We start from the raw sequence: 398,530 nt of genomic DNA, 5'->3' as shown, positions 1-398,530 counted from the left end.
CCGATCAGCTTCCCGATACGCTGAGAGTCAGATAGCCTATCAAAGATAATCCCCCGGCACATCTATGTCCGCCTTTTCAGACTTTGGTGTGCCGGGGTTAATACTATGCAGACCTATTGACGCTTACATTTAAGATAAGAAAAGAACCGTTCCTGTTCAGAACGATTCCTTGTCATCCGTTATATTAAGATTGTCACTGTCTGGCTGCTCATCGTTGTCGTCGAGCAGTTCTCCTGTTTCGCTGTCGAACGTATGGCCGTCAGCGGAATAAGCCTGGGCTGTGAGGTCATAACCATCGTTGGCTGTCTGCTCGTAATACTGCAGGCTGGACATGTTGTTCTCAGTAAGCACAGGGCCATCATAATCGGCAGAGCCTTCTCTGATTGCCTTCTCGATATTGACATTGCGGAGCAGAACCTTGGCACGCAGCGTATCAAACGAATACCCGCGTCCTCTGAGGTGTGTTTCCCTTGTCAGACGGTTGCTGCACTCGGTATAGCCGTTGGATATGGCAATGTCGCAGTCCCATATGGCAAATATCGGCTCGTAGAAGTTATGCACGGTTGCCGCAAGCTCACGGAACGGGGCATAAATGTCTTCTTCATGCTCATCTTCCGGTGCAGGCGGCAGATTTGCCTCCCAGTCCGCAAACGCCTGTTCTGCATTCTCCTTGGAAGCCTGGTTCTCATCGTAGATGTTAAAGAAGTCTTCCTTGATGTCATAAGCGGTTGCCAATGGGCTCAGGTCTGGGTCATCTCTCATCCACCTGATTGCGTCTGCCTCATCTGCGTCAAGGTCTTTCAGACGCTTTCTGAGCGTATATGCAGGGCCATGCTTGAACTTCGGCCCAGTCTTGCCAGGATACTTTGACTGAATATTCTTCCGTATCTCATCCACGGCAAGGTTGGCCTTCATCACCACATGGAAGTGGTCAATCGCCCATTTTGCGTTCGGCAGATATGCACCAATCGGTTTCTTGAACGGCCTGTACATGTCGCTGCACACCCACCGGACTTTCTCACGCTCTGATAACGGCAGTGATGCGAAATGATCTTCCAGGAAGTCCTGTGTGCGTTTTTCCAGCAGGTCGTACATGGTGTGTTTCTCAAGGTTGGTCATGACGGTGATGAACCTGCCATTGACCTTGATTTCATCAATGCCCAGGTATTCCGGCATACGGAACTGCATGATCTCCCCGTGGCTGCCTATGAAGTCCGAAAAGATATTCAGTATTGATACGCTTGTCATCGGGTAGTTGCGTCCGACTTCTTCAAAAGTGTTCCGAACGCACTGTTCTACAATTGAGCATTCTGCCCGTGTCGTGATCTTCCGTTTGCCATCAATACCTTCCATTTCCGCCTTCCAGATGTACCGGCAGTCAGGATTGCTGCAGCGCTTCCGGGGCACTGTCACATAGAGCCGTGTTGGTTTTCCGCCATTCGGTGTATCACTGACCGTAACAGTCCGGTTGTCGTGCTTAGACATCTTCGCTCCGCATTTCGGGCAGATATCCGGTACTTCTCCGGCATATGCCAGCTCAAATTCCCGGATTGTCTGCTCAACCGTTGTTTCCACCCCGTTTATCGTGCGAGTTCCGGTTTCATGGGCTTCATGAATAAACCGGGCATTTGCCGGATAAACGCCGAACAGCTCTTTGACTAATTCCGGGTCAGTGACAGTGATTTCACCGCTGCCTTTTGGTTTCCTTGGCATCCGCAAACCTCCTTCCCGGCTGTCGGTTACTTCTTCTTCCTGCTGTCTCTGTCAGCCTTCTGGACAGCTTCAACATCGAAACGCTGCTTGTTATTCACGAGATCGTAAATGATAGGCAGAAGGGCATTGAAGGACTGCGGGTCATTCAGAATCTTATTGACCATAGCCGTGAATTCCTCGCCCTTTAACTGCATGGCTGCCATTGTAACAATGCGTGCCAGCCTTCCATCCTGGATGATGGCATCCTTGGAATTGCTGCTGTTGCGGATCTGTGTGCGGGATACTTCGTCGGCAGACACCTTGTCTGCGATGGCGTTGAGGACTTCAGCGCCTTCCTCGGCAGGTGTATCCTCGCCCCAGATGAGGTTGATCTGACGGATGATGTCATCCAGCTCTTCCTGCTTGCCGCCGCTTGTCATGTGCCCGGCGGTCATCGGTCTCAGAGTGTGATGATCGTCCGGGTCATCCGGTACATCCAGCTTGTTGATGCGGTAGTCGGACATGACAAGACTGTTGATATCCACCTCAGAACCATCATCGCCGTTGATCCTGTGGCTCAGCAGTGTGCAGAAGCCGTAGAAGATTTCCAGCTCCGGGTCATCGAGATCCACAATCTGGCTGATGTAGGTATATGCCTTGCAGTACTTTCTGAGGTTCTTGCGGAAGGTAGAGAGAACGTCAATCTGCTTCTGTGCTTCGTCGATCTTGTCTTCCGCACGCTTCATCATGTCTGTGTTGCCTGCTTCCTTGGCCTTCAGATATGTTTCATGCCATGTGATGACGGCATTTCTCTGTGCCTTGTAGAGGTCTGACCATCTTTCTGCCGGAGCGGAAAGGCAGGCATACAGCTTCTTGCGGTTCTCATCATCCTTTGAGGCATCGCCCATGCTCAGAATGCTCTGATAGCGGACGTTCTTGTAGGTTGTGTATTCCATGGTGGAATAGATGCTGGAATCATCAAGGTTGGACTTGATCTCATACACGATATCCTTGTTCTGTGCAGACTCCATCTGTGCGCCTGTATCGTACTTCCTGAACGCATTGATTACGGTTTCAGGGTCATTTACGAAATCGACGATAAATACCTTATCCTTGCCGGAATGCGTCCTGTTGAGCCTGGAATACGTCTGTACAATTTCAATATCGTTCTGCATAGGCTTATCAACATACATGGCGCACAGCTTCGGCTGGTCAAAGCCTGTCTGGTACTTGTTTGCCACGATAAGCATGCGGTACTTCTTCTCATTGAAGGCACTCTCAATGGAGACATCAATGTTGTTCATGTTGTCTTCGGTGTAGTCGTAATCCTTCTTGATCATGGCAAACGGATTCTGCAGATAGTCCGCATCCGTCTCGAACTCACCGTCATCGGGATGAACTGCCTTTTCACCGTTCAGCTTGCCGGAGAAGGCAACCAATGGCTCACCAAGCACCTTGAAGCGCAGATTGCTCAGAACACGGTTCTGATTGTATTCAGGGTGAGCGTCAAGGTATGCGGAAATGGCGTATTTGTAGCGGACAACAGCGGCTCTTGAATCCGTGACAACCATGGCTTTGGCATCGCCGTCAAGCAGCGGGGCTACGTTCTTCACGAAGTGATCCACAATGAACTTTGCCTTCTGCTTCACGTTGGTAGGATGCAGAGACATCCACTGTGCGATGGTCTTCTTGGCCTTGCGGGAATCATAGAGCCTGTGGTCTTCAGCCTTATTGGTCTGGCTGATCTGATATGCTGTCTTGTAAGGCATGTATCCTTCTAGAACGTCCAGAATATAGCCTTCCTCAATGGCCTGGCGCATCGGATACTTGTGAAAGGATACAGGTACAGGTTCGCCTGTCTTCTCGTCAATCCTGTCGCTTGGCGTGCCGAACAGCGTCATGGTTTCAGCCTTTGGCGTGGCAGTGAAGGCAAAGAAGGACACATTCTCAGGGTTTGCACGTCCTGCCTGTTCCTGCTTGATATAGGCATTGATGATCTCTTCATCGGTGATTTCGCCATTCTCATCACCTTCGAGCTTCTTCTCATCATGTGCCAGCTTCAGCGCGCCTTTCAGCTTGGCAGCGTCGATGCCTGTCTGCGAGGAATGAGCTTCATCAATGATGACGGCATAGTGGGAGCCGATCAGCTCCTTGTCATTCGCAATCGCTTCAAAGGCATAAGGGAAAGTCTGCAGTGTGACTACGATGATTTCACGCTTGTCATGCAGTGCCTGCACCAGAGCCTTGTTCTTTGCGCCGTTGGTGCGCTTGTCTGCTGTACCGCCAATCATTTCAACGATTCCGGTGGTCTTTTCAACCTGACCGATAGTTCCCTTGATGTTGGTATCCAGGCTGTTGCGGTCAGAAATGATAACCACGGAATCAAACGTCTTATCACCATTCGGCTGCCTGAGGCGGATCAGCTGGTCTGCCAGCCATGAAATCGTATTGGTCTTTCCAGAACCTGCGCTGTGCTCCACAAGGTAGGGCTTGCCAACACCCTTGTCCTTCACGTCTGCGATGATCTTCGTTACACAGTCCCACTGATGGAAACGGGGGAAATACTGTGTGGTGACATCCTTGAGCCTGCCTGTAGCGTCTTCCTTCTTGTCTGTTCTGACAAAGATATAGTGCAGGAAGATTCTGAGCCAGTGGTCACGCTGGCAGATGTCATTCCAAAAGTAGCCTGTCGGATAATCCTTGTCCCCGGCCTTCATCGGCGGATTGCCTGCGTGGCCGTCTTCCGTACCACGGTTGAACGGCAGAAACTTCGGTTTTCTGCCTTCAAGGTTGGTGCACATCCAGATTTCATTCTCGGAAATGGCAAAATGAACAACTGCACCGCGCTTGAACATGAGCAGATAGTTCTTCCTGCCAGTCTTAGGCTCAATAGGCTTGCGCTCGTTCTGGTATTCCTCAATGGCATCACGGACGGTCTGCGTCATTTCGGTCTTGATTTCAGCCGTAGCCACAGGAATGCCGTTGATGAAGAACACGAGATCCAGGGACTTCTCTCCGGCAGTCTGGTAATGCACCTGACGCATGACACGCAGGATATTGGCCTTATAAGCCTCATCTGCGCCACGAATCAGCGGGTTGTCCGGGCATTCGGCACAGCAGGTAATCGTCTGGAATCCGGCATAAGGAAAGCCCTTGCGGAGCGTCTGAACCGTTCCGTTGGCTTCCAGGGAGGCAACCAGACGCTTTACGACGTTCAGCTCAAAGGTAGAGCCAAGCCGCTCCTGCATCTTTGCCAGCTTGTCCGGGGCGAGTCTGCGCTGGAACTCCACGAAATCGGGGAAGTAGAGGGCATGCTCACGGTCATAGCCTTCATCATTGTTACTTACCATCCATTCATCGCTGTCGCTGAGTCCTTTCAGCTTGCGGGTGATATACTTTTCAAACTCTGTTTCAAGATGTAATGTATCGTCCATGTTTATGCCTCCGCTGTGCAGTCAATCTTGCCCGTAACGGCATTGTAGATAAGGGACTGCTTGTATTCCTGCAGCTTTGAAATAAGCTGATTGTGCTTTTCAATGAGTGTGTCTATCATTTCGCATCTTTCATCAAGATATGCGGCTATTTCCGCCTGTTCATTCATTGGTGGCAGTGCAATGTGAGAATTTTTTACCTTATCAATGTTCAGGTTCTGAACAACACTTCCATCTGCTGTTGTTGTAAATTGGTGAGCAGTTGTTTCAGCCATAAGATAGTAATAGAGAAACATTGGATTGATGCCTTTGTAATCAGAGAAAGCAAGCCAGCCATCATGAATGCAACCGTCAATCTGCAGGAAATATGGATGCCCAAAGCTCATTGAGTTTGTAAGCAGAAGTGTTCCAGAATGGACAAGTCTTGTCTTGCTCAAGCCCTCCGGCTTTATTCTCTGCTTTGTTGATAAGATGTATTTACCACCGCCAGTCGCGTCTCCTATCTTAATCCAGTTATAGCCATCTTCTTTTTCACCAATGACGTATTGCTCTATTGGTCGCGGAGAACCGCCACGTACAACAGTTACAGAGAACTTTACCCTTGTCCAAAGCCAGTGGCTTGGAATCTCGTGAATGGTTTCATCGTCACTGTCCTTCATTTCCACATTCGGATTCAATCCCTTGGTTACAGCCTGCGTAATGACAGCCCTGCGGTATTCTTCCAGCTTTTCAATGATCTGCTGGTGCTTGGAAATGGCGGAATCAATAGAAGAACAGTGTTCTCTCAGATATATTGCAATATCTGCTTGCTTCTGAGTGCTTGGAGCAGGAACTGACATATTTGCAAAGCTCTGTGCTGAAATTTCAAGGAAAGTTGTTCCTTGCGCCAATGATTCCATGTTCCTCTGCATACAAGATAAGACGTAATAATAGAATTCCGAATTAACCCCAGCCTTTGGAACACACGTAAGACAGCCCTGGTTTGTGCATAGCTTTGTACCTGCTATTGCGACTGTTCCTACTGGCGCTCTCTTTGAAACCACAAGGGAACCTGCTGGAACAAGTGTTGTATTGCACGAAGCGTATCCTGCTTCTGTGAGTGTCTTTGCACCTTTACTCACATACTTATCATCTGTTTTGAAATCAGCCGGTGTCACCCAAACAACGTTGCCATTCCAGTATTCTTCGTTTTTACTATCTGGCGTTGATCCAGCATATATTTTGAACTGATTCTTCAGCCGCGTCATTTCAGGAACTCCTCTTCAAAGGAGCCAAGCCCTTTCTCCAACTCAACGATCTCCTTGGCGATATCGTCCGGCTTCCTTGGCTCTTCATAGTGATAGAAGTAACGGTTGAAGGAGATATTCGTGCCCACAACACCAATACCATGGTCGCTGAGATTGCCTGTATCTGTTACGGATTCATCAATCCATGCATCCTGTGCAAAAGGCAGGACTTCTTTTGCCATGTAGTCATTGAAATCCATACCCCATGGAATGTCTTCCGTGTCCTTCAGCTCTGGATCAGACACAACTTCACCGTTCTTATCAGTCACAGGCTCGTATGAGCTGTCCTTTACACCGAAGATGCTGATGATTTCCTTCTCAATGACGGATGCTGCCACATTCGGCTTCTCCATCTTCTTACGGATATTCTTGGCAAACTCACCAGCCCAGGAATACGGCTTCAGCTCGCTGCCATCCGCCTCTGTAAGGCCATTTACCAACACATTCATATTGTCGGCGGTCAGCTTGGCAATCTTTGGATCAGACTTGAACTCGTCCAGTTTGTCTGCACTGAGCCGGATCATTTCACGGAGCGGCCTCTGCGTGGTCACTCTGCGGAACATGAAGTCTGTATAAGGAACCATGACGGACTTGCCGCCGTTGTGCCCATCAACATAGGTCTTGACCACCCACGCAATGTCCTCATCATTCATTTCACGGTTCTTGTTACCAATATTGGAGCGCATGGAATGATAGTGTTCTGTTGCGTCAATCAGCTGCACAAAGCCCTTGCGTTCCTCCGGCTTCTTGTTCGTCAGCACCCAAAGATAGGTGTTGATGCCAGTACGGTAGAACTCTCCCGTGCTGAGCTTCACTACGCAGTCAAGGTAGTCATTCTGCAGAATCCATCTGCGGATGTTAGACGGGGCACTGCCGGGCTTGCCTGTAAAGAGAGGCGATGCCGACAGGATAATGCCGATCTTGCCGCCGCCTTCTTCTGCCGGACGCATCTTGGAGATTGCATTCTGCAGGAAAAGCATAGAGCCATCATCCACAGAAGGAACACCTGCGCCGAATCTGCCCATGTATCCGTATCTGTCATGTTCATCCATGACATCCTTGTATTCCACTTCAAACTTCTTGCCATAAGGAGGATTTGAGAGCTGGAAATCAAATGTCTGTCCTCCGAACTGGTCATCATTCAGTGTATCGCCCTTCAGAATATGCTCTGAGAGGTCTTTTGTCTGGTCGTAGATGTCATTATCGTCATTGGAAACATTACGCAGCAGGAGTGCAGCCTTGCCCATTGCCCATGTGGTATCGTTGATTTCCTGGCCATAAGGGACAATGACTGTCGGATGCTTCAGCTTGTTGGAAGTCTTCCATTCCTCAATCTGGTCAAGGGCATCAGATATGAAGCCGCATGTACCGCATGTCTGGTCATACAGCGTCCTGACATTGCCCTTGTCGGCTTCCAGAATGTCTTCCTCATTGGCAAAAAGCATATTGACGGAAAGCCTTACGATGTCACGAGGGGTCATGAAATCTTCGGCATCCTCCGCAATCTCATCGCCGAACTTCTGGATGAGGTGTTCATAGATGTTCGTCATGTCTCTGTCGGAAACAACATCTGTTCCAAGGTCAATGGCGCTGAACTTCTTGCATACTTCATAGAGCAGGTTCTTGTTGTCCAGCTTGGAGCAGACGCTTTCAAAGTCAAACGCCTGGAAGATTTCACGGACGTTCGGGCTGAAAGACTCCACATAGGTCTTCATGGCTGCCAGAGTCTGGTTGCCGATGGTCTTCAAGCGGATTGGCGAGATATTGTAGAAGGAGTAGCCTGAGACAGTGCAGTACTTGTCATCCTCATCGCCCCATTCGTTTTTCTTCTCTTCATACTTGGCAACCACCGCATCCCTGGTTGGCTCCAATGCACATTCCAGTCTTCTCAGAAGGGAGAACGGCAGTACAATCTTGTTGTAATCCTTGCGGTCAATTGCGTCTCTTGCGTAGTCCGCAATGTTCCATATCATGCTTTCAATCGTTGATGTTTCAGACATATCTACACCCCTCAGAATATACTTACCTACCTATATTATAGGTGCTCTTAGTGTCATTTCAACCAGTTATTTAATCAAGAACACATAAAGCTATGGAATATTTCATGTGAATGTATTATGCTCAGTACAGGATGGACAGACGATATGAAATTCAACGTTAAGCTGGCTGCCTCGGAGCAGGATTACCTTGAAAAGCAGTATAAGGAATACATTGAGAAGACTACCATGACTGATAAGGAACGGAATGCTCTGAAAGAATGGGTCATGGATGGCAACAGCCCTTATGACAATCCGATGGGACTATGGAAAGACAGTTTCCATCCGGTTGAGTTTCTGGAAGTGTATCGTGACGAGGAATACATCGAGGAACACACCAAAGGAATGGCGGCAGAAGACCGGAACAGATACGCTGCGGAATACTATGGATTCTCTACGTCTGAGGGACAGTAACAGACGCTCATAGGCCACACGGTTTGCAGTGATGCAGCCATGTGGCTTTTATTGTGCCAAATTGTCATTTCCGCCAGTCACTTGTTTTTGACTGGTCTCCATGCAACCATCAATTTCCACCAGTGGCACATTTTCATGTATCTGGCAGAGCAAAAGAAAAGAGCCTGGCTTTCCACCAGACTCCGATATTCGTCATAAAGGCATAGTTTCGGATTTCCACCGCTTATTTAGGATAGCCGAAATTCCAACGCGAAAACAGCCTCAACCCCCGAAAAACGGCAATCGTCCCTCGTCTCGCGTAGGAAATTGGCATGTTTCAGTCTGAAGCGCACCCTTGTATGCGGGCCGCACAAAAGAAAAAGCCCACATTGCTGCGAGCTTAATCATAGCCATCCGCCAGGTTCATGGAGGTGCGTTTTTCCGCCTTCGACAAACATTGCCTTCTCATCATCAGTCAGGTCGGGTACATGCTTGCCATGAGCTCTTGCATAGGCGATCATGCCACGATAATCTACATTGCATTTGAGAAGCGGAAACTCCTCCATTGGAATCGGTCCGCGCATGTTTTTTACTTCTTGGCGATAGGCGTCCCAGTCAAAATTCCGCAATGTCATACGTATATACCTCCTCAATACGGTCCATATCTTTTCCGCAAATCATGAATCGAAAGATGTCTTGATCTACCGTGCCAATCGGCTCTGCTCCGAGTGCTAAAACATAATGTCTCAGAAGTTTTTGGTTTGCCGCAGATCCATACACTGCGCCATCATCATGACCGTGAAGCCGGGAATACCGACCGGCAATTGCGAATAAATGTCCTCCGACGCCAGAGTACTTTTGGGGTTCGCCGTTTTGCAGCCTTACTTTCTGGTTTTGCGGAGCGGCAACCATCCATGCAATATATGCGGCGTTCATGCTTGGATCAGGATTGTCATGCAGTGTAATCAACCCTTGGAACTCCGACGTGCCTGCGACGGTCAATGCGAATACATCATTTTCATCGTACAACTTTTGCCAGTTTACATACCATCCAGTATCTTCTGTATACTCTGCGAGACGTGAGCGGCGCCGTATTGGCGCTACTTTTGTTGCAACCACGAGCCCCGTTTCCATATCTTTTAGACACGGCGTCAGCTCATCTATCCAAACGGTTATCATTTTCTTCCTCTCCTTTCTGTTTGGACAAAAAGCAGAGGATTCCCCCTGCTCAGTTTCCCTATGCAGGGGTTTCTAAAATGTGTGTGCTAAATACTCCAAAGAAATATTTGATATGTTTATATTATAGTCGATTTAATGCGATTTTCCAATTTGCACCAGAGCACGCCAGGCATCTGAAATTCCAACGCGAAAACAGCCTCGACCCAAAAAAACGGCAATCGACTATTGTTTCGCGTAGGAAATTGGTAAGCGTCAATAGGTCTGCATAGTATTAACCCCGGCACACCAAAGTCTGAAAAGGCGGACATAGATGTGCCGGGGGATTATCTTTGATAGGCTATCTGACTCTCAGCGTATCGGGAAGCTGATCGGAATAGGGCAGGATTCGTTCTATGGATTTAGGGCTCAGATCATGTTCAGTCAGTTCACGGAAGAGATATGCCAGATATTTCTCTGGATCCAGATGATTCAGCTTAGCAGAGATCAGAATCGAAAAATAATATGCACTGACTGTTGCGCCTCTCTCTGTATCCGCAAACAGGAAGTTCTTTCTGGCGAGAACGATCGGTTTCATTCCCTCGCGTTCCGCAAGATTGTTGGATAAGGCAGCCTCTCCGTCTTTCAGATAATTCATCAGGTATTCCCACTGATTGTTCAGATAAGTAACTGCCTCTCCAAGCTTGCCGGTCTGCAGATAAGTTACTTTCAGATAGTTGTTGTATTCCTGGATTTCCTCCATGATCGGTCTTGCCTTCTCATTGCGGACTTCTTTGATTCTTTCGGGATCCGCCTGTTCAGCTTTAAGGCTTCTCTCAATATCAAACAGCTTGTCCATCTTTGCGACCATCTTAAAAGTATCCGCAAATCTCGGATATTGTCTCAGTATCTTTTCTTTTTCGCCTTTCTGCTTCGCTTTTTTGAATGCACTGTAGGTTTCCTTGTCTGCAGTCATGGCATCAAAGAATTTTCGGCGAGCATGACTCATACATCCGACTTTCATCAGAGCGGGCAAGTAATTTGTATATGCCTGATACCCATCTGATTGAATAATTCCATGAAACTGTGTCCCCAGTATTTCGTAGAGGAAAGACTGTTCTCGAGTTTTGCTATAAAAGAACAGAGCCATCTGTTTCTTTTCAAACGGTCCTGTCAGCGCTCCCCAGATTCTGCACGCCTGCCGTCCCTCTTTCTGCAGCCATTCAAGTACTTCCAGTTCCGTTTCATCCATGTTCACAACATGGCACTGTCTGAGATCTGCAGTCATTCGATCAATGACTGCTTTCAGGTATTTCTCTCCGCAGTGAATCACCAGCTGGCAGATATATTGTTTAGAGAGTGGAATTCCGTTATTCGAAAGATGCTTCGCAATCCGGTCGAAAGGAAGACCGAGAATGTACTTCTCATACGCAAAATGTGCAGGGAGTTCCGGAGAAGCAGGAGAATTCTTAATCATCCGCTTCGGTTTCTTTTCCTTCGGCACTTCATGAATGATCGTTTTCTCTTCGCCTTCTTCAGTGATGAAGGTATAAGCAAAACGATGGCAGATGATTTCTTCCGTATAGTATTCCGCTCTCTGGTAATGAGAAATGCGGATTACCTCAGGCGCAATCTCCTTCATCTTATGACCATCCACTTCAGTGGATTCAGGGTAAAGATCGGTTCTCTTCTTTACAGGAAGCTCCTTCAGATGATCTTTACGAGACTTCTTCTGTTTCGTCTTTTTCGTTTCCAGTTTCTGCTGTGGCTCGGAAACCTCATCCGAAGAGTGATCCGCAACAAACTCAGCTTCATTAAAAAGAGACAGCTGTTCAACAGAAACATGTTCACTTTTTGAGCCGAACTTATCACGGCGAGCACTGTTGATTCTCTCTTTCAGAGAGCAGTTGGCCAGATACATCTGATACATTGCATCCAGCATCTGATCAGCAGTGAGTGAACTGTATTTCTGTTTGAATTCTGCCTCAGTCTCCTCGTAATTATTATACCGCAGAAACCTCAGAAAAGCTTATAAATAAGCCTTTTTCCGAGACTTCACGCACACTTTTTCGAGACTGCTTCTATAGACCTTTTCTGATCAATTTTCAGTCCCTGCATCAGCCATCCGTACTGCTCCTCGGTGATTGCGGCCGAATGATTTTCTTCATCACGAATCCATTTGAAATGGTTCCCTTTTTCAAGCCGTTTGTAGAATAGCCAGAACCCAGTAGAATCCCAGTACAGCATCTTCAGCTTGCTATGATCCTTGTTGCAGAACAGGAATATGGAATTATCAAAGACATTCATATGCAGTCTGTTCTGCACCACTGCAATATACCCGTCAATTCCCATCCGCATATCTACCGTTCCGGTAATCAGATACAGCCGGACGTCATCTCTTACCAGTTTCATAATCAGATCCCCAGAAGCCTGCGAAGGTCATCCGTACTTCCGCAGATGTTAACTCCATTGATCTCAACCCTGATGAACTCACTAGTGTGATCGGTTACTGCGACCGGAAGCACTTCATAACAATCAGAACCGCAATCATCGACGGCTTCTCTCTGCTCACGATGGAGGTGCCAGTAGAATGCATCATAATTGAACCCTTTCTCTTTGCAGTAATCCTTGATGGTTTTCCCGCTCTGCTGATACTCCGTCAGAAACGGAAGCCACCATTCATGAGTATGAATATCTTTTACCATAATCCTTCTCCTTAGCCTCTCTCCAGGATAGGGTCTTCGGCAGCCTCCAACAAGTTGCAGTCCTATTGACGCTTACGGAAATTGGCATGTCTCAGGTTCCCAGCGCCAAAAGAAAAGCCCGCATTGCTGCGAGCTTTGCCTCATACTAAACAAATACTGATTTACCTGGTAATTGCCGCAGACAGAATCATTTGATCAAACTGATCTGCCTTTAGTATGGGCCCGTATATAGCATTCTCTAGAGAATTCTCATACCCGGAAAGGCGCTTGTCTGTCTGAACAAAAATGCCGGAATGAACAGTTATCGTACTATTAAAACAAGATGTTTCGCAGTACCATGTCGAATTATAATCATCAATTGTTTCGCTTGTTTTCTGTATTCCATCTTCCCCAATTGAAAGTACGTATGACGGTGACGTAAGCAGAATTACGTCTTGTTTCTGATCGTAAATCATTGCATAATAGCGATCATTGAGCTTATATTTCTTTATAATTCCGCCGTCTTCATCCGCCGTAATCAGCAAAGAATCACTTCCAGACTGTGCAAGCACTAGGGTTTTCCACCCCTTTAGTTCTAAATAAGCCGGATCGTTTAACTTAGGCGTACTGAAATTAGGGCCTATATAATTCATAATTACAAGAATTATATTGCATACGATAGAAATAAATAGGATGATGATCTGTTTATAGTTTTTCATAAATTATCCCGACATGATACAAACTATCTGTCTTAATAACTCTGTGATGTAAACTAATGAGTTATTAGACTACCAAAGCCAAAAATTACTATTAAGTGTTTTCTGCCCTGATTGTTTCACATTCCAAACAGTTGAGATTTTAAAAGTACAGGAATTTGTCAGACTGACAACAAAGTATTTATTTGCACCTGTATATCGCGTCCCTAAACTTGTCCCTGATGTAGTCAAAGCTGACGGCTCGACATAACCTGTGTCCTGTGGATCGCCAACCGGCCCCCACGTTCCATAAAAAGTCGCATTTGATGTCATCGTTGCAGGATTTCCAAGACCACTGTCAAACCATGTTATTTTCTGAGTATAATACACAGGTTTTCGAAATGTTAAATTTGAAGCATATCTGTTTTCAACAAAAACAATAAATTGTGCATTATATAGACCCTGTTGAAAAGTAGAGCCAATTGGATCATATGCATAAGTCGATAGATTTATCGTATATTGATCAACATTACCAGCTATATTACGCTTTTCAACAGATTGTGCAACAGCATAGTCTTCCTTATAGTCAATTCTCTCGGCGATAATATTCGATGACTGTAAACCAATTTCGTTAATTTCCAGAATCCTTTCTTCCACTTGACTAAAATCTTCGTTTTCTTCACCTTCAGCATTAACAGGAATTATTAATACAAATGCTAGTAATGAAGCAATGACTGTATTAAATATTTTTTTCATAATGATCCTTTCATTGAAGATCCCTAGACGTGAGACTATTAGTAAGCATACTGCACATCCAAAATTGCCACTACACTCGAAGTCAGCATTAAGATTTTTAAAATGTCCCATCTTGTTACAAGCATCGTTTCAGCAAAAGCGGCTTGTCTTCTCATCTTTCATCTCATCAAGCAGCCCCTGAAATTCCGTCTCATTATCCTCCGTGAAAAAGCCATCTCGTTTTCGGGTCCCGCCTTCATACCCGTGTAATGCTTCCCGTATCTCTCGATGTCAATTTTCTCAATAATGGTACCAACTTCAAGTGTTTTCAATCTCCGTTCTTATATCTTGCAACATTCATGTTCCCTCTCCCTATAGGCAATAAAGCTTCAAATTATTGAAAAGAAACTGTTCAAACTGGTCATTTATATTTTAACATAAATGATCATCAATTCATGTATTTATTCCCCACCAGAGCGAGCGTTATTTTTACGAGCTTGCAAAGAAAAAATAGCTTACGCTTGGGAACCAGAAGTTAGAAAAGATGTAACTGCACGCCTGATTCCCTTCCCATTTACAATAGAATCGGAAAAAGCAAAACTGCAAAAACAGGTTCTTCTGCTATTCATTTACTTTAGAGTTGGGAAAACTATTTGGTACGAATTGCATAATTATGCGGGAAAAGAGAGGTTGCATTTCGATTAGATTTGGAATCTGGCAGGCTTTATTTTTATAATTCTATTGCGAGCGAAGACTTTTCAATCTGTTGAATTCTCAATAATTCTGACACGAGCGAAACAAATTGCACAAAAAAGCTGCAGAACCAGTGCATACGTATGTATAAAGCACTGATTCATGCAGTATGATACGTTTTAGCGGTTTCCGAATACGCCGTCGGGTTCGGGCGCGTGTACACAAGTGAGTGCCCGGCGCTGGCGTGACTAATATACGCTATGCGCAGATGAGCCAGTGCATAAGAAAAGCACACCAGAGTGATCCAGTGTGCTGTTTTCGTATTTCCGTGGATGGCCGCTGCGCCAGTTGTACCTGTGCGGGTATATTCTGAGCGCTCACTTGCGCTTTTATACCCCGCGGCGCCACTTTTGCGCTAATCTCGCATGCGGCATTAGCACGCGCAGCTATTGCGCTTGGTCACGTGCGCCCCTGCGCTTGGCTTTCCTTAGCGCCGTGCGCTGGGGTGCCATAAGCGTGTGCGCTGAGCCAGACTCGTGCGCTGTTCTGCGCTATGCCCTGTCTTGCGCTGCGCAAGTGTCTGCTTGGCGCTCAGAAGCGCCGTGGTGTCGTGTGCGCCTTATGCGCTGGGGTTTTCCGTGCGCCCTGCGCTATGACATCTCAGGCGCATCATGCGCTGCGATCACAACCGCGCACCGCAGGCGCTGATATCAGCTTTGCGCATCAGCCCCAGCACCGCAGCCTTAATCGGCAGCAATCAGCGTGATCCGCGCATAACCGTTTCCGCTATGGCCGACCTCAGCGCCTCCATCAGGCGCAGGGAACGACTGATCGCCGGCGACAGTAGCGCCGTCAGTGACCATGGCGCCAATGTGACCGGAGCCGCCGGCACCGCTAACATACGTGTAGTCGCCTATGTCAATCGCAGCGCCTCCGCCATACCAGCCGCCACCACCGGCGCCTAGTTCTGAATTGTGGTATTTATGCTCTGCGCTGCCGCCTTGCCCAAATGCATATCCGGACGTTTGAGTGCTAGGCACAGCTAATTGCTGAGATGAAGACGCTACACCAGCGTTACCAGATTCTCCACCGCCAGTTGCGTAATATTGCGCCAAATAACCAGCGTCCTTAGAATAAACGCTACCAGCGCCACCGGCAACAATAAGCACATCTATATCTTTCTGAGCTTCATAGTTTTTTAGCTGTCCGTCGCCACGCAAAGTGAGCTGCATACTTGTCGCACCGCCACCGCCGGCTGCGGCTTCGCTGCTATTGTCCGACAGATCTCCGTCAGACCGATCCCAGTCACCATTTCCGCCGCCGTTCCAGCCGCCAGTTGCCTGCCCTATATATCCATCTTGCCCGCGACCGCCCACGGACACATAAATAGTTTCACCCTTCTTCAGCAAGATGTTTCCACAAGAATAGCCGCCATGCGAAACTGATGAAGCGTTAAGCTTTCCTTGCATCAATACTTGCCCGGATGACGCGCCCCAAACTTCCAGCTGATACGTTCCGCTTACCGGCGCAGTAAACGTCTGCACAGCGCCAGTGTAGTCGAAATCGTACGCCGTATCCGCCCACTGCGCACGGTGTGCCTTTTGCGCTGTGGTCCATGCGCTGTATCCATCTTCGCACTTAATAGTTGCGCATCCAACCATCTGCACTGAAGATTTTTTCCACGCGCGGCAATTTTCTTCATTAGCGCAATTCGCCCAGAAGCGCTCCTGCGCAGGACGATATCCTGTGCGCCTTGGACGATGCGCTGCTGGACATTTCTGTACCAATCCGCAATTTCGTTCATTAGCGCATATGAAAAAGCGCAAATCTGCGGAATTTCGCAGTTTTGAAACTTGAACTGCGGAAGCGCTCGGTTTTAGAAAATGAGTCGGTGTGCGCAAAAAATAAAAAGGGGCGCTAGGCCCCTAATCCAACTGTTTGCGAATATCTCTCCCGCTATACAGAATGCGGGAAACGAAAACGGTATCGTCTTCTGCGCTGACCGTGTAGAAAATCAGATATTTTCTGACAGGTAGGTAGCGAACGCCCCGACTGTGCCATGGCTCATCGCGATATAGAGGATTGCGCTCAGGCATGGAATCGAGCGTACTTACATTCCGCATGATTTCATTAATCAAATTTTCGGCGGCTTCCGGAGCAAACAGCGTATATGCAATATACGCATATATGTTCTTCAGATCCTGCCTTGCCTGAAAGGTATAAACGACCTTCATCGCCCAAGCATACTCCGCATTTCATCCTCAACATCCGCCGCAGAAACAATGCGCCCTGCAGAGATATCGTCCATGCCTTTCTGCATTTCAGTGTCAAATTGTTCCTTCGTTAATGCGCCGGCTGCGATTGGCTTGGCGGCAGGGAGCGTCATGTCGAAAGGAATGCCTCTGTGAAGAACAACCTGCTTCAAGAACATGCCAACGGCATTTGACATTGGTATTCCGAGCTGATTCAGAATCATCTCTGCCTGTGTTTTTGTTTCCGGATCTACGCGAGTATAAACGATTGATGTTTTGGAATTGGCTCTTGTCATAATTCGGTCCTCCTTATAATCAGTATATGCAAAATGCTCGCACTAAGCAATCTTAAAGCAATCTAATCGATTTGCATACCAAGCCAAGTAGGTCGGAAAAAGTGCGCAAAAAAGACCAGCATTACTGCTGATCTCGTTAAGCTCCAGAAAACAACGTTATCGAAATCTCGCTTTTTATCACATTCTTTTTGTACGAAGCCAGAGGGAAAGAGAGACTATTGCGAATTGATGCATTGATAGGAGATAACTTTCCACTCGCCATCTTCATTGCCGAAGTGAATTATATACTTACATCCATTCTCTACGCCATCGGCTGTTTGACCAGAAACTGCTACTGTTGTCTCATCAATTGTCTCCCAGGATGGGTTATCGCCATAAGAACTCAAGCCCATGACAGGTTGGCTTAAATATAATTTTCCATCTTTCTCTTCGAATGAAGCCAGTTTAAGAGACTCTTCAAAAATCTCTTCTGTCGTGTAAGAAAGAACAGAATTTTTCAATTCGTCAACATTTGTATAGTTTTCAACCAAATGATAGTCCCTATCTTCGTCAGAATAACTATCCTGATAATCGATAACGGAATTATAGTTATACAATAAGATCCCTCTGAACTTTATCAATAAGTCCCTAATAATTTCATCTGTCAATTTATTAGTATTAGGAACCTCAGCCTCCGGACTTTGTATCACTGGTGTGGAAGATGAAGGCATCTCAGATGAAGGAGCATTAGTTTCAGCAGGTGCTTGTTGGCTGCAAGCAGTGAGAAATACTAGCAAAATAGTCAAAATAATTTTCATTTATAATACACCATAATTCTTTCTACCGTCCATCCATCTCTCCGATATTCCTCCAAAGAAGTTTGATGACTAGCATTTCTTGGATCGGGATTAAAAATATAATGATATTCTCCACCATCAGAATAATGCTCATATCCATATACAACAACTGCGTGATATCCTGATGAGCCATGCATATATATAATTACAGGTCTATTAGAGAGCAAAGCGCCTTCAATATTATCATATGCTGTATTCCAATTACTGCTTGTAATATTCTGTATTTTTAAAGTGTTATATGGCGAAACCGTATTAACTGATGTCCAAGGGAAATTGCATCCGCTAGTAGTACCAGGTCCATCCGCATTTATGCGGTTTTTAACAGTCACAGGGGTTGCATAAATTCCAAATTTATTAACAACCATAGCGAATGAAGTAACAACACACCCATCTGAAGCAATTGTGTAAGCTGTACTTGTTTTAGGACATAAATAATCGCTATAATCAGTTTGATAATATCTCACGATTCCTGAGTTTGCCCACGCTTGGCTTGTGACTGAAGCATTTATTGCTCGTGCTCGAATCACCGAACCGGTCTTGAATGGATTTTTTAATGCTTGTTCGGAATTGTGCTCAGCCGCATGAGCCGCTTTATACTGATATTCAGCAATTGCTGTTTCGTCCGGAATATTAGGCTCCGTGTCAACAAAACATGATGGGCAATCATCCCCATTTCCGTCATCATAATCCCTTGCAAACGCCAATGTCATACAAGTACTTATTCCTATAAGAAGAGATAGGATAATTTCTAAAAACCTTTTCATTTTTTCTCCTTTTTATTTGTATTTATCAGTAGCCAACTTGATTACGAATTAAATACACAAAAACTTATGAACAAGTATTAGCTTATTTCAATGATAATTCATTAGATTTCTTTCGTATTTTTGCTCTAATTATTGAATGCCAAACAATCTGAGTTAATGAGCTAAATACTCAGATTGTAATTCCAATACAAGATGATATCCTCGGAAACATGAGGCATTATAGAAAAAGCCAAATGCCGCTCTATTTCAGCATTTTTTTCATTAAGACTACCATATTTCTGAAAATGGCAATGGGTACACTCCCAGAGTTGACCAGTAAGTGTCTTATTTGACAAATGCACCGAATTCATAATTATCTTCAATGTCCCGTCTAAATGACCTTATTTATTTATTAACATAATGTTTTGACAATGTCAATCCGCATAGCCAGATGATCAGCACTGAAGAGTTAAAATCTTCGCATATGCATTGAAGTAAGGTCATGCTGAAAAGCGTGTTCTGCGTGCAGGAATTTAAATAACCGGCTCATCTTATCTACCCTTCCTCACCAGCATCTTTACCGCTTCCGGGTGCGCTAGGATCACCCCCTGCCTCACTCTTTCCGCTACCGGCAGGCAATTTCCATACGCATATCTACAGTTCCGGTAATCAGATACAGCTTGACGTCATCTCTTATCAGTTTCATAATCAGATCCCCAGAAGCCTGCGGAAGTCATCCGTACTTCCGCAGATACTAACTCCATTGATCTCAACCCTGATGAACTCACGAGTACGTTCTATGACTGTGACCGGGAGCACTTCAGAATGATTACAACCGTAATCATTGATGGCTTCTCTCTGCTCGCGACGAAGGTGCCAGTAGAATGCATAATAATTGAAGCCATTCTCTTTGCAGTAATCCTTTATTGTTTTCCCGCTATGCTGATACTCCTTCAGAAACGGAAGCCGCCATTCATGAGTATGAATATCTTTTACCATGACCCTTCTCCTTAGCCTCTCTCTAGGATGGGGTCTTCGGCAGCCTCCAACAAGTTGCAGTCCTATTGACGCTTACGATTATACGGTAATCGGAAGTGAATTCTGCAGCTTCCTATCCAGTGTGATTACCTATCGCCTTCTCAATCGGCTCGAAAAAGAAGAATTGTTCGACATACTCACCTTCAAGAAGATCATGCATGTACTGACACGAGCAAAGAAGGTAAAAGCAGATACTTCAGAATGGCAGCTGTTCAAGATGAACCCTTCTCAGATTGACATCCTTCAGAAACTGGAGCTACTTGAATAACCTGCCCAGAAAAAACGAGGAAGGAAGCCTAAGAATCAGACGGTATAGTACTACTCATTGGGAAATTTGTAGTCAAATAAATTGGAAAAGTTCAAATTAATGAAGCATTTCGTTCGGTTTAGTTAAATTAATAAGGGTTGTACAGTTTTGTATTAGTGCTGGATCATGAGTGATTACAATAATTTTCCTGGATTTTGCAATCTCTTTTATTAATTCGATAAGTATTACTTTAATACGTTCATCAACAAAGTTAGTCGGCTCATCATATATTATCATTTCCTGATTGCAGCTAAAACTGCGGCATATTTCAATGATCTTCTTTTGCCCATTAGAAATATTGCTGCCATTTTGTTTCAAGTATTCATTTTCATTTAGCCCAACTAACGCAAGCAATGAATTCACTCTATCAGAAAGTTCTCCTTCAGAGAAAAAGAGAATGTTGTCCCTTATCGTACCTTCAAAGAAATAACTATCTGCAGGAACTAAAAGGATCCGGCTTTTTATATCCTGTTCAAGAATATCTTCATACTTTATATTGTTGTAATAAATATTCCCAGAAGTCGGAATAATACTTTTATTAATTAACTTAGCTAATGTGCTTTTTCCCGAACCGTTTGCTCCGATAATTCCAATGACTTCTGATTGACCAAAAGATATTGATGAAGAATAATTCGCAAAAATAAGTTGAGAATCAACTGCATAACTCATCTCTTCAAATCTGATGACTTTTAATGCTGGAAGCAATCTCGATTCTGAATTTGGCAAATTTTCTTTACCCGAGTATAAAATTTCATTTATTCTTTTCAAGGAAACATTAGCGATTATTGTTTTTTTAGGCAACGACATCATTGAATTGGCAATATCCCACAGTCTGTAGAAATACACAGTGTATGCAGTTAACATCCCAATTGTCATTCTTCCCAGAATAATATGATATCCGCCAATCCAATTAATCAGAATATCTGACACAGTTAAGACTGATGTCATCAGGCCAATATCATAAAGAGTTTCTATGATTGTATTTTCTTTATATGATTTATAAAGTCCGATTTTTCTGTCACTGAACCTATTGAGAAAATTTCTGCTTTTTTTATAATTGCGAATCGTCTCTTGCCCGCTAACATACTCCTCAAAGAAGCAATTCATGTTCTCATCGCTCTGAATAGTATTCGTCTGCTTTTTTTCGATTATGGGAAGCATTATTTTCTTGAGAATAAGGAAAAAGAAGATGAGGACTATAATAATCAGCGACAATTCCGGAGACATTTGAAACATTCTTAATAAGAGCAGTATCAAAAAAATAACATTACAGATTTCGGTAATCGCTTTCTCATAGAATAGGAAACGGCATTCCTCTATATCTTTCGTGAATCTCTGATAATAATAAGATATATTATGGTTTTTATGCTTATCAAAAGGCTGATCACGGATACTTTGAACAATTCTTTCTTTAATACTTAATGTCATTTCTTCCTGAGCCATGTCTAGCTGAAAGGAATAATAAGCTTGCAGCAGAATGTTTGTAACAGAGAAAATACACATTAACACTCCATAATAATTAAAAGTACTAACGTTCTTAGACACTGCAGAATCAATCATTCTTTCTAAACAATATGGAGTGAAGATGACAAGAATTTTGCTTAACATATTAAGCAAGATCAGAATAACAAGTTTAGATTTCTTCTCCATGGAGCTTTTTTTGAATGAGTTCATTGATCATTTTCACTTTTTCATATTCACAAAATATTGTTTGCATCGAACCATTATTAATTAAAGCTTGAAAAGGACACCCACAGTTACATGCAGGGATTAGTGGACATTGTCTGTTAAAGCAGTATTCATAGGAGCCATAATCCATATAAGAGCTTCCAGAATAGTCTTCAGAAAATATGGACGCAGAGGAAAACCGATTTCTGCCAATCAAGCTTACACATTTATAAATATTGCCATCTGCATTAATTGCTAAAGTGTAAGGATTCTTTGCCATACATAAACCGTCAGTAAAATAATAATCAAAAAGTTGAAAGCCCATTTGCTTTGCGTGCACAAAAATGTCGGCAAATTGGGAATAATGTTTTTCAGAAATTAGACAATTGTTTATATAATTAATATTTGTATCGTCATTTACTGTCTTTGTGATCAAGCCTAATGATAGATGAATTTTACTTATATCTAATTTGGTTTTTAAATATTCTAAGAGCTGCAACATGTTGTCACAGTTGTTTTCATCAATGTTTAAACGAATATTAACTTCGCTTAAATATTCTTTTTTAATAATATTATTAATATTCTCAATAATTTGGTTGAATGTTCCACTGCCATCCTTCAAATGTCTGCGAGAATTGTGAACCTTCTTTGTTCCATCTAATGTAATTTGAGCATTTACCCAATTATATTTTGAAAGAAAAGCTGCAGTTGAATCATCAAGCAGATAACCATTGGTTACAATACTTGTATCGTATTCTATTTTGTTGTTATAAAACATTTGTTTTAACTTTGGTAACAAGTATTTAATTGCTTTAAAATTCAAAGTTGGTTCTCCGCCATAAAAACTAATTAATACACGTTTTATCTTCGAATTAGCAAGCAGGTAATTTTCCAAATATTCCAATAGTTTTTCACATTTTTCCAATGAAAAAGAATGAGATCTCTCAATACCATCTTCATAGCAATAGGGACAATTAAAATTGCAACTGGTAGTAGTAATAATCATTAGAGGCATTTGGTCCATCTGCAGGTAATCAGCTTTTAATCTTTCTAAATAATCTTTCTTTTCATCAACATCACTGTCTATAATAAAATCTCCTGCCACTAGAGCGTTCCAGTCTTTTTTATACACCTCATTTAATTATTCAACATTTGAGAGAAAACGATTAATATTTTCAAGTTCCAGTTTAGGAATCTCAACCATACCATCATTAATAGTATTATATAAAATAGAAGAATTATTTAATTCTGTTTTCATTATAAACATTGACCATTTCATATCTGATTTTTCCTAATAAACAAAATCATTTTAACCTGTACTGATAGTGCTTGTCGCAAAGAGGATTCTCGTTTTTAACCATTGGAGGTCGGCATGCATTCCTTTGAATATCATTATTTTTCGACCATCTGCGTAAACAGTGCATTATTTCTGACTAAATCCAGTGTAAGAACTGTCCATCATAGCAAAAAATGAGGATCTGTTGTTGAAATGTATATGATAGCTTCACAATAGCAAATCAGAAAAATAGATAAATTTGATTGAAGAGTGAGGCATGATCACTCTCAATGGTTTAATTACCTATAATGTGCGCAGCAACTATCTTTGTGAACCATAAACCTAATAATGAAAATACTTCTCTTTTTTTCTGGCTTTCTGATCACAATCATGATGATTCCTCCTATCCAACTAGTCTTTAATAATTGATTGAATTTCACATGCCTTTTATTAATTCAAACAATTAAAAATCGCCTGTAGAATTATTTAGAGCTACAGATGTTAATTGCTAATCAATAGCACTTCATTCTTCACAGTTTTTCCACTTTGCAAGTAAAATTTGTACCGTCCAATTTCATGTGGAGCAGAAGCAAAGTCACTTCACACAAAACCATGAAATTGAACAATTACTTGTATTAGTAGCGCTAGATACCAAATTTCAAGCTTATGATATTAAAACTCACAGAAAAGAAAAGACTAATAAAATAATTAAAAAAAAGATAAAATAAAAGAATAGATATAAATGGCATCAATCATTTCTTCTAAAATTGTTACCGCTAAATCAAGATGTCCAGATTCTGATCTGATCAGCTGTCCGGAAACTGCTCATCTTGGTGTCTAATAATGAATTCCAAAATTGATTAAGCCACTTGACCTGGAGCTTTTCTGGATTTTCTCGGAAGCTGAATACAAACAAAGTCTGAAAAGCAAAAACCGCCTGTTTTCAGTCAATCATTCAAGGGCCATGATTTCTGACCGATTAAAGCATCCTAAATAACAGCTTTTTCCCTGTAAACGACAATGGTTCTTTAGCATGATACTTTGCAAAAAATAAGCACCCGCTTCATATTTTGAAACGAGTGTTCTTTGTTCAGAAGCCAATGCCGAGTAAGCTAACTTACTGACATTGGCATTGCTGCTGATCTCGTTGAGCTCTGGAAAATATCAGGCCGGCGTCGCCGCTCAGGCATCTCTTTTAGCCCAAGCAACTTTCAGCTTCGGATACTCTTCAAAAGAAACCGGGCCACGCATGCTCTTTACAAGCTGCCAATATTCTTTACTATCAAATTTCTGAGTCGTCATACGTGTCCTCCAGTCTACGAAATCAATAATTGTTGCCAAATGACGAGCTCAGCTTTTCACAATCCAAATAATCAAATGCATAACAATCGGTTGGCATGTATTTGCAGTTTCCGTCATTATAATCTGGGCAGTGTTCGTAGAATAATGAATCTCCCCTTTTACTATCATTCATGTAAATATGGTGATTACTGTCAAAAAACAAAAGAAAAAGCGTGTTATCCAGCTTATATGCGACTGCTCTTGCTGGCGAATGGGCATTAAGAGAGGCTTTAAACTCAAACACGTCGCCGCTTAATATTTGAGAGATATAAGGGCACGAGTAGCCATACTGCATCAATATCTTTTGCACTATTTCTTGATGCTTCTGATCAATCGCATGAAAATGCAATGTCCTACTCTCGTTATTTATGAGAGAAGTAAAAGGCTCTGTACATATCTTTGGAAGTACTTCCCCAAGAAAATTATATAAATCTCGCGAAGCCTCATCTCCATTTCGAAAATGGTTGTTAAAAACACCGTTAATTTTGATTGGCCTCGCCTTAAAAAAACTAAAATCAACACATACAGAATTTTTCTGCTTAACTATTGCCTTATTCCGTTCAGATATAAAGCTAACCCGATTATTAGTCCCTTTTGGAAGAGCGGGAATACGATTATTCATTTTGCAATTTGGAATAATAATTAAAGATTGCCAACGGACTAATTTTGTTGGTGCAGGCATCCCCAAAGCGAACACCCTTTCTTGCCTGATTCCATGGATCTTCCTGGTGCGTCAAATGTTCAAGCTGATCAGCGGAAAGAGACCCGTAAATATCCCAAACTTGATTAAGAAGATCTGTAACATCCTCATTAAATGCTGGTGCTTTCACTTCCGATGGAATATTTTCCCAACCATACTGCCTGTACTTGTTGTATAAGCGCCTGCATACAGGCCCATGAATCCATGCCTCAAAATAATCATCGCACAGCACCTTAATATCTTTTTCATTATTGATGGCTTCGGCATCATTAAAAAACACGATATACCAAGCATATGCGTAATAACACAGTTTTTGCAACTTTTTATCGCTCATTGGAGCTTTATTCAAAAACCAGTGAGCCACCTGGAAAATAACAGGAGTTGCAACGCTTGAAGGAGTAAGGCTGCTAATAGCATCATTAAATGAATCTGATGCTGCGCAGTAGCCACATCTGCTGATACTTTCTGCCGAAAAGTTTAAAATCTGTTTACTCGCATATCTGTCAGCAGAAAAAGATGTCTTACCCGGCGCCTGTGATTTACTCACTGGCATCAGTGTGTTCTTCACTAGAGTCATTTATACCCCTCCTGTTTTCAAGCTCTTCAATATTTTTGCTCAACCAGGCATTGATTGATTTGGCTGTTTCTAAATTCATCACAATGCCACTAGACACATACCTGATAACCGTTTTTTCAAAATCTTCCGGCTTGATTGCAATCGGCTCGCTCAGGGATCCATCAGCATTGATATTGTGATCAGTTTCCTTTGGAATGGGAGATCTTTCCAGATAAAAGTTTACCAGGATCTCATTTCTCGTTGAAATACCGCCGTATGCGCCATTTACGTATACGGGATTATAATCTTCCGCATACTTATACTTGAAATTGATTTTCAAATTATCCATGCGTTTTCCTCTCTCTTTGATCAAAGCTTCAATAATTTTGGTACATGATCGCATTTTTGAATGCTGAGCGGCATCATCGTGCAACATCTATATTATAACAAGGCAATGTGATATTCGCACTAATTGCAGATCCTTTTAAGATGCCGTTTTCCCTGCTGGCACCAGCACATTTACCGCTTCCGGGCGCGCCAGGATCACCCCCAGCCTCACTCTTTCCGCTGCCGACAGGCAATTTCCATACGCACGCAGATCCCTCCGCACAACCCGGAATGCTTCTCCTGTGCGCTCATCACGGCGCATTACATCATCGTAGCTTGTGTATCGGAACGCACAGTCCATCGCCATTTTCTTCAGCGCCTGCGTCGCCACCGCACAATCTCCGTTCCGTGCGGCGCTGTGCACCCGATGGCTTAGCGCCCGCGCTTCATCCAGCATCTCCCGCGGATTCGATGCGCTTGTGATCGATCCGGGCGTCTTGCGGTAGTAGTACAGAGGCGCTTTGACATGCGCTGCTGACTCGCAGTTGTGCAGCACGTCATAGATCGCATACTCGTCCTCGTGAATGCGCCCAGACGGGTACCAGACGCCCTCCAGCACCTTGCGGGCGTATACCCGATTGGAGCGCAGGACGCCGCTGATCGGATTGCGCTTCATGAACTCATACTTCTCATCTCCGCGCTGAATCTCGACATCCAGCGCCGCTTGCGCATTGCTCTCGATTGCGCCCTGAAGTTCGGACTCGTCCTCAAAGCGCAGGATATCGGACAGCGCCATGTCTGCGCCGGTGACTCTCAGCGCATCAAGCGCCAATTCCAGAAAACGCGGGTCGTATTCATCGTCCGCGTCCAGCATCGCGATATACGGCGCACCGGAAACGGAAACGCCGTAGTTTACAGCGCTCGACAGATCCCCACGCTGCAAATAGCGCACGGTGATCCGCGGATCTGCGCCAGCATACTTCCCCGCAATCCCCATCGTCGCATCGTAACCGCGCTGGTTAATAATCACGATTGCGCGCCAGTCCTCGAAACTTTGCGCAAGGATGGAATCAAGGCACGGTGCAAGCGTGGATGCGGCATGGTGCGCTGGAATGATAATATCTACCGCGCTCAGGCAGGCTGTGCGCCCGGAAGCGCCGGGGTTAATGCTGGAATCAGGCATGCGAATATCTCTCCTTCTCATATATGATACGCAGGAATGAGGCGGGAAATTTTGCGCGAGGAGCAGTGCACGAATATGGTGCAGACATTAAAAATTGCACGTAAAATCGTGCGGAAATTAATTGATGCACGGAAGCGCAAATGATGTGTTTTGCGCACCGTTTTCGGGATCTGGCGGGAATCTGTTTCGGAGTTCGGCGGGTATTTACTTCTGCGCTTGGTGCCCAAAACGCAAAATATGCGAAAATTTTCGGGTCTGCGCAGGGAATTCGGCGCTTCGATGGATATGGAAAAGGCAGAAGGGAGAAAGATATGCAGGATATTATCATCGCGCTGCTGGCCCTCTACGCTGTCTGGTGTGGAGCGCCCGCAAAATCACGCGCCTGAGCGCAGTGCTGCACATTCTCGTGCGGATGCTGGGAGAGATGCTGGAGGAGGAGCCGCAGGATTTGACGAACCATGCGAATAGGTTATACTAAGAATGCAGAAAGGATCACCGGCGACGGTTGACCCTACTTATTTACGAAAGTAGATCGCAAACTTTGGTAGAGCAGGCGGTCTACTTTTTTGATCCGAACTTGTAGCCGAGGGCAAGCGCCGTAAGAACAGCGCCGATGATGCCAAGCACCACCATAATCAGCTCATAATCATTCATGGCTCCGACCTCCATTCCGCACCCGCAGAGGATGCGGCTTCTATGACGCGAGAATTAAGGAGGGCGCGCCAAACCCTCCCGCAGGAGGGCCAACCGCCACCGTTTTGGTGATCCAGCGCACGGCTTTCACCGCGCAGGATAACTATACCATGCCGAGTGCGTCAGTAACACGCGCAAAAGAAAACCCCCGCGGGGTAGTGCGGGGGTGACGCGCAGATAGTTCGCACAGCTTCCTAGGTACTTGCCCGGAGGGGGCGGGAGTGATGCGGGTGCGCGTAAGAATATTATTACACGAAATCATTTTTAAAGATTCATCCGGTCGGGATAGCATGCTTGCTTATCCAGGCCTGCTTGTATCGCTCCAGCTTATCAGGAAAGGTGAATTTCACTTCTGGCTATTATGTGTTATGTTATTTCTCAAATCGGAAAGAATGTGCATGCACAGATCTTCCTTTGCGACTCTCAGCACCAGATAGTAGATCAGGATCCCGATCAGAATCTGCAACAAGGTGGAACCTGCATTCACCGACAGATAACAATTCGAAGAATACACTGTCGCAAACATCAGAGCAGCCCCGAGGATATAGATCCGATAGCTCCTGTTCCGGAAGCCGAAGTGCACTCTGCCCTGGATCATGTATGCCTCGGTGATGGTGACTGCTGTTTCAGCAGCGACCGAACCGATCACTGCACCGATTGCGCCAAACTTTGGAATCAGCAAGGAGTTGCAGACTAGGTTTACAGCAGAACCAGTGATAACTGCCCTGGTATATTCCTTATCGAGTCCAGTCGGAATCATGTACTGCGTGCCGATCACATTGGACATCGAGATCAGAACGATGATTGGACAGCCGAGCATCATCAGTTCTCCCAGAATCGGATAGCCGGGAATATACCAGGCCATGAAATGCTGTGAGATTGCGAAAACTCCAAGACAAACCGGCAAGGCCAGAAACATCGCAATCTTCATCGTCGTATTTACCAGCGCCTGCGCTTTCTCTTTTCCGTCTTTCTGGCTGTAATACAGATTCGATACTCTCGGCAGCACCACGGAACCGATCGAGGTGATGAAGGTCAGAATCGTGCGGATCGGATTCATCGCAGACTGATAGAACTGCACATGTTCCTCGGAATACAGATAGCCGATCATCGTCGTATCCAGCATGGTATATACCGAAGTCGCAATGGTCGGAACAAACAGGCGAAATGTGGCATGGAAGTGATGATGGTAGGCATCCCGGACAGACACTTTCCGGAAGCTGATATACTGAGGCAGCTGGAAAAACATGGCGATCTGGCCGGCCAGTTCCGTGCATACATTGATCAGGATATACAGCCATAGATCAGCAGAACTCTTCACGAGCAGGAAAATCAGCGCCACGCCGGTGCATCGGATGATGATATTGCGGATCGTGACATTCTTGAAATCCTCTACTCCGTAGAAGAACCAGGTGATATCGCACATCGAGGCAATCATCGTGAGTCCGGTCAGCTGGTAGTAGAAGAGATTCTCTGTAACCGTTGCCTGAATGAACAGATAGAATGCCACTATGGACATCAGCATGTCCAGCAACTGGACAGAGAAGATTTCACAGAAGGTCCGGCTGAGTTCTCCCCGATCATTCCGGACTCTTGCGATCTGCCGGTTTCCGTAGATATTGATGCCGAGAATTCCGAACAGGATGAACCAGTTCATGATGGAACCCGCAAACTGATAAATACCCAGTGATACCGGTCCGACATGGGCATACGTATACGGAGCCAGAATGAATGGGAGAGCAATACGGACGAACGTATAAAGGATGTTAAAAAAATAATTCCGAACCAAAGAACTGTCCATAATTGTCGAAGTTATGAAGCTAACATGAAATCAGAATCCATTTAATACAACAGGAGCAGATTTCTGCCGATTTCGAATATTTGCCATGAGAAGACAATTGAACCTGATGAATTTTCCCGGGGCAAGCCTCAAGCGTCCGCTGGGCGCTTGCCCGGAAGGCAAGCCTTCCAGCCGGGATATCTTCGTCTTGCGGCGATTAGAACTTGAAGAAAAGCTGTCTGTACGAATCTTGTATACCTTGATTTTTCACGTATTCCCGGACCGTGTTTTCGCTGGTATTCTTACCAACCGTTGAGACAAAATATCCGTCGTTCCAAAATTCTCCTCCCCATAATTGTTTCTTAACTTCGGGGTGTTCAGCAAATATGCGCATGGCAATCAAACTTTTTACGGTACAAATGATCTCGCTTGGACTATGATCTGGTGTCGACTGTATCAGAAAGTGCACATGATCTTTATCCGTCCCGATTTCCAGGAACTCGATCCATTCGTACCTGAGCTCGATACCCGCGCATATTTGCTTAATCGATTCATCGATACTTTTGTCTATTACGACGCGACGATATTTAGCCAGGCATACGAAATGGTACACAAGATTCGAAACATTATGAGTACAATGTAGATATTCACTTGAACTCATGCGAATCGCCGCCTCTCGCAGACATGATACGCCTCATTCTTCGGCGTATAGTTTTCCTGCCCAGCATAGCTGTGCAAGAAAAGTCCGCTCGAGCACCATCGCGGCAAGCCGCGGGGAATTCCCCATCCCACAACTCCTCCGCTTACGCTACGGAGTTGTCAAAAAATAATGCAACTAATCTAGAAGATAAATATTTCCTTTATAATAAGCAGTAACTATGTAAGACTCAGTATCATTTATATATTTAACGAGTGGAATCTTACCACCATATTTATGCCCATTATAAGATTTTGTAACATAAATATATCCAGGTAAAACCGTGAAGGCAGTCCCCACTCTATAGCCTTCTGCCTCAATGAATTGCGGAATTGGCACCTTGAGAATTTCTGATGGCATGTTCTTTGAAGCATCAGGGTTAGTTTCCTCAGCCAGAATCGCAGTTCCATTAACCGAAAACGATAGAATAATTGCCGCTAGAAATAAACTAATTTTTCTTGTCATAATTCTCTCCCAAAAAGTAAAAGACAAAATAATAAAACAAAAAGCAGATGCTAGAATCATACCAATATTATTTAGTTTCCATAAGTAACTTCCCCACCCCCAGCAAAAACCATATTTTTCTAAACATAATTATCGCCGCATCAGCTATATCGTCATTATCAGTTTAAATATTTAGTGCAGAAAAGCAATACGTAAGATGCAATGTCCTGGTTTTTCTTCACTTGTAGTAACTATTCACCGATTGGATAGGCAGCCAAATCATGACCACCCGTGAAACGGGTGGTTTGTTCTAAGGCTATAAGCCTATTGTGCTAGCCAGCGTCTCAAGACGCTGGCTTCTCCATATTTCAATATGTCTAAGCCACTATGCACTTTTAACTATTGCCGCCCATTAATGGGCTGTTCCTGAATTTTGCTTCTTCTTGTTGTCGTTTGGTTTCCGATATGCTTTATCCTCGTGGAAAGGATCTTCATATTCCTTCACACTCAGTTTGTCTTGAGCTATATCGTCTTTCTCCTGGTCCTGTATATACTTCCGCACTGTTGCCTCATTCAGCCCAACTGTGCTCACGTAATATCCGTCTGCCCAGAAATGTCGATTACCGAATTTGTATTTCAGGTTTGCATGGTACTCAAAGATCATCATTGCCGATTTCCCCTTCAGATACCCCATGAAACTCGATACGCTCATCTTCGGCGGAATTGCTACCAGCATATGAACATGATCTGACATCATATGCCCTTCAAGCAATTTCACCCCTTTGTATGCACACAATGTTTTCAGATAACCGGCGATGTCACTTCTCAATTGATTGTAGATTACTTTCCGTCTATACTTCGGTATGAATACAATGTGGTAAACACAATACCATTTTGTATGCGCCAAGCTGTAACTCTTATTGGCCGTAAACAGCACCTTGCCTTTCTAACTTTAGTGACTTAGACAACCACTATTTTAGCTAAGGCAGGGTGCTCTTTACTATAAGAGCACCCAATCATCCACCTGCCAAGCAGGTGGTTCTCCGGTTCGCACAATCTTTACACCCATAGCTAGTCAACTGTTTATCTTTGTGCTCACCAGTCCACTAGGACGAAAAAGAAACGCCCAGCATAAAACCGGGCGCTGTTTGTCTGCAGACCTTAAAGACAGCTGCCTGGTCTGGTCAGGCAGCCATGATTTTCTCGATCTCCTGGAGCACATTCTGATTCTTCATGGTCGCGGTCCTGATTACTGTCTGAAGTGCGAGGTAGTTATTCCCTGACTCCAGATTGATGAACTGCCCGGATATCTTCTTCTTCGACTTGAGGAACCGAATGCTGTTCTCAGCAGGATTATTGGTAAATGGTACCTCGAAGTCGGTCAGAAATCTGAGATGCTCGCTCTCATACTTCTTCATCCTCTTCAGTGTCCTGATGTAATCCGGCACATATTTCTTCGGGATGTTTGGATTTACCTGATCGAATGTCTTCAGTTCTTCATCGATGATGTGTTCGTACTCCACACTGATTTTCTGAAGTTCCTCTTCCTCCATACACGTTTTTCCTTCTGCGATCAGTTCTTTTTTCCGCTCAGTGGCTTTCAGAAGCAGTGTGATCATCTTCCCGCATGTGATGGAGTCACTGAAATCAATTCCTGCTTTCAGATATCTGCGGATGTGATCATTGCATTCGCAATGAATCGCATGCGGCAGATAAGTGTAATAAGGAATGAAGTGATCATGAATCAGATTGTGTGAATAGTCTTTCAGCAGATCCAGCGGTCCGTTCTCAGGATCTCCACGTTTCATTGTAAGCATGTAATAGGTGTCTTTCCCGTTCGTGATCGTCTGGCCCCAGCACTGCTTGCCGGATACTTTCAATCCGCTTTCGTCTACATGAACTGCATTGCTGGTCAGAATATTATCAAGAATCTGCTTCCGTACTTCCTCGCTTCTGGCTGAAAACTCATCCAGCCAGTTTACGACCGTGGATGGCTTAATGGATAATCTGCCTTCGCTCAGTGCATTCATCATTTCGCACTGACGATCAAATGCGATGATCCCCTTGCCGTTCAGATACAGCATCATCGACTTGGTATGGTCGGAATAGGAAACAGGATTGATCCGATACTTCTGCATCACTGATTGATCCACTTCTGTGCCATTCTCTTCATCAATCAGAAATCTGGTTTCCGTAATGCAGACCCGAAAGCTCGCATCAATTTCCTGGACGGCATAATAGCACTGTCCTTTGTCGTCGATCTTCTTTACAGCTCCGGATGGAGCTTTCTTTACCATCAGCGTAATGATCTTATCCGGTTTATCGTTCAGATCAGAACGATGTACCGGATGATTCTTCTGCCCGCCACGTTTCTTATCTGACTTCCTGCGGTTATTCGCATTGGCTTTGAAAACATCGAAAGAGGGCGGCATATTGGAGTTGGAGGAATCAGCACGTTTCTTCCGCTTGTTCTCATTCTTCTGATAGATCTGAAGCTCATCCTTCAGCCGCTGATTTTCCTTTTCCAGCTCGCTGTTCAGTTCCGCATACTTCTGAATATCTTTGCGCAGATCTTCCTGGATCTCTGAAACTTTCTTCAGAAGTTCTTCAATAGACATCTCTGCATCATCAGATTTTGTTCTGAGATTATAGATGATCGCTTCCTGGTCACGGATCTTGCGCTTCTGTGCTTCGATAATTCCTTTCTGACGATCAATTTTACGAAGGTATGCCTTCTCTGAAATGATCTTCTCGTCAATCTGTTTCTTCTGCCGTTCCAGAAGAGCGATCAGAGAATCCTCGAAATAATCCCGATGTTTCAGGAACACCTCTGCTGGAATATGTTTCGAATAATAGCCTTTCATAGCTTCTTTATACCAGAAAGGAAGCAGAATTCAACCCCCGTAGACATGTGGAAAACTCGATAACAAAGCCGTTTTTCAATATATATGCCATGCATGAAAAATATATGAAGAAGCAGCGCAGAAACAGCCCTCGCGAGGCGCTTCACCTGCGGGATGAAAACAAACAGGGTCGAAGAAATAAAGTACCTAATGTGCGCTGTATGGAGCTGATTCATTCAGAAAAGATGTGGAAAACTTTTTGCATATTTCCCAAATAAGCCGGGAAATAATCGCCTTGGTGAAGATTACTGGAATCTATCGGTGAATAGTTACAATATTCTTTGCTTTCAGACTCCCTGATGCTTCCATCCTGATCCTGTCAGCAAAGGAAAGCATTTCTTCTCCTATGAGGATGCGCTTTCCTGCCTCTTTTGATATTTCAGAAGAGTACAGGTGATCAATGCCAAGCTAATCACAAAGTGCATTTAACTGCCCTGCGGCATCAATTGCAGCATTATGGGTATAACTGCGTTTTTTATCTGCCCGTGCAAGATGATCATTCATTTTCTGAATATCGTCTTCATATCTGAGGCGTATCATCTGAAAGCTCTTTTCGCTTTCTTCAATTGCTCTTGGTTGACACTCCCACGGCTGAAGCACGTGGGATTCTTGAGAAGTCTGATTGCTTACGCAATCTTTATTCTCAAAGAGCTTGCCAACAGCCCTCTACACAGTCCCTCAAAGCTGAGGTTCTGCTTACCTTTCCTTGCGATGTTGCACGCTCCGTTGATGTCCGCGTTAACGAGCATGTTTTCTTTGGTACGGTACAGTCCGCGTTTAATGCGTTTGCCGGAGAATGTACCGGCATATGGATGTTTTGTGTCGTACACCGGAATCGCGTCACCGTCTAAGAACGATGCCTTTGACGTGTAGGATTCTTCCGTTTCGATGTACGCAATGCCGTATCGTTCGCACAGCGTTTTCAGATACGTGCGAAGCTGGTCAAACGGGATCTGAACAAACTTCTGATTGTTCGCTTTCCCAATGTTGACCGACTGTTTCTGGTCAACGTTGTGCCCGACAATGAGCGTGCCGATATCATTGGCAATGCAGTAATCAACGATATGGCGTGAAGCCTTGTGCATGCAGTCCGTCACTCGCCGGTTACACTTGTCTGTGATGCGGCTCATGCGGGCTGTAAAGTCTTTGATGTTCTGGCGGTCTCTGATCGATGCGTAGTGTGCAAGCTGCTTGTTGTACCACTGGTTGATTGATTTGAGCTTACGTCCGTCAACGATGAAGGACGTCCCAGTAGTTGTTACACACGACGCAAGATTGTCGATACCAACATCAATTGCTAATACATTGTCCGCATTCAGATTCTGCGGTTCTTCTTCCTGTTCGTAGCAGTACTGAATCTTCAGTGCCTTGCCATTCAGGACGGGCACGATGCGTACTTCAGCAATGTGCTTGTCTGAAATTCTGTCAGGCACCGGAACACGTATGGAATCCAGATCCGGATGCTGCTTTGAAAACGCACGGCTCATCGGAACGATCAGATTGCCGTTTTTGATGTTGATTGCGTTCGTTGACAGCACCAGCAGATACTTTCCGCCTTTCGTGCGATAGTGCGGAATACGCACTTTCTTGTCGTAGCTGCCGGACTTCTTTTTGCTAAGCAATGCAAAGAAAGACCTGAAGGCATGATCGCACGTCCGCAAGATCTGCTGAGAAATTCCAGCCTGCAGAAGCTTGTAATTCTCGTTATCTTTGCAAAGATGGTAGTTTTCTTCATACCGCAGATACTTGTTCGTTGCAAAGAAATACTGGCGGATCTGATACAGTCCGACATTGTACAGGTTGTTCGCATACGAGCACATCTCAAGGATCGCTTCGTACTGGTTCTTCGGCAGCTGCCGAATGTAGTTTGTCTGCGTCAGATACATGACGTCACCTCCTTTCTACTTAAATGATACGATCTCAGCAGCCTTTCATCCCATGGCTGAAGCTCATGGGTTTTCCCGGCCGTTTGCTATAATAATTACCTAAGCACCAAGACGATCAACACCCTCTGCGCAATTCTGAGCTGCCAGCCCGGAAACATCATGGAATACCGACCTGATTCCTCCGACCTCGACTCCGTTCAGAAAGCTGCCAGGAAAAACCGGTGACTCACTCCACCCATATTTGAGAAACAATATGGATGGAGCTTCTTAAGACGGCATTGTGCTCTCCGAACTGGAAGTTCTGCATTTCTGCAAAATGCCAATGCAGGGAACGTATCCTGTCAGGGGCCGTCACGAAGCCGCTATCCCTTTAACGGGACTACTTGTCTGCCGGCTGTTATGCCATGCAGTCGTGAAAGTCTTCGAATTTCACGACCCTGATATTCTGCAGGAAACTGAAATCCGTGATCCCTGCAAAGGCTAAGGGCATTGCCTTTCTTAAAATGTTGGCTGCACCGTTCAGATCGGCATTAATTTCAGTGCCGTTTTTCGAGCGATACAGTCCCCGTTTGATGCGATTGCCGCTGAAGGAGACACCAGCATCGTTTTTTCCGTACACAGGGATATCGTCCCTATCCAGAAAACTTGCTTTGGAAGTATAAGACTCTTCCTGTTCAATGACGACAATGCCGACGCGCTCCGCCTTATAACGAATCATGCGGATCAGACTGTACAGCGGAATCTGCACAAAGTTCTGGCTGGACTGCTTTGACATGTCCGTCTTCTGCTTCCAGAATTTGTTTCTTCCGATCACCAGATACCGGATATGCCGGATCCTGCATTGCCTGATGATTTCAGAGCTGATCTTATGCAGTTCATCACGCATCTGGAGTGTACGGTTTCTGCCAAGGCTCTGCATCATTTTGGTTGTCGGGTAGCGATATTCCTTCGGATCGTGTCCTTCCATGAGTGCGCTTCTGCAGACCGCCATTTGCTTGTTGCACCACTGATTCCTGGACTTCAGATAACCGCCCTTGTACAGAATGGATGGAGAACCATCATTACTTACGAAAGCTGCGATATTATCGATTCCAAGATCAGCAGCACCTGCATGGGTGCCCTGCGGAAGGCCTGTATTTGCGGGCTCTTCAAACGTGACAAAAATGCGGAACTTCTCATAAAACGGAACAACCTTAACCTCTTTCATCCTGCCTTGTGAAGGCACTCTGCCAAGCAGAACAACGGCATCCGTCATCGGCAGCTTCAGATAGGGAGTTCCGTCCTTATAGTTCAGCCGGCAGTCCTGATTGGTGAAGCATACCGTCGCCTTATCTCCTTTGATGTAGTGCGGCATTTTCGGCTTCCCGGTAAACAGCGCCGGGTTCTTTTTATAAGCCCTGCATGCGGCAGTCCAGCTGGAAAAGTCGCCAGTCCGCATTTTCAGAACATGCTGTGCCGCCTGCATAGGCAGCCCTCCAAAGAAGTCGGGATTCTGATTAACACGCATCAGCTTTTCCAGGAATGCATAACCAATCTGCCTTCCCGGTGCCGCCATTCCTGTCAAAGCAATTGTCCTGAGGATCTCTTTCTCTACGTCAAGCTGTGCGGACTGAAGATCGGCGTCTTCTTTGCCGTAAGCCGTATAGTGCTGACGCAGGCGGAACGTCGCTGCATTAGAAAGAAGTTTTGCTTTCCGGCACATGGTATCGCACCATGAAAAGAGATCTTTCTGGTCCATACTTATGACATACTGACTGACAGAATACATTTTTTCATATATGGATGTAATCTCATTTATGTTGCTTATATGTGCTACTTATATTATACTTTAAATGATATAGGTGTACAAGCGCTGAATACACAAAAAGGAGCTTGTTTATGCGCAAATTAACAAAGGATGGATACTACACGAACAATCACTCGTGCTTCTTACTGCAGTATCATATGATCTTTGTCACAAAGTTCAGGGCTCCCGCACTGACAGGGGCTGTCAAAGATCATGTGTACGGTACGATTCGCAAGACTCTGGCAGAAAAGAACGTCATTCTGAACGAACTGAACGGAGAACCGGACCATGTGCATCTGCTCATTACCTGCGGCCCGGAGCTGTCTCCGCTTGAGATTGCAAATGTGCTGAAAACAAGAAGTGCCCGCTTTGTATGGCGCGACCTTCCGGACGAAGTGGCAAAAACATTCCGGGACAAAGAAAAACACCTCTTCTGGTCTCGGAGCTACTTTGTCTCAACCGTAGGCGCTGCAGACGAAGAGGCGGTAAAGCGCTATATTCAAAGTCAGGGAAACTGATGTCTTCTGCATTGTCTTGCTGGCAAATTCATCGCCCGCACATGCGGAAAGAGTCTATATAGCTCCTATGGGCGGGGTCCTCTTTGCCTAAGAATAGCAGATTCATCCGCATCAGACCAACAGCCGATCAAACGCTTCGGCTGTTTTTTTTCGTTAAGGAGGAATTCTATGCACGATCGACGCACAATGGCTGCTGTAGTGATCATCCTGATCGAGAACACAGACCAGGACCACTGCATGCCCCGCCGAGAAATCGAACGGCGGCTTCTCGAGGATTACGAAATCAGCATCAGGCGAAAGACATTCGGGCTCATCATCAGAGACATCCAGGAGTTCGGCTTCACGGTTGTCTATGATTCACACCGCCGGGGATACTACCTCGAGCGCTTCTGCCTGGATCAGGGAGAGATCATCCTGCTCTGCTCCATGATCCACTGTCTTGGCTTCATTAACATTCCGGAAAGCGAGCAGCTGATTCAGAAGCTCATGCGTCTTACGAGCCGATACAAAAACAGTGAGATGAGGATGAACATCTTCCGGTCCAACGAAAGAAAAACGCTCCACCAGAATTTCATCATCCAGGTGGAGCTGCTCATGAATGCGATTGCGAAGAACAGGAAGGTCACGTTCGACTACTACCATTATGACTTCGACAAAGAGCTGCACCAGGCCAACACCACGATGATCATCGTGGAGCCGCGCTACATCACTTTTGCCAACTCAGAGTTTTATCTAGTCGTGACCGGGGGAAAACATCCAGGCCTCATGCATTATCGCTTGGACAGGATCGAAAGCCTGCGGATGCTGGACATCCCATGCTCGCAGTTTGACTACACGGAAGATGCTGCGGAATACGCTGGAAACCAGCTGTTCATGTTCTCAGGCGAAAGGATCAGTGTGACATTTCTCTGTGAAAAGCGGATGCTCGACTATGTGATCGACCAATTTGGAAAAGAAGTACCACTGTACAGGACGGATGATAATCATTTCGAATTCACCATTAGGGTTACGCGGATCGGGGCCATCCTTTTCTGTTCCAGGTTTCTGGATGAAATGACGATCATCTTTCCGGAGGATCTCAGAGATGAGATGCATGATCGCCTCATTGAGGCAGCAGAACGGTTCCTTCACGACGCTTCATCATCACAATAAGAATCTCTCCGTATTGAGAAGGAAAAAAGCGGAACTGCTTGCATTTTCATGCTGAACCTGTTCCGCTTCACTTAACTGCTTTCCTGCTTTGGAAACTATTCTGGGCACTTCAGTACCACTTCATACGATGGAAACATCGTATACAGTGCAGAAACCTGGAAATCTAGAATTGCATACAACGCATCAAATTTGATTATCCAGTTATATGTACTGGAGCAATCTTTTGCCCGAACAGCAACTTGAAGAGTTGTTGGTGTCACCCATGCATACGATGCGAATATTGGTTGCTGATAGGGTCTAGGAGGGTTCATGCTCATTGCATCAGCCGAGTAGAATGATGAATATCCGATAAGGGTATTTTTCCCTTCCTGCCATTTACCATTCATGGCAGAAAAAGCAAACAGCTTTCCTTTTTGGCGGATCTGAATATGAAGTGTATTCTTCCAAATCCGGACTTTTAAGGACTCCAGTCCTGCAGGATTCTCTAGCGCTGAATAGGTCCTATTAAACCAATCCTTTTCAAATGGAGAATTGGGTTTCCCTGACAGAGGAGGAATTCTGAAATATACCTTTTTCCCCGTTTCCGCCGGTTTATACATTGCCTTGAACAGATTGTTCAGAATAATCTGGCTTCCTGTTGTGGCATTTGACATCGCAATGACTAGCTCATTCTCCGGCTGGATGAAGCAAAGCTGGCCATGCAAACCGCTGCAGCGAACACCGTTATGCGTACACATCCAGAAGTAGAATCCGTATCCCTGCCTGTTTTCTGATCGAACAGGTGGGTAAGCATAATCATTTTCCACCTGCTTTGAAAGAGCAAGCTTTAGCCAATCCTCAGGGATTACTTTTTCCCCTTTCCAGATTCCATTGCATCTCAAGCATTCGCCGAACTTTGCTAGATCCTCTGTCTTCAAATGAAGACCGAATCCGCCCAGTTCATGCCCTGCGTGATCTTTTTCCCACCAATACTCATGAATTCCGAGCGGTTCAAACAGACGAGGCTTGAGCCATTCACTCAGCTGCTGGTGAGTTTCCTTTTCAACAAGCCTCCCGATCAGATATGAACACATGCTGTTATAGAAGAAATGCGTTCCTGGCAGATAAGCAAATTTTTTTTGAACATTGTTTAGTATCCAATCGTCATTTCCTTTTACCATTGCTTCACTGTCATGGCCCATGGTCATAGAAAGCAGGTTCCTCAATGTGACTTTCAAGAAGATCGGATCCGCAAGCTGCTCATATTCCGGGAAGAAAGAAATCCATGGTGTATCCAGCGAAATCTTCTTTTCTTTCCACAAATATCCAAATGCAATGGAAGTAAAAGATTTCGTTACGGAATAAACAGGGTGAACGGCATCTATTGAATATGGCGAAAAAGCTTTATTATATTTTTTCTTTCCATGCTGGTAGACAGTTATCGCATGAGTTTCAACCCCGCTTTCTTTCAGATTTGAAAGAAACCTCTGAAATACAGCTTCAGTGAATTCAATCATAGATATTCTTCCATTGCTTTTTTGACTTTCTGAACATCTGCACCGATAACAATCTGAAGATCTGTGTCAGTGAGCTTTACAATTCCCTTAACACCAGTCTGACGAATCTTATCATAATTCACTTTGCTTCCGTCCTTAACCTGAATTCTGAGACGGGTAATGCATGCATCGAGCGTCTGGATATTTTCTTTGCCGCCGAGATTCTGAACTAATTTTTTAGCAAGGTAGCTGAAATCAGTTGTAGCAAGTTTGAAATCTTTTTCGTCTTCCGTGATTTCAGCGGTGGTATTGTCATCATCTGCTCTTCCAGGCGTCATAACATTGTCATGAAGGATTACTGCTTTGAAGCTAAAGTAATACAGGAAGAAATATGCTATCCCAACTGGCAGGATCAGGATTGCTTTACTGCCGAGGTTGAAGTTCAGAATATAGTCGATGATGTCGACATTATAGGAGATACCTAAACGAGCACCCAGAAAATAGAAGATTACACCGCCTAAGCCACTGTAAATTGCATGAAGCAGATACAGTTTCGGGGATACGAATTCAAATGCAAATTCAGTCGGTTCAGTGATACCCGCAACAATATCCGTAAGCGCATTTGAAACCATCAAGGATTTAACTTCCTTCTGATGTTCTTTCTTTGCGCACTTATACATGGCGTAGCATGCTCCAGGCAGGCCAAACAGGAATACCGGATAAAGTCCAGTCATGAATACACCAGCAGTCGGATCTCCTGCAAGGAAACGAGGAATATCGCCAGTCACAGTTTCACCAGCCGCATTGACAAAGCTTCCCATCTGGAACCAGAGATAGGAATTGATCACATGATGTAAACCTACTGGAATCAGTGCACGGTTCAGGAAGCCGAACAGGAAGATTCCCAGCGCACCCGAACCTGCCATCCACATTGCTAGAACATCAAGTCCATTCTGAATTGGCGGCCAGATCAAGTAAAAAATCAATGCAAGAGGAATGGCGAAAATCGGAGCCAGAACGATGATAAATTTCTCACCCGTGAAGAATGAGAACATCTCCGGGGTATTCCATTTTCTGCTGTGATTATAAAGAATAGCTGACAGAACTCCAACGATAATACCGGCAAACACACCCATTCCGATATTCGGATCAAGAGCTGCCAGACATGCTTTAAAAGAGAACAGTCCGACGGCTGCACCAATCAACGCATAAGATTTGTCTTTGGAATCAGCAAATGCAAGCACTCCACCAAATGCAAACAGCATATCTAGATTGCCGGTAATTGCATTAGATGCTGTCTCCATCAGAGGGATGTTAAGCATGTCGCTTGCGCCGAGACGGCCAAGAATTCCGACTGCTGGCATAGCGACAATCGGAATCAGCATTGCACGACCAAGTTTCGAGAGATTGCGGATGAATTTTTTCCAGAACATAGTACAGAACTCCTTTCTTTTTACTGTATGTTCAAAAAAGATTCTTAACGCGCAAAACCCCTCATCCGTTTCCAGATAAGGGGTTTTGCCTGATCAAACAGTAACAAACCGATATATGTTTTAAAATCCAGGAATTACTTTAATTACTAATAACTGCAATACTAATTATACTCCAGCAAATTCATGATGCCTCTTGATTGACCTCCTGAAGCACTCTCTGCAGATGCAGAGTCAAGAACAGTTGTTCCTGATCGGAAAGCCGATAATTATTCTTTTCCTTAACTGTATGTGTGATCTTTTCCATGCATTTATCAAGATCAGAATAGGAATCCGACTTTTTCACATAAGATGATTCAATTTCTTTGGGATATTCTTTTCTTAGCACTCTATTTCCAAGAAAACGAAGATGCACCAGAAATCTCGAAACTGCATAACTTGTCATATGCGAGGCTACCTGAGGGTAATACGCATACACGCAGTCCAGGATCATTTTGATGAAATCCATTAATTCCTTCGGAGTGGATGATCCTGCATCTCCTTCAGCAAGAATCATATGAAATGCAATATATGATGCCTCTTCAGCAGGTAGCTGAACATTCAGCTTCTCTTCAGCAATCTTGACTGCCTGTAGTCCTACTTCATATTCGTTCGGATATGCGAGGTGGATCTCACTCCCCAGGAACATCTCACCCATATCTATATGATTCATTCGTTCCACTGCAAAAGAAATATGATCTGCCAAATCGAGAATCAATTGTTCATCAAGCGGCACGGCGAGGGCTTTACATGCATAATTGTAAATTTCTTTAGAAACATCAAAATACTCTGCAGGAATCTTCTGCAACAACTTTGCATATTTTTCAGTCATCGGGGCAACAGAATGATAAGACTTCTGGATTCTGAATTCATCAACAGGATCACCTTCCCGTTTTCCAAACCCAATTTGTTACGCCTCTAATATTATGTCTATTAGCAGCTCAGGTTGTTTGTCCATGGGCTGCTCTTTATAATGGCCTTAACTGAGAAAGGAAAAGTCCCAGAGCCACAATTTGCTTAGACAACAAAGACTCTGGGACCTGGTATCAAAACCATGGTCATTATAACAGATTTTGATATAGAAGTCGTTGCCGGAGAAGAAAGCCTTTTTAATCAGGAGTAATGAAACCTGCGTTTGTCCTGTATGTCAGTCAGATCTTCTGGTTCGTGATTCAGTAAGGCGTAAAGTGAAAGACACAAATGGAAGTGTTTCGACCTATATCATCAGGCGTCTTAAATGTTCAAATTCTTCGTGCAATCGTATCCATAGAGAATTGCCGGACTTCTGTATTCCTTTTCGAAGATATGAATCCATCATCATTGAAGAGGCAATTGATGAAGCCATACACTTTGGAGATTCTGATATAGGAGAATACCCCTGTGAGCGAACCTTCCAGCGCTGGAAAACATGGGAAGAAGAAAACAAACAGCAGATTGATGGAAACCTGAATTCCATCGTTTCACACTTTGACTCGTCCGGATCGAGCCTCCGGAATGGAGCCGTTTCATTACTCGAACACTTCAGGAAACGCAGTGGAGGATGGCTTTCAGAAATCTATCGTGCCATCATCAATTTCGGTTCTTCTCTGCCTAGGGGTGACACACCTGTTCTGTCAAGCTGTCTTTCGAGATCTGGGATATCCTCTTTTCAAAAGGAGGATCACAATGAGCAGCCAGAAAACCGAGGATTGGCAGGATGCAGAGGCACTGAGAAGGTTTCAGATGATTGCCCCTTTGATGGATCAGGCCCTGGACTCTGCCAAGAAAACAGCGACCCGTAGAACGATTGCCGATGATAATGGCGTATCCGTAAAGACAATCCGGCGATATGAATCAGCCTTTCGAAGTAAAGGCTTTTCGGGTCTGAAGCCAAAGTCACGAAAAGGATCATTAGATCGCCGTCTTCCGGAAAACTATCACGAGTTCGTGCAGGAGGCAATCATCCTGAAGAAGGAGGTGCCTACTAGATCTGTTAATCAGATCATTACCATTCTAGAGGGAGAAGAAAAAGCTCCGGAAGGAGTGCTGAAGAGATCCACTCTGCAGCGATATCTATATGCGGCAGGATTCGGAGAGAAGCAGATGAAGAAATACCGTGAAGATCAGAAAAGCCAGACTGCGGTAAAACGATTCTGCAAGCCGCATCGGATGATGCTTGCCCAGGCGGATATCAAATATGGAGTCGGCATCATATTCACTGCAGATGGATCAAAGAAGACCGCATATCTGTCATCAATCATAGATGATCATTCCAGATATATTCTCGCAAGTGAGTGGTATGAGAAGGAAGATGAGTATGCGGTAGTTGATGTTTTCCGGAAAGCAGTATTGAACCATGGAACTTTTGACAAATGCTACACAGATAATGGCAGTGTATATGTTTCAAAACAGCTGAGGATCAGCTGCGCAAAAATTGGGATTCATCTGATTCGTGCGAAGCCATATAGCGGGAAAAGCAAAGGCGTAATCGAACGCTTTCATCAGACCGTAGATCAATTCATTGCCGAGATCAAACTGAAGAAAATAGACAACCTGGCTGAGATCAATCGGCTATGGAAGATTTTTGTCGATGAATACTATCACAAAAGGCCGCATGAAGGCATCAGGGAATATTATCTTTCTCTGAATCGTCCGGTACCACCAGAAGGCATCACGCCACTTCAGGAATGGAATCGTGACTCCCGTCAGCTTGTCTTTATCGATAAAGATAAAGTTGGTGAAGCATTCCTGTTTCATGATAAACGAACCGTAAATCCGGGCGGACTGATCAGTGTCAAAGGCAGATCGTATGAAGTCGGGGCATCTCTGATCGGCGCAAAGATTGAGATCAGCTATGATCCGAAGAAAGATACTGATATCACAGTTCATTATAAGGATCTGGAACCTTTTATTGCCAAACCAGTTACCATTGGCCCATATTGTTCCAAAGATCCTGCACTTCCGGAATCCATGACAGATTCCGTGCCTGATACGTCACGATTCCTGGATGTAATCGAAAAGAAATATCAAGAGTCTCAGACTAAGCTTGCGGACGCAATTTCCTACAGCAGCTACAGAAAGGATGGCGACTGATCATGTATGAAGCATTCTATGAAATGAAGCAGACTCCGTTTGTCAGAAATATCCCTTCTGAAGAATTGTATGAATCTCCGGCAATGGCTGAAGCGTTCGCCAGGCTGAACTATGCGGCAGATCGGCAGCTGTTTGCAGTACTGACTTCCGATGCAGGATGCGGGAAATCAACTCTGATCCGCAGATTCAATGACAATCTCCCAAAAGACAAATACCTTCTTCTTTATGTTTCTGATTCCAAGCTGACACCGAAATGGCTGTACAAAAGTCTTCTGGATCAGCTTGGGCTTGAAGCAGGTTTTTACAGAGGAGACGCAAAGAGGCTGCTTCAGAAGCAGATTGAAATCATCCGTACAAAAGAGCACAGGAAAGTCGTCTGCGTTCTTGATGAAGCTCATCTGCTGGAGAAAGAGACGCTGGAAGAATTTCGGTTCCTCTTGAACTCTTCCTTTGATTCTGAGAGCCAGATGGCATTGATTCTTGTCGGTCAGAATGAACTATGGGATCAGAAGCTGCGATATAAGCGATATGCCGCAATACGGCAGAGAATCGATATTACCTGCATTCTTCCGCATCTGGATCTGTCTCAGACACAGATGTATATCGATTCCAATCTGCATTATGCAGGAGTCAATAATCCGCTGTTTACAGAAAAAGCTGTAGAAGAAATCTGCAAGTCCTCAACCGGAATCCCGAGGATCATTAACCGAGTCTGTGAAAAGTGTCTTACCTATGCAGGTCAGCAGCGGCAGCGTCTTATTGATGAGCACATTGTCCAGCACGTAATTCAGCATGAAATGCTAACTTTCGGAGAAAACCATGACTGAAACTATTGAATGCCACGGCATATGCGAATATTGCCCGGATACGAAAATCTGCAAAGAATACAACCGGGATAACATTATGTATCAGATGCTTATCGATGATCTGATTGATTCAATCAAAGACCAGAATCTGGAAATTGTAGCTCTGAGAAGATTATTAATGCGTTATATCAAGCCGGAGTACAGAGACGGGCTGAAGGATGATATTTTCAGAGCACTTTACCCACAGATCGTGCCGATCTCATATGACAGTTATGTCCGAGAATTCTACTGTGGAAATGATCCATTTGATGAAGCCGGATACATTCGAGAAATGAGGAAGTACGCTTCCGGAAAGATGACACGTGATCATCCGAATATTTATCGTGAAGCTATCAAGAAAAGATCCAGATAGAACAGTAAAGCCCGGAAAACCGGGTTTTATCAATTCTGAGATTCATTCAAAGTCACCAAGATGAGCAGTTTCCGGACATATGATCAGATCAGATTCTGGACATTTTGATTTAGCGGTAACACCCAATTCCTTTTCCTGTCAGTATTACATCCTCATTTCCCTGAAATACTAATACTGAATTGTTGTTGAACACCTTTTTGATGATCATTTTCCCACCCCTCATAGGAAAAGTATCAAAAGCTAAGCAACGATATGAATGATCTCCAAGGCTTTGCCTGATTCAACAGTAACAACCCTTTTGTCAAGACATTTCAATAACAATTCGGTCTCCCTCCTTGGAAAACAGGCTTAATCAGAAGTTTTCGTCTTGGATATCTTTCTTGATCAGGTGCTTTACCTTGTCATCCAGGCTTTCATTTCCGTCTTCTGCAAAGTACAGGCCGATTAGGAAATTAGTCCTGCCGAGCCTCATGGAAAGCATCGGTTGTTTCGACACTGCTTCAGGGGTTGCTCTGATCTCTTTTTCTTTAATTTCAGTCATATTGTTTTCTTCCTCCGTTTCATTTTGACTGGCAGAATGGCAGCCATGTGAGAACCATGAAATCTCTGCCACTCATGCCATGACTGCCATTCAAACTGTGTTTCATTCCATCCAGAAGACCTTTCTACGGCCTTCTCCGATCTTGCTTTTCAGGGCCTCGCCAAGCTCCTTCTTGGCATCACGGACCGTCCTGGAAGAGATCCCTTTTTCAAGGGCTGCCCGGTCGATCTCGTCAGAGAAGGCCTCCTTGCCTCCGGCCAGCATCCGGCAGATCAGTTCCTTTGCTTCGTGAGTTTTGGATTCTTTCTTCTTCTCAAAACCGGAGAGCAGCTCTTCAGCTGAGATATCGAAGTCACCGATCCAACGGAAGCCTTCCTCATCTCCCAAGATGAAAGCCAGGGATGTTCCTGCGGGAGCCAGCGAACTCTTGTCATGAGCCAAGACTCTGACGTTCGGATCATCCTTGCTCTTACCGATGACCAGCACGCTGCGGACTCCGGCAGTAAAGTCAATGGATCCCAGGCCACGGTATCCGCTCTGCTGCCCGGTCGCCTTGTTCAGATGACCGATCAGTACGATGGCGCATCCGGTCCTCTGGGCTACGTCACCGATCTTTCTGAGGATCGGCCTGACCTCGTTGGCGCGGTTCATATCGACGTTCGGACCGAGAAATGCCTGGATCGGGTCGATGATCAGCAGCCTGGCATCGTTCTGTCTGATCGCCTTCTCAATACGCTCATCAGCCAGCGTCAAAGGATCATCGTCACCCTCGTCGATGACCAGCACTTTTTCCAGGTCTGCACCCGCTTCTATGAGGCGCGGTTTGATGGTGTCGCCCAATCCGTCCTCTGCGGTCTGATAGATCACTTTGAACGGCTCATGAACTTCCATATGCGGAAGCTCGGACCTGTTGGTGCAGGCAGCGCAAAGCTGCATGGCCAGATACGTCTTTCCGTTTCCGGCATCACCGTGAAGGATCGTCAGCTTCCCGAAGGGAATATAAGGCTTCCAGAGAAAAGCCACTTCGGTCTGTTCCACGTCACTCATACGGATCATGGGAACAAACTCTCCGGCATCGTTCTTCTCTCTGAGATTCTGAAGCACGTACCAGTCCTTGCGGTCGAACTGTTCTTTCTGAAGAAGCAGCTCGTTCCAGTCTTTCACCGGAGGCTTCATGCGGTAGACGCTCTTATCCAAGGGGATCTCTTTGTTCAGGTGGATGCAGGCGGCTTCTCCGGCCTCATCGTTGTCCAGGCAAAGATAGATCGTGCGGATATCCTTGTGGTCCTCCATGAACTGCTGTAAAGCCTTGTAGGCTACGCCGCCAAGGGAGAGATAGCTGTGATCCTGCCAGTCTTTCGGAAACAGGTTGATGAAGGACAGAAGGTCGATTGGCGCTTCAAAGACGCACACCTTATCGCCCTTTCCCTGATGACTGAATCCGTATGCCTTATCCGATCCCTTAACATCAAGACGGAACTTATCCCTGGTCCCGCGACAGTGCGCGTATCGAGGCAAATTCTTCGGATCTCTGCCCACAAAGACCACGTTGTGATGATCGGCATCCTCATAGATGTCTCCGGTATTCATGAAGAGATCCACAAGGCCTTCATCGATTCCTCTTTCTGTGACCAGATACTTCCTGGCATTCGCGTTCGTCACGTTCCTCAACGGTAAGTGAAACTCAGGTGAGGGGGTGGGGACTGCGCCAGGCTGTCCTTCGCCCTTCTCACCGATCAGCATCTCCACGGCCTCCGGGAAGCTCTTGCCATAGAACTCCATCACGAAATCAATCGGATAGCCTCCGGTATCATTAGAGAAGCGGTGCCACTTGTTTCCTCTGACCTTCAGGGAATCATGGGCCTTCCACTCCATATCCTTACCACATCGCTTCAGGCTCTCGCCCTGGCTGCGGAGGAAGTCTTCCAAACTGACCGCATTGGCACGGTCGATCTGTTCCTGTGTGTAACTCATTATTCAATACTCCTTTCAACGTTCAGAAACGAAAAAAGCGCCTGCTTTCATCACGATGACAATTGCAGACGCTCAGCGTTCCCATTCTTTATTCTTTTGTTTTCTCTGAGGCTGCTGTATCTGCCTCTCGGCATTCTCGGCAGCAATTTCACGGCTTGCGGCGGCCAGTCGTTCTTTGACTGTCATGTTCTTCCATTCCTTGCGTTCCGGCGTCAGGTTCTCGCGTTCCGGTTCAAGCTCCGGGATCAGATCCTTCACAAGGTACTTGATGTCTTTCAGCATCTGCGTTTCTTCCTGATACGGCCTCAGTCTGGCGTTCAGTTCTTCCAGCTGGGCGTTCAGAGAAGAAAGCTCGGTGTTCACGGCATCGGCATTGTACGGCTGGTCCGGAAGATACTTTCTGAGGTAACGGTCAGCCTGACTCCAGGCTTCCAGTTCCTCTTTGTGTTCCTTCTGGAACTTCTCCTTGCGCCCCTTCCAATGGATCTTCAGATACTGGTCATGGACAGGAGAGAGCTTATCGCGGCGGTCTCCGTATTCCAGGAGCTTTCGCAGCGTATTGATCTTCGCGGTCACGGCCTTGATCTGATCTCGGGTCGGCTGGGCGTCAGCACTGATCTCTTCGATTCGGCTGTCCAGATCGGCAACACTGAGGATATTTTTCTCCCGCATATAGGCTGTAATGTCTGCAAAACGCTGAAGATCCTTGACCGATCCTCTCTGCTGGCCGTAGCTGCTGAAGGTCTCGCGGCGTTCATCTCTACGCTCATTGAAGCGCTGTATCAGAAGATCCACCAGCAGCACTTCCTTCGGCTGCATATCGATCTCAATGATCGCCTCTTTGACTTCCGTGATCCATTCTTTGATCTTGCTGATGGCTCTCTTGATGGCGGCAATCAGAGCATTGGTCTTCTTGATCTCACGGTTCAGATTTCCGATATTGGTCTCGATGCCTCTGCGCTCCATTGCAGTCACAGCAGGCCCCATGTGGACGGTGGGGATCTGGTCGATGCCCTGTCTTTCATAGGACTTCATGCTGATGCGTTCCGGACGTTCGGCTGCTTCAAGATATTGGTTCTGAATATCCTCCCAGGCCTGTCGCCACTTTTCAGCATTGTCGCGGTTATCCCAGTCAGTAGTGAAGACCTTTCGGAACTTCCACTTGCCGTTCTCGCCTTTGATCCTGTCGCCGTTCTCGTCGAGAACATACTCACGGTGACACTTGGGCAGCCAGTGTCCTTGTTCATCCAATGCCCTCATGGTCAGCATAACGTGAGCATGAGGATTGTGATTCGGAGGGGCGGGATCGTGGATCGCGATATCGGCTATCATGCCTTGCGATACGAACTGCTCCTGAACGTACTCACGGATCAGTTTCAGGTTGTCATCCATAGACAGCTCTCTTGGAAGAGTGATGTGGAGCTTCCTGGCCATCTGTGCGTTCCAGCTGGTCTCGGACCATTCGACAGCGTTCCAGAGAGTATTGCGGTCAGCGTACTCTCTCGGAGCGTTGTCTGGCAGCATGATCTCGGTATAGATCACGCCGCGCTTGTCATTGTAGTTCTTTGTCCGGTGGGTGCGGTCATCGTAGAGACGCTCACCGGACTGGTAGGCCGCCGAAGCCGTGGTCGGCGGTGACTTTGATCTCGTGGAGATCATGATTCTGTAATGAGGGCATGGCATCTCTTGGGCCTCCTTTCTCATGCGCTCAGGGCAGAAAAAAAGACCATAGTCATCTCTGCCCGGTAGAAGATGATACGGTCGTGGGCTTGCAGTCATGCTCCGGCTCCCCTGAAAGCCGGAGCATGACGCAAGGAGCAAAAGGGTAGCAGGCAAAGCCTGCGCAGGGAAAGCGGCAGCGTTCCCTGGGACGGAAGCCTGGCGCTCGGATGAGAGCCAAGCTGCAGTCGCCCATCCGGCGAGGATCGCAATTGCACACTCAGGGGTGTGTATAATTGCGCCCTTACACAGTAAGGGACTTAGTACGTTTCGCTCTGGCCTTCGGTCTGTCGCTTCACGCTTTTAAGCATCTCGATGGTCTCGGACCGTCTGAAGACAGCCTTCAGGATCCTGTCGATCTGCTCGTCCGTAAACTCGTCCGGAGAAATATACTGCTCCAGCATAGCTCCGTGGGTGCAGAGACGGTGAGTGCGCTGGCTGCGGGTCAGCTCAGCTTCCTTCTGTTTCAGCTTCTTCAGGTTTTCCTGACGCATCCGCAGATCCTGCTCGGCCTTCTCGCGTTCAGCTTGCAGCTCTTCAAGTGTCTTTTTGCGTGCCATGTGATCACCTCCTTCTTGGTTTCTGGGCATACTAAAAGCTCCCGACTTTTTACGGTCGAGAGCCTTTAGTATGCTCAGATATATGCTTTTGCTGTTTGCTGTTATATCTGCTGATCCGGAAGAGCATCTTCCTCAGCATCGTACATCAAATAGAGCGATTCAAGACAGCTTCGGATCTCTATAAAACGTCTTCCCAAGTTTTCTATGTCTATTACGATATTTTCATCCGCAGTAATATAAAAATGTGGTGTGCCATCAGCCTTGATAGGGTATCTTGCAAAATCAATTCCTAAAGAATCTTTCCCGTTTTCACCTGTTGTTTGTATTTTTGAATATAACTCATCAATGAATGTAGAAAGCGGAAGAAGGTGCTTCTGCAAGCCACTTGTCTTTACTTCTTTTTTTTTGATATGCCCCTTCAATGCATTGTATAGCTCTTTTATATCATGAGTTTTGAAATTTGACCGTACATCCCCAGTAATCATTTCAATTCTACGGATAATAGCTTTCAAATAGACCTCAATCGACTGATCTATGCAATACATTATCGGCATTATCAATGCATCCGCTTTCTTATCACGATTATCTTCAAGGATAACATTCACCAAAGAAACCGCACCATCGGCATAATCGGAGGCTAAAACATAAAGATTATGTGCCTGATCAACCTTGTCCGTTCTCCAATTCAGGTAAGCATTTCGAGACAAATCGATATTGTATGAAAAAATGTCTTTCATCTAGCATATTCCTCAATACTATGAATGGGCCGAAATAAACGGCCCATCCATTTTTTCTATTACCAGATTCTGTCCTCGTAAGGAGTATCCTGGACACCTTCTGCATTGAGGTTGGCAACCATACGATCCAGCTTACCCTTCCACATTTTTTTAAACCACTCTGTATGACCAAACCATCTAACCAAAGTCGGGCTGATGGCATAGTAAGTGCGAATAAATGCGCGGCCATACCAAGTCTCTGCTAATGTGAAATCACGGTAACGACGAAGTGTCCATACCTGCGGGCAATCATAAGAGCCGTATACAGCTGTTGCAACATAGCAACCATTACTTTGAGGAACTGGTCTAGAAGGGATTTCATAGCTAGGGTCAATTTCCTTTATCTTGCCATGCCACTCCATAATTTTATCTGTTCTGCTCTGCTTTGCCGCATCTGTAAGTGAGTACTCCTTACTCCAGCCAGCATCACCGTAATGATATGACCATGAATTGATGAGCTTATTTTGAACACCAATCATATTTTTATATCTAATCACATCAGACTCATCATCGTCATCGCATAAATCAATTGCTGTTTGCAACAGGGTAAGGACATAATCACCTTGCTGTATATACCTTTCCCATGCATACTTACTTGGGTGACCATCAGAGCCCATATAATCTGAATAAATGTTGTTGTTCCACGCATCCATAGCGGCATTATTAATACGTGTTGCAATATTCGTTTTAAAACCATCCGCGGAAACACCACACTTTGCCAAAAGCACTAAACTGTATAGCTGTGTGAGTCTCAAATTATTTAAAATAGAGGCTGCGTTGTCTTCAGAGGCAAACTTCGCAAAGTTATTACAGCACATCGTCATCAATGCTGTAGAAAGACTTTCGATCTCCTGAGAAGCTTCTTTTTTAACTCTATCCTTATCGTCTTCCGGGGCATTGTCAACCGCTTTTGTAAAACAATTGACAGACTCTTCAATTCTAATATTGGCCAATGTGGACTGCCATCCTGCTGCCTTTCCTTTTAGTAGCCAAGCCTTATAATTGTTGGGGTCAATCTCGATGATTTTATTGCAATAGTTTTCGGCTTCCTTCTGGTTACTAGATTCATAGGCGCTTTCAGCCATTTTATAGTAGTTCGCGATCGATGCAGAGTTATCAACCTTGACTGTACTGCCAGATACATCCACGGTCCCCTCAATCATCATCTTCTTGGCTTCTTCGACTGAGTACTTAGTACCGCAGCTCTGGCACACGTACATTCCGTCCTGTTTGACCAGGTCTGTGCTCCCGCACATTTCGCAAGTTAACTGTTTCATTACATTTCCTCCCTGTGTTTACTTAAGCGCCTTGCACTTGATATTTCGTTGTTTGATAAGACCACTAATTTCAGATATCACGTTCTTTTTGTTTTCTCCGGCTGCAGAAACAGATATCAATTTGTCGGAGATTTCTGCCTCAATATTGTCTAAAGCATTGTTGCTCATAGGATCGCTAAATCGGATTTCATCCGAAAGCTTTCTTAATTCATCCCTTACTTCGGAATCAGTTTCTTTTGAGAGAAGGATGTCAACATCTGCTTTCAAGCTTTTGATAAAAGAAGTCTTAGCTTGTATCTTTCCTTCTGTTTCTTCTATGGCGGTTCTTGCAACACCACCGGAAGTAACTAGAGCACAGCTGATTGCCAGGATAACCACATCAACGATGATAGCAATCCATAGCGGTATCCCCGGAACAGCCATCATGATTATTGAGACAATTAGTTGAATAATCATGTATGCAATTCCAATATGCAGCACCGGGAAGCCTAAGAATTTGCTTTTTAGTGTCTCGCCACTCAATGCTTTGTTCCAAAGAGGTATCTGGAAACAGATAGCCAAAAGGCCAAACACAAATGACACCCAAAAAACAGGCGTTTTTTCAAATGGAGCTACGAAGGCAACTACCGCAAATACAACCAAAATGATTGCAAGTATCAAATATCCAGAACGTTTCTTCATACTCACACCTCACGTTTTGCGCCACATTTCGGGCAGAACTTTCCGGGTTTTATAAACTTAAAACCACAATTAGTGCAAGTATCAGGAGATCCTAATGGCGCGCCACAGTTGTCACAGAAAAGTGCACCTGGCGTGACCTCCGCGCCACATTGATCACAGAATCTGTTCGCCTGAGACCCTGAGCCTTGTACATCGTGATTTGCAGTACCAAGTGCATCTCCAATAGCGCCGCCGACTAGGCCACCGACCGCGCCACCTACACCAGCCATCGTCCCAAGGCCGACACCCATATTGGTAAACTGACCAACCGCTTCGTTTTCGGCAACTTTCTCAGCAACATCAAAGCCGCGCTCCTGTTGATAGGTGTAACCCTCAATTTGACGCTTCTTTGCAATTCCCTGCGCTTCTATGACCATTCTTTGAGAGGCTGTCTGCTGATCTATTACACCAACCTGCTGTCGCAGTTTTGCATCCATAATATCAGCATACTGCCTGAAGTGAAGATCCTTAAACTTCTCGTACTGCGGATCACCTTCAGGTTTTACGATTGTAGTCACCAGGAAACGATCAAGATTAACACCGTACTCAGCAAAGTCCGGAATCAGTTTCTGATGAAGACTCTCAGAGAATTCTGTTAATTTTGCATCTACCTCAAAGATACTGATGGCATCAGTCTTCATCGTCTGAGCCATATAGGTCTTGACTCTTGTCATCAAGAATGCTCTGAAAAACTGAGTTAACTGTGCTTGACCAAGGATTGTTTCTGTCCCCACGAGCTTGACTAACAGTTTTCTGGAATCTCCGACACTCAAAGCCATCTCACCACTCGCACCTATTGCGATCGGAAAGCCATAAGTGGGTTCCATATACTGAACCTTGCTGTCGGTTCCCCAGCGTATAGCCATCTGCTCAGTCTTGTTAATAAAATAAACTTCGCAGTGGAATGGAGTCTGTCCGTTTGTTGGAATGTTCGTGATTCTGCGTAGAAGAGGGATGTTTTCCGTTTCTAACGTATATCTACCTGGGCCAAATAGATCCAGTGCCTGACCATTCATGAAGAAAACAGCCTCTTGGGATTCGTGAACAATCAGCTGTGTGCTTGTGTTGAAATCCTCTTTTGGATGCTTCCAGATGAATGTGGAGTTGTCTCCCTCGTATTTTATGATACTGGCTATCTCCACCGACTGTCCTCCCTTCGATTTTGGAAAGTGTACTTTTGAATCGTCGGTGACAACCGCAAATTTTTATTGTGAAATCACAAGAATCATATTGAATTTGCAAGCTTCTTCTGCTATAATAAATATGTGTCTTTAGGCGAACACTCATTTCGCAAAAGTACACTTTTCCAAATTATTAACGGGTTTTCTTTAACAGGAGTTTTCAAATTTTCTGGCCTTTCCATAGAAGGTTCCTTCAGGCATTCCACAGGCTTTAGCAGCCTGACGGAGTGTTATTTTTTTATTACGCCAGGCCTGATGCACTTCATGGAAGTTCTCCGGAAGAGGACGCGGCGGTCTGCCAAACTTCACGCCTTTTGCCTTCGCCGCCGCGATCCCTTCCTGCTGACGTTTCTTGATGTTCTCACGTTCTGACTGTGCCACAAATGATAAGATCTGTAGTACCAGATCCGCTATGAAGGTCCCCATCAGATCCTTGCCGTTTCTGGTGTCCAGAAGGGGCATATCCAGCACGCAGATGTCTATCCCGATTTCTTTTGTCAGGATACGCCATTGATTCTGGATCTCCTCATAGTTGCGGCCCAGACGGTCGATGCTGAGGATATAGAGCAGATCTCCCGGCTTCAGTTTTCTAACCATTTTTTTGTACTGCGGCCTGTTGAAGTCTTTTCCAGAGAGCTTATCCATATAGATGTTCCTTGCCGGAACATTCACTTTGTTCAGCGCTATCATCTGTCGATCCTCATTCTGATCCGTGCTGGATACTCTTACATATCCGTAAATCTTGTTATCCATAGTGCCTCCTCGTTTTCTCATTAACGCAAAAATGACCGAAGCAACGGCACATCTCCGTCATTTCGGTCATCCTCAAAATTAGTGAAAGCGCCGACAATAACGCCGACGCTCTTATCACATTTCAATTATTCTGTTTTACAGTCCATTTTACAGTCCGCTTACAGTCCGGAATCTGTTATTCTTCTTTGTCTTCCCACTTTTCCAGTACGGCCTCAACCTGAGCTATCAGCTTCTCCTTTTCTGGGATCACATAGGTGTAGGTCGAAGCGAAAATGTTGTTAGAAAGGCCACCGAGAGCGTACTCTGCACTTACATTATCCTTGTCGGTACAAAGAATGATTCCGATCGGCGGGTTGTCTCCCGGCTCATTCACTTCCGCTGCATAGTAGTTCAGATACATATTGAGCTGACCGACGGCCTCCGGCATCAGCTTCACTGTCTTGAGTTCGATCAGGACATATGCGTGCAACTCCTTGTTGTAGAAGACCATGTCCACATAGTAATGCGTATTATTCAGCGTGACGCGCTGCTGCGTTCCTACGAACATGAAACCTCTGCCAAGTTCCAACATGAAATCTTCAATCTGTCTGACAAGTGCCTTTTCAAGATCGCTTTCCAGAACCGGCTTGCTCTCTGGAATGCCCAAGAACTCGAAGACATACGGATCTTTTACAATATCCTCCGGAACCGCCAGTTCTTGACCTTTGGTTGCGAGTTCATAGACCTTCTCTTTATTCGCCTTACCATCCGAGAGCAATAACCTCTCAAAGAGAGAAGTGGCAATCTGACGCTTCATTTCCCTGACAGACCACCCGGAGCGTTCACATTCTTTCTCATAGAAGCTGCGGCGATCAGGATCAGAGATAATAAGAAGCTCACAGTAATGCGACCAACTCAATTTGCCAGACAGTGTCTGGCAGTTTGGATATGCAAGATAGAACGCACGCATATTCTGGAGATTTGACCTTGAAAAACCTTTGCCGAACTCCTTGGTTAGTACTCTGGAGAGCTGCTTAAGTGTCTGCTTTCCATATTCCGCACGTTCACTATTGTCCTGTTCATGTTCAATAATAACTCGGCCAATATTCCAATATGCCAAAATCTGCTCATTATTGACTTCACGTGCAACATTGTACCGAGCTGTATTCATGATTTCTCTGATTTGTCCAATCAGGTCCTTTGGAATCATTACTTCGTTGTCCATATACAAAATCCTTTCTCGAATTTGCCAGACAGTGTCTGGCAAATCTTACTCCTCAGTTTTTGATGGATTTTCTGTCAACTCAATGACATCCGTGATATCGCATTGAAGGGCATCACAAATTTTCTCCAATGTCTCCATGCTGATACCTTTGTTCTTACCCATATTGGCAATCATATTCGTTGTCAGCCCGGCAGCGATCCTAAGATCCTCTTTTTTCATGTTTTTATTCAGAAGTGTGTGCCATAAGGGCATATAGCTGATGTGTCTCATAGATATCTCCACTTTCCAGAAAGCAAACCTCTTTTCAACACCTCCATCATATCACGAATCTTGCGATTTAGCAAGTTCTCCTTGTTGAATTTTGCCGATCGTGCTATGCTTTTTCGCATACTCACTGGCCGCCTTCCTCCTGGCCTCACTATACGGTGCTATCAGACGGATTGAGACTCGCGATTTCTGGATGGTATAGGACACGCTGCCCAATTCCTTGTTCTCTTCCTTCCGTTCGCAGAGATCTGGGTGCTGAGTCGCAAATTTGCGTAGTCTGTTCTTCAGCTCGGAATTGAATGTGTAGATATCCCAGGTGTCATCACCTTCGGATGTCAGCAGTATGGTTTCTCTTTCGTACTTGTTTAGGCGCTGCTTTGCCATTTTGGTTTCTCCCTTCATTTTTCCAAGTGAAAAGCCGTCCTTCTGCAATAGAGGGGCGGCTTTGGCATTCTGTATCGATGGACACAGTTCGTATTCAGTTTTGCGGTTCAAGACCTGATTAAATCAGATAACCCTTCCCGAAACACGGCAATTATCGCGATGATGCCCTGGCCGATAACTGGGATCATAAAGACAATGAATCCAGCCAGGACGGCTCTGAGTGCCTCCGGCCATGTTGCAACTCCAAAGATGAGTGACAGGACCGCAACCAGCAGGAAGAGTCCTGCCAGCAGATAGAAGATGATCGATGAGAAGCTGATCAGAAAGACGAACAGCCACTGGATAACCGTTACGACCAGCATGACCGGGAAGGCCAGTACCTTTCCTATGATTCTAAGCAGACGCATTTACAAGCTCCTTTCCGGCCTCCATGGTCTTTGTCCTGGCTTCAGCAGTCGCTTTCCTTGCAAGCTCGTTTTTGCGGATCCTGCGGTTAACGATTTTCTGCGCAGCGACCGGATCTGTCTTGGCCTGTTCTTTCAGATTTTCACGGTATCTTCGATTCTTGGCAGATACGGCAGCTTTCTCCGCTTCAATCGCTGCAGCAGCTTCGGAATCCGTATCGGCGCGGGCTTTCAGGTCATCCATCTTTGCCTTATGACTGGCATAGTCTTTCTTGGCCTTTTCTCGAAGGAACGCTTCACGTTCAGCTGCATATTCCGGGTCAACGGCGGCTCTGGCACGTTTTTCAGCGTTTCTTTTGTTCTGACTGGCGCGGTCTTTTGCACGCCTGGCCTCCAGTTCAGCTGCAGCCTCCGGATCGGTTTTGGCTCTTTCAATCAGAGCATCTCTTTTGGCTTTCTGCTGAACCTGATGCTTCTTATAGGAAGCTTGTTGTTTTGCTCTAACCTCTGCTGCATATTCAGGATCCACAGCCATCCTGGCTTCACGGCGTTCAATAACCTTCCTGTTCTTTTCAGCTGTTTTTTGTCTTCTGGTCTGAAGCACTTCTGCAGCTTCCGGGTCCGATTGTGCCAGTTCTTCAAGCTCGGCAATAGTTATCTTTCGAAGATATGCCAATTTCTCGCGGGCGGCCTTCTTGACTGCTTTTTCAGCTAACTGAGCATGATATGCCGGATCTGCCTCTTTCTTGGCCTTTTCTGCTTCACGGCGTTTTTTCCCGGCTTCCCGGCGGCGCTCTAGATAAGCCTCATATTCGGTGGCAGCCTCAGGATCAGTCTTGGCTTTTTTCTTCAGGGATGCCTGCCTTTCTTTCGCTCGCTTTTTCTGCCTTTGATTCTTGGCTTTCTTCTTTTCTTCATAGATCGCATCTATCTGAGCGATTCTTTCTTCCTCTGAAATAACTGCGCCGGCCGGCGTATAGTTTCCAATAAAGCTGAAGTAGATGTCGATCTGTTGCTGACGGTATCTTCCCATCCCTCCGGTCGGCGCATGAACAACGACCTTATCTATAAACTCATACAGCATAGCGTCAGTCAGCTCGGTGATATGCTGATATTTTCGAACAAGAGCTATGAATCGGTTAATATCGGCCTTCTTGGGAGCTATAATCTCATCCGGCTTTTCCAGCTCAGAAATACGGCTCTCGAGCTGTAATTGTTCCCCATCATATTGAGATATGAGCCTTTGTGCCTGCCTTTCCGGCAGCGTGCCCTTAACCTGGCTCTCGAAGAGACCCTGGATCAGATCATCAAGTTCTTTTAATCTTTTTTTGGCCTCAGCGAGTTCTTTCTTGTCATCGGCAGAAGACTGTTGCTGCTTCAGGTCCCATTGTTCCATCAGCTGATCCACAAAACCATCCTCATTTTCCAGAACATGCTCTGACACGGCTTGTACAGCTTTCAGAATGGCGGCTTCCAGATCGGATGCTTTGATATAGTGATTGAAACATTGGTGATATCGGTTTCTGTAATTGCTGCACTGATAATTGTGTTCAGAGTCTCTGTCGGTTCCTGCAACGATCTTGGCATATGGCGCTGCGGAAAAGCTCATCCTGCCGCCGCAATCAGCACAGAAGACAAGTCCGGACAAACGATGTGTAAATGTGCCGTTTGCGACTCGTTTTGGAGCTCTTTTTCGCTGCTTATTGGCCATATCCCACGTTTCCTGATCTATGATTGCCTCATGTGTATTGGGGAAAATCAGCCAATCCTCTGGTGAAAGCCATTTTCGTTTCTTGCTTTTGAAATTTTCCTGAACGGTTTTTCCAAGAACCGTATGGCCAAGATATTCCTGACGCTCCAGGATACGAATGATAGTACCGTTATTCCAGAGACAAGGATCCTGATATCGATGGTTACGTGACTCGGTTCCGTAAGCAATCTCCTGATGGGCTGCCGGATTCATCACTCGTTCTGCTGTCAGTGTTTCAGCAATCTTCGTGATCGGCACTGCGTCAGCAGCCATTCTGAAGATTCTGCGGATCACCTCAGCAGCCTCTTCATCCACGTAGAGCTGTTGTTTATCATCCGGCTTACGATAGTATCCGTAAGGAATAGCGCCGCTGCACCTCAGTCCGTTCTCCATACGGTTCCTGAATACAGCTTTGATCTTCTTACTGGTATCCCTGGCATACCATTCGTTCATGATGTTCAGGAAAGGGGTGAACTCGTTTTCCGTCGGATTGTCGCTGTCAATACTATTATTCACAGCGATAAATCTGACACCCTTTTCCGGGAACAGCATTTCCGTATAAAAGCCCACCTGAAGGTAATTTCGCCCCAAGCGGCTCATGTCCTTTATACAGAGGACAGCCACATTCCCGGCATTGATCTCATCCAGCAAGGCGTTGAAGCCAGGGCGGTTAAAGTTGGTTCCGGTATATCCATCGTCCGTAAAATGACGGATATTACGGAAACCCTTAGCCTTTGCGAAGTCCTCCAGATATTTCTTCTGGTTGACAATGCTGTTCGACTCGCCTTGCTGCTCGTCATCTCTCGACAACCTTTCATAAAGTGCGGTTATTTTTTCTTTCATAAAGGCTCTGGCCTCCTTTCCTGCATAGTTTATATAAAAAATGCGAAGCCCACGTTATACGTGTCTCTCCGCATTTAGTATTCCATATTGTGTTCCCTTATCCTACTTCATAATAGACTCACTTGAAAAAAAATCAAGATATGCTTGCATCCGAACCATTTCGTTTGTAGACCCAAAACGCAAATACGGCAGACACTTTCTTCGGCCAAAAAGCAGAGCTCTTGAATTATTGGCTTGCTGCAGGCAGCTTCAGAGTTGCTTATCATCTTCCCAATGCCTGATATCCTGATTCAGGGCTCTTCGTGATCATTTATTCTTCTTTGTAGCTCAGATCCGGAAATAAAACTTGCCGGTTTTGTTATTGGTACCATCGTGTTCTTCCTTTGTTGATCAAGTATCTATCGATTTCCTCAATCCCGCTTTGAAGAGGAGATACCGTTTCATCATAAACAGGCTTCCCCGTTTTTTCGACCGAATACTGATTGAATACATGTATCTCCTCAGTAAGATCTTTATCCACAGGCTTTTCGCAGTACGTATAAACAATCGTCAGATCATTATCCTTGCAGGCTCTTTCAACAACATCCAGCTTTCTGGAATTAAACAGCATGATCCACGCTTCCGATTCTGCAATATTCTTTGCTTTCAGACTCCCGGATGCTTCCATCCTGATCCTGTCAGCAAAGGAAAGCATTTCTTCTCCTATGAGGATGCGCTTTCCTGCCTCTTTTGATATTTCAGAAGAGAACAGATGATCAATGCCAAGCTGATCACAAAGTGCATTTAACTGCCCTGCCGCATCAATTGCAGCATTATGGGCATAACTGCGTTTTTTATCTGCCCGTGCAAGATGATCATTCATTTCCTGAATATCGTCTTCATATCTGAGGCGTATCATCTGAAAGCTCTTTTCACTTTCTTCAATTGCTCTTGGATAATTCATGATTTCTTTCGTAAAGATACGTGCCTCTGAAGGAAAACATGCACGCAGGACATCATGAATCTCAGCCTGCCGTTCTTTTCTTGCATCTGCAATCGAATGTGCCTTCCCAAACATTCGAAGCATGGTTTCTGTCTGATTACCTGTTTGTGTCATAACGTTTTCTTTCTGATTCTTCAGTTTTCTGGTGCTTAAGCATAGTCCATCATCAAATTTTTCAAACAGCAGAATCAGTCCCATTCCATTAAACAGAATGGTTCCAATCTTCTGAAATGCAAGATGCCTTTCTTGCTTTTATTTTATACTTATGCACCTTAACAACTGCATACAAAATAGCCTAACTCTGCCTGAAACCATCTGAAGTTCGAAATTCCTAAATGAGCTCTCTGATTTCCTGCATGATACGTTTCACATGGTCCAGCTTCTGCTGATTTTCTTCCTCCACCGTTTCTTTATCGTTCACGCAGGCTAAAGCCTTCTCATAGTCTGCTTCAAGCCGGATCAGCTTCTTCGTGTAGGTCTCCGCCAGCATCCCTGCAGTCTTCTTCTGCCGCTTCTTTCTTCTCGAATCTGAGCCGGACTGATATTTCCCCTCCAGCACATAGTCCTCAAACTGGTCTGTCCCGGCCGCTTCCACCGCATCTCTCTGCTCGTCTTCATTCAGCCAGGAGACAAGCTGTGCATCCCGGACCGCAATAGTCCCCATGACGGTCGCTGCTCGAAGCTCTGGCCCGCACCGGTCCAGGAACGCGAGGTAGTTCCGGATCGTCTTCTCCGAGATGTCCAGCTCCGGCTCCGATTCCAGCAGGATCAGGTGGATGAGCTTTGAGACTTCTCTGCGCGACGGGCGGATCTTCTCTACCGGCTTTTTCCCTGAGAGCCGGCGGTACTCGTCCTGCCACTTTTCTTCCCGTAAGTCGATCGCTTCTGGATCCAGCCGCACGATCCGCTCGAAGTTCGTCAGCTGGCGGGCGTAGTCGTTGCTGTCGCGATAGATCCTGGTCTCTTCTTCTTCGCTCAGATCTCCGCGGACAATTGCTGAGATCGTGCTGTAGATCTTTGCGCGCACACGGTCACAGCTCTTCTCATAGCGATCATGCAGCTCCTTCATTGCCCGAAAGCGCCGTTCCCCGTCCACAATGCGGAACAGTTCTCCCTCCGGCTGCAGGATGATCGGATGGATCAGACCGGTCCGCTCGATGGATCCGGCAAGTGCGTCAATGCCGCCGATCGAGTAGCCGTTCTCTTTCCGGACGCGGATCACATCCAGCGGGATCGAATAGACCCGCGTGTTTTCTTCATAGGTTTCCATGCGTTCCGTCTTCTCCTTTCCTTCAGACGCTGAGCTCCCGGAAGAATCTCCGGTAGGCAATCGGGCAGTGTTCTGTGATCCGCTTCAGATAGACGCGATAGCGTCGCCCATCAAACACTCCGGTCTCAAGATATTTCTTCCGCACTTCATCCAGGATCGCGTAGGTCTCATCATAAAAATTCCTGGTGACCGGATCCTCCCGGCTGCGCAGATCGTAGTCCCGCTCACCGGATGCATCCGAAAAATCATGATCGTATTTTGTGTCGATGAACTCCTTCACTGCCGCATTGCTGATATCCGCCAGAATGAAGTATCTAGGTCGTTCAAACATTCCGGTTTCAACGGAGTGAAGTGAAAAGAGCGTCAGAAAAACCGCAAGGCATAATTCGCCCTGCTCATCCCTGCGCAGCACCGGTCTCGACATTCCCTTGAAGAGTTCCTGCTGGCCGAACAACTGTTCTTCGATCACCTGCTGTACATATACACTCTCAAGCATAAGAAATTCCGCATCAGAATCATACCACAGTTTAATGATGCACGGTATTATATATTTTTGTTCTACGTGGAACAAAATCGGCCATTTTCCCAGATTCTGAACTTTCGTTTTTTCTCTCTGCTGAAACAGAGGGACCATTTCATTTCTGCCCACGGCGTGGGCAACTAAAAAGCAGGGCTGCGCTACTCTTCCCTGCTTTTCTGATGGTTATTCGTTTTTTGCGATGATTTTTCCGAGCGAATCGTAGATTTTCTTAAGCTCGTTTACTTCAGCAGCGGAATATTCCCGTTTCTCCGCCTCAAGGAAGAACTCCTTGGATGCCCTTCTGAACGGAGCAATCTTGTTTGACTTGCGGCCGGCATTGCGCTCATTCTTCCGCTTTTCATTGATCGTCTCATAGGCGCTCTTCACGGACAGCGTTCCGTTTTCAATCTGGTCCAGAAGATCCTGTCTTCCGGCGTTGTATACCGCAATGTAATACTTGATCTTCGTCTTCTTCCAGCCCTGGATGTTCATGGAGGCAAGTACCGTCTCGGCAAGCTTCCAGGTGTTCACCCGGTCAAGAGAGATCTTCTCCCCGCGCTTTTCCGCCTGGCGGGCAATGTTCTGAACATATTCCTTATCACTGAACTTCGAGCAGATGTATCTCATGTTGCGGGCACCGTCACGCTCGGTCAGCTGACGGGTCAGGAGGTTGGATTCCTCATAGATCGCCTCCTCCTGTTCCTTCGTGATGTATTCCCGTCTGAGCTTCAGCTTCTCCGGGTCATCGGTGATCACATAGACCCGGCAGTCGATCGTCGTGTAGAGCGGGTTCTCCGGATCCTCCTCATGGAGCTTCTTCATTGCAGCAAATCTGCGGTGGCCGGCGGAGATCGTGTAGGTCTTATCCCCTTCCTTCATCGTCACTGCAAGCGGATTGATGACGCCGTACTGCCGGATGCTCTCGATCAGCTGATCATCCGGAACCTCTGAGAAGAAGTTCTCTTCACGTTCTTTAATCAGGTCGAGGCGGATCGCTTCCGTCTGCATCTCCGGGACTTCGTTGACCGGTCTGTCCGAATTGCCGTAGAGCATTTTCTCCGTTGTCTCGGAGGCATATTTCCGCGTTCCCGGAATCTGGCGGCTCAGCTGATTCAGCGCCGAAAAACTATTCTTCGCCATTCTGTGCTGCCTCCTTTGCGTTTCCGATCACGGCATTGGGGTCTTCGACGATCGTCATGATCTCCTTCGTGAGGTCGTCATAGGCGGTCTTGGCTTTCTTCGACACCTGGGCGAACAGGCGGTTGTTGACGTTGGCTTTCTTCGCGTCAGCACTGTCCGGGATGTGAGAGGAGAACGTCGGGATCGGGAGGAACTTCTTGATCCAGTCGTCGATGCTGCGGTCCACGACTCTGCGGTCGCTGTAGAGCGAGAGAATGATGCCGATGATGCCGCGGTGGTCTTCCTCGGTGCCGGCCGCCTGCTTTGCGGATTCAATGAACGGACCGATTCCGCGTAAGGCCATGATATCCATGTTCGTGCTGATCAGGATGCCGTCCTTTGCCGCAGCCATTCCGTTCACGGACAGCGGACCGAGAGAGGGCGGAGTGTCGATCACGATGTAGTCGTAGTCCATGTGCTCCTTGATCAGGTTCACCACATCGAGCATGTAGGAGGACTTGATGATGCCACGGAAATACTTGCCGCCGATGATGCTCATCTCCATCTCAACCACGGAAAGATTCAGGGCCGAAGGAATGACATCAAAGCCGAACGGAGCATCATAGGGGACCCACTCCATGCCGTTCTGCTTCACGGAAGAAAATGTCGGAGTGACGATTGCCGGAGCAATGTCGTCCCAGGTAAGCTGACGTTCCTGACGGACCACATACGGTTCAAGAACCTTGTTGATCGTGTAGAGATCCGAGTCGATGATGTCGAGACCCAGGTTCAGCGATGCAGAGCCCTGCGGGTCAAAATCAATCAGAAGCGTCTTCTTCCCATAGGTGTTTGCCAGGGAATAGCAGATGTTCAGGCTGTTGGTGGTCTTGCCTACGCCGCCCTTCTGATTTCCGATTGCGATCACTCTAGTTGTCATGATGCTCTCCTTCTTCCGCCTTTGCGGAAATGTAATGGTTTGCTGCAAGGTCCTGCTCAATCAGGCTTGAGATGTAATCATTCAGCGAGCTGTAGCCGCCGTTGCGTACTCTTATGTCCAGAAGATCTGAGAACTGGGCTGAGGTGAACTCTCCGAAGCGCGCAGGATTCAGGCGGAGCTGGGGCTGATAATACTGCGTGCCGCTGAAGCCGTAGCGTTTCAGCTGTGCTCTTGAATACTGCAGGACATCCGCCAGGTCTGCATCCTGGATCGTGAAATTGAATGCTGAGAGGATGCTTTTGGCTGTCGTGAAGCTTGGAACTCTGGTGAATTTGGTATATTTGGTCAGTGCAGCGTAAGAGATATTCACTCCCTTGCCGCGGATGACTTTATAAGCATCTGAAACATTGAACCCGGTTGCGGTGAGAATGGAATCGAATATGTTCTGAAATGTAGTATCCCGATATTGAACTGCCATTCTTGAATTTTCTCCCTGTTTTCTCGAAATATGGCTTATTTATGCGGTTTTTCGATGCCAGGCCACCGGTGGCCTGGAGGAAAAGAGTGAATGAAGCCGATACCATATTCCCTTCATTACCAATTTAATCAGTGTTTCGAAGCAGAGTCAATAAAAATGTACAAGTGTACAATCTGAATGTGCTTGGACTTAATAAAAATGAAGCCTGATTTTTACTTAGGATTCTTATTTTTCCCGCATAACTATGCGGAAATTGTGAGTCAGGCCACCGGTGGCCTGGGAATAGCGCTATTTATACTGATGCATTCTATGCCCTAATTTTTGACCTGAAAGAACATTTAAAAGATCTATGTAGGTGAATCTTTCCTAATAGAAAATTGAGGACAACAATCAGATATCCAGATAAATATCATTTCCTCCTATTTCAGGTGTTCCTTTTTGAATCTAAAATTTATAAAAGAGGCTTGATTTAACTTCCCGGAAAATATCATTGAAGATGCTTCTCTCTGCAAAACCGGTTTTCTATCACCTGCAACCTGTCTGGCAGTAGAATTATGAGAGCGAACCCCTGCGTTCATACGTCAACTACCCCGCCTAAGTCCTAGCGGACTATAGACGGGGCTTGGAAAGGCTACTACAGCTTTTCGAGCCTGGTTGATTAGCCTAAGTGCTTCGAGCACTACGTTGCTGCTGTGCTACGTCTGGATGCTCCACAAGTCCAGACCTCTTGGGATCTGCTGCTAAAAACCTCTGAGAGGTAGGAGGCGTACAGCAGATGCATTCGACCAGCGGACAACATTGGCGAAGTGGACCACCGTTACTGCGATCTTCGTGATCGTAAGTGCGAGATGCTGCATGTCTTCAGGAATGCAGAAAGCGTAAGCGCCCCTAACGGGGCAAAAGAAAGCGGCTGAGCCGCAGAAAGGAGGCATCAGCACATGTCTGTTGCAGTATTATCCAGCACCGGCAGAAAGCTGATGCCGACTTCAAACTACAGAGCACGGAAACTCTTGAAGAGCGGACGTGCCGCAATTGAATGCTATCGTCCGATTTTCACAATCCGGTTAACCGACCGGAAGGAAGGAGAAACACAGCCGATTGAGTATGCCTGCGATACAGGCTATCAGCATGTCGGCGTATCCATCAAGTCAGAAAAACATGAGTTCGTCCATGCTCAGTATGACACGCTGAGCAATGAAACAGAGCGGCATAACGACCGCCGCAAATATCGTCGCAAAAGACGGAATCGCAAGCGGTATCGCAAGCCTCGGTTTAACAACCGGTCCAGAAAGAACCAGGAGATGGCGCCTTCCCTGCGGCATCGCAGGGAGAACCAGATCAACCTGTTCGAATCGTTCTGCAAGGTCATGCCGATTACCTCGGCGACCTTTGAGATGGGTAAGTTTGATACTCAGCTCTTGCAGGCAATCGCAGATGGTAAGCCGCTCCCGGAAGGGAAGGACTATCAGCAGGGATTAAAATATCTGTTTCAGACCGAACGGGAAGCAGTGTTCAGCAGGGATCACTACACCTGTCAGGTGTGCGGTAAATCTGTCAAAGATGGCGTGATTCTGCATACGCATCACATCGGATTCTGGAAAGGGTATCGGCCAAATCGGATCAGCAATTTACTTACGGTCTGTGAGCATTGCCATACGGCAAAGAACCACAAGCCGGGCGGTGCACTCTGGGGTCTGGAGCCGAAGAGCACCAATCTGGCCGCAGCAACCTATATGAGCACCGTGCGCTGGGCGATATATCGTGAACTGGTTCTGAAGTACCCAGAGATTGATATCCATATCCAGTATGGTGCAAAGACATCTGTAACCAGAAAGTCGCTGCATCTTGCAAAGACGCATGCGAACGATGCTTACTGCATTGGATCTCTGCATCCAAGGCATCGGACAACAGAGCTTGTCTATCAGAAGAAGCGCCGCAACAACCGGATTCTTGCGAAGTTCTACGATGCAAAATACATCGATATCCGGGATGGCGCCAAGAAGTCCGGCGCTGTGCTCTCATGTGGACGGACAAATCGCAGGGAAAGCAGGCGCTCGGACAAGAATCAGCGCATCTACCGGGGAAATAAGTGCTCTTCTGGCCGCACATCAGTTCGGAAGAATCGTTATGCCTATCAGCCCGGCGATACGATTGTGTTTCACTCTCAGAGGTTCGTTGTCAATGGCTCCCATTGCAAAGGGGCTCGCGTAATTCTAGGCACAGGGAAATCAGTCAAGGCGACTGATCTGACATGCATTAAAAAGGAAGGAGGATGGCGCTTCCTCCCCGCCCAAGCTTAACAGCTATGGACGGGGTATCCGCGCCTATAACATGAAATAGAAGACTTTGGAGTAAAGCCGTTCCTCCAGAAAGAAATGTTTAACAGATTGGTTTTGATTGAAATCAAATTCATTAATAACCCTTCGTAAGCAATTCTTACTAGTGCTCCTTTTTGGATGAGACCCCATGAAAACAAGTAGTAGAAAGTCTGGACCTCTTTGTTTAGAAAATGGAATTCTCGATCCTTGTTGTACGAATGACAGGATTTCTTAAAACATATGTTGCGAGCACGTTAACCGGAAGTTTATATTTCAATGGCAATGGCTGATTATCGTGATGGACTGAACGAATACAATTGTCGATGGAAATGGGTCACTGGAAACAATGAAAAGAGAGAAGACAAAAGGCCTAGTTGTGAATTGCAAAATTAATACAAGTGTCCAATTATTTTCGAAATTAGTACACCAAAAAATAATTTAAGAAATTAGGCCTAAGCAATATTATCTGTAAAAAATATCTTTGGATTCCAAGAACGGTTAAGGCTGATTGAATCGGAAAGCAAAGATAGAAATGATGGCTTTTAGATTCAGAAAAGCCGAATATGCAATATAGAAGGTAAAAATAATGAATTCATTCAATTTTCTAGCTAAAAGTTAAAAAATAGGCTTAAATATGCAGAAATTTTAAACCAGGCCACTGGTGGCCTGGAAGAATTCTTTAAAATAGAAAAGCTTAATAAAGGTAAGTACAAGTTCGAATTAATAAAAGCTGATAATTAATTTCGGAAATAGTACACCATTAAATTCTGAGTAAATTAGGGCGGAAAACTGAACCCCAAAAATAACATTTTGAAGCCAGACGAACAGTGGTGGCATTTTCTTTATAGGAAAATATTTCAAATATTTAAAAAGACTATTAGAAACTTTAAGTGCCCGAAAAAAGCTGAGAATATGCGAAAAAATCAGAAGATCGGTGTACAAGTTTCTTACTAACGGTGTACGGATTCAGGAAGAACGGTGTACCAGGATAGGAAAATAGGTGTACAGACTTAGGAAAGAAAGGTGTACAGATCCAGGAAGGCTCCAAAAGGTGTACAGAAATAGGAAGAAAACATAATGGTGTACAAATTTAGGAAATACCTTTGTTTATCCTGCACCATTCTTTATAATTTTTTAGGATAAGAATTCCCGGGAGAAATCAGAATGAAAAAAACGGTGAAATATCAGAATAACTTCAATCTGGTTTCTCTATCTTCTCTGACAGAAACTGAGAACAATTTACTGATGACCATTGTGGCGCAGCTTCAGTACCAGGGGACCAATCGGGTTGTGCTGGAAGATCTCGAAGTGGCAAAGCTGATTGCTCCGACTTATCACATGACAAGAAAACAGATCATCGACATGGAGATCTCTCTCTGGGATAAGATCAGCGAGTTCAAGATTGAAGCAGGCGATCGTTATTCTGCAGATGGCGGATATACCCGTTTCAATTTTCTGTCATCTTACCGGCGTGAAGATGGCAATCATTTCTCAGTTTCGGTTGCCGAAGAATTTGTGCCGCTGTTCAATGACTACCTCAGACAGAATGGTTTTACATTATTCCAGCTGAAAGAATATCTTTCTCTGTCCGGCACCTACTGCAAGCAGCTCTATCGTTCCCTGAAGCAGTGGAGACAGGTCGGACGTTATTTTGTCACGATTGCTGACTTCAGGAAGATCTATGGAGTTCCGGACAGCTATCAGACAAAAGAACTGACGAGAAGGGTAATCGATCCGGCTGTCAATTATCTGGCAGAACATATCCCGGAATTCTCATCTCTGACCTGGATGTATGCAAAAACAATCACTGAAGGATTTGAGCCGGTTCCGATCGGAAGGGGAAGGGCTGCCAAGCCAAATTATGTGTACTTCCAGTGGACTCCGGAAATCGTAGAAGCAGATGCGAAGGAAAGAGAGATCAAGAAAATGCTGGACAAGACTCTTGGCAAAGATTCACTCGTCCAGAAATTCGTGACTTATGACGGAGAGTCTCCTGACCAGATCCGGGAAAGAAAGATCAAGGAATACCGGAAGCCGGCGCTTGAGAGACAGCTCGAGAAAGCAAAACAGGAAGCAGACCAAAGTCTGGATTTTCGAAAAGATTCCGGAGAGGAATAGCATGAACAAGGGTCAACTACCCCGCCTAAGTCCTAGCGGACTATAGACGGGGCTTGGAAAGGCTACTACAGCTTTTCGAGCCTGGTTGATTAGCCTAAGTGCTTCGGGCACTACGTTGCTGCTGTGCTACGTCTGGATGCTCCACAAGTCCAGACCTCTTGGGATCTGCTGCTAAAAGCCTCTGAGAGGTAGGAGGCGTACAGCAGATGTATTCGACCAGCGGACAACATTGGCGAAGTGGACCACCGTTACTGCGATCTTCGTGATCGTAAGTGCGAGATGCTGCAGGTCTTCAGGACTGCAGAAAGCGTAAGCGCCCCTAACGGGGCAAAAAGAAAGGAGGCATCAGCACATGTCTGTTGCGGTTATCAGCAACACCGGCATCCGTCTGATGCCGACAAGTGAGTATCGGGCACGGCATCTTCTCAAAGCGGGTAAAGCTGTCATTGAGCAATACCGTCCGATCTTCACGATCCGGTTAACCGACCGGGAGAAGGGGAAAATACAGCCGATTGAGTATGCCTGTGATACAGGCTATCAGCATGTCGGCGTATCCATCAAGTCTGAAAAGCACGAATTTGTCCATGCACAGTACGACATGCTGAGCAATGAGACAGAGCGGCATAACGATCGCCGCAAGTATCGTCGTACAAGACGGAATCGCAAGCGGTACCGGAAGCCTCGGTTTGACAACCGGTCCAGAAAGAACCAGGAGATGGCGCCTTCCCTGCGGCATCGCAGGGAGAACCAGATCAACCTGTTCGAATCGTTCTGCAAAGTTATGCCGATCACCTCAGCGACATTCGAGATGGGCAAGTTCGACACCCAGCTTCTGCAGGCAATTGCAGACGGTAAGCCGCTCCCGGAAGGGAAGGACTATCAGCAGGGATCGAAATATCTGTTTCAGACCGAACGGGAAGCAGTGTTCAGCAGGGATCACTACACCTGTCAGGTGTGCGGCAAATCCATCAAAGACGGTGTAATTCTGCATACGCATCACATTGGGTACTGGAAGGGATATCGATCCAATCGGATCAGCAATTTACTTACGGTCTGTGAGCATTGCCATACAGCAAAGAACCACAAGCCGATCGGTGCACTCTGGGGTCTGGAGCCGCAGAGCACCAATCTGGCCGCGGCAACCTATATGAGCACCGTGCGCTGGGCGATATATCGGGAACTGGTGCTGAAGTACCCAGAGATTGATATCCATATCCAGTATGGTGCAAAGACATCTGTAACCAGAAAGTCGCTTCATCTTGCAAAGACGCATGCGAACGATGCTTACTGCGTGGGTTCTCTGCATCCAAGGCATCGGACAGCAGAGCTTATCTATCAGAAGAAGCGCCGCAACAACCGGATTCTTGAAAAGTTCTACGATGCAAAATACATCGACATCAGAGACGGGAAGAAAAAATCTGGTTCGTTGCTCTCATGTGGACGAACAAACCGCAGGGAGAGCCGAAGATCGGACAAGAATCAGCGCATCTACCGGGGAAAGAAGTGCTCTTCTGGCCGCACATCAGTTCGGAAGAATCGTTATGCCTATCAACCCGGCGATACGATTGTGTTTCACTCTCAGACGTTCGTTGTCAATGGCTCCCATTGCAAAGGGGCTCGCGTAATTCTAGGCACAGGGAAATCAGTTAAGGCGACTGATCTGACATGCATTAAAAAGGAAGGAGGATGGCACTTCCTCCCCGCCCAAGCTTAACAGCTATGGACGGGGTATCCGCGCCTATAACATGAAAAGGGAAATTGCTGTATTATTCACATAATACAGCGTTAAAAAGAAAATACCTGCCTGTATTATTCAAATAATATATTATTAATAACTAGTGGAGGAACACATGAAAAAAGCCTGCCACGTGCTAAAATGTTTCATAGTAAATGTCTCCTAGTCAAAGACATTCTACAAAAAAAGGGCTCCGGGTTTGATCCCCGAGCCCTTTTTAAGCCACTTTTTAACATCAGCCAATAATAAAAGGAGCTGTATTACTTCCAATTTTTTATCGGAGGTTTTTAACAGCCCCTTCCGGGGAAACTTTTTCTTTTCAATTTCGTGATTAAGTAAGGTTTCGGGTTGATTCTCTTTCAATCAGACTAACTGGAAGAACCGATTGAAGAGGGATGAAGGAATTAGGATCAAAATCAATAATTGTATTAACGGCAATCTTACTCATCTGTTCAATAGGCTGATGAATGGTGGTTAGCTGAGGGTGCACCCAGGTGGCCATAGAGATGTCATCAAAACCGACAACCTGAATTTCATCAGGGACCCGAATGCCACATTTTTGACAAGCAGTTATGAACTGAATGGCCGCAACATCACCAGGAATAAAGAACCCGTCGATGCCTTTCTGTTTTTTCAGAATTTCCATGGAAAAATCTTGAAATCTCATGCTCTGAAATTGAGACTCTGTTGCTTGGAAAATCTTAAATTCAATTCCGTTTGCTTTGCAGGTATCGCGAAAAGCATCAATCCGTTTGTCTGCTGACATGGGGACTCCTGACTTGATCTGAAAAGCAGCAAGATGTTTACAGCCGCAATGGAGAAGATGCTCTGTCGCAAGTTTTCCACCTTCATAGTTGTCACAGGTTACCGCTGCGGTTGTTTCATTAATGATTCTTTCAAAAGAAACTACAGGGAGACGATCGGTGAGGTATTTCCCTATATCTTCTGTTCTGCTGGAAATGATGATTCCTGCGACTCTGTTTTCTTGAAGAAGGGACAGATATTCCTTTTCTTTGTATTCTTCATGGTAAGAATTGCAAAGCTCTATGTGATAACCTTTAGAAAACGCGTAGGCTTCCAGATGATTCACTAGCTCTGAGAAGAAAGGGTTGGCAATACTTGGAACAATCACGCCAATAACATTGGTTCTCTTTTTCCCGAGCGATCGAGCAGCTTCATTAGGACGATAATCTAATTTATTAATTGCGTCATACACTTTTCTGCGTGTCTTTTCACTGATAGGCCCTCGATTATTTAGAACTCTCGAAACAGTTGTGACTGTAACTCCTGCCTCAGCAGCGACATCCTTTAAAGTTGCTTTCATATTCTATCCAACCATTATTTAGAATATTATATCAAACATTCAAAAGTGCCAAAACATTTACATCCGATTATCATAAAATAACGGCTAAAAATAAAGAAAGTTATAAGATTAATAAGAAATCACTGTCAAACGATTGACATTTTGACAGATTGATAATATCTTATGTTTACCAAGTGAAGCCGAATTAGTTCGGTGGGAGGATTTAACTATAAGGAAGTCAAGTAGAAATTGACAGAAAGTGAGATTTAAGACGAAATCCAGCAGAATCTCACAAGTGATCTTTGAAATCGTGAATAAAGTACAGTTAAAACAACTACATTTGTAGCTTTGACTATGATGTGGATTATGTTTATCAGAATGAATCAATGGTTAGTGTACTAAGGCAGAATCGTAGACTGTATCGGTGGAGAGAAGCTTGTATATCACTCTCAGGAGCTTGCGGACGCAGTGTCCTTGAGCACAACGGTAAGTCTTTCCCTGATCTCGTTTCTTAGTATAATAATCATTGAAGACCTGGCAGTATTTACAGACTGTGAAGACAGCTTGATACAGGGCCTTGCGCAGATACCTGGATCCATGTTTGGAAATAGGCATGTGTGCAGCGTCATATTTGCCTGACTGGTGCACAAGAGGCTCCATACCGGCATAGGATATCAACTTCGCTGCTTCAGGAAAGTCGTTGATATCGCCGATCTCCGCAAGAATAGTCATTCCTGTTATGTAAGAGATGCCGGGAATGGAAGTTATAGGAGAGTTTAGCTGGTGACTGAATTCTTCTATTTTCTTATCCAGAGTGTCAATCTGTTCAGCTCTAGTATTGATCAGAGCAATCATAGACTGAACTTCAAGCGCAACGGCTGTGTTGTCATCACCCACTGAATTACGTGCAGCTTCTTTGATCTCTTCGGCAGTCACCTTAGAGCGTCTGCCGCGTCCGTTTACCTCAAGGGCTTTACGAAGGTTTCTGATATCTTCAGAAGCGATAGAAGCAGCACTTGGATATTCGGACAGGAACTGCATATAGGACTGAGAATATCTTGTCCAGGAGAGAGTATTTACTTCTGGGAAGACAATATCGAGAGCACGTTGAAGGCGGTTCATATCCTGATTCTGCTGCTCCTTCAGCTGGTGATAAAGACGAGTCAGCTCACGCAGCTTATCTGTTTGCATGGTCACAGCGGAGACAGAACGCCAGAACTTCTTCTCGCTGAGCATTTCAGCTATAAGCAGAGCATCCTTACGGTCATTCTTGGCCGACATACCAAGCTCTTTGCGACGCAGAGCAGTGGATCTTGGATTGATATATTTGACGGTGAACTTCTTCTCCAGAAGAAATTTCGTCAGATTGATCATATAGTGCCCGGTATCTTCCATGCCTACAGCATGTTTACGATGAAGAAACTGCTTTGTTTTGGAATAAAACAGATCAAGCCCTTTCTGATCATTCGTGAAAAAGAAAGACTTGATAAGAACTTCGCCGGTTTTGTCATCCATCACTGCAGCACAGTGCTTGAACTTACCGACATCAATGCCAATGCAAATCATAGTAATAACTCCTTTTAAAGATTGAATGTGACGAATACCTGTGCCACCGCCTCAAAAAGTATCAGAGAGTATGGTTCAAAATGTGAACTCACTTCAAGAAAAGAGAAGGGCTCATCTAACTAATCACAGTTACCTATACAACGAAGCGGCCAGATAATCCTCCACGTAGTCAAAGCTACAACAATGAAAAGTACAGGTACGCATTCACGATCTCAATTCTACACGGTTACCGGACCGATACTAAACCCGGTAGAGAAAGGAGACGCATACAAGTTATGCTTGGCTGGATGAGCCTAATTTGTATATACCAAATATGAATAAAATAGTATCTGTTTCTCTTGCGTGCATGCTTGCACTGAATGCAGCTGCATGCGGCTCATCATCATCTTCTTCTGCAACGTCTGCTTCTCAGACAGCTGCTTCAACTTCCGGAAGCAATTCTGAAGCAGTTAACATCTCTTTCTATACGACGCAGACAGGACAAGATGATATGTATCTTGATCTGATTAAGGATTTTGAAAGTAAGAATCCAGGAATTACGGTTGAATATATTGCCGCTGGTGACGATCAGCTGCAGAAATGGATGTCATTATATGCATCCAATGAAGGTCCAACAGTTTCCTATATGGATCCGATCAATATTTATGAAAATCAGGAACGGATGCTGGACCTCACTGGAAATGAACTTCTGGACAACATCAACAAGGATGCATTGAGTACTTATACCTTTGATGGAAAAGTGTATGGTGTTCCTGGAACTGCAGCGGGTATTGGAATTATTTATAACCAGGAACTGTGCGATAAGGCAGTCGGAGGGACGTTTGATCCTGCAACCATCAAGTCGCGTTCAGATCTGGAAGACCTGTTTAACAAGATCGAACAGAATACAGATGCTTCAGGCACTATGTTCACTGGTGTTAACTGGTCTCTTGGATCTCATTATCTTGGTTTATCTTATGGCGCTGAGGTAGGTGATGTAAGCGCAAGAGAAAAGAAAGTTGCTGATCTGAAGGCAGGAACAACAAGCCTTGTAGATGATCCTGTGTTTAATGGCTACATGGATACCTTTGACTTGATGGCTGCACATAACTACAACAAAGAAGATCCGCTTGTTGGAAACATCAACATGGATGCACAGGCACTTGTGGATGGAAAAGCGGCAACATGGTTCATGGGAGACTGGGCATGGACATATCTTGCTCCCATTATTCAGGATGGTCAGACTTTTGGATTGATGCCGGTTCCTGCAAATGATGATGCGAATGATCCTGTCAATCAAACACTTGCAACTTCTTTCGCAAAGGGAATGTGCATTGATATCTCTCAGAATACAGAGGAACAGCAGCAGGCTGGAATTAAGTTCATCAAATATCTTACTTCTGATGATTACGCTGAGGAACAGCTGGCAAAAGTGAACGGACAAGCGCTGCCTTATCTGAACTACAAGGGAACGATTGATAGCCCATTAGGACAGTCCACTGCAAAATATATCTCTTCTGGAATGAATTATGATTTCTACGGAACTCCAAACCTGCTTCCATCAGACTTTTGGGACGCAAATGGTGCTACGATGTGCCAGTATCTTGCAGGAGATATTTCCAGAGAAGACGCTGCAAAAGCAATGGATTCTTACTGGCAGAGCCAGAAATAATTCGATCCAATGTGAATTAATCGGGCAGAACTATCATTTCTGCCCGATTTTAGAGGAAATTCAATGAAAAGAAATACTAACAAAAGGCAATCGCATAAAGAGGTTCTTCGTTTCTGCGGCTTTGCTCTTCCTTCCACATTTATCTGGACAACAGTTGTTTTAATCCCATTTATATACGGAATCATTATCACATTTACTGACTGGAATGGCTTAGCCCAGAATCTTCATTTCGTTGGTCTGGAAAACTATCGTGCAGTTCTGTCAGATGCTTCATTTCAAGATTCGTTTTTTAAGACGGTAAAATATGTTTTTTTCACTGTAATTGGAAGTAATCTGGTCGGTCTGCTGCTAGCACTTGCGCTAACAGATGGGATTAAGTGGCAGAAGATTTTTAGAACAGGATTTTTCACGCCGAATGTAATCGGAGGAATTATCCTCGGCTACATCTGGAATTTTATTTTCTCTTATGCCTTAACAGGTCTTGGAAAACAATTTGGAATTTCCTGGCTTTCTAAGTCCTGGCTGACTAGTCCGAATACTGCGCTTGCAGCCTTGATCATTGTCAGCATCTGGCAGCTGTCAGGATATCTGATGGTAATTTACATTGCAGGCCTTACAAATGTTCCATCCGAATTAATTGAAGCAGCAAAAATTGATGGAGCCAATGATCAGCAGGTGATTCGAAATGTAAAAATTCCTCTTATTCGAAATTCTGTCACGATCTGTATATTTCTGGCAATTGCGAGAACGTTCATGTCATTTGACATTAATCTTTCTCTTACTTCAGGAGGGCCATACAAATCAACAGAACTGATTGCATATAAGATCTATCAGACAGCGTTTGGAAGCATGAAGTTTGGCGCTGGTCAGGCAGAGGCGGTTGTTCTGTTCCTGATTGTTGCAACGGTTTCGTTATTGCAGGTTTATTTTACAAGAAGAGGAGGTGAACACTGATGCAGAGAAAAAAGAAGAGAAAAGTATTTATTCTGGTCTTATTGGTTTTTATACTATATGTGATTCCATTCTATATCCTGGTTCTCAATACTTTTAAGACTACCCAGGAGTTTACAATTACTCCTTTTGCCTGGCCGCATAGTTTAAGCTTTGATAATTATAAAGAGGCAATACAGAAGATGAACTTCTGGAATTCTTTCAAAAATACTGCCATTATCACAGTCACTGCTTCCATTCTGAATACTTTGATTGCTTCGATGACGGGTTACTATTTTTCAAGAAAAAAATACCGGATTAATAAAATCATCTTTGCTGCATTCCTAACTTCTATGGTTGCACCGTTTCAGGTATACATGATCCCGCTGGTAAAAATTTTCGGAGGCTATCTTGGCTTATCAAATAATCTTTTTCTGGTAGCTTATGTTGCAGCTGGACTGAATATTCCATTTGCTGTTTTCCTTTACCACGGGTTTATTGAATCTATTCCTAAGGAATTGGACGAAGCGGCAATGATTGATGGCTGTTCGTTTACACGTACTTTCTTTTCAATTATTCTTCCGCTCCTGCGTCCCATTGTGATCACAGTGGTTGTCTTTGTGGCATTGGGAGTATGGAATGACTATCTGATGTCCAGTCTTTTCCTCACGAAAATGGAAACACGAACTTTATCGATTGCTGCGTTCACATTCCTGAGTAATCATACTGCAGACTACTCTCCGATGATGGCTGGATTGGTTCTAGGAATAATCCCAGTTCTCACATTCTATATGCTTGGCCAGAAATATATCATTGATGGCGTAGTCCAAGGAAGCGTTAAGGGATGATTCTATGTTTGAAAACAATATTGAATTTCTGAAGCATGCGGTAGAAAATCGTGACTTTATCCTTCCGGTATCAGAACATCATCTGCCTGACGGCAGTATGAATCGGTCGCTGAATGAAAGTGTCTGGGAAGATGCTATGCGCCCATTTGAAAAAATAGATCTGTGGGATGATCACTCTGCTTATTTTGTGCTCATTCCTTCCGAACTGAAAGAAACCAAAATGCCAACTATCGTGATTGCTCATGGAGGAGGATTTAATTGGAGGACGGGATGTGAAGCAGGAAATATTGCGTGGTATTTCCATCAGAAAGGATTCAATACTGCAATTCTTTCATATAGACTGGCTCCTTACTCCAGAATGGATAGCCTTAAGGACATGCAGAAGACTATTCGGATGATACGCTGCCGAAAAAAAGAACTCAATGTCAGCGAGCGTATTGCGGTGATGGGATTTTCTGCAGGAGCAATGCTATGTGGAAATTGCGCAACTCTTTATGAACTTGACGATCTGAATGCATGTAATGAAGAGAAAAAAGAGTCTGCACGTCCTGACGCCGCAGTGATAGGATATGGTGCATTATCTACTGTTTCATTTCCTAGACCATTTTTGGGGAAAAAATATACAGAAGAAGAAAAAATATTATTTGGGAGAGACAAAAAGGAGAGATTCTTTTTGGCTCCTGAAAAGCACGTAACTCCTGATACACCTCCAATGTTTATCTGGCAGACAATTTCTGATGATGGAAGATTTTCAATGTCTTTAGCAAAGGCTCTGGAAGAGGCTTCTGTCCCGTATGAACTTCATATTTTTGGATCAGGTTCGCATGGGACCGCTCTTGCTGACGGCGAAAATGATATTTCTGAAACGGACATGCATGTTGGACATTGGGCTGATTTATGCACAGAATGGCTGAAAGAAATATTGTTATGAGAAAAAACTACGCATTGGATTTACCGCAGATCCGCCAGCTTGGGAGAACTGTGTCTGCTCAGAATCGGAAAAGCATTATCTTTGACTGGACTGATTCGGGATTTGAATTTGAATTCGATGGTTCTTTGCTTCTTGCAGAAATTATTACTTCTCCATACATATGGAGCGAAAGCATCATCAATGATGTTACACAGCGGAGTGAAACGATTAAGCAAACAGATTGGCCTTGGGTAATTGTTCTGCTGGATGAAGATGAAAAGCCTTATCGGAAATTTCAGCTGAATGCGGAGAAAGAAGAATATCTTCTCTTTTCTTCAAATGCTCCTGAACATCATAGAATACGATTGATCCGATTAAATGAAGCTGCATTCTATCGCACGGAACTTCAGATTCTTCGATATGATGGGACTATTTCAAGATCAACACATTCTTATAATGGAAGAATCGAATTCATCGGAGATTCAATTACATGCGGATTTGGAATTGCCACTAATAACTATAATCGGCTATTTTATGGGATTGATGAAGACGGGTGGGAAACCTACGCTTCTCTTACTGCCAGAAAATTGAACTATGAACCTCAGATGGTCTGCGTTTCGGGCATTACCTTAAGCAGTGGTTTTCAGTGGATGCCTTATGTTTTTGGAATGAAAGAAATTTATCCGTATGCTGATTGGTTTAATTCATTCTCGAGTAGTAAGCAACGGTGGGATTTTTCTTCTCATCATGCAGATATTGTTGTGGTCAATCTTGGAACCAATGATGCAACAGGGATAGCCAAAAGTGATAATCCAGAAGAAGCAGAACAGAAGTTTGCCCGTGAATATCGTGACTTTCTTTCTTACCTCAGAGAGAAATATGGGTCGGAAACTATTATTATCTGTGCTCTAGGGACAATGGATTATTATCTCTTTGACCATATCAAATCTATTTCTGATGAGTTACGCGCAGATGGCGATCAAAGGATTTACAGTTTTAAGTTCCAGAAGATGATGCCTGATTCCTCGGATGTAGGGGCGCTTGGGCATCCGACTTATATTCGTCACAAAAAAATGAGTGAAGAACTATGCAGATTCATTCAGCAGATTGAACATCAGTTAACATGAGTGTATTTTCGGTAAAAATGATTTGTGATGGCACCTGGCAGATAACTGAAGGAACTGGTTCTGAAGCAGTATATATGTATCTTTTTGAAGGAAAGGAAAGATGTATGCTTCTGGATACAGGATATGGTGAGATTCCACTTCCGGAAATTATCCAGAACATCTCCAGAAAACCACTTACTGTAGTTTTGTCACATGGTCATTTTGATCATATCGGGGGATCATTTCATTTTCCGGAGGTTTTTATCTCAGAAAGCGATATTGAGACTTATCGAATCAATTCTGAGATTCTGAAACTTGATCATATTCCTGTTTCGACTCGGGTAAAAAAACTCCCTGTTTCTCCTGGTGGGAAAATTGTTCCGATTAATCTTGGAATGCGGCAGATCTCGTTCATCCCTGTTCCTGGACACACTGTTGGTTCAATCTGCTGTTTTGATTCGGTTACCAGAAATTTGTTCACGGCTGATACATGCTGTAAGGGTGATGTCTTGCTGTGCATGCGAACTTCCACTTCACTCGAAACGTATTCTGAATCTATCAATAAGCTGCTTACCTTGGAAAGCAATGTTCATGAAACTTGGCCAGCACATCATGAGACTCCTTTAGGAACAATGATTTTTCATGAGTATAGGGAAGCTTTGGATATCATGTTTTCTGGAAAAGCAAAACTGGAAAATACAGTCTGTTTTGGAAATGAAGCACTGCGTTTTAAATATCAGGATATAGGGATCGTGATAAAGAAAGGGGCCTATGAACATGGCTACTGGAAGAATGGAATTCTATGCAGATAGCATACAGGCACATACGAATTTCAGCTTTGTCCTCCCAAATGATCTTACAGAGCAGGATTTTTTGGGAAATCGAAACTATAAAAGAAAAACGAAGACAATGATTCTTCTTCATGGCTTTACAGGTACAGATACAGACTGGATCTTTGGTGGAATGGGTCAGCAGATAGCGTTGGATTATAATCTTGCGGTAATCACACCAACAACAGGAAATAATTTCTATTTGAATCGTGATTGGAGAGGCGGGAAATATGCGGATTATATTGCTCTGGAATTGCCAGAGTATCTGCACAAGTCTTTTAATCTCAATATTGATCCGGATGATCTTCTGATAGGCGGATTTTCCATGGGAGGCTTCGGAGCAATCCATTCGATTTTAGCATATCCGAATAGGTTCTCTGGAGCTATTGCTCTTTCAAGTGCATTGATTTTTGATGATGTCCGGAAGATGAAAGAAGGAGACCGCAATTTTCTGGCGGACTATGGATATTATTGCGAAGTCTTTGGAGATGTTGCTCATATTGAAGAGTCAGATCTGAACTTAAAGAATCTGCTCGAAAGAAAAATTGAGGAAGGTAAAACAATTCCATCTCTTTATATGGCGATCGGAACAGAAGATGCTTTACTGGAAGAAAATCGTGCATATCGAGATTTTTTCGAAAGGAAGCTGTCCTCTTTTAAGTATGAAGAGGGTCCCGGAAAACATAACTGGGCATTTTGGAATAATTATATTTTCAGAGGCACAGAATGGATTCTGCGCAATAGGGAAAAGGAGTAATGAAACGGTCAAAAAATCATAAAATGAACAATTTGGATGCAAACAGTGGAACGTTAAGAACCTCTATTCTAACTTTCCTGCTGTAAGAACATTGAGACCATATTTTCACAATACTAAGGCGAGGAAGCCCGTCACTTCAGTGATCGGGAAGAATCGCCTTTTTTGATCAATACAGCGTCAAACTAATTAGATAAACAACGTATATCTAATGTTAATGTGATATAATTTTGGTATGAGAATGCACGATATGAATGATTCCTATACGCATAAAAAAGGACTGGTTTATAAAAATCAGTTTCATATTATCTTCTGCACGAAATATAGAAGGCCTGTACTGGTTGATGGTGTAGATGAACGACTGAAAGAGATTCTTTATTCTGTTGCTTCAGATTTTGATGCATCTATTAAAGCCATGGAAGTAATGCCGGATCATGTCCATCTCTTTGTGGAAATAGATCCTCGTGTTCCTCTGCACCAGTTCATCAAATCTTTGAAAGGAAGATCATCAAGAATCCTGCGTGAAGAATTTCCTTGGCTGAAAAGCCGTATTCCTTCTCTTTGGACAAGAAGTTACTTCTGCTGCACGATCGGCCATATTTCGGAAGATACTATCCGGCGGTATATCGAGGACCAAAAACATGTCTAGATATGAACGCACGGATTCCTTTATCCTGACGCTTGAGGCAGATATTCCAGACCGCACATTTATCGAGAAATATTTTCGTGTTATGGATCAGATCTACAATGGCTGCCTGGATGTGGCGCTGAAGCGGCTCCATAAGCTTCAGATGGATCCGGAATATCAGGACCTTGTAAGGGATAAAACAATCAAGGACCGCAGTAAGAAGATCCGCCAGAAACAGCTTGAATATGGCTATACAGAATATCAGCTTCATGAGAAAGCGGCAGAGATGAAACACCATTTCTCAGATATCGTCGGAATCGATGAGTGCCAGAAACAGGCTACGAAAGCATTTCGCGCAGCTGAGAAACTTCGGTTCCATGAAGCAGACCATGTCAGGCATCATTCCAGATACGATGACACTTCTGTAGAAGGTAAATCCAGGAACTCTGCTTTAAACTATCGGAACGGGCTTATGTACATAGGCAGAAACCACAAATACGAGGTCATCATGAAACCGAATGATAGATATGCGATGGAGGCGATCCGAAATAACCGACTAAAGTATGTCAGACTCCTTCGAAAAACAGTCCGAGGCAAGACAAGGTACTTTGTCCAGCTGGTACTCAGAGGCAAGCCGCCGAAGAAACATGAATATGGTTCGGATACTGTTGTGACCGGGCTTGATATCGGAGTTTCGACAGTTGCGGAGGTATCCAGAAGGCACGTACAGCTTCATGAACTGGCGCCGGATATTCCAGCAATTGATGCCGAGATTCGTAAGATAAGCCGATCTATGGATCGAAGCAGACGGACTACGAATCCGTCCAATTACAACCCCAATGGCACGATTCGCAAGGGGATCAAGCTTCAATGGACATATTCATCAAGATATGACCGATTGCGAAAAAAGCGGAAAGAACTGTACCGGAAACGAGCAGTGCTTATGAGGATGTCGCATGAGATGCTTGCCAATGAGATCCTTGAGCGCAGCACGACCGTTATCTGCGAGACGATGAATTACCGCGCTCTCCAAAAACGTTCAAAGGACATGACAAGAAACGCAAAGAATGGCAGGATTAATCGAAAATCAAGATTTGGAAAAGCTCTCGCAAACCATGCACCATCAATGTTTGAACGCATACTGGATCAGAAACTTCATTACATCGGTAAAGAACTGATCCATACGGATACCGCAAAGATTCGGGCATCACAGATCAATCATGTGACTGGCGAGATGATCAAAAAGGATCTTAGCGTACGATCATTTGAGATTGACGGAAACACCGTACAGCGGGATCTCTATTCTGCGTTTATTACCGGGCACACCTTGTATTCCTCGGAAGACTCTATGAAGCCGGATACGGTCGATTATGAGTCTTGTGCAAATGATTTTGAAAGCTTCATCTTTCTTCAGAACAAAGAACTGGAACGACTGACATCCGAAAAGAAACTCAGCTGGTACATCAGTTGAGCAGCACCATGAGTTGATCTCTCAATAAATGGATCCGGCTGATTGACTGTGCAGCCGTTAAGCGGAAGCGAAAATGTACAGCAGGTCATGATATGGCCGGGCTGAAGCGGCATCCTTCGTACGAAGCAGCTCCGCAACAGATCAGGAAAACTGTCAGTGCCTGAGCTAACATGCGGTCAATTCTATTGGCTGTGATGAACTTAGGAAAAGCAGTATTAGCCCTGAGAACCCCGCGACTTCAGTCGTCGGGAGCAGTCAGAGCAGATATAAGCATTACCTGAATTGCAGATTCCGATTCACGATCATAGCTCCAGGCTGTTTTCATCCAGAAGGAATGTGAACAGGTCCATCGTGGTAATTCCCTTTTCATCCCTTGTCACGGGCATACCGTTTTTTGTCACAACAATCTTCTTAAATGAATCATCAATTGCATACAGGGATCTTTTTTCCTGGTATTCCTTTTCTTCATCTGCAATGGAAAGAGCAGACTGAATATAGTATTTCCGACTGCCCAAGGTTGCAACGAAATCAATTTCTAATGCCTTCCTGGCATAAATTGTTTTTCCATTGGCGTCTGTTCGGACGGTTGGAACATTTACATCCATTTCACCTACATCTACATTAAATCCACGTGCACGCAGCTCATTATAGATGACGTTCTCCATCAGATGTGTTTCCTCGATCTGTCTGAAGTTCAGTCTGGCATTACGTACACCGGTGTCTTCAAAATACAGCTTGAAAGGCTGATCGATGTATTTCTTTCCCTTGATGCTGTATTTCTTCGCTTTAGAAATCAGATATGCGTTTTCCATAAGTTCTTCAAATTTGGCCAGTGTTCCAGCATTGATTTCCTTATGGTGCATGGAGTGAAATGTATTAGCAAGCTTCAGCATATTGACTGGTGAGCCGATCATTGATGCGAACATATCAAACGTATCAGATAATTCCTGCGTTTTACGTATGTCATTGCGGTTAACAATATCTTTCAGATAGGTTTCGCTGCACAGATTCTTCAGATAGGTAGTTTTTTCCGTTTCTGTCTGCATCTGAGCCACAATCGGGATTCCCCCATAGATCAGATATGTACCCCATGCGCTCTGTACCCGATCCGCAGGAACGTTCTCACAGTATTCTCTGAATGTCAGAGGCAGCATATGGATCTCCGATCCTCTTCCTCTGAATTCCGTCGCAATGTCTGTGGAAAGAAAATGTGAATTGGAGCCTGTCACATAAAGATCAAAATTTTTGAGCCTGAGATAACTGTTCAGTGTCCCGGTAAAGTTTTCCAGCAGCTGCACTTCATCCAGAAGCAGATAAAACTGATTGGTATCATTTGTATGATCGCGGATGTATGCTCTGAATTTTGCCGCATTTACAACATAGACATTTTTCTTTGTATAGATCTTGGTTTCCTGTTCGGGATAATACGGGCTCAGCAGATCGATATCCTCGTCTGAATCAAACGAAAACCGAATGATATGATCTGCCGGGACGCCATCACTGCGAAGGCTTTGATAGAAAAGTTCATTCATCAGATAGGACTTTCCCACTCTTCTTGCCCCGGTCACAATTTTGACAAGACCATTCCATTTTCTTTCTATCAGCATATTCAGATATTTCTGTCTAGCATATTCCATAGAATTACCTCCCTATTAAGAATGGTTCAAAGACTTTGACTAATTCCTATTATACATATCCTATCAAGAATTGGCCACAGTTCTTTGGGTTATTCACAATAGCCAGTCAGACAGATCCTGGGTTCCGCATTGATTTTCCTGTCGTTGATGAAATGTTTATGAAAGTAAACCATGCATGTACCCGTTGGACGTGTTTTGTATGCGGCGAAGTAAACAACAGGCCCTGCTGAAGATATTATGGCTGGCTGAAGGTCCGTGAATGGACACGCCCGGCATGCGGAGCACATCACGAAAGAGGAGCTAATGCGGCAAAGAAGAATCTGATAAGTATAGTTGCAACATAAGATAATATGAATCACAACCGTCCGTAACGGGGACGTGGTCAATAGCCTGCTCTCTGGATGCAGAATTCTGACAGCGCAAACGCTCATTTTCAAAACCAAGGCTGCAGTGCTTCTGATCTGAGCAGTTCATCAATGAGTCAATCTATTCTTTAAACATCTTACTGGAGTATTTCACCACTTGATCATGCTGATCCTCGGAGTCTTTGACATAATGCTTCGACGTCGTCTCGATGGATTTGTGGTGCAGCGTTGATGCTACCAGTCTGATGTCTCCTGAGTTTGCGTACAGCTGCGTCCCGTAGGTCGCCCGCAGCTTATGCGGAGTGATCCGGTCAGCGTTTGCGATCCCGGCACGCTCAGTGTAATCCTTGACGAGCAGCTCGACCGCACGCACGGTCATCCGCTGATGGCGGACAGACAGAAACAGTGCATCATCATTCACGGCAGGTTTCAAAAGAGGCCTGCCGTTTTCGATGTAGTCCCGCAATGCGGCTTCGACTTCGGGTCCGAAGAACGAGTGTCCGTCATTCCCACCCTTGAGCGTGACTGTGATCATGCCATTGCGGAAGTCGATGGATTTTGTGTCAAGGCCGACAAGCTCTGACACGCGGATGCCTGTGCCGAGCAGCGTCACCAGAATTGCAATGTCGCGCTTTTCGGTTTTCCTGCGCCGGAGAATCTGCTTCTTCGTCAGGCCTTCTGTTCCTCTTGCCGTCTTCAGGATCAGATCGACATCCGCAGGATCCAGGGCGATGATTTCATGGCTTGCAATTTTCGGCATGGAAATGAACATCGCGGGGTTCTGCCTGATCGCGCCGATCGTGTAATAGAACTTCATGAACGACCTGAGCGCTGAGAGCCGACGCGCTAGAGTGGTGTTCTCGGCGAGAAGAGGACGGCCGCGCTGATCAGTCCGCGAGGAATACTCCATTGTGGACTTGTACTCCTCAAAGTCTTCAAACGTGAGCTGCTCCAGGATGGAAGGGGAGGCGGTGCGCAGATTCACATCACGGAATCCTGCCGTCGTCTGCAGCCAGTCGAAGAAATGCTTCAGGTCACGCGCATAGCCAAGCCTGGTGCGCGGGAGCTTGGAACGGCGGGCATCGTCAAAGTAGAGCTTGGCGAACTGGGGAAGCTCCTGGAGAATTTCGCTGAGTCTGCGCTCGTTTTCAGCGTCAATCTGTTTGCTGTAGTCTGACATACAAGGATAATAAAGCTTCGTAAAATATCGCTGATTGAATCAATCAATGTTAGGATTTTCAGCTTGTTTTTCCTGGTTCTGCAGAATCAGGTAAAGTGCATCTGCAGCAGGAGAAAAACGATGATGCATGCTTCGGAAGATATAAAGTCTCTGAGATAGTTCGGGCTTTAAAGGAATGAATCTGAAGCCTTTATTCTGAGGCATCAAGCCTTCCAGCAGAAGCAAAGATCCCATTCCCTCTTCTGCCATCTGAATTCCGTTATATACCATGGAATAATCTGCTCGGATATCCAGTTCTTCTGCTGGCTTTCCCAACCACTCAGAAAGTGCCTGTTCATGCAGAGACTGACCTGAAGTAATCAATGGTTCTTGAAAAAGATCTTCTCTCCTAATGAAAGTGTTAGCCGACAAGCGACTGTTCTTTTGCACACAAAGTCCCCAGCGTGCTTTCTGCTTCAGAGCTTTGTATTCATATCTACTCGCATCTGGGATCCCGATTGTAAAGCCGAAATCATCTGATCCATTCCTTAAGCGTTCTTCCAGGATCTGGTAGGAACCTGTATATACATGAATTCTGACTCTGGAATTCGCTTTCTGAAATTCAGAGATTACACGATAGATTTCGGACATGAATGGGAATTCTCCATTTCCGATTCTGATGTCTCCGGAAAGAAAGCTGACAGGGGATTTCAACTCTTTTTCTGTGTAATCAAGCAGACTGGTAATCTCCAAAGCTCTCTCTTTCAGCAGCATGCCGTTTTCAGTCAGTACTGCATGATGACCGCTATATGTGAACAGTCTGCATTCCAGTTCATCTTCCAGTTGGTGGAGTGTCTTAGAAAGCGCCGGTTGAGAAATATGAAGCTGCTCAGATGCCTTGGTCATGCTGCCAGCATCTGCAATTGCAAGAAAGTATTTCAGCTGTCTGACATCCATTGGGTTTCCTCCTTTAAACTATAACAAAATTTTATGAAAAAGTATTAAATATAACTATTTATATTAATAGTTTTTTCACAATAAACTGATTCTGCAAAATTAGGGAGGAAATGATATGTCAGTCACAAAGAAACTGTTCAGTTCTTGTGCTTTCTTTGTTAGCAGGCTGCAGTACATCATCTGCATCCGCAGTTGCTTCCGAAAGCACCGGAAAGTACACGCCGGGGACCTATGAAGGAACTGGAACCGGAATGGGAAGCATTACTGCTTCAGTCACTGTAGATGCAAATCAGATCACTTCGATCGACTTGGATCTCTCTGGTGAAACAGAGTCTATAGGCCAGAAAGCGGGAAATACGCTTGTACAGCAGATTCTAGATGCACAGAGTACCGATATTGATGGAGTCTCTGGTGCAACAGTCACTTCGAAAGGAGTGGAGGACGCTGTTCAGAAAGCCCTGGATCAGGCATCTGGGGCCGTTGCTTCTGCAGGTGCAATCGCAGATGGAACTTATACCGGAACTGCACATGGATCAAGAAGTGAGATCACTGTGCAGGTTACAGTAGAAAACAATGAAATCAAAAATATTTCAGTTACCGATGAAGCAGACAGTCCTTATATCAGTGATGCTGCGTTCAATGCAATGCCGAAGCGGATCATCGATGCTCAGAGTGTGGCTGTCGATAATGTAACTGGTGCAACTCTGACTTCTACTGGAATCAGAAATGCAGTAGATGCTGCATTGAAATCTTCCGGGGCAGATGTATCTTCCTTCGAACAGGCACCGGCAAAAGAGGAAAAACAGCTGGATGATGTCACTACGAATGTTCTGGTAGTGGGCGGCGGAGCTTCCGGTCTTGTTGCTGCACTTGCCGCAAAAACAGACGATCAGCTTTCTGACACCGACAGCGGCCTGGATGTGATGATTGTGGAATCAAATGGATATGCAGGAGGGAATCTGGCTCTCTGCGGCGGATATGTAGCTTCCTATTTCGGAACGGAGCTCAATGATGCGACAGGAAACACCTGGGATCCGAACGACCTGGTAGATGCGCTCGAAGCGGCACATCAGGATTTTTCAGATATCGTGAATGATTCTCTGATGCGGAGCATTGCTTCCGAGAATGCAGATGTAATCAATGGACTGATCAATCGCGGATTCTATCTGAATGCTGGCGATGCTTATGAGGGAACCACTACATCCCTGACTGCAGACGGATCCCCGGAAACCTATACGACTTCAAGCGTTGTCGCAGATGATGAAGGAGATCGTTCCGGCGACAATGGCTATGATATCTACGGTGGTGCGGCAAGACTTGCAGAATCTCTCAGCAATTTAGTTACAGAAGCAGGGGTTGATCTGCGTCTGGAAACAACTGTTGAAGAACTCATCACTGATGATAATGGCGCAGTGACTGGAGTGAAAGTCCATTCCCGTGAGGGCGATTATACGATTCATGCAGACAAAGTCATTCTGTGCAGCGGCTATGCTGGACTTGATCAGGATACTGTTGATGAATTTCTGCCTGCAGAATACAGCAATGTGATCAATGCGCAGAATGCGTCAAATCAGTCCTTTGCTCAGAAGACGATTGCGACAATGGGAGGAGACACTGTATCATTGCTGCAGATGGGTTATATTGTTCCTGGCTACAATACTGTTCTTGCACACTATGGAGAAGAAGGCCTTCTGTATCGTTCTATGAATGCGCTCTGGGTCAATGCTAATGGAGAAAGATTCTTCGATGAATCAGTACCAGAAGGCGGACGAGGTTTAGCTGCTGGTGCGGAGCTTTTGAAACAGCCGGATGGCAGAGCATGGATCATCTTTGATTCGAATCATGAAGGTGTGAAATACTATGACTTCTTAGCAGAACAGGGACTTGCATGGAAAGCGGATACCATCGAAGAACTTGCCAATAAAGCAGGGCTCCCAGCTGATGCGCTTGCTGCAACGATTGAGAAATACAATAGTGCTGCAGCATCCGGAACCGATACGGAATTCAATACTCCTGCAGAGAATATGGTTCCTGTAGAAACAGGGCCGTTCTATGCAGTGAAAGTCGGTGCATCTTCTCCGGCAGGAATAGATGTGAGCGTGTATTGCAATGATCAGATGCAGATTCTGCTGCATAAAGGCGGCGAACCGATCGGAAATCTATATGGAGCAGGCGGCGTGGTTTCCAATGCCTTCATCACAATGGCTGCTATCGGCCTAGGCACGCATGTAAATGCGTCACTTCTCTCCGGTGCATATGCAGGAGACTGCGTTCGCAGAGAACTAATCGGCAGATAATATAGCAATATATGAATGATTTACTAATTGGTAAATCATTGCAGAATAAATCAGAAAGGTTCCTATACAGGAGCCAAATGGCATCATCTTTACGAGAATATAATTCTCTAGGGCTGATGCCTTTCTTTTTCTCTCTGAATGAGGGCTATTATTATGAAAAGAATCAATTACAGGAATAATAAGGGCCGGCGATACGTTAAGACAGAATGATTGGTTTGCATCAGCTGGAGAAGGAACTACATTCATTGTTACTTTTCCGGTGGTGACTGATTAGTGCATGATTCATTATTTTAAGAATTGTACTCAGGAAGAAAAATTTCCGTCACATAAGCTATTTCTGTAGCTGGAATTTTGATGCCGAAACTGTCTTCAGCGTATTCCAAATTGTGCTCAACAACATGCATGATATAGGAATTATCATTAGAAAATGAATTGATTTTTTGGTAATTCCAGGTTTCTTTGCTAATGACACGTTCCAGCATGTTTGTACAATGGCATATATACTTTACTGCAATTGCATCAGAATATGGAATATCCAGCTCTTTTAAGGTATTTCTTAAACATGTTTCCAGAATAGATACTGCTTTATGTGTGTCAAGAAAAGACACGGTTTTCGCAATAATATTGTCTCGGACTTGATCCAGAAAAGAAGAATTGTCCTTGTCTATTGAATTGAAGGAAGAGGATGCAAAACGAGCCTCAAGAGAATCTAGATCATTAAATGTTTTAGAAACTGCAGCAACAATATTAATTAAAGTAGGAAGACTTATATTTCGGATTGTTCGGGTTGGAATATGCATTTTTTTCAGTATTACATCTCCTACAGACGTGAGTGGCTCCATATCACAACATATCAGAATACCTGCCCCTTTATTGAGCTCTCCTGCTTTTATTAGCGATAATTCTAATAGATCATTTAGTTGCATGTGTTCATGAAAGTCGATATAGTCCAAAGAATAGTTTCCTTGATAATTGTTTCGGATATAAGATGCCATTTCGGTTGCGACAGATTTTCCGTGACAAATCAGCAAAATAGAAACCGCCGCATGCATTGACCAGCGTTTCGCAATGGCTAGATATGAAGTGATAAAATCGATTTCTCGCTCAGTGGGATTAAAATTATAAAAGGACCCAATTGATCGATAAATATTCTCAGCGACTTTATATTCTTCCACATAAATTTGCTTTGTAACAGATTCCTTATGTTCTGATGCAACATCACCATTTTCAACCCTCTTAAGGTAGTTTGAAATGTGAATCAAAGCACCGAAAAGAAGCTGGGGATTATTTAGCAATTCCAAATATTCATGATGTTTATTGAGCTCTTTGATAGTTATTTGATAGACAAAAGGGTTTATCTTTTTCCGAAGTGCTTCTAATTGTGCTGGAGGGCAATTTTTTAATACATTAATATTTTCGCTGACATAACCATCAATATTATTTAAATCTTCTGTATTTACATCGAATTCATCAACAAATTGATCCACCCGATGATCATTGAAGACGTCCGGTGCTTGGTGAAAAATCGTTAAATCTTGTGAGAAGCCATCTGCTTCAAAACGTAGATATTCTGATGGAATGCATGAGAGGAGGCTAATTACATTTGCTGTGTTGACTGAGTGTGCTTCGCTCTGATTTATTAGTTCTTGAGTAAGGTGCTGAAGGGTAACATAGACCGTTTTTATTTCTTTCCCAGGGCTTTCAAAATATGCTCGGCTGCAAATGTTCTGAATTTCATTTCTCATCTCGGAAATGTTATTTCTATATTTTCTGGCGGATAAAGCTGCAATAACATCCTTATGTACACGTATTGCAACATGAATGCGTAAAGCTTCCCTGGAAAAATTGCTGAGAACTAGTTCGATTTTCTCATATACAGCGCGATCATCTATATCAAGCAGATGAAGGTGGACAGGCAGACTATTCTTTATGGAGTCAATTTGTTCATCGTCATACTTATGACGAGTCGTGCAAATAATCATGGTATTGAGCGGCACAGGAATGTTGCTCCCTGCAGGCAAGAATTTTTCATCTTGAAGAAGAGAAATCACAAATTTCTGCTCTTGTATGTTTAAACTTCCAACCTCATCTAATATTAAAATTCCATAGTCAAGTTTTTTGAGCAGTCCTTCTTTAACTTTATTCCCACCAACTCGTTTGCCGAGCAGCGTATCTTGAAAGAGCCCTGTATTATTTTGAAATTCTTGGCAATATACTGTTTCGTATGGAACCTTTTTCCCACGTTCTTTCTCAGCGAATTTAATCATGCATCCAGCTAGCTCTGTTTTTCCCACCCCTGGGCGTCCATAAATCAAGCAATGAATTCCATAAGGGGGATAAGTAACTGCTGCTTTGGCACGAAGAATAACATCTGATAATGAACCTGTTGCTCCGATAATCTGATCAATAGAATCAAGAGGAACATTGGATTGCTTGACAGATTTTTCGGATTTTCCGATAAAATCAGAAAGCTGTTCATCTTTTGATATTACTGTAGGGAAAAAAGCATCAGGATAATGAGAAGAAAGTTCTTCATAGTCAAGATAATATACTGGCTTACCTTGAATTTTTATTAACTTTCCATTTTTCCACAGCCGGTTTAGCTCTCGTGAAACATTTGAACGATCAATCTTTAGATCCAAGCCAATATTTAGAGCATCTGTGTTGTCTGCCTTCATCCCGTCTTGAAGAAAACGAATGGTTTTCTCTTTGATGTTTAAGTAAATCTTATCCGCTCTCGAGTTTTCCATATCAATTAAATAAAAAGTGTGTCAAATTCTTTCACATCAGTGTCAAACACGAATGACAAATCCAAAGAAATCAATAAATGGATGTCAATTTCTACACGAATATTAACACACATGATATAGAAATCAAGACGATATCTTATCTTGCAAAATCCCGAAAAGAAATATTATGGCAATCGCTTGAAAAACTAATATCTTTCGGCTTGAATTTCAAGAACACACATATAATCTGTGTCAAAAAATCGGATGATTTTGTTCACTTTTTCGGCTTTTTTTATAATGCATGTGTAGCAATAGAAACGGAGAAACGTAATGACAACTCTTCTTATTCTAAGTCATGCGGACCTTTCTGAAACTCTATATAAAACTGTTTCATTGATTATGGGACGCCCTAAAGACAATGTTCACTACATCACTCTTCCTTATGGAAAAAATCTAGAACAGTATCAATCCGAAATAGAAAAAGTAATAGAGGATTCTGGCTCAAAGGGGACTCTTATTTTAACAGACCTCATGGGAGGGTCACCTTTCATGATTACTGCCAGAGTATATAGCAAATTAAAAAATGAGTATCCTCTTGAAATGATTACAGGTGTGAATATGCCGATGTTAATGGAAGTTATTTCGAATTTGGAAGGCCATTCTCTTGAAGAATTGAAAAAAATAGCTCTTGAATCAGGCAAGTCCGGAATTGTCGATTTCAAAGAAGCGATTGAAAGGAGAGAGCCGGAAAGAGAGGGAGAAAGATGAGTATAGTTATGATTCGCATCGATGATCGCTTAATTCACGGTCAAATTGTAACAGCTTGGGCAAAAAACAAGAATGCTGGAAAAATTTGGGTTGTTGACACTGCAACGGCAAAGGATGACTTCCTTTCAGGAGTAATGAAAATGGTTGCTCCTAGTGATAGAGAATTAGTCATTTCATCTGAAGACCAAATCAATGAGTTGGTCCCTAAATTTGATGCGGAACCAGAAAATGTTTTGATTTTAATGAAAACGCCAGAAGTGGCAAAAAAAATATTCGAAGCAGGGGTAAAGCTTACAGAACTCAATATTGGTGGCATGGGAGCTAACCCAGAAAGGAAGAAATTATTTAAGAACATCTCTGCAAGTCCATCAGAAGTGCAAACATTGAAGGAAATTCAAAATTCAGGAGTCTTTGTATATTTTCAAGTAACACCTGATGAGAAAAAAACAGAATTTAACTTTTAAAAAGGAAAGAGAAAAATATGTTAATAAAAGCAATATTGATCGGAATTCTTGCCACCATGTGTGGGAATGTCTTCAGTGAATATCTGGTTTGGATTTTCCGTAATCCGCTGGTAGAAGGAACACTTGTTGGTCTTATTCTTGGTGATGTGAAAACAGGTGCTATTATTGGCGGAACGATTCAATTAATTTATATGGGGCAGATTACAGTCGGCGGTATCTCGTCTTTTGATAAATGCTATGCCGGAGTTATGGCAACTGCTGTAACAATGCTTGCAAATCAGACGCCAGAGGTTGGCGTAACACTTGCCGTCACTTTAGGCACTCTTGGGTTGCTGGCATCAAATGCAATTATGACTGTGAATGTCATCTTCGTTCATATGGCAGATAAGTATGTTGAGTCTGGGGAAACGAAGAAAATTTGGGTCTATAACTGGTTGCTTCCAAATCTATTCTGCATTCTGGTTTATGGCCTACCAGCCTTCTTTATTGTCATGTATGGTGCCTCTGCATTTGAGTCATTTATGAATGCTATGCCTGCATTTGTTTCTAATGCGTTAAATACAGTAGGAGCAGTCCTTCCTGCGCTTGGAATTGGAATGATGCTGAAAGCAGTTTATAAGAAGAGATTCGTAGCGTTCGTAATTATTGGATTTGTTCTCTGCGCATATCTGCACCTTGATATTATTGCCTGCACATTAATTGGCTTAGCTGCAGCAATGCTTTATTGGTCTTTAGGAATAGATAAACTGAAGGAAGGAGATGCAGCATAATGAATGAGAATAATGTTATGGAAGCTCAAGAGAAACCTGTAGCACGCAGGCTGACAAAAAAAGATCTTATCCATTGCTTTGTCATTTGGGAAACAACATCCGAATCCTGCCTCTCTTATGAACGTTTAATGTCGCTGGGATTCTGCCATGCAATGTCCCCAATTATCAATCGTCTTTATCCTGATAACAAGGAAGAACGTGTAAAAGCTTTGAAACGCCACTTGGTCTTCTTTAATACAGAGAATAACTGGGGAGCATTTATACCGGGCCTCGTTTGCTCCATGGAAGAAGACATGGCAAATGGCGGAAACGTTGATCCTGATATGATCACAAGCGTGAAAGTTGGCTTGATGGGACCTCTGGCGGGAATTGGAGACACCATTACTCAAGGCTTGGTGAAAACGGTAGCACTGGCTATTGGTGTAGACATGGCTACCAAAGGAAATGTCTTTGGCACAATTCTGTTTATTCTGCTGTATGGTGCTTACTTGATGGCAATGGGAATCTTCATGTTTAAGCAAGGATATACAGTGGGCAGAAACATTCTTAGTAAAATCACAGATAAAAAGATAATGGGGAAGATCACAGATATCCTCAGCATTATCGGATCAACTATTGCTGGAGCAATGATTTACAATAATGTGAATATCACCACTCCTCTCCAGTTTACAGTGGCTGAATCAACGGTTGTCGTTCAAGATCTGTTCAATGCAATTGTTCCGGGTTTATTAAGTGTTTTTGCTGTATTCCTGGTATTTAAAAACCTCAGTAAAGGGACAAGCGTATTCAAGATCATGCTCTGGATGTTCGTTGTTGCAATTGTCTGCAGTTTACTGGGAATTCTGTAATCAAATATCGTATTAGAAATCATTTCTAACTTTACTTTATTGCATGAGTGAACTTTCACCATGAATAACTAAAGCGTTCAAATAGTATTGATGACTAGAACCCAAAATTGGATGAATAGAAAGGAAGGAGGTAGTCCTGAGGCTGCGGGTTGAAACTGTCTCCTTGGGATTGCCAATTATTGCTTAATTAAGCAAAACGGATAAAACAAATGCATAAAACTTGGTTAACTGATGTAATAGGAACTGAAAAAGCTGCTATTGGAGTTGTTCATTTTAAGGCATTTCCTTCAGATCCAATGTTTTGTCAGGAAAAAGGGATGGATTATGTTATTGAAAGCGCAAGGAAAGATCTGCTTGCACTTGAAAATGGCGGAATTGATGCGGTACTGTTTTCAAATGAATTCAGCTTTCCTTATGTGACAAATCCCTCGGAAGAAGTTATTTCTGGAATGGCGTATGCAATCGGCTGCTTGAAAAATGATATTCATGTTCCCTTTGGAGCCAATGTAATTTCAAATACTCATGCGAGCATTGCATTAAATGCAGCTATCGGAGGAGTGATCATGCGTGGAACATTCTCAGGTGCTTTCTCCGGGAATATGGGACTTGTGGATGCTCACCCTGGCGATTTATTACGCCATAGACATAATTTGGGCTTAGATAAGAAATTAAAGATGGTTCAATATGTTGTCCCTGAATCGAGTGGAGACATTGGCGGAAGAGACAAGATGACAATCGCTAAATCAACCGTTTTTTCTGACCTTCCTGATGCATTAGGATTCTGCGGAGAGTCGGCTGGAAAACCTATTGATCTTGAGTTCATGAAACAATGCAGGCTGATGTGGCCAGATATGGTAATGTTTGCATCAACCGGAGTTAAGCTCGAAACGATTGAATCTATTTATTCAGTAGCAGATGCAGCCTTTATCGCGACATATTTCAAAAAGGATGGCATTTTTGAGAATGAAGTCGATGAAGAGCGAGTAAAGAAGTTCATGGCCAAATTGAAAAAATATAGAGCAAATTTAGAGTGAAGATCAAAGGAATTATTTTCGACTGTGACGGAGTGTTAGTTGATAGCGAAGTCTACTATTTAGAAAGCCTTCTGAGTTATCTCTGTTCGAAAAATATTCAAGCTAGGTTAGAAGATGTCGTTGGTGTTCTTGGAATGTCCTCTCCAAATATCATCAGATATTTGCGTGAAAAATTTCCTTTAGAGCAATATTCGGATGAAGAACTGTTGGAAGGGCCACGCAAAAAAATGTCCTCCAAAATGCAGAAAGTTCCTCTCCAGCCGATGCCGTTTCTGAAACAATTTATGATGGATTGCTGGAACAGGGAACTGAAAATCGCTGTTGCTTCTTCCTCAAGAAAAAGCTATGTAAATGCAATTATTCATCAAATTGGTATTGCTGAATTGATAAACACGGTGATTACTGGAGACTCAGTTATATGTGGGAAGCCAGCACCAGATATTTATCTACTAGCATGTAAGAGATTAGAAGTAAAACCTGAAGAGGCAATTGCGATCGAAGACTCTCCAAATGGTATCAAATCAGCAAAGAGAGCAGGATTATTTACAGTTGGCTATAAAGGCTCAAGAATTATCCAATGCACTGATGAAGCCGACATGGTAATTAAATCTTATGATATAAGTGTTCTGGCAATGCTATCAGTGGCAGAAAATTACGGAACGTAAAACTATGCTCAACGAAAACATATAGTAGATCAATAACCGAAACAGTTGACATGCATTGAAGAGGCTGCTAATAACAACGATGGAAATTCATTGTGTATTGACAGCTTCTTTTAATTTTTTGGGTCTCGTCAAAAGTAAGCGTCAATAAGACTGCAACTTGTTGGAGGCTGCCGAAGACCATATCCTGGAGAGAGGCTAAGGAGAAGGATTATGGTAAAAGATATTCATACTCATGAATGGTGGCTTCCGTTTCTGACGGAGTATCAGCAGAGCGGGAAAACCATCAAGGATTACTGCAAAGAGAAAGGGTTCAATTATGATGCATTCTACTGGCACCTCCATCGTGAGCAGAGAGAAGCCGTCGATGATTGCGGTTCTGATTGTTATGAAGTGCTTCCGGTCGCAGTAACCGATCACACTAGTGAGTTCATCAGGGTTGAGATCAATGGAGTTAACATCTGCGGAAGTACGGATGACCTTCGCAGGCTTCTGGGGATCTGATTATGAAACTGGTAAGAGATGACGTCCGGCTGTATCTGATTACCGGAACGGTAGATATGCGGATGGGAATTGACGGGTATATTGCAGTGGTGCAGAACAGACTGCATATGAATGTCTTTGATAATTCCATATTCCTGTTCTGCAACAAGGATCATAGCAAGCTGAAGATGCTGTACTGGGATTCTACTGGGTTCTGGCTATTCTACAAACGGCTTGAAAAAGGGAACCATTTCAAATGGATTCGTGATGAAGAAAATCATTCGGCCGCAATCACCGAGGAGCAGTACGGATGGCTGATGCAGGGACTGAAAATTGATCAGAAAAGGTCTATAGAAGCAGTCTCGAAAAAGTGTGCGTGAAGTCTCGGAAAAAGGCTTATTTATAAGCTTTTCTGAGGTTTCTGCGGTATAATAATTACGTGGAAACTGAGGCAGAATTCAAACAGAAATACAGTTCACTCACTGCTGATCAGATGCTTGATGCAATGTATCAGATGTATCTGGCCAACTGCTCTCTGAAAGAGAGAATCAACAGTGCTCGCCGTGATAAGTTCGGCTCAAAAAGTGAACATGTTTCTGTTGAACAGCTGTCTCTTTTTAATGAAGCTGAGTTTGTTGCGGATCACTCTTCGGATGAGGTTTCCGAGCCACAGCAGAAACTGGAAACGAAAAAGACGAAACAGAAGAAGTCTCGTAAAGATCATCTGAAGGAGCTTCCTGTAAAGAAGAGAACCGATCTTTACCCTGAATCCACTGAAGTGGATGGTCATAAGATGAAGGAGATTGCGCCTGAGGTAATCCGCATTTCTCATTACCAGAGAGCGGAATACTATACGGAAGAAATCATCTGCCATCGTTTTGCTTATACCTTCATCACTGAAGAAGGCGAAGAGAAAACGATCATTCATGAAGTGCCGAAGGAAAAGAAACCGAAGCGGATGATTAAGAATTCTCCTGCTTCTCCGGAACTCCCTGCACATTTTGCGTATGAGAAGTACATTCTCGGTCTTCCTTTCGACCGGATTGCGAAGCATCTTTCGAATAACGGAATTCCACTCTCTAAACAATATATCTGCCAGCTGGTGATTCACTGCGGAGAGAAATACCTGAAAGCAGTCATTGATCGAATGACTGCAGATCTCAGACAGTGCCATGTTGTGAACATGGATGAAACGGAACTGGAAGTACTTGAATGGCTGCAGAAAGAGGGACGGCAGGCGTGCAGAATCTGGGGAGCGCTGACAGGACCGTTTGAAAAGAAACAGATGGCTCTGTTCTTTTATAGCAAAACTCGAGAACAGTCTTTCCTCTACGAAATACTGGGGACACAGTTTCATGGAATTATTCAATCAGATGGGTATCAGGCATATACAAATTACTTGCCCGCTCTGATGAAAGTCGGATGTATGAGTCATGCTCGCCGAAAATTCTTTGATGCCATGACTGCAGACAAGGAAACCTACAGTGCATTCAAAAAAGCGAAGCAGAAAGGCGAAAAAGAAAAGATACTGAGACAATATCCGAGATTTGCGGATACTTTTAAGATGGTCGCAAAGATGGACAAGCTGTTTGATATTGAGAGAAGCCTTAAAGCTGAACAGGCGGATCCCGAAAGAATCAAAGAAGTCCGCAATGAGAAGGCAAGACCGATCATGGAGGAAATCCATGAATACAATAACTATCTGAAAGTAACTTATCTGCAGACCGGCAAGCTTGGAGAGGCAGTTACTTATCTGAACAATCAGTGGGAATACCTGATGAATTATCTGAAAGACGGAGAGGCTGCCTTATCCAACAATCTTGCGGAACGCGAGGGAATGAAACCGATCGTTCTCGCCAGAAAGAACTTCCTGTTTGCGGATACAGAGAGAGGCGCAACAGTCAGTGCATATTATTTTTCGATTCTGATCTCTGCTAAGCTGAATCATCTGGATCCAGAGAAATATCTAGCATATGTCTTCCGTGAACTGACTGAACATGATCTGAGCCCTGAATCCATAGAACGAATCCTGCCCTATTCCGATCAGCTTCCCGATACGCTGAGAGTCAGATAGCCTATCAAAGATAATCCCCCGGCACATCTATGTCCGCCTTTTCAGACTTTGGTGTGCCGGAGTTAATACTATGCAGACCTATTGACGCTTACCGTCAAAAGTTATTAGAGCGCAATAATATGGCGAATAAAAAAACTTCGTACAATAACAATTTTACGAAGTAATATTGAACGTGTGCAAATTTTAAGAATCCATCCGAGAATTCTCCCTTACTTGTATGGGAGATGAATCGTGCATATTTGATACTATGTGCAATTGGGAATAATGGCTCTATATAAAGACTTGGATTCATCTATTTGATATACTATATGTATGAGTGATAACTACATTCATGCAAGGACCTGTGTATACAACGTCCATTACCATATTGTTTGGTGTCAAATACCGTCGTAAAGTACTGACTCCGGAAATTGAGACCACTTTGCAAGAATTGCTGAAGTCTGTCGGCGAAGAAAATGGCTTTTCTGTCGATCAATGCGAAGTTGGCGAAGCAGATCATGTACATTGTTTTGTGTCTGCACCGCCGAAGCTCTCAATTACATTTATTGTCAAGCACTTGAAAGGTGTTTCCGGGCTTCGCTTGTTTCGTGAATACCCGGAGCTGAGACAGTCTTTATGGCACGGTCAGTTGTGGAACGGGTCTTATTTTGTCGAAACAATTGGCTCTATCAGCGAAGAAAACGTACGCCGCTACATTGACCGGCAGAAAAATGTTTAGAGGTAATTCCCATGTCTCTCAGAAGGACAAAACACACCTCCAAAACAAAAGACCGCGTTGCTTATAAGTTCCGTCTGGGGGCTCTTTCGCCTGCACAGGAAGAATACTTTGCCAAGACATTCGGTGCAGTGCGCTGGCTTTATAATCGCATGCTGGCTGACAAAATCAATGCGTGGCAGAATTTTAGAGAGAATCTTCAGCTTACGCCCGCATGGTATAAAGGATTGTCCTGCTGCCCATGGCTCAAAGAAGTTGACAGCCTGGCACTTGCGAATGCACAGATCAATCTGGATCAGTCTTTTCATCGCTTCTTCAATCATGAGAGCGGACATCCGAAGTTCAAGAAGAAAGCAGACCATCACGATTCCTATACAACAAATCATGCGTCCGTGCATTGGGAAAATGGAAAGCTGTATCTTTCTCTTCCAAAGATGGAAGAAGAAGTGCGCGTCATTAACCATCGCTCCATCAAGAGAGGCGGTGTGCTGAAGAGCGCAGCGATTTCCCGCGATCCCAGCGGGAAATACTATGTTTCTCTGCTCTATGAGTATGCAAAAGAACCTGTCGTGCATGACATTGATCCTGACAATGCAATCGGACTGGATATGTCAATGCATGGACTGTATGTTGACTCAGAACAGCGTCATATCGATGAACCGGAATGGTATCGCAAAGCAGAAGCACGGTTAGCCAGAGAGCAGCGAAAGCTGTCGCACATGAAGAAGGGATCTTCCAATTATCAGAAGCAGCGGCGGAAGGTCGCAAAGCTGTATTCGAAAACCAAGAATCAGCGGACTGACTTTCTGCATAAGCTGTCAAATGATCTGACGAATGTGTATGACATCATCGGAATTGAGGATCTGAATATGCGCGCGATGGCACAGTCGCTGAACTACGGCAAATCGGTTGGCGACAAGGGATGGGGAGCTTTCACAGCGATGCTCGCATACAAAGCGGAGCGGAAAGGCAAAAAGCTGATCCGTGTTGACAAGTGGTTCCCCAGCTCCCAGATGTGTCATGAATGCGGAAGCCTCTATAAGAAGACAAGGGATCTTTCCATTCGCGACTGGACATGCCCCGTCTGCGGGCATCGTCATGATCGTGATGAAAACGCGGCACTGAATATCAAAACCGAAGCGGTACGGGTCTACTGCACCTGCTGAACATGGCATTACAGAACCTCCGGGCCGGAGGGGTTAGCTCGAAATCACTATGCAAGCAAAAGTGCAAGGCTGCATAGAATAACTCCAGCGTGATGGAACGGCATATCCTTCGTGGATCTGCAGCGCATCCCTGACAGTCTGGCAACACGAGAAAAGAGAGGAGCGGATGCTCCGAAGCTCGGTTACTTGTAGCCGAGTAGGTCACTACATGCACTATTCTGCTTTTTGCATGAATAAAATATCTTCTAGATTGGTGCCTGCTCAAGTTTTACATAGCTTCAAAATCTACGATCTTTTTCGTCGTAGCAGTTTGAACGCTTTCTGTTCATAAAACAGCTTTATCCATACTTTAATCATCTTATCCGATGTTTAACAATCGCATAAACTCGATCAAACCAAAATTTCTCTTATTGCTGTTTATCACTCTGCTTTTTATCTACGGCTTTGGCAGCAGCTTCCTGTACCGCACCTTTGGCCTTACCGGCTACATCATCGGGAGATTTTTGTTTGCTCTTGCGTGCTATTTCTGGTTTATCCACTTTCACAAAGGAAAACACCTCTTAACAGAAGCACATCCTTTCTTCCAGGCACCTGCTTTCTCACTCATATTCCTGCTCATCTTCGTCGTCCTGTACATGGTCCATTTATTCGATGCACCGGGAAATATCACCGCACTGCTGAAACAAGACATCTCTTCCATCCTTTGTGACACCTTCATTGCCCTAACTGCTGGCATCTTTGAAGAAACAATATTCCGCGGTATCGGTGCAGATACCTTCTGCGCCTGGTACAAAGAGACAAACCACCCTCTCTGCCACAGTGCTATCTGGACGTCCCTCATCTTTGGACTGTCGCATTTGTCCAACATGAACGGCACAGATAGCAGCCAGGTATGGATCTAGGTATTCTCATTATTCGGTATGATAAACCTGTTTATTGCTGATAACGTTGTGAAAAGGCCTGATCCGCTTTCTGCAGCTTTAAAACATATTCATCATAAGCAGGACTAAGTTTTCTCATTGCAGGAATGAAAACGCTGTTATATCCCTGCTCTTGATTGAACCTCTTTAACACTTCCTTAAGCTTAGCTCCATCTGAATTTCGGTATTCTTCAGTACCCTGAAACTTAAGATACCGCTCGATGATTTCTTTATGATTTACCAGCCAGTTTTCTGGATTATCTATGACATCTGATAGAGCATCCCTTGTATTCAAGAAGATTTCCTGACTGTCCAGAGTATTCAAGGAATCCAGATAGTCTTCTAATTCATCAGGGATTTCCATATGTACGCTATCAAGATAATCACAGATTTCATGATAGGCATTCTCCTGTTCTTCGGTTTCGATCGGATTCATTAAAAATTCGCGGAAATGGAGCGATAAATAATTTCCCCAGAATCCCGGAAAGGCGATCATCAAGCGGTCTATTACAGATTCCCGGCATTCCGCCGCGGCTGCTTTAAGCTTCACTGCATTCCAGTCCAAAGATGACGCCAGCTCTTTCAGAAGATCGTTCTGTTCTTTTCTTCTCTGCAGGTCACGCCGCTGAGTATCAATGATTTTCCAAAAATCCAAACTATCACCTTTATTAACCAGTTTCGGGATATTAGCAACAGATACACCAAGACTTCGCAGAAGCGAAATCTTTTTCAGCTTTTCAACATCTTCCGCAGAGAAGGATTTGTACCCATTCTCTGATATCGCAGGATCAAGCAATCCTTTCTGACAATAGTATTCAATCGCTTTTTTCGTTGTTCCAGATAATTTTGCGGCTTCATTGATATACATAAGCATCACCTCCAGCTAAACCATAAGCTGCCCCCTGAGGGAGCAGTCAAGAATTTTTTGAAAGCAGCGTATTGCCTGAAAACTGCACTGGCAAAATCAACTTCCTATCCTACTTGTATTTGATGTTTGCTAAAGTTAGTTGAGTTTTCTTCTCAGATTATTGAATTATGTCATCGGATAATTGGCTTTTACTTTTCTCAATTTCACGACATCATAGTGCATCTAATAAGATAGCCCATGAAAGTTAATTTGCAGCAAGATCTCCATTCACCACCTCATATTCCTCGCCCAGCTTCAACTTCATCTGTCGATTAAGGTACTTCTCAATGTCAAACAGGTTCTTCTTGTCGCAATGCTAATGGATCACCGGCGCGAGCCGCTTTGATTACGTCCATCGGCAAAAGCACCCTGCCGCTAAAAGTTGCCTGTTTCATATCAATTTCGTACTCCTTCGGCTTCCAAGTTTTTTTGCAGTTTATTTAATGCCTTTGTCCTGTGGCGCTGGACGGCGCTGCGGGACATCCCTACAAAATTGCCCACTTCTTTGTCTGGAAGTTCCAACACACAATACAGGATCAAAATAGTTTGTTCCGGCTCCGGCAGACCGGAAAAAGCGTCAGCCACCATTTCTTCACGAAGGTACAGTACATAACCAAACGCTGAAAATACAAACTTCTCGCTGGGGTATTCATCAACTGCATAGAGTTTGCCTTATTCAGACTGCGATAAGGCGCTAAACTGAGCTATATGTTTCCCTTGGCGGTTCAACTTTCGAAAATAATTTGTGGCTTCATGACGTAGAACAGTTTTACAAAAAGCATCGAATCGGTGTCGTTCTCCATGCTCATCAAAGACGTACGTCATCTTTTACCTCCAATCTGCGTGCGAACGAGATAACTGATTTCATACAAATCTAGTGTCAGCGATTTGGTATCAAAAACTTATGAAACCTGGTGCTTTGCAAATACGCAGCAGGAGAAAACGGCGCCAACTCCCAAAAAGAGCAGTGCTGCCGGGATGGCCCATATCGCATACAGCATACCGTTATTCATTTGCTCCACCGACAGAAGTGAAATGACCAGTACATGATAGATTGGAAGAAGTCCAACCAATCGGAACAATGGATTTACTTCGGTGATCGGCAGCAAAACGGGAAAAAGAAAAATTGCCATAGACGCAACGAAAGCTACAATCTGATTTTTACTGATTGCAGATATAAGTAGCGTAATTCCCGTTACGCTGAGAGTACAGGTAAACGCCAAAAGGATTTGGTATTTTAGCAACGTCCCACAAGTGATATTGAAAGGAATGAACCCCTCTACATAGTCGCTGGGAGCGAATAGGATACTACAATCCAGCCCTTCCGTTCCATATAAGATAAGAGCAAGAAGCAAGTTAAAAGCCGCAACCAGCGCGGTAGTGAGAATGGCGGTAAGAATACCTGCTGCTACCTTTGCAGTAGCGCATTTGGTTTTGCCGTATTTGCTTGTCAATATGATATTGTCAACGCCTTCATACTCGCCGGAGAAAATCGGAGCAAGCATGATGATAACCGCAAGAGCAAGTACGATAAAAACCCGCACCATGTTTTTACTTGTTGAAAGCCAACCATCTACATAGCCAATTTTGATTTCTTCATTACCGAACACATCCGAAACACTTAATCCGTTCCAATTTCCCTCTTTATCAGAAAATCGGGAAAAGGCGGCGGATTGTGTAGCGTTTTGATACAGGTACATCGCATTGAGACCATGCAGATCATGGGTCGGCGCAAAGTCATTCATCATTTGCTGTACTTTTTCGTCGGTCAATATTCCCTCGTATTTCGCGGCAATTTCCTTGTCGATTTCTACTGCCGTTTTTCCTGAACCTTCCGCACTTACACCGTCAAAAGCAAATTTGTTTTGATAGGTAGAAAAGGAAATCAAGACAGAAAACAGAAGTATTCCAACCAGAACAATCAAAGATAAACGCTTTGAAAATATTTTTCGCAGTTCAAAAAGAATTAGTTTTTTCATTCTTCACAACCCCCTTTGAAATAGAACAGGTACAAATCTTCCAAAGTAGGCTGCACCCTTACCACATTTTCCATAGGCGGGCGATCTCCAATAACCCGTAAGATTGTCTGATTTCCGCTGATGTTACGCAGATTGCTTGTATTGTAGGCAGCCGCGTATTTTTCCGCATAGGCAGTCGGAACCGTACATTCCCATACTTGACCGTCGATTTCAGAAGTAATCTCCTGCGGATTTCCAAAATGAATGATCTGACCGGATTTCATCATAATGATTTCCTCTGCAATAAACTCCACATCGGAAACAATATGCGTAGACAGAATTACAATGCGGTCTTTGGAAAAGGCGCTGATCAAATTGCGGAAACGGACGCGCTCTTTTGGGTCAAGTCCCGCTGTCGGCTCATCCAAAATCAAAATGCGGGGGTCATTGAGCATGGCTTGTGCAATCCCTAAACGCTGTTTCATGCCCCCGGAAAAGGTTTTGATTTTGTGCTTACTTTCCCTCGATAATTCTACTGCTTCCAGCAGCTCCTTTGACTTCTTACGCGCCGTCTTCTCATCCAACCCTTTTAGGGCAGAAACATAGAGCAGAAAGTCAAACGCTGAAAAATCCGGGTAATATCCGAAGTGCTGGGGCAAGTAACCCAAAAGATTGCGATAGCGTTCACCAAGCCCAGAAATGTTTTTTCCGTTCAGCAGAATTTTCCCGGAAGTAGGATTTTGGATATTGCAGAGTAGACGCATAAGCGTTGTTTTCCCTGCGCCATTTGCGCCCAGTAAGCCGTAAACGCCATTTGTCAAGGTGATGTTCAAGGCGTTCACAGCCGTTTTAGAGCCGAACTTTTTTGTCAGACCGATTGTCTTTAATTCCATAAAAAACGCTCCTTTCTCCATAGGGAGCAATAATAATACTCTCCATGTGTTTTCATGGAGAGTATAGAGAGGAGATATCTACTTTTTATCTACAAGGCTGGAGATTTGAAGTAGGCGGATACCTTTGCCCCGGTTGTAGTATTTTCGATCTTCAAATAGCCGTTGTGGTGTTCACAAAGCAGCTTACAAATATACAGTCCAAGTCCAAAATGCTCGGAATGGTTGCTTTCCTCTGTGTAATATGGGCTGGTAGCTTTTTGCAGACCGCTTTTGTCAAACCCTTTTCCATCATCTGATACGGAAAGCAGCAGACCATTGTCACGCAAGGCAAAAGAGATTGTTACCGAAGTCCGGGCATACCGAACTGCATTAGAGATCAGATTATTACACACTTGTGAAACAAAGGACCCATCAAGGGATAACCGCGAAACAGGTATGTCATTTTGTAAAATTAATTTTTTTCCGTTTTTCGCACATACGATTTTTGCGCTGTCATACAAAGAAGATGCCACTGTCCGCAAGTCTATCAACTTGTACTCTGGCTGTGTATCTTCCATACGCCTAAGATTGCTCATGCTGCTCACATAACTTTCCATACGAGAGATATGCTTTCCCATTGTGGCGGCGGTTTCCCTCGTTTGGGAATTGTCGCTGGCTTGCAGCATTTCGTTATATCCTTTTAATACTGTTAGAGGAGTACGCAGATCGTGAGCAAAAGCGGTGTTGAGTGCTTTTCGTTCTTCAACTTGCCGCCACATTTTAGAGAAATTGTCCGCAAGGGTTGTCCGCATGATTTCAAAAGACGCGCAAAGCTGTCCCAATTCATCGTTGTTATCATAGTCGATTGAAAAGTCCAAGTCATTGTTCGCTATTTTTTCAGAAGCAGTCCGCAGTTCCGCAAGCGGCTTTTTCAGCCTGTTTCTGTAAAACAGCAGCGCAGCGGCGATAATACAGAATGCAGAATAGATAGGAGTTGCAACAATGGGAAGTTTCTCCAGTAGCGCAATTGTACGCTCGTCCTCTTTAGACATCGGGACGGGCACTATCCCGATGTAAGCGCCGTCACCCAACTGTTCCCCCTGCTCATTCGTCAAATAATATTTTTCGCCGGATGGGGGATAAGATGCTCTGATACCTTCGGCAGCACTACCACAGATCGAAAAAGTCGTTACGGATAGAAAGACTGCGAGTACAACAAAGGCAATTACATAGAGAACAAGGCTTTTTTGGAGAGATAAATAGTGCTTGCGGCAATTTACTTGACCCATTTGTATCCACACCCCCAAACCGTTTCAACATATATATGGTCGGTATATGCAGCAATTTTAGTACGTATCCTGCGGATATGCTCTGCCACAACGCTGCTGTCGCCCTCGCTGTCATAACCCCAAATACGCTCATAAATCCGTTCTTTATCAAAGACCTGTCCTGGATTTTGAGAAAGCAGTTCCACAATATCAAATTCCTTTTTTGCAAGATCGACACGCTTATCGCCAAAGAACACGCAACGTTCTGAATAGTCAATCGTTAAATCACCGGAAAACTTGACTTGTGCTTCAAAATTGTGTCGTGCTTCCCGACGCAGATGAGCGCGCACCCGTGCTTCAAGCTCTACGAGGGAAAAGGGCTTCACAATATAATCATCACCGCCAACGGCAAAGCCTTTTACCTTGTCTGCATCTTCAATCCGAGCAGTCAGAAAAAGGATCGGGCAGGATATGTGATCGCGGATACGCTTGCAAACTTCTAACCCGTCTGTTCCGGGCATATTGATGTCAAGCAAAATAATATCCGGCTGCTTTTCCACTTGCTTTAGTGCTTCCGCGCCATTGAAAGCGGGCAGTACACGAAAGCCCTTGCTCTCAAAAAAACTACCAAGCATGGAAACAATATCGCTTTCATCGTCAGCAATCAGTATCTTTGCATTCATTATGCTCACCTCCTAACAGCAAATATAGCAATCATTTTTCAATTATTTATCTGTTTTCCGAAAGTCTTTGAGTCTTCTGCAGTGAAGGTGGGTGAACAAAGCTGGTAGCTCCAAAGTAAGCGTCAATAGGTCTGCATAGTATTAACCCCGGCATACCAAAGTCTGAAAAGGCGGACATAGATGTGACGGGAGGATTATCTTTGATAGGTTATCTGACTCTCAGCGTGTTGGGAAGCTGATCGGAATCCAGCATTACCTGCTGATTTCTGACGATATAAATCATTCGTCGGATTTCGCTCTCGCTCTTTATGACAGCCAAGTCGACAGCTTTCTCGGATTTAATTTTGCTCATTACCTGTCCTTCTTAAAACTTGAGGTCGCAATTTGCGACCTCAAGTGGTTGCGACCTCAAGGTGACATTACAATAAAAAACTTTGATAACAACCTTTTGATCAGAACATCGGTCTGGTGTCAATCTGAATTGCCAGCTTTCCTTCTGCGACGATTTCTTTATCCATAGTGCCCTCATGCATCTTAAGGTGCCCATCTGGCACCTTAAGATTTGCCATTAACAATGCACAGACGATTTGCTGCAAGATCTCCGTTCACCACCTCGTATTTCTCGTCCGGCTTCAGTTTCATTTGCCGGTTCAGGAACTTCTCGATGTCGAACAGGTTCTTCTTGTCGCAGTCCCCAGTCAGGTAATAGTTCGGATGCTTCGTCAGGTCATACTTGGATGACAGGAATGGCCGGACACCTCTGAGCTGCAAAATGCACTTGGATCCATCCAGCACCGCGAGTTCATCAACGAACAGAAGATCATGTCCCAGCTTCTGATAGTTCAGGCTGTGCGACAGCTCCCGTCCCCGGTTCTCTCCGGTGTTGTAGGTATCGATCGTCTCCTTGCCGAGTGCCTGATTCAGCTCCTTCAGCGTTGTTGGTTCCGTGCCGCCAAGGAAGATCCGCGAATCCATGTTGCCGATGATCGTATCTGCGTTGTCCTTGTAGATCGCCTTGAGCTGCGACTGCGCCTGCAGCACCAGACAGGCAGAGATCTCACGGCTGCGGATCGTTGCCACAAGCTTTTCCAGATTTGGGATCTGACCGATGTTGGCAGCCTCATCAATGAGACACCGCACATGCACCGGCAGGCGTCCTCCGTAGACATCATCCGCCTTCTCACAGAGCAGGTTGAACATCTGCGTATAGATCATAGCGATCAAAAAGTTAAATGTGGCATCGGTATCCGACATGATCAGGAAAAGCGCTGTTTTCCTGTCTCCCAGCGTATCAAGCTCCAGTTCATCGTACATGGTGATATCCCGGACTTCCTGAATATCAAATGGAGCAAGTCTTGCGCCGCAGCTGACAAGTATACTTTTCAGGGTCTTGCCGGCAGCCATCTTGAACTTCACATATTGTCTTACTGCAAAATGATTTGGGTTCTTCTCTTTCAGCCGCTCAAAAAGGATATCCACCGGGTTCTGGCACTCTTCATCATCTTCCCGGACATCCATCGAATTGAGCATCTCCAGAAGTGTCGCAAAGTTCTGCTCTTCTTCCGGTGTCTCGTAATGAATGTATCCGATCAGCGGCTTAATAACCTCTTTTTGAAGACCCCGGAGCACCATACGAGCAATTCATTGAAGTTGTTTGCCCGGATCAAAAAAATGAAAGAAAGGCTGCCCTTTTCTAGACAGCCCGCAGTTATACAGAGATCAGAACATTCCTTGGCCGTAATACTCTTCAGGGTCATAATCATCCGATTCAGGAATAATCTGCCCATTAAGTATGTCTCGTGCGGCAAAGGATTTCGTGAACCTCCCCGCCTAAGTGCTAACGCACTATAGACGGGGCTTCCAAGGGCTTGTGTGCCCTCAGATTTCCGTCTGCACAAACGATACGGTATCAGCACAGCACACAAGCCGAAGCTTATGCACCCATCTGTACTAACGTTTCTCAGACTTATGTCGGGATGGTCAGACTGTCGCAGAAAGCAGAGGGCACAAGACCCTGCTGATCTTCCATAGGTCAGCTAACGTCCTTTGGGTTCCACTCCCGATCCCAGAGACTTTTGTCATAAGATCGGGTGATTCCATTAACAGCCCGCGGATAAAATAACGGGCACCGATGTTGTAGCTGGCGGAAAGGTCGCAATTGTAGATCTTTCCGCTTTTGAATACACAGACGTCATATGGAGTATCTTCTGATACTTCTCTCCCGCGCTTGACACGTCCGGTTCCGTCATACGCAAGACGGCTGGTTCCATATGCATTGACATGGGAAATGCGAAATCCATAATGATGGGCAAGACTTTCTACGGTTTTCTGAATGTCAGCGTGCTTCCACATGGCTAGCTTCTGCTTCTTACTGCCGCGCTTTCTGCCTTTCGTATCAAGATGCTCCATGACAATGACATCGCACTCATTCGCAATGGCAAAGTTCACAATCTCTCGTGCAATCTGATGTGCAAGATTCCTGTTTCTTCGCTTTGCGATATTCCAGAGCCGTCCGGAGTCATGTGATCCATGCAGAGACTGGAATACAGACACCCGATGCAGCGCATTGCTTAAAGAGTCTTTTTCTCTTCCGCGCATAATGAACTTATGCGCCAGGACAGTACCCTTAGAGTCCATGACACTGCATACCGCATCTGTATTTACGCCTAAATCGACAGCACATATCTTCTGCTCCGATACAGGTTTTGCGGACAATTCTACAGTTTCCGTTACTGCAAATCTCAGCTTCCAGCAGCCGTGCTTCTTCTCCAGTACGGGAGCAGAGATATCTCCGCTTCTGCCTCTCTTGTCAAGATAATCAATATCAGTCTTAGAGAGACGAACGGTATCCCATACCCAGTCATGATTGCGGAACACCTTGATCTTTGCCGCATAAGGCATCACTTCGCCAGTCTGTTCATCGATCACAGGCTTATAAGTATTACCGCGATACAGTGCAGGCATTCGGTGCTTACAGGAATCCAATTTCGGGGCCTCTCCCTTACTGCCGTTTGCCTTCCAGTTCTTCAGAGCTGACTGATAGGCAGAAACGATACCAAGTGCCTGCATAATAGCGGCTCTGCGATAATAGGACGGGAACTTCGGAAACTTATGATCGAAGGAATCAGGTGATACAAAGCCATCAGAGGAATGAATGATGCACTCCATCATCCGCAGGCGCGCAAACGAACTGTCTGTATCAGAAAGATTGTTCCAGTTCGAAAGAGCGGTATGCACCAGATGTGAGACGGCATCCGAAAAGAGATCTGCTGTTCGTTTCAGTGCCTCATGGTCATCACGGACATGTACGCTATAGCTGCCGACAACCTGCATTTTCTTCCTCCTATATATAGTTTAACACTTTTAGTGGTATGATTAAATAGAAGGAGGTGTAGATATGGACTATTACTCTGAATATCATAGGAACAGGCATTCTATTTATAAGCTTCAGTATCATTTGGTTGTAGTTACAAAATACATACATCCGGTGCTTACTGGGGAGCTCGCCAACAGGCTGATTCAGATCAGCCGCGAAGTGGTAGAAGGCGATTGGAAATGCCGAATCCTGGAAATTAATACAGACAGGGATCATGTGCATCTTCTTTTTGAAGCCTCTCCACAGACGCAGCTTTCTAAATTGGTGAATAGTTATAAAACCGTTACTTCCCGTCTGTTACGAAAAGAGTTTTCTTCTGCATTGAAAAAGTATTACTGGAAAGACCTTTTCTGGTCTGACAGCTACTTCCTAAGCACCGTATCTGAAACCACCGAAGAGGCTGTCAGAATCTATATCCAGGAACAGGGAAAACGCGATAACGAAGGCTATCGCCGCCCTGCGGGCAGAAGAAGGGCGGCTAACCCCGCCTAAACAGCTTGCGCTGCTATAGACGGGGAATGCGCCGCTACTAATTCAAACACAACGGTACGAAAAGAGAATTCCGTCTATCGGAATTCTCCATCATGGTAAAGATTGCAGCCACGGAAAAATCGAAGGGTGCTGCAGGAGACAGACGATTACTCTTTGTTTTCCCAATTCCAGCGGTACTTTGTATAACGACCGTCACCGAGTTTAATGATTTTATTTTCCTTCTGAAGCTTGGCGAGAGTTCTTTGTATCGTTGCCTGACCAATATTCGGGAATTCCTCTTGTATCTCGGTCTTTGTAAAAGTCCCTAGTTTTTTCTGCAGCATCTCCTCAATACGTTCTGGCTTTGAAACTTTTCGCTCTTCCACAAGCGCAGTGCGTTCCATAAACTCGCGGTACGCAGCCGTTATGATACCCAGCATATACACGACAAATGGCGAATAATCATTTTCCCCTTCATGCCATCCTGCTGAGCTTGCCTGCAGTGCATCGTAATATTGATCTTTTGTTGTTTCTATAAGTTTCTCTATACTGATATATCTCCCAACGTAATATCCGTTCTTATAGAGCAAGAGAAGCGTAAGAAGTCTGCTCATTCTGCCGTTCCCATCGAGAAATGGATGGATGCACAGGAAGTCAAGAATGAACATTGGGATCACAAGCAGTGGATCAACCTGAGCGTCTGAAAGTATTTCTTGATATGCTTTGCATAACTGTTCCATTGCTTCTGGTGTCTCAAATGCTGAAACAGGCTGAAATCTCACTTTTCGATTTCCGTCTTTATCCACTTCTTCAATTCTGTTGTCAGAGGATTTCCAGCTGCCGCCGATTCTCGTCTCTTCAAATTTATACATATCTCGATGGAGCTGTAATAACAGTGACGGTTTGATAGGAATGTATTCATAGCTTTCATGGATCGTATTCAACACATCCCGATATCCGGCAATCTCGCATTCGTCTCTGGAATGAGGCGTCGTTTTATCCATAACAATTTTCTTCAATCGTTCGTCCGAAGTGTAAATACCTTCAATTTTGTTCGAACTTTCTGTGCTTTGGATTCTAGCAATTTCAACAAGATTCTGCAGAACATCTGCATGCCTGGTTGCGATCAGCTCCTGTTTTCCCTTATATTCATGAATTGCAGTCAGATAATTTACGATTTTTGGTGTAAGCAGTTTTTTCCACTCATTTTGATAAGAGAAATCACGCATATTTCAGCCCTTCTATTTGATCATTTTGCATTATTTGATACAGTTAATTTAACAAATGATATGGTTGAAGACAAGACTTAATTTGATCATATAATAAAAAATGATCAAGTTAAAAAACTAATGATCAAATTGCAAAGGGAGACTGTTATTAAGTACCAGAGAAAGTCGAGAAATTATTAAAAAAATCGTCATTTGCAGCAGGGTGGTGACTGTCGGCTTATTCAGCGGAGATTTTTGATATTGCACCTCTATATTTCACAACACTAAGGCGAGGAAGCCCGTCACTTCAGTGATCGGGAGGAATCGCCTTAGTGTTGTGAGGTGGAATCTGAAAGAAGGTAAGCGTCTAATAGAAGGTGAATTTTTCTTACTGCCATAATTGATTTCTCCTCGCATCATTGAATCTATTCAGATCCGCTGCCATGCTCGCACCTTCATCCAGAAGATTCATCCTACCAACTTTCGGCTGTCTTACAAATCAGAAGATCGTTTCTTTGCCAAGCAGGAAATCCAGTACATTGATATGACGAATGCCGTTTTCATCCGTAAATGACGCCGGAATATCCCGACGCATGACGATTTTCTCAAAAAAATCATTCGTCAGTCGCAGAGAGTCCAGTTCACTAGTTGTCTTTTCCGTGTGAGACATTTCATAGGCTGATTGGATATATACCTTTTTGTCTCCTTGATTGACAACAAAATCAATTTCTTTTTGCACCTTCTGATCTCTTCGCCTGTCGAGGACGACACCAACATCAACGGAATATCCCTGCATAATCAGTTCATTGTACAGGATGTTTTCCATGATATGACCAGGATCAAATTGCCGGAAATTGACTCGCGCATTACGGAGTCCGATATCTGTGTAATAATATTTGTTCGGATACTGAAAATATCGTTTCCCCTTGATATCCCAGCGTTTTGCTTCGCTGATCAGGAAAGCATTCTTCAGGTATTCCAGGTAACTTGAAACAGTTTTTGGGGTGATGTTTGCTTTTTTTGTACTGTTCAGTGTGTTTGCAATATTGGTGGGATTTGTCAGGGAACTGACAGATGACGCAAGAAAGTCCAGGATATCAGAAAGTACATCAGGACGTTCAATTCCCTCGCGCTCAACAATATCCTTGATATATACCTCATTAAACAGCTGTGCCAGATAGTCTTTTTGCTGTCGGTCTTCCTTCAGATTCAGAAGGTAAGGCATCCCACCAAAAAGCATATAGCGGTCAAATGCATCTCTTTTATCTCCACCCACAGCGGCAAAAAATTCCCTAAAAGAAAGAGGATATACATGGATCTGCGAAGAGCGGCCGCGAAATTCTGTCACGATGTCGCTTGACAGCATCCTTGAATTGCTTCCTGTGACATACACATCAAGATTTTTGTATCCTCGCAGCTCATTCAGCATGTCATAGATCGTTACCTTTTCGCCCGGCAGATCCGGATCCGGAACGGAAACAGACAGCTGAATTTCATCAATAAAGAGATAGTACTCTTGTGCACTGTTTTGTATCTTTGCCTCGACCATACTGCTGAGTGCAATCGGACTGCGGTATTTTACATCTTTGCGTTTATCAAGTTCGATTGTAATGATGTTCTCAGCACTCGTCCCCTGTGACAGCAGATAGTCACGAAACAGTTCGAATAAAAGAACGGACTTTCCGCACCGCCGGATCCCGGTAATCACTTTGATCTGGCCATCCCACATATAGGAAACAAGTTGGTGAAGATAAAGTTCACGTTGTATCATCGGCACCTCCTGATATTACGTACTTAGGACGTAAGCGGCTTAAATACGTAATTCAAGTATAGCCCGTTGAGCTCTGTAGTTCAACGTGAAAATACGTACTTGGGACGTAAGCGGCATAAGTATTCCATAACTATTTACCAATAGATTCCAATAATCTTCGCCAAGGTGATCATTTCTCTGCTAAATGGAAAATATGCAAAAAATCGTCATTTGCAGCAGGGTGGTGACTGCAGGCTTACTCAGCGGAGATTTTAGACATTGCACCTCTATATTTCACCACATGTGGCGAAACTATGGCCTGTCTTATAAAAAGAGCAACCATCTCATATCGATTGTTCCAGGAGAATCTGAGTGCCAATATAGCATGATTCTTTCTGATTATTGCACAATATGCCACTATGAATTGTGAAAATATATACGAGAGTATTTGACTTCGTATTGTCCTCTCTCTGTGATAAAAAAGAAAAGTATGAACTCTAAAATTCAGACGCTGACATTATCGGCAATGTTTCTTGCACTTGGCCAGGTTCTTCCCTTCCTTGTACTGCAGATTCCGACCATCGGTGCGACACTTCTGCCGATGCACTGGCCGATCTTTCTGGCGGCATATACCTGCGGGCCAGAAGCTGCTGCCCTGATCGGTTTCCTGTGTCCGCTGCTGCGCATTGTCCTCTTCGGCATGCCTGCAATGTATCCAAATGCGATTGCGATGGCTTTCGAGCTTGCCGCATACGGTGCCGTTACGGGACTGCTCTACAGTCGGGCGAAAAAGAAAGATCTCAAGGCAATCTATGTTTCCCTTCTCTGCGGCATGCTGGCGGGGCGGATTATATGGGGAATTGCTGAGACACTGCTGCTCAGCACAGGAGAGAATCACTTTACCTTTCAGGCGTTTCTTTCCGGGGGATTCATCAACGCTTTGCCCGGTATCATTCTGCAGCTGATTCTTCTTCCATTGCTGGTGAATCGTCTGCGAAAAGCCGGCCATTTTCACTAATGCTGGCAGTAGAACAAAAGGCCATGCAGGCACAGAAGTTATCTGTGTCCGCATGGCCTTGTTTGTTAATGATGTCAGTTAATCTCGGTTGCCAGCTGTGCCAGCGAATTATTGATGTGCGCCATCGTCTGAATGTAATAGTCATCTTCCTCCGGCGTCAGTTCGCTTTCATCCACCGCATCCAGCTTGTTCATCGCATCTGCGTACTTGCTCATGAACTCGGCATACTTTACCGCCATCGTCAGGTCAGATTTGTCATAGCTGCGCATGAAGTCACAGTATGAATCGAAGAACGCCGCATAGCTGTCCATCGCCTCCTTGAACTCCGGGCGGATGCCGGAGGCTGCTGTTGCCGTGGCTTCCGGTGTCGGCGTCGCTTCCACCGTCGGGGCGGGCGTTGATGTTGGAGTGGGGGCAGCTTCTTCCGTCGCTTCGACAGCAGGTGTTTCTTCTGCCTGCACGTCGATTTCCATCACATTTCCCATTTCCCCTCGTATGTAAACTCTAACGCCATCGGTTGAAGATCCGCTGAAGTAATCATCATCGTTTCTGTAATCCTGATCAAAGCCGGCATCCTTTACCGCTGCCGCATAGGCCTTGAAGGCATCTTCGTCCATATCTGGAACAGTCATGATCAGATGGTCGGATGTATCGATCTGGATATTACCGCGGGTCACAGGAGGTTCCGGAAGCTTAGCCGCAAGATCACTGATCGGCCACGTGAACTCTTCATAGTCAGCCGGTGCCGTAAGCTCAATCTCAACGGTGGAATCGGAACTCTGCGTAACATTAAGAATGTATCCATCCTGGTCCGCCGCCGCATAGGAATCAGTATCATTTTCTGCATCGACCGTGAATCCCTTGTCTTTGCAGGCACGGACATAAGCCTGATACTGTTCACCATCGAATTTCTGAACAACGACATCCAGCTCCTCATCGTCACTGGTAATTACATACCCATACTTCGAATCCGGCTGCGGAAGACGGGCGGAAAGCTCCGTATCGGGCCAGACAAGCTTCTCCTGCTTTTCTGCTTTTACTGTGGTGGCATACGGAACCGCAAGAACCAGAGCCAGAACGATGAAGATCACTTCCGGAACCTTGGCAAGTGCCGGGACGCGATCCTCTCCCGAAAGCAGTCCCAGCACCAGCAGCGCGATCTGGGCAATCGCGATCACAAGTGCCAGCGTCTTTCCGGTGAATAATGCGGCGGCGCCGCCGATGATGGCAAGAATCATGAGGAAAATGATTGCCTTGTATCCTTTGGTGTGACGGAAGGCACGGACAGCCTCCTTCTTCTTCTCTTCCAGGCTGTCCTGGTACTGTTGCTGTTTGAGGCTGGCTTCCTGAAGCTTCGCCTCATCTTTCACGGTAACGATTGTTTCCTTCTTTTCGTCGTCGACCGCGACGTTCTTGCCGCAGTACGGACATGTCGCAATCTTCTTTCCCTCTTCGACCTGCAGCTCTGCGCCGCAGTACGGGCATTCCATCTTGATAAGCTTCATAAATTTTCCCCCTCTTTCTTCTGAATGAGCTGATCCAGTTTCATTACCTGCGTGTCGATTCTGTTTCTGGAACGGATGAGACGGTTTCTGGCGCCCCGAAGGACAGCTGCCTCATCCGCCTGCTCTTCATTGATCAGAGTCCTGATTTCCTTCAGCGTCAGACCCGCCTCCTGATAGGTGAGTATCAGTTTCAGCAGTTCAAGGGAACTGTCGGTATACATCTTTTCCTGCTGTTTTCCCTTACGTGCCGCCGGCTTCAGCAGATCGATTTTGTCGTAGAAATACAGTCTCTTTCTCGTGATGCCGAAAGCGGCGCATACTTCATGAACACTCATCATCTGTTCGCATTCTCTGCTATTGACCTTACCCCCGTTCCCTTGGGGAACTGTCAAGCCGTGTTCGTCGCAATCTGTCATGGATTTCATGTATTTTTCCCTCCATAACAGGACCTGTTTATTTCGCGAACCCTAAAAGCCATGCAGGAAAATGCGACGCACAAAAGAAAACCCCTGCACCAGCTGGGCTGGTTCAGAGGTCACAAACACAATGGAAATCAGATTAATCAGGAAAGCTCAACGGCACCGGTATAAAGCCCGTAGTACATGCCCTTTTTGGCCATGAGCTTCTCATGGCTGCCACGCTCGATGATTCTTCCATGATCAAGAACCATGATGACATCGGCATTGCCAACCGTAGACAGGCGGTGGGCAATGCCGAATACCGCTCTGCCCTTCATCAGATTGTCCATACCGTCCTGAACAATCTTTTCGGTACGCGTATCAATCGATGAAGTTGCTTCATCAAGGATCATGACGGGCGGATCGCTGATCGCAGCTTTGGCAATGGAAAGCAGCTGACGCTGTCCCTGCGACAGACCGCTGCCGTCGCCTATGAGCACCGTATCATACTTCTGCGGCAGCATCTGGATGAAGCTGTCCGCATTGACAAGCTTCCCCGCCGCAATGCACTGCTCATCCGTCGCCTGAGGAGTGCCGAAGCGGATATTGTCCATCACGGTGCCGGTGAAGAGGTTGGCCTCCTTAGCGACAAAAGGAGAATTTACTTCACTCCTTTGGAATACTCTTGTTCCATCTGCAGCAGATATTTCTTGGCCTCGATGCCCGCCGCATATCCGCTCAGACTTCCATCTGCACCGATCACGCGGTGACATGGAATCAGAATCAGAATCGGATTGCAGTGATTCGCCATTCCGACAGCGCACGAAGCCTTCTTATTTCCTGTCATTTCTGCCAGCTCGCCATAGGTTCGCGTCACACCATAGGGAATATCGCAAAGATGTTCCCATACATTTTTCTGAAACCCGGTTCCTTCCGGGCGAACCGGCAGATCAAAGCTGCGCCGTTTCCCTGAAAAATACTCGTTCAGCTGCGCCTCGGTGTCCATCACGAGACTGCCCGAAGTATGATCCGCAAGAATCCGGTCCGCCGGGATCTGATCAGCTTCCGCCCCGGCCTCCCTGCGTTCACGGGATGCCTGCTCCACACAGAAGACAGCATCCTTTGAACGCAGAGTTTTACTTCTTCGCGGTGACTTTCTTCCTTCGCCGATCAACTTTCTCGCTGCCTTCAGCAGAAAGCTTCCCAGCCTTCTTAGCTTCTTTCCTTGCTTCCCGGAGAGCAACCTTGCGAAGGGTTTCTCCGACGTCATCTTGTGTTTTCAGCCATGTCAGAATCTCCTTATCTTCCTGGGCCCTGCGCTGGTCTGATTTGCTGGAATGCTGTGCGCGGACAATCTTTCGAATGGATTCGGAGATGTTCTTCTGCTTGTTCAGCCAATCAATGACATCAGCATCTTCGTCATATCTGAAGCGGATCATGAATGCGCGGTAATGTTCATCAACGTATTGTTTCTGATACTGTTTTCTGAGTTCTTCTGAATTCTTTCTCTTCGGTCTAGACATCTCAACTGCCACCCTTAACTGAAACTGACCCTATTCTATCATGGCTCTATCGTTCCTGAAACATTCCCGAAGAAGGTGCGAAGCATGCCTTCACTTGTAAAAGTTAACGCAACCCCAGTATTGCATTAAGTATGTCTGAACAAGAAGTTATAAAGGGCTTGCATTAAGTAGATCTGAAACGGTTCTTCCTTTAACATTTAGATATCAGCCAGATTACTGCCATCTAACGATAGAACTGGAGGAACTGTCTATGGCAGCTTATCGTCGTTTTGATCTGGATAAGCGTATTACGCTTCAGAAGAATCTCTCTGATGGTCTTTCCTTTGCAAAAATAGCTGATGAACTCGGAATGTCTGCTTCTTCTGTTGGCAGAGAAGTAAAGCAGTATCGCACGCTCGTAAACACTTACGGAGTCGGACATACCAACAGATGTATTCATCGCCGGGATTGTTCAATATCCGGAATCTGTCCTGGTCAGTCAGGTATCTGCAGAGACAAGAAATGCAATCATTGCAGAAAACAGAACTGCAATCAGGCATGCAGCAGCTACGGAGAAGAAGTCTGCAGGAAGCTGGATTCACCGCCATATGTATGCAATCAGTGCATAAAGAAGAAGTACTGTCCTCTGAAAAAGTACATGTATTATGCCGATCAAGCGGACAAGAAAGCCAGAGAAATCCGCAAGGAGTCTCGTTCTGGTCTCACATTGACCGAGGACGAGGTGAAGGAGATTGATACTCTTCTATCAGATCGTCTGAAAATGGGGCAGTCAGTCCATCATATCTTTGTCGATGAGCCGGACGTTTTCACCATCAGCGAAAAGCAGGCCTACAATCTGATCAATCAGGGTCTGATCTCCGCAAGACCGATTGATCTTCCCCGTGCCGTGCGCATGAAGCCTCGCAGTAAAAAGGCACAGATCGTCAAAGTTGACAAGAAGTGCCGGATCGGAAGAACCTATGAAGACTATCTGAAATTCATGGAAGAACACCCGGATTTTTCTGTTCTGCAGGGTGACAGCGTAGAAGGAAAAAAGGGAGGAAAATGCATTCTGACACTTACATGGGCGAACTGGGACTTCCAGATTGCCTTTCTCAGAGACCATAACAATTCGGCATCTGTTACATCAATTGTCAATCATCTGTATGAATCTCTTGGTGCGGAACTATTCCAGAAAGTGATGCCAGCTGTATGGCTTCTGGATAATGGATCAGAATTTTCCAATCCGTCAGAAATTGAGAAGTTCGGTGTCTATGTGTTCTACTGCGATCCTGGTGCTCCATACCAGAAGCCTAACTGTGAGAATACGCATTCCGTCTTCCGCAGAATCATTCCGAAGGGACATTCATTCAATGATCTGGACCAGGATTTCTTCGATCTTGCGTTCAGTCATACAAATTCGCTGCGCAGGAAGAAGCTGAATGACCACACTCCCTATGAAATGTTCTCGTTTGCCTATGGCGATGACATTGCGGAAAAGTGTTTCCGCATTCATCAGATCCAGGGAAAGGATGTAATTCTGGACCCTTCCCTTGTCAGAATTTATCGTGACTCCAGAAGAAAGGAAGGCATCGAGTAATGAAATACACCGTAAGCCTTCCTGAGATCACCAAAGTCATAATGACGAATGCTCCGCAGGAATTGCCTGGAGACGAGAAGGAATCTCCTGTCAGCGTCTACATCCAGGACTGCACCGCTCATATCGACTTTTACATCATGAGCTGGCACAGAGAGAGCGGCTGCTTTTTCGCTCTTGTAGATCCTCTTCCTGATCCGCAGGTTCTCGATCTCGAATACGTCAGCTTCTCGTTTCTCAGGGATCATGATCTCTTCTACTCCGTTTATCCAAAGAAGAAACGTCCTCGGTACAAGAAGATTTATAACCGTATTCTACCGATGAAGTATGAGATTCCCTCATAATCATCTGACCGGCACCACCAATCACTAAGCACTGAAATCATGGCAGGTTCTGGCTGAGCATCCGTCATTATTCCCCGTTGCGCTGACCGTGTCTGAATTTTATCGGCACAGCAGGGCAGGTTTTACTGCGCTTAAATTGTAACGTATTTGAACACTTTTCCTATCATTTCAGGCAGAAAATCCATAATCGAGTAGGAGGAATCCCATCCAGATGATGAGAATTCCGACCTCTCACACCACCGTACGTGCCGTTCGGCATACGGCGGTTCAAAACTTAACAACATGCGATATGCACTGACGCATACTGGTCTGCTAGCGATAGCAGACCCTTTTTGGCTAGTATGGGCTTCGTAACTGTGCGTGCCATGATTGGGCTTGACGCGACGCGCGCGTATCCCTTGCGGCTGTTCGACCACATATAGGCCCTCTCTTCCGGCACTCCCAGCTTCCTTAGACCCCAGCGTCTTCTCTGTGGCGTCTTCCATTGTTTCCATATGCAGATTCTTATTCGCATCCGCAGCCATCCGTCGACAGTCTCCATCCAGTTCTTCATGTCAGCTATCCGGAAGTAATTGACCCATCCACGTATGATCGGATTGATCTTTCTAATTCTCTCCTCCATCGACATTGGCTCGCTTCTGCTTGTTGCTGCTTTTAGTTTCTGCTTCAGCTTTTCGATCGACTTCAGGTGTGGTTTCGGTTTCCAGCCATTCTTGTTGTAGAAACTATAGCCGAGATATTTCATCTCATTCGGCCGGCATACCTTTGTTTTTGTTGCGTTCACCTGCACCTTCAGGTGTTTCTCAAGCCAGTTGACAACCGATTTCATCACCCGGTTAGCGGCCACTTCACTATGCACGCAGATAATGACATCGTCCGCATACCTCGTGTATCGCAGTCCGCGTCTTTCCAGTTCCTTATCGAACTGGTTCAAGTAGATGTTTGCGAGCAGTGGGCTAAGGTTGCCTCCCTGCGGAGTTCCCCTGTCGGTTGCCTGAAAGACTCCCTCCACCATTACTCCACTCTGCAGTATTTTCCGTATGAGCGATTCTGTGTCCGGATCGTGGATTACATGATGTACCAAAATCATCAGTATGTCCTGGTTGACGTTATCGAAAAACTTGGAAAGGTCCATATCAACGATCCAGTCATAGCCATCGTTCATGTACTCAAGCGCTTTGATGATTGCGTTTTCACACCGTCTTCCCGGTCTGAACCCGTAACTTGTCTCCGAGAATTCTTTCTCGAAGATCGGGCTCAGCACCTGATAGACCGCCTGTTGAATCCAGCGATCTTTCACACTTGGAATTCCAAGGTCCCGTTTACTTCCGTCCGGTTTCGGTATCTGGACTCTTCGGACCGGGAGTGGTTTGTACTTTCTGTTTCTTATTTTGTCACAGATTTCCTTCCCGGACTCCTGAATGAATTCGTCCAGTTCCTCCACCTTCATTCCGTCAACTCCGCAGGATCCTCTGTTTCTCTTGACCGCTTTTCGGGCCGCATCAAGATTTTCTTCACTTAGGATTTCCTCCATGAGCTTCGTTGCCATGTTGTGACTTTCCTCCTTCCTTTCGCGCATCGGATTTCCATCCTTAAGAGCCTTTTTAGCTCAACACGGGATGTTATGAGATTTCCGACTACGACAATGAAAACTTGTAAGTCTCGTTTTGTTCAGCCCTTCGGCGTTTCCACCTACTATGGCTTCTGCTGACTTCTCATAATTCGTTGTTACTACGCTTTCGCTGCGCGGCGTTCTCCGCCTCACGTATGCGTTCATGAGACCTCCCGGGGTAAGACCCGCATCCTTCCCTCCATACATCTGCCGCATTTACATCCTTCAGTTTCTTCCCGCCAAGCTATTGGGTTTATGTTGTTTCGCACACTCGCCCTACTTCGGACTGCCTCATGCGATTCGTGTTCCTCAGACCGGAGGTTTGCCTATGCCTTCTTTCAGATTCCACCTCACGATGGACACCCTTGGCGTTCGGCTAGTGGTTGGCGTTGGCAGACATCGCCCCCACAGTGGACTTTCACCACCAAGATACGTGCCATGCCCGGCACACGAAAAGAGACCGGAATTACTTCAGAACCGGTCTCTCACTATTCCTTGTCACACACAGCTTGCGATAACTTCGTAAAACTTGCGTTCAGTTTTTCAATTCACCGTGCGAAGCATGCAGTTGCCCTTTGCTGAAGCAGCATTCATCATTTTTCCTATGTTCTGCTTTCGCAATCTTCCTGTCTTCTCGTCATTCTTCCCTGGTACTTGGAAACCGTCTCCCCTTTGCAAGCGAAAGCTGCCGCTTGCTTGCCGCAATGTCGCGCACGGCCTCATTCTTCCGCTTCTCATCCGCCTGAACTCCATTCACCGCAAGATGCTGGAGGTATCCGGTCACTGGCATGTGGATGTATCCTGCGACGGACTTTGCCCGCTCGTAGTCCTTCGGCGAAAGCCAGATGTACACCTTCTTTCCTGTGCCCTTTGCGTCGGAGGAAGGATGCCTGATCCAGCTGTCACTCCCAGCGCGGCTTCCATGCCAGCCATAGGTCGGAATGCTGACAGGTTCCCTGCGGAGCTGGTCCTCCTCTGTCTCCTCATGGTCAAACCGATGCGCATCCTTTGCGGCTTCATGAATCTTTTGCTGTTCGATGCGGCAGGCTTCAATGATCCGCTCCACTTCATTCAGATCATCGATCTTCCCTGCATCCAGCATTGAAAGCTCGCGGAAGGAGAACCGGAATTCTCCTGTTCCCCCGCGCTTTTCCCATGCCTGCTTCAGTGCAGAAACCTTGCGCAGTTCTTCTTTGCTCAAAGCAACCGGGATGTTTGCGGATCCTTTTTCGCGGAAGATCCAGCGGCAGTGCTCCGGATCGAGAGGAGCGTCCAGGGAAAGGAAGCGGCATTTCTTCCGGATCGCATGCGCAGCCGCATCCGCCATCCAGTCATGGCAGAGGATCACGTAATCCCCGGCGCCATGTTCCTGGACTGCATAGATCTGGGCAAGCTGGCGGACTTCAAAGAACGGCATATAGATCACCGGCGAAGGGTGAGCATAGCTTCCTTCTCCGACCATCATCTGGCCATAGGAACCAAGAAGTCCATAGGTCGGCCCGCTGACCCCGAGTTTCGCAAGCACTTCTTTTGAAGCCGCCTGATAGCCGGAGTGGCCGACTGCAAGGATGTCCTTCAGGGTGTCCACGCCGGGGTGAGAGGTCGGCACGACATAGACGCGGGTGAAGAGATCCGTGCTTGCGGTCAGAAGCGACTTCGTGATGCTGCGGGTGTTCTCGGATTTTGCCCGGGCTTTCTCCACCAGACCTTCATCGATCACCCCGTTCTCCAGAATGCGGGCTTCGTTCACCTTCACGGTTCCGTTCGTCACGCCCATCGTCATCGCGTAGGCCATCGCTTCTGTGTCGGAAAGATACACCGCGGAAACCTTGTCCTTTGCGCCAGGATCATGGGCGAAGAACAGGCGTGCCAGCTGATCCTTCAGGACGTTCTCGAAACCGAGCTTTCCGGAAAGCGTGAGGAACCGGTTGTCACCCGGCGTTCCCATATAGAACATCACGACCGCTTCAGGAGAAATGTAGACGCCAAGGCATCGCGTTCCGCGAAAGGTGTCGGAACCGGTCATCGCAAAATCATGATCGGGGTCATCATGCATGGAGTTTCTTGCAAAGCCGTCCGAGGGGATCGCATAGACCCCGGAAGCAACCTGATCCACAAAGCGTGCGACTTCCCGTGTGGAGTAGAAGAACCCGGAGAGGTCATTCCGTGTGTTTTCCCACGGATGCTTCTTCCAGAGTGCTTCGCCATCTTCCCTGCTCCAGCCGTCATAGCGGAGATTCTGCGGGTGATCGCTGTCATAGCCGTTTGCGGAAGCGTGAACCCAGGGAAGACATCCCCAGAGATCATAGAGCTCAGGCTTGTCAAACGGGAAGACATGCACGCCTGTGACAAGCATGACCGCCTCCAGACGGGAGAGCTTCAGCTGGCGGACGTAGGCATCAAACCCGGAGCGGGAGAAGCGGTGCTCCTTTTCGCGATAGAAGTTCTGATAGTATTCCTCACCCGGCGGCATGAGGGAAAGATCCTGGAACCTGCCGGTGTTTTCAATCAGCCAGACGAGGCCTTTCCGGGTAAAATGCGCCACGAGATAAGGATTGCGGACGTCGGAAGGATCGGCCGGAGCGATCCAGTTGCGCATGCTGGCACGGTCGGGCTCTGAGGGATCCGCCGGGGTGAGCAGTTCCAGAAGCCCATCCTTCAGGAGATTCCGATAGGTTTTGCTGACATCCTGACGATGAACGGAAAGCGTGCTCCCAACCAGGCGGAGATCTTTCACCCAGCAGCGATTCACTTCAAAAAGATAATGCATCATCAGGAATGCACGTGCACCTAAGTGCGCACGCGAATATGCCTGCTTCTCTGACTCTGACTTCAAACGGGACATGTCGTATGTTCCTCCTTCCTTACTGACGGTCTGCAGAACTAGCTGCTTTAATGCTTGCTGACGCTGTATGTTATTCCTGACGTATTTTAATTCTGCGCTTATATCCTCCAGGGTACCCCGAAGACTAGGAAAGTATTAGGTGCAATGCTTCCGTTTTAAATATTGCTTTCCATAGCATTCTCCTGCTTTTTATGCGTAGTATATGCATAATATGCGCATAACATATTGATTTTGCGCACATTTATGATATATTTATTCTGTCAAGGAGGCGAATAATATGGCTAAAGTAAGCACAAATATCAGTCTCGATGAAAATTTGAAGAAGGCCAGTCAGGCGCTTTACTCTGACCTTGGAATGGATCTTTCTACTGCTGTAACGATTTTTTTGAAGCAGTCGCTGCGCGTTCAGGGTATTCCTTTTCCGGTTACAAGAGAAAATCCCAATGCAGAAACAATGGCTGCAATGAATGAGTATTACGAAATGAAGGCGCATCCCGAGAAATATAAGCGCTATTCTTCTTTTCGCGATGCAATGGAAGAAACCCTAGATTCTGACACTCCCACAGCTAATAATCCTAAGATTCATTAGAAGAATGATTGCTTATGTGATCTTTATTTACGTTTTCTTGCAGTATTGCACGCTTGTTAATGTGAGCATTAACCAGCGTGCAATTTCTATATGTTCAGCCTGACGTATTTCGATTCTGCTCTTATATGCGTTCATACTGCCCTTCCCTTAGAAACACTGCTCCATCCTCCGATTTCATGCTTTCTCATTACCTGGCAGACCGGCGATTCATAAAAAGCCTTATTACTTCCGGAATTTTCAGATTGAGACAGGGACATGCGAGCAGTTTGTACCTGTTCTCCTCAGATGTCCCCTTTTCCTGCATGGTCCCAGCGGGCTCAGATCCAGGTCATGGACTGGAACTGCTCAGAGGGAATCATCTGAAACTCCGTGCCGATCCGTCCGCCCGCAGGTGCCTCAAGCGTTCGGACGCCGAAGAACACCAGGCACTTCACGTTGTCCGTTCGGATGATCGTGCGCATGATGGCGTTGATCACGGCGCCGTCCTCATTGCAGTTATCCATGACAGTCCGGGTGATCTTCCTGACCCAGCGGGTCTCGATCAGAGCAAAGCGGTGAGGAGCTTCTGAGGCAAGATCGATCTGATTTTCATATTCATAGGCAAGGATTGCAGAGCTCACTGCTTCAGCTGCGTTTGTCCCATTTCGTGCTGTCGTCATCGGCGTGAACACAGAAAGGATCCCGTCCTCGTAATCGACGTCAACCTTGATCCCGTGGCTGCTCAGGACAGCGGGCTCAGCCATGGAAGAATCGTGATCTGCTCTCCAGCACTCCCGCAGAAGATCGTTCATCCGTTCCGTGCGGGTGATTGCCCGGGATAGCACGCTCTGAGTCAGTGCACCTTCCGGCAGGCTTTCGCTTCTTCTTACATCATGAGCGATCGCATCCGAAAGCTTCTGCACCTCCCGCAGTGCACCTTCGCAAAGGTCTGCCATTCTCTCTTCAGAATCCATAATCCTTCCACATCTCCTCTTCACTTCGTTTTTCAAGAATCCGATAGCCGCTTTCTGATTTCTCATTCAGCATGCAGATGTAGCGGAAGCCGATGAACGGCACCTGGGACACGCAGCGGGGATCCTCGATCACTGCGATCCGGCGGATATGAGAAGCGGTCTCTTCCTTCTCAACGCATGGGATATTCTTCAGCAGCTGCGCCATCGTAAACTCCTCCCCTTTCGGAATCTTCGTGATCTGAAAGAGCAGAGACGGCTGATTCTCTTTCGGCGGCATGATGAACTGGATGTACCAGTGCCCGGCGGAAATCTCGAAGTCTCGGCTCAGCGGCATCATGTCTGCGGCAATCACCATGCAGTCAGCGATGGCCCGATCCCGCTCGTCTTCTATCTCCAGGACACCGGCAGGAATCCGTTCCTTTGAGCCGGAGCGAAGAAGCGAGAACTCCCGGTCTCCGGTGATGCGCTTGTAGCATCCTTTGGTGATCAGCCAGCCATCTTCTGAGATGAGAACGCCGCCATGGTACTGGAGTGCCTCGATCATCATGTCGGCGTAATGCCCTGACATTTCCTCAAACGTGCGGCAGAGACTGATTCGCATCGATGCTCTGCGCAGTACTCCGGTCCGATAGAGAATCCGCTGTTCAAAGTCCAGATATGGTTCAATATCGCTCAGCATGCTGTCCTCCTTTCCAGGCACTGAGACTTGCTTGAGCTTTTTTGATTCAGATGGTTCAGAGTCTCTTTCTCTTCTGATTTGAACAGAGATTCCGCAGCGTCTTCTTCGAGAGTCATCTCGGCTTCCTCAAAGACCGGAATATCCCGGATGCTTTCCATGCTGTCTGCCAGCTCTTCTTTTCGAAGAAGCAGCGGAATCTCGTCTGCTGAGAACAGCGGAATCCATTTCTGTTCCTGCCTTTCAGCTGACGCGGAAGCTCTCTGTTCTCTTTCCTGCATTTCTTTTTCCGCGAGGATCATCCGGAGATCGTCCTGCGCATTGGTGATCAGGAAATGTTCCGTCCGCGAAGCCTGGAAGCGGATCTGCAGGCGGATCCCTCCGGTCAGAAGCAGCGCATTTCCGCGCTCCAGCCCGGTGATCAGACGTGTATCTTCTGCGGAGAGGTTCAGAAGCTCCTGAACCGTGATGCTGTCGGAAGGCTCCGTGCGCATCAGAATCTTCGTCGCGCAGTTTCCGATCAGGGCCATGCCGTACTTTCCGTTTTCAACTGCAAGGATGTCCCGCAGCTGCTGGGTGGAGACGACATAGGAGCCGTGGTACGATCGGATGGTCTTCGAGATCTTCATCGCGTATTCCGCACACACCGGATCCTGCAGAAGAGTCCATGCTTCATCCATCATCAGCGCACAGTCCTGGAACCGATCTTCCCTCACCTTTGCCCAGGCGAAATCCAGGGCGATGTAAAGACCGACCTTCAGGAGCTCAGCCTTCATCTTTTCCAGGCCGAACACAATGAATTCGTTCTGAAGGTCAACATTGGTTTCGCCATTGAAGCTCCTGCCTGAGCCGGTCGTGAAGAACGAGAGAATCCCTGCCATGCGGCGCGTGTCCGGGGACTCTTTCAGCACTCTGACAAGATCTCCGACGATCGGCATCCGGCGGAATCGCTTCCTCTCAGGATCCTCAGGATCAATCAGCGATCGATTGTCCTCGGTGATTCCGAATGATGCGTAGACTTTCATCAGTGCGTTATCCAGAAGCTGGCGTTCCTCGATTGTCATGTCGGTGATCAGAAGCGAGAAGAAATTCTTCAGCGTGTCGATTTTCTCAGCAAGCCTGGATCCTTCCGCCTCCGCAGAACCGTTCACGATTCCGGAACTGATTTCTGCACGCTCATCCTTCGGCCGGATTTCCATGATGTTGATCCGATCTTTGGACCCGGGAGCGAGCTGAATGAACTGCCCTCCGACTCCGCTGCACATCCTCCGGAACTCATCTTCCTTTTCCGGGGCAAGCAGATAGACCGGAATATGATCTGCTCTGAGACGGATTGCAAGCAGGGAGAGCGCATAGCTTTTCCCGGCGCCGGAGGTGCCTTCAATGAAGAGGTTGTAATTCGTCAGACGCTTTTCATCGAAGAGATCCGCAATCACAAGACCACCTGTATCAAGATCATCGCCAAGATAGATTCCGCCGGGATCGTGAAGTTCGAATGCGGTAAACGGATAGGTGCTTGCCGCTCCTTCCGTAAGCACATTTCGCTTTGTTTTCTCAAAAAGAGCAGGATCCGGACGAGCAAGCGGAAGACCGGAGAAGAATGCCTGCTCCTCTTCAAACTCACAGGAGCGAAGCTTCAGACCGGACTGCTTTGCACGCGTGCAGAGTTCATCTGCTCTTCTTGCCGTTTCTTCCGGATTCTTCCCGTTTACGGAAAAGAGAACCATCAGATAGCAGAAGTCCTGGCCTGCAAGCATCCCGTCCCGGATATAGGACGTACTCGCAAATGCATCCGAGGACACATCCATCGCTTCGGAGGCGTAGGAAACGCTTGCCATATCTGTTTCTGCGTAAGTCATGTTGCGGCGGATGGAGTTCATCACTTCCTGGGGCTCTTTCCGCTCAATAAAGAGATTCAGGTCAATGCCCGGAGATGCACTGAAGAAAGGCGTCAGCCAGCCTGCCTGCACAAGGGGGTTATAGCCGTCAGAGGCAATGCAGTAATAGGTGCTGAAATTTTCTCCGCACCTTACGAATCTCTGATCCATGAAGGAAAGAAGATCCGGTGCAAGGATATCAGTGATCGGAACGGGAATCGGGTTTCCTTCAGAAGAGGTGGAAGCATACCGCTCCTTCACTTCCGCAAGTCGCGTTTCAAAAGGCTTTTCACGATATTCCGCACGATGAAGAATCGTGTACAGAATCTTGGCCGATGCAGCATCTGCTTCCTTCAGGGAAGGCTCTATCACCTCATTGCCGCAGTTGCGAAGGGCGGCAGTCAGCACGGCCGCAGTACGCTCCAGTTCAAAAGCAATTTCCTCCAGCGTTTCCTTCTGAAAAAGAGCACTGCGATTGCGCTCGTATTCAAAGCTCAGGAAAAATCTTCTGGAAAGACCATACTGCTCGGATTCGCTCATCCGCTTCCGGTATTCTTCGTCCACCATCCGGCATTCCGGAGAGGCTTCTTTTTTCATCGCTTCTGAAAGCCGTGCCTTTTCTTCGGAGAGATCAGCAGAAAGGGTCATCACCGTGATCTGCAGATGGTGAGGGGCACTTTTCAGCACCGTCTCAAAGTGGAGTGCCGTATCGGTCTGCTCTTCTGATGAGAGAAGCAGAAACGGCACGGGGAGTACTTCCAGGATTTTTACGTACCGGTCATCCTTTGTGATGACGATGCCGCGGTAGAGTCCTCTGATCGGAAGATTCTGCTGAGTGCTCTGCAGAGGTTTCCGAAACCTTCGCTTTTCTTTCCTTTTTCCTGCCACGCTGTGCCTCCTTTCTCCTGCGACGTTCTTCCTTGGTCTTTCGGCGCTCTTCCTTCTTCAGATTCTTCCGGTAGGTGCGGTATTCCTTCGGATTCATATATTCCACCGGCGTCTTTACGATCCCGATATCCTCTTCAAAGAAAAGTTCTCCAGGTTCAGCAGCTTCAGAAAGAGTATCTGCCGGGTCGGATGCTGCACGATGAACAGAAGTTCTATGAAAGCCGGATAAGAATTTCTTCAGCTTTTCCCGGGGAAGCTCCTGCTCTTTACCCGCAGCTTTCTTTTCTTCTGCCACTTCAATCCGTACGCGCGGATTGTAATATGCGGTGCGGCGCGAGCGATAGAACCGGAATACTGCCTTCAGAAACTGCAGAAATGTTCCCCCTTTCACGCCATGAATCCCGGCATATCCAAACAGCGTTGAAAACATCAGCACGGTTCCGATCGAGTCAGAAACTGAAAGTACCATGCCGAATGCCGGAAGAATCCAGTAGGCAGCCGCGACCGGAAGCAGAGCAAAGACCACTCCCTGCACCAGGAAAGAAGCCGGATAGGAATGCGTGCCGATTGAGATGCCGTTCTGGAAATTTTTCGGAAGGAAGAACGATCGTGTGCGTTCTTCACTCTGCTCCATGGTTCCTCCTTACTGCCTCTGCTATGACTGCTGCAGAAGAGCGGAATGAGGCATTCAGCGCATCCGCCATTTCCTCATAGTCCACCTCTTCCGATGCCGGGAGAATCATCAGCTGCATTTCCAGCCGGTTATCCTTCCGCATCCGATAAAATCCCAGCGCATCTCCGGAATCGTTGATTTCTTTCACGCATTCCTCTGCACTCTGCCGTTCATCTCTGTTCCGCGCAATCGGCTTTTCGGAGCGAAGGCGGATACAGGAAGCAGAGCTGAACGGAGATTTCTGAAGGAGAGCGCTCGCTTTATGAATGGAGCCTGTCATATCAGTACTTCATCGCGACGCCGGTCACGGTCTCGTCATACTTGACCTTTACTTCCACGGTGACGCGGTCTCCAGGATTCAGCATGATTCTTCCGACTACCGCGGCAGGGTTGATGAATGCGGTGACGCCGTTCTTCAGAATCACGATGTAGCGGCCGGCCTTTGACATGTGCGATACCGTTCCGAAATAGATGCCTCCGACCTGCACTTCTGCAAACGCCTTGGCGTCAAAGCGGATCTCCGCTCTTCTTGCGGAAGCAAAGAGATTCACGATTGCTCGATCCTTTTCGGATGCATCCTTCACCACGCTGTGCCGGATTCCGGTGACCATCACACGAACCTGATCTCCTGGATGATATTTCTCCTGGCAGTCTTCGAGGTATTCCTTTCCGCCTGCATCATACAGATGCATGGTCGTTTCCACTCCGAAGAGCTCGACCGTTACGGAGTCCTCGCGCACCGAGAGCACTTCTGCACGCTCAAAGATGTCGCCTTTGCGGATCTCCCGATCAGCAAGCTCCGGATGCTTTGCGAGGTCCGGGTGAAACCAGTGTTCCTGCAGCATCAGCATCGCATCCACTCTTGAACCGAGCAGGCCGCTGCGATGATAGGTGTATTCAGAGCCGTCGGAGTATTTTGCATGGACGGTGTCGCGCTCTGCTCGTGTGATGATGACCGGGATCGTGGATCCGATCCGCCTGCGGGCAGCATCCTTTCTCGTCTGGAACTTCACTGCCTCATCCTTCTCAGCGTAATGGGATCCGAACGTCGTATCCGGCATCCAGAACAGCGCTTCCGGGATTGCAATCCGCTCGCCATGGACCCGGGCGGTGAAGAGCAGAGATTTTGATTTTCTCCCAGTCTCCTCAATTCCATCCACGGAGGTCCAGACAATACCCTTCGTCCTTGCCAGCCGGGTGATCAGCCGCCATTCCGATTCTTCCCGTTCGGCTTCACTTGTCTCGCTTTCGGCAATGATGTCGCCGGGGCGCCGGTCTCCGATTCGATCATCCGCGATCGTCCGATGCTTCCCCTGCCGCCGCTCCGCTTCGGTGAGCTTCACTTCCTCCTCCGGGTGCACGGGCTCTTCGGAAGCCTCTTCCGCCGGTTCATTGTCCGAAGGCACGACAATGTCGGAAGCGATCACTTCCTCTGACTGCAGCGCTGCATCCGGCTCCTCATGCTCCGGATGATCGGGCTGAAGCTCTTCCGGAACTTCCGGTTCTGTGGATTCTTCGGTTCTGTTCTTTGGTTCTTCCATGACGTTTTCCTCCTTTGTTCTCTTATTCATAAAGCCGTGACGATGAACGGCTTCTGATCCGCGGCTGTCTTCGTTCTGCCTGACGGTCCGCCTGTCTTCTGCGTCTGCTCCCGACGCCTGCCTTGGGAGAAGTCCGGATTCCTTCCGCCTCGGTTTTCTGAACCGCTTCTTCTTTCAGGACTTCCGGGTTTACTGCCCAAGAGCCTTCCGCTTCACCGGTTTCTTTCGAATCTGCACCGCTTCCTTCCAGCAGGTCTGCTTCCTCAAGCAGGGTGTCTTCGACAGGCTCCTCTGACCGGTTCTTTTCTGCATCCTCTGCTTTTGGAAACGTGCATGGATTTTCTGCCGGTATCAGTGTGTCGATCTTCTCAAGAATCTCCGGCCACTCCGGACGCGGTTTCTGCCGCATTCTTCGGGCGCTCAGCGGTTCCAGGTCCTCCAGGGCGGCTTTGCGGGCAGTTACTTCCGCATAGAACGGATGTTCGGTGTAATCGAACCGCTTCAGCTTCAGCGGCCGCTCTCCTGCCTTCATCACGAGAACGCCTCGCTCCTTCTTGAACCGCGAGACTTCATCCGGAGTCATCACGAATCTTCCGGTCTGTCCGGACCGGTAATCCTGCCCCTGCACCGCGTCCATGAATCCTGCCGCACTGTTATGAGATTCGTTCTGCACGGTGCCGACGCCGGTCATTGCCGAGATGTTCTCGCTGGTCTCGGGATCATTTGAAGCAAGCAGGATCGTCACGTCGATGCAGGACTGGGTGATCGTCACGGCGTTTTCCTTCCCGTAGAGCGCCGGAACCTGGGTCATGTTCTGCACGATGATACAGGTATGCAGGTGGCGCTTGCGGGAGTTGGCCATGAAGGTTGCAAACACGGATGGCGAGGAACCGATCACTCCGAGCGTATTGAACTCGTCCAGCATGACCGTGAGATCGAGAATCGGATTCTTCGTTCCATGCGCAAACGCATCGTTCTCTGCCCGGTCATAGTTCGCCTGCGCTTTCTTCAGAAGAAAGCTGAAGAAGAGACCGGTGATCGAACGCAGGTCCGGCGTATCTTCGGACGGGATCAGGAAGTAGGCGCATGGATGCTGGTTTACCTCCGAAAGCCGGATGCCCTTTTCTGAAAGGATGTATGACAGCCTCTGATCCGTAAGGAGAGTGAGCTTGCCGAGCGTTCCGGTAATCGCGGAAGTCAGAATCGTGCTTTTCCCTTTCTGCTCCGCGGATTCCTGATGCGCAGACAGATACGCGATCATTCCCATGTTGTTTGAGGGGATTGCAGACTTTCCGCTCAGGGGATGGTAGGCTTTTTCGATCTCGTCGTAATGGAGCAGAAGCCGGTGCACTTCCGCGATATGAAACGGCGGTGCGGAAGCGTCAATTTCTTCGAAAAGAGCGCGGATCCCAGACTCGGAATAGCCGGTCCTTTTCGCAGCATCGAGAATGATCTTCTGAAGAGCACGGATGCTTGGGGCAGTGTTCTCAAACAGCTGCGCGTTTTCGGAATATTCAGGAAGCGATTCTGCCGTTTTTCGGTACAGCATGGAAAGATCTGAGATCACACGTGTCTCATGGTTCCATGCGGCAAGCGCACATGCCTGCTCCAGATAGAGAATCGTCATCGTGTACCAGAAGTCATCCATCTTCTGACCGTCTGAGGTCATGTTGCAGACATAGGTCGTGACGAATTCCATCATGCTCTGGCCATCCATCCTGCCGGTCTCCGGGTCCACGGTTTCGGCCAGGCAGTCCCAGCAGTCGCTGTGTTCAAAGTCCTTCAGGTTCAGAACCTTCACATCGACTCCGCGGCTGCGGCACCATTCCGCCAGCGTCGCATACAGTTCGCCGGCCGGATCCGTCGCAATGAAGCTGTCTCCGCGGAGAATGGAATTGATCAGTTCCGTGCGCACATAGCACCGGGACTTTCCGGAGCCCGGAGAGCCGACGATGAACACGTTCTGCAGCTCATCCGCATAGTTCGACCGGCGGTAGGAGACCGTCTTTTCGCCATGCTCGGAAAGCTGGCCGTAGATCGTCGTGAAGTCCGTGGTCTTCCGGATGTCCTCGACGCGGAAAACCTGTTCCGCTTCCTGTTCGCTCATCCATCTCGAGGTTCCGAACGTTCCATTTGCAAGCCAGTTCACGCCGCGCTCATCCTTCTGCACGACGTAATTGCGCGGATCATTCCGAAGAACAGCCGCCAGAAAGATTCCGGCAAGAATCAGAAACAGGATCGCCGTGAGCCCTTTTCCTTCGCTGAGTGCATAATGGAAAATTCCTTTCGGATCATTCCCTGCAAGCAGGTGCATTCCTCGCAGGAGCGTTCCGGACGCAACCACTGCCGCAAGCAGCGCAGTCGCACAGGAAACAATCACCGTTTTCATCCGTTTCTGCTTCATGATCTTTTCCTCCTTTTACTGCTTCGGATTGCAGAAGATGTACTTTCCGCCATACCAGCTGCTGAATTCCGCCAGCGCCCATTTCCGGTTGATGCGGATGCCGTTTGCTGAACCGCCCCAGGAGGTATTTCCGTCGCAGGTCCAGATCGTGTCTCCCTCTACCCGGACGACGAATCCGACATGGTTGGTCGTATATCCGCCCCAGGCAGAGAACAGCGCTCCGGGGGCCGGATACCTGGAGAGCTCGAATTCGTCCGGATATTTTGCTGCAGTGTTTTCCGCCATCTCAAGCCCGTTTCCGCCTCCGCAGTCTTTCCCGTACCAGTTCCAGAACATCCAGTGCGCAAAGTCGGTGCACCAGCGTCCCCAGCCCGTGAGTGCAAAGTGGCCGGCGGCGTCCTTACGGATTGCTGCCCAGAGCTCTGTGTGCGCGTTCGGATCGTTCTCCGCAAAGCCTGCAAGCAGGCCGCCGCCTGAAAAGCCGGAACTGATGTTTTTCAAGAGAAGATCTTCGTAATGCTGGTCCAGATAAGCACCGTAGCGTCTTCCGGCAGGAAGATCGCGGGTGCCGGTGCGGTCTTCATAAAGATTCAGAATCGTGTCGAGGATCATGTCGGAGCATTCCTCCAGACTGTACTCAGAGAAGACTTCCTGCTCATGAAGCCATTCGGACGCGTCCGCTATATCTCTTGCCCGATAGCCTGAGATGTCATAATTCACCGCCAGATAGATCGTTCCGGTCTCATGCTGAACCGTTTTTGTCCGGATCCTTCCGTCTTCTTCTCTGACCTGTTCTCCAGTCAGCGGATCAAGGACCGGTTCCTCATAGGGTTCCGGATGGATGCCGACTCCGTTTTCATCCTTTGCTTCGCTGACCGGGGTCAGAAACAGTGCTCCGTCCGAGGAAAACAGAGAGGTTTCCGCATATTCGCGCACGCCATCCTGATACGCATTCGGATCCGTGAATGCCGTCGCGTCGTCCGGCTCCAGAAAGTCTCCGATTCCGCCGTGCGATGTGCTCAGATACTGGATTCCGCCATGAACCGCAAGGATATACGGCGTGATCGTCTCGGCAATCGCATGCGGAGAATCCATATAGATGGAGATCGAAATGTGAGAATGGTCCTCAGGATAGTGCTCCTTAAGCCAGTCATCCGCAGCCTTCTCAGCTTCCGCACGGGCGGTTTCATAAGATGACTGAATCGCTTCCTCAGTCAGGGAAACCATGCGCGCATAGGCCGCTTCATAGGCATCCCGGTCCACGAGTGCCGCTGCATCCAGCAGGACTCCATCCGAAGAGCTGTAGACGTCAGAACGGTCGGAATCCGTTGTCGGAAGATCAGAGTCTACAGTTCGAAACAGATTGTTCGGATAGACTGAAATCAGAATCACGATGGCAAGGACTAGGATGATCACGACGAATGCCATCGGACCGGCACTGCTAAGCGCAGTTCCGATTCCCTCTGCGGCTTTCTCAACTGCCCTGCCTGCTGCTCTTCCCGCTTTCTGAATTCCTTTGGAAACGGGCTTTGAGGAAGAAAGGCGGACAAGGTTCCGGACGGATTCTCCGGTCAGGTGCTCTGCCCGATTTACACCGCTCTCGAATGTTTCAGCAGAGCGGTCATGCGTTTCCATGAGGCTGATCCTCCTTCGGATCCTCTGCTGCAGAGGTCTGCTCAGAAGAATCTATGCGATCATTCAGGTCATCTGCATCAGCGTCCTCCTCCATCGAAAACGAATCCGGATCAACGAATTCCTCTTCAACAGCTTCCTCAGGCTGATCAAGACTTGCCTCTGACTCATCAAGACTTGCCTCGATCGCATCATGTTCCTCTTTCTTCTGCCGGACGCGTTCCTCTTCATTCCATTCCGCCTGCTCCTTCGGGGCATCAGAGTGCTCGGGTGCAGGCGGTTCTGCACCGCTTCCGTCATGTTCCTCGAAGCTGAACTCCGAGCCGTATCCGAATGCCTTCATCTCCCTTTCTGCCTGTTCGGAAGATCCTTCATTCAGCGTTTCGCCGAAGGACTTGTACGGATCGTCCGCGTCAAATCTTGTCGGATGGACTTCATAGGCGTAGAGGGAATCGCTGACCTCCTTCATGACCGGGGCATGAGCTGAAGTCTCTACAAATGTGAACGCCTCATGTTCCGGATCATTGCCGATCTGATATGACACCTGATGCCGTTCATTTCCATGCCGGTCGGTGCCTACGGTTTCATGCTTTGCCGACTGCATCAGCTCTTCTGTTCCGATTGCATAGGTCTTCGGAACCGAAGTTCCGTCTGTTCTTCTCTCAAGGCCTGAGATCATCACCGCATCCCCGCCGTCTTTTCCGCGGATGTACTGCGCATTTCCGCGTGATACCGCAAAGTTCGGAATTGCCTGATCCAGATGCAGCGCTTTTGAAACGTCCTCAGAGGTCAGAGAACCGCTTTTTCCCCTGGAGTCCACCCAGGCGTTATAGCGGCTCTGCGCGGCGGAGCGCTCCTGCCAGGCGTTCTGATAGCCTTCCGCATACCGCTTCTGATCCGAACGGGAAAGCGAACTGTTCAGCATCGTGCCGGACATCGACCGCATCCCTGCTTCCCGGCCGGTGCGCGCAATCCCGTCTTCCCTGGCCGCACGGGACACCACGCGCTCAGAAGACATGGAATCCGGTACCACCTTCAGCGGGTTCTTCGGATCCGAATGAGATGCATTCCGCAGCGATTCCCCGCGGGCACCAAGCGTGCTCATCCCTTCCTTCCGGCTCATTCCTCTGACCGACGCCCGGGCTTCCGCAGATAGCGAAGTTCCGGAAGAAGCGGAAGCTGCATTTGCCCGCAGCGTTCTGAGATCGCTTCCGGCGGCAATCCCGGTGCGGACCGCACTTCCGGTCATCCGTACCGCAGAACCTGCAAGCGCAGCCGCAGTTCCGATTCCTCCGAGAAAGCTTCTTGCGGCATCTGCGGTCGGCATCGTGCGGATGTTATACATGCTGAGAATCTTTTCCAGATTCTTCGCCAGAGTGAACAGTGCAAGCGACACGGCCAGACCGAGCACGTTCAGCGTCCCGTCATAACCGGTAAACGACGTATTCAGGGAGGACATCGCCATGAAGATCATCGCGTAGGTCGACGCAAGCATCAGAACCTGCGTGAGGACGCCGACCAGCCACTGCCGGAAGGATTCCATCGTCCGCGGGGAAACGATGAATGCCGCCGCAATCGGAAACGTATAGAGATAAAGACAGAATGATAGAAACCGCTCCACGTAAGTGATCGCGGCCTGGGCCTCCGCAAAGGCGATGGAGCCGACGAGCGCAAAGCGGGCAAACTTGTTGATGAAGTGCCATCCGGACCAGGACCAGTTCAGCTTCACGGTCTCCACTCCGGAAACAAGGTTCTTCATCCGCTGAAACACGTAAATGTCGGAGTAATTCAGAAGGAGCGTGAAGATCTCCTTCCGGTATCTGAGAAGCACTGCGGCCAGCGCAATTTTCAGCACTGTCTTCAGCGGATCCTCCTCAGAGCCGGTGAACGGTCCTGCAATGATGCGGATCAGCGCGCTGTAGGCAAGCATTACGAGCACGATCCAGCCGACGACGTTCAGGATGCTGATGAATCCGGAAAAGTAAGGGATCACGGAATCCAGCGACTGCGGATCTGCACCGGAACGCAGTGCGGTTTCAAAATCTGTGCTCATGATCGCTTCGAACATGAGATTGGCAAAATCAACCAGCCAGCCGCCGAGCGAATCAAAGATGATGTCCAGCATAAAAGATCACATCCCGCTTACGGTCCGGATCAGTGAAGGGATCAGATAGAACAGCGCGACTGCCGCAAGCACCCGGAAGATGCGGGAGCGCTCTTTGTCGGCGAGCATCGGATCCGGTGTCGTCATGATCACGTAGAGACTCCAGGAAACAGAGGCTGCGGCAAGCGGGACAATGACCGGGCTCAGGCGGGACTGCCAGGTGGAAGCCTGGAGCCTTCCTGCTGCTTCTCCGCTGTAGCGCTCCGCCTCAGCAAGATTCGGGTCGTTCAGGGATTCATTCGATCCGGATGCCGTCCCGGAACAGCCGGCAAGCGATGGGAGGAGGAGCATCGGCAGCATCCAGACGAGGTATTTCAGATATTCCTTCAGGGAGGGCTTCTGCATCAGGCGGATTTCCCTGAAGGATAACGGTTTCTTCATGCATACTCCTTTCAGAAAGGTCAAAGAAAAGCAGGAGCACATTCAGCACCCTGCAGACAGGAAAATGACAGATTTTGCGATGGATCAGCTTCCGGCCGCGGCAGTCTTTGCGGCTTCTGCGATCGTGTTGATCAGAACCGGCGCGAAATAGAACAGGACGACGGCGACAAGGATGCCGATCAGCCATTTCTTCGCGGATCCGACTTCGTTCTGATTGGAAGCGATCAGGATCTTAAACGCGCAGATGGCAACACACACGATGGCGACGGGAAGAAAGATGTTGCCGAATCCGGTCCGGAATTCCGTGACGATCTTTCCTAAGGCCGTGAAGAAGTCGCCGACGCTGTTTGTCTGTGCAGCCGCTCCGCTTTCCCCTTCCCCTTCCATCAGGATGCCGATCCCAGGAGACAGAAGATTCTGAGCCGCAAGCCATAAGTATTCTGAGGTCATAAATTTCTCCTTTCCTTCTGATCCCTCTCTTCTGGAAAAACAAAAAAGCATCCCGCCCTGCAGAGTAATGGGGGATAGTCTGCAGAACGGGAGATGCTTCAAGAGGAGGTGATACAGTTAAGGCTTTTCTATACTTTGGTACGCTAACATCTTAGATTGCAAAGCTGTTCCTGTCAATATAAAAATGAACTGAAAAACGCAGAAAATACTTATAAACATAGGATAATAAGAATACGATACAAAAATACATATTTGTATAGCAATCATAAATGCAGGTTATGAAAATTGAGCAGGAGTCCATGAACCATCAGTCATTCACGTTCAAGGCGCGGATACCCCGTCCATAGCCGTCAGGCTTGGGCGGGGAGGAAGCACCATCCTCCTTCCATTTTAATGCAGGTCAAATCTGCCATCTTGACTGATTTTCCGGTATTTAGAATTACGCGGGTTCCATTGCAATGAGCACCATTGACAGTGAAACGCTGAGACCGAAACAGAATCGCATCCCCAGGCTGATATGAATAACGCTTCTTCCGAACCGAAGTGCGCCCTGAAGAACACTTCTTCCCGCGATAGATGCGCTGATTCTTATCAGAGCGCCTGCTTTCCCTGCGGTTGGTTCTCCCGCATGAGAGTGCGGAACCGGACTTCTTTTCGCCATCCCGGATGTCGATGTACTTTGCATCGTAGAACTTTGCAAGAATCCGGTTATTGCGGCGCTTTTTCTGATAGACAAGCTCTGCTGTTCGATGCTTCGGATGCAGAGACCCAATGCAGTAAGCATCGTTTGCATGTGTCTTTTCAAGATGCAGCGACTTTCTGGTTACAGCAGTCTTTGCACCATACTGGAAATAAATATCGAGCTCCGGATGCGTCAGCACCAGATCGCGATACATTGCCCAGCGCACGGTACTCATATACGTCGCCGGAGCCAGATTTGTGCTTTTCGGCTCCAGTCCCCAGAGCTTTCCTCCGGGCTGGTGATTCTTTGCCGTATGGCAGTGCTCACATACTGTCAGAAGATTGCTGATTCGGTTGGAGCGGTATCCTTTCCAGAACCCGATATGGTGCGTATGCAGAATCACGCCGTCTTTGACGGATTTACCGCATACCTGGCAGGTATAGTGATCTCTGCCGAAAACGGCTTCCCGTTCGGTCTGATACAGGTACTTCGATCCCCGCTGGTAGTCCTTCCCTTTCGGGAGAGGCTTCTTGTCTGCAATTGCCTGCAGAAGCTGAGTGTCGAACTTCCCCATCTCGAATGCCGCCGATGTGATCGGCATGACTTTGCAGAACGATTCGAACAAGCGGATCTGGTTCTCCTTGCGGTGCCGCAGGGAAGGCGTCATCTCCTTGTTCTTCTTCGAACGGTTGTCGAATCTCGGTTTACGGTACCGCAGTCTGTTTCGCCTGGTTCTGCGGCACTTGCGGCAGTCATTGTGCCGCTCTGTCTCATCGCTCAGCATGTCATACTGCGCATGGACGAACTCATGTTTTTCGGACTTGATTGATACGCCGACATGCTGGTATCCCGTATCGCAGGCATACTCAATCGGCTGTGTGTTTCCCTCCTCCCGGTCGGTTAACCGGATTGTAAAAATCGGACGATAGCATTCAATGACAGCACGTTTGCTTTTTAAGAGCTTCCGTGCTCTGTAGTTCGAAGTCGGCATCAGCTTTCTGCCGGTGCTGGATAGTACTGCCACAGACATCTTCTGATGCCTCCTTTCTGCCTGCCCCGTTAAGGGCGCTTACGCTTTCTGCATTCCTGAAGACATGCAGCATCTCGCACTTACGGTTCCGAAGAACCGCAGCCGCGGTGGTCCACTTCGCCAATGTTATCCGTGGGTTGAATACTACAGATGCACGTCCCTTACCCTAGGGGATTTTTAGCATCTGCACCCAAGAGGTACGAACTAGTGGAGCATTCGTACGTAGCTCACGGCAACGGAGTCCGCCACTTCAGAGTCCGAAGGCTCTTACGCAGACTGAGGCTTATCAACCGGGCTTGAAGAGCTGTAATAGCCTCTCCAAGCCCCGTCTATAGTCCGTTAGGACTTAGGCGGGGTTGTTGACGATTTCTCTGGCGGAATATCCCCATAAAAGGCTGGAAAGAACTCGTATGCCTTCCTCATACCTGGCGTGAATATACTTTCTGGACTTGCCGATGATCCGCGCACATTCTGCTTCTGAATTCCCCTGGGAGCGAAGAATCAGAACATTCTGAATGGCATCTCCTTCAAAAGGATATGTTCCGACTGCACTGAGGCATGCATGGATTGCATGATCGACAAGTTCAAAATCAATCTGATTTCCTTTTACTCTTCCTGCATTTCTTCGGACCAGCGGAGCAATCTGCACGAGATATTCCGTGTTATGAAAAGCAGTCTTCATATCCCGATCCAGCATTGCAGAGGCATTCTCCATTTTCTGATCGAGCTTTCGGAAGTCTTCTCCATATTCCTGAATGATTTCTCTGACGGAAGCTTCATAGTTAATATCGATGCAGTATTTGGATACATCTTCTTTCATGGATCCATGAACAGCATTCAGTGTCTTCAGCGCTTTCAGATTCAGAGAGCATCTGCTTTCTCCGTTCAGGATTTCTTCAGTCAGATGAAGCATACGGGCCGAATCAGTCAGTGTTTCCTTCTGAAGATTCAGCCTGGAATACCGTACGATTCCGCAGTAGCTTTCCTGCTTTTCCTCGAGGAATTTCTGCAGTGAGAAAAGATCAAGATCCAGGCTATTCCGCATATGATCTGCCCATGACTGAACCGGGTAGGCACACAGGGAAATGATCAGAGGACAGCTGCCCGGATCCTCGATCAGAATCTGATTCAGAATGACACGGCAGTGATGTTCATGCCTGCTTGCGGTAGGAATGCGTGAGATGATCGGCTCTGCTTCTGCTTCCTCAAGGAGAAGTTCTGCAAGCGTTCGGTATGCGCTCATAGATGCTGCACCCTTCCTGACTCAATGCGTACGATTCCATTCAGAACAGAGTCGGTTTCAGCAATTCTCAGTTCCATTCGGCAATCCGCACACACTTCTGATATTTCGTTCCAGAGGTCAAGATCTTCAGTGGAAGCGGAAAATGCATGATCCTGCAGATATTCCTGATTCCATTCAAAGGCAATCTTCCGGTTGGCACAGTAATAAGTCACGAGCAGAGGTTCTTTCGGAGGCTTGCTTTCAGCCAGATTTTTCAACGCAATAAGAAGAGCATAGACGATGATATAGTGCACGTTTAGCGTTCGCCCATTTGTTAGCGATATTTCAACGGTTGGAAGCTGAAAAATATGATTCATTGCATTCTGGAAACTTAGTGTAAAGCAACCTCTATTCTTAAATTTGTGAGATATCGAATATCCTGCAAATACGTCAACTCGTTTCATTTACAATAAGTATTATTGCATAATAAATAAAAATGATACATATTTTCAAGCACGTTTTTAAGAATTAAGCCGAGAATTCTCCCTTACTTGTATGGGAGATGAATCGGCATTTTTGCATCACAAATCAATGCTTATAAATATGCATAATTGTGCTTATATGCTTTGCTATGTGTATGAATGATGAGTATGTACATGCAAGAACCTGCGTTTATAACGTTCACTACTACATTGTATGGTGCGCAAATACCGCAGGAAGGTTCTTACGCCTGAGATTGAAGCCACTTTGCAGGAAGTGCTGAAACAGATAGGCATGGAGAATGGGTTCTCTGTTGATCAGTGCGAAGTTGGAGAAGCAGATCATGTGCATTGTTTTGTGTCTGCTCCCCCGAAGTTGTCAATCACGTTTATCGTCAAGCATTTGAAAGGTGTTTCGGGGCTTCGTTTGTATCATCAGTATCCGAAGCTCAGAGAAAAGCTGTGGCGCGGAGAACTGTGGAATGGTTCTTATTTCGTTGAAACTATCGGCTCCACAAGCGAAGAAAATGTACGACGTTATATCGACCGTCAGAAAAACGTCCAGAGGTAGAATATGCCGCTTCGCAGAACAAAACATACATCAGCAGACAGAGAGCGCATTGCATATAAATTCCGGGATCCTTTTTCTCTTTTCGTCATTCATTCAGATGAGCGGCGGCATATCGGATAGAACTATTTTCGCGTAAGCTCCGTTCTTTTTATCTTCCGGATGAGGTTCCAGCCCGACAATAGTGATGGACTGCTGATCTGGCCCATACACCCAGTACATCCGCATGGCACGGCTTGTCTTGTTTTCAAGGTAAGACTGCCAAATGCGCTCTCCGTAACGATCTGTCAATTCTCTAATTTCGTGCGTCTGTAATCCAGGATGTCTTGGGTTCTCAGATAAAAGTTTCAACGCCTTTCCCCATTTTTTATAAAGCACGGCGTCCGCCTTGCTGATTGTTCCGGCACGATATTCGCCTTGCAGCCTTGACCATAAGGCTTCCATTTCCGGCACGCCCATTCGAATAATGAACCTCATTCGAACGCCTCAGAAATCAGAAAGATCAATCGGATCTGATACTTGTCCAAATTTGAAGTTGCGGATTGCCTGATCCATGCTTGCGAGTGTCTTGGCTGATATTTCCTTTGGCGTGATTAGTTCACGCGGTTCCAGCATAATGCAGCCATTTTCATATTCTCTGACATTATAATACTGATATTTTGCGCCACGGAGAGTTATCCGCTTTTTGCTATCGATATGCACATCGTAATCTTTCACTGTCTCCACGATCATCACCTCTTTTTAGTGTGGGAAATCCCACTAACAGCATAGCATTTTTCGGCAAACCGTCAACCCTTTTAGTTGCGCGCTCGCTCATGTTCCGCAAAGATTTGCGCATTCCCGCATGCGGGAACAATATACAAAGCGCCGTACTACAATATTCGATTGCGCTTGCTGACAAACGGATGCGCCAGCGCTGAAATCCCCTTTGCACAGGTTCGCATCATATAAGGGAAGGAGGACAGCATGCGCATTTCATCACTATCAAGGGAAAAACGAATTCTTGCGCTGATTATCGGCGCAATTCTCATCTGCGCTATCGGGAGCGCTGCATATCTCCGTGCGCATAAGGAATATACCGCCACCATCAGTCTGGCGTATCAGAACGCATCCAGCGGGCTGTACCCTGACGGTATGCGCTTCGACCCATATCTCGCCACAAGCGATGACGTACGTGAACTACTCGGTTACAAGTAACCGAGTAGTTCACATTCTTATGCTTTGCGGATTTCAATATATTACATAAATTGTAGCGAAGGCTGTCTTCTCCTATTAGAAAAGACGGCTGTCTCGATCTCAGCATTTTATGACGCTGAACATCAGACATGAGCCGCCTTTGAATTAATAGCTGTCTCTAATTTTTCAGATGCATTATTCAGCTTCATGCAATCCTGGCTTTAACCTTTTGACTAACCCTGTCAGATTGCTGGCCTCTGTGATCCGTCCTCTATTTCTGCATTCCAGAAGCCAGTCATCAATGCCTTTATAATTCCTGTCCCAACTCCATGCAGCAAACTCAAGACCTGAAAGAGTCACCTTCTCCTCGATACCTTTCAAAGCTGAGGCAACATGTGCATTTTCATAAAGATCCATATCTACAAACACGGATATTCTCTTTGTCCCATGATCCTTCAGGTAGCCAAGCACAGATGGAAGCTGTTCCTGATTCCCGACACCGATAAGCGCAATGAATGGCTTTCCGGAAATTGCCGATGCTACATCTGCCTTCAGGGCGCCTTCCGTCAGTCCGACTGTCTCCGGAGTCTGTTCCTCCTCAGATGAGAACCCTGCAAAATGGATCTGCGAGATTCCCCTCACGGAACAGCCCTGCTTCCACCTGGCGGAAGAAAACCATGCATACCGATGATAGCGATCCTTCTCTTCTTCTGGAGCGTTTTCAGGAAGCGGATCAAACCGGATCTGCATTCCTGTGATCCTCCCAAGACAGTCCTTCACCGGAATGAAGTATCCCTGATCCGGTCTCACCGCGGCAATCCTTCCACTGTCAGAAAGATAGAATCCCGGGATGACCGAACCTTTCTCACGGAAGATCTCTGCCCACTTTTCCAGACATTCTTCCTGATCCTCAATCTGGAGCGCTCCGCTTTTCATCAGAGCGTTCTCTGCATAGGTACAGAAGCCGACGCGCGGAACACTGCGGAATCCGGCTTCAGCAATCTGAGCTTCCGTTAATCCTCTTCGAAGTAAATCTCTGTGGTGAGTGTCCTTCAGCTTCAGCTCATCCAGAAATGCGCGATAGACGAGGTCGAGCACATCTGCCGGAGCGGGATGCCCTTCGACGTGTGCCAGCTCATCGTCCTCTCTGCATGCATGAAATTCGTTCTTCTGCTTTTCGCTTAAGCTTTCATACTCCGCCAATAGATCGCGGTAAGCAGCGGAGCGTGCCTCCCTGGTGGCGTATGGCAGTCCTTTCAGCATGCAGTGCAGCTGAATCAGGCCGCCCTGCGCGTGGTTCTCTTCGTGACAGACATTGCAGCGGAAGGCATTCTTCGTGAAGTCGAGATGGAGCTTCCGCTTTCCGCCGCAGAACGGACAGTCATAGTCTGCCGAAGTTCCGGTCTTCTGATAGCGCCGGATGTCCGGCCGGTCTAGCTCCATCACCGCATCAATCCCAAACGGGAATCGTGTTTCCATTCTTCTCCTCCTGAAGAGCAGAGGAGAGTCATGCTCTGACTCCCCCTGCGCTGTCAAATTTCATTGGTGCGGAAATGAGCTCTCGATTCAGCTCTGGGTTCCGATGAACTGCAGCTCCTTCCGCTCAAGAGCGCCCATCATGATTCTTGCCGCCTCGGCTTCCTCCGAATGGCCGGCATTGTTCACAAAGCACTGCAGGAAGACAGTCCCCAGATTTTCCTCAAAGCCGAGGATCTCTCCCATCGTCTTCCCGGCGAGCTTGCCATAGCTGATTTTCCAGCTCATGGCCTGCTTGAGATTCATCCGGGCCGGCTGAGCGTTTCTTCTCACCGGAAGTTCCACCTGATCCGCTGCGTTTGGAATTCCGTTTCTCGGACGCGCTGGCGAAGCAGCAGGCATGGGAGCCGACGACATCAAGGGCGATGCTGGAGTGCTGCTTCTCTGGTTCATGGGTGTGCAAAGCTGTGATGATGGCACCTGCATCTGAGGCTCTGCTGCAGGAGCTTTTGCGCGCGGTGAAGATGACTGCGTTTGTTTTGCCGGCTGACGGGGTGCTGCCTGGATCGGCTCTCTGAAATCATCCGCTTCAGCCTCGGAATAGACGCCGCTGTAGCCAAGGCGCGACTTCTTCAGCACGACCCGGTCAAAGCAGCGCTTGTACGCCATGCTCAGGGGATATGCGTTCCTGCAGTTTGCTGCAGAAACCTCGCCAACTTCGCAGATCTCGTCATCCATGTAGTCATACACGATCATCTCACCGAACGTCTTCGACTCCACGATGGACCGCTGGAAGCAGGAGCATCTGACGCGGCTCTCCTTCGGAAGGTGATCATTGATCTTCAGGCATCCGCTGTGCGAGATGATCAGGCCGCTGAAGACCACTGCTCCGCTTTTAGATCGATTCTGCAGGATCCAGAAATCGGTGTCTTCCAGGCCAAACTTTCCGGATTCAATCATTTCCACGGCTTTTGCCCGGCTCGTCTGGTACTTTGCGGTGCAGATCGGCCGAATGCCGTCATTCCGCACCTCACCTTCAAAAACATGCTGTCTGTGTTCGATTGATGTCATGATTTATCCTCCTCTCAGCCATTCAGGCATCAAAAAAGACATACCCATCTGCCCGCTGCTTTTGCGTAAGCATTCCGCAGAAGTTCAGCCGATTCACGGCGTTCTGATCACACACGCAGAGAAATGGTTGCGTGCGGAACTTCAATGGAATGACCTGCAATGCAGGGCTTCAAAGTATGTCTTTATCGAGTTAATGATAGCATGGTTCAACAGATGATGGGAAAATCACTCAGGCGAGGAATCTGTTTTGGTGATTCTCCTTCCGGTTTAAGGCCTCTATATCTGAATATTGCAGCTTGCGTTTTGCCTAGTATTCTCTGCTCTCCTGTTCATCTAATTATTTGGAGTGACGTTTTCAGTGGCATTTGTTTTATTTGGTGATATTGCACCTATCGTATTTCTGCGCGGAAAGGCAAAGTTTACTTGAAAAAGTAAATGTTTAAGCTAAGATCTCAGTATACAGGAGGAGATATGGCGACAGTAAAAGACATCGCGGATGAAGTCGGAATCTCCAAGGCGGCAGTATCCCGCATTCTGAATCATAAAGGGAACTTCTCTCAGGAAACGATTCTGAAGGTAGAGCGCGCAGCAAAACGGCTGAACTATGTCAGCCGAAGCAGCATTGAAGACGAAGAAACAGGAAAAGTTCTTGCAGTGGTATTTCCGAAAAGAGGAATATATTTTTCGATTATGACCACCTTGCTGGAAGAAGCCTGCTATAACTACGGCTATAATCTGATGCTCTGCTCTAGCGTTTACAATGATTTGAGCGTTTCTGAGTTTGCAGAATTGCTTAGAAAAAAGCATATTGCCGGAATTCTGTTCGGAAGTATCAGCAATGATCCTCAGCAGCTGTCTGATATCGGAATCCCGATTGTCTCAATCGGCCATCGCATGAACAGCAGCATTCCATATATTCATGCCGACAACAGGGCTGCAGGAATAATTGCCGCAAAACATCTTCTCGCCAGAGGCTCATCTGAGTTCCTGTATATCTCCAACTTTCCAGATGGATTGCAGAGTGATGACAGATATCTCGGCTTCTGCGAAGAGCTGGAAAAATCTGGGAAGATTCCATGGCCATATATTCTTGCAAACAACAATGCGGTAGATGACAGCAATCCATCGGAAGTAATCACCGGAATGATTCTTGAACACCCAGAAGCTGATGGATTGTTTGCGGAATCTCATACCCTGGCAATGGAAAGCGTTCAGGTTTATCGCAGCCTGGGGTATTCCATCCCTTCTCAGGTACGAATCATCGGTTATGGAAATGCATATCAGAATACATATACGATGCCTAAGCTGACACTCATTCAGGAAAACATGAAGCAGATTGCAAATGCGGCGGTTTCAGCCTTAGCAGACTTGATCGAGAAAGGAAAAACCAGGGATATGGAAATCATTATTCCTGTCTCAATTGAACAGAATCAGACTACCTGATGCCCGAAAGGGCATTTTTAGTCTTATAAGAATTTCAATTCGGTTTGAAAAAACGAATAAGGTGACCGTAAGGTCATCTAAAATGAGATGGCACGACAAAAACATCTTCAGGATTGATCTGTCTTTGTCAGCGGTGATTGTGATTTCTGAAATGATAAGAATCTTTGCGGTACATGTCGCTTAAGCAGAACGGGCATAGAAGATGGTCTTCACAATGCTCAGGGTCTTTATCAACTGAACGCAGGAGATCGAGATCTTTCTGCGGTACTTCTTCTTCGTAACCGCATCTCTCGCATTTCATCAATACAGTTTTCTCGGTATTGTCTGTCATTGGATATTCCTTCCAGCGGATTATAAGTTTCCGCATATAACATGATCTCGCCGCATCTGCAGCGGAGAACATCGCGATTATAAGAATCAAGGCACATCGTACGGAAACGAAGCTTATGAAGACGGGAGGTCAGCTGCTTTTTCCGCTGTTCCTTAGTCCTGGCATCATTTCGTTTCTGATTGATCAATGTATAGATTATTTCCAGATGGTCCTTTGATCTGGAACTGTAAAAGCCATAGTAGCGTACGGTCCTGAAGTTTTCATCCTGGATATGGATGATCATCTTCTTGAGAAGATCGAGACCGGTTTCGTGAACGGTGATTCTCTTGCCGGTCTTGTGGTCATCATAGAACCATACCACTTCATCGGTTTCTTTGTTATAGACAATATGTAAAAGCCCTCCATTAACTTGTGTGTTCGAGGATCATCCCGCATACTTGTTATTGGATCAATAAAGAGATGGGGGAAGTTGCCTCATCCAAGAAAGGAAGCTTGATTCTTGGCTTATTCGGATCGTAATTCAGATGGTCAGAATCAAAGGCACCGTAGAAGGGATAATCTGAATAAAGCTTTTCGTCCAGCATAACTACATTATAAAACGTGCAGGAATTTCAGCTCCTGCACAATGTGTTTCTAGTGGTCACTGAAGGTGACCTTTTTTTAATTCTTCTCGTCAGTAATAATTAAACTGTTGACTTATTTTAGTAAACTGTTTACTATATCAACGTAAATTTCAGATCAGTATGATCGTGGAGGAAAATATGCCAGGTAAAAATTATTCGTTGATTGCAGAACAGGTTGTTGAAAAAGTCGGCGGAAAAGAGAACATTTCTCATTCGCTGCATTGCGCAACCCGACTGAGATTTAATCTGATTGATTATTCAGCAGCTGATATTGATGCAGTAAAGAAAATCAATGGAGTTCTTGGTGCTCAGAAAGTCGGTGAACAGCTTCAGGTAATCATTGGGCCGGATGTAGACAAAGTTTTTGACGAAGTGCTGAAGATCACAGGTGGAAGCGCTGAAGTAGTTAACGAGAATCTCGATGCGCCGAAACAAAAGAAGGACTGGAAGAGCATCGGAGGAGCAATTCTTGACGCACTGTCAGGATGTCTCGGGCCGGCAATTCCAGCAATTGTCGCAAGTGCATTCTTCAAAGGATTTCTTGCTCTGCTTGGACCTGATATCCTTGGGGTAATCTCCGCAGATAGTAATCTTTATACACTCCTGACATTTGTCGGGGATGCAGGCTTCTATTTCTTTCCGGTTATCATTGGATACACCGCAGCTAAAAAATTCAATGTAACACCAGTGCTTGGGATCCTCCTGGGTGGCATCATGCTTCACCCGACTTTCACGCAGATGGCTGCTGACTCAGTTACAGACTTTACTGTATTCGGAATTCCATGCAATGTGCAGAACTACGGTTCTACAGTGCTTCCAATCATTCTTTCAATCTGGGTAATGAGCTACGTGGAGAAGTTCTTCAATAGTAAGCTTCCTTCTTCTCTGCGAGGAGTATTTGCGCCAGCATTCACGATCTGTGTCATGCTCCCGATCACCCTTTGTGTACTTGGCCCGGCAGGAGCATATCTTGGAAATTACATCACAACCGGTCTCATGGCGTTCGGACGTGCTACAGGTTTCATCGGACTTGCTGTCATCTCTGCTCTTTATCCGCTTCTGGTTATGACCGGCATGCATATGGTGCTGATCACCGCATTGTTCCAGGTATTCGCAACGGTTGGATCTGATGGAGCGATCGCACCAGCACTTACTATTTCTGCATTTGCCATCATGGGCGTCGGAATCGGTGCTTCCCTTCGCCTGAAGAATCAGGAACAAAAGGGACAGGCAGCAGAATTTGCGATAACTGCAATTCTTGCAGGCACTTCGGAGCCTACGCTTTACGGCATCTGCATGAGATATAAAAAGCCGTTTATCGGATTACTGGGCGGAGGATTTATCGGTGGTCTGTATTGTGGAATCACCAGTGCCATTTCTGCAACTCTTGTTCCTGCCACGAATTTCACTTCGATTCTCTGCTTTACCGGTGCTTCCACTGCAAATATCGTAAACGGCTCAATTTCCTGCCTGATTGCACTTGTCTCTTCGGCACTGCTTGTCTATTTCTTCGGCTTTGACAAAGATGAGCAAGGATTAATGAAATAAGGTGTCTATATGCTTACGGAATCAATCAAGCTGGATACCGGTGCCATTCTGGAGGCATATATACGCGATCCGTCCGTTTCATTTCGCGATGAAAGGAAACGCCCTGCAATCATCATCTGCCCTGGTGGAGCCTATCTGATTCATGCAATAAAAGAAGGTGAACCGGTGGCACTGGATTTCCTTGCCAGGGGATATCACTGTTTTGTCCTGAAGTATTCAGTCGGCATTGACCGGTACCATCCCGAAAAAGGAGAAAACCTTGCAGCTCGCTATCCGATCCAGGCTCTGGAACTCATGGAGGCAATCCACATCATTCATCAAAACGCAGGAAGATGGTATGTGAATGATGAATGTCTCTTCCTACTAGGTTTCAGTGCCGGCGGCCATGTATGCGCTACGGTCGGAACCCGTTGGAATGACCCTGCACTTACAGAAAAACTATCCTTTGTTCCTAAACAGGATGAACTCAGATGCAGAGGTATGGTTCTAGGCTACCCGATGTTAGCTGATAATCCGGAAAGCTTCAAAGGGTCAGAATTCAGGAATCTCGATCCCGAGCGAATCAGAATAATGAATCATGTTTTCTATGGAAAAGACACTCCCTCGGAAGCAGATATCAGTAAATTTGATCTGCGGTCTTATATCAGTAAGAAAACGATCCCAGCGCTGATATGGAATACTGCTGATGATCCGGTTGTAGATCCAGGTGTCGGTGCATCATTTGCGCAGATGCTCGCTTCCGAAGGCATTAATTGTGAATATCATATGTTCTCCAGCGGAGGCCATGGTATGGGGCTTGCATGCAGTTTATGTGCAGATGATCAGACTGAAACAGATAAAACAGTGACGATCTGGAGAACTCTTGCACAAAATTGGATGCAGGAAATCATGCGCAGGAAGGAAAAATGAAAAAAGAAGATCTATCGATATTTGATTATCGAAAGGAAAAGGAAATCCTGTTCTCGGATCTCTGTAAAGCAGAGAGAATGCAGAACGATTATATTCGCTCCAGTGTGTATACGAAAAGTGCCGGATGGGTGGACTTTGCAGTTTATCGTCCGGAGAATGAAGATGCAGATAAAGACCTTCCTGCAGTATTCGTATTTCATGGAGGCGGATTCGTATTAGGCTACTATGAGCAGGAGGGAAGAATCTGCAGGCAGTTAGCTGATCAGACCAAATGCGTTCTGATAAACATGGATTATGCTCTTGCTCCTGAGAACAAATATCCTATTCCGGTTATATCTTCTTATGAAGCGATGAAACAGATTCTTAAAGATGCAGAAAAGTATCATCTGGATTCTGAACGAGTTATGGTTCTTGGAAACAGTTCCGGTGGCTGTATTGCCACTGATATATGCCTTCTCAACCGTGATCGGAAAGAAATGAATATTGTTGGACAGGTTTTGAATTACCCACCTCTGAGTCAACAGGAAGATCAGTCTACCAGGACCTCTGCAGATCCTTCTAAAGGAGTTTCAGAATCACGGGCAATTCAGTATATTCACTGGTATTTCAATTCCTCAGAGGAAATGAACGAACCGCTTGCTTCTCCCGCCGACTATGCAGATGTAACTGGCCTTCCTGAAATGCTGATGATTTCTGCAGAGTTAGATACTTTGCGTGCAGAAGAAAAACGGTATGCTGATCGCTGCCTCGCCTCAGGAAACAAGGTTACTTATCAAATCGTTCCTGGAGTCGGTCACGGCTTCACCCATTCAGCCTTTAATACCTTTGACGCAGAAAAAGCTTCAGAAACTTGGATTGAGATTGCACATTTCATCAGAAAATGTACAAAGCCCAGCCAAGTTAAGCACAAAAGTTAAAATCTTGAGTTTCAACCCCTGAATCCGTTTCATGGATGCAGGGGTTTCCTTTTCTGCAGAAACAATAGGATACGAAGCGCCCAAAGAAAAAAGAGAACAGAGATCATCCCTGTTCCCGCATGTGAATCACTTTTGATGTCTGCTGAATTTGAGAACATGCTTTCATGGTTTCCTGCCGAACTTCTTTTGATAGCGAAACCTCAGCCGTTCCTTCAGCAGTGTGTTCCTCCTTCCCTTCTCAGAGTTCCGGATGCATTCATCAATCGCCTCCCGTTCTCCGATCAGCGTCACTTTCTGGTATGCCCTGGTCACGCCGGTATACAGCAGATTCCTTCGCAGCATGTATCGCTGGCTTTCCAGCACCGGAATGATCACGCTCGGAGTCTCTGAGCTCCAGATCTTAGTATAGAACAAAAAAATGCGGAAATCCGCAAAAAATTAACGTATATAGTTGACAGCAATGCAGAAGAGACGGTAACATTTAGATGAAAAAAATGCGGAAATCCGCAAAATTTTAACGAGGTGTATCCGGATGTATCAGAGAGAACAGTATTTGAACAAGCTGATTTCAAAAAAAGATAACGGGCGGGTCAAGATAATTATGGGACTCAGAAGAAGTGGAAAGTCGGTTCTCCTATTTCAATTATATCGAGACTGGCTTCTTCGCGAAGGCGTCCGAAAAGATCAAATCATAGAACTTGCGCTTGATATTTTGCAGAATGCCAAGTACCGGAATCCTTTAGAACTGGATAAATATATTCGAGAGCGGATGGTTGACCCGGGTACGAACTATTACATTTTTATTGATGAAATTCAATTCGTTTCAGAGATACAGAATCCTTATGTGGATAATCCAGATTCGAAGATTACCTTTGTCGATGTTGTGCTTGGCTTTATGCAGATGAAGAATGCGGATGTTTATATCACTGGGAGCAATTCCAAAATGCTTTCTTCTGATATTCTGACTCAATTCAGAGACAGAGGAGATGAAATCCATGTATTTCCGCTTTCGTTTTCCGAGTTCTATGCTTCATATGAAGAGGACAAACGAGGCGCATTGCAGGATTATTACACTTATGGCGGCATGCCCTTTGTAACAACACTGAAAACGCATGAAGAAAAAAGCAGCTATCTGAAAGACCTTTTTGAGAGAACATATATCAAAGACATTCTTGAACGTCACAAAATCACCAACGATCGAGAGGTGCTGGACATACTACTTGATGTTCTAGCCTCTGATATAGGATCGCTAACAAACCCGAGCAAGCTTGCAGATACTTTCAAAAGTACACGTGGAATTTCTATTGGATCTGCAACTATAGCAAAATATATACAGTATTTTGAAGATTCATTTCTGATAGAAGAAGCAGCACGGTATGATGTGAAAGGAAGAAAATACATTAGCACCCCTTTAAAGTATTACTATACCGACCTTGGCTTAAGAAACGCCAGGCTCGGATTCAGACAGCTGGAAGAACCGCATATTATGGAGAATGTTCTCTATAATGATCTTATCCGGCGAGGATTGGATACCGATGTTGGTGTGGTTGAATATAATACCAAGAATCAGCAAGGCAGGAACATTCGAAAGCAACTGGAAATCGATTTTGTAGTGAACAAAGGAGATAAACGGTATTATATTCAATCAGCATTATCCATAGCAGATCCTGAAAAAAGAGCTCAGGAAATTGCATCACTCATAAGGGTACCGGATTCGTTTGAAAAAATAGTGGTTGTAAAAGATTATTTGAAACCGTGGCGTGATGAGAATGGAATCCTGTATATCGGAATAGAGCAATTCCTGCTGGATGAAAATGTTTTGAGCTGACATATCCAAAAGGCACCAATATTGTCATCACAATATCTCTAAAAATCAGAAGGCTGTGAATACGGTAATGGCACTGATGCTGGCGGTATGTGCGGTCAGTATTGTCGTATCATGACAATGAAAAGGGCACTTACCGTGCAAAAACTATACTTTCTGTAGTTCTGAAATGTGTAAAATCATTACTTTTGGCTGAATTTAACTATGCAAAATATATATTTTTCATAATTTATGAGGCTGTAATAACTGTATTTTTTATAATTTTTTAAGTTGTAAAAACGGTAATTTTATCCTTTTTTATATTGGGAAAGCTATACTTTTATATTATTCTGTAGGTAGATGAAAAGATTTCTGAAGGAGTGGGCAGATGAAGTTTAAAAGGAAAGTATATGATCAGCTGCTGGAATGGAAAAATACATGGCATGGACAATATGCTGTGCTTCTGGAAGGTGCGCGTCGTGTGGGCAAAACTACGATTGCAGAAGAGTTTGCGAAGAAGGAGTATCAGTCGTATATTCTTGTGGATTTTTCAACTGCCAGCAGCGAATTAATGGATGTTTTTTCTGATCTGAATGACCTGGATATGTTTTTTATACGTCTTCAGGCCGTTACACATGTCACTCTTATCGAAAGAAACTCTGTTATTATCTTTGACGAAGTGCAGCTCTATCCCAAAGCGCGTCAGGCGATCAAGCATCTTGTTAAAGATGGAAGATATGATTACATCGAAACTGGCTCTTTGATTTCAATCCGAAAAAATGTGAAAGATATCCTTCTTCCTTCAGAAGAGATGAAGATCAATGTTTATCCGATGGACTATGAAGAATTTATGTGGGCCGAAGGAAGAACTGCAGATGTTCTGAGACAAATGGCAGGAATGAAAAAGCCAATTGGTGATAGTACCAATCGAAAACTGATGCGGGATTTCCATGTATATATGGCTGTAGGCGGAATGCCGCAGGCTGTCGAAGCATATTTAAATGCCAAAAATATGGAAGTTGTTGACAGGGTAAAGAGAGAAATTATTCGTCTGTACGAAGATGACATCAAGAAAATTGACCCGTCAGGCAGGATGTCTGCGATGTATAGAAGTATTCCTTCTCAGCTGGCTTTAAAGAAAAAGCGTTTTGTAATTACATCTGCTACAGGAAAACAGAAGACAAATAGAGATTCGGAAAGAATATTTGACCTGATTGATTCTAAAACAGTTCTTCCGTGCTGGCATGCGGATAACCCTGGTGAATCTCTCACTTTATCAAAGGATCAGGATTGTTTTAAACTTTATCTTTCAGACACTGGTTTGTTTACAACGCTTCTTTTTGATGGAGGCCATGGCGTAAGCAGTGATATTTATATTAAATTGCTGAGTGACAAAATAGATACTGATCTAGGCTATCTGTATGAAAATGTTATGGCTCAGATGCTTACGGCACGCGGCTACGATCTTTATTACCATACATGGAAAAAAGAGAAAGGACGTGGGTATTACGAAATCGATTTTCTTCTTTCCGCGGGGATTAAAATAATCCCGTTTGAAGTAAAATCTGCCAGTATAAAAAATCATTCTTCAACTGATGCTTTTTGTAAGAAATATTCACATTTTATTGCAGATCGATATCTGATATCACAGAAAGATATCGGCAATGCGGAAATGCCGAAACTGAGACCGTTTTTTCTTGTGCCATTTCTGACGCTCTGAGAAGCCGGATCGCTACCTTATCTTTAATTTCAGGCTCTATTCTCGCTGTAACATTCGCACTCGTAATAGCCATAGTATTACCACCTTTCTACCAAAAAAGTATCGTATTATATGCCGTTAAGCGATACAAAAGCGTGCTTTCCGAGTAAAAAGGAAGCTGTGCAATAGCTGAATAATCTATCAATACGGGAAAAGGCGGAAACAGGATATCCAACGTCCCATTTCCGCCTTTCATGATTCTGAAGATTGCTGTAAGTCATGCCAGCGTTCTATGACCTGCAGGTAATCTTCTGATACTGGAATCTTAGCCGCTCACTGAGCAGAGTGGTTCTTCTGCCCTTTTCAGAATTCTGTATGCATACATCAATCGCATCTCTTTCTCCGATCAGCGTCACTTTCTGCGATGCTCGCGTCACACCGGTGTACAGCAGGTTCCGATGTAGCATGTAACGCTGGCTGTTCAGCACCGGAATGATCACGCTCGGCACTTCTGCACCCTGCGACTTGTGGATCGTCAGCGCATATGCAAGCTCCACGCTTACCATGTCTTCACGCATGTATTCCGTCTCAGCGCCATTCTCCCAGCGGATCGTGAACACCGTTTCGTTTTCTCCGTCCGCATTCTTCTCAAAGCGGATGTCTGTCAGCACGCCGATGTCGCCGTTGCTCGCCTGAGCGGTGTTCTTCATCTGCACCACGCGGTCGCGGATCCGGAATTCCGTTCCATTCACTGTTACGACCGGTTCACCGCTCACCCTGGGGTTCACAATGTCCTGCAGCCGCGGGTTCAGCGAGTCCACGGACACGGTGCACTTCGACCTCCTCGGACAGAGCACGACCGCATTTCCAGGTCCCCAGCGCTCAAGCTCCTTCTGGTAGACTTCCTGGATCGCATGCATCGCTGCTTCCTCATCAGAGGCCGGAATGAACTCGAACCGGTCATTCACATAGAGCTCCGTGTTCCCTTTATTGATCCGCGCGGCATTGTCGCGGATGATCTCCGCATCTCTGCCCTGGCGGAATACTTCCGTGAGCTTCACGGTGGGAATCACGCCTGAGGCAATGCACTCAGACAGAACATCCCCTGCGGCCACCGAAGGCAGCTGATCCGCATCGCCGACTAACACGAGGTGGCTTTCGCGGACGTTCCGGATGCATGCCATCATCTTTGCCATCACGAACTGATCGACCATGGACATCTCATCCACGATGATCAGCCCTTCCGGTAGCGTGACGCACTCTCCGGCCTTCAGATCGCTCTGATACAGATGAATCGCGGAATGAATCGTGCTTGCCGGAATTCCGGTCTGCTCGCTCATGCGCCGTGCAGCTTTGCCGGTCGGGGCAAGCAGCGTTACCTGGCCATGCGTAACCTTCTGATAGACCTGAATGATCGCCGAAAGCACGGTGGTCTTTCCGGTCCCCGGTCCGCCGGTCAGGATCGACACGCGGTGCGTGAGACTGTTCATCACTCCTTTCTTCTGTCCTTCGGCAAGGTGAAAGCTCTCCTGCTTCAGAAGAACGTGCTCCAGCGCTTCTGCATAGGTTTCTTCTGATGCTTCAGGAGATACCGCAAGCAGCTTCAGCAGCTTTTCAGCAGTGACATGCTCCGCCCCATCATTCTCCTTCAGGAACACCGCACATCCGCCATGACGGACGAGCTCCCCTGCATCCTCTGCATGAATCAGCTCGTCTTCCACCATTGCTTCATTCACGGCGTGATTTCCGAAGCTTTCATTCAGCATCTCCTCCGTGCGCTTCTTCAGTTCGCGAAGATCCATCCAGAGATTGCCTTCGGCCGTATCCTGTGCAAGCACCGCAAGGATCCCCGCCCGGATGCGCTCCCTGGAATCTTCGGGAAACTGCAGCTCATGCGCGATGAGATCAGCGTCGGAAAAGCTGATCCCGCTGATCTCCGTCAGCGCATAAGGGTTCTTCCGGATCCTTGCTTCCGCAGACTGTCCCCAGCATTCGTAGATCTTTGCGATGCGGTCGCTGCGGATGCGGAATGCTCCGAGAAATGCAGCAAGCTCTCCATAGGCTTCCGTTTCATGAAAGCTCTTCAGAAGCGATGCAAGCCTGGAGCGTGTCACACCTCTTACTTCCAGCAGCTGCTCCGGTGTATTGCGGATCACCTCCAGCGTTTCAAGCCCGAAGCGGTCCACGATTGCACGTGCCGACGCCTTCCCGATTCCATGAAACCGTGAGGAAGCAAGATATGCAGCAATTCCCGACCGGGTATCCGGAGGGATCTCACGGCAGGACTTTGCCTCAAACTGCAGGCCGTATTTCGGGCTCATCACCCAGGAGCCGTAATAGCGGTATTTCAGCTCCTTTACGGTCGGAAGGTTGTATCCGGTCACGGTGAAGATGAACCCGTGTGCAAACTTCCCCTGGTTCTGAACTGCCGGAGGAAGCTCTTTCCCGTTCTGACAGGTCACAAGATTCACGAAGAAGTCACTGCCTTCCTGATTCCTGCGGCGGAAGAAGCGTCCTTCCACTGATGCAGATTCTCTCTCCGTCATGCTTTCTTCCTCTTTGCGGCCTTGAGCTTCACGGAAAAGCGCCGGGAATCCGAAACCGTCCGGACTTCCTGGAAGATTTCCGGATGCAGCGTCTTCAGCTTTGAGAGATCCGCTCCTTCTCTTGTGACGAGCGGATTGCTTACGACATATTCCTTCCCTGGCTCGCTTCTGGAAGGAAGATAGCCTTCTGCCGCTCCCCCGAGCTCTTCCTCCAGGTGCAGCCGCAGCGCATTCTGCCGCTCTTCGATCTCCTTCTTCTGCCTGTCAAGATCCGACTTCTGATCAGAAAGGCGGATGAACTCCTCAAGCATGTTCAGGTCGCTTTCCGCAAGCAGCTTCCGCTCTGCACTTTTATCAGGCTTAGGAAGAGCAAGTCCTTCCCGCAGTTCCTGATACTCATTCTTCTCAAACGTCGGATCTTCCGGAACCATCCCCGTCAGGACATAGTTCTTCCAGACGTTCTCCTCGGCGCTGATCAGCTCCTGCTCTGCATGCATGTCCCGGTCGACCCGGATCATCACCACATTGTCGGCATTGTTGTCGAACATGATGACGAGATACCACCGGAAGAGGTTCGTGACCGCCATGTAATGCCGGATCTGCCAGATGTATTCCTGCCGGTAGACCGTCGCATCTTCGCCGTAAACGCCGGAATGCCAGCGGCTCAGAAACATGGGATTTGCCGTCTTCAGCTCGATGCCGCACTGGTAGCCTTCCGCATCGATGCAGAACGCATCCACGTCCCCGCCCATCCAGGGATGCTGCGGGTGAGCAAACATCCGGTTATCCCGGAAGACCTCAAACCCGGTCACCCTGCCGAAGTGGCGTGCGGATACGGTTTCTGCCGCATGCCCCCAGTCAAAGATGAACTGGAGCTTCCGATCTGCCGGCGGTGCGTTCCACTTTCCTTGCTTTTCAAGAACCAGACGGGTGAGAGAACGCGAGCTGACTCCCATCACGGTTCCTGCATCGGAACCGCCGATCATCTCTCTGCGCTTCTCACGCCATTCATCAATGGACAGTGTGCTGATGTCCTCCAGAAGAACGGAAGGACTGTAAGACAGATCCATGCCGAAGCTTCCTGCGGTCTGCATGCATTCCTCGATCACCTCTGAAACCGAACGGTCAGATGCTTGAACAGTGTTTTCTGCCATGATCAGAGCCCCTCTCTTTCACTGTTGACGGACACACACTCCACAAGATGCCGTGTGAAGATCGTGACGGTTCCGAAATCGTCCGAGATTGCATAAGTGAAAGAATACTTCGTGTAGCCTTCGCCATCCTCCGCGGTTTCAGAAGTGAGCTTCCCATCCACGGCCACGGCATCCGGATCATGCACGCTCCCCCAGGCTTCTGCCATCTTCATAGCTGCTTCCTCATCACGGCTTAAAGGTGCATCTGCCTGCATGAACGTCCAGCTTGACGTGTCTGGAGGCGTCATCCGGCCTAGAAAACGGCCGTACTCATCCTTCAGAAATGCACCGATCCCCCTCAGATCTGCCGCGAAACTCATGATTCCCATTGCTCTAGTCATAATGCTGTCTCCTCTCTGCCATCAAGGCATAAAAAAGACACGCTTTCTGCGAGTCCCTGCTGCATGAACGGAACATCCTGAAGTTCAGCTCCGGATGGAGCGATCAGATCACGCGATCACGGTTTTCTGTGATGCGGAACTTCAATTGGATGCCCTGCTCTGCAGGACTGCGAAAGTGTGTCTTTATCTTCCTAATAATATCACTCGGTTTGCTGAGTTAACCCATATATATTTATTAGAAAAAATCCCTTTTTGCACAGTGTTGGTAAATCTGAGATCACAACCGCTTAATCATGCGGTTTTGTGGAGTAGTAATCCCGATATCTGAGTGTTTCTGGGATATATAGTGAACTCACCAGCAGGACTTTGACCTTTTCCAGCGGTTCTGCAGGCGGATTCATCAGGAATGTAAACAGGTCCAGATACCCCTGCAGTTCATCACGATCAAATCCGGAATGTGATCTCAGGAAAGCTTTCAGCAGAGCACATGCATGGTTCACTTCTCTGAGAGGATTGTCCTTATCGTCCAGTCTGATCAGATCTCGTGAATTATATTTCTGTTCTTTAAGGTTCAGATCCGATACCAGAATTGAATGTGAACGCTCACTGTCATGGATCAGTACGGAACCTTCCTGAATATGCTGGCTGAAGGCGTTCCAGGTACTCTCTTTTGTAGGCTTTCCTCGATGATTTTCGTAGATTGCAATTGTCTGCGTGCCATCAGTTCCAATTGCGATACACATCTTGTTTCTGGATATGCCTCTGTATTGTTTGCCGTCAATCAGCTGCCTGTCCTTTTTGCCCAGATCCCAGTATGTTTCATCGATCTGAACATTTCTGAACAGCACAATGTTTTCCTGGCAGTTATCCAGGATTCTGAATAGCTTTGCGTCCCAGTACTTCGTTGTTGTGAAGGAATTACGGCCATTCTTTGAGGCAAGACTCATACTTTCATAACCGATAATTCTCAGAAGCTGCTCAACCCATTCTGTGTACGGTATTTTATGATCTTCAAAAATGGTCCCGGTTGTGATGGTGAATGTCCTTCCACAATCTTTGCAAAGATACCTGTTTACGCCATTTGAAGTATGACCGTACTTGATGAAGTTTTCTGATCCGCAATGCCTGCATTGAAAGACCTGAAATGCATTCAGAAACTCTGCTTCTCCGGATTCTATCAGGCTCTGATGCCTGCGATCAAAGACTTCCACATACTGATCCTTAATGAACTGCTCGTACGGCGAAAGACTCTCCTTATAATCCCAGGGCGTACGTCGCCTGGAGGAGGTAAGCGATTGATTATACATCGGTGGTAGACCTCAATGCTTAAGTAAGCAGTCATGAGGAGGCCTACCACAGCTAACTCAGAACCACTTACCAAAGCGTTTTAGCTTTCTAGCCCCGTCGGGCTATCTGAATTATAGGTTTTTCACCAACACTGTGCAAAAAGGGATTTTTTCTTTTTCTTTCAGTTCGGCAAGGTTTGCTTCAGCAGTCTCTGCAAGTGTCACGGAGTTCTCATAATCTCCCAGCTCCTTGAATGCCTTCAGCGCTTTTTCAACGCCTGCAAACATTCCTTTGCTGAGATCGTTCATTGCTTCTTCATATCTCTGCCTTTTCTGCCGTTCTATGCTTTTCTCCTCTTTCCTCTGCTCCGCCAGCTCATCGATCACATCATTATCCAAAAGACCATAGGCTTCTTCAACTGATAATTTTCGGAGCGATTCATCATCTTCAGGCAAGCCTCGTTCCTTAAGTGCTTCGCGCAAGAATTCGGTTACCTCAACGGGTCCTCCGCTTCCGTCATGGTCATCCGCCCTGCCTTAGTCTTCGTCCCACTCCGGATCCGAATGCCAAAGACCTGACTGAACCTTACCGCTTTCCAGTTCGGGCAGAAAAGAAATCAGTTTTTCATACATGATCTCATCCTCCAGTTTTATTATCATTGCCGGGGATGACGTTTTTCACGCCAGCGGGTCCATCTGTACCCCGATAACTCTATGCAAATTTTTATGTTTGAACTAAATAACAATACTTAGTTTGAAAATGGCGAAAATAAATGTTTACAGTTCTCCTAACAGATCTCCGAGATCCTCTGAGTCACTGACTGTTTCGATTGACAGTTTATAAGCTTTTTCCACTTCCTGAGTATACATAGCTGCTCTTCCTGACGGATAACCCCTTCAATCTTTCAAGATATTTCAGCCCATACTCTATTGACCGGTCAAAGAACTCACTAAAATCCAGTATTGATTCTTCCGAACTGTCAAAGAACTTTAACAGTTCTTCCCGCGTCATAGTCCTTGCTCCAGATTTCCATTCTGTACTATTGGAGTTGCACAAAGAAGCATACATCTCATCAATGTCCTGTTTGACAAAAAAGTCCAGAAGTTCCTCCCAAGTATTAGCTACAGGATTATCTTTGATATTCTCTGTTTCGGGATCAACTCCATACAATCGTATTACAGAATATAACTGTGCTTTTCCCATTTCTGAGATTTTCTTCAGAATTGGCGGCATATCCCTCTTGCAATCATCAACCGTTCGGACCTCTGGATCCTCCGAATTCCAGACCTGAATCTTGCCGTTTTTAGTTCTTATATATTCTATGTAATAATACCCAGGCCCTTGGAATTCCATGTCTCCTTCAATTATTGCTTCAGGATATGTTTTCCTAATCATCTCGGCAATATGCAGCAGCGATGAATCGTCTTGTCCGAAATTATCACTGTACGAATTCTCTCCCATCAGCACATCAGCCAATACAAAAGCCGTATCATCTGCACTTAATGTCTGCAGTATGACCTTATCCTTTTGTTTTTCCGTCTTACACAAGTCTTTTTCGACAATTGCATGCCGTGCTTCAGTAAATCTTTTGCTTTCATGGGATAACGGTACGTATTCCACATTCCACGGATTTGGTCCGGTTTCTATTTCTTCGTTACCGATACCCATACCGTTTAATATCATTTCCGTATACGCGCACATCAGGAGATCTGCCAGATCCTTTTTATCTGCATCCGGACACTTGACTGAGATCATGTTGCTTGGTTCATCTTCATCTTTCTCAATGTAGTTTTCTCCAAACATATCAAGAAACTGTTTCTCTGTAATAATCTGAATATTGAGTTCTTTAGCCTTCTTGTTTTTTCCAGATTGAGATTCAAAATCATTATTGATCAGATAATTTGTTTTGGAGGTCACGCTGGATCCGACAACTCCTCCCTCTGATTCAATATAGTCAATCAATTCTTCACGATTAGCAAATACTTTCAGCTTTCCTGTTACTACAAATTTCAATCCTTCACATGATGTATATTCTGTCTTTGACATATGGTTATATCCTCCTCGTATATCTAAATGATTACAGAACATCATACTATTTTGCCTGTCGGATGACTGCCCGTTTATAGTTGGTAGATAACCGGCAGAGTTCTTTCGTTATCTGTCTACCCTCTTCAGCAAGATCGATCAGTTCCTGTGTTGTTGTATTCTTCTTGATCAATGCATGGATCAACCCGTTTCTCTTATTCTTCCATGTACGGATCTGCTCCATAAATTCAATAGTGAAATTCTTTCTTGCCAGGCCTTTCTTGTTTTCAGCAATCTTCTCTATCTTGGTAATCTTTCTATCAATTGACACAAAACCATTGCTGTTAATTGTATTGCCTTCATAACGAAGAATGGATTCCGTCCTGTCTTCCATGATTGCATATTCAATGAATACGGCTTCCAGATAAAATTCATTTTGTAGTGCTTTGGTCAGTCTTTTATTCTGCTCTTTATAGTTTTCATATTTGAGCATGTTATCTGGCATTGCTTCTGTCATGATTGTTCTCCCAACTCTTTGAGTTTAAAGAATACATCCACATTCACCTGTGCATCATTGTAGGCTCTGTGATGTGCATTGTCTTCGACACCAAACTGACCGGCAAGATATTCAAGTTTTACATTATCCCAGCTCTCCTGTTCTTTGAATTTCTTGGCATATACATATGTATCAAAGAATTCGTTTTCGAATGCAATGCCATTCTTTCTGCCGGCAGCAGAGATATACGGCAGATCAACTGATTTGATGTTATGTCCTACCAGGACAAAATCTCCGCAGTATTCTTTAAATGCCTTGATCACTTCTGAAACCGGAGGTTTATCCTTGACCATTTCATTTGTGATATGGGTCAGTCTTTCATTCTGTGGTGTGATCTTCCTACCAGGGTTTGCCAACATATCAAAATGATCCACAACCTTCCCATTTACAACTTTGACCGCACCGATTTCCGTAATTTCCGGTGGAACATCTCCATTAGCAGCTCCGAATGTTCCGGAATGCTCAATATCAAATGCCACAAAAGAATCAAAATCAGGAGTATGCAATTCCGTGAAATCCTGCGGCATTCCGTCTTCGATTTCTTCCACATCAATACCCAGGAGTTCCATCTGATCCATGATCTGTGTAATCTGACTCCTTGTTCCCGAAATCTTTAATACTTTATAGCCAACGACCTTGTCGTCTTCTTCGCTCCTGAAAACAGTATTTCCAGCAATAGAAGCAGCATCTTCCAGTTCCTTCTGATACTTTTTAACTTCTTTGATATCCAATGTCTCAAAGTACCTTGTAAGCAGAGCTGCAGTATTCATCCCGCCGGTGGCCTGAATGGAAGAAATGTCTTTTTCTGATTGAATGACTTTTGCTTTTACTTCATCCTGCCATGTTTTAACCTCTGTGGATTTATTGTCCCATTTTGATTCATAGAAACATGGTGATTCCAGCAATCTATCTGCCATTTCATTCAGATTCACTGAATGCTGTCTGTAATATGCAACTACCTGATCATGTCTTTCTGCTTTTTCGGCATTATCAACTGTCATCAGAAATTCGTTGATCAATCTGATCGGTTCATCAATTAAACTGACCAATTCTTTAATCTTGGCTTCAGTTTCCAGATAAGGTGCCATATAGACTGATTTGATTTCTTTACGCTTTGTATCTATTGCCCTCTTAAGCTTTGTCAACTCAGTCTTATCTTTCTTTGCTTCCTTGTAATTATCAGGTGTATATACGATTGTTTTATACTTTGTAAGATTCTGCTTCAACTGACTTTTCAATTCATCAAAGTTTTCTACTGATGAAACACCTGGCTTCTCTACCGTAATTAGTTCCAAATCATTCATTAATTTCGCCTCACATTTATTAGGTCTGCACTATATAAGGGATGTTGTTTCCTATTGCGAACTCAATTGCATATGAGTTAATTGGAGCAATAATCGTTGCTTTGCATCCGATGAAAGCATCTTTCGCAATAAAGGAAATGCTTTTAGGAATATGAATTGTTTCAAATGAAGAACTGTAGAAAAAGGCACGCGTATTAATTCTTTTTCTACCCCCTCAGATATCTCTAGGGATTTTATAGTTCGTTGATATGCTAGCGATTCTACTCCAATTTGATTTACCAAAAGGTAATTTTTGCAGTTTATCAGTTAATTCCAAGCCACTAAATAAGTCATATATCATTGTCGTTCCCCCCTAGCTACATATATTCACAAATCGATTGATTGTTTGCTTTTTCCACAAAAGTTATTGCTATGAATATTATAAATCTTTATAAACGAGAATTCTTGCTCTTAATCAGCATTGATTTCATCCAACTTCCCCTCAATTATTGCACAGATCTTCATGAGATATGTGTTGTTCATGTTATAAATCGTCTCCGGAGAAGGCATAATGAGATACTCAGTGCCTAAGACTTCGTTGTACTCATATCTGAGAAGCTCTTCCATTATTCCCCTACGGATCTAGTAGCATTCTTCCAGCGTCTTGTTCTCATTAGCCGATTTGAACGCTTCTGGAGAAAGCAGCATTCATCATCTTCCTCCTCCCTTTCTTCAGCAAGTTCAGCAATTAGGTGATCTTCTGAGGTGACTCACTCCACCCATATTTGAGAAACAATATGGATGGAGCTTCTTAAGACGGTGCTGCCCTCTCTGAACTGGAAGTTTTGTATTTCTACAAAATACCAATGCAGGGAATGCCTCCTATCAGGGGTCGTCACGAACCCGCCATCCCTTTGACGGGACTACTTGTCTGCTGGCTGTTATGCCATGCAGTCATGAAAATCCTTGAAATTCATGACCCTGATATTCTGCAGGAAGCTGAAATCGGTAATTCCTGCAAAGGCAAAGGGCATTGCCTTTCTTAGAATATTGGCTGCGCCGTTCAGATCGGCATTGATGACAGTGCCGTTTTTTGAACGATACAGTCCTCGCTTGATACGTTCTCCGCTGAAGGACACATTGGCATCATTCTTCCCATATACAGGAATATCGTCCTTATCCAGAAAGCTCGCTTTGGAAGTATAGGATTCCTCCTGTTCAATGACGACAATGCCCGCCCGTTCCGCTTTATACCGAATCATGCGGATCAGACTGTACAGCGGAATCTGTACAAAGTTCTGGTTGGACTGCTTTGACATGTCGGTTTTCTGCTTCCAGAGTTTGTTTCTCCCGATCACCAGATACCGGATATGCCGAATCCTGCAGTGCCTGATGATGTCAGAGCTGACCTTATGAAGTTCATCACGCATCTGAAGCGCACGGTTTCTGCCAAGGCTCTGCATCATTTTGGTTGTCGGGCATCGATAGGCTTTCGGATCGTGGCCTCCCATAAGAGTGCTCCTGCAGGCTCCCATCTGCTTGTTGTACCACTGATTCCTGGATTTCAGATAACCGCCCTTGTACAGAATCGATGGCGAACCATCATTACTTACGAAAGCTGCGATATTATCGATTCCAAGATCAACAGCACCAGCATGTGTGCCCTGCGGGAGACTCATATTTACGGTTTCTTCAAACGTAACCAAAATACGGAACTTCTCATAAAACGGAACAACTTTAACCTCTTTCATTCTGCCTTGCGAAGGTACTCTGCCCAGCAGAACAACGGCATCCGTCATCGGTAGCTTCAGATACGGAGTTCCATCCTTATAGTGCATCCGGCAGTCCTGGTTTGTGAAGCATACTGTTGTCAGATCCCCCTTGACATAATGCGGCATCTTCGGTCTCCCAGTAAACAGAGACGGATTCTTCTGATAAGACCTGCATGCAGCAGCCCAGCTTGCAAAGTCACCAGTCCGCATTTTCAGCACATGCTGTGCCGCCTGCATAGGCAGACCGCCAAAGAAGTCGGGATTCTGGTTGACACGCATCAGCTTTTCCAGGAAGGCATAACCAATCTGTCTTCCCGGTGCCGTCATTCCCGTTGAGGCAATTGTTCTGCGGATCTCTTCCTCTACTTCAAGCTGTGCGGGTTGAAGATCAGCCTCTTCTTTGCCATAGGCCGTATAGTGCTGCCGCAGACGAAACGTCGCAGCATTAGAAAGAAGCTTTGCTTTCCGGCACATGATATCGCACCATGAAAAGAGATCTTTCTGATCATCACTTATGACATACGTAAGCGTCTAATACAAGGTGAACTGAAATGAAGAGCACCTCTGGGTAGACTGATTGTGATTATCAATCAGAAACCTGGAGGTGATTTTCATGAAAGGATTGACGCGTCAGGAAAATGAAGAATACTGGCGGAAGCTTGTGGAGGAATGGAAACGGCGCAGCCCGGAGATCAAGACCAGAACCTGGTGTAAGGAACACGGAATAAAGGAACGCAGATTCTACTATTGGGCGAAGCGGATCAGAGAGCAGGAATCGAGCAGCTGTGATGTTGTGGATATCACAGAATATCTGGAAAGCCCGGCATTGCCTGCTGCGATTTCTGATGCAGAATCTGCTCCGGTTCAGATTGAAGTGAACGGCTGTAAAGTGACAGTGAATCATCCTTCAAGCGAGAGCACGCTCCGCATGGTGCTTCGGGTGCTGAAAGATGCTTAAAGACGGAACTGGATTCTCGCGGGTCATTATCTGCTGCGGCCGGGTTGATCTTCGGCGCGGAATGGATGGACTGGCAGCCTACGTGAGACTTAACTATGAACTGGATCCATTCGAAAAAGGAGTCCTCTATCTCTTCTGCGGAAACCAGTGCGATCGGATTCGCGGGATCTGCTTTGAAGGGATCGGAATGGGAATGTATACCCTTCGGCTTTCCAAAGGCAACCGATTCCAGTGGCCGCGGAATAGTGATGAAGCCAGACTGATCACTCCTGAGCAGTATCAGAGACTGATGGCCGGAATCGCCATTGAGGGAACGATCAGAGAGACATTTCCGAACCGTAACAGAACTCCAGAAAATAATGATAAGAGTGAGACAAAGTGACATTTATATTCTACAATGTCACTTTTTGTTCTTGACACGTGTCATAACAAGTGATATATTATTATTGCAATGTAACTTGGAGGGCTTATGGCACAGATCAGGCAGTATCACAAGGACACCGATACCACTTACGTTTACGAATCGGAAAGCTACTGGGATCCGGAGAAGAAACAGTCACGCTCCAGAAGAAGAGTGATCGGAAAGATTGATCCGGCAACCGGTGAGATTATTCCTACTGGAAAGCGCGGGAGAAAGCCAAAAGAAGTTCCTGCTGTGACTGCCGCTTCAGCAGATCAGGAAGAACTGAAAAAGCAGTATGAGGAAAAATGCAGAGAGAATAAAGAACTGCAGCTGCAGCTGGCAGAGTGCGAGGAGAAACTGCGCAGCCTGCAGAAAACAAATGATCGGCTTTTATATGCACTGAAGCAGACTGACAGTCTGGCAGAACGGATCAGAACAGCCAGCAGTGATCTTCTGAAATAATCCCGGAGAACTGCAGCTATGGTGATGACTTCTTCTGAGCTGAATGAGCTGAATCGGAAACTTCCGGAACTGAAAAAGCCGGAGCTGAATTGCGCTCTCAGGAATGTCATCGCTTCTCATCTTGAAGTTCTTGCGATTCTTGACGGTCATGAAGAAGCCGAGAAAAACATGACCCGGGATTATCAGACAATGAAGGAATTGTCAGAAACCCTTAAGCGTGAGAATGAACGGCTGAGCGGCTTACTTCAGAAGTGCACGGAGCAGCTTCAGATGCGGAATAACGATCTGTTCGGTCGCGGAACAGAAAAGCTGTCAGAGATTGCACAGGAAGAAGAAATCGCAGAGGATCCGCTGGCAGAAGAAGCGGAAGAATCTCCGAAAGCACCGGTTATTACTTCAAGATCTGCGTTTTCTGATCATAAAGGTCATGGCATACGGAAGAAAGGACAGCGGGAGAAGGATCTGTCCGGTCTTCCGGTCCGAAACATTTACCAGATCAATCCTGATCAGCTGAACGAACAGTATGGAACCAGCTGGTATATCTTTTCCTGGAAGAAATACAGGACCGTTGAATGCGTTCCGAGCCGTCATTATGTTCAGTGCGTCTATGTTCCTGTCATTTCGCATGGAACGTGCTGCAGAGAGATTGAATATACCCCTTATGAAGGAAAGCCTCTTCCAGGTTCTATTGTTTCATCATCGCTGCTTGCCGATATTCTGTATTCCCGATTCTGTCTGTATGTGCCGTACTACCGGATGGAAAAAGACATGGCCGCAGAAGGTTTCCGGCTGACCAGAGGAACGATGTCAGTATGGATCATGACATTCACTGATCAGTGCTTTCTCCCGGTATGGCAGTACATGGCTGATCTTCTGAAACAGCAGGACCACCAGCAGGCAGATGAAACCTTCGGACGTGTGATCAATGACGGAAGGTCCGCAGGGTCAACAAGCTATTACTGGCTTCATACTTCCAGCGAGTTCTATACCGGCAATAAGATTATCTGTTTCTGCTTTGAGCTGACCCGCAGCACGGATCATCTCAGAGAATTCTACGGAGATGATTTCAAAGGAAAGATCACCTCTGATGCCTATGCGGCATATTCGCTTTACGCCTCCGAGAGAAATGGGTCTGTCATCAACACATTATGCTGGATGCACTGCCGCAGAGAATTCATCCGTGCAGCACGTCTTCTGAATTCATCAAAGCTCAGAGAAGAAGAACTGGAGACCTTTCCGGAATTCAAAGCGATAGAACTGATCCGCAGAATTTATGTGGAAGAGAACAAGCTGAAGGATCTGTCAGATGGAGAAAGACTCAAAGGACGCCAGAAACTGGTTAAGCCGGAAGTCGATGCCTTCTTCGGATACATGCATTCCCTGGATTCAGAGGATCCTGCTTTCAGCGAGCATCTTTCCTCTGCAATCAGATATGCCCTGAACCACGAAGAAGGACTGCGGGAGTTTCTTGATGATCCGCAGGTACCGCTGGACAATGGTTTTTCCTTATGCCCAGCTTTTTCTTATGCCCATGATTTATTAATTTCCGCATAGATGGCTGCGCTGTAGCTCCAATGATGTGGATAACATAATACAGTTCTGCATAATGAAAGTACCAATAGAAGGAGGTACACCATTATGAAGAAGTACGACGAGTGCGTAAACACAGTGATGCAGTTCCTTACATCGAATCACTATGGCAGCACTGCAATCTATGAGCATCAGAACAGCTATAAGAGGATTAAGGAATGGCTGATATCCTCTGGTGCCTCATGCACACCAGAGGCACTGAATGCTTGCTTTGAAGAACACAGCGGGGAATTAATACCATCAAAACAGCGGCAGCTTAAGCATGCCCTTGTTCAGCTGATAGATGTCTATGAAACTGGCAGCATCCGTGATCAGCATGTCGGTTTCCAGATCTGCCCGTATGATCAGCTTACTTCTGTATTGAAACAGGAAGTAGACGAGTTTGTTTCGCATTGTCTTTCTGAAGGAAAACGTGCGTCATACGTAAAATCTCTTCAGGGAAAATGTTCGGATTTTATTCTTTTCCTGCAGAATCATGGTGTGACGACTATCCGCCAGGTTACATTTGATTTAATTCTCCTATACCAGAGTCAGAATAATTCCAAATCCAGGTGCACACGTGCGTCAAAGGAAAGTGCCGCACGTATGATGCTGGATTTCTTCGCTGAGCGCGGTAAATGCCTGCACGGGCACGCAGAAGCAATGACTATTCTCACGCGTAATCAGATTGTATTGGACACATATTTCATTCCAGCGGATTCCATGCGCCCTGCTGACCATTCTCTCTGGGAAACTGCCTCTTCTTTTCAAAGTGCGCTCAAGAAGAATCGGTACTCAAAATCTGTATACAATTATTATTATCGCAGCGTAGTTCTGCTGTTGATTTTTCTAGAGAAAAACGATCTTGCCCTCACTAAAGAAATTGCGGAACTCTGGTTTGAACACGCAAAACCATTGTCTGGAAAATCCTGGAAATCAATGCGGCGTGCATTGTATCAATTTCTTCATTTTGCGGATACCGGCGAGATCATTCCGTGCCAGACTACTTCACCTAAGCCAGTAAAGATGATTGATACCATACCTGCATGGTGCAGAGTCGAATGGGAAGACTTTCTAGCCGTTCTACAGAGAGAAAACCGTGCCCAATCTACCATTGAGATGTATCGGAGTTCAATCAGCAGATTTTGTCTATATTTCGATAAAGTTGGAATAACCGGGTTTGATCAGCTTACGCCAGAGATCCTAATTGGCTTCAATGCACAGGATAAACATGAAACCGCAGAAGGGAAAGCTGCTTATAACAGCCGAATCAGAAACTTCATCTGCTATCTCGAAGATAAAGGCATCATCAGCAACCAGTGGCTGCATACTGCGATTTCTTCCATTCATGCCCCGAAAACCAGAATTATTGATACTCTCCCAGAAGAAGCAGTTGAGAATTTCTGGAAAGTCGATCAGGAAGCCTTCACTCCTATGGAACGCCGGGATTATGCGATTTCATGTCTTGGACTTGGAATGGGTATACGGTCTTCGGACATCGTGTCGCTGAAGATAGCAGATATCGATTGGAAAAAACAGCAAATCAGTTTTACTCAGATGAAGACTGGAGTCTCTGCAGTGCTCCCCATGCCGGTACATGTAGGCAATGCAATCTACAGATATCTGCAGATAAGACCACAAAGCAGCAGTGAGAATCTCTTTATTCCTTTCAGAAGTCCTTACGATAAGGTCGGCCGCTGCGTTTGTCAGAAAGCACTGGAACGATTCATTGGTGAAAACAAAGGTTTTCATATCACACGAAGGACATTTGCGACTGCTCTTCTGAGAGGCCAAACAAAAGCTGCAGTTATTTCAGATTCTCTGGGACATCGTTCAGAAGATACTGTATTCAAATACCTGCACCTCGATGAGCAGCGTACCAGACAATGTGCCATTTCGCTGAACCAGCTTGGAATTTTCTGGCCAAAAGAAGGTGCATTTTATGGATAAGCACTATCAATGCGCCAGTGTCTTTGCGCCGTATATCAATGAATTTATTACACAGAAAAGAGCACAGGGCTATTCATATGACGATTGTGATTATTACCTGAAACGCTTCGATGGATTCTGTGTTGAACATCACATCAGCGAGCCAGTCATCACGAGGCAGCTCTTTGAAGCATGGATTGAAAAAGGAGCATCTTCTGCTGAAGGCAAATCCGGCAGGCACAAACGCGAGACAATATTCCGGGCCTTTTCGATCTATATGAACATCCTTGAAACGGAATGTTATATCCCTCATCACATCTGCCATCTTCCTAAGGTAATGCAATACCTGATGAGTGACAGCGATATTCAGGAATTCTTCAGTGTTCTTGATGGTGGAAGATGCAGAAATAATGATCCTGATCACATCCGCATGTATTCTGAGTATCGCGTCATGTTCAGGATGATCTGCTGCTGTGGTCTTCGCAATTCCGAAGCATGTGAATTGCGCCGCAGCAACATAGATCTTGAAAAAGGAATTATCACGATCATTCATTCAAAGGGAGACAAAGACCGTCTTGTCTACATGGCGGATGACCTGACCGAGCTCTGTCAATCCTACTGGCTCTGGATGACATCAGAACAAGGGATTCAGTCGGATTGGTTCTATCCTAGTAAAGATACCAGCAAACACATCATAAAACATTCAGTATGCCGCAAGTTCAATGAGATCTGGACTCAGACTGCAGCTTCCAAGCTCTGCGATAAAAAGCCTACCGTTCATAGTTTTCGGCATTATTTCGTGACTAAGCGCATGAATCTGTGGATGGAACAGGGCGTCGATTTAAATGCAATGATGCCATTTCTCAGCAATTACCTGGGACATGCCGGCGTTCTAAACACGCACTATTACTATCACGCTGTTGAAGACTCAATCAAGATAATCCGTAGCAAGGACAAGGTTTCTTCTGCTGTAATTCCGGAGGTAATTACTGATGAATAAGAAAGATTTCAGTACACTATTCTTCTCGAAAACGCGTGACTTCCTGGATAAGTATGAGGCACAGCAGCTAAGGCGAAGTGAAAATACGATTGAATCCTATCGCGACGGTCTCACTTCTTTCCGGCGCTTTATCACTAATGAGAAAAAGAAATCTATGCTTACTTTTACATTCAGCGACTGTACTAACGAGCTTGTTCTGGACTACATGGAATATCTGCAGAACCGCGGCTATGCCAAAACAACCTGCAACCATAGGCTGTCAGCATTGCATGCATATCTATGGTATGCCTCAGACTGTGACGTCAAGGTCCTGCCTGTTGCGCTGGCAGTATCGCATCTCCCGTTTCTTCGGGAAAGTGAAGTCGTCCGCGACGTGATCAGCAGCGAATGCATGGCCGCTTTACTCGCTGCTCCAGGGAATTCCAGGAAAATTCTGATCCGGGATACCACGATCATGGTAATTCTGTATGACAGCGCAATTCGTCTGAGTGAACTTCTCGATCTGAGAAAAAGCGATGTGAACCTATCCCGAAAAGATCCATATATCCGGATTCACGGCAAGGGAGATAAAGAACGCATTGTTCCTATTACAGATAAGACGGTTAATCACCTAAATCGGTATTACCAGCATTACCATAATGAGGGTTCACCACCTACAGACCTGCTGTTCTATACTGTCATTCACCGGAGAGTCAACCGGATGTCTCCTCAGAATGTACAGCGATTCATCAAAAAGTATGCAGAGAAGATCAGACCGGAGCATCCTGATCTTCCTCAAAGAGTCCATCCTCATATGTTTCGCAGAACCCGTGCAACAGAACTGTATCAAAACGGTGTCGATCTTGAATTGATTTCACGATTGCTTGGCCATTCAGCCTTAGAAACCACGAAAATCTACGCAAAGCCCTCTGTAGAGATGATGAAGAAGGCAATGGATCATAGCTTCTGTGGTTACGAAATGGAGCAGGAGCCAATCTGGGACTTGAAAGATGAAGAGGAAATTGCCAGGAATTTCGGACTGCGCTAAGAAAGATTATGCCTACATTTTTCTTATAAAAATCAGTAAAACTGGGCTTCTGCAAGGAAACTAATGATAAATAGAAGCTGGGCATAAGGCAGCTTATACCTACATTAACATAATTTTCCGAACGAAGTGTCAGAAGTATCTGCCAGCTCAGGATGAACTCTCTATTCAGCTATTCCATCACCGGAGCAGAAGATAATGCGATCATCGAATCCCTGGCAGAAACGGCAAAGGCAAACCATGCCAATCCGAGAATCTACTTTCAGTATCTGATCGATCGCATGATGGACAGAAACAGATCTGCCCGCATTACAGAATCGTTTCTGAAAGAACTGATGCCCTGGAGCGATTCCTATCATGAATATGAAGCCGGTAAGAAGCGAGAGATCGTTGATTACATGGGAACCGGTCCAGACAAGCCTCCGAAGGTCCGGGTTGTGGATGGAAAGAAGAAATTGATACAGCCATCTGCGTAAATCAGATTCGCCATCAAAAGGCGATCGAGCTTTACTGACCCAGCACTGGGTTCTTTAAAGTCCGGTCGCCTTCGCGCTCATTATATTGTCCTGCTCTTATGAAATAAGTTCACCCTGTATTAGGCGCTTACCTTATGTTAAATTGATGAATGATAAATTCCAGTTTAAGAGTTATTTAAAAAAGTGTATCGGTTCCGGTGACATCGTTCCTTTAGGACAGAAGATTTTGGCTTAATTTGCAGGTTGGTGATCTAGCCTAATAGGCAAATAGGTCAGTAGCCTTCATATCGCAGATCCTGAAGAAGTCTGAAACGCCGTTGAGCACTGTTTTGACCTTCAGCAGTACCTCATCGGCATGCATTCCTGCATACTTTCTTACCATTACCAGCAGTGCAGCATATCTATTGATGTACTTCGTTGCCACTCCTCTGTACCCACGGTTCCATTCATCAATCTTGGAATGGAAGGAGTTAACATTGTTCAGGTGGTCGATGGAAGTATAGGACTTGTGATCACCGAGAACTCGGAATTCGCAGTTCTTCCAAGCAAGGACTTTCTGATAGGCAGTCTTGCCATCAATCCAGACAAAGCTATGCTCTGCGAAGTTCGGACCAATCTTAGCAATGTCCTCTGCTTTCGGAGTAGCCATGTTGGTAGCTCTCAGTACTGCGTCTCCTTCTCTCTGGACTGCAGTGACGAGGCATACCTGTTCATCGGAAAGGCCACGCTTTGAGGCTTTCTCTCCTCTGTGGCGCGGCTTAACATCTTCTCGTTTCTCGCCCTTATGGCTGTTCAGAATATACTTCTCGTCCATCTCTATCTCGTTTGAAACCACAGTTTCGCTGGCAATAGATTCCAGAGCGTGCAAGAACTTCATCCGCATTCTCCAGACAGTATAGGTACTGATGCCAAGATTCTGAGCGGTCGTATGAATCGGAACCTGCTGAAGAGTATCCTTGATCAGCTGATCCCATTTGGAACGATCCTGCTGGGAATAGTAGGTAAGCTGTCCATAGTCGACCACAGTTCTGTGATTGCAGGAATGACATAGAAGCATCTGCTTTCCAGAGTTGGCTCTGCCTCCTCTGGTCCAGTTCGGAGTCTCAGAACCGCACTTAGGGCATACCTTGATGCAGTAACTCTGAGAAGTCTTATTCAGGATGGCACAATTCTCCAGATCAGACAGGAGCTTATCCTTCTGATACTGGTACAGACTGGAAAACATACTGGTAATTTTCTGAAGATCTTCGATATCTGACATGGTTTTCTACCTCTTTATACAGGTAGTCTAAGCTGATATCCCATAATCACTGTACCTCATCAGGTACAGTGCTCAAGAAAATCACCAAGTCGCTAATTAAGCTAAGATTTTTGAAAAAATATCAGAAGATCCCGGCAGAAGTCATCTTGAAGGATTGATGTGGTATCTGGAAACTTATTATAAAAAGCTATCTGATGATTATGTAAAAGATGCATACAAATTAATAACAAAACATGATACAGATGGCTCATTAAAGAAACGCTTTAATGAAAACAGGGCATTGAAAGAAAAATTTTATAGTGAAGAAGAACTTAAGGGACAGACCAATATAGTTGAAAATATGGTTCTTGATCGAATGAAGTCAGAAAAGATCGATCTGGAAAAACTTGGTAAAAAGCTTTATTCAAAATTCCTGTTAAGACCTTCTGATCTGCCTGAGCTATATGACAGCAAAGGGAATAAGCTTGATTATTATGTGCTGGAATGGCTTTTATGTACTGATCGGAGTGCCAGCTCAGTTATAAAGCTTCTGGATCATGAATGTTTCCACAAGGCCCTGAATGATCTGGCTGATAAATATATCTGCAATGGATTCGCAGGAATCAAGCAGTGCTAGCTGGCTTATCCGCTTTGCAGGTATGCTGATGAGGATCTGATGAAAAAAATGTGCGCTGCCGCTCCAAAGCTTGCGACTCACTCCAGCGGAAGAAATTCCCGTGCGATGATTGTATTCCGTGAAGCAGTGCGTGAGAGCGATACACGTTCTGCAATTATGTTTGCGGATAAATACAATGAACTTGATAAATATGCAGAAGCCAGGAATAAAAGTGTTGATGAGCTGCGCGATATGATATCGGATACAGGCTTGAATGTGGATGATCGCAAAGAGTACGATCTTGGCAATCAGAAAGTTGTCGCATTCCTGCAGAATGATTTAAGTTTCATTATAGAACTTCCGAATGGCAAAACCGTTAAATCACTCCCCAAAAAAGGTGCAGATTCACAGAAATATGCTGATGCAGCAGCTGATTTTGCAAAATTAAAGAAAGCAGTAAAAGATATATATAAGTACAGGTCTGATGCACTTTTCAAGGATTTTCTCAGTGGAAGCGAAAGAACACCAGAAAGCTGGGCTAAAACATATCTTGACAATCCTGTTTTGAATCACTTAGCACGTTTAATCGTATGGAAACAGAGTGAAGCAACGTTTACAGTAACTGATCATGGTGCTGTAACTTCTGGCGAAAAATCTTATGAAATTGCGGAAGAGCCTGTCGCTGTAGCTTATCCAACTGAGATGAAGCCAGTTGATCTGAATGCATGGAAAACTTATTTTACCTCTCATCAGTTAAAGCAGCCATTCCTTCAGATCTGGGAGCCTGTATGTGATCCTTCAGTGATTAAAGCAGATCGCTACTCAGATTTATCAATTCCATATTATCGATTTGCTAATCAGGAAAAAAATGGCATACACGCAGAAAAACAGTCAGGAAATATCGAAATAACATTTGATGACTGTAATGTTCGGATTACCAGATTGGATTGGAATTACAGCATAAAAGATAAATTCAGCATTGACTCATTCAAATTTTCAAAATTTACCCGAAAGGTCAATCATCTTATAGCTTATTTTGACAAAATAGCTGTTTACGATTTGATCCATAAAGATGATGCTAGCTTTAAACCGATACTTAATGAATTTACGCTTCCTCAAATCAATGAATTCATCAAATATGCAGGTGAAAACAAATGCGTCAATGCATCAGCAGTTCTGCTTGAATATAAGAATCAGAAATACGGAACTTCAGATCCGTTGGATGAATTTGAACTGAACTGGTAGCTGGCAATATGAACTAAGTAAGCAAAGATGCCATCAATATTGATTGATCTCCAGCAGTAGAAACTTTAAGCAACCCTCGAGGTAAGAACAATGGTAATTACAATAGCTCCCGATAAAACCCTCATTCAATATACAGAAGAAGACGATAAATGAAAAAGGCGCTTTTGAAAAGTGTGGGGTAAGGTGTTAAGATTTTTTGAAAATGTCCCATCTTGTTATAGAACTTTGATGTATCACAATCATTTAGCTTTTTCCTCCGCCATCTCATTGAGAACTTTCTGAAGTTCTTTCTCGTTATTAACTGAATAGATTCTATCGCGCTTCCGCTCCCCAACCTTTATGCATGTGTAATGCTTTCCATATCTTTCAATGTAGATCTCTTCTGTGATCGCATCTTCATAAACTGTAATACTCTGCTTCTGATTGAAGCGGACTACCTCTCCATCGCTTGTTACTGCTGTATACAGACTGTTTCCCATTGAGAATACGTTGTTCCTGATCTGCCTCGGATACTCAGCTCTGAAGATTCTCGAATAGTTGAAGTCAGCGGGTATTGGGCGGAACAGATCGTTCGGATCCTTCACCGGATATGAGAATTTCATATTCAGATAGAGCCGATATTTCCTGTTGAACCAATCATTCAGAAAGTCGTAGTTATGGGGAATCTTCCATCGAATCAAATCATTCGGGAGCCTCATCTGCGTGGTGCCGTTGTAGCGTTCCACACGTCCCTTTGCCTGGGAAGAATTGGCAAAGATCATCGTTACTCCCAGCTTATCCATCATTCTGGCAAACTGTGTCGGTGTACCTTCCTTAACGCTGCGAAACACTGAGAATTTATCCGAATACAGCGCTTCCGGAATACCGTAATTCTCCAGAACAAGCTTCATCATACGGGCATATCCGCGTGCACATTCTTCAGGCATGAAGTATCCTGCAAGCACCCTGGTACTGGCATCATCTACGGCAAGATGCAGTACATAGTCTCTTCCGTCATTGAACCAGTCATAAGGAATTCCATCAATCTGGACCAGTTCTCCCATATGTGCTCTTGGGGGCCTCGTTGAATGTGTGACGCGGGAGCCATCCATTCTGATCGGTTTATCTGCAGGGGACTTCCATCCTTCTCTGACAAACAGTTCATGGAATTAGGATTTGCTGCGTTCCTTCAGTCCATACTTCACCACGTCAGCTTCCATACCCTTGTTTCTGATGACGTCTTCCAGATAGATATCCCTGAATTGTGCTATGGTGATTGACGGATACGTCTTCTTAAGTTCCTCAAGGTACCTGATCTCTTGGCCAGAGGCAGTGGTTGCCGGCTTTCTTCCGGTATTGCCGTGAGTTAGGATAGCAGACGTATCCTTTTCCTTTCTTTCGGCAGACAATCGTTCAATCTGCTTCCTGCTGTAACCGCATTGATCAGCTATCCATTGACATGTAATCTTAGGGTTTGAATCCCTCTGCTGCAGTAATTCCAGAGCCTTGGCTTTGTCTTTGATCTTCTTCATCTGGATCACCTCCAGATGAATGCATTAGTTCGGAAGAGACATGAAATCAATGGGACATTTTCATTTGATCACGTGTGGGACATTTTCATTAAAGCCGTATTTGCACAAGGGGGCTGAAAGGCATACGATTTAAGAAATCCTAGAGGATCTAGAAAGTATGCTTAGGCAGGCAGCCGTGTACTTTGGCGCGTGGTGGCCCTGCATGACTGCCTGCCTAAGCATCGGGCCACCACGCCATGACATCAAAATCAAATAGATTCATTTCCAGGAGACGAACTCCCTGGGATCTTCTTCCTGTTCGTACGCAGTCGGAAGACTTTATTCGTAATGATGTTGTCAGTCATTACAATGAACGCCATCCGGATCTGTACGGTAAAGAAGAACTTGAACTGATCAACTCATATGTTCCAGCCTCATGCAGGTTCTGCGGATCAGCTCATTTCAAGAAGAACGGATTCTATCCTTACGGAGTCAGGCAATACAAGTGCTGTGACTGCAATAAGAAATTCTCTGTCATTACAGGAACTATCTTCGACAGTCACAAGATTTCTATTACCGAATGGATAGAATACTGGCGTAATCTGCTCCAATATCTCAGCTTAAGCGCGGACTCCTGGAACAACAAAAATGCTTTTACTACGGCAAAATACTGGTTTGCAAAGACATGTCTTCTGCTGGACGAAATTCAGGATTCTATCCTGCTTGAAGGCGATGTTTATTGCGATGAGACATTTATTCCAGTTCGCAGCGAAGATATCATTCGCAAAGAAAATTACCAGAAGCTGCGCTGCCATTCTATTAATCAGATGTGCATTGCGACAATCACAGATGGTAAAACCGTGTTTGTAAAGTACATTGGCTTGGGCGAGCCAGCCGGCAGACAAGTATATGAAGCTTTAAAGGATCATATCAAGCAAGGATCAAGATTGATCACTGATGAAGATCCATGCCATAACATGCTTGTCAGGAAGCTGGAACTGAAAAATATCCAGTATGATTCTAAGAAAATGAAAGGTTTGCCCGACAATAAGAATCCGATGAATCCCATCAACCAGGTTCATAATAGGCTGCAGAAGTTTTTAAGAGCACACAGCGGCTTTAGAAGAGATGAACTTCCTGGTTATCTGAACCTATTTGCATTCAGCTTCAATGCTCCGCACGATCTTTATGAGAAATTAGACCGGCTGCTGAATTTGAGTTTTGAAAACCCGAAAACACTACGCTACAGAGAACTGTATCGCAAGAATAAGCCAGATTTTTAAGATCCTCAGCCCCCTTGTGCAAATACGGCTTTTATCGTTTTGCTGCATTTCCTCTGCGCCTGGTTTGCTGTTCTCGTGATCATTGGATTTCGACATAATGCATTCTCCGTTTATCTTTTCTTTTCGCTAAATTAAACAAGATTTGGTTCACTATACGTTTTTATACACCCTAAGTAGGAAACTGTCATTAGAAGCCATAAAGATGGAGGCCGACTATGAGAGTTCCCGAAGTGATTCGAAAATTTTTCGACCTTACGGATTCCCAGCAGGATCACGTCATCCGTATCATCGATGTCATGGCGAATCTGAATGATCAGCTTGCCGAAACCGAGCCTGCATTATGCCCTAAATGCTATTGTACGGATGGATTTACAAATGCAGGGTTTGAGCACATTAAACATACGGGCGGGAAGCGTACTGGCAATCCTTACGCCACTAAGCAGATCTATCGCTGCAAGTCCTGTGGCAAGCGCTTTGTATATGATTCCGGAATGATGACGCATAAGCTCAAGATCACGCAGGAAGAATTCATTGAGATTTGTAAGGACGCAATTCTCTGCGTACCGATGAAAAAGACTGCAGCCAGACTGAATCGGTCCATACAGTGTGTATTTGAGAACCGTCATATATTTCTCTGCTTCCTTGAAAAAGCTCTGGGTCAGGAAACAGAGAAACTGGCAGGAACCGTAGAGCTTGATGAAACGTATGTTCTGGAGTCTCAGAAAGGAGCCAGATCAATCAAACGTGAGGCACGTAAAAGAGGCGAAGCCAGCCACTACAGAGGCATTTCCCATGAGCAGGTTTGTATCGTTACATCTTCTGACCGTAACGGTCATGAAGTTTATAAGACAGCCGGAACTGGAAGGCCCTCAGCAGACGATATTGATGAAGGATTCGAAGAAGAAATTGAATATAAATCAGAGCTGTACGTAGACGGCACGCATATTTACGACGATCTGGCCAGGAAAACCGAATGCGATATTCGCCATCTGAAAGGCTATGAGAACTACAACAAGGTTGAACACCTGAATACCGTCAACTGCATCCATTCCATGATTAAGAAAGTCTACGCATTTTATCGGGGCGTCGCATCGTATTACCTCGATCGTTATCTAGCACTGTTTGTCTTTATGCGGAGATTTTTGGATATGGATGACAACGAGATCACCGAGCTTATTGTCAGGAAGCTGAAAGGGGTAAGGTATAACGTTATCCGTGAAAAATTAAAGCATGTGTACATGACCGCTTTATAAAGGCATTTCCAAAAGCTCGCATCAAATCTGGTTTAACTTAGCGTTTCTTTTTCGGGGAGTAAACGAAAGTGGGTATGAAAATGGATATGCGTTACAATAGATCTGCCAAATATAAGAACACTTAAGCTGCTATTCGGCCTTATGTTTGGCGACATTCCTCGTCGGATGGCAGCTCAAGTGCGCAGAGGAATGTCGTATGCCGTCGAAAGCAGATCTTTTTGCGTATGTTTTATCATTGAGTCAATCTGATTTTCAGAGCCTGCAGAAGGCTGTAACTTATCGGGCTAATCGTGATAAGTATGGATTCTCTACATTGGATGAGGCAGCCGAATTCTATGGAAGACCTGTCCGCTGTCCAGACTGCAGAAGTACCCATTGTGTTTCAATAGGTTCTTCTCCAGGCGGAAATAAGAGATTCCAGTGCAGAGACTGCGGGCGGAAGTTCAGCTATCTTTCCGGAACAGTATTCTTTTCTGCAAAGCGAGACTTTGATTTCTGGGAAAGATACATCACATGCATGGTTTTCTGTCCAACAGAAGAACTGGCAAGCCATATGTGCGGAATATCGCATCCGACTGCCCACTTATGGCGGCATAAGATCTTTGCTACAGTAGATGGCTATCAGGATCATCTGATTCTGTCAGATCGTATCTGGATTGATGAAACTTATCTGAATGACACCAGAATCATGCATGAGTTCGGCAAGAAAAGGAAGAGAGGACTATCCAAGGATCAGATCTGCATAGTGGTTGCGATCGATGTCCACAAAAACATGATTGCAATCCAATGTGGCAATGGAAATCCGACTGGGAACCGTATTGAAGGAGCTCTTCTCAATCATATAAAGCCAGGCTCAGTAATTGTTCATGATGGAAATGCTGCGCATAATCAGCTGATCGCAAAAGCAGGCTGTACTAGTGAAGTCTATAAAGCAGACACTGATGACCCGAAGTACATTGAACAGATGCAGCTGATCAACAATATGTGCGGCTGGCTTCAGAGATTTCTCTACAAAGTGATGGGAATGAGAATGGAGAATCTCCAGTCTTATCTGAACTGGTTCGTATATCTATTCCGAATCAAGCGGGATGATGAGAAATATCCGAAAGTAGAGCGAGTAATCAGGCATCTTCTACTGACAGATGCTCAATATGTCAGAATATACTGATTTCTTATACCCACTTTCGTTTACTCCTCGATTTCTTTTTATATGATTCCAATTTTTTCAGCTTCCTGTATAACTTCTTCATCACTCATATTGTCAACGTTTATCATGTCCGCAAATGCTGCAGGACCACTGCCTGCATATGCAGCTGTTCCGTATTCATCTTTCAGTCTTCTGCGAAGCTCTTCTACATCGATAAATGAATTATCAGAATCATTATCATTCCAGAAAATATTTTGCTCCTTTTTAAAATGTTCAAAATGGGCAGTGATCTGCAGGTACAAATGAGAAACCATTATTTTCTGCATATTCCTCTGCTTTGCTGCCAGGCTTTCCATAGATCGTAAAATGATCTATTTCGTTTCCTTCTTCATCCTCATCGAATACAGGAAAACCATCCTCGTCCCATTCGAATGGGGCTCCTATAAATGCATTATCTGCAATCTTTTTAACTGACGAAGGAATATAAACATCATAAATGCTCGAATACTGGAATGCGTCGTCATCAATGACTTTCAAACCTTCCGGAAGATTCCACTGCTTGATCCCCTGTGAACCTTCAAAAGCGCCTTTCCCGATAATTGTCAGTGTACCCGGAAGCTTTATAGATTCTAGTTGGCAGCCGCTGAAAGCGTATGCTCCGATTTCTTCGGTTCCATCCTCCATCAGAACCTTTTTTACAGGATTGCAGCTGAATGCATTCCTTCCAATCTTTTTGACAGAACCGGGAATATACACTTTTCTGATCGGCTCCAGACTTTTCCGTTTTTCCCGAGGAATCCTGCGGGTGCCATCATGATCATCAAGGCTGAATAAATCCGGCCCTATTTCAGATACTTCTTTATGATCCAGCATTGATGGAATTTTAACGGTCGAGTGCTGCCCTGTATAATTCACAATCCGGACAGTTCCGTCTTTCAAAAGATTGTATTCCCATTCTTCGAAAATAATGCCATTCCTTGTTATTGGTTTCGGAATATCAACCTTCTTCTGATCTACTACTTTCTCTGAACCGCCGAACATTTCAATAAATTTATCTTCAGTAATGACAGGCACATTGAGCTTCTTCGCTTTTTCTCTTTTGGCTGAATAACCATCGATGTTATCAACGAGATAATCTGTTTTTTTACCTACGTTTTCTGTCACCTTACCGCCATCTGCAGTAATGCATTCCACAATTCCATCTCTACCTTGAAAGTGCTTCATCTCACCTGCAATGACAAACTTCTTTCCCGCACAACTATGCAACTGATCAGAATTCCCAACCTTTTTCCTTTCGGTCATGTCCCAGGTGTCAGCCATTTTTTCATAAGGAGGATCAAAGAACATGTCCTCTGAATAATTGTGCTGATCATTATCCGGATCATATTCATCCGGATCCCCATCCGAAAAGCCATTCTGAACTGCCCACTTGTAAAGAGATTCTGAATTATCTCTGCAGTTTATTGTGTCCAGTTCTCCATTCCCATTCTTGATCTTCAGACGCGCATATGAGAAACATGGAAATCCTTCATCCGAATCAGCCTCGCCGCTTTCTACGCTGGCCCATGCCTCATCATTGATTTCCTTCTTATTTTCTTTGATCCCTGCAAGAAGATGTTTTACCTGTGTAATACTGTATCCGGTATCTTCCTTGAATTCTTCCGCATCATTTTCTTGCTGCAGAAGTCCGTTCAAATAATTAACAAGTGTGTCGGCAAGATTATCTGTAATCTCATAAGCGATGCTGAAGTCATCAGAATTCAACTGGTCAAGAAGCCAGTCCTCGTCAATACCTGCATCACTCTGAATCTGCTCCAGCATGGGACTGTAAATTCTTGAAACAACAAATGAACTGCTGCTGGAATTGGTTACAAAATCAGATCTTATTTTCATTATCATTCTCCTTGCATTGTACAAATCATATCTGCTTGTTAAGTTCAGTTATCTTCCGTGTTGACGATTTTTCACATCAATAACTTTGTTTCTGAATATATTTTATCAGAGAATGGATTTTAGTCAGTAGCAAAATAATAGGGTCTCCAAAATCCTTGGGGGGAGTGAAGTTTGGGGGACCGGGCTTCTTTTGGATTTTATTGACATATTTCATGAATAAAAGGAAAGAGTGACTAGCGGGGATAGACCTTGCCAGCCACTTTTTTTCGCTCCTGTCATGGCGATTGCTGTGTCAACGGTAAACGCTTAATGTAAGCGTCAATAGGCCTGCATAGCTATAATCCCCGGATAGCCCAGCCAAGGGAAACTGGCTTTGGTTATCCGGGGATGTTTTGTATTTATTAAAATCGTCATTTGCACCAGGGTGGTAAATTCCCGTCAGTCTTCTGGAAATAGACTATAATTCCTATGTCCGAAAAAGGGACATCAGGAAGTTTCCAGGAACCGATTGACGCTGACTTGGCGGTTTCGTCATTCGGCTCCTGGAAGCTCCAAACCGCCAACAAATGAATCATGATGATAAGGATGCGTGGGGTCATTCCCTGCGTACGCTTTCATGGGATAAAGACCCGGATATTTCGAAATCCCAGAAGCTGATTTCATATACCGTGCAAGAATGGTATGATGCAAAGCATCCTCCTGTCCGAAGATCTGAAGTTCAGTTTCTGAACTCTCTTCCAGTCAGTCATTGCCCGATCTGCGGATCCGAGCATTTTATCAGGTACGGCTTCTATAAAGACGGAACAAAGTGCTATCGCTGTATAAGCTGCGGCCATAAGTTCAGTGTTCTTACAGGGACAATCTTTCAGGATCGGAAGATTCCGATTTCAGAGTGGATTGAATATCTTCTTTATCTGTTTGAATTCCATTCCATCAGAACTGCAGCACGCGATAACAGAAATGCAGAGAGCACAGGCAGATACTGGTTGATCAAGGTATTTGCTGTACTTGAAGGAATACAGTCTGAGGTAATGCTGGAAGGAAATATCTACTTTGACGAGATGTTCTTTCCGGTAATCAAGCACGAAACAGAAATCGTGGACGGGAAGAAGCTAAGAGGCATTTCTCGTAACAAAATCTGTGCCGCAGCTGCTTATGATGATCATGGGCATATGTATCTGGCCGTAGAGGGAACCTCAAAGCCATCCAGAAAGACAACATGGGAAGCTCTCGGAAAACATATCAAGCCTGGATCAAAACTGATTCATGATGGAGATAATTCGCATGGAATACTTGTCGAACGACTCCATCTGACAGAAGAAGTGCATACTACGAGTGAGACCAAAGGATTATCGGACAAAGACAATCCTCTTGATCCGATTAACAATCTGCATTCACTGGCAAAGCAATATATGCGTGCACATGGCGGTTATGACAGGGACAATCTTCAGGACTGGATGAATCTGATCTGGTTTGTTCTGTCAGAGACTAGTAATCGATATGAGAAGGTCGACCTTTTCATCAGACGGGCAATAATGTCTCCACATGTGGTGAAATTCAGAGATGCGATGTCAAAAAAGTCCGCTGATTAAGCCTATTGGCACCACCCTGCTGCAAATACGGATTTATTTATTATTATCCGATCCTCAGCTGATCCTCAGCGCAGCAGGGATCTCTTCGGAATATGGCAGGATTCTCTCTATGGTTTCATCACTCAAGCCATGCTCTGCCAGTTCCTGGAAGACATATGCCAGGTACCTCTCCGGATCAAGATGATTCAGTTTTGCTGAGATCAGAATCGAAAAATAATATGCGCTGATCGTCGCTCCTCGCTCTGTATTGGCAAACAGAAAATTCTTCCTTGCCAGGACGATCGGTTTCATTCCTTCTCTTTCAACAAGATTATTTGATAAGGCGACTTCTCCGTCTTTCAGATAATTCATCAGATATTCCCATTGATTGTTCAGATAGGTGACTGCTTCTCCAAGCTTCCCGGTCTGCAGATATGTTGATTTCAGATAAGAATTGTATGCATGGATTTCATCCATGATCGGCCTGGATTTCTCGCTGCGGACTTCTTTGATCCTTTCCGGATCGGCATGTTCTGCTTTTAGGCTCCGCTCAATATCAAAAAGTTTATCTATCTTCGCGATCATTCTGAATGTATCCGCAAACCTCGGATACTGCTTCAGCAGTTCTTCCTTCTTATCTTTCTTCTTCGCTTTCTGGAAGGTACTGTATGTAGCCTTATCCGCAGTCAATGCATCAAAGAATTTTCTGCGAGCGTGAACCTTATTCCAGTTCTCGAATAAGGTTCATCTGAAACGAAAATTCTCAGAACCGGTGAAAGCAGCAGGATCCGGATCACCTCCGCCGCTCGCTGAAGAAGCTGTGAGGCGGATCTCTCAAATCTTCCATGAGGATAAGAAACTGAAGGATCTTCCTCTAGAGGAACAACTGACAAAGAGAAAGGAACTCATTGAACCGCTGGTGAATTCCTTCTTTGAGTGGGTTCGTGAAAAACAGAGGTTTGTTGCGCCGGAGTCCGCAACAGGCAAAGGATTCACTTATGCATTGAATCAGGAAGAATTCCTGAGAACTTTTCTGACGGATCCGAGCGTACCGCTCAATAACTCAGCTGCCTTATGCCCAGCTTCTATTTATCATTAGTTTCCTTGCAGAAGCCCAGTTTTACTGATTTTTATAAGAAAAATGTAGGCATAATCTTTCTTAGCGCAGTCCGAAATTCCTGGCAATTTCCTCTTCATCTTTCAAGTCCCAGATTGGCTCCTGCTCCATTTCGTAACCACAGAAGCTATGATCCATTGCCTTCTTCATCATCTCTACAGAGGGCTTTGCGTAGATTTTCGTGGTTTCTAAGGCTGAATGGCCAAGCAATCGTGAAATCAATTCAAGATCGACACCGTTTTGATACAGTTCTGTTGCACGGGTTCTGCGAAACATATGAGGATGGACTCTTTGAGGAAGATCAGGATGCTCCGGTCTGATCTTCTCTGCATACTTTTTGATGAATCGCTGTACATTCTGAGGAGACATCCGGTTGACTCTCCGGTGAATGACAGTATAGAACAGCAGGTCTGTAGGTGGTGAACCCTCATTATGGTAATGCTGGTAATACCGATTTAGGTGATTAACCGTCTTATCTGTAATAGGAACAATGCGTTCTTTATCTCCCTTGCCGTGAATCCGGATATATGGATCTTTTCGGGATAGGTTCACATCGCTTTTTCTCAGATCGAGAAGTTCACTCAGACGAATTGCGCTGTCATACAGAATTACCATGATCGTGGTATCCCGGATCAGAATTTTCCTGGAATTCCCTGGAGCAGCGAGTAAAGCGGCCATGCATTCGCTGCTGATCACGTCGCGGACGACTTCACTTTCCCGAAGAAACGGGAGATGCGATACTGCCAGCGCAACAGGCAGGACCTTGACGTCACAGTCTGAGGCATACCATAGATATGCATGCAATGCTGACAGCCTATGGTTGCAGGTTGTTTTGGCATAGCCGCGGTTCTGCAGATATTCCATGTAGTCCAGAACAAGCTCGTTAGTACAGTCGCTGAATGTAAAAGTAAGCATAGATTTCTTTTTCTCATTAGTGATAAAGCGCCGGAAAGAAGTGAGACCGTCGCGATAGGATTCAATCGTATTTTCACTTCGCCTTAGCTGCTGTGCCTCATACTTATCCAGGAAGTCACGCGTTTTCGAGAAGAATAGTGTACTGAAATCTTTCTTATTCATCAGTAATTACCTCCGGAATTACAGCAGAAGAAACCTTGTCCTTGCTACGGATTATCTTGATTGAGTCTTCAACAGCGTGATAGTAATAGTGCGTGTTTAGAACGCCGGCATGTCCCAGGTAATTGCTGAGAAATGGCATCATTGCATTTAAATCGACGCCCTGTTCCATCCACAGATTCATGCGCTTAGTCACGAAATAATGCCGAAAACTATGAACGGTAGGCTTTTTATCGCAGAGCTTGGAAGCTGCAGTCTGAGTCCAGATCTCATTGAACTTGCGGCATACTGAATGTTTTATGATGTGTTTGCTGGTATCTTTACTAGGATAGAACCAATCCGACTGAATCCCTTGTTCTGATGTCATCCAGAGCCAGTAGGATTGACAGAGCTCGGTCAGGTCATCCGCCATGTAGACAAGACGGTCTTTGTCTCCCTTTGAATGAATGATCGTGATAATTCCTTTTTCAAGATCTATGTTGCTGCGGCGCAATTCACATGCTTCGGAATTGCGAAGACCACAGCAGCAGATCATCCTGAACATGACGCGATACTCAGAATACATGCGGATGTGATCAGGATCATTATTTCTGCATCTTCCACCATCAAGAACACTGAAGAATTCCTGAATATCGCTGTCACTCATCAGGTATTGCATTACCTTAGGAAGATGGCAGATGTGATGAGGGATATAACATTCCGTTTCAAGGATGTTCATATAGATCGAAAAGGCCCGGAATATTGTCTCGCGTTTGTGCCTGCCGGATTTGCCTTCAGCAGAAGATGCTCCTTTTTCAATCCATGCTTCAAAGAGCTGCCTCGTGATGACTGGCTCGCTGATGTGATGTTCAACACAGAATCCATCGAAGCGTTTCAGGTAATAATCACAATCGTCATATGAATAGCCCTGTGCTCTTTTCTGTGTAATAAATTCATTGATATACGGCGCAAAGACACTGGCGCATTGATAGTGCTTATCCATAAAATGCACCTTCTTTTGGCCAGAAAATTCCAAGCTGGTTCAGCGAAATGGCACATTGTCTGGTACGCTGCTCATCGAGGTGCAGGTATTTGAATACAGTATCTTCTGAACGATGTCCCAGAGAATCTGAAATAACTGCAGCTTTTGTTTGGCCTCTCAGAAGAGCAGTCGCAAATGTCCTTCGTGTGATATGAAAACCTTTGTTTTCACCAATGAATCGTTCCAGTGCTTTCTGACAAACGCAGCGGCCGACCTTATCGTAAGGACTTCTGAAAGGAATAAAGAGATTCTCACTGCTGCTTTGTGGTCTTATCTGCAGATATCTGTAGATTGCATTGCCTACATGTACCGGCATGGGGAGCACTGCAGAGACTCCAGTCTTCATCTGAGTAAAACTGATTTGCTGTTTTTTCCAATCGATATCTGCTATCTTCAGCGACACGATGTCCGAAGACCGTATACCCATTCCAAGTCCAAGACATGAAATCGCATAATCCCGGCGTTCCATAGGAGTGAAGGCTTCCTGATCGACTTTCCAGAAATTCTCAACTGCTTCTTCTGGGAGAGTATCAATAATTCTGGTTTTCGGGGCATGAATGGAAGAAATCGCAGTATGCAGCCACTGGTTGCTGATGATGCCTTTATCTTCGAGATAGCAGATGAAGTTTCTGATTCGGCTGTTATAAGCAGCTTTCCCTTCTGCGGTTTCATGTTTATCCTGTGCATTGAAGCCAATTAGGATCTCTGGCGTAAGCTGATCAAACCCGGTTATTCCAACTTTATCGAAATATAGACAAAATCTGCTGATTGAACTCCGATACATCTCAATGGTAGATTGGGCACGGTTTTCTCTCTGTAGAACGGCTAGAAAGTCTTCCCATTCGACTCTGCACCATGCAGGTATGGTATCAATCATCTTTACTGGCTTAGGTGAAGTAGTCTGGCACGGAATGATCTCGCCGGTATCCGCAAAATGAAGAAATTGATACAATGCACGCCGCATTGATTTCCAGGATTTTCCAGACAATGGTTTTGCGTGTTCAAACCAGAGTTCCGCAATTTCTTTAGTGAGGGCAAGATCGTTTTTCTCTAGAAAAATCAACAGCAGAACTACGCTGCGATAATAATAATTGTATACAGATTTTGAGTACCGATTCTTCTTGAGCGCACTTTGAAAAGAAGAGGCAGTTTCCCAGAGAGAATGGTCAGCAGGGTGCATGGAATCCGCTGGAATGAAATATGTGTCCAATACACTCTGATTACGCGTGAGAATAGTCATTGCTTCTGCGTGCCCGTGCAGGCATTTACCGCGCTCAGCGAAGAAATCCAGCATCATACGTGCGGCACTTTCCTTTGACGCACGTGTGCACCTGGATTTGGAATTATTCTGACTCTGGTATAGGAGAATTAAATCAAATGTAACCTGGCGGATAGTCGTCACACCATGATTCTGCAGGAAAAGAATAAAATCCGAACATTTTCCCTGAAGAGATTTTACGTATGACGCACGTTTTCCTTCAGAAAGACAATGCGAAACAAACTCGTCTACTTCCTGTTTCAATACAGAAGTAAGCTGATCATACGGGCAGATCTGGAAACCGACATGCTGATCACGGATGCTGCCAGTTTCATAGACATCTATCAGCTGAACAAGGGCATGCTTAAGCTGCCGCTGTTTTGATGGTATTAATTCCCCGCTGTGTTCTTCAAAGCAAGCATTCAGTGCCTCTGGTGTGCATGAGGCACCAGAGGATATCAGCCATTCCTTAATCCTCTTATAGCTGTTCTGATGCTCATAGATTGCAGTGCTGCCATAGTGATTCGATGTAAGGAACTGCATCACTGTGTTTACGCACTCGTCGTACTTCTTCATAATGGTGTACCTCCTTCTATTGGTACTTTCATTATGCAGAACTGTATTATGTTATCCACATCATTGGAGCTACAGCGCAGCCATCTATGCGGAAATTAATAAATCATGGGCATAAGAAAAAGCTGGGCATAAGGAAAATTATGTTAATGTAGGTATAAGCTGCCGAACGCACAATCCGCCCGTTTACCACCGGAAGAAAGAACTGAATGTTCTTTGATACGATAAAAGGAGCGGAAGCCAGTGCAGCTATTTACAGTATCGTAGAAACAGGAAAGGCTAACCATCTGAATCTTTATGCCTATCTGAATTACCTCCTTGCAGAGCTCCCGAAGTATATTCACGAAAATAAAGTAGATGATCTTCCTGAAGAGCTCTTTCCGTGGTCAGATAAATTTCCTGTGCAGTTACGAAAAGACGGTCTGAAAGCTTAGAGTCAAGACCCTGTTGTGACCGTACCGTTTATTTATCGTTTACGATTCAGTCACTTCTTCCGGAGAATGATCCGCAACAAACTCAGCTTCATTAAAAAGAGACAGCTGTTCAACAGAAACATGTTCACTTTTTGAACCGAACTTATCATGGCGAGCACTGTTGATTCTCTCTTTCAGAGAGCAGTTGGCCAGATACATCTGATACATTGCATCAAGCATCTGATCAGCAGTGAGTGAACTGTATTTCTGTTTGAATTCTGCCTCAGTTTCCACGTAATTATTATATCGCAGAAGCCTCAGAAAAGCCTATAATTAAGCCTTCTTATGAGATTTCATGCATACTTTTTCGAGACTGTTTCCATGGATCTTTTCTGATCAATTTTCAGTCCCTGCATCAGCCATCCGTACTGCTCCTCGCTGATTACAGCTGAATGATTTTCTTCATCGCGGATCCACTTGAAATGGTTTCCTTTTTCAAGCCGTTTGTAGAATAGCCAGAACCCGGTAGAATCCCAGTACAGCATCTTCAGCTTGCTGTGATCCTTGTTGCAGAACAGGAATATGGCATTGTCAAAGACATTCATATGCAGTCTGTTCTGCACCACCGCAATATACCCGTCAATTCCCATACGCATATCTACAGTTCCAGTAATCAGATACAGCCTGACGTCATCTCTTACCAGTTTCATTATCAGATCCCCAGAAGTCTGCGGAGGTCATCCGTACTTCCGCAGATATTAACTCCATTGATCTCAACCTTGATGAACTCAGGAGTGCGTTCTATTACTGTGACCGGAAGCACTTCAGAATGATCACAACCGCCATCATCGATGGCTTCTCTCTGATCGCGACGAAGGTGCCAGTAGAATGCTTCATAATTGAAGCCGTTCTCTTTGCAGTAATCCTTTATTGTTTTCCCGCTATACTGATACTCCTTCAGAAACGGAAGCCACCATTCATGAGTATGAATATCTTTTACCATGACCCTTCTCCTTAGCCTTTCTCTAGGATAGGGTCTTCAGCAGCCTCCAACAAGTTGCAGTCCTATTGACGCTTACAATCTAAACTGTACTCTTAGGAGGCTTGATGTTGAATCTTTTAATTATCCCAGTTCGTTCAATTGCTTTGCACAGATCATCTTGATCCCATATGATGTCAAACACATCATCATTTTTTAAATCTGCTAGTTCATCAATATCTCCATCCATTAAATGACTCGAATATTGGCAGATCTGATCATAGCCTTTGCCATCCCGAGTATCCCATCCATTATCGACCGGAGGCCATTTTTCAAGCTCACCTTCATGATTTGTATAATTTAGCTTTTGTGCATATGCCCATCCATCCTCACTAATAGAAGCCTTCAGTTCTATGCTTCCAGACATTTCATAATCGATTACTGATTTGTTCTTTTTGATGAATTTGATAAGTTGTTGAATATTCTCGTCTTTTTCCGTATTTTCCTCTTCTGAGTCGTCATCGTCAAAATCCTCGAATGAAGTTTCTTCATCATATTGTTTTAGAATATTGCAAAGACTTTCAGAGAAACTTTCTCTCAATTCTGCGGTTAATGCATTATCTTCGCAGTACATGGATTCGATGTTTTGAAATAAATCTGAAAGACCATGTTCTTTCAGATAATTCTCGAGAGTTGGCGATGCAATATTAATTGCTACAAAACTACTGCTGCTTGAATTGGTTACAAAGTCTGTCCTTATTTTCATTTAATTATCCTCCCTGGCTTATCACAGAATACGATTTCTGGCATCAATGGGCATCCACCCATGCATAACGATTTGTTTTTGCATGAAGGGCACGCATTGCGCATTTTATTTCTGAATACTTCAAATTGTTCACTATTCCAAGCTTCTTCTACTGTACTGTTTCGTAGTGATACCCAATACTTATGACTCTGATCAAAGCTGCATGGTGTCATATGCATGTCAGCACTGATATAGCAACTGAACCTGCCTCCTTCACATGTATCCAGGGATTCATAGAGAACGTGTCTACAAAAGTGAATTGCTCCAGGTACATTGCAGGAATCCATTCCGACTTTGAATGGATGTCTAACATCAATAAAATGAAAGAATTCTTTTACACGCGGATCATGAACAGAAAGTACATTCTCTTCTGTTCCCTGTCCTACTGGCTTATGAAGCAAGAATATGACTGCGTTAATTCTGTTTGGAAAACCATTATTTCTTAGTCTTTCTATAGCTTCATCAATACTGTTATTTCCGAGAACGTAATGAATGTTTGTCTTAACTCCTGCATTCAACAGCATATTGATTGCATTATATGTATATTGATTCCGATACCAACTTACCGCAACGGCACCGCAATATTTTCTGCATAATTCTGAAATCTCAGGCGTCATTCCATATCCAGATGTGGTGAAATTGGGAACAATATCGTATTTCTTGCAGATCTTGAGAATCTCTTCAAAATGCTCATGCTGATCCGGATCACCTCTTCCACCTAATGCAAACTGGTTGCACTTATGACTACTTTGCTTTGCAAGCCATTCAAAATCTTCAACAGACATATTTTGCTCTTCAATAATCATGCCGCTTTGATAGCAGCCTATGCCTGCCTTAGCACAAAGACCCGTTTTACCATGAATACAATGGCCCATGATTCCAACATCAATTAAATGCGGGTAGGAACCCATAAATGGATCTACACCGGTATCTCTACCATTTTCATCCAGAACACCAGTACGGATATATTCGCCTGTTTCTGTATTGAACGCATATTCAAAATGATTTTTTTTATCTCTAACGATATATTTCATTTGAAGTTCTCTTTATCTGTAATTATCTTATCCTTCAGATTTGAATAATAGTGAAATCAACGATTGTAATTTATATCAGATTATCTGTCTCAACACCCTCTCATAATATTCTTTATAGTTTCCATTGAAATGATCCGGTGTCATGATTCTGACACCATAGTTCTGCATCAGCAGTGCTTTTCCTTTACCGTAAATATCATCTTTGCTTGCTTCATAAAATACAGTTGATGCATCCGGAAAATTCCTTTTCTTGCAGCAAAGAAGCCACCATAAATCCATTTCCGCCGGATCCATTCCGAATCCGATGATATGCACATCACCAAGCAGAAAATAATCAATCCAGCTCAATGCCTCTATGGTTTCTTCTCCATTTTTCTCTGCTATGCGGCAACGGCGGATCAGCGATGGTACATATTTTTCAATTTCATTCAGTAGCTTTCCATAATAGTAATGCCCCATTACCATGGAAGACGGCTGCCACGCATTGCCATGAATATGCCAGATTGGGGCTGAGGCACCACCGTCAGATAAATTCTGATATTGGAATAGAAGACGGCGTATGCGATTGTCTTCTTTACGTGTCATGCACCTATGCATGCGATATTGATAGGAAGTGTAATTATCTATAAAAGACTGTTCAATTTCATTGGAATAATTAGCAGTCAGGATTGCATCAGCACTGCCGCTTTCAAGAAGTCTAAACAAGCTGCAGCAGTCTTGATCCAGATGAATCTGTGTCATAAGCATGCTGATTTTCTTAAGGTAATCAGTCACTTTATCATTTGTAGCTGCTACGATCTGCTGTGAAAACGGAAGCTCTTTTAAAACTGCAGCAGAAATAGCCGGGTTTTCTTTCTTCCTGATCTTCTCTATAAAATCATCACAGGAAGATTGGCCCGCTGCTCTGCAGAATCCATTTCCAATCAGAAAAACAACAGGTCTTTTCTTCAATTGAATCATCAGATGATTTTCTTCTGACTTTAAATGCTCTTTCCCGGACATAAATGTTCTTTCTCAATTTGCTTCAGCTGTAACAGTTGATTCAGGCTGCTCTTTTATTTCAATATACTCGCATTTAAGTTCATCCGCGATTTGCTTAGCAATGGAGTTTTTGCTGCCATATACCTTTTTTACAATAGTACCACCATAGTTATATGTATCGGCAAGAACGTTGAGATTATCTATCTTTTTCAGACTGTCTGGAATTGTTATTTCTGTTAATTTACTGCATCCTCTGAAAGCCCGTGCATCAAAATCCGTCATACCTTCAGGAAGAACAATGTTTTTAACTCCACTTGCCAAAAAAGCAGCAGGATGTATTACTCTTATTGAACTTGGGAGAGAAATATTTTCAAGACTACTGCATCCATAGAATGCTCCTTCTCCAATTTCAATCACTCCTTCCGGAATTTCAATTTTCTGGATGGAACAGGACTTAAAAGCACTTTCTCCAATAGAGATGACATCTGCAGGAATCACGGTATTTCTGCATCCGGCAATCAGCTTATTTGTTTTTGTTTCGATTACCGCATTGCAGTTCTCTCTGGAATCATACACCGGATTGGCAGGATCTACAGTGATACTTACAAACTGATCTCTTTCCATTAATGGTGCATGAATACTATCTGTACTTGCAGGAATGCAGATACTACGGATTGACCAGCATCCATCAAAAACATCCGAACCGATATATTCAACAGTTGAAGGAATTCTGGCATCTGTCATCTTTGTGCAGTAATTAAATGCATTATCACCAATTCTGCGCAGCCCTTCATTCAGCTTTATCGATGTTAATTCCGTGCAACTTGCAAATGCATATTCAGGAATTTCTTCTATTCCTTCAGATAATTCAACTTTGCAGATATCTATGTTGCCTCTAAAAGCAGGGTATGCCAGGAAAACAGAATATCCTTCAATTCTGTCCGGAACCTGAATTTCTTTTTCTTTGCCGATGTATTTCCAAAGATAGATCTTTTGTTCATGGATAGAGAATTCATAATTCGAAATACTTCTGTAATTATCTGTACCGAAAAGATTTTCAAAATAGTCATCCGCATGTTTCAGACATTCTGAAGCCTTGATAATAGCAACATGTTTTCCTTGCTTTCCTGGATGCATTGCCTTTTTTGTAATGGCGTTTTCTATGAATTCATAATCCGGAATAATCAGATAATCAACGTCTTTTCCAAATCTGTTTTCAATTATTCCTCCTGCACTTCTTATTCTGCTTTCAACAAGTGAAATCATTTCCCTGTCTTTTTTATCCATTTCCAGAAATTCCATGACGAAGAAATGACTGTCTGAAAACACAATGGAATTAACAGTTTCCGCTTTGACATAATTTATATTGGCCGCAGCTTGACTGGTTTTCTGTTCCTGTGCAATTCTCTGTTTCAGCTGCGGATCAGTAATTATACTTGCATCAAAGTCAGAGACAGTATGGAACTTCTTTTTATACCATCCCTTGTAATTATGCATATCATATATAACAAAGCTCCCATTTGTATAAATTCCTTCAGGAGGAGTATCAAATAATCTTACATTGCTTTTCAGGTTGCCCAGAACAAGAAGATTTGTTACTTTGGCGCCTGCAAACAACTTGGATGGATACTTTTTCTCTGGTGATTCCAGAACCAATGTATTGATTACAGCTCCGTTAAATGTATTATGACCTGAAAAGGATATTTCTTTTGCTAGATATAATTCTTTTAAATGCGTGCATCCTTCAAAAGCCTGTGATCCTATTTCCCGAATTGTTGTAGGAAGCGTTATGTATTCAAGATTCTCACAGCCTGAGAATGCTTTGGCTCCGATTGTTTGATATCCTTCCGGGATTGTTATGGTCCTGATATGCTTATAGTTCTCAGGAGCACTGCCTGCTGTACCTGCAATGCCATTGATCTTTATGCCGCCTACCTGTTCAGGGAATACAACATTTTCCTCATTTCCCTGATACCTTGAGATAAGATGTGTGCCTGCTTTCGGCTTCTTCCAGGGGTCAACGTGTTTTGAAGATGCAGCGTTTTGTGCCACAGCAATCTTTTTTCTGATTTCTTCAGCTTTTTTTATATTCTCTTCAGGTGTATATGGCTTTGTTAATGAATAACGATAATGATGCTCCTTGAAATATTGTTCTGCAGGAGAGTCTGCAATAAGCTGCCAGTTGATTTCTTTGAATTCGCCAAAATTTCCAGTTGGATGCGAAAGGCTTTCTGGAAGCTTTACTGTGAAACCTTCTGAATGCTCATCCGGTAAAAAAGCATCAAGATTCAGCTCTGTTATGCCTTCCTGAATATCAATCTCAACTGTATGGTAAATGTGACCAAGGGAATACGGTTCAAGTATAGAAAACCATCCAGGCACTATGATCTTGCTTACGCTGCTGTCAACATAAAAGGAATAAGAAGCATAATTTCCGATACCGATCACATACTTGTCACCGATTTTTTCAGGGAAAGTGACAACTGAATCATTTCCGTGATAACCCGTAATCAATACACAGCCATTTTTATATTTGAAATCATATATTTTTCTCCAGTCTGATACTTTCATTGATCGCTTAGAAGATTTATCATCCATTTTCCCAAGTGATGGCATGCTGGATGTCTTGAAATGCTCTTTCTTGTAATCCAGCAGCATTGCAGTTACTTCCAGCATTTCATGTTCTGATGCATAAGTGGTCAGCTGCTCCGCTGCCTTCTCATTGAATATGGCAAGATCGCATAAAAAGCCTAGCAGTGATATATCTTTCCGTTCAATTGCCAGCATGCCAGCCTTTACAGAATACCTTTTCAGATAGGAAAGATAAAGATTCCTGAATTCATCAGAAAGCATATATGGATACTGCATGCGGACTGCAGCCATCCGCAGTTTGTTTTCAGGTTTTGAAATGACAGTGAACATGGAATCATAGCCAGCAAAATCAAATTCCCCATTCTTGTTGCTGCGAATTGCAAGAATAAAAGCATTGGATTTCGGCTCTGTTTCATCTTTTATTGCAAGAATGATTCTTGCAATTACTTTTCCTGTCTGATCCCGAAAACTGATCATTGCACCATCAATTCCAATGATGGAATGAGCAAATCCATATGTTTTAGCTTCTCCACTGGTCTTCCAGCGAGGGCAATGGATTGACATCTCAATTTCGCCTCTGCAATCTTCAAAAGCATTTGCATCGACTGATTCACAGCCATCAGGAATTACAATTTTATCCTTTTTGGTGTCAGAGGTAAGCACCCGTTTCCCCTGCATCAGTACTCCTGATTCACCTGTAAGTCCATCGCATTCCTGAAAAGCATCTTTGCCTATTTTCAAGGAATCCAGCGCAGGGCCGGTGATTTTCTTAAGATCATGACAGTAGCTAAAAGCACCACTTCCTATTTCATCAAGACTGTCTGGAAGATTGATAGACTCCAGACCGCTGAAAGAAAAGGTGTCTGCTTCAATCTTTTTAACGCCATCTGGAATCACGATTGTTTTTAAAGCAATGCAGCCTGAAAATGCGTCTGCACCGATTTTCTGCAGATGTCTGGGAAGATGTATCTCTCTGAGTTTGTCACAAGACTGGAATGCGCCGGGCATAACAGTTGTTACTGTTTCCGGCAGCTGGATCTGTTCAATGATGGTATCGGAAAAAGCATCACAACCGATTATTTCTGTTCCTTTCTGGATAATCACTTCCTGGATTGAATTATATCCGTCAAAAAGACCATCCGGAATCTTCTTTAAGCTTGCTGGAAATACAATTTTTTTAATATGCTCATTTTCACAATTCTGAAACACATCGGAGCCAATGGAGATAACTCCTTCAGGAATAATTACAGTATCACTATCACCGTTATATTCTTTCAGGCATCCTGAACGATCTATTACAAAATCTTTGTTGTCCATTCCTATACCTTCCTTCTATTTAAGTTCCAGCTGATCCAGCTGGCTGATGATTTCTTTCTGCCTGTCATAGAACAGAAGATCTTTATTATGCTCAAAGTATTCCTTGCATCCAAAGTGGCTGATGTAATCAGCAGTATAGTAATTTGCTGTAAGTTCTGTTACCAGAATAAGCATCTCCTGCCCATCCTTGAATACTTCTTCTACAAAGTGGAACACATTGGATAATGCTTTCCCGCATTGATCTGCTTCTGCTTTCAATTCCTTATTTCCTTTGCTGTATTCTTTCTTGATCAGTTTGAATGCTTCAGAACTATTAGACGGCTTATCTTTGACCAACTGCTCTTTAATTGCAGACAATGACGCCACGGCACTGTGATAAGCATGCTGCTGATCTGTGGATAAGGAAGATGCCCTTTTTGCTGTCTCAAGCTTTTTCTTAATGACACCAATTCGCTTTTCAAGCACCTCTGCTGCATCGATGTTTCTGGCAAGATCCTGCTTGGCATCCATCATCTGATGCATTACCTCCAGCTGGCTCTGCTCTGTGTAATAGACATTTCTTGCTCGAGATGATACTGCATCAATCAGCAGTCCAAGCAGAGACAGTCTTTCATCAAACGGTGCATTTTCTGCACGCTGCTTGATCTCATCAGAAGCCTTTCCTTCCATGATCTTATCTACCTGATAATCGGACCTGTATTTGATGAACAAGTCATAGTAGATGGCAAAATCCTTGGCAATCTTGGGATTCTGAAGATACTGCTTGATCAGATCCTCATTGACAGGAATATTGTTTTTCTCGTAAAGCTTCATCATATCTGAAAGATCTGACCAGCCTCTTGCGGTTACAAAAGTCTTTCCATCTATGGTTGTCTCTATTTTATAGAAATTCTGCTTTTTGATATCCAGATAGGACGTAATGGAAGGATGAATTCCTTTCTTATAGGCATATTCCTTCCATACCCCGTAATCCGGTTCTACATCAATTCTTTTCAGACGATCCCATGTGACAATGTCATATTCACGGACAGAGTTGTTGTATTCAGGCGGGTTTCCGGCTGTTACTACAATCCATCCATCCGGCACACGGTGCCTCCCAAAGACTTTGTACTGCAGGAACTCCAGCATTGCCGGAGCAAGCGTTTCTGAGACGCAGTTGATTTCATCCAGGAAAAGAATGCCTTCTTTCATTCCCGTGTCTTCCATCATGCCATAGACGCTGGCAATAATTTCACTCATAGTGTATTCACTGACACTGTATTCTTTGCCGTTGTAGTTCTTCTTTACAATGAAAGGAAGACCAAGTGCACTTTGTCTTGTATGATGCGTCATGGAATAAGAAACAAGACCAACACCAAGTTCAGAAGCAATCTGTTCCATAATGGCAGTCTTTCCAACACCAGGCGGACCCATCAGAAATACCGGACGCTGCTTTTCAATCGGAATGACATATTCTCCGAATTCATCCTTTGTAAAATACGCCTTCATTGCATTCTTGATTTCCTGTTTGGCCTGCTTGATGTTCATATGATTCTGTTCCTTTCCTTTAATTCATCCGGTCTTAATACAAGCTTGATTGCCCAGTCCGGAACTTCAACATCATCAATTCCTTCATTCAAAAATACGAATGCTGTTTCGTAATCCGGCTTGGATTCCGGATACCATCCATATCCATCTGTAAAATAAATCAGTCCTTTGAGATTAGAGAATTCATGTTCTGCAACAAGTTGATTAACATAAGCGAATACCGGTCTGAAATCTGTTCCACCCATTCCATGGAGCTTCATAGTTTTCAAGTACTGATCAAATTCTTCCTGTGATGTAATCTTTGCGTCTTCCGTGATCTCTGCATCACACTGAATGATATGAACATTGATTTTAGAGAAGAAGCTCTCGGTGCTTTTGAGAATATTGTATGTCTTCTGCACGAAAGCCTGCACAAGATCTCCTGAGGTTGATCCTGAGGTATCAATGGCTATGACAAATTCACGGATACGCTTTACTTCACGATACTCAAGCGGTTCAATCAATGGCATGTTCCCATACATCTTCATGCCATAGGTATAGAAGATGTAATCAAACTCATCCGGATCAAGCTTCATTACTTCCCCGCGCACTGCAAACTTTTTTAGAAAAAAAGTGTAATCATATTTTTCACGGTTTACTTCTTTGAGGTTCTGCACAAGATCATAGGATTCTGATCCCTGCATTCTTTCCTTCTGAAAGGTTTCCATATCCGTCTGCATTCTTTCAGAGATTTTCTTCCATTCCTCTTCCTGCCGGAGATTGGAAAAATATGATGTTTCTCTTTCCCCGTGAGAATCCTTTCCGGAACTGCTGCTGTTTCCGGATACACTTCTATTGCCTCCGCCGCCTGTTATTTCTATTTTCTTTTCGTCACTCATGTACCAGATCAGATGATCATCTGCCTGAAAGAGAGGTGCATATTTTTGAGCATAAGCATCATCATAGTTCTGATCAAGAAAATAGGCGTATATCACTTCTGCAGTCATGTACTTCACTTTTTTACGAAGCTGATTCAGATAGGATTCCTGCTTCATCTGACGTGAAGAACGTGTGCTTGATAAAGAAAGACCATTGATGATATTTTCTACTGCAATGTCACAGGAAAAATTCCACAATGGCTGATTGATCAATGTATGCACATACATGTGCCGGAATATGCAATGAAGAACCATATGCAGATAATCCCGATTGACTGCTTCTTTCTCTTTTCTGAATATTCTGAGGACATAGCGTGGATCATAAATAAAGTAATGACCATCTGTGCATAACGTTCCGGGATATTCTTTAAATTCAAACTGGCTTAATGCCATATCCAGAAAGCGAAGATTCACTAAAAGAGTGTTCCTGGACAGCTTTAAAACTTCTGCTGCCAGAGATCTGATCTGATTGATTTTATCTTCGCTTTTTATTTCCATGTAATTATATGTTCCTTTACCAGTTCAGCGTGAAATCACTCATCGGATCGAATTGTGAGAATTGCTGATTTTTATAATTCAGAAGAAGAGCAAGAACATTAACTGCATGCACTTTTTCGGCTTCTGAAATAAACATATTGATCTGAGCAAATGTAAAACAGGGAAACTGATCAGCAAGCGTTACATCATCATTATGCACTCTTTCCAAGGCAGTGATGTGGCCCAGATAAGCAAGCTGATGATTTGCCCTTCGGGTATACTGTTCTTTCACACCAACCGATGCTATGTTAAATTGATCAGTTGGATTGATCTGGTGTTTGTATCCCCAGTCAACACGATTGATTTCTATATTAAGATCAGAAAATGTGATTGTAATTTCATTGTGAAAATCACTGTCTGTTACTGTTATGCCAATCCTATCCCGCCCAAGATATCTGTAATATGGAATTTTACAATCAACATATCTGTCGGATCTCACATCTGCAGGATTGATAACCGGCTCCCATATCTGCAGAAATGGCTGTTTCAAGGAATGGGCAGTAAAATATTTCAGCCATTCTTCCAAATCATTTGACATCATTTCCAGTGGATGAGCAATCTTTACTGACGCATCATTAAGTACATACGACTTTTCATGACTGTCAATAAAACCTTCTGAATCCATTGTAAAAGTCGAATTGCCCTGCGACCACACAATCAGCATTGCCGCATGTTTCAGTACGGGATTGTTAGAATAAATCTTTTAGTACGGTATAAGCGTAGTCGGCAAAACCATCACCCAGATGGTCAGCCAGCTGCACTTATTTTAGGATAAGGGAGTAGTAATCCGGTCTGGCGTGAGTCTTTTTGGAGAAACAGCGTCCGTTTAGAAAACTGCCAGCCGTTCCCTTATCCTAATACATTCGTTTACGCGAGTTGAGTCTGAAATAACACTCTGGTATCTTACTAAAATGCTTGAAGAATAAGTGTGAGCGGTCGCCGATTACTGCATATTACTGCGCAGAAAGGAGACCGTTTTTATGATTGGCGTGGGAATCGATGTTTCAAAGCTGAAAAGTACGATCTGTATAACGAATGAATACGGAGAAGTGCTGAAGGCTCCGTATGAGATCTCACATACGGAAATGGATCTGAAGGAATTAACAAAGCAAATCAAAGGTTACGGTGGAAAGAATGATGTTCGGGTCGTCATGGAAGCCACCGGGTCCTACAGCAGACCAGTCCTGTATTACCTGCTGGATGAAGGCATCTTCGTGTCCGAGATCAATCCGCTTGCGATGAAGAAATACCGGGCTGACATCAACTTCAGAGGAGTTAAGAATGACAGTATAGATGCGATGGCAATCGCACAGTACACAATCGAGAAATGGAATAAGTTGAAGGAGTATCAGCGGGCTGACAAAGAGTATGCGGCCATGAAGGCATTATCAAGACAATATCTCAGTTATATGAAGCCGCATGTGGCGCTGGTCCAGAATCTGGACCACCTGATCGATCAGGTAATGCCGGGAATCAAAAAAGAATTCGATGGATATGATCCGGTAACCGGTAAAGACCGGCTGGCAGACTTCCTGGAGGAGTTCCGTCACTATGATTACATCACATCGCTCGGGCCAAAGAAATTTGATGAACGTTTCAGTAAATGGGCGAAGAAAAAAGGATACCGTCCGCGTCAGAATAAGTCCGACAAGATTTATTCACTGGCAAAGGAAGGCATCCCTACACTGGCATATGATCCGACGAGCCGGCTGCTTGTAGAACAAGCTGTAGCGGCACTGAAAGGTCTGAATCAAGTGCTCTATCAAATACTAACACAGATCAGAGAACTTGCGGAGAAGCGGCCGGAATATGAAGCAGTTCGTGCAATGAGCGGCGTCGGAGATGTTCTGGCACCACTGCTTGTGGCGGAGGTAGGCGATCCAAGAAGATACCATTCCGGAGATGCCCTGATCGCCTGTATCGGAATCGATGTCCCGCCTTATGACAGCGGCCAGTTCAAAGCATCCGACCGGAAGATCACCCGAAAAGGATCCAAGCAGCTGAGAAAGCTTGGATATCTCTTGGTAAAGAATCTCAGAAAGATCAAACCCGCAAAAGATACAGCTGTCTATGATTACTATTTGAAGAAGAAATCAGAAGGCAAGAAAGACAAGCAGGCTATCGTTGCGGCAATGAATAAGTTCTTCCGAATCTACTACGCAAGGTCCATGGAAGCTTACAGAAGCTGATTCATAATCATGACAACCAGCCCGAAAGAAAACCCGTCCTGTACAGAACGGATTTTCATAGTGTGCATTCTTTTCATTAGTGCATTTACTGTTGACAACCCTTAGCGAGTTTTCCAAGCTGATACAGTTTTTTCCTTTCCACTGAGAAAAGCACTAAAAAGATCAGTAAAATGAGTTTTCAGTATTTTTTTGCCAGCTTTTTTTCTAACTGAACTCAGCACATGATTCTGCATAGAGCTTATCGTCAGATTCTTTTTTAGAAATTGACTTAACCGTTCTTCCATTTTCTACTTTTACAATAAAGCTTAGATCCGGTTGAAGACAAGCGGCGACAATCTGATTCCCCAGATCATATGCTTTTGTACCATCTGCAGAAAGACCCGTATCTGAAAGCACAGTATCACGAACAGTTTCTGCACCTGTTCCCCTAATCCGTGCATATTGGTCAAGATCATTATAGCGTTCCGCGAAAAAAAAGCTTGTCTTAAAGTACTGTAACAGCATGCTTTGCGAAATTCTCGCAGTTCTGGTGCATCGGCACCAGAACTCATGGTGCGCCATGACGGTGCTTTTGTGCATAGATAATCGAAATCGGGGAGTAAACGAAACTGGGTATGGCAATAGAGATGTATTACAATAGAAACGCCAAATATAAGAACATTTGAGCTGCCACTCGGCCTTATGTTTGGCGACATTCCTCGTCGGATGGCAGCTCAAATGTGATGAGGAATGTCGTATGCCATCAAAAGCAGATCTTTTTGACTTTGTGTCGTCATTAAGCAGCGACGACTTTCGTTATCTCCGGGATGTCGTTACTTATAGGGTCAATCAGGAGAAGTATGGTTTTTCCACTTTGGACGAAGCTGCCGAGTTCTATGGCAGACCTGCGCGATGTCCTGAATGTGGAAGTGCTCACTGCATATCAGTAGGGTCTTCTACCAGTGGAAATAAGCGATTTCAGTGTAAGAATTGTGGTCATAAGTTCAGCTATCTTTCTGGAACAGTATTCTATTTGTCGTATCCAGTTTTTCAGCAAGCCGAATCCGAAAAAACAGCAAGCTCAATCCGATGAGACCGGCATGAGTCCTAGACCGCTTCAGATTGATCTGATTTCTGAACAGGAGGCAGTTTGGTGTTCAGAAATAGATTGGGATCAGAGTGCTTCTGGAAGTATCTTTTGTAAGTTCTGATAGAGATTACGCTTTCTCTCAGGAAGGCTTCCATCAGCGACGCTTCATGACGATAGCTTTTTAGCATAGCGATAGTCTCGGATCTTGCCTCACGCACGATGAGGTTTTTTTTAAAGCCGTATTTGCACAAGGGGTCTGAGGATCTTACAAATCTGGCTTACTCTTGCGATACTGCTCTCTGCAGCGAAGTGTTTTCGGGTTTTCAAAACTCAAATTCAGCAGCCGGTCTAATTTCTCATAAAGATCGTGCGGAGCATTGAAGCTGAATGCAAATAGGTTCAGATAACCAGGAAGTTCATCTCTTCTAAAGCCGCTGTGTGCTCTTAAAAACTTCTGCAGCCTATTATGAACCTGGTTGATGGGATTCATCGGATTCTTATTGTCGGGCAAACCTTTCATTTTCTTAGAATCATACTGGATATTTTTCAGTTCCAGCTTCCTGACAAGCATGTTATGGCATGGATCTTCATCAGTGATCAATCTTGATCCTTGCTTGATATGATCCTTTAAAGCTTCATATACTTGTCTGCCGGCTGGCTCGCCCAAGCCAATGTACTTTACAAACACGGTTTTACCATCTGTGATTGTCGCAATGCACATCTGATTAATAGAATGGCAGCGCAGCTTCTGGTAATTTTCTTTGCGAATGATATCTTCGCTGCGAACTGGAATAAATGTCTCATCGCAATAAACATCGCCTTCAAGCAGGATAGAATCCTGAATTTCGTCCAGCAGAAGACATGTCTTTGCAAACCAGTATTTTGCCGTAGTAAAAGCATTTTTGTTGTTCCAGGAGTCCGCGCTTAAGCTGAGATATTGGAGCAGATTACGCCAGTATTCTATCCATTCGGTAATAGAAATCTTGTGACTGTCGAAGATAGTTCCTGTAATGACAGAGAATTTCTTATTGCAGTCACAGCACTTGTATTGCCTGACTCCGTAAGGATAGAATCCGTTCTTCTTGAAATGAGCTGATCCGCAGAACCTGCATGAGGCTGGACATATGAGTTGATCAGTTCAAGTTCTTCTTTACCGTACAGATCCGGATGGCGTTCATTGTAATGACTGACAACATCATTACGAATAAAGTCTTCCGACTGCGTACGAACAGGAAGAAGATCCCAGGGAGTTCGTCTCCTGGAAATGAATCTATTTGATTTTGATGTCATGGCGTGGTGGCCCGATGCTTAGGCAGGCAGTCATGCAGGGCCACCACGCGCCAAAGTACACGGCTGCCTGCCTAAGCATACTTTCTAGATCCTCTAGGATTTCTTAAATCGTATGCCTTTCAGCCCCCTTGTGCAAATACGGCTTTAATGAAAATGTCCCACACGTGATCAAATGAAAATGTCCCATTGATTTCATGTCTCTTCCGAACTAATGCATTCATCTGGAGGTGATCCAGATGAAGAAGATCAAAGACAAAGCCAAGGCTCTGGAATTACTGCAGCAGAGGGATTCAAACCCTAAGATTACATGTCAATGGATAGCTGATCAATGCGGTTACAGCAGGAAGCAGATTGAACGATTGTCTGCCGAAAGAAAGGAAAAGGATACGTCTGCTATCCTAACTCACGGCAATACCGGAAGAAAGCCGGCAACCACTGCCTCTGGCCAAGAGATCAGGTACCTTGAGGAACTTAAGAAGACGTATCCGTCAATCACCATAGCACAATTCAGGGATATCTATCTGGAAGACGTCATCAGAAACAAGGGTATGGAAGCTGACGTGGTGAAGTATGGACTGAAGGAACGCAGCAAATCCTAATTCCATGAACTGTTTGTCAGAGAAGGATGGAAGTCCCCTGCAGATAAACCGATCAGAATGGATGGCTCCCGCGTCACACATTCAACGAGGCCCCCAAGAGCACATATGGGAGAACTGGTCCAGATTGATGGAATTCCTTATGACTGGTTCAATGACGGAAGAGACTATGTACTGCATCTTGCCGTAGATGATGCCAGTACCAGGGTGCTTGCAGGATACTTCATGCCTGAAGAATGTGCACGCGGATATGCCCGTATGATGAAGCTTGTTCTGGAGAATTACGGTATTCCGGAAGCGCTGTATTCGGATAAATTCTCAGTGTTTCGCAGCGTTAAGGAAGGTACACCGACACAGTTTGCCAGAATGATGGATAAGCTGGGAGTAACGATGATCTTTGCCAATTCTTCCCAGGCAAAGGGACGTGTGGAACGCTACAACGGCACCACGCAGATGAGGCTCCCGAATGATTTGATTCGATGGAAGATTCCCCATAACTACGACTTTCTGAATGATTGGTTCAACAGGAAATATCGGCTCTATCTGAATATGAAATTCTCATATCCGGTGAAGGATCCGAACGATCTGTTCCGCCCAATACCCGCTGACTTCAACTATTCGAGAATCTTCAGAGCTGAGTATCCGAGGCAGATCAGGAACAACGTATTCTCAATGGGAAACAGTCTGTATACAGCAGTAACAAGCGATGGAGAGGTAGTCCGCTTCAATCAGAAGCAGAGTATTACAGTTTATGAAGATGCGATCACAGAAGAGATCTACATTGAAAGATATGGAAAGCATTACACATGCATAAAGGTTGGGGAGCGGAAGCGCGATAGAATCTATTCAGTTAATAACGAGAAAGAACTTCAGAAAGTTCTCAATGAGATGGCGGAGGAAAAAGCTAAATGATTGTGATACATCAAAGTTCTATAACAAGATGGGACATTTTCAAAAAATCTTAACACCTTACCCCACACTTTTCAAAAGCGCCTTTTTCATTTATCGTCTTCTTCTGTATATTGAATGAGGGTTTTATCGGGAGCTATTGTAATTACCATTGTTCTTACCTCGAGGGTTGCTTAAAGTTTCTACTGCTGGAGATCAATCAATATTGATGGCATCTTTGCTTACTTAGTTCATATTGCCAGCTACCAGTTCAGTTCAAATTCATCCAACGGATCTGAAGTTCCGTATTTCTGATTCTTATATTCAAGCAGAACTGCTGATGCATTGACGCATTTGTTTTCACCTGCATATTTGATGAATTCATTGATTTGAGGAAGCGTAAATTCATTAAGTATCGGTTTAAAGCTAGCATCATCTTTATGGATCAAATCGTAAACAGCTATTTTGTCAAAATAAGCTATAAGATGATTGACCTTTCGGGTAAATTTTGAAAATTTGAATGAGTCAATGCTGAATTTATCTTTTATGCTGTAATTCCAATCCAATCTGGTAATCCGAACATTACAGTCATCAAATGTTATTTCGATATTTCCTGACTGTTTTTCTGCGTGTATGCCATTTTTTTCCTGATTAGCAAATCGATAATATGGAATTGATAAATCTGAGTAGCGATCTGCTTTAATCACTGAAGGATCACATACAGGCTCCCAGATCTGAAGGAATGGCTGCTTTAACTGATGAGAGGTAAAATAAGTTTTCCATGCATTCAGATCAACTGGCTTCATCTCAGTTGGATAAGCTACAGCGACAGGCTCTTCCGCAATTTCATAAGATTTTTCGCCAGAAGTTACAGCACCATGATCAGTTACTGTAAACGTTGCTTCACTCTGTTTCCATACGATTAAACGTGCTAAGTGATTCAAAACAGGATTGTCAAGATATGTTTTAGCCCAGCTTTCTGGTGTTCTTTCGCTTCCACTGAGAAAATCCTTGAAAAGTGCATCAGACCTGTACTTATATATATCTTTTACTGCTTTCTTTAATTTTGCAAAATCAGCTGCTGCATCAGCATATTTCTGTGAATCTGCACCTTTTTTGGGGAGTGATTTAACGGTTTTGCCATTCGGAAGTTCTATAATGAAACTTAAATCATTCTGCAGGAATGCGACAACTTTCTGATTGCCAAGATCGTACTCTTTGCGATCATCCACATTCAAGCCTGTATCCGATATCATATCGCGCAGCTCATCAACACTTTTATTCCTGGCTTCTGCATATTTATCAAGTTCATTGTATTTATCCGCAAACATAATTGCAGAACGTGTATCGCTCTCACGCACTGCTTCACGGAATACAATCATCGCACGGGAATTTCTTCCGCTGGAGTGAGTCGCAAGCTTTGGAGCGGCAGCGCACATTTTTTTCATCAGATCCTCATCAGCATACCTGCAAAGCGGATAAGCCAGATAGCACTGCTTGATTCCTGCGAATCCATTGCAGATATATTTATCAGCCAGATCATTCAGGGCCTTGTGGAAACATTCATGATCCAGAAGCTTTATAACTGAGCTGGCACTCCGATCAGTACATAAAAGCCATTCCAGCACATAATAATCAAGCTTATTCCCTTTGCTGTCATATAGCTCAGGCAGATCAGAAGGTCTTAACAGGAATTTTGAATAAAGCTTTTTACCAAGTTTTTCCAGATCGATCTTTTCTGACTTCATTCGATCAAGAACCATATTTTCAACTATATTGGTCTGTCCCTTAAGTTCTTCTTCACTATAAAATTTTTCTTTCAATGCCCTGTTTTCATTAAAGCGTTTCTTTAATGAGCCATCTGTATCATGTTTTGTTATTAATTTGTATGCATCTTTTACATAATCATCAGATAGCTTTTTATAATAAGTTTCCAGATACCACATCAATCCTTCAAGATGACTTCTGCCGGGATCTTCTGATATTTTTTCAAAAATCTTCTGTCCTAAAGGAACGATGTCACCGGAACCGATACACTTTTTTAAATAACTCTTAAACTGGAATTTATCATTCATCAATTTAACATAAGGTAAGCGCCTAATACAGGGTGAACTTATTTCATAAGAGCAGGACAATATAATGAGCGCGAAGGCGACCGGACTTTAAAGAACCCAGTGCTGGGTCAGTAAAGCTCGATCGCCTTTTGATGGCGAATCTGATTTACGCAGATGGCTGTATCAATTTCTTCTTTCCATCCACAACCCGGACCTTCGGAGGCTTGTCTGGACCGGTTCCCATGTAATCAACGATCTCTCGCTTCTTACCGGCTTCATATTCATGATAGGAATCGCTCCAGGGCATCAGTTCTTTCAGAAACGATTCTGTAATGCGGGCAGATCTGTTTCTGTCCATCATGCGATCGATCAGATACTGAAAGTAGATTCTCGGATTGGCATGGTTTGCCTTTGCCGTTTCTGCCAGGGATTCGATGATCGCATTATCTTCTGCTCCGGTGATGGAATAGCTGAATAGAGAGTTCATCCTGAGCTGGCAGATACTTCTGACACTTCGTTCGGAAAATTATGTTAATGTAGGTATAAACTGACTTATGCCCAGCTTCTATTTATCATTAGTTTCCTTGCAGAAGCCCAGTTTTACAGATTTTTATAAGAAAAATGTAGGCATAATCTTTCTTAGCGCAGTCCGAAATTCCTGGCAATTTCCTCTTCATCTTTCAAGTCCCAGATTGGCTCCTGCTCCATTTCGTAACCACAGAAGCTATGATCCATTGCCTTCTTCATCATCTCTACAGAGGGCTTTGCGTAGATTTTCGTGGTTTCTAAGGATGAATGGCCAAGCAATCGTGAAATCAATTCAAGATCGACACCGTTTTGATACAGTTCTGTTGCACGGGTTCTGCGAAACATATGAGGATGGACTCTTTGAGGAAGATCAGGATGCTCCGGTCTGATCTTCTCTGCATACTTTTTGATGAATCGCTGTACATTCTGAGGAGACATCCGGTTGACTCTCCGGTGAATGACAGTATAGAACAGCAGGTCTGTAGGTGGTGAACCCTCATTATGGTAATGCTGGTAATACCGATTTAGGTGATTAACCGTCTTATCTGTAATAGGAACAATGCGTTCTTTATCTCCCTTGCCGTGAATCCGGATATATGGATCTTTTCGGGATAGGTTCACATCGCTTTTTCTCAGATCGAGAAGTTCACTCAGACGAATTGCGCTGTCATACAGAATTACCATGATCGTGGTATCCCGGATCAGAATTTTCCTGGAATTCCCTGGAGCAGCGAGTAAAGCGGCCATGCATTCGCTGCTGATCACGTCGCGGACGACTTCACTTTCCCGAAGAAACGGGAGATGCGATACTGCCAGCGCAACAGGCAGGACCTTGACGTCACAGTCTGAGGCATACCATAGATATGCATGCAATGCTGACAGCCTATGGTTGCAGGTTGTTTTGGCATAGCCGCGGTTCTGCAGATATTCCATGTAGTCCAGAACAAGCTCGTTAGTACAGTCGCTGAATGTAAAAGTAAGCATAGATTTCTTTTTCTCATTAGTGATAAAGCGCCGGAAAGAAGTGAGACCGTCGCGATAGGATTCAATCGTATTTTCACTTCGCCTTAGCTGCTGTGCCTCATACTTATCCAGGAAGTCACGCGTTTTCGAGAAGAATAGTGTACTGAAATCTTTCTTATTCATCAGTAATTACCTCCGGAATTACAGCAGAAGAAACCTTGTCCTTGCTACGGATTATCTTGATTGAGTCTTCAACAGCGTGATAGTAATAGTGCGTGTTTAGAACGCCGGCATGTCCCAGGTAATTGCTGAGAAATGGCATCATTGCATTTAAATCGACGCCCTGTTCCATCCACAGATTCATGCGCTTAGTCACGAAATAATGCCGAAAACTATGAACGGTAGGCTTTTTATCGCAGAGCTTGGAAGCTGCAGTCTGAGTCCAGATCTCATTGAACTTGCGGCATACTGAATGTTTTATGATGTGTTTGCTGGTATCTTTACTAGGATAGAACCAATCCGACTGAATCCCTTGTTCTGATGTCATCCAGAGCCAGTAGGATTGACAGAGCTCGGTCAGGTCATCCGCCATGTAGACAAGACGGTCTTTGTCTCCCTTTGAATGAATGATCGTGATAATTCCTTTTTCAAGATCTATGTTGCTGCGGCGCAATTCACATGCTTCGGAATTGCGAAGACCACAGCAGCAGATCATCCTGAACATGACGCGATACTCAGAATACATGCGGATGTGATCAGGATCATTATTTCTGCATCTTCCACCATCAAGAACACTGAAGAATTCCTGAATATCGCTGTCACTCATCAGGTATTGCATTACCTTAGGAAGATGGCAGATGTGATGAGGGATATAACATTCCGTTTCAAGGATGTTCATATAGATCGAAAAGGCCCGGAATATTGTCTCGCGTTTGTGCCTGCCGGATTTGCCTTCAGCAGAAGATGCTCCTTTTTCAATCCATGCTTCAAAGAGCTGCCTCGTGATGACTGGCTCGCTGATGTGATGTTCAACACAGAATCCATCGAAGCGTTTCAGGTAATAATCACAATCGTCATATGAATAGCCCTGTGCTCTTTTCTGTGTAATAAATTCATTGATATACGGCGCAAAGACACTGGCGCATTGATAGTGCTTATCCATAAAATGCACCTTCTTTTGGCCAGAAAATTCCAAGCTGGTTCAGCGAAATGGCACATTGTCTGGTACGCTGCTCATCGAGGTGCAGGTATTTGAATACAGTATCTTCTGAACGATGTCCCAGAGAATCTGAAATAACTGCAGCTTTTGTTTGGCCTCTCAGAAGAGCAGTCGCAAATGTCCTTCGTGTGATATGAAAACCTTTGTTTTCACCAATGAATCGTTCCAGTGCTTTCTGACAAACGCAGCGGCCGACCTTATCGTAAGGACTTCTGAAAGGAATAAAGAGATTCTCACTGCTGCTTTGTGGTCTTATCTGCAGATATCTGTAGATTGCATTGCCTACATGTACCGGCATGGGGAGCACTGCAGAGACTCCAGTCTTCATCTGAGTAAAACTGATTTGCTGTTTTTTCCAATCGATATCTGCTATCTTCAGCGACACGATGTCCGAAGACCGTATACCCATTCCAAGTCCAAGACATGAAATCGCATAATCCCGGCGTTCCATAGGAGTGAAGGCTTCCTGATCGACTTTCCAGAAATTCTCAACTGCTTCTTCTGGGAGAGTATCAATAATTCTGGTTTTCGGGGCATGAATGGAAGAAATCGCAGTATGCAGCCACTGGTTGCTGATGATGCCTTTATCTTCGAGATAGCAGATGAAGTTTCTGATTCGGCTGTTATAAGCAGCTTTCCCTTCTGCGGTTTCATGTTTATCCTGTGCATTGAAGCCAATTAGGATCTCTGGCGTAAGCTGATCAAACCCGGTTATTCCAACTTTATCGAAATATAGACAAAATCTGCTGATTGAACTCCGATACATCTCAATGGTAGATTGGGCACGGTTTTCTCTCTGTAGAACGGCTAGAAAGTCTTCCCATTCGACTCTGCACCATGCAGGTATGGTATCAATCATCTTTACTGGCTTAGGTGAAGTAGTCTGGCACGGAATGATCTCGCCGGTATCCGCAAAATGAAGAAATTGATACAATGCACGCCGCATTGATTTCCAGGATTTTCCAGACAATGGTTTTGCGTGTTCAAACCAGAGTTCCGCAATTTCTTTAGTGAGGGCAAGATCGTTTTTCTCTAGAAAAATCAACAGCAGAACTACGCTGCGATAATAATAATTGTATACAGATTTTGAGTACCGATTCTTCTTGAGCGCACTTTGAAAAGAAGAGGCAGTTTCCCAGAGAGAATGGTCAGCAGGGCGCATGGAATCCGCTGGAATGAAATATGTGTCCAATACAATCTGATTACGCGTGAGAATAGTCATTGCTTCTGCGTGCCCGTGCAGGCATTTACCGCGCTCAGCGAAGAAATCCAGCATCATACGTGCGGCACTTTCCTTTGACGCACGTGTGCACCTGGATTTGGAATTATTCTGACTCTGGTATAGGAGAATTAAATCAAATGTAACCTGGCGGATAGTCGTCACACCATGATTCTGCAGGAAAAGAATAAAATCCGAACATTTTCCCTGAAGAGATTTTACGTATGACGCACGTTTTCCTTCAGAAAGACAATGCGAAACAAACTCGTCTACTTCCTGTTTCAATACAGAAGTAAGCTGATCATACGGGCAGATCTGGAAACCGACATGCTGATCACGGATGCTGCCAGTTTCATAGACATCTATCAGCTGAACAAGGGCATGCTTAAGCTGCCGCTGTTTTGATGGTATTAATTCCCCGCTGTGTTCTTCAAAGCAAGCATTCAGTGCCTCTGGTGTGCATGAGGCACCAGAGGATATCAGCCATTCCTTAATCCTCTTATAGCTGTTCTGATGCTCATAGATTGCAGTGCTGCCATAGTGATTCGATGTAAGGAACTGCATCACTGTGTTTACGCACTCGTCGTACTTCTTCATAATGGTGTACCTCCTTCTATTGGTACTTTCATTATGCAGAACTGTATTATGTTATCCACATCATTGGAGCTACAGCGCAGCCATCTATGCGGAAATTAATAAATCATGGGCATAAGAAAAAGCTGGGCATAAGGAAAAACCATTGTCCAGCGGTACCTGCGGATCATCAAGAAACTCCCGCAGTCCTTCTTCGTGGTTCAGGGCATATCTGATTGCAGAGGAAAGATGCTCGCTGAAAGCAGGATCCTCTGAATCCAGGGAATGCATGTATCCGAAGAAGGCATCGACTTCCGGCTTAACCAGTTTCTGGCGTCCTTTGAGTCTTTCTCCATCTGACAGATCCTTCAGCTTGTTCTCTTCCACATAAATTCTGCGGATCAGTTCTATCGCTTTGAATTCCGGAAAGGTCTCCAGTTCTTCTTCTCTGAGCTTTGATGAATTCAGAAGACGTGCTGCACGGATGAATTCTCTGCGGCAGTGCATCCAGCATAATGTGTTGATGACAGACCCATTTCTCTCGGAGGCGTAAAGCGAATATGCCGCATAGGCATCAGAGGTGATCTTTCCTTTGAAATCATCTCCGTAGAATTCTCTGAGATGATCCGTGCTGCGGGTCAGCTCAAAGCAGAAACAGATAATCTTATTGCCGGTATAGAACTCGCTGGAAGTATGAAGCCAGTAATAGCTTGTTGACCCTGCGGACCTTCCGTCATTGATCACACGTCCGAAGGTTTCATCTGCCTGCTGGTGGTCCTGCTGTTTCAGAAGATCAGCCATGTACTGCCATACCGGGAGAAAGCACTGATCAGTGAATGTCATGATCCATACTGACATCGTTCCTCTGGTCAGCCGGAAACCTTCTGCGGCCATGTCTTTTTCCATCCGGTAGTACGGCACATACAGACAGAATCGGGAATACAGAATATCGGCAAGCAGCGATGATGAAACAATAGAACCTGGAAGAGGCTTTCCTTCATAAGGGGTATATTCAATCTCTCTGCAGCACGTTCCATGCGAAATGACAGGAACATAGACGCACTGAACATAATGACGGCTCGGAACGCATTCAACGGTCCTGTATTTCTTCCAGGAAAAGATATACCAGCTGGTTCCATACTGTTCGTTCAGCTGATCAGGATTGATCTGGTAAATGTTTCGGACCGGAAGACCGGACAGATCCTTCTCCCGCTGTCCTTTCTTCCGTATGCCATGACCTTTATGATCAGAAAACGCAGATCTTGAAGTAATAACCGGTGCTTTCGGAGATTCTTCCGCTTCTTCTGCCAGCGGATCCTCTGCGATTTCTTCTTCCTGTGCAATCTCTGACAGCTTTTCTGTTCCGCGACCGAACAGATCGTTATTCCGCATCTGAAGCTGCTCCGTGCACTTCTGAAGTAAGCCGCTCAGCCGTTCATTCTCACGCTTAAGGGTTTCTGACAATTCCTTCATTGTCTGATAATCCCGGGTCATGTTTTTCTCGGCTTCTTCATGACCGTCAAGAATCGCAAGAACTTCAAGATGAGAAGCGATGACATTCCTGAGAGCGCAATTCAGCTCCGGCTTTTTCAGTTCCGGAAGTTTCCGATTCAGCTCATTCAGCTCAGAAGAAGTCATCACCATAGCTGCAGTTCTCCGGGATTATTTCAGAAGATCACTGCTGGCTGTTCTGATCCGTTCTGCCAGACTGTCAGTCTGCTTCAGTGCATATAAAAGCCGATCATTTGTTTTCTGCAGGCTGCGCAGTTTCTCCTCGCACTCTGCCAGCTGCAGCTGCAGTTCTTTATTCTCTCTGCATTTTTCCTCATACTGCTTTTTCAGTTCTTCCTGATCTGCTGAAGCGGCAGTCACAGCAGGAACTTCTTTTGGCTTTCTCCCGCGCTTTCCAGTAGGAATAATCTCACCGGTTGCCGGATCAATCTTTCCGATCACTCTTCTTCTGGAGCGTGACTGTTTCTTCTCCGGATCCCAGTAGCTTTCCGATTCGTAAACGTAAGTGGTATCGGTGTCCTTGTGATACTGCCTGATCTGTGCCATAAGCCCTCCAAGTTACATTGCAATAATAATATATCACTTGTTATGACACGTGTCAAGAACAAAAAGTGACATTGTAGAATATAAATGTCACTTTGTCTCACTCTTATCATTATTTTCTGGCGTTCTGTTACGGTTCGGAAATGTTTCTCTGATCGTTCCCTCAATGGCGATTCCGGCCATCAGTCTCTGATACTGCTCAGGAGTGATCAGTCTGGCTTCATCACTATTCCGCGGCCACTGGAATCGGTTGCCTTTGGAAAGCCGAAGGGTATACATTCCCATTCCGATCCCTTCAAAGCAGATCCCGCGAATCCGATCGCACTGGTTTCCGCAGAAGAGATAGAGGACTCCTTTTTCGAATGGATCCAGTTCATAGTTAAGTCTCACGTAGGCTGCCAGTCCATCCATTCCGCGCCGAAGATCAACCCGGCCGCAGCAGATAATGACCCGCGAGAATCCAGTTCCGTCTTTAAGCATCTTTCAGCACCCGAAGCACCATGCGGAGCGTGCTCTCGCTTGAAGGATGATTCACTGTCACTTTACAGCGGTTCACTTCAATCTGAACCGGAGCAGATTCTGCATCAGAAATCGCAGCAGGCAATGCCGGGCTTTCCAGATATTCTGTGATATCCACAACATCACAGCTGCTCGATTCCTGCTCTCTGATCCGCTTCGCCCAATAGTAGAATCTGCGTTCCTTTATTCCGTGTTCCTTACACCAGGTTCTGGTCTTGATCTCCGGGCTGCGCCGTTTCCATTCCTCCACAAGCTTCCGCCAGTATTCTTCATTTTCCTGACGCGTCAATCCTTTCATGAAAATCACCTCCAGGTTTCTGATTGATAATCACAATCAGTCTACCCAGAGGTGCTCTTCATTTCAGTTCACCTTGTATTAGACGCTTACAACATAAGTATCTGCTTGCTGTTCCAGACTCAGTGATTGCCATATTTTCTTATCTGCTAAAATACATGTTTTTATATCTGCATCACTCAGCATGTCAAGAAAATCGGATACAAATGGAACCAGCTTACTGGGTAAATACAAAAAATTATTTTCTGCCAGGCTTACTCCATCATGAATATCAACTGGCATATCACATCCATATAGTTCAAATTTCTCTATGCCACTGCACCAATTAACTAAATTTTTTCCTAGTTTTAAATTTTAGCTTAATTAGCGACTTGGTGATTTTCTTGAGCACTGTACCTGATGAGGTACAGTGATTATGGGATATCAGCTTAGACTACCTGTATAAAGAGGTAGAAAACCATGTCAGATATCGAAGATCTTCAGAAAATTACCAGTATGTTTTCCAGTCTGTACCAGTATCAGAAGGATAAGCTCCTGTCTGATCTGGAGAATTGTGCCATCCTGAATAAGACTTCTCAGAGTTACTGCATCAAGGTATGCCCTAAGTGCGGTTCTGAGACTCCGAACTGGACCAGAGGAGGCAGAGCCAACTCTGGAAAGCAGATGCTTCTATGTCATTCCTGCAATCACAGAACTGTGGTCGACTATGGACAGCTTACCTACTATTCCCAGCAAGATCGTTCCAAATGGGATCAGCTGATCAAGGATACTCTTCAGCAGGTTCCGATTCATACGACCGCTCAGAATCTTGGCATCAGTACCTATACTGTCTGGAGAATGCGGATGAAGTTCTTGCACGCTCTGGAATCTATTGCCAGCGAAACTGTGGTTTCAAACGAGATAGAGATGGACGAGAAGTATATTCTGAACAGCCATAAGGGCGAGAAACGAGAAGATGTTAAGCCGCGCCACAGAGGAGAGAAAGCCTCAAAGCGTGGCCTTTCCGATGAACAGGTATGCCTCGTCACTGCAGTCCAGAGAGAAGGAGACGCAGTACTGAGAGCTACCAACATGGCTACTCCGAAAGCAGAGGACATTGCTAAGATTGGTCCGAACTTTGCAGAGCATAGCTTTGTATGGATTGATGGCAAGACTGCCTATCAGAAAGTCCTTGCTTGGAAGAACTGCGAATTCCGAGTTCTCGGTGATCACAAGTCCTATACTTCCATCGACCACCTGAACAATGTTAACTCCTTCCATTCCAAGATTGATGAATGGAACCGTGGGTACAGAGGAGTGGCAACGAAGTACATCAACAGATATGCTGCACTGCTGGTAATGGTAAGAAAGTATGCAGGAATGCATGCCGATGAGGTACTGCTGAAGGTCAAAACAGTGCTCAACGGCGTTTCAGACTTCTTCAGGATCTGCGATATGAAGGCTACTGACCTATTTGCCTATTAGGCTAGATCACCAACCTGCAAATTAAGCCTAAATTTTTTCCTTGAATTATAACTGTTTTTAAATTGTTGCAGCCGCTAAAAGCATAATCCCCAATTGTCTTCACTGATTCCGGAATGATGATTTCCGTAATTAGGTGATTCTCATAAAAAGCATGGTCCTTAATTGCAGAAACACCTTCTGGTATTTCAACTTTTTGATTATTGCCTAAATACTTTACTACTGCATTATTACGAATGATAAGACCGCTTTCATCTTTATGCACTGTACATCCCAGCAAACAATCAGAACTGACAAATACTTTTGAAAAATCAAAATCATAATCCGTCTTTATTTGAATCTCCCCATTATTTGCGAAAGCGCGGCTTCCGATTGTTTTTACTGAACCAGGTATATAGATGCTGTTGATTCCCTTATCTTCAAATGCTTTTGACTGGATATCTGTTACACCATCTGGTATTCGTACATCGACATTATCTCCAAAATATTCAATTAAATGATGATTTATTATTACAAATCCATTTTCATCAGCCAGTTTGCTGCACCCACTAAATGCTCCGTCCATTATGCGGGCAGACAGATTTGGAAGAACTACGCTTTGCAAAGATATACTGTTTTCAAATGCATGAAAACCTATAAATTTCAAACTGGCAGGAAATAGTACAGAAGTTATATTGCTGTTTATAAATGCGTCCGATGCTACAATTACAATTCCTTCCGGTACATTTATACATGTTGAATTTCCATGATAACCTGTGAGAATTTTTCCGGTTTTATCTGTTTCAAAATCACTTGTCATATCTAAACATTTCCCATTCTTTTGCTGTTTAATGCTAGTGATAATCTTTGCTTAATAATCTAAGATAAACTGATCCATCGGATCATAATCTTTAAAATTTTCGGGGAGTAAACGAAACTGGGTGCAGTTGAATCAGTACGGGCGAACATAATAAGTATCCGTCAGCAGCAAATGGCGTATGACTCGTTCAACCTTAGGATACTTTTCATCGTCTCTCTTGATCCGAAACAAATATACGAACCAATTTAAATAAGATTGAAGGTTATCTATCTTCATTCCCATCACTTTATATAGATACCTCTGAAGCCACCCGCACAAGTTATTAACTAACTGCATATGCTTTATATACTCAGGATTGTCAGTGTCTGCTATATAGACTTCGCTAATACAATCAGCTTTTGCAATTAACTGATTATGAGCTGCATTCCCGTCATGAACAATCGTTGAACCTGATTTTATATGTTTGATAAGCGCATCCTCTACTCTCTGAGCTGTCGGAGCGCCATTGCCGCATTCAATAGCTATCACATTCTTGTAGATATCAACTGCCACAATGATGCATATCTGGTCTTTTGAAAGCCCTCTCTTCCTCTTCTCCCCGAATTCATGCATGATTCTGCCATCATTCAGATATGTTTCATCAATCCAGATACGATCTGACAAAATCAGATGGTCCTGGTATCCATCAACCGTCGCAAAGATCTTATGCCTCCATAAATGTGCAGTAGGATGTGAAATATCGCATACATGTTCGGCTAGTATTTCCGTTGGGCAGTAAATCATACAATTGATATATCTTTCCCATACATCAAATTTTCTCTTGGCAGAATAGAATACTGTTCCCGAAAGATAGCTGAACTTATGACCACAATTCTTACACTGAAATCGCTTATTTCCACTAGTAGAAGCCCCTATTGATATGCAGTGAGTACTTCCACATTCAGGGCATCGCGCAGGTCTGCCATAGAACTCGGCAGCTTCGTCCAATGTGGAAAACCCATACTTCTCCTGGTTGACCCTATATGTAACGACATCCCGGAGATAACGAAACTCGTCGCTGCTTAATGACGACACAAAGTCAAAAAGATCTGCTTTTGACGGCATACGACATTCCTCATCACATTTGAGCTGCCATCCGACGAGGAATGTCGCCAAACATAAGGCCGAGTGGCAGCTCAAATGTTCTTATATTTGGCTTTTCTATTGTAATACATCTCTATTGCCATACCCAGTTTCGTTTACTCCCCGATAAAATTTTTATTCTTATAATTCATGAGAACCACAATTGAGTTTGCTGCCTTGCAGGCATTTGCTTCATCAATCAGTTCCATGATTTGCTGCAGCGTGAAACTGTTTAAAAATGATTCATTGATATCTTCATTTTTCCGAATACGTTCCTTTAGCGTCCACATGTCGAGAAGATAAAGAATGTGATTATTTTTTCTTGTGATTTTTGAAATAGTAACATTTCCAAGAGTAGCCCTTTCATCCTCTGGAATCACATGTCTGATCTCATGAATGCAGTGATTATCAATTGACATATCATCCGTTGTAAAATACCGCTTATCATGGAAATCTTCATCATGAAAATGAATGCCATGTTCATCTGCATTTTTCACACGATAAGATGGAATTTCCATGCCTGCATACCGGTCAGGTTTTATGTCCTCAATATGATGCACACATTCCCAGATCTGCGGGAATGGCTGTGCAAGATTGCAGGATGTGAAATATTTCTGCCATGCTTTTATGTCATATGAAGTCATTGCTAGAGGATGTGCCACTTCAACTGCTGACTGATTCAGCTGGTATGGTGTTTCATCAAATGTAATGAATGATTTATTTTTTATTGTAAATGTATCAGTTCCCTGAGCCCAGACAATACATTTAGCAATGTTCCGTAGAACCGGATTATCCACATATGATGATTTCCACTGATCTGCCTTCCAGACCGTTTCATTCAGAAATGATCTCAGCAGGATATGCTTGCGATCAGAAATCACCCTTTTTATATTTTTTCGCATTTCACTGATATCTTCTTTTGCTTCACCATACAGTACAGGATCAGTTCCTTTTTTAGGAATTGATTTCAGTTCTTTCTTTGTGGCTGGATCATATAGATTTACCTTCAGGTCATCCGATATGCAGGCTTCAACCTGCCTGCTGCCAAGATCTAATATTTTCTTACCGTCTTCATCCAGTCCGAAATCAATCAACTTATGATCAATAATTGTATCGATATCAGTATTTCTGATCTTTGCATAGTATTTCAGATCATACTCATTTGCATTTTTGCTGATTTGCAGCAATGCAGCTTTTGTATCGCTCAGCAGCAATGCGTTTCGAATCAGCATCAGGAAACCACGTCCTCCACGACCAGAAAAACCTTGTTTATTCACCTCCGCAATAAGCCGTGCAATCTGTTTTTCATTTCCATATCTTGCGTAGGAGATCAAAAATGAACCATGGCATTTTTTGAAACGCTTTCCATCTGACCTGAATGTCAGCTCTCCGTACTGAATTTCAAAACGGTCCAAGAGATCGCTGAATTCTTCCTGATTCATTTCAGCTTGAATACGATCAGCATCTTGGGAAAAATCAAATCCCAAGTTCAGGGTTTTATATTCGTCAGCAGTTGCCGCAATACTCTGCTTCATCTGCCCGCTGTACGAAGCAAGAACAAACACAAGTGCCTGCATTGAGCATAATTGACCATTCCTGTAATGAATTGGGCTCAAACCAAGCTGGTCTGTTCTTCTTGCCGCATCCGGATTAAGTTTGTTCCAATTCAACTTCACAGAAGCTTCCAGATGATCTTCATCAGCAGAGCTTTGATTATTCCCTGAATTCTTATTATCTTCGACTTTTCTATCTGCTGGAGATATTTCACCAGATAGAAATCTGTGAAATTTTTCAAGATCTTCACTGTTTGCATTTGATCCTGCAGCTCCTATGAATTCTGAAGCATCTTTTTTATATTGACTCAGTAAATCATTCTGCTCACACGCAGAAAGAGTATTTACAATATTCGCAATTACATCTGAAAAACTGATTCTCTGATGCTGTATTTCCTGTACAAGTAGATTGTTTTTTCTCTTTCCCTCCATATACAGAGCAAGCTTACTTGCATTGAAAGCAGTAAGATTGCCCATATCTATCTGAAGACTTCTTCTTACTAGATCAGGTTTTGCCAATCCATCTGCAGATAGTTTTTCTATATCGATGAACCATCTGCCTCTTTCAGCTATATCTGAAGTGTTCACTGCATTTGTATTGGAATCTGTTAAATGATAAGTTACTTTTCCAGTGAATATGTGATTGATTACAGCTTCTGGGATTTCTAGAAGGTTCTGGAAGGCAGAATTTTCAGTAAACATTTTTACTGCATCGCTTTTTCTATTAAGCATAAAATCATAGAATTTTCTAAGATCCGCAATACTGAAATTCTTTTGATTTCTCAGGACAAATCCGGACGCATTCGATTCATAGCAATAGACTTCTGCACCTGTTTCATGCTGAAGAATATTCATGATTGCTTCAATAATCTCATGTGGGTTGAATGCAGTACTGCTCCAGTCTACTGTTTCATTCCGGCTCACGCCGCTCATATAAACTGCTATTTGAGCAGCTTCATTGCTATCATGCGCTGACAATTCATAACGCTCCCTGTCAGACTGAGGGAGGCGCAAAATAGTTTCAGAAAGTTTATTCTGAGCAATATAGACACATTCATTATCCCGTTTAGAACCAGCTGCTGTTTTAATACATAAATTTCGTGATGGCAGAACAGACGTAATACTGCCATCTGCGTTTTTTATAATCAAGCTTCCACTTCTGATTGATATCCTTTCGTTATCCGTATAATCAATACTGGCAGGATCACATGTAAATGCTTCACATCCGATTTTCTGCAGACTTTCAGGAATAATAACTTCAGTCAGTGGACATTTATAAAAGCATCTCTGTCCGATTTCTTTTAAACCGTTATTGAAAATTATTGTTTTTAAGTTCGCACAACCATAAAAAGCACTTTCTTCAATTACTTTGAGTGACTCAGGAAACACTATGTTTTCAAGAGAAGTACATTCTGAAAATGCCGCTGTGCCGATCTTTTCTATTCCTTCTGGTAAAATAACAGTTTTCAATGAGCTGCAGTTTCCAAACGCTCTGCTTCCAATGCTCTTGACACCGGATGGAATTACAGCCTCAGTCAAAGCAGTATCACCAAGCAGAGCATTTTCCGGTATCTTTTTCATACCTTTTTCAAATGTAACTCTGCGAATACTTTTCCCAAGTATGCCTGTTGTTCCATCAAAAGTACTGCCGTCAAAATAACCGATTGCTACAGTCTTTATGTTTTTTGGGAAAAAAACCTCAGCGGCTTTCCCAGTATATTCTGTAAGAAAACCCTTTTTGTCAGTGATAAACTCATTATTCATTGCTTAAGTTTCTCCTTTTTTAATATAATAGTGCATTATCTATAGCTCGGAAAACTGATTTTTATCTTCATCTTTTTTTATGTCAACTACCAGTCAGGTACAAACTGATTCATCGGATCATACTTCAGGAAATTCTGGCTTTTTATAGCTCATAAGAATTACAAGTACATTCAATGATTGATTTCTTCTGCCTTCAATTCTCTCTAATGATTCCTTTTATTTCAATAAACACTATCGGTTTTAATGCATGTCTGCTCCTTTTTGATAATGGTTCTATATAACTAATTTTTGAACTTTCTATAGTTAGATTATTGGAATCAAATAATGGAGCCATTGCATCGCACAATTTCCAAGGCATATTCCCAATACACCTGTCATTTTTGTCAATGATTGCAAAATTATTCTTGTTATAACGATTTTCTGGATTTCTTTTTATCTGAACATTATCGTTCTTTTTTATTAGTTCAATCTCATCAATTCTCCCCTCATACTGAGTGCCCATCACTTTAAACTTCAACAGAAAAGAATTAATTTGATCATTGTATTCCCCATCATACTGATTGAGATATTCCATCATATGAGGTTCAAAATAATCCTTTTTTTCAGACCTTGATAAAACATTGCGCGTTTTCAACTTATTGATTTCATCGCGCAGGTTTCCGGTCTTCTCATATAATTCTTCACTGATCATTTGTGCTCTCCTGCATCAAGGCTTTCATAATAGGAATCTGCTGATTGATAAAACCGATCCAGAACTTCGTCATAGTAAATGTTCAAGCTTTTCACAGATTCGATAAGTTTCCAATTGTCCGGCTCAGTACACCCATATTTATTTTTCAAAATATCCAAAAGATCATATCGATCTATTCCTTCATTACCTGCCGCATCAATAATTTCGGAAACAAATGATCCCATGGTCACATCAGATGTACTTTTTCGCAGCACTATATTTCCAAGCATTTTTGACCACCGAAATCTCCTGTCCCCAGACAACACGTCGCCATAGAACCAATCATCAAATCCAAGTTCATCCAGCTTGGATGTAAAACCCTGTCTTTTCAACTGAAAAATGGTAAAACAGTGATTGTCTTGGACATATGCATAAACTTTATCGCGATAGCATCTGATGTCCTCTTTTGAAAATCCCGCCTTTTCAATTCTTTTCATCAGCACAAATTCATCAGGTTCAAACTCAAATAATTCAAGATTATTTTTTAGATCGGCTATTGCAGTGGTGAAGGAATTGATATATCCATATCGGTGACGATACGGTGCTGCTGAATAAACCTCTTCCTTAGTCAAGATATGTATAAAGTATTCATTACTGTTTTCAAAATGCTGAATTGCATAGTTAGAGAATACATGAAAACCAATTTTTTTAAGATTATATGGTTCTATATCGTTAGGATCAGTATCTGTAGATAGTTTTTTATATATATCGCGTATTTCATCAATAAAATAGAAATCGTCTGGAAGGTTTTCTTTCAGCATTTCTGCATGTTCATCAGACATAATGCGTTTCGGAACAGAATACATTCCTTTATAGTTAAAAGCGCTAAACCTTGTGAGATAATTAGCAGCTAATGTTTTTTCATCAAAACCATATATCTTATGCAACAAATGACCCAGATCTTTATATGAAATTGGTGAATGATCACGAATCAGCTGTCTAACTGCTTCATCCTGATTAAAGTTTCCGAATAAGATATAAGGCATCCTCTCAAATTGTATATTATGAAAGCTTCCCTCTTTTATTGTCTTCTTCAAAAGATTGTGTAGCTCGTATTGGTCATGAATGTCATATTTTTTCATGAGAGCAGGATAATCTTCAATAAATTTCAATGTTGAATATCTAATATTCTGATAATCCTCCAGTCCAATGCCTGCAATCAGTTCAGTATAATCTCTGGAATCAATATCATAAAACCTGAAAATCATTGACTGTTTCCAAAGCAAATACCTTTGTAACGGCAAACGTGTGTCAATATATTTTTTATCTTTATCGTTTATATAAAGGTCTGAAGGCAGATTATATTTCTTACAGAAATCGTTATATTGAATTATAAAATCACTGTATTTTGTGTCGGTTTTGCATTGGGTTCTGATTACATACTCCATCACTTCTGACCGCTTATGCGAAAGCCATATTTCACCTATGCGTATTTTATTCCGATTCAGAAATGTTCTGATTTTCAATCGAAGACCAATATCAAGATTCTGATCACTGAGGGCTTCATTCAGATCCTTTCTTCCTTTTTTATCAGCAATCATTTCAAGAAAATTGAAAGTATGATTTGATATTCCGAGCCATTTTTCAGATTCTTTCGATGAGATGTTGTAATTGCAATATAAATACATATAGTATTCTTCATCGAACCACTTCATGCCTGTTGCAGCTGTATACCATAAGCGAATCTTTTTTATTGATGGATTAATGAGCTGTCTTGCACGTTCACGTGTCAAGTTCAGCAGACTTCCTATTTCTTCTAACGTTTTACCTTCAAGACGTTGCTGAATGACCAGCTTATTGCGTTCACTCAAATCCGGGCAGAGGCGATAATAGCTCTCAAATTTTCCATAGATTCTGTAGCAAAAGTCATCAATATATTCAAGTTCGCTGCTTGACAGCATCATACCAATAACATGTTTCAATCTTTCAGATGTGTATAAGCCATCCTTCAGAAGCAGTTTTGCAATCGTTTCATAATCATATTTCTGGTTAATATCATTTTGATATAGTGAAAGAATCTGATCATGAATATATGCATCATCAATTAATGCTTCTTTATCGCCCAAGCAATACGCTTTCATTCTCTTTTGATGTTTTTTCAAATACGAAGAAATAACCATGCGTATTTCATGAATACTTTTTGAGCCTGTACCAGGTAGTTTTGCAAAATCATCATCATTTAAAAAAGCAATTTCGCTCAATTTATAATAGCCCGCATTTGTTAATGCATTAAATGCACGAGGAGATAATCTTAGATCTTTTAAGTCAAGATCATTATTTCTTATATATTCCTGTGCCTTATCTGAATATGCATGAATATCAAAAAAAGAATCGGACACGTCAGCATTTGTATTAACGGGAAAATGCCTTTTAAGCTCCTTTTTGTGGTCAACCAAAAATCTTCTTGTCTGTGACACAATTTCAGATGAGGTAATATTATCGATACAATATAGTGCAGATAAATCATCTGCAGTCTTACCGATAATCATATAAATACTTGTGATCTTGTTTAAGCTCAGCAGGTTATATGCTCTTGGTGATAATTTTTCCAAAGCATCAATGCTAGTTTCTTTTTCTTTGTAAAAAGTAATCAGCTGTTTCTGTCCTTCTTTAGAATCAAGCCAGGTCTCGAAACTTTTTTGATCATCTGCAATTTCTGGTAAGTCTCCAATACTATTAAATTTTTTCTGATTTTCAGATATCGAATTCAGAATCTCTACAATAGACTTTTCTCCTAACCCACGTATATTTGAAAGATCAGAGCGATCCAATTTGATCAATTTTCCAACTGTATCTATTTTATTAGCTTTTAAACGGTTAAAAGAGCGTGCAGAATAATCATGTGAATCCAGTGGTTTATTCAGGAATCTTAGCTGTTTTTCCGTATAGTTAAAATCTTCCATCACTGCCCCTCATATTCATTCAGCTTATTAATCATTATGCTTACCATTGCACTCAGCTGTTTCATGTCATCTCGAAGCTTTTTACGGCTTTCTGGAGTCATACGCGAAAATTGTCTTTGATCAATTTCCGTCACAAGATTCATTGCCTTGCTTACATTCTCTTCCGGCTTTGCTTTTACAGTCTCACTTCGCATCGCAAGCAATGAATTTTGCATTGCATTGCGCATTTCCGTTGTGATTTCCTTATGATCCTCTGCAAAACTATCCGCATCAGTTTTATTTTTTATATGAACACTTCCATATAACTGAACCACTTCTTGAACCAAACCATTTTGTTGTCTGCAATAATGCTCTGATTCTTTGCTGTTCAGTATTTTCTTGATATCGCGTATAAACTTTCTACTGTCCTGCATCGCATGCATCAAAATATTTGCAAATACAATTTGTTTTACTTCCTCCTGCTTATCTTGATTCATTTTTTTAAGTACATCAATCAGATCAACAAAAAGTCCATAAATCTGATACTCTCTGACAACATAATATTGTCCAGAAAGCTTGATAAACTTAAGGAAATCATTCATGTATTCTGCTGCTTTTATTCTCTTTTTTATTTCTGCTTCTGATTCATTTGTAGTAGTAGCGTACTCACTGATACTGATAAGTTGTGTCTGCTCAATATCTCTATAAGTACCAACAGCGTAATCTATTTGATCATAATCAACTTTTTCTTCTTCCCCATGCTGAATGGCTAACTCCAGCAATTTAATCTGTTTCTGATCTTTTGCTATATTAGCTTCAAGAATAGCTGTTTCAAAATAAACAGGCTCATTTGTCGTTCTTTGAATTCTTCTTAAGCATGTGAATCGACGGTTGCCGTCAATAACTCTGCCATCATCCAGTATTACTCCCGGTAATCTCTGACCAACTGTCGCAATATTGTTCTGCGTCTTATTGATTGATTCAGGATTACTCTCATAGATGAATCCTTCGATAATTCTATTGTAAATATCCCTGTCCAGTGCTTTTAAAGAGTCTTCACCATTTTCTGCTTCATACCTGCTGATCCAGGTTGCGATGCGATCATTTTGATCATTGTAATAAAGCAAATTCAATCTGATTCTGTATACTGGATAAGTTTGTGTCTGACCATTAATCGTAATTTTTCTTGTTAATAAGGTCTTCTCAACCCCATCGGTGCCTGATCTTTTTAGCAGGCTCTCGCTTCCAGAAGAGCCAGAAAATACACTGGAAGAAGGTTGTGCAGGGCCATCATATGCCTGTGTTTTTCCTTCAGGTGCTTTTGCCCTCACTTCTTTATATAATTCACGAATTTCCTTTGTGGCTTCCGGATCAATTTCAACACATAATAAAGCAATTGTGTCCAAAGCTCTTTCTGCAACAGGTTGGTCTAGATCCTGTTTTCCATTATGTGCCACTGCGTTTCGAACACCCATTAGCTCTTTGGCATAAGTTCTGCTGCTTATTGAGGAAAAATAATACTTAAAGTTATCATTCCACTTGCGATCAATAAGTCTGATGCAGTTTGCTATATCAAGAGAGTTCACCAATGTCGCATAATCGCCATAAAGAGGCAGATCTTTCTGATCAGAAAGTGTATCAAGCACTTCATCCCACCATGCATCCTTATACGCTGTACTAAGACCACGTGCAACAAATGCAGCTAATGGTGGCAGCAATATCCTGAATCCCTTCTGAACATATTCAATGTTTTCCATACCTTTTTCCCTATCTATGAATTATTTGTTCTATTTACAATTCAGTATCTTTTATGCTCATAAAACCCGACAATAACACCGCTTGCTTTACAGAATTCCTAATTTTTCGGCTTCCTGTATAACTTCTTCATCACTCATATTGTCAACGTTTATCATATCCGCAAATGCAGCTGGTCCTCCGCCCGCATATGCAGCTGTTCCGTATTCATCTTTCAGTTTTCTACGGAGCTCTTCTACATCTACATAAGAATCTTCAGAATCATTATCATCCCAGAACATATTTTCTCCCTTCGGTAATACTCAAAACGGACAATGATCGTCTGCAACAAACGAAAATCATTTTTCTCAGCACATTCTTCTGTCATTGATCTGTATGATGCTTAAATTGTCTGATGCTATAATCGGCATCTCCAACATAGCAAATATTCTATGCAGCTTACTCATTAAATCTGCCCAACATATTTTATGAAGTCAGAATGGATACACATCAACTGCAGTAGAACCAATCAATTCCCTGTTTTTTAAAAAAAGAAGTGCATGCAGATACATATGTCAGAGCATTTAACTATCAGTACAAATAGATTTTCACTTTTATTCTTGATAAACATTTTACCAGAAAATGGCATTCATTCAGCAGTGAAATCAGCAAAAAGCAATGAAAAAAGCAATGAAAAGGGCAGGTCCGGTTAATCAATCCTGCTCTCTTCTCCTTCTCCGATTATTCCACTCCTCGCAGCTCCAAAGTACTTCCATTTTCCGTATTCTTTACAACAAGCTGCTGAACGATGCTTTCCTGCAGCCGATCTACATGAGAGATGATTCCGACAAGATGACTGCTGCTGTCTGTGAGACTGTTCAGAACAGAAACAGCTTTATCAAGTGTTCCATCGTCAAGAGATCCAAAGCCTTCATCAATAAACAGTGTATCGAGTTCCTTTCCTGCAGAATGATTCTGAACAACATCCGATAATCCAAGAGCCAGTGCAAGCGAAACAATAAATGATTCACCTCCCGATAAGGATGCGCTGGGACGTGTCTGACCTGAACTCATATCCAGAACCACCACACCAAGTCCGGCAGCGGAATTGGAACGATTTGCATCCAGTTCGTGCTGAAGTTCATACCTGCCTCCGGACATTACATCAAGCCGATGGTTAGCCATTTCCAGGATTTCCTGGAAGACTGTTCCCATGACATATCGATCAAAACTCAGCTTTCCACCTTCACCAGCTGCTCCATTAGCCAGATCCGATAACTCGGAAAGCATCTTCCAAGTCTGATCAGTTGCGGCAAGCTGTCGCTTTGCCTCTGTTACTTTCTTAAGGATATCATTGTGCTGATCTATCTTTGTCTGCTTTTTATTGTACGCATCATTTGCGGCTTCATACTTGTCCACGGCTTCTTTGATCTTCGCATCGAATTCATCAAGTCTGGAGCGCTCTTTTCCCTTCGTCTTATCCAGCATGTCATTGACCTGCTTTTCAGCTGTTGCTCGATTCTGGTCATACAGCTTAAGACCTGCATCAGTCTGTTTCAGCCACAGTTCAATATCCTTTGATTCTACAGCATCAAGAATTTCCATAGCAGCTTTATCGGATTCCAGCTTATTTGCGGTCAATGCAGCATTGAGTTTTTTACGATTGTTCTCAACGTTCATTTCAAGATCTGGTTTCTGCTTCAGAAGTGCATCAATCTTTCCTGCAAGAGTATCATTCTGCTCCTTTGCTTTCTCAAAGGCTTTTTCATGCTCTTTTACCAGATCGTCAATTTCATTTTTCTGCACTGTAAGCGTACGAACAGCATCCTGCACAGCAGCTTTATCCGGATACTTCAGCGCTTTCTGCATTGCGTCAGCTTCACCTCTCAGTGTACTGCATGCAGTATCGGCATCCTGTGCCTGCTTCTGCAAAGCAGCTTTTCTGTCAGCAGCAGTTTTCAAAGCAGCTTCGTCTTTCTGAAGCTGCTTTCCAAGCTCATTGTACTTTTCAGCTTTTGCAGTAAGTATCTCTGCAGAAGATGTCTGCTGTAACTTCAGATCATTCAGCTCATTGTTCTTTACATTCAGATAGTCCGGATCGCAAAGTATTTCCCAGCCTGTGCAGTCTTCGAAGAGTTTCTGTCCTTTTTCTGCAGCAGATGTCTGCTTCTCTGCTGCTTCTGTATTAAGCTCTGTAAAATCAGTTTGTTTTTTCTGCCTCTGCAGTTCTACGGCCTTCCATTGCTTTTCTGCCTGTTCGACTTCTGTCTGTGAAGGAACATCAGCTTCTATCTGTGCAAAGCTATGTACCTGGCCGCGAATAAAACGTGTCCTGCAGACAGGGCATTCAGCTCTTCCATCTTTATCAAGATTGCTTTCCAGCTGAGACCCCAAAATGCCAGCCTGTCCACTGATAAAGCGGTTGTATTTCCGGCTGTATATTGTGTTCAGATTCGATGCATCGGTGGTAAGCTGATTCAGCGCATCTTGTGCCCTGTCCCTTTTCTTCTCAGTCTCATGAATGCTCTGAATGTTCTCCTGCAGCTTCAGCAGTTCAGCCAGCTTTACTGACGTTTCATTCAGTTTCTGGTCTGCCTCTGTCTTCTTTAAAGGAGCATCTTCCAGATTGTTACGTTCTTCACGCTCATTGCGTATCTTCTGATCCAGTGCTTTCCATGACTTGTCTGCTTCTGCTGCCTGCCTGTTCAGTGATTCCAGAATATTCAGTGCATTATTCAATTCTTTTTGTTTTTCCTGCAGATCATCATACTGACCAAGTGAATTTTTAAGTTCCTTTATTGCTGCACCAAGTTCAGAGCTTTTCAGAGTTTCTGACTCATCTGCATTTTTCAGCTTCTCAGCTTCCTTCATTACTTTTTCAGCCTCTTTCAGTTGATTATTAGTATCAGAAATGCCTTTCTGGTTATCTGAAAGCAGGCTTGATGCTGTAAACCACGCATCGTACAAAGGCATAATCTGGTGCTGCACATTTTCTACCTGAAGGTATTGTTTCCGAAGCAGATCTATGGATGCTTTCTGATGGCTCAATTCTTCCAGTTTCTTCTGATACTGATCCAGCAGATCGAAATCATTATTTACAGCTTCTGCATTGGTCCTCTGCTTTGTAAAGTCTGTCCGCAGCTTATCACTCTCATCACGTGTTTTTTTCAGATCAAAGAGTTCAGTATTCTCCTCTTTCAGGAGATCTGAAAGATTCTGCACAAGATCCGGATTTGCCGGAAGATATTTTTCACGTTCTTCCGGATCCTCAATCTCCTGATATCCGAATACCGTCTCCATCTGCACACGGACTGCATCCATGTTAGAAATTCGTTTCTCTTTCAGCTTTCCGGCGGCATCGGCAAGCAGCTCTTCATACCGTACATAGATGCTGCTGTCGAACAGCTTCCCGAGAATCTTACTCTTCTCCTCACTATCTGATTTCAGGAACTCGCGGAATTCTCCCTGTGCCAGCATGACAATCTGCCGGAACTGATCTTTGTTAAGACCCAGAAGCTCCGTGCATCTCCTTGAAACTGCTGAATCTCCTTCAATGGTCTTTCCTTCCGGTTCATACAGCACAGCATTCTTGGTTATCTTTTTATACTCACCGGTTCTGCGTTCCCTGGTAAACCGCAGTGTCCGGGTCACGGTGTATGTCTTGCCATTCTGCTGAAATTCCATCTTTACTTCCGTCGGCACAGATTTCTCTACTTTGTCACAGTGCATCATCTCTGGCTTCCGGTCGGAACTTGCAGATCCACTTAGTTCTCCATAAAGTGCATATACAATTGCATCAAAGATCGTTGTCTTGCCAGCACCGGTATCACCGGTGATCAGAAACAAGCCGTCGTTGAATCGATTGAAAGGAACCGTTGTTTCTTCAGCATACGATCCAAATGCCTTCATCGTCAGAGTTACCGGTCTCATTGTGCATCCTCCGTCAGTTTTGCTGCAAAATTCAGGATCTTATCAGCATCCTTATCATTCAGTGGTTCATGCGGATCACTGTTTCTTACAAGTTCTCCTACATACTGCATCAGTTTGTAGGAAACATCGTCCGGCGGATTGTCGCCGTTTCGATCTCTGTAAAGATCAGCAAACAAATCCTCAACAGGCTTCTCGCGAATCGATTTTGCATCTGCATGTTTTCCGGATTCCGGAACTGCTGACCATGAGCTCAGCAGTTCAAGCAGGTTGCTCTGCCTGCTTTCAGCAAGCTCATGAAACTCTGCTGAAGTTTCCGGACGAACACGCTGATCACTGAGCGTTATGCCGATATATTCATTCCGCCCGACATCATCGCGCAGCTGCTGACGAACTTCTGCATATGTTCCTTCAAGCCATCTCATTTTGTGAAGCGGATTAATCTTCTCTAATTTAACAGACGGATCTTGTCCCTTCTCTCCAAGTTCCACCAGCAGCGGTCCCTTGGCCGACTGTCTGGTCTCCTCAAAGTGATAGCACAATGGTGTTCCTGCATACCGCACGGATGGTCTGCCAACCGGATAGGCTGAATGAATATGTCCCAGTGCCGCATACTCAAAGCCATCAAATGCCGTATAATCCACTTCGCCAACGCCGCCGACCATTGACTCTGATCCGCCCCGTTCCACTTCAATACCATTTGCAGTTACATTCTGGTGTGCAATGATGACATTCCGCTCTGAGAAATTAATATTCTGCGCTGACAGAAGCTTCCTGACAGCGGTATCGTAGCTGTGAATGTTTTCATCCTGCAGAAGAACGCTGATGGCTTCCGGAAAAAGATACGGCATCAGCCAGAATGTCACTGGTCCTGCACCATCAGGATTTTCAAATCGCACATGAACCATTTCTTTCTGCAATGTTCCGGCAATATGCACATTCTGTTTCGCCAGCATTTCATGTGCAAATGCCAGCCTCTGCCCGGAATCATGATTTCCCGCAATCATCATTACAACAATTTTCATCTCAGACAAACTGGTCAGCAGATGGTCAAGCAGTTCCACCGCTGCACCGGAAGGTGTGCTGCGGTCATACACATCTCCTGCAATAACCACAGCATCCGGTCTTTCTTTTCTGCACATGTCCAGGAACTTCTCAACCCAGTTTTTCTGATCATCAATCATAGAAAGTCCGTAAATGTTTTTCCCAAAATGCAGATCCGCAACGTGAATGAATTTCATACTAACAATCTCCTGTAAATTAACACATATCAATAGGATTGCTAATATTTTAAGAAAAAATCGACATTTGCACCAGGGGGGGTGACTGCGGGCTTATTCAGCGGACTTTTTTGACATCGCATCTCTGAATTTCACCACATGTGGCGACATTATTGCCCGTCTGATGAAAAGGTCGACCTTCTCATATCGATTACTAGGCTCTGACAGAACAAACCAGATCAGATTCATCCAGTCCTGAAGATTGTCCCTGTCATAACCGCCATGTGCACGCATATATTGCTTTGCCAGTGAATGCAGATTGTTAATCGGATCCAGAGGATTGTCTTTGTCCGATAATCCTTTGGTCTCACTCGTAGTATGCACTTCTTCTGTCAGATGGAGTCGTTCGACAAGTATTCCATGCGAATTATCTCCATCATGAATCAGTTTTGATCCAGGCTTGATATGTTTTCCGAGAGCTTCCCATGTTGTCTTTCTGGATGGCTTTGATGTTCTCTCTACGGCAAGATACATATGCCCATGTTTATCATAAGCTGCTGCTACACAGATCTTGTTGCGTGAAATGCCCCTAAGTTTCTTACCGTTCACAATCTCAGTCTCGTGCTTGATGACCGGAAAGAACATCTCATCAAAATAGATGTTTCCTTCCAGCATTACATCAGATTGGATTCCTTCAAGTACAGAAAATACCTTGATCAACCAGTATCTGCCTGTGCTTTCTGCATTTCTGTTATCCCGTGCAGCTGTGCTGATCGAGTGAAATTCGAACAGGTAAAGAAGATATTCTATCCACTCAGAAATCGGGATCTTCCGGTCCTGAAAGATTGTCCCTGTAAGAATGCTGAACTTGCTGCCGCAGAAAAAAACAGCGGTAACACTGTGTCCCATCTTTGTAAAATCCGTACTTGATTATGTGTCTGGCTCCGCAGACCGGACAATGATCTGCCGGAAGAGAATTGAGAAACTGAACCTCTGATTTCTTAACTGCAGGATGCTTGGAATCATACCATTCATGTACGGTTTCTGAAATCAGCTTCTGAGAACTGGAAATGCTGGGATTCTTATCCCTGAAAGTGTGCGCAGGGAGTGACCCCACGCATCTTGATCATCATGATTCATTTACTGGCGGTTTGGAGCTTCCAGGAGCCGATTGACGAAACCGCCAAGTCAGCGCCAATCGGTTCCTGGAAACTTCCTGTTGTCCCTTTCTCGGACCGGAAAATTATAGCCGATTTCCGGGTATTCGATCAGAATTTACCATCCTGCTGCAAATGACGATTTTTTCTGAAAAATATGAAGCCGCTAAGATAATCTACAAGGGGGAAAAGCGTATCAGGATAATGGAACAACCAATTATTCTGAACTGGTGATTACAGCGTGAAAATAACTCAAGATTGATTCTATTGCTATTTGCGTATCTTGACATGGCTCGGAATAATCAGTTCTTCAACAATAAAAAGGATAACCGGTGGGGCCGCCTCCGCCATGTCTAAGCATGGCCATCCCACATACGCGGTAGGCGCAGCGGATTATCCTACTTCGGTAATCCTCACCCACACTATAGATATCTTTATTGGAGTCGTCAATTTTTTCGTCTCACTTATCAAAATAGCAAGATGATTCAACTAGTACAGACGGAAAACGGAGCTGCACAGGAATAATATTTCATTCCTATATCCGATCTTCACGGTTACTGATCTGGTAACTGTCCTAATTGAATTTGTTGATTACTCCCACCATCGACTTCTTAGGCCAATTGAATGACATTGGTTTCTCCTTCCCTTTTCAGAATTCTGTATGCACGTATCAATTGCATCTCGTTCTCCGATCAGCGTCACCTTCTGCGATGCTCTCGTCACGCCGGTGTACAGCAGGTTCATTCGCAGCATGTATCTCTGACTGTTCAGCACAGGGATGATCACGCTCGGAGTCTCTGAGCTCCAGATCTTAGTAGAGAGCAAAAAAATGCGGAAATCCGCAAAGAATTAACGTATATAGTTGACAGCAATGCAGAAGAGACGGTATCATTTAGATGAAAAAAATGCGGAAATCCGCAAAATTTTAACGAGGTGTATCCGGATGTATCAGAGAGAACAGTATTTGGACAAGCTGATTTCAAAAAAAGATAACGGGCGGGTCAAGATAATTACGGGACTCAGAAGAAGTGGAAAGTCGGTTCTCCTATTTCAATTATATCGAGACTGGCTTCTTCGCGAAGGCGTCCGAAAAGATCAAATCATAGAACTTGCGCTTGATATTTTGCAGAATGCCAAGTACCGGAATCCTTTAGAACTGGATAAATATATTCGAGAGCGGATGGTTGACCCGGGTACGAACTATTACATTTTTATTGATGAAATTCAATTCGTTTCAGAGATACAGAATCCTTATGTGGATAATCCAGATTCGAAGATTACCTTTGTCGATGTTGTGCTTGGCTTTATGCAGATGAAGAATGCGGATGTTTATATCACTGGGAGCAATTCCAAAATGCTTTCTTCTGATATTCTGACTCAATTCAGAGACAGAGGAGATGAAATCCATGTATTTCCGCTTTCGTTTTCCGAGTTCTATGCTTCATATGAAGAGGACAAACGAGGCGCATTGCAGGATTATTACACTTATGGCGGCATGCCCTTTGTAACAACACTGAAAACGCATGAAGAAAAAAGCAGCTATCTGAAAGACCTTTTTGAGAGAACATATATCAAAGACATTCTTGAACGTCACAAAATCACCAACGATCGAGAGGTGCTGGACATACTACTTGATGTTCTAGCCTCTGATATAGGATCGCTAACAAACCCGAGCAAGCTTGCAGATACTTTCAAAAGTACACGTGGAATTTCTATTGGATCTGCAACTATAGCAAAATATATACAGTATTTTGAAGATTCATTTCTGATAGAAGAAGCAGCACGGTATGATGTGAAAGGAAGAAAATACATTAGCACCCCTTTAAAGTATTACTATACCGACCTTGGCTTAAGAAACGCCAGGCTCGGATTCAGACAGCTGGAAGAACCGCATATTATGGAGAATGTTCTCTATAATGATCTTATCCGGCGAGGATTGGATACCGATGTTGGTGTGGTTGAATATAATACCAAGAATCAGCAAGGCAGGAACATTCGAAAGCAACTGGAAATCGATTTTGTAGTGAACAAAGGAGATAAACGGTATTATATTCAATCAGCATTATCCATAGCAGATCCTGAAAAAAGAGCTCAGGAAATTGCATCACTCATAAGGGTACCGGATTCGTTTGAAAAAATAGTGGTTGTAAAAGATTATTTGAAACCGTGGCGTGATGAGAATGGAATCCTGTATATCGGAATAGAGCAATTCCTGCTGGATGAAAATGTTTTGAGCTGACATATCCAAAAGGCACCAATATTGTCATCACAATATCTCTAAAAATCAGAAGGCTGTGAATACGGTAATGGCACTGATGCTGGCGGTATGTGCGGTCAGTATTGTCGTATCATGACAATGAAAAGGGCACTTACCGTGCAAAAACTATACTTTCTGTAGTTCTGAAATGTGTAAAATCATTACTTTTGGCTGAATTTAACTATGCAAAATATATATTTTTCATAATTTATGAGGCTGTAATAACTGTATTTTTTATAATTTTTTAAGTTGTAAAAACGGTAATTTTATCCTTTTTTATATTGGGAAAGCTATACTTTTATATTATTCTGTAGGTAGATGAAAAGATTTCTGAAGGAGTGGGCAGATGAAGTTTAAAAGGAAAGTATATGATCAGCTGCTGGAATGGAAAAATACATGGCATGGACAATATGCTGTGCTTCTGGAAGGTGCGCGTCGTGTGGGCAAAACTACGATTGCAGAAGAGTTTGCGAAGAAGGAGTATCAGTCGTATATTCTTGTGGATTTTTCAACTGCCAGCAGCGAATTAATGGATGTTTTTTCTGATCTGAATGACCTGGATATGTTTTTTATACGTCTTCAGGCCGTTACACATGTCACTCTTATCGAAAGAAACTCTGTTATTATCTTTGACGAAGTGCAGCTCTATCCCAAAGCGCGTCAGGCGATCAAGCATCTTGTTAAAGATGGAAGATATGATTACATCGAAACTGGCTCTTTGATTTCAATCCGAAAAAATGTGAAAGATATCCTTCTTCCTTCAGAAGAGATGAAGATCAATGTTTATCCGATGGACTATGAAGAATTTATGTGGGCCGAAGGAAGAACTGCAGATGTTCTGAGACAAATGGCAGGAATGAAAAAGCCAATTGGTGATAGTACCAATCGAAAACTGATGCGGGATTTCCATGTATATATGGCTGTAGGCGGAATGCCGCAGGCTGTCGAAGCATATTTAAATGCCAAAAATATGGAAGTTGTTGACAGGGTAAAGAGAGAAATTATTCGTCTGTACGAAGATGACATCAAGAAAATTGACCCGTCAGGCAGGATGTCTGCGATGTATAGAAGTATTCCTTCTCAGCTGGCTTTAAAGAAAAAGCGTTTTGTAATTACATCTGCTACAGGAAAACAGAAGACAAATAGAGATTCGGAAAGAATATTTGACCTGATTGATTCTAAAACAGTTCTTCCGTGCTGGCATGCGGATAACCCTGGTGAATCTCTCACTTTATCAAAGGATCAGGATTGTTTTAAACTTTATCTTTCAGACACTGGTTTGTTTACAGCGCTTCTTTTTGATGGAGGCCATGGCGTAAGCAGTGATATTTATATTAAATTGCTGAGTGACAAAATAGATACTGATCTAGGCTATCTGTATGAAAATGTTATGGCTCAGATGCTTACGGCACGCGGCTACGATCTTTATTACCATACATGGAAAAAAGAGAAAGGACGTGGATATTACGAAATCGATTTTCTTATTTCCGCGGGGATTAAAATAATCCCGTTTGAAGTAAAATCTGCCAGTATAAAAAATCATTCTTCAATTGATGCTTTTTGTAAGAAATATTCACATTTTATTGCAGATCGATATCTGATATCACAGAAAGATATCGGCAATGCGGAAATGCTGAAACTGAGACCGTTTTTTCTTGTGCCATTTCTGACGCTCTGAGAAGCCGGATCGCTACCTTTATCGGCTCTTCATGATCCGGCGTGGGTAAACTATCCCGGATTTCAACATGGAAGTATGGTGCTGCGCTTAGCTTCCTCTCTGGCTTTCTTGCGCTGATTCGCGATCTCTCTTAGCTCTTGCTGTTTCTCTGCTGATGGCTGATATCGGTTTTTCAGCGGTACTGTGATTGCAGAACACCGCAGATATACTAACGCGAAGAGGTTGCTCAGGTTCCGGAAACCTCTGGCGACAGAAATCATTGACTTGATCGTCGTGTTTGTTGCTTCACTCTTTGAACTGTTTACCTGCAGCTCTACTGCATTCAGGATGTTCTTCCTGTGCCTGGCGATCTTCTCTCCAAGCTTAATGAATTCCGGAATCCCGCAGTCTTTGACTCTCTCAAGCCATTGATCAAGCTCTAGGCCTGCTAAATCCGGATTCTTCATGTGAAGAATGGATCTGAGCTGTTCCTTCAGCTGGTAGGCATGGTATACGTCTGGATGGCCAGCTTCCAGTAAAGACAGCTTGTCGCGCATCTTACTGCTCAGGTTCTCTGGATTCATGCCAAGTGCGTACTTGGTATCTTTCAACTGATCCGCCTTCTTCTGCAGGTCATCCAGAGTCTTCTGATGAGCAGCAGAAAGATCAATATTTCTGTCAGTCATGCCGCTGTTATGCTCGTAGATCCTGATGATCGTAAGAAGCTCAGTTCTGCGTCTGCTGTGTCTGCCTTTCTTTGGCATGGATTCAAGCTCTTTCTTTGCCGCAAGGTATTCCTCTTCACTCACCTTAATCACCGCATGAGGAGCCTCTCTGAGCTCCTGCAGCTGTTCTTCCTGCTCTTCAATATACTTCTCGAGTTCACGTCTCCGATTGCTTGGTCTGCCTTTTCTAGGCAGAGAGTTCAGCTCACTGCGGGCCTCACTGAGCTTCTTCTCGGTTTCCAGGATTGTTTTCCGGCGCTCTTCTTTCTCTTCATGCAGATTCTTCTTCATCTGGTCCACATCGCGTTCTGCCTGTCTTCTGGCACGATTTTTAACTTGGTCCAGGGTATCGTCAGCCCAGGACACGACGTGAAAGAAGTCCGTGCACCTTCGGGCATTGACGAAGTACTCTGAAGTGCATTCATCGATCCACCTGGCGCCGTCTCCGGCCACCACTTCAACCACTTTTCTCTCTTCTTGCGTCAGCGAAAGGCAGAACTTGGTGAAAACTTCTTTGCCATGTCCCTCATGAACCCAGGCAACCCGGTTCTGATCCAGGTCATACACAACCGTGATGTATTTATGTCCCTTGCGATATGAAGTCTCATCGACACAGAACCGCTTGATTCCTCGCAGGCGGACAGAAACATCTGGTTCCAGCCGATCATGCGCTGCTTTAACAGAGTTCCCTACTGTCTTCCAGTCGATGCCCATATACTGTGCACAGACCGTCTTAGGAATCGTCAGGGCCAGAAAAGCGACATCGTTATTGAAACTCTCCGTGAACCGTGAATTTCCATCCTGCCAGGGAATGTATTCCGTCAGGATTCCATGTTCAGGGCAGCAGATCCTTGCCGGAGAATAGAGGAGCTTCACCGGAACACCATTGATGGAGCTGGCTCTCCAGCTGACTTCAGTCTTTGACTTATGATCATAGACAGGCCGCTTCTCCATGCATTTCGGGCACCTGCATCTCATTCTCTGATAAGGCCTGACATGCATTTCAATCCGATCACGCTGATACGTTTCGCCATTCATGAAACGCGTAGAGATATAAAGAAATTGACCGATCTTTCAGAGATAGAATCTCCGGTGATATAATCAGCTTGGAAACATAGCTCAGCTGGTCAGAGCAGTTGGCCCATAACCGACCTGTCAGGGGTTCGAGTCCCTTTGCTTCCACTTTAATCTGAAAAAGTAATTCAAAGTAAGAATATTCACGAAACGTCGTTGAAAATTTTGTAATATCCCCCTTAACTTGGAAATTTTTTGGTATGCTTTAGTTGATGAAACAAACGAATGATTGCTAAGAAAAATTAAATTAATAATAAGAATAATGGAGGTCAATATGGAAGAAAGAAAATTGAGCCCTTTTCCTTCAAAATTTCTTTGGGGAGCTTCTACATCTGCTTATCAAGTTGAAGGAGCATCACTGGTAGATGGTAAAGGTCCATCCTGCCAGGATGTAAAAAAAGTCCCAGAAGGAACATCCGACTTAACAGTTTGCTCTGATCAGTATCATCATTATAAAGAAGATGTTGCTCTGATGGCTGAAATGGGATTCAGAGTTTATCGCTTCTCAATAGCATGGAGCCGTATCCTTCCAGAAGGAACTGGCGAGATCAATCCGAAAGGGATTGAATACTACAGCAATCTTATTAATGAATGTCTAAAAAATCACATTATCCCTTTAGTTACCATGTACCACTTTGATATGCCTGCTGTACTTGAAAAACGTGGAGGATGGTCAAATCGTGATTCTGTAGATTGGTTTGTCAATTATGCAAAAGTTCTATTTGATTATTTCGGGGATAGAGTAAAATACTGGCTCACGATCAATGAGCAGAATATGCTTACGCTGGTGGGGGCAACAATCGGGACCTTAAACATTCCTGCAGGTACAAAAAATGTACTTAAGGAAGTATATCAGCAGAATCACCATATGCTTGTTGCTCAGGCAAAAGTAATGGAACTCTGTCATAAGATGCTTCCGAATTCCAAAATTGGTCCCGCTCCGAATATCTCACTTGTATACCCTGCTTCTTGCAAACCTGAAGATATTACTGCAGCGCAGAATTTCAATGCCATCCGCAATTGGTTATATCTTGATATGGCGGTAAATGGTAAATACAACAATCTTGTCTGGTCCTACCTTAAAGAAAATAATGCGATTCCAGAATTCCGAGATGGTGATGAAGAGACTTTGACAAATGGTCGCCCTGATTTTATCGGTTTTAATTACTATTCAACGTCAACTGTTGCAGCAGCAGATCTGAATGATTTCAATGGAACGTCTGATCAGCAGTCCGGAGGAACTGTTCCGGGAATGTATAAAACTGTAAATAATCCGTATCTCTCAAGAACTGAATTCAATTGGGAAATTGACCCTGTCGGTTTTCGAAATACCCTAAGAGAGGTTTATTCTCGCTATCGTCTCCCGATTATTATCACCGAAAATGGGTTAGGCGCATATGACAAACTGACGGAAACAGGAGAAGTTCATGATTCCTATCGAATCGATTATCTGCGAAAGCATATTATTCAGATGCGCCTTGCAATTACTGATGGTGTCGAAATGATTGGATACTGTCCGTGGAGTGCAATTGATCTGATCTCAACGCATGAAGGAATGCGTAAGAGGTATGGTTTTATCTATGTTGATCGTGATGATTTTGATCTGAAAACAATGAAACGATATCGTAAGGACTCTTTCTACTGGTACAAGCAGGTCATTGCTTCTAATGGGGAGATATTATAAATACAAAAAGCGAAAATTAGATTTCGCTTTTTGTGATATGGAATGTTTTTTCTGAGATATTATGAACTTTTGCAAATTAATTCTTCACTTACGTCATCACTTATTCTTATAGTGTGTCTTCTTGGCAGATTATCTAGCGTAGAAAGAAATACATTGCTTAACTATCCATACGACAGGTTTGTTGATTACCTTTGATGCAAGTAGAAATATAATGCCCCAATTAAATTAGCATCGTTATGGTATTTTGATATTAGAATTTCTGGCTTTTTGCAAGGGGCTTTTTCTGTTAAAACGAATAATTCATCAACTGCATTTCGTATTGACTCTGTTACGAGCGGTTCTTTGCTAATTCCTCCACCAATAACATATCTATTTAGATCTAGAATTGCCTGAATTGAGAAGATGCCGCTGGCCATATTCTTGGAAAATTCTCTGAATAAGCAAATTGCGTCTTCATTGCCTTCTTTATAATCACGAAAAAATCGATATCCATCTATAGAAGAAGGATCAGCTTTAATTGCATTTGCATAATTTTTTAGTAACGCACTTGTTGAACAGAGATCTGACCAAATTACACTTCTTTGATCTCTCATGTCGTCCTGCAAGGTATCATGCCATATCTTAGAATAAGAAACAGGAAGCCAAGAAAATTCTCCTGCAGCAGAGTCTGTCCCAAAATATAGCTGGTTATTTAATATTAGTCCTCCTCCGATTCCGGATCCAATAACAATGATGGCACCGTTTTCTATTCCAGCAAGGTTACCTTTCCATGCTTCCGCAGCGGCAGCGCATTTTCCATCATTTGCAATTACTACTCTTTGACCAAAAATGTTTTCCAGCAAATCTTTTAATGGAAGATTATGGATAAACTTATAATTTCCGCCAGTCTCAGCAATACCGTGATTCATATCAATTTTTCCGGGCATCGAAACCGCCACTCCGGCATATGAATGATGAAAAGTATTTTTCACCTTCTGTATTGCTAACAGAAAGCCATTCAGTGAGGATGTATCAGTAGCGCTTTCTCCGCTGGAAAGAATGTTTCCATCGGTATCTATGAGTCCATATTTTATGGATGACCCTCCAATATCCAATGCCAGGTAGCTCATTTTGCTATTGCCTCCTAATCAATAGTTTCTGTGGATCCAGAGAACGCTTAATTACTCACTTTTTTAAGAATGAAATTATCCGCGCAACTCCAGTCCCCGGCATTTCCTTGGGTATAAAAGGCTATCGTGCATTTATTGTTTGTGACGTTGATTCCAGTAATTTCTACTTGTGTCCAAGTTGAAGTGACTGGAATTGCGACATTCATTTCTTCACTTCCCCCAAAATCAGTTGCAATTATCTTGTTTTGTGTCTGTCCTCCTCCTGACTCAACAGAAGCTTGTAGTACATAAGTACCGTTCTCAAGATTATAGATTGTTTGCCATGTATAGCAATCGTGTGCGTCTGCTGAATAATGGACAACATGAAATCTTCCCGAAGGCGAATGGTCGTTTTTTTCAAGATAGGTTGCCTCTGGATTTGCTCCTTCAAAATTCCATCCTTTTGGATTTCTTACCTTGCTTCCATCATCTTCAAAACTAGGATTGATAGCCAGATTCCCATCATTGAATGAAGGTAAGCCATCATTATAGGAGAAACAGAAGGCAAGATCATCGATGTCATATTCTCCTTGCCAATAAAAACCTATTCTAATTTCAGCTATTGCAGTTCGATTAAATCCTTCACTTCCTCCGATAGGAACCCAGATTCTAGTCCAGTTATCATAAACAGTTTTCTCATGGCTCCATGCAGTAGAGACATTTCCATTTGCATCTATGAAAGTTACTTTGACTGTACAATTGGTCGGATTCACTTCATCCTTTACAGAAAAAGTCAAATACTGATAACGTGATGCATCCACTGGATTATTGGAAGATGGGAGAATCACTGCACATTGGCTGTCAGTTCCAGGCTCACCATTTGCCGATGTAACTAGTTTAATTCCTTTTGTTCCTCCGAAATTTGCAGTACTTTCTATGGATGAAACAATAGCATTATTCCCAGCTGAATAATTGTCATTATTTTCAAAATTGTTGAACCAAATTGGTGTAGCATGTCCATCACTCTGAGTGCCAGACCATTTGAACGTAAGCATTGATTCTGAAGGCAGATTGTAATTGAACATTTGGTTTCCCCAGCAAATTTTAACTGATTGATCCTCAGATAAAAGATTTGCCGTTACCAAAATAATAGAATTATCAGGGTTCTGAAATGCAACAGTTTCTATATTGTTATCCAGACTAGTAGAATCAATACGATATGCCCCTGGATCAACAAATTTGCTGACATGCCCAAGCGTATAGTAATCGACATTGTAATCCCATGTTCCGTCTGAGGTGATAGTAATTAATCCACGGTTAGTTGAATCGTGCCCCTGATTAACGTCATAATAATAATCGGGGCCACCATTTTCATCTAATGCAATATTCCAATAAATAATTGATTTGCACCAATTGCGACTAATATTTATTACACTGGATGCTTGGTTGAGAAAGGCAGTCTTCCATTTTGGAAAACCCCATTCTCCTCCTGAGCCTTCAGTAAACCATAATTCTTTATCTGGATATTCTTTTTTTACGACTGACATTACCTCTTCGTCGCCTTCATACCAATGCCACGCTGAACCATCAGTAGTGCGATAAGCGGCAGCGTCAGCAAAATATTCAAGTGGATAGGAACCATCTTTATAGTTCGTAGTTGTATAACTGTGGTCCCAACAGATTATTTTGGAATCTATTCCTGCATTTCGAAGTGTTGGATAAATATAATTAGCGACAAGATTTTGAGCTTCTGTATGTGTCATTGGCATTGCAGGCCAATCGTAGCTTGCATGATCAGGTTCATTGTTAGGCGTGATTGCATAAATATCCACCCCCCGATTTTCATAGTTCTGGATCCACTTTAAGAGATAATTTGCGTATGCTTGATATTTTGCTGGGAGTAATGTTCCACGTACATTCTGGTACATTCCAAGTTCTGACTGGTTTAATTTCATCCAACCTGGTGCACTCCAAGCAGAGGCAATTATCTTGATCCGGTTCCCTTCTACAGCAATTGCATCCTGCACAGTGGGGAAAATCGTCTCGAGTTCATGTGAAAAATCAAAATCGGGAAGATCATCTGCCTGTGAAACAGGAGCAAAATTATAAGGTGCAACGCAATGGTCACTTGCTCCAATTGTTTGCCGAAGCATACTGATGCCAATACCATTTTCTTTGCTGAAAAGTGCCTGCATTATAAAGTGGCCCCGTTGTCAAGGACAGTTTTCTGACAGTTCGGGTTTCTGAGGGTCACATGCATTGATCAAGACGGAAGACAGCTGAATCATAGCTGTCTTCTTTCTGTATTCAGCAGGTTTCAGAGAGATGTTTCCGGATCATCAGTGCTCGGATGATTCATTCTGCGCATGACGAAAACATCTTCTGGCCAGGGGAAGTAAGCTGCTCTATTCTTTCTGTGCCTGTATCAGTAAAGAGCGTCCATTTCTGTGACGTAGTCAAATGGCGGTGTGTTCTTCCATTCCTGCGGATTCTCAAGCTTCTTCTTCAGTTCTTCATCTGCTGTTTCGTAAGCTTTTCCTGCTGCTCTCACTCGCTCCAGAAGTGCTTCCAGTTCTCTGATTTCCTCATTGGAGTCTTCAATGAGCGTATTCAGTTTCTGAATTTCTTTCTTCAGCTTCTTCTGATCTGTCGCAATGATGTGCATCGGAAGGAGCTTCTTTTCTGCTTCCTTCTTCTTCTGAACGTTTTCTTCCCGCTTCTTCTTCAGATAGTTCAGATGATCCTCTACCAGGCTTTCAACCGGCCTCATCCGATCTCCTGAGATACCGTAGTAGTTATCTAATGGATAGACTCCTGTAGTCTTGTACTGATAGAACTCCGCAGGAGTAAGACCGGCAAGATCATACTGATAAGCTTTCTCATTGTAGTGGTGCATATAGCCTGCAATCAGATCTCTGACTGTCTGATAGTCCGGACACATCTCGATCAGCTTCAGAAGCTGGCACTTCATTCTTCCGAAGAAGGATTCCATCGGTGCGTTGTCCTGGCTGTTCCCTCGCCTGGACATGGACTGCACGAAGCCGTCATCTTCGAGCAGCTTCTGAAAGGTAACGGACAGGTACTGACTCCCCTGATCGGAATGAATCAGAGCGTCCGGATGATTCAGTTCGCTGCGATGCTGGTCCATCATACGGTGATAGGCTTCTGTAACCAGAGAGACATCCATATGCCTGCTTACTGCTGATCCCAGGATTTCCCTCGTGAATCCATCCTTGAACGCACACAGATAGCAGAGCTCGCGATTACTTCCATAGTAGAGATAGGTAATGTCTGTCAGGATCACTTTCCGCGGGCTGTCACCGAAGTCACGATCGACATAGTTCTGCTTGGCATCACATGGATGGAAATGAGTTGCCTGTCCCTTATAGGCATCTTTATGAGGGACATATGCGGTAATGCGCATTTCTTTCATCAGTCTGGTGATCCGTTTTCTGCTCACCCTGAGATCGTAATCACGCCACAGGTAAGTACGGAAGGTCCGCGCTCCGGGAATTCCGCAGTGCTTATGGATGATTGAGATCATCTTCTCCTTGATCTCCCGGTCTTCTTTCTGCGTTTTCGTTTCCACAGGATTCTCAAATCGTTTCTTCCAGCTGTAATAGCCGCTGGAACTGCAGCCGAAGATCCGGAACAGATCTGATGCCGAGAACTGATGAACATGTCCTGCTGGCTGAGTCTCCTGCTTCTGAAGAGTGTAATACACCATTCTGAACTTCTGATGGTTCTTCAGTTCGGATTCGATGATGTATTCGTCTCCGCCAATAGTTCGTGTACTTTTTTTTCCAGTTCGAGCAGTGCTTCCAGATAAGCTGTCCGTGCTTTGTAATAAGCGGCTTCTTCCTCCGGCGTCAGATCTCCCATCTCATCACGGGGAATACTCCCGTCAAATCTGGAAGGATCAACGAACGATCCGTCTTTCTCCATCTCTCTGGCACGCTTGGCAGCACTGTTTGCACGATCAGTACCCAGTTCCTTTACCGGGAAGCCGAGTGATTCATAAGCTTCCACTCCCGTCATTCCTTTGTTCATCTGCTGACACATCCTGATATAGAACTCCGTCTTGTAGATCAGATTCGTTCCGTGAATGTCCTTCACGTATTCGTTCTTCTCTGCAATTTCCTGAATGGCACTGCGTTTCTCGTAATACTTCGTTTTCTTCTTACCCATCTCTATTACCTCTCTATGATTCCGATGGTATCACAGCACCAAGATCTGCAGCGTGCTTCCGTGCCTTTTCTGCAGACCTGGCCATCATGCGGTCATACTTTGCCTGTTCCCTGGAAAGGTATTCCTGGTATTCCTGCTCAGAAAGATTGTTCAGATAGACGGCAAAGTCCATCGGTGTCTTTCTGCCGCGGTTCCATTGCGGCCGTTCAAAGTTGTAATAGTCAATGTAGTCATTGATTTTCTGCCGGATCTCAGACGTATCATGGGCATCGGAGAAGTCAGCTTCATCTTTCATATGCCCGAAGAAGGATTCCATGGATGCGTTATCCCAGCAGTTTCCACGCCGTGACATGGACTGAACGAATCCCATCTTCTTCAGCTTCTTCTGAAACGCATCGGAAAGATACAGTGCCCCCTGATCGGAATGAAATACCATTCCTGTCGAACAGACGGTATTCTGATCCTGATCTTTCATGATTCCGCTCAGCATCTCATCAGTAAGGTTCAGATCCTGTGTATCGCTTACTGCAGAAGACAGAATCAGGCCGGAAACACTGTCTTTGATCGGAGAGTAATAGGAAGTATTTCCCCGGCAGTCTTTGATATAGGTGACATCTGTCATGACCTGTTCATAAGGTTTCCCAAGACGAAATCTGCGCTTCAGCACATTCTCTTTCCGGTTCCTCTGAAGCAGTTCTCTGGCTGCCTGCCTGGATTTCTTCGGTGCTCTGACCGTACACAGCAGTCCGGCCTTTCTCATCAGCCTCTGAACTTTCTTGCGGTTCATGACCGTCTTCTGCAGCTTCGGCATCATCATGGTCACCATGCGGGTTCCTTTCGGATATCCGCGGTATTCAATCACTTTCCTGATCCGTTCAATGTCTTTCTCATCCTGACGCTGTTTTCCGTTGGAAACATAGTATCTCAGACGATAGAAGCGAGAGTGGCTGAAGCCGAGGATTCTGCACGCACCGCTGATCGAGAATCCTCTGACGTAAGGGAAGGCTTTCACCTGATCATGAATGAGATCATACACTTTCCGGAGAGTCTCAGGAGAAGTAATACGAAGGCTTTCTCTTAGCTCACTCATTTTTCTCTCTTCCATCTTCTCCATCAGCTCGCACAGTTTCTTCGCGGTGCTGAGATCCAGAGCGGCAAGATGAACCTTTCTGTTAACACGATCCGGCTTCCAGTGCAGAAGCTTATATCGAATCCGCATCAGTTCTCCCGCACTGAGCAAGTCTGCAGGAATCTCAAATACCTGCAGTACATCCAGAATCGGAAGGTCTCTGATCAGATAAGCACATTCATAGAATTCTGATCGGAGGGAAAGTTTTTTCCGGGTGACTGTTCTGACCCAGGAACAGCTCTTCAGTTCAGAAATCACTTCATCGGAACGGAAAAATTTACCCGTAACAGGTAATTTTCCTTCCAGAAGGAGTTTAAGCCTATGGATTCTCTGATAACCGATCCGGTTCGGATCAATGCCGTGCTCCTTCAGAAGCGTTCTAAGGTCAGTGCCAGGATATCTCCTTATCGCTTCTTTAACGAACGCATCTGAAAAAGAGATGCCGCCACGAGCTCTGACGAATACTCCGGTGTCAATGAGCAGCTGGATTTCTTCTTCTGAAAGCTTCGGCGCAGAAACAGAAATCGAAGGCCCATTTCCATTGGTGGGGTGACCATGTTTTCTGAAATTCTCAGTCAGTTTCTTAATCACTTGGTTCCCTATCATTTTCGTGGAGATTCCATTGTTCTCCAGGAACTTGCGGATCTCGTGATGAGAGACATACCAGTCATACATCCGGCATCTGAACTCATAGGTGAATGCGATGTGATTCGTCCGGATGAATTTCACATTCGGATTAGCCTGGAGAATCTGGATTTCCTCTGGAGAGAAGAATACATAATCAGTTTTAGGATTGCGTTTTCTGGATTTTCTGCCCATAAAAATGGCCCCTGCAGGAGGACCTCAGCACTGTCAGAGTGCTGTCCTTTCTACAGGGACCACTTTATTACAGCCTGCTTTTTTTCTTCAGATAAATTATTCTGATACAAATAAGCGGATGCTTCGGTAATTGATGCACCAAAGCCATCCATCTCCTGATATTTCTGATTCTCATCTATTATGATCATATTGGAAAGTGATGCTTGGTCATTCGCCTGGAAGTTCACATTTGCCTGCTGGGCTAGGCCATATTCCATTCCTGTATCGGTAGCATTCACTTTGGAAAGCCAAACTTGAACATCTTCTTCTGCTTGAACGCGTGTAGGAAGCAATAAGGACATAGTAAAAACTGCCAAAACAACACGTATGGTTCTATCTGCTTTCATATTCATTATTTCCTTTCTTTAAAGGTTGAAATAATTGTATTATGGTTCAATTCGTATACTATTTAATGAACGTGCCGGTAAATTTAAAAATATATCATTTCCGCAGATCTCCAATTGAACGGGATGAGATTCTTTAAAAGGGTTCATCATTTCGACAGCATAGGATCCATCCGGATTCTCGAAAATCAAAGTGTCTCCAGAGTAATTACCTATTAAGCCTAGGCGAACAGCCCCTTTCTTTACAATTGAAGAAAAGTGCTTCATTAAGTAGAAGTCAGGATTCATCACTGCACAATGATTGTCCACCGTAACCATTGAGTTCTGAGGATCACCCCATGTACTGATTCCTTTTGGAGGAAGAATTAAATTCCAATATAGATAGCTTTCAGCTCCATTAGAAATATAATGTTTTAACATTGTCCAGTTATAAAGAGTTGTATCCCAAGTATTATCTCCAAATCCCGATTCATTCTCCGACTGCATTAGACGGAATTTTGGCCACCAACTTTCAAATGTCCTCTGAATAGCAATTTTGCCACCCCATTGATAGCTTACCCCGGAAATGTATGATGCTGCTTTTTCATCAGACAGTACCTCATTTGCAAAATAGTCATAATCTTCGTATGGCCATTTATCAAAAATCATTTTATTGAAATCACATCCAGGCGCATTTATAGTACCGAGCCATAGCTCTGTTTCTTGGTTAACGCCAGTTTTCACAAAATACGGTCCTAGATAATCGCGAATAAATATTTTTAAATCTTTTCCAGTCCACAGACAGGAAGGAAATATCTGATTTGCTACTGGCTCATTCTGCACATGCAGCTGGCTGATGTGGATTCCTTCGTACTTATAAGCTTCGATGAAACGTGTGAGGTATTTTGCATACGTATTCTGTACCTCAGGATCCTTTTTCAGATGGCCGCCGTTATATCTGGATGGTTCTTTCATCCAGATTGGAGGAGACCAGGGGGAAACCATCAATACAATGTCATTTTTAACATTTAGTACTTCTCGAATATAAGGTATTAATGCTTCTTGATCCCGTTCAATTGAAAAACACTTTAGATCCCAATCGTTATAATTGTTACGCCTCTAATATTATGTCTATTAGCAGCTCAGGTTGTTTGTCCATGGGCTGCTCTTTATAATGGCCTTAACTGAGAAAGGAAAAGTCCCAGAGCCACAATTTGCTTAGACAACAAAGACTCTGGGACCTGGTATCAAAACCATGGTCATTATAACAGATTTTGATATAGAAGTCGTTGCCGGAGAAGAAAGCCTTTTTAATCAGGAGTAATGAAACCTGCGTTTGTCCTGTATGTCAGTCAGATCTTCTGGTTCGTGATTCAGTAAGGCGTAAAGTGAAAGACACAAATGGAAGTGTTTCGACCTATATCATCAGGCGTCTTAAATGTTCAAATTCTTCGTGCAATCGTATCCATAGAGAATTGCCGGACTTCTGTATTCCTTTTCGAAGATATGAATCCATCATCATTGAAGAGGCAATTGATGAAGCCATACACTTTGGAGATTCTGATATAGGAGAATACCCCTGTGAGCGAACCTTCCAGCGCTGGAAAACATGGGAAGAAGAAAACAAACAGCAGATTGATGGAAACCTGAATTCCATCGTTTCACACTTTGACTCGTCCGGATCGAGCCTCCGGAATGGAGCCGTTTCATTACTCGAACACTTCAGGAAACGCATTGGAGGATGGCTTTCAGAAATCTATCGTGCCATCATCAATTTCGGTTCTTCTCTGCCTAGGGGTGACACACCTGTTCTGTCAAGCTGTCTTTCGAGATCTGGGATATCCTCTTTTCAAAAGGAGGATCACAATGAGCAGCCAGAAAACCGAGGATTGGCAGGATGCAGAGGCACTGAGAAGGTTTCAGATGATTGCCCCTTTGATGGATCAGGCCCTGGACTCTGCCAAGAAAACAGCGACCCGTAGAACGATTGCCGATGATAATGGCGTATCCGTAAAGACAATCCGGCGATATGAATCAGCCTTTCGAAGTAAAGGCTTTTCGGGTCTGAAGCCAAAGTCACGAAAAGGATCATTAGATCGCCGTCTTCCGGAAAACTATCACGAGTTCGTGCAGGAGGCAATCATCCTGAAGAAGGAGGTGCCTACTAGATCTGTTAATCAGATCATTACCATTCTAGAGGGAGAAGAAAAAGCTCCGGAAGGAGTGCTGAAGAGATCCACTCTGCAGCGATATCTATATGCGGCAGGATTCGGAGAGAAGCAGATGAAGAAATACCGTGAAGATCAGAAAAGCCAGACTGCGGTAAAACGATTCTGCAAGCCGCATCGGATGATGCTTGCCCAGGCGGATATCAAATATGGAGTCGGCATCATATTCACTGCAGATGGATCAAAGAAGACCGCATATCTGTCATCAATCATAGATGATCATTCCAGATATATTCTCGCAAGTGAGTGGTATGAGAAGGAAGATGAGTATGCGGTAGTTGATGTTTTCCGGAAAGCAGTATTGAACCATGGAACTTTTGACAAATGCTACACAGATAATGGCAGTGTATATGTTTCAAAACAGCTGAGGATCAGCTGCGCAAAAATTGGGATTCATCTGATTCGTGCGAAGCCATATAGCGGGAAAAGCAAAGGCGTAATCGAACGCTTTCATCAGACCGTAGATCAATTCATTGCCGAGATCAAACTGAAGAAAATAGACAACCTGGCTGAGATCAATCGGCTATGGAAGATTTTTGTCGATGAATACTATCACAAAAGGCCGCATGAAGGCATCAGGGAATATTATCTTTCTCTGAATCGTCCGGTACCACCAGAAGGCATCACGCCACTTCAGGAATGGAATCGTGACTCCCGTCAGCTTGTCTTTATCGATAAAGATAAAGTTGGTGAAGCATTCCTGTTTCATGATAAACGAACCGTAAATCCGGGCGGACTGATCAGTGTCAAAGGCAGATCGTATGAAGTCGGGGCATCTCTGATCGGCGCAAAGATTGAGATCAGCTATGATCCGAAGAAAGATACTGATATCACAGTTCATTATAAGGATCTGGAACCTTTTATTGCCAAACCAGTTACCATTGGCCCATATTGTTCCAAAGATCCTGCACTTCCGGAATCCATGACAGATTCCGTGCCTGATACGTCACGATTCCTGGATGTAATCGAAAAGAAATATCAAGAGTCTCAGACTAAGCTTGCGGACGCAATTTCCTACAGCAGCTACAGAAAGGATGGCGACTGATCATGTATGAAGCATTCTATGAAATGAAGCAGACTCCGTTTGTCAGAAATATCCCTTCTGAAGAATTGTATGAATCTCCGGCAATGGCTGAAGCGTTCGCCAGGCTGAACTATGCGGCAGATCGGCAGCTGTTTGCAGTACTGACTTCCGATGCAGGATGCGGGAAATCAACTCTGATCCGCAGATTCAATGACAATCTCCCAAAAGACAAATACCTTCTTCTTTATGTTTCTGATTCCAAGCTGACACCGAAATGGCTGTACAAAAGTCTTCTGGATCAGCTTGGGCTTGAAGCAGGTTTTTACAGAGGAGACGCAAAGAGGCTGCTTCAGAAGCAGATTGAAATCATCCGTACAAAAGAGCACAGGAAAGTCGTCTGCGTTCTTGATGAAGCTCATCTGCTGGAGAAAGAGACGCTGGAAGAATTTCGGTTCCTCTTGAACTCTTCCTTTGATTCTGAGAGCCAGATGGCATTGATTCTTGTCGGTCAGAATGAACTATGGGATCAGAAGCTGCGATATAAGCGATATGCCGCAATACGGCAGAGAATCGATATTACCTGCATTCTTCCGCATCTGGATCTGTCTCAGACACAGATGTATATCGATTCCAATCTGCATTATGCAGGAGTCAATAATCCGCTGTTTACAGAAAAAGCTGTAGAAGAAATCTGCAAGTCCTCAACCGGAATCCCGAGGATCATTAACCGAGTCTGTGAAAAGTGTCTTACCTATGCAGGTCAGCAGCGGCAGCGTCTTATTGATGAGCACATTGTCCAGCACGTAATTCAGCATGAAATGCTAACTTTCGGAGAAAACCATGACTGAAACTATTGAATGCCACGGCATATGCGAATATTGCCCGGATACGAAAATCTGCAAAGAATACAACCGGGATAACATTATGTATCAGATGCTTATCGATGATCTGATTGATTCAATCAAAGACCAGAATCTGGAAATTGTAGCTCTGAGAAGATTATTAATGCGTTATATCAAGCCGGAGTACAGAGACGGGCTGAAGGATGATATTTTCAGAGCACTTTACCCACAGATCGTGCCGATCTCATATGACAGTTATGTCCGAGAATTCTACTGTGGAAATGATCCATTTGATGAAGCCGGATACATTCGAGAAATGAGGAAGTACGCTTCCGGAAAGATGACACGTGATCATCCGAATATTTATCGTGAAGCTATCAAGAAAAGATCCAGATAGAACAGTAAAGCCCGGAAAACCGGGTTTTATCAATTCTGAGATTCATTCAAAGTCACCAAGATGAGCAGTTTCCGGACATATGATCAGATCAGATTCTGGACATTTTGATTTAGCGGTAACAATAATGATCATCTAAGCTGTACCAGTTAAATGAATAATCATTAGCTCCCACTGGGAATCTGCATATTTGGAAATTGCATCCATCATCTTTCGATTCTGAGAATAGTTCCTCTAAAAGGTTTTTTCTATCTGTCTCTCTGAGGTCATGAAGAGAAGTATAGCCAAGTTCATTCAGACACGCGCCAAATCCAAGCATTTTCTGAAATCGGTTTCCATTAATAGATACTGAACAATTGGTGTTCCCAACAGATTCAGGAACACCCTTTTGCCATTGATCTTCCTTATTAGACCAGTGCCAATTTATTTTCATGAGTTCAACCTTTCATTGAGCCTGCAGTCAGACCATTGATGATGTATTTGGACAAAAAGATATATACAATCAGTATTGGGACAACTGATATTGCAATCGCAAGGTACATTGCTCCGTAATTGCTGAGATATAACCCTTTGATCATTGCAATCATTACTGGCATGGTATAGCGCTCATTGTCAGTCATAATGATTAACGGGCCCATATAGTTATTCCAGCAGGAAACGAAGCTGAAAATGCACATTGTTGCAATTCCTGGAATAACACAAGGTAACACAACTCTATTGAAAATCCCGAACTCTGAGCAACCATCAATCCGTGCAGCTTCAATCATTGAAGAAGGAACACTTTGAATCATCTGATGTAAGAAAAATACTGTTGTTGCATTTGCAATTCCAGGAATGATAAATGGTATATATGAGTTTAAAAGATGAAGTCTTAGATTTAATTGGTAAAAACCTATCAAACTCAGCTGTGATGGAATCATCATTGATGCAATCACTAAGGACCATAACACTTTCTTAAAACGAAAAGTGTATTTTGCAAATCCATAAGCTGTGAGAGCTCCGAAATAACCTACAAGAAGCGTATAAGGAACTGCAATGAAAATACTGTTTAAAAACCCCCTCCAGATATTAACGTGGGATTGCATTGTAACGTAATTATTGGCTAATTCTCTTCCTGGTAGAAGGTTAAACTTCGTCAATATTTCCACACTTGAATGCGTGCTGTTGATAATCATGAGGTAAAATGGGACAACGCTGATTACAAGCAGTACGATTAGGAAAACGTAAGTAATAACTGTGAATCCTTTTTTATTCATCATTACCTCCGCTATTATTCCTTTGCTTCATTGCTCGATAAGACAGAACACTAAGTAATGCAATTACGGCAAACAAACCTACTGAAATAGCTGAAGCATAACCATAGTTATGATTTTTAAAAGCCTGATTATACATATACATGGAAGTAGTAAGCACTGCTTTCCTCGGATCACCGCTTCCATTACTTAATGTTGCAGGTACATCAAACAATTGCATACCACCGATAATTGATGTAATTGATAAGTAGATAATTGTCGGACGTATTAGAGGCAACGTAATATGCAGATATGTCTGCATCTTTGTGGCTCCATCCACCATTGCTGCTTCATACACGCTCTGATCAATCGTTGTGATTCCAGCCATGACAATAATAGTTGTATATCCGAACCACATCCACCATTGAATAAAAGAAACTAATCCAGAAGTAAATGCTTCGCTATTAAAGAAATTGAAAGGAGTTCCAGAAACATGCATGGTTGTTAACAACTGGTTTGCTGCAGATTTATCACCAGAGAATAATAAGTTAAATAGTAAACCAACAGATGCTGCGGTAATCAGGTTTGGAAGATAGTACACAGCCCGGAAAACTTTCATACCTTTAATTTTTGAAAGTGTGAATAATGCAGAAAGTATTAGTGCAACAGCCATCTGAGGAATAAAATTACAGATCCAGATTCTGAACGTGTTCCATAGTGAAAGATAAAATACATCATCGTGAAGAAGTCTTGTAAAATTTGTCCATCCAATATTTGCGACTGCAGCTAAACCATCCCATTTATGAAAACTCAGAAATAGAGTGTAAATGATTGGATATACGCTGAATATCAGAAAGACAATAAAGAACGGGAGAATGAATACTATGCCATAGTTATGGCTGTTAAGAATCTTTTTCTTCATATATTCGATCCTCCCGTTCAATTTCACAAATTATTATTTTGTGTATTACTCGATAGTTAGTTCAGGGTAAGCATTTGCTACATCGCTCTTGAACTGTTCAATGGCCTCATCTTTTGTGACTGAACCAAGTGCATAAGACTTTGTTGCGGATAGGAATGCATTATTAATAGTCCCATCATATGCAGTCATCAGATTATCTGGAATCTTTGACATCTGATCATTATAGAATGCGAAGAGATTTTGACCATCAAGGACTTCTTCTCCATCTCCCTTTGCAAGATCTTCGTCAGCTGATTTCAAAGATACATATTCACCATATTCTGAAGCGTATGATTCTTGAGCGTCTTTATTTAAGCATACATACTGCATGAAAGCCCATGCAAGATCCTTATTCGGACTGTCTTTATAAATACCAAGCCAAGTTCCACCTTTTACATATGGTACAGGGCCCTGGCACATTCCCCATTTCCCAACGGTATTTACTGCATTTGGCTTAACAACGAACTGATATCCCCAAGAAGGAAGTACATAGCAGAACGTGTCGTCACTTTCAACTGCAGCAACCCATTCTGGTGCCCATGGATCAACATTAAGATCGTATCCATTTTCACTGATTGTTTTTGCCATGTCCATGAAGTCAAGCATTGAATCATCAATAACAAGTTTTCCATCTACTACCCAAGGTTCTTTCCGATTTGAAAACTGCATGTTCATGATATCCTGCCAGCTTGCAAACATTTTGATTCCTTTATCCTTAAATTTCTGCGCAACTTCAAGCATTGCCTCATTGCTATTTAGCATTGCACTGACTTCGTCAGGATCGTCGGTTCCTAGTACCTCTTTAGCCATATCTCTCCGATAAAGAATGGAACCTGGAGATGCCTGCCAGCTTAATGCTCTGACTGCACCGCTTGCATCAGAGCCCACACTTACAATATAGTCCCACGTATCTGATGTATCTGCATTATATGGGGCGCCAGAAAGATCATCCCAGTATCCGCTATCAACCAGATACTTCACATAATCAGATTCTCCTGTAAAAATGTCCGGTGCATCCTGCCCACTGGATAATGCAGGAGTGAGTTTAGCTAAGAAGTCCGCATTTGGAACTACAGTTATGTCTACTGTAATATTAGGGTAGATCGCGTTGAACCCTTCAACAAATCTTCCTAGTTCTTCTCCTGAAGACCAGACTGTCAGTGTCCCGCTTAATTCTGCCGGATCACTGCTTTCCGCGACTGCTTCTGTAGTTTGCGCAGAAGCTTGCTGTGTGGACTCTGCAGTTGCTTTTGCAGTACTCGTTCTGCTGCATCCTGTAGTTGAAGCAATGGTAGTAATGCTGAGCAAAAGTGCAACTATTTTTTTCATGATTGTACCCTCCTTCTTAATAGCGCCTTTGCAATTGGCCGAATCATTTTATTTCTTTGACAGAACAACCAAGTTTTAATTCGGGTGCTATAAACTCATGGACTTCAGTATCATTTTTTTCAATTTTCCGAATTAAAACTTCTGCCATTTTTTTGCTGATTTCTATAATGGGCTGGTGAATGCTTGTGATTTCTGGGGAACTCAGATGCTCATATCCCAATGCGTCATATCCAATTAACGAAATATCTTCCGGAACATTAAGACCTTTCTCTTGGATTGCTATGTTAGCTCCAATTGCCAAAGTGTCTGTTGCACAGAAAACTGCTGAAAATCCTTTTTTCTTAAGAAGGCGCCGCATTGCTTTTGTGCCTCCTTCAACACTGTTTTCTGCTTCTTCTACTAATCTTGGGTTGATGCTTTGAGAATGTTCCGACAGAGATTGTTTATAACCTTCCATACGATCAAAGGCATAGTCTTTATTTTCACGAACATTGATCATTGCAATATGGTTATGCCCATTATCAAATAGATAGTCTGTTGCCATGCGCCCACCCATGACGTTATCAGTATCGATATAGTCGATTCCATCTATATCTGTGTGCCCAAAGAGAATAAATGGTCTTTGTTTTTTAGAGGCATAATTCTTAAAAGAATTAACTTCGTTTCTTAACAAACCGGTTACTATATAACCATCGCATAAATGGTCTTTCTTTAGATTCCTTAATATCATTAGTGAATAGTAATGCTTGCTGAGAACTTCACTAACACCTACAATGCAATACATTGAAAATGGATTTGTTAAATCAATTGATTCAGGAATATATACATCAATAATATGCGTACGATTCGTTGCTAAGTTTTTCGCGGCAACATTTGGAACATATCCAAGACTTTTCATAGCTTTTGTTACTTTTTCTCTGGTTTCTTTTTTTACTAGTTCAGGACTATTCACCACGCGAGAAACCGTCATAGGCGTAACTCCAGCCATTTTCGCAACATCGCTTAACGTGACCATATCTATTCAGAGCCTCATATTATGTTAGCGCTATCATTTTCTACACCTTTAGATTAATTAAAACTGTATTTTCCGTCAATAGCAAAACGCGAAATACTTTTTATTTCGATTTACATAGAAAAAGCGAAGATAGTATTTCTACTTCTTCGCTCAATCCATATCATTTTCAATGGAATGATGCATGTCTATATTGTTAAATTATTGTTTTTTGATACTGAAACCTCAGCCTTTCACTGAGAAGTGTGTTTCTCTTCCCCTTCTCCGAATTCTGTATGCATGCATCGATCGCCTCTCTTTCTCCGATCAGCGTCACTTTCTGCGATGCTCGCGTCACGCCGGTGTACAGCAGGTTCCGATGCAGCATGTATCTCTGGCTGTTCAGCACCGGGATGATCACGCTTGGCGCTTCTGCACCCTGCGACTTGTGGATCGTCAGCGCATATGCAAGCTCCACGCTCATCATGTCTTCACGCATGTATTCCGTCTCGGCACCATTCTCCCAGCGGATCGTGAACACCGTTTCGCTTTCTCCGTCCGCATTCTTTTCAAAGCGGATATCTGTCAGCACGCCGATGTCGCCGTTGCTTGCCTGCGCGGTGTTCTTCATCTGCACCACGCGGTCGCGGATCCGGAATTCCGTTCCATTCACTGTCACGACCGGTTCACCGCTCACCCTGGGGTTCACGATGTCCTGCAGCCGTGGGTTCAGCAAGTCCACGGACACGGTGCACTTCGACCTCCTCGGACAGAGCACGACCGCATTTCCAGGTCCCCAGCGCTCAAGCTCCTTCTGGTAGACTTCCTGGATCGCATGCATCGCTGCTTCCTCATCAGAGGCCGGAATGAACTCGAACCGGTCATTCACATAGAGCTCCGTGTTCCCTTTATTGATCCGCGCGGCATTGTCGCGGATGATCTCCGCATCTCTGCCCTGGCGGAATACTTCCGTGAGCTTCACGGTGGGAATCACGCCTGAGGCAATGCACTCAGACAGAACATCCCCTGCGGCCACCGAAGGCAGCTGATCCGCATCGCCGACTAACACGAGGTGGCTTTCGCGGACGTTCCGGATGCATGCCATCATCTTTGCCATCACGAACTGATCGACCATGGACATCTCATCCACGATGATCAGCCCTTCCGGCAGCGTGACGCACTCTCCGGCCTTCAGATCGCTCTGATACAGATGAATCGCGGAATGAATCGTGCTTGCCGGAATTCCGGTCTGCTCGCTCATGCGTCGTGCAGCTTTGCCGGTCGGAGCAAGCAGCGTTACCTGGCCATGCGTTACCTTCTGATAAACCTGAATGATCGCCGAAAGCACGGTGGTCTTTCCGGTCCCCGGTCCGCCGGTCAGGATCGATACCCGGTGCGTGAGACAGTTCATCACTCCTTTCTTCTGTCCTTCGGCAAGGTGAAAGCTCTCCTGCTTCAGAAGAACGTGCTCCAGCGCTTCTGCATAGGTTTCTTCTGATGCTTCAGGAGATACCGCAAGCAGCTTCAGCAGCTTTTCAGCAGTGACATGCTCCGCCCCATCATTCTCCTTCAGGAACACCGCACATCCGCCATGACGGACGAGCTCCCCTGCATCCTCTGCATGAATCAGCTCGTCTTCCACCATTGCTTCATTCACGGCGTGATTTCCGAAGCTTTCATTCAGCATCTCCTCCGTGCGCTTCTTCAGTTCGCGAAGATCCATCCAGAGATTGCCTTCGGCCGTATCCTGTGCAAGCACCGCAAGGATCCCCGCCCGGATGCGCTCCCTGGAATCTTCGGGAAACTGCAGCTCATGCGCGATGAGATCAGCGTCGGAAAAGCTGATCCCGCTGATCTCCGTCAGCGCATAAGGGTTCTTCCGGATCCTTGCTTCCGCAGACTGTCCCCAGCATTCGTAGATCTTTGCGATGCGGTCGCTGCGGATGCGGAATGCTCCGAGAAATGCAGCAAGCTCTCCATAGGCTTCCGTTTCATGAAAGCTCTTCAGAAGCGATGCAAGCCTGGAGCGTGTCACACCTCTTACTTCCAGCAGCTGCTCCGGTGTATTGCGGATCACCTCCAGCGTTTCAAGCCCGAAGCGGTCCACGATTGCACGTGCCGACGCCTTCCCGATTCCATGAAACCGTGAGGAAGCAAGATATGCAGCAATTCCCGACCGGGTATCCGGAGGGATCTCACGGCAGGACTTTGCCTCAAACTGCAGGCCGTATTTCGGGCTCATCACCCAGGAGCCGTAATAGCGGTATTTCAGCTCCTTTACGGTCGGAAGGTTGTATCCGGTCACGGTGAAGATGAACCCGTGTGCAAACTTCCCCTGGTTCTGAACTGCCGGAGGAAGCTCTTTCCCGTTCTGACAGGTCACAAGATTCACGAAGAAGTCACTGCCTTCCTGATTCCTGCGGCGGAAGAAGCGTCCTTCCACTGATGCAGATTCTCTCTCCGTCATGCTTTCTTCCTCTTTGCGGCCTTGAGCTTCACGGAAAAGCGCCGGGAATCCGAAACCGTCCGGACTTCCTGGAAGATTTCCGGATGCAGCGTCTTCAGCTTTGAGAGATCCGCTCCTTCTCTTGTGACGAGCGGATTGCTTACGACATATTCCTTCCCTGGCTCGCTTCTGGAAGGAAGATAGCCTTCTGCCGCTCCCCCGAGCTCTTCCTCCAGGTGCAGCCGCAGCGCATTCTGCCGCTCTTCGATCTCCTTCTTCTGCCTGTCAAGATCCGACTTCTGATCAGAAAGGCGGATGAACTCCTCAAGCATGTTCAGGTCGCTTTCCGCAAGCAGCTTCCGCTCTGCACTTTTATCAGGCTTAGGAAGAGCAAGTCCTTCCCGCAGTTCCTGATACTCATTCTTCTCAAACGTCGGATCTTCCGGAACCATCCCCGTCAGGACATAGTTCTTCCAGACGTTCTCCTCGGCGCTGATCAGCTCCTGCTCTGCATGCATGTCCCGGTCGACCCGGATCATCACCACATTGTCGGCATTGTTGTCGAACATGATGACGAGATACCACCGGAAGAGGTTCGTGACCGCCATGTAATGCCGGATCTGCCAGATGTATTCCTGCCGGTAGACCGTCGCATCTTCGCCGTAAACGCCGGAATGCCAGCGGCTCAGAAACATGGGATTTGCCGTCTTCAGCTCGATGCCGCACTGGTAGCCTTCCGCATCGATGCAGAACGCATCCACGTCCCCGCCCATCCAGGGATGCTGCGGATGAGCGAACATGCGGCTGTCCCGGTAGACTTCAAAGCCGGTCACCCTGCCGAAATGCCGGGCGGAGACCGTCTCAGCGGCGTGCCCCCAGTCAAAGATGAACTGGAGCGCGCGGTCTGCCGGAGGTGCGCTCCACTTTCCCTGCTTCTCGAGGACCAGGCGCGTGAGGGAGCGTGAGCCTGCTCCCATCACCGTGCCTGCATCGGATCCGCCGATCATCTCACGGCGCTTTTCACGCCATGCATCAATGGACAGGGTGCTGATGTCCTCCACGAGAACAGAAGGACTGTAGGAAAGATCCATGCCGAGGGCTGCGGCAGACGTCAGGCATTCCTCGATCACCTCGGAAACCGAGCGGTCGGATGCCTGGATGATGTTCTCAGCCATGTTCAGAAGCCTCCGTTCTCACTGTCGACGGACACATACTCCACGAGATGCCGGGTGAAGATCGTCACGGTGCCGAAGTCATCCGAGATCGCATAGGTGAAGGAATACTTCGTGTAGCCTTCGCCATCCTCTGCCGTTTCCGCGGAGAGCTTTCCTTCCACTGCCACGGCGTCGGGATCATGCACGCTGCCCCAGGCCTTCGCCATTTTCATGGCTGCTTCCTCATCACGGCTCAGCGGGGCATCCGCCTGCATGAACGTACAGTCCGATGTGTCCGGCGGCGTCATGCGGTCCAGAAAGTGGCCGTACTCATCCTTCAGAAATGCGCCGATCCCCCTGAGATCTGCGGCGAAACTCGTGGTTCCCTTTGCGTTAGTCATATTGCTGTCTCCTCTCTGCCATCCAAGGCACAAAAAAGACACGCTTTCTGCGAGTCCCATGCTGCATGAACGGAACATCCTGAAGTTCATCTCCATCTGGAGCGATCAGATCACGCGATCACGGATTGCTGTGTGATGCGGAACTTCGATCAGATGCCCTGCTCTGCAGGACTGCAAAAGTGTGTCTTTATCGACTTCATGATAGCACGACGCTGGACGGGTTTGAGGAATTTTCAGACAACGTGCTTGAGGAGCAGTAGTGTCAGCTGGAAATTTTCTTCTTTCCGGTTTTGACATATCTTGTATATCTTGCTGTACCAGTTGAGCGAATCAAATCCTTTCTCCTCAGCTCTCGTAATAATTCCCTTGTTCGTGATCCTTTTAAATCAATGATATCCGCAATCTCATCTGCACTATATTCTCTACCTATCTCCATTTTCTGAAGTATTTCTTTCCCTTTCTCTGAAAGGCTTAGAGCAGCATCAGAAAATTCTGACGGGTTTCCCACCGGATCTGACGGTGTTTTTGCAAGATCTGACGGCGTTTCTGCCGGATCTGACGGTGTTTTTGCAAGATCTGACGGCGTTTTTTCCGGATCTGACGGTGATTCTGCAAGATCTGACGGTGTTTTTGCCGGATCTGACGGTGTTTCTGCCGGATCTGACGGTGATTTGCTCCCATAGTTTAAGTTTGGGAGCGTGACAAGAAACATGGAGTTTTCAGAATAGAATTCCGGTTCTTTCCGCATATTGAAATTAGGAGCTTTCTCATATCCGTCCAGTATCTTGCTGAATCCGCTGCCGGATCTTTCCATATAACCAAGACGGTTAAAGACATCAGCCAATATAGGGTTTCTTCTCCTGGACGGGACTCTGCGAAGATTTCTGTCCTGGATGCGCGATCCGTCAAACATGCCTCCAGGAGAATAAATCTCCAACCTGTCATCAAAAATATCTACGTGCACTTCACTTCCAAAATCCAGATAGTCGCGATGTACTAAAGCATTTACCAGCACTTCGAAATAGCTGCGGTGTACATAATCCGGAAACTCCAGTCTGGAATCCTCAGTTTTCTTCCAGATTGTTTTTGAATTCAGTTTAATGAAGTTTTCAGCATTGTTTAAAAGAGAGATAAGACTCCCGGAATATTCTTGATGATCCAGGGCATCTACTACTCCCCCGCTTTTCGTAAGCCCGTTCCATCTCGTGCAAAAAACTCTAGAATATCTGATTGGAGATTCGTCAGCCAATAGAGCTCCTGCCATGGTTAATTTTCCACTTTCGGTTTTTAAGTTCCATGACTCAAGAGCGCTTTCCGGCATACTTTGGCCGGTCCAGACCTTATAGCGCTCCCGGAGCTTCGAAAAAGAATAATCATTCGAACTATATTGTGTAATACGGGAATCATAAGATGAATTAATCCCTCGCAGAACAAGCCTTTTCAGATCAGTTGGCGAGGCTTTTACACTTTCGTTTCCAACTCGAATGTATGCCTCTAAAACCCCATCACCGGAATAGTAATAAGGTGTTTCTTCACCTTTAAAAACGCTAAGGACGATTATTACCTTCCCATCGTCTGTTTTTTCAAAGGATAAATTGAATTCAGGTATTGGATTGATCCTGGTTTTAATGATTTCGCTGATGGCTTCTGCATCCTTTTCTGGATGGTCCAGGCCTGAAATTGTTCCATCATCAGCGATACCAAAATACAGCCGCCCACCCAGCGTGTTAGCAAAAGCACTGACACTTTTGCACCAGCTTTTTGGCTTTTTCACTTCAACTTCCAGTTTTTTATCGTATTCAGTAGTTTCGCCGACTAATTCATCGATTCTTGTCATATTTGTTCCTGCCATCATTATTCATATTATTGATATTTCACGCCGGATGGTCCATCGTATCTGACGCAAGACACATCATTCCGACAGAAGCCAGTCAATCAGCTGGACTGAATGAATTCCCTCGTAGGTTGTTTCCAGTCCCGGATTAAGGGTGAGCACGATTTTTTCATAATTGTCGCGGATTTTCTTAAGCGGTTCAAGCTCTCTGTTCCTGACGTCCTCGCTTGTCATGGATTCTGTTACCTGGATATAGATCCTCTCGGATGCATTCTTCGCGATGAAGTCGATTTCACTGCTCCCGATCTTTCCGACAGCAACATCATATCCACGCCGCAGCAGTTCAAAATACACAACATTCTCGAGCACGTGACCGATGTCGCGATCCCGGAACCCGAGGAGATAATTTCTCAAGCCAATATCAACGATATAGTATTTCTCCTGGGTTCTGAGCAAGTCTTTCCCTCTGATGTCAAACCGCTTTATATTGTAAAAGAGATACGCTTTTTTCAAAGCACTGACATAGGCTTGAACTGTATGAGCACTTGGAATGCCTTTGCGTTTTCCGCTGTCGAGTAGCCCTTCGTTGACAAGGACGTTCCCCATCGAGGATACCGAGATCGGGCTGCCGATGTTGTCAGCAAGGAACAAAGCAACTTTGTTCAAAAGTTCAGGATCAGTGACTTGCCTTTCATCCTTCCGCTTTTCTCTTTCCAGTATGTCCCGCATGATAACAGTGGAATAAATGCCTTCGAGAAGAATAAGGGCTTTTTCCTGATTCAGTCCGATATCTAGAATTCCAGGCATTCCCCCGAACGTCAGGTAGGCCTTGAATATGTCCATTAACTCGTAGCGATTGCCGTTTGAATCATAAACCGCTTTTCTTAGCTCTCCGAATGCATTCGTCGTTTCCTTGACTTGAAAATCATAAAACTCGATGAATTCTGCAAATGATAGAGGGAACATTTTGATTTCAACCATCCTGCCGGAAAGGTAGGTAGCATACTCAGAGGAGAGCATATAAGCATTGGATCCTGTTACATAGATATCACAGTCAAAATCCACGCGGAAGGAATTTACAGCATTTTCCCACCCATCTACATGCTGGACTTCATCAAAGAAGTAATACATTCTCCTGTCGGGAAGAGAGTGTTTTTTTACATATTCATAAAATCCGGCACTCGTCATATCAGAAAAATCATGGGACTCAAAATTCATCTCCAGAATCTGATCTTCATGAATGCCGCTTTCTCTAAGATGCGCTGCCATGAGTTTTAGCAAATTGGACTTCCCGCAGCGTCTTATCCCGGTTATGACCTTTACCGGTTCTGTGTCCTGAAATGCAATCAGCTTATTAAGATACAGATCCCGTTTCTTGAGAGGGTGATTTCGGATCATATTCTGTACCTCCATGTGCTAAGAATAGCATTTTTCTTAAATCTATTCAATTTTTGGCTATAGAGAGCATAAATAATATATTATTTTAAATTTTATGCTATCAAAAGCATATACTGCTCAATAATCCATCCGGCAAGCACAAGATGGCAGCGCTAATATATATCCTCTATTGCTGATTATTCCGGAGTTCTGAGAGCCATCATTCCGGACCTTTGAGGCCAGCGCTCCGGTGTGTCAAGGCCACTCTGATTCTGGCTCATCGTTCCGATGGCCTAGGCCACCATTCCGGAATACCGAGGCCGCTTTCCATGCATGCAAAAACCCGGCCTGATCAATCTCAAGTCGGGTTTCGTGGTTTATCTGGAGTGGCTGTCAGTCGTTCCTTGTCCGCATTGACTTGTCTCCGAGGATCATGATTCGTTCAGCGCTTGAGGTAATCCGATCCATGATTGCTTCGGCAATCGCACCAGCTCCGAGACGCTCTCTCCAGCCATCCTCTGTGTACTGGGATCCTACGATTGTTGCGCTATGCCGATACCTTCCTTCCAGTACTTCTAGGATCTGCTCACATTGTTCTTCTTTGACCGGATAGAGCAGCCAGTCATCAATGATCAGAAGATCTCTGGAGTGATACCTCTTCAGCAGTCTGTCATATTCTCCTTCGAGCTTAGCGCGTTCAATCTCATTGAAGAGTTCCGGCATCCGGATATACAGGACTTTATAGTTTTCCTGGCAGGCTCTGTTGCCCAATGCCGATATGATATATGTCTTTCCTGCTCCCGTAGCACCGGTTACCAGGACATTCCTCGGCTTATGAATGTATTGATTCGTTGCCAGAGAAGTGATCTGAGTACGATTGAGATGACGATCCGGATAATACTTGATTCCTTCAATCACCGCATTGGAGTCAGGGAAATGTGCTTCTTTGATTCTTCGGTTCAGCCTTCGGTTATCTCTGGAATCCAGCTCTGCATCGACAAGAAAAGAAAGCCTTTCATCAAAGGTCATATCCATGATCCCGGGAACGGAATCCTGTGTTTCATAGGAAGCCGCCATGGACTTCAGGTGAAGCTTCCGGAGTTTATCAAGAGTTGCCTGATCCATCAGTGATTTCCTCCGTAGTATTCGTTTCCGCGGATAATTGCGTGAGCTTCAGAGGATAGGGCTTCTGCAGAGGGCTCTTCTTGATAGTGCTCGATGATTAACTTAATATCCTTGTAGCGGGGAACAGTGATAACGGATAAGGCCTTGGCACAGGTCTTCTCTAACCGCTCAGGGGTATATTTGTCTGCGAACTTCAGAATGGACATGCAGGCGTTATATCCCTGTTCTTCTGCTTTGTAGGATTTCAGAAGCTTATCAATCACTTCAAATGCAGAAGGACCGATCGACTCAGCCCATCGGCAGAAACGATCACCATTCCATTCCAGGGCCTGTTTATGATTTGCCGGCATGTGATCCGGATTCGTGGAATACTGGCCGGGATGACCATATAAACGTGTATGCGAAGCGATTCTGGCATCTCCCAGATAAATATCAATCTTGTATTTTGAGATGCGCACACGGACTTTCTGGTGAATATACCGATATGGGACGCTGTAATACATACGGTCGATTGCGATGTGGTAGTTCAGCTGAACTGTCGCAGATTTCCAGATTCCATACTCATAAGGCTCACGAGGAAGGCTTTGAAGAAGCGGCTTCTCTATTGTCATGTATTCTTCAAGCCGTGATCCTTCACGCTTCTCAAACTTTACGGCATTGAATCGATTCAGATATTCCCGGCAAAGCCTGCCTGCTTCAGTAAAGCTTCCTGGTTTCTGCTGATATAAGCGTGCAATGATTTTCGAAGTGAGCTTGCCGACCGTTCCCTCCACGGAAGCTTTGGCTTTGGGCGTCCTTACAGGAGCAGCGAGGATTGCTGTGTCGTAGTAATCAGCCATTTCACGGTAGCTGGGATTCTCAATCCAGTCGCCCATCTCCGGATGAGAAAGAATCCCTGTCTTGAGATTGTCGCAGAAAAGAATAGGTGTAACTCCGCGGAAGAACTCATACATATTCAAATGAGCACCGATCCAGTTCTCCAGCTTCATATCCGGCAGTATTTCGGCATAGGCGTACTGACTGTACGGAAGAACCGCAACGAACATATATCCATAGGTCACTTCCCCGGTATCAGGATCTATGATCGGAACTTTTGTCCCGGCCCAGTCTACTCAATGCGTTCTCCTGCCTTGTGCTGCTTATACATAGTGGCATTGTTTACTGCAGCCTCTCTTGCGAACAGTTCGCAGAACTGAGAGTACTGATAGGGAATGCCTCCTGAAGCCTGCACTTCCGTGACATAGTCTTCCCAGAGGGTTTTCTTGGTCATGCCCGGAATACGATCATAATCTTTGAGCATTTCCTTGAAATCCGGCTTAACTTGAATAGATTCGATTTTTGCCCTTGGGAAAAGCATTCCGCGGATCTCATCTTCACTCTTGTCCTTCACCTCCTCCCACTTCAAATCGAGTGATGACGCTGCTTCTCGGACAGAAGTTACAGATTCTCTCCCAACATGAAGCTGAGTGGCAATCTGTCTTCCCGAGAGTCCTGTGGTTGATAGAAGCCGCAGGATATCCTTGTACTTTGACATGAAAATAACCTCCTTTCGTACAAGTGAGGCAATCAGCCTCATTGCCATTATAGAAAGAAGGTTATTCGGTAATGTTCAGTGGCCTTGATGGACCGGAATCACTCTGAATCCGACTCCAGATAGCTGGCCTTGGTTTCAACGGAAACCCGGCTTCGCCACATCGGTGTAATCACTATTGCTGAACAACAAGAAACCGGAGAATATCATTATGGGAATTCTCCGGTCCAAAATAGTTGTTATTTACTTTTGCTTGTTTAATCGCTTAATGTTTGATCCACCAGCCATTTGCATTTACAAAGCCATATTTTTTCATAAATGGCCCCATTAGTTTTACAGTCCCACCATTTGGTTCTCTAGGCAAAAGCAGGCCTGCATCGGAAGCAATGCGCATGAGTCGTTCTTCAAATGATGTTACTTTATTACTACAACTTTCCCAATGATCTGGAGCTATACAAACAGGCTTAGATAAGAGACGTCTAATCCCAACTCGGTGAATCTTCAAAATTGAATCTCTGAAAGTGTTTTATTTGCCATGCAGGAATGTCAGAAAATGCATGGCTTTTTGCTTATAATCGCTTGCGTATAGCCTTATTATGCAGTATAATAAGGCTATACTTGGAGATGATGTTATATGCCTATTCCTGCTGATATCCTTGCTGTTGAGAGACCTAAGAATACCTTCGTGATCTGCTATGGAAAAAACAGAGATCGCTATGCAGTACGTAAACGGGAAGGCTGCCGTTATGATCACGGCAGAAGAGTTCCGATTAACGGAAAGACGATTGGACATATCATTGATCACAAGTTTGTCCCGATTGATGAAGCGCCTAAGGCCCCTGTTACCACTGCACCCGTGACTCTGAAGGACTGGGGCAACGTGGTGCTCTGCGATCAGTTATGCCATGATTTGCTGGAAGAGCTTGAGAAAGTCTATACCCTCAGCGATGCTGAGAAATTGTATTGTGCTGCAGTTCTCAGAGTTGCTTATCCAGGAATAAAAGACTATGAGCTGCAGACTGCTTATCAGGACAGCTTTCTCTCTGAGCGTTATCCGGATGTGGCATTATCAAAAAATACCGTTTCTTCTTTCTGGGGCAATCTAGGAAGATCCTATGCCATGATCCGTTCCTATATGAAGATCCGTGCTGCTGCAGTCATGAAAACGGATCATGTTCTGATTGACGGCACTTTGAAATCCGATGAGTCAGAAGTAAACAGTCTTTCGGACTATTCCCGCAAAGCGAGAACGAAAGGTACAAGAGACATCAGTGTTCTCTATGCCTTTGATCTGGAGAAGAAGGAACCGATCTGCTCGGAATGCTTTCCTGGCAATATGCTTGATGCCACAAGCTATGAGGCATTCATCAAGGATAATCACATTAAGCATGGAATTATGGTCGGAGATAAAGGTTTTCCTTCTTCTTCCATCGAAACCATCCTAAACAGCGAAAGTGATCTTCATTATCTGAATCCGCTGAAGCGTGATTCCCGCTATATTGAAGACTATGACCTGTTTCACTATGAAGGACAATTGAAAGGCCATGAAACGGCTCTCTTCAAGCGGGTATATGTTGAGAAGAAAAAGAAGTGGCTGTATTCCTATTGCGATATTGCCCAGGCACACAAGGAAGATTTCGGATGGCTGCACAGCACAAGCAAGTCAGGAGACTACAGTCAGGAAGCTTACGAAGAAGATCGGAAGAAGTTCGGAACACTGCTTCTGGAGAGTGATCTGGAAATGGATGCAGAAACAGCCTATCAGGCATATGCGTGCAGGTGGGAAATCGAACTGGTAATGCGGTATTACAAACAAGCATGCGAACTGGATGAGACAAGAGTTCACAGTGATTATTCTGTAATCGGGAGTGAGTTCTGCAGTTTCCTTTCCAGTGTCATCACTTATCGTCTTCTGAATCGGTTCGAAAAGGAAGAACTGTTCGACAATCTGACCTACAAGAAGATTATGCATGTACTGACGCGGGCGAAGAAAGTAAAGGCAGACGATTCAGAATGGCAGCTGATCAAGATGAATCCTTCGCAGATTGAGATTCTTCAGAAACTGGATCTGCTTGAAAAACCTGCTCCAAAGAAGCGGGGCAGGAAGCCTAAGAAACAGACCGTATAGTTCTACTCATTGGGGAAGTTGTATTATTACTTTCCACATTCCGTCTCTCTTCGAGCCGATGCGAATAAGGACCTCCTTCTCTTGCAACGCTGATAGGGCTCTCTCTACGGTACGTTTTGAAACGCCGATTTGTTCAGCAAGCTCCTCTACTTTCATCGTCGGATTGCTGATCAGCAATGGAACCACTGCTCGCTCTGTTTTATTAAATCGAACATTCAAACCGACATTCAAACCGACATTTTTTTGAGATTTTTCCAATACTTCTTGGTCAAAAGGAATAGTGTAGCGTATATAATTATCTTCAATTTCAAATACATTTTTACCATAACGGCTGACAATGGTTGGAACACCGTGCCCTGTATGTTCCGTCAGTCTCATATTTAGACAATATGTAAAAGCCCTCCATTAACTTGTGTGTTCGAGGATCATCCCGCATACTTGTTATTGGCTTAATTAAAAAGATGGGGGAAGTTGCCTCATCCAAGAAAGGAAGGCCTTTACATGATAGCATACGTTGGAATTGATGCACACACTACAAACTACACTCTCTCAACTTATCTTGAAGGATCAGCAGCACCTGTGAACACCAACGCCTATTCTCCTTCTGTTTCCAACATCGTAAACTACTGCAAGGGGATCAGGAAAAAGATTGGAAATGATACAGAGATCATTGTCGGATATGAAGCGGGCTGCCTCGGGTTTAAACTGAAGCGTGATCTTGAGGAGAAGGGTCTTACCGTAAAGATCCTTGCCCCTGCTTCGATTACCGGAACAGAAATCAACAGACGGCGCAGGAAGAAAACAGACAAGCGGGATGCTGAAGCGATTGCCAGATCGCTGAAGAATCATGAATACAGCGAAGTCTATACCCCCGATGAAGAAGATGAATCAGTACGTGATTTCATCCGTATGCAGCAGGATCACAAGAAGCAGCTCAGAGTGATCAAACAGCAGATCTGTGCGTTTACCACCAGGCATGGATACAAATTTACGGATGGCAGGAATTACTGGACAAAGAAACATCTGAAATGGCTTAAGGAGCTTCCTCTGGAGGGGATCAATAAGGAAACACTGGATTCTTACCTGCTGTCATATGAAACAGTTTCTGATCGAATTGAGCAAATGAACAAACGCATTGAAGAAATTGCTGAAACGGATAAATACCGGGAAGCAGTTCACAAGCTGATCTGCTTTCAGTCAGTGAAAGTACTTACCGCTCTGGCTGTGATTGTGGAAATCGGAGATTTCACCAGATTCGTTAAAGCAAAGAACTTTGCGGCATTTCTGGGCCTGGTTGCAGGAGAACTCAGCAGCAGCGATGATCAGAATCAGACGGGAATAACAAAACAGGGAAACACCTTTTTGAGAAAACTACTTGTCGAATGTGCACAATCTTTCTCAAGGGCATCATCTGGCAAAAGTGAAGCACTGAAGAAGCGGAAGGAAGGCAACGCTCCTGAAGTCATTGCATATGCGGACAGAGCGAATGAACGCCTCCGGAAGAGATACATGCGTCTTGTGCTTCACAATCGAAAGAACCATAACAAAGCAACGGTAGCCATAGCACGTGAGCTGGCATGCTTTATATGGGGAATGATGACAGGCAATATTCATACTGTTCTTGCTTAAAATGATTCTATCGATTATCAGGCAGTCAAGACTTGCGTTGAGCACTTCAGATCAGGAAATCATTGAATGACCTAAAAACAAAGAGGAGGATAAGAATTAGATTGAAGGCATCAGGAAGGAGCAGCCCGGATTTGAACTGGATGGTTCAGCTATCTGCGGCGGGGCTATGATGGCACCTTTCCATGGTGATCCACGATTTTAGACAGCAGAGCTGGCGGCGAAACCATTGGCCTGTGGGGTGGGAGAGCAGTTGTCCCTGATACACGTATAACAGAATGGCTAAATACCGCGAACTGTTGAAAATCCGAGACTCTTTCCTCATGCCTTTAACAGCAAAGGAGAAATTGAAACTTATACGAAACTAGCACTTGACATTGGCTTTTACATAACAGACGGGTATGCGCCGCCACTGAATCAAAATTGGCAAAAATTCTCCTTTTCCGAGCACTAAAATCCCGCGTATCTACATATTATTCAGGAAAACAGGCATTTTCGACTTGCAAATTGTTCAGCTTCATAAAACGTCATCGCTATTTTACCAGCCAGTCGTAATCTTTACGGCAATCGAGAATGTAATCGACATAAACAGTATCGTCTTGTATTTGGTAAAGGATGAGATACCATTTTGCGACAAACATTTTATGATATTTATTTGCCGGCATATATGCTCCTTCAAAAAACGGGAAACGCTGTGGCATGTGGGTTAAAGACCGCATTGCTTCAAGCAGCTCTCTCTTTTTTGTTTTTGCTGCATTTTTATTAACCTGCGCCAAGAAACTGAAATGTGCACCCAGCATGCGCTTTGCTCTGTCAGATACGATTACTTTATATTCGATATTTGACACAGGATTATGCCTCAGCAATCACATCGTCAAGAAAGGAATCGAGCTCATCTAAGCTGCAGCCTTTTCTCCCTGCCAATCTGTCCTCTTCAACGGCAAGGAGTTCTTCTCTTAGCTTCAGCATTTTTTCCCGGCGGTTAAAGGTCTCAATATCCATAACTACCAGATCTCCCTCTCCGTTTTTCGTGAGAAAGACTGGCTCAGCGGTTTTGCGACACATATCTGCAATCTCATTGTAGTTTTGGCGAATTGCTGCTGATGGACGAATGTTCATGTTAGTGCCCTCCCTTAATGAATTATAATAGTAACATTCTGATAATATTATTATATTTTAATACTATAAAATCTACAGTAGTCTGCATCGATGACTTCTTTATCGTAGGCAGGGGTCGGAACCATCTGGCCAAGATAATGCCAGTCCTTTCCCGCATAGCCTGTTTTCTCAACAAACTCCCGCTTTGCCGTGTCAAAGGGATCTTCGCCCTTCTTCTTACCGGCCGGGAATTCAAGCATCGGCTTTCTCTGTGCATAGCGCCATTGCGTCACGAGGAAGAACGTACCGTCACTGTCATGAAGCGCGATACCTACACCGCCCTGATGTTCCACGACTTCACGCAGCACATGCGAACCATCCGGCATCTCCGCCTCATCCTTGCGTATCTGAAAAACGGTTCCTTCATAAATACGTTTGGAACGTATTGTTTTCTGTTCCAGATCTTCTTTATTCATGATTCATCCTCACTCAATGCCCTTATACTAGCGCATAATATTGCCATATGAAAAACGTCTATTTTGCCGGAAGTATCCGCGGCGGCCGCGAAGATGCGGCCCTGTATCACGAAGCCATCGAACACATCAACCGCACCGACCACGTCCTTACGGAACGGGTCGGTGACATGAACCGTTCCATAAAGGAACAGGGAATAAGCCGCGACGCCCTCATCTATGAACAGGACACCGCCTGGATCCGCGCATGCGACCTGGTTATTGCCGAGTGCACCCATCCCTCGCTGGGCGTCGGGTATGAGATGGCCTATGCCGAAAAGTACGGCAAGCCCGTCTACATCTTCTACCGCCGCGCGGAGACGCAGCTCTCGGCGATGTTAACGGGAGACCCGTATTTCCATATCGCCTCCTATACGACAAAGGACGAACTTTTTGCCCTGATCGATGCCGCATTGAAAGCTACAGGCAGTGAATAATTATTGCCCATTGTTTACAAATGAGATTTCTCCGGTTAGCGCATTGCAGCAGGCATAAACTTCTTTGCCGACCGTCTCATCAAAGTAAAATATCCAGCATGGCGCAGCTTCATAAAGATCATTGGAATGGAATGTCGGCTCAATCACAATCCCGGCATCAGACGTCTCCTGCGGCCAGGCTGTATTGAGATTTCCTTTCCCGATCATGCACAGTTCCAGAGATACCCGCGTCAGCTCAAGATCCGTTTCCTCATCCAGGTATTCGCTGACCTCCCCCATCGCATCCACAGGGTTGATGATCTGATCCGCTTCATCAGTCCGATATGGCTCAAAAAGCGAATTGACTGCAAAATCGTTAATACCGTCGCCCATCACATATGCAAACGACGAAGGAACAACGATCTTTGCATCACCATACACCGGATGATAAGCAAGAACCGGCACCCCGTCGACGGTTTGCGATAAATCAACTTCATAATAGTAACCTGAATCATTTCTATACAGATTGATCCGCAGCACGCGTAACCCATTGCCAAAGCCAGACGCCTCTACGTAATCATTCGAAAATCCCTGTACCAACCGCCGTGCATCTGCTACAGAGACATCATCGCCTTCTACCAGGACATAGTGATCCCGCGAATCCAGTTCTTCAAACGGATACGTCTTCACCAGCTGATTTTCCGATTTCCCAAATACCTCTTCCGGAGAAAACCCCTTTGTCATATAGGAAAAGAAACCGTTACTTCCTACGGACATAGAAAGCCCCGTAGCCGGATCAAAATAATCCGGCCCCGGAGGATAATACGAGGGATCCATTGTCATATTCTCCGCATCATAAGCAGAGACATAATGAGAAAATATTTTCTCTGCATTTTTCTGATAATCATCTGCACAGATGTATTCCCCGGAAACCACCAATTCCGGTACGGATAAAACAAGGTCATCACTGACACTCAGATTTTTCGTTTCAATCTGTTTCATCGCATCTATGTATTCATCATGGCGCACTATTATCTGAGCAATGCTTGCGTCTCTGTTTCCGCTTCCGCAGGACACAAGAAATAACGTACAGCTCAGTGCAATAATGATTCTGGAAATATACGGTTTCATAGCCACACCTAAAGCATACCATATTCTCATCCGATTATTAGTGTGATTGCTGCTAGGGCTGTTTCATGAAGCTTCTCTTCGTAATAACGATATGATTATTTTGATTTGGCTTTCTGCTGTGCTTCTCCCATATCGGAAACCTGAAGGTTATTCTTCACGCCAAAAGCACCTGCTTCCTGCAGGTCGATGGAAATCATTGCTCTATAAGTGTCAGAAACTTGAAATTCCTTTGAATGTATATTTGGCAAGCAATTCAGGTCGATCAGCGAAAATGTCCATCATAGCAGTTGGCCCGCGATCGGAATTTTCATGGTGACTTGCCAGAACCAGCAGATTGAATGCAATTTTTCTTACAAGCGCAAGATTATCCTTTGTGATTCTGGCACTGGATCTGTCTTCTCTGAACAGATCATCTAAGACATGATGCAGCTGGTTTTCAATAGTCCAGTGTCCTCGTTTGATTCTTGCCATTTCCTCTGCATTCATATGCTTATTGCTGATCATGCCCTCGCAGAGATATTCATCGTCATACATGACTTTGCTTTTGAACTTGTCCTTTGCTCTGCTGATTGCCTCTGAGCGGAAAGATTCATAGTCCTGTGTGATGTCTTTGCCGTTTTCATCTCTTCTGATAGGAATCCTGGTCTGTTCATGCAGGCCTATTGTCCTGATATCATCAAACGCAAGTTCTTCTCTTCCTCCAATCGGATTTGCCTGGATTGTTTCCATCTTCCGATGCTCTATGCGAGATCGGTTGTTTTCTGCTGTCTGCTTAATGCTGTATTTCTCTTTTTCCGCATCTGTCAGTCCCTGTTCCATTCTCTTTCGGACTGTTCTGAAATAACCGCTGATCTCATTCTTCAAATCAGATTGGTTTTCTTTGACAGTAAGCAGATAAAACCCGCCTTCTCCGGAAATGATATCCATGATTCTCCATTGTGTGCCGATTGCGTCAATCGTGATAAGATTTCCTCGGAGATCAAGGATGCCTAATAGCTCTGGAATCCCTGAAATCTCATTGTCTTTTGTGGAGATCGGAAGCTGGGCGATCACCAGCTTCGTCTCCACATCTATTGCATTCAGAATATATGGAGTTCTGCCGTCTCCAATTCGATCAGCTGCACCTCGCAGTCCTTTTCCATCAATTGCGATGATAAGCTTTCTCTGGTTCAGAAGCTGGGCGATCCATTGCATCATGATGTTATTGAATTCATTCTGATCGATATCCCGGAAAAGGCGGAATATAGTGGACACAGATGCGATTCCGTTCTCCAGTTTCATGTATTTCCGAAGCTCTGTCAGATGATTCTCAGCCCATGCAATAGCGCGGCGAAGAGATGTTCTCCCGCTCGCATATGCCATGATGATGTATGTCAGTATTTCTGCACTGTCATACATCTTTTTTCTGGTGCTCCGAGGATCAGGCACCTTCTTCATCCATTCATGCAGGGAAGCGGCGATAAACAGTTCAGCCTTAGCGCACCTCCATATTGGAAATGTGAAGCTGATCAAGAATGTGCTGCTGTTCCTCTGAAATACGTAACAGGAATTTTGTCTTTCCGATATAGACAACGAAAATATTCTTCAGTTTGTCCAGATCATATCGCTCTACTTTGTAATTCTGGTATATCTTCCGGATCAGACTGGAATACTGTGCACTCCACGAGACCCGGAACTCTTTTTCATCCGGGATTTTAAAGTCACGCTGCAGGAAAGACAATTCTGAGTGCTGCCGGATCAGCACCAGCAGAACCTTCTGCCAGTTCTCACCGTTTGCTGTCTTCCATTCTTCAGGGCAGATCTCCTGCAAGGCTCTGGAAAACCCGTATTCAAAGACTTCGCATTCTGCAGATACAGGCACGATCTTCTTCTGTGCATCGATCACTCCATCCGGAGTAATTACACCGATGTAAGTATCTACAGGCTGAGGATACTTCTTGCCGGGAACTCTTTTAGAAGTTCTCTTGTACAGATAGTAATTATCATCTTTCTTCTTAATGGTGGTGCCACGAGTGCGGAACTGCTGAACCCAATTCGGGTAAACGTAATCAGACTTCGGCATATTACCTCCTGTATAAGTATACGCCACCTATACTATAAGTACATTATACTTATACCAGAGAAAAAAACGACCGAGAATTGAGTCTTCGGGACTCTGGGTGGGTAATTTGAGAAAGTCGTTGTTTTACAGCTGATCATCGGATAGACATTGGAATCCGAAGGGTTATGGATTCAGTCTCCTTTTTCTGAATACTATGAAAGCCATAGGCAATCCTTTAATATTGAATCGACGAAAAACAATAAGGAGGATATACCTATGGCTTTCCCCATCAGTTTAATCTCGAAGTCGCTTTCGTTCAATCATACTGTTATTGATTCTGCAGAATATGTTGAAGACACCGCAGTCATGAACGGCGAAACGTATCAGCGGGATCGGATTGAAATGCATGTCAGGTCTTATCAGAGAATGAAATGCAGGTGCCCGAAATGCATGGAGAAACGGCCTGTCTATGATCACAAGTCAAATACCGAAGTCAGCTGGAGAGCCAGTTCCATCAATGGTGTTCCGGTAAAGCTCCTTTATTCTCCGGCAAGGATCTGCTGCCCTGAACATGGAATTCTGACGGAATACATTCCCTGGCAGGATGGGAATTCACGGTTCACGGAGAGTTTCAATAACGATGTCGCGTTCCTGGCTCTGACGGTTCCCAAGACGGTCTGTGCGCAGTATATGGGCATCGACTGGAAGACAGTAGGGAACTCTGTTAAAGCAGCGCATGATCGCCTGGAACCGGATGTTTCTGTCCGCCTGCGAGGAATCAAGCGTTTCTGTGTAGACGAGACCTCTTATCGTAAAGGCCATAAATACATTACGGTTGTGTATGACCTGGATCAGAACCGGGTTGCCTGGGTTCATGATGGACATGGCAAAGAAGTTTTCACCAAGTTCTGTCTTTCGCTGACGGAAGAAGAGAGAAAAGCGGTTGAAGTGGTTGCCGGAGACGGTGCCAGGTGGATTGATGAATGCACTTCAGAGTACTTCGTCAATGCCCGAAGGTGCACGGACTTCTTATGTAAAATTTCACATAAGAAGTCGTACACGACGGCCACCTCGGGATACTTCTCTTTAAAGGCTTCTTCTTAATCACTGTTCATATCACAGGAAATGGCCTTTACATGCCGCATCCAGTCATCACCGACGAATTCCATGAAATCATATACAGTCTGCTTCTTCTTCCCGTGTGCCAGGTACAGAACATAGCCGGTCTTCAGGTCGATGATCACCGTCGCATACTGATGCCCTTTATGAAGCAGGAACTCATCTATTCCGATGCACTCTGAGTATTCTGAAGGCTTCTTCAGCTGCTTTCCGTTAACGGTATACAGCTCTTCCAGACGTCTCTTATCAATCGCCTTGATCGTGTTCTTATCTGCACCTGTGATACTGGCGATCTCCTTCATGGATAACCCCTGCTGGAGAAGACCGCAGATATACGTGGCAAGGCTGCAGGTAAGCAGATGATCCTGATCTTTGAAATCAATCGGTTCTGTCCAGCAGTAATGGCATTTCTTATCTGTGCAGAGCCAGCGATGTCTGAGAACCTGCACCTCGGAATAGGAGTTCCCGGACGGAATATCCTTCAGCGTGGTAGTAACAGTTCCGTTTCTCACCAGTTTCTTGGCGCAGTATGGACAGAACAGCTGAGTTCTGTCTTCACCGTCAGCACCGATATTGGTGTTCATATATCCCTTGTAAATGTACTTCGTAACAGTACGCTTGCATGGTTTTGAAGCAGTCCCGACATTGATCTCTACCGGAACGCTGTCAGCACCCTCTGTCTGCGTAAAAGAAGTAAAGCCTGTAAAGGACAGTCTCAGACCTCTGGAAACATCATGATCAGTCAGAGAATCAATCAGATCATGTGCGTCTTTACGAGCTTCATCAGCACGGAAATCAAATATCCGTTCTTGTACGGAAGGCGGCATAACGGTAGAATGCATATGGGATCTACTTATCTTTTGTTTTGTTCAAACCAATTATAAGGGATCCTTTTTCATATCCGCCATCCTGTATGCGATCTCCTATCAACTAAAATTTAGATTGAGCCTTTAATTTTGCTTGTTTATTCGCTTAATGTCTAATCCACCAGCCATTTTCATTTACAAAGCCATACTTTTTCATAAATGGCCCCATTTGCTTTACAGTCCCGCTATTTGGTTCTCTAGGCAAAAGCAGGCCTGCATCGGAAGCGATTCGCATTATTCGTTTTTCAAGCTCATCCATCAAAGCGCCCCATTGATCAGTTATCCTGCATGCTTCAGCGTATTCTGGAGTTCCCTTTGGAAAATCATACTCGTTATCCTCCACCCAGAAGAACTCGTTAAAAACTGCTGCATAAAGGTTCACCAAAGCCTCTGTTTCGATTGTTTTGTGAACTAAGCATTGAATATCTTCGAATTCATAATCTTTTAATGGCTCAGAAGCCATCACTATAAAGTGGCCCCGTTGTCAAGGACAGTTTTCTGACAGTTCGGGTTTCTGAGGGTCACATGCATTGATCAAGACGGAAGACAGCTGAATCATAGCTGTCTTCTTTCTGTATTCAGCAGGTTTCAGAGAGATGTTTCCGGATCATCAGTGCTCGGATGATTCATTCTGCGCATGACGAAAACATCTTCTGGCCAGGGGAAGTAAGCTGCTCTATTCTTTCTGTGCCTGTATCAGTAAAGAGCGTCCATTTCTGTGACGTAGTCAAATGGCGGTGTGTTCTTCCATTCCTGCGGATTCTCAAGCTTCTTCTTCAGTTCTTCATCTGCTGTTTCGTAAGCTTTTCCTGCTGCTCTCACTCGCTCCAGAAGTGCTTCCAGTTCTCTGATTTCCTCATTGGAGTCTTCAATGAGCGTATTCAGTTTCTGAATTTCTTTCTTCAGCTTCTTCTGATCTGTCGCAATGATGTGCATCGGAAGGAGCTTCTTTTCTGCTTCCTTCTTCTTCTGAACGTTTTCTTCCCGCTTCTTCTTCAGATAGTTCAGATGATCCTCTACCAGGCTTTCAACCGGCCTCATCCGATCTCCTGAGATACCGTAGTAGTTATCTAATGGATAGACTCCTGTAGTCTTGTACTGATAGAACTCCGCAGGAGTAAGACCGGCAAGATCATACTGATAAGCTTTCTCATTGTAGTGGTGCATATAGCCTGCAATCAGATCTCTGACTGTCTGATAGTCCGGACACATCTCGATCAGCTTCAGAAGCTGGCACTTCATTCTTCCGAAGAAGGATTCCATCGGTGCGTTGTCCTGGCTGTTCCCTCGCCTGGACATGGACTGCACGAAGCCGTCATCTTCGAGCAGCTTCTGAAAGGTAACGGACAGGTACTGACTCCCCTGATCGGAATGAATCAGAGCGTCCGGATGATTCAGTTCGCTGCGATGCTGGTCCATCATACGGTGATAGGCTTCTGTAACCAGAGAGACATCCATATGCCTGCTTACTGCTGATCCCAGGATTTCCCTCGTGAATCCATCCTTGAACGCACACAGATAGCAGAGCTCGCGATTACTTCCATAGTAGAGATAGGTAATGTCTGTCAGGATCACTTTCCGCGGGCTGTCACCGAAGTCACGATCGACATAGTTCTGCTTGGCATCACATGGATGGAAATGAGTTGCCTGTCCCTTATAGGCATCTTTATGAGGGACATATGCGGTAATGCGCATTTCTTTCATCAGTCTGGTGATCCGTTTTCTGCTCACCCTGAGATCGTAATCACGCCACAGGTAAGTACGGAAGGTCCGCGCTCCGGGAATTCCGCAGTGCTTATGGATGATTGAGATCATCTTCTCCTTGATCTCCCGGTCTTCTTTCTGCGTTTTCGTTTCCACAGGATTCTCAAATCGTTTCTTCCAGCTGTAATAGCCGCTGGAACTGCAGCCGAAGATCCGGAACAGATCTGATGCCGAGAACTGATGAACATGTCCTGCTGGCTGAGTCTCCTGCTTCTGAAGAGTGTAATACACCATTCTGAACTTCTGATGGTTCTTCAGTTCGGATTCGATGATGTATTCGTCTCCGCCAATAGTTCGTGTACTTTTTTTTCCAGTTCGAGCAGTGCTTCCAGATAAGCTGTCCGTGCTTTGTAATAAGCGGCTTCTTCCTCCGGCGTCAGATCTCCCATCTCATCACGGGGAATACTCCCGTCAAATCTGGAAGGATCAACGAACGATCCGTCTTTCTCCATCTCTCTGGCACGCTTGGCAGCACTGTTTGCACGATCAGTACCCAGTTCCTTTACCGGGAAGCCGAGTGATTCATAAGCTTCCACTCCCGTCATTCCTTTGTTCATCTGCTGACACATCCTGATATAGAACTCCGTCTTGTAGATCAGATTCGTTCCGTGAATGTCCTTCACGTATTCGTTCTTCTCTGCAATTTCCTGAATGGCACTGCGTTTCTCGTAATACTTCGTTTTCTTCTTACCCATCTCTATTACCTCTCTATGATTCCGATGGTATCACAGCACCAAGATCTGCAGCGTGCTTCCGTGCCTTTTCTGCAGACCTGGCCATCATGCGGTCATACTTTGCCTGTTCCCTGGAAAGGTATTCCTGGTATTCCTGCTCAGAAAGATTGTTCAGATAGACGGCAAAGTCCATCGGTGTCTTTCTGCCGCGGTTCCATTGCGGCCGTTCAAAGTTGTAATAGTCAATGTAGTCATTGATTTTCTGCCGGATCTCAGACGTATCATGGGCATCGGAGAAGTCAGCTTCATCTTTCATATGCCCGAAGAAGGATTCCATGGATGCGTTATCCCAGCAGTTTCCACGCCGTGACATGGACTGAACGAATCCCATCTTCTTCAGCTTCTTCTGAAACGCATCGGAAAGATACAGTGCCCCCTGATCGGAATGAAATACCATTCCTGTCGAACAGACGGTATTCTGATCCTGATCTTTCATGATTCCGCTCAGCATCTCATCAGTAAGGTTCAGATCCTGTGTATCGCTTACTGCAGAAGACAGAATCAGGCCGGAAACACTGTCTTTGATCGGAGAGTAATAGGAAGTATTTCCCCGGCAGTCTTTGATATAGGTGACATCTGTCATGACCTGTTCATAAGGTTTCCCAAGACGAAATCTGCGCTTCAGCACATTCTCTTTCCGGTTCCTCTGAAGCAGTTCTCTGGCTGCCTGCCTGGATTTCTTCGGTGCTCTGACCGTACACAGCAGTCCGGCCTTTCTCATCAGCCTCTGAACTTTCTTGCGGTTCATGACCGTCTTCTGCAGCTTCGGCATCATCATGGTCACCATGCGGGTTCCTTTCGGATATCCGCGGTATTCAATCACTTTCCTGATCCGTTCAATGTCTTTCTCATCCTGACGCTGTTTTCCGTTGGAAACATAGTATCTCAGACGATAGAAGCGAGAGTGGCTGAAGCCGAGGATTCTGCACGCACCGCTGATCGAGAATCCTCTGACGTAAGGGAAGGCTTTCACCTGATCATGAATGAGATCACACACTTTCCGGAGAGTCTCAGGAGAAGTAATACGAAGGCTTTCTCTTAGCTCACTCATTTTTCTCTCTTCCATCTTCTCCATCAGCTCGCACAGTTTCTTCGCGGTGCTGAGATCCAGAGCGGCAAGATGAACCTTTCTGTTAACACGATCCGGCTTCCAGTGCAGAAGCTTATATCGAATCCGCATCAGTTCTCCCGCACTGAGCAAGTCTGCAGGAATCTCAAATACCTGCAGTACATCCAGAATCGGAAGGTCTCTGATCAGATAAGCACATTCATAGAATTCTGATCGGAGGGAAAGTTTTTTCCGGGTGACTGTTCTGACCCAGGAACAGCTCTTCAGTTCAGAAATCACTTCATCGGAACGGAAAAATTTACCCGTAACAGGTAATTTTCCTTCCAGAAGGAGTTTAAGCCTATGGATTCTCTGATAACCGATCCGGTTCGGATCAATGCCGTGCTCCTTCAGAAGCGTTCTAAGGTCAGTGCCAGGATATCTCCTTATCGCTTCTTTAACGAACGCATCTGAAAAAGAGATGCCGCCACGAGCTCTGACGAATACTCCGGTGTCAATGAGCAGCTGGATTTCTTCTTCTGAAAGCTTCGGCGCAGAAACAGAAATCGAAGGCCCATTTCCATTGGTGGGGTGACCATGTTTTCTGAAATTCTCAGTCAGTTTCTTAATCACTTGGTTCCCTATCATTTTCGTGGAGATTCCATTGTTCTCCAGGAACTTGCGGATCTCGTGATGAGAGACATACCAGTCATACATCCGGCATCTGAACTCATAGGTGAATGCGATGTGATTCGTCCGGATGAATTTCACATTCGGATTAGCCTGGAGAATCTGGATTTCCTCTGGAGAGAAGAATACATAATCAGTTTTAGGATTGCGTTTTCTGGATTTTCTGCCCATAAAAATGGCCCCTGCAGGAGGACCTCAGCACTGTCAGAGTGCTGTCCTTTCTACAGGGACCACTTTACTATTACATCTTCGTTGAGTTTTTTCTTTTTCAATTTTTCACCTTTTTTGTATGCGGTTATTGCCTGATTCAAACTCATTCTATTTGCACCTCCCTCCAGATCAGGCTTATCCATTTGTATCGGATCATTCTCCCATCCACATACCGGGCAAATCTCGTATTCGTATAAATATGTTTCCCCGCAAACAGGGCATTTATTTGTTCCGATCATATTCAGTTATAAAGTTCTCCAAAGCATTGTCCAGAAGGTTTCCCAGTACCGCGCTGAGCTCCTCATCCTTTAAAGTGACGGAGATTCTCTCATCGATTGTCGTTACAAACTCTATTCCCTGCTGGTGTGCTTTCTCTCTGCAGTCGTTGATGTAGTAGTCTACAATCCGGTTATCGGTCACGGTTACCGGTTCAATGGACTTCACGCTTCTGATCTGTTCATCGATTGTCTTTTCTGCCTGTTCCAGATTATTTTCATGGATCTCATGCTTCACCGCCAGCAGAACATACTTCATGTCGTGGCGTTCAGCTTCCATCCGCTTTGCAGAACCTATGAGTTTCTCTGTATTCACAAGATGTGCTTCCAGCTTTCTCTTTTCCAGCCGCAGCTGTTCCAGATCCATGTTCTTTCTTGTTTCCCTCAGGAGAAGGGTAAAGGAACAGATCGTCACCAGGATCAATGCTGAAAGCAGTAGAATGGTATACAAACTGTGACTCTCATTCTGATACGTGAAATGGCTGAAGGAAAAGAAAATGATGAAGATCAGAAAGTACATAGCCAGCGTTCCTGGTTCTGCAACACTGCTGACAGACAGATCCGACTTTTTCTTTGTCTGTACAATCATTCTCAATGCCAGATACAGCACTGCATCTGAAACCATCATGACGACAGGCATTACTGCATCATAAGGCACATCCGGATTATTTCTGAAAACAATGTACTCGATTCCTGTCATACATACCGCATCGATCATCATGACGATAACGAACGCAATGACGAGAACCAGAAAATCTGACCTGATATCCTCTTTTGAAAAGAAATGAAGAAACACTATATACAGGAAAAACAGCGGAAATGAGATAAAACCGATATACAGGTTCTGCTGTCGCATTAAGTATGAAAACAGCACCGCTATGAAGCCCACCAGGATTCCCATCCACTGTCTGTAACGGTCATTGAAAGACAGCATGTGGTACAGATGATAATTGCAAGTACTTTTTTACCAAATATTGCAATCAGAATTCACCACTTCCTGCATTGCTTCAACCAGAGGTATGTTATGGTCTGTGATGTCAGAAAATCTTTGCTCATTACAGAGAATGGCACAGCTGTACTTACCCATCACTTACTTCCAGGTCATGTATCTGTGGCTTCAGTCTGCTGAGCAGGCACTGGATTTCCTTCAGGATGAATTCCGGATCATCATACATTTCCCGTTTAGCCATATCCTGTCTGAGCAGATCTTCCAGATATCTGCTTTTTGATTTGCCTTCCCAGCATGCATGGATATCAAGGTATGACCATTCATCCACATCCAGAAGCACAGAAATTCTGCTGTTTCCTTGTTTTACAGCCATTGTTTCCTCCTTTCTTTTACGGTGCTTCACCAGTGCATCTTTCAGTGATACATGGGTATTTATGGCTGATGCACCAGTGATTCACCTCTGCTTTCATTCTCATGGAATTTCTGTAAAGCTGTCATTATCTTGCAGTGACAGACTTGTCTGATACAAGTTCTTTCTGGACATCCTTTGTACGATAGGATTTACCTACGATCTTGATTACAGAGCAGTGATGCAGCAGACGGTCCAGTATTGCATTTGCCAGGACCGGATCACCGAAGATCTGTCCCCATTGGGACAATGGTTTATTAGTGGTGATGATCGTTGAGTGCTTTTCGTATCGCATTGAAATCAGCTGAAAGAAGAGCTTGGATGATTCCTCATCCAGCGGCAGGAAGCCAACCTCATCAATGATCAGCAGCTTATATCTGGCATAAAGCTTAAGCTTCTGTTCCAGCCTGTTTTCCAGCTGCGCCCGCTTCAGCCTGAGAAGTAAGTCATTGCATGTGATGAAGTATGTACTGCGGTGGTTATACGCTGCTTCAATCCCTATGGATACGGACAAATGAGTCTTTCCCACTCCCGGTGATCCGATGAAGAGGATGTTGTGTGCCTGATCGATAAACCGCATGTCCTTGAAGCCAAGGATCTGTTCTTTCTTCAGGGTAGGCTGGAAAGAGAAGTCAAAATCTTCCAGTGTCTTCTGAAACGGAAAGTTCGCTGTCTTGACACAGCTTTGCAGAATACGTGCTTCCCGTACCCGCAGCTCGAGATCGCACAAATCCTTCATGGCTTCCGTGAACGATTTGTCACCGCTCTGTGTGGCATCGATATATTCGTCCAGGTGAATGTTGAACTGAGACAGCTTCAGCCGTTCCAGATCATTTTTCAGCTGGCTGTAAGTGCGTACCTGTTCATTCATGTTTCATTTCCTCCAACTGATCGAATAAGCCAGGTTGGCTTCTGCACGGCTGGTGATCTCTTCATCGCTCAGATCTGCTGGCATTGCCTCCCGGAAGCCATCAATATAATCCTGCGGCCTGTAGCTGAACTTCTTTTCGGTGATGTTATGGAGGGCGATCAACTCATTGTTATAATAAATGTAGAGTTTATCGCCGGCAGGGATCAGCTTGACTCTCTTTCCGATGAACTCTTTCGGGACGGAGTATCCAGTCTGCTTGTAATTGACCAGAAGCGTTGAAGGCACTTCCTGAGTCGTTACATTCTGAACATAGTTTGTGAGAAGGACCTTGTTCGGAATAGGACGGAGATGCTCCATTTCTTTTTTGATCAGTTTGATTAGCGGTATTCCCGTAGTCTGATTGACTGCGTTGTTCACATCAACGTTGAACTCATAGATCTTCCGGATCAGATCATCTTCGCTGCTCAGTTCGTTCTCATATGGCTTCAGCCAGTCTACAAACCGATTCGCTGATTCAACCTTCCCTTTTTTATGACAATCTTTACATAAAAAAGGGGAGATTGAAGAGTCGTTCCGCATCATGAAGACAGACTTCCAGGCAAGACCTGTATATCTTTCCAGAGAAGACAGAATCAAGGCACACTTCCTCACCTGCTATCTGGCGTTACTGATCTACAGGATCCTGGAGAAGAAACTTGGCGAGAAATATACCTGCAGTGAAATCATCTCAGCACTCAGAGAGATGAAGCTTGTAATGCCGGATGGCTGTGAATACATTCCTTCTTATACACGGACAGATCTTACAGACGACCTCCATGAAGTCTTCGGATTTCATACAGATTATGAAGTCCTGTCAAAAGCTGAAGTGAGAAATATCATCAAGAAGACCAGGAAACAGTAAATTACGCAATATCGCCGCAAAATCAAAGCACTCAGAATGTCCTTTATTCATCGGACTTCTGAGTGCTTTTCATACCTTTCAATTTTTTGACAGGATTATAGGCGGAAAGCAGTCATCGGGGTGCTTTCCGAGGTGTTATACTTGCACAGTTACTGATTATGGCTGCGATGGCAATATTATATACGACATGGAATGCAGTTCTTTCAGTTCATCTTTTTCCTGTGCAGATACATCTGCAGATGAATTGACGAACTCATAATATCCATCATTCATTGTCATCCGCCAGTCTCCCTGTTCTCCCACAGGTGTAAATCCTTTTCCTGTCCCAGCATCCTGTTTGCCAATCCAGAAGGTCTGATAATCCATTCCGTCTATAGATCCGAAGTTTCTATCATATGTATTGATTCCGTATTTGCTCGTTCCATTCTGGCTCTCATAGACAAGGCTTTGAGGGAATTTCAGCGAAATGAAGACCACAGGCTTAGATGGATCGTCCGGATCATTTGCCCCGGCAATCTGCAATTCCAGGTCTTTCAGTTCTTTCATGACACCGAAGACAACAGAATCACTATCGCGTGTATCTGTTACTTTGAAGTACACATAACCATCTGCTTCTTTCTCTACAGATGCTGTCATATACTCTGGAAAACGTTGTTCATTCACATCCATGCTCACATAGGTGGAATTTATAGCATCCTCATTGACAGTAAATATTACAGCATCATTGTCAGGAATTACTGCAGCAGTTGGTGTTTCTGCTGACTGTTCTGTTGCAGCAGCAGTAGCTGACGCAGCAGGTGAAGGAGAAACTTCCAATATCTCTTCAGCCGGACTTACGGATGCTGAAGCAGAAGACTCTGCACCACACCCAATCAAGCAAGCCGACAGAATTGACAGCAACAATATCCTACTGTATTTCATTTGTAATACACCATGATCCGGTTAATCGAATAACCTGCTTTCTTATAATCTTCAAGAGTTCCTGCAGCTCCTTTTGATGGATTGAACAGATAGTGAAACACACCGCCGTCCGAATAATATTCATAACCATAGACTACTACTGCATGCGGGCTCTTGCTCGGATGTGTCATATATACTATTACAGGTCTGTTTTGAAGAATTGCTCCTTCAATAACAGTATTAGCGCTTGCCCAGTTTGTTCTTGTTATCTCCTGAGCTTTCAGACTACTGAAAAATGGAATCTTCACAACATCAAACCAAGGAAAAGAGCATGCATTTTCAGTACCAGGTGCATCTCTGTTAATAACCGTTCTGGTATTCAAAGGATCGGAGACTATTCCATATTTACTTACAATCATGGAAAATGAAGTGATTACGCAACCTGCGCTCTTAATAGTTGGGCCCAGTGGTCTTGCCTTCGGGCAAAGAAGATCATTGTAATCATCCTGATAGTATCTTGTGATATTGCTCCCGGCCCATCCTTGTTTTGTAACACTGGCTCTTCTCAGAACATGCTGTATATCTGTTCCTTCTGAGAATGGATTCTTAGCAACCTGCTCATCATAATAATCTCGAGCATGATCGGCATAAAAGGTATATTGTTCAATTGCATCATAATCAATATGATGTTCGTCAGAATACCCATAGGTGCACTCTGTGCACCCACTATCACCCGGCACATCCTGTGCATTTACGCCCAGACCACTGAAGAAAAATGATAAAACGATCACTGGAATCAAACTGACAGTCTTTAACTTCCCTTTCATATTCTCCTTCTTTAGACCAGTCACATACTCACTTAGCAGCTGCACTTCAGTAATAGTATTCTATGTGAGTCTTTTCAATCTTTTCGGGCTATTCGGTCATTTTGAGGGCTGATTGGCAAAGTTTGAGATCATTTCCATGTCTTGTGATTGGTAAATTCTAAGAAATCATTACGAAGTAAGTTATTCGGAAACATTCCGGTATATTTTCACTCCTGGTTTGCCGTGCTTGATTGCCTGCAACCCCCTAGCAGAATCCAGTATTGAAATCAGGCAAGCGGTGTTTGTGTTCCCACAAGCGGCTTGCTTGGGAGATCCCCAATCCCCCGGAACTATGCTGACACGCAGGCACTTTCAATACAGCGAGAGCCAATTAGCGGAAATTTGCTGCTGTAGTCTCTGCATCCTGATCTCAGCGGAAACACAGCGGAAAATCCAGCGGAAATCTCGTTCCAGTTCATGCCATTTCGTTCCATTCCGTTACAGTTGGCTCCATTTCGTAACACATAAAAAACGGCTTTGTTATCAGCGAATCCGCAGAGGGCTGATAATGAAGCCGTTTTTCGATATTCATAGGCGGTGCCCCTGGCGGCACTTATGATGTTCAGATAATGGCTTAGCTAAGCCTTTTTCCAGAAAACAGCGGAAATAATAGCTGAAAAGGTCCGGTTCCAGAAATCATAAGATGCACCTTCATGATCACTTGCTCGTTGCAGCAGTACCGTCAGTGAACTGGTTCAATGCAACCATAGTATCCTCGTTCATCAGTCTGAAGTTTTCATTCAGCTCCTGAGGTGCGGCATCACCATTGTACATAAAGACTGTCTTCACCTTCGGAACCTCAGTGTATGTATGAGTGATCGGGATGATCTTCGTGGTATTTCTCCCGAACAGCTGATTCCATCTGGTGGTCTGCAGAATGACATACCTGCTGTCCTTCGTATATCCGGGGCTGACTGCATAGTAGGTCAGCTGCTTGCCGTGGTACACTGCAAAGTAATTGTCGAATTCCTTGTAGTAATAGATATTCGGTGCATCTTCAACCGTACCGTCGGAGTAAAAGTAATGCCCGCCCTTTTCCGAATACCTGACATTGGCAATTTCATTGCTCAGCTTGAAATAGGAAATGCAGATGGCGATCAATGCACACTGGATGATGATCAGAATCATTCGCTTCGTTTTTGCTTTCATCATATGCTGCCTCCATGCTTACCATGCCATGAATCCTGCTGTTATGAAAGAGCTGCTGTCTACTCGGTCATGAGGATGTCAGAACGGTATTGTCCAGAGCAATCCGTACGTCGCCTGCTGCATAGCCATTGTTCGAGAAGCCATGGTATCTGCGGATCAGATGATTTACAATTGCAAGCTCTTCCGTGTCAATGGATGCTGGTTTTCCAGTCTTCTCATGATGTTCCCTAAGAACCCTGATCACAGCCATCTCCCCCTGTTTTCTGATATGTACTGTAATGATCCCGGAAGAGGATTTTCCTTCCGGCAGCAGAATCTGGATCACTGTCATGACAAGAATGGCAAGATCCGATGAATCAACCCCTTCTCCCGGCATCAGATCAGCTTCGACCGTAAATACCACATATGGGAATTCAACCTGAAGATAACGCATCATTGCATCAAGATATTCATTGCCCTGAACCAGGACAGCATCTTCTTTGATCATTTCATTCTGCAGGTACATCTTTGCCTGATTGATCTCATTGCTTTCCAGCATTCCGATCAATGTCAGGCAATCCTTTCTCTGCCTGTGTCTGTCTTTCAGGATTTCCTGCGTCTGCTTCATCTGCGCATCAATCGCATTACGGCTGAGATGCATATTCAGTTCAAGAGCCTGCTCGCGCTGACGCTGCTTCCGGGAAATGACCCTCGTATCCAGGAAATACAGGAAGACTGCCGGATAGCCGAACACAATGATGATGGTGTAGATGTATGCATGGCTGCGGATCGTCACCAGCAGCAGACTGCTGAGGAAGCGGAATGGGATCCACATCAGCACCGGATAAATGCTGTATGCAGGCAGCAGTTCAAATTCAGGAATTCTGTCCTCCAGGAAGCCGCAGACATAAAGGATCATGCAGGAGCCGATGATGCTGACATACAGTTCTTTTCTTCTGAAATCCTTGACGTGAAGGAATGGCAGAACAGAAAGCAAGGAACAGATCAGTGTCCGGATCCACAGCAAAGAAACGGTCATACAATCCTCCGAAGATATGCTTCCTGAACTTTCCTGCGTTGACGTCTGCTGGGATAAAGCACCGTACCATCAAACAGCATGAGGAAATCATTTTCCATTTTTCTGATATAGTTCAGGTTCACAAGCTGGGACTGATTGATCATGCACAATTCAGGAAACTTCTCCATGCAGCTCTGAATTGTCTCGTGATACAGCACATAATTCTGCTGACGGTTCATATACAGGACAATATTCCTTCCCACTCTTGAAATATACTGAACCATATCCGGATTCAATTCCAGTTCACCCTGGTCTGTCTGAACATGTATGGATGGCTGCAGGTAACGCTCCCTGATTTCCCTGAGTTTTTCGATCAACACTTCATTGCTTTCCGTTTTCAGAAGAAAGCCAACCGTTTTTGGCGCAAAGGCATCCGGCATACACTGTTTCATGGACGTCACAAAGACAATGAAGGAAGCATATGCTGAAAGGTCCCTGCTGAACCGGATTCCATCTTCTTCACCAACCTCAATATCCAGAAGCAGAAGAGAACAATAACAAGGCAGACTCAGGAATTCACTGCATGAGCCATAAGCCATGCATGCAGCCTTAGGGAAAGCACTATGAACAAGACCAAGGATCCTATCCTGGTCTTGTTTGCAATCATCTATGATGGCAACCGATAAGCAATTCATATCCATTGTTATTTTTCACTCCGCTGTCATTCAGATCAGAAATACCGCCGAAGTTCAATTCAGGATCAAATATCCCGTTTCTGATTTCCCATAATATTCCGCAGCGCTTTATCAGTGACAACTGCCATCACCAGGATGTAAACCACAACGATAACTACTGTGACAGCAATGTCCATCCGACATTTTTCAACGAGCTGCTTTAATAGGTTCAATACTGTAACATCCAGCAACGTCAAACACTTTATAAAGAAAAATCCCCATCTCTTTTTGTTTTTCATTTACTGCAGAACCACCTTATATTCCCAATAACCTGAGTTACACGGTAAAGAGTCCCTGGGTTCACAACCAGGTATATATCCTGGAATGTATCTCCCTGTCAGCAGATATCTGTATGAACCAGTATCCTTGCTTGTAATGTAGTTCAATACGATTCTGCAAATATCATGCCCAGTCAGGTACTGTATTGACTGGCAGCCCGATAACACATAAGAAATGTATGTTAATATTGCTACACCTATGTTCTGCCATGAAGATGATGTTGCATTGACAAAAGCGTCATCACTTAGTACATGTTTGTAGTCCCGAACGATGACTGTGTTTTCATTGATTATTTCCACATACGCACCATCATCATATAATCTGACAACATTTCCGTTTTCATTAATTTCCACCTTTTCAACAAGAGGAAATTGAGCAATATTACAACACGAACCGTCCGCATTCTGTTGAGCATGGACATCAACCTTCTGCATCATATTAAACGACAGCAGTAATCCAATGGAAAGAAATACATTTATCATTTTCTTCATAATATTCTTAGTTCCTTTTATGTAATTGTCATATCTTAATACAAGTAGCATCCAAAATCGGTTACTTATTTGTATAACTTTCTGTCCTATTCATTAACCAGCTGTATCAGCCGCAGTCCTGTTGATCACCGTAAAATATTCATTTACTGCATCTGAGCATATTTCCAGTATTATTCCCGAACTGCTACAGGAATAGAAACCACGTTTTCCATTCGCTACCGTTTTTATCATTCCATTGCTGTAGAGGTAAAGTATGCTCCCGGAATCATCATTCATAATGAATTCATACTTGTTTTTTCAATTATGAAGTCCTGTTCGCGACGGGAGATTTTAACCATCTGAGGGACGGGAGACTCCAACCAATTTTAGTCAACCGATTTCAGCAAAAAATTGTTGCACTGCCTTATGCCGGGAAAACTCATTGACGATGAGTAGCCCCTAAGGTAGGCTGTCTAGCCGTACATAAGCATTATTTCAATGCTTTTCCATCTTTCGGGATTCTTAGGGGCTGAGCCGCATCGTCAATGAGGAATCTGGAATAAGCAGTGCAAAGCTACATTGGTTAAAATCGTTTGACTCAGTGTGGCTGAACTTTTCCGCCCCGGAGTGGCTGAAGTAACCCGCCGCTAACAGTCCGGAATATGCTACTGTTTTTTTCTTGCATACATTCAATTGTTTTCCAATTTTCTGAGGTAGCCGGTACAAATAAAGACGTAGGTGAACTGTTCAAACTGTATTAAGTAATGGGAGTTTCTTAAGTACATTCTTTGACAGATTTGAAATTTGCTTATGATAATTGATACATCACGCCATTTACCAGCAAGACTTATATTTGTTTTAGTTTCCTATCTGATCATGTGCTCTCATCACTTCTGTTTTTGAAACAACACGTTTCGATACAACCGTCCCGCATGCTGAACACTGGTTCACACTGTACACATACTTGTAATAAACATTATCCTGATGACCAGGATATCCATGCGTGCAGTTTTCCCATTCCCAATGATATTCAGTAACTGACACAGTGTTGACTGTCATTCTTCCGCAATCAGGGCATGGCGCAGATCTTGCATAAGCAGTTGTAAATGAACCACAGAACAATGTAAGAATCAGCAATACCTTTGCTTTCAGCTTCATATATCCTCCTTCATTGTAATCAATCCGGGATGACCATCTGTCAAAACAACTAATATTATCCATGTAAGCATGTTGTACTGATTGCTTCCTAATAGAATTTTTAACTATTCAAATCAAGTCGCTACCTGCACCAATTATACAATCTGGTAATGAAATACTGTTGCGCCTCCTGAAGGACCGCTGTAGGAAAAATCAATGTAGATATAGGGACCGCTGGGACTCACTTCAAGTCCCCAGACACTTAAACCGCTGGTAGCTGAACTGATTGTTAAATCTGCATCATAGACATTACCGTTTGAATCGAGATAATAGTAACCCTGTTCAATTGCATAACCACCTATAACCGATATCTTTTTATATACTTGCCGTACAACAGCTCTCAGGATTATTGTTTCATCAGTAGCTGGTTCTTCAGCGTAAACCATGGGAATCGCACCTGCACCGCCAATCAATAGGCACAGCGAAATCAATGCAGCTTTGAATTTTCTTAACATATTGTTATCCTCTCTGTTACAAAGCGCTTTGAATCAATTGTTTATAAATTTGCAGCAATTCATCTTTTTCATGACTGCTGAGATCCATATCACTTGTGGTCACAGTTGTATCTTCAGTTAAAGAAGTATGGCTGTCTGTAATGCTTCCGTTCCTGACTGCAATCACAAGAGGTATGTGAAATGAAGGGTTACCTTCTTCATCGGTTTCCGTGAAGGTACTGCTGATATAGCTGGTCAATTCGTTATAAATCTTTTTTCCTTCTGCTGAATCAAGTAATATTTCCTGATTGTTATCCACAAAACCTGTCCCAACATCAATGTAGCATATGATGATGTCTTCCTGTTTTGCTGCTTCATTCAACACAGGTAATGCTCTTTGGCACCATGGACATGTTTCTCTTCCATAGTAAAGGACTGCAGTTTTTCCTTCAGCAAAAACACGAACAGACTCTTGCAGGGATATAGTGGCAAAAGCGGGATTATCGTCATTCAACCATTGGTAGCCGCTCATATCCGGATGTTCATTGATCACAACAAGATCAGCCGTATCAATCCGGGACGTAGCTATGGAAGAAACGGGCTCTGAGATTTCCACAATACCGGTGCTTGCATTACTGCATCCCATTAAGAAAAAAGCTTAATTAGCGACTTGGTGATTTTCTTGAGCACTGTACCTGATGAGGTACAGTGATTATGGGATATCAGCTTAGACTACCTGTATAAAGAGGTAGAAAACCATGTCAGATATCGAAGATCTTCAGAAAATTACCAGTATGTTTTCCAGTCTGTACCAGTATCAGAAGGATAAGCTCCTGTCTGATCTGGAGAATTGTGCCATCCTGAATAAGACTTCTCAGAGTTACTGCATCAAGGTATGCCCTAAGTGCGGTTCTGAGACTCCGAACTGGACCAGAGGAGGCAGAGCCAACTCTGGAAAGCAGATGCTTCTATGTCATTCCTGCAATCACAGAACTGTGGTCGACTATGGACAGCTTACCTACTATTCCCAGCAGGATCGTTCCAAATGGGATCAGCTGATCAAGGATACTCTTCAGCAGGTTCCGATTCATACGACCGCTCAGAATCTTGGCATCAGTACCTATACTGTTTGGAGAATGCGGATGAAGTTCTTGCACGCTCTGGAATCTATTGCCAGCGAAACTGTGGTTTCAAACGAGATAGAGATGGACGAGAAGTATATTCTGAACAGCCATAAGGGCGAGAAACGAGAAGATGTTAAGCCGCGCCACAGAGGAGAGAAAGCCTCAAAGCGTGGCCTTTCCGATGAACAGGTATGCCTCGTCACTGCAGTCCAGAGAGAAGGAGACGCAGTACTGAGAGCTACCAACATGGCTACTCCGAAAGCAGAGGACATTGCTAAGATTGGTCCGAACTTCGCAGAGCATAGCTTTGTCTGGATTGATGGCAAGACTGCCTATCAGAAAGTCCTTGCTTGGAAGAACTGCGAATTCCGAGTTCTCGGTGATCACAAGTCCTATACTTCCATCGACCACCTGAACAATGTTAACTCCTTCCATTCCAAGATTGATGAATGGAACCGTGGGTACAGAGGAGTGGCAACGAAGTACATCAACAGATATGCTGCACTGCTGGTAATGGTAAGAAAGTATGCAGGAATGCATGCCGATGAGGTACTGCTGAAGGTCAAAACAGTGCTCAACGGCGTTTCAGACTTCTTCAGGATCTGCGATATGAAGGCTACTGACCTATTTGCCTATTAGGCTAGATCACCAACCTGCAAATTAAGCCAAGAAAAATGCAAACAATACAGTTAATGTGATATTTCTTCTCATTATTTTCATAAGCATCCACTATCTTCTGGTATATCCTGTGCATGCACACCCACACCACTGAATAGTAATGATAAAACGATCACTGAAATCAATCTGATAGTCTTTAGCTTTCCTTTCATATTTTCCTTCTTTTGACTAGTCACAAACTTGGTTGGCAGCTGCACTTCTGTAATAGCAATCAATGCTGGCTTCTTCAATCCATTTGGGCTAATCGGTCATTTGGATGGCTAATCGGTAAAATTAAAGCCGATTTTCGTCCTTAAGCTATTGAAATATCAATGTGTACAACTGTTGCGAGTATTCATCCTTTATCGTTGGATACACCTAACTGTGGTTTTGTTTTTGGCATGCCTAGTTTAGTTTCCGTCTATAGATTACGCCTCCACTGGGCAGCTATATGCGCAGGTGCTTCAATATAGCTGAAAAACAGCGTAAATCTCATTCCAGTTCATTCCACTTTGTGCCGCATAAAAAGCGGCTTCACAATCAGCTCTATTGAAATTCTGGGATATCTGGAATTAGATGAGGATACCCGCAGGCAATAGATTTACATGAGGTGTTGAAATACAGTCATCAAATTTCGTTCCAAAGTGTTTTAAGGTGGGAGTTTTGTCAGTAACGTCTGGTAAGGCTCCCTTTCTTTCTGTTATGCTGGTCCCGGAAGGAAAATACGGCCAATTCATAATAAAAAGATGGAGTCCACACTCGGCAAAGTCAAACTCCATCCTGTTCCGTAAGAACAAGTTAATGTTAACCAATAATCCCGATATTGACAACGTCCTGCGATTCATCGTAGGGCAGTCTCATGAGATTTTACCCAGTCAATATGATATCATTTCGCAAGCGGTGTTTGTGTTCCCACAAACGGCTTATTGGGAGATCCCCAATCCCCTGGAACTGTGCTTGCGCACAGGAACTTTCAATACAGTGGAAAACATGCAGCGGAAATTTGCTGCTGTAGTCTCTGCATCCTGATCTCAGCGGAAACACAGCGGAAAATCCAGCGGAAATCTCGTTCCAGTTCATGCCATTTCGTTCCATTCCGCTACAGTTGGTTCCACTTCGTAACACATAAAAAACGGCTTCACAATCAGCTTAATTGAAATTCTGCTGATATATGAGCCGTTTTTACAATTCCCCGTATTCCCCGTTGGTGCCCCTGGCGGAACTTGTGATGTTCAAATTATGGCTTAGTAAAGCCTTTTTCCAGAAAACAGCGGAAATTATAGCGGAAAAGTTGCTGGAACTGTTACGCCGTTATGCTGCGTGCACAAGAAATGTACAGATGAAGACAGAATTTGCAATTTTGAATCGGATCGTGCCTCCGTTTTCTTCTATGATATGCTTTACACTCTTCACACCATATCCATGTCCGGGTGAATGTTTACGGGATACCAGATCCGGATTCTCAGTATCTTCCCGCTCTGTAACGGAGTTCCGTATCTCAAAACGGTAGTATTCATTGATAGGCTGTATGACAATGGAGATCTTCTTCCTTCCCTCACAGTATCAGCCAAAGTATCATTCTGATACTATGGTTCATTGAGCCAATCTATTAACGCTCTCTCCAAAGCTAATAATCTTACACTCAGTCAGCATTCTTCATCCTTGCTGACGCACAGTATTCGCGTTCAGGAAGCGCTGGTATTCTTCAGCGTATTTCCTGGATTGCTCAACCAGCTCAGCATTATATTTATTCCTCAGGGCATCCATTTCGTTGGTATGCTGTGCAGCCATTTGCTGAATCTGATTTTGAAGAGAATCTAATTTGTTTCTCTGTTCTGCCACTCTGCTCTCAAGCTCCATGCGAAGCGCATGTTCACTCTCAAATAATTTTGAAGATGCTGATAGCTCTTCAATCTGCTGTTTCAGCGCAGCAATTTCCTGAGCTTGCTTGGCCTTTGCTTTCTCCTCAGAAACTTTGTTTTCTGCCAGGAGGGCAACATATTTATAGAGAATGGTAGACATCAGATCCTGTACCGTCTGGATATCTTCTGCATGTTCTTTATAGAGCGTTTTATTCTCATTCAGCCGGAAGTTTTCAATCATCGCATTAAGCAGTGTCCCCTGTTCCATTCCCGACTCCCGAGCTATCTTCCGGAATTCCGATGCCGTCGCTTCATCTACCTTCATAGCCATGGACAGCATTTTCTGCTTTTTACCGCTTGTCTTATCTACAAGGTCCTTATTTTCTGCCTCTGTCATGATCAAATGCCTCCATATTTCTAGTATTAATAATACCAGTTTTTCAAATATATATATTCATGAAGATAGCTTATTTGTACAATTATTTCGATATTTTAAATGAATAATTATAGTATAACTAATTAATACCAAAATAAAACTAGAAAAAATGTCTCGCAACTTTTAAGATATGAGACAATGATATATAATTAAAATGCTGAAAAAGGCTTAATAATAGGCTGTTTTCCGCCTTTTGCAGCACTGTAGAGCCTCAAACATTGCTATTTTCGTGGTTTCTGGCAGAGAAAATAGAAATCATCACATAATTCCAACTTCTTAAAGCATGTTGTTACCGATCGGAGGATATTCACAATGTTATATGGTTATGCTCGCGTTTCCACTGCTGGTCAGGCAGCGAAAGGAAATTCACTTGAAGATCAGCTTGAACTGCTGAAGAATGCTGGATGTTCAGAAAGCAATATCTTCCTAGAATCATATACCGGGACAAAAATGGAACGCCCGGTGTTTAATTCGCTTTTGGGCAAGCTTCAGACTGGAGATACTCTTGTTGTCACTAAGCTGGATCGCTTTGCAAGAAATGCAGATGACGGAGGAAAACAGATTAAGGATTTACTGGATCGTGGGATCAGCGTGCATGTTCTCAATATGGGATTGATAGATAATACGCCGATGGGAAAGCTGATCATGCATGTCGTCTTGGCGTTTGCTGAATTCGAACGAGATATGATAGTTGAAAGAACACAGGCAGGAAAAGCAATCGCGCGTCAGAAGCCTGGTTACCATGAAGGAAGAAATTCAAAGTATGGTAAGAAGGAAATTGAAGCAATTAGAAGCGGCGCTTCTTGGGAAGATCTCGGGATGTCTCGAAGCACATGGTACAGGCTTAAAGGAAAGATAGACACAGAAGAAAGGAATGTATGAGAAATGCGGCCAAATACCTGCTGATCTAAATAACAGCATTCAGTCAACTACCCCGCCTAAGTCCTAGCGGACTATAGACGGGGCTTGGAAAGGCTACTACAGCTTTTCGAGCTTGGTTGATTAGCCTAAGTGCTTCGGGCACTACGTTGCTGCTGTGCTACGTCTGGATGCTCCACAAGTCCAGACCTCTTGGGATCTGCTGCTAAAAACCTCTGAGAGGTAGGAGGCGTACAGCAGATGCATTCGACCAGCGGACAACATTGGCGAAGTGGACCACCGTTACTGCGATCTTCGTGATCGTAAGTGCGAGATGCTGCAGGTCTATACGACTGCAGAAAGCGTAAGCTGCCCTTAACGGGGCACAAAGAAAGCGGCTAAGCCGCAGAAAGGAGGCATCAGAGAATGTCTGTTGCAGTACTATCGAGCACCGGTCAGAAGCTGATGCCGACTTCAAACTACAGAGCACGAAAGCTCTTGAAGAGCGGACGTGCTGCGATTGAATGCTATCGTCCGATTTTCACGATCCGGTTAACCGACCGGGAGGAGGGGAAAACACAGCCGATTGAGTATGCATGTGATACAGGCTATCAGCATGTCGGCGTATCCATCAAGTCTGAAAAGCACGAATTTGTCCATGCACAGTACGACATGCTGAGCAATGAGACAGAGCGGCATAACGATCGCCGCAAGTATCGTCGTACAAGACGGAATCGCAAGCGGTACCGGAAACCTCGGTTTGACAACCGGTCCAGAAAGAACCAGGAGATGGCGCCTTCCCTGCGGCATCGCAAGGAGAACCAGATCAACCTGTTCGAATCGTTCTGCAAAGTTATGCCGATCACCTCAGCGACATTCGAGATGGGAAAGTTCGACACCCAGCTTCTGCAGGCAATTGCAGACGGTAAGCCGCTCCCGGAAGGGAAGGACTATCAGCAGGGATCGAAATATCTGTTTCAGACCGAACGGGAAGCAGTGTTCAGCAGGGATCACTACACCTGTCAGGTGTGTGGTAAATCTGTCAAAGATGGCGTGATTCTGCATACGCATCACATCGGATTCTGGAAGGAATATCGATCCAATCGGATCAGCAATTTACTTACGGTCTGTGAGCATTGCCATACAGCAAAGAACCACAAGCCGGGCGGTGCACTCTGGGGTCTGGAGCCGCAGAGCACCAATCTGGCCGCAGCAACCTATATGAGCACCGTGCGCTGGGCGATATATCGGGAACTGGTGCTGAAGCACCAAGAGATTGATATCCATAACCAGTATGGTGCCAAGACCTCTGTAACCAGAAAGTCGCTGCATCTTGCAAAGACGCATGCGAACGATGCTTACTGCATTGGATCTTTGCATCCAAGGCATCGGACAGCAGAGCTTATCTATCAGAAGAAGCGCCGCAACAACCGGATTCTTGCGAAGTTCTACGATGCAAAATACATCGATATCCGGGATGGCGCCAAGAAGTCCGGCGCTGTGCTCTCATGTGGACGGACAAATCGCAGGGAAAGCAGACGCTCGGACAAGAATCAGCGCATCTATCGAGGAAATAAGTGCTCTTCCGGACGCACATCAGTTCGGAAGAAGCGTTATTCATATCAGCCTGGGGATGCGATTCTGTTTCGGTCTCAGCGTTTCACTGTCAATGGTGCTCATTGCAATGGAACCCGCGTAATTCTAAATACCGGAAAATCAGTCAAGATGGCAGATTTGACCTGCATTAAAATGGAAGGAGGATGGTGCTTCCTCCCCGCCCAAGCTTAACAGCTATGGACGGGGTATCCGCGCCTATAACATGAAATAGGGACAAGGGTCTTCCTGGCGGAAGACTCCACTGCTTTCTAAAGTGTAAAACACAATCAAAGTGGGGTGCCAATCTTACTTGGGTCATCCATATCCTTTGTCATAAATGCGAGCGTCCAATTGGTTGTGTGCAATTCCGAATCTTTGAATCTTTTTGCAAGTTTATCCATCGATATTATTCGTCACAGTAAAAAAGGCCAGCCTTCAAATTGGCTGACCATTCCTGTTACTAATCTATTATTGATTTAATTTTCATCTGCTGTCCCTTACAACTCTTGAAACAAGATTTCCAAGTTCCTGCGGAAGTCTGCTGAGATCCGTGAGGTCCATCGTGTGTTTCCCATAGATGTTTCGAATCCGCTCCACGTTTCCGTCTATCACTGCACCGAAGATTGTGACCTTCCGCCTGCTATACTCCTTGGCCACTGCTGCAGCATCCGCTTCATATTCCAGCTCCGGATGAAAGCTTGTTTCCGTCGGCAGCCCGTCTGAAATTACAATCAGGATCTTCTGTGTTTCCGGCCGCTTCAGGAGTTTCTCGCAGCCATATGCAATTGCCGCACCGTCGCGGTTTCTCGCATCGCTGCTGACTCCGCCGAGCCGATAGCGGTCCTTCTTGTCTGGCTCCTCAAAATCGTGATACACGTCCAGCTGGCAGGTTCCGCGGCTGTCGCGATGTCCGTAGATCATGTGTGCCACCTGCATGTCACTCAGGATTTCATTCAGCAGGACCGCGGTCTTCCGCGCAGCTGTAAGCTTTCCGCCAAAGTCCATGGATCCCGACTCATCGATGCAGAGCGCAAATGCGCACTTCGGCTTTCCGATCGGCAGCCTGTTCCGCGTGAAGCAGTTTCCGCCACCCAGGCATGCATTCCTGGCATACGACGGTGCGCTGAACCGTCCCGTCATGTATCCTTTCGCCGGTCCTGATTCCTCGCGTTCCTTCAGGATGCGCCTCAGCATGCGGATCGAAGGCTCCGACCACTGCCGCACTTCCTCGTGATCATCCAGATAGTTCTGGATGTCCTGCTCGCTGGGCTCCGGTTTCCGGCTTACTTCATAGCACCAGCCCGCATTCTCCAGTCCGTGCTCATGCAGTGCTTTCATGCGGATGGCCTCAGCCTCCCGCCTCAGATGTTCCGCATGCATGTTCTCAGCTGCGCTTTCCGCATCCGCCTTGATCATCTGGTTCATCGCAGCATTCAGTTCCCGAACCGCGGCTTCCTGTTCTGATGCATTCCGTGCAGCATCTTCGCGCGCAGCTTCTGCTGCTTCGGCTGTCTGGGCGGCTGCGGATCGCCCAGGAGTTCCGGATGGTCCCGATGCTTCAGAGCTTTCAGAATTCAGAATTCCTGCCTGCTGCAGAGTGCTGCTGTCCGGGGACCCATCTCCTTTCGGTTCTGCGGACATCGCCTGATTCATCGCGGAAGAGATGCTGCTTAACAGTTCCGCAAGCGCAGCTTCTGAGGATGGCTGACCTGATCCGGCAGCAGTTCCTGCAGATTCCCGGGCGCAGTTTCCTGGACAGAGACCTGCTTCACCAGTTGTCGAGGATGCTAATGATGCCTGGCCGTCCGCAGGTGATCCTGCACGCATGCGGCCAGGATTCCCGGAGGAAGCTCCCTCCTGCTCTCTGGATGATCCTTCGGATGGTGTTCCGGATTGTCCTTTAGACGCTGGGCCGGATGATTCTCCGGATTTCATTCCAGAGGAGTTCCCGGAAGACCCTTTACTTCTGTTTCCGTGTTCCCCCTCTTCCGCGTTTTCCCCAGTACGTTCTCCCTGGCTTTCAGTTCCTGCGCTGCCAGCGCTATGCCCCATCGGCTCCTCAACCTCCGGGATCACGGGATACAGCACGCACAGCAGTTCCAGGATCAGCCTCATGCGTTCTCCTCCGTTCTGCTCCCAGCGCAATGCTTCCGTATACGGGCGACATGCTTCAAGCAGGTTGTGGAGATGATCGTACAGTTCCTCCGTTTCATTGTCTTCCAGTGCTTCCCCGGTGCTTTTCTCCGGGTAATGCATCGCATCCAGGAGCATGCAGTTCATCACTGTGCTGATGAAGGGCACATCACCCCGCTTCACGCCTGCAAGCATGTCTTCCACGGCTGCGGATTTTTCAAACAGCTGATCATCCATCACATGGATCCCCGCGGCAAACACGCCTGGAAACAGCACGTAGCCGTAATTTTCGATGAATCCGTCTTCATGAATGTTGATCAGTTCCTTACAGATGGAAGCACAGAGCTTCCGCTTCAGAGGCTTCTGCCTGAGATCTTCCAGCACCTGTTCTGCATCCGGGTTCTTCGGTGTTTCATACCACGAAGCCTGGAGAATTCCGTTCACGCATCCCTTCATCGCCGAAAAATCACTCAGCAGGATGTGGAGGCATTCATGAACAATGTGCCCGATGATGCTGTAGTGCTGCAGCATCCGCGTCGAAAGATCACGGATCAGCGGTCCTCTCGTGTTGACGTGAACCGTGTGTCCTTCCGTCCACGCAGTACGATCGGTTCCGCGCTCTGCAAAGCATTCCAGTTCCACGCGTCCCTTCGGTGCTTTCTTCCCAAGCGCTGTCGTCACATACTGCCTTAGGAAGCGGAAATAGTATTCGCTGGAGAAGAACTGTTCATCTTTTTCCAGTTCGGTCTTCTTTTCCGCAATCGCTCTGCGGATTTCTGCTTCATATCCCATTTCTGTTTTTCTCCTTCTTTAAAAACGGAGCAGGATTTTCTCACCTGCCCCGTCTTTCTTCTAGTCGCCCGGTCGGAAGTACGCTTCCAGGCATGACATGAACTCAGCTTTCAGATCCGGATCATTGGAAGTCTTGGAAATGAACAGATTTCTTCCGTTTCCGAAGACGTCTCCATTGATCAGATTGGCCGCTGCCCAGTCTTCCAGCGCGCGCACATCGATTGCTCCATCCGAGACTGCTTTCTCGAAGGCATATTCCCTGCACTTGCTGTAGGTCTTCACCATCAGCTGCAGCTTCGGAAAGTTCTGATAGCCGGTCACATTAGCAATGCGCTTTACGAGCTCGTCCTCGCTGATCCGTTCCAGATCGATCGGCGTGAACCGCGACAGCACGGACTGATTCAGCCCGGTGCATCCTTCGCAGTCCACGTTCGTCGTCATGATGATTACTGCATCCTTGTTTCTCTGAATGTATTCCCCATCGACAAGATGCACGCTGCTGCAGCTGTCAAACATCGAATTCAGTGCTGCAAGCACACCCGGCCTGGTCAGCACCGTTGGTTCCTGGATCTCACAGACCCAGCCGTTTCGAAATGCCTGAACCAGTGTGGAATACACTTTTTCAAAGCCGCCCGAGGCTCCTTCATCCGCCTCTGCAAATGCCTTTAGAATCGCCTCCTGGCAATCTCTGCCGGAAGCGTCCTTCTTCGGTTCCCCGCTGATCCGTTCATAGGATCCTTCCGGATCAAGCAGGATCTCTTCCGGGGACGGCATGTTTTCCGCAAAGTCATGAAAGTCCATCGAGAAATGCTTCTTTCCGCTCACATCGGGAATGATGTTCAGCGTCAGATCCAGCTTCTCCGTGTCCGTGGAGCACTCAAACGTGACCAGAGGCTTATGAATCGCTGCAGCAAAGATCCTGCACCAGATCGTCTTTCCTGTTCCCGGCTCGCCCCGCAGAATGAAATTGCGGAACGGATGCCTGGAATGATAGGAAGCCTTGTAGAGATTTGCCGCATATTCCAGCTTGTCCGGGATCACGTAGTCCTCCGGGATCACCGGAATCAGCGATTCCTCCTCTCTGGTATAGATGCGTTCCGGATCCGGGTCATATTTCCCGGCAAGCGAAGCGGCAGACGCCTTCTTCTTTCCCGGCACCTCGATCTCCTGAAGACGCTCGTCCATGAACCTGCTCATGTCGCCATGGATGGTGTCCTCCGCAAATTCATACTTCTCTGAAAGATCGAGAAGCGGAATCTCATCAAGGTTGATCCGATTCATCGAAAACACGTTCACCCGGTCGATGTAGCGTGCATTATCCGGATCGTTCTTCTTCAGAAGCCTCCGGACGTCTGCATTCAGCATCGCCAGGCTTGCGTAGTCCGGAGCTTCATGCAGAAGCGCTGAACTGAACGCGTCAGCCAGCTTGAACTGCGCCGACTGCTGCTCATTGCTCCAGGAAGGATCAGTGCGGTACACGGAAGCAATCGTGAGGCCGTACAGAAGCGCCGCGGTAGATCTGCGCTTCTTGTCCAAGCGATCGCCGAGAATATACCGTTCGCCTGCCTTGAAGCGGTCCACGCAGACTGCCGATACGCTCCCGTCACTGGCAAATTTCATCAGAATATGCGGAAATTCCCGGTAGTCCTTCCGATCCGGCTGGTACGCAGAGGCCGGTCCGTCCCAGTAATCCACCAGGACGCTGCCGTCTGAAGTCACTGCCCAGCCGCCAAGACCCTTGAGTTCAGGATCATGGAGGAACGCAAAGGCACAGGACTCGCCTTTCATGACGCCCCAAACCGGATGAATCGCGGAAAGGTGCGTCCCGAGCGCTGTGCTCTCACTTCCGGCAATCGATCTCCTGATGAGATCCGGATTATAGTCTCTGACTTCCCGGACTTCATCGAGAGAAAAGACGCTGATCGGTTCATTCTGGCTCTGAGTGAGGACCAGGCGGTTGTACAGTTCAATCATCTGGATCCTCTCTGACGGATACGGACAATCACATCTGCATCCCCCTTCTCTGAGGAATAGTGCCAGACGACTGCCGGAACGCCATCCTGGCTGATGCACTGACTGAGCACTTCAAGATCAGTCCCTTCCGGTACACCGATCTCCAGATTGCCAAGCGGGATCTGAAGACGCCCGGCATAGGTCTGTACCGTCGCGGTATCAAAAAGATCCGTCACCGCATCCGCAAACCGGTTCAGCCCTGTATTGCGCCACCAGGCTTCTGTCATAGATTCATGTGTTCTCTTCATAAGTTCTTCTCCAGTTTCATATCGTTCTCAAATCGATTTCTGCATAATGCCAGTGATCCGCCGTCCATGCATGTGCAGCGGATTTTCTGGTTTTCAAAGCTATAAAGAAAGGGAACAGCGTGTGTTTCTGTTCCCTCTTCAGGTTCTGAATGATTCTTCTGAGCGCAGGATCCCTGCACCTTTTCAGAAAGGACAATCATCATTCTCAAAGCCCGACGGATACGCCGGATAAGGATCTTTGGCTCCTGTGCTGCGGCCGGAATCTCCCGGATGTGAAGACGGTGCTTCCTGTTCCGGATTCGAGCTGAAGCCTCTCCAGCCGCCGCTTTCCGCAGAGCTCTGATCACGCGCTCCGGAGCTTCCTGCAGAAGAAGCAGAGCCGGGGTAAGGCTGATAGCCTCCGCTTCGCTTTCCTTCATAGGATCGGCCGCGGTCAGGTACATTCGCTGCTTCTGCACTGACAGGACGCTGTGAATTGGGACCGGCCTCACTGCCTGATGCCTGCTGGTCCGTGCGCGGTCTCTTTGTTTCCAGGAACCGGATGCTGTCGCACACCACTTCAGTCACATAAATGGTTCTTCCTTCCGAAGACTTGTAGGTCCTTGTCTGGATGTGACCATGGACTGCGAGAAGCGATCCTTTTGCCGTGTAGTTTGCAAGCGCCTCAGCTCTTGCGCCGAATGCCGCACAGCTGATGAAGTCCGCGGTCGGAGCAGAATTCTGCTGCCCTTCCGACCGGTGCTTCGGTACATCCCGATCCACCGCAAGGGTAAAGCTTGCCGCCGCCTGTCCCCCTTCATGCGTCGGCTTTCTGACTTCTACATCTCTCGTGATTCTTCCAATCAGCTGAACGTTGTTTGCTGCACCCATAACTGCTGCCCCTCCTTAAGGCATCGATGCGTAACCCGGAAAGTTTCCGATACTTCTGACATTCCGGAAAACACAAAAAAGATACCCTTCTTCAGCAGAATCCTGCGTGACAGAGCTTCCATGAAGTTCAGCCCGAACCGGGCGATCAGATCACGCGCATTCCATTCAGGAAACGCGGAGCTTCATCGGAACGCATCTGCAGAAAGCAGAGCCTTTAAAGAGTATCTTTATCAATTAGAATGATAACACGAAATATTATTTATTTGTATGATTGCATCATGATCTGAATATCTTCAGATCGGTAAAATCAATTGCATCATCCTGATGCTGGTGATAGCTCCAGAAGTCAGGATTGTTCACCAGGGACGTGATATGCTGTCTCATGATCTCCGCATCCTCTTCCCCCGGAAGAGCGGCGAAGCGCCTGATAAACTCCAAGCAGGATTGCAATGGAAGAAAGGACCAGATCAGATGCAGTGGCATCTTCCCCTGCTTCGCAGGTTAATGCTTCCTGCCCGGCTGCTGGGCTGAATTCAAAGGAAATGATTCTGTCGGGATCTTCAGCATTTCCACCCTTTTCTGTTTTCTGCCCGCTGGTCTTATGAATCACCCCAGAATCGCTGATAATGTATTTAATCGGCACTTGATTCACCTCACATGCATAATAGTATAGTTGTATTGCATATTTCTTTGCAACTATATTTATGCTTATGGGTGCTGCTTATCAATTCTTAACTTCTTCAGTGAAATTCTATCTCTGGCCAGCCAAGATTCTTTATTGAGGCGCTTTTTTGACAATTGCAACTGAGAATCCGCTTTTCTGCGGTGAGTCAATCATCTTGGCATCAGCCGCACTGTCTGTCACTAATAATTCTACTTCTTCAGAAGTACAGAATTGACAAAGAATTTTTCCCAAGCGCACTGGAATATATGACCAGCACTGTATTTTTTGCCTGGAGAGCCACATTTCAACGGATCTTAGCCTTAAATAAAGCATTAGTCTTTCAAACTCATGCCCTATATACAATGCTTTGAATTTCCTCTTGCTAATGTAACTGGATTATCGAAACTGTTGTTGTTTGGTAATCTTATTCAATTATGTTAAAGTTCGGATTTTCTATACACTATCCTTAGATTTTTCCAAACACTTCTTCAATATAGTCACATTGTAAAGGGAACAAATTCTTGATTATTGATTTGAACTATCATTCAGGTCTAAAGCATAGCTTGCTGCATTTTCCCCGGCAAGTTTGCCAAATACGAGATCTGTCGGGACTGGGTTAGCTCCGTACATCCCGTCCCCCCCCCGCACATTCACCTGCTGAATAAAGACCTTTAAGAACAGTTCCATCTTCTTTTAATGCCTCTGTATTTGTATTGATCTTTATTCCTCCAAATGTTCCCTGCATTGCCGGCGTAAGTTTTACAGCATAATATGGTCCGCTGGAAAGATCATCTTGAAATATCGTTCTTCCGAATTCATTCTAGTTCTTCACCATTTGAAGCAATTACATTCTTATACCATTCGAAACTCTCCTTTTTCTTTCGTGAATAATCTCCTTTGCCATCATCTTTTTTATCTACATAGATAAAGCCATATCGCTTAGCCATTTCCCCTGTAGATGCGCTGATCAGGTCTATGCATCCCCATGGCGTATAGCCTATCAGATCTACACCATCATCCACAGCTTTCTTCATTTCTCTGATATGTTCACGCAGATAATCAATCCGATAGCTGTCATGAATCTTACCATCCTTTGCGAGAACATCACGCGCACCGAGTCCGTTTTCCACAACCATCACAGGTATCTGATAACGGTCATAGATCTCATTCAATGACCAGCGCAATCCTTTCGGATCAATCTGCCAACCCCATTCGCTTGCTTTTAAGTAAGGATTCTTTACTCCTGAAATCACATTCCCACCGATTGTTTCAGCATTCTTTTCTGTTGTGACGCAATTAGACATGTAATAGCTGAGCGTATAAAAATCTACCGTCCCATCCTTCAAAATCTCTTCATCGTCCGGAGACATTGAAATATTGATGCCATTCTTTTCAAAATACCTGCGAACATAGGAAGGATAACAGCCTCTGACCATAACATCACCGCAGAACCAGTTTAAGATACGCATCTCCTCCTGGCATTTCAGAAGGTCATCAGGATTGCATGTTAATGGATATCTGGTCAGAAAACAGATCATATTCCCAATTCTGAACTGCGGATACTTTTCGTGTGCAATCTTTACAGCTGTTGCACTTGCAACAAATTGGTGATGAAGTGCCTGGAAGCGGATCTGAGGTTCATCAGATACTGTAGAAAAATTTCCGTTATATCCTTTAACAGTCCCCAATGACAATGCAGCACCAAAACGCTGTGTTCCGCTGTTAATTTCATTAAACGTCAGCCAGTACTTCACTTTATTCTGAAAACGTTCAAAAATCACTTCGCAGTATTTCACAAAAAGACCTATGAGTTCGCGACTGTACCACCCATTATATTTTCTGATCAGCTCATAAGGCATCTCATAATGTGAAATGGTAATAAGCGGCTCAATTCCATGCTTTCTGCATTCCTCAATTACATTGTCATAAAACTGCAAACCTTTTTCATTCGGTGTTTCTTCAAGTCCAGTCGGAAATATCCTTGTCCATGCAATTGAAAATCTGAATACCTTAAATCCCATTTCCGCAAATAATGAAATATCTTCTTTGTAATGATGGTAAAAATCAATTGCATCATGACTTGGGTAGATTGATCCCTCTTCAATCTGTTCTGTAATTCTTCTTGGAATGCTGTTTGTTCCTGTAGTCACATGGTCTGCAACTGAATCACCTTTCCCATCGAGATTCCATGCACCTTCGCACTGGTTGGCTGCAATTGCTCCGCCCCAAAGAAAATCTTTTCTGAATCCTGCCATTATCTCCTCACTTTCCATCTGACTGAAAGAAGGACAGTAGATTCTGCCCTTCTTCTGTTCAGACTATTCGGTTCTCAATCCCGCCATCGTTCCTTCAAGGTTTGCTTCCTGAATGAGGCGAACCGAACTTGCATCTCCCACAACAAATGTTTCCTCTGTAATTCCAAAGAATGAATTTGCAAGGTCAGTCTTGGGAGCCATTCCGCTCGCTACGATCACATCATCATATGGAAGCTCAAGAATCTCATCACCTTTGCGGACCACGACCGCATCGGGTCTCACTTCCTGACATACAGATCCTGTATACAGGTCCAGATTTTCAAGGCGATCCATATGCTGCTTCATTGATACTCTGTAAAGCATATTTCCATTCGCCGCAATGGTATCCGTCATCTCAATGATTGATACCTTCTTGCCATCAACTTCAGCAGCACCAAGTGCGATTTCGCTTCCGATGGAACCCCCGCCGATAATGACTAGTCTTTCTCCCAGACTGTCATAATCACTAATTGCACTGAGGCAGTCATGCACATGCGGAAGATCAAGGCCTTTGACCGGCGGGTTCTTCGGTGTCGACCCGACCGCAACAATCAGATAGTCTGGATTCAGTCCCTTCACCATCTCCGGGGTTGCTTCAGTATTAAGTCTGACATCAATTCCTGATTCATCTACCTGATTCAGCAGCCATCGATAATATGCCTGCATATCCTCTTTAAAATGCTCTCGGATGATAAAACGGATCATTCCACCAAGCTCTGCTTCTTTTTCAATCAGGATGACATGATTTCCTTTCTTATCTGCCGCAAGAGCAGCGCTGATTCCAGCAGGGCCGCCTCCAATTACAACAACATTCTTGGCAACAACATTTCTAACAATCTCAGAGTTCTTCGGAATGTATGCATGATGATGGAATCGAGGATTAACAGTACATCCGATGTTTCGATAAGCAGTCGAAATGTGATAGCACTGCAGGCATCTCACGCAGGGACGAATCTGATCGGATCTGCCTGTTCTGGCTTTCTCAACCCATTCCGGATCTGCAAGAAGTGAGCGACCCATTGCGATCAGATCTGCTTTGCCCTCAGACAGGATCTTTTCTGCTGCTTCCGGCGTTTCAATACCGCCGACTACTCCTACGACCAGATCAGGATATGTTTTCTTGACTTCGCCTGCATACTCGACATTAATTTCATGCGGTTCGAAAATTGTTGTGCACATCGTGACATTTCCGTTATAGCCAAAGCCCTTATCAAGGCCGCAACTAATCTGAACAGCATCGATGTACTTCCTGGCCATCCCGATAAAAGCAAGTGTGTCTTCAAACTTAATTGAACCTTCCACATGCTCTACCGCTGATATCCTCATATCAATCGGGAATCTCGGGCCAACTGCTTTCCGGACCGCCTGAAGTATCATAAGCGGGAATTTTTCCCTATTTTCAAGCGAACCGCCATATTCATCAGTCCTGTGGTTATGAAGCGGAGAAAGGAATTGAGCAGGGAGCCATCCATGCGCAAAATGCAGGAAAATAATGTCGAATCCGAGCATCATCGCGTCTCTTGCTGCCTTTGCATAAGCATCACAGACGACCTGCATGTCATTTTCATCCATCTGCTTGATCGGATAGCCCTCATCATTTGTTCCGTCACACGGTCCAAATACATAATCGCCATCATATGCACGTGCCTGATTGCCACAGTGAATGATTTCAATACCTGCTTTCATGCCTCGCTCATGTGCTTTGATGATCCAGTCATGCAGACCATCTACCTTTTTCCGGCTGAATGCATAGTCTTCCGGGCTCCAGAAGGAATTAGGAGCATCAACTGCTATACTTCCCTTGATCACATATGCAGGGCCTTTCAGTTCGCTGATATCATTCATTCCCAGCGGTGTCGATACAACGCGATTCCTGAGAACCATATTATTAATCTTCAGAGGGCTGAAGAGCATCGGATAATAACTGTTCATTGATAAACTCCCTTCTTGAAATGCGACAGGAACCCGAGTAAGGTTCCTGTCAGTAAATGAGTGCTGTTACTTAGATATTACTTTGCTTCGATTCGTTTTGTTGTAAGCATGGATACTGCGCAGCTCACAGCAATGGACACCACAATTGCAGTGATATAGATCGGAAACTTCGGAATTGTAAGATATGCGCCGAAGGAAAGAATTCCTGAGAAAGCAAACTGGATAGTCGGAACATCGAATAAGCCAATGATAAGACCGCCGGCTGCGCCGCCCACAATCAGAGAAATCAGATAACGTTTATTCGTCATGACAATACCGTATAGGCCTGGCTCAGTAATACCGGACAACGCATCTACGAAAGCTGCAGAACCAGCAACCTGTCTCTTCTTAGCATTCTTTGATGCAAACAGAACACCAAGGCAGACCCCAAGAAGCGCATAGTTTCCCATTCCACCAGCAGAAAGTCCATATTCATAGCCCTGTTCCGCAAGAACTGCTAGCTGAATAGGGATAACAGACCAATGAAGTCCAAGCATAATGATAACGATGAAGAATGCTCCGAACAGTACGCATCCGATCAGCGGATAAATGAACAGTGCCTTATATGCTGCAGAAATTGCTGTTGCCAGAACACCGGAAATCGGACCAATCACCATGATTGTCAACGGAACCATGATTGCAAGGCAGAGTAACGGGACAAATGTGAACTGTACCACCTGAGGAAGAACCTTTTTCAGTCCTTTTTCCAGATGACTCATTACCCAAACTGCAAGGAGAATCGGAATGAATGTCCCAGAGAAAGACGCTGCAGTAAAGTTAATCCCGAACATCTGAACCTGTGTTCCCGACACAATCATATTTGCAAGGTTCGGATAAACAAGGGATGCGCCAAGAACTGCAGAAACATATGGGTTGCATTTGAAATGCTTTCCTGCGGTAAATCCGAGCAGAATCGGGAAGAAATAGAATACCGAGTTTGCCGCCGCGTAGAATGCCTGATAAGTAAGGCCCTCGCTGTTCATGACTCCCATGCTTGCAAGAAGAGAAATAATTCCGCCGATAATTCCGGCAGTAGCAAGGATCGGAATATATGGAGACATGACTTCAGAAATCATTGTCATGAAACGGTCGATCAGACTCTTCTTTGCTTCAGGTTCTTCCGCATCGGAGAAATCTGTTCCACCATCAGCTACGCCCGCCTTTACTACTTCATCAAACACTTCTCCGACATCAGTGCCAATCAGGACCTGATACTGGCCGCCGCTGTTCTGAACTCCGAGTACACCCGGAATCTTCTTGATTTCTTCTGTTTCCGCTTTTTTCGCGTCTTTCAGCTGGAACCGAAGACGTGTTGCGCAGTGAATAACCTGGTCGATATTCTCAAGTCCGCCAAGATCTGAAACGATAGTTTCGGCTAGATTTTTGTAATCTTTCGCCATAATTGTGTCCTCCTTTTACCACTATAGGTTTCCCCGGAACCTGCATGGCTGTTTCGGCAGCTGTTCGGGGTGCTGCCTACGCTTGAAGGATAACGGAAAGGATAGCGTTTTCAAAATATCACTTTTTCGCTTGGTTATATCTTTCTGATATATGCTATTGGTGAGGTAAAAAATATGGACATCAATTATGAACATTTGAAAACCTTCGCCAAGGTTGCAGAATATAAAAGCTTTACTCAGGCGGCTATCGAATTAGGAACAAGTCAGCCAGCAGTTACACGACTGATCGGATCCCTTGAGAATCAGTTTGGCTGCAAGCTCTTTTTCCGAGACAAGCACAGTGTCACTCTTACCCCAGAAGGCAATCAGCTTTATATGCATGTATCAGTCGCGGTAGAGCAGCTTGAAAAAGGGATCTCTACCGTAGCTGAATTTTCAAACATGGAAAAAGGGCATCTGAACATCAGTGCGAATGAAATCGGACTCCGTGGCTCTCTGGATGACCTGCTCGGACAGTTTCACGAAAAGTATCCGAATATTATGATCTCCCTTGAGAACATGCCTTCACAGGAATCACTTAAAGAATTAAGTCAGGGGATTATGGACTTTGCATTCATTACTTCTACAGTTGAACTGCATAAACCATTCCGGCAGGTAATCTGCAAATCGTTCCATGATATTCCCGTCATCGGTTCAGAATTCAAAATAAAAAATCAGAGTTTTCAGACCTTGAATGATCTGCAGAGGGTTCCCTATATCTGTATGAGCAAAGGGCATAACACATATGATTTATATGAAGATATTTAAATGTTCCAGCCGCTGGGCTGCAAAGTTCGCTGAGTTCCGGGACAAGGATTCCATTCAGGTGAAGCTATATGACCTGAAAACACAGGACTATAAGACCCGGACAATGCGGATGCGAAATTTCAAAACCGGTCCTGAGAGGCACGAACGGACTTTATACCGTGAATTTTGATTTGCAGGAATTTTAAAGGAGGAGGGCTGCCATGTACAAAGTAAGTGAACAGTATAAAGAAGCCATGCAGCGGCCTGTCCAGAGTTATCGGATGCGGGGAACCATCGGAAACACGGTATTTGATGATTCCCACATCCTTTCGGGCTCGTTTTCCATTACAAACCAGTGCTCGGATGAGACGCAGGTCCTAATCGGTCAGGTGTATATCGCAGAGCTTAAAATAACGCTTCTAGGCATGGAGGATGAGCGCTATTCCTTAAAGGATGCTGGTATCCGTCCATTCTTCGGAATGCGTCTTGCGGATGGAAGCTATGAGGACATTCCGCTTGGCGTGTTTACCATCTCGGAAGCGAACTGGGGAAACAGCGGAGTTGAAATCACAGCCTATGACAACATGTCAAAGCTTGACCGGAGTTTTTCCGCATCGACGCTGACGGGGACCGCCTACCGGCTCGCCTCTATCGCCTGCCGCTCCTGCGATCTGGAACTTGGCACTTCTGCAGAGGAGTTTGCTTCCTTTGCAAACGGAAATATGACCTTCAGTCTCTATACTGACAACAACATCGAGAGCTGGAGAACCTTCCTCTCGTGGGTTGCGCAGGCTGTGGCCTGTAACGTTTTTGCAGACCGTGAAGGAAAGATCATCTTTCGTCCCTACGATCAGATTCCGGTCGATACGATTGATGCGGCTCATCGGTTTACCGGCTGTACCTTCGGCGATTATGTGACAAGGTACACCGGACTTTCCTGCGTGGATATCGCTGCTCAGGAAACAAAATACTACGGAGAAGATACTGATGATGCCCTGACCTATAACCTTGGCGAGAATCCCTTCCTGCAGAACGGTGATGTAGACGTTATGCGGAAAAGCATCCTCACAGCTCTTGGCAGTATTCAGTATGTGCCGTTCAAGGCTGAAATGATCGGGAACCCTGCCTATGACCTTATGGATGTTTTCCGATTCACAGGTGGACATGCAGATGATAACCGGCTTTTCTGTATGACGAAGTTCGTGTTCTCCTACAACCAGAAATATGAAATGTCTGGCGTCGGGAAGAATCCGGCTCTCATTACCAGAAACAGTAAGAGCGATAAGGACATCTCTGGCCTTGTTGATGAAGTGAATTCGATTACGAGTTCTATCAACAGCCTGCTCTACGATTACAATACCGGGACATTATCCTTTAGCCAGTCTGAACGAATCGCCGGATGTATCTCCTACTACATCTCCAAGGAAGCAGATGTCGAGGGACATTTTCTCATTCATTACCGGACGGACCAGTCCACAACGATGATCGTCCGAGTCTACGATACGACTGTTGAAGAGCTCTATTCTCCTCTGATTTATGACCTTCCTGCCGGTGATGGCACCATCGGAATCCCTCACTCCTACCTTCATCGAGTGTCCGGAAATCATGAGGCGCTTATCACTGTTCAGTGCACAATCGGCACGATTGAAGTTCAGCCAAGAGGTATCTTTTTTACCATTAACGCTGGAAACTTCGCAGAGGCTGTTGATGAAATCGGCATGGACATTCGTGATATTTCCATGCGGCAGCTATCCGAATCAGACGGTCCAGATCAGATCTGGTGTGCCGGAATCGAGAACGGGAAACTTCTCATCAGCCGCCGGGAATACAAGTCCTCTTCAAAAAGTGTCATTAAATGGGAAGGTGTCTATACACCCGGAGAAGCGCTGGATGCTGCCATTGAGTTTGATGGATCCTGGGTTCTTCGGACCGGAGCCGAGAAGTTCACGATTGAAACAGATGATCAGCCGTGGATCTTCTGGATTACGGATGAAACGACAAGAACCCTTTATGCCCAGAAAGGTGACGATGAAACGACAAGATTTGTCGCCGCAGAAGGTGTGAAATCCGTTCATGCCTGCAAAGGCTACAGTTCGGAAATGTATCCGGAACAGGATCAGGGACTGGTTCTTCTCTATGTAAAGACGGACGGCTCTGTCTTTTATCGTCAGTACACGCTGAATACCGAAACCAAGACGAAGATCTGGTCCAATGAAACAGAGATCGGGAAAGGAACGGAATGGCTGGAAGCCAATGTGCATCGTCTCAATGACTATCGCCTAAGCTTTGAACTGACGAGCGCTTCCGAAAATCACTGGATGATCACCGGACGAACTTATGTCGGCCAGTCCATCTATCCGGAGAATGCAGACTTTAATGACAACAATAAGATCGGCATCAGCATGTTCCGTAATGGCGATGCGATTGATTTTACTGGCAAGGCCGTGCTCTTTGACGACCCGGTTGCTCCGGAGAAAGTTTTCCGTATCCGGTATCCGTATGATATCAAAGCCTTTGATTCTTCCTATAGAAGTGCCGTCACAGTGACATTGAACGGCAAAGAGCTCTCTGGCAATAGCTATACCTTAAGTCTCGATGGTACGGATCTCGTGATTACCACGAAAGATGAAGTGGCGGCTACAAGAGCCAAGGAAGCTGTATTGCAAGTTGATATTTCTGCAGAAGATACACCCTTTTACCTGTCGAACGGAAATGGTGTAAACCGTCTTTTACTCTATGACCAGGGCTTCAGCTGGACCATTGAGAGAAATATCACTGTTAAGAATATTGAAATCGAAGAAACGGTAGGAATTCACATTGCCGCAACTTCTGTTATCACAACCCATCAGGTTCAGAATCAGGCAAGCATCCAGCCAGATGAAGGAACCCTTCACGCAGCCATGACTTCTTCCTTTATCACAAGACAGGTAAAGGAAACAAAAATGGCCGTCTCCGATGAGGGAGAGCTTAAAGCTTCCGTCACCGCAGAGATCAAGACTTACATGACGAGCGACGCACCGATCTAAGGAGGATAAGATGGATAGTAAATGTAAGATCCGTTTTCAAAACGAATATACCGTCACCGTAGAGCGGTGCGGCAAGAAAAAAGAATACCACTTCGGAAATGTGGTTCTCTCGAACATGCTGAACGTGAGCTTCAACTTCACCGGAGTCCGTCTTGGCTCCGGCACGGGAACTCCGGCCAGCTCAGATACTGACGTATTTACAAAGCTCTGGGATATCACCTGCACAAAGACCGTTTCGCTTGATGAAGAGAAACAGGCTGCCATCCATACGCTGGTCGGCGAAGTTCCTCCGGATACTGACCATGTCGGAACCATCACGGAGCTTGGCGTTCTGGTAAGCTCAACGGTTGTCACCCATGCTCTCATCAAGGACGCCGAAAGCAACCCGATCACGATTGAAAAGGATGATCTCACCCGCGTGATCGTAACTGCCAGAATTACCATGACACTCTCTGCATCCAGTCCTTGGATCGCAGTGCCTGTCCGCCACACTCAGCTTTACATGAAAAAAGCAAAGGATGACGAGGGACAGAAAACAGAAAGAGGCTGGGGCGATCTTGGATCGCTGTTTCTGGAGCTCTGCACGAACAGCAATGCGGCTATCGGCGACGGCGAAATGACAAGCACCTATTCGTACATCGGCACGAGTTATGGCAGCTACTATTGCACGAACTCCTGCTACGGCTACGGAAAAGCGCAGAGCAGCAATTCCTATGCAGACAGCAAACGGACAGCTAAGTTTGACTTCCGTGCGCCTGCAACACTGCTTGATTATCCGGTGTACTTCAATACCATCTTGATCGGTGGCGTCTGCTATGCAGAACTTCCCAATTCCGAGCTTGTGCCGAATTATACGATCACCGGATATCCGGTGGGTACCGGCGACGGAACAACGAAAGATTTTCTCTGCCCGTTCAGTTATTTTGTGAAGGACACGGATTCTATTACCGTGGGTGGCAATACTCTAACTCGTGGCGTAGATTACACGGTTATCAATGACAACAGCCATGAAATGCTGCAGGAGCTGACACCTTTTGCAAGAGCCAAAGCGTCCGGCGGCAACCGGGAGAAAAACCGGTCCGGAGTCGGCCTCTTCACAAGGCCCCTCTACAAGTGGCCTTCCAACTATCCGACGGATTTCGGAAACACCAATGGCTGGTATTCCAATTACAAGGATTCGGAATTTGTCTCCCGGATCTATAAGGGCAACCCAGTGATCTTTGATCTGGGTGATTCTTATGAACTCAATAAGTTTAGACTCCCCGCTTCCTTTACGGCGGCAACTTTCACGTTAAGTGTTTCTACCGACGGAGAGACTTATACAGAAGTTTTCTCAGAAGCAAAGGCCGCAAACATGGTTCTGGAAAAGGACTTCGATGCGACGGGACGTTACTGGAAACTGGAAACCACAGCAGATACATCGACGGTGGATTTCAGTGCAGATCCGGCAGCGGTTCCTTTCCTTGGCAAGGTTCAGGACGGATACATTCACTTCAAGGAGGCTCCGGCAAGCGGAGCTGCGATCACAATGAATGTTACGATGGATCGCCCGTTCAAGACAGGAGAAACAGTCATCGATTACTCAGCGACTCTTGAAATTACAGTCTGACAGAAAGGAGGAGATGTGTTCATGGCACTTACCTTTGATAAGACGATCAATCTGACAGCGTATGACAAGAACCCATCTCCGAAGTTTGTCCGGCAGCTATCCATCATTCATGAGGCTACTGACGGAGAGCTGGTCCAGTACTATGTTCTCCCCTTCTCTATGACCGAAGAGGATAAAAACACTCACGCAATCGGAATCTACGATGAAGAAAACAAATCGTGGTCCTATACAGACTACGACGAAGTGCAGTGGAATACTCCGGGACAGAGAATTGCAGGAAACCGTCTGGAGAGGCTTGGCGTGAAGACGTTTCCGGATGTTGGAGCCATTGCCTTTTATAAGATCGCTTTTCGTGACATCTCAAGAATTGTCGCGCCTGTAAATCCCAAAAATGAAAAGACCGATGCTCCAAAACTTTCTGCTGTCCAGAACAGTGATGGCACGATTACTTTCACAATCACGCCTCCGGAAAAGACGGAATATCGCTGCTATCGTCTTGTGATGATGGACGGCGCTTTCTCCGTGGATCATATCAGCTATGATCTGACATTTGCCGTGGATCCTCCGATTGTCTCGGGAACCTATGACTGTTTCTGCATCGGATTTCCGGATGAAGGCCAGTACTGCTCCAAGGACAGCAACGTGATCCGGCTTTCCATCACTGGAAAAGAAAGCACTTATGAGGAGCCCTATTATTCCAAGGATGATCTGGATGATTTGAAGATAAGGCTTGCTGATACTTACTCGAAGAAGGAAATCGACGATGCGCTTGCTGCTCTCAACGCAAAGCTCGAAGACGGAGACATAGGGGAATATTAATGAAGAAGCTATATACCGAAGAAAACATACAGCTCATCGCCGATGCCATCCGGGAAAAGAACGGTGAGACCAGAAAATATAAGGTGTCAGAAATGCCGGCTGCTATTCTTACTCTCCCGACGGATGGCTCGGAAGGCGCCGGTGGTAAGAACTACGTATTCATTACGGATTCCAAAGAGACTGTGATTTCTGAGTTTCCGCACGACATCAGCACTGTCTGGCTCCTCTCCGATACCATCCTGTCACCGGATATTGAGCTGAAAGATATCGACTGCTCTGTGGTATCGGCGGTTTCCTATGTGAACCGGCTGATGTTAAAACTCACAATCGATACCAGCCAGGTGAAAAAAGGAGAGGAATTTTCTATCCGCATAAACAGCGATGGATATCTGAACCACAACGGAAACTCCATCCGGCGAAAGCTCCCGATCATCAATACGCTGGATCTTTTTGATAACACCGATCTGGGCAGAAATACCATAACCAATACCTATTCCGATGAGGGAACCTGCAGCATTACCACTTCAAAATTCGGTATCATTCAGTTTCCGAATCTACAGGCGACGCTTTCAAAGGCAAGATCGCTGTACACTTCCTGCTCAGTTACCGGTAACTGCCTATTTAATGCCGGCGGCTGTACGCTCGGTATCAACCAGAGAGATAACGGCTACAAAACAATCAGCCTTCAGGAGGTCCCTGTAGATGATGCCATTTCATCCACGAGAATCACATGGGACGGCTACATGCCCTATAGCCAGAACGAATCCAACCGTGGAATGTGGGACCTGTATTTCCTTGGCAACGGCGATTTTTATATCCGGATTGCATCACTCGGCACAAACGGCAGCGGATCATACCAGATCAACGGGAATAGCTTCACGAATCCCGGCGCTGGTGGATATGTCTCGTTTTACCGGAAAGATTACTATGGAACGAAGTTTGATATCGTAACTGAGAAATACGATATTTCAAAGCATCACTCCGGGGCTGACGAGGTTCTGAAAAGCATCAGCTTAACCGATGTCCTCGCTGATGTAGATGGCCTTTCCTACATCTTGAAGAGTGATGTAGATGATCAGACCTATACCGTCGGGAACGAAAACTTCTCGTGGCCGCTGGCTGGTAAGACTTACACCACGTTCTACGTCAGCACGAACTCGTGGATCGGAGTCACTGGTTCCGGTTCAGAAGAGGTCAAGGTAAACCGAAAAGACGCCAAGGCGCATCTCCTCTCACACGGGAACTACAAGCTGACTGATATCGGCATCACCTGCTACAAGATTCGATGGGAAGGATATCAATACTACAGTGGCAGTTCCTCTGTGAATCAGATCTGGGAGCTTTATCTTTTTGAAAATGGTGATGCCATGATTCGGATGGAGAAGAAATCGACCTCGGATGGCACGTTTTCTTTCTTTGGCACGACCTTCTCCGTAAACGAAGGAGAATGCGTCTCTTTTTATCGGACCGGTGAATCGACCGGCAAGTTTACGGCTGCAACAGAAGTCTATGACATTGCAAAGCATGTGTCATGAAGGAGGTGATACCGTTGATAGACTTCATTTTGAAGTATTGGATTCAGGAGTTGTTCGCTCTGGTCATCGCCATCATCACATGGCTTTGGCGAGCACTTCTGCGAAGAAAACAGGAAAACGAACAGATCAGAGAAGGAATGATGGCACTGCTGCACGACCGGATTTATCAGGCCTGCAGCTTTTTTATTGCTCGAGGATACTGCACTCCGGAAGATCGGAGCAATCTTGAGTACCTGTACAAACCATACAAGGCACTTGGCGGCAACGGAACCGGAGAAACCCTGTACAAAAAGTGTCAGGAACTGCCCCTCTCGGCAGACAGTAAAGAAAAGGAGGAATGAAGCTATGGACTTTGGAATCGCTAGTGTGGCAGCAATCACGGTGATCGCCTATCTCGTCGGTATCGGCTGCAAGGCGGCTGGCTCCGTGAAGGATGAGCTGATCCCGGTGATCTGCGGTTGCGTCGGTGCCGTGCTCGGAATCGCCGGGCTGTATCTCATGCCGGACTTCCCAGCCAAGGATATCATCAACGCCCTCGCAGTCGGCATCGTGTCTGGTCTTGCAGCGACTGGTGTGAACCAGATCTACAAGCAGCTGACAAAGACCAATCAGTGAGAGGAGGTGATCCTCACATCCCGGCTGTCCCTTCCGTAAATGGGACAAACGCTTTGAAGCTCTCCGGCTCATTACCGGAGGGCTTTCTTTATGAAGGAGGAATAACATTATGGAAGTCAGAGGAATTGACGTCAGTCACTGGCAGGGAGCCATTGACTGGGCAAAAGTAAAAGCGTCCGGTATTCAGTTTGCGATTATCAAGTCTGGTGGATCCGATGCTGGATTCTATACAGATCCCAGATGGGAAGAAAACTATAGAAACGCCAAGGCAAATGGAATCGCTGTCGGAGCATATTATTTTGTCGGGCCTGGCTGCACTTCCGCAGCAGACGGAAAGGCAGATGCAGAACGCTTCCTTGCACAGCTCAAGGGAAAGCAGCTCGAATATCCTGTCTTTATTGATCTGGAAGCCACTGCTCCTTCTGCCAAGGCAGGCGCTACGGAAGCTACGATTGCATTCTGCCGAGCACTGGAAGCGGCTGGATATTTTGCAGGGATTTACAGCTCCACCGATTCCGGCTTCCGTGAGAGACTGGATGATTCCAAGCTCACGCCATTCACACATTGGGTCGCTCAGTATGCTTCCAAATGTACCTATTGCGGGGCTTACGGGATCTGGCAGTATTCTTCCACCGGCTCAGTAAACGGCATCAGCGGAAACGTCGATATGGATATTTCCTACATCGACTATCCGTCCACTATTAAGACCGGTGGATTCAACGGGTTTGCAAAGCAGCAGGCTCCTGCTCCCACTCCGGCACCAGCGCCGGCAAGAAAGAGCGTGGATGAAATCGCGCATGAAGTTCTGAGCGGTTCATGGGGAAACGGAGACGACAGGAAGAACCGTCTTGCTGCCGCTGGATACAGCTATGACGCTGTTCAGACCAGAGTAAATGAGCTGATGGGGGCCCATAGCCAGCCGCAGGTGATCTATTACACCGTGCGTTCCGGTGATACGCTCTCTGCCATTGCAAGGAAGTACGGCACATCTGTCGGCACAATCCAGAAGCTCAATCCTACGCTGATCCGAAATGTGAACCTGATCCAGGTTGGATGGAAAATCCGCGTAAAGTAAGAAATGGCCAGAAGACGACTCTTATGAGCTATCCTCTGGCCTTATTTTTTTCTCTACAAACTGGAATTGGTCATTCTTCTTTTTCTTCAGGAGTATCTTCATTTGGCTTGGAACTGATTTTTGAAACAATAATACCTGTGCAAGTAACAACTACCACACAAAGATACATTCCTATTCCTAATGCTCATGTACGGTAAAGTATCACAAGAAAATTATGTCGAATTGACAGCCGCCTCCGCTATACCGAATAAGGAAATAAAGAGTCCTCAAATTTTGCGCTACTAAATGAAGACGAGCGGAAGTAATCTCCCGCTCGTCAGTAAACTTAACTATGCCATATCAATCCCGCTTCTTTCCCGCCACCGGCACTAAGAACAGCGCGGGCAACAGCAGGAAAGCGGTACAGACCAGCCCCCAGGGTATGGACACCTGCTGGGCTACCAGCCCCACAATAGGCCCGCCGATGATCTGCCCGAAAGAGTCCAGCTGTCCGCTGGTGGAAAAGACTGTGGCGCGCATTTTCTCATCCACATGGTCGTTCATCCAGGCGGCCAGCACAGGCTCCTTGATGGTGCGCATAAGCCCCGCCAGCAGGAACATCAACAACATGAACCAAAAGCTCCGCCCCACCGCGAAGAGAACCAGGCACAGGATATACCCGGCGCTGGTGGACATGACCACACTGGTTCGGCTGACAGTCCCTTTTTTCTCCATGCGGGCGATGAGCAACTGAGAAGCCAGAATACCTAAGCCGCTGCCGATAAGACTGATAACACCGAACCAAGTGACGCTGTTCAGCGGCCCGATAACGGGTATTACCGTGTCATCCAGAAAATGAGCGGTGGAGAGCCGGTCAAAGCCTTCACTGGCAAGTCCCCCGCATAGTGTGATTGCTAAGAGCGCCAGCAACACAGGTTCGCCTTTCACAAAGCCCAGGTTGAGCTTGAACAGGCAGACAAAGTCTTTAAGCAAGCCCTGCCGTTCCTCAATAGCAGGGGAGAAGTTGGTTTCTGGCATGATGCGAACCATCACCAGCCCCAACAACAAGCACAAACTGCCCCCCAAGATGATAGGCATTTGCAGGTTTATGTTTCCCAGCAGTGTGCCCAGCACCACGCCCAGAACGCCGCCGATTTGCCCCATTTGACTGCCCCGCAGGAACACCTTGTCTATGGGTTTGTCCTCTTCCTCCGAGGCAATCCACGCCTCCAGAGCGCCGGTGATGAAGGTATCACCGCAACCCCAGACAACCTGGGCCAGCAGAACCGGCGCGAACCACGGTAGCGCACCCTCCATCAGAAAGCCCAGGCCGTAGAGGAACATTCCAATCAGCACCGAGCGCCGACGGCTATACAAATCCGCCACCACACCGGTGGGCATCTCGAACAGAAAGCAGGAGGTCTCCAGAACCGTCCCTACCAGGACAAGCTGGAAAGCATCCAGCTGCACCACCTCCAGGAGGTACACGTTGGAAAGCACTGTGGACATAGAAACCGCCAGGGAACAGACAAATCGGAACAGCAGGTAGACAGAATATGCCTTTGAATTTTTAGCAAACATGAAGTTACATTCTCCTTTACGAATCAGTGGGTTGTTTTGTGAAACTCCAGCGGCCCGGCTTCACCGAGATGATGGACGCTGTGGAGAGCGGCGCGGTCAAGACGGTCGTGACGAAAGACCTCTCACGCCTGGGACGGAATTATCTGCAAGTGGGCCTATTTACAGAAATTACCTTCCCAAAGAAAGGCGTCCGCTTTATCGCCATCAATGACGGCGTGGACAGCGCCCAGGGCGACAACGACATGAGCGCCTTGCGGAATTTATTTAATGAATGGATGGTGAGGGACACGAGCAAGAAAATCAAAGCGGTTTTCCGGGCTAAAGGCATGAGCGGAAAACCCATCACCAGCCAGCCGGTCTATGGCTATCTGAAAGGCCCGGACGGACACTTCGTTGTTGACCCGGAGGCCGCACCTGTTGTAAAGCAGATATTCAGTCTGTGCCTTGCCGGGAACGGCCCCACCAAGATTGCCCGGATGCTGAATACTTTTTCTATCGGTCGCATCCGCCACACAAAATTCAATTTGTTTTGCATATTGTGATTGCCGTCTTTTAGCCAATTCTATCATTTTTTTGCTGTAATCAAAAGCGACAACCGAAGCGCCTCTTTGTGCAAGATACGAAGAATAATTTCCATTGCCACACGCAATATCCAAAATGTAATCCGCAGGATTAGGAGATAGAAGTTCCGTTACTTTGGGACGCACTACCTCTCTGTGAAATTCATTAGATTCGTCACCCATTGCATTATCCCAAAATTGTGCGTTCTCCTCCCAGATTTTTTTACTTTCCTCTGTTCCCATGTTCTCTCCCACTCCCCAAATTTGCTTTTTTGCTTCCATTAAATCTTCCTTACTATATTCCATTGTTACCCTCCATAACTTCTGATTGTTGCCGTCTTGACGATTATGTATCTTTACATTACCTTCTGAAACATATGGCGCACCTTGTCCAGGCGGCTGTTTGGACGGCGGGGCTGGATGACCGGCTGACCGACAGCGGCCTGATATCCTTTCAGCTCTGTAAGGCATACGCTCCGCCCGTTGGTGTAAGAGGCCAGATCAGTACGGTATGCCTGTATACAGCGGGCGGGAATCTCGCCAGTAAAGACAACTTCATCCTTTTTTACCTGGGCCGTTTCGATGGTGGCACAGTATTTCGGTGCATCATGATAAGCCCTGGAAAGGTATTCCTGGGGCGCATAGAGGGTGAAGGAGAGATAAGGTTCCAGCAGCTGCGTCCCCGATTCCTTCAATGCCTGTTCCAATACAATCGGGGCCAATGAGCGGAAGTCCGCCGGCGTGCTGACTGGACTGTAATAAAGCCCGTATTCAAAGCAAATCTTACAGTCCGTTACGTTCCAGCCGAACAAGCCCTGCTCCAGCCCGTAACGGATACCATCCCTGACAGCGTTTTGAAAACTCTGGTTCAAGTATCCCAGCGAAACCCGGCTCTCGTATTGTACGCCGGAGCCAAGCGGGAGTGGTGTAACAGACAGTCCGATAGATGCCCAAAACGGGTTGGGCGGCACCTCGATATGGATGGTGTGGCTGGCTGCTTTGAGCGGCCGCTCCATATAAATGACGGTGGGTTCCTTTACCACTGTTTCAATCTTGTATTTTTCCGACAGCAAAGCGGAAACAACCTCCAACTGCACCCGGCCCAAAAAAGAAAGAATGATCTCATGGGTGATGGAATCCACCTCGTAGCGCAAAAGCGGGTCAGTATCCGCAAGTTGCGTAAGAGCGTCCAGCAGCCGTTCTCTTTGCGCTGCCGTTTTCGGCGCAATCGACGTCCGCAGCATGGGGAGGGGGTCCTCACGCCACCTTTTACGAGGGAGCCGGGTTGGGTCCCCTAATACATCGTTTAACCTCACGCTGTCGCTGGGAAGGATAACAATTTCACCCGGATAAGCGGTGTCTGTCCGAACAATTTCCCCTTTGGATGGAATACGCATCTCTGTGATTTTCAGCTTTTCTCTCCCGGCCAGGGCCACCGTATCCCGCAGGCGCAGCGTTCCGCTGTATAGCCGTAGATAGACACGCCGCTGGCCGCAATCTGTATACTCCACCTTGAAAACGCTGCCGCATAGGGCGGCGCTCCCCTGTTCCCCAATCGGTTGGAACAGCCCTGTCACCGCATCCATCAACGGTTGAATGCCAAGGCCCTTTTTGGCGCTGCCATAATAGACCGGGAACAGGGAGGCGTCTTGAACCCGCTGCTGTTCCTCCCGCGCAAGTTTTTCCCGGCTGATTGGTTCTCCTGCGATATACTTTTCCAATAATTCATCGTTATTTTCGATGACCGCATCCCATGCTTCTATGTCGGTATTTTCCTCCAGGACTATTTCCGGGGACAGCGACACCGTCTGCTTGATGATAATATCGGCGGAGAGCTTATCCCGAACAGACTGAACCACGCTCTGCAAATCAACGCCAGCCTGGTCGATCTTGTTGATAAAGATAACGGTGGGAATGTTCATTTTCCGCAGGGCATGGAACAGAATACGGGTCTGGGCCTGCACGCCATCTTTAGCGGAGATCACCAAGATGGCCCCATCTAAAACAGCCAAAGAGCGGTACACCTCCGCCAAAAAATCCATGTGGCCGGGCGTATCCACAATGTTAACTTTACATCTGTGCCACTGGAAGGAAGTGACTGCCGCTTGAATGGTAATCCCACGCTGCCGCTCCAAAAACATGGTGTCCGTCCTCGTTGTCCCTTTTTCGACGCTCCCCGGTTCTGAAATGGCTCCGCTGGCATATAGCAGGCTCTCCGTCAAGGTCGTCTTTCCAGCGTCTACATGGGCAAGAATTCCAATATTGATTATTTTCATGTGATTGTCCTCCCTTTACAGCCCCAAAGGGCATAAAAATCCCCAGCAGTAAAATACTTTTACCACTGGGGATTATAAGTTGCGGACATACACATATACAGCATACACCTGTTTGTGATTGCTGTTTTTGGGGATATGTCAAAATTGATAAGGCAAAAGTATTCTTAAATTGGGTACAAAAAACTAAGCCGCTACAAAAGGAGCTATCATAATCCTTTGTTCCCACTATTTGATTATAGTTTTATTTAAGAATACCTTGCCGCATATTTTTTACTCCTTTTCTGGATTAAATCATTGTATCACATCAGTTTTAGGAAAGCAAGTACCTAAAAGAAATTTTTCTTCCCCTTATATGTAACAATCATACCGGCTTCCTAGCGTTCAGAATGTTTTCTGCTGTCTGCTGTGGTGTTTGGTTGGAATTGTCCAACCAAAAGCCGATCCGTGGTGTTGTCTGCATTTTACTAAATACAAACTCCGATTTGTTGTTCTCTAATCTGATTCTATACCACTCTGATCTATACCGTTCAATAAATATCTGTTCCTTGCCTGAAGGTATCCTCTTCGAATGCCCGCAGGCTTTTTTTTATTTTTTCTCATTCAGGGGTGCGTTTCTCCCCTCCTTTCGAGGACGGAAGACATGAAGGGAGAACAACAAAGAATCGAGGTGATGACATGAAACTCAGACACAGAATCCGCATCAACGTCACGGACAGCTCCGGACGCAGGACAAAGGTAGTAAGCGGCGGTGTCCGCCACCTTCCGATGAAACTCCTCACAGCTCTCTTCGGGGAAAACACGGAAGTACTAATCCTCTCTCCTGGTCAGAGCGTCCAGTCAGTAGAAATCCATGAAATGAAAGGAGGCGAAACAAATGACTCAGGAAGAACTGCTTAAGGCAATCGCAGAAGATTTCCGCAGAACAGCCGACCACATTGAAAAGCTCACAGGTGTAGAAAGCCCCGCCGATCCTAAAGCGGAAACGGCCCCGTCTGCAGAAAACGTACCGGATGAAAAGCCGGTGACACTCGAGGAAGTTCGCACGGTTCTCTCTGCAAAGAGCAGCGAAGGCTATGGAAGCCAGGTCCGCGATCTCATCCACTCATTCGGTGCAGAGAAGCTCAGCGCGGTCGATCCCTCGCACTACAGGGAAATGCTGAAGAAAGCTGAGGTGATCGGGAATGCCGGTTAATCACGCAATGCTCTCTCCTTCCAGTGCACACAGGTGGCTTCACTGTACGCCTTCCGCACTGCTCGAGAAGTCCTTCAGTGATACCAGCTCTCCTGCTTCAGCGGAAGGAACTGCCGCTCATGCCCTTGCTGACCACAAAGTAAAGCGAGCTCTCAAGCGTCGCAGCAAACGTCCGGTGTCTGATTACAACACAGACGAGATGGAGGAATGCACTGACGATTACCGCGACTTTGTCATGGAGCAGCTTGGCAAGGAAAGACAGACCTGCAGTGATGCTCAGGCTTACACGGAGATCGAACTTGACCTTTCAGCTTACATTCCGCATGGCTTTGGGACCAGCGACTGCATCATTGTTTCCGATAACAAGATGCATGTCATTGATCTGAAGTACGGTCAGGGAGTGCTCGTGGAGTCAGAAGAAAACCCGCAGATGATGCTCTATGCACTCGGCGCACTGGATCTCTTCGGAGATCTGTACAACTTCGAGGAAGTATCGCTGACCATCTTCCAGCCGAGACGAGACAATATTTCGACCTGGAACACCACGGTATCACACCTCAGGGAATGGGCAGATGAAGTCTTAAAACCTAAAGTTGCTCTGGCCAATGAAGGACTCGGCGATTACTGCTCCGGCGACTGGTGCCGCTTTTGCAAAGCAGCAGTCAAGTGCCGTGCAAGAGCCGAAAAGCAGCTCGCTCTCGCAAAGTACGAATTCCAGAAGCCACCCCTCCTCTCGGATGAAGAGATTGATGAGATCCTTCCCGATCTCGATCCACTGATGAAATGGGCTGAAGATCTGATGCAGTATGCCACAGATGAAGCTGCCGAACATGGGAAGAAGTGGAAAACCTACAAACTTGTCGAGGGACGCTCAAAGAGAAAGTACACAGATGAGCAGGCTGTATCAGAGGCCGCGAAGAATGCCGGCTATACCGACATTTACAGGAGAAGCCTCATCCCCATCACGGAAATGGAACGCCTGATGGGTAAGAAAACGTTCCATGAAGTCCTTGGCGGACTTGTGATGAAGCCGCCGGGCAAACCGACGCTCGTACCGAGATCGGACGGGCGACCGGAAATAATGGCAGATGATGTTCATAACGAATTCAAGGAGGAAATTTAATTATGCCTATTAACAATCATTCTACAAAAGTCGTAACCGGTATCGTAAGACTCTCTTATGCAAATGTATGGGAACCGAAGTCCATCAACGGCGGCAAGGAAAAGTACAGCGTTTCGCTGATCATCCCGAAGTCCGACAAGAAGACGATTGACGCCATCAACAAGGCAGTCGATGCCGCTATCGAGGACGGCATCAGCAAGTTCGGCGGCAAGAAGCCGAACAAGGCTGCGATCAAGCTCCCTCTCCGCGACGGTGATATTGAGCGTGATGACGAGGCCTACAAGGACAGCTTCTTCGTCAATGCCAACAGCACCACTCCGCCCCAGATCGTTGATGCTCATGTTCAGCCGATTCTTGATCGCAGCGAAGTTTACAGCGGCTGCTATGCAAGGGTATCTGTCACTTTCTACGCTTTCAACTCCAACGGAAACAAGGGCGTGGCCTGTGGTCTTGGAAATATCCAGAAGATCAGAGACGGCGAGCCTCTGGGTGCTCACAGCAGCGCAGCTGATGATTTCTCCGACTTCTCCGACAACAACGGCGATGATGATTTTCTTGGCTAATAGCAGAAAGGCAACGATATGAAAGACATTCTTGATACAGTTCTCTACATCATCTACGCCCTCTTCGGGCTCGGCGGACTGGGACTCACGATCACTATGGTCGTGATTTCCATCCGGAATACAAAGCGCGACGATGCGTTTGAGAAGGAACTGCACGACCAGAAGATGAAAAACGAGGCAGCCGCTGCAGAGCGTGACAAGGAATTCGCAGCGGAAAAACAGCAGTGGGACAAGGAATACCACGAAAGACGCATGGCTGCTCTCGAAGATCTGAAGCACTGACAACTGAATAACGGCAACATGTAACGGCGGCGGGAGGCAGAATTCCCGCCGCTTATTTTTTTATGGAGACACATTATGAAATCACTTAGTATCGATCTCGAAACATTCTCAGACGTCGATCTGAACAAGTCTGGTGTGTACCGGTACACGGAAAGTCCGGCCTTTGAGATTCTTCTCTTCGGATTCGCCAGAGACAATGATCCGGTAACCGTCCTGGATCTGACTGCCGGCGATACTGTTCCTGAAGATGTTCTGGATGCACTAACAGACGAAACGGTAACAAAGTGGGCATTTAATGCAAGCTTTGAGCGGATCTGTCTTTCCGCATATCTTAGAAAATATTACCCGGAGCGCTTTGTCACCTACAGTATTCCGGAAGACAGCGTCCGAAATTACCTCGACCCGGCATCCTGGCGCTGTTCCATGATCTGGTCTGCCTATCTTGGCCTTCCCCTCTCTCTGAAAGGCGTCGGCGAGGCATTAGATCTCGAAGAACAGAAAATGGCAGAAGGCAAGGAACTCCTCCGCTACTTCTGCACTCCGTGCAAGCCGACAAAGGCGAACGGCGGCAGAACAAGGAATCTCCCCTCTGACGCACCGGATAAATGGGAGGTCTTTAAGAAATACAACCGCCGCGATGTCGAGGTGGAAATGTCCATCAAAAAGCACCTGCGTAACTTCCCTGTCCCGGAATCGGTCTGGGAGGAATACCACATCGATCAGGAGATTAATGACCGAGGCATTCTTGTAGACCTTGAGATGGCAGAACAGGCCATTGCAATTGACAGCCGGTCAAGAGCCTCTCTTACCGAGAAGCTCAAGAAGCTGACCGGTCTTTCCAATCCGAACTCTGTCGTGCAGATGAAGGACTGGCTGAGTGCCCACGGCCTTAAGACAGATACCCTTGGCAAGAAGGCTGTGGCATCCCTTCTGGAAACTGCTCCGGATGATCTGAAGGAAGTGTTAAAGCTCCGTCAGCAGATTGCCAAATCCTCTGTAAAGAAGTATCAGGCCATGCAGAACGCTGCCTGCCGGGACCACAGAGCAAGAGGAATGTTCCAGTTCTATGGGGCAAACCGCAGCGGACGATTTTCCGGGCGGCTGATTCAGTTACAGAACCTTCCTCAGAACCACATGCCGGATCTGGCGGAGGCAAGAGCCCTCGTAAAAAACGGTGACTATGACTCTCTTGATCTTCTCTATGATTCCGTTCCGAACGTTCTGTCCGAGCTGATCCGGACTGCTTTTATTCCCCGTCCTGGCATGAAATTCATCGTCAGCGACTTCTCTTCCATCGAGGCAAGAGTCCTGGCTTATCTCTCTGGTGAACAGCATACGATGGACTCCTTTGCCAGAGGAGAAGATATCTATTGTGCTACGGCATCAGCGATGTTCCATAAGCCGGTCGTCAAACACGGCATCAACGGTGAGCTCCGGCAGAAAGGTAAGATCGCGGTTCTCGCCTGCGGCTATGGCGGCTCCGTCGGCGCTCTGAAGGCGATGGGAGCGCTCGACATGGGACTGCAGGAAGAGGAACTTCAGCCGATTGTGGACGCATGGCGTGCCGCCAATCCGCATATTACAAAGTTCTGGTGGGACGTCGACCGTGCTGTGAAGGAGGTTATCCGGACAAAGGGAACCCGGGAAGTCAGAGGAATCCGGTTCTTCTACAAAAGCCAGATGCTCTTTATCCATCTTCCTTCCGGCAGAGATCTGGCCTACGTGAAGCCGATGATCCAGCCGAATCAGTATGGCGGCGAATCCATCACATACATGGGAATTGGATCCACGAAGAAGTGGGAACGCATCGAATCATACGGTCCGAAGATCGTGGAGAACATTACCCAGGCGATCAGCCGCGACATTCTCTGCTACGCCATGCGGACGCTCTCCCACTGCTTTATCTGCGCTCATGTGCACGATGAGCTGATCATCGAATGCGGCATGGACGTATCCGTCGACGCGGTCTGCGAGCAGATGGGCAGAACTCCTCCGTGGGCACCCGGCCTTCTGCTCCGTGCGGACGGCTACGAATGCGAATTTTATAAGAAAGACTGACGTTTCTGACGGGCAGACGCACTTTTTAATCCGAAGGGGTGCGTTTTGCCCGTCTTTTTGAGGACGGAAGACATGAAGGAGGTGCTCATCCATGACCGATGAACAGAAAACCCGTATCTTCCGTATGAGAGAACAGGGAATGAGCTATGACGCGATTGCCGAAGCCCTCTCCCTTTCCAAGAATACCGTCAAGTCTTACTGCCGCAGAAACGGCCTCGCCGGAAAGCGTGTCCCGGCGCAGAAAACCGCTGAAGAACCCGCTGAGTTCTGCCCGAACTGCGGAAAGCCTGTCCGGCAGATTCCGGGAAGAAAACATATCCGCTTCTGCTCAGGCTCCTGCCGTCAGGAATGGTGGAACAGCCATCTGGACCAGGTGCATCGGAAAGCGGTATATGACTTCACCTGCGCATGCTGCGGCAGACCCTTTTCCGCCTATGGCAACGCACACCGGAAATACTGCTCTCACGCATGCTACATCAAAGCGAGATTCAAAGGAGGCGCTGACCAGTGAATAAAGAAAAATGCGAAGCCGAGCGCCACTACCAAGCGAGCCTGTCGGCAGCAAAATCCATGCTGAAATCCGGCATCATCACCCGGAAGGAATACGACGAAATTGATACAATCCTGCTCCGCAAATACCGCCCTGTTTTCGGCACTTTATTCTCAGATAACGCTTGATACCATCGGCGGGTCTGAGTGATGAATAGACACGGAAAGGAGCTGATTTCATGAAGAAAATTACAGAAATCAAAAAGATGAAACCGGTCCTGCCGGAGCGGAAAAAGGTCGCTGCCTACTGCCGTGTATCCATGGAAACAGAACGGCTGCACCATTCCCTCTCGGCGCAGATATCCCGTTACAGCGAACTGATCCAGAGCAATCCACAGTGGGAGTTCGCCGGGATCTACGCCGACGAGGGCATCAGCGGGACAAAGGCGGAAAAGCGCCCGGAGTTCATGCGTCTTATTGCAGACTGTGACGCCGGAAAGATCGACATTGTGCTGACGAAAAGCATCAGTCGGTTCGCGAGAAACACCGTTGACCTTCTGAAAACGGTCCGGCACCTGAAAGACATTGGCGTGGAAGTCCGGTTTGAAAAGGAAAACATCCGCTCCCTCAGTGATGACGGAGAACTGATGCTCACGCTGCTCGCTTCCTTCGCGCAGGAAGAGTCGCGTTCCATATCTGAGAATGAAAAGTGGAGCGTGAAAAAGCGGATGGAACAAGGCATCCCGACTGCAAAGCCGCCCATTCTCGGATATAAATGGGTGGGAAATCATCTGGAGATTGTCCCGGAAGAAGCCGCAGTAGTCAAACGCATTTTTCAGAATTTTCTTGACGGAAAGTCCCGACTTGAAACAGAACGCGAGCTTGAAGCGGAAGGTATTCGTTCCGTGAACGGAAACGTCATGCGAGACTCCCAGCTAAAGCACATCCTTAACAATATTACCTATACAGGTAACACTCTTCTGCAGAAGGAATTCGTAGAGGATCCAATCACGAAAAAACGCCGAAAAAACAAAGGACAGCTTCCACAGTATTACATTGAAAACACGCATGAAGCCATCATCGACTACGACACATGGAAATATGTGCAGGACGAGATGGAACGGCGACGGGAACTCGGAGCTCTGGCGAACAAGAGCTTGAACACCTGCTGCTTCACTGGAAAAATAAAATGCCCATACTGTGGATTCAGCTACATGCACAACCATCGCAACAAGAACGGTCACCCTCAGGAATACTGGAATTGCGGCAGCAAGAAGAAAAAACAGAAACCCGATAAGAAGTGCCCGGTCGGTGGCACAATCAGCCAGAAGGCGCTCGAGAAAGCCTGCTGTGAAGTGCTTGGGCTTTCCGAATTTAACGAGGCTGTATTTCTTGAAAAGGTTGACCATATCGAAGTGCCGGAGAAATACACGCTCCAATTCTTCTTAAAAGATGGAACGAAGATCACCCGTCCTGCTCCGAATACCGGCCATCAGGACTGTTGGACAGCTGAATATCGGGCTGAGACTTCAAAGAAGCGCCGTGAGCATCCCTACGCCAAAGGCACAACAGAGCTATCCGGAAGAATCAAATGCACTGCATGCGGCTGTAATTTCCGTCGTTGCACGCAGCCTGCTTCCAATCCGAACAAGCCGAAAATGCACTACTGGCGCTGCTCAGCTCATGGTAAAGGCTGCATAACTATTGGATTACGCGAGGACGTCCTGAAGAAGCAGATCGCCGAGGTCATGGGAATTCCTGAATATGATGCGGATCTTTTCAAAAATCAGATTCCGGTGATCTATGTGAAAGACAAAGATCTTCTGGAAATTCACTTTAAAGACGGACGGGTCGAAACTACGCAATACGCTCCTCCGGAAAAGACCTTCACGCCTCGCAGCGAAGAATCTAGAGAACACATGCGGCAGCTCATGAAGGAAAGATGGACTCCGGAATATAAGGCTCAGATGAGCAGGAAGATGAAACAGATAAGGAGTGAGAAATTTTGGAACAGCAGCGGAAAGTAAAAACCATCCCGGCGACGCTGACGCCTATTACCGCCACTCCGATTGGCGAGAACAAGAAACGCCGTGTCGCAGCCTATGCCCGTGTATCCACCGATCATGATGAGCAGTTCACAAGCTACGAAGCTCAGATCGACTACTACACGAAATACATCAAATCGAGAAGTGACTGGGAATTCGTCAAGGTCTATACAGACGAGGGAATTTCCGGCACCGGAACGAAAAAGAGAATCGGCTTCCGCACCATGATCGATGATGCCCTTGCCGGAAAGATCGACCTGATCGTCACGAAGTCCGTCAGCCGCTTCGCAAGAAACACGGTAGACAGCCTTACGACCATCCGTGAGCTGAAGGAGCACAGCGTCGAATGTTATTTCGAGAAGGAGAATATCTGGACCTTCGACGGTAAGGGAGAACTTCTGATCACAATCATGTCAAGCCTCGCGCAGGAAGAATCCCGCAGCATTTCCGAGAACTGCACCTGGGGCCAGAGGAAACGGTTCGCCGACGGAAAGGTGACCGTGCCGTTCAAACGCTTCCTCGGATACGACCGAGGGCCTAACGGCGAGCTGGTAGTCAATGAAGAACAGGCCAAACTTGTAAAACGGATCTACCGGATGTTTATGGAAGGCACAACACCTTACGGAATTGCCACTAAGCTCACGGAGGAGAATATTCCATCGCCAAGTGGCAAGCAGAAATGGCATGCCGGAACGGTAAAGGCTATCCTCTCCAATGAAAAATACAAGGGTGACGCACTCTTGCAGAAGTCCTTCACCGTCGACTTCCTGACCAAGAAAACAAAAATCAATGAAGGTGAGGTCCCGCAGTACTATGTCGAAAAGGACCACGAAGCAATCATTGATCCGGAGATCTTCGATCAGGTCCAGGATGAACTGAAGCGCCGCTGCCCCGGTAGAAACCGCTACAGTGGCGTTCATGTTTTCTCCGGCAAGGTAAAATGCGGACAGTGCGGGAGCTGGTACGGCTCTAAGGTCTGGCATTCCAATGACAAATACCGCCGGACGATCTGGCAGTGTAATCATAAGTACGATGGCGGTGAGAAATGCAAAACGCCAGTCCTCACGGATGATGAACTCAAGGGAAAATACATCTCAGCAGTCAACAAGCTGTTTGCCGACAAGAAATCGATTCTGGCAGATTATAACGAGATCCTCGCTGGACCGCTTTACGATACTTCCGGACTGGAAAGGAAAAGGACAGAATATGAAGACGAAATGAGTACCGCAGCTGAACTGGTGCAGAAGGAAATCAAGAAGAACGCTCTGGAACCGCAGAATCAGGCAGAATACCAGAAGCGGTATGACACCCTGACAGAACGCTTCAATGCAGCGAAAAAGAGTCTCGCCGACACCGAAGCTGAAATCAGCAGAAAAGAACTCGCCCGCTCTTCTATCCGGCAGTTTCTGGCTACGCTTGGCAAACAAAAAGACCTTGTGACAACATTCGACGCCGTACAATTCCAGAGCCTCGTTGATTTCATCACGGTTTACAGCAAAGATGACATCCGGATAAACTTCAAGAACGGGATGGAAATCAAAGCCTGAAACCAAATATCCATAGAACAAAATGCGCCACCTACGACAAAACCGGAGGTGACGTTTTATTCGTTCTGCAGCAATTCACGTATTCTTTTCGTCAGACCTCACTATTGTCTGCTTCTGGATCTACATCTTGTCCGGGATGCATACTGACAGCACCCTTGGCCTGTAAATTGGCTAGATTCTCCAGCATTATCTTTCCGATCTCGGTCGGATCATAATTGCACGCGGAACAAATGAGCCGCAGCCCATCTGGCGTCAACATACGACCATGCCTCGTGTCATCCAGCAACTTCTGATATTCTTCATATTGCTTGTTTGTAATCTTCTTCATTGCTTCGCTTCCTTTAGCAATGTGCAAATGCCTTGATAGCATAAACAGCAACTACTGCTGCCGGAATGCTCATCAAGGCAACAGCAGCTGGCCAACCAGTAAGACTGACATTTACAGTTGAATGCTTTGCTAATTCCGGTGCTCCCATTGTTAAGTTTTCAATCCCATTTTCCATGTTGCTATCCTTTCTCCGCTGCTTATTTGCGGTTGCTATATTTATGCTTCATTGGCCTGCATCGTTTAGAATGGATAGAATCTGACTGATGTAATCCATTGCTTCTTCATCTGAACGCTCAAGAAGTTTTGCGACCTTTCTTACCACTTCTAGACGATCAACAGTAGACATTTCTTGTGTTTTTACTTCAGGAGATGGAATTTCCGTGTACACCAGAAGGCGATTTCCAACTAAGTGACTGTTGTATCTTCCGTTACAGTTTTTAGTGAGGTATGCAGAAACACCTCTTAAATGATTCCCAATTGCAAAACTGGAAACCATATCTACGGGAACCCTTACCTCAAGGACCACATTGTTTCCGATTAACATCGGAACTTCCAATTGAACATTGTATCTGGAGTACAGGTTAAGAGATGCGCTTTCTGTCGCATCACGGATGTCCCGTAAACAGTCTGCTGCCTTGATGCTCGAATCAGCAAATTCTATCTGTATGAACTTAGATACCATCTTCATATTTCAGGTCTCCTTTTGTATCTACATTCGGCGTTACTTGTAAATTTGTCCTAAATATATCACGCTTGTTGCCAGATGTAAATACTTTCAGCGCGATTTGTAAAATATTTGGGCTCAAAAAAATCGGGCTATAACCCGACATCTACATTGCACCCTTATTTTCGACCTTGCACCCTTTTTTCATGCGCACATTCTGGAAATGTTAAATTGTATCATTTTCGGTCGGATGTTTTCATACAGCGTCCTGACATTGCCCTTGTCGGCTTCCAGAATGTCTTCCTCATTGGCAAAAAGCATATTGACGGAAAGCCTTACGATGTCACGAGGGGTCATGAAATCTTCGGCATCCTCCGCAATCTCATCGCCGAACTTCTGGATGAGGTGTTCATAGATGTTCGTCATGTCTCTGTCGGAAACAACATCTGTTCCAAGGTCAATGGCGCTGAACTTCTTGCATACTTCATAGAGCAGGTTCTTGTTGTCCAGCTTGGAGCAGACGCTTTCAAAGTCAAACGCCTGGAAGATTTCACGGACGTTCGGGCTGAAAGACTCCACATAGGTCTTCATGGCTGCCAGAGTCTGGTTGCCGATGGTCTTCAAGCGGATTGGCGAGATATTGTAGAAGGAGTAGCCTGAGACAGTGCAGTACTTGTCATCCTCATCGCCCCATTCGTTTTTCTTCTCTTCATACTTGGCAACCACCGCATCCCTGGTTGGCTCCAATGCACATTCAAGCCTTCTCAGAAGGGAGAACGGCAGTACAATCTTGTTGTAATCCTTGCGGTCAATCGCATCCCTCGCATAGTCCGCAATGTTCCATATCATGCTTTCAATCGTTGATGTTTCAGACATATCTACACCCCTCAGAATATACTTACCTACCTATATTATAGGTGCTCTTAGTGTCATTTCAACCAGTTATTTAATCAAGAACACATAAAGCTATGGAATATTTCATGTGAATGTATTATGCTCAGTACAGGATGGACAGACGATATGAAATTCAACGTTAAGCTGGCTGCCTCGGAGCAGGATTACCTTGAAAAGCAGTATAAGGAATACATTGAGAAGACTACCATGACTGATAAGGAACGGAATGCTCTGAAAGAATGGGTCATGGATGGCAACAGCCCTTATGACAATCCGATGGGACTATGGAAAGACAGTTTCCATCCGGTTGAGTTTCTGGAAGTGTATCGTGACGAGGAATACATCGAGGAACACACCAAAGGAATGGCGGCAGAAGACCGGAACAGATACGCTGCGGAATACTATGGATTCTCTACGTCTGAGGGACAGTAACAGACGCTCATAGGCCACACGGTTTGCAGTGATGCAGCCATGTGGCTTTTATTGTGCCAAATTGTCATTTCCGCCAGTCACTTGTTTTTGACTGGTCTCCATGCAACCATCAATTTCCACCAGTGGCACATTTTCATGTATCTGGCAGAGCAAAAGAAAAGAGCCTGGCTTTCCACCAGACTCCGATATTCGTCATAAAGGCATAGTTTCGGATTTCCACCGCTTATTTAGGATAGCCGGTGTTATTGTTGTTCACAGATCCATCCTCATTCACATTGCCAGCATTATTTGTTATCTTAACTACGTTTTATATGGGTGTTTATGGTGCTTCACGTACCTGTGTGCTTTACGTGTCCGGAACGATATGTTCATATGGGAAATACGGTGCGACGACATATATAAGGAACGTTTGTACCGCTCCTGTTGAACTGTCTGTTCATCACGGTCCGGCTGTCTATGACTGTCCTTCGGCAACCATTGCTTCGCTGATCTCTCTCTTGTACTTGTAGTAGGTAGGCCCGCTGATACCAGCCAGCTTCATGACATCTGCATCCTTGAGCTGCCCGCCAAACGTCTTGCTGTACTTGCGGATGGCTTCCGGCAGGCTTCGTCTGTAAGGACGGAGGGAGAACTCCTCTGCCTTTGCAAGTCTGTTATTCATGACTCATGCTCCTTGAGAAGATCTGCCCCGCCCTGTGCTTCCAGGAAGCGGTACGCCTTCTTGAGTACTTCGGCATCGCTTGGAAATGTCAGGACGGTCTGTGCTTCGTTCAATGACAGCCATTTCATGGCAAGGACTTCCTTCTTCTGCACTTGTTCCTTACCGCCGTTTGGCACGCCGGTGAAGAAGACGACTTCCTTGTCCGTGTTTTCCTTCAGGCGGTAATGGGTTGTCTCCCGGAAGCCGTTGAGAAAGCGTGTCTTCACGCCGGTTTCCTCCTGTACTTCCCGGAAGGCAGTCTGCCGTTCGGTCTCGCCTGTCTTCATATGTCCCTTGGGAAAGCACCAGTGTCCCTGGTGCTGGTGGATCAGGAGTGTCTGTATGTTTTCATCCTGCATGCGGAAGAGGATCACACCGCAGGATTTTTCCTTTCCTGGCATCAATGAAGCCCTTCCTTCCTGCTTCTGATTATACCTTATTGTCAAAGTCTGTGATGATTCTAAAAAGGATGCTGCTTTCACTGTGCACCAGACCATCCATAGGCAACAGGTTCAGCCATTATGCCATGCAAAAACTTTGTCCAATCATCTGTCCACTTTGCTTCATCTTCAAAATCATCACTTCTTTCCGATATAATCTGTACTACTGAATTGCAATGCTCGGATGCATGGGAGGTAAAAAGATGGGGCGGTTTTCTGATCTTTTAAGCGGATACATGAACAGGCAGGGAGCGAAGGCTGCCGATCTTGCCGTCAGCTGCGGCATGAACCGTTCCATGATGTATAAAATCCTGCAGGGAACAAGGAACTTGCCCAGCCTTTCGCTTATTGAACAAATCGGTTCTTTCCTGCGCCTTTCCGAGACAGAAAAGGAAAGACTGAAGGAAGCTTACACCATGGATGAAGACGGTGAATTCATTGTCAGACGCAGAAAGTCCATAGAGGACATGCTGAAGGCCATGCCTGCTGATTCTGGTACATTTCCGCTCAAGGCATCCATCAATATCACCTTCCCGGCAGATATCCCGGATATCGTACCGTTGTCTTCCGAAGAACAGATCAACGGGATTCTCTTCAATATCCTGCTGGCTGAAGCCGAAAACGGGCATAACGGGATCCGGATCTTTTCGAATGTTCTGCGTAATGCAACGCTGAACTCCCTCCTCTACATCCTTGCCAATCATCCGGAGACTGGCTGTGAGCACATCATCAGCTTCTCCAAATCACGTTCTGAAGTTATTCCTGAGGAGCACAACCTGACCGCCTTCTCCAGAATCATCCGCTGTGCCACCATCAACAGGCAGTACAATGCCTATAGTTTCTACAGTGCCTCTGCCGGTGACAATGATCTGATCGCCGATTTCTCCACCTTCTTCATCACGCAGGAGTATGTCCTTACCTGCGCCAATGACATGAAGTCTGCCATTCTCTGCCATTCCAAGGAAATAACGGAATTCTATGGCAGAATCTGGCAGCACCTGAAGGAGCTTTCCACACCGGTGATCTCACGCTTTAACGGCGCTTCCAGCAGCCTTTCGTTTCTGGCTGCTTCCAACCAGCCGGGGGGGGACGAACTGGTCCGTCTGGAACCGTTTCCCTGCCTGTTCGGTCAATGTGATGAAAAGCTGATTGATGAAGTCATGATCCAGGATATTCCGGAACGGAGTGCATTTCTCAGGAATGTTTTAGGCATTCTCACAAACTACCGTAAACAGCTCAACAATCCTGAAAGCCATATTTTCAGCATTCATTCTGTCAGAGGCTTTCGTAAATTTGCCATTTCCGGCATCCTGCCGGAGATTCCGCGTTCCTTCTACACACCATTCAACCATGACCAGAAAATACGACTTCTCAATAACTACCTCAACCATCTTGACCAGATGAATGTCTGTTTCATGAAGGAAGAAAAGACCACCCTTGCGGACTCAATCTGCCTGACGCTTGTCAGGAACACCGTATCCCTGCAGGTTGTTGATGCCACGGGTCAGCCCCTTGGTCTTTCCATAAACGAGCCAGGCCTCTATCTGGACTTCAAGGATTATACCGGCAGCCTGCTCAAGGATCCCTCCCTCTTCATGTCCAAGGATCAGGTCAAGGAATATATTACATATCTGATTCATCAGAACTGAAAACACCGCCTGTTGCATGTGCGGTGTTTTCAGTTCTCAGATTGTCATCCGGCCTACTGGAGCATGAACATTTTCTTCAGTTCGGTGGTGTCAATGAAATCATTGGTATTCACACCAAGGCCATCATTGAATGTTGCAAGCTGATCAACAAGCTCCCCGACAAGTGGTGCCACGATCTGATAGGTCTGCTGAATTCGTTTTGGAGACTGGTCGGCGGCATCGACCCAATTGTTGGAAGAATCCACTTCCTGGACCTTGACAGAGACAACCTCATATTCTGCATTCAAATGGATGAATAGGCCGGTGTCCTTATGCATTGCCATGATCAGGTAAGCATCATCCGGACTGTTGAAAATCTCCCTGACACCAAGTCTTGTTTCATTAATGGGATCGTCAAGAATCACTGTACTGGACTTGTCACCTATCTTTGTCTGCTCAACCAGATCCCTGAGCGGCCAGCCGGTATCCGGATCGGTATCCTGGCTCAGATGGCTGAGTCTTGCATAGTTTTCCTCCGCCATACTGACGTAAGAATATTCATAGCCGACTGAAGTATTTCCAGCCTGTACGCCACATCCTTCCATACCATCCTTGGATCCATCAATCACAGAATCCCATGTGCAGCTTGTATTATAGCTGACCATCACCTCAGTGAAATCCTTCACAGTCCCCTTGATCCGGAAGACCATTCCGACCAGTTCAGGTGCTTCGTATTCCTTCTCTTTTTCCTCGTACTTCTCAGAATCCGGTTTCTTATCATGGGCATACTGAATCAGCTCCTGGGCATTGTCATCTTCGTCTCTTTGTTCAAACTCCTTAACGCTATCCAGTGTTGCATCCTCATCATCCGGATCCAGATCAAACCGTTTCTTGTCGTACTCAAGCTCCTTTTTACCGTCAGGATCAAGTTCATCATGGTGCTTACGGAGCCATTCCAGCAGTTCATCAATGAGATCCTTCAGATCTTTGGAATCTTTTTCTCCATCAGCCTTTTCTGCAGCATCTGCAGTTTCCTTGCTGTCGGCATCAGCGTCAGCTGTTTCAGCTGCATCGGTTGTATTGTTGTCTGTTTGTTCTTCGATGAGCTCGATCAGCTTTTCCATTGTTTGCACGGCATTTTCATAATCATCCGTATCTGCATAAATATGGCTCAGCTTGTAAAGGCCCGATGTATTCTCCGGTACGGCTTCAGACAGACTGGTAAGAACGATGATGGCATCATCCGTGCTGCCCTGGTCCGTATAGGCATCTGCCAGTGTCAGGTAAGCTTCCGCCTGCTTCGGATCAATTTCAATTGCCTCTTTCAGGTACGTGACTGCCTCTTCATAATTTCCTGCATTGATGCTTTTGAGTGCCTTCTCATACAGACTGGCATAACTTTTCCCACAGCCTGCCAGGCTCAGCACCATCATGCCTGCAAGCAGGCATTCCAGAATTTTCTTCATTGTATTTCCCTTTCCTTGCTGTAAAAGAACTGCAGCAAGATCCGCTGCAGTTCTTGTCCATGTACCTTTTACATCAGCACCAGATGGTCTCCATTGAGAACACCGTAGTCTACCAGTGAACAGTCCCTGCTCATGATCAGGTTTCTGTTTCTGATGCACAGGATTTCATTGTCTGAAGAGATGAACGTTCCGCCAGACTGTTCTTCCACCATCATGGAAAGAAGCTCGATGACCTTGCCGATGCACAGGTCATCGGGAATATTCACTTCATAATCCTTCTGGATGGAAGGAACCTCTACATCAACCAGGATCTTCTGCATCATCGTTCTTCCTTTCCTGTTTAACTGACCATGCCGGCAAGACGTCTGCCTGCAGCACGCAGATTCTCCGCTTCAGCTGTTCTGCTGGTATCCAGAATCTCCGGAATTTCCTCCAGGACACGCTTCCGTTCCTTCAGATGCGCTGCCAGCTTCAGGAATTTCGCCGCGCCTTGACTCATATCTGCGCAAGCCTGTGGGTCATCCTGCTGGCTAAGCCTGGCAGCTCTCTGCAAAGAATCTGCAATCTGCTGTGCATACCGGATCTCTTCATCAATGGTATCAAGGTGTTTTTTCAAACCTTGATATTGAAGCTCTATGAACATGAATTACTTAACGCCAAGCTTGTCCACTGCGTTTGCAATACCATTGGTCAGAGTGCTGACAACCGATTCATCCTCCATCTGCTTGACAACCTCCTGGTATGTCTGGATGGCGTTATTGCAATAATTCTGTGCATTCTCAACTGCCCTGATTTCAATATTCATGGAATTCAGATAAGCTGCTGCCTGGTCATCATCCCAGAAGTGACTGTTCTCAAGCTGGCTTTTCAGTTCCTTTACTCTTCCAAGTTCTTTATCCAGTTCTTGATAGTAAGCACCAAGCTTGTCGAGAGACTGCTGATACTTCTTCTGCGGATACTTAATATACAAATCTGAAAGCTTGACTGCTCCACTGATCATCAATTTTGCAACTTCTACTGCCCCTGACATAATTGTCTACCTTTCAATTTTCCTTTCTATCGCTCAACAATAAAATCAAAGATGAAAGTCCTTGCCCAGCTGCTGGACGGATTCCTTCGCATTTTTTGCACGATTGATATTCTCATTTATAATCTTGATCAGACTTTCACCAATCGTCTGGAATGTCTTTCCCAGATCGTTCCATGCCTTTGTCTCCGTATCAGCGACTGCTTGAAGCGCCTTCATGATGGAATCATTCTCCTGACCGGTCGGATCCTCGACAACCTTATTGATTTTTGCCAAAGTACCCATAAAATCCATCTGAACCTGATTCTTGGCGTCAACCCATGCCTTTGCTGCTGCTGCGTCGAACTGCTTGTTTTTCGTGTTTGCATTGTCCATATTTTTTCTCTTCCTTTCTGTTTGCGATTATTACCAATGCACTGTTAATCTATGTTCTTCTTCATCCGATCCGTTTTAGCTTTTCAATCACCCCTTTCGTCTGGCGTACTTCTTCCTTCACTTCATTCCGATACGCTTCAAAGATTTCTCCTTTCAGGCTTCTGTTAAGCTGATGCGGGTCTTTCTCAAGCAGATCGATCAGCTTCTCTGACTGCCAGACTGCACGCTGCAGTTCTTCCATAGCCTTTGGATTCATCCGTCACGATCCTCGAAAATCGGTGCAAAATCGCTGTCCTGTGTTTCTTCATCAGCTAACTTTCCAAGCAGGAACCGCATTTTATATGCTTTGTTCTGGATATATACATAGCCTGTTTCAGCGGTGTCCGACGGATCCTGATTTTCATCAAAGTAGGTTGCGATTTCCTGGGAGCCGTATCTGCCGCCGCCAAGCAGGATGAAGGATCCCCTGGCAATGTTCACGATGAATTCACCTTGAATATGATCCGCATCCTCCGGGAGCTGCATTGGAACCAGATAAATCTGATACAAGGACATGATCTGCAGCAGTGGAGTAAAGAGATCCATCAGTCCATGTGCTTTCTTCAGTTTTTCCGGATCAGCAGGCTGCACTGTTGCTGCATGTTCTTCATCCTGTGATGAATTCTCAGCTGTCTGCTTTGCCTCCTCCTGTGCCTTTTCATATTTCATCTGCTGGGCAATGGTCCGGTTTGCCTGATTGGTTAAATCTGCCAGATCACCCATTCCTTCAAACAACACGAAGTCCGGCTTCATGCTTTCATGAATCAGTTCTTTATCCTGATGCAGCAAAAGCTCCTTCAGGTATGCATTTCGGTCAGAATCCCGCAATGTATTCCAGCTTTCAATATTCATTCCGTTTTCATCACAGAACTGATGCCGCAGATCCTGTTTTCTCTGAATTTCCTGTATCAGGCGGTTCAGTAGTTCGCCAACCTCATCTGCTGTGCATCCGCATGCATCCTGGATCACCTGTCCTGCTTCTTCACTCAAAGGTTCACTGCCTGGAAGGAACAGACTGCCGCTGTTTCTTCTGACGACGTGTACGATACCGGCATTGTAGGCTATTGCATGAAACAGGTTTTTCAGTATTGCTCCTTCAACCTGATGGCTGCCTGCATAGATGGCCAGGTTGTTCAGCTGAACCAGCGGCAGAGCAGCTGGCTTTCCATCCTTGATCCGATAACCCAAAGGAATTCTTCCTGGCTTGTACTTTCTGGTGAATTCCTCATAAGTCTCATCGCCGGAAACCACCGTGATCTTCTCCGCAGGCTCTTCCATCCTGCCCGCTTTCAGTGCACGGAGATATTTTCTGACGGCAGTGGTTCTTTCTGCCTCATTCTTACTGTCCGCAAACAGAATGCCCGGCTGCATTTCATCCGTTCTCTTTTCGTAAAGAATCATGGCACGTCCGGGTTTATCCGCAGGCATGTACTTCACGCGGACATCAAAGATTTCCTGAAAGTCATAGGGAGTATTCAGACGGAAGGCGATGGTATGCGATATTTCCTGTTTCAGACGGTAGCTCACATCGTTGAAGCGGACAGCTGTCACAATGAAGCGGATGCCATAGGTCGTACCTTGCTTGACATAGTGATCCAGGACATCCAGGCATCCCTGGGCCTGGGGGTTCTGCTCCATTCCCTGGAGATTATCAATCACCAGAAGAATGAGCGGCAGGCGCTTCACCTGACGGGCAGAAGCGAAGTCATTGACGCCGAGCTCCTCAAACATATTCTTTCGTTCAGCGATCTTCTGATCGAGCAGCTTGAATACCGCAGGTACGTAATCATATTCTTCATCAGTCAGTACCGCACCGCACTGTGGGAGGTCATGAAACATCTTCAGGCCTCTGCTGGAGTAGTCCAGGATGTAGTATTGAATGTCCTCTGATGTATATTTCGTGCTCAGAGATAACAACAGGGATTGGAGGAAGATGGTTTTACCGGAACCTGATTTACCAAGAGCCAGGACGTTTCCGTCCTTGATCATGTCAATGTCATAGCGCGCCTGCGTCTGTGTGGTCGGATCGTCAAACATACCGATATTGGCAATCAGGCTTCCATCTTCTTCTTTTTCCTGAATCAGATCCTGCAGTTCCAGCACACCAGGCATCGGTGCTTTCCAGAGAGGCCTTGAGTGATAGTCCATCTGATCGGCAATGCCGGAAAGATACTTCACAACAGCAGTCAGCTGAGTGCCCTGCTTGCTGAGCTTCTTCTCGAACTTCACGTTCCGGATAACCTCGCCGACATCATCGATCAGTTCGATGTTCTCATCCCCGGTCTGCTGATTCTGGGATGGATCTGCCGGTGTATAGTCAGCGCCGCTCCAGGCAGACTGGCCAAGGGCAAAGTACTCGTTATATCCAACCTGCAGATAGAAACGGCCAACATCCTTGAGCTCTGCAGCATCAGGACGCTTGATCATATCATCACTGTCACCTTTATCCTGAACCTTCAGGCATACCTGGAATTTGGTATTGGAACGGATCTGATCATTGACGACACCGCTCGGCTTCTGAGTCGCAAGGATCAGATGCACACCCAGGGAGCGTCCGATGCGGGCGGTCGATACCAGTTCATCCAGGAAGTCCGGCTGCTGTTCCTTCAGTTCAGCAAACTCATCGGAAATGATAAACAGATGCGGCAATGGGCCAAGTTCCTTGATCTTTCCACTGCGGTATAGTCTCTGGTAGTCATAGATATCCATCGTTCCTTCTTCCGCAATGCTCTTGGCTTTGTTGAAAAGGCGCTGTCTTCTCTGCAGTTCTGAATGCAGGGAAACCAGGGAACGATTGATGGCAGAACCATCAAGGTTGGTGATTGTACCGACAAGATGCGGAAGATGAATCCCTCTTCGCTGATCCTCAAAGGCACCGGCAAGACCGCCGCCTTTGTAGTCAATCAGAAGAAAGGCGACTTCATCCGGACTGTAGGTAATAGCCATGGAAAGAATATAGGTAATCAGGAATTCCGACTTTCCGGAACCGGTCATGCCGGCAACCAGGCCATGAGGTCCCTGGTATTTCTGATGGAGATCCAGCATGAACAGGTTTCCGTCTTCACCAACGCCGACCGGTGCAGCCAGTGTCTTCACCGGGTTGCTTTCCTTCCAGCGCTTCCAGACGTTGAGATCTTCCACCCTTCCGACCTGGAACATGTTCAGGAACTTATAGGATTTCGGCAGTGCATAAGCTTTGGAGCCTACCTTCAGCTGCGTATTGGCAATGACATGCATGCTTCTGGCTGCGAGTGTCTGATCATAGCCATCCGGAATGAATGTCTCATCCGGCTGATCCAGGTCGTGCAGATGCTGTAGGGTTACTTCATTGGTTCCAAGGGTAATCAAGGAACTGCACTCCTTCGGCATGTCCTCATAAGCACACACAAAGGAAACCCCATAGTCATATGGCGACTGCATGATCTGCTTGAGCGTACCAACACAGTCCAGAAGACGCCGGCTTGTACAGAAAACCAGATACTGTGGGTTCTTTCTGAGATTGTCTTCATTAGGCTTTGGCTTGGAAAGGTCTTCATCAAACCGCTTTCTGAGATAATCACCGACCTGGTAAGCTTCAGCGTCTGTTACCGCAAGCAAGCGGATGCTTTTCTGATCATCCCAGAGATGCGGCAGATACCTGACAAATGCCAGCTTCTCCAGCTCCTCCGGTTCCATGAGGAACACCATCTTCACTTCGTCGTAGCTGAATAGGGAAGCAGCTCTCATCACCATGCGCTTGAGGAACTCAATGCGCATATTGTAGGCCGCCGCGCGGGAAACGGTGGTATCCGCTGTAATGCCGACAACGCGGTCTTTCTTCAGGTCAACGAAGACCGGAAAATTCTTCAGTTCGTACTTCGCCTCTGCGACATCGTACATCTGCTTTTCCAGTTCGTCTTCTTCCAGATCGAGTTCACGCGGGCGATAAGAAAGCTCTGCCATCATCTTCCTGGTACCGCGTCCAACGCGCAGCTTCAGAAAGTCGTCGTCAGTTTTTCTTCTTTCCCACAGTCTCTTTCCACCAAGGGAATAGTTGAGAACCGTATCAAGATCCGGATAATTCTCATTGAAGACGGACTGTTCCTTCTCTAGCTCATCTGCAATTTCCTTCCGTTTGTCAGCCAGGTATTTTGTATAGACGAGAATTCTTCTTTCTTCGTATTCCTTGATCTGCTTCTCCGAGAAATGATTCTGGAAAAGTGGAAAAATCATGGAACTGAGGCTCCAGAGATAGCTGCCATACATCATAGACATGGCACTCATGGCTAATGGCGAGCCGATTCTGAGAGCCAGCGGAATCCTGTTATTTCCCATGGGCATCGGCGGCTGCTCAATGGAAATCTTACCAGCTTTAAAATGCTTCCGCCTTCGTGGCAGACGGTTGTAGAGCTCCTTTTCTTCCTTTTCCGCTGCACCGATTACACCAGCCTTCTCCGGTTCCAGCTTCACAAGGCTTCCACTTATGTGGATCTGCGGGTTTCCATCATTGATGGACAGAACACCTGGGCCGGCAATGATCTGCAGACCCATGATGCTGACCATGTCGCCCATGGCAAGCCTCACCTGGCTTCCGGCAGGAATCTGCCTGCCGTTGACGAATGTCCCGTTTGCAGATTGATCATCGATCAGGATCCATGCATGGCCATCGTATCCCATCTTTGCATGGTCTCTGGAAATCATGGTGGCATTATAGACAATATCATTCGTACTTTCGCGGCCGATGCTGATGGAACGGCTGCCGGACAAGGAATAATTATGATAGACAGAGCAGTTCCGCATGGATTCCTCTGCATAGAGCAGATAGCTCTCCCTGCTGCCTGTGATGCGGTAGCTGCACTGGTGGTACAGCTCGCCCTGCTTCCGGTTGTTTTCCAAGGGATTGGTAGTGATGCGATAGTTCCTGCTGCAGTTAACATACCAGGCACTTCCATCCGTCTCCAGCCAGATTTCCGCAAAGTCATGATGCGTCTGAAGATCTTTGAAAACGCCTTTTCCGCGCGGTGGATAAGAGAGCCATTCAGAATACATGCATCCAGATCTGGAAACCAGGAAAACATTCATTCCAACAGGGCCGTCGGTATGGAGTTCTTTATTTTCTTTTCTGCTTGCTTCACTCACTGTCATCTTGTTCCCCTTTCCCTGATCTGCTCAGTCATCCATCTTCGGGATCCTGGCATCGGTATGAACCAGTACCACGTCATCAATCATCCGCAGCCGAACACGTCTTCTGCTGTTTCTCTTTTTTATCAGCCACAGGCACGCAGCCAGACAGACAGCGGCAATGATAGCCAGAATCACAATGATCCATTTCGTTTTGTCCATTGCCAGTCATCCTTTCTAGTCCACCTTGATCAGCAGGGCGGTAATGTCATCCTTTTCCCCACGCCTGCGGTTCAATGCGATCATCTTCCTGCAGTTCTGCTGCATTGCCTTTTCATCCGGACATGCCTGATAGTCAAGTGCCTCCAGAATCTCCTGTTCTTCCAGACAATGCCGGAAGCCATCCGAGCAGATCAGCCAGGTCTCTTCAGGACGGAACGTCCCGCAGACAACCTGCGGTGCAATCTTCCTGGAAGATCCGATGGACTGTGTCAGGACATTGCGCCGGGAATCAACAGCAGCTTCTTTGCTGCTCATCCTTCCATGCTCCACTTCCCGCTGTACGAAGGTATGGTCTTCACTCACCTGGTTCAATGTGGAGCTCAGGCGGTAGATCCTGCTGTCGCCTACATGCACGATCACATAGGAATCATTGATGCCGAGGATTCCGGTGAAGGTGGTGCCAAGCAATTCATGCGTCTTTTTTCCGTATTCATTCAGACGTTCGTTCAGATCCTTCAGCATGGAGCTCCATTTAGCACCGATCACCGAGAAGTCCGGTTCTTCCACCTCGTAGGGAAGTGCCTTAGAGAACCACTCATCAAACACATGGACTGCTTCTCCACTCGCCAATTCACCATCTGCAAGACCGCCCATGCCATCACACACGGCTGCCAGAAGCACTTCTCCCCTCTTCCAGAAGGCATGCTTGATCAATGCCGAATCCTGGTTCACGTTTCGTTCAAGACCTCTGTCGCTTTCAACAACTGCAGTGAAATGCCTGCGCATGGTTTCCCTCTTCGATCACACATGGAAGAGGAAAACCTCATTGCCAAGCTTGACCTCATCTCCTTCATTCAGTTCAAACTCCTGATGCGGTGCCAGCTTCCTGCCGTTCAGGTACGTATGATTGGTGGATTCCAGATCCTCCACATACCAGGAATTTCCTCTTGTTACGATGCTTGCATGGGAATGACTGACTGCCGGGTTGTCCGTGATCATCCAGTCGGCGTTTCTTCCTTTGCCTATGACAAACACCTTCTTGTCCACATCCCGCTTCTCACCGGTGGATTTACGCTCCATGGAAGGATAATGAACAGCCTCCTGGTTATCCCAGAGCAAAGATGTAGCGCCGGATTCCTGTGGCTCCTCCTGATCAGCCAGTACAACAGTTGCCCCGGCATCCGGTTCAACCCTTGCCTGTGGGCGGGATGAAGCTGCCGGCTGCGGCATAGACGGTTCTCTGTGAGATGACTGGACTGCCCACCCTCTTTCCTCGGCTGCCGGCTTTGGTGCAGGTCCTGCAGTTACAGCACCATGCTTCAGCACATTGCCGATCTCCGGGTCGATGCTGTCAATGGTTCGCTCAATATCTTCAGGAACGAATCCTCTCTGGCCTTGCAGCCAGAAATAGAACCGTGAAATACTGTTCTGTCCTTCTTCCGTATCACACTTGTAGCTTGCCGCAAGATCCTGGATGAACTGCAGCGGATCATTGTCATCCTTCCGTTCCTTGATCGGGCAGAAAAGGAGCTGCAGCCCCTTGGTTGAAGTGTTGTAGAAGACAGCCTCGGTATGATAAAGAACCTCACGGGTGGAAAGATGGCTTTCCTGCAGACTGCTGCAGGCCATGACAACCTGGTACACCACGAAGAAGAAGTCATGCGCAGAATGCGGCGTTTTCAGCCAATCATGAAGCGGAATGCTCTTCAGACCTTCATATTCAATCGTGTGATGCCTGGTGGAAACAATCTTCATGAAGCCGAACAGATTGATCCCGGCAATGCTGAAATTGCTCAGGGACACCTCATTGAGATGCTCATTCAGCTTCATGGAATACTTCACATTCACCTGCGAATCACGGTAGACGTATTTCAGCTTGTTCATATTCAGTCCTTTCTGTTTCGCTTATCAGACACCTCGCTGACATTGTGAGTAACCAGCGATTCTCAACTTTTCCATACAGAAATAACGAAGCGCCAATTCCGGATAGGCAACAAATACATCAAGTTTCATGCAATCAGACTCTCTCATAAAGGTGCAGTGTTTTCTCAGAATACTGAGGACATGGATCAGCACTTCATCACCGTCCATACCCTGGCAGTCTTTTTGAACTTTGAACAGTGCACAGTATCGATTGATATACTTGGTAGCTACTCCTCTATACTTCCGATACTGCAGATCTACTGCACTGTGAAAACTGTTCACGTTGTTAATATGATTTGTGCTGTCGCGCTGGGCATCATCTACTATGACATGATGGCAGGCACGTTCTTCAAGAACCTTATCATAGATCGTTGTTCCGTCTGTGAAAGCATATGATTCTCTTCCGATCAAAGGGGAGATATGCTCAATGTCCTGTGATGATGGCCTGCCCATGTTCCAGCAGTGAATAAAACCAGTGCCCTGTCTCTGAACACCGGTGACCATACATGCCTGTTCATCAGAAATACCTCTTTTCGCTGCAGCCTCGCCACGTTTGCGTGCTCCTCGTATAATGTCACGCTCTCCCTTGTGGGAATACAGGACATATTTTTCATCCAATTCAACCTGATCCTGAAGACTCACAGGTTCTTTCTCCTCAGCTTCTTCCAGGGCTTTCAATAGTTTGTGGCGCATCCGTAATACCGTTCGTGAGCTGATATCCACATTGGCGGCTGTATACTCAATACCATCTCCATGCACTGTCTGCTGAATAACCTCATTCCAAATAGCTTGTGGCTGTTGAGAATACCAGGTCAGCTGACCATAGTCCTTTGCGAATCTGTGATTGCATGAAATGCAACGCCACATCGGCTTACTTCCCGAATGTTCACCATTGGTAAAACCGCCACCTTTCCATTTTTCATTGCCTTTCAATATATAACCGCACTTCGGACACTTGCTGATCATATAAGTGCTGGCTTCCTCAATATCACGACGTGCTTTCTCAAGCATCCGGTAAAGACTATCTCTCTGAAAATTGCAAAGTGCAGGTTCTACCTCGTTGAACTTATCCCTCAATTCACTGCTGTCTACCATGGGAACATCCTCCTGTCAGACATAGGATAAGCGGGAAACCGGATACAACAGTCCCGTTTATGGGACTTCTTTGTGATTTCCTAAGATTTTTTCACTATGTCAGCGAGATGTCCGATAAGCGTTCTGTTTTCTTCCAGCACGACTGTTGATTCATCATCCTGCCTGTTGTTTTCTTCCAGAGGAACAGTTGCACCATCATCAGGCAGCGGCATCGTCGCATCCTCTTCCTGCAGACTGTCCAGCGGAACAGCAGCTTCATCTCCTGCATTCCGTTTGACATACTCTTCCAGGGATACCGTCTTCTGAGGATCTTCCTGTGTCGAAGCCTCCAGTTTCACGGTTGCCCCGACGGTGGAGCCCATCTGCTTCACCAGTTCCTCTGCCCCTGCATCATCGCGGATCGCACCGGTACCGGCAGACAGCTCAACGCTGTCCTTCTGCCTGATCTGATAGGAATAAGCCAATGGCTTTATCCTGAAGATGATGGCAAGAACCACGGAGGCAATCAGAAGTGCGATGCCTGCGATCATCAATATCATGCCCATGACAATCTCCTCTCAATTCAGCCATCCGCCGCTCTTCAGCTGCTCCACAGCACTTTCCAGCTGCTGCATCTGGCCTTTGGCTTCATCACTGACCGTCTTTTCACATCCATCCAGGTATTCCTGGTAGGCTTCGTTATAATTCCGTTCACCCTGCGGCTTTGCGCCTTCGATCTTCATTAACGTCGTAGCCTTGTAGATATACGGATCCGCAAGATCCGGGAATGCCGTCTTCATTTCCTCCACTGTCTTCAAGGCAGTGTCATAATCACCGGCATTGAAGTATGCCCAGAATGCACCGGTATACAGATTCGGTTTGGAAATGCCGAAGCTGATGACCTTTTCATACGCCTTGGCAGCCTGGAGGAAGTCATCACTGTTTTCTTCGCTCTGTCCAAGGTTGCTGTAAGCCCTTGCAAGGCGCTCCCACAGCACCGAATTGTTGCTCATGGAAGGACTGTCCATGGCCTTGTTGATCAGCGAAATGATCTGGCTGTTGGCATCTGCAATATATTCACTGTCTTCAGGCGCAAGTTCATAGCTGTCGCGCAGTGCAGCACTCATTTCCAGAACGATCTTCTGCTTCAGGGTGTCATCGCTGGTGATCTCCAATGCATGGCTGTAGCTGTCAACAGCTTCCTGGTATTCCCCGTTAAGGGCATGCACTTCGCCTTCCAGATATGCTGCCTCATCCTCGTCTGCTGTCTCCTGCATACTGGTGAAGACCGCAAGTGCTTCCTCTTTCCTTCCAAGCCTTGCCAAAGCAATGCCGTAGTTCAGACTGCTGACATACGAAAGCTCCGTGTCGGATTCCGTCACCCGCTGGTATAATTCCGCAGCTTCTTCATAGCTTCCCAGCTCATATTCAGCCGAAGCCATGGCATTCAGGACTTTTGCTGAATCTTCCTTCACCTTGCCGTCTTCAATCAGTTCATCGGCACGGTTCAATGTTTCCTGAAAGGAATCCAATCGGTTCAGTGTATCCAGTTCTGCTTCATAGGCATCGCTTTCTGAAGGCTGCATGGATTCTGCCTCCTGCACCATGCTCATGGCTGCTTCCGCATCATTGTCGGCATACGCTTGTTTGAGAAGATCATGATACTGATCCAGCTGTTCCTGGCGGTTCATGAAGAAACCCAATGCAAAAACGGCAGCACCGGCGGCTGCCAGTCCGATAATATATGCCCTCCTTGCCTTCTTCCTTGTCAGATATACCTGATAGGCATGGTCAAAGAGATAAATATGATCCAGATCATAGAGGAGTTCTTCAGCACTCTGATAGCGCTGTGCAGGCGCCTCCATCATGCACTTCTTCAGGATTTCATTGAGGCCGACGGAAATATCCGGGTTGAAGGAACGAGCATCACCTTGATACGGAGGATATGGCTTGACAAGCGGACTCTTGCCGGTTGCCAGGTGGAAAATCGTCTGGCCAAGTGCATAGATATCAGTCCGGGCATCCGTAACGCCGCCATGGACAAACTGCTCTGGTGCTCCATACCCACGCGTTCCGCCGTTGACTGCCTTCCGGGATTCAGCGTTCTCCTGCTGGGCGATTCCGAAGTCAATGACCTTCAGCTTACCGTTTTTCTGCAGCATGACATTGCTTGGCTTCATGTCGCGGTAAATGATCGGGAATGGCTTCTGCTCATGGAGATACTGCAGAACTTCTGCAAGGTCATGGAACCATCCGAGTACGATTTTTTCCGGAATGATGTTCTGCTTCTGCAGGACCTTGTCCAGGGAATTGCCGTCCACAAAATCCATGACGATGAAAATGCTCTCTTCATCTTCGAAAATGTCATAGATTCTCGGCAGCATTGCATGATCCAGGTTCTTGAGAATGTCAGATTCCGCCATGAAGTCAAAATGCGTACTCTTGCGCACCTGTTTGATGGCGACTGCCTTGTTCAGGCGAAGATGCCAGCCTCTGTATACCGTCGACATGCCACCTTTGCCGATGATATCCATGACGCGGTATGTTCCGTTGATAATCTGCTCTCTCATATCGTCCCCTGTGAAAGAATGCAATTCACCGGCATAATTCAATGCCGGTTGTTGTTATTAATATTAAGGAAAAAAGAGTTCAGCATCTTTATCGGACTGCGATTTTCGCTGTCCACGGAACTGTCCATTCCCGAGATGAAAAAAGCACCCCGCATGACCTGCAGAGTACTGGTGATTTATTCAGACGGAAGGTCCATCATTCTCCTGATTGATGTCTGAAGCATAGGTGATGACATAATGCATACGGCCGTCGATCCTGGCGGAGCCGAACACTTCCGTCAGCCTGCCTTGATCGTCCAGGACAAACTGCGGTGCATTGCCGACGGTATAGTATCCTGCTTCCACAATTGCCGCGCCAGTATCATCATAGCTGACCTCAAAAGTACCGTTCTGATTCAGTTCTGAATGCATCGTCCGCTTCAGGAACCTGCCTGTTGCTGCATCATACACATCCACCACGCTGATAACATCACAATCGTCCATCAGGATGATTCCTGTTCTTCCTTGAGAAGGAGCTGCACTCATCAGAAACAGTTCCGGCTCCACGGCACCGAAGGCACAGGTATCGAAGGCATATTCCACCACTACGGTATCTCCGTTGTCTTCTCTGTCAAAGCTGACAATCTCCGGGCTCTCGATGCTTGTCGGAATACCCTGTTCATCAAAGAAGACATCAATGTCGATATCCATGGTCGTTTCTCTGTATTCCTGGATCACGCCATCTTCGCTGTAGGTGGTCATGAATGTCCAGTCATCATAAGGATCTGAGGTTTCACTGATACTCTTGACCTTGCCATCATCGTAGAATTCCACAGTGATCGGCATCCATCCTGCAGTCGAATGCGTATAGGAATCATCATCCGTTTCCACCTGAACGAGCTCAGGATCTGCATCCGGTTTTAATCTGTAGTTATACTTCCAGTGTTCAGTTTCACCGTTCTTATCACCGTCAACACTGGAAGGATACTTCCTGATTTTATCCATGTTCCTGCGCTGGCGTTCCAATTCCGGACTTGTCTCTTCATTCAGTTTTTCTTCCGATTCCCTCTCTTCTTCATCTGCGTCCTTGAAGTCACCGTTCATCCATTTCATCTGGATTTCGAAGGCATAATCATCCGGTGTTTCAGGATCGTGCTTCACAAGCTTTTCATATTCTGTGTCAGCCTGCGGCACATCATTCTGTTCCAGTAAAGTACGAACCTTTCCTCTTTGTGCCTCATAGCTGTCAGGATCCAGCTTCACAGCCTGGTCATAGCTATCATATGCATCATTGAAATCTTCCTGCAGCAGGTATGCATCGCCCAAACCTGTAAAGCCTGGTGCATAATCCGGCACATTAGCCGTGAGCTGCGTATAGGTATCGATTGCCTCTTCGGCCTGTCCCTGATCCATATAAATCCCAGCCAGGGCGAGATAGGCATCTGTCTTCTTCGGAGATACCTTGATTGCCTCCTGCAGGATCGTAACAGCTTCTTCATAATTTCCTGCGCTGAGGTCCTTCATTGCTTCTTCATATAATGTTTTGTAGTTCTTCCCACAACCGGTCAAACTGATCAGAAGAACCGCTGCAAGCAATCCCTTGATTTCCTTCTTCATGTATCTTCTCCCCTTCAAAGTGATCAGATACATTTTAAGACAATATGTAATGGCCTCCCTGTGATCTTGTAGCGCCGAGGATCATCCCAATATACTTATGTTGGCCAAAAGATACAGGGAAGTTGCCTCATACAAGAAAGGAAGGCCATTACACATGAAAGTATATATTGGGATCGACGCACACACAACAAATTACACACTTGCAACATGGGTAGAAGGCGCAGAGCAGGCGATTAACATCAACACATACTCACCTGCCATTGGTAACATTGTCAATTACTGCAAGGGACTCAGGAAGCAGCTGGGCAAGGATATCGAAATCCTCACAGGTTATGAAGCGGGTGCCTTGGCTTCGAGCTTTACAGAGATCTGAAGAAGAACGACATCAACTGCGTTATCATGGCTCCATCCTCCATTGTCGGCACTGAGATCAACCGCAGGACCCGTACCAAGAATGATAAGAAGGATGCCATTGCGATCGGCAAAGCACTGATGTACAGGGACTACAAATCAGTACATGTTCCGGATGAGGAAGATGAAGCAGTCCGTGATTTCATCCGCATGCGTGAGGACCAGCGCAAGGCACTTAAGGTAACCAAGCAGCAGATCGGTGCCTTCTGCCACCGTCATGGATACCATTTTACAGAGGGAAAGAACTACTGGACGAAGAAGCACATTACCTGGCTGAAAGCATTACCTGTTTCAGATGTCTTGAAGGAAACCCTGGATGAATATCTCCTTGCCTATGAACAGCAGGTTGAAAGGATTGCACGGCTGGACAAACGGATCGAAGAGATCGCAGCACAGGATAAGTATAGGGAGGCTGTTCACAATCTGACCTGCTTCAAGGGAATCAAGACCGTTACTGCGCTGGCTCTGGTTACTGAGATCGGCGACTTCAGCCGATTTGCCAAAGCAAAGAGCTTCTCTGCTTTTCTAGGGTTGGTTGCAGGCCAGCTGGACAGCAGTGACAGTAAATCGCACTTGGGGATCACCAAGCAGGGCAATAGTCTGCTCAGACGGTTGCTTGTAGAGGCAGCCCAGTCCTTCTCAAGAGCTACACCAGGGAAGTCTGCCGCATTGAAGAAACGGCAAGAAGGATGCAGTGGCACCGTGATTACCTATGCCGACAAGGCAAATGAACGTCTCCGGAAGAGATACCATACATTGGTCTTGTACAACAAGAAATCCCATAACGAGGCGGCTACTGCAGTTGCGCGCGAACTCGCCTGCTTTGTCTGGGGAATGATGACAGATCATATGCACACTGCACTTGCATGAATCATGTGAACCAGGGGCTCTGCCCCTGCGCTTCGCTACCCCGGGATTTTCTGACGATATGCCTTACCGAAGGGATAGCCAGAAAGAAAAGGCGAGACGTCAAAGTCTCACCCTTCGTTTAAGGACCGTGCCGCCGTTCGGAGTTGCGTCCCCGCAGAGCTCATGATCCTCGGCATCGGCAGATCTATTGTAACGTTGAAAGCACGTCATTGAACAAACAGTAACTTGTATTACCAACAGTATTACTACCAACCATCGTTAAGGGTATAAGGAAGGAACTGCCGGTATAACTTGACGGTTCAGCTATCTGCGGCAAACCTTTGATGGCACATCTTCCTTGTGATCCACGATTTAAGACGGCAGAGCTGGCGGCGAAACCATTGGCCTGTGGGGTGGGATGAGCACTTGATCCCTGATACACGAATAACAGAATGGCTAACTACCGCGAACTGTTTGAATCTTCCGGGGATCCTTCCCTATGCCCTTAACAGAAATGAATGGTGCCATGAATTTTCAAACATGGAAAAAGGGCATCTGAACATCAGTGCGAATGAAATCGGACTCCGTGGCTCTCTGGATGACCTGCTCGGACAGTTTCACGAAAAGTATCCGAATATTATGATCTCCCTTGAGAACATGCCTTCACAGGAATCACTCAAAGAATTAAGTCAGGGGATTATGGACTTTGCATTCATTACTTCTACAGTTGAACTGCATAAACCATTCCGGCAGGTAATCTGCAAATCGTTCCATGATATTCCCGTCATCGGTTCAGAATTCAAAATAAAAAATCAGAGTTTTCAGACCTTGAATGATCTGCAGAGGGTTCCCTATATCTGTATGAGCAAAGGGCATAACACATATGATTTATATGAAGAATTTTTCCATGATGAAGGTCTCCGGATGAATGTCGATATGTTTACTAATTCATTTGCAATGATCATGCCTATGATTGAGCATGGACTTGGATATGCATTCATGCCTGATTTCATTGCAGAAGACTCAATCAATACCGGCAAAATTTTCTCTCCGAAGATCAAGGAGCAGATGAAGCCGCGAAATATCCGGATGATTTATGATTCAACATACCCGCTTAGTGTTGCAGGGAAAGCCTTTCTGGATATTACCTTGAAATATGCAAAACAGCATGCCATGAAGGCTGGCAGATAACTTCAGCGGCCTGTTTTATCGCTTTTCCAATCAAGTAACACCCAGTAATCAATGCCATAAGTAAATCTAAAATGATGAAGTGCCCAAACAAGAATTCAATTGCAATGTCTTCAAAAGAAAAAGCGGATTCCTATTCTGCCCACGAATTAGGCATTCAAAGAATCTGCAATTTCTATACAGCGATTCCACTAATGCAATTTCAATAAGAGACTGTTAGATTATAATTTATAAAGTTTCTTTCTTCTGGAACAGTCTCCTGCTTACGTGCATTTTTTAACTTCTTCTTGCAGCTTACGTCATCTGCGCAATATGACAGGTTGAATGGAAGGCAGAAACAGAATCAATGGATTGAATATGCTGCGAAGTATCCCCCACGGACCGCTTCTGCAATCTGGCCGACTTTGTTGCAGTCCCCAATAATTGAAGTGATAGGCGCGTATTTCTGATAGATAGCTTCTGCAAGTTCGGAATTCGGTCTCATTCCGAATGCGTCAATAACCATATCGGCTTCAAGGAATTCCTCTTTGCCGTCGTGCTCTGCAACCACTCCATCCTTGCGAACTTCCTTGATCTTTGTGGAAGTTCTTTCTTCAACCTTAAATTCTTCGAGCTTGAAGGTCAGAGGGTTCCTGTTGTCCAGGATCATATTCGGCGCAATAGCATTCTGCATTTCAACGAGCGTTACTTTCTTTCCTTTCATCGCAAGCTCGAGTGCGCAGTCGCATCCTGATGCACCTGCACCGGCAATGATGATGCGATCCCCATGCAGCATTGAAGGATTCAGATGATAATCGATGACATTCACGACATTTTCGCCATCAAGTCCCGGAATCGGAAGTTTTAATGCATGTGCGCCTACTGCGACGATGATCCGGTCAGCATCCGCCAGCTCCGGAGAATCTGCAGTGATCTCCTTGTTGAAGATAACCTTCACACCGAGTTTTTCAACCTGATGCTTCTGCCATTCCACGAAATGGCGGATTCTCTGCTTGAAAGATGGCTCTCCAGCAGCAATCAGCTGTCCGCCCAGCCGATCTGTCTTCTCGTAGATCGTGACGTCATGTCCCTGGAGTGCAGCTACACGAGCAGCTTCCATTCCGCCAGGACCGCCTCCGACAATGACAACCTTCCTCTTCTCAACCGCTTTCTCAATGTGATAGTCTCCTTCGCATACAGCTTCCGTGTTAACTGCGCAGCTGATCGGACGGTTCTGATAAAGTCTGCCTACGCAGATTTCATTGCAGGCGAGGCACGGACGAACATCTTCCCTGTCACCCGCCAGCAGTTTATTCGGTAAATCAGGATCAGCGATGGACTGACGGCCGAACATGACCGCATCGATCTTCCCTTCTGCAAGTGCTTTTTCTCCAAGCTCCGGAGTGTACATTCCCGAACTGAAGATCGGTTTATCCGTAACTCCCTTGAACTGTTCCACCCACTTGAGCATGGGAGCATCCCCAGTATAGATTGATGGGCAGATCCACTGCTTATGCTCATAGCATCCTGCATCGAGATCAAAAGCATCGATTCCAAGACCATCCAAATAACGAACAATCTCCTTAGACTCTTCGATGGTGCGTCCGCCTTCAAAATCATGTGTGGTAGCCATGCGGATGAAAACCGGGAAATTCGGTCCCACTTCTTCTCTGATTGCCTGATAGACTTCAGTGACAAGCCGCATACGGTTTTCAAACGATCCGCCATACTCATCTGTCCGCTTATTCCAGGCCGGAGTCATAAACTGGTCAAGAATATAGCCGCTATGTGCGTGAATCTCTACTGCATCAGCCTCTGCACGGATAGCATTCCTCGCACCTGTCCGATAAGCATCAACGATTCCATGGATTTCATCCACCGTCAGTGCACGGCAGAGCCGATCCGGGAAATAGAATGACGGTACTTCGGAAGCTGAAACCATTTGATCATTAGAGAACGGGAAAGCGTTTCTGCCCAAGCCGCATCCCAGCTGAATTCCGATTTTTGCTCCTTCAGAATGAACAGCCTCTGCGATAAGCGACCAGCCCTGCATCTGCTGATCCGTTCCCGCAGTAGTTATGTATCCAATCCAAGGGTCTGTTTTATTGGTCGTATACTGTGCTTCCAGCATGATCATTCCGAATCCGCCTTTGGCACGTGCACGATAATATTCGATCTGCTTTGCACTTGGAAATCCATTTCTCTGCTCAGAGAAAGTCCCCATCGGAGACATGACGAGGCGATTCTTAAGCTTCATGTTTTTAATCTGAAGCCCGCTGAAAAGATGTGGATACTGCTTAATTCCTTCTTCCATGATTGTTCCTCCTGCAGCATTTGTGAATGCTTACACACGTTATTGTAAGTATTGTTGATAACGTTTTCACTAGGCGTTATTATGATATTGCACTCTATTTATAGTGCAAATGCACAGGAGGATAAATGCTGAAAGCAAAGCAGTATGCAAGCATTATGAAAGCTATTTCTGAAGGAACGATTGATTCGGTGATCCAGGCAGCTGGAGAAATTTTCCGTGAGCCGGTTGCTCTGTCAGATTCTTCCTTTGGAATGATTTCCTATTCCGGAAGTCTTTCCGGTCATGACGATATGATATGGAATCTATCTACTGGAAATGAGAATGTTCCTGAAGAAGTCATCTCCGTATTTCGCGAAAACGATGTGATTCATCAGGTTGTCTCCAATCCCCATAAAACAGTTCTTCTGAACTGGGGCTGGTTCAAGGATCATCCTCGGATCACGACCGGTGTCTTCCGAAAGAACCAGCTTCTGGGCTACCTAGCAGTTTTATTCACTAAAACCTCCTTCTCTCCATGGATGGATGAAGCGCTGCAGGTCACCGCTGATGCATGTGCTGCAGTCTGGGATCAAGATCAGAAATTTACTGCGCCAGTAATACAGGAAAAAGAAGTGTTCGCACGCGATCTCTTTCTGGGGGTAATCCGTGAAGATCAGCTTGATACCATGGATCATACCGGCCTGCTGCCTCGATCAGAAGAGTATTTCGTGCTTGCTGCTCAGGATGCAAAGTCGATTTCAAGCAAGAACACGAATCCATTCATCTCCCAGTATCTCTACTATGCAAAGGATGGTATTATCTACATTCTGCTGCCATCTGCCAAGAATTATTCTCCGATGCTGCAGTATCTTTCTGAGCACGGTTTCCAGATTGGCCTTTCCGCTCCGTTTTCCAGTGTACATCGCTGCCCCTCCGCAATGGTTCAGGCTTCTGCAGCACTGTCATACGGCCAGAAAACATCTCCCGGAAAAAGTTCCTATTCTTTTGAAGATTATGCGATAGGTATTATTGTCGAAAACTGCAGTCACATGCAGGATTTCATTCACCCTGCTGTCTGGAAACTCATGTCAGCAGATCGTAATAATGGTTCTGAGCTCCTTAAAACGCTTCGCACATATCTGGAAGAGACTCTGGATATCTCCCACACTGCATCACGCCTGAAAATTCATCGAAACAGTCTCTATTACCGTCTTGAGAAGATTGAGGAAGAAGGCCATATGAGTCTGAAGAATCCTAAAACACTCGAACATTTGGCCTTGAGTTTTTCCGCTCTGGATATTTCTTCGTTTGTGATTCCCGATGATCAGTATTCCTCCCAGTCTGACACCCATTCGCATTCGTGATAGCTCTACACATCTTCTCCAAAGGAATAAGAATATGATGTATTCCTGAAGATCACTTCATGCGTTCTTTTTTGGGCTTTGCAACCCCGCGTGATTTCTCAATAAGCTGACCGTTACTTGCTCCATTCATAGTAATCTTTTTTGAAGATCAAGCATGATTGATACCCATTGCACATAATAATAAATTTCCCATTCAGCAGATAGAAAAGCAAAATTCTGCATTACGGAAAAGCATCTGCAGATTCTGCTCTATATGTAATTCAGGCTAAGATTTTTTAGGCTCGGAAAATAATAAAGACATGAGCCTATGATTGCTCAATACGGTATTATTTCAATTTAGGTCTTCACCGTTAGATGCAATTACTTTTTTATACCAATAGTAGCTATCTTTTTTTATCCTTTTTAAGGTTCCATTTCCTTCGTTATCTTTATCTACATAAATAAAACCATATCTCTTTTTCATCTCTCCTGTTCCAGCTGAGACAATATCTATTGGTCCCCATGTGGTATATCCCATAAGATCGATAAAGTCATTATTTACAGCTTCTTCCATTGCATGAATATGTTCGCGAAAATATTCAATTCGGTACGAATCATGTATTCTTCCATCTACTGATATTTCATCAATTGCGCCGATACCATTTTCTACGATAAACAGAGGTACTTCATATCTATCATAAAGCTCATTTAAAGCAATACGCAGACCCATTGCGTCGATTGGCTTATCCCATTGGGTTTTTTTAACATAAGGATTTCCATTATGTTCAATATTTAAATTTCCGTTTTTTAATGAAGCAAGAAAAGTAAAGTAATAGCTGAAAGCAATGAAATCTGTTTTCCCCCTTTCTAATATACTTTTCTCATCCTCGGGAATTTCAAAATTTACATTCAACCTTTTTAATTTTGTATAGCATAAATTTGTATATCTGCCTTTAACCATTACATCCGTATAATAATAGTTTGATAACAGGTATTCCCTCCTAGCAAATGCATCTTCTGGACTACATGTCTTAGCATAAGCTGGTGTATATTGAATCATGCATCCGATCTTAAAAGTTGGGTTGATTTGATGCCCTAAAATAACTGCTTTTGCAGATGCCAAGAACATATTATGTGATGCTATTATTTTAACTTCATTTGGATTTTCACCAGGTTTAAACTGTAAACCAGCTTGAAGCCACGGAGTTTCTTTGTTCATTGTTTCGTTGATTTCATTAAATGTTAGCCAGTACTTTACCTTGCCATTATATCTTTTAAATACTACATCACAATAATGAACAAAAAAATCAATTAATTTTTTGTTTCTCCATGAGCCATATTTTTTTACTAGATTAAGAGGAGTTTCAAAGTGCGATAAAGTGACCAAAGGCTCAATTGAATATTTCCTTAATTCATCAATAACTCTGTCATAGTACTTAAGACCTTCTTCATTTGGAATGTTCTCATCACCATTAGGGAAAATTCTTGTCCACGCAATAGAAAAGCGAACACACTTAAATCCCATTTCAGCAAGAAGAGCGATGTCTTCTTTGAAGTGGTGATATCCATCCACTGCCTCATGACTTGGATAGTACTCTCCATCTTTTACTTCATCGTCGATTATTCGAGGCACTCCTTTTTTGGAGCCTCTTACAACATCAGCAATACTTTCTCCTTTATTGTCAACATTCCACGCACCTTCATATTGATTTGCCGCAAGTGCACCACCCCAGAGAAAATTTTCTTTCATATATTTTCCTATCTAATTGAAGGTCGGGTTATTTTGCCCGACCATTTGAAATATTTATTGATTTCTAACGAAAATTATAGGTTTTTCTGTTCTTTTTCATATTCCCTGTTATCTAGAAGAACAAACGGAACATAGCATACAAAACCAACAGCAATAACGATTAATGTAAGTAATAATGCCTGCCACTGACCACTGAATGAAAGAAACTGCTGAATGAACATTGGCATACCCGCAATTGACTCAACATAAGAAGGAGTCAGGAAACCACTTGCCATGGCTGTATAGCCGATATTTGCAGTAATCAATGGTACTAATACAAATGGAATCAGGAAAATTGGATTCAACATTATAGGAAGGCCAAATACAACCGGCTCAGAAATCCCACAAATAAGCGGTATCATTGATACTTTCATTAGATCCTTAGCTTCTTGCCGTTTGGAGAATGCCAGAATAGCCAGTGCAAGCGATATTACAATTCCGGCACCACCAAGATTTGTAAAAGTATGCTGAAATGCAAGTGTATAAATTGCTGTTGGTGCAAGTCCAGCCGCCACTGCTTCCATATTCGCAGCAATATTTGCCGTTCTTACTGGTTTCGCAATTGCATTCAATGCCATATTCCCATGAATACCAAACCACCAGAGTAATTGAGATAATACCACGATGATACTAATACCAAGTCTTGAACTTAAAGCCTGATTGAAAGGTACTTCAAGAACGTTATAAATGATCGTATTGATATACATCCCTGAAGAACCATATAAGATACCTGCAAATAAGCCGAATACACTGATAGTGATTGCACATGGGATCAGTGAGTTAAAACTGTTTGCAATCATTGGTGGGACTGATTCTGGTAACTTAATTTTTAACTTTTCAAAATGCATCAGCCAGTTAAACAATGCTTCAGAGAGGCTTCCAGTAATGATTGCAAGGAAGAGCGCTGATGCTCCAAAACTACTAGAAAGGTTTTCTTGATCAGATAGAACAATGAAGCAGACACTTGCAATTAATCCCGTCATTAATGGTTTTAACCCATCATGATCGCCTAAACTGTACCCGATAAAGAATACAAGCCAGAGCGCCATACAAGATACACATGCATAATTCACAGTGGTGAAAATACCTGAATAGTTTGCTAGCCAGGAAAGAGATTGGATTCCAGCAAGACCGTGTGAACCACAGATATAGATATTAAACAAAAGTGCAAAAGAACCTACAATGATAATTCCCATCATCAAAGTAAATCCATCACGAATGGCAAGAATATACTTGTTTTTGTTCATGCTATCCGCAATCGGCATTAGGAATTTCTCCAATGCATCACCTATTTTATTCAGCATTAGTTTTCCCCCTCTTCTTTCACTAATGACTTGGCAAATTCAAGAATAGCTTTCCCATTCTGCCTACCATAATCCATTGGACGAATTACTTCTACAGGTGTTCCTTTAGCTATTTTCTTGATATTCTCTTTTTCTAAACGAATCTGTGGTCCAAGAAGAATAACATCACACTTTCCGATTTCATTTTTAATTGATTCACAATCAACAGCCCAAATCTGATGATCTTCTCCCATTTCCCGAGCTGCTTTTTTCATTTTTTCTACAATCATACTGGTGGACATCCCAGCCGAACAAGCTAATAATATTTTCATTTAAGTAACCCTCTTTCATAAAACAGCTTGAACCCTTCAATGTACTCTTTAGCTATATCTTTAGCGAATATTGCCATTGAGAGATGATCTTGTGCATGAACAAACATTATGCTAAATCCAATTTTCTCCCCATTTGCCTCTTTAACCATCATGTTTGTTTGGATCTGATGTGCCTGCTGAAGTTCATCAATCGCCGTTTTCATATATTTATCCGCTTCTTCAAAATTCCCTTTTCTTGCACTTTGCATAGCCAGAAAAGAATCTGCTTTAGATTCACCAGCATGTAGAATGATTTGAAAAGGAATATTTTCATTTTCTTCGTTATCCATATTTATCCTTCTTTCTCATGAATCTTATTCAGGTTTGCAAGAAACTTAGTGTAATTTCTATCCTTAATCAATTCATCGACCATACTGTGATCCATTAAAAATGATGATACTGACCGATAAAATTCCTGAATGCCTTCTTTATCATCTTTCCCAACTGATACAAGAATGATCAGATTTACTTTTTGGATAGTCCACTCAATAGGATTGTCTAGAATCCCAACACAGACATATGTTTTGTTAGACACAAGATGAATGGGATGAGGTACTGCAGACCTATAGGCATAGTCTGTTCCCGCAACTTCTTCTCTTGCTAATACTTCATTAAATAAAATTGAACCTACATTTCGTTTTTTAGCTAACATAGTACAAAGGATTTTCAGCGCTTCTTCTTTGGACTTTGCTTGTAAATGTGGAAGAAACAGTTCCTGTGAAAAAAAACTGTTTAGATTGGCTTTACTGCTTTTTTCAAAACTACGGCGCACGTCATTTAAACTGCCACTTTCCATGAAGTAATTGACCAAGATTACAGGAACATTTGCATTAATGGAAAGAGGCACTGTTGTGAAAATATAATCGAATTTGTTTAAATCTTTCTCCCCAATTCCATTCGCACTGCTCATTTCGACCGTATTGATATAATCTTTAAAGTTCTCTAAAAAACGATACTTCATTAAATTTGCACTGACTTTTCCAAGATTGCATACAAGAAGAATGTTTTTCTTAACTTTCTTTTGATTTTGACGTTCCAAGGCAAGTTCAAATGAAAGCGCAATATAACCAATCTCATCTTCACTAATTTTAGCGTTTTCTTTAGATTCAATTAGATTTCCAGCGGCACTGGCCATCGTATAAGCAAGAGGAAATTTTACTTTTATTTCCTGTAAGAGCGGATTTCGCATTATCTGGCCGTATTCCAGCCTTTTTAACAATGGTTGAAAATGTAATTCTAATGACATCTGTAAATCAAAGTCTTTCGAAAAATCAACTTGAAAAGTATCATTGACCAAAGAAATAACTTCGCTTGTCAACTTTTCGACTTCTTCATTCAATACAATATTTGAATTCTTTTCGCTAGTCTCCTTCCCTATTAAATGAAATGCCAAATATTCAATTTCTGCATATGGAAACACAAGACCGAAAAGGGATGTTATATTTTCGCAGATTTCACCGGCAATCAAGAATTCTTCTCTTTCATTCACATTGCTTTTTTCTGTTGATACGATGTATTTACCCTGTTTAATCCTTAGAATTGAGATAATGACATGCTGTGTCAGTGTTTCAATTACATAATCAGGAACAGGATAAGAATGCGCTATTACTGCATTCTGAACAATCTGTCGAATCTGATTTGTTGAGTATATTCCATCCAATAAAGCTAATTCTTGATCAGCCCCAAGTTCTCTGAAGCTTATTTCGCTTCCTGAAAGATAAAAACCCTTTTTCCCTTTTTTTTCTAACCTTAAATCATAAGTTTTTACTACTTCTTCAACTTTTTTCAAATCTTGCTGCAACGTTTTATCACTAATGAACCACTCATCACAGATTTTTTGATAATTCAAAGGTTTATTTTCCACAAGCAGTTTGTATAGAAGAAAGCGTACTCTTTCGTCAGGTGTTTGGGGAATGCTGGTATGTTCTTTTCCAAGCATTTTAAAACGTTCAAATTCATTAATATCAAGAATGCGAAGTGTATACCCTTCTCCTCTTTTGGAAACAAGTTCAGCACCATTACCAATTAATGCAGAAGAAATCCCAGAAAGTGATGTGCGCACTGTTTTATCACTAACCCCAATTTCTTTTGCAAGCTGTGATGATGTTGCAGTTCCTTCTTGAACCAACAAATTTAAAAGATCCCATTCTCTCTTTTTCATTTGACGTTCTCTTCTTTACAATTTTCATTATAAGAATTCATTTCTGCACTCCAATCCAGCCTTTTTCCTTTTATCCAAAGGTAATTATTTCCACATCATACTTGATTAAAGCCAATACAGTGCAAACGCCAGCATGACGAACGCGGTACGTTGCCATTATTAGTACTTGGTCTAGGCAGGTTCAATAATCTTCCCAATCCGATACCCATTCGCATTCATGATAGCTCCTGCCATCATCTCCTATGTAATCCCAGCAGGATGTCGTTCCGCCGCTGACCTCTGAGCGCGCAGAACCGCCTGCACTTCCATTTCTGCTGGCATCCGGCGTCGGTGTCATCCATGTGCAGTAGGTCCCCTGCCAGGCGCCGTACGTTTCCAGACAGTGCGCTTTCTCGGCCGCATATGGATCAGCATTCCCTCTCTCAGCCTTCTGCGTTTTCCCTGTCTGATTGAAGTTCCCGTCCTTTGTGTTTTCCTGCGCGCCTTCCTCTGCACCATTCTCCCTGTGTTCCAGATCAGACCCCTCGCTCCTGGCAGTGATGCTGGAATCCAATGTTTCGGGTTCCGATGCAGAAATCACGGCGACGCGGACGCTTCGGATTGCGATCCCTCCCTTTCTTCCAACGACTGTCAGGGTGACGGGATAGACTCCGACGTGATCCGTGTCCAGTGCCCCGGTCACCGTGTGTGATCTGCATGTCTGCATGGTCTCCACTGAAAGGAAGTCACCCGCGTTCAGCATCATTCCTTCGCGGATCGTCACGGTATCCGGTCCGGAGATTTCAAGTGTCTCCAGGTTTTCCGATCCGCCGGCATTCGGCACTCCAGCGCAGCCGCAGAGCAGAGCATGCAGGCATACCGCCGTCAGGATCATCCTTCTCATCCAAGTTCTCATTTCAGTAACTCCCTCTTCGGATTTCGCGGAACAGGACTATGATGTGTGTATTCTCATCCCATCGTTTGCAGGTCTGCAGCGTCATCAGATGATCGCCATACCATATCGGGACATCCGATGAGAGAACCGCGCAGGAATAAACCTGATTGATCCAATCATAGAAATCCTCTTCTGAGGAAAAATCCGGCCTGCTGTAGTCTGGACTCCCTGCGTTTTCCAGAGTGCTGTAGTAAACTGCCGCCGCGCGGTACGTTCGTAACTGTCCGTCCCCGAGATAGAAATCCAGCAGTGCATTCTCCTGGAACTTATCCGGATCCGTCAATTCTTCCAATCTGGAAAACATTGCGGAGGAATCATAGTAAACGTTATGTCCGTAGATCGTGATGTTTGCACTGTCCGTGGAACAGAAGCTGTCCATGAACGGAGTCCCCTGCGAAGACCGCTCTCCGAAGAAGCTGCGGCGGAGGTAGTATTCATCATCACTGCTCTGAACAACCGGTTCTTCGATCAGGCCGCTTCGGAAGCTCATGTATCCTATAAAATCCGGATTCTCGTTCTTCAGCTGATCCCAGCTCTGCTCTGAGAATCCTGACTCAGACGAGCTTCCCGGATCTGGTTCTTCGGAAGTCCCGGTGCGATTTATCTCTCTGCTGGTGATGAGCTCTGCAATCTGTTTCTCTGCTTTTCCTGCTTCCGCGGCAGAATGCAGCTCCGGCACGACTTTCACAAGGCAGAAGCCAAGCATGCATGCAGTTAAAATGATCAGTATTCGGTTTATTTGTTTTGTCATTTTCATACGAAAAAAGCCCGCCGTATAATTGCGGCGAGCATAATCTGATATTCCGGTCTGCGTACGACTGCAGAACGGATTCCTGAAGCTTACTTCTTATCCGTTTTCTCAATCTCCGCTAGGATCCGCTTCTTGTACTTGATATAGGTCGGCTTGGAAATTCCCAGCCGTTTCTGGACTTCAGCATCCGTCTCAGTTCCGTTGAAATGTCTGCTGTGTCCGAAGATCTCGGTCATGATCTCCCGTTCTTTTTCCGGCGGGAATTTTCTGCCTATGGTTCTCCCGGCTTTCTCTGCTTCCTGATAGCCTTTGATCGCAGCCATCTTCCTGGTTTCGAATTTTTCCTTCCGCTCTTCTTCCGCGTTTGCTTCGTAATGAATCAGGCGGAACAGAAAGCACTCTTCTCCGGTCAGAAACTGACGGGCGGTAAGCTTCGGGTCCTGCATGGCGGTGAGAAAGTACTCGGTATTGAGAATCGGCTGTTCCTTGAATCTGACATGCATTCCGTTTTTCAGCATATCCAGATAGGCAGATTCCGCTTCTCCCACGGTATCACCCAGATCAAACAGGCTTCTGACTTCGACCGTGTCGTCTGGATGTGCAAGGTTCATCATCCGCTGAAGGTTCCAGAATCTGCTTCCTTTTTCAGGCGGATCCCGGAAGACATATCTGTCTCTCTGCTGATCATAGCGGGCCGCAAGATACTCTTCATCCGACACGCCTGCCCGGCTGCCGTCAGTCCTGCGTTCCCTGTCTGTCAGTACTTTCCGCTCGTAGATAAAGTGTCTCGATTCCATGACCACATTATAGTTGATCAGGAACCGGAGATCACCTGCGGCCTTCAGCCCGGCATGCATCCAGGGACAGCGAGGAGCCTCATGGGAGGATGCAGGTTCAGCTGTCCTGCGGCAGGTGGAACTGTCCGTCTGCGCCTGGAAAGAGCTCGTTTCCATCCGGGTCCAGCAGGATCATTGGCAGCTTCCGCGTCCATGCCGCACGCATCAGCGACACCGCGGCGCTCGAGCCGGAAGCGGATGCCCCGCCTTCTAAAGCCGACATGCTCATGGATGCGGCGGTCTTTCCGCTCTCTTCCTCACTGCTCCCGCCAGCTGCACTGCCTCCTGTCATGCTGCTTCCCGATGATGCATTCTGAGCAGCGGAGGTTTCAGAATTCCCTGCCCCGGATGCGGAGCCCTCGGTGCTGATGTTTCCTGCTTCCGTGCTTCCGCTTTCCGTTTTCGCTTCTTCCGTCTGCGTGCTCTCTGTCTTATCAGAGGTTTCCTTCTCCGCATACTTCTCCGGATTCAGAAACCGGTCAAGATCGGTCTCCTTCTCGGAAAGATTCTGGTCCGCCTGATCTGCAGCTTCCGTTTTCTTCTCGAGGTTCTCCGAAGTGTCCTGGATCTCCTTGTTCAGTGCTTCGGCATCTGCAAGCTCCTGTTCTGCCTGGTCCGCCGTCTTCCGTGCTTCCGCCAGCTTCTTTTCCGCAGCCGCATCGGATGCATTCTGCTCTGCCTTTGCGTCTTCGACCTTCTTCGTGTACTCCGCATCAGCCGATGCCTCTGCATCCTGCTTCACGCCTTCCGCGTCAGAGATCTTCTGATCGCGCGTCTCTGCAGCCTCATTGCTGGAAGCTTGAAGCGTGCTGTCCGCATCGGTCTTTGCCTGATTGTATTTCTCTGCAGACGCCTGTTCTGCCGCCGCTTTCTCTGCAGATGCCGCATCTTCCGAATCCTGCCGGATCCCAGCCGCTTCCGCTTCCTCTGCCGCATAGTCCGCATCGGCTTTTCTCGTGGTATCCTGAACGATTGTGCTGTTTTTCGCTTCATCCAGTGCTTCCTTTTCATCTGCACTCTTTGCGTCTGCGGCCTCCTGCTCGGTCTCCATCATGTCCTCGGCTTCCTTCTGCGTCTCTTCCGCACTTAAGAGTGCGGACGCCGCATCGTCTGCATCATCCGTCCGATCAAGCACGGTTTCAGCCCCAGTGTTCACGTTCTGATCTGCCGTGGTCTTCTGAGCTTCCGCTTCTGCAAGCGCGGCTGCCTTGGCTTCTGCTTCCGTCCGCTTTGCCGCTTCCTCGTTCTCTGCACTCGTGACTGCTGTCTCCGCAGCCGTTACCAGTGCACCGGTCTTTTCCGCATCGAGGTTTGCGTCCGCAAGGATGGAATTCTTCTCCGCCACGGATACCTCTGCATCCCTCAGCTCCTTCTGAGCGTCGACGATCGCCTGATACTGTGCCGCGGTAAGGCCGATGCCGTCATATGCCGTTCCATCCGCATTCAGCGCGCCGCTCTTGGCCGCCGTCAGTTCATCGAGCGCCGCCTGCTTTTCCGCCACAAGCGCTTCTGCATCAGCGAGGTCCTTCTGCACCTGGGTGTAGTAGGCAAGGAACATCTCCTTGTATTCCGCCACTGTATATACTTTTTCGCCGGGTGCAGTCCGGGAGTCAAACTCCTGCACGGTGCTCTGGCTGCGTTCATCATTGACCGCGGCACCGGTCACCTTCGCGGACGTGCTGATCAGATTCGTGTAGTGTCCGGTTCCTCCCTGCACTTCGCCAAGCGAGAGTCCGAGCGCGTCTGCGGTTTCCTGATCCGTCGCATCCGGATGCGCCTTCCGATAGTCATAGATCGCTTTCTCATCCTCATACCATCCATTGAACGGGTCCAGGTCCTCAAGGTTCTTCACATCTGTGCTTACCTCAGAATAGCCGCCTGCCCAGTTCTCGCTGGTCTGCCAGTAGGAATCTCCAGAATTTCCGCTGACTCTGCTGTCTGCCTGACCGGCAAGGGATTCCTCATAGTCTGCTAGCTGCCAGTGCGTGCTGTAGTAAGCTGTCGCATTGGCATTTGCCTCCGCCAGCGCCATCATGCGCATTGTCGTGCAGAGTTCCGAAAGATCCGTGCGATTGGAATCCTGGGAGCGGAGTTCATTGCTTTCCTCCATGTAACGGATTGCCTTTTCGATGTTTGCAAGGCTTGTCGCATCACCTTCCCCGCCCTGGCTCGTTCTTGCACCGGTCTGAACACTTGCAGAAGACGCATAGTCGAGCACTGCCTTTGCATAGGCATAGCCGGTCGGATCGGATTCCTTCTGAGTCTCATAGAATCCCATGATGCCCTGGTCAATCACTGCCTGTGCGGATGCGGCACGGACTTTCGCTGCTTCAAGTGCTGCATTGGCGTTGCGGATCTGCTGATCTGCGTTTTCCTTTTCTGCTTCCGCATTCTGGACGTCCGCTTCTGCGGATGCCTGAACGCGCTTGGCCGTGCTTAACGCCGTCTGTGCATCGCTCACCGCTTTCTGAGCAGCGGCGTCGTTTTCTCTTGCAGAAGAAAGTTCTGCTTCCGCGTCCTGAAGTGCCTGCTCGGCGGCCTTTGCTGCGGCGGCTGCAGTTTCCGAAGCAGTCTTTGCTTTCTGCAGGGCATCATCTTTCTGCTTCTGAACCGCCTGCGCATCGGCAAATGCATTTACTGCTTCTGAAAGAGCGTCATCCGCCGCCTGCTTTTCTGCCTGTGCGCTCTGCGTCTGTTCCACCGCCGCCTTGAGAGACGCTGCGGCAGCGAGATATTCCGGATCGGATTCTGCTTCTGCGACTGCTTTCTCATAAGCTGTTTCTGCTTGTGCGACCGCGGCATCATAGCTCTCCTGCGCTGCCTGGATTCTCGCATCATGAGCTTCCCTTGCTTCTGCAACCGAATCGTCATAGATCTTCTTCGCATCAGATAGCTTTGCCTGATAAACCGCATCCGTGGCTGCATCCGTGCTGGTTCTTGCTTCCTCCGCCGCGGCAAGTGCTGCGTCATGAAGGTTTTCTGCCGCCGTGATCGAAGCATCATATTCCGCTTCTGCAGATGCCTTTGCGGACGCGAACTCTTTCTCCGCCTGCTCCGCTGCAGCTTTCCGTTCCGCATCCGCGCCTGCCTCTGCAAGGCTGTAAACTCCTGCCGCTTCATTGACTGCATCGGTGTAAGCCTGTTGCGCATTGGAAAGGTTCTGCTCTGCAAGTTCCAGCGCGGCAGCTTTCTCGCCGGCATGCATTCTTGCGGCCTCGATCACCTGATCGTCATTCAGAAGGGAACCTGTCGCTTCCTGAAGCCTGGTCTTTGCCGCTTCATAAGCAGCTTCCGCATCGGCAAGCTCCGCTTTTGCAGAAGCGACCAGCGATGCCGCTTTCAGCACTTCATTGTTCAGCCGGTTGCGTTCGATCTCCCAGGGACTGAGACTTTCCTGTTTGGAGCCGGAAGAGGATCCGGTATCAGAAGCAGTGGATGCCGGAGTCCAGACGCATCCGGTTCCATTCACCCATGTTCCCCAGGTCTCCGCACATTTTGCCTGGATCTCTGCAAGCGGATCTGCTGCCTCCGCCTGCATCGTTCTGACAGCGGCGCCTTTTGAAACGCCTGCCGCCGAAGATCCTGATGTGCTCATCGGATTCTGGGAATCGGAAGATTCTGAATTTTCCGGTTCACTCTTCCCTGCCGCTGAATCCTTTTCCGCCGGGGAAGAAGAAGGAGACGCTGATGCCTGAATCGAAGGTTCTCCGGTCGGGGACGAAGAAGCACCTGTTTCGGATGCCACAGAGCTTCGATTCGTGAAGAAGCCGCATCCGGCAACCGTCACGCTCAGTAGCGCGGCGGATGCCTTCTGTAATGATCTGCTGCTAGTCATGATTGTTTTTCCTCAACTTTCACACTTCCTGTATACCTCAAAAAGGTAATTATTGCAATGCTAAATTTACTTAAAAATGAGAAATGCGATCTCGGAAGAACCGCAAAAGAAGCCATGGAAGCTTCTTCCGATGATCGGAAGAGGGACCTCCATGGCTGTCCGGTTCTATTCGGCTTTTCTGCTGAGTTTCTTCACCAGGATCACAAACGCCGCAAGTGCAGCTGCACCGAGGGATCCATAGACGACCAGATCCTTTCCGGCATCCGTGACGATCCAGCGGATTCTGCGTCTGCGCTTCCGGGTGGAAGAAACATAGATCGTCTGATTCTCATCGCTGATGTCGGCATGGGACACAATCTCCGTTCCATCTGCACTCAGAGTCTCAAACGCCACGATCTCCGTCTCATCCTTCACTAACGCTGTCGGGAACGTGAAGGTCAGCGTCACTTCGCCGTTCTTTGCCGCCGGCGTAAAGACAAGAGAAGCAGTCACCGGTGCGCCGTTATTCTTGAGCGGTCCGTCATCCCATCCGCCGCCATTCTTCAGATGCAGTGTTCCGGAAACCGTGTACTGCTTTCCCGGAGTGAGATTGCGGTAATAGACCGTATCCTTGATCACGGACGTCGTCTCTTCCTTCGGGCGGATCGTGTCATAGCCGTCCTTCCCGTTGTATGCAGTCGTATGAAGATCCGGCGTCTCCGTTTCCGGGGTCGGTGTCGGAGTCGAGGAAGGAGTGGACGAAGGAGTCGGCGCTGGCGTCACGGACGGGGTCGGACTCGGTGTGGAGGTCGGCGTCGGAGTAGGACCCGGCGTTTCTTCTACCTTCACGGTCTGACCTTCATCCGAAAGATCTGCATGCGAGGTGACATGCGCGTCATCAAGATACAGATCCTCAAATACCACAAGCGACCGCCCGGCAAGCTTTGAAGTATCGACGGTGAATTCCATCCGCTCTTCTCCGGAAACTCCGTCCGGCGTAAAGCGCATCTCTGCTTCTGCAATCACGCCTTCATCCTTTGTTCCATCCGCACTGACAAGATGCAGCGTTCCTTTCAGCTCATATTCCTTTCCTTCGATGAGTCCGCTCCAGGAAACGACATCTGTCAATTTTACGCTGGAGGAAGCAGCTACGGTCTTTCCGTTTTCCCCGCCTGCCGCAGTACGCAGCTCCGGAACTGTCGGAACGACGGTTACGGTCTGACCCTGATCGGAAAGATCCGCATGAGACGTCACTCTGGTGCCGTCAAGGAACAGGTCCTCAAACACGACGAGGGATCTTCCTTCCAGCGCGGAAACATCGACATTGCTGAAGATCATCCGGACGCTTCCTTCTTCGGATTCCGGAGTAAACTTCATGGAGCTTTCGGCAATGATTCCTCCGTCCGTTCCATCCGGATTCACGAGATGCAGCTCTCCCTTCAGTTCATATTCCTTTCCGGCTTCAAGATCCAGATACGAAACCGTATCCACGATCTCTGCCTTTGCGGAAGTGCGGATCTCCTTGCTCTCGCCGTCTGATCCGGTGGCGGAGGTTTCAATCTGCGGGCTGGAGCGATGGACGCTGACCGTAACGGTCTGGCCTTCATCATTGATGTCCGCATGCGTGAGAATCGTCTTCTCTCCTTCCGATAGCTCTTCAAATACGACGAGCTTTTCGCCATCCTGAAGCATCGATCCATCAAACGTAAAGCGCATCTCCACGCTGCCGTCCGGTTCTGACGGAGTGAAGGTCACTTCACTGGTGACCGGAATGCTGCCGGAACTCAGAACGCCTGCATCAGCTCCGTTTGCCTTTTCATGGACGGATCCTTTGAGCGTATAGGTTCTGTTCGGCACAAGGCCGGTGTAAGCCACGGTATCCACGATCGTGACGGTGTGGTCTGCGGACGGATCCGGATTCACGTTCAGATTCTTTCCACCGGATGAACTCAGCGCTGTGGTATGCAGGCTGCGGTCGGCATAGGAGACCGTCTGATCCTGATCATTCAGGTCTTCATGAACCGCAATCACTTCTTCTCCCTGCGTGCAGGATTCAAAGACGACCATGGTCTTTCCCTTGAGAAGATCCTTCGGAACGCGGAACGTCAGCGTGACGCTTCCGGATTCCGTCTTTGCCTGGAATCTCCTTGATACCGGTTCCGCGCCTTCAAGCTTTTCCCCGGTAGCTTTATCCATGAGCGTTCCGGTCATCGTATAGGATGCTCCGACCTTGAGGCCGCTGTAGCTTACCTGATCGCTCACATAGTAATAAGCTTCCTGATCCTCTTCTGATGCACGGTCCGTGACATCGGAAGCCTTTGTCCGGATGCCTGGGAACGTGATGGTCTGATCCTCATCCTCCGGGTTGGTATGCCATGCGACATACGGACGAACGCTCGGCTCCGGAGATTCGCTCGGAACGGCACTTGGTGAAGCCGAAGGCTCCGGCGTTCCCTTTCCCTGAATCTGCAGGAAACCGGACCTGTAACTGACCAGATAGTTTCCCTGGATCATTGCACCGGTCACGAAGATCCGATGTGCGCCGACGGTTTCTCCTTTTCCACGGTAGAGGCGGTAAGTCACGGTATCATCTCCGAGCGTTCCATCGACTTTTGCGGTAAATACCGGATCGGCTTCTCCGATCTGCTTCACTGCATCTTCCGCAGTCACGGTGACTTCCTTCCGCTCAATCGTGAGCTTTCCATCCGTCACGACGATCTTTGCCGAAACACCCGGTGCAGTGCAGTGAAATTCAGAAGCCTTCAGCCCCTGCAGATAGATGCCTCCATCGGTTCCTCTGATCGATCCTGTTCCGGAATATACGATCTGATCCGTGGAGAAGGAAGGATCATCTGCCGCAATCGTATAGCCTTCCAGCACATGTTCCTCTCCGTCATAGGTTACGGTCTCGCTCTTTCCGGTGATGGTAATCGTGACTTCCTTTCCTTCCGGATTCTTCCGATATGTTACGGTTACTTCCTGATCCGTAAATGCATCTGCAGAGACCTCCGCCGCATTCACTGCCGAGACCACGGACGGATCTGCAGTATATCCTGCAATCGAAGGAACGGTGTAAGAGGGCCATCCGAACTTCACGGAGGTCTTCGGCTCCGTCGTGACAGTCTTTCCGGTCACAAGATCCACCGCGGTTGAAGACGCAGTCGTTTCCTTCTGACCGATCTGAATGACATCCTCTGTCACCTTCGATCCGTCTTCTTTGACAAAGTGAATCGTGCGCGTGACGGAGGTCGAAGAAGCTTCTGAAGTCTCGGAAGCCTGCACGCCATGATCCAGTACGATCATGATATCTTCCGGTGCAGTATCTCCGTCATAGGATACCGATGCCGGAACTGCTTCTGCGGGATTCTTACGGATATAGCCCTGCTGATACAGCTCTAAAAGAAGTTCGGAAAGGCTCTTCCCGTCTTCATTCTTCAGAACTGCAGTCTGCCCCTGGTACACCTTCACGCGGAAGCTGTAGGAAGATAGATCCTGCGGATCCTCGTCTGCATCTGTAAAGCTTACGCGGACCATCGCGTTTGCGGCTTCCTTCCATCCCGCATACAGCGTGAAGTCAGAGTCTGCTTCGACTGCCCTGCTGAGATCTGCTTTTTCTCCAGGGGTCACAGTTCCGTCTTCAGACATGGTTCCGTAATACCAGCCGTCAAATACATAGCCGTCCTTTACCGGATCTACGACCGGTTCCAGGTATCCTCCCTCCGAAGTGGTCTGAACCGGATAGGAATCCGGCGTTCCTCCCTGGGAATCAAAGGTGGCCTGGATCTTCTTGACGATCTTATGGGAGAACGTGACATCAAACGTGGTTCCCTCTCCGGAGGCAAAGCTCACCTCTGCACTCTGCAGACGGGTGCCGTAATTCACGCCGTCAGAAGATGGAAGAGAGACTTCCTGAACCAGATAGTTCCCGCGGGAAAGACCGGAGAATACTGCTGTTCCGTTCTCATCACTCACTGCAGACTGCAGGATCTCGCTGCTTCCCTTTCTGGTCAGAGTCAGGGATACGCCTTCGATTGGTTCTTTCAGAGAAGAGTCTCTCTGAACCTTCACGGTGACTTCCGCCTTCTTCCCATCGTCTGTCAGAACCTGGCCATAGAAGTCCGTCGGATCGGAAAGCGCCTCACTGACAAGACCGCTGAAGGACTGCGTGTATGCATCATCGAGATACCAGCCGTCAAAAAAGGTCCCGTCGGAAAGACCCTCAGGAACCTCGATCATGGTATCCGTGTCCAGCACCTGCTCCTTCTCCGTGATCCCCGCATCCGTCTGCAGATGCGTGCGGATCGTGCGCCTTCTTGCGGAAGAGCTCTCGGATCCCGACACGGTTTCATAGGTGATCTTCACGCCGGTGATCCGGATATTGGAATTGACGTACTGCTCCCCGGCCTGCTCCTTCACGGCGTCAGGAACCATCTCTGCTGCAGCGGAAACTGCAGAAGCGATGAAGTCCCGGAAGCCGGACTCCGACTGCTCGCCATGGCTGACCGAAAGATGAACGAAGATCGGCGTGCGGAACGGCATTTCCTTTGCAGAGGACGCATGGATATAGTCTGTCTCATCAGAATCGTAATATGCAGCCGAAGCAGAAAGCTCAATCACTGCTCTGCTTCTGCTGAAGTCCGCGTTTGTGTAATCCGTTTCCGGAAGTGCGGAAATCACATCTTCCTTCCGGATGCTCACGGCACCGTCCGTCACATGATTTGATGCCGTAAAGGACGGGGACGCTGATGCGGTCAGCTTCAGAGAACCGGAGCTGCCGGAGGATTCAAAACTCAGCGGAACACTGACGGTTTCCGATACATGGTATCTTCGGATTTCACGCTTTGCGCTGCTTCCGGTTCCAAGCGCACAGGCGGTATACTGCGCGCTTCCGCTGTAGTTTCCGCTCATGCACGGGGTATCAGGATCCGTGTTCTTCGCGGTCGTTCCGGTATACACCGAAACATGCACCGGCTGCTCGGAAGCCGCATCGCTGTAGAATGCAAACACATCCCCGGTTTCCAGTGCAAGCTCGCTTCCGTCTAAAACCGTGACCTTTCCATCCTTAACGGCATAATCATCTCCCAGCGGATAGGACTCATAGTCATCCGCATAATACAGGAGTCCGCCGGCTTCCAGAATTCTTGCGGCAGCTGCGTCGCAGGAAAGCTTCGTATTTCCGATCAGCTCATCCGCTTTTTCTTTCATCGCTTCTTCCGCCGTTTCCGCATGGGTCTCAGTAATAAGAGAAGCCGGAACCCCGGCTCCTTCCCCTCCCAGAAACAGCGATGCAAGCGCCAGAACCCCCTGAAGGCCGCGCTTCATGGATCTCATTCTCTTCATTGTCTTTTTCATCTCAGCCCTCATAGCTTTCCTTCGGGTACAGATATTCATAAACGACCAGCTTCACGCCGGAAAGATCTGCGGTATTTACTTCAAATGTCTGACCCTCGATCTTTCCGGAACCGGAAGTGATGTGAACTTCCCTGACCGAGGTGATCTCATTTCCGGAGGCGTCCTTCAGGAATTCTCCGGATGCAGAGTTATAAAGCTTCCCGACCAGCACATAGTCCTGATCCGTTTCAATCACGCCGTCATACCAGACGGTATCCGTGATCGTGATGTTGCTTCCGTCGGCCTTGGCAAGTCTTGTCCCGGTAGCCGTATTCAGCGCTTTCGAGCGAAGCTCGATGCCGTAGTTGGTGATCGTTCCGAGGTTCACCGGTTCTGCAATCGAGGAGTCCTTCGTGATCCGGAATTCCACATGCTGGAGCGTCTTTCCTTCATTGGTATCCGTGGATACTTCGGAAAGCGTGTAATTTCCATACGGAAGCGCAGCAAGATCATCATTCACTGCCGCTTCGCTTCCGTCTTCGCCAAGCCCGAACCAGATGCCCGCATCCGTCGTCACTTCGCCTTTTCCCTCGTTCTCTGCTTTCGGAAAAAGGCTGATCGTCTTTCCTGCATCGATCAGTTCGAGATACCGGTCGTTTGCATTCGTATTTCTCGAATGCGGCTCCGCAGTGGAGCTGAATTCTCCGTTGACTGAGGTGTAAAGCACATGCCGTTCGCCGGTCGTCTGATTCTTCAGCACCCAGAGCGTTTCGATGCCGGAGGACGTGTATGCATTGTTTTTCTTGAACAGGAAATCATTCCGCTTGATCGCATTCTTGAAGACCATCGTCTCATCGAGATACGTGTTTCCGCTCTTATGGATCAGAGTGCCGTTCCGTTCGGAAAGATCGCTCATCGGATTCGTCACGGTGTCGGAAGAAGTTCCGTCCTGCTTCACAAACGAAACGGTATTGGTCACTGCATGTCCGTCGGTAGGATCATAGGTCACATAGGTAAGAAGACTTCTTGCACGATCCGAGAGCGCCGTATTGAATTCAATGCCGTCTTTCGGAACTCCGGCACTGCCGAAGTCCGTGATAAGTCCGTTTACTTCTTCAGTCTGCGTATCCAGCGTGACCGGACCGTAGCTGTGCTCTCCGATCTGGAACGTGCGGGGCGTACCGTCGGTAAGAAGATACGCATCGTTTGCGGAGGTCTTCTTCTCCTGCTCGCTCATCTTGATCGTTTCCGTTCCGGATTCAGAAACCGGTACTTCCTGGATCGTATAGGTACCGTAAGGAAGGTATCCGTCTGAGGTTTCTGCGGTATAGGCGCCAAGAGCATCATTATAGGAAGTATAGATTCTCGTCACGACGCTTCCGGAAGGAATCTCTTTCAGCGTGTCATCATCATCCCTGACAAACACGGAATGCAGGGAAACATTCGTCACGTCAAATGCGATGCCGTTCAGATTCGCAGTCTTTGCTTCATGCATGGATCCGCCGATTGCTTCGGATGCGTTCAGCTCCTGATCATACTTATAGACCCTGACATCCCCGCGGATCACCTGATCCTTCAGGAGAGTTTCTGTTTCATCGAGGATCACTCCGTCTTCCCGGATTTCAAACTCTGTGCGCCATGCGCGGTTAATCAGATACCCGACGGGCGCCTGCGTCTCGATCGCATAGTAGCTTCCATACGGAAGTGCATCGCTCTCTGACGAACAGAATCCATCGGCATCCGTCACAAGATTCAGAGCGGCTTCACCTGGCTTCACCCAGCTTCCGTGAACCATGACGGAATGATCAGATGCGTTATAGACCGTGATGACTGCGCCTTCCATCGTTCCATCTCCCTGCGGGACTTCGGAATCCGCTTCCCGATCGCGCTTCTGGAATTTCACGCCGCCGCGGACTACATCATCGAGCAAGAAATCTGAGGTAATCATTCCGTTCTCCGCATGGTCATAAACATAGTCATGGCCGGTTTCTCCTTCCGCCTCCGTCTTCTTCAGAACGTATCCTGCACCCGACAGGTTCACGGCATCATAGATCCTGCCGCTTTCCGTCACTGCAATCGTGACGTCCCAGCCTGCATTCAGCACATATCCTTCCGGTGCCTTTGTCTCATGAATCCTGTACTTCCCGTATGGAAGAGCATCCGAGGATGTTGCGGCATGACCTGCCTCATCCGTGACCAGCGTCATTACGGTGCTCCCCGGAGCATACCAGACGCCGTTTACCAGAACCTCTTTTTCCGAGACATTGATGACTTCAAACTCCGCACCGGCAAGCGATGCATCGCCCTGCGGCGTGTTTCTCGCTTCTTCCGTCGGAGACACATAGCGCTCCGTGTCATATTTCGTCACTTCGATGCCGCCGCGGATCACCTGCTGAAGAACCGTGCCGCCGTTGGTTCCGGATCCGTCTGGGGAAGCATGATAGATTCTCTGATCCTCCCGGACCTCAAAATAAAAGGACCAGTCGGGATTCAGAAAATATCCTTCCGGCGCCTTCGTTTCCGTGATGAGGTAATCTCCCCATTTCAATAGATTCCCGTCGAGAGCTGTTCCGGTTCCTTCCGCCCGCCAGGTAAGCTTCGCTGGCTTTCCGGTTTCATCCGTCGTAAATCTTGCGACAGGCTGCTGATTCCGGGTGTTGATGATCGTGTATTCCGTCCCTGCAAGGGTCGCGCTTCCCTGTGCGTTTCCAGGATGAGAAGTGCGGATCCGATCTGCATCCTGCTTCAAATGATCCACGCCTCCGCGGATCACCTGCATGGTGAGCTTTGCCCCGGAATACAGATGCGTCGCACTGCAGTCGCGTCCGGTTTCTTCTTCCGTGGAATCTCCTCCTGAAAGGGAACCCGGAAGAGAGAACGGCTGGTTGCCCGCCCCTGCGCTCAGCCTGGAGGCAGTCTTCGTCGTGGTGCGGAAGCTCACGCGGCAGGATCCGATCGCCGTGCGGTCAGTCTGAATCTCAATTGAAATCCCGTCCGGCATCTCTTCGGCATCGGCACGGATCTTCACCTTGACGCGGTTCCCTTCGATCCAGGCGCTCACCGCGCTCTGATCACCGGTAGAAACGGTGATGCTGCGGATGTAGTAGCCGTCTTTCGAAAGATCCGTCGAAGAGTCCGTGTTTGCATAGGTGTAGGTTTCGCCAGGCGTATAAGGGTCCGTGGACGACGGGTTCAGCGCGACGGTGTGCTGCGTTACGGTGCCGCTGTAGCGGCTGTCCGGATAAGTCCAGGTCTCGGAACGATAGCTGACGCTGGTGCTGTAGTCCGGAACGTACGTCGCATCGTAGTCTGCGGTCAGAGACGGATCAAGACACCGGACGGATTCTCCGGTCGGCTTGTAATAGAACGTCGAGTTCGGATAGGTTCCGCTTACCGGATCATACGGTCCGACGCGGTTGACGCCGATGTTTCCTGATCCCGGCGGATTGACGCGCTTGGCAGTCAGGAACTGCTCATAGTCTCCGGAGTCATAAAGCGCTGTGTCTTCTTCGGAATGCTGGCTCCCGTCGGCATAGCGTACGGTCCGATAGCGGTACCAGTTTCCGCTGTCTTCCCATCCCGTATCTTCAAGGCCAGCTGCAAGGATTGCTGCTTCCGTTGCGGCGGCTTCTGAAGTGGACGAAGCAAGATACCAGTAGTCGACTGCATCGCCCCAGTTGGAGAACGGTGCTGCTGCAGCTGCATTTGTATTGCTTAACGGATACGCTGCGCCGACCGTATCGACGCATTCGAGATTTCCCGGGGCATACTCCGAAGCATCTGCACCTGCATTTCCTGCCGCCGCCACGACAATGATTCCGTCTGCACATGCGGAGGTCACCGCTTCCTTGAACGCTTCCGTACGCTTGGAGTCTTTGATGGAGGCAGAAAGGCTGATGATGTCCGCGCCGGCATTCTTTGCAAAGCGGACTGCGGCGGTCACGGAAGCAAGAGAGCCTCTGCCGTCATCGCCGAACGCCTTGATGGAAAGAATGCGGGCTTTCTCTCCCGCGGTGCCATGAATGATCTCAGCCATCGCAGTGCCGTGTCCGTTTGCGTCCTCATCCGGATCAGAAGTAAAGTTCACGGACATGTCTGCAAGATCCGCCCGGACGCCGGTGTCGATCAGGGCAACAAGAACCGAATCGTCATCAGAATCGCTGAGTGCAGCAGTGGAAAGCCCGGTGACTTCTGAAGAATGGGAGATGGAAGGAGAACTGCCATACCCGCAGATCTCCATGACTTCGTCTTCCAGCACTCTTCCATCGGATCCAAGTGCCGCCTGGATTGCCGCTTCGGCTTTCTCACGTTCCTCTGTCGAATCAAAGACGAAGAGATACGTGCCGGAGTAATAGACTCCCTTCCCGAAATTCAGCACGGAAGAAAGGTCCTGTCCGGTCGTAACCGTAAGCCTGAGTGAAGGATCATCGTCGAGCTCTGCGACTGCTGCGGCATATGCTTCGTCATCCTGCGGAACGACAAGGGAGAGACCTGAGGTGTTCTCTGTCTCTGCCGGGGTTTCTTCCGGCGTAACAGGCTCCGTGTCTGCGCTGGCCGTCGGAGCTGAGGTTTCTTCAGCGGATGCAGAAGAAGATGCTTCAGGCGACGATGCCGGCGTGCTCCCTGAATTTCCTGCGCTGTTTTCTGCGTCAGGGCTGACAGAGGAAGATGGTTCCGAACTGTTCTGCGCTTGTCCGGTTTCTTCTTCTGAAGCAGTGCCGGAAGCCTCTCCGGTTTCATTCATTTTCCCGGCTGATGGCGTTTCGCTGACGCCCGCAGGCTCTGCGCTGCTGATGCCTGCCGCCGGGGTTTCTGACGAGCTTGATGAAGCCCATGCGGTTTCTTCCGTGACTTCTGAGGAGGGTGATGGATCCGGCGTGCCTGCGGACCCCTCCGCCGAGGCCGGAAGCCAGGTTCCTGCAGCCAGCAGCATCGTAAGCGCCGCCGCAAGAGCCTTCTGTAATGTCTTTGACTTTCTCATGCTTTCCTTCCAGTTCCTTTCCTGTGCTGGGTCAATCATGCTATGAAAAAAGCGGTCTCCCGGAACGGACCGCCTTGAATCTTCTGGTATCTGATCTGAATCATACATGCATGTTTTGCAAATGTAAGTGCGAAATGATCTCTGCCTAATTTCCCTGGATGGTTTCGAGAACCGATTTCCCCTCCGCATTCAGAATATCCTCCAGAGATTCTCCGCTCAGCTTAAGCGTTCCAAGATCCACGGCATAGCTGCTCTGTCTGCTTTCTGAATCCGAAGACGTGACGATTGCATAGAGCTTTACCTCTGCCTTTGACGGATCAAGAGCAGATGCAGGGATATACACCGTCTTCCCATCCACATTCAGTTCCATCATCGTCGTGCTGTTCCTCAAAAGAACACAGTCTGACGAAAGAAGGACATCTCCTGCATGAAGCTCTGCAGACGCATACTTTCCGATGACGGAGCTCCTGCTGCTCCAGAGTACTGCGCTCCCTGAAGTGAGGGATCCTGAAGCATCCACGGTGTCTGGAGCATTGATCCCTTCCAGCTGATCCACCGGCATCAGAACACTGGTCAGATCGGCTTCCCGGATCTCCTCTCCTTTTGAAACATCTTTTGCAAGAACGATCACGTTCACGTTAGTGTTCAGAACTCCTAACAGGGGATTTGGAATCACACCTGCGATGATCAGAAGAAGAACTGCAGAAAAAAACATGAAGATGACAGTCATGGCTTTCATCCTCCGGAACATTTTCAGGATCCTGGAATCCACAGTATATGCATGCATGCCTTCTTCTGAAGATTCTGTTTCCTTCTGCGATTCTCCATCGATCTTAACAGAAGCAACCTGTTCCTGCTGATCTTCAGCAGTTTTGGCCTCAGAATTACCTCCGTTCTCCATTGGAGAAACATTTTGACCCGCAACTGTCTGGCTGTCGGAATGATCAGCTTCCGTCCCTTTTTCTGCCACGCTCCTCTCTTCGAAGGCACTCGGATCAGAACCTGATGTCTGATCTTCTGACTGCGTTTGGTCTGGCGCTGAGAATTCTTCAGAGCTCTGAGCACCAGGGTTCTCCAAGGTCTGAGACAGGTCTTCAGGCTTCTGTGCTGTTTGGCCTGATGATTCAGAATCCGCAGATGGTTCTTCCGGTTCCTCTTCCCTGAGACACATTCTGCATGCTTCATCAGATTCCTCTCTGCTCGGGATCATGAAATGTTTCCCGCGGGATGACTCCGAAAGAAAGATGGTCAGCATCTTCCGATAAGTCTGCGGCTCCATGTGAAACCTGGATCTGTCTTTCAGAAATACCACATTCCCGTAATACACCGGAACATCATTCAGAAGCGTTCCATCCTTCAGCCTCGCTCTGCGGATGCGGCCGATGCAGGTTTTTCCTGCAATCAGCCGTTCAGTGCGTCCCAGATTCGGCTTTTCTGAATCAGCCGCTTCTGCTTTTGTGTTCAGCTCTGCATTCTGCTGTGTTTCCTTCATGCGTCCTCCGGAATGGCACGCTCAGAACGCTGCAGCGCTTTTCTTACGTCTTCATCTGCAAGGACAACTGCTGTATAAATATGAAGCCCGAGATAATCAAAGGAATCATAGTAAGAAAGATCCAGATCTCTTACTGCATCGTAGAGTCTTCCGCCTCTGATCAGGTCGCCGGCATTAAGACAATCCTTGGTAAGTTGCGCTTTCTTCAACAGGTTCTTAGCATTCTTGAAATTACAGGACTTTTCGAAGATCTGATATTCCTTTAGGTCGTAAATGAGAAAAATAGTATTTGGAACTTCGCTTTTCTTGATGGTCCTTAATAGATCTTCCATCTTTCGGATCTGTCTCATCTTCTTCCTCCTGTAACAAAAAAGCGATCCATAAACGGGATCGCTATATCCGAGAGTATGTTCCCAACAGGAAACTACTTTAAGTTTATCATGAGGTTTTGCTGAAACAATACGGAAAACAGGACATTTATGAAAAAAAGACCTTAATCAATATTTTATTCATTCATTGATGTTCTGATTCTAGTTTTATGTTCTGAAGAATATGTAAGCAGATTAATAAGTTGCTTAAGTAATTCATTGCCATTACTATCAGTAAACAATTCAGAACATGATTTTTCTTCAATCTCCCGTTCACTCCACGGCCCTTTTTTCTTGGGCTTCATGTAATTTAAAATAGCTTTTCTTGCAGGCAGCGTTTTAAAATCCCGGTTTATCTCTGCAATCTGACTTTTTATTTTTTCAGCCATTTCAGGATTACATTTACCAAATTGTAAAAAGTCCATAGCATCCTCGACTCTAGGGACAATTTCCGGCAATCTCAGCAGAACAGTTGAATAAATTGCAATTAGATTCTCATCTGAAGTAAAAATAACCACTTTATTATCGTCACTATAAATTTTCATGACTATTACCCGATAACGGAAACTGGAATATTTGGATAAATATCCTCAAGAGTTACCTGAATTCCGTCTATTACAGCTTGCACTAGTTCGTTGGAATAACCTCTGCCCTTTATATCAAGCACAACGCGCTGAGTATACCCTTCTGGGAGATTACTAATGCGTGCACTCATTTCTTTTCTCAATACATCATATAGTTCAGCCACGCTATTTCTGCTTTCAAGATCATAATTTTTCACCTCAATGGCTTCATGCTTGCCTCCGACTTCTCTCACGATGTCTGGCCGTGTACTATCTATCGTATTTCTCGCAACTTCTTCACCATTCTTAAATGCTTTTTGCTCATCTCCTCCATATTTCTTTAAAGCTCGAAGCTCTGATTCCCTAGCTGTTGGGATATCAGATGAATAAAGTGAAACAGCTTCTGACAATCCCCCTGAAGCCGCTCCAAATATTGCGCCCCATTTGAATCCTTCGCTAGCATTTAAGGCAGCAGATTTCAACGCTTGTTCTGGATCTTTTGTTTGAAGCGCAGTAACAATACCAGCACTAATCCCTCCCATTGCTGCAGAAGAAAGGGCAATTGTCGTTCCAGTCTGAGCAGATGCAGCAAATACCATGCTTACAACTGGCGCACCTGCACCTGCAGTAAGTGCAGAAACAGTTACACAAATAAGGATAACACCTGCTCCAACTGCGACATTTTTAACAACCTGTTCAAAAGTGTCATCATACTCGTTTAAAACTTCAACAACAGTCTGTCCATTGCTGCCAAGTGTAAAAACATATTTCTTCCCTTGGAATTGCTCTTCGAGTTCATCTAGTGTGTAACCAAAATATATATTCTTTCTCGAATTGAACTCCATCTCATCGAGATACTCTTTTGAAATAAATGTGGTGCTAATATTCTCTATCTCATAATCTTCACTTCCAAGACTGTCTTCTAGATTTGAATAAATCCCATCTTGAACATATTGTAAAAGTTTTGGATCATTAAGATCATCAAAGGAAACAACTTCTTCCGGCATGTATGGAGTATCTGAAGGTAGTACAGTTTTTGTATCTCCTTCAGCAATTGGTGAAGATAAAGAAGATGTAGCTTCGGCTGATGCGTCTAAAGGGCTAGTCGAAGTGGCTACTGACGAAGAGGAATCCTGCTTCGTTCCGCAGCCGGAAACTAGGAGAACTAAAGATAAAACAGTTGCAATTATTCTTCTCATTGCAGTCTCCTCATGCTCCAATTAGTTCACTAACAGTGCATAACGATGTATTCTCTGAAGTCATAACCGGTTCATTCATAGTTCCGTCATCATTAATAGTCCAGCCATCATTAATCATTTGTTTGATGTCTTTAATAGAATATCCCGTAACCATAAATGCTTTCATAAGTTTGTTGTCTCCGACATAGATTTCCTTTGTGTCTTCTGCATCAGTAAAGTTGTTATGAATAGTTATTTCATAGAGCCCTTCTTCTGTAAATTCATCTCCATCGCTTACCGGTTTATCATATCTTTGGTCTAATTCATTACTTGAATTATTAAGTACAGATCTCTTTATGGAAACCTCTACAGATTTCGAATTAGCCAGATCAACTCTGAATCCATTTTTCGTAATAGACTTATTCATCAATTCTGATCCAGAAAGGTCAAATAGGAATACCTGATTATTACCGTTCCGAACTTCAAAAGAAAATCGAATAGCATAATCTCTACGATTAGTTTTTGTCACCGGTCCAATTTTTTCTCGCTTGTCTTCTATCTCATAATCAAGCGATACCTCATAGGCGCCTTCTTCATTCAAAACTACTTTCGTATTTGCATTTTTCGTACCATTTGCTGCTAGGAAATCTGTATATTTAATAGTCTCTCCTGTATGACCAGTTGTGTCCGTGAATCGAATCAAAAGTATTCCATGCTTAAAAGCCATCACAGGTGTTTCAAAATTTTGATCATTGTTTTTCTTCTGATTTGCAATTGTTAGAAGAGGATTATTATTCAGGTTATTTATATCTTGATCAAGTTGAAACCACATCGTTACACTATCGCCGACTGTCTTTAAAAAAACACGGTTTCCATCCTTATTCGTACTATCAGCAGTATAGCCGTTGATAATAAACCTTCCTATTTTCCATCCGGAATGCGGGTCTGAAGCCGTAATATCGATTGATTTTGTATAGCTGCTTTTCGGATCGTATTCCATTCTTTCTTCAAAGACAGTAAAAGGCTCATCTGATATCTTTGTTACAGTTGCAGCACGCTTTTCGCTGTATTGAAGATAGAATTGATACACTTCAATATGCTTTTTATATTCATACTCATTAAGAACTAAGAAGTTCTTTTTCCCTGTCTGGCGCCTTGTTTGAAATGCAATTGTCACTCGATAATAACGTCCGTTTGCAAGCTGAACATCATCAGTTCTGTAGAAATTGTCTTTTTTTACTTTACTTTCTTCCGAAAAAGCATCTTCTTCTTCAGAAGAAATCACCCATTTTTTGCCATCAACAGAGGTTTCAACAAGTACTACTCCACTTCCAATTTCATCATCCAAGGTAATACTGTCAATACTTTTACAGGAATCATCAGATATTTTCCAACCTGCATCATCAGAATAGAGACTATCTGATCCAGAATATGAAAATTGAATGGTTCCATCTTGGACCTCAAAAGCTTGAAAACCATTCCTCCTACTCGAAAGTTTAAAAATACCAGAAATTGACAATGATCCTGATGATTCAGGATTCTTTAATGGTTCTTCAGAACCATACTCATATTTGCTATCCTGAGAATCAAATTCATACACAGAACCAGTGATCGGCATAGAGGAAGATGGCATTTCAGCCTTTGCAGGTACTAAATTACCTAATGAGCAAAAAAAGAGAGCAGTTGTAATACAAATTACCAAAAAGGCTTTCTTTAACATATACTATCCCCCATTCATACATGTTGTATTAACTTCTACCTGTCTTAATTATAGCCCTCAAAATGACTAATATTTTATTGATATTAATACTGAAAGCATTTCGTTAATTTATTACCCTTTCAAGGGGAATCCACACATCCTTTGTTTATTTTGAAGAAATAAGTATTGCAACATTCAAAAGAAAGAAAATCAGATATCAAAATGGCTATTTTAGCAATACTCCATTATTAAATTCCTCAAAGATTTTTATGAACTATTCCTCTTAGTATTAGTGAATCCGTGCTTCAATTAATTCGATAGTCCCTTGTTTCATCGCAATATCTCTCAGTTGGTTGAAGTTTTCCACATTTTCTCCACAATTTGTAAACAATGCTTGGTACAGAGCCTTCCATTCTGCTTCTCGAAAGCTCTGATAATCAATCCCATATTCCGTGGTTACATGCTTCATTCCAGCACCGCCAAAATAGATCTTCAACAGCAACGGCACCATCCAGGCATCTGTCTCCGGAATGGAGTGAATCAATGTCTTATCCCATGCAAGAAGATCCCCACAGAATTTCCAGCAGTCTTCGTCGACGTCCTTCCGCTGCAGATTCACGAGTGAGAATCCACCTCTGATTGCTCCGGATGTTCCAATGCGTTCAAATGACGGCGATCGATAATCCGCAAGTCTGAGCTCATCCGCCGTGATTCGGTCGCGGAATTTTTTCTGTGCTTTCTTCAGCGATGGATAGGCGGCGAGCATCTTCCTGGCGACTGCCACCGCATTCTGCTCATTTATCTTCACCAAGCGCATCATTGAGATATGCCTCCAGGAGTCTCCGCACATGGCGTTCACTGATGCCTGATTCTGCAGCAATTTCCGCCTGCGTCTTGTGCTCGAGCAGCCAGTCACGCGTCATCTGTTCCGCTTTCACGCCATGCTTCTGACGGATCAGCTCAAGAGTGTGTTCTGTCAGCGTGATGTTCTCTTCAAGTGCCTGCAGTGCCATCGTCCTCCATTCCTCTTCCCCCTCCTGTTCCTTTAATGTCTGAAATTCCCGCTGGTAATTATGGAAATGTCTTGCAATTCTCTGAAACCGGATCCGTTCTGCTCTGCTCATGTGCGTCCCGCTCCTTCTGGGTGGCGCAGGCATTTATCGATATTTTCTCTCGTAATCTCTTTCTGAAGGGTGCAGCATTCCCGGACCGCAGCGGTCAGCTCTTCATCTGACCAGTACGGCTTCAGCGATTCAAAGATTGCAATCAGTTCTTCTCTGCTGCAGCATGCATCCTCAGCAAGCTCTGAAGCTTGTTCTGAGATCTCCCTTGTTTCATCAATGATCGGAACCGCAGACCTCCTGGTTCGCTTCAGAACCGTGTTCAGATAGGCGATGCTTGTCACAGGATTATTCACTGGATCGTATCCCGGGTTATTTCGCCAGGCGCGGATTGCCTTGATCCCAGCAAGCACCCGGTCTTTTCCGTATCCTTTGAACAAGCGTTCTAGAAGCACCTTCTCATCTGCAGTCATCGGAACATCCAATGCAATGCTGTAGAGATATTCTGTGTCCAGACCCTCATCATCCTCTGTTTCTTCTTGCATTCTTTTATTCTTATGTGCGTTCGGCGGAGCATAGGCAGGACTTGGGCCAAGCTTAGGCGGAATGTCATTTGCCGCATATTCATGCATATTTTCGGCATTTTCCTTAGAAACATCTGCATAGGCGGAACTTCGGCAAGCTTTAGGCGCAAGTTGGGCGAATGTTGCCTTCAGTTCCTCAAGGTAGCATTTCCGAAATTTTTTGATCCGGCTGTTCACCGTGATTACTGCATCCGGATTTGTCTTGGAAAGCTTCAGGATATGATCGATTACTGTTCTGCGCGGTAAGCCGATCTCTTCCACGACTTCTCCATAAGTCATCACTTCTGATTCCGAATACTCCGGGATCGAAAGGATACCTCCAGCAATTGCTTTTTCCCTGAAGCCGGCAGTAATCACTCTCCGATCGATTGCTTCCATCCAGTTGCCAAGAGGACGCACGACTTCATCCGGCCGCTCCGCATTATGAAGAGAAGGCTCCGCAGGATCCCCGGTATAGCAGAATCCGGTGACTGCAAGATGCCCGAAGGAATTCTGATAAAGTAGGTGGCACTGCTTCAGAGAGCTTACAAGCATGTTTACCGTTGCAAGATCTGCTCCTGCCGCATTTACGATTTGAACAAGATCCGATGCTGATAAATCAATCTCTTCTTCTCCGATCCTTGTCGTCAGAACTCCGCCGTTATTAGTGGTGTACAGCGCAAGACGGATATATAGATAAGCTGCCTGCATTCCATAAACCGGTATCTGCAGCAGCTTCTGAAACTCTGCGCACTTTACGATGTCAAGATATACCTTGATAAACGGATAGGATTTCCGCCTGAACCCCTGGCGCTTCATTTCCTTTTTCTCCGCGGTCTGCGCCGGTTAAAGAGATGACAGGCAAAGTAGAAAGAGAGATCGGAGTAGAGCTCATCCAGACGGTCCGATGCTGCCTGAATGACTCCTTCAGAATCATTGTCCTCCTTTCCGAGAATCAGATAGTCCAGCGAGATGTCAAAATACCTGACAAGGTCAACAGCCATCTCAAGCGTGATCATGCAATCTCCGCGTTCCACTTTCCCGATCTGTGATTTGGAATAATGAATCTCATCTGCAAGCACTCCCTGGCTGATCTTCCGTATCGTACGCTCCGTACTGACTCGTTCTCCGATTTCCTTCTGCAGTATGCTGAAATCTGTATCATTCATAAATCAAGCTTAACTTATCGCTTTAAATTCAAAGGTTCCGTCGTATGATCCTCCTGGCCCCTTCTGCGACTTCTCTCTCCTTGACGCTATTAATCCAGAAGACATGTGTACTGCAGGGAACACATCCAGATTCCTGCCAATTCTATATGCTCCATATATGGAAACTACCCTTATTCGGAGTCTATCCATACGATGAAACTGATGATCACCTACGACAAACTCTGGGAACTTCTGCGCATTCGCGGCATCAGCCAGTATTCACTGATTAAAAATTATCAGATCTCACGCTCGCAGCTTTTCCGCATCCATCATGGGAATTACATCAGCACAAAAACCATTAATACGCTCTGTGCAATACTGAACTGCCAGCCTGGGGATATCATGGAATTTCATCCTGATCCCTCCGACCTCGACTCCGTTCAGAAAGCTGCAAAGAAAAATAGATAGCAGATTCATCCGCATTTGACCAACAGCCGATCAAAAGATCCGGCTGTTTTTTTCGTTAAGGGAGGAAATTTCATGCACGACCGACGCACAATGGTTGCCATAGTGAGCATCCTGATCGAAAACACAGATCAGGACCACTGCATGCCCCGCCGAGAGATCGAACGGCGGCTTCTCGAGGATTATGGCATCAGCATCAAGCGCAAAACATTCAGCCTAATCATCAGAGACATTCAGGAGTTCGGCTTCACGGTAGTCTATGATTCGCACCGACGGGGATACTACCTCGAACGTTTCTTCCTTGATCAGGGGGAGATCATCCTGCTCTGCTCCATGATTCACTGTCTCGGATTCATCAGCATTCCGGAAAGTGAACAGCTGATTCAGAAACTTATGCGGCTTACAAGTCGCTACAAGAAAAGTGAACTGCGAACGAACATTTTCCGCTCCAACGAAAAGAAAACACTCCACAAGGACTTCATTACCCAGGTTGAACTGCTCATGAATGCAATTGCTAAAAACCGAAAAGTCACATTCGACTACTGTCATTACCGATTAGACAAGGAACTGCATCAAGCCAACTCTACACAGATCATCGTGGAGCCTCGATACATCACATTCGCCAACTCGGAATTTTATCTCGTAGCGACCGGTGGAATCCATCCTGGGTTCATGCAGTACCGTATGGACAGAATAATCAATCTACGCATGCTAGACATTTCCTGCTCACAGTTTGACTATTTTGAAGATGCGGCTGAATACGCAGGGAACCAGCTGTTCATGTTTTCCGGCGAAAAAATCAATGTGACATTCAGATGCAGTAATCGGATGCTTGACTACGTAATCGATCAATTCGGGAGAAGCGTAACCCTTCACCAGACATATGAGAACCACTTTGAGTTCACAGTCAGAGTTACGCGAATTGGAGCAATTTTGTTCTGCTATCGTTTTCTGGATGAAGTCATAATCGTCTATCCGGAGGACCTCAGAAAAGAGATGCATAATCGAGGCTGCTGACAAAGTAGAGGTTGTAAACAGAATTTTGGATAAGAATCCTGACCGGGTCTGATACTGGCCAGGATTTTCTTCTTTTCAGTGGAATATCGTGAGGATCATAAAGGATTATTCCTTAT

General features: G+C 45.5%; 360 protein-coding genes, 1 tRNA gene and 8 pseudogenes. 113 read left to right on the top strand and 256 right to left on the bottom strand.

Annotated elements, in window-relative coordinates:
* Positions 1–156: 156 nt before the first annotated feature.
* The 4 genes from C7E00_RS15940 to C7E00_RS15925 are packed head-to-tail and all read right to left on the bottom strand — an operon-like array spanning position 157 to position 8,409.
* Entirely contained in the window at positions 157–1,713 is a 1,557-nt protein-coding gene (locus C7E00_RS15940) for an ISL3 family transposase (RefSeq protein WP_105305288.1), read from the bottom strand.
* 26 nt (positions 1,714–1,739) lie between these two features.
* Positions 1,740–5,126, bottom strand: a complete 3,387-nt coding sequence (locus tag C7E00_RS15935) for a type I restriction endonuclease (protein WP_105305287.1) — start codon at positions 5,124–5,126, stop codon at positions 1,740–1,742.
* 2 nt (positions 5,127–5,128) lie between these two features.
* Positions 5,129–6,370, bottom strand: coding sequence for a restriction endonuclease subunit S (locus C7E00_RS15930; RefSeq protein WP_105305286.1), 1,242 nt, complete (start codon positions 6,368–6,370; stop codon positions 5,129–5,131).
* Positions 6,367–8,409: a type I restriction-modification system subunit M gene (locus tag C7E00_RS15925; protein WP_105305285.1), complete on the bottom strand. Its 2,043-nt coding sequence runs from the start codon at positions 8,407–8,409 to the stop codon at positions 6,367–6,369. The genes C7E00_RS15930 and C7E00_RS15925 overlap by 4 nt, the downstream gene beginning before the upstream one ends.
* 144 nt (positions 8,410–8,553) lie before the next feature.
* Between C7E00_RS15925 and C7E00_RS15920 the strand changes: the two genes are divergently transcribed.
* Positions 8,554–8,859 carry a hypothetical protein gene (locus C7E00_RS15920; RefSeq protein ID WP_105305022.1) on the top strand — a complete coding sequence of 102 codons (306 nt, stop codon included), beginning with the start codon at positions 8,554–8,556 and terminating at the stop codon, positions 8,857–8,859.
* A 383-nt stretch (positions 8,860–9,242) separates the two neighbouring features.
* Here the strand turns inward: C7E00_RS15920 and C7E00_RS15915 are convergent, their stop codons facing one another.
* The 20 genes from C7E00_RS15915 to C7E00_RS15805 all read right to left on the bottom strand — a co-directional run bounded on the left by C7E00_RS15915 (position 9,243) and on the right by C7E00_RS15805 (position 29,805).
* Complete coding sequence (locus tag C7E00_RS15915; protein ID WP_135358274.1) at positions 9,243–9,473, bottom strand: hypothetical protein; 231 nt, start codon at positions 9,471–9,473, stop codon at positions 9,243–9,245.
* On the bottom strand, positions 9,454–10,017 hold the full coding sequence (locus C7E00_RS15910) for a hypothetical protein (RefSeq protein ID WP_105305283.1): 564 nt from the start codon (positions 10,015–10,017) through the stop codon (positions 9,454–9,456). The genes C7E00_RS15915 and C7E00_RS15910 overlap by 20 nt, the downstream gene beginning before the upstream one ends.
* Positions 10,018–10,354: 337 nt before the next feature.
* Positions 10,355–11,923: an IS66 family transposase gene (tnpC, locus tag C7E00_RS15905; protein WP_167836656.1), complete on the bottom strand. Its 1,569-nt coding sequence runs from the start codon at positions 11,921–11,923 to the stop codon at positions 10,355–10,357.
* A gap of 125 nt (positions 11,924–12,048) precedes the next feature.
* Positions 12,049–12,405, bottom strand: coding sequence for an IS66 family insertion sequence element accessory protein TnpB (gene tnpB / locus C7E00_RS15900; RefSeq protein WP_105303207.1), 357 nt, complete (start codon positions 12,403–12,405; stop codon positions 12,049–12,051).
* A gap of 2 nt (positions 12,406–12,407) precedes the next feature.
* Positions 12,408–12,698, bottom strand: coding sequence for an IS66 family insertion sequence element accessory protein TnpA (gene tnpA / locus C7E00_RS15895; RefSeq protein ID WP_105303206.1), 291 nt, complete (start codon positions 12,696–12,698; stop codon positions 12,408–12,410).
* Positions 12,699–12,859: 161 nt separating this feature from the next.
* Positions 12,860–13,396 (bottom strand): hypothetical protein, encoded by a 537-nt coding sequence (locus tag C7E00_RS15890; RefSeq protein WP_105305281.1) that lies wholly within the window; start codon positions 13,394–13,396, stop codon positions 12,860–12,862.
* Between the two features lie 69 nt (positions 13,397–13,465).
* On the bottom strand, positions 13,466–14,128 hold the full coding sequence (locus tag C7E00_RS15885; RefSeq protein WP_105305280.1) for a hypothetical protein: 663 nt from the start codon (positions 14,126–14,128) through the stop codon (positions 13,466–13,468).
* Positions 14,129–15,543: 1,415 nt separating this feature from the next.
* Complete coding sequence (locus tag C7E00_RS15875; protein WP_135358273.1) at positions 15,544–16,587, bottom strand: glycine rich domain-containing protein; 1,044 nt, start codon at positions 16,585–16,587, stop codon at positions 15,544–15,546.
* A gap of 138 nt (positions 16,588–16,725) precedes the next feature.
* Entirely contained in the window at positions 16,726–17,034 is a 309-nt protein-coding gene (locus tag C7E00_RS15870) for a type II toxin-antitoxin system RelE/ParE family toxin (protein ID WP_105305277.1), read from the bottom strand.
* The gene (locus C7E00_RS15865) at positions 17,031–17,348 is read right to left on the bottom strand and encodes a type II toxin-antitoxin system RelB/DinJ family antitoxin (protein ID WP_105305276.1); all 318 of its coding nucleotides are present in this window, start codon (positions 17,346–17,348) and stop codon (positions 17,031–17,033) included. The genes C7E00_RS15870 and C7E00_RS15865 overlap by 4 nt, the downstream gene beginning before the upstream one ends.
* Before the next feature lie 215 nt (positions 17,349–17,563).
* Positions 17,564–18,145 carry a hypothetical protein gene (locus C7E00_RS15860; protein ID WP_105305275.1) on the bottom strand — a complete coding sequence of 194 codons (582 nt, stop codon included), beginning with the start codon at positions 18,143–18,145 and terminating at the stop codon, positions 17,564–17,566.
* Positions 18,142–18,948 carry a C39 family peptidase gene (locus tag C7E00_RS15855; RefSeq protein ID WP_105305274.1) on the bottom strand — a complete coding sequence of 269 codons (807 nt, stop codon included), beginning with the start codon at positions 18,946–18,948 and terminating at the stop codon, positions 18,142–18,144. Before C7E00_RS15855 ends, C7E00_RS15860 begins: the two co-directional genes overlap by 4 nt.
* Positions 18,949–19,635: 687 nt before the next feature.
* Positions 19,636–19,926 carry an IS66 family insertion sequence element accessory protein TnpA gene (tnpA, locus tag C7E00_RS15850; RefSeq protein ID WP_105305273.1) on the bottom strand — a complete coding sequence of 97 codons (291 nt, stop codon included), beginning with the start codon at positions 19,924–19,926 and terminating at the stop codon, positions 19,636–19,638.
* Positions 19,927–20,329: 403 nt separating this feature from the next.
* Positions 20,330–21,922, bottom strand: coding sequence for an ABC transporter transmembrane domain-containing protein (locus C7E00_RS15840; protein ID WP_167836655.1), 1,593 nt, complete (start codon positions 21,920–21,922; stop codon positions 20,330–20,332).
* A complete protein-coding gene (locus C7E00_RS15835; RefSeq protein ID WP_105305270.1) occupies positions 21,906–23,072 on the bottom strand; it encodes a radical SAM/SPASM domain-containing protein in 1,167 nt (388 codons plus the stop codon). Before C7E00_RS15835 ends, C7E00_RS15840 begins: the two co-directional genes overlap by 17 nt.
* A 1,468-nt stretch (positions 23,073–24,540) precedes the next feature.
* The gene (locus tag C7E00_RS15830; RefSeq protein WP_135358272.1) at positions 24,541–25,239 is read right to left on the bottom strand and encodes a hypothetical protein; all 699 of its coding nucleotides are present in this window, start codon (positions 25,237–25,239) and stop codon (positions 24,541–24,543) included.
* Positions 25,172–25,834 carry a Panacea domain-containing protein gene (locus tag C7E00_RS16430; RefSeq protein WP_204378703.1) on the bottom strand — a complete coding sequence of 221 codons (663 nt, stop codon included), beginning with the start codon at positions 25,832–25,834 and terminating at the stop codon, positions 25,172–25,174. The genes C7E00_RS15830 and C7E00_RS16430 overlap by 68 nt, the downstream gene beginning before the upstream one ends.
* Entirely contained in the window at positions 25,797–26,162 is a 366-nt protein-coding gene (locus C7E00_RS15820) for a DUF3467 domain-containing protein (protein ID WP_105305268.1), read from the bottom strand. The genes C7E00_RS16430 and C7E00_RS15820 overlap by 38 nt, the downstream gene beginning before the upstream one ends.
* Before the next feature lie 135 nt (positions 26,163–26,297).
* Positions 26,298–27,323: a glycosyltransferase family 2 protein gene (locus C7E00_RS15815; RefSeq protein ID WP_167836654.1), complete on the bottom strand. Its 1,026-nt coding sequence runs from the start codon at positions 27,321–27,323 to the stop codon at positions 26,298–26,300.
* 1,039 nt (positions 27,324–28,362) lie between these two features.
* Positions 28,363–29,805, bottom strand: a complete 1,443-nt coding sequence (locus C7E00_RS15805; RefSeq protein WP_167836653.1) for an oligosaccharide flippase family protein — start codon at positions 29,803–29,805, stop codon at positions 28,363–28,365.
* Between the two features lie 109 nt (positions 29,806–29,914).
* Here C7E00_RS15805 and C7E00_RS16305 point away from each other — a divergent pair, with 109 nt between their 5' ends.
* Positions 29,915–30,112: a hypothetical protein gene (locus C7E00_RS16305; protein WP_167836620.1), complete on the top strand. Its 198-nt coding sequence runs from the start codon at positions 29,915–29,917 to the stop codon at positions 30,110–30,112.
* Here C7E00_RS16305 and tnpA (C7E00_RS15800) read toward each other — a convergent pair.
* The 5 genes from tnpA (C7E00_RS15800) to C7E00_RS15775 all read right to left on the bottom strand — a co-directional run bounded on the left by tnpA (C7E00_RS15800) (position 30,014) and on the right by C7E00_RS15775 (position 35,726).
* Positions 30,014–30,457, bottom strand: coding sequence for an IS200/IS605 family transposase (gene tnpA, locus C7E00_RS15800; protein ID WP_105305264.1), 444 nt, complete (start codon positions 30,455–30,457; stop codon positions 30,014–30,016). The two genes, C7E00_RS16305 and tnpA (C7E00_RS15800), sit on opposite strands and share 99 nt — an antisense overlap.
* Positions 30,458–30,631: 174 nt before the next feature.
* Positions 30,632–30,958, bottom strand: a complete 327-nt coding sequence (locus tag C7E00_RS15795) for a hypothetical protein (protein ID WP_135358271.1) — start codon at positions 30,956–30,958, stop codon at positions 30,632–30,634.
* Between the two features lie 391 nt (positions 30,959–31,349).
* Positions 31,350–31,871 (bottom strand): IS200/IS605 family transposase, encoded by a 522-nt coding sequence (gene tnpA, locus C7E00_RS15785; RefSeq protein ID WP_105304974.1) that lies wholly within the window; start codon positions 31,869–31,871, stop codon positions 31,350–31,352.
* 250 nt (positions 31,872–32,121) lie between these two features.
* A complete protein-coding gene (locus C7E00_RS15780) occupies positions 32,122–33,801 on the bottom strand; it encodes an IS66 family transposase (protein ID WP_105305261.1) in 1,680 nt (559 codons plus the stop codon).
* A 665-nt stretch (positions 33,802–34,466) separates the two neighbouring features.
* Positions 34,467–35,726, bottom strand: coding sequence for an RNA-guided endonuclease InsQ/TnpB family protein (locus C7E00_RS15775; protein WP_105305260.1), 1,260 nt, complete (start codon positions 35,724–35,726; stop codon positions 34,467–34,469).
* A 105-nt stretch (positions 35,727–35,831) separates the two neighbouring features.
* On the opposite strand from C7E00_RS15775, the pseudogene C7E00_RS16855 reads away from it, so the two are divergent.
* Positions 35,832–35,951: pseudogene (locus C7E00_RS16855) on the top strand (helix-turn-helix domain-containing protein); the annotation flags it as partial.
* 172 nt (positions 35,952–36,123) lie between these two features.
* Here C7E00_RS16855 and C7E00_RS15765 read toward each other — a convergent pair.
* Positions 36,124–37,464 carry an RNA-guided endonuclease InsQ/TnpB family protein gene (locus C7E00_RS15765; RefSeq protein WP_167836652.1) on the bottom strand — a complete coding sequence of 447 codons (1,341 nt, stop codon included), beginning with the start codon at positions 37,462–37,464 and terminating at the stop codon, positions 36,124–36,126.
* A gap of 140 nt (positions 37,465–37,604) precedes the next feature.
* On the opposite strand from C7E00_RS15765, the gene tnpA (C7E00_RS15760) reads away from it, so the two are divergent.
* Both tnpA (C7E00_RS15760) and C7E00_RS15755 read left to right on the top strand, forming a co-directional pair.
* On the top strand, positions 37,605–38,030 hold the full coding sequence (tnpA, locus tag C7E00_RS15760) for an IS200/IS605 family transposase (protein WP_105305258.1): 426 nt from the start codon (positions 37,605–37,607) through the stop codon (positions 38,028–38,030).
* 168 nt (positions 38,031–38,198) lie between these two features.
* Entirely contained in the window at positions 38,199–39,182 is a 984-nt protein-coding gene (locus C7E00_RS15755) for a helix-turn-helix transcriptional regulator (RefSeq protein WP_105305257.1), read from the top strand.
* Positions 39,183–39,277: 95 nt separating this feature from the next.
* On the opposite strand, the gene C7E00_RS15750 is transcribed toward C7E00_RS15755, so the two are convergent.
* From C7E00_RS15750 to C7E00_RS15740, 3 genes are all read right to left on the bottom strand, one after another.
* The gene (locus tag C7E00_RS15750) at positions 39,278–40,678 is read right to left on the bottom strand and encodes a serine hydrolase domain-containing protein (RefSeq protein WP_105305256.1); all 1,401 of its coding nucleotides are present in this window, start codon (positions 40,676–40,678) and stop codon (positions 39,278–39,280) included.
* Positions 40,675–42,090 (bottom strand): PTS transporter subunit EIIC, encoded by a 1,416-nt coding sequence (locus C7E00_RS15745; protein WP_105305255.1) that lies wholly within the window; start codon positions 42,088–42,090, stop codon positions 40,675–40,677. Before C7E00_RS15745 ends, C7E00_RS15750 begins: the two co-directional genes overlap by 4 nt.
* A gap of 181 nt (positions 42,091–42,271) precedes the next feature.
* A complete protein-coding gene (locus tag C7E00_RS15740; RefSeq protein ID WP_105305254.1) occupies positions 42,272–42,958 on the bottom strand; it encodes a PRD domain-containing protein in 687 nt (228 codons plus the stop codon).
* A 256-nt stretch (positions 42,959–43,214) separates the two neighbouring features.
* On the opposite strand from C7E00_RS15740, the gene C7E00_RS16850 reads away from it, so the two are divergent.
* From C7E00_RS16850 to C7E00_RS15725, 4 genes are read left to right on the top strand one after another with little or no spacing between them, the layout of a single operon-like run.
* Complete coding sequence (locus C7E00_RS16850) at positions 43,215–43,907, top strand: DUF6431 domain-containing protein (protein WP_420808631.1); 693 nt, start codon at positions 43,215–43,217, stop codon at positions 43,905–43,907.
* Complete coding sequence (locus tag C7E00_RS15735) at positions 43,792–45,198, top strand: DDE-type integrase/transposase/recombinase (protein ID WP_105303332.1); 1,407 nt, start codon at positions 43,792–43,794, stop codon at positions 45,196–45,198. Before C7E00_RS16850 ends, C7E00_RS15735 begins: the two co-directional genes overlap by 116 nt.
* A gap of 2 nt (positions 45,199–45,200) precedes the next feature.
* The gene (locus C7E00_RS15730) at positions 45,201–46,025 is read left to right on the top strand and encodes an ExeA family protein (RefSeq protein ID WP_105303331.1); all 825 of its coding nucleotides are present in this window, start codon (positions 45,201–45,203) and stop codon (positions 46,023–46,025) included.
* Entirely contained in the window at positions 46,018–46,416 is a 399-nt protein-coding gene (locus C7E00_RS15725) for a hypothetical protein (RefSeq protein WP_105303330.1), read from the top strand. Before C7E00_RS15730 ends, C7E00_RS15725 begins: the two co-directional genes overlap by 8 nt.
* A 109-nt stretch (positions 46,417–46,525) precedes the next feature.
* Here the strand turns inward: C7E00_RS15725 and C7E00_RS15720 are convergent, their stop codons facing one another.
* The 21 genes from C7E00_RS15720 to C7E00_RS15620 form a co-directional block, all read right to left on the bottom strand.
* The gene (locus C7E00_RS15720) at positions 46,526–46,624 is read right to left on the bottom strand and encodes a CAT RNA binding domain-containing protein (protein WP_135358270.1); all 99 of its coding nucleotides are present in this window, start codon (positions 46,622–46,624) and stop codon (positions 46,526–46,528) included.
* A gap of 144 nt (positions 46,625–46,768) precedes the next feature.
* The gene (locus tag C7E00_RS15715) at positions 46,769–47,029 is read right to left on the bottom strand and encodes a hypothetical protein (protein ID WP_135358269.1); all 261 of its coding nucleotides are present in this window, start codon (positions 47,027–47,029) and stop codon (positions 46,769–46,771) included.
* A gap of 30 nt (positions 47,030–47,059) precedes the next feature.
* Positions 47,060–48,931 carry an AAA family ATPase gene (locus C7E00_RS15710; RefSeq protein ID WP_105305251.1) on the bottom strand — a complete coding sequence of 624 codons (1,872 nt, stop codon included), beginning with the start codon at positions 48,929–48,931 and terminating at the stop codon, positions 47,060–47,062.
* Positions 48,932–49,003: 72 nt separating this feature from the next.
* Positions 49,004–50,614 carry a MobQ family relaxase gene (mobQ, locus tag C7E00_RS15705; protein ID WP_167836651.1) on the bottom strand — a complete coding sequence of 537 codons (1,611 nt, stop codon included), beginning with the start codon at positions 50,612–50,614 and terminating at the stop codon, positions 49,004–49,006.
* A gap of 296 nt (positions 50,615–50,910) precedes the next feature.
* The gene (locus C7E00_RS15700; RefSeq protein ID WP_167836650.1) at positions 50,911–51,210 is read right to left on the bottom strand and encodes a DUF3847 domain-containing protein; all 300 of its coding nucleotides are present in this window, start codon (positions 51,208–51,210) and stop codon (positions 50,911–50,913) included.
* A gap of 101 nt (positions 51,211–51,311) precedes the next feature.
* On the bottom strand, positions 51,312–51,947 hold the full coding sequence (locus tag C7E00_RS15695; RefSeq protein ID WP_105305248.1) for a HEPN domain-containing protein: 636 nt from the start codon (positions 51,945–51,947) through the stop codon (positions 51,312–51,314).
* A gap of 59 nt (positions 51,948–52,006) precedes the next feature.
* Positions 52,007–53,263: a TFIIB-type zinc finger domain-containing protein gene (locus tag C7E00_RS15690; protein WP_105305247.1), complete on the bottom strand. Its 1,257-nt coding sequence runs from the start codon at positions 53,261–53,263 to the stop codon at positions 52,007–52,009.
* Positions 53,264–53,281: 18 nt separating this feature from the next.
* Complete coding sequence (locus tag C7E00_RS15685) at positions 53,282–53,944, bottom strand: hypothetical protein (RefSeq protein ID WP_105305246.1); 663 nt, start codon at positions 53,942–53,944, stop codon at positions 53,282–53,284.
* Between the two features lie 2 nt (positions 53,945–53,946).
* Positions 53,947–55,125 carry an SPFH domain-containing protein gene (locus C7E00_RS15680; RefSeq protein ID WP_105305245.1) on the bottom strand — a complete coding sequence of 393 codons (1,179 nt, stop codon included), beginning with the start codon at positions 55,123–55,125 and terminating at the stop codon, positions 53,947–53,949.
* 186 nt (positions 55,126–55,311) lie between these two features.
* Entirely contained in the window at positions 55,312–55,917 is a 606-nt protein-coding gene (locus C7E00_RS15675; RefSeq protein ID WP_105305244.1) for a recombinase family protein, read from the bottom strand.
* 175 nt (positions 55,918–56,092) lie between these two features.
* Positions 56,093–57,121 carry a PDDEXK nuclease domain-containing protein gene (locus C7E00_RS15670; RefSeq protein ID WP_105305243.1) on the bottom strand — a complete coding sequence of 343 codons (1,029 nt, stop codon included), beginning with the start codon at positions 57,119–57,121 and terminating at the stop codon, positions 56,093–56,095.
* 45 nt (positions 57,122–57,166) lie between these two features.
* Positions 57,167–57,391 carry a helix-turn-helix domain-containing protein gene (locus tag C7E00_RS15665; protein WP_105305242.1) on the bottom strand — a complete coding sequence of 75 codons (225 nt, stop codon included), beginning with the start codon at positions 57,389–57,391 and terminating at the stop codon, positions 57,167–57,169.
* Positions 57,392–57,442: 51 nt separating this feature from the next.
* Positions 57,443–57,772, bottom strand: coding sequence for a molecular chaperone (locus C7E00_RS15660; RefSeq protein ID WP_105305294.1), 330 nt, complete (start codon positions 57,770–57,772; stop codon positions 57,443–57,445).
* A gap of 107 nt (positions 57,773–57,879) precedes the next feature.
* Entirely contained in the window at positions 57,880–58,179 is a 300-nt protein-coding gene (locus C7E00_RS15655) for a hypothetical protein (RefSeq protein ID WP_105305241.1), read from the bottom strand.
* Positions 58,166–60,769, bottom strand: a complete 2,604-nt coding sequence (locus C7E00_RS15650; protein WP_105305240.1) for a recombinase family protein — start codon at positions 60,767–60,769, stop codon at positions 58,166–58,168. The genes C7E00_RS15655 and C7E00_RS15650 overlap by 14 nt, the downstream gene beginning before the upstream one ends.
* A 358-nt stretch (positions 60,770–61,127) precedes the next feature.
* On the bottom strand, positions 61,128–61,865 hold the full coding sequence (locus tag C7E00_RS15645) for a DUF3232 domain-containing protein (protein ID WP_135358268.1): 738 nt from the start codon (positions 61,863–61,865) through the stop codon (positions 61,128–61,130).
* A 217-nt stretch (positions 61,866–62,082) separates the two neighbouring features.
* Positions 62,083–63,021, bottom strand: coding sequence for a ParB/RepB/Spo0J family partition protein (locus C7E00_RS15640; protein ID WP_105305238.1), 939 nt, complete (start codon positions 63,019–63,021; stop codon positions 62,083–62,085).
* A gap of 22 nt (positions 63,022–63,043) precedes the next feature.
* On the bottom strand, positions 63,044–63,517 hold the full coding sequence (locus C7E00_RS15635; protein WP_135358267.1) for a hypothetical protein: 474 nt from the start codon (positions 63,515–63,517) through the stop codon (positions 63,044–63,046).
* 207 nt (positions 63,518–63,724) lie between these two features.
* On the bottom strand, positions 63,725–64,681 hold the full coding sequence (locus C7E00_RS15630) for a ParB N-terminal domain-containing protein (protein ID WP_105305236.1): 957 nt from the start codon (positions 64,679–64,681) through the stop codon (positions 63,725–63,727).
* Entirely contained in the window at positions 64,668–65,597 is a 930-nt protein-coding gene (locus C7E00_RS15625; protein WP_105305235.1) for a ParA family protein, read from the bottom strand. Before C7E00_RS15625 ends, C7E00_RS15630 begins: the two co-directional genes overlap by 14 nt.
* Positions 65,587–66,075 (bottom strand): hypothetical protein, encoded by a 489-nt coding sequence (locus C7E00_RS15620; protein ID WP_105305234.1) that lies wholly within the window; start codon positions 66,073–66,075, stop codon positions 65,587–65,589. Before C7E00_RS15620 ends, C7E00_RS15625 begins: the two co-directional genes overlap by 11 nt.
* Positions 66,076–67,013: 938 nt before the next feature.
* Here C7E00_RS15620 and iscB (C7E00_RS15615) point away from each other — a divergent pair.
* The 3 genes from iscB (C7E00_RS15615) to iscB (C7E00_RS15605) all read left to right on the top strand — a co-directional run bounded on the left by iscB (C7E00_RS15615) (position 67,014) and on the right by iscB (C7E00_RS15605) (position 72,225).
* Positions 67,014–68,375, top strand: a complete 1,362-nt coding sequence (gene iscB / locus C7E00_RS15615; protein WP_105305233.1) for an RNA-guided endonuclease IscB — start codon at positions 67,014–67,016, stop codon at positions 68,373–68,375.
* A 1,182-nt stretch (positions 68,376–69,557) separates the two neighbouring features.
* On the top strand, positions 69,558–70,511 hold the full coding sequence (locus C7E00_RS15610) for a RepB family plasmid replication initiator protein (RefSeq protein WP_105305232.1): 954 nt from the start codon (positions 69,558–69,560) through the stop codon (positions 70,509–70,511).
* 352 nt (positions 70,512–70,863) lie between these two features.
* Positions 70,864–72,225, top strand: coding sequence for an RNA-guided endonuclease IscB (iscB, locus tag C7E00_RS15605; protein WP_105305231.1), 1,362 nt, complete (start codon positions 70,864–70,866; stop codon positions 72,223–72,225).
* A 352-nt stretch (positions 72,226–72,577) separates the two neighbouring features.
* On the opposite strand, the gene C7E00_RS15600 is transcribed toward iscB (C7E00_RS15605), so the two are convergent.
* Both C7E00_RS15600 and C7E00_RS15595 read right to left on the bottom strand, forming a co-directional pair.
* Complete coding sequence (locus C7E00_RS15600) at positions 72,578–73,570, bottom strand: LacI family DNA-binding transcriptional regulator (RefSeq protein ID WP_105305230.1); 993 nt, start codon at positions 73,568–73,570, stop codon at positions 72,578–72,580.
* Positions 73,571–73,939: 369 nt separating this feature from the next.
* Positions 73,940–75,115, bottom strand: a complete 1,176-nt coding sequence (locus tag C7E00_RS15595; protein ID WP_105303714.1) for an IS110 family RNA-guided transposase — start codon at positions 75,113–75,115, stop codon at positions 73,940–73,942.
* 313 nt (positions 75,116–75,428) lie between these two features.
* Between C7E00_RS15595 and C7E00_RS15590 the strand changes: the two genes are divergently transcribed.
* From C7E00_RS15590 to C7E00_RS15550, 9 genes are all read left to right on the top strand, one after another.
* The gene (locus tag C7E00_RS15590) at positions 75,429–76,766 is read left to right on the top strand and encodes an ABC transporter substrate-binding protein (protein WP_105305229.1); all 1,338 of its coding nucleotides are present in this window, start codon (positions 75,429–75,431) and stop codon (positions 76,764–76,766) included.
* Between the two features lie 63 nt (positions 76,767–76,829).
* On the top strand, positions 76,830–77,720 hold the full coding sequence (locus C7E00_RS15585; RefSeq protein WP_105305228.1) for a carbohydrate ABC transporter permease: 891 nt from the start codon (positions 76,830–76,832) through the stop codon (positions 77,718–77,720).
* On the top strand, positions 77,720–78,544 hold the full coding sequence (locus tag C7E00_RS15580; RefSeq protein ID WP_204378702.1) for a carbohydrate ABC transporter permease: 825 nt from the start codon (positions 77,720–77,722) through the stop codon (positions 78,542–78,544). Before C7E00_RS15585 ends, C7E00_RS15580 begins: the two co-directional genes overlap by 1 nt.
* Before the next feature lie 4 nt (positions 78,545–78,548).
* The gene (locus C7E00_RS15575) at positions 78,549–79,475 is read left to right on the top strand and encodes an alpha/beta hydrolase (RefSeq protein WP_105305226.1); all 927 of its coding nucleotides are present in this window, start codon (positions 78,549–78,551) and stop codon (positions 79,473–79,475) included.
* Complete coding sequence (locus C7E00_RS15570; protein ID WP_167836649.1) at positions 79,472–80,581, top strand: SGNH/GDSL hydrolase family protein; 1,110 nt, start codon at positions 79,472–79,474, stop codon at positions 80,579–80,581. Before C7E00_RS15575 ends, C7E00_RS15570 begins: the two co-directional genes overlap by 4 nt.
* On the top strand, positions 80,578–81,372 hold the full coding sequence (locus C7E00_RS15565) for an MBL fold metallo-hydrolase (RefSeq protein ID WP_105305224.1): 795 nt from the start codon (positions 80,578–80,580) through the stop codon (positions 81,370–81,372). Before C7E00_RS15570 ends, C7E00_RS15565 begins: the two co-directional genes overlap by 4 nt.
* Positions 81,338–82,147 (top strand): alpha/beta hydrolase, encoded by an 810-nt coding sequence (locus C7E00_RS15560; protein WP_167836648.1) that lies wholly within the window; start codon positions 81,338–81,340, stop codon positions 82,145–82,147. Before C7E00_RS15565 ends, C7E00_RS15560 begins: the two co-directional genes overlap by 35 nt.
* 247 nt (positions 82,148–82,394) lie before the next feature.
* On the top strand, positions 82,395–82,793 hold the full coding sequence (gene tnpA, locus C7E00_RS15555; RefSeq protein ID WP_105305222.1) for an IS200/IS605 family transposase: 399 nt from the start codon (positions 82,395–82,397) through the stop codon (positions 82,791–82,793).
* The gene (locus tag C7E00_RS15550) at positions 82,786–84,243 is read left to right on the top strand and encodes a hypothetical protein (protein WP_105305221.1); all 1,458 of its coding nucleotides are present in this window, start codon (positions 82,786–82,788) and stop codon (positions 84,241–84,243) included. Before tnpA (C7E00_RS15555) ends, C7E00_RS15550 begins: the two co-directional genes overlap by 8 nt.
* Positions 84,244–84,545: 302 nt before the next feature.
* Here C7E00_RS15550 and C7E00_RS15545 read toward each other — a convergent pair whose 3' ends face one another.
* The 3 genes from C7E00_RS15545 to C7E00_RS16845 all read right to left on the bottom strand — a co-directional run bounded on the left by C7E00_RS15545 (position 84,546) and on the right by C7E00_RS16845 (position 88,361).
* Positions 84,546–85,880 (bottom strand): ATP-binding protein, encoded by a 1,335-nt coding sequence (locus C7E00_RS15545; protein ID WP_105305220.1) that lies wholly within the window; start codon positions 85,878–85,880, stop codon positions 84,546–84,548.
* Between the two features lie 486 nt (positions 85,881–86,366).
* Entirely contained in the window at positions 86,367–87,425 is a 1,059-nt protein-coding gene (locus tag C7E00_RS15540; RefSeq protein ID WP_105305219.1) for a tyrosine-type recombinase/integrase, read from the bottom strand.
* A 39-nt stretch (positions 87,426–87,464) separates the two neighbouring features.
* Complete coding sequence (locus C7E00_RS16845) at positions 87,465–88,361, bottom strand: LysR family transcriptional regulator (RefSeq protein ID WP_105305218.1); 897 nt, start codon at positions 88,359–88,361, stop codon at positions 87,465–87,467.
* A 251-nt stretch (positions 88,362–88,612) separates the two neighbouring features.
* Here C7E00_RS16845 and C7E00_RS15530 point away from each other — a divergent pair, with 251 nt between their 5' ends.
* On the top strand, positions 88,613–90,658 hold the full coding sequence (locus C7E00_RS15530; protein WP_167836647.1) for an FAD-binding protein: 2,046 nt from the start codon (positions 88,613–88,615) through the stop codon (positions 90,656–90,658).
* A 290-nt stretch (positions 90,659–90,948) separates the two neighbouring features.
* Here C7E00_RS15530 and C7E00_RS15525 read toward each other — a convergent pair whose 3' ends face one another.
* Positions 90,949–93,336 (bottom strand): sigma 54-interacting transcriptional regulator, encoded by a 2,388-nt coding sequence (locus C7E00_RS15525; RefSeq protein ID WP_167836646.1) that lies wholly within the window; start codon positions 93,334–93,336, stop codon positions 90,949–90,951.
* Positions 93,337–93,717: 381 nt separating this feature from the next.
* Between C7E00_RS15525 and C7E00_RS15520 the strand changes: the two genes are divergently transcribed.
* The 12 genes from C7E00_RS15520 (at position 93,718) to C7E00_RS15465 (ending at position 103,273) form a co-directional block, all read left to right on the top strand.
* Complete coding sequence (locus C7E00_RS15520) at positions 93,718–94,155, top strand: PTS sugar transporter subunit IIA (protein ID WP_105305215.1); 438 nt, start codon at positions 93,718–93,720, stop codon at positions 94,153–94,155.
* Positions 94,156–94,163: 8 nt separating this feature from the next.
* A complete protein-coding gene (locus C7E00_RS15515) occupies positions 94,164–94,619 on the top strand; it encodes a PTS sugar transporter subunit IIB (protein WP_239928590.1) in 456 nt (151 codons plus the stop codon).
* 17 nt (positions 94,620–94,636) lie between these two features.
* A complete protein-coding gene (locus C7E00_RS15510; RefSeq protein WP_105305213.1) occupies positions 94,637–95,389 on the top strand; it encodes a PTS mannose/fructose/sorbose/N-acetylgalactosamine transporter subunit IIC in 753 nt (250 codons plus the stop codon).
* Positions 95,389–96,237, top strand: coding sequence for a PTS system mannose/fructose/sorbose family transporter subunit IID (locus tag C7E00_RS15505; protein ID WP_105305212.1), 849 nt, complete (start codon positions 95,389–95,391; stop codon positions 96,235–96,237). The genes C7E00_RS15510 and C7E00_RS15505 overlap by 1 nt, the downstream gene beginning before the upstream one ends.
* Before the next feature lie 209 nt (positions 96,238–96,446).
* Positions 96,447–97,271, top strand: a complete 825-nt coding sequence (locus C7E00_RS15500) for a BtpA family protein (protein ID WP_105305211.1) — start codon at positions 96,447–96,449, stop codon at positions 97,269–97,271.
* Positions 97,268–97,936, top strand: a complete 669-nt coding sequence (locus C7E00_RS15495; RefSeq protein WP_105305210.1) for an HAD family hydrolase — start codon at positions 97,268–97,270, stop codon at positions 97,934–97,936. Before C7E00_RS15500 ends, C7E00_RS15495 begins: the two co-directional genes overlap by 4 nt.
* Positions 97,937–98,146: 210 nt before the next feature.
* Entirely contained in the window at positions 98,147–98,437 is a 291-nt protein-coding gene (gene tnpA / locus C7E00_RS15490) for an IS66 family insertion sequence element accessory protein TnpA (protein WP_105303206.1), read from the top strand.
* Positions 98,438–98,439: 2 nt separating this feature from the next.
* A complete protein-coding gene (tnpB, locus tag C7E00_RS15485; protein WP_105303207.1) occupies positions 98,440–98,796 on the top strand; it encodes an IS66 family insertion sequence element accessory protein TnpB in 357 nt (118 codons plus the stop codon).
* Between the two features lie 59 nt (positions 98,797–98,855).
* Complete coding sequence (tnpC, locus tag C7E00_RS15480; protein ID WP_105305209.1) at positions 98,856–100,490, top strand: IS66 family transposase; 1,635 nt, start codon at positions 98,856–98,858, stop codon at positions 100,488–100,490.
* A gap of 343 nt (positions 100,491–100,833) precedes the next feature.
* Complete coding sequence (tnpA, locus tag C7E00_RS15475) at positions 100,834–101,208, top strand: IS200/IS605 family transposase (RefSeq protein WP_204378701.1); 375 nt, start codon at positions 100,834–100,836, stop codon at positions 101,206–101,208.
* An 11-nt stretch (positions 101,209–101,219) separates the two neighbouring features.
* On the top strand, positions 101,220–102,371 hold the full coding sequence (locus C7E00_RS15470) for an RNA-guided endonuclease TnpB family protein (RefSeq protein WP_105305207.1): 1,152 nt from the start codon (positions 101,220–101,222) through the stop codon (positions 102,369–102,371).
* Between the two features lie 365 nt (positions 102,372–102,736).
* On the top strand, positions 102,737–103,273 hold the full coding sequence (locus tag C7E00_RS15465; protein ID WP_105305206.1) for a CPBP family glutamic-type intramembrane protease: 537 nt from the start codon (positions 102,737–102,739) through the stop codon (positions 103,271–103,273).
* 31 nt (positions 103,274–103,304) lie between these two features.
* Here the strand turns inward: C7E00_RS15465 and C7E00_RS15460 are convergent, their stop codons facing one another.
* The 9 genes from C7E00_RS15460 to C7E00_RS15420 form a co-directional block, all read right to left on the bottom strand.
* On the bottom strand, positions 103,305–104,159 hold the full coding sequence (locus C7E00_RS15460; RefSeq protein ID WP_167836645.1) for a MerR family transcriptional regulator: 855 nt from the start codon (positions 104,157–104,159) through the stop codon (positions 103,305–103,307).
* Positions 104,160–104,594: 435 nt separating this feature from the next.
* Positions 104,595–104,786 carry a sigma factor-like helix-turn-helix DNA-binding protein gene (locus C7E00_RS16575; protein WP_239928589.1) on the bottom strand — a complete coding sequence of 64 codons (192 nt, stop codon included), beginning with the start codon at positions 104,784–104,786 and terminating at the stop codon, positions 104,595–104,597.
* A 314-nt stretch (positions 104,787–105,100) separates the two neighbouring features.
* Entirely contained in the window at positions 105,101–106,177 is a 1,077-nt protein-coding gene (locus C7E00_RS15445; protein WP_105305204.1) for an ABC transporter permease, read from the bottom strand.
* Positions 106,174–107,049 carry an ABC transporter ATP-binding protein gene (locus C7E00_RS15440; RefSeq protein ID WP_105305293.1) on the bottom strand — a complete coding sequence of 292 codons (876 nt, stop codon included), beginning with the start codon at positions 107,047–107,049 and terminating at the stop codon, positions 106,174–106,176. Before C7E00_RS15440 ends, C7E00_RS15445 begins: the two co-directional genes overlap by 4 nt.
* Positions 107,050–107,138: 89 nt before the next feature.
* Complete coding sequence (locus C7E00_RS15435) at positions 107,139–108,317, bottom strand: sensor histidine kinase (protein WP_105305203.1); 1,179 nt, start codon at positions 108,315–108,317, stop codon at positions 107,139–107,141.
* Entirely contained in the window at positions 108,305–108,979 is a 675-nt protein-coding gene (locus C7E00_RS15430; RefSeq protein WP_105305202.1) for a response regulator transcription factor, read from the bottom strand. The genes C7E00_RS15435 and C7E00_RS15430 overlap by 13 nt, the downstream gene beginning before the upstream one ends.
* A gap of 208 nt (positions 108,980–109,187) precedes the next feature.
* Positions 109,188–109,331 (bottom strand): hypothetical protein, encoded by a 144-nt coding sequence (locus tag C7E00_RS16300; RefSeq protein WP_167836644.1) that lies wholly within the window; start codon positions 109,329–109,331, stop codon positions 109,188–109,190.
* 203 nt (positions 109,332–109,534) lie between these two features.
* The gene (locus C7E00_RS15425) at positions 109,535–110,608 is read right to left on the bottom strand and encodes a VirD4-like conjugal transfer protein, CD1115 family (protein WP_476692369.1); all 1,074 of its coding nucleotides are present in this window, start codon (positions 110,606–110,608) and stop codon (positions 109,535–109,537) included.
* A gap of 351 nt (positions 110,609–110,959) precedes the next feature.
* The gene (locus C7E00_RS15420; protein WP_105305201.1) at positions 110,960–112,312 is read right to left on the bottom strand and encodes an IS200/IS605 family accessory protein TnpB-related protein; all 1,353 of its coding nucleotides are present in this window, start codon (positions 112,310–112,312) and stop codon (positions 110,960–110,962) included.
* Between the two features lie 64 nt (positions 112,313–112,376).
* Between C7E00_RS15420 and tnpA (C7E00_RS15415) the strand changes: the two genes are divergently transcribed.
* Positions 112,377–112,847, top strand: coding sequence for an IS200/IS605 family transposase (tnpA, locus tag C7E00_RS15415; RefSeq protein ID WP_105305200.1), 471 nt, complete (start codon positions 112,377–112,379; stop codon positions 112,845–112,847).
* A 146-nt stretch (positions 112,848–112,993) separates the two neighbouring features.
* Here tnpA (C7E00_RS15415) and C7E00_RS15410 read toward each other — a convergent pair whose 3' ends face one another.
* Both C7E00_RS15410 and C7E00_RS15405 read right to left on the bottom strand, forming a co-directional pair.
* Positions 112,994–114,055 carry a Fic family protein gene (locus C7E00_RS15410; RefSeq protein ID WP_105305199.1) on the bottom strand — a complete coding sequence of 354 codons (1,062 nt, stop codon included), beginning with the start codon at positions 114,053–114,055 and terminating at the stop codon, positions 112,994–112,996.
* A 478-nt stretch (positions 114,056–114,533) separates the two neighbouring features.
* Positions 114,534–115,805, bottom strand: coding sequence for an ATP-binding protein (locus tag C7E00_RS15405; protein WP_105305198.1), 1,272 nt, complete (start codon positions 115,803–115,805; stop codon positions 114,534–114,536).
* A 469-nt stretch (positions 115,806–116,274) separates the two neighbouring features.
* On the opposite strand from C7E00_RS15405, the gene C7E00_RS15400 reads away from it, so the two are divergent.
* Positions 116,275–116,802 (top strand): ECF transporter S component, encoded by a 528-nt coding sequence (locus C7E00_RS15400; RefSeq protein ID WP_105305197.1) that lies wholly within the window; start codon positions 116,275–116,277, stop codon positions 116,800–116,802.
* A 74-nt stretch (positions 116,803–116,876) separates the two neighbouring features.
* Here the strand turns inward: C7E00_RS15400 and C7E00_RS15395 are convergent, their stop codons facing one another.
* The 5 genes and pseudogenes from C7E00_RS15395 to C7E00_RS16420 all read right to left on the bottom strand — a co-directional run bounded on the left by C7E00_RS15395 (position 116,877) and on the right by C7E00_RS16420 (position 120,228).
* Positions 116,877–118,307, bottom strand: coding sequence for a DUF6591 domain-containing protein (locus tag C7E00_RS15395; protein ID WP_105305196.1), 1,431 nt, complete (start codon positions 118,305–118,307; stop codon positions 116,877–116,879).
* A complete protein-coding gene (locus tag C7E00_RS15390; protein WP_105305195.1) occupies positions 118,304–118,732 on the bottom strand; it encodes a MerR family transcriptional regulator in 429 nt (142 codons plus the stop codon). The genes C7E00_RS15395 and C7E00_RS15390 overlap by 4 nt, the downstream gene beginning before the upstream one ends.
* 137 nt (positions 118,733–118,869) lie before the next feature.
* Positions 118,870–119,337: pseudogene (locus C7E00_RS15385) on the bottom strand (ATP-binding cassette domain-containing protein); the annotation flags it as partial.
* Between the two features lie 29 nt (positions 119,338–119,366).
* Entirely contained in the window at positions 119,367–119,810 is a 444-nt protein-coding gene (locus C7E00_RS16425) for a methylated-DNA--[protein]-cysteine S-methyltransferase (protein ID WP_239928588.1), read from the bottom strand.
* Between the two features lie 31 nt (positions 119,811–119,841).
* Positions 119,842–120,228: a hypothetical protein gene (locus C7E00_RS16420; RefSeq protein WP_204378700.1), complete on the bottom strand. Its 387-nt coding sequence runs from the start codon at positions 120,226–120,228 to the stop codon at positions 119,842–119,844.
* 250 nt (positions 120,229–120,478) lie between these two features.
* On the opposite strand from C7E00_RS16420, the gene C7E00_RS15375 reads away from it, so the two are divergent.
* Together C7E00_RS15375 and C7E00_RS15370 are read left to right on the top strand one after the other, a co-directional pair.
* Complete coding sequence (locus tag C7E00_RS15375) at positions 120,479–121,807, top strand: IS30 family transposase (protein WP_105304415.1); 1,329 nt, start codon at positions 120,479–120,481, stop codon at positions 121,805–121,807.
* Positions 121,807–122,148, top strand: a complete 342-nt coding sequence (locus C7E00_RS15370) for a hypothetical protein (RefSeq protein ID WP_105305192.1) — start codon at positions 121,807–121,809, stop codon at positions 122,146–122,148. The genes C7E00_RS15375 and C7E00_RS15370 overlap by 1 nt, the downstream gene beginning before the upstream one ends.
* Before the next feature lie 274 nt (positions 122,149–122,422).
* On the opposite strand, the gene ltrA is transcribed toward C7E00_RS15370, so the two are convergent.
* Together ltrA and C7E00_RS15360 are read right to left on the bottom strand one after the other, a co-directional pair.
* The gene (ltrA, locus tag C7E00_RS15365) at positions 122,423–123,697 is read right to left on the bottom strand and encodes a group II intron reverse transcriptase/maturase (protein ID WP_167836478.1); all 1,275 of its coding nucleotides are present in this window, start codon (positions 123,695–123,697) and stop codon (positions 122,423–122,425) included.
* Between the two features lie 700 nt (positions 123,698–124,397).
* Positions 124,398–126,605: a hypothetical protein gene (locus tag C7E00_RS15360; protein WP_105305191.1), complete on the bottom strand. Its 2,208-nt coding sequence runs from the start codon at positions 126,603–126,605 to the stop codon at positions 124,398–124,400.
* A gap of 277 nt (positions 126,606–126,882) precedes the next feature.
* Here C7E00_RS15360 and C7E00_RS15355 point away from each other — a divergent pair, with 277 nt between their 5' ends.
* Positions 126,883–127,194, top strand: a complete 312-nt coding sequence (locus C7E00_RS15355) for a type II toxin-antitoxin system RelB/DinJ family antitoxin (protein WP_105305190.1) — start codon at positions 126,883–126,885, stop codon at positions 127,192–127,194.
* Positions 127,195–127,511: 317 nt separating this feature from the next.
* Here the strand turns inward: C7E00_RS15355 and C7E00_RS15350 are convergent, their stop codons facing one another.
* The 14 genes from C7E00_RS15350 to C7E00_RS15285 form a co-directional block, all read right to left on the bottom strand.
* On the bottom strand, positions 127,512–128,147 hold the full coding sequence (locus tag C7E00_RS15350) for a hypothetical protein (protein ID WP_105305189.1): 636 nt from the start codon (positions 128,145–128,147) through the stop codon (positions 127,512–127,514).
* On the bottom strand, positions 128,137–128,826 hold the full coding sequence (locus C7E00_RS15345) for a hypothetical protein (RefSeq protein WP_105305188.1): 690 nt from the start codon (positions 128,824–128,826) through the stop codon (positions 128,137–128,139). The genes C7E00_RS15350 and C7E00_RS15345 overlap by 11 nt, the downstream gene beginning before the upstream one ends.
* Entirely contained in the window at positions 128,820–131,588 is a 2,769-nt protein-coding gene (locus C7E00_RS15340) for a VirB4 family type IV secretion system protein (protein WP_135358266.1), read from the bottom strand. Before C7E00_RS15340 ends, C7E00_RS15345 begins: the two co-directional genes overlap by 7 nt.
* Complete coding sequence (locus C7E00_RS15335) at positions 131,479–132,222, bottom strand: hypothetical protein (protein WP_105305186.1); 744 nt, start codon at positions 132,220–132,222, stop codon at positions 131,479–131,481. Before C7E00_RS15335 ends, C7E00_RS15340 begins: the two co-directional genes overlap by 110 nt.
* On the bottom strand, positions 132,209–132,541 hold the full coding sequence (locus tag C7E00_RS15330) for a hypothetical protein (RefSeq protein ID WP_105305185.1): 333 nt from the start codon (positions 132,539–132,541) through the stop codon (positions 132,209–132,211). The genes C7E00_RS15335 and C7E00_RS15330 overlap by 14 nt, the downstream gene beginning before the upstream one ends.
* Before the next feature lies 1 nt (position 132,542).
* Positions 132,543–133,802: a hypothetical protein gene (locus C7E00_RS15325; protein WP_105305184.1), complete on the bottom strand. Its 1,260-nt coding sequence runs from the start codon at positions 133,800–133,802 to the stop codon at positions 132,543–132,545.
* 22 nt (positions 133,803–133,824) lie between these two features.
* Positions 133,825–136,206: a type IV secretory system conjugative DNA transfer family protein gene (locus C7E00_RS15320; protein WP_105305183.1), complete on the bottom strand. Its 2,382-nt coding sequence runs from the start codon at positions 136,204–136,206 to the stop codon at positions 133,825–133,827.
* Between the two features lie 15 nt (positions 136,207–136,221).
* Complete coding sequence (locus tag C7E00_RS15315) at positions 136,222–137,841, bottom strand: CHAP domain-containing protein (RefSeq protein WP_105305182.1); 1,620 nt, start codon at positions 137,839–137,841, stop codon at positions 136,222–136,224.
* Positions 137,828–139,963 (bottom strand): hypothetical protein, encoded by a 2,136-nt coding sequence (locus C7E00_RS15310; RefSeq protein WP_105305181.1) that lies wholly within the window; start codon positions 139,961–139,963, stop codon positions 137,828–137,830. The genes C7E00_RS15315 and C7E00_RS15310 overlap by 14 nt, the downstream gene beginning before the upstream one ends.
* A gap of 6 nt (positions 139,964–139,969) precedes the next feature.
* Complete coding sequence (locus C7E00_RS15305) at positions 139,970–140,383, bottom strand: hypothetical protein (RefSeq protein ID WP_135358265.1); 414 nt, start codon at positions 140,381–140,383, stop codon at positions 139,970–139,972.
* Between the two features lie 84 nt (positions 140,384–140,467).
* Positions 140,468–140,833 carry a hypothetical protein gene (locus C7E00_RS15300; protein ID WP_105305179.1) on the bottom strand — a complete coding sequence of 122 codons (366 nt, stop codon included), beginning with the start codon at positions 140,831–140,833 and terminating at the stop codon, positions 140,468–140,470.
* A gap of 350 nt (positions 140,834–141,183) precedes the next feature.
* Positions 141,184–142,545 carry an RNA-guided endonuclease IscB gene (gene iscB / locus C7E00_RS15295; protein WP_105305178.1) on the bottom strand — a complete coding sequence of 454 codons (1,362 nt, stop codon included), beginning with the start codon at positions 142,543–142,545 and terminating at the stop codon, positions 141,184–141,186.
* A gap of 346 nt (positions 142,546–142,891) precedes the next feature.
* Positions 142,892–143,788, bottom strand: a complete 897-nt coding sequence (locus C7E00_RS15290) for a hypothetical protein (protein WP_105305177.1) — start codon at positions 143,786–143,788, stop codon at positions 142,892–142,894.
* Positions 143,785–144,081 (bottom strand): hypothetical protein, encoded by a 297-nt coding sequence (locus C7E00_RS15285; protein ID WP_105305176.1) that lies wholly within the window; start codon positions 144,079–144,081, stop codon positions 143,785–143,787. The genes C7E00_RS15290 and C7E00_RS15285 overlap by 4 nt, the downstream gene beginning before the upstream one ends.
* A 382-nt stretch (positions 144,082–144,463) precedes the next feature.
* Between C7E00_RS15285 and tnpA (C7E00_RS15280) the strand changes: the two genes are divergently transcribed.
* Positions 144,464–144,817: an IS200/IS605 family transposase gene (gene tnpA / locus C7E00_RS15280; protein WP_105305175.1), complete on the top strand. Its 354-nt coding sequence runs from the start codon at positions 144,464–144,466 to the stop codon at positions 144,815–144,817.
* Positions 144,818–144,910: 93 nt separating this feature from the next.
* Here tnpA (C7E00_RS15280) and C7E00_RS15275 read toward each other — a convergent pair whose 3' ends face one another.
* Both C7E00_RS15275 and C7E00_RS15270 read right to left on the bottom strand, forming a co-directional pair.
* Positions 144,911–145,273 carry a hypothetical protein gene (locus tag C7E00_RS15275; RefSeq protein ID WP_204378699.1) on the bottom strand — a complete coding sequence of 121 codons (363 nt, stop codon included), beginning with the start codon at positions 145,271–145,273 and terminating at the stop codon, positions 144,911–144,913.
* Between the two features lie 27 nt (positions 145,274–145,300).
* Complete coding sequence (locus C7E00_RS15270; protein WP_105305173.1) at positions 145,301–145,546, bottom strand: hypothetical protein; 246 nt, start codon at positions 145,544–145,546, stop codon at positions 145,301–145,303.
* A 234-nt stretch (positions 145,547–145,780) separates the two neighbouring features.
* Here C7E00_RS15270 and C7E00_RS15265 point away from each other — a divergent pair, with 234 nt between their 5' ends.
* The gene (locus C7E00_RS15265) at positions 145,781–146,011 is read left to right on the top strand and encodes a hypothetical protein (protein ID WP_105305172.1); all 231 of its coding nucleotides are present in this window, start codon (positions 145,781–145,783) and stop codon (positions 146,009–146,011) included.
* A 174-nt stretch (positions 146,012–146,185) separates the two neighbouring features.
* Here C7E00_RS15265 and C7E00_RS15260 read toward each other — a convergent pair whose 3' ends face one another.
* Both C7E00_RS15260 and C7E00_RS15255 read right to left on the bottom strand, forming a co-directional pair.
* Entirely contained in the window at positions 146,186–147,469 is a 1,284-nt protein-coding gene (locus C7E00_RS15260; protein WP_105305171.1) for a DUF3854 domain-containing protein, read from the bottom strand.
* A gap of 87 nt (positions 147,470–147,556) precedes the next feature.
* Positions 147,557–148,537: a hypothetical protein gene (locus C7E00_RS15255; protein ID WP_105305170.1), complete on the bottom strand. Its 981-nt coding sequence runs from the start codon at positions 148,535–148,537 to the stop codon at positions 147,557–147,559.
* A 471-nt stretch (positions 148,538–149,008) separates the two neighbouring features.
* Between C7E00_RS15255 and C7E00_RS15250 the strand changes: the two genes are divergently transcribed.
* On the top strand, positions 149,009–149,980 hold the full coding sequence (locus C7E00_RS15250) for a LacI family DNA-binding transcriptional regulator (protein ID WP_167836642.1): 972 nt from the start codon (positions 149,009–149,011) through the stop codon (positions 149,978–149,980).
* Positions 149,981–150,210: 230 nt separating this feature from the next.
* On the opposite strand, the gene C7E00_RS15240 is transcribed toward C7E00_RS15250, so the two are convergent.
* Positions 150,211–150,672: a transposase gene (locus tag C7E00_RS15240; RefSeq protein WP_167836641.1), complete on the bottom strand. Its 462-nt coding sequence runs from the start codon at positions 150,670–150,672 to the stop codon at positions 150,211–150,213.
* A gap of 400 nt (positions 150,673–151,072) precedes the next feature.
* Here C7E00_RS15240 and C7E00_RS15235 point away from each other — a divergent pair, with 400 nt between their 5' ends.
* From C7E00_RS15235 to C7E00_RS15225, 3 genes are read left to right on the top strand one after another with little or no spacing between them, the layout of a single operon-like run.
* Positions 151,073–152,482 (top strand): PTS transporter subunit EIIC, encoded by a 1,410-nt coding sequence (locus tag C7E00_RS15235; protein ID WP_105305166.1) that lies wholly within the window; start codon positions 151,073–151,075, stop codon positions 152,480–152,482.
* 9 nt (positions 152,483–152,491) lie between these two features.
* Positions 152,492–153,391, top strand: coding sequence for an alpha/beta hydrolase (locus tag C7E00_RS15230; RefSeq protein WP_105305165.1), 900 nt, complete (start codon positions 152,492–152,494; stop codon positions 153,389–153,391).
* Positions 153,388–154,308: an alpha/beta hydrolase gene (locus tag C7E00_RS15225; protein ID WP_105305164.1), complete on the top strand. Its 921-nt coding sequence runs from the start codon at positions 153,388–153,390 to the stop codon at positions 154,306–154,308. Before C7E00_RS15230 ends, C7E00_RS15225 begins: the two co-directional genes overlap by 4 nt.
* 162 nt (positions 154,309–154,470) lie before the next feature.
* Here C7E00_RS15225 and C7E00_RS15220 read toward each other — a convergent pair whose 3' ends face one another.
* Positions 154,471–154,722, bottom strand: a complete 252-nt coding sequence (locus C7E00_RS15220; RefSeq protein WP_167836640.1) for an ATP-binding domain-containing protein — start codon at positions 154,720–154,722, stop codon at positions 154,471–154,473.
* Positions 154,723–154,840: 118 nt separating this feature from the next.
* Here C7E00_RS15220 and C7E00_RS15215 point away from each other — a divergent pair, with 118 nt between their 5' ends.
* Positions 154,841–156,136, top strand: coding sequence for an ATP-binding protein (locus C7E00_RS15215; RefSeq protein ID WP_105305162.1), 1,296 nt, complete (start codon positions 154,841–154,843; stop codon positions 156,134–156,136).
* A gap of 364 nt (positions 156,137–156,500) precedes the next feature.
* Entirely contained in the window at positions 156,501–157,832 is a 1,332-nt protein-coding gene (locus C7E00_RS15210) for an ATP-binding protein (protein WP_105305161.1), read from the top strand.
* A gap of 269 nt (positions 157,833–158,101) precedes the next feature.
* Here C7E00_RS15210 and recD2 (C7E00_RS15205) read toward each other — a convergent pair whose 3' ends face one another.
* The 9 genes from recD2 (C7E00_RS15205) to C7E00_RS16570 form a co-directional block, all read right to left on the bottom strand.
* Positions 158,102–160,357 carry an SF1B family DNA helicase RecD2 gene (recD2, locus tag C7E00_RS15205; RefSeq protein ID WP_105305160.1) on the bottom strand — a complete coding sequence of 752 codons (2,256 nt, stop codon included), beginning with the start codon at positions 160,355–160,357 and terminating at the stop codon, positions 158,102–158,104.
* Positions 160,354–161,511 (bottom strand): YqaJ viral recombinase family nuclease, encoded by a 1,158-nt coding sequence (locus C7E00_RS15200; protein ID WP_105305159.1) that lies wholly within the window; start codon positions 161,509–161,511, stop codon positions 160,354–160,356. The genes recD2 (C7E00_RS15205) and C7E00_RS15200 overlap by 4 nt, the downstream gene beginning before the upstream one ends.
* A gap of 2 nt (positions 161,512–161,513) precedes the next feature.
* Entirely contained in the window at positions 161,514–161,891 is a 378-nt protein-coding gene (locus C7E00_RS15195) for a hypothetical protein (RefSeq protein WP_135358264.1), read from the bottom strand.
* 287 nt (positions 161,892–162,178) lie between these two features.
* Positions 162,179–163,198: an IS1/IS1595 family N-terminal zinc-binding domain-containing protein gene (locus tag C7E00_RS15190; RefSeq protein ID WP_135358263.1), complete on the bottom strand. Its 1,020-nt coding sequence runs from the start codon at positions 163,196–163,198 to the stop codon at positions 162,179–162,181.
* 111 nt (positions 163,199–163,309) lie between these two features.
* Positions 163,310–163,660 (bottom strand): hypothetical protein, encoded by a 351-nt coding sequence (locus C7E00_RS15185; protein ID WP_135358262.1) that lies wholly within the window; start codon positions 163,658–163,660, stop codon positions 163,310–163,312.
* A gap of 355 nt (positions 163,661–164,015) precedes the next feature.
* A complete protein-coding gene (locus C7E00_RS15180) occupies positions 164,016–165,224 on the bottom strand; it encodes a BRCT domain-containing protein (RefSeq protein WP_204378698.1) in 1,209 nt (402 codons plus the stop codon).
* A gap of 46 nt (positions 165,225–165,270) precedes the next feature.
* Positions 165,271–165,720 (bottom strand): hypothetical protein, encoded by a 450-nt coding sequence (locus C7E00_RS15175; RefSeq protein ID WP_105305154.1) that lies wholly within the window; start codon positions 165,718–165,720, stop codon positions 165,271–165,273.
* A complete protein-coding gene (locus tag C7E00_RS15170) occupies positions 165,717–167,063 on the bottom strand; it encodes a DUF1351 domain-containing protein (RefSeq protein ID WP_105305153.1) in 1,347 nt (448 codons plus the stop codon). The genes C7E00_RS15175 and C7E00_RS15170 overlap by 4 nt, the downstream gene beginning before the upstream one ends.
* Positions 167,064–167,983: 920 nt before the next feature.
* Positions 167,984–169,288 carry an RNA-guided endonuclease InsQ/TnpB family protein gene (locus C7E00_RS16570; RefSeq protein ID WP_105305152.1) on the bottom strand — a complete coding sequence of 435 codons (1,305 nt, stop codon included), beginning with the start codon at positions 169,286–169,288 and terminating at the stop codon, positions 167,984–167,986.
* Between the two features lie 139 nt (positions 169,289–169,427).
* Here C7E00_RS16570 and tnpA (C7E00_RS15160) point away from each other — a divergent pair, with 139 nt between their 5' ends.
* The 8 genes from tnpA (C7E00_RS15160) to C7E00_RS15125 all read left to right on the top strand — a co-directional run bounded on the left by tnpA (C7E00_RS15160) (position 169,428) and on the right by C7E00_RS15125 (position 176,635).
* On the top strand, positions 169,428–169,772 hold the full coding sequence (tnpA, locus tag C7E00_RS15160; RefSeq protein ID WP_105305151.1) for an IS66 family insertion sequence element accessory protein TnpA: 345 nt from the start codon (positions 169,428–169,430) through the stop codon (positions 169,770–169,772).
* On the top strand, positions 169,765–170,154 hold the full coding sequence (gene tnpB / locus C7E00_RS15155) for an IS66 family insertion sequence element accessory protein TnpB (RefSeq protein ID WP_102343093.1): 390 nt from the start codon (positions 169,765–169,767) through the stop codon (positions 170,152–170,154). Before tnpA (C7E00_RS15160) ends, tnpB (C7E00_RS15155) begins: the two co-directional genes overlap by 8 nt.
* 87 nt (positions 170,155–170,241) lie before the next feature.
* The gene (locus tag C7E00_RS15150) at positions 170,242–170,637 is read left to right on the top strand and encodes a hypothetical protein (protein ID WP_105305119.1); all 396 of its coding nucleotides are present in this window, start codon (positions 170,242–170,244) and stop codon (positions 170,635–170,637) included.
* A gap of 18 nt (positions 170,638–170,655) precedes the next feature.
* Positions 170,656–172,191, top strand: coding sequence for an IS66 family transposase (locus tag C7E00_RS15145; protein WP_105305120.1), 1,536 nt, complete (start codon positions 170,656–170,658; stop codon positions 172,189–172,191).
* 84 nt (positions 172,192–172,275) lie between these two features.
* Positions 172,276–174,156: a tyrosine-type recombinase/integrase gene (locus C7E00_RS15140; protein WP_105304329.1), complete on the top strand. Its 1,881-nt coding sequence runs from the start codon at positions 172,276–172,278 to the stop codon at positions 174,154–174,156.
* Positions 174,149–175,135: a tyrosine-type recombinase/integrase gene (locus C7E00_RS15135; RefSeq protein ID WP_105303441.1), complete on the top strand. Its 987-nt coding sequence runs from the start codon at positions 174,149–174,151 to the stop codon at positions 175,133–175,135. The genes C7E00_RS15140 and C7E00_RS15135 overlap by 8 nt, the downstream gene beginning before the upstream one ends.
* A complete protein-coding gene (locus C7E00_RS15130; protein WP_105303440.1) occupies positions 175,128–176,162 on the top strand; it encodes a tyrosine-type recombinase/integrase in 1,035 nt (344 codons plus the stop codon). Before C7E00_RS15135 ends, C7E00_RS15130 begins: the two co-directional genes overlap by 8 nt.
* Positions 176,163–176,314: 152 nt before the next feature.
* Positions 176,315–176,635, top strand: a complete 321-nt coding sequence (locus C7E00_RS15125) for a transposase domain-containing protein (RefSeq protein WP_105305122.1) — start codon at positions 176,315–176,317, stop codon at positions 176,633–176,635.
* Between the two features lie 256 nt (positions 176,636–176,891).
* On the opposite strand, the gene C7E00_RS15120 is transcribed toward C7E00_RS15125, so the two are convergent.
* Positions 176,892–177,896 (bottom strand): IS1595 family transposase, encoded by a 1,005-nt coding sequence (locus C7E00_RS15120; RefSeq protein WP_105304617.1) that lies wholly within the window; start codon positions 177,894–177,896, stop codon positions 176,892–176,894.
* A gap of 157 nt (positions 177,897–178,053) precedes the next feature.
* On the opposite strand from C7E00_RS15120, the gene C7E00_RS15115 reads away from it, so the two are divergent.
* Together C7E00_RS15115 and C7E00_RS15110 are read left to right on the top strand one after the other, a co-directional pair.
* A complete protein-coding gene (locus C7E00_RS15115; RefSeq protein WP_105305150.1) occupies positions 178,054–178,512 on the top strand; it encodes a hypothetical protein in 459 nt (152 codons plus the stop codon).
* Between the two features lie 39 nt (positions 178,513–178,551).
* The gene (locus C7E00_RS15110) at positions 178,552–179,736 is read left to right on the top strand and encodes a DUF4132 domain-containing protein (RefSeq protein ID WP_105305149.1); all 1,185 of its coding nucleotides are present in this window, start codon (positions 178,552–178,554) and stop codon (positions 179,734–179,736) included.
* A 239-nt stretch (positions 179,737–179,975) separates the two neighbouring features.
* On the opposite strand, the gene C7E00_RS15105 is transcribed toward C7E00_RS15110, so the two are convergent.
* On the bottom strand, positions 179,976–180,779 hold the full coding sequence (locus C7E00_RS15105; RefSeq protein WP_167836637.1) for a DDE-type integrase/transposase/recombinase: 804 nt from the start codon (positions 180,777–180,779) through the stop codon (positions 179,976–179,978).
* A gap of 105 nt (positions 180,780–180,884) precedes the next feature.
* Positions 180,885–181,247, bottom strand: a complete 363-nt coding sequence (locus tag C7E00_RS15100; protein WP_105305125.1) for a hypothetical protein — start codon at positions 181,245–181,247, stop codon at positions 180,885–180,887.
* A 236-nt stretch (positions 181,248–181,483) separates the two neighbouring features.
* Between C7E00_RS15100 and C7E00_RS15095 the strand changes: the two genes are divergently transcribed.
* From C7E00_RS15095 to C7E00_RS15085, 3 genes are all read left to right on the top strand, one after another.
* Positions 181,484–182,509, top strand: a complete 1,026-nt coding sequence (locus C7E00_RS15095; RefSeq protein ID WP_105305148.1) for a transposase — start codon at positions 181,484–181,486, stop codon at positions 182,507–182,509.
* Positions 182,510–182,724: 215 nt separating this feature from the next.
* Positions 182,725–183,762, top strand: a complete 1,038-nt coding sequence (locus C7E00_RS15090; RefSeq protein WP_105305147.1) for an IS1595 family transposase — start codon at positions 182,725–182,727, stop codon at positions 183,760–183,762.
* A gap of 196 nt (positions 183,763–183,958) precedes the next feature.
* Complete coding sequence (locus C7E00_RS15085; protein ID WP_105305146.1) at positions 183,959–184,930, top strand: IS1595 family transposase; 972 nt, start codon at positions 183,959–183,961, stop codon at positions 184,928–184,930.
* Positions 184,931–184,968: 38 nt separating this feature from the next.
* On the opposite strand, the gene C7E00_RS15080 is transcribed toward C7E00_RS15085, so the two are convergent.
* Positions 184,969–185,235 (bottom strand): hypothetical protein, encoded by a 267-nt coding sequence (locus tag C7E00_RS15080; RefSeq protein WP_135358261.1) that lies wholly within the window; start codon positions 185,233–185,235, stop codon positions 184,969–184,971.
* Entirely contained in the window at positions 185,183–186,802 is a 1,620-nt protein-coding gene (locus tag C7E00_RS15075) for a leucine-rich repeat domain-containing protein (RefSeq protein WP_167836639.1), read from the bottom strand. Before C7E00_RS15075 ends, C7E00_RS15080 begins: the two co-directional genes overlap by 53 nt.
* A 566-nt stretch (positions 186,803–187,368) precedes the next feature.
* Here C7E00_RS15075 and C7E00_RS15070 point away from each other — a divergent pair.
* On the top strand, positions 187,369–188,394 hold the full coding sequence (locus C7E00_RS15070; protein ID WP_105305143.1) for an IS1/IS1595 family N-terminal zinc-binding domain-containing protein: 1,026 nt from the start codon (positions 187,369–187,371) through the stop codon (positions 188,392–188,394).
* Between the two features lie 54 nt (positions 188,395–188,448).
* Here C7E00_RS15070 and C7E00_RS16660 read toward each other — a convergent pair whose 3' ends face one another.
* Together C7E00_RS16660 and C7E00_RS15065 are read right to left on the bottom strand one after the other, a co-directional pair.
* Positions 188,449–188,595, bottom strand: coding sequence for a transposase domain-containing protein (locus C7E00_RS16660; RefSeq protein ID WP_275656083.1), 147 nt, complete (start codon positions 188,593–188,595; stop codon positions 188,449–188,451).
* Between the two features lie 39 nt (positions 188,596–188,634).
* Positions 188,635–189,081, bottom strand: a pseudogene (locus C7E00_RS15065) (IS66 family transposase); the annotation flags it as partial.
* A gap of 40 nt (positions 189,082–189,121) precedes the next feature.
* On the opposite strand from C7E00_RS15065, the gene C7E00_RS16840 reads away from it, so the two are divergent.
* A complete protein-coding gene (locus C7E00_RS16840; protein ID WP_105305141.1) occupies positions 189,122–189,472 on the top strand; it encodes an IS66 family transposase in 351 nt (116 codons plus the stop codon).
* Positions 189,473–189,532: 60 nt separating this feature from the next.
* Here the strand turns inward: C7E00_RS16840 and C7E00_RS15055 are convergent, their stop codons facing one another.
* From C7E00_RS15055 to C7E00_RS15045, 3 genes are read right to left on the bottom strand one after another with little or no spacing between them, the layout of a single operon-like run.
* Positions 189,533–190,567 carry a tyrosine-type recombinase/integrase gene (locus C7E00_RS15055; RefSeq protein ID WP_105303440.1) on the bottom strand — a complete coding sequence of 345 codons (1,035 nt, stop codon included), beginning with the start codon at positions 190,565–190,567 and terminating at the stop codon, positions 189,533–189,535.
* The gene (locus tag C7E00_RS15050) at positions 190,560–191,546 is read right to left on the bottom strand and encodes a tyrosine-type recombinase/integrase (protein ID WP_105303441.1); all 987 of its coding nucleotides are present in this window, start codon (positions 191,544–191,546) and stop codon (positions 190,560–190,562) included. Before C7E00_RS15050 ends, C7E00_RS15055 begins: the two co-directional genes overlap by 8 nt.
* On the bottom strand, positions 191,539–193,419 hold the full coding sequence (locus C7E00_RS15045) for a tyrosine-type recombinase/integrase (protein WP_105305140.1): 1,881 nt from the start codon (positions 193,417–193,419) through the stop codon (positions 191,539–191,541). The genes C7E00_RS15050 and C7E00_RS15045 overlap by 8 nt, the downstream gene beginning before the upstream one ends.
* Before the next feature lie 161 nt (positions 193,420–193,580).
* Between C7E00_RS15045 and C7E00_RS16655 the strand changes: the two are divergent.
* Positions 193,581–193,850: pseudogene (locus tag C7E00_RS16655) on the top strand (transposase domain-containing protein); the annotation flags it as partial.
* Positions 193,851–193,889: 39 nt separating this feature from the next.
* On the opposite strand, the gene C7E00_RS15035 reads toward C7E00_RS16655, so the two are convergent.
* From C7E00_RS15035 to C7E00_RS14990, 10 genes are all read right to left on the bottom strand, one after another.
* Complete coding sequence (locus C7E00_RS15035; RefSeq protein WP_105305138.1) at positions 193,890–194,123, bottom strand: IS66 family transposase; 234 nt, start codon at positions 194,121–194,123, stop codon at positions 193,890–193,892.
* A gap of 59 nt (positions 194,124–194,182) precedes the next feature.
* Positions 194,183–194,539, bottom strand: a complete 357-nt coding sequence (gene tnpB, locus C7E00_RS15030; protein WP_105305137.1) for an IS66 family insertion sequence element accessory protein TnpB — start codon at positions 194,537–194,539, stop codon at positions 194,183–194,185.
* A 2-nt stretch (positions 194,540–194,541) separates the two neighbouring features.
* Entirely contained in the window at positions 194,542–194,832 is a 291-nt protein-coding gene (gene tnpA, locus C7E00_RS15025; protein WP_105305136.1) for an IS66 family insertion sequence element accessory protein TnpA, read from the bottom strand.
* A 79-nt stretch (positions 194,833–194,911) separates the two neighbouring features.
* Positions 194,912–195,574, bottom strand: a complete 663-nt coding sequence (locus tag C7E00_RS15020; RefSeq protein WP_105305135.1) for a hypothetical protein — start codon at positions 195,572–195,574, stop codon at positions 194,912–194,914.
* Positions 195,571–196,647 carry a radical SAM/SPASM domain-containing protein gene (locus C7E00_RS15015; protein WP_105305134.1) on the bottom strand — a complete coding sequence of 359 codons (1,077 nt, stop codon included), beginning with the start codon at positions 196,645–196,647 and terminating at the stop codon, positions 195,571–195,573. Before C7E00_RS15015 ends, C7E00_RS15020 begins: the two co-directional genes overlap by 4 nt.
* A gap of 75 nt (positions 196,648–196,722) precedes the next feature.
* Positions 196,723–197,649, bottom strand: coding sequence for an SIR2 family protein (locus tag C7E00_RS15010; RefSeq protein ID WP_105305133.1), 927 nt, complete (start codon positions 197,647–197,649; stop codon positions 196,723–196,725).
* A gap of 12 nt (positions 197,650–197,661) precedes the next feature.
* Positions 197,662–201,537 carry a leucine-rich repeat domain-containing protein gene (locus C7E00_RS15005; RefSeq protein ID WP_105305132.1) on the bottom strand — a complete coding sequence of 1,292 codons (3,876 nt, stop codon included), beginning with the start codon at positions 201,535–201,537 and terminating at the stop codon, positions 197,662–197,664.
* Between the two features lie 15 nt (positions 201,538–201,552).
* Complete coding sequence (locus C7E00_RS15000) at positions 201,553–203,064, bottom strand: ATP-binding protein (protein ID WP_105305131.1); 1,512 nt, start codon at positions 203,062–203,064, stop codon at positions 201,553–201,555.
* Entirely contained in the window at positions 203,061–204,479 is a 1,419-nt protein-coding gene (locus tag C7E00_RS14995; RefSeq protein WP_105305130.1) for a vWA domain-containing protein, read from the bottom strand. The genes C7E00_RS15000 and C7E00_RS14995 overlap by 4 nt, the downstream gene beginning before the upstream one ends.
* Positions 204,480–204,495: 16 nt before the next feature.
* Entirely contained in the window at positions 204,496–205,218 is a 723-nt protein-coding gene (locus C7E00_RS14990; RefSeq protein ID WP_275656082.1) for a DUF4132 domain-containing protein, read from the bottom strand.
* Positions 205,219–205,498: 280 nt separating this feature from the next.
* Here C7E00_RS14990 and C7E00_RS14985 point away from each other — a divergent pair, with 280 nt between their 5' ends.
* Positions 205,499–206,707 carry an IS110 family RNA-guided transposase gene (locus tag C7E00_RS14985; RefSeq protein ID WP_105305128.1) on the top strand — a complete coding sequence of 403 codons (1,209 nt, stop codon included), beginning with the start codon at positions 205,499–205,501 and terminating at the stop codon, positions 206,705–206,707.
* Between the two features lie 204 nt (positions 206,708–206,911).
* Here C7E00_RS14985 and C7E00_RS14980 read toward each other — a convergent pair whose 3' ends face one another.
* Positions 206,912–207,211 carry a hypothetical protein gene (locus C7E00_RS14980; protein WP_105305127.1) on the bottom strand — a complete coding sequence of 100 codons (300 nt, stop codon included), beginning with the start codon at positions 207,209–207,211 and terminating at the stop codon, positions 206,912–206,914.
* A gap of 415 nt (positions 207,212–207,626) precedes the next feature.
* Between C7E00_RS14980 and C7E00_RS16870 the strand changes: the two genes are divergently transcribed.
* Positions 207,627–207,779 carry a hypothetical protein gene (locus C7E00_RS16870; RefSeq protein ID WP_476692368.1) on the top strand — a complete coding sequence of 51 codons (153 nt, stop codon included), beginning with the start codon at positions 207,627–207,629 and terminating at the stop codon, positions 207,777–207,779.
* 262 nt (positions 207,780–208,041) lie between these two features.
* Here the strand turns inward: C7E00_RS16870 and C7E00_RS16560 are convergent, their stop codons facing one another.
* Positions 208,042–208,605: a transposase gene (locus tag C7E00_RS16560; RefSeq protein ID WP_275656081.1), complete on the bottom strand. Its 564-nt coding sequence runs from the start codon at positions 208,603–208,605 to the stop codon at positions 208,042–208,044.
* A gap of 697 nt (positions 208,606–209,302) precedes the next feature.
* Here C7E00_RS16560 and C7E00_RS14970 point away from each other — a divergent pair.
* Both C7E00_RS14970 and C7E00_RS14965 read left to right on the top strand, forming a co-directional pair.
* The gene (locus tag C7E00_RS14970; RefSeq protein ID WP_105305125.1) at positions 209,303–209,665 is read left to right on the top strand and encodes a hypothetical protein; all 363 of its coding nucleotides are present in this window, start codon (positions 209,303–209,305) and stop codon (positions 209,663–209,665) included.
* 105 nt (positions 209,666–209,770) lie between these two features.
* Positions 209,771–210,574: a DDE-type integrase/transposase/recombinase gene (locus C7E00_RS14965; RefSeq protein ID WP_167836637.1), complete on the top strand. Its 804-nt coding sequence runs from the start codon at positions 209,771–209,773 to the stop codon at positions 210,572–210,574.
* A 239-nt stretch (positions 210,575–210,813) separates the two neighbouring features.
* Here the strand turns inward: C7E00_RS14965 and C7E00_RS14960 are convergent, their stop codons facing one another.
* From C7E00_RS14960 to C7E00_RS14915, 10 genes are all read right to left on the bottom strand, one after another.
* Positions 210,814–212,625, bottom strand: coding sequence for a DUF4132 domain-containing protein (locus C7E00_RS14960; protein WP_105305123.1), 1,812 nt, complete (start codon positions 212,623–212,625; stop codon positions 210,814–210,816).
* Between the two features lie 145 nt (positions 212,626–212,770).
* Positions 212,771–213,091 carry a transposase domain-containing protein gene (locus C7E00_RS14955; protein ID WP_105305122.1) on the bottom strand — a complete coding sequence of 107 codons (321 nt, stop codon included), beginning with the start codon at positions 213,089–213,091 and terminating at the stop codon, positions 212,771–212,773.
* Between the two features lie 152 nt (positions 213,092–213,243).
* Positions 213,244–214,278, bottom strand: coding sequence for a tyrosine-type recombinase/integrase (locus tag C7E00_RS14950; protein ID WP_105305121.1), 1,035 nt, complete (start codon positions 214,276–214,278; stop codon positions 213,244–213,246).
* Positions 214,271–215,257 carry a tyrosine-type recombinase/integrase gene (locus C7E00_RS14945; RefSeq protein WP_105303441.1) on the bottom strand — a complete coding sequence of 329 codons (987 nt, stop codon included), beginning with the start codon at positions 215,255–215,257 and terminating at the stop codon, positions 214,271–214,273. Before C7E00_RS14945 ends, C7E00_RS14950 begins: the two co-directional genes overlap by 8 nt.
* Positions 215,250–217,130, bottom strand: a complete 1,881-nt coding sequence (locus C7E00_RS14940) for a tyrosine-type recombinase/integrase (RefSeq protein ID WP_105304329.1) — start codon at positions 217,128–217,130, stop codon at positions 215,250–215,252. Before C7E00_RS14940 ends, C7E00_RS14945 begins: the two co-directional genes overlap by 8 nt.
* Positions 217,131–217,214: 84 nt before the next feature.
* Positions 217,215–218,750, bottom strand: a complete 1,536-nt coding sequence (locus C7E00_RS14935) for an IS66 family transposase (protein WP_105305120.1) — start codon at positions 218,748–218,750, stop codon at positions 217,215–217,217.
* 18 nt (positions 218,751–218,768) lie between these two features.
* A complete protein-coding gene (locus C7E00_RS14930; RefSeq protein ID WP_105305119.1) occupies positions 218,769–219,164 on the bottom strand; it encodes a hypothetical protein in 396 nt (131 codons plus the stop codon).
* Positions 219,165–219,251: 87 nt separating this feature from the next.
* Entirely contained in the window at positions 219,252–219,641 is a 390-nt protein-coding gene (gene tnpB, locus C7E00_RS14925) for an IS66 family insertion sequence element accessory protein TnpB (RefSeq protein ID WP_102343093.1), read from the bottom strand.
* Positions 219,634–219,978: an IS66 family insertion sequence element accessory protein TnpA gene (gene tnpA, locus C7E00_RS14920; RefSeq protein ID WP_102343094.1), complete on the bottom strand. Its 345-nt coding sequence runs from the start codon at positions 219,976–219,978 to the stop codon at positions 219,634–219,636. Before tnpA (C7E00_RS14920) ends, tnpB (C7E00_RS14925) begins: the two co-directional genes overlap by 8 nt.
* Before the next feature lie 78 nt (positions 219,979–220,056).
* A complete protein-coding gene (locus tag C7E00_RS14915) occupies positions 220,057–220,257 on the bottom strand; it encodes a protein-tyrosine phosphatase family protein (protein WP_105305118.1) in 201 nt (66 codons plus the stop codon).
* A 177-nt stretch (positions 220,258–220,434) separates the two neighbouring features.
* Here C7E00_RS14915 and C7E00_RS14910 point away from each other — a divergent pair, with 177 nt between their 5' ends.
* A complete protein-coding gene (locus tag C7E00_RS14910; protein ID WP_105304617.1) occupies positions 220,435–221,439 on the top strand; it encodes an IS1595 family transposase in 1,005 nt (334 codons plus the stop codon).
* Position 221,440: 1 nt separating this feature from the next.
* Here C7E00_RS14910 and C7E00_RS14905 read toward each other — a convergent pair whose 3' ends face one another.
* From C7E00_RS14905 to C7E00_RS16830, 12 genes are all read right to left on the bottom strand, one after another.
* A complete protein-coding gene (locus C7E00_RS14905; protein ID WP_105305117.1) occupies positions 221,441–222,235 on the bottom strand; it encodes a leucine-rich repeat domain-containing protein in 795 nt (264 codons plus the stop codon).
* A 132-nt stretch (positions 222,236–222,367) separates the two neighbouring features.
* Positions 222,368–223,339 carry an IS1595 family transposase gene (locus C7E00_RS14900; RefSeq protein ID WP_105305116.1) on the bottom strand — a complete coding sequence of 324 codons (972 nt, stop codon included), beginning with the start codon at positions 223,337–223,339 and terminating at the stop codon, positions 222,368–222,370.
* A 134-nt stretch (positions 223,340–223,473) separates the two neighbouring features.
* Positions 223,474–226,674, bottom strand: coding sequence for a leucine-rich repeat protein (locus tag C7E00_RS14895; protein ID WP_105305115.1), 3,201 nt, complete (start codon positions 226,672–226,674; stop codon positions 223,474–223,476).
* Positions 226,675–226,867: 193 nt separating this feature from the next.
* Complete coding sequence (locus C7E00_RS14890; protein ID WP_105305114.1) at positions 226,868–227,365, bottom strand: HIRAN domain-containing protein; 498 nt, start codon at positions 227,363–227,365, stop codon at positions 226,868–226,870.
* Positions 227,362–230,307 carry a DNA-directed RNA polymerase subunit alpha C-terminal domain-containing protein gene (locus C7E00_RS14885; RefSeq protein WP_105305113.1) on the bottom strand — a complete coding sequence of 982 codons (2,946 nt, stop codon included), beginning with the start codon at positions 230,305–230,307 and terminating at the stop codon, positions 227,362–227,364. The genes C7E00_RS14890 and C7E00_RS14885 overlap by 4 nt, the downstream gene beginning before the upstream one ends.
* Positions 230,307–232,043 (bottom strand): Swt1 family HEPN domain-containing protein, encoded by a 1,737-nt coding sequence (locus C7E00_RS14880; RefSeq protein WP_105305112.1) that lies wholly within the window; start codon positions 232,041–232,043, stop codon positions 230,307–230,309. The genes C7E00_RS14885 and C7E00_RS14880 overlap by 1 nt, the downstream gene beginning before the upstream one ends.
* Positions 232,044–232,130: 87 nt before the next feature.
* Positions 232,131–232,322: a hypothetical protein gene (locus C7E00_RS14875; RefSeq protein WP_102343796.1), complete on the bottom strand. Its 192-nt coding sequence runs from the start codon at positions 232,320–232,322 to the stop codon at positions 232,131–232,133.
* A gap of 439 nt (positions 232,323–232,761) precedes the next feature.
* Complete coding sequence (locus C7E00_RS14870; RefSeq protein ID WP_105305111.1) at positions 232,762–235,950, bottom strand: AAA family ATPase; 3,189 nt, start codon at positions 235,948–235,950, stop codon at positions 232,762–232,764.
* The gene (locus tag C7E00_RS14865) at positions 235,947–237,188 is read right to left on the bottom strand and encodes an exonuclease SbcCD subunit D (protein WP_105305110.1); all 1,242 of its coding nucleotides are present in this window, start codon (positions 237,186–237,188) and stop codon (positions 235,947–235,949) included. The genes C7E00_RS14870 and C7E00_RS14865 overlap by 4 nt, the downstream gene beginning before the upstream one ends.
* A 93-nt stretch (positions 237,189–237,281) precedes the next feature.
* Positions 237,282–237,842 carry a transposase gene (locus tag C7E00_RS14860; protein ID WP_167836636.1) on the bottom strand — a complete coding sequence of 187 codons (561 nt, stop codon included), beginning with the start codon at positions 237,840–237,842 and terminating at the stop codon, positions 237,282–237,284.
* Between the two features lie 139 nt (positions 237,843–237,981).
* Entirely contained in the window at positions 237,982–238,218 is a 237-nt protein-coding gene (locus C7E00_RS16835; protein ID WP_420808633.1) for a transposase-like zinc-binding domain-containing protein, read from the bottom strand.
* A gap of 697 nt (positions 238,219–238,915) precedes the next feature.
* Entirely contained in the window at positions 238,916–239,149 is a 234-nt protein-coding gene (locus C7E00_RS16830) for an ATP-binding domain-containing protein (RefSeq protein WP_420808628.1), read from the bottom strand.
* Between the two features lie 118 nt (positions 239,150–239,267).
* On the opposite strand from C7E00_RS16830, the gene C7E00_RS14850 reads away from it, so the two are divergent.
* Together C7E00_RS14850 and C7E00_RS14845 are read left to right on the top strand one after the other, a co-directional pair.
* Positions 239,268–240,563 carry an ATP-binding protein gene (locus C7E00_RS14850; protein ID WP_105305291.1) on the top strand — a complete coding sequence of 432 codons (1,296 nt, stop codon included), beginning with the start codon at positions 239,268–239,270 and terminating at the stop codon, positions 240,561–240,563.
* 364 nt (positions 240,564–240,927) lie between these two features.
* Positions 240,928–242,259, top strand: coding sequence for an ATP-binding protein (locus C7E00_RS14845; RefSeq protein ID WP_105305107.1), 1,332 nt, complete (start codon positions 240,928–240,930; stop codon positions 242,257–242,259).
* Between the two features lie 62 nt (positions 242,260–242,321).
* Here C7E00_RS14845 and C7E00_RS14840 read toward each other — a convergent pair whose 3' ends face one another.
* The gene (locus tag C7E00_RS14840; protein ID WP_167836635.1) at positions 242,322–243,917 is read right to left on the bottom strand and encodes an ISL3 family transposase; all 1,596 of its coding nucleotides are present in this window, start codon (positions 243,915–243,917) and stop codon (positions 242,322–242,324) included.
* A gap of 154 nt (positions 243,918–244,071) precedes the next feature.
* On the opposite strand from C7E00_RS14840, the gene C7E00_RS14835 reads away from it, so the two are divergent.
* Positions 244,072–244,145, top strand: a tRNA-Met gene (locus C7E00_RS14835).
* A 166-nt stretch (positions 244,146–244,311) separates the two neighbouring features.
* Entirely contained in the window at positions 244,312–245,721 is a 1,410-nt protein-coding gene (locus C7E00_RS14830) for a glycoside hydrolase family 1 protein (protein WP_105305105.1), read from the top strand.
* 185 nt (positions 245,722–245,906) lie between these two features.
* Here C7E00_RS14830 and C7E00_RS14825 read toward each other — a convergent pair whose 3' ends face one another.
* The 8 genes and pseudogenes from C7E00_RS14825 to C7E00_RS14795 all read right to left on the bottom strand — a co-directional run.
* Positions 245,907–246,830: an ROK family protein gene (locus C7E00_RS14825; protein ID WP_105305104.1), complete on the bottom strand. Its 924-nt coding sequence runs from the start codon at positions 246,828–246,830 to the stop codon at positions 245,907–245,909.
* Between the two features lie 47 nt (positions 246,831–246,877).
* On the bottom strand, positions 246,878–249,004 hold the full coding sequence (locus tag C7E00_RS14820; RefSeq protein ID WP_105305103.1) for a glycoside hydrolase family 30 protein: 2,127 nt from the start codon (positions 249,002–249,004) through the stop codon (positions 246,878–246,880).
* 230 nt (positions 249,005–249,234) lie between these two features.
* On the bottom strand, positions 249,235–250,536 hold the full coding sequence (locus C7E00_RS14815; RefSeq protein WP_105305075.1) for an IS3 family transposase: 1,302 nt from the start codon (positions 250,534–250,536) through the stop codon (positions 249,235–249,237).
* A gap of 20 nt (positions 250,537–250,556) precedes the next feature.
* Positions 250,557–250,997 carry a hypothetical protein gene (locus C7E00_RS14810; protein WP_105302473.1) on the bottom strand — a complete coding sequence of 147 codons (441 nt, stop codon included), beginning with the start codon at positions 250,995–250,997 and terminating at the stop codon, positions 250,557–250,559.
* Between the two features lie 13 nt (positions 250,998–251,010).
* Entirely contained in the window at positions 251,011–252,945 is a 1,935-nt protein-coding gene (locus C7E00_RS14805) for an IS3 family transposase (protein ID WP_105305102.1), read from the bottom strand.
* A 50-nt stretch (positions 252,946–252,995) separates the two neighbouring features.
* Positions 252,996–253,331: a hypothetical protein gene (locus tag C7E00_RS14800; RefSeq protein WP_135358259.1), complete on the bottom strand. Its 336-nt coding sequence runs from the start codon at positions 253,329–253,331 to the stop codon at positions 252,996–252,998.
* Between the two features lie 39 nt (positions 253,332–253,370).
* Entirely contained in the window at positions 253,371–253,595 is a 225-nt protein-coding gene (locus tag C7E00_RS16650) for a glycoside hydrolase family 30 beta sandwich domain-containing protein (protein ID WP_275656080.1), read from the bottom strand.
* Positions 253,587–254,405, bottom strand: a pseudogene (locus tag C7E00_RS14795) (glycoside hydrolase family 30 protein); the annotation flags it as partial. The gene C7E00_RS16650 and the pseudogene C7E00_RS14795, both read right to left, overlap by 9 nt.
* A gap of 191 nt (positions 254,406–254,596) precedes the next feature.
* Between C7E00_RS14795 and C7E00_RS16825 the strand changes: the two are divergent.
* The 4 genes from C7E00_RS16825 to C7E00_RS14780 are packed head-to-tail and all read left to right on the top strand — an operon-like array spanning position 254,597 to position 257,798.
* Positions 254,597–255,289 (top strand): DUF6431 domain-containing protein, encoded by a 693-nt coding sequence (locus C7E00_RS16825; protein WP_420808593.1) that lies wholly within the window; start codon positions 254,597–254,599, stop codon positions 255,287–255,289.
* Positions 255,174–256,580 (top strand): DDE-type integrase/transposase/recombinase, encoded by a 1,407-nt coding sequence (locus C7E00_RS14790; protein ID WP_105303332.1) that lies wholly within the window; start codon positions 255,174–255,176, stop codon positions 256,578–256,580. The genes C7E00_RS16825 and C7E00_RS14790 overlap by 116 nt, the downstream gene beginning before the upstream one ends.
* 2 nt (positions 256,581–256,582) lie before the next feature.
* A complete protein-coding gene (locus C7E00_RS14785; RefSeq protein ID WP_105303331.1) occupies positions 256,583–257,407 on the top strand; it encodes an ExeA family protein in 825 nt (274 codons plus the stop codon).
* Positions 257,400–257,798: a hypothetical protein gene (locus C7E00_RS14780; RefSeq protein ID WP_105303330.1), complete on the top strand. Its 399-nt coding sequence runs from the start codon at positions 257,400–257,402 to the stop codon at positions 257,796–257,798. Before C7E00_RS14785 ends, C7E00_RS14780 begins: the two co-directional genes overlap by 8 nt.
* Positions 257,799–258,232: 434 nt before the next feature.
* Here C7E00_RS14780 and C7E00_RS14770 read toward each other — a convergent pair whose 3' ends face one another.
* From C7E00_RS14770 to C7E00_RS16070, 13 genes are all read right to left on the bottom strand, one after another.
* Positions 258,233–259,054, bottom strand: a complete 822-nt coding sequence (locus C7E00_RS14770; protein ID WP_204378695.1) for a carbohydrate ABC transporter permease — start codon at positions 259,052–259,054, stop codon at positions 258,233–258,235.
* Entirely contained in the window at positions 259,044–259,949 is a 906-nt protein-coding gene (locus C7E00_RS14765) for a carbohydrate ABC transporter permease (protein WP_105305098.1), read from the bottom strand. Before C7E00_RS14765 ends, C7E00_RS14770 begins: the two co-directional genes overlap by 11 nt.
* Before the next feature lie 45 nt (positions 259,950–259,994).
* Entirely contained in the window at positions 259,995–261,317 is a 1,323-nt protein-coding gene (locus C7E00_RS14760; protein WP_105305097.1) for an ABC transporter substrate-binding protein, read from the bottom strand.
* A 43-nt stretch (positions 261,318–261,360) separates the two neighbouring features.
* Positions 261,361–262,332 carry a LacI family DNA-binding transcriptional regulator gene (locus C7E00_RS14755; RefSeq protein WP_105305096.1) on the bottom strand — a complete coding sequence of 324 codons (972 nt, stop codon included), beginning with the start codon at positions 262,330–262,332 and terminating at the stop codon, positions 261,361–261,363.
* 193 nt (positions 262,333–262,525) lie between these two features.
* The gene (recD2, locus tag C7E00_RS14750; RefSeq protein WP_105305095.1) at positions 262,526–264,775 is read right to left on the bottom strand and encodes an SF1B family DNA helicase RecD2; all 2,250 of its coding nucleotides are present in this window, start codon (positions 264,773–264,775) and stop codon (positions 262,526–262,528) included.
* Positions 264,772–265,929, bottom strand: coding sequence for a YqaJ viral recombinase family nuclease (locus tag C7E00_RS14745; protein WP_105305094.1), 1,158 nt, complete (start codon positions 265,927–265,929; stop codon positions 264,772–264,774). Before C7E00_RS14745 ends, recD2 (C7E00_RS14750) begins: the two co-directional genes overlap by 4 nt.
* A 2-nt stretch (positions 265,930–265,931) precedes the next feature.
* Positions 265,932–266,309, bottom strand: coding sequence for a hypothetical protein (locus C7E00_RS14740; protein ID WP_105305093.1), 378 nt, complete (start codon positions 266,307–266,309; stop codon positions 265,932–265,934).
* A 262-nt stretch (positions 266,310–266,571) separates the two neighbouring features.
* Positions 266,572–268,146, bottom strand: coding sequence for an ATP-binding protein (locus tag C7E00_RS14735; protein ID WP_105305092.1), 1,575 nt, complete (start codon positions 268,144–268,146; stop codon positions 266,572–266,574).
* 75 nt (positions 268,147–268,221) lie between these two features.
* Positions 268,222–269,541, bottom strand: coding sequence for an ATP-binding protein (locus C7E00_RS14730; RefSeq protein WP_105305091.1), 1,320 nt, complete (start codon positions 269,539–269,541; stop codon positions 268,222–268,224).
* 372 nt (positions 269,542–269,913) lie between these two features.
* Positions 269,914–270,645, bottom strand: coding sequence for an IS21-like element helper ATPase IstB (gene istB, locus C7E00_RS14725; RefSeq protein WP_105305090.1), 732 nt, complete (start codon positions 270,643–270,645; stop codon positions 269,914–269,916).
* Positions 270,645–271,706 carry a Mu transposase domain-containing protein gene (locus C7E00_RS14720; RefSeq protein WP_167836634.1) on the bottom strand — a complete coding sequence of 354 codons (1,062 nt, stop codon included), beginning with the start codon at positions 271,704–271,706 and terminating at the stop codon, positions 270,645–270,647. Before C7E00_RS14720 ends, istB (C7E00_RS14725) begins: the two co-directional genes overlap by 1 nt.
* 47 nt (positions 271,707–271,753) lie before the next feature.
* Complete coding sequence (locus C7E00_RS14715; protein WP_135358258.1) at positions 271,754–272,227, bottom strand: hypothetical protein; 474 nt, start codon at positions 272,225–272,227, stop codon at positions 271,754–271,756.
* 214 nt (positions 272,228–272,441) lie between these two features.
* A complete protein-coding gene (locus tag C7E00_RS16070; protein ID WP_135358257.1) occupies positions 272,442–272,681 on the bottom strand; it encodes a hypothetical protein in 240 nt (79 codons plus the stop codon).
* A 129-nt stretch (positions 272,682–272,810) separates the two neighbouring features.
* On the opposite strand from C7E00_RS16070, the gene C7E00_RS14710 reads away from it, so the two are divergent.
* Entirely contained in the window at positions 272,811–274,304 is a 1,494-nt protein-coding gene (locus tag C7E00_RS14710; protein WP_105305087.1) for a transposase, read from the top strand.
* A 6-nt stretch (positions 274,305–274,310) separates the two neighbouring features.
* Here the strand turns inward: C7E00_RS14710 and C7E00_RS14705 are convergent, their stop codons facing one another.
* Positions 274,311–274,682: an HTH domain-containing protein gene (locus C7E00_RS14705; protein WP_105305086.1), complete on the bottom strand. Its 372-nt coding sequence runs from the start codon at positions 274,680–274,682 to the stop codon at positions 274,311–274,313.
* A 123-nt stretch (positions 274,683–274,805) separates the two neighbouring features.
* Here C7E00_RS14705 and C7E00_RS14700 point away from each other — a divergent pair, with 123 nt between their 5' ends.
* Positions 274,806–275,933, top strand: coding sequence for an IS110 family RNA-guided transposase (locus C7E00_RS14700; protein ID WP_105305085.1), 1,128 nt, complete (start codon positions 274,806–274,808; stop codon positions 275,931–275,933).
* 530 nt (positions 275,934–276,463) lie between these two features.
* Here C7E00_RS14700 and C7E00_RS14695 read toward each other — a convergent pair.
* Genes C7E00_RS14695 through C7E00_RS14685 form a run of 3 tightly spaced genes read right to left on the bottom strand, consistent with a single transcriptional unit; the run spans position 276,464 to position 277,504 of the window.
* Entirely contained in the window at positions 276,464–276,778 is a 315-nt protein-coding gene (locus tag C7E00_RS14695; protein WP_105305084.1) for a type II toxin-antitoxin system RelE/ParE family toxin, read from the bottom strand.
* Between the two features lie 4 nt (positions 276,779–276,782).
* Positions 276,783–277,049 (bottom strand): type II toxin-antitoxin system prevent-host-death family antitoxin, encoded by a 267-nt coding sequence (locus C7E00_RS14690; protein WP_105305083.1) that lies wholly within the window; start codon positions 277,047–277,049, stop codon positions 276,783–276,785.
* Between the two features lie 50 nt (positions 277,050–277,099).
* On the bottom strand, positions 277,100–277,504 hold the full coding sequence (locus C7E00_RS14685) for an NUDIX domain-containing protein (RefSeq protein ID WP_105305082.1): 405 nt from the start codon (positions 277,502–277,504) through the stop codon (positions 277,100–277,102).
* 47 nt (positions 277,505–277,551) lie between these two features.
* On the opposite strand from C7E00_RS14685, the gene C7E00_RS14680 reads away from it, so the two are divergent.
* The gene (locus C7E00_RS14680) at positions 277,552–277,977 is read left to right on the top strand and encodes a nucleoside 2-deoxyribosyltransferase (protein ID WP_105305081.1); all 426 of its coding nucleotides are present in this window, start codon (positions 277,552–277,554) and stop codon (positions 277,975–277,977) included.
* Here the strand turns inward: C7E00_RS14680 and C7E00_RS14675 are convergent, their stop codons facing one another.
* The 3 genes from C7E00_RS14675 to C7E00_RS16410 form a co-directional block, all read right to left on the bottom strand.
* Positions 277,978–278,958 (bottom strand): hypothetical protein, encoded by a 981-nt coding sequence (locus C7E00_RS14675; RefSeq protein ID WP_135358256.1) that lies wholly within the window; start codon positions 278,956–278,958, stop codon positions 277,978–277,980.
* Between the two features lie 339 nt (positions 278,959–279,297).
* Positions 279,298–280,524, bottom strand: coding sequence for an ISAs1 family transposase (locus C7E00_RS14670; RefSeq protein ID WP_105305079.1), 1,227 nt, complete (start codon positions 280,522–280,524; stop codon positions 279,298–279,300).
* Between the two features lie 37 nt (positions 280,525–280,561).
* Positions 280,562–281,149, bottom strand: a complete 588-nt coding sequence (locus C7E00_RS16410) for a hypothetical protein (protein WP_204378693.1) — start codon at positions 281,147–281,149, stop codon at positions 280,562–280,564.
* Positions 281,150–281,404: 255 nt separating this feature from the next.
* Here C7E00_RS16410 and C7E00_RS14660 point away from each other — a divergent pair, with 255 nt between their 5' ends.
* Positions 281,405–282,232, top strand: coding sequence for a transposase (locus C7E00_RS14660; RefSeq protein WP_105305078.1), 828 nt, complete (start codon positions 281,405–281,407; stop codon positions 282,230–282,232).
* Here C7E00_RS14660 and C7E00_RS14655 read toward each other — a convergent pair.
* The 10 genes from C7E00_RS14655 to C7E00_RS16820 all read right to left on the bottom strand — a co-directional run bounded on the left by C7E00_RS14655 (position 282,229) and on the right by C7E00_RS16820 (position 290,420).
* Positions 282,229–283,089 carry a transposase gene (locus C7E00_RS14655; RefSeq protein ID WP_105305077.1) on the bottom strand — a complete coding sequence of 287 codons (861 nt, stop codon included), beginning with the start codon at positions 283,087–283,089 and terminating at the stop codon, positions 282,229–282,231. The two genes, C7E00_RS14660 and C7E00_RS14655, sit on opposite strands and share 4 nt — an antisense overlap.
* 130 nt (positions 283,090–283,219) lie before the next feature.
* The gene (locus tag C7E00_RS14650) at positions 283,220–283,576 is read right to left on the bottom strand and encodes a hypothetical protein (RefSeq protein ID WP_105305076.1); all 357 of its coding nucleotides are present in this window, start codon (positions 283,574–283,576) and stop codon (positions 283,220–283,222) included.
* 233 nt (positions 283,577–283,809) lie between these two features.
* Positions 283,810–285,111, bottom strand: coding sequence for an IS3 family transposase (locus C7E00_RS14645; RefSeq protein ID WP_105305075.1), 1,302 nt, complete (start codon positions 285,109–285,111; stop codon positions 283,810–283,812).
* Between the two features lie 20 nt (positions 285,112–285,131).
* The gene (locus tag C7E00_RS14640) at positions 285,132–285,572 is read right to left on the bottom strand and encodes a hypothetical protein (protein WP_105302473.1); all 441 of its coding nucleotides are present in this window, start codon (positions 285,570–285,572) and stop codon (positions 285,132–285,134) included.
* Between the two features lie 13 nt (positions 285,573–285,585).
* Positions 285,586–287,520 carry an IS3 family transposase gene (locus tag C7E00_RS14635; RefSeq protein ID WP_105305074.1) on the bottom strand — a complete coding sequence of 645 codons (1,935 nt, stop codon included), beginning with the start codon at positions 287,518–287,520 and terminating at the stop codon, positions 285,586–285,588.
* 50 nt (positions 287,521–287,570) lie between these two features.
* On the bottom strand, positions 287,571–287,798 hold the full coding sequence (locus C7E00_RS14630; protein ID WP_105305073.1) for a CPCC family cysteine-rich protein: 228 nt from the start codon (positions 287,796–287,798) through the stop codon (positions 287,571–287,573).
* Positions 287,782–288,534: an ATP-binding protein gene (locus C7E00_RS14625; RefSeq protein WP_135358255.1), complete on the bottom strand. Its 753-nt coding sequence runs from the start codon at positions 288,532–288,534 to the stop codon at positions 287,782–287,784. Before C7E00_RS14625 ends, C7E00_RS14630 begins: the two co-directional genes overlap by 17 nt.
* Positions 288,535–288,913: 379 nt before the next feature.
* Positions 288,914–289,156, bottom strand: a complete 243-nt coding sequence (locus C7E00_RS14620) for a hypothetical protein (RefSeq protein ID WP_105305071.1) — start codon at positions 289,154–289,156, stop codon at positions 288,914–288,916.
* 124 nt (positions 289,157–289,280) lie between these two features.
* Positions 289,281–290,063, bottom strand: a complete 783-nt coding sequence (gene istB, locus C7E00_RS14615; protein ID WP_105305070.1) for an IS21-like element helper ATPase IstB — start codon at positions 290,061–290,063, stop codon at positions 289,281–289,283.
* Positions 290,064–290,066: 3 nt separating this feature from the next.
* Positions 290,067–290,420: a Mu transposase domain-containing protein gene (locus C7E00_RS16820; RefSeq protein WP_420808632.1), complete on the bottom strand. Its 354-nt coding sequence runs from the start codon at positions 290,418–290,420 to the stop codon at positions 290,067–290,069.
* A 199-nt stretch (positions 290,421–290,619) separates the two neighbouring features.
* On the opposite strand from C7E00_RS16820, the pseudogene C7E00_RS14605 reads away from it, so the two are divergent.
* A pseudogene (locus C7E00_RS14605) lies at positions 290,620–290,964 on the top strand (IS1634 family transposase); the annotation flags it as partial.
* 156 nt (positions 290,965–291,120) lie between these two features.
* Here the strand turns inward: C7E00_RS14605 and C7E00_RS14600 are convergent.
* The 10 genes from C7E00_RS14600 to C7E00_RS14555 all read right to left on the bottom strand — a co-directional run bounded on the left by C7E00_RS14600 (position 291,121) and on the right by C7E00_RS14555 (position 298,543).
* Positions 291,121–291,885: a hypothetical protein gene (locus tag C7E00_RS14600; protein ID WP_135358254.1), complete on the bottom strand. Its 765-nt coding sequence runs from the start codon at positions 291,883–291,885 to the stop codon at positions 291,121–291,123.
* Positions 291,882–292,691: a C39 family peptidase gene (locus C7E00_RS14595; RefSeq protein ID WP_105305066.1), complete on the bottom strand. Its 810-nt coding sequence runs from the start codon at positions 292,689–292,691 to the stop codon at positions 291,882–291,884. The genes C7E00_RS14600 and C7E00_RS14595 overlap by 4 nt, the downstream gene beginning before the upstream one ends.
* Before the next feature lie 696 nt (positions 292,692–293,387).
* Complete coding sequence (locus C7E00_RS14590; RefSeq protein WP_105305065.1) at positions 293,388–293,882, bottom strand: hypothetical protein; 495 nt, start codon at positions 293,880–293,882, stop codon at positions 293,388–293,390.
* Positions 293,883–293,946: 64 nt separating this feature from the next.
* Positions 293,947–294,897 carry a hypothetical protein gene (locus C7E00_RS14585; RefSeq protein WP_105305064.1) on the bottom strand — a complete coding sequence of 317 codons (951 nt, stop codon included), beginning with the start codon at positions 294,895–294,897 and terminating at the stop codon, positions 293,947–293,949.
* Positions 294,894–295,475, bottom strand: a complete 582-nt coding sequence (locus C7E00_RS14580; protein WP_167836632.1) for a LytR/AlgR family response regulator transcription factor — start codon at positions 295,473–295,475, stop codon at positions 294,894–294,896. The genes C7E00_RS14585 and C7E00_RS14580 overlap by 4 nt, the downstream gene beginning before the upstream one ends.
* A 161-nt stretch (positions 295,476–295,636) precedes the next feature.
* Positions 295,637–295,849: a hypothetical protein gene (locus C7E00_RS14575; protein WP_105305062.1), complete on the bottom strand. Its 213-nt coding sequence runs from the start codon at positions 295,847–295,849 to the stop codon at positions 295,637–295,639.
* Entirely contained in the window at positions 295,850–296,380 is a 531-nt protein-coding gene (locus C7E00_RS14570; RefSeq protein WP_135358253.1) for a hypothetical protein, read from the bottom strand.
* Positions 296,381–297,217: 837 nt separating this feature from the next.
* Entirely contained in the window at positions 297,218–297,517 is a 300-nt protein-coding gene (locus C7E00_RS14565; protein WP_105305060.1) for a hypothetical protein, read from the bottom strand.
* A 134-nt stretch (positions 297,518–297,651) separates the two neighbouring features.
* A complete protein-coding gene (locus C7E00_RS14560) occupies positions 297,652–298,011 on the bottom strand; it encodes a hypothetical protein (protein ID WP_105305059.1) in 360 nt (119 codons plus the stop codon).
* Between the two features lie 16 nt (positions 298,012–298,027).
* On the bottom strand, positions 298,028–298,543 hold the full coding sequence (locus C7E00_RS14555) for a thioredoxin family protein (RefSeq protein WP_167836631.1): 516 nt from the start codon (positions 298,541–298,543) through the stop codon (positions 298,028–298,030).
* Between the two features lie 205 nt (positions 298,544–298,748).
* Between C7E00_RS14555 and C7E00_RS14550 the strand changes: the two genes are divergently transcribed.
* A complete protein-coding gene (locus C7E00_RS14550) occupies positions 298,749–299,753 on the top strand; it encodes an IS1595 family transposase (protein ID WP_105304617.1) in 1,005 nt (334 codons plus the stop codon).
* A gap of 681 nt (positions 299,754–300,434) precedes the next feature.
* Complete coding sequence (locus C7E00_RS14545; RefSeq protein ID WP_135358252.1) at positions 300,435–300,800, top strand: hypothetical protein; 366 nt, start codon at positions 300,435–300,437, stop codon at positions 300,798–300,800.
* 282 nt (positions 300,801–301,082) lie between these two features.
* On the opposite strand, the gene C7E00_RS16815 is transcribed toward C7E00_RS14545, so the two are convergent.
* Both C7E00_RS16815 and C7E00_RS14535 read right to left on the bottom strand, forming a co-directional pair.
* Positions 301,083–301,313, bottom strand: a complete 231-nt coding sequence (locus C7E00_RS16815; protein ID WP_105305056.1) for a GHKL domain-containing protein — start codon at positions 301,311–301,313, stop codon at positions 301,083–301,085.
* Between the two features lie 114 nt (positions 301,314–301,427).
* A complete protein-coding gene (locus C7E00_RS14535) occupies positions 301,428–301,874 on the bottom strand; it encodes a hypothetical protein (RefSeq protein ID WP_135358251.1) in 447 nt (148 codons plus the stop codon).
* Positions 301,875–302,381: 507 nt separating this feature from the next.
* Between C7E00_RS14535 and C7E00_RS14530 the strand changes: the two genes are divergently transcribed.
* Together C7E00_RS14530 and iscB (C7E00_RS14525) are read left to right on the top strand one after the other, a co-directional pair.
* The gene (locus C7E00_RS14530) at positions 302,382–302,951 is read left to right on the top strand and encodes a recombinase family protein (protein WP_105305054.1); all 570 of its coding nucleotides are present in this window, start codon (positions 302,382–302,384) and stop codon (positions 302,949–302,951) included.
* A gap of 402 nt (positions 302,952–303,353) precedes the next feature.
* Positions 303,354–304,715, top strand: a complete 1,362-nt coding sequence (gene iscB / locus C7E00_RS14525) for an RNA-guided endonuclease IscB (RefSeq protein ID WP_105305053.1) — start codon at positions 303,354–303,356, stop codon at positions 304,713–304,715.
* A 291-nt stretch (positions 304,716–305,006) separates the two neighbouring features.
* Here iscB (C7E00_RS14525) and C7E00_RS14520 read toward each other — a convergent pair whose 3' ends face one another.
* From C7E00_RS14520 to C7E00_RS14475, 10 genes and pseudogenes are all read right to left on the bottom strand, one after another.
* Positions 305,007–307,448 carry a cobaltochelatase CobT-related protein gene (locus C7E00_RS14520; protein ID WP_105305052.1) on the bottom strand — a complete coding sequence of 814 codons (2,442 nt, stop codon included), beginning with the start codon at positions 307,446–307,448 and terminating at the stop codon, positions 305,007–305,009.
* Positions 307,449–307,508: 60 nt separating this feature from the next.
* Entirely contained in the window at positions 307,509–309,422 is a 1,914-nt protein-coding gene (locus C7E00_RS14515) for an AAA family ATPase (RefSeq protein ID WP_105305051.1), read from the bottom strand.
* A complete protein-coding gene (locus tag C7E00_RS14510; protein WP_105305050.1) occupies positions 309,419–309,709 on the bottom strand; it encodes a hypothetical protein in 291 nt (96 codons plus the stop codon). The genes C7E00_RS14515 and C7E00_RS14510 overlap by 4 nt, the downstream gene beginning before the upstream one ends.
* 183 nt (positions 309,710–309,892) lie before the next feature.
* On the bottom strand, positions 309,893–310,579 hold the full coding sequence (locus tag C7E00_RS14500) for a single-stranded DNA-binding protein (RefSeq protein ID WP_105305048.1): 687 nt from the start codon (positions 310,577–310,579) through the stop codon (positions 309,893–309,895).
* Between the two features lie 346 nt (positions 310,580–310,925).
* Entirely contained in the window at positions 310,926–311,222 is a 297-nt protein-coding gene (locus tag C7E00_RS14495) for a hypothetical protein (RefSeq protein ID WP_105305047.1), read from the bottom strand.
* 546 nt (positions 311,223–311,768) lie between these two features.
* Entirely contained in the window at positions 311,769–311,930 is a 162-nt protein-coding gene (locus C7E00_RS16295; protein WP_167836630.1) for a hypothetical protein, read from the bottom strand.
* A gap of 7 nt (positions 311,931–311,937) precedes the next feature.
* Positions 311,938–311,988, bottom strand: a pseudogene (locus C7E00_RS16810) (hypothetical protein); the annotation flags it as partial.
* 70 nt (positions 311,989–312,058) lie between these two features.
* Positions 312,059–313,498, bottom strand: coding sequence for a 6-phospho-beta-glucosidase (locus C7E00_RS14485; RefSeq protein ID WP_105305045.1), 1,440 nt, complete (start codon positions 313,496–313,498; stop codon positions 312,059–312,061).
* Between the two features lie 63 nt (positions 313,499–313,561).
* Positions 313,562–315,469 (bottom strand): oxidoreductase, encoded by a 1,908-nt coding sequence (locus tag C7E00_RS14480; protein ID WP_105305044.1) that lies wholly within the window; start codon positions 315,467–315,469, stop codon positions 313,562–313,564.
* A 77-nt stretch (positions 315,470–315,546) separates the two neighbouring features.
* Entirely contained in the window at positions 315,547–316,908 is a 1,362-nt protein-coding gene (locus C7E00_RS14475) for a PTS transporter subunit EIIC (RefSeq protein ID WP_105305043.1), read from the bottom strand.
* A gap of 174 nt (positions 316,909–317,082) precedes the next feature.
* On the opposite strand from C7E00_RS14475, the gene C7E00_RS14470 reads away from it, so the two are divergent.
* The 9 genes from C7E00_RS14470 (at position 317,083) to C7E00_RS16290 (ending at position 326,570) form a co-directional block, all read left to right on the top strand.
* Entirely contained in the window at positions 317,083–317,715 is a 633-nt protein-coding gene (locus tag C7E00_RS14470; protein ID WP_105305042.1) for a LysR family transcriptional regulator, read from the top strand.
* Between the two features lie 200 nt (positions 317,716–317,915).
* On the top strand, positions 317,916–320,720 hold the full coding sequence (locus C7E00_RS14460) for a hypothetical protein (RefSeq protein WP_105305040.1): 2,805 nt from the start codon (positions 317,916–317,918) through the stop codon (positions 320,718–320,720).
* A gap of 10 nt (positions 320,721–320,730) precedes the next feature.
* Positions 320,731–322,329 (top strand): discoidin domain-containing protein, encoded by a 1,599-nt coding sequence (locus tag C7E00_RS14455; protein WP_105305039.1) that lies wholly within the window; start codon positions 320,731–320,733, stop codon positions 322,327–322,329.
* Positions 322,330–322,350: 21 nt separating this feature from the next.
* A complete protein-coding gene (locus tag C7E00_RS14450) occupies positions 322,351–323,148 on the top strand; it encodes a hypothetical protein (RefSeq protein ID WP_105305038.1) in 798 nt (265 codons plus the stop codon).
* Entirely contained in the window at positions 323,148–324,683 is a 1,536-nt protein-coding gene (locus C7E00_RS14445) for a hypothetical protein (protein ID WP_105305037.1), read from the top strand. Before C7E00_RS14450 ends, C7E00_RS14445 begins: the two co-directional genes overlap by 1 nt.
* Before the next feature lie 14 nt (positions 324,684–324,697).
* Positions 324,698–325,024 (top strand): hypothetical protein, encoded by a 327-nt coding sequence (locus C7E00_RS14440; RefSeq protein ID WP_135358250.1) that lies wholly within the window; start codon positions 324,698–324,700, stop codon positions 325,022–325,024.
* 4 nt (positions 325,025–325,028) lie between these two features.
* Complete coding sequence (locus tag C7E00_RS14435; protein ID WP_066647697.1) at positions 325,029–325,298, top strand: phage holin family protein; 270 nt, start codon at positions 325,029–325,031, stop codon at positions 325,296–325,298.
* 109 nt (positions 325,299–325,407) lie between these two features.
* Positions 325,408–326,373, top strand: a complete 966-nt coding sequence (locus tag C7E00_RS14430; protein ID WP_066647695.1) for a GH25 family lysozyme — start codon at positions 325,408–325,410, stop codon at positions 326,371–326,373.
* A gap of 23 nt (positions 326,374–326,396) precedes the next feature.
* Positions 326,397–326,570: a hypothetical protein gene (locus C7E00_RS16290; RefSeq protein WP_167836629.1), complete on the top strand. Its 174-nt coding sequence runs from the start codon at positions 326,397–326,399 to the stop codon at positions 326,568–326,570.
* 142 nt (positions 326,571–326,712) lie between these two features.
* Here the strand turns inward: C7E00_RS16290 and tet(40) are convergent, their stop codons facing one another.
* On the bottom strand, positions 326,713–327,933 hold the full coding sequence (gene tet(40) / locus C7E00_RS14425) for a tetracycline efflux MFS transporter Tet(40) (RefSeq protein ID WP_105305035.1): 1,221 nt from the start codon (positions 327,931–327,933) through the stop codon (positions 326,713–326,715).
* 68 nt (positions 327,934–328,001) lie between these two features.
* Between tet(40) and C7E00_RS14420 the strand changes: the two genes are divergently transcribed.
* Positions 328,002–328,475 carry a recombinase family protein gene (locus C7E00_RS14420; RefSeq protein WP_204378704.1) on the top strand — a complete coding sequence of 158 codons (474 nt, stop codon included), beginning with the start codon at positions 328,002–328,004 and terminating at the stop codon, positions 328,473–328,475.
* On the opposite strand, the pseudogene C7E00_RS14415 reads toward C7E00_RS14420, so the two are convergent.
* Positions 328,416–328,799 (bottom strand): annotated as a pseudogene (locus tag C7E00_RS14415) (class I SAM-dependent methyltransferase); the annotation flags it as partial. The gene C7E00_RS14420 and the pseudogene C7E00_RS14415 sit on opposite strands and share 60 nt — an antisense overlap.
* A 50-nt stretch (positions 328,800–328,849) precedes the next feature.
* Entirely contained in the window at positions 328,850–330,769 is a 1,920-nt protein-coding gene (tet(W), locus tag C7E00_RS14410; RefSeq protein WP_105305034.1) for a tetracycline resistance ribosomal protection protein Tet(W), read from the bottom strand.
* Between the two features lie 675 nt (positions 330,770–331,444).
* Between tet(W) and C7E00_RS14400 the strand changes: the two genes are divergently transcribed.
* From C7E00_RS14400 to C7E00_RS14360, 10 genes are all read left to right on the top strand, one after another.
* Positions 331,445–331,666: a hypothetical protein gene (locus C7E00_RS14400; protein ID WP_074025766.1), complete on the top strand. Its 222-nt coding sequence runs from the start codon at positions 331,445–331,447 to the stop codon at positions 331,664–331,666.
* On the top strand, positions 331,644–331,961 hold the full coding sequence (locus C7E00_RS14395) for an rRNA biogenesis protein rrp5 (protein WP_105305033.1): 318 nt from the start codon (positions 331,644–331,646) through the stop codon (positions 331,959–331,961). Before C7E00_RS14400 ends, C7E00_RS14395 begins: the two co-directional genes overlap by 23 nt.
* Positions 331,951–333,084, top strand: a complete 1,134-nt coding sequence (locus C7E00_RS14390) for a DUF2800 domain-containing protein (RefSeq protein WP_105305032.1) — start codon at positions 331,951–331,953, stop codon at positions 333,082–333,084. The genes C7E00_RS14395 and C7E00_RS14390 overlap by 11 nt, the downstream gene beginning before the upstream one ends.
* Before the next feature lie 2 nt (positions 333,085–333,086).
* The gene (locus C7E00_RS14385) at positions 333,087–333,647 is read left to right on the top strand and encodes a DUF2815 family protein (protein ID WP_105305031.1); all 561 of its coding nucleotides are present in this window, start codon (positions 333,087–333,089) and stop codon (positions 333,645–333,647) included.
* An 18-nt stretch (positions 333,648–333,665) separates the two neighbouring features.
* On the top strand, positions 333,666–333,929 hold the full coding sequence (locus C7E00_RS14380; RefSeq protein ID WP_105305030.1) for a hypothetical protein: 264 nt from the start codon (positions 333,666–333,668) through the stop codon (positions 333,927–333,929).
* Between the two features lie 75 nt (positions 333,930–334,004).
* Positions 334,005–335,987: a DNA polymerase gene (locus tag C7E00_RS14375; RefSeq protein ID WP_105305029.1), complete on the top strand. Its 1,983-nt coding sequence runs from the start codon at positions 334,005–334,007 to the stop codon at positions 335,985–335,987.
* 91 nt (positions 335,988–336,078) lie between these two features.
* Complete coding sequence (locus C7E00_RS14370; protein ID WP_105305028.1) at positions 336,079–336,498, top strand: helix-turn-helix domain-containing protein; 420 nt, start codon at positions 336,079–336,081, stop codon at positions 336,496–336,498.
* On the top strand, positions 336,495–336,665 hold the full coding sequence (locus C7E00_RS16285; protein ID WP_167836628.1) for an SHOCT domain-containing protein: 171 nt from the start codon (positions 336,495–336,497) through the stop codon (positions 336,663–336,665). Before C7E00_RS14370 ends, C7E00_RS16285 begins: the two co-directional genes overlap by 4 nt.
* 50 nt (positions 336,666–336,715) lie before the next feature.
* Positions 336,716–338,503: a recombinase family protein gene (locus tag C7E00_RS14365; RefSeq protein WP_105305027.1), complete on the top strand. Its 1,788-nt coding sequence runs from the start codon at positions 336,716–336,718 to the stop codon at positions 338,501–338,503.
* A complete protein-coding gene (locus tag C7E00_RS14360; RefSeq protein ID WP_105305026.1) occupies positions 338,482–340,068 on the top strand; it encodes a recombinase family protein in 1,587 nt (528 codons plus the stop codon). Before C7E00_RS14365 ends, C7E00_RS14360 begins: the two co-directional genes overlap by 22 nt.
* 91 nt (positions 340,069–340,159) lie before the next feature.
* Here the strand turns inward: C7E00_RS14360 and C7E00_RS14355 are convergent, their stop codons facing one another.
* The 4 genes from C7E00_RS14355 to C7E00_RS14345 all read right to left on the bottom strand — a co-directional run bounded on the left by C7E00_RS14355 (position 340,160) and on the right by C7E00_RS14345 (position 341,936).
* Complete coding sequence (locus tag C7E00_RS14355) at positions 340,160–340,396, bottom strand: cytochrome C (RefSeq protein WP_105305025.1); 237 nt, start codon at positions 340,394–340,396, stop codon at positions 340,160–340,162.
* Positions 340,397–340,409: 13 nt separating this feature from the next.
* Positions 340,410–340,571, bottom strand: a complete 162-nt coding sequence (locus C7E00_RS16280) for a hypothetical protein (RefSeq protein WP_167836627.1) — start codon at positions 340,569–340,571, stop codon at positions 340,410–340,412.
* Positions 340,572–340,619: 48 nt separating this feature from the next.
* Positions 340,620–341,084: a hypothetical protein gene (locus C7E00_RS14350; protein ID WP_105305024.1), complete on the bottom strand. Its 465-nt coding sequence runs from the start codon at positions 341,082–341,084 to the stop codon at positions 340,620–340,622.
* 180 nt (positions 341,085–341,264) lie between these two features.
* Positions 341,265–341,936 carry a type I restriction-modification system subunit M N-terminal domain-containing protein gene (locus tag C7E00_RS14345; protein ID WP_105305023.1) on the bottom strand — a complete coding sequence of 224 codons (672 nt, stop codon included), beginning with the start codon at positions 341,934–341,936 and terminating at the stop codon, positions 341,265–341,267.
* A gap of 144 nt (positions 341,937–342,080) precedes the next feature.
* On the opposite strand from C7E00_RS14345, the gene C7E00_RS14340 reads away from it, so the two are divergent.
* Positions 342,081–342,386: a hypothetical protein gene (locus tag C7E00_RS14340; RefSeq protein WP_105305022.1), complete on the top strand. Its 306-nt coding sequence runs from the start codon at positions 342,081–342,083 to the stop codon at positions 342,384–342,386.
* A gap of 454 nt (positions 342,387–342,840) precedes the next feature.
* On the opposite strand, the gene C7E00_RS14335 is transcribed toward C7E00_RS14340, so the two are convergent.
* Positions 342,841–343,047 carry a hypothetical protein gene (locus C7E00_RS14335; RefSeq protein WP_105305021.1) on the bottom strand — a complete coding sequence of 69 codons (207 nt, stop codon included), beginning with the start codon at positions 343,045–343,047 and terminating at the stop codon, positions 342,841–342,843.
* Positions 343,044–343,487 (bottom strand): bis(5'-nucleosyl)-tetraphosphatase, encoded by a 444-nt coding sequence (locus tag C7E00_RS14330; protein ID WP_167836626.1) that lies wholly within the window; start codon positions 343,485–343,487, stop codon positions 343,044–343,046. The genes C7E00_RS14335 and C7E00_RS14330 overlap by 4 nt, the downstream gene beginning before the upstream one ends.
* Before the next feature lie 242 nt (positions 343,488–343,729).
* Here C7E00_RS14330 and C7E00_RS14325 point away from each other — a divergent pair, with 242 nt between their 5' ends.
* Positions 343,730–345,175: a helix-turn-helix domain-containing protein gene (locus C7E00_RS14325; RefSeq protein WP_105305019.1), complete on the top strand. Its 1,446-nt coding sequence runs from the start codon at positions 343,730–343,732 to the stop codon at positions 345,173–345,175.
* 53 nt (positions 345,176–345,228) lie between these two features.
* Here C7E00_RS14325 and C7E00_RS14320 read toward each other — a convergent pair whose 3' ends face one another.
* The 14 genes from C7E00_RS14320 to C7E00_RS14260 all read right to left on the bottom strand — a co-directional run bounded on the left by C7E00_RS14320 (position 345,229) and on the right by C7E00_RS14260 (position 360,546).
* Positions 345,229–346,620 (bottom strand): tetratricopeptide repeat protein, encoded by a 1,392-nt coding sequence (locus C7E00_RS14320; protein WP_105305018.1) that lies wholly within the window; start codon positions 346,618–346,620, stop codon positions 345,229–345,231.
* 68 nt (positions 346,621–346,688) lie between these two features.
* Complete coding sequence (locus C7E00_RS14315) at positions 346,689–346,943, bottom strand: EsaB/YukD family protein (protein WP_105305017.1); 255 nt, start codon at positions 346,941–346,943, stop codon at positions 346,689–346,691.
* A 17-nt stretch (positions 346,944–346,960) separates the two neighbouring features.
* The gene (locus tag C7E00_RS14310; protein WP_105305016.1) at positions 346,961–347,236 is read right to left on the bottom strand and encodes a hypothetical protein; all 276 of its coding nucleotides are present in this window, start codon (positions 347,234–347,236) and stop codon (positions 346,961–346,963) included.
* A gap of 30 nt (positions 347,237–347,266) precedes the next feature.
* Positions 347,267–347,620 carry a hypothetical protein gene (locus C7E00_RS14305; RefSeq protein ID WP_135358249.1) on the bottom strand — a complete coding sequence of 118 codons (354 nt, stop codon included), beginning with the start codon at positions 347,618–347,620 and terminating at the stop codon, positions 347,267–347,269.
* A 75-nt stretch (positions 347,621–347,695) separates the two neighbouring features.
* The gene (locus C7E00_RS14300; RefSeq protein WP_105305014.1) at positions 347,696–348,022 is read right to left on the bottom strand and encodes a hypothetical protein; all 327 of its coding nucleotides are present in this window, start codon (positions 348,020–348,022) and stop codon (positions 347,696–347,698) included.
* Positions 348,023–348,083: 61 nt separating this feature from the next.
* Entirely contained in the window at positions 348,084–348,278 is a 195-nt protein-coding gene (locus C7E00_RS14295) for a hypothetical protein (RefSeq protein ID WP_105305013.1), read from the bottom strand.
* Entirely contained in the window at positions 348,275–353,185 is a 4,911-nt protein-coding gene (gene essC, locus C7E00_RS14290; RefSeq protein WP_105305012.1) for a type VII secretion protein EssC, read from the bottom strand. Before essC ends, C7E00_RS14295 begins: the two co-directional genes overlap by 4 nt.
* Positions 353,186–353,209: 24 nt before the next feature.
* Positions 353,210–353,383, bottom strand: a complete 174-nt coding sequence (locus tag C7E00_RS16275) for a hypothetical protein (RefSeq protein ID WP_167836625.1) — start codon at positions 353,381–353,383, stop codon at positions 353,210–353,212.
* Positions 353,384–353,398: 15 nt separating this feature from the next.
* A complete protein-coding gene (locus C7E00_RS14285) occupies positions 353,399–354,169 on the bottom strand; it encodes a PP2C family protein-serine/threonine phosphatase (RefSeq protein ID WP_105305011.1) in 771 nt (256 codons plus the stop codon).
* Between the two features lie 15 nt (positions 354,170–354,184).
* Positions 354,185–355,267: an FHA domain-containing protein gene (locus C7E00_RS14280; RefSeq protein WP_105305010.1), complete on the bottom strand. Its 1,083-nt coding sequence runs from the start codon at positions 355,265–355,267 to the stop codon at positions 354,185–354,187.
* A gap of 24 nt (positions 355,268–355,291) precedes the next feature.
* Positions 355,292–356,401 carry an IS1595 family transposase gene (locus tag C7E00_RS14275; RefSeq protein ID WP_105305009.1) on the bottom strand — a complete coding sequence of 370 codons (1,110 nt, stop codon included), beginning with the start codon at positions 356,399–356,401 and terminating at the stop codon, positions 355,292–355,294.
* 80 nt (positions 356,402–356,481) lie between these two features.
* Positions 356,482–356,946 carry a hypothetical protein gene (locus C7E00_RS14270; RefSeq protein WP_105305008.1) on the bottom strand — a complete coding sequence of 155 codons (465 nt, stop codon included), beginning with the start codon at positions 356,944–356,946 and terminating at the stop codon, positions 356,482–356,484.
* Between the two features lie 12 nt (positions 356,947–356,958).
* A complete protein-coding gene (locus C7E00_RS14265; RefSeq protein ID WP_105305007.1) occupies positions 356,959–358,950 on the bottom strand; it encodes a protein kinase domain-containing protein in 1,992 nt (663 codons plus the stop codon).
* 180 nt (positions 358,951–359,130) lie between these two features.
* Entirely contained in the window at positions 359,131–360,546 is a 1,416-nt protein-coding gene (locus tag C7E00_RS14260; protein WP_167836624.1) for a tetratricopeptide repeat protein, read from the bottom strand.
* Positions 360,547–360,700: 154 nt separating this feature from the next.
* Between C7E00_RS14260 and C7E00_RS16555 the strand changes: the two genes are divergently transcribed.
* From C7E00_RS16555 to C7E00_RS14245, 3 genes are all read left to right on the top strand, one after another.
* Positions 360,701–360,919: a hypothetical protein gene (locus C7E00_RS16555; RefSeq protein WP_105305005.1), complete on the top strand. Its 219-nt coding sequence runs from the start codon at positions 360,701–360,703 to the stop codon at positions 360,917–360,919.
* 26 nt (positions 360,920–360,945) lie between these two features.
* A complete protein-coding gene (locus tag C7E00_RS14250) occupies positions 360,946–361,827 on the top strand; it encodes an IS110 family RNA-guided transposase (RefSeq protein ID WP_239928586.1) in 882 nt (293 codons plus the stop codon).
* A 339-nt stretch (positions 361,828–362,166) separates the two neighbouring features.
* Positions 362,167–362,997, top strand: coding sequence for a substrate-binding domain-containing protein (locus C7E00_RS14245; protein ID WP_167836623.1), 831 nt, complete (start codon positions 362,167–362,169; stop codon positions 362,995–362,997).
* Between the two features lie 340 nt (positions 362,998–363,337).
* Here the strand turns inward: C7E00_RS14245 and C7E00_RS14240 are convergent, their stop codons facing one another.
* Entirely contained in the window at positions 363,338–365,287 is a 1,950-nt protein-coding gene (locus tag C7E00_RS14240) for an NAD(P)/FAD-dependent oxidoreductase (protein ID WP_105305002.1), read from the bottom strand.
* 125 nt (positions 365,288–365,412) lie between these two features.
* Here C7E00_RS14240 and C7E00_RS14235 point away from each other — a divergent pair, with 125 nt between their 5' ends.
* Positions 365,413–366,630 (top strand): PucR family transcriptional regulator, encoded by a 1,218-nt coding sequence (locus C7E00_RS14235; RefSeq protein ID WP_105305001.1) that lies wholly within the window; start codon positions 365,413–365,415, stop codon positions 366,628–366,630.
* Between the two features lie 331 nt (positions 366,631–366,961).
* On the opposite strand, the gene C7E00_RS14230 is transcribed toward C7E00_RS14235, so the two are convergent.
* The 20 genes from C7E00_RS14230 to C7E00_RS14130 all read right to left on the bottom strand — a co-directional run bounded on the left by C7E00_RS14230 (position 366,962) and on the right by C7E00_RS14130 (position 396,953).
* Complete coding sequence (locus tag C7E00_RS14230; protein WP_105305000.1) at positions 366,962–368,359, bottom strand: family 1 glycosylhydrolase; 1,398 nt, start codon at positions 368,357–368,359, stop codon at positions 366,962–366,964.
* 74 nt (positions 368,360–368,433) lie between these two features.
* Positions 368,434–369,702, bottom strand: coding sequence for a PTS sugar transporter subunit IIC (locus C7E00_RS14225; RefSeq protein ID WP_105304999.1), 1,269 nt, complete (start codon positions 369,700–369,702; stop codon positions 368,434–368,436).
* Entirely contained in the window at positions 369,702–370,013 is a 312-nt protein-coding gene (locus tag C7E00_RS14220; RefSeq protein ID WP_105304998.1) for a PTS sugar transporter subunit IIB, read from the bottom strand. The genes C7E00_RS14225 and C7E00_RS14220 overlap by 1 nt, the downstream gene beginning before the upstream one ends.
* The gene (locus tag C7E00_RS14215; RefSeq protein WP_105304997.1) at positions 370,010–370,342 is read right to left on the bottom strand and encodes a PTS sugar transporter subunit IIA; all 333 of its coding nucleotides are present in this window, start codon (positions 370,340–370,342) and stop codon (positions 370,010–370,012) included. Before C7E00_RS14215 ends, C7E00_RS14220 begins: the two co-directional genes overlap by 4 nt.
* Positions 370,343–370,344: 2 nt before the next feature.
* Positions 370,345–372,213 carry a BglG family transcription antiterminator gene (locus C7E00_RS14210; protein WP_105304996.1) on the bottom strand — a complete coding sequence of 623 codons (1,869 nt, stop codon included), beginning with the start codon at positions 372,211–372,213 and terminating at the stop codon, positions 370,345–370,347.
* 181 nt (positions 372,214–372,394) lie between these two features.
* Positions 372,395–373,096 (bottom strand): hypothetical protein, encoded by a 702-nt coding sequence (locus C7E00_RS14205; protein ID WP_135358247.1) that lies wholly within the window; start codon positions 373,094–373,096, stop codon positions 372,395–372,397.
* 13 nt (positions 373,097–373,109) lie between these two features.
* Positions 373,110–373,853, bottom strand: a complete 744-nt coding sequence (locus C7E00_RS14200; protein ID WP_167836622.1) for a class B sortase — start codon at positions 373,851–373,853, stop codon at positions 373,110–373,112.
* A gap of 134 nt (positions 373,854–373,987) precedes the next feature.
* A complete protein-coding gene (locus C7E00_RS14195; RefSeq protein ID WP_135358246.1) occupies positions 373,988–374,695 on the bottom strand; it encodes a hypothetical protein in 708 nt (235 codons plus the stop codon).
* A gap of 97 nt (positions 374,696–374,792) precedes the next feature.
* Entirely contained in the window at positions 374,793–378,569 is a 3,777-nt protein-coding gene (locus C7E00_RS14190) for a hypothetical protein (protein ID WP_105304992.1), read from the bottom strand.
* 165 nt (positions 378,570–378,734) lie between these two features.
* Positions 378,735–383,900 (bottom strand): VaFE repeat-containing surface-anchored protein, encoded by a 5,166-nt coding sequence (locus tag C7E00_RS14185; RefSeq protein WP_167836621.1) that lies wholly within the window; start codon positions 383,898–383,900, stop codon positions 378,735–378,737.
* A 1-nt stretch (position 383,901) separates the two neighbouring features.
* Positions 383,902–388,860 carry a SpaA isopeptide-forming pilin-related protein gene (locus C7E00_RS14180; RefSeq protein WP_135358245.1) on the bottom strand — a complete coding sequence of 1,653 codons (4,959 nt, stop codon included), beginning with the start codon at positions 388,858–388,860 and terminating at the stop codon, positions 383,902–383,904.
* 145 nt (positions 388,861–389,005) lie between these two features.
* Positions 389,006–390,352 carry an SAF domain-containing protein gene (locus C7E00_RS14175; RefSeq protein ID WP_105304989.1) on the bottom strand — a complete coding sequence of 449 codons (1,347 nt, stop codon included), beginning with the start codon at positions 390,350–390,352 and terminating at the stop codon, positions 389,006–389,008.
* Positions 390,349–390,702, bottom strand: a complete 354-nt coding sequence (locus C7E00_RS14170) for a hypothetical protein (RefSeq protein ID WP_105304988.1) — start codon at positions 390,700–390,702, stop codon at positions 390,349–390,351. Before C7E00_RS14170 ends, C7E00_RS14175 begins: the two co-directional genes overlap by 4 nt.
* 155 nt (positions 390,703–390,857) lie before the next feature.
* Positions 390,858–391,265: an Imm70 family immunity protein gene (locus C7E00_RS14165; RefSeq protein WP_105304987.1), complete on the bottom strand. Its 408-nt coding sequence runs from the start codon at positions 391,263–391,265 to the stop codon at positions 390,858–390,860.
* Positions 391,266–391,270: 5 nt separating this feature from the next.
* Positions 391,271–392,482: a hypothetical protein gene (locus C7E00_RS14160; protein WP_135358244.1), complete on the bottom strand. Its 1,212-nt coding sequence runs from the start codon at positions 392,480–392,482 to the stop codon at positions 391,271–391,273.
* 10 nt (positions 392,483–392,492) lie between these two features.
* Positions 392,493–394,181, bottom strand: coding sequence for a hypothetical protein (locus C7E00_RS14150; RefSeq protein ID WP_105304984.1), 1,689 nt, complete (start codon positions 394,179–394,181; stop codon positions 392,493–392,495).
* A gap of 268 nt (positions 394,182–394,449) precedes the next feature.
* On the bottom strand, positions 394,450–394,980 hold the full coding sequence (locus C7E00_RS14145; protein ID WP_105304983.1) for a hypothetical protein: 531 nt from the start codon (positions 394,978–394,980) through the stop codon (positions 394,450–394,452).
* Positions 394,955–395,284 (bottom strand): hypothetical protein, encoded by a 330-nt coding sequence (locus C7E00_RS14140; RefSeq protein ID WP_105304982.1) that lies wholly within the window; start codon positions 395,282–395,284, stop codon positions 394,955–394,957. The genes C7E00_RS14145 and C7E00_RS14140 overlap by 26 nt, the downstream gene beginning before the upstream one ends.
* The gene (locus C7E00_RS14135) at positions 395,281–396,603 is read right to left on the bottom strand and encodes a hypothetical protein (RefSeq protein WP_105304981.1); all 1,323 of its coding nucleotides are present in this window, start codon (positions 396,601–396,603) and stop codon (positions 395,281–395,283) included. The genes C7E00_RS14140 and C7E00_RS14135 overlap by 4 nt, the downstream gene beginning before the upstream one ends.
* Positions 396,600–396,953, bottom strand: a complete 354-nt coding sequence (locus C7E00_RS14130) for a helix-turn-helix domain-containing protein (RefSeq protein ID WP_105304980.1) — start codon at positions 396,951–396,953, stop codon at positions 396,600–396,602. The genes C7E00_RS14135 and C7E00_RS14130 overlap by 4 nt, the downstream gene beginning before the upstream one ends.
* A 192-nt stretch (positions 396,954–397,145) precedes the next feature.
* Between C7E00_RS14130 and C7E00_RS14125 the strand changes: the two genes are divergently transcribed.
* Both C7E00_RS14125 and C7E00_RS14120 read left to right on the top strand, forming a co-directional pair.
* Entirely contained in the window at positions 397,146–397,400 is a 255-nt protein-coding gene (locus C7E00_RS14125) for a helix-turn-helix domain-containing protein (RefSeq protein WP_204378692.1), read from the top strand.
* 72 nt (positions 397,401–397,472) lie between these two features.
* Positions 397,473–398,414: a helix-turn-helix transcriptional regulator gene (locus tag C7E00_RS14120; RefSeq protein WP_105304979.1), complete on the top strand. Its 942-nt coding sequence runs from the start codon at positions 397,473–397,475 to the stop codon at positions 398,412–398,414.
* The last annotated feature ends 116 nt before the right edge of the window (positions 398,415–398,530 follow it).

The organism is Anaerolactibacter massiliensis, assembly GCF_900290205.1.
In the GTDB taxonomy this organism is placed as follows: domain Bacteria; phylum Bacillota_I; class Bacilli_A; order Erysipelotrichales; family Erysipelotrichaceae; genus Bulleidia; species Bulleidia intestinalis.
The sequence above is the reverse complement of the archived record's forward strand: the minus strand, read 5'-3'. Positions and strand labels throughout refer to the sequence as shown.

Bases quoted from the DNA above. Each gene is read 5' to 3' on its own strand.
- C7E00_RS14430 (WP_066647695.1), top strand. From the start codon at position 325,408: ATGGAAGTCAGAGGAATTGACGTCAGTCACTGGCAGGGAGCCATTGAC.
- C7E00_RS14460 (WP_105305040.1), top strand. From the start codon at position 317,916: ATGTACAAAGTAAGTGAACAGTATAAAGAAGCCATGCAGCGGCCTGTC.
- C7E00_RS14625 (WP_135358255.1), bottom strand. From the start codon at position 288,534: ATGACAGGAATCGAGTACATTGTTTTCAGAAATAATCCGGATGTGCCT.
- C7E00_RS15075 (WP_167836639.1), bottom strand. From the start codon at position 186,802: ATGAAAATAAGATCTGATTTTGTAACCAATTCCAGCAGCAGTTCATTT.
- C7E00_RS15635 (WP_135358267.1), bottom strand. From the start codon at position 63,517: ATGCTTGAGAGTGTATATGTACAGCAGGTGATCGAAGAACAGTTGTTC.
- C7E00_RS14125 (WP_204378692.1), top strand. From the start codon at position 397,146: ATGAAACTGATGATCACCTACGACAAACTCTGGGAACTTCTGCGCATT.
- C7E00_RS14570 (WP_135358253.1), bottom strand. From the start codon at position 296,380: ATGAAGAAAATGATAAATGTATTTCTTTCCATTGGATTACTGCTGTCG.
- C7E00_RS15235 (WP_105305166.1), top strand. From the start codon at position 151,073: ATGCCAGGTAAAAATTATTCGTTGATTGCAGAACAGGTTGTTGAAAAA.
- C7E00_RS14820 (WP_105305103.1), bottom strand. From the start codon at position 249,004: ATGCAGGCACTTTTCAGCAAAGAAAATGGTATTGGCATCAGTATGCTT.
- C7E00_RS14995 (WP_105305130.1), bottom strand. From the start codon at position 204,479: ATGGAAATAAAAAGCGAAGATAAAATCAATCAGATCAGATCTCTGGCA.
- C7E00_RS15190 (WP_135358263.1), bottom strand. From the start codon at position 163,198: ATGTATAATCAATCGCTTACCTCCTCCAGGCGACGTACGCCCTGGGAT.
- C7E00_RS15750 (WP_105305256.1), bottom strand. From the start codon at position 40,678: ATGATTGAATTCACTGAAGCTGTATTTCAGAGGTTTCTTTCAAATCTG.
- C7E00_RS15305 (WP_135358265.1), bottom strand. From the start codon at position 140,383: ATGAAGAAACCGTTATCCTTCAGGGAAATCCGCCTGATGCAGAAGCCC.
- C7E00_RS15290 (WP_105305177.1), bottom strand. From the start codon at position 143,788: ATGAGCGCATACCGAACGCTTGCAGAACTTCTCCTTGAGGAAGCAGAA.
- tnpA (WP_105305222.1), top strand. From the start codon at position 82,395: ATGAATGATTCCTATACGCATAAAAAAGGACTGGTTTATAAAAATCAG.
- C7E00_RS15755 (WP_105305257.1), top strand. From the start codon at position 38,199: ATGCACGATCGACGCACAATGGCTGCTGTAGTGATCATCCTGATCGAG.
- C7E00_RS14205 (WP_135358247.1), bottom strand. From the start codon at position 373,096: ATGAGAAGGATGATCCTGACGGCGGTATGCCTGCATGCTCTGCTCTGC.
- mobQ (WP_167836651.1), bottom strand. From the start codon at position 50,614: ATGCCATGCCCTCATTACAGAATCATGATCTCCACGAGATCAAAGTCA.
- C7E00_RS14145 (WP_105304983.1), bottom strand. From the start codon at position 394,980: ATGATGCGCTTGGTGAAGATAAATGAGCAGAATGCGGTGGCAGTCGCC.
- C7E00_RS15920 (WP_105305022.1), top strand. From the start codon at position 8,554: ATGAAATTCAACGTTAAGCTGGCTGCCTCGGAGCAGGATTACCTTGAA.
- C7E00_RS15200 (WP_105305159.1), bottom strand. From the start codon at position 161,511: ATGGCAGAAAACACTGTTCAAGCATCTGACCGTTCGGTTTCAGAGGTG.
- C7E00_RS14850 (WP_105305291.1), top strand. From the start codon at position 239,268: ATGTATCAGAGAGAACAGTATTTGGACAAGCTGATTTCAAAAAAAGAT.
- C7E00_RS14620 (WP_105305071.1), bottom strand. From the start codon at position 289,156: ATGGCTGTAAAACAAGGAAACAGCAGAATTTCTGTGCTTCTGGATGTG.
- tnpB (WP_102343093.1), top strand. From the start codon at position 169,765: ATGCTTAAAGACGGAACTGGATTCTCGCGGGTCATTATCTGCTGCGGC.
- C7E00_RS15625 (WP_105305235.1), bottom strand. From the start codon at position 65,597: ATGACAACTAGAGTGATCGCAATCGGAAATCAGAAGGGCGGCGTAGGC.
- C7E00_RS15740 (WP_105305254.1), bottom strand. From the start codon at position 42,958: ATGACTGAAAAATATGCAAAGTTGTTGCAGAAGATTCCTGCAGAGTAT.
- C7E00_RS14135 (WP_105304981.1), bottom strand. From the start codon at position 396,603: ATGAAGCGCCAGGGGTTCAGGCGGAAATCCTATCCGTTTATCAAGGTA.
- C7E00_RS15210 (WP_105305161.1), top strand. From the start codon at position 156,501: ATGAAGTTTAAAAGGAAAGTATATGATCAGCTGCTGGAATGGAAAAAT.
- tnpB (WP_105303207.1), bottom strand. From the start codon at position 12,405: ATGAAACTGGTAAGAGATGACGTCCGGCTGTATCTGATTACCGGAACG.
- C7E00_RS15550 (WP_105305221.1), top strand. From the start codon at position 82,786: ATGTCTAGATATGAACGCACGGATTCCTTTATCCTGACGCTTGAGGCA.
- C7E00_RS15325 (WP_105305184.1), bottom strand. From the start codon at position 133,802: ATGGAAGAACCAAAGAACAGAACCGAAGAATCCACAGAACCGGAAGTT.
- C7E00_RS14755 (WP_105305096.1), bottom strand. From the start codon at position 262,332: ATGGTCACGTTAAGCGATGTTGCGAAAATGGCTGGAGTTACGCCTATG.
- C7E00_RS14330 (WP_167836626.1), bottom strand. From the start codon at position 343,487: ATGCCAGGAAAGGAAAAATCCTGCGGTGTGATCCTCTTCCGCATGCAG.
- C7E00_RS15595 (WP_105303714.1), bottom strand. From the start codon at position 75,115: ATGATTTGCATTGGCATTGATGTCGGTAAGTTCAAGCACTGTGCTGCA.
- C7E00_RS14875 (WP_102343796.1), bottom strand. From the start codon at position 232,322: ATGTTCTGGGATGATAATGATTCTGAAGATTCTTATGTAGATGTAGAA.
- C7E00_RS15610 (WP_105305232.1), top strand. From the start codon at position 69,558: ATGAAAAAAACGGTGAAATATCAGAATAACTTCAATCTGGTTTCTCTA.
- C7E00_RS15225 (WP_105305164.1), top strand. From the start codon at position 153,388: ATGAAAAAAGAAGATCTATCGATATTTGATTATCGAAAGGAAAAGGAA.
- C7E00_RS15940 (WP_105305288.1), bottom strand. From the start codon at position 1,713: ATGCCAAGGAAACCAAAAGGCAGCGGTGAAATCACTGTCACTGACCCG.
- C7E00_RS14550 (WP_105304617.1), top strand. From the start codon at position 298,749: ATGTCAGATATCGAAGATCTTCAGAAAATTACCAGTATGTTTTCCAGT.
- C7E00_RS15830 (WP_135358272.1), bottom strand. From the start codon at position 25,239: ATGCCTGCACCAACAAAATTAGTCCGTTGGCAATCTTTAATTATTATT.
- C7E00_RS14655 (WP_105305077.1), bottom strand. From the start codon at position 283,089: ATGCATTCTACCGTTATGCCGCCTTCCGTACAAGAACGGATATTTGAT.
- C7E00_RS14170 (WP_105304988.1), bottom strand. From the start codon at position 390,702: ATGAGACAGATCCGAAAGATGGAAGATCTATTAAGGACCATCAAGAAA.
- C7E00_RS15170 (WP_105305153.1), bottom strand. From the start codon at position 167,063: ATGAATGATTTGGAACTAATTACGGTAGAGAAGCCAGGTGTTTCATCA.
- C7E00_RS14840 (WP_167836635.1), bottom strand. From the start codon at position 243,917: ATGGAGAAGCGGCCTGTCTATGATCATAAGTCAAAGACTGAAGTCAGC.
- C7E00_RS15015 (WP_105305134.1), bottom strand. From the start codon at position 196,647: ATGAAATATATCGTTAGAGATAAAAAAAATCATTTTGAATATGCGTTC.
- C7E00_RS15590 (WP_105305229.1), top strand. From the start codon at position 75,429: ATGAATAAAATAGTATCTGTTTCTCTTGCGTGCATGCTTGCACTGAAT.
- C7E00_RS15545 (WP_105305220.1), bottom strand. From the start codon at position 85,880: ATGGAATATGCTAGACAGAAATATCTGAATATGCTGATAGAAAGAAAA.
- C7E00_RS16575 (WP_239928589.1), bottom strand. From the start codon at position 104,786: ATGGTGGCTGACGCTTTTTCCGGTCTGCCGGAGCCGGAACAAACTATT.
- C7E00_RS15055 (WP_105303440.1), bottom strand. From the start codon at position 190,567: ATGAATAAGAAAGATTTCAGTACACTATTCTTCTCGAAAACGCGTGAC.
- C7E00_RS14680 (WP_105305081.1), top strand. From the start codon at position 277,552: ATGAAAAACGTCTATTTTGCCGGAAGTATCCGCGGCGGCCGCGAAGAT.
- C7E00_RS14215 (WP_105304997.1), bottom strand. From the start codon at position 370,342: ATGGATAACGAAGAAAATGAAAATATTCCTTTTCAAATCATTCTACAT.
- C7E00_RS14285 (WP_105305011.1), bottom strand. From the start codon at position 354,169: ATGCGCAGGCATTTCACTGCAGTTGTTGAAAGCGACAGAGGTCTTGAA.
- C7E00_RS14210 (WP_105304996.1), bottom strand. From the start codon at position 372,213: ATGAAAAAGAGAGAATGGGATCTTTTAAATTTGTTGGTTCAAGAAGGA.
- C7E00_RS14475 (WP_105305043.1), bottom strand. From the start codon at position 316,908: ATGGCGAAAGATTACAAAAATCTAGCCGAAACTATCGTTTCAGATCTT.
- C7E00_RS14130 (WP_105304980.1), bottom strand. From the start codon at position 396,953: ATGAATGATACAGATTTCAGCATACTGCAGAAGGAAATCGGAGAACGA.
- C7E00_RS15645 (WP_135358268.1), bottom strand. From the start codon at position 61,865: ATGACACAAACAGGTAATCAGACAGAAACCATGCTTCGAATGTTTGGG.
- C7E00_RS14845 (WP_105305107.1), top strand. From the start codon at position 240,928: ATGAAGTTTAAAAGGAAAGTATATGATCAGCTGCTGGAATGGAAAAAT.
- C7E00_RS14450 (WP_105305038.1), top strand. From the start codon at position 322,351: ATGGCACTTACCTTTGATAAGACGATCAATCTGACAGCGTATGACAAG.
- tnpC (WP_167836656.1), bottom strand. From the start codon at position 11,923: ATGTATCAGATGTATCTGGCCAACTGCTCTCTGAAAGAGAGAATCAAC.
- C7E00_RS14295 (WP_105305013.1), bottom strand. From the start codon at position 348,278: ATGAATCCAAAGGCTATGGAAGAACTGCAGCGTGCAGTCTGGCAGTCA.
- C7E00_RS15430 (WP_105305202.1), bottom strand. From the start codon at position 108,979: ATGAATGCAAAGATACTGATTGCTGACGATGAAAGCGATATTGTTTCC.
- C7E00_RS14455 (WP_105305039.1), top strand. From the start codon at position 320,731: ATGGATAGTAAATGTAAGATCCGTTTTCAAAACGAATATACCGTCACC.
- C7E00_RS15390 (WP_105305195.1), bottom strand. From the start codon at position 118,732: ATGAAATCCATGACAGATTGCGACGAACACGGCTTGACAGTTCCCCAA.
- C7E00_RS14650 (WP_105305076.1), bottom strand. From the start codon at position 283,576: ATGGCTTCTGAGCCATTAAAAGATTATGAATTCGAAGATATTCAATGC.
- C7E00_RS15180 (WP_204378698.1), bottom strand. From the start codon at position 165,224: ATGTCAAAGACAGAATATACATCATGTGAAGGATTGAAATTTGTAGTA.
- C7E00_RS14190 (WP_105304992.1), bottom strand. From the start codon at position 378,569: ATGACTAGCAGCAGATCATTACAGAAGGCATCCGCCGCGCTACTGAGC.
- C7E00_RS15320 (WP_105305183.1), bottom strand. From the start codon at position 136,206: ATGAAGCAGAAACGGATGAAAACGGTGATTGTTTCCTGTGCGACTGCG.
- C7E00_RS15330 (WP_105305185.1), bottom strand. From the start codon at position 132,541: ATGACAGGCTCCATTCATAAAGCGAGCGCTCTCCTTCAGAAATCTCCG.
- C7E00_RS16845 (WP_105305218.1), bottom strand. From the start codon at position 88,361: ATGGATGTCAGACAGCTGAAATACTTTCTTGCAATTGCAGATGCTGGC.
- C7E00_RS15855 (WP_105305274.1), bottom strand. From the start codon at position 18,948: ATGAAAAGGTTTTTAGAAATTATCCTATCTCTTCTTATAGGAATAAGT.
- C7E00_RS15890 (WP_105305281.1), bottom strand. From the start codon at position 13,396: ATGAAAAACTATAAACAGATCATCATCCTATTTATTTCTATCGTATGC.
- C7E00_RS15435 (WP_105305203.1), bottom strand. From the start codon at position 108,317: ATGGGTCAAGTAAATTGCCGCAAGCACTATTTATCTCTCCAAAAAAGC.
- C7E00_RS15175 (WP_105305154.1), bottom strand. From the start codon at position 165,720: ATGACAGAAGCAATGCCAGATAACATGCTCAAATATGAAAACTATAAA.
- C7E00_RS16300 (WP_167836644.1), bottom strand. From the start codon at position 109,331: ATGAGCAAAATTAAATCCGAGAAAGCTGTCGACTTGGCTGTCATAAAG.
- C7E00_RS14765 (WP_105305098.1), bottom strand. From the start codon at position 259,949: ATGAAGAAAAAGATTCTTAACAGCCATAACTATGGCATAGTATTCATT.
- C7E00_RS14805 (WP_105305102.1), bottom strand. From the start codon at position 252,945: ATGGGCAGAAAATCCAGAAAACGCAATCCTAAAACTGATTATGTATTC.
- C7E00_RS14380 (WP_105305030.1), top strand. From the start codon at position 333,666: ATGAAAGACATTCTTGATACAGTTCTCTACATCATCTACGCCCTCTTC.
- C7E00_RS14345 (WP_105305023.1), bottom strand. From the start codon at position 341,936: ATGTCTGAAACATCAACGATTGAAAGCATGATATGGAACATTGCGGAC.
- C7E00_RS14500 (WP_105305048.1), bottom strand. From the start codon at position 310,579: ATGGGTGCAGCAAACAACGTTCAGCTGATTGGAAGAATCACGAGAGAT.
- C7E00_RS14590 (WP_105305065.1), bottom strand. From the start codon at position 293,882: ATGATGAAAGCAAAAACGAAGCGAATGATTCTGATCATCATCCAGTGT.
- C7E00_RS15345 (WP_105305188.1), bottom strand. From the start codon at position 128,826: ATGCTGAGCGATATTGAACCATATCTGGACTTTGAACAGCGGATTCTC.
- C7E00_RS15515 (WP_239928590.1), top strand. From the start codon at position 94,164: ATGATTCGCATCGATGATCGCTTAATTCACGGTCAAATTGTAACAGCT.
- C7E00_RS15795 (WP_135358271.1), bottom strand. From the start codon at position 30,958: ATGACAAGAAAAATTAGTTTATTTCTAGCGGCAATTATTCTATCGTTT.
- C7E00_RS15100 (WP_105305125.1), bottom strand. From the start codon at position 181,247: ATGAAGAAGATCAAAGACAAAGCCAAGGCTCTGGAATTACTGCAGCAG.
- C7E00_RS15140 (WP_105304329.1), top strand. From the start codon at position 172,276: ATGAAGAAGTACGACGAGTGCGTAAACACAGTGATGCAGTTCCTTACA.
- recD2 (WP_105305095.1), bottom strand. From the start codon at position 264,775: ATGACGGAGAGAGAATCTGCATCAGTGGAAGGACGCTTCTTCCGCCGC.
- istB (WP_105305070.1), bottom strand. From the start codon at position 290,063: ATGAATGAACAGGTACGCACTTACAGCCAGCTGAAAAATGATCTGGAA.
- C7E00_RS14575 (WP_105305062.1), bottom strand. From the start codon at position 295,849: ATGAAAAACAAAAAGAGATGGGGATTTTTCTTTATAAAGTGTTTGACG.
- C7E00_RS14180 (WP_135358245.1), bottom strand. From the start codon at position 388,860: ATGAGAAAGTCAAAGACATTACAGAAGGCTCTTGCGGCGGCGCTTACG.
- C7E00_RS15315 (WP_105305182.1), bottom strand. From the start codon at position 137,841: ATGGAAACGCATGACCGCTCTGCTGAAACATTCGAGAGCGGTGTAAAT.
- C7E00_RS14670 (WP_105305079.1), bottom strand. From the start codon at position 280,524: ATGAAGAAGGTGCCTGATCCTCGGAGCACCAGAAAAAAGATGTATGAC.
- C7E00_RS14685 (WP_105305082.1), bottom strand. From the start codon at position 277,504: ATGAATAAAGAAGATCTGGAACAGAAAACAATACGTTCCAAACGTATT.
- C7E00_RS14220 (WP_105304998.1), bottom strand. From the start codon at position 370,013: ATGAAAATATTATTAGCTTGTTCGGCTGGGATGTCCACCAGTATGATT.
- C7E00_RS15275 (WP_204378699.1), bottom strand. From the start codon at position 145,273: ATGGGCGTGCCGGAAATGGAAGCCTTATGGTCAAGGCTGCAAGGCGAA.
- C7E00_RS15575 (WP_105305226.1), top strand. From the start codon at position 78,549: ATGTTTGAAAACAATATTGAATTTCTGAAGCATGCGGTAGAAAATCGT.
- C7E00_RS14815 (WP_105305075.1), bottom strand. From the start codon at position 250,536: ATGGTGTATTACACTCTTCAGAAGCAGGAGACTCAGCCAGCAGGACAT.
- C7E00_RS14830 (WP_105305105.1), top strand. From the start codon at position 244,312: ATGGAAGAAAGAAAATTGAGCCCTTTTCCTTCAAAATTTCTTTGGGGA.
- C7E00_RS15710 (WP_105305251.1), bottom strand. From the start codon at position 48,931: ATGAGTTACACACAGGAACAGATCGACCGTGCCAATGCGGTCAGTTTG.
- C7E00_RS15250 (WP_167836642.1), top strand. From the start codon at position 149,009: ATGGCGACAGTAAAAGACATCGCGGATGAAGTCGGAATCTCCAAGGCG.
- C7E00_RS15360 (WP_105305191.1), bottom strand. From the start codon at position 126,605: ATGTCCCGTTTGAAGTCAGAGTCAGAGAAGCAGGCATATTCGCGTGCG.
- C7E00_RS16420 (WP_204378700.1), bottom strand. From the start codon at position 120,228: ATGTCTAGACCGAAGAGAAAGAATTCAGAAGAACTCAGAAAACAGTAT.
- C7E00_RS14560 (WP_105305059.1), bottom strand. From the start codon at position 298,011: ATGTTAAGAAAATTCAAAGCTGCATTGATTTCGCTGTGCCTATTGATT.
- C7E00_RS16280 (WP_167836627.1), bottom strand. From the start codon at position 340,571: ATGGAAAATGGGATTGAAAACTTAACAATGGGAGCACCGGAATTAGCA.
- C7E00_RS14945 (WP_105303441.1), bottom strand. From the start codon at position 215,257: ATGGATAAGCACTATCAATGCGCCAGTGTCTTTGCGCCGTATATCAAT.
- C7E00_RS15775 (WP_105305260.1), bottom strand. From the start codon at position 35,726: ATGTATCTGACGCAGACAAACTACATTCGGCAGCTGCCGAAGAACCAG.
- C7E00_RS15885 (WP_105305280.1), bottom strand. From the start codon at position 14,128: ATGAAAAAAATATTTAATACAGTCATTGCTTCATTACTAGCATTTGTA.
- C7E00_RS14305 (WP_135358249.1), bottom strand. From the start codon at position 347,620: ATGATCAGTGGAGCAGTCAAGCTTTCAGATTTGTATATTAAGTATCCG.
- C7E00_RS15470 (WP_105305207.1), top strand. From the start codon at position 101,220: ATGTCTCTCAGAAGGACAAAACACACCTCCAAAACAAAAGACCGCGTT.
- C7E00_RS14735 (WP_105305092.1), bottom strand. From the start codon at position 268,146: ATGACAAGAATCGATGAATTAGTCGGCGAAACTACTGAATACGATAAA.
- C7E00_RS16555 (WP_105305005.1), top strand. From the start codon at position 360,701: ATGAAAGTATATATTGGGATCGACGCACACACAACAAATTACACACTT.
- C7E00_RS15120 (WP_105304617.1), bottom strand. From the start codon at position 177,896: ATGTCAGATATCGAAGATCTTCAGAAAATTACCAGTATGTTTTCCAGT.
- C7E00_RS15375 (WP_105304415.1), top strand. From the start codon at position 120,479: ATGGCAGCTTATCGTCGTTTTGATCTGGATAAGCGTATTACGCTTCAG.
- C7E00_RS15420 (WP_105305201.1), bottom strand. From the start codon at position 112,312: ATGCAGGTTGTCGGCAGCTATAGCGTACATGTCCGTGATGACCATGAG.
- C7E00_RS14970 (WP_105305125.1), top strand. From the start codon at position 209,303: ATGAAGAAGATCAAAGACAAAGCCAAGGCTCTGGAATTACTGCAGCAG.
- C7E00_RS15695 (WP_105305248.1), bottom strand. From the start codon at position 51,947: ATGAAAGACATTTTTTCATACAATATCGATTTGTCTCGAAATGCTTAC.
- C7E00_RS14335 (WP_105305021.1), bottom strand. From the start codon at position 343,047: ATGAATAACAGACTTGCAAAGGCAGAGGAGTTCTCCCTCCGTCCTTAC.
- C7E00_RS16570 (WP_105305152.1), bottom strand. From the start codon at position 169,288: ATGTGCCGGAAAGCAAAGCTTCTTTCTAATGCTGCGACGTTTCGTCTG.
- C7E00_RS14935 (WP_105305120.1), bottom strand. From the start codon at position 218,750: ATGGTGATGACTTCTTCTGAGCTGAATGAGCTGAATCGGAAACTTCCG.
- C7E00_RS15125 (WP_105305122.1), top strand. From the start codon at position 176,315: ATGAACTCTCTATTCAGCTATTCCATCACCGGAGCAGAAGATAATGCG.
- C7E00_RS14950 (WP_105305121.1), bottom strand. From the start codon at position 214,278: ATGAATAAGAAAGATTTCAGTACACTATTCTTCTCGAAAACGCGTGAC.
- C7E00_RS14400 (WP_074025766.1), top strand. From the start codon at position 331,445: ATGAAACTCAGACACAGAATCCGCATCAACGTCACGGACAGCTCCGGA.
- C7E00_RS15445 (WP_105305204.1), bottom strand. From the start codon at position 106,177: ATGAAAAAACTAATTCTTTTTGAACTGCGAAAAATATTTTCAAAGCGT.
- C7E00_RS14740 (WP_105305093.1), bottom strand. From the start codon at position 266,309: ATGACTAACGCAAAGGGAACCACGAGTTTCGCCGCAGATCTCAGGGGG.
- C7E00_RS15560 (WP_167836648.1), top strand. From the start codon at position 81,338: ATGGCTACTGGAAGAATGGAATTCTATGCAGATAGCATACAGGCACAT.
- C7E00_RS15815 (WP_167836654.1), bottom strand. From the start codon at position 27,323: ATGCCTGATTCCAGCATTAACCCCGGCGCTTCCGGGCGCACAGCCTGC.
- C7E00_RS14635 (WP_105305074.1), bottom strand. From the start codon at position 287,520: ATGGGCAGAAAATCCAGAAAACGCAATCCTAAAACTGATTATGTATTC.
- C7E00_RS15820 (WP_105305268.1), bottom strand. From the start codon at position 26,162: ATGGATAATTTGAAAATCAATTTCAAGTATAAGTATGCGGAAGATTAT.
- C7E00_RS15195 (WP_135358264.1), bottom strand. From the start codon at position 161,891: ATGACTAGAGCAATGGGAATCATGAGTTTCGCGGCAGATCTGAGGGGG.
- C7E00_RS14910 (WP_105304617.1), top strand. From the start codon at position 220,435: ATGTCAGATATCGAAGATCTTCAGAAAATTACCAGTATGTTTTCCAGT.
- C7E00_RS15660 (WP_105305294.1), bottom strand. From the start codon at position 57,772: ATGGCAAAGCAGCGCCTAAACAAGTACGAAAGAGAAACCATACTGCTG.
- C7E00_RS15300 (WP_105305179.1), bottom strand. From the start codon at position 140,833: ATGACCTCAGAATACTTATGGCTTGCGGCTCAGAATCTTCTGTCTCCT.
- C7E00_RS14705 (WP_105305086.1), bottom strand. From the start codon at position 274,682: ATGAGACTGACGGAACATACAGGGCACGGTGTTCCAACCATTGTCAGC.
- C7E00_RS14940 (WP_105304329.1), bottom strand. From the start codon at position 217,130: ATGAAGAAGTACGACGAGTGCGTAAACACAGTGATGCAGTTCCTTACA.
- C7E00_RS14230 (WP_105305000.1), bottom strand. From the start codon at position 368,359: ATGAAAGAAAATTTTCTCTGGGGTGGTGCACTTGCGGCAAATCAATAT.
- C7E00_RS15730 (WP_105303331.1), top strand. From the start codon at position 45,201: ATGTATGAAGCATTCTATGAAATGAAGCAGACTCCGTTTGTCAGAAAT.
- iscB (WP_105305233.1), top strand. From the start codon at position 67,014: ATGTCTGTTGCAGTATTATCCAGCACCGGCAGAAAGCTGATGCCGACT.
- C7E00_RS15780 (WP_105305261.1), bottom strand. From the start codon at position 33,801: ATGAAAGGCTATTATTCGAAACATATTCCAGCAGAGGTGTTCCTGAAA.
- C7E00_RS15110 (WP_105305149.1), top strand. From the start codon at position 178,552: ATGAAAAAAATGTGCGCTGCCGCTCCAAAGCTTGCGACTCACTCCAGC.
- C7E00_RS15150 (WP_105305119.1), top strand. From the start codon at position 170,242: ATGGCACAGATCAGGCAGTATCACAAGGACACCGATACCACTTACGTT.
- C7E00_RS15255 (WP_105305170.1), bottom strand. From the start codon at position 148,537: ATGACATCAATCGAACACAGACAGCATGTTTTTGAAGGTGAGGTGCGG.
- C7E00_RS15440 (WP_105305293.1), bottom strand. From the start codon at position 107,049: ATGGAATTAAAGACAATCGGTCTGACAAAAAAGTTCGGCTCTAAAACG.
- C7E00_RS15010 (WP_105305133.1), bottom strand. From the start codon at position 197,649: ATGTCCGGGAAAGAGCATTTAAAGTCAGAAGAAAATCATCTGATGATT.
- C7E00_RS15580 (WP_204378702.1), top strand. From the start codon at position 77,720: ATGCAGAGAAAAAAGAAGAGAAAAGTATTTATTCTGGTCTTATTGGTT.
- C7E00_RS15090 (WP_105305147.1), top strand. From the start codon at position 182,725: ATGAGAGTTCCCGAAGTGATTCGAAAATTTTTCGACCTTACGGATTCC.
- C7E00_RS15870 (WP_105305277.1), bottom strand. From the start codon at position 17,034: ATGAAGGTCGTTTATACCTTTCAGGCAAGGCAGGATCTGAAGAACATA.
- C7E00_RS15395 (WP_105305196.1), bottom strand. From the start codon at position 118,307: ATGAAGCTTATCAAGATGGAATGCCCGTACTGCGGCGCAGAGCTGCAG.
- C7E00_RS14365 (WP_105305027.1), top strand. From the start codon at position 336,716: ATGAAGAAAATTACAGAAATCAAAAAGATGAAACCGGTCCTGCCGGAG.
- C7E00_RS15115 (WP_105305150.1), top strand. From the start codon at position 178,054: ATGTGGTATCTGGAAACTTATTATAAAAAGCTATCTGATGATTATGTA.
- C7E00_RS15095 (WP_105305148.1), top strand. From the start codon at position 181,484: ATGACATCAAAATCAAATAGATTCATTTCCAGGAGACGAACTCCCTGG.
- C7E00_RS15070 (WP_105305143.1), top strand. From the start codon at position 187,369: ATGAATCATGATGATAAGGATGCGTGGGGTCATTCCCTGCGTACGCTT.
- C7E00_RS14265 (WP_105305007.1), bottom strand. From the start codon at position 358,950: ATGAGAGAGCAGATTATCAACGGAACATACCGCGTCATGGATATCATC.
- C7E00_RS14480 (WP_105305044.1), bottom strand. From the start codon at position 315,469: ATGAACAGTTATTATCCGATGCTCTTCAGCCCTCTGAAGATTAATAAT.
- C7E00_RS15745 (WP_105305255.1), bottom strand. From the start codon at position 42,090: ATGTTCTGGAAAAAATTCATCCGCAATCTCTCGAAACTTGGTCGTGCA.
- iscB (WP_105305053.1), top strand. From the start codon at position 303,354: ATGTCTGTTGCAGTACTATCGAGCACCGGTCAGAAGCTGATGCCGACT.
- C7E00_RS15765 (WP_167836652.1), bottom strand. From the start codon at position 37,464: ATGGACCAGAAAGATCTCTTTTCATGGTGCGATACCATGTGCCGGAAA.
- C7E00_RS14660 (WP_105305078.1), top strand. From the start codon at position 281,405: ATGGCTTTCCCCATCAGTTTAATCTCGAAGTCGCTTTCGTTCAATCAT.
- C7E00_RS14280 (WP_105305010.1), bottom strand. From the start codon at position 355,267: ATGAACAAGCTGAAATACGTCTACCGTGATTCGCAGGTGAATGTGAAG.
- C7E00_RS14865 (WP_105305110.1), bottom strand. From the start codon at position 237,188: ATGAAATTCATTCACGTTGCGGATCTGCATTTTGGGAAAAACATTTAC.
- C7E00_RS15530 (WP_167836647.1), top strand. From the start codon at position 88,613: ATGGGAAGCATTACTGCTTCAGTCACTGTAGATGCAAATCAGATCACT.
- C7E00_RS15565 (WP_105305224.1), top strand. From the start codon at position 80,578: ATGAGTGTATTTTCGGTAAAAATGATTTGTGATGGCACCTGGCAGATA.
- C7E00_RS14270 (WP_105305008.1), bottom strand. From the start codon at position 356,946: ATGGGCATGATATTGATGATCGCAGGCATCGCACTTCTGATTGCCTCC.
- C7E00_RS14890 (WP_105305114.1), bottom strand. From the start codon at position 227,365: ATGATCAGTGAAGAATTATATGAGAAGACCGGAAACCTGCGCGATGAA.
- C7E00_RS14790 (WP_105303332.1), top strand. From the start codon at position 255,174: ATGAGCAGCCAGAAAACCGAGGATTGGCAGGATGCAGAGGCACTGAGA.
- istB (WP_105305090.1), bottom strand. From the start codon at position 270,645: ATGGATCAGGCAACTCTTGATAAACTCCGGAAGCTTCACCTGAAGTCC.
- C7E00_RS14175 (WP_105304989.1), bottom strand. From the start codon at position 390,352: ATGAAGGAAACACAGCAGAATGCAGAGCTGAACACAAAAGCAGAAGCG.
- C7E00_RS14530 (WP_105305054.1), top strand. From the start codon at position 302,382: ATGTTATATGGTTATGCTCGCGTTTCCACTGCTGGTCAGGCAGCGAAA.
- C7E00_RS14785 (WP_105303331.1), top strand. From the start codon at position 256,583: ATGTATGAAGCATTCTATGAAATGAAGCAGACTCCGTTTGTCAGAAAT.
- C7E00_RS15105 (WP_167836637.1), bottom strand. From the start codon at position 180,779: ATGGGAGAACTGGTCCAGATTGATGGAATTCCTTATGACTGGTTCAAT.
- C7E00_RS15020 (WP_105305135.1), bottom strand. From the start codon at position 195,574: ATGAAAATAAGGACAGACTTTGTAACCAATTCAAGCAGCAGTAGTTTT.
- C7E00_RS14955 (WP_105305122.1), bottom strand. From the start codon at position 213,091: ATGAACTCTCTATTCAGCTATTCCATCACCGGAGCAGAAGATAATGCG.
- C7E00_RS14340 (WP_105305022.1), top strand. From the start codon at position 342,081: ATGAAATTCAACGTTAAGCTGGCTGCCTCGGAGCAGGATTACCTTGAA.
- C7E00_RS14225 (WP_105304999.1), bottom strand. From the start codon at position 369,702: ATGCTGAATAAAATAGGTGATGCATTGGAGAAATTCCTAATGCCGATT.
- C7E00_RS14895 (WP_105305115.1), bottom strand. From the start codon at position 226,674: ATGAATAATGAGTTTATCACTGACAAAAAGGGTTTTCTTACAGAATAT.
- C7E00_RS14645 (WP_105305075.1), bottom strand. From the start codon at position 285,111: ATGGTGTATTACACTCTTCAGAAGCAGGAGACTCAGCCAGCAGGACAT.
- C7E00_RS14640 (WP_105302473.1), bottom strand. From the start codon at position 285,572: ATGGGTAAGAAGAAAACGAAGTATTACGAGAAACGCAGTGCCATTCAG.
- C7E00_RS14355 (WP_105305025.1), bottom strand. From the start codon at position 340,396: ATGAAGAAGATTACAAACAAGCAATATGAAGAATATCAGAAGTTGCTG.
- C7E00_RS16820 (WP_420808632.1), bottom strand. From the start codon at position 290,420: ATGGAGCATCTCCGTCCTATTCCGAACAAGGTCCTTCTCACAAACTAT.
- C7E00_RS14915 (WP_105305118.1), bottom strand. From the start codon at position 220,257: ATGCCAGTTGATATTCATGATGGAGTAAGCCTGGCAGAAAATAATTTT.
- C7E00_RS14275 (WP_105305009.1), bottom strand. From the start codon at position 356,401: ATGGTAGACAGCAGTGAATTGAGGGATAAGTTCAACGAGGTAGAACCT.
- C7E00_RS16295 (WP_167836630.1), bottom strand. From the start codon at position 311,930: ATGGAACTGTTCTTAAAGGTCTTTATTCAGCAGGTGAATGTGCGGGGG.
- C7E00_RS15525 (WP_167836646.1), bottom strand. From the start codon at position 93,336: ATGAAGGCAGACAACACAGATGCTCTAAATATTGGCTTGGATCTAAAG.
- C7E00_RS15650 (WP_105305240.1), bottom strand. From the start codon at position 60,769: ATGAAAGAAAAAATAACCGCACTTTATGAAAGGTTGTCGAGAGATGAC.
- essC (WP_105305012.1), bottom strand. From the start codon at position 353,185: ATGACAGTGAGTGAAGCAAGCAGAAAAGAAAATAAAGAACTCCATACC.
- C7E00_RS14770 (WP_204378695.1), bottom strand. From the start codon at position 259,054: ATGATGAATAAAAAAGGATTCACAGTTATTACTTACGTTTTCCTAATC.
- C7E00_RS15840 (WP_167836655.1), bottom strand. From the start codon at position 21,922: ATGGAGAAGAAATCTAAACTTGTTATTCTGATCTTGCTTAATATGTTA.
- C7E00_RS15500 (WP_105305211.1), top strand. From the start codon at position 96,447: ATGCATAAAACTTGGTTAACTGATGTAATAGGAACTGAAAAAGCTGCT.
- tnpA (WP_105305273.1), bottom strand. From the start codon at position 19,926: ATGGTAAAAGATATTCATACTCATGAATGGCGGCTTCCGTTTCTGAAG.
- C7E00_RS15655 (WP_105305241.1), bottom strand. From the start codon at position 58,179: ATGCGTCTGCTTAGAATCATAGGAAAGGTACTGGCCTTCCCGGTCATG.
- C7E00_RS15405 (WP_105305198.1), bottom strand. From the start codon at position 115,805: ATGATACAACGTGAACTTTATCTTCACCAACTTGTTTCCTATATGTGG.
- C7E00_RS14120 (WP_105304979.1), top strand. From the start codon at position 397,473: ATGCACGACCGACGCACAATGGTTGCCATAGTGAGCATCCTGATCGAA.
- C7E00_RS14800 (WP_135358259.1), bottom strand. From the start codon at position 253,331: ATGAAAGCAGATAGAACCATACGTGTTGTTTTGGCAGTTTTTACTATG.
- C7E00_RS15930 (WP_105305286.1), bottom strand. From the start codon at position 6,370: ATGACGCGGCTGAAGAATCAGTTCAAAATATATGCTGGATCAACGCCA.
- C7E00_RS14885 (WP_105305113.1), bottom strand. From the start codon at position 230,307: ATGGAAGATTTTAACTATACGGAAAAACAGCTAAGATTCCTGAATAAA.
- C7E00_RS14715 (WP_135358258.1), bottom strand. From the start codon at position 272,227: ATGGCAATGAGGCTGATTGCCTCACTTGTACGAAAGGAGGTTATTTTC.
- C7E00_RS14435 (WP_066647697.1), top strand. From the start codon at position 325,029: ATGGACTTTGGAATCGCTAGTGTGGCAGCAATCACGGTGATCGCCTAT.
- C7E00_RS14760 (WP_105305097.1), bottom strand. From the start codon at position 261,317: ATGAAAAAAATAGTTGCACTTTTGCTCAGCATTACTACCATTGCTTCA.
- C7E00_RS14900 (WP_105305116.1), bottom strand. From the start codon at position 223,339: ATGCCGTCAAAAGCAGATCTTTTTGACTTTGTGTCGTCATTAAGCAGC.
- C7E00_RS14585 (WP_105305064.1), bottom strand. From the start codon at position 294,897: ATGACCGTTTCTTTGCTGTGGATCCGGACACTGATCTGTTCCTTGCTT.
- tnpB (WP_102343093.1), bottom strand. From the start codon at position 219,641: ATGCTTAAAGACGGAACTGGATTCTCGCGGGTCATTATCTGCTGCGGC.
- C7E00_RS14240 (WP_105305002.1), bottom strand. From the start codon at position 365,287: ATGGAAGAAGGAATTAAGCAGTATCCACATCTTTTCAGCGGGCTTCAG.
- C7E00_RS14860 (WP_167836636.1), bottom strand. From the start codon at position 237,842: ATGCTGGAAGGAAACATCTATTTTGATGAGATGTTCTTTCCGGTCATC.
- C7E00_RS15130 (WP_105303440.1), top strand. From the start codon at position 175,128: ATGAATAAGAAAGATTTCAGTACACTATTCTTCTCGAAAACGCGTGAC.
- C7E00_RS14260 (WP_167836624.1), bottom strand. From the start codon at position 360,546: ATGAAGAAGGAAATCAAGGGATTGCTTGCAGCGGTTCTTCTGATCAGT.
- iscB (WP_105305178.1), bottom strand. From the start codon at position 142,545: ATGTCTGTGGCAGTACTATCCAGCACCGGCAGAAAGCTGATGCCGACT.
- C7E00_RS14980 (WP_105305127.1), bottom strand. From the start codon at position 207,211: ATGCTGTTACAGTACTTTAAGACAAGCTTTTTTTTCGCGGAACGCTAT.
- C7E00_RS14905 (WP_105305117.1), bottom strand. From the start codon at position 222,235: ATGACAAGTGATTTTGAAACAGATAAAACCGGAAAAATTCTCACAGGT.
- C7E00_RS14600 (WP_135358254.1), bottom strand. From the start codon at position 291,885: ATGAAATACAGTAGGATATTGTTGCTGTCAATTCTGTCGGCTTGCTTG.
- C7E00_RS15735 (WP_105303332.1), top strand. From the start codon at position 43,792: ATGAGCAGCCAGAAAACCGAGGATTGGCAGGATGCAGAGGCACTGAGA.
- C7E00_RS14630 (WP_105305073.1), bottom strand. From the start codon at position 287,798: ATGATCGGAACAAATAAATGCCCTGTTTGCGGGGAAACATATTTATAC.
- C7E00_RS14395 (WP_105305033.1), top strand. From the start codon at position 331,644: ATGACTCAGGAAGAACTGCTTAAGGCAATCGCAGAAGATTTCCGCAGA.
- C7E00_RS15620 (WP_105305234.1), bottom strand. From the start codon at position 66,075: ATGGCAGTTCAATATCGGGATACTACATTTCAGAACATATTCGATTCC.
- C7E00_RS14515 (WP_105305051.1), bottom strand. From the start codon at position 309,422: ATGATTGAACTGTACAACCGCCTGGTCCTCACTCAGAGCCAGAATGAA.
- C7E00_RS15085 (WP_105305146.1), top strand. From the start codon at position 183,959: ATGCCGTCGAAAGCAGATCTTTTTGCGTATGTTTTATCATTGAGTCAA.
- ltrA (WP_167836478.1), bottom strand. From the start codon at position 123,697: ATGGCAACGAAGCTCATGGAGGAAATCCTAAGTGAAGAAAATCTTGAT.
- C7E00_RS15465 (WP_105305206.1), top strand. From the start codon at position 102,737: ATGTTTAACAATCGCATAAACTCGATCAAACCAAAATTTCTCTTATTG.
- C7E00_RS15460 (WP_167836645.1), bottom strand. From the start codon at position 104,159: ATGTATATCAATGAAGCCGCAAAATTATCTGGAACAACGAAAAAAGCG.
- C7E00_RS14370 (WP_105305028.1), top strand. From the start codon at position 336,079: ATGACCGATGAACAGAAAACCCGTATCTTCCGTATGAGAGAACAGGGA.
- tnpA (WP_102343094.1), bottom strand. From the start codon at position 219,978: ATGAAAGGATTGACGCGTCAGGAAAATGAAGAATACTGGCGGAAGCTT.
- C7E00_RS14520 (WP_105305052.1), bottom strand. From the start codon at position 307,448: ATGGGATATGAAGCAGAAATCCGCAGAGCGATTGCGGAAAAGAAGACC.
- C7E00_RS14565 (WP_105305060.1), bottom strand. From the start codon at position 297,517: ATGAAGCTGAAAGCAAAGGTATTGCTGATTCTTACATTGTTCTGTGGT.
- C7E00_RS14390 (WP_105305032.1), top strand. From the start codon at position 331,951: ATGCCGGTTAATCACGCAATGCTCTCTCCTTCCAGTGCACACAGGTGG.
- tnpA (WP_105303206.1), top strand. From the start codon at position 98,147: ATGGTAAAAGATATTCATACTCATGAATGGTGGCTTCCGTTTCTGACG.
- C7E00_RS16275 (WP_167836625.1), bottom strand. From the start codon at position 353,383: ATGGACAAAACGAAATGGATCATTGTGATTCTGGCTATCATTGCCGCT.
- tnpB (WP_105303207.1), top strand. From the start codon at position 98,440: ATGAAACTGGTAAGAGATGACGTCCGGCTGTATCTGATTACCGGAACG.
- C7E00_RS14470 (WP_105305042.1), top strand. From the start codon at position 317,083: ATGGACATCAATTATGAACATTTGAAAACCTTCGCCAAGGTTGCAGAA.
- C7E00_RS16410 (WP_204378693.1), bottom strand. From the start codon at position 281,149: ATGCCGAAGTCTGATTACGTTTACCCGAATTGGGTTCAGCAGTTCCGC.
- C7E00_RS14140 (WP_105304982.1), bottom strand. From the start codon at position 395,284: ATGAGCAGAGCAGAACGGATCCGGTTTCAGAGAATTGCAAGACATTTC.
- C7E00_RS15145 (WP_105305120.1), top strand. From the start codon at position 170,656: ATGGTGATGACTTCTTCTGAGCTGAATGAGCTGAATCGGAAACTTCCG.
- C7E00_RS15510 (WP_105305213.1), top strand. From the start codon at position 94,637: ATGTTAATAAAAGCAATATTGATCGGAATTCTTGCCACCATGTGTGGG.
- C7E00_RS15925 (WP_105305285.1), bottom strand. From the start codon at position 8,409: ATGTCTGAAACATCAACGATTGAAAGCATGATATGGAACATTGCGGAC.
- C7E00_RS14700 (WP_105305085.1), top strand. From the start codon at position 274,806: ATGATAGCATACGTTGGAATTGATGCACACACTACAAACTACACTCTC.
- C7E00_RS15640 (WP_105305238.1), bottom strand. From the start codon at position 63,021: ATGGAAACCTATGAAGAAAACACGCGGGTCTATTCGATCCCGCTGGAT.
- C7E00_RS14185 (WP_167836621.1), bottom strand. From the start codon at position 383,900: ATGAAAAAGACAATGAAGAGAATGAGATCCATGAAGCGCGGCCTTCAG.
- C7E00_RS15045 (WP_105305140.1), bottom strand. From the start codon at position 193,419: ATGAAGAAGTACGACGAGTGCGTAAACACAGTGATGCAGTTCCTTACA.
- tnpA (WP_105305200.1), top strand. From the start codon at position 112,377: ATGGACTATTACTCTGAATATCATAGGAACAGGCATTCTATTTATAAG.
- C7E00_RS14930 (WP_105305119.1), bottom strand. From the start codon at position 219,164: ATGGCACAGATCAGGCAGTATCACAAGGACACCGATACCACTTACGTT.
- C7E00_RS15630 (WP_105305236.1), bottom strand. From the start codon at position 64,681: ATGGCGAAGAATAGTTTTTCGGCGCTGAATCAGCTGAGCCGCCAGATT.
- C7E00_RS14300 (WP_105305014.1), bottom strand. From the start codon at position 348,022: ATGGACAATGCAAACACGAAAAACAAGCAGTTCGACGCAGCAGCAGCA.
- tnpA (WP_105305151.1), top strand. From the start codon at position 169,428: ATGAAAGGATTGACGCGTCAGGAAAATGAAGAATACTGGCGGAAGCTT.
- C7E00_RS15310 (WP_105305181.1), bottom strand. From the start codon at position 139,963: ATGCTGGACATCATCTTTGATTCGCTCGGCGGCTGGCTGGTTGATTTT.
- C7E00_RS15000 (WP_105305131.1), bottom strand. From the start codon at position 203,064: ATGAACATCAAGCAGGCCAAACAGGAAATCAAGAATGCAATGAAGGCG.
- tnpA (WP_105305175.1), top strand. From the start codon at position 144,464: ATGGTGCGCAAATACCGCAGGAAGGTTCTTACGCCTGAGATTGAAGCC.
- C7E00_RS15670 (WP_105305243.1), bottom strand. From the start codon at position 57,121: ATGGACAACGAAGTAATGATTCCAAAGGACCTGATTGGACAAATCAGA.
- iscB (WP_105305231.1), top strand. From the start codon at position 70,864: ATGTCTGTTGCGGTTATCAGCAACACCGGCATCCGTCTGATGCCGACA.
- C7E00_RS15720 (WP_135358270.1), bottom strand. From the start codon at position 46,624: ATGATCATCAAAAAGGTGTTCAACAACAATTCAGTATTAGTATTTCAG.
- C7E00_RS15335 (WP_105305186.1), bottom strand. From the start codon at position 132,222: ATGGAGCAGAGTGAAGAACGCACACGATCGTTCTTCCTTCCGAAAAAT.
- C7E00_RS14535 (WP_135358251.1), bottom strand. From the start codon at position 301,874: ATGATTGAAAACTTCCGGCTGAATGAGAATAAAACGCTCTATAAAGAA.
- C7E00_RS14325 (WP_105305019.1), top strand. From the start codon at position 343,730: ATGGGGCGGTTTTCTGATCTTTTAAGCGGATACATGAACAGGCAGGGA.
- C7E00_RS15230 (WP_105305165.1), top strand. From the start codon at position 152,492: ATGCTTACGGAATCAATCAAGCTGGATACCGGTGCCATTCTGGAGGCA.
- C7E00_RS16650 (WP_275656080.1), bottom strand. From the start codon at position 253,595: ATGAAGCACTTTTCTTCAATTGTAAAGAAAGGGGCTGTTCGCCTAGGC.
- recD2 (WP_105305160.1), bottom strand. From the start codon at position 160,357: ATGACGGAGAGAGAATCTGCATCAGTGGAAGGACGCTTCTTCCGCCGC.
- C7E00_RS14445 (WP_105305037.1), top strand. From the start codon at position 323,148: ATGAAGAAGCTATATACCGAAGAAAACATACAGCTCATCGCCGATGCC.
- C7E00_RS14385 (WP_105305031.1), top strand. From the start codon at position 333,087: ATGCCTATTAACAATCATTCTACAAAAGTCGTAACCGGTATCGTAAGA.
- C7E00_RS15260 (WP_105305171.1), bottom strand. From the start codon at position 147,469: ATGGAAACACGATTCCCGTTTGGGATTGATGCGGTGATGGAGCTAGAC.
- C7E00_RS15265 (WP_105305172.1), top strand. From the start codon at position 145,781: ATGCGCATTTCATCACTATCAAGGGAAAAACGAATTCTTGCGCTGATT.
- C7E00_RS15410 (WP_105305199.1), bottom strand. From the start codon at position 114,055: ATGCGTGATTTCTCTTATCAAAATGAGTGGAAAAAACTGCTTACACCA.
- C7E00_RS15135 (WP_105303441.1), top strand. From the start codon at position 174,149: ATGGATAAGCACTATCAATGCGCCAGTGTCTTTGCGCCGTATATCAAT.
- C7E00_RS14320 (WP_105305018.1), bottom strand. From the start codon at position 346,620: ATGAAGAAAATTCTGGAATGCCTGCTTGCAGGCATGATGGTGCTGAGC.
- C7E00_RS15355 (WP_105305190.1), top strand. From the start codon at position 126,883: ATGGCTAAAGTAAGCACAAATATCAGTCTCGATGAAAATTTGAAGAAG.
- C7E00_RS15665 (WP_105305242.1), bottom strand. From the start codon at position 57,391: ATGAGACACATCAGCTATATGCCCTTATGGCACACACTTCTGAATAAA.
- C7E00_RS14825 (WP_105305104.1), bottom strand. From the start codon at position 246,830: ATGAGCTACCTGGCATTGGATATTGGAGGGTCATCCATAAAATATGGA.
- C7E00_RS14810 (WP_105302473.1), bottom strand. From the start codon at position 250,997: ATGGGTAAGAAGAAAACGAAGTATTACGAGAAACGCAGTGCCATTCAG.
- C7E00_RS14965 (WP_167836637.1), top strand. From the start codon at position 209,771: ATGGGAGAACTGGTCCAGATTGATGGAATTCCTTATGACTGGTTCAAT.
- C7E00_RS15675 (WP_105305244.1), bottom strand. From the start codon at position 55,917: ATGGATAACAAGATTTACGGATATGTAAGAGTATCCAGCACGGATCAG.
- C7E00_RS14960 (WP_105305123.1), bottom strand. From the start codon at position 212,625: ATGAATGATAAATTCCAGTTTAAGAGTTATTTAAAAAAGTGTATCGGT.
- C7E00_RS14195 (WP_135358246.1), bottom strand. From the start codon at position 374,695: ATGGAATCGAGACACTTTATCTACGAGCGGAAAGTACTGACAGACAGG.
- C7E00_RS15725 (WP_105303330.1), top strand. From the start codon at position 46,018: ATGACTGAAACTATTGAATGCCACGGCATATGCGAATATTGCCCGGAT.
- C7E00_RS14880 (WP_105305112.1), bottom strand. From the start codon at position 232,043: ATGGAAAACATTGAATATGTTCAGAAGGGATTCAGGATATTGCTGCCA.
- C7E00_RS15915 (WP_135358274.1), bottom strand. From the start codon at position 9,473: ATGACATTGCGGAATTTTGACTGGGACGCCTATCGCCAAGAAGTAAAA.
- C7E00_RS15865 (WP_105305276.1), bottom strand. From the start codon at position 17,348: ATGACAAGAGCCAATTCCAAAACATCAATCGTTTATACTCGCGTAGAT.
- C7E00_RS14200 (WP_167836622.1), bottom strand. From the start codon at position 373,853: ATGCTTGGCTTCTGCCTTGTGAAAGTCGTGCCGGAGCTGCATTCTGCC.
- tnpA (WP_105305264.1), bottom strand. From the start codon at position 30,457: ATGAGTTCAAGTGAATATCTACATTGTACTCATAATGTTTCGAATCTT.
- C7E00_RS14165 (WP_105304987.1), bottom strand. From the start codon at position 391,265: ATGAAAATTTATAGTGACGATAATAAAGTGGTTATTTTTACTTCAGAT.
- C7E00_RS15935 (WP_105305287.1), bottom strand. From the start codon at position 5,126: ATGGACGATACATTACATCTTGAAACAGAGTTTGAAAAGTATATCACC.
- C7E00_RS14690 (WP_105305083.1), bottom strand. From the start codon at position 277,049: ATGAACATTCGTCCATCAGCAGCAATTCGCCAAAACTACAATGAGATT.
- C7E00_RS15215 (WP_105305162.1), top strand. From the start codon at position 154,841: ATGTATCAGAGAGAACAGTATTTGAACAAGCTGATTTCAAAAAAAGAT.
- C7E00_RS15690 (WP_105305247.1), bottom strand. From the start codon at position 53,263: ATGAAACAGTTAACTTGCGAAATGTGCGGGAGCACAGACCTGGTCAAA.
- C7E00_RS15270 (WP_105305173.1), bottom strand. From the start codon at position 145,546: ATGATCGTGGAGACAGTGAAAGATTACGATGTGCATATCGATAGCAAA.
- C7E00_RS15505 (WP_105305212.1), top strand. From the start codon at position 95,389: ATGAATGAGAATAATGTTATGGAAGCTCAAGAGAAACCTGTAGCACGC.
- C7E00_RS15005 (WP_105305132.1), bottom strand. From the start codon at position 201,537: ATGGACAACAAAGATTTTGTAATAGATCGTTCAGGATGCCTGAAAGAA.
- C7E00_RS14315 (WP_105305017.1), bottom strand. From the start codon at position 346,943: ATGATGCAGAAGATCCTGGTTGATGTAGAGGTTCCTTCCATCCAGAAG.
- C7E00_RS15860 (WP_105305275.1), bottom strand. From the start codon at position 18,145: ATGAAAATTATTTTGACTATTTTGCTAGTATTTCTCACTGCTTGCAGC.
- C7E00_RS14730 (WP_105305091.1), bottom strand. From the start codon at position 269,541: ATGATCCGAAATCACCCTCTCAAGAAACGGGATCTGTATCTTAATAAG.
- tnpA (WP_105305258.1), top strand. From the start codon at position 37,605: ATGCGCAAATTAACAAAGGATGGATACTACACGAACAATCACTCGTGC.
- tnpA (WP_105303206.1), bottom strand. From the start codon at position 12,698: ATGGTAAAAGATATTCATACTCATGAATGGTGGCTTCCGTTTCTGACG.
- C7E00_RS14780 (WP_105303330.1), top strand. From the start codon at position 257,400: ATGACTGAAACTATTGAATGCCACGGCATATGCGAATATTGCCCGGAT.
- C7E00_RS15080 (WP_135358261.1), bottom strand. From the start codon at position 185,235: ATGCAGAAAATAATGGTTTCTCATTTGTACCTGCAGATCACTGCCCAT.
- C7E00_RS15700 (WP_167836650.1), bottom strand. From the start codon at position 51,210: ATGGCACGCAAAAAGACACTTGAAGAGCTGCAAGCTGAACGCGAGAAG.
- C7E00_RS15400 (WP_105305197.1), top strand. From the start codon at position 116,275: ATGAACTCTAAAATTCAGACGCTGACATTATCGGCAATGTTTCTTGCA.
- C7E00_RS15600 (WP_105305230.1), bottom strand. From the start codon at position 73,570: ATGAAAGCAACTTTAAAGGATGTCGCTGCTGAGGCAGGAGTTACAGTC.
- C7E00_RS14250 (WP_239928586.1), top strand. From the start codon at position 360,946: ATGGCTCCATCCTCCATTGTCGGCACTGAGATCAACCGCAGGACCCGT.
- C7E00_RS15350 (WP_105305189.1), bottom strand. From the start codon at position 128,147: ATGGATTCTGAAGAGAGAATGGCAGACCTTTGCGAAGGTGCACTGCGG.
- C7E00_RS14675 (WP_135358256.1), bottom strand. From the start codon at position 278,958: ATGAAACAGATTGAAACGAAAAATCTGAGTGTCAGTGATGACCTTGTT.
- C7E00_RS16290 (WP_167836629.1), top strand. From the start codon at position 326,397: ATGAGCTATCCTCTGGCCTTATTTTTTTCTCTACAAACTGGAATTGGT.
- C7E00_RS14485 (WP_105305045.1), bottom strand. From the start codon at position 313,498: ATGGCAGGATTCAGAAAAGATTTTCTTTGGGGCGGAGCAATTGCAGCC.
- tnpB (WP_105305137.1), bottom strand. From the start codon at position 194,539: ATGAAACTGGTAAGAGATGACGTCAGGCTGTATCTGATTACTGGAACT.
- C7E00_RS16430 (WP_204378703.1), bottom strand. From the start codon at position 25,834: ATGACTCTAGTGAAGAACACACTGATGCCAGTGAGTAAATCACAGGCG.
- C7E00_RS14420 (WP_204378704.1), top strand. From the start codon at position 328,002: ATGATGGACGCTGTGGAGAGCGGCGCGGTCAAGACGGTCGTGACGAAA.
- C7E00_RS14595 (WP_105305066.1), bottom strand. From the start codon at position 292,691: ATGAAAGGGAAGTTAAAGACTGTCAGTTTGATTCCAGTGATCGTTTTA.
- C7E00_RS15520 (WP_105305215.1), top strand. From the start codon at position 93,718: ATGACAACTCTTCTTATTCTAAGTCATGCGGACCTTTCTGAAACTCTA.
- C7E00_RS14580 (WP_167836632.1), bottom strand. From the start codon at position 295,475: ATGGCTTATGGCTCATGCAGTGAATTCCTGAGTCTGCCTTGTTATTGT.
- C7E00_RS14510 (WP_105305050.1), bottom strand. From the start codon at position 309,709: ATGAAGAGAACACATGAATCTATGACAGAAGCCTGGTGGCGCAATACA.
- C7E00_RS14235 (WP_105305001.1), top strand. From the start codon at position 365,413: ATGCTGAAAGCAAAGCAGTATGCAAGCATTATGAAAGCTATTTCTGAA.
- C7E00_RS15685 (WP_105305246.1), bottom strand. From the start codon at position 53,944: ATGAAGAAACGTTCTGGATATTTGATACTTGCAATCATTTTGGTTGTA.
- C7E00_RS15910 (WP_105305283.1), bottom strand. From the start codon at position 10,017: ATGATAACCGTTTGGATAGATGAGCTGACGCCGTGTCTAAAAGATATG.
- C7E00_RS14870 (WP_105305111.1), bottom strand. From the start codon at position 235,950: ATGAGACCGGTAACTCTGACGATGAAGGCATTTGGATCGTATGCTGAA.
- C7E00_RS14710 (WP_105305087.1), top strand. From the start codon at position 272,811: ATGCCTATTCCTGCTGATATCCTTGCTGTTGAGAGACCTAAGAATACC.
- tnpA (WP_105305136.1), bottom strand. From the start codon at position 194,832: ATGGTAAAAGATATTCATACTCATGAATGGTGGCTTCCGTTTCTGAAG.
- C7E00_RS14985 (WP_105305128.1), top strand. From the start codon at position 205,499: ATGATTGGCGTGGGAATCGATGTTTCAAAGCTGAAAAGTACGATCTGT.
- C7E00_RS15570 (WP_167836649.1), top strand. From the start codon at position 79,472: ATGAGAAAAAACTACGCATTGGATTTACCGCAGATCCGCCAGCTTGGG.
- C7E00_RS15050 (WP_105303441.1), bottom strand. From the start codon at position 191,546: ATGGATAAGCACTATCAATGCGCCAGTGTCTTTGCGCCGTATATCAAT.
- C7E00_RS15540 (WP_105305219.1), bottom strand. From the start codon at position 87,425: ATGTCAGACTACAGCAAACAGATTGACGCTGAAAACGAGCGCAGACTC.
- C7E00_RS15585 (WP_105305228.1), top strand. From the start codon at position 76,830: ATGAAAAGAAATACTAACAAAAGGCAATCGCATAAAGAGGTTCTTCGT.
- C7E00_RS14350 (WP_105305024.1), bottom strand. From the start codon at position 341,084: ATGAAGATGGTATCTAAGTTCATACAGATAGAATTTGCTGATTCGAGC.
- C7E00_RS14150 (WP_105304984.1), bottom strand. From the start codon at position 394,181: ATGTTAAAGAAAGCCTTTTTGGTAATTTGTATTACAACTGCTCTCTTT.
- C7E00_RS15370 (WP_105305192.1), top strand. From the start codon at position 121,807: ATGAAATACACCGTAAGCCTTCCTGAGATCACCAAAGTCATAATGACG.
- C7E00_RS14160 (WP_135358244.1), bottom strand. From the start codon at position 392,482: ATGAGAAGAATAATTGCAACTGTTTTATCTTTAGTTCTCCTAGTTTCC.
- C7E00_RS14375 (WP_105305029.1), top strand. From the start codon at position 334,005: ATGAAATCACTTAGTATCGATCTCGAAACATTCTCAGACGTCGATCTG.
- C7E00_RS14745 (WP_105305094.1), bottom strand. From the start codon at position 265,929: ATGGCTGAGAACATCATCCAGGCATCCGACCGCTCGGTTTCCGAGGTG.